The sequence below is a fragment of the Paenibacillus sp. JT31N11 genome (assembly GCF_056269285.1).
The window spans coordinates 403,201-756,180 of record NZ_JBWDNQ010000003.1 but is presented as its reverse complement, the minus strand read 5'-3'; the positions used below and the strand labels follow the sequence as shown (position 1 = coordinate 756,180).

Below are 352,980 nucleotides of genomic sequence, written 5' to 3'. Positions count from 1 at the left end.
TATATTAACTTTGAGTTTCTGCGCTAATGGGGTGATTGAACTAATTGCCCTTACAAAAGGACTTGAATGGATGCTTTCAACGTTTTTTCTGTACAGAAATTCAGCAAGCCGATTGGCTTGCGTATATCCTTCTTCTGTAAGATTAGCACTTGGAGATTGTCCATCCGCTTTGCAGTGTCTCACGATAAAAATGTTCAAATATTACCACTTCCATTCCTTAGATGTTTTCTCCGCCCTTGTTATGCTTTCCTTTGTCCAAGGTAGTGTATTAGGATAATTCAATATTTCATCGTATGTCATCTACATACCTCATTGACTTTTTTTATTATAAACTACCCGCTCGTATTATGAGGTTAGCCAGTTTTTTCTGGTTGACCTCTTTTGTAATTAAGAGGTTTAGTAAACGGTAGCCGGGGTCGGCAAGTAAAAAGAAGCCTGACCGTCTTGCTTCAAGCTTCTTTAGCTTCAATCCTTAGGATACCGCCTCGCATTCCCGCTTGCAGCCGTTTTTTTCGCAAGTCTTATACGTGCCCGTAAATTCCAGGCGATGGTCCTTCACCGAGAAGCCGTATTCACGTTCCAGACGCATCTCCATTTCCAAGAGCCAGTCTTCTTTGATTTCCTCCATTTCCCCGCAAACGGTACAAATCAAATGATGGTGCATATGCTCATGATCTTCGCCACGGAGGTCGAAACGGGCCACACCATCGCCAAAGTTCATCTTTTCAACGATATGCAACTCGGTCAGAAGCTCCAGCGTCCGATAAACCGTGGCCAGTCCAATTTCAGGGTGCTTGTTCTTTACACGCATAAATACTTCCTCAGCGCTCATGTGATCCTCTTCATTTTCCAATAAAACCCGTACGGTCGTTTCTCTCTGTATCGTCAATTTGTAGTTTCTGCTCGTCAATTGTTGATTGATCTTGTTCAACTGTTCCGGCACGTTCATTAAACGGCTCCTCCTTTGCCACCCTTCCTTTATTTCCATTTACAACATTTTAATTGATAATAATTCTCATTGTCAATAAGAAAGAAATGCATGATTATTATGGTTTATTAAATTTATCTTTCGTTTCTGGCAGCAAAATATGGTTCCTGGCTGCACCGATTGATTTTCAGCAAAACAACCGCTGCTTCAGCGGATAATGGTCCGTCAAGCAGCGGTTATTGGAGACGACTATATTATTGCTTCCCGGTATCTGCAGCCACTGCTTCGCCGAGTTATTTATGCAGCAAGGAACGACCTTCTGTGTAAAACCTGAACTTTTGCAGTTTTTTCATAATTGTTCGTTTCTGTAGGGCAATGATCCCGCGGCCTCATGGCGGGTAATCTGTTAAATCCTATTTTAGAGCTGATCGCCTGCTAGTACATTGTTCGCCAAAGTCTGGCTGGAGAATGTCATGTTCCGTGCCTTGTTGCCTTTCTCCCAAAAAGAGCGGTACAAGCCTTGAGCTGCAAAAAGTTCTTCAATTATAAATTTCATGAGCATCATACCATTTCTTCGTTCTAATATCGTTCATCACGTTCATCACATAAATGGCAAAGTGATAGCCACCCACAGTTATAACGTTGTAGAGTCGTTTCCGTCCGGCAGCAGCTGCGCTGCCCATATATTAAATTTCTTCTTTCAACCGGAAATGTTCGATATCGATATTACCCGATTTAACGTCTGCGAAGGGTTCTCCCCCGCGTATGCCGACTATGCCGTAACCGCTGGATGTGCAGAGGAAGCTGCTGAAGTCACCAGACGCCTTCTTGGTGAAGTACATTGTCCGGTCGCATGCGTCATAGCGGATCCCGCTCCAGCCCTGTAGCAGACCGTAGGAAGCCATAGCGCGCGCGTACCAATGGCCGCATTCATACTCATTAAACGGATTGCGCGTCCGGCCGTCGAAACGGTCACGACAAATCCGTACAATATCCAGGCCTTCCTCTATGCAGCCGAGCGAGAGCAAATGGGAGGCCACCTGATATTCAATCCCCGTCCATACTTCATTGCTGTATACGAAGGGCAGCGTAAGCTTTCCGCCTCTCGGCCAAGTGCACAGGAGCAGTCCGCCCTCGCTGCCAAGCGCGAAACCGGGTCTTTGCGGATTCACATGCTCCGACAAGTCCCTTTTCAGATTGTATTTGTAGATGCTGAGCAGGTGACTGCGGACGTTATCCCGGTCCAATACGTCCTCAAGCCCGCACATTTCTCCCAACCAGGCTCCGATGACGCCATCTGACAGGCACCCCTGTCCGTACTGGTACTTCGGACCTTCTTCCTTCATCAGCTCGAGTGCTTCAGCCGAATAGTTTACATTCCAAGCCTGTTCTCCGCTTGTCGGAGATGGTGTTCTCAACCCCTGCCAAACGATCTTCTGCTCATAATATTCACCGTTGAACAGTTCTTTGTCCATATAGTCTCTGCCTTTGCGGTACAAGGACTTGTAAATTTCGGCCTGATCCCCGGCTGCTTCCGCCAAGAGCGAGGCTGACTTGAGCGCGCCTAGATAGATCGATGTGCACATGCCGTCGGGACCCCAAAATTCAATATCATAGGTGTTATGATGAGGCTCCGAGAGTACGCCCAGCCCTTCCGGATCCCAGGTTTCCATGCAGTAATGAAGGCTCTTTCTCACCTTGGGCCAAATTGCGAGCAGCCACTCCGTATCTCCGCTGACTCGCCATTCCCGGTATACCTTCATAATACCGCCGAGCTGCCCGTCGCTTGCGGCATGGAAATCGTGATCTGCCGGAACGATCGGCAGCGGGATGCGGAAGTTCTGATGACCATGCTCATCCTGACCTTCCGCGAATTCGGTATCGCGGATTCCACGCTCCAGCTCCGGGAACAGATGAGGCAGAGCTTGCGCATAATTCCAGACATGGGTACAGGTTCCGTGACAGCTGCCCTTCGTATCCTCGCAGCCCTCCCATCCCCAAAACCTGCCATCGGTTTGCCGGAGCACGGTCGGTGACTTCAGGATGGACAGATTCGCCGCCGCCGCCTTCACTAGCTCAGCAGGCATCGACGTGCCGTAGAAGCTGTCGTTGAACCGGACGCTCTCTTCACGTAATCGCATATAGCTGCGCAGCCAATAATCGGCAACCTCCTCTACATCCTTAAACCTTCCGGCATACCATGGTTTATGAAATGCCGGTTTGTCCGCAGCTTCGTTACCGCTCTGCTGACGAGCTGTGGCGGGAACACCTACAGTCAAATTCGTTTCGGGTACGAACCAGGACAGCAGCAGGCGGATCGTCTGCCGCTCATTCGGTTGGAGCTCCATCGGTACGAAGATGCTCGCCCCCGGACTTGGCTTACCTGTGTCCACCGGAGGTTTGTCCTGGCAGCGTCCGGACTCGATATCCTCCCAGATCATCGTCAGCGGATCAAACCAGCCTCCCCTGAACCAGGCACAGTCCACGGCCGCATGGGGATGATCGACAACAGCGCTGAACGCCCCCTGCGCCCATGGCTTATGTTCAATGGGCGGCTGATCCAGGACGAAGCCGTTTCCCGATTCCGCACGGATCACGCGATGATTGCCGGCGCCCTCCTCCATGAAATGAGCCGCATGAAAAGAATAGACGAGCTCTACACTCCGATCCGTATGGTTAGTGAATGTAAATTCCAGTCCGGCTGCAGGCAAACTCGAATCATCGGCATTCAAAGGGATAAAAGGGCTCCAACCGGTTATCGTCACATCAACAGGTACTTTCGGATCGCGAAGCTCCACTGTTCCGAACGGAAACTTCGAGTCAAATACGCTTTCTTTAAAGCGCGGCAGTCCATAATGCTTGCCAAAGAGCCCGTTTCCAGGACCGACAAACCGATCCGACCGGTGGCTGAACACCTTCCAATCCGGCACAGGCCCTTCCAGAACCCGTGCCAGGCTGCCCTCGCTGTCCTTCACGCAAACTGCAGAAAACATCAGCGGCTCATGGGTAATGTCCGGTGCGTTGCGAAGGGAGAAATGAGACATGGCGCCCGTTCCCTCCAGACAAAACATGCCGGCGCCGATTCCTCCCAGCGGAAATGCAACATGCGAATTGCGGCTCCCTGAATACGTACCGTGAGCGGATTTCCGATTCACTATTTATCTCTCCATTCCGATACGGCGCGCGCCGTATTTACTTTCTCATCTCCGACGGGGACACACCATAATATTTTTTGAATACTTTATCAAAATAGGAGACATCCTCGTAGCCTACCCGTTTCGCGATGTGTTTGATTTGGATGTCATCCTTCATCACCCAGGATTTAGCGGATTGCATGCGCAGGCGAATGATTTGTTCCATGATGTTTTCCCTGAACTGGAGCTTATAGCTTTTGCTGAGATACTCCCTGCTCACGTAGAACCGCTGTGCCAGCGACCCCAGGGAAATGTCATCCGCGTAATGTTGTTGAACATAATCGAAGATCTGCTGTAAGTCTACTTTTTTGCGGTCCCTTCTTATGACAAGAATGAAGTCCATCGCTTCTCTATAAATTCTTTTGATCGCCTCAAGTACATCCGATGCATTGAGCTTTGACGGCATATGCCCAAGAAGATCCTTCTCTTTAAGCACACCGTTCAGCTCCAGCCCTTCCATCGCCGTGAATTGTTCGAGAGTAATCAGAAACTCATGGTAGATCCGGAGCCACTGCGCCGATCCGCAATCGAACTGAGAATCCAGATGGCTGATGCATGCTGTCAATACGTCTTCTACAGACTTGATGGCTAACTCGTTCAAATGCGCAGCGGCATTTTTCTTGTAATCGTTCAATATAGCCAGTATCCCGGGAGGAAGGGTCACCAGCACCTCGGATAATTGGTGGCGATAATGCTGCAATTCCTTGAGACATAATTGCAAGGCCTGGGTCAATTGTCCGGGATCCACCGGCTTCAGCAGGTATTCAACCGCACCCGAGCGTAACGCTTGATGCATGTACTTATAGTCATCATACCCGCTCAGGACAATCACCTTCATATTCGGCTGATTCGAATCCAGGATCCGCAGCAGCTCGATTCCGTCAAGGAGAGGCATCTTCATATCCGTAATGACGATATCCGGATTCAGTTCCTGAATCATGCGGAGGCCATCTTCCCCGTTATCCGCTTCGCCGATGATCTCCATATCCGGAATAGCCTGCGCCACGAATTTCTTAATGAGATCGCGAACCAACGATTCGTCTTCCACGATAAGCAGCTTAGCCATTTGAACCGCCCCCCTGTACGGACGTATTTGGGATCACAATGGTCACTTGAGTTCCGCCATGAAGCGTGCTTTCGATTTCCAATCCGTATTCTGATCCAAATTGGGTCTTGATGCGTGCCTGGATGTTGCTGAGAGCCATGCTTTCTTTAATTTCGATTATCTCTTCAATATTGCGCATTAAGCTTTGTTTGAGCTCAAGCTCCCTTTGCGGGGATAAACCGGTACCGTTATCGGTAATTTCAATGTACAGCTTTTCCCAGTCGCATCGCGTCCTGATTCCGATGATCCACCTTCCTCTTTTATGCTGGAATCCATGCTCGAATGCGTTTTCAACAATGGGCTGCAGCGTGAGCGGCGGTATGAGGCAGTCGGCTGCAGAGGGATCAATTTCCCATTCTACCGTAATTTTATCCTTGATTCTGAATTTCTGTATGACCAGATAATTGCTGACATGATCGAATTCCTGCTGCAAAGTGACAAGGTCATTTCCCATTCCCATCGTATATCGCAGATTGCTGCTGATCGCCTGGATGATGTGGTAAATTTCCGGGACATCCTTAATTACAGCCATCGCTCCGATCGATTGCAGGGTATTATGCAGGAAATGGGGATTAATCTGCGCCTGCAGCGCTTTCAATTGGGCTGTTCTTTTCTCAATGTAAATCTGATATCGCGATCGGATAATCTGGGCATATTTCTGCTCCAGCCAACCGATTTCATCTTTGCGGTTATGTCCGACATAGATGTCGCTGTTCGTCTCCTCGGTCCACGTGATAGCCCTTACAAGCTTTAATATAGGAGAAACCGCTCTGTCCGCGATAAATTTGGAAGCGGTAACAGAAACGATAATCAGAATCGTCACGATCCCAATCCCGAACCTTAACGTATTGTTGCTGCTCGCGGATACGACGCTGGTTGGAATCATTTTCACGATCGTCATTTTGCCATCCGCAAAAGACTGGTAAAAAATATAATGGGCGTCGTCTTTGAGAAAATGTTCCCCGGAATGCTGTTCGATCCGTTTCACCACAGAGGTCGTTAGTACTGCTTCAGAGCTGCTCTCAAAGGGGATGTTCACGACATTTCCCGACTCGTCCAGAACCAGGATTGTACTTTTATCATCGCTGCCCAGCGACTTGAAGATGGGATCGAACATGCTCCAGTTCACTTGAAGAGCGACTCCGCCCACCAGCTTGCGGTCAATAAACCGGTATAAGTTGCGGTACATGGTAAATTGGTCTGAGTCCGGGACGAAAACATATACCGGTTTTCTGCCTCCGGGCGAGTTCCAGGGGGCTGTCGTCCCTGGATTGGGAAGAACCCGTTCTTCGCCGTTTCGGACGGAATAACTTCGCTCATTCTCTTTCTTGAACACCGTGATCTCGCTTATTCTGTTCAGGTTCGCCAAATTTTGCGACGACAATATGGCGAACAGATTTTTCTGCAGAGTGAAATCAATCGCCTCATCCTGGTTTTGCGCGTTCTCCATGAATTGCGTAACGCTCTGATCGTTCATCACGGAGAACAGAATCTGGTCCAGGATTTGAATCTGATCGTCGAGAAAAGTTCCGGACCACTCGATTTTGGATAAGTTCGACCCCATAATCTCAGTCTCCAGCTGATCTTGGGCATTATGGATGGCGACAACGGTTAACATGATGAGCGGAATGCAGGTCAGCAGCACCAGCACCAGAAACATCTTTTTTTTAATGCTGCCGGAGAAGGACTCCATGAATGATCGGCAGGTGATAAGCAGTTTTATACGCAGTCGATTCGGCATACCTCTATTTTAACTTATTTATGATCATTTCGAATAGGAGCAGATCTTCCCTGAAATCCTCCGGTGTCGTTTTTACCGCTCCATTCTCTGTTATTGCTTGGTGCAAAGCCTTCAATTCGAGTGTATAAGGATCTGTGAGCGTCGGTCTGATTACAGATTCCTTATAAGTCTCTCCTTCCGTTTCGCTGACGAATAATTTGACAGGAAGATGGCGAATATACGGCGTATCATACTGCACTTTAACAGATTTATGACTGGAGTAAACCTCAATATGGGCGTCGAATCTGCCCTGCTGATCCATGCCGGTTTCATAGACGACGGAGAAATGGCCATAATCGAATATAGCGGTAAGGAATATACTTCCCTGCTGCTGCGAAACTTTGGCTCCAATGACTCCTTGCGGCATTCCCAAAGCCTCCCGCATCGCCGACAAATCATGGCTTCCCAAGCCGGTCAAGAAACGGTAAACACCGAATATTGGCGATTCAGGCTTCAACCCTGTCGCTGCGATGCCCATTTGTTCCGCCCTGGCCTTCCGGTCGGCCTTGGCCGACTCCGGAATATCATCGAAGGAAACCGTTCGGCTGGTAGGTTGAATGAAATAGTGATTCGGCCCGATGATATCCCTGACCCTGGCGTACGTGATGTTCTTAAGTCCCCCGATTTCCTGTACCGCCTCGACAAAGGAGGCCGCGTAGCGGCGCATATAGCCGACCATCACGACGACTTGATGCCGGTCGCGCAGGGCAATAATGGCATCCGTTTCCGCATTTGTTAGGCACATCGGCTTTTCGATGAATACATGCTTATTGCGGCTGATCGCCTCAATCGCGCAATCGGCATGATATTCATCGCTGTTGAGGACAAAAACAACATCCAAATCTTCTTGTTTGACCAGATCGGACATATCCGTATACAGATTCTCAACCCCGTACCGATGCCCCAGATGCTCCAGCAAACGGGGGGATATATCGCATAATGCCGTGATCCGGAAATAATCGGGAAGCGATTCCAATACAGGTAGATGAATGACCTGGGCAACTTCGCCAAGACCGATCAAGCCAACGTTTAATATTTTTCTATGCATGACCTGGTCACTCCTTTATTAGGGTTTGTTCTCCGGCTGCGGCAGCCAATTTACGAAAGAAATCTTTAAATACCGCATCTCGATGCACGAAGCTTGCGCAGCGGATCAAATGCCTGCTCGAATCCTTGCTCCAAGTGACCCGGTCGGTAAGCAAAGGGCTCGGGACGAGCTCTGTTGAAACAGCAGCGGGATTCAGCAAATAGGCGATCGTTGAAATATCCCAGATCACTCTTGAGTATCCGAAGTGGTCATCGGAGCAGTTCTTGAAGCGTTCGGCCAGAAAATCGCCAATCCGCCCCTTCCCTCTGACATGCGCATCAATCTCCGGCAGCGTGGTTAACAAGCTCGTGGTGACGCCGAGGACAGGAATCAGCACAAGCGGCACGCCGCAGTCAAGCAGTACCTGAGCACCCGGAACGTCCTGCTTCAAATTGAATTCCGTCGTGTCGTTCCACCAGAGCGCGTGTCCTCCAAGCCACACCACTACGATCTTCTCGATGATGCGCGGCTCTAACAAAATAGCAGACGCTATGTTCGTGATCGCTGCGATTGCCACGACATAAAGAGGTTCGTCATCGGGGGCGGCCATGGCCTTCGCGATCAGGTCGCGGGCCGCTTCGCTGTCTACCGGCTCTTGCGGTCCCGGCAAGTAGCCTTCCGATCCGCGGAACACGAACCCTCCGGCGGGCTCGTTCATTTGCTCCAGGATGCGGATAATCTCATCATAGCTTTTTTCCATGCCGTCCTTCGGCCCATCGGAAAGCTCATTGTGGAAGGGTGCGGCATAAATGGCTTGCAGATTGATCTTGTCTTTCGAGAGCAGGGCGTAAACGATCGCAAACTGGTCGTCGATTTCATTATAGGTATCGGTGTCCAATACCATGTTGATTTTACCGGCAGGCGGCTGTAGGCGGCGAACCCGCAGGTCCTCGGACAATTTCGGATAAGATTTGGTCAAATCGGGTTACTCCCTTCTTATGATGGCGCTCTCCTTCTTTTGTCAGCCCTTGATCGCTCCATCGGCGATGCCCTGCACGATATACTTTTGGAAGAAGAGATACACCAGGATCACGGGCAGCGAGGTGAGAACAAGGATGCTTAAGATGTAGGACCATTCATTCGAATACTGACTGAAAAATGTGCTCGCCAGCAATACAAGCGTGTAACTCTTATAGTTGGTCAGCATAATCAGCGGCAGCATAAAATCATTCCACACCCATAAAATATCGAGAATCGTGATCGTCAAGGTAATGGGTATGAGCAGCGGAAAAATAATTCTTATAAACGTCTGCAGCTGTCCGCACCCGTCAATCTGAGCGGATTCTTCCAGCTCTCTTGGAATGGATTTAACGAATCCGTGGTACAAAAAGATCGCGAAGTTAACGCCAAGTCCAATATAGATCAAGGGAAGACGATAGATCGAGCCTTGAATATTCAGAGCAGTCGCCATCTGGATAAGTGAAAACATAATAGAGTAAAAAGGTATAAGCATGGAAGACAGGAACAGAAAAAAGATAAAAGCGCTGAACTTTCCGGGCGTGCGCGATAATTTGTATCCGGCAGGTGCGCTGCAGACAATAATTCCGATGATGGACAAGGATGTAATGACGAATGTATTATACAGATTACTTAAAATATGAACTTCGGTCAGCACGTACCGGTAATTTTCCCAGTGCAGCACCTTCGGCCATTGAATAACCGACTTGAACATCTCGCCTTGCGATTTCAATGAGTTCATTATGGCCAGCAATATGGGAAACAGGAAAAATACAGTCGCACAAGCCAGCAGCACAACAATCAACAACGAGAAGAGAAAGGATGATTTCGATTTCCTCATGCTTCGACCTCTCTCTTTTTCAAGACGGCAACCTGGGTCACCGTAATGACCAAAATAATCAGAAATAAAATCATTGCTTTGGCAGTCGCGTATCCATAACGCAAATCCCTGGCAAACCCCTCCTGATAAATATTAAAGGCAATGACCTCCGTGCTGTAGCCGGGACCTCCTCCTGTCAGGGCGTACACAACTTCGAAGATCTTGAAAGATCCGTTCAGGGTCAGGAAGACGCATATCGTAATGGCCGGCATAATCATCGGCAGGGTAATATGAAGGAATTTACGAAAAGGCGTCGCTCCGTCAATGGTTGCAGCTTCCTGCAAATCCCGCGGAACACCCTGCAGAGCTGCGATATAAATGACCATCAAGTAGCCTGCCCCCTGCCAGATGGATACCAGAAGGATCGATACAAAAGCCATATTCGCGGAGCCCAGCCAGGGCTGGTCCAGAAAGCTCAGAATAGTCTTGTCGGCCAACTGGGGGAATACCGTCGAGAAAATGAAGGTCCACATCAACGTACTGATGTATACGCTAAACATATTCGGCATAAAAAACAGGGTACGGAACACGGATTTGGTGCGGGTGCGTATCCGGCTTTCCACCAATACCGCCAGAGATATTCCGACTATATTCTGTAATAGGACGATCGCAACCACATATTTTAACGTATAAAACAACGAATACATGAATCTGGAATCTTCCGTGAACGCTTCGATATAGTTGCTGAAGCCGACAAAATTATACTGCCGGAATAAACCGTTCCAATCCGTAAAGCTGTAATAGATGCCGCCGATCGTCGGAATCAATAAAAAAATCACATAAAAGAACAACGCCGGCGCCGCGAAAGCCAGCAGGGGAATCCAAGGTTTGGATCTCAGAGTCCGGTACATCCCAATCACCGCCTATTGGAAGGAAAAGCAGCAGCGTTAACGGCTGCCGCCCTTCTCCATAGATTTATTTTTGAACTTTGAGAGAATTTTTCCAGGTTTTATCCAATTCTGCAATCAACTGATCCTGCGTAATTTGTTTTGCGAAATAGGATTGAGACATCTTGCCTATCGCTTCATTGGCAGCTTGCGGTATGGATTGATCCAGATACGAGTGGCCGCTCTCCACGTATTGATTTCCCTGCTCGGTCCAAGGGAACGTGCTGATTTGTTGGTTTGAGGCCACTTTGTTAAACTTTAGCTGATCAAAGAAAGCAGAAGAATCTTTGTCATCCAAAATGTAGTTCAGAAAGTCGACGGCAACCGCTTTGTTCGGACTTTCCGGATAAACGGTCAGCGTAGTGGAAACCGCCAAATTTACCATCGTGGACGCCGGATCATCATTGACAGGCAAAGCGCCGAGCCCCAGCTTAAAATCCGGATTCGCTTTCAGAATGCTGTCCGCATACCAAGTGCCGGTAATCAACATCGCGGCTTCGCCGTTCGCGAATTTCGCCAGCCCGTCATCCGCGCCGGTCTCCAGCGGGCGTTTTGTCCCGTTTGCATTGACCAGATCGATAATATCGAACATCCCTTTATCCTTTAATTCGCTGAAGGACGCTTCCCCCTTGTTCATCCGGTCCCACCAGTCCGGAACCTGCTTGGCGGCAACCGATTCGAAGCTCAATTGCGTAAGCCATCCCGGAAAGCTCTCTTCTTTATAAGCAAGCATAAATGGAGTCACATTGTTGCTTTTCAGGGTTTCGACCACTTGTTTCATTTCCGATAACGTCGTCGGCACCTTCAAACCGTATTTTTCAAAAATCTCCTTGTTGTACAAGTAGCTCCAGGAGAAGCTTTCCATCGGAACACCGATAACCTTGCCGTTAATCGTCACGACATTGCGAATGCTTTCTATTAATTTGCCGGCGAACGGCTCGTTCGAGAGATCCGGCAGATAGCCTCCTTTTTCGAAGACCGGACCGTCAAAAGCGGCATGCAGGGAATATATATCCGGTGCGTCTCCGCTCGCCAAACGAGTTTTCAGCAAATTGGCGTCCGATGGCATTTCCATATTGTAAGTGACGTCAATCCCCTTCTCCGCTTTCTCCTTAACCGCAAACTGTTTCAAATACTGGTCGAACTGCTCCTTGAAACGCCCAAGCCCCGTCAGCATCAGGTTCAGTTCCACCTTTTGCGGTTGTTCGACGTCGGCTGTGCCGGATGCGTCCGGACTGTTGTTCTGACTCGATGAATTGTTCCCGCCGCAAGCCGATACCGTCACAGCCAACAGTAATATTCCGAGCCAAACCGTCATTTGTTTTTTCAAAATCTGATCCCCCTTCATATTCATTAATATCTTTGCAAGCGTTCTCAATTAGTAGTATAGGGTTAATTTGCTCTTTTGTAGTTGGAAAATGTTAACCCGTTAAATTGGAATAAATTAAGATGGATAACATGAAGCGCTTGTCTGCTTGCCGCCACGCCACGCCACGCCAGCCCTGCCTATCCTTCAATAAAACCGAAAGAGGAGCTGCCCGAAGCAAGCTCCTCCACAATGGGATCTATGTTCAACGAGCAGCTCTTCGGCTGCGGTACAGTTCATCCTAATCTGACTTAAGAATCATAAACTGGATATTAACTCTAATTTCCTGTAATACTGTCGATCCCCGCAAAAATGTCTTTCAATCTTTGGATATCCTGCTCAGGCAATGGTCCCCTGCTCACCGATTCGATGTTATTGGCCAGGTGCTGCAAATTTCCCGTCCCCATTAACACGGAATGGACTCCCGGCTCATACCTGCAAAACCTGTAAGCCGCATCCACAATGCTATGTGCTCCATCCGGATGCACCAAAAAGCCCAATGGATTATTGCGGTCCACTTTACGTGCATCCAGCAGTCCTTTGTCAAACAACTCATTCAGTAATTCGATCAGGACCTCCGGTCGAGACAAGGCTCTTCTTACGGCAAACATATCGAGAACTCCGATATTTTTGGCAACGGCAGCTTTAAAGATTTTTTCGCGCGCACTCTGATTCAACAAATTGAAGCCTACCATCATGACATCCCAGCAATTATCCTGTACCGCCCGTTCCAGTGTTTTATGCGTCGAGTCGGAAGCGAACGCTTCGGTAATTCCCAAAAAGCGAATTTTACCCTTTTCTTTCATTTTAATCATTTCGGGCACAAGCTGCTGGACTGCATAATCATAATCGGTATGATCCACAGCATGCAGATGGTAAATATCGATATAGTCGGTATTTAGGTTAGCCAGGCTTTGATCTACACTTTTTTCGAAATCTTCCACTTTTTTTAATCCTTTGTTCTCGCGAAGAGAATATTTGGTTGAAATAACGACATCTTCTCTTTTAACATGCTTCAATCCGGCTCCAACCACAGATTCGGTACCGTAAGCCTCCGCCGTATCGATCAGATTGATTCCCCGTTCGATCGCATTATGCACGATCTGCGCGGCATGTTGTCCGCTCCGCTCCGTTTGTATGCCCAGCCTGCTGCTTCCTCCGGCACCCAGGCTGATAACGCTTACATTTAAACCGGTCCTGCCCAATGTTACATAATCCATTCCAATCACTCCTTTTCGTTAGAATCACACCTTCGCAAGATGCCTTATTGACACTATTGTCCGGCTTTTACCTGTAACGTGCTTCGCTAGCATTCCCATCATCCCGAAGGACACTTTACTATGAAGTTTAAATCGCAGGACAAACAAAATCAACCAATTGAAAAAATTACCCCCGGCATCCGGCGTCGGGATTGGCATCGCCCAGCCGCAGACACGATATTGAGCTGCCGTCTTCCTATAGTGAGCAGCTTCGGAAACTTTTGTTTACTGGACAGGTCAAGGAATGAGAACTGAACCGTTTCTCATGTTCCACCAACCTTGCGAAACCTCCAAAAACCAAAAAAATCTAAAAGGGTTACGAACCCCTTTAGATTTCCCGATGTAACGATCCATCCACGATCCCTTACCGCTTCGCCTTATAAAACTCATGATACAGCTTCATCAGCGCCCGCTTCTCGATCCGTGACACATAGCTGCGCGAGATGCCAAGCTCCTTGGCGATTTCACGCTGCGTCCGCTCTTCCCCGCCGGCGAGCAGACCGAAGCGGCCAACCACTACTTCCTTCTCCCGGTCATCGAGGATATCGAGATTTTTATAGATCTTGCTCTTCTCAATTTTTAACTGCACCCGGTCTGCGACATCATCGGCTTCCGTGCCAAGGATGTCGATCAGTGTAATTTCATTGCCCTCTTTGTCCGTCCCTATGGGATCATGCAGGGACACATCCTTGCGGGTCTTCTTCAGGGAACGCAGATGCATAAGTATTTCATTCTCAATACAACGGGCGGCGAACGTCGCAAGCTTCGTGCCCTTGCCGGTCTGGAAGCTCTCGATCGCTTTGATCAGACCAATCGTGCCGATGGAAATCAGATCTTCCAGATCCTCGCCGGTGTTGTCGAATTTCTTGACGATATGCGCCACCAGCCGCAGGTTATGCTCAATGAGCAGGTTTCGGGAATGCTGATTGCCCTCTGCAAAAAGCCGCAGATGCTTGATCTCCTCTTCTTCTTGAAGCGGTTGCGGAAAAGCGTTGTTTTTCACATAGGAAACGAGCAGCGTTAATTGTTTAATGAACAGTGCGATAGCAGCAAACAAACCAGGCATTGAGCGGGCCACCCCCAAGGTTGAATTGCCGGCTGCGGACTGTCGTCCCCCCACATCCGGTGAACACTGAAGTCTGTTCTACAGTGTATGTAGGCGGCGGCCCATCCGTGCCTGTACGGGGCTTCAGGGACTAAATTCTGTTAAATCGTTCAAAAAAATCATGCCGCATTTCAACCTGCCCTGCTCCGTTTTTAGCACCGCAGCCATTCAATCGCCAGCACCTCAGGCTTCATATCTGTTTATCACTTCCTCCAAGCCAAATGATGGGATGGCGAAACTCTCAGACGATGGTCACCGACACGATTTGACCCTATTGTACCGAAAAAAATCGGCTCTGCCGGCATGCAAAAAAAAGGCTGCCGGAACTATTTCCGGCAGCCAGGCTCTCAAGCAGCAGCTATATTTAAATGGTGAATTTCACCCCGGTTAGATCCTCGCTCAAATTCCACAATTTCTCGGCCGATTCCGAATCCATAGCCCAAGGGTATACACCCGGCTTCCCGAAGAGACTGCCGTCTGCCGGGATAGCCTCGGCGATCTCGACATTCTCGCAATAAACGCCGCCCTGGTTGTCCAATTGCTTGTTGACAGCACACCAGACGATGGTGGCCGCCCCTTCCGGAATGGTCTTTAATTCATCGTTGGTTTCCTTGAAGCCCCGCTCACCCTGCTCGTTAATCGCGCCCATGGCGCGCAGTTCATCATCGGATAGATGGCGAGCCAGCTCAGTCATAATGCTTCCCGGATGGACGGAGAAGGCACGGACGCCATAAGCCTTGCCCTTTTTATCCAGTTCAACAGCAAATAAAGCGTTAGCCGTCTTGGATTGACCATAGGCCTTCCATTTATCATATTCCCGATGCTCGTAATTCGGATCGTTGAAATCAACCTCGGCGAATTGATGCCCCCTCGAGGAGACAGACACGACCCTTGCGCCCTTTGCTTGTTTCAAGGCTGGCCAGAGGCGCGCCGCAAGCTGAAAATGGCCCAGGTGATTCGTCGCAAATTGGGATTCATAGCCGCGTCCGTCAAGCGCTAACGGAGTCGCCATAATACCGGCGGAATGCACAAGGATGTGCAGCGGGCGGCCCGATTCAAGAAAACGCTGGGCGAAAGCGTCGATTGAGGCCGGATTCATCAGATCCAATATCCCAATCTCCACCCCTGGAATACCCGCTACGGAAGCTTCAGCCTTGTCCAGTGTGCGTGCCGGCACAATAACAGTTGCTCCCGCTTCGGCAAGAACACGCGTTGTTTCAAGTCCAAGACCTGAATATCCGCCGGTCACAATTGCAATTTTCCCGCTTAGATTCTGTCCGCCCAGAGCCTCCTGGGCAGTCGTCCTTGGGCCGAATCCTGAATTAATGGGGGCTTGTTTGGTTATTTCATTATTATGAATCTGCATCGTTAATCTCCCTTATAAAGCCGTTATTATTTATATATCTTCAGTTCGCTTGCCTGTCTTTAACGCCTGAAAGTTATCCAGCTTATATTTCAAAATATCCAAAGTTGTCTGCATGTCCGCGAGCTGAGCTTCAATATGCTGCTTATGTGCATCAAGAATGCTGTAGCATTCCTCATAATCTTTTTCTTTTGACCGTGTCACATACTCCAGAATCTTCTTCAGCGACATGTCTGTTCTTTTGAGATGAGTTATGAAAAGTACGCGGTCCAAGTCGATTTTGACATATTCTCTTTGTCCATTTGCCCTTCGCTTGGGTGCTGGCAGCAGGCCGATTTTCTCGTAATACCGGATTGTATCCTGGCTCAATCCCGTCCTCTTAGAAAACTCTGCAATGGCGAAGGTTTCCTCCACTTTCCAATCCTCCTTTCTGCTGTTCGTGATCTAATAAAGGCATAGCTCCTTCATGATACAATCTGGAGTTTACTCCAAGTCAAGTGGATAATTCAACCATATGCTTGAACCGTTCCAGCATCAGGAATAGGACAGACCTGCTGGTTATTTTCCCCGCAAGGTTCTGGATTATTCATCCAACCCCTTCGCCAAACCTATGGACGCAGCCTGGTATCACAAATCGATAATTAGCACGAGCCGCATTCAGATGAAGCCTGATCAGGACAGGTCAGGTTATCTTTCAATTTGTAAAGTCTCCTAAACTGGCATTCCATTTCTCATACCAACCTATTTAAACAAAGCTGCCCCAAAAGTCTTCTAACTTCTGGGGCAGCCGCCCTGCCGAAAGATTCTATTCAGATGTTTGCTTTTAATTGAACATAAAATTATATATGGCCTGAGCGGTTTCGGCCCGCAGCGCAGTGGAACCCGGTTCAAGCCGTTCGCCCGGCTTGCCCTGGATGAGGCCTGCAGCAACCGCCTTACCAACCTCTACTCTTGCCCACGCTGACACTTTCGCTCCATCTTTATAGGCATTAAGCCCGCTGCTCCCGAGCGTCCGCCCTGATTTTAATTCATAGGCGCGTACGATAAGCACGGCCATTTGCTCACGTGTAACCGGCGCACCCGGTGCGAAGGTTGTGTCTGACAATCCCTGCACAAGCCCTGATGAATATGCTATCGCCACATCGGAAGCATACCAGGCATCTGCGGCCACATCCTCAAATGGCGTGCTTTGCGATTCCCCCGTTAAACCAAGGGTCCGCACCAGCAGGGCTGCAAATTCTGCACGGGTTGTGACTGCGGAAGGGTGGAACGCATTCTTATCTGCACCCTCCACAATATGCTTCGCCGCCAATATCTTCAGCGTCCGGTAAGCCCAATGGCTCGATGGAACATCTGCGAATGTTTGATCCAGCTCCAGAACGGCATATGAACTGAAATGCTTCACATTTGCAGAAATCGATTGTGCTGATTTATCCGTCTCGCTTCCTGCATATTCCCACTCTTTAGTTGTCTCGTTGTAATAATAGATACCCAGCAAATCTTCGTCCACGCCCTCAGCCTTATAATGAAGCGTAATTCGGACAGGCTCCGTGAAGGAAGTCAGACGGTGCTCCTGACCGCCAGCATCCCTCAGCTTAATCTCGAATTCATACACCTGGCCGTCCAGCTTCAAGATGGCACTTCGGCCATCCACCGACGCCACACCTGGCTTTTTGTCGGCAGCCTGAACGTTGACGATCAGCTGCGCGCCATCCGGTATAATTCCATCCATGCTGCCGAACTGCTGAATAACAGCGGCAGGGATGCTCATGCTGGCGCTGCCCCGGTTAATCTGCAGTATGCTTGCAGCAGATTGGTTGAGCGCGTCCATCGGCAGCGCCAGCCCGGTTTCGCCATCCGCAAGATTCAGCGATAGTATACCGTCTGTTGAAGGCTGCAGCTCTCTTGCTGCAACAACGCGCACGGATCCGTCGGAAGCAGGCGAGGTGGTCCCTGAGCCAGTGTCGGCCGGTCCTGAGCCCGGATACGGATCTGTACCCGGTCCAGGGTCAGTTCCATCTTCGGGATCTGTACCCTGACCCGGATCGGTCCCGTCTCCAGGCTCCTCCCCGCCATTATTGTCCGGCGGCTGCTGGGCATCCTGTCCATCCAATGCAATATCCATGGTCTGAATGGTCTTTCCGGATCTGGCCTGAAGTTTGAAGCCGCTGTCTCCAACCGTGCTGGCACTTACGGTTACAATGCCCTTGCCGGCGTCGACGCTAACGCCTTCCGGTGCATTTTGCAGTGACCATTCGAAGCTCGATTCTGCCATCTTGTCGTTGTACTGATCAATTACAGCGGCCTGGTAATTGTAGCTGGCGCTGCCGATTGCCGGTGCTTTGACGGATTGGACGCCCGTGATTTCGATCGATGCAGCTTTGCCTGCTTCCAGTGATGCCGGCTTAAGCACCATAATCGCATTCGGCTGCAGTTCGATCTGCACATTGCCGCCTGCGGATTCATAAGCCGTCCCTTTTTGCATATCCACGAGCCGCTCGTCTGACGGGAAATCTGCCTGCGCATTGCTGTCTCCGTTATTGACGGCAACTACGAACCATTTGCCGTCCGGCGCGGTCATCTTGTAAGCCTGAATCTGTTCAGAGCCTGTCGCGAGCTGCTCATTGCCCAGACCCTCCTGAGATTTACCTTTCGGATAGAGGACAGTCAGAAAATTATCTCCTTTTGCCGCCTCGACGCGCACATAATTCAGATTCTGCAGGCCGTCCGCAGCAGGGAACAAATCCGAGCTTCTGCCCAGTTCCACCTGAATCTGCGAGTTCGCCGGCTGCAGAACAGTCGTTTCCAGATCCGTCTCATACAGTCCCGAGGATTCCGCCTTGCTGCCGTTCACAGCGGTTTCCGAGGCAATGACCGGCAGATTGTAACGGGCGCCGTCCGGCGCACCTTTGATCTGATCCCAGATCACATAGGCTTCAATGCCATTCTTCACATAAGCGATATTGCGAGTATGAGTGCCGTTTCCGGTCAGCGACATTCTCGTATAATCCAGAGCGGGGGATGTATAGAATTCCTCCTGCTTGCCTATCCGGGGCACGTCGGCATAATTTCCGTTTACCTTCATCTGCACCGTCGAGTGGCTGGATGAACCGCTGAACCATGCTTTCGAGGCGTCAAAATAACTGGCGACGCCCGGGTCCATCACAAGCGGCGTTTTATTGGCATAGAGGATAAAGGAGCCGCGGTCCGCATGGTCATGCTCGATGATCTTGTCGTTCGCCATGATTGCCAGATAGCTTTCATTCGCACGCTTGAAATTATTGCGGAAAATCAGTATCCCGTAGTCTTTTGTTGCCTGAGAGGACTGCAGCTCAAGCGAAACATTGTCCGTATTCTGAAATTGGGAGGTACGGAAGAAATTTTCGAATATTAAATATTCGCCGGTGTATTTGGCCATCGGTTTGTTGGCGCGCTCCCAGGTTTCATACATTTTAGCCGCAAGCTCTGGATTCATGGCCGCCACTTCATCCACATAATTGCCCAGACCTTCAAAATCGAGGCCACTAGAGGTCACATGGTCACCAAAACCCGGCGTGCCAATGGAATTATTGAAATACGCATATGGCGGCGTCTGTACATTCATCAAGAAATTCAGCATCCGTGTTACGTATTTATCAAACCAGTCTTCCGCCGAGACATTGCGCAGCGCCTTGGCAAAAGGCCCGAAACGCTGCAGCGCGGATTGATGGTACCGGATGGATTCCGGCCAACCGCCGTCTGCCCGGACATTATATTCCATCTGCCCATTCAGCAGAGCCACACCGTTATCGTACCACTGCCGCGAATTCGGAATTTCCGGAATCGCCATGGCCAGAAAAGCAGCGCCGGCGGACATATCCGTCTGCCAGTTGCCGGAGCCCGCCTGCGCTTCAAACACCGTCATCTGGCTGCGGTCGCGAAGATCAGTGAAATCCCTCAGCAGATAGTCGAGCTGCTGCATGAGCAGCTTCTTCTCCTCTGCCGTGAACAATCCGGGAACATCCTTGATCATCGAATAGGAGGCGGCGATGGAAGACGCATTCCGTCCCCCCTGCACAGCGCCGTAAGCATCGTTATTGTCAGGCCTGCTGCCTGTCGTCAGCCAATATTGAACGCCCTGGAGGAAATCGTTCGTGAAATACTGGATGCTCAGCTTCGCTTTCTCCGCATATGCCGGATCGCCGGTTACGGCATACACGAGGGCCTGGGCCTGCATATTCAGATTGAAGCCCTCGCCGGCAAGGCTGGATTTGACTTTTCCGCTGGAGGTATAAGAACCAATAACGGCTCCGCTTGCATCCTTGAATTTGACAACGACATTCAAGCCGTTGGCTTTGAATCTGCCATCAATTTTGGCGCTGTAAGACAGCGTGTAGGAGCCTGGAGCGAGGGCAAAATCCTTCTGCAGCTGCCAGGAGCCCTGATCGTTTGCGGTCGGGTTCTCCAAATAAAGAGAACGGGAGCCTTCGCTGCTGTAATGTGCGCGGTCTTCAATCTTCAGGACAGGACTACCGCTTACCGCAACCGGTTTCCAATCTGCGGGCCCGGTATCGCCGGCTTCAAATCCCGGATTCGGTATGTCGGCGGTGCCAGAGGTTGTATTGGAAGCAATGGCCAGCTTGTCAACCCAGGCATGTCCAAGTCCCCCCTGCTCGTTCTCGGATGAGGGCAGCGAGATTTCAATGGCTGCCGAAGCCGTATTGGCAGGCGCCGTAAAGCTCTGGTTGGCGATATTGCTCCATACGGTGTATTTCGCATTAATTGCCGCGTAATCCGGCTCCTCGGTCATGACCAGATCCTTCATGGCTTGAATATCCGCCACAGACATCTTGTCTGCAATTTCCTTGATTTTCTCATACTCGGTTTTCCATGGCTCTTCCTTCACGCTTTCGCGCAGCTTGGCCATGTCTTCGGAGCTGTAGAACAAGGTTGAGCCCGCATCGATGTCCGTGCGCAGCACCTGGGCACTCCGCATATTACGCGCTGCATCGTACACCTTTACCAACGCTCTGCCTGTCGCCATTACATCTGCGGTTGCCATTGAGGCTTGGGCTGTGCCAATTGCCGCCTGAACCTCATCCAGTGCATGCTGCGGATATTGACCGACACCGTTTCCAACCGCTGCGCCAGCTAACAGTTCATTGGCATAAGCGGCGACCTTATCGTATTTGCTTTGCAGATTGGCTGTGTCCACTTCGTCGGTTACCACCTTCAGCCTTGGGCGGTAAGCCGCATTTGCTTCCTCTTTGGAATAAAACTCGCCTGGATAGGCCGATGCCGGATCCTGTGTAAGCGTCAGGCTGATGATGCCATCCTTTGATTTCTCGGCGTTTACGCTGTCTGTAAGAGGAACGGAGGCATTTGCGTTCTTCCCTCCCAGATTGAAGGAGCCGATTTGGACGCCCAGCTTGACAGCATTATTTTCCTTCGGCGCATTGCTCCAATTCAGCGTTCCTTCCTGCCAGCTGTCATTGTCCTGCACATACAAGTAGATCTTATTATTGTCCGTTTTCTTGTTGGATTCCTGAAATTCGGCGGAAAGAATGTTTCCTTGTACCGCATTCAAGTCGAATTTGAAAAATCCAATCCGCCCTGCGCTTGCCGTGCCGCTTAAGATGATAGAACCCGCAGATCCCGAAATAGTGTTCGCAGCTCCTGAATTGATGAAGGTATCGTCGGTTGGCGGCAGTTCTGTCTTCTTGTAGGTATCGAATAAAATATGCTGCTTCTTATACCAATCCAGGGCCGGCTTGAGCCCGTAAGTAGACTGTCCATAGCCCGTTACCATTGTATTGTATTCAATCGCGGTCCGAATCAACTCGTCCGTCCGGTACTGCATAAATTCGCGGTTGGAGACGAAAGGCAGCTGGTATGTACCGTCAAGCACTGATTGTGCCTGATCGATTTGATCCTGGAGCGCCAGCTTATCCGCTTCGGTATAATATTCAGGCTGAACGAGCAAGGCAGCTTCCGCTTCCCATACGTAACCGGTCAAATCGCTGCGGTATTGCGAATAGGCTACCGAATTCGTTTTGGGATCCGTTACGGCATCAGACAAATGGGCCGTTCCGATAAAGGTTTTTCCGGCTTTGGTCAAGCTGGAGATCGCGGAACGATAATCCGTATTGGGATCCGCAAGCGCTGCCTGCGCCTGATCAATAGCCGCCTGGAAAGCCGTCATGGCATCCTGTGGATATTGCCCCGCTTCAGTCCCTGCCGCAGACTGGTCTGCCCACTGGTGAGCGAGGGCGATAACATGCTCCAGATCTGTTTTCAGACTCTGGTTCTGAAATTTGAGCTTCGGAACGATGACCGTGAATTCCTTCGTGTCCGACGCGTTCTCATAGGCGATAACTGCCGTCAGTGTCACGGTCGCATCCTGTGAATCGGACGCCGGCCGCACAACGATACCCTGATCCGTAATTACCTCCGGCAAGCTGGATGTCCAGGTGATCGTTGAGCCATTATCGCCTGCTGCCGGCAGCAATAAGCTGCTTGTTACCTGCTGGCCGTCTGTAAGTCCGATTGCAGCCATATCCAGCGATACTTTCTCTTCCGGAGTAGCCGACCGGGCAACCGTAACATTCAGAACCGGCCGAGTCGCCGGATCCGCCGCACGGGTCGAGTTGAACTGACTCGGATTCGTGCCGCTGACGTAGTCGATCATCAGTGAGAGGGTTCCGTCTCCCTGCGCCTCGGCTGCGATCTGCGGGGTCAGATCAATAGAGGTTTTGGCGTTCTTGCCCGGCGATGGGAATTGTGCAATCACCCCGCCATTGTTTGCCTGATTTTGAACCATTGGGCTCGTGTCGTAGGTAATCGCATCCGTCCAGCCGTCATATGTAACCTGGGTCACAGAGAGCACATTGGAATTGCTATCGTTTTGCATAAGGCTCAGCTTCGCATCCTGTACCGTCATGCCGGCCAAAGCCGACAGATCAAATTTCAGGTACGTGACCCGCCCGTTGCCCACGATCAGATTCGGATCGGTTTTATAATTTTGTGTATTATTGGGACTTTGCTTTACGAACACATCCACAGCTGGTTGAATGGTTGTGGTCTCGTTGATGCCGGATTCCGCCCCTGCAATAGAGGGGATCCAGGAAAACATCGACATGGTCATCGCGAGCATCAACAGCCTCGAAATCTGTTTTTTCACTTTTCCTGCCTCCTGTAAAATTTAATAGAACGCTTTCAAAAAATAAGTTCCTTCCCTTCAATAGGGTTGATAATGCGTAAATTAATATATCATAGATGCAAAATCTACTGTATGCGCTTTCTTTGGGCATAAGTGAACTTTTTTTAGGTAGAGTGTACGCCGCAAAATTGACCGTTTTAAACAGAATTGCTGCTTCCTGAAATAATAAAAAAACAGGAGCGCGGAATCTGCTGTCAGATTCCGTACTCCCGCTTCGTAAGACGTTGGCGATATGGCATAGCGTATTCCTTACATGCACCTATCCCTTTGTCGCCCCCGACGAGATCCCCTTCACAAAATACTGCTGCAGGAAGACAAAAACGACGATGAGCGGTAAAATCGCGCAGACCGTTCCGGCGAACACGATGTCCCAGCGCGATGCGAACTGGTCGACGAAGGAGAAAATCTCCACATTGATCGTCTTGGCGCCGTTACCCGGAAGCATCAGCAGCGGAAGCAGGAAATCATTCCATATGCCAATGCCGTTGAGTACGATCAATGTGGCTGTACAGGGCGCGAGCAGAGGGAAAACGATGCGCCAGAAAATCCCCATCCGGCTTGCTCCGTCGATTTGCGCCGCTTCCTCGATTTCCCGCGGCACCCCTTTCAGAAAACTCGTATAAAGCAGAATGCCGAAGCTGATGGAACCGGCGACATAGATGATGATCGGGCTCGATAAATAACCGTAAAGCCCCAGCCAGTTGATCTCCCGGAACAGCGGTACCATGTAGATCTGGAACGGGATCATGAGGCCCATCAGGAAATATAAATAAAGCAGATTGCTCAGCCTGGATTCCTTGCGCTCCAGTGCGTAAGCTGCCATCGGGATAACGAGAATCATGCCGATGATCGAGGTGATGGTCAGGTATGTGGTATTGAAGATCGCCTGTACGAATTTCGTTTCCTGAAACAAGAACCGGAAGTTGTCCAGATAGAGACTGGTCGGCAGCTTCATGGAATCGTTCAGAATTTGCCCGTTCGTTTTGAAGGCGGAGATAAAGCTGAAATAGAGCGGAAACAGGAAGATCACCGACAGGACGACAAGAATGAGCATTTGCAGGACTTCCCCTGCCCGTTTGCGGTTCGCCAACTTAGAGCTGCACCTCCCGTTTGCGCAGAATGAAGGTTTGGATGGCGGTGGTGATCAGAATCAGCGCGAACAGACCAATGGCGAGCGCCGTGCCAAATCCCTGCCGTCCTTCGGCGAATGCGACCTTGTATATAATGTATGTCATTGTTTCCGATGTAAAGCCGGGTCCCCCGTCCGTCATGACCGCGATTTGGTCAAATACTTTGAGACCGTTAATGAGCGCAAGCGTCATACAGACGGTTACGGCACCCGCGAGCAGCGGGAAGGTGACATGGCGGAACTGCTGCCATCTGTTTGCTCCGTCAATACGCGACGCTTCTCCCAAATCCTGCGGCACGCCCTGCAGAGCGGCCAGATAAATGATCATATAATAACCGGCACCCTTCCAAACGGTGGCGACAATAATCGAAATCATCGTGTAGCGCTGATCGCCGAGCCAATCGATTGCCCATGATTCAAGCCCGAGCTTCGTCAGAATCTGGTTGATGGCGCCGAAGTTGAAATTATAAAGGATGGTCCAGATAAAGCCCATCACGATCCCGCTGATCAGCACAGGCAAATAAAATACGCTGCGGAAGAAATTTTTGAACCACCGCACCTGATCGACCAGAACGGCCAGGACAAGCGCGACGATATTCTCCAGAATCATCAGGCTTACAGTCAGAATTATCGTATTTTTAAATGCATTATGAACCCTGTCGCTATCGATCATTTCCTTATAATTCGCAGCGCCGATAAAATTCATCGTTGCCGGATTGACGCCGTCAAAATTCGTAAAGCTGTAATAGATGCTGCTGATGGCCGGTGCGACGATAAATCCGGTGAACAGCAGGAAGGCCGGCAGCAGGAACAGGTAATAATGAAGGTCGAAGCGGGCTTTCCTATTGCTCTTCACGGTTGAGTGCCCCCTCGGTAATCGCTTTGTTTGCAGTCTGGTTTCCCATCGCACTATTCTCCCCTGGATCAAGCCCCTCCTCTTCCAAATAAAGAAGGGGCCTTATGAATCCGGTTCTTTTTTTAGGTTTGATTTTTCGCTTTCACTTCTTTATCCCACTCTTCGTCCGCCATTTTCATCGCGTCCTCGACGGACGGCTTGCCGGTCGATACCCACTGCTGCGCGAGCTTGTAGAACCAGTCGCGGAACTGCGGCGGGATTTGGTTCTCTCCCCAGAAGCCGTTAATCGTCGCCGATTTCTTGACATTGGGGTCAGCCATAAGATCGATGACCTTTTGCAGCTGCGGAGAGGCCTCGTAGGTTACTTTTTCTTTTGTGGATGGAATGGCGTTGGCGCTTTTCAGGTAATTGCCGTATTGCTCAGGCGAGAAGAAGAATTTTACAAATTCCGAGAAAGCAGCCGCTTTATCCGGGTCCTTCGCCGCTTCCGCCGACAGCGACAAGCCTTGCGGCGACAACAAGCCGTTCACAACAAGGTTTCCTTCGCGGTCAGGCAGCGGGAAGAAGTCGAATTCGAAGCTCGGATCCGCTTCTGCAATGGTGGGAAACATCCACGGTCCGGAGTACAGCATGGCCGCTTTACCGGATGTGAGCAGAGAAGCCGTCTGGTTGTCGGCGGTACTGAGCCAGCCTTTATCCACAAAGCCTTTATCGAACAGCTCCGTGAAATCCTTCATGGCGCTGACAACATTGGCGTCCGTGAAGGACACCTTGCCCGCAGAACGCTGAGCGTTCCAGTCCGGGTTCTGGATAAATACTTGATCCATCAGGTATTTATTGACCCAGAATCCCATATGCCAGACATCCTTGCCGCCGATGACGATTGGCGATACGCCCAGATCCTTGATTTTCTGAGTGTCGGCCAGGAATTCATCATACGTCTTCGGCTCTGCCGTAATGCCTGCCTTCTCGAACAAGGCTTTGCTATAGATGATGCCGTTCGGCGCTACGCTGGTGAATGGAAGCACGTAATACTTGCCATTTACCATCGGGGCATTATCGATCAGGTCCACCAGGTCGCTTGGCAGCTCTGCCAGCTTGCCGGCGTCCGCATAAATTTGCGTGTCGCGCATCTCCAGAAAATCCGGAAATTCGCCAACGGCGTCCTTGGTCTTCAGAAAGTCGGCATAGGGGCCAGAGCCGGAGGGCTCCTGGTTGATGGTGATGTTTGGATGCGTTTTTGTAAATGCGTCCACCGCATCGGAAATCGCCTGTTTCGTAGCAGGGTCGCCTCCGGCGTATACGAAATTCATCGTCACTTTCTTATCGGCCTGCTCATTTCCCGCAGCGGGCTGATTCGCGTTTGACGCCTCATTGCCGGAAGTGCCGCCATTGTTCCCGCTGCTTCCGCAAGCGCTCAGGACCAGCGAACAGCTGGCCACTACGGCCAGAAGCGTGTAGGTGAATTTTTTTCTCATTTCTTTAAAAGCCTCCCTTTTATCACATATGCAAGAATTCATGCGGTTTGCCGATGCGCGCTGTCGGCAAGGACATCCTTGTTGCTTCTTAAAAGTACCATACACGGCAAAGCGCTTAAATGCGGTTTTTCGAGAGCGGTATGCAGGTTTTTTTGGAACATTCATTGGCAGACTGAAACGAACATGCCAAAAACCCCCTCGGGCGAGGGGGCCGCAGCTGATTGCCGGCTTTCCTGCAGTTTCATAACGCGCCTCTTCCGGGCGTTCGTCTCTGGCGGACATGACGGGGGCCGCTTAAGCATGCGCAGCAGTCGAATGGCGTTACCGGTACTCGTTCGGCAGCTTGCCGTAATGCTTTTTGAACATATCGCTGAACTGCCTGGCATTGTTGTAGCCGACGCGCTCTGCAACCTCATAAACCATACTGTCGGTTTGCAGAAGCATGCGGAGCGCATGCTGCATCCGGATTTCCGTCACATACTGCTTGAAATTCTGGCCGGTATGCTTCTTGAAAAAGCTGCTGAAATAGGATGCATTCATATAGACGAGCGCCGCCATCCTCTCCAGGTTAATCTCCTCGGCGTAATGCGAGGCAATGTACTCCCTGACCTGCTTCAGCTGCGCCGCCTCCTTGCCGACGGACCTGCCGGAATGGGTTTCCTGAAGACGTTCGAGCTCCAGCCGCACGAAGTTGCCGAGCTCATCCAGCGTCTCGAAGCCCCGCAGCTTTGGAGCAAGCACGCTCTCATCTCTTGCCTCGGAGATTTTGCCCAGACGGAACGCTTCCCGGTAGCATGAAATCAGAGTCGTCAATCCAAGCTGCACCGCATATTCCCGGTTGCCCCAGGAGAAGGAGCGGACCGCCTGCAGCCAGCCTGCGAGCAGCAGCTCCCTGTCCTCCGCCCGGTCGGCTCCCATAGCCTTGACGAGCTCGGACTCGAGCTCCTCCGGAGAGCGCATCGCCCGCGGAGGCGCCGCAGGCAGCGCGGCATCGGCAAACACCCGGTTGCCGCCGACGAAAAATTGAAATGCGGCCGCATCTTCCGCCCGCTTATAGGTTTCTCCGAGCCGGTCCAGAGAATCCGGCCCCGCAGTGCCTACGGCAGCATGGACTTTCAGGAAGCGGTTCAATCTCTCCAGCATACGCCGTGCAGCCGTCTCTGCCTCCTGAGGGCTGAACGCGACAATCGCATAGATGCATTCCCGTTTCGGCACTACCCAGCCCACACCGATTTCCCGGACCGTATCCTCCATAACATTTTGCGCTGCGAACTGCAGCAGCTTCCATTCTCCTTCGGCCCAACGGCCCGATGTCTCGGGGCTTTCATCCGGCTTTACGAGGATAACCGAGATGCACTTCCCGGGATGCCTCCCGGCGAGTTCCCGGGCTGTTTCAGCCAGATCGCCGAGCCGCTCCCGGTCGGTCAGTCGTTCGAACAATTCACCGATGCGCTGCTGCTGCTGCTGCTGCTCGAACACCTGCAGCCGGCTTTGCGCCGTTACCTGTACGGTAGACTCGCGAATGAGCGCCGCCGTACGCATCACGACCTCCTCAAGCTTGGCTCTGTCGACTGGTTTAACCAGATAATCGACGGCGCCGTACGATACAGCATCCTTTGCATACGAGAATTCCTGATAAGCGCTGATGAAGATAACCTTGGTCGACAGTCCGCGGGACTGGATTTCCTTCAGTACGTCAATGCCGGTCATGCCCGGCATCGATATATCGGCAATAACAAGACTCGGCAGGCTCCGTTCGATCGAGCTCAGCAGCTCCCTGCCGTTATAAGCCTCCCCGATGATTGTAAAGCCGAGCGATTCCCAGTCAATCAGCTTGGCCAGCCCGCGGATAATGTACGGCTCGTCATCAGCCAGCAGAACGTTTAGCATGGTCGGTCTCCTCCTTCACAAGCGGTATGCTGAAGCGGACGGATGTGCCTACATAGGGAATGCTGTTGATCGCAAGGCCATAAGCGTGGCCAAACAGGGAAGAGAGACGGTCATGGACGTTTTTGAGTCCTACATGAAGCCGTTCGCTGTCCATGGGCAAGCCCTTCAGATAGCTCGACAACTGATGCAGCTTGCTCTCCTCCATTCCAATACCGTCGTCAATGACGGTTACCGTGAGGCGATTCTGGTCCGTTCGCACAATATTCACGCGGATCTTCCCCCATCCGCCATTTGGCAGGATGCCATGCTGCACCGCGTTTTCGATCAGAGGCTGAATGGACAGCTTCAGCATCGGCGAGCTTAAAGGAATGTCTTCATCCATGTTAATTTCGAGCTGAATCGTGTCGTCGAAGCGGATTCGGATAAGACGGAAATAGTTCTGGACATGATCCATCTCCTGCGCAAGCGTCACCAGATCCTCTCCGTAATCGAGGACATATTTGAGCTGATTGGAGAGAGAATGGATCATATCGGCCACTTTCATATTGTCGCTCGTCACTGCGCACATGCGGATTACTTCCAGCGTGTTATATAAATAATGGGGCCGGATCTGGCTTTTCAGTGCATTCAGCTCCGACTGCCTGTTGCGGATTTCCGCCAGATACGCCTCTTTGATAAACTGTTCGAGCTGTTTGGCCATCCGGTTGAAGCCATGGGCGAGCTGGCCGATTTCATCCTCCGACTTGACCGGCACCTGTATATTCAAATTCCCCGACTCCATCTTGGTCATCTGACGGATGACGTTGAGAATCGGCTTGGTGAACCGGCGCGAGAAAACGATTGCAAGAGCCACAAGCAGAACAATGCAGCCGCCCAAGGCGAAGACGAGCGCATCCTGGAATTGAGACAACCGGTTGTTCATTTCCTGCTTGGAGAAGCGCCCCTTAAGCATGAGGCCGATGCTGGAGATGGGCTGATCGTAGGCGATCGTCATAGCGGGATCACCTTCCTCCGCCCGCGGATCGGCGGGCCTGCCGATATCCTGGCCGTGATTTTCGTATACGACGGTGCCGCTCGACGTTTCGATCCGGATGATATCCTTGTCATTCAAATTGATATCCGCAAGCAGATTGACGAACACATTCAAATCCACATCGAAATACAGCGTGCCGAGCACATGCGGGTGGCCTTCCAGCGTTGTGCTCTTGTCGATCAGATTACGCGCGAACGTGACAACCTGCCGTTTGGAGCCGAAATAGTACTGCTCCGGATGAGTCGAGAAGAAGCTCAGCCCTTTCAAATTGGTTTTGACTTCTTCCCCCCAATTGAGACTGCGGAATTCAAATTCCTCAAACAGCTTGGACTGCCTGCTTTGTGTATAGATCAAGTCCCTGCCTTCATCGATAAACAGGGCGTTCTGAATATACCGGTCGGAGCTGATGATTGTTTTCAGAAAATCGTCCATAACGGTGTTTCGCTGCGCGTCCGCTGTTACACCTGTCGCATTCAGCACATCGTACAGCTGATTGTACCGGTCCGGGTTCGTATACATCAGCTTGGACAGGTTATCGTATTCATCGATCACCTGGTTTGAATTTTTGGACAAGTAAAGCATCATCTGCTCCAGATTGCTTGTGTTGTAACGCTCCGCCTGGGTGGAGAATGAATCCAGCAGCCAATAGCCAAGCGATGCGATCGGGATGGGCCCGACCAGAATAAAAGCGAGACTGAATTTGATAAAAATGCTGCGCCGTATCGAAAGACGCCAACCTGCATGCATCTATAGCTGTCTCCTTCCCCCCGGTAATCAATAAGAAAACGATATCATTCTCAAAATTTTTCTATAGTGTACCAGAGTTGCCGGGGTTTCGGCTATATGTCCGGGAACGGTTGCTGAACAGGCAGTGGAAAGAGTGGCTGTATCCGGCCCATGCATATGCTCAAGAAGAAACGATATTTTCGTCCTTTGGAGGTACAGCAAACCTCCTTTCGATTACATATAATATAATTATTGTTAAATATTAACTTTTTTTGCATTTTAAAAGAAAATCCCGCCAATCGGCGGGACAGGAATTGCGAATAAGGTCTTTCCATTTCATCAGGAGCGAATAATCCGTTTCTCCCTGGCAGCCGCAAGCCAGCTTGGAAATTCATTCAAAAGCTGCTCATACAGCATCTCGTCAGATATCGCAGCGATATCGTCCAAATGGAAGAAGCTCGCGTTGTCCACGACTCTCCCTTCCATTGTATCGAGCTGCTTCAGCACCTCAAAGTTCGATTGGCCGATGCCGACGAACTGCCAGAAAATCGGCTGCACCGAAGCTGCGGTAATAACTTTCCTGGTGGGCCTCACAACACCGCCATCGTTAATGAATATGATGAATACGGGGGTCCCGTCGTCCTCTTCCACCGTATATTTGCGTATGACATCCTCCATAACCGGCGGCTCATTATTGCGGCCAAACTTATGGATGGCCGTATTATCCAGAATATGTTTTTGCACATAATCGCCGAAATCACTTTCCGTCACCGAAGGCAAGCGGCTAAAATGCGTATCATATACCCAAACATCAAGCGCTGCATTATCATCAAATTTGCAGGCAACCGCCAAGATGCGCTCAACCACTTCCTGCACGGTCCCATTTTTATATAAAGCCTGCATGGAGCCCGTGATGTCGAGCACAATTCCCACTCTGGCCACGACATGAACCAGCTTCTTCTTCTCCAGAATGATCTGAACCTGCTTTTTGCGGAGATCAATCGGCTTCATTACCGTCTCTTCTGCTGCAGCAGCAGCCTCGGAGACCGCAGGCTCGATCTCAAGGCCGAAATTCGTACATAACGCTGCAAGTCCCCCGTAGAATCCGCTGCCAATGGCATTAAACTTCCATTCCCCATTATTCCGGTATAATTCCCCGACGACAACAGCCGTTTCCCTGGTATACTCAGCGCCGTAATCAAACCGCAGCAGCTCTTCTCCCGTACTTTCATCCACGAGCCGGACATACAAGCCCGATACCTCCTGCATAAAATGGCCCAGCCGCTCACCCTCATGAATCGTGACGGTAAACGCAATTTTCGATGTTTGCGCCGTGATGCGGGCCAGAGACAGGGTAATGGATTCCTTGTCTGCCGCATCCATCGCTGCATGCGAAACAGCTCCGTTCCCGGCAGCCGGATTGCCGTAAAAGATGAAATCCTCATCCCTCTCGCAGCGGCTGCGGTCCGAAAGCAGAAAAGCGGCAGCATCTATGCTCATTGATGCTTGCCTTGTTGACCAGCCGAAACGCAGGCTGATTGCGGCAAGCTCCCGTCCCTTTGTAACGTCTGCCTTTTGTCCCTTCGATAACAGCATGCTGACAGCCCCTTCCTGAATACGATAATTGCACTTTGAGAAACGCTGTCCAATCCTGTATGATTAAGGAAAATCTGCTCTTATTATAGCTGATTTTGGCGTGCGAATATATGCAGATGCTGTCGCCCGGCGGCTGGCTTTGTTTCGGATACAGCCTTTTTTATTTGGGCAAACGATGATATGATTTTAACTAACTATTGACTACTTGTTCGAATGCAGGAGGAGACACGGATGGAGTTTATCAGTACAAGAGGGAATGTGGGCAAAATAGGGTTTATCGATGCGTTTATGATGGGGCTCGGCGATGACGGCGGCCTTCTGGTGCCGCATGAAATACCGGTCGTATCGGCGGAAACACTGAAGAAGTGGCAGGAGCTCAACTATCAGGAGCTGGTGCTGGAAATATTCGCGCTTTACACGAACGGGGAAATTCCCGGGCAGGACTTGAAGGAGCTCGTCCATGCCAGTTATGAGACATTCCGTGATCCGGAAGTAACGCCGGTACGCAAGCTAAAGGATGATTTGTACCTGCTGGAGCTGTTCCACGGTCCGACCTTTGCTTTCAAGGATATCGCCCTGCAGTTCATGGGCCAGCTATACACGTATGTTGCAGCGAAGCGGAACAAGAAGATTCACATTCTTGGCGCAACCTCGGGCGATACCGGAGCGTCAGCTATCGAAGGCGTGAAGGGCAAGGAAGGAATCAAAATTTGCATTCTCCATCCGCACGGCAAAGTCAGCAAGGTGCAGGAATTGCAAATGACGACGGTATTGGATGACAATGTGCTGAATTTGTCGGTCGACGGCAATTTCGACGACTGTCAGCGGATGATCAAGGAGTTGTTCGCCGATCTGGACTTCAAGGCCGCCCATCACCTTGCCGCGATCAATTCGATTAATTTCGTGCGGATCATGGCGCAGACCGTCTACTACTTCTACGCTTACTTCCAGGTAGCGAAGCAGACGGGCGCGAAGCAGGTCAGCTTCAGCGTTCCAACCGGCAACTTCGGCGATATCTTTGCGGGATATTTGGCGAAACGGATGGGACTGCCGGTAGGCAAGCTGATTCTGGCGACGAACGAAAATAATATCCTGGAGCGGTTCGTGCTGGAGGGCGTGTACAAACCGGGAGATTTCCGGGCGACGTACAGCCCGTCGATGGATATCCAGGTCGCAAGCAACTTTGAGCGCTACCTGTATTATGTGCTTGACCAAGATGCGGCGCAAATCCGCCGGCTGATGGATCAGTTCAAGGCTGATGGCGAAGTCGTCATCTCCGGCGAAGCGCTCGCCAAGGTACAGGCGGAATTCGGCGCGCATGGCGTACAGGGGCAGGAATGCCTGAACACGATCAAGCAGTATAAAGAGGCTGCCGGTTATCTGCTCGATCCTCATTCCGCCTGCGGCGTTGCGGCAGCGGACAAATATAACGGGGAACCGGACCAAATCATCATTTCGCTGGCAACCGCACATCCGGCGAAGTTTAATGAAGCCATTGAACTGACCGGGATCGAGCAGCAGTTCCCGGAGCAGATCGCGGCGCTCTTCGAGAAGCCGCAGCGTCAGACCCGCGTAGACGGCTCGCTGCAAGCGGTTGTCCGCGAGCTGGAAGCTTTCTATACAGGCTGAAAAAGAAGCGGCTGAAGCCGTCCTCTGGCGGCAGAGCATAATGACATTTTAATGGACCTGAAAGGGGCTGCGGCGGAAGGGAATTCCTTCTGCCGCAGCCCCTTTATTCAGGATAACCGGATCTTGTAATAGATTAGTCAGGGTTTTGGTTCCTTGCCGTAACGGATGAATACATAGACGCCAACCAGAATGAACAGCCCGGCAATCACCTGGAGAGGCGTCAGAAATTCATCAAGCAGCAGCCAGGCCAGAATGGAGGCTCCAACCGGCTCCCCCAGAACCGCCATCGATACGGCAGCCGCGTTCATATACTTCAGCAGCCAGTTGAACAAATAATGGCCGAACAGCGTCGGAACCAGGGCCATCAGCAGAAAAAGTCCCCACTCCTTTTGCGGGTACCCCCAGAATGGAAAATGATGAAATCCGTTATAGACGGCAAGCGAGCTGGCCGCGAATGCAAACACCCAAAAATTGTAAACATAAGCGCTGATATGTTCCCGCAGGACCTTGCCCAAGAGCATATGAATGGAGACTGCAAGGACGCTGAGAAAAGAAAGAAGATCTCCATACAGGGCTGATCCGGATAAACGAAAATCGCCGACACTTATGGCGAATGAGCCGACAAGAGCGATCCCCATGCCAATCAGCATCACCGGGTTCGCACGTACCCGAAAAAAATAAAAGGCCCCCAGCATGACCACAATGGGCTCGAGTGTCAGGAAAATCGTGGAACTGGCAACGGTCGTATATTGGAGAGATCCCATCCACCATAAAAAGTGCAGCCCCAGCGCAGCCCCCGATACCAGAAGCAGCCCCCACTGCCGGAGAGTAAGCCGGGCAATTTCCCCTCGATATTTCCAAATTAATGGGAGAAGAATCAGATTCGTCAGAAACAGCCGATACATCGCTATGACAGAAGCCTCTGCCTGCGACCATTTAATAAAAATAGCGGAGAAAGAAATGGCAACAATACCTAGTACATAAAGAAAATCAACAGCGTATGCGTTTTTCCTCAAGGGGTTCAATTTCAAATTCCTTTCTCTAAAACCTGTAAATAGACTGGCACAGCAAGGCACAAAGCTATTAATTCGCTAAAAGAGATGTGAAACCCTTGTTTTAAAAATAACTTAAACAGCGTTAAAGCGGCTGGCCGGCGCCAGTCGCTTTAACGCTGTTGCTGTCATGAACTACTTGATTGTAATCGCCGTAATGCTTCCGTTGGTTTTAAAGTCTTCCGTATAGGATATCGTGGCTGTCGCCGTGACTATACCGCCCGGTCCCTTGACGGTAATGACAGGATTTGAAGAGTAACCCGCTCCCGCATTCGTGATCTTCACGCCTGTCACAACTCCATTGGTAATGATTGCGGCGGCTGCCGCCTGCGTTCTTGTCCAGACTTCGCCTTTGCTGCCGTTATAGCGGTAGTAGTTGGACACCTCGTCCAGACGCTCATTGGTCATTCCATAGGAGCCAAGAACCTTAAGGAGAGCCGCTTTGTTTTGCCGGGCTTCTTCAGCAGTTGGTCCGCCGCTGCCCGCCCCTGCCGGCGTTACTCCACTGAAGGCTTCCCGAAATACTTCAGTAGGGACCCCAAGCGCCGCCGCTATGAGCACAACCGGTCTGCCATGATCCACAGGGTCGGTGTCAAAACCGCCTGAGATGACTACGGATGTATCTCCATTTTCAGCCGTGGTGCCATTGGTTGTGCCCGCTGACGTTTCGGTGTCGGTGTCAGCAGCGTGTGGTGCTTTTACGCCTCCGGCAGGCGGCACAGATGCTTTAACGCCTTTGGCAGGTCTAGAGGTCGAACCGCCTTCTGCGTCGCATATTCTTTTATCTGCTTCGTTCCCGGTGTTGACGTTCCCTGCGGGAGCCGCCTTGGATGCAGAAACAATTATGGCAGTGCTTGAGCTGACAACTAGAAGAATACCCAGTGCAGCGATCATCTGTTTTGTCTTCATTGTATAATCTCCTCTCGAATGTTGGTTCACTATCAATTTAATACAGGCATGTGTCAGCAATAAGTCCTGATTGCGAGAAGAAACGGCTATCGCCGTCCTTTCGGCGGCGCAGTTCGTTTCTTCCCTTAGACCTTATAGACATGTACAGAAGTGAAACTCATACATGCTATAAGGCGAGAAGAAACGGCTGTCGCCGTCCTTTCGGCGGCGCAGTTCGTTTCTTCCCTTAGACCTTATAGACATGTACAGAAGTGAAACTCATACATGCTATAAGGCAAGAAGAAACGGCTGTCACCGTCCTTTCGGCGGCGCAGTTCGTTTCTTCCCTTAGACCTTATAGACATGTACAGAAGTGAAACTCATACATGCTATAAGGCATGAAGAAACGGCTGTCACCGTCCTGCCAGCCGATAATTTCGTTATCTTGCTGTTCTATTCCAAAAGACGTACAAACGCCCGTTCCCGGGGTTATACTATTCGTAGAGGTGGTGAGTCATAATGACCAATAATAATAGACAGGCGCCTGAGAAGCTGTCCCGCCGTCCGGATGATGACGCCAGCCTGTCATCCCCGGAAACAATTACCGATGAAAAATGGCAGGCGATCATCAACAATGACGCTTCTTACGACGGCCAATTTTTTTACGCGGTCAAGACCACGGGTATATTTTGCCGGCCCTCCTGCAAATCCAGACCGCCAAACAAAGAAAATATCGGTTTATTCCAAACCGCCGAGCAGGCGTTATCCGGGAAATTCCGCCCCTGCAAAAGATGCAGGCCTACCGGACAGCGATTGCCGGATGACGAATGGATTTCGGTTGTGACCGATTATATCGACCGAAATTACACGGAAAATTTGACACTGGACGTTCTCGCAGCGATCAGTCACGGCACTCCTTATCATCTTCACCGGACGTTCAGGAAAGTCACGGGCATGACACCGGTGGATTACATCCAGCATAAACGGATCGAGCAGGCCAAGGAACAGCTCTGTACGACGACAAAGGCCATTGCCGATATCGGTCTTGGCGTCGGCTTGAGCAATACGTCTTATTTTATAACCCTGTTCAAAAAGAAAACCGGCTTCACGCCGGCAGGCTATCGTCAAACCATGAAGGAGGCTATTGGAAATGGAAAACAAAACTAAAACAGCGGTTTATTGGACACTCTTAATCCATGAGGATTGGAGCCTGCATATCGCAGCAACTTCGGAAGGGCTTTGTTTTGTGGGCTCGCAAAATCATCCCCTCGAGGAATTGTCCGATTGGGCAAAAGCCCGCATACCGGGCAGCGAGCTCATTCGCGATGATGAAAGGCTGCTGCCCTATGCGGCTGAGCTGATCGAATATCTGCAGGGGACGCGCACAAGCTTCACAGCTCCCTTTGACTTTCCGGGAACGCCATTTCAATTAGCGGTTTGGAACGCCCTTCGCAGCATTCCTTACGGACAAACCAGATCCTATTCGGATATAGCCGATCAAATCGAAAGACCCGCAGCCGTGCGTGCGGTCGGAGCCGCCATTGGCGCGAATCCCGTTCTGATTACAGTGCCCTGCCATCGAGTAATCGGCAAGGGGGGAGCTTTGACCGGCTACCGCGGAGGGCTGGACATGAAAACAAGGCTGCTGCAATTGGAGCAGGATGGCGCGCTCGCTGATGGAGAAGCACGGCATGCATGACCGCCTCAGGGAACGGATAACCGGTCTGGATTGGTTCTCTCTTCACCGGTCGTTGGATGAACACGGGTATGCGAAGCTTCCTTCCATGCTGACTAAAGCGGCATGCACTGAAATCATCGGCACTTATGGGGAAGACAATCTCTTCCGCAGCACCATTGATATGGCCAGATACCGGTTCGGAATGGGGGAGTACAAATATTATGCCGCTCCCCTTCCGGACTTGCTGCAGCAGCTGCGCGAAGCCCTTTACCCGGAGCTGGCAGCAGCAGCCAACCGCTGGCTTGAACAGCTGGGACATGCTCCCGCATACCCCGGAGAGCTGGCGGATTTTCTCGATCAATGCCATCGGGAGGAGCAGATGCGCTCTACCCCATTGATTCTCCGGTACGAGGCCGGGGGCTACAACTGCCTGCATCAGGACTTATACGGCAAGGTGTTCTTTCCCTTTCAGGTCGTATTCGCTCTCAACCAGCGGGAAACGGATTACACGGGCGGAGAGTTTCTGCTGGTGGAGCAGCGGCCGCGGGCGCAGAGCAGAGGACATGTCATCACGCTGGAGCAGGGAGAGGGTCTTATTTTCCCGACTAATCACCGGCCGGTTTCGGGAACGCGCGGTTATTATAAAACCACGCTGCGGCATGGCGTCAGCACGGTGGCATCGGGAACCCGATACAGTCTGGGTATTATATTTCACGATGCTAAATAGGAATTGTCCAGGATGCGCTGCCCCATATGGAAAAATGCAAGAAGAAATGGCTGCCGCCGTCCTTTAGCGCAGCAAGTTTCTTCCCTTAGACCTTATAGGCATGTACAGGAGTGAAACTTATACCTTGCTATAAGGTAAAAAAAACAACCCTCCTGCCGGCCAAAGCCGCTCTGGAGGGTTGTTTCTATTATCTTGGCTATTTCTTGTCAATCATGCGCATCAGCACGCTGACGGCTTCGGCTCTTGTCGCCGTGTCGCCAGGATTGAAGCTGCCGTTATATCCGGTAATGACGCCAAGCTCGACGGCCTTCCCGATATAGGGCTTGGACCACTGGGGAATATCCGATTCGTCCGCGAACGAAGCAGCTCCCGTGCTGTCTCCGCTCTCCTGATAGGCCCTCATAAGCATGACCGTCATCTCGGTACGGTTGATGATCTGGTTCGGGCGAATAGTGCCGTCGGTGTATCCGGTCAGAATACCCGCCGTCACTGCCGCATTCAGACTCGCTTTCGCCCATGCGGGAACATCGTCATTATCCGTAAAGCCCGGACTTCCGGAAGCATCGCCCAGACCAAGCGCGCGTACGAGCATGGCGGCAAACTGCGCCCGGGTTACCTGTTCATCCGGTCTCATGCTTCCATCGTCGTAGCCTGTCAATATACCTTTGTCTACAGCAGCCTTCATCGCCTGCTCCGCCCAATGATTACGCAGATCCGGCCATACTGTGCCCGTATCAGCCGGTTTCTCCGGCACGGAAGGCCCATCTGCCGGGGCTTCGGCTTTCACCAGATGCACCGCGAATTTGCCCAATTCGGCAGCGGCTACCGAGATAACCCCTTCATGCGCTTCACCGCCGAGTTCGATCCACTTCTTCTTCGCCTCGTCATAACGGAATACCGAGGCTCTGCCTTCATCCGCATGAGTGCCGTCATAAGCGAAGGTCAGTGTCAGCGGCTTGAGCAATTTTTGCGCGGTATCCTTCTTGATCAGGTAAACCGGACTCAGCGCAGGGAATGGAGCACGGTTCGTTTCGCTTGCCAGCTTCTCCAGCGTCACCTTCGTCCCCGCATTTTCCGCTGGAATGTCTACTGACAGCTCATCCGCCAGTTTTACTGTAGTCGAGCCCGGTTGAGCAGCGGGCTGGTACGGAAAATAACCTGAACCCGGGTTCGTATCGGGATCTGTATCCGGATCCGTATCTGGATCCGTACCCGGGTTTGTACCGGGATTGCCGGCAGCCTTGCGGTTCACGGCGATCGTGTAGGTTCTGCTTTCCTGAACGTTCGCAGCTTCCACCCGTATTCCGATAATATTGGCTCCCTGACTTAATTCGACCGGTTCGCTCGGTTGACCGCTTGGGACAACCTTGGCAGGAGCGCTGCCGGAACTGATGGAGATCACCGCACCCGGATCGAACGCATAAGGAGTGAAGCTAACCGCTCCCGTCTCGTTCTCAACGTTGACGGCATATTGAAATCCGTCCGCCGAGAATACAGGGGACAAGCTTCCGCCGGAAATTTCCAATGCGCTCAGACCGAATTTCTTGACGATATGAATTGTATAGGTCGTAGATGCCAGCCCATCCTCGGAAACAGTGCGGATGATCAGATCCATTCCGTTCTGGACCGCGAACAATCGGCTTGGCATTCCGCTTGCCACGGCGACGGCTTCTCCGTCTCCCGCCTGGACGGTAATCTTCGTGTGAAGATCAGGCGATACTGGCGTAACGCTTATTTGACCGGCTTCATTCGGAATTAATGCCGTATAGTCGACCTGCTCTGCCGAGAAAGCCGGGTCCAGCTGCCCGGAGGACAAGGTCAGTCCCGAAAGCTGCGAGCTCGTGCCTTGAGCCCGTACTGTCACAACGGCAGAAGCCGCATTTCCATTGACATTGACCGCCTTAATGCTGGCCGTTCCCGCGCTTACGGCGGTTACTTGTCCTGTCTGATCCACCGTCGCCACCGCTTCATTGTCCGACGACCAGATCACGGTCTTGTCGATGGCATTGGTCGGCTTCACGATGGCTGAGAGCATGCCGGGAGCTCCGCCAACTACGAGATCAAGCGCGGGCTGATTCAGCTCGATACCGTCAGCCGGCATTTTGTACACAATGCGCAGATAAGGCCTCAGCTCCGCATCGCTGTACTCTGAGGAACGGAACTGCATGGCTCCAACCATGCTGCCTTCGGGAGCCGTATAGTCCTTCGACTTGAGCAGGATGCCGTTGTTGCCGGCCGGATTCGCGATCCAATCGTTCACCAGTGCCGTAATCGGCAGGGAATACCATTGATTGAGCGTGGAGACGACAGTTTGCGCAGCGGCAGAGCCGTTGTCGTACATATTCGTGCCCTGTGTAATAAAATTGTTCCATGTCACTTCATTGCCGCTTGCCGGTGAGCCGTCGTTCGTGCCGGGCGCTCCTCCTGCTCCCTCAACCCATGGAGCGGTTGCCGGATGCACGTAAAGGGTTTTTGGATCTGTGACCGAGGATCCCGTACGCGTGCCGTAATAGTACAGATTCAAGGTTGCTTCCGTGACGATCGCGCCCGCTGGAACGGGCAAATTATCAAAACGGACAAGTCCGTATTTGCGGTCGGCCACGTTCTGATTATAGTAGCCTACCTCATATTTGTCCTGCGCGCCGAGGTTGTAATTAAAGTATTGGTTCCCTTGGCCCCCGACCCCTTCGGACAGCTGGGTATCGGCCGTTCCCGCATAGCCCGCATAGCCTTCCTGAACGATAATAGCGGGCTTGGCGATAGTGATTTCATAAGTTTGCTTCAACAAGCCGTCTTTCGATGTTACGGCAATTTCAATCCGGTTATCTCCTGCAGCCAATGGAAGCGGCGCGCTCGGCGTCCCGCTTGTCACCTCTGCGGGTTCGCTTCCGTTGATCGCCACTGTAATCTTCGCCAGCTCATCCTCAGCGGACGGCGTGATGGTTATTTCATTGACTTTGTCCGGAACAGCCGCGGTGTAGCGGAGCACGGAAGGCTGGAATGACTCCGCCAGTTCACCTTGACTGAAGGACAAGCCGCCGAGATTCGCACTGTTGACTGAACTTTCCACCGTAATGTCGGCCGTTGCGGTATGTCCGCCATCCGCCGTCGTCACGGTAATATGCGCGATGCCCTTGCTGATGGCCGTTACGGTTCCGTCCGCCGCGACACGTGCTACCGCTTCGTTATCCGAGGACCAGATCACATTGCGGTTGAATGCCGTCTCCGGCAGGACATGAGCCGCGAGCGTCTGCTGCTCTCCCGCCAGCATGGCGAGCGACGCAGATGAAAGCTCAACCGACAGTGCGGGAATAACGTAGGTAATCGTCAGCTTCGGATGCCAGCTCTGCCACGCATTCTCCGAGGAGGCAAAATATTTTACCGGCTGCTCCGGAGCCGTGTCGCTGCCTTTGAGCAGCAGGCCGTTATTGCTGGTTCTGTCGCTCAGCCAGCCGGCGGCCAGCTTGCTCACATCGAAAGAATACCATTCCAGATCGGTCGTTCCTACAACCTTGGAAGCGACAGCCGCCGAATCAAACGCAGGCTTGTTGTTCCAATTGACGCCCGGCGCGTTTGCGGTGCCGTTTTCTCCCGTTCCGCTTCCTTCCTCCCATGGCGCGTTCACCTTATGAACGGAGATCGTTTTGTCCTTCGGACCGTCTCCATTGCGCAAAAGGAACATATCCAGGCTCGCCCCGGTCACGACGGCATGCTCGGGAATCGGGGACAAATCGAACTTCAGCAGCGCTTCTTTTCCATCATCCGCGCTGGTCGAATTGTAATCGACGACAAGCTCGCCGTGGCTGCCCGTATTGGAACCGGCCGCAGACGGCCGTTTAATGATATGCGCATCCGTTGTGCCGCTGTAGCCGTCCAGTCCCTGCTGCAGGGTAATGGTATTCGTAGTAACCGGCGGCTGCGTTCCTCCGCCAAGCTTGCCATCCAAATATTTCAGCAGCAGCGCGGTCGTGTCCGTCTGAATCATGTCGACTCCGCGTCCGATCAGCCACGGGAAGCCGGCGTTCGGATCGCTTAGAAAGGCATAGTCGCCATGCCGGCCGACCATACCGGGAACCGAGAAGATCGTATTGACCCAGATTCGGGCCCCCTTGTCGTGCGTGCTCTTCAGGAAATCCGGATCCATGATCGGATGATTATCATTGTCGAAGCTGACCTCGAATGCATGGGTCCTGAAAGGTGTCGTTTCGGGATTTAAAAAATCGTTTACTGTGCTTTGCTCGGAAGTAAGCTGCATAAACAGCGGCTCGGTTGCGGAGCCTTCGAACTGTTTCATAAAGGCAGCCGTCGAAGATTTCGAACCGCTTGTTTTGTAAAGCGCATGGTCCGTCGTATCCGTACGCTCCAGAATATCCCACATGATGTCCCAGTTGGCATTTTTAATATCCAGATTGACCATGATGTTGCCCTTGGCGAGCGTCATCGCTTCCTCCAGCGTCGGCACTTGCTCGCAGGGGCTGGCTACGACGCCCTTGCTGTCCTTCAGGCAAAGCTGTTTGATCTGTGCCAGCGACAAATTACTCACGCTGCCGGTCCCGTTTGTCGTACGATTGACGCTGTCGTCGTGCATCAGCACCGGAACGCCGTCGCTCGTCGTCCGGACGTCCAATTCCACCATGTCCACGCCTTCGTTGATGGATTCCAGGAATGAATTCAGCCCGTTCTCCGGCTTGCCATTCAGCCAGTTGCCCCGGTGGGCGACAACGAGCACGCGGCCATACGGATTGAGAAATTGGCGGATGACCTCGTCTGCGCGGCCTCCTGTCAGACGCGGTCTTACCGCAATATGATATTCATGCATTGTTTCGGCAGGCTCGCCGGCCTGAACGGACTGCACCCGCACCGTAATGTCGGCGCTGGCATCAGTCAGCACGACCGGCTTGCTGGCTGTGCCGCTGGCTACAACCTGAGAGCTCCCGCCGCCGGACTCAATCGTAATAACAGCATCCGCTTCCGCCGCTACCGGCGTAATCGTAATATGACGCGCATTGAGCGGAACCTCCGCTTCATAGTCGAAAACCTTCGGCAGGAAGCCCGGATCAAGGTTCGCTCCTTTCAACGTCAATCCCGACAATATGCCGCGCGTATCAATAGCCTCCACGGATACATTCACCTCGGCCGAATACATATGGACACCGTCGGAAACTTCCGCCCGGATGACCGTGTCTCCGTCTCCGACCGGCGTGACCAGCCCGTCAGAATCAACTGTTGCGACGCTCTCGTCATCGGACAGCCATTGCAGCCCGGTTGTCTCCGCATTCAGCGGCCGGATAAAGGAAGCCACTTTCACCGGTACCTGACCGACTGTAAGCGCAAGCGCAGCGGTATCGAGCTTGATCCCCTGCAGCGGCAGCGTATAGTTTACTGCCAGCTTTGGTCTGATCGTTGCATTGCTGTTTTGTGCGGAAGCAAAGTCTTTTGTCGACGGAATGGTCGTCGCGTCGCTCGTGCTGTCCTCCGCCTTCAGCAGCATTCCATAATTTATTTTGCCGCCGTCCTTCCATTCTTTCAACAAATCGGTTATTTCCCATTCATACCACGTATTGTTCACCGACGCGACAAGCTGGGAATCCAGAGCTTCCGTGGCGTAAGCCGGCATGGTATCCCATATGACGCCGGCCGATCCGTCTGTGCCGTCGAAGCCTGTTCCCGTGCCTTCGTCCCAATTGCCCAAAGCCTCATAAAGGAACAGCGTCTTGTCAAATCTGGCGTCGGTCCGTCCGCGGGTACCCGCTAGATTCAATTCCAGCTTCGCCTCCGTGATGTCGGCATCCGCCGGCAGTGAAGAAAAATCGAACTGGAACAGGCCAAACTTCCTGTCGGCCATTAACGGGTCGTAATTCCCGACTTCCACCATATTGTGCTGGCCCGTATTCTTGGCCTTATGTTTTCCTTCGCTGAGGTGGACATCCTTCTGACCGCTGTAGCCGCCCACGCCTTGCTGAAGGACAACTGCGGATTTATTAACGGTAATCTTATAAGTCCGGCTTGATTCGCCGTCTGCCGACGTGACCTTGACGGCAATCCCGTTCGCGCCGATTTCCAGATTCAGCGGTGCGCTCGCCGAGCCGCTCGCTACAGGAGCGAAAGCCTCGCCGTTCATCGATACCGCTATTGCCGCCCCGGCATCCGCCGCAGTCGGAGTGACTGCAACCTGACCGTTCGCATCCGGCACATTTGCGGTGTAGTCGGCGGTCTCCGAATCAAATACCGGCGACAGCATGCCGTCGCTCAGCGACAGTCCCGTCAGCAGGGCATCGGCGCTCCCTTCATCGAACGCGGCGCTGACAGACTGTGGTATGGCTGTAATAAGTAAAGACCCTAACAACAAGGCAGAGAGACTGCCGCTGAATAAACGGTTCAATACCCTGCGTAAGCTTGTTCTCATTATCGATTGCCTCCCGTGTGATACTTGTTTAATGAACACTGCCGGACATATAAGCCTGACTCAGGCAGGAGAAGCAGATCTCCTCCGTACTCTCGAGCTCTTCCTGAATCGTTGTCAGGGAGTCCCGCCTTGATTGGCTTAAAGCTGTATAATCATCCACAATCAGATTCCCTTCGGAGATGCCGAGTATCGCTTGTTCGCGCCCGGACAATCCACCCTTCTGCTTCAGCAGCCCGGCGACTGTGCCCCGCAGCACCGGAATTTTTGCCGTTTCGTTCAGGAGCCGCTTCTGAATATCAGGCTCCAGCAGATAACTGACAATCTGCCGTACAATATGTTCCGTATCCGGATTTGACTTCAGCATGACGAATCCGCTCACCTGCGCCGGTGTGGGGCTGCTTCCCTGGATTTGCGGAAAAGGAAGCACGCCGAAGCCAAATGTGCCGCCGATGTACTGCTCAAGCATCGTCCTGCTGTCGGAGGGGGCGAGCAGCATGCCGGCCGTTCCGTCGATGAAGTCGCTTAACGCCATATGATGCTTAAGCGGCGGCATCAGCCTGTAGCTGTATACCAGATCATGCCATAAACGAAAGGCATGGCCCACCGCATCTGCGGACCCGCTTCCGCCGGAATCAACCGCGCTGCGCAAATACCAGGGAGAATCCTGGTCCGCTACAAGTCCCCAAATATCCGTCACACCGTCGTCATCCACATCCCGTGTCATTTTGAGGCCCATTTTGACCATCTCGTCCCACGTCAGGGATTTGACTCCGGAGGAGATGCCCGAGAATCCGAGCAGATTCTCGTTATAGTACAGCAGAGGGACCACCGCCCCGTAAGGCATGGCCCATAGCTGCCCGCCCACCTCGAAGGCTCCCCTGAAGCCGGGATCAATCGCCCCCTTCTCGTCCTTGGACAGTTGATCGTCAAAGGCAGCCAGCTCTCCCGTTGCGGCAAGCCCCGCAATGCCCGAAGAGCTGCTGATCTCCGCCATATGGGGGGGCATATGCGCGGAGATCGCGGCGAGCAGCTCCTCATGCAGCTGTTCCTCCGAGCGAAATACGCGCACTTCGATATTGATCCCGGGATGACGGCTTTGAAACTCAGTCAGCAGCGCTCCGACGGGCCTGCTGTAAATCCAGGCGGTCAGCGATACGCTCGTCTGCATTTCATATTGAAGCGGACGGCTGCGGTTCTGGACCTGCAGCCCCCACAGGACGGAGGCACATATGACAAGGCAGACGATGATGACAATCATATTCCGCTGCTTTCCAAGCCTCATGTTCAACCGTCCCCTTCTTGGCAAACCTCTGTCTGGCTATAATGTAAATTTGCTTCCCTTCGACAGCCGGTTGAAAATAATCAGTGAAATGACCGTGCATCCCGAAAGAATAGCAGCCAAAGCCGCGCCGGTGCCGAAGTTGGAGCTGATGACCTCGCTGTAAATGCTGACCGATATCGTTGCCGTTCCTCCGTGATAAAGCACGATCGTCGTACTCAGCTCATTAATGACGGCGACCCAGCTGATAATCGCCCCTGACAGCACCCCGGGCATCATCAGCCGCGCCGTTGTGCGGAAGAAGGTCTTCATCGGAGGAACGCCGAGGCTGATCGACGCCTCCTCTACGCTTTTATCCAGCTGCTGCAGAATACCGACGCTGGAACGGATGGTATAGGAGATTTTCCGCGCCACATAAGCGATGACGAGAATGATCCAGGTACCCGTCAATATTAGCGGCGGCTTGTTGAAGACGATAATGAGGCTGATGCCAAGCACCGTCCCCGGGATGATGTAGGGAATCATGATCAGCCCGTCCAGAAACGCCGTGATGCGCGACGGTCTTCTGACCAGCACATAAGAAACGAGAACGCCGAACACGACAATAACCAGCATGGCCGCAAGCGAGAAAGTGAACGTATTGCGGACCGCCTGCTGCACTTTATAGCCGATATCGATATAGCTGTCCAGACTGAAGCCCCTGTGAAACACCGGACCCCGCCTCTCCAGGAATGAAGTGAAGAGGACGGTTGCCTGCGGCAGAATGGAGATGCAGACCGGAATAAAAGCGACTGCCGTCCACAGATTGCGCTGCGCCGGCCTGAGGGGCTTGACCTGCGGCGTTCTCATTCCGGATGTGGCGTAATTTTTGCGCGATGCCAGATGCCGCTGAATGAACAGCGCAGCTGTCGAGCAGCCGATCATAATGGCGCTGATGGTGCTGGCCATGGACAGATTGCCGCCCATCTCGTTGACGAACTGCTCGTACGCCATGATCGGCAGTACTTTGAAGCCCTGTCCAAGCAGCATTGGCGTACCGAAATCGGCGAACGATTCCATGAACACCAGCAGCGTTCCGGCAGAGAGGGTGGGCAGCAGCAGCGGCAGAGTGACGGTCCATATTCTTCTTGCCGCCGGCATCCCCAGACTGTCGGCCGCTTCCTCCACAGACGAATCCGCCGTCCGCAGCGCTCCGGATACGTACAAGTAAATTTGCGGGTAAAACTGCAACGCGAACACGAACACAATGCCCTTCCAGCCATAAATCGAATCGAATGGAATTCCGATGCTGTGCAGCATTCTGGTAATGACGCCATTGCTCCCCAGCAGAATAATCCAGGAATAAGCTCCGATAAACGGCGGCGACATAAAGGAAAGAATGATGAGTATAGGCAATAGACCCTTGAAGCGTATCTGGAACCGCGCCGCCAGATAGGCCAGCGGAGCTCCGATCAGAACGGCAGCCAGCGTCGCCAGCAGCGATACCTTGAAGCTGTTGAATAATGCCGAATAGTAATATTTCAGCCTCACAAAATCCCAGTAGTTCGCGAGGGTAAGGCGTCCTTCCTGGTCATAAAAGCTGCTGAGCAGCAGCGAAATCAACGGATAAACGATGAAAAAAAGCAGAAAGGCAAATGCGGCGACCGTCACGACCGTCCACACATCCCACTTCCATCTCCGCCGCCATGGCCGCTTCGATCGGCCGGCTGTTCCATCATGCAAAATACAGAACCTCCTCGCCCTTGCCGTCGAACATGACCGCGCGGTCAAGCTGCAGATCGACAAATACGCGCTGCTGCCGCTTGAGAATCATGCCCTGCTCGGTCAGCTGCTGCTCGATCTCGAAGCGCTCGCCATAATCGGATCTGACCACATAATGGCTTTTGCCGCCCAGGAAGGTCGCCTGCTCTACCACGGCCGGCAGCTGCATGCTGTGCCTCATGGTCTGCTCGATGCGGATTTTCTCCGGCCGGATGGAGAACAGCACCTTGCCCTGGTAAGCCCGCTTCAGCTTCAGGCTCATAGAACCGTTGTTCAGCGAAATAACAGCCTGCCCGGTTTCCTTGTTGAATCCCTGCACATCCGCTTCCATGAAATTGGAAGTCCCGATAAAATGGGCCACATTCCGGTTGGCGGGCGTCTCATAAATTTCCGCAGGGCTGCCGATCTGCTGAATGACGCCGCCATGCATGACGGCTATCCGGTCCGATACGGCTAGCGCCTCTTCCTGATCGTGGGTTACATACACCGTTGTAATGTTCAGCTTCTTTTGCAGCTCGCGGATATCCGCCCTCATCTTGATTCGGAGCTTGGCGTCCAGATTGGACAGCGGCTCATCCATCAGGAGAAGCTGCGGCTCAATGACAACCGCACGCGCCAGGGCGACCCGCTGCTGCTGTCCGCCGCTCATGGCCGAGGGAGAACGGTCGCGCAAATGCTGAAGCTCAACCATCCTCAGCGCCTCCATGACCCTGCTTTCGATTTCTGCCTTCTTCACTTTGCGGGCCTTCAGCCCGTAGGCGACATTGTCGAATACGGACATATGGGGGAAAATCGCGTAATTTTGAAACACCATGCCGATATTCCGCTGATGCGTCGGCACTTCGTTCATGAGGCGCGTCCCGAAGTAGACATTGCCCTGATCCTGCCGGTGAAAGCCGGCAATAATGCGGAGCAGCGTTGTTTTCCCGCAGCCGCTGGGACCAAGAAGCGTGAAAAACTCCCCGTCCTTGATGGTAAAATCGGCCTTGTCTACAGCCGCCGCCTGTCCAAAAGCTTTGGTAACCTGTTGAAACTTTACTTCCATCTTGCGCCTCCTCGCGTTCTACCGGGCCAGAAGCGGCAAGCAGGCAAACTGCAAATCCTGCCTGCCTTGCCGCCTGTCTGCCGGCAGCTTCTACTCCTGCCCCGTAACAACGCGAGTGAATCGTTCACCGATTGCGGTCTTGTTGGCGGTTACCCAATCATAATCGTAATCGACAGTCTTGATGCTGCCGATTTCCGGAAGGCCGGATTTTGGCGCGACATCGTTCCGGACCGAACGGCGCAGGAATTCATCCTGCAGCAGATTCTGAACATCGATGCCGGAAGCAAAATCGATGAAAGCCTGCGCATTTGCCTGGTTTTTGGCGCCTTTGATCACAGCCATGCCGTCAGGCGTTACAACTGTTCCTTCGGACGGATAGACGATGCCCACCGGTGCGCCGCCTTCCACGTAACGCAGAGCCGCTTCCTCCAGCGTAATGCCAACCGCAAATTCCTTGCTGGCTACACCCTCATAAACAAGTCCCGAGCCCGAAAGCAGCTTTCCATCCAGATTGGCAACGAATTTCTTCACGAAATCCCAGCCCTTCTCGTCGTCTTTGCCATAGGCCGTAAGCATGGTGGCCAATTGTGTAAACGAGGAGCTTGATTTGCCCGGATCGGCGAACGCGATTTTGCCTTTCCACTTCTCATTCAGCAGATCATTCCAGCTTTTGGGAGCGTCCGTCTCGGAGACCAGATCCTTGTTGTACATAATGACCATCGGGAGCAGCGTGAATGGCGTATAGAGACTGCCGGTATCCAGATACCCGGGATTCAGATTCGCTTTTTCCTTGGTCTCGTAAGGCTCCAGATAATCACCGTACGCTCGGAGCGAAGCAATGTCGCCTCCGAACATAACGTCGCCCAGCGGATTGTCTTTCTCCGCTTCAACCCGCTTGAGCAGCTCTCCGGTTCCGCCGGCGATCAGCTCGACCTGCACGCCCGTACGCTCTTGAAATTCCTTGACGATCGGATTATTGATATCCGCATTGTTAGGTGAATAAATAACGACCTTGCCGCTGAGCTTGGTTGCAGTGCCCGCATCTCCGGCTCCATCAGCCGAAGTCGTTTCTGCCGTCGAAGCGGTGCTTGCCGCATTGCCCGCATCCGCTGCCGTATTGTTCGCATTCGCCGTTCCTGCGTTATTCGCATTCGCTGTGCCTGCGTTGTCCGTTCCTGAATTTTCGCCGCATGCCGTCAGCATGACAACAAGGACCACCATCAATAAACTGAGTACTTTTAAACGTTTCATTTTCTGCCTCCTGCGTTTTTGTAGGTACTTTCCCACTATAGAGCCGCAGGGTCCTTCCAACAACGCGGTAGAATTTCATTTATGTTCGTTATTTTTCCTTGTTGTTTTTAAGCTTTTCGAGCTTCCTGCGGAAGCTTTTTTGCGTCATCCCCGTCGTTTTCTTGAAGAGCTGGCTGAAATAGCGCGTCTCCTGATAACCGACCATTAAGGCAATTTCGCCGATTCTCACCTCCGGATCCAGCAGTAATTCCTTCGCTTTGTTAATGCGCAGCTCGGTTATATAGTCCATGAAGCTTTTGCCGGCCTGCTTTTTGAACAGCTTGCTGAATTTGCTCTCGCTCATATGCAGGCTTGCGGCCAAATCATACATCATCAGCTCTTCTGTAAAATGGTCGTGAATATAATCCAGCACAGTGTCAATCTCACTCCTGGAAGGCGATTTGCTTTCCAGATACCGGGTCCGCACCTCTCTTGCCATGCTCTCCAGCCAATCGAGCATGAGCTCGCTGGAACGCAGCTCGTTTATCTTTTCCAGTACGCCCTTCAGCTCCGGCAGTCCGCCTGTCTCGTGGAAATGCAAGGTCAACAGATTGTAAACGCCAAATACAAGCTGCACGCGAAACTGCTTGGGATCGGCTTCTTTTCCGCCGGAGCGCCACAGCAGAGCTTTGTACAGCGCCTGCAGCGCTTCCTTCAGCTTGTCCTCCGATCCCCACTTGATCGCTTCGACGACTTCCGATTCATCCCATACTTCCGAGGATACGGCATCATTCGATAAGTTCTCGTAGCTGATGACGGTCGGCGATTTCAAAAATACGTGATGGAGCCTGGAGATGCAGGCCTCGTCATAGGCTTTGCCAAGTGCAAGCAGACCATGGTGGACGCGGCTGAGGCTGATCGTGGGTCCGCCATGCCAGCCGGATTCCCGCTGCGGAATCCCCTCCCGCCACCTTGAGCCTCCCACCTCGCTCAAGAGAACCGCGTAAACGCCGCTGTTCATGGGGATGGGGTCGGTCAGCGCACAGCTCCTGAAGTACGCGGCGGCGCCGGACTCCCAGCCCGGCTCCTTGAGCGCATCCGCATCGCCGCCTCCAAAATCGACGACGGCGACTCTGAAGGCTTCGAACGGCTCCAGAAAACCTTCCAACGCTTCGTACAGCAGCTGCATATCCTGCATGCTTGCCGTATCCGTAAGGAGATGCTGGAGCACCTTTTCCATCACGAAGGGCTGGCTTGTCCGCTGATGCTTCTCCAGAATTTTCGTATAGTCCATCTGCTGCCTGCGGAGCGTGATCATGCGGGTCGCTTCTCCGAAGGTTTTGCGGAGCTCATGGGGATCAGACGGCTTCAGCAGAATATCGAAAGCGCCCAGCTTCACCGCCTGCTGGGCATAGGAGAAGTCGTCGAAGCCTGTCAAAAAAATCGTCGTAATCTCTGAATCCCTGCGGGAGATGGTCTGAACAAGCTCCAGCCCGTCCATCCCCGGCATGCGGATGTCGGACAGCAGTATATCCGGAGACAGCTCATCGATAAGCTTCAATGCATCGATGCCGTTATCCGCCTCTCCCACGATCTCGCACTGCATTTCATGCCAGGCAATCGTTGTTTTCAGCCCTTCCCTTACCAGCCATTCATCGTCAATAATCATGACCTTGAACATAGTCTTCACCCGCTTGTTTAATTTGAGGAAACTCGATCGTTACCGTCGTTCCGATACCCGGCTTACTGACGATATGAAGCGAAGCGCTGTCGCCGAATTGCAGCTCCATTCTTCTGCGCAGATTTTCCAGCCCGATGCCCGTGCCCGCCTTCGCCGTGCCCATCTCATGTTTGTCCGGCACGAAGCCGGCCCCGTCGTCGCTGACGGTGAACCGGACCTTGTCGCCAGCGGCCTGCCCGGTAAAGCACAGCGTTCCTTTGCCGTTCTTCCGTTCGAGGCCATGCACAATCGCATTCTCCACAACCGGCTGAATGAGCAGCTTCAATGTATAAAAGGAGAGGATTTCGTCTTCCATCTCGATTTCCATCGTGATTTTTTCCCTGAACCGCATCTTCTGGATCGCCAAATAATGCTGGATCTGCTTCATGTCCTCGCTGATCAGAATGATTTGATTGCCCTTGGAAATGCTGTAGCGCAGCAGCTCGCCAAGGGAAATGACCGTCCGCGATATTTCATCGACATGGTGAATGCGGGCCATCCAATTAATGGAGTCCAGCGTATTGTACAGAAAATGGGGATTGATCTGCGCCTGAATCGCCTTCAGCTCCGCCTCGCGCAGCTTCAGCAGCTTCTCGTAATTTTCATTGATCAAATATTGAATCTCCTGCAGCATGCGGTTGAAGCTCTGGCCCAGCTGGCCGACCTCGTCCTTGTATTTGGAGGAAAAGGATACGCCAAGATCGCCCTTCTCCGCCTGCTTCATCAGCGAGCGCAGCTTGCGCAAGGGGGTGGTGATGCTGCTGGAGACGATATAAGCAAAGCCGAACGCTGCGATAATTCCGACAAGCATGACGCCGATCGTCAGCTTCCGGATGCTCTGGCTTTCCTTGATCATTTCCTTGACGGGCATGACGCTGACCAGCTTAAAGCCGGTCGCCTCGGAAGTGTCGTAAATGATCATTTCCCTGTTCCCGGCATCGTCCCGGGACTCAAAATATCCCTTCGTCCCGGCCAGCACATTCGGCAGAAAATCGGCCTGCAGCTTCGTTCCGATCTGATGCTTGGGCAGACTGGACATGACATTGCCGAAACGGTCCAGCAGAAAAATCTGGCCGTCGGGCACAAGATGCGCTCTCGCATATTTGTCCACCAGCGCCGATTCCATAATATCGATGACGAGATAGCCCAAATCCTCGTTTGTTTCTATATTTTTGAGGACGCGCCCGGTTGCCACCGCCGTGCCGAAATCATAGAGCTTCTTCAGCGTATAGTGGGTGTCCCATACGGCGTTGCCGCCCGCAAGCCGGGCTTTGCGGAACAATCCCCAATTGGAATCGATGTTGTCGTATTGCTTGGGCAGCACATCGCCGGTAAAAAACCGCTCCCCATTGTTGCCCAATATATAAATTTCGATATCCCATTTCTTAAAGCCGACGAACGACTCCAGAATGGCCGAAATCTTCTGTTCATCCGCATAGCGCTCGCTGATCGTACGGTCCGCGCTGCCTGAAGAAAGAACCTCCTGAACGTCCTCGTTGCTGTAAATGTACATCGACAGCTGCTCAATATCGCTGATGAAATAATTCATGCTGTATGTAATCTGGGAGAGACTTTCCAGCACCGTTTGGTACACCTTCTCCTGAACCGTATAGGAAGAATGATTATACGACAGGATGCCCAGCACGCTGAGCGGCGCGATCGCAATGATCATAAACAAAATGATCAGCTTGTTTCTGAAATCCATACTCCCGATCAAGGCCATGAATTGATTTTTCATGATGCGGTTCCCTCCTCGCTGCGGCCGAGAGTAATGCTGCTTTCAGCAAGCTATCTTCTATTCCCCCATCCCCCTTCGCATGTTCAATGTACCTGTATACAATGTTCATATGGTTATGGCAATGTAAAAAAAATTGTTAAAAAAATATAAAGGGCAAAAAAAGCCTGATGAAGCGCTCTTACTGGGCCGGGCTGGCCTAAGCCAGGCGCTGCTGGACCCGCACAAAACAAAAAACCTTGCGCCGCGCGCAAGGTTCTTGAAGTTTATTGCAAGATTTGAAGACTGGTATGAAAGATTTCTCTTCTATAATATCGCTTGAACCTGATCCATCCGATCATCTATGATCTGTCTTCATTAATAATAACGAGCCGCAGCCCCACTCTATCCATCCATTCTTGACTGCGCCCGTCATTCACAGCAATGGGCGCTGCCTGTCTCTTTTTTATTTCCCAAGCAGCACCGGCGCTACACGGTATTTGGTAGACTGCTCATAGTCATAGGCCATGCCCAGCAGGCTGGCTTCGCTCCACATTTTGCCGATGAAGGCGACAGCAAACGGGGAACCGCTCTTGTAATAGCCGCCTGGCACCGTCACGAGAGGAATCCCGGCTATATTAATTTCGGAAACAGTGGTTGCGCCAATATTATCCTTGCTGTCAAGAAGAGGCGTCTCTTTAAACATTTGAGGATAAACCAGAGCGTCGAGATCGTAGAAATCCATTACATCATTAATGATTTGAAGGTATTTGGTACGGATTTTCACGAAATTGGACAAATCGGCCACGGAATTCGGATCGGGCATATCCTCCTTGTACCGGTCGAAGATGGACGGTTTTTGACCGGTTTTATCCATCAGCTCCTGTACCGAATTGATTTCGGCGCTTGGCCCGAGCCGCTCCAGATAATCTTCCATATCGTAGATAACGGATTCAATGCCCACCGATCCGGAAGCTTTGACGAATTCGGCAAATTCCGTCCCTGCGAATGGATCCGGAATTACCGTAGCGCCCTGCTTCTCAAGCTCTGATACGGCACGGTCATACAGCTCCTGGGTTTCCGGCGTCAGCTCCTGATCCCGCCAGCCTTTCCCGTACAGGCCGATCCGCTTGCCCTTCAGCGCCAGCTGATTAAGCTGCGAGGTGTAGCCGTTGCGCGGCATATTGCCGATCGAAGCAACGGTCTTCGGATCTTCATGGCTGTAGCCTGCAATAACGTCAAGCATCGCCGCCGCATCATGAACGGTTCTGGCATGCGTGCCGATGACGTCCCGCGTGCTTCCTCCAAGCGGTACCACACCCGCATTCGGCACCAGTCCAAAGGTCGGCTTGATTCCCACCAACGCCTGGGCAGCCGCAGGATTCTGAATGGAACCGCCCGTTTCCTCCGCGATGCCGAGCACGGCAAAGTTCCCCGAGACCGCCATTGCCGTTCCGCTGCTGCTCGCACCGGGAACCAGCTTGCGGTCTACCGCATTATAGGTATCTCCGTCCCAGCTCGACGTAGCGCGTGTGCCGGAATTGCTGAACGTCGGGATATTGGTTCTTCCCAGAATGATCGCTCCCGCTTCCTTCAGCCTTGCCACCACCGGGGCATCCGTCTCGGGAATCAGCTGAATGCCGCCTTTCTCCTTGCTTAGCGGCGCCCATCCCATCGTGGAGGGGAATCCGGCCATATCCACCGCTTCCTTGATTACAATCGGAACGCCGGCCAGGCTTCCCAGCGTTTCTCCTGCAGCCCGGCGGCGGTCGACTTCCCGGGCCTCCTCCAATGCCTTTGTATTCATTGTCGTAAAAGCATTATAATTCGGCTCGTACGTTTGAATGCGGTCCAGATACGCCTGCACGACCTTCTCAGCCGTATAGTCGCCATTGGCATAACCTGCCTGAAGCTCCTGCAGGGTTATTTCCTCAAATTGAAATTCGTCGGCAGCCGAAGCTGCAGGGGTATAGGGAAGTAAAGCTGCTACCAATAAAAATAAGAGAGCGACGGATACGGATCGTTTCAACGCAAAAAAACGATAAGGGGTTCTCATTGCTGTCATACACCTCTCCCAATCTGCAAATTTTGATTTTCACAGCGAAATAAGACAGTTTTCAAGACGATTTCATCCAGTCTTCCTGAGATAGCCACCTCCGTCCTACAACCCATTACGCAGTTCTTATGTATACGTTTTGTATCTATCATTCTAGTATCCCATAATTTTCATGTCAATATATATAACTCAATAAGTCAATAATATTTAATTTTCTCTTGATATTGAATGGATCCTTCGAAATAAAGCTTTTAATTTTCTTTAATTCAATCTTTTAAGTCATATTATTGTTAGCACTATGATATATATAATATCGCAAATTCCGGTTGCTCCTTATCGTACCCCTTTCAACTATATGCTCCAGCCGCCGAAAAATCCCATTTTATTTGTTCATTCCTATAAAGAACAATACTCTTGTTTGCTCCGGCAGCTTTCCGGCCGCTTGATGTTCAGCATGACTGGGCCACAGCGGCACTCAAGTTTGAAAATGCCGGTTGACAAGATTTTATATTAAATGCTAATCTAGGACTAAGTTCTTTATAACGAACATGAAAACAGCCTCTTCTTCCTTAATAAGCCTTAAATATTACTAAAAATATTATTTCAACCTACCATCGGGGATCAGGCTTCCCTATTGCTGCTCCAACGTTCTATAAAAAGAACAGTAACTAACATCCCCATCATCCTGGAATCGTCAATGAAAGGCTGGAAAATACCATGAGCGCGATTGCCGGAATTTATCATATGAATCATGAAGAAATCCATCCCGGGCGGGGCGATGCGCTAATGGCCCAGTTTGAGCGCTATCCTGCCGACCGGGTACATACCTGGCAAGCGCAAGGTGCGTTTCTTGGCTGCCATGCACAATGGATCACGCCGGAATCCGTGGGAGAAATCCTTCCCTTCCATGACCGGGAGCGGGGCCTTGCCATTACGGCGGATGCCATCATCGATAATCGCACCGAGTTATTCGACCAGTTGACCGTCCCCCGCGAGGACCGAGGCGACATGCCTGACAGCCTGCTCATCCTGCTGGCTTATGACCAATGGGGGGAAGATACCCCCCGCTATCTCGTCGGCGACTTCGCCTTTGTCATCTGGGATGAACGCAGACGGTCGCTCTTCGGCGCAAGAGATTTTTCGGGCAACCGCACCCTGTATCTGGCCCGTTCGTCTGAGCTTTTCGCCTTCAGCACCATCATAGAGCCTTTATTCACGCTGCCCGGCCTGAACAAAAGCATGAATGAACAATGGATCTCGGAATTTTTGGCCATTCCCGTGACCACCGATGCTGTCGATTGCTTCTCTACCGTCTATTCGCATATTCAGCAGCTCCCGCCATCCCACAGCCTGACTGTCTCGGGCGGCAGGATCACATTCTCCAGATACTGCACGCTGGAGCCGGAAGAACGGCTGAATTATAAATCCGATATGGAGTACGAGGAAGCGTTCCGCGAGGTGTTCAACGCCGCCGTCACCTCCCGTATCCGGACGCACCGTCAGGTCGGCGCCCATCTCAGCGGAGGACTGGATTCGGGTTCGGTCGCAAGCTTCGCGGCCAGAGCGCTGCGCAAGGCTAATAAGCCCTTGCATTCCTTCAGTTATTATCCGCTTGAGGATTTCGTTGATTTCACGCCCAAGAGCAGGATTGCCGACGAGCGTCCCCTGATCATGTCTACCGTCAGCCATGTGGGCAACATCAAGGACAACTATTTGAATTTCCCCGGGCTGAGCCCGTTCTCCGAGATTGATGACTGGCTGGAGACGATGGAGATGCCCTATAAGTTTTTTGAAAATTCGTTCTGGCTGAAGGGGATTTACGAGCGGGCTTACCACGAGAACATCGGCGTCATGCTGAACGGCCAGCGGGGCAATTGGACGATCTCATGGGGACCGGCGCTGGATTATCAGGTCAACCTGATCAGACAGTTCCGCTGGATCCGCTTCTACCGGGAGCTGCAGCAGTACAGCCACAGCCTGGGCGTGAAGAAATCGCGGGTCATGTCTGTTGTCGGCAAAAAAGCTTTCCCGTTCTATGGAAGGTTTACGACGCAAAAAAGCGATTATCAGCTGCCGATGCTGATCAATCCGCAGTTCGCGAAGCGGACGCAGGTATTCGAGAAGCTGCAAACCTATGGACTTAACACATGGGGTTCTCCCCTGAACAGCGCCTACGCCATCCGCGAGGACCAGTTCAAGCAGCTCTATTTCTGGAACATTAACGGCACGATCGGCACCAAGCTGTCGCTCAAATATCTGATGTGGGACCGCGACCCGACGAATGATCTGCGCGTCATCCGCTTCTGTCTTTCCGTCCCTGACGATCAATTCGTCCAAAACGGCGTAGACCGCGCCTTGATCCGCCGGGCAACCGAAGGTTATTTGCCCGACAACGTCCGGCTGAACCATCGGACCCGCGGCGTTCAGGGTGCCGACGGCGTGCACCGGATGGCCGAATCATGGGATGCTTTTATAAGCGAGCTTCATCAGCTTATAGCAGACCCTGCGGCTGCGGAATTTTTGAATACGGAGCAGCTGGCTGATTCATTGGGCAGGATCGGCACCGAGCCCCGGCCGGAGCTTGCGTTTGATTTCAACTACCGGATATTGATGAGAGGCCTGATCTTCTACCGTTTTATCAAAAAACAAACTTGAGAGGAGGTGATACTATGCAAAACGAAGCCAAAAAACAATGGCAAGCGCCATCATTGGAAGTTCTTGACTACAAAATGACAATGGCAGGACCAGGCGTTCATCTGCCTGATGCTGTTCAACCGGATCCCACAGAAAACATTCACTACAGCTAATCTTCATTGATGGCCGCTTATGTACCAGGGTGTATATAGGCGGCTGTCAACCGTTTGCGGGCGCTCACGCATCTGCATGCTATGGACTGAATTATGAATCGGATCAACTGGAGTGAAAATGATGATCGAAACGACCGCTCTTGCTTACTATCACGCTTTTGGCTGCGTCATTCAAAGTGCCATTCCGCTTCCGGAGCTGACCGAAGCCTGCGGGTCAACCGGGGAAAATCTGCAGCAGCAGGCTCCCGCTACCATTAGCGCCGCGGATTTACTGCCGCTCTGGAACGCAGAAGCAGCGCCGGATGAAATCTGGGTCGTTCGTGGAAGCGCAGTCATGTTCCAGGTGCCGGATGTGGCCATTTTCCGTATCGAGGATGGCTGTTCTATTGTCGTTTCCCCTTTCCCTGAATCGGATCCGGACAAAATCAGGCTTTACGTATTGGGCACCTGTATGGGTGTGCTGCTTCTGCAAAGAGGAATTCTTCCCCTGCACGGCAGCGCTGTCGCTATCGACGGGAAAGCCTATGCCATTGTGGGACATTCCGGTGCCGGAAAATCCACTCTCGCTTCCGTTTTGCTGGACCGCGGCTGCCGGCTGCTGAGCGATGACGTCATTCCCGTTATTCTCAATGAAGATCATATGCCAATCGTGCTTTCCTCCTACCCGCAGCAGAAGCTGTGGCAGAACAGTATCGACGAACTCGGCATTCATCATACAGATTGCAAGCCGCTATTTGACCGTGAGCTTAAATTTGCGGTGCCGGTCCGCTCCGGGTTTCACCCTTCTCCCCTGCCGCTTGGCGGCGTATTCGAGCTGGTGCCGGGTGAAACGGATACCGGGATTCAGCCGGTTGAAGGGCTTGAACGGTTCCATACCCTGCTGCGCCATACCTTCCGCCGTTCGTTAATGGAGAAGATGGGCCTCATGGAATGGCATTTCGGCATGCTTGTCCGGTTCATCAACCGGCTTCCGGTATACCGGATCGGCCGTCCCGCCTCCGGATTTACCGCACCCTTGCTCAGTTCGCTTCTGCTCGAAACCATTCAAAAGGAGGAAGCTTCATGAACCCAAGCGTTGTACAGCCGACCGGAACTGTCTCGCAATACCCCGGCAATATCGTGAGCGACATGGATGGCGAGAAAGTCATGCTGAGCGTCCGCAATGGCAAATATTATAATTTGGGAGAGACCGGCGGGAGAATGTGGGAGTTGATCGGCGCAGGCAGTCCCGTTGTCCGGATCGTTGAAACGTTGACGGCTGAATACGAGGTTGACAGCAGCGAATGCGAACGCGATGTTTTGCTGTTTCTGAACCATCTGCTCGAGCATGAACTGATCCTGTACGCCCAAGCGGATGAACATCTGTCCGCATCCTAATTTTCATTTAAAAAGTAGGGACCTCATATGAAAATCTTCAGAATTCTCCGCAAGCTGCGTCATACGGACAGAAGAATGCTGCTCATGTTCGTCGAGGCATGTCTGCTGCTGGGCTGGGCACGATGTCAGCTGTTCCGGCCATTCGCCGCCATCGCCCCGAAGCTGGGAGAGCAGACCCGGGAAACCTCCCTGGACGATAACCCGCCCTGTATGCCTGCCATCAGGCAGGTGGCGCATGCTATCAATACCGTTAGCCGGCATACGCCCTGGGAGAGCAAATGTCTGGTGCGCGCCATCGCGGGCATGAAAATGCTGGAGCGCCGCAGAATCGACAGCACCCTTTACATGGGAACTGCCAAAGACAAGACCGGGCAGCTCATTGCCCACGCCTGGCTGCGCAGCGGCCCCGTCTATATTACCGGTGCGGAAGTTATGAACCGGTTTATCGTTGTGCAGAAATTTGCGAAGGCTGGAAGAAACGGTTGACGCCATCCTCTGGCGGCTAGGTTAGTTTCCTCGCACAGACCTTATGGACATTTATCTACGTGAAACTGATACAAGGCAGGAAGAAACGGCTGCCGCCGTTCATAGGAATGGCAGCGAGAGGTCTCACTTTAGGAGCGAGTTTGATGAATCCCATCCTGCATTACATGAAGCGTCTATACGCTTATTCCGGAGCTGCCCTCACAATCAATCTGCTTGGTATGGTATTCAGCAGTCTTCTTGAAAGTCTCGGTATTCTGCTGCTGATCCCCATGATCAGCATGAGTGGGATTTTGAGCGTACAGCAGGCAAGCGGCTACGATTTCAAAATTCTCGAAGAGCTGCGGGCAATGCCACAGACGTTGGCGCTGACCCTGATTTTGTCTCTTTATGTATTGATCGTGTTCGGTCAAAATCTCATTCAGCGTAAAATTACGATCCGCAATGTGGAGATCCAGCAGATCTTCAGCCGCAAGCTGCGCTTTGAAACTTACAGCACGCTGCTCGCGTCCAGATGGTCCTTTTTCCTCCAGAAGAGGAAATCGGATCTCATAAATCTGTTAACGATCGAGCTTGCGCGCGTCATTAGCGGAATCAACCTGTTTCTCCAGCTCGTGACCTCCTTCCTGTTTACGCTTATCCAGATTGTGTTCGCCTTCTGGCTCTCGCCGGCCATGACTTTGTTCGTACTGGGCTGCGGAACGGTTCTTGCGCTGTTCTCGCGCCAATATATTCATCAGGCGAAGGTTCTCGGCAGTCAAACCTCGGAGCTCTCGCAAAGCTACCTTGCCGGCATTACTGATCAGTTGAACGGTATCAAGGATATCAAGAGCAACAACCTGGAGGAATCCCGCCTGGGCTGGCTTCATTCACTTACCCAGGGGATGATGCATGAGCAGATGGAGTACATCCGGCTCAGAATGAATTCACAGCTGGTTTACAAAATATCCTCCGCGCTATTGATCGCGGGCTTCGTGTTTATCTCATTCCAGTTCTTTCATACGCAGGGTCCCCAGCTTCTGCTGGTTATCCTGATCTTCGCCAGGCTGTGGCCGAGATTCACAGGGATTCAATCCAATCTGGAGCAGCTGGCGGCAACGGTCCCCGCCTTCAAAGCGCTCATCGGCCTGCAGAAGGAATGTGCGGAAGCGGTGGAGCAGCACGAGGCGGGTCCTGCCGGCTTAAGTCCGGCTCCGCTTCGTCTCGAGCATGGGCTTACCTGTGACAATGTGTATTTCCGCTACCACCGGCAGGAGGCTGCGCATACGCTTCAGGCGATTAATCTGTTCATTCCCGCTAACCGGATGACAGCCTTTGTCGGACGTTCCGGCGCGGGAAAAAGCACGTTGATCGATCTGCTGATGGGCCTGATGCAGCCTGAATCGGGCCGGATTCTCATCGACGGAGAACCCATTACCAATGCGAATCTGTTTGCCTACCGGCGGTCCATCGGCTATGTGGCGCAGGACCCCTTTCTGTACAATGCCAGCATCAGGGAAAACCTGCTGATGATCAGGCCCGATGCCAGCGAGGATCAGCTGTGGGAAGCGCTGGACTTCGCCTCGTCCGCTGAATTTGTCCGTGCGCTGCCTCTGGGGCTGGAAACGCTCATTGGCGACAGGGGCATCCGGCTGTCCGGAGGCGAAAGGCAGCGGCTTGTGCTGGCGCGGGCCATCATCAGCAAACCGGCCGTGCTCGTGCTGGACGAGGCGACAAGCGCGCTGGATACCGAGAACGAGAAGAAAATCCAGGAGGCGCTGGAGCGGCTGAAAGGGACCATGACCATTATTGTGGTCGCCCATCGTTTATCCACAATCCGTCACGCGGATCAGGTCATTGTCATCGATCAGGGGAAGGTGGTGCAGCGTGGAGGCTTCATGCAGCTTGCATCTGAACGGGACGGAGTATTCGGCCATCTGCTTGATAATCAGAAGGAAGCCATTGTATAGCTGCCGCAGAGGATGAGGAAACAGGCAGCTTCATGCGGCTATGCATGAAAAGAAACGGCTATCGCGTCCTCTGGCGGCAAAGCCCTGGTTTCTTCCCTCAGAAATATAAGCAAAGTATAATCGGGATTTATACTTTCATATATTTCAAAAAAAAAAGCGGAAAAGTCTTCAGCGCCATGAAAACCGCTGTTCACTTTTCCGCAACTGTTCGTTATAAGCAACAGATTCTTTCTTAATGAAGAAGAATCCGATATAATAAGGTTCAGCAAGCTATAACATTGGAGGATACGTATAATGATTGGAGAACGCATACAACTGCTGCGCAAAAGAAAGGCGCTCTCTTTAACCGAGCTCTCTGAGCGGGCGGGCGTGGCCAAGTCCTACTTAAGTTCCATTGAACGGGGGATTCAGCAGAATCCCTCCATTCAATTTCTCGAGAAAGTCGGAACCGTACTGGGTATTTCCGTGGAAGAACTGCTTCACGTCCAGAAGTCCGATGACGAAGCAAGGCAGCTTGACCAGGAATGGGAAGACCTCGTACGCGAAGCCATGGCATCAGGCGTGAGCAAGGAACAGTTTAAAGAGTTTCTGGAATTCAACAAGTGGAGGCTCCACAAGGATTAGGCACTATGTAGATGTATTTTCTTCCATGGGTAATGTGCCGTTTTCCAATTTCGGGAGGGCGCTCAGAACACCCCGGATAACTTCCCGGTCAAGCCCCATTGCCCGTGCGATCATAATCAATTCAACCCACTCTTTGTCCAAATTATCCTTGCGAATCCGTTCTGCAAGCGCCATAACCATTTCCTCCGCTCCGAATTCGGCCGGTTGCACCACTGACTCCATGCGTTTAAGGTGCCCAGGTAAAAACGCACTTCTTCGTCTCCTATTTAAATGTAATCGTTTTCTATATTCACCATTATAATCAAGCCTTTCCGCTGATGCTGTCGCTTCGTGCGATCGAATTTTGATTTTTTCAACTAATTTTGTCGAATAATTCACATTTTTAGTAAAGCAGTCATGAACCGATTCTCATGGATATCGAAGCCTCCGGGATTATTCGCCTGCCATCGCCAAGTATCCTCGCACATCTCCTCGATACAACGGTCTGCAGTCCATCCAAGCTCTTGTCTGGCCTTCCGGATGTCCGCACAGCTGACCGCAATATCCCCCGGCCTGCGGGCAGCGAAGCGGTACGGCACATGGGTCCCCGTCGCTTTCTCGAAGGCCGCTATCATCTCCAGGACGCTTGAACCGCGCCCGGTTCCCAGGTTGTAAATATTCAGACCCGATGAATCCAGAATGCGTCCAAGGGCTCTGATATGCCCAAGCGCCAGATCTACAACATGGATGTAATCCCTGATTCCCGTGCCGTCAGGGGTTGGATAATCGCTTCCATATATGCTCAGCTCTTCCAGTCTCCCGGCAGCCACCTGCGACAAATAAGGCATCAGATTGTTAGGCGTGCCCGAGGGATTCTCACCGATCCTCCCGCTCTTATGGGCGCCGGCAGGATTGAAATAGCGGAGAATGCTGATTCCCCATTCGGGATTGGATGCCGCCAGATCCTGCAGTATCTGCTCAATCATTTGTTTGGTGCGGCCATAAGGGCTGGATGCGCCAATGGGCGAATTCTCGGACACCGGCATATCCCCGGATGCCCCGTACACGGTGGCAGAAGAGCTGAACACAAGCTTGTGCACGCCGTATTTGCTCATGACCTCGCACAGCGCCAGCGTGCTGTTCATATTCATCTCATAATACCAAAGCGGTGAACGAACCGACTCGCCGACCGCCTTGAGACCGGCAAAATGGATGGCGGCATCGATTTGATTTCTTGCAAAAACGGCCTCAAGAGCACTGCGGTCTCTTACGTCCAATTGATAGAACCGAAAGGATTTCCCTGTGATTTCCTTTACCCGATTGAGCGCCTCCGGACTGCTGTTGGCGAAATTATCCACCACAATGATGTCATAACCGGCCTCCAGCAGCTCGACGCAGGTATGGGTTCCAATATATCCGGCCCCGCCGGTAACCAATATCGCCATAAGGATTATCCCTCCATATTGTGATTGACCTTGCGGCTCATCACCAGCCTGCGGATGATGGTCCGGCTGATTCCGAGCAGGTAGCCAAACTCTTCCGTACGGTGAAACAGTGCGATATAAAGAACATTAACGGTGAAAAAGCCCGCAATGCCTTTCCCTATGAGCTCTGCAAAGCCGTTCGCGGGAATGAAATGGCATACTGCGCTGGCAAGGGCATAAGCACCCGCGCCTGCCAACGTATAGATGAAATAGGTCTTGAAATAATCCGTCAAGGGCCGCTGGAATACATTCCGGTAGACAAAATAAGGAGTTGTCCAGAAGGGAACGGCCAAGCTGCTGATGAGCGACCCGATAAACACGCCGGCTATCCCGATCGTCTGGACGAGCGTAATGGACACGCCAAGACATACGGCCGCCTGAATGAGCGGGGCATAACGGTCCTGATGGAAGATGCCTGCCGTTGTTTTCACCGTCGTGATGGAATTTCTCATGCCTCTTTCATAAAACAGAGCCAATAGCAGAATGAGCACGCTGCCGCTCATCAGGAAATCCGGACCGATCCACAGGGTGATGAACGGTTCGATTAATAGGGACAAGAGAATGACAAACAGCGAATACAACCAGAAATTAAGCAGCAGCGTCACTTTATACACCGCAAAAATCTTATCCTTGCTCTCCTTGGATACCAGATTGCCGATGCTGTGATACATATTGCTGAAAATCTGATTGATAAAGGTCCGCCCGATTTCGATCAGCATCTTGTAGTTGGAGTATAAGCCGACAGCCGCAACGCTTACGAAGCTTGAGATGAGAATATTCTCCGTCCCAAGCACGAAGTAGCTGCCTGTATTCTGCAGGACAATGGCTTTCACATTCTTGATGATCCCCTTCTTCGTCACGCTGTCCAGCCCTCCGCTGACCTTGTCGCGCAGGAACGGATACATCCTGTTGACGGTTACCGTCAGGATAATCGCGGTGCTAAGCGTGATCACACTGTCTATCATCAGAAAAAGAATATAGTTTTTCGTGTAAGTAAGAATTCCGATTTTCAGGCAGGTCGACAGAATCGAAGACAAGGTGAATACAAGCGTTACGATATACCCCTTCTGGCTGACGTTCAGAAATGAATTTTTGTAAGAGAAGAGGTATGGGGTGACGGTATTGAGCAAAAAGATCAGATAAATGGCCGTCAGATGCTCCACGCTGGAATCTTTGACAAAATGGTCAAGGAACGGCAGCACGGATAAGCCAAGGAGCGCCACGATGAGGGCAATGACCAGATAGGCATTCCGGTACAGCTTCATCAGCTTGTTGATGGTGTCCCTGTCATTGTCTGCAACGGGCTTATAGAGGCTGTAGATAATACTGGAGCCGATACCCGCCTCCGCCAGCGTGAGCATTGTCAGCAGATTGGTGAACAATCCGTTAATACCCAGATACTCGATGCCAAGGCTGTTAATGAACACTGTCCTGGAAATAAAACTGAGAGCCGTAATCACGATCTGGTTGCCGAGTCCCGCCGCAATATTAATTAATGAGCTGCGGACTCTCATGCCGGCACCTGGTCCCGGCCCTTGTCAGTCATCATCCGGATGCAGAACCCCTGCGTGAAGGGCAGAATATTGAACAGCATGGAATATACGCCGATATCCTTCGTATCCCCTTGGGAGAAATCGACTGCACCGCTGCGCCTGGTTACCTTCATCAAATAAGAGGCTGCCCGCTGCGATCCCTTGGAGCAAGCCTCCGCGAGATGCTCCAGATGTGAAGCTTCGCCGAGAAACCAGCCAAGCACCGCCGTGGCCGACGAATCCGCTCTGGACTCCTGGCGGGTAATCGTCCAGTTCCAGTTCCCCTCCGCGCCCTGGAAGGCGAGGGAGGCTGCCGCAAATCTCGTAATCATCCCCTCAAGCAGCGGCTTGTCGGGATGAGCCGCCGGCAGCTCGCGCCAGGCATCCATGAGCCCGATGGCGAACCATCCCAAGCCCCGCCCCCAGCCGTACAAGCCAAGCGGAGTTTTATGATCCACATGGTAAGCATGGCTTGGCAGATAATGATGATCGAGCATGCCGTGCTTCTCGTATTCGACCAGCTGCCTGACAGCCAGCTCCACGCATTCCGGCTTGTCATAACGGAGACCGTACGCGACAAGAAAAGGACAGACAAAGCCGATCGTATCGACATAGCGGTAGTTCTTCATCGATTTGCGGTACATGATCGTGCCGTCATCCCCGATATGCTCCTTAATGAACTCCCAAATGTAGTCGAACGCCGGCTTGAATCCATCCGGATCGATGCACTGCTGCTTCATCACAGCATAAGCCACGATGGCGCCATCGATATGCCTGGGCTTCACCACCCAGTTCCCGCCGCTGTCAAATTTGGCTTTCACGTATTTTCTGATTTCGTTCTCGATATCCCGGTCCTGATTCTTGTCCGCATATTCCGACAAGCCGATAAGCAGGGCCGCCTCCTGCCAGTGCTGGATCGCATTCTTGGTATAGTTTCCCTGCAGCATATCAATCACGACCAGTCTGGTATTATCGGTCACCTTCATCTTCGGGGTACGGTTCAGCCACTGGGCGCCCCTCTGGGTGACGGATTCGTTCCAATCCTTGAGATCGCGGTATCGTCCGATACGAATGCGGCTGAGCCAGTCCGCGAATATCGGAATAGCATCAATTAAAATAATGAGGACTACTGCGGCAAGCAGCAGCAGACAGCATAGTAACGGAATATACAATAGCCTCGCCCCTTCTCGCTAGCTGATCCATTGATAGAGCTTATGGATCTCATGCTCGGTTCCCAGTGTTTCCTGTCTCAGGTTATCTGTCAGATGCCGGCGGAGCGTCTCGCTGGTGATCAGTCTCTTGACGCCCTGATAGACCGAAGCCGCATTCTGCTCCACGATCAAACCGTTATGCCCGTCGGTTAACTGGTCGTATATCACTTTAAAGTCGGTGGACACAATCGGCTTATGCAGGATTTTCGCCTCGGTAACCGTCAGGCAGCGGCCTTCGAAATAAGAGGTTTGTACATAAATATCGCAGGTTTTGATATAGGGATAGGGATTTTCCAGAAGACCGGTAAGGATGACTGAGTCCTGAAGCTGTCTCTCCTTTATGGACTGCTCCAGCCTCCCCCTCTCCTCGCCTTCTCCCACGATGTACCACCGGATATCGAATCCATCCTTGACGAGCAGCTCGCAGGCTTCCACGGCAAGCTCGAAGCCCTTCTGATAATTCAGGCGCCCGACTGAGACGATGGTGATGCCTTTACCCGGGGTGGGAGCATTATCCTGCGCCATGCTCAGAACGGCAGCCGGCGAGACGATGTTGTGCATCAGGACGATTTTGTCACGGTACATAGGGAAACGGTCCGCCAGAATATTTACGCATTCCTCCGAAACAGTAGCAATGTAGTCAAGCGCCTTGAAATAGCCCAGGTCGATTCCGGGGTCCATTCCCAGCTTGTCGTAATCGTTATGAATAAATCCGATTTTCGTCCGCGCCTTTACCTTATCGATGACATAATAAACCGGCGATTTCTCAAGATAACCGATTGCCGCGTCGTATTGCTTGCTGAGTCCGGACATCGATCTGCCGATAAACTTCCAGACCCGCTGCTCGCATATGGACCGGTTGCTCTCCCTGCGGAAGACAAGACCGGCGCGCAGACGCGACCATGCAATATCGATCCTGCCTTTTCTGATCGTTCCCGCCAGCGCCTTGCCTACCGGCATATCAAAGTAGGTATAGCCGGAGGGCTCCGCAAGCACACGGACCTGCTTCGGAACATTATCCATGAACATTCCTTCCCGCTTGAAAAGCAGCAGATCCACCTCACACCGGGAGTAATCAATGGCCTGCAGGAGGGAAATAAGCGACTTCTCGGCGCCGCCGCAGTTCAGGTTGTTCATGACGAACAATAGTTTCTTCTTCAAGCCGACCACCCGCCCAATAAGTTTATCCTGACTTGCTCCTAGCCCAGCTGCTTCAAATAATCCACCGCTTTGTACGACATCCGCTTGATATTCGGGATCGACTTCCGGAGCGTCTGCACCAGCTCCGCTTCATCCATGAGCATCTCGTCGAATCTGGCGATCAGCTTGCTGCTGTCGGAGATATCGGCAATTCCAAGCACCAGACGCTCTCTTCCGAAAATATCAATCGCGATTCCCTTGGATTTGACGCTGTAGCCCAGCACCATCGTGGGCACACAGCTGGAATAGGCCGCAATCGTGGCATGGGTCCTGGCTCCGATGAAGAACTTCATTCTGGCGATATATCCCTTGTACTGCACGGCAGTCAGGTTATCGGGGAGCAGAATGACTCTGCCCGTTTGCTTGAACTCCTCGTAATACTGGCGGAGAATTTCATGATCGTTGTTGTCGTTCTCCATGACATGGGGCGTGAGGGCAATAGTCATATCCGATGTATGCAGAATATGGCCGATAAGCTCGCGCACCGCCGCCCGGGACTTGGTGTTGCGCTTCCAGACAAGCGGACTGAAGTTAAGCCCGACCGTCTTGCCCTCCTGCCAGCCATCCGGAAGCGGCAGCTCTTCCTTCTCCATCGTGAATGCCGGATCTGCGCATAATTTCACATTGGACAGCCCTTTCTTCAGGAGCATGTTATAAGTGAGGGATTCACGGGCCAGAATCAGATCAAATAATTTCAAATCCTGCAGCTTCTGCTCGGACATATCCTCTTCGCCGATGGAGCAGCCCCAAAGCACCAGCTTCTTGCCGCTCCGCTTCACATTGCGGTCGATCTCATACCATTGAGGCTGCTCGCCATAACAGTAATTATCGCCGCCGATCGACATGCAGACGTCAACCTCCTTGATCCGTCCGATCACTTTTTGCTCGATTTTCCGCAAGGCGTAAGATTCATCCTTCAGCAGCCTGAAGTGGAGAAAAGACACCGCCCAGTCCAGCGAATATTTCTTGATCTCGGTTCTTGTGCCGTCGTAAACGCCGTCCAGTCTGGGAATAATTCCATCTGTATGAGGCTTCTGCGAGGATAGATAGACCTTCGCGCCGTTGATTTTCTCCTTGATAATAAAGGCGGACGACCGGACGATCGCCTCGCATCCTCTGTTCAAGCTGCCTCCGTGAGCAAACATCATAATCTTCACTGAAATTCCCCCAATAATCTTATTTAAGCGCTCCTGATTCTGCTGTAGGCCGCCGCGCATAACAAGCCAAAGGTGAATTTGGCCCGGATCATGGCAAGCAGCCATCTTTCATACCGGCCTATGGATCCTATCCGCTTCTCATAGTAGACAGGCAGCGACTCTCTTACATAAGGGTCCGTTATCATCCGCTTTACATAGCCGTATCTTTGCCGGAAGCTCATGTCGCTGCCGGGCTTGAAATAGATATAAATGAGGGAAACCGTATTGTGGATCAGTCTGACGGACTTGAGCTGCTTGATCCGGCCAGGCGGCATCATCTCCTTGTAGAAGGCGGGAGGCTCCATCCTGTACACCTCCAATGCCCGGTGAAAATAATCCTTGCCGGCTATGTTCCGGGTAGCGCTTCCTGCCACTTCCCGGTAATGATAGCCCGTATAGTCGATATATTTCATCGTGGACGCACAGCTGAAAAACGACATATTAAACATCCCGTCTTCACCGAGCGGGACCCGTTCCGGGAAGGCGACCCTGCCTGCTGCGGCCACACTTCTTTTGTAAAGCTTGTTTACAGCCGTATTCAAATGATCCGCCATGAGCAAATAAGGCAATATTTCGTTGCGTATGTAGTCCCTGCCGAGCAGCTCATTCACCTTGAACGGATATCGGGTGACGACCGTCCGGCCTTCGATTTCACTCTCCATATTGGACACGACTACATCGCAATCATCCATCACGGCACAATCGTACAGCCTCTCGTACATATCCGGCTCGATATAATCGTCCGCGTCAACGAAACCGATATATTCGCCGGCTGCCGCAGCAAGCCCCGCATTGCGGGCTAGGCTGACACCCCGATTCTCCTGTCCGATCAGCTTGATCCGCGCATCCAGGCTTTGATAAGAGGCGATGATCGGCCCACTGTCATCCGTCGAGCCGTCATTGACGAAGATGAACTCGCATTCCTGCAGGGTCTGGCCAAGCAGCGAATCGATACAGGCCGGCAGATGCCGCTGCGCATTATAGACAGGAATAATAACGCTAACCTTATACGGCAGCTCTGTTCTCATGAAACTTCCCCCTGCAGCAAGCTGTACAGCTGATAAATTTCATCTTCCGTCCCAAGCCTTGCCTGTGCCAGCTGGTCGGCCATTTTTCGCTGCAGTCCCCTGTCGCGGAACAGCTTCTCGATCCCTTGGGCAACAGAGGATGCCTGCATGTCCACAATCAGCCCCTCCAGCCCTTCGCGGATCTGATCGGCAGCCGTGCTGAATCTTGTAATGACGATCGGCTTCTTCAAGATTTTGGCCTCGTCAATGGCAATCGATTTCCCTTCGAATCTGGAGGTCTGCACATAAAGATCCGCCTGCTTGATATAGGGATAAGGATTGGATTTCAGACCCAGCAGAATGAAGTGATTCTCCAGACGGTTAACCTTGATCAGCTCGATCAGCCTGGCTCTTTCCGCTCCCTCGCCAATGACATGCCACCGGACATTATAGCCTTGTCCGACGAGGATTTTACATGCTTCAATAGCCAGCTCATAGCCTTTCTGCGGATGGAGCCTCCCGACCGTCAGGATGATCAGCTCATCCTCTTTCCGGTTGTAGACGTCGGAGCGATTCTCCTCAGCCATATGATGAATCACGGCCGGCGATACGATATTGTGGATCACATTCACCTTATGCTGCTGGCTCGGAAACCGCTTCTTCAATATCGCCGCACATTCCTCCGATACCGTGACGATATGGTCGAGCTGCTCAAAATATACAATATCGAAGTCCGGGTCCATCCCGAGCTCGTCATAATCAATATGAACCCAGCCGATCTTCCGCCCGGCCTGCACCTTCTCCACGCAGAAATAGGTGGATGTCTTCTCCAGAAAGCCGATAGCAGTGTCATATTTCTTCTGCAGAAGATCGATGGAGGATGAAATATACCGCCAGTTGTACTGCTCCCTTGTGGACAGATTCCGGCTGTAGCGGTTTTTGAGGCCGAACATAAGGCGGCTGTAAGCCAGCGGAAGCCTGCCCTGCATCAGGAACGACCAGACCGATGGCCCAAGCGGCTGGGCGAAGCGCTGATAGCTTTCCGGTATGGGCAGAATGGTGACCTCTTTGGGCACATATTCCATAAACAGCCCTTCGTGATTGAACAGGAACAGGTCCACCTCATACTGGCTGTAATCCATTTGGGAGAGCAGGTTGACCAGGCTTCGCTCCCCGCCGCCGGATGCCAGACTTGGCATGACAAACAGCAGACTTTTCTTCATACGCTCCTCTATGCCCCTTCCTTCCGTACACCGATCAGGCTGTACAGCTTCTCAAGCTCGGAGCCGTTGCTGTAATCGGTATGTATGCAAGTACCGGCCAGATGAGCCCGAAGAGCCTCATCCCGGTAAAGCCGCTGAATGCCGTCTGCGATTCCCTCGATTGACATGTCGGCAATGCATCCATCATATCCGTCGACAACCTGGCTGTGAGCGGTTGAATAATTGGTAATCAGAATCGGCTTGCCGATAATTTTTGCTTCCGTGACCGTCACCGCCTTGCCCTCATACCGGGACGGCTGGACATACAGATCGCAGGAGCGGATATACGGATAAGGATTGGTCTGCTTGCCCAGCAGAATGAAGCTGTCCTCAAGGCCGTTCCCGCGGATCAAATCCCGGATCAACGCTTCGTCGCCGCCGTATCCGACCACGTACCAGGCGATATCGGGGAAGCCTCTGTCTCTCAATAGCTTCAAAGCCTGTACCGCCTGATCAATTCCCTTGGCATGGGACAGCCGGGCGACGGTCAGCAGCTTGAACCGGCTGTCCCGATCCATCGGATTGACGGCCGGCCCGCCGGCCATCGACCGGACGAACGCAGGGGAAGTAATGTTCTCAATAACGAACACTTTGCTGCTGAGCGATTCATAGCGGGACAAAAATGACTGCCTGCACGCTTCCGATACCGCCACAATATAATGAAACTTGTCCCACATCGCCAGGTCCAGCTCCGGATTTGCCTCCACCATGGAATAATCGGTGTGAATCCAGGCGATCTTCGTTGCGGCGTTGACCTTGTCGGCTACAAAGTAATGCGGCCATAAATAGCTGATCGCCGCGTCGTAGGACTGCTCCACCCTCGGCAAAAAAGGCAGGGCATACTTCCACATGAGCTGCATCTGGAGGTACCCGGGCTCGGAGAGGCCCTTCCTTCTTCCCGTCCAATCCGCCTGGAGCTTGGACAATGCCCTGGACAAGCCAAGGAACCACTGACCTTCGGTAAAGATTTCACGGATCGGCTTGCGAAAGGTTGAATAAGCCCGGATTTCGCCCATTAGCCTGATCCGGTCTGGCAGCAATTCCATGAAATCGCCCTGATGGCGGCAGAGCATCACATCGATGGCATGACGGTCGTAGTCGAAGGCTTCCAGCATGCTTGCCAGGCTTCGCTCCACACCGCCGACCTCCATATCATAAGAGGCGATCAATACGTTTTTCATGCTGTCCCCCCTGCAGTTTTCTCCAGGCCCACAGAAACGGCCGTAAAGGAATATAGAGAAGATGAAGTCTTTTGGGCAGCGGCAGCGTCCTGGCATCCTCGGGATAGGGAAAGAGGAAGCTGAGCATGAACAGGGACCGCTGCTGGATCGTCATGAGCGAGAACAGATGGCGCTTATGGTAGCGGCTGACATCCTCTGGCAGGGGATCGCTATGCAGCTGGACCATTTGTCTGATATAGAACATCGCTCCCTTGGCCAGCCGTCCCGGCCTGGCTCCAGCCATAAGCGGCCTGAGTGCCGGCTGCGTCTCCATCCCCAGCAGCTGCGAGGTCAGGACAAGCGCCTGCCCTCCGATATGGGCGGCCTGATTAGCCCGCAGCAGCTCCTTAAGCAATTCGGCATCCGGGTTCTGCTGCGAAATTTGCCTGATATCCAGCAGCCAGCGCAGCCGGGACCATCCGTGGCGCGCCCCATGGGTAACCAGGAACAAAAACAAATCCTCCCTCCCCAGATAGAACAGCGGATAGGACGACAGCGGGCTCCTTCTTCTGCGGCTCCATAATTCCTCGAATGCCGGTTCCTTCGACGGCGCCGGATTCAGTCTCCAATGAAGCTCGACCTTAATGCCGGTCCGCGGATGCTTGAAGGTCGTATGATGATGCCTCCATTTCCAGTCATTCAATACGGTATCGATATAATCGTCTTTGATATAACCAAGCTCCAACAGCCCGGCCTCCGCATGCAGCAGATCCCTGATCGGGATCAGTATATCCAGATCGCAGGAGGTCCGCTGCGAGATGTCTCCATAGAGATCGGCTGCCAGCACCGGGCCTTTCAAAAGAAGCGGACGAATATGAGCCTCGTCAAAGTGCTTGCAGATGCGCTCCATCTCGCCGCATAAACCAAGCATAATAAATGTATTATTGCAGTATTCCTGGTAGAAGCCCCGAAGGACCGGCAGCGGCACCAGGTCGTGACCGATATCCTTCAGCCTGGTATATAAATAGGGATAAACCCGGTGATGCCTGGCAAGCTTGATGAAAGCCTCCCAGTCCATACCGGCGAACAGCTCCGCATGATCACTCCATCTGACCCGCCTGTCATCGGCTAAAATCTTGAGCATCAGCTGCAAAGGAGCGGTCAGCTGACACTTATCAATCAATACTGTATTAACCATAGGGTTCTCCTTCAAGAATCCATCATAACGAACAAATGACAATTTACTGTTCTATAAAACGAACGCACTATCAGAGTAACACCCTCTAAGAATGTTGTCAATCAGGAGCATGCGAAATTGTCCGAGTATGCCATTTTCCGACCGGGACCGCTAATTATCCCGTCCGCATGCTCCGGATGACGACATAAAACGACAAATAAGAAGAAACGGCTGCCGCCTCCCTGATGGCGGCGCAGTAAGTTTCTTCACTCAAAAATAGAAGCATAGTATAAGTCATATTTTATACTTTCTTATATTTTAAGAAGAAACGGCTGCCGCCGTCCTTATGGCGGCGCAGTAAGTTTCTTCACTCAAAAATAGAAGCATAGTATAAGTCATATTTTATATTTTCTTATATTTTAAGAAGAAACGGCTGCCGCCGTGCGGCAGAGTTCGTTTCTTCCCTTAGGCTGTGTAAAGCATTCGTCAGCGTACTATCGAATTTTGAAACGCCTGCCGGCGGATCGATGCCGAGGGATGGCCTTCCGGGGTCAGGTTAAAGCCCTTCCCGAACAGCCGCTCGCGGAAGGTTCCCTCTTCATACTCCGTCCGGTATAACCCTCTTTCCTGGAGCTCGGGAATGACCAGCTCGATAAAATCGCGAAAGGAACCCGGCGAGAGAAACTGTGTAAGGTTAAAGCCGTCGATTCCCGTTTCCTCGACCCAGTACTGGATTTTATCCGCTACCTGCTCCGGTGTTCCCGCGATAAAGAACGGCGATTGTCCGCCCAGCGTCTTGAAGGTTTCGATGATCTGGCCTACCGTTTTGCGATTGTGCCTGGTGAACCGCGATGCCGCCGTTTGACCGTGATCGGTCTCCACATACTCCAGATAATCGTCAGGTCCGTAACGTGATAAATCATAGCCGCTGGAGCCGCCATAATGGGCGAGGACACCCTCGACGCTGCGAAGCCTGCCGAATTCCTCCACCTTGCGGTTCACCTCTTCTTCTGTCCGGCCGACGATCACCGACAAGCCCGTAAACATTTTGATATGCTCAGGCTGGCGTCCATATGCCTGCGCCTGCGCGCGGATATCCGCGATATGCTGCTTCAATGCCGCAAGCGTCGGCGCCCCCAGAAATACACATTCCGCGTGCTTGGCCGCGAACGCCCTGCCCTTGGCCGAGCTGCCCGCCTGATAGACAACCGGCGTTCTCTGGAGGGAAGGTTCGCATAGATGGGGGCCGGGGAGCTTGAAGTACCGGCCTTCATGATTGATCTTATGCACCTTGGCAGGATCGGTATACGTGCCGGTTTCCACATCGCGGATAACCGCATTGTCCTCCCAGCTGCTCTCCCACAGCTTATAGCAAACCTCCAGATACTCATCGGCGATTTCATAGCGCTCGTCATGCGGAATCATCCTGTCCAGACCGTAATTGAGCGCCGCGCCGGGCAGGTAGGAGGTCACCACATTCCAGCCCACCCTCCCCTTTGTCAAATGATCGAGCGTGCTCATGCGCCGCGCATGGCCATAGGGATGCTCATAGGATGTGGAGAAGGTCACCGCAAAGCCCAAATGCTTGGTAACCAGGGCCATTGGCGGCACAATGAGGAGGGGATCGTTGCACGGAACCTGAACCGCTTCCCGCAGCGAGGTTTCCATCCCTCCTTTGTACGTATCGTAAACGCCGACCACATCGGCCAGAAACAAGGCGTCGAATTTCCCCCGTTCCAGCAGCTGCGCAAGCTCCGTCCAGTACGAGAGCTCCGTATAGCGGTGACGGTTATTGTCCGGATGCACCCACATGCCGTGAGAGAGATGCCCCACACAGTTCATTTCGAAAGCATTCAAGTGTATTTTCTTCGGCATGGCTCGCCCGCCTTTCTCTTTCGTATTGATAGCTTAAAGTCTTTTATCCAGCCTGCGGACGATGAAATTGCCTGTAAACTGAAAGGCCTGAACGAAAATAACCATTAAGATGACGGTGAAGAACATGACATCCGTCTGGTAGCGGTAGTAGCCGTAACGGATGGCAAAATCCCCGATGCCCCCGCCTCCAACCAGTCCCGCTACCGTTGAATAGGAGAGGAAGCTGACCGTGATAATCGTAATGTTATTGGCGATGCCTGAACGGGCCTCCGTGTACAGCACCTTCCAGATAATTTGAAAACGGTTCGCTCCCATCGACTCGGCCGCTTCCACAACGCCGCGGTTTACTTCCAGCAGCGTCTGCTCCACGAAACGGGCAAAATAAGGCACGGCATTAATGACCATCGGCACAGTCGCCGCTGTCGTTCCAAGCGCCGTCCCTACCAGCAGACGGGTGATCGGAATGATCGCGATCATCAGAATCAGAAACGGGAAGGACCGTACGAGATTGACCAGGCCATTGAGAATAAAATAAAACTTCGGCGCTTTGACAAAAGAGCCCGGGCGCGTCAAATACAGCAGCGTACCGAGCGGCGTGCCAAGCAGCACAGCCAGCGGGATCGTAATAACGAGCATATAGAAGGTTTCGCCCAGAGCCTCTATAATCTCCGGGCCGGCGTAGATGATATTGTCAAACATAGGCCACCTCTCTTTTATCCAGCACGATCTCATTCTTGAACAGGAATTGGGCGATATTGGACTTCGGCTCGAACTTGGCATCGTTCATCTCGAACTTCTCGACGACGACGCCCTGCTCCATTACGGCAACCTTATTGCAAATGGACTTGATGACATTCATCTCATGGGTAACGATCACGATTGTAATTCCGAGGCGTTCATTGATCTCCTTCAGGAAAGCCAGGATGCTTCCCGTTGTCGAGGGGTCCACGGAGGAAGTCGGCTCATCGCACAGCAGCACCTTCGGGCCGTTGGCGAGCGCGCGGGCAATCGCCACGCGCTGCTTCTGCCCCCCGCTCAGCTTGGCGGGATAGGCTTTGGTTTTGTCCTCCAGTCCCACGATCCGCAAGCATTCCTCAATCCGCTGTTTTCGTTCATTTTTGGGCATCTTCGCAATTTCCAGAGGAAAAGAGACGTTCTCGAAAACAGTCCGGTTATTGAGCAGATTGAAATGCTGGAAAATCATGCCGATCGACATGCGCGCCTTGCGCAGCTCGCTTTCGCTTAACGCCAGCATATCCTGTCCGTCCACGATGATTTTGCCGCTGTCCGGCCGTTCCAACAAATTAATCGTCCGCAGAAGCGTCGATTTGCCGGCGCCGCTGAACCCGATGATGCCGTATATATCTCCTTCGTCTATCTGCAGAGAAGCCGAGGAGACCGCAGTCAGCGGCTCTCCATCGGGAATCTTGAATACCTTATTCACGTCCTGAATCGTTATCACAACGCATCGCTCCTGTCGTTTGTAAGCAGCGCTTACTTATGATTTAAATCATCAATGAATTCTATGGCATCCCCGTACTTGCTCGTATAGAAATCTTTAATCGGCTGGCTTTCATAAGCGGCCTGCAGTACCTTTATTTTTTCCGAGCCTACAAGATCTTTGTTGATGGCCACGATACTCTTGTACGGCAGATCGTCCCCATTCTCCAGGGCAAGCGCATCCGTCTTCGGGTTAAGACCGATTTGCACAGCGGTTCCGGCAAACAGGAAGCCCACATCAACATCTTCCAGCGTACGCTGAAGCATCAGCTGATCCACTTCCTTGAACTTGTATTTATGCGGGTTATCCGTAATATCTCTCAAGGTTGCATGGGTTACCGTCACGCCGTCCTTCAGCTTCAGGCGGCCAAGATCGCGGAGCATAAACAAGGCGCGTCCATTATTCGCCGGATCGACCGGGATTCCGAAGGTGGCCCCGTCCGGAACATCCTCAATCTTTTTATACTTCTTGGAGTACAATCCCGATGGCGAGAAAATCGTATAGAAACCGCGGACGACATTTTTCAAACCCTGATCCTCGACAAACTGGTCAAAATAAGCCTCATGCTGAAAAGAGTTCGAATCCGCATCGCCGTCATTGACGATCTTGTTCGGCTGAATGATGTCGTTTACGATCACCACATCCAGGGTGTAGCCCTGCTTGGCAACCTCTTCCTTCAGGATTTTGGCGATCTCGCCGTTAAACCCGCTGTCGCTCATAATATGCTTGATGACCTTATCTTCTTTCTTGACCTCTTCAGTACCGCCGCCAGCGGCCGCCGTAGAGACATCGCCTGATTTCGCTGTATTGGATGTCTGCTCTGTACCGCAAGCGGTCAGCAGGAAAATAATAATGAATAATAGCCCCAACGATTTTTTCATAGCTTTACGTTTCGCTCCTTCAATAGTTGATTTATCAGATGGATTTGCTTGGTATTAAATCATGGCTTATCAGCACGGCCATGCCGCCGCTTGTTATTGGCCCGGCTCACTCCGCTTGCTGGCTGCAATTGCCTGCTCCAGATCGAATATAATATCGTCAATCCCTTCCGTGCCTATCGAAAGCCGGATGAGTCCGGGCGTAACGCCTGCGGCCGCTTGCTCCTGCTCGTTCAACTGCTGATGAGTTGTGCTTGCCGGATGAATGATCAACGACTTGGAATCTCCGACATTCGCCAGATGCGAGAACAGCTGAACGGAATGGATCAATCTCTTTCCGGCTTCTATGCCGCCCTTGATGCCAAAGGTCAGAATCGCGCCCTGCCCCTTGGGCAAATACTTCTGCGCCAGCCCGTAAGAAGGATGGCTCGCAAGCCCGGGATAGCTTACCCACTCGATATCCTCATGCTTGTCGAGATATTCGGCCACCTGCAGAGCGTTCGAGCTGTGCCGCTCCATGCGCAGATGCAGGGTTTCCAGTCCCTGCAACAGCAAAAAGGAATTAAAGGGCGACAAGGCGCCTCCGAGATCCCTTAACAGCTGGACTCTGGCCTTAATGATATAAGCAAGCGGACCGACCGCTTCGGTATATACGACGCCGTTATAGCTGGGGTCCGGCTCTGTAATTCCCGGGAATTTGCCGCTTGCTGTCCAGTCGAATTTGCCTCCGTCCACAATGACGCCGCCAATGGATGTCCCGTGGCCGCCGATGAACTTGGTAGCCGAGTGCACCACGATATCGGCGCCATGCTCGATCGGGCGCAGCAGATATGGGCTGGGAAATGTGTTGTCCACAATAAGCGGAATCCCGTTCTCATGGGCGATGGCCGCCACCGCTTCAATATCCAGAACATCCCCTTTTGGATTGCCGATCGTTTCGGCATACAGGGCTTTGGTTTTATCCGTAATGGCCCTGCGGAAATTTTCCGGATCGCCCGGGTCCACGAATGTAACGTTGATGCCCAATTTCCTCAGCGTGTTGGAGAACAGATTGTAGGTGCCCCCATACAAGCTGGCCGCCGAAACAATCTCGTCGCCCGCACCGGCAATATTCAAGATGGAGTAGGTAATCGCCGCCTGTCCCGAGGCAACGCCCAATGCCCCGACCCCGCCTTCCAGCGCCGCCACCCGCTGCTCGAATACGTCCGTAGTCGGATTCATGACGCGCGTATAGATGTTGCCGAATTCCTTCAGCGCGAACAGATTAGCCGCGTGCTCGGTATCGCGGAAGCCGTAAGATGTGGTCTGGTAAATTGGCACAGCCCGCGAGAGCGTAGTCGGATCGATCTGCTGTCCCGCGTGCACCGCTAACGTTTCCAGTGATAATTGTCTCTCATCCGCCATTTGAACAACCTCTTTTCTATGGATTCTGATTTTAAATTTCGCCTGCCGCCGGCTCCCCGGCTGCCTTGTTGACATCGCAGCGGGATTCCAATAGGATGAACATGAATTATGAATCATTCCAATCCATCGCATATTCAGGAGGTAAGTTCCCATGTTTCAAACCAGGAATTACGAGGGCAGCCCGGAGGACCGGTACACGCTGCTGATACAGCAATTAGACAGCCTGATTGAAGACGAGCCGGATTTTATCGCCAATCTTGCCAATGCATCCGCTCTTCTCGGTCAATTCCTCGAAACCATCAACTGGGTAGGCTTCTACCTGCTGAAGGACGGGAATACGCTAGTTCTCGGCCCGTTTCAAGGCTTGCCTGCCTGCACCCGCATTGCCTATGGCAAAGGGGTCTGCGGAACCTCCGTCGCCGAGAGACGCACGATGCGCGTGGACGATGTCCATCTGTTTCCCGGCCATATCGCCTGTGATGCCGCTTCCCGGTCAGAGCTGGTCATTCCCTTGTTCCGTCAGGATACCCTGATCGGCGTGCTTGATATCGACAGCCCCGTTGAAGCGCGCTTCAGCGAGACCGACCAGCAGTATCTGGAGCAGTTCTGTCAGCGCCTGACTGCCTCTCCCGCCAGGTGACGGTAGGAAGCAGCCGGATGGGCAGCGGGGATATGGGACGTATCATGGCCAAACAGCTTCTGGCGGTATGTCCCTTCCTCGTACTCCTCCTTCACCAGACCCCGGTTCTGCAGCTCCGGCACTACCAGTTCAATAAAGTCCTTAACCGTCCCGGGCGTAACCACCTGCGCAAAGTTCAAGCCGTCTATGCCCGCTTCTTCAACCCACCGTTCAATTTCATCGGCAATTTCAATCGGCGTGCCGACCTGCATCCAGCCTCCCCCGAATTTCCCGATCGATTCCTTCACTTCTCCAACCGTACGCTGCTTCGTAAACTGGGTATACTGCGCCGCCCTCGTTTGATTGCCTTCCGTAGACGTATACTCGAAGATTTGATTATCATCCAGCTTCGACAGGTCATATCCGCTGGACCCGCAGTACTGGGCCAATGCCGCCTCGCTGCTGCGGTACTGTTCAAAATCATGGAACTTATCCCTGGCCTCCGCCGCAGTTTCCGCGACAATCGCCGAGAATCCCTTGAACATCAGAATCTCCTCGGGATTCCGCCCGAAGGCTTTCGCCTGCGAACGTATGTCATCCACATAAAAGCGGAGCGCCTCCGGCGTCTGTCCGCCAACAAACACGCATTCCGCATGCTTGGCTGCGAACGCCCTGCCTCTGCCTGAGCTGCCCGCCTGATATAGGACCGGCGTACGCTGCGGAGAAGGCTCGCATAAATGCGGACCGGCTACCTGAAAATGCTTGCCCTTATGAGCGATTTCATGCACTTTGGCCGGATCGGCATAGATATCGCCCGCCGTATCGAATACGACAGCGTCATCCTCCCAGCTTCCCTCCCACAGCTTGTAGCAGACCTCCAGGAATTCCTCGGCAATTTCATACCGGTCGTCATGCTTGATCATCTCGTCGAGGCCGAAATTTCTTGCCGCATTCGGCAAATACGAGGTCACAATATTCCAGGCCACGCGCCCTCTGGTGAGATGGTCCAAGGTGGACAAGCGCCGGGACAGGGCAAAAGGATGCTCGTAAGACGTTGTGACCGTAACCGCGAATCCCAGATGCTTGGTCGCATGGGCCATGACCGGAACAATGAGCGACGGATCGTTGGCCGGAACCTGGACCGCATTTTGTATGGAAATATCGCGCGTGCCCTTGTATACGTCATAGACGCCGATCACATCAGCCAGGAACAATGCGTCGAATTTCCCTTTCTCCAGAAGCTGCGCCAGTTCGGTCCAGTAACCAAGATCGTTATACCGTCTGCGTTCATTGTCGGGATGCTTCCACAAGCCGTGGGAGTTGTGCCCGACACAGTTCATATCAAATAAATTCAACCGCAGCTGTTTCTTTTTTGCCACTCTCGTCACTTCCCTTCCATAAAATAAAAAAGGAGACGCTTAACAGCTCTTTGTCCCAAGCTGAAGGTCTCCGGTGTTCCGGTAGATGCCGTATTATGATTTCAGGCTGCTTACAGGCGATTTGCCCGCAGGCCTGGTTGTTCCCGGAAGCTCGTTATTGGCAATCATTTCTCCGAAAGGACTGATAAAGGACGGATCCCCGGCGTTCCCGGCGGAGCCCAGATTCAGTTTGGGGAACAGAAGCTCCGCGGTCCGGTAGGCTTCTTCCAAATGGGGGTAGCCGGAGAGAATAAACGTCTCGATCCCCAAATCCGTGTATTCCTTCATTCTCGCGGCGATGCTGTCCGGGCTGCCGACCAGCGCCGTGCCCGCTCCCCCTCGCACGAGGCCGATGCCCGCCCACAGGTTCGGACTGATCTCGAGCTTCGACCGGTCCCCATGATGCAGCTCCGACATCCTCTTCTGGCCTTCAGAGTCCATTCTGGCGAAAATTTGTTGAGCCGCCGCAATCGTATCCTCGTCCAGATGGGCAATCAACTCGTCGGCCGCCTGCCAGGCTTCTTCTTCCGTGGGGCGGACAATGATATGCAGCCGGATGCCGAAGCGGAGCGTTCTTCCTTTGGCCTCGGCCAGCTTGCGCATGCGGTTGATCTTCTGCTCCACCTGCTCCGGCGGCTCTCCCCAGGTCAGATACACGTCGACATGCTCAGCCGCGACATCCGCGCCGGCATCCGAGGAGCCTCCGAAGTAAAGCGGAGGGTAAGGCTTTTGAACAGGCGGGTAGAGCACTTTTCCACCCTTCACCTGCAGATGGTCGCCTTCATAATCCACTTCTTCGCCTTCCAGCTCCTTGCGCCAGATATGCAGAAAATCATCCGTCACTTCATAGCGCTCATCGTGATTCATAAACACCCCGTCACCGGCCAGTTCAACAGGGTCGCCGCCTGTCACCACATTGATCAGCAGTCTTCCTCTGGAGAAACGGTCCAGCGTAGCCGTCATACGGGCCGCCAGAGTCGGAGACATTAAGCCGGGACGGACGGCTACCAGAAATTTCAGCCTTTCCGTGACCGGTACCAGGGTCGAAGCCACGATCCAGGCATCCTCGCAGGACTTGCCGGTCGGCAGCAGAACTCCGCTGTAGCCCAATTCATCAACAGCCTGCGCAATTTGCTTGCAGTACGCGTAGCTGACGGCCCTTGCCCCTTCCTTTGTCCCCAGATACCGTCCGTCTCCGTGAGTCGGAATAAACCAGAATACTTCCATCTCTCATGCATCCTCTCTTTATATATAGGTGTAGTTCCTCTTGGTTCCGTGCTTGCCCGCTTCTTTCAGAAGATTCCATACGGGTTCTGTGAAGCTGTCTTTATCGGACTTCACATACTGGCTGGCATAAGCCCGGACCGGATCACCGGCGTAAAAGCGTTCATAGAGCTCATGCCTTGCGCCCAGCGGACTGCCGATCAGGTCCCAGGCGAGCTTGAACAGATGGATCTTCTTCTCCGCGCTGATTGATGCTCCTTCGAAGTACAGATGCATCAGCTTGGAAATCGGTCCGTAGAAATCCTCCATGCCCGACGGCGTCTGGACGAATCCCCCGCCTCCCACCTGCTGCAGGATTTCAATGGCCCGCGGATAAAATTTCGTGCCGATATTCCGGGCCGTATCAATATAGGAAATCTCCGGCACCAGAACTCCCGACTCATCGTGCCTCGCCTTCGTCTCGCTGGCGATCACCAGCGCCTTCATCGTGTCCACCTGGGTCATCAGCTCGCCCAGCTTCTCCTGGATGTGCAAATATCCGTTGACCCCTATCGCTTCGGCAATGGCAAAAGCAACACCTGTGACGAACTCCAGCTTCGATACATAGCGGACCACAGTCTGATGAAAGGCGAGCGAGTTGGCCGTCTTGTTGGCTCTCAGCTTCAGGACCGCCTCCGAATTCCCGTACAGCAGCACTCTCTCCCACGGTATAAACACGTCATCGAAGAACAGCACCGCATCCATTTCCTCATACCGGGAGCTCAATATGTGATTTTGCTCCCTGCTGTCCGCGAAGGATTCCCGGCATACAATATGCAGTCCCTCGGAATTGGCCGGAACAATAAGAATATGGGCATGCTCACGGTTCATTTGGTCAAATTGCAGGAAGGAAAATATGATGAAGTCATGCGTATACGGAGCTCCGGTGGCAATCATCTTGGCACCACGGACCGTAATGCCCTCCTTCGTCTCCTTGACGACATGCAGGAACCGTTCGGCAATACGGCTGTCGTCCAGGCTGACAGACCGGTCAATCTGCGGGTCCAGAATAGCCGTTGTCAGAAACAGGTCCCGGTCGCGGGCGTCCGTATAATAAGCGGTGATCTTCGCTTCGAAGTCGGGATCAAGCTGGCTTAACTGCTTCCTGGCCGCATACCAGCCTGTAATCATGGAACGGCCGTAGTCGGACAAGCGGCTCATCATGCCGTGGGTTTCATCAGCCCAATAACTGAAAGCCCGGCTCCGGCGGCTAAGATCCTCGGCGGTATAGGGCACCAGGAACGAGCTGTGCGCATAGGCTTCCCGTCCCGGGGGAGCAAAACCTACGTTATCGCGGAGCGCCGGATCGTCAAGCTGGTTAAATAAACGTTTTATCGTGCCGAGCGTACCTTGAAATGCGGCATGTTCGGACAAATCCTTGACTTTAGCCCCGTCCAGCCATACATTCCGTCCATCAGCCAAACTAGAAATAAAACGGTCTCCCCTTGTCGGCATATCGGGTCTCCTTTATTTTGTTATTAATCATACATTCCCCATTGCTAAAGTTGGTTTAATATGTTTTATTATACTTATCCCGCAGTAACGCACAACCGACATTATCCTCTCAACTGTCCGTTAAACAGCAATTAACTTGGCCTTTGTTGGTTTTATCCGGTTTATTCAACATTTGAATAAAAATTGTCCTTGTGGGCAGCGAATGGTTAAAAGAGCAGGCATAAAGGTACAACTTACAGATTTTCATTCTACGCTGTCCGCGTCACACGGGCTCTGCGCCACTTTCAACAAAACAACATTATTTCACATTATGTTGGTTAACCTACATATTCGAGTTATATGTCACCAGTCTTTTTGATCCCGATCCCAGGCTTGGAGGTGTCTTATGATGCAGGATTCCCGTCATCCGGACCGTCGGATCCATAAAACGCGCACTACGATCGTTGACGCGTTTGTTTCTTTAATTTTTGAAAAAGGCTTTTCCGCCATCTCGGTCAAGGATATTACCACCTGCGCCGATGTGAACAGGTCTACCTTTTATGCCCATTATCAGGATAAATTCGACCTGCGGGAGAAGCTGACCCAGGAGAAGCTGGGGGAATTGTCCCGGCTTATTCATCCCGAGCATGCCGGTGCCCTTGCGTATAACGGCAATTTTGACGAGCCTGACCCCTTTTTCATTGAACTCTTCACGCATCTGACGGAGAACAAACGATTTTATCAGGCCATGCTGACCCGGCTTGAACCGGAAATTTTCACCATTAAATTATATGAGGTGATTCGGGAGAGCTTTTACGCTAGAATTGCTAATAGGAAGATGGAGCAGAAGCTGTCTGTTCCGCTGGATATTTTACTGAATTATTCGAGCTCGTCCGTCATGGGGGTAATCCTGAACTGGGTTAATGATCCGACCATGTATACGCCCCAATATATGGCGCTGCAGCTCACGCGGCTGACGATGCTGGGCATTTACAGAACGATGGGGCTGTTCGAGTAACATCGGAAATACGGCAATCTTCATCGCAATATGGAAATTAAACTACTTATCGGAGGATGCAGCTATGCAGAATAATTACAGCATCGTGGATGCCAAGCTTGAGGATTTGCCGAAAATCGTGGATATCTACAACTCTACCATTGCCAGCCGCACCGTAACCGCGGACCTGGAGCCGGTATCGGTTGCAAGCAGGCTGAAGTGGTTTGAGGAGCATTCCGCCGATTTCAGGCCCCTATGGGTGGTCAGGCATGGGGATGAAATCGTCGCATGGCTGAGCTATCAGTCGTTCTACGGCCGGCCGGCCTACAACGCTACGGCGGAGATCAGCATCTATATTGCCGAGTCCTACAGGTCGAAGGGACTGGGAAGCCTGCTGATCGGGAAAGCCATCGAGGAGAGCCCAAGGCTCAATATCAATACGCTGGTCGGTTTTGTGTTCGGCCACAACGAGGGCAGCCTCGCGCTGCTGAAGAAATACCGCTTCGAGGAGTGGGGTCATTTGCCCCGGATCGCCAAACTTGACGGGGTCGAGAGGGATTTGATTATTTTGGGAAGACGGTTGTAAGGTTCAAGCATGAAGGAGTGGTAAATGGGTGCCGGCTTGTATAGATCAGGATCCGGGACGGCACCCGCAACGCTTTAGGGGCGCCGCGCGCAGACCTATCCCCCGTTCACTCCATTACTTTAGCATCATTAACCCTTCGAACCGCGCTTCTATAATAATATTTCCGGGTTTTCCACTAAAAGCTTGTACTTGTAGGCTAGCCCCCCTCATATTCGGTTCCAGCACTTCAATAGCGCCTTCGTGGTCATGGGCAACCAACTCGTGAGTTAACAGATTGCCATTCCAGTTAATCCTAAACATTTTTGTTGAATAAGCGGTTCCTTGTTTTGCGGTTATGTAGAGCAATCCTTCCGCACCTGATCCCAGCGAGAAGACATCTTCCCAAGCCGTATTTTCATTTATATTTTTTAAGGTGACCGTTATAATGGCACTCTGATCACGCAGTGGAATGGGTGCTGTAAACCCTTGACCTGTGCCGATATTCCCTTCACCATTTCCAGATAATGTATTTCCAGAGAAGTACCACCCCAACCCGGAATTTTTAAGAAAAAAACCGTAACGGGAATTATTATTGACTATATTATCTGTTACTTTCAAGTTGCGGATGCTGCCGTCAACCTGAATTCCGTCTCCCGTGTTTTCATTTACAATATTTTTAGAGATGATGATGTTAGAATCCGTGGACACACCAGAAACGCGAATCCCTCCGCCATTCCGGCTTTCGGTAATCGTGTTGTCACTGATGATTATATTCTTGGCATTCAGATTAACCGCATATTCCAAGTGAATACCAAAATTATACGCATGATGAATGCTATTTCCTGAAATCGTTATAAAACTTCCATCAATAATATAGATTCCTGAGTTTAAATTTACATCGGGATCGTTCTCAACTCCATCAATTATATTGCCGATGATAGTGATATATTTTGCACCATCCTCAATATGAATGGCCTCGTAACGGGTGTTTTCAATTATATTGCCCATAATCGTGATGTTTGTTGCCCCTGCAACTCCGATACCGAATCCAGCCATTTTCGATTTGCCTAGACCTTTAGGAACAGAAATGTAATTTCCTGCAATCACGAAATGTTCCTTTGCATCATTTGCCTGACCGGGGTGATTCAGCTCTATAGCATCGCTATAGATATTGATGAACTGATTATCAATCACTCTAATATCCTTTATATTCACAGCCATTTTATTGGTTAGCAGACCATATGCCACCTTATCAAAACGGTTTCCGCTAATTTGTACATGCTCAACACCAGGGGCGTTAATGTTTACGGCTTGAGAATAAATACCGGTAAATGTATTGTTCATGATCCATATATGCTTAACATTATTTTGAATGTCTATGATGTTATTTCCAGTTTTTTTCGTGTTGTTTAACCAAAGTCCTTCGATCGTTATATTTTGCTGCCCTGCAGCTATAACCAAGACAGCGAAATCCGGCTTCGTGTTGGTCTTCGTAATTTTAGCATGAGATCCGATCACTTTGGTTTCCGAATAAACATAAAGATTTCTTGATATGATATAGGTTCCTTCCGGAAAATATACGACTCCGCCACCTGATTTTTTGGCTAGATTCAACGCATTTTGAATCGCGGCCGTATCGTCCTTTTTACCATTGCCGACAGCGCCAAAGTTTTTGCTTTTTACATTAAATACATTTGCGTACTCTACTGGAGCTTCGGAAAGATACTTTTTAACAGAATCCTGAACAGTACTGTCAACGGACGAGGCATAATTGACAGCTGCTGGGTTCTCTGGTTTCATTGCAAAAGCAGATGTTGTGATCGTGATTGCCATAAAGATGAGAACACATGCGGTGCCAAATGCCATCTTCATATATGGTTCCTCTCTGTTCATTTATTAATGAACCCTATCTTACTGCATCATAACCGCCGACGACTTTGAATTGGAGTTTGGCTGTATCTTGCCTCCGCTCTCTTTTCCCGACCTTTTCAGTTGCATCTGAGAGATAAATGGGGTATGAAAGCAGGCAAGCCAGAAGTACAATTGAATAAACGCAAATGAATCAAATTGCATAAGAGAAAAAGCGAGAAGTATTATGAGCATCTTAGCGAAGCTCGCTCCCTTGAAGGAAAATAAAAACGAAGCTACAGCCGTCAACAGCACGATACCTATAAGCCCAAATTCGGACAGTAATCGGGTATACATATTATACTGGGGGAGAGATAAATTAGTCGTTGCCATGCTAAATTCACTCCCCTTCGTATTCAATAAATTTCCAGGAATCCTGTCTAAATGATTCATGTATCCATGGTAATAGTTACCAAACCCATACCCAATTATCGGGTTATCCAAGAATGCATACAGTCCAATTGTTGAATAAGTGGTGCGGATACTAAAAGAGGCATCATTCGATATTTTCGATGGATTGTTCACCATGTTCGCGATGCGGTGATAATGGTCCGCCTGCAAGTTAAAGATATTCTGTACGAAAATGACGTTCAACAGAAGAACGATCAGAATTGCCATAGCCGCAAATTTCATCATTACCTTCAAGATGTCTTTTGTCTTGGAAGAGAGCAATAAATAAACGATAAATAACACAGCCAAATCAATCATGTATCGGATCGACAACGAGAATAACGAAATGGGAATAAAGGAAAACACAATCCATTTATCAAGTTTGGATAAGCTGTTCTTATTTTTCAGGATCAAATAGGCGGGTATAAGCAATAAGTTCGTATGCAAACCGATATAAGAAGGCTCTGAAAAAGTAAATTGAATCCTGTTCGCCGTACGATAAATGTCGCGATTTACAAATAAATCGATTATTTCGCTCAATAGGCCATTTCTGAACGCATAAATGTAGATCAACTGAAAAACGCCGACTGCAAGCGCAACTCCGTAACCTCTCAGTACATATTTAAAGAAGGTTATATACGTTGTATCCTTGTTATTTCGATAGATAAATATTCTAAAACTTAAGTAAATGAGCATCCCTGCGCACAATGATGAAATCGCGTCTGATAATCCGATGAAAGAATAGTGCATTTTCACATTTATAAACCCGGTATACAAAACAATGGTAAATAAAATGACCGCGATCCACAATTCAATGGATTTATAATGAATTCGAAATACATATCGAATATTGCATATAAAGTATAATGCAACAAATAGCAATGAGATTGGTTTATAGGCTTGACCAAACATAAGCGGGAAATTATCAAGCGGAAATAAAAAAGCCGCAATATACATCAGTACATTCATATGTATTTCCCCTATTATTGTATATTTTCCTGATTACCGAGTATCCGTAACATTACGAATTGGTGTTATTCAAAATAACGCCAATTATCCGTGCATGGGCACGCTCCAAGCTATTTTTTGCTTTTTTGACCAATTCTTTCTCTGCCTTTCCTTCCATGACCACCAGAATGACCCCATCGCACATAGCGCTGACTGTCAGACTATCCGTTATCTCAAGAACTGACGGTGTATCAATAAGAATGACATCGTAATGCATCCTGAGCTCATCCATAAGCTGATACATACGATAAGATTCCAGCAGTTCGGATGGACTCGCCGAGTGTGTCGGTCCACTCGTGATGAGAAATAAATATTCGATCTGGGTATTTTTCACGACTTCTTGCCAGGAATGCTTGTTCAACAAAATGCTGGCCAAGCCGATATCGTTCGGTTGTTCGAATAATCGTTGCAGCGAAGGATTATGGAAATTCATATCAATAATCAATACTTTCTTTTCTTCCTGTGCGTATGTGACCGCCAAATTGCTGACCGTCGTTGTCTTTCCTTCTCCTTGCTGTGCAGACGTGATCATTAACACTTTGTTCGGATTATCAGATGCATAGCAAATATTTGTCCTAAGCCTTCGGTACGATTCAGAGATTTCCGAATGTGGATTTTTTATCGTTATCAAATCCTTCTCATTGCTTGAATGCCGCATATGTTTCTTCACCTGCCCTATTGTTGGTCGCAACTGGAGGTTGCTTTCGTCTGACATGCTTTATCTTCATCACGGAAGCAAGCACGGGCAGACCAAGATCGGCTTCGAGTTCTTCCTCTGACTTGTAGCTTTTATCCATATAATCAAGGAAGAACACAAGCCCTATTGCGAACATCAAGGAAACGAACAAGCTGATCAGAATATCCATTTGGGGATTCATGTTGATCGGGACTGCCCGATCATTTACATTTGCTTCGGAAAGAATTGTTACATTATCTACATTCATAATCATCGATATCTGTTCCTTGAACACGTGGGAAATCGCATTGACGTTTCTGGCCGCTCTCTCGTAAGAGATATCAGTGTAGCTTAAAGTCATAATTTGAGAAGCGCTTAGCGCAGCCGCAGATATTCTGGCGGACAGTTCCTGCGCATTCGTTGTGAGATCAGGAAATTGTTCGACAACTTTATCCGCGATTGCAGGCGATTTAACGATCTCTTTATATGAATTAATCAGCATGATATTCGTCTGTATCTTATCTATATCCGGCATGACCAGCTCGTCGTTCTCGGAGGATTGATTGACGATTAGCTTTACGGTAGCGGTATATATCGGAGTGATCATATAATAGCTTCGGATGCCTGTCGCGACGCATGCAATCATAACGATTAATGCGATAAGCCAAAGCTTCTTCATGATAAATTTGAAATAATGTTTAAGTTCCATGTTTTTTCAATCCTCCTTGTCTGAAAGGTAGTAATCCGAAATAAATAAAGATGATTAGCCCCCTCACGGGCACAAAGGCTATATGATATAACATTCTCAGAATGAAAAATATATCTGTAAATATATATATTTACAGATATGGTCATAAAACTGTTTTTCTATTATGACTGAAATTTAATTTTCTTAATCTTCTGGCTAATTTACGCTAGTGTTGCAAGTTATATGCTAAATCTGTGAAAATCACGAAACTACAATACGTTTTCTCCCCGAATTCTTCACTGCCCGTTCGAATGTCCCCCGGATGCAGCTGATAACGCGCTGCTGCTCGTCCTTCTGCATCCCCGACCCCGATGGCAAACAGAGCCCCGCCGCGAACAGCCGTTCAGACACGTTCATTCCCTCATGCGAATAATAACGCTTGCCTGCAAACAACGGCTGCAGATGCAGCGGCTTCCATACCGGACGAGCCTCGATATTCTCCTCGGTCAAAACGTGAAGCAAGTCCGAAGCCGTCAGCCCCGCTTCCTGTTCATCGATCGTCAATGCCGTGAGCCAGCGGTTGGATCTGGTCCCCGCAAGCTCCGGCATAAAGGCAATGCCCGGCAGAGCGCTCAGCTGACTGCTGTACCTGTCGAAGATAGCCCTTCGCGACTCGACGCGCTCCTCCAGCACCTGCAGCTGCGCCCGGCCCACCCCTGCCAGCAGATTGCTCAGCCGGTAATTATAGCCTATTTGGCTGTGTTCATAATGCGCGGCCCGGTCTCTCGCCTGAGTCGCCAGGAACCTGGCCTGTTCCAACACTCCGGCATCCTCCGCTACCAGCATGCCGCCGCCTGATGTGGTAATGATTTTATTGCCGTTGAAGGAATAAACACCGAATTCGCCGAGCGTTCCGCTTGCCCTTCCCTTATAGGTGGAGCCCAGCGACTCTGCGGCATCCTCGATGACCGGGACCCCGTAACGGGCGCAAAGGGCCGTTATCTCGTCCATTTTGGCGCATTGTCCGTACAGGTGGACGACAATGACCGCTTTGGGCAGCGCCCCTTCCCGGTCCGCCTCCGCAAGCGCCGCCTCCAGAGCCTGTGGCGACATGTTCCAGGTCGAAGGTTCCGAATCGATAAATACCGGCTCCGCGCCCATATACAATATCGGATTGGCGCTGGCGACAAACGTCAGCGTGGAACAGAACACGCGGTCTCCCTTGTCGACCTGAAACAGCCGCAGGGCCAGATGGATCGCAGCCGTTCCGGAGCTGACCGCCGCACATCCGCCTGCCCCCACATGAATCGCCATCTCCTGCTCGAACGCATCGACATGGGGACCCACAGGAGCAATCCAGTTGTCGGCAAAAGCCTGACCGATATAATGCTGCTCCCTGCCGCTCATATGAGGCGCCGACAAATAGATTCGTTTATGCTTGTTATCCATGGACTGCTTTCACTTCCTTCTTGAACAAATGCGCAAGCGCCGGCAAACCGGCAAGCTCCTTCAGGTCACCGATTCGATAGTGAGCCTGATGCGAGGGCTCCGCCTGAACAGCTGCGTATATCCCCTGCTCCCTGCTGATCTGCACGGTGGTCCATCCCAGCCGTTTGGCCGTTACAAAGTCCTTGGCTGCATTATCCCCGATATATAGACATTGAAAGTGCGGAATTCCGGTCTGTCTGCTGAACGTTTCATACGGGAGCGGACTTGGCTTCCAATGATCCCTGCCCAGCGCGTCCGTCAATACAATCGCATGGAAAGCCTCCGCCAGATTAAGCGCCAGAACCTTTTGCTGCTGGGCAATGAGGTACCCGTCGGAGATGATCCCCAGCTTCACGTCCTTGTCCAGGTTCTCCAGCACCCACCCGGCATCCTCGAGCAGAGCGATATCCGGCCGGTGGGAACGGTAAACCTCCACCAGCTCCGCGATCAGCCGCTCGTCATAGCTGATATCAAGCTGCTCCAGAGTCCGGTTGAATATAAGCGTTTTGACCCCCGAATGCAGCAGCGAGGCCGCCGTTTCATAGAAACCCCCGGCTCCATGGCGATCCCTGACCCATTGATCCACTGCCTTGAAGCCGCTCAAGGCATAAGTCTTCTCCAGGTACAACGTATCATCCAGATCGAACACGACGGCTTTAATGCCCATAAGCAAACTCCTTTGTGAAGAAAGCATCGTCATATCGGAGCATGGTCAGATCATCATCCCAGCTGTCATCAGGCTCCCCCGTAAACTGCTCGCCTCTTCCAAGCATGATGGTCCACAGCGGAAAGTCCGCGCCCGCTTCAATGGCTAGCGGGATTCCGCCTCCAAAACGGGGATTGATCTCGATAAACGTAATCTCGCCGTTCACCTGCTTAAAGCACTGCAGCGTAATGCAGCCCACTGCTCCGGGAAGCACGCTTACCGCCTGCCGGACAGCGCGGATGACCGCAGCATCTCTTCGTGTAACCCCTTTGCTGACTTCACCCGCCCTCGTCTCCATCCGCAGCCGGGGCACAATGGCCTTGATCGTCCCCTGAAAATCCAGCATGACATCGACCGTATATTCTTCGCCGGTCACATATTCCTGAATCATCGCTTCCGGAATATAATCCTTGAAGAAGTCCAGCTCGCGTCTGCTGTGAATTTTCGTTACGCCTTGGCTGGAGCTGCCTCGCCTGGGCTTGATAAGCAGCGGAAATGCCAACGGTTCAACCTGCACTTCCGCTTCGCTGTATACCCTTGGGGTGCGGATGCCATGCTCCGTGAAGAAGGCAAAGGTCTTCATTTTATCCGAGGCGAGCTCATTAAGCTCGACGCTTGAGACCAGCAGACGGACATGCTGCTGCTCAAACAACGCCCGGTTTTCCGCCAGCAGGACCAGTTCGGTATCAATCAGCGGAATGAGCAGATCAATGCGTTCCTCCTTGCATATCGCAAGCAATGTCTCCACATACCGCGGGTCGGCGACTCTGGGAACGAGAACATGCTTGTCCCCGGCAAAGGCCGCTGGTGCGGTTGGTTTATTGTCGGCCGTCACAACCTTGCCCTGAATCCCGCGGCTTGCATAAGCTTCCTTGAACTTGCGGATCAGCGACACTCTTCGTCCCGAGCTTGTAAATAAAATATTCATTTCCCTAGCGTTCAAGTCCCTTCACACTCCCTTTAAATACCGGCATAGTGGCATGATTGCCATTCTGGATACCTTCGGACCGGAATACTTTCCTGACCGACAGCAGCAGGATCCCGACATCCAGCCTCAGGCTGCGGTGCTGCACATACCACAGATCAAGCGCGAACTTCTCTTCCCAGGAAATCGCATTGCGTCCGTTAATCTGGGCCCAGCCGGTGATGCCCGGCTTGACCTCGTGGCGCCGCGCCTGCTCTTCCGTATACAGGGGCAGATAATCCATCAGCAGCGGCCTGGGACCTACGAGGCTCAGATCGCCTCTGATCACATTCCACAGCTGCGGCAGCTCATCCAGACTGACCTTCCTGAGCCATTTCCCGAAGGGAGTCAACCGCACGGAGTCGGGCAGAAGCTGGCCGCTGCTGGCCCTGGCATCGGTCATCGTTCTGAATTTCATCATCTGAAACGGCTTCCCGTGCTGGCCGGGCCGGTGCTGTTTAAACAGCACCGGCGAACCCAGCCTGATCCGCACCAGAACCGCAACCACCGCCATAACAGGCAGCAGGCAAACAAATAGGGGGACTGCCAGCAGAAGATCCATTACTCGTTTCACAGCATGTCCCTCATCTTTGCGATTAATTTGGGGCCGACAAGGCGGCTCGCCATTCTCTTGAGCGTGCTTCTCATCCGGACATGCGCCGGAAGCCAGGACTGTGCGAAGTGGTGAATCGTATAGCTGTCCGAGGTGATGAAGCTTGCCCCGTTAATATAATCATAGGGACTGAAATAGGTTCGCGGATAAATGGTTACGCCGTTTGCGAGCACCTGATACTCGCCGTTCAGCAGCAGCCCGTGCTTCTCGCAGGTGCGGCTGATCACCGCAGTATTGGTCGTCGTATCGTAGCTTCCGTCCTTGCGGAGAAATCTTCTTTTGTCATAATCCAGCAGCAGCTCGCCGATCCAGGGATGCCCCTTGGCGGCTCCCATCGTCCCGGATTGAAGAAAATGCCCGTCCTCAAACCCGGAGAACGCTTCGTGTTCAAGGAAGCGGTCGAGCGGCTTCACGACCTCAACATCGGTGTCCATATAAATCCCGCCATGATGGTAAAGAGCGTGAAGCCGCACATAATCGCTGACGAACGCATATTTGCGGGCCGCATAAGCCTCTTTTACGTACGGATTAGATTGAATATCAAATGAGTCCTCGTTCCACTCTATGAACTGGTAGCCGTTCAGATGCTTTTGCCAGCTCCGCATGCATTTGATGAACAGCTGGGGCTTCGCTCCCCGGCCGAACCAGCAGTAGTGGATGATGCGCGGGATATGAGTTGATGACATTTTCCTTCCTCCTTCAGAACGGCCAGTTCAAATAATTGCTTTGGTAATCGAGGCCCAGCGTGATAACATTTTCATAAAAGAAAAAAATCAGGTACAGCACGACGATCGCGAAATAAATGAGCTTCTGGTCCTTCTCCCGGAAGATCTTGATAATCCATGCCATCATAATGATTTGATAGAGGCTGAAGTAAATTGCCATCCGTGCGAAAATCCAGTTCTGCGTGGAAATTACCATTAGGATAAAACCGAGAAGCGCCAGATTGACAACAATATCGGCATGGGGGAAAATCGTACGCAGCTTCTCTCTGCCCAGATACGCGATGATCAGCGGCACCGAGTCAATTAACACTCGGATCACATTGGCCCCGCCTTCGGCGAATGTGCTGTACTCCCCATATTGAGTATCCTTGATCGCAGAGAACAGTAAGTCCGAGAATTCACTGTACCCCATCACTATTGCAATAGCTATCAAGAGCATTCCAAAGGTTGCGCCTGTCCAAGCCCTGCGGCGCACGATAAAATAAATTGGGATCATGATTAATGCGCTCAGATGGAACATGGAGGCCAATGTAACGATCACCAAATACTTGTAAAAGCTCCCGCCAAAAAGATACTTCGATGCTGCCAGGACGATCGCCGCTGCCAAATACTGCCTGATCCCATTCATCGACACAATAAAGGCGCCGGATGAAATATATACATACAAGGCAATCTCAAACAATCTAGTATAACGGTAAAAAACGGAAACAATGAGAGCGTTTGTCATAATAGCAGTCACAAGGATGAGTATCTGGGGATCTTCGGAAAAATTTTTCAAGATCATCTGAAAGAGACTAAATCCAATATCCTTCTGCTGCATGATATGAGACCAACTAAAATCGTTTACGGTATAGCCATGCATGTAATAGAAGGTATCACCAATATTGGACCGCAGTCCGGCAACGATCATAAGAGTCAACGCAGCCAGAACAGCCATAAGCTTATTGGGACTGACAGGTGCAGCTCCGATGCCCGCAATGGCAGGAACAGCGAAATATCGGGCCATAAAGGCAAACATAAAAACGAGTATCAACGTCATCCACAATATAGTCATTTTTCGTTCTCCTCCGGCTTTTCCCGATCAACCCGGTTCCTGTTGTCTGCCGATATGGTTTACAGCTGCTCTATTCGTCTTCATAAGGTAGAGGTAAAGCAGGCACCCAAAGGGAAAAGCGAGCAAAGTCGTCCATTTGCTCGGCGACTCGCGCAATAACTGTCTGTTTCGGATCATCAGACTGCTAGATACATAATGAATAGATTCTCGCAACCTCTTCTTGAACGAAGGTGCATGCTTCATGGCGATTTTCCTGAAGAAAGCAAATCCGTGCGGATTGCGTTTGTATTGGTTAATCATATTCATGCTTGATCCGTCCGGCCGGTATTCGACAATACAGAGGGGCTCATTCATAATGAGCAGCTCATAGTGCTGATCAATCTGAATATACTTGCAGGCTAGAGGACAATATTTCTCCCCTCCGAAGATGGGATACGGCGGATAGGACCTGGTCAGTTCTGAGCGGTATACAAGTTTCTTATCCCCTTTGACCCTGTACTTCTCATACAGATCAGTCAGTGTGGATGACTTTAATCCCTCGGGCATCGCCGTACCGATCCATCTACCTCCGGGTGTCGCATCCAATCCTACGATGCCGGCATACTTATTGTCCCCGTATGCCCTCCAGAAGCTTGTTATCCGCTCTACGGCATCATCGGTCATGTGATCATCGGAATCAATACAGACGTTAAGTTCGGTATCTATCCGTTCATAAGCGGCATTATGCGCTCCGTGCATCCCCTGGTTGTCCTGATAGTGATAGAGAATGGATACCAGACCTTCCTCCATCCAGCCTGCAACCAGTTCCCTTGTATGATCAGATGAGCCGTCATCAATGATCATCCAGACAAAATCACGGCAGCTCTGCCTCTTCAAACTTTCATAACACAAATGCAAGGTATATGCTCTGTTGTAGGTAGGTGTGAAAACAGTCAACATCGGCTTCAATCCGTCAACACTCCTCACCTGCCGACAGCGGCGGACAATTGAGTCAAATAATACTCCGACAGCCACTGGGCCATGGTTTCAATATCATATCCGTTTTTCCGCAGTGATTCGGCCGTATCCAGATGTTCATAGGTTGTATCTAGAATATGCTGAGCCCAATTCTGCGAACTTTCCTGCAAACCTATAAATTGAAGCCTTCCTGTCACATCCGCATCCGCCGTGATAGTGTCCGATACGATGCATCTTAGCCCTGCCGCCTGGGCTTCGATTATCGCTACGGGGAGCCCCTCGAAGAGGGAGGGGAACAAAAAGACATCCATAGCCTGCAGCAGCTTCGATATATCCGAGCGGACACCCAGAAACTGTACATGCTGCGACAATCCTAGCTTATCTACCTTGCGTTCAATCGCCGCCCTTAAATGTCCGTCACCAGCAAGGACCAGCAGCGCTTGCGGGTTAAGACGGTGTACGGCCTGGAATATATCGATCAGAAACTTGTGATTCTTCTGTTCATCGAATCTGCCGATGTGGCCAATAACGAAGCGCCCTTCAGCGCGAAGCTCGTGCCTGACCACATTCCTGATTGCTTGGTCAAAGGCATATTCCTCTACAGGTACTGCATTACGCAGAACAATCAGTGGAACCTGATCCTTGATCTGTTTACCGAACAACCACTCGCCTGCTTTGCTAGAGCAGGCAAAATATCCGGTCAGATTATTTTTCATCGCATTTCTGGCATACAAACGGAATGGAAACTTCATATCAATCCCGAGGTCGCTAATATGACTGTGTGCAATACGGCAGTAAATGCCCGCCTTCTTGGCTGCTCTTAACACGAAGCTGCTGTTTTCGTTGATATGTGAATGAACCACATGATAACCCGAATGGACAGTAAAAAATTGGTCAAGGAGCTTAAAATAGTTTCTGTAATTACCCGGTCTGATCCGCGGCATCCGATAAATACGCCCGCCAAGCGCTTCAATCTCATCGTCGTAGTGGCCTTTCTCGGATCGGTGCACCATGAAATCAAATTGTATTTTACGACGGTCCATTTGCCGGTAGTAATTCATGATCATCGTTTCCAACCCGCCACGATTCATGACGGTTACCACTTGTAATATTCGAGCCGGTTTCAACTGCTCACACCCCTATTGGATTAATTTTCTTATCCATATCCCTTTGTATGTTATAGATAGGCACGATTATGCTGACTTTGGGCTTCATTTCCATCCTCCATCATGTACGTTGAATAGACCTTATCCAGCTCCTTTACCACTTGGGAGATGGAATACGCAGCCACGTCGTGAAGACTCATCGCACCCATCCGCCTGCGCAGCTCCTCCGATTGATAAAGCTCAAGCAAGCGGCTTGCAAACTTCGGGACATCATCAGGCGGGACAATGAATCCGTTTCTCCTGTCCTTGACCAGCTCCGAATGTCCCCTGTTCGCGGTTGCCACAACCGGCAGGGCGCAGGACATCGCCTCCATAATGTTGACCGGCAGTCCCTCCCGCAGACTGGAGGCAACGGCCGCATCGCACATAGGCAGCAGGCGGTCGATATCATCGCGGTAGCCGATAAAGTCAATCATGCTCCGGACGCCAAGCGCTGCAGCAAGGCTTTGGCACTCCGCAAGCAGCGGTCCATCGCCGGCAAGCAGCAGCTTCAGCGTCGGGGCCTGATCCTTGATCCGGGCGACTGCGCGGATCAGCAGCTGATGATTCTTGTTGCCGTTGAATTCAGCGGCGTAGAAGAGCAGAAATTCATGCTTGCCGTAGCGGAAGCCTTGGCGCAGCCGGTGCCGCTCCTGCGAGCCGACAGGCGCGAAGCGCTGGGTGTTGACACCGACGCCATGCACGCGGACCAACCGCTTCGCTTTGAACCTTCTTGCGGCCGCGAGGGTGTAATCCTCTTCGTTGATGGTAATAAGACAGTCCGTACGGCGGGCAAGAGTCTTCTCGATCGGGTAGTACAGCAGCCAGTTCAGAAGCGGAGCGCCCTTGCAAAAGTGAAAGCCATGTGCAGTATACAGAACACGCGTGCCGCTTCTTCTCGCGCTGCTTGCAGCGAGCCGGGTCAAGACGCCGCCCATTGGCGTATGGCAGTGAACAATCCGGTAGTCATTCCTCTCCATGAGGAGCTTCAACTGCCTGCAGCCCCTAATATTAGAAAGGCGCAGCGGTGAACGCTCGATGGAAATATTGAATTTCTGATCTGTAAACGGGAGCTCGCTGTCGCCCTTGGCCGCGACATGCACTTCCCAGCCCTGCTCCTTGAAGCGCCGCATGACCGGCAGATGAAATGCTCTGAAATGCGTATCCAGCGTCGCGACAAATAGTATTTTCGGAGGCATGCAGGTGCACCTACCAATCTTCAGGTTAACCGGATACGGACAGCAGCTCCGGGACGGCGATTTTATGATTCGCGAAATCCAGCAGCATTTGCCTCAGCTCCGCTTTGGTATGGGTATGGTAAATCGCCAGCAGATTCTCAATGTCGCCGAAGTCTACTTCGGAGGATTTTCCCACATAAATTTTCGGATAGACCTGCTTCTCATGAACCTCTCCGGCGGACAGCAGCTCCTCGAACAGCTTCTCTCCCGGCCTGACTCCCGTGTAACGGATGCCGATCTCCTCCACCGTGTAGCCCGACATGCGGATGACGTTTTTAGCAAGCTCCATAATTTTCACAGGCTCGCCCATATCCAGCACAAATATTTCCCCGCCCTTGGCAAGCGCTCCGGCCTGAATGACCAGCCTGGAAGCTTCGGGAATGGTCATGAAATAACGCACCATATCCGGGTGGGTAACCGTTACCGGCCCTCCCTGCTCAATCTGCTTCTTAAACAGCGGGATTACGCTGCCCCGGCTGCCCAGCACATTCCCGAAGCGGACGGCCACAAAACGGGTGGTGCTGTACCGGGCCATATGCTGAATGACCATCTCCGCAATCCGCTTGGTCGCGCCCATGACGCTCGTCGGGTTAACCGCTTTGTCCGAAGAAATCATGACGAATGTGCCGACACGATAATGATTTGCCGCCTTGGCGACATTCAAGGTGCCGATGATATTATTCTTAAGAGCTTCCTCCGGATTGCGCTCCATCAAGGGAACGTGCTTATGCGCAGCGGCATGGTATACCACATGCGGATGGTGGGCATTCATGACCGACATCATTTTGTCCGCATCCTGCAGATCCGCAATTTCCGTGATGAATTCAATATCTGTCTGCCCGAACATGTCCTTCAGTTCCATTTCAATCGTGTAGATACTGTTCTCCCCATGACCGAGGAGAATCAGCTTGTCCGGGTGGAAGCGGGAGATTTGCCTGCATACTTCCGAACCGATGGAGCCTCCGGCACCGGTCACCAGCACCACCCGGCTCGTGACATATTCCGAGATGCTGTCTATGTCAAGCTCCACCGGCTCCCTTCCGAGCAGATCCTCCACCTGCACGTCCCGGAATTGACTGACGGAAACCTTGCCGGTCGCCAGATCCTCCAGCATGGGGATGATTTGCGTCTTGGCCGTCGTCTTGGCGCATTCGCGAATAATCCGTTTGAGCTGATTTTTATTCAATGAAGGTATCGCGATAACAATATGGTCAATGGCAAGCTCCCGGGTCTTCTCTTCAATAGCCGCAATGCCGCCAATGACGGGAAGGCCGAGGATATCCAGATGATGCTTCTTCGCGTTGTCGTCGATAAACGCCACAGGCATCAGCTCTTTGTCCATGCTGCCGAGCAGCTGCCTGGCCACCATCGTCCCAGCGGACCCCGCTCCTATGATAAGCGTGCGTTTACGGTCCCCCTGCTGTCCAATATAGGTATCCCGCAGCAGCCGCCAGCAAAGGCGAGAGCTGCCGATCAGCAGAATATGCAGCATCCAGGTCACCCCAAGCAGCCGGAAATAGACATCATAATAGAGGATCTGCTGGATGCAGGCTGCTGTCACAATCGACAAGGTAATCGCTTTGGCAATATTGAGCAGCTCCCCGAAGCTGGCATACTCCCATGCCTTCTTATACAGCTTGTAGAGAAAGGCGAATCCATGATGGCTCAGAAGCAGCACAATGGAGCTGCTGATGATTGGAACCGTAAATACGTTTAATGTGGCGCTAACAAGAAAGCGGCTGAAGAAAATGGCTGTCATTACAATAAAGGAATCCATGAAAATCAAGAAAAATAGCCGTTGTCGATAGGTCAAAGTCAGGTTCACCCTTTCCATGCGATTAGTACAGCCGACAAGTCTCAGCCGCTGATTGTTATTCCCATTGTTTAGAGGGCTTACCTATCGGGTCTTCCCATTAAATGAAAACCCTATAGGTAAATCTCTAACAGCCAAGAGATTTAACCTTGTTTACACTGCCGCTTGATGTTCTTTATAACGAACGACGGTTCACACTGACAGAAGGATAAGAAGCAGAGCCTCCTTCAGCTTCTGTTCAGCACGGCACCGATGATCGTCGCTCCGGCAAACTCCAGAGAACGTTTGGCTTCCAGCGCTCTGTCCTGTCTGGTTTTGCCGCTTGTGAACAAGAGAATGACTCCGTCGCATCTGGCAGCCAGCGCATTTGTATCATGGTGGCCAAGAACCGGAGCGCTGTCGAAAATTACCTTGTCGTAATGGCCCTTCGCATACTCCAGAACCAAAGCCATCCGTTTGGAGTCCAGCTGCTCGATGGACTGATACATCAGGGGACCGCTTGGAAGCAGATCCAGCTTGTCGATCTCCGTATGGTGGATTGCCTGTTCCGGATCCACCTGCCCGGCCAGTACATTCGTTAATCCGGCTGCCGTCTCGAGATTAAAGACATGCTGCAGGACAGGCTTCCGGATATTCGTATCCACCAGCAGCACGCGTTCTCCCTGCTGTGCCATGCATACCGCCAAGTTGACGGCAGCGGTTGTTTTGCCCTCTCCTGACGAAGGCGATGTGACAATAACGGAATTGACCGTTTTTCCCCTGGAGGCATAACGGATATTATTGCGTATTGCCTTATACTGCTCCGCAGAAGCGGAATGAGGATGAAGATAGCTGATCAGGCAGGCGCTCACGGCATGTTTTCCCGGTTTATTTCGTTTATGATCCAATCGTTTCACCCCGCAGCGCTAAACTTTTCTTCTGCTTTTGCTTGCCAGGCAGCTTCCGCACCTTCATTCTCGAGACCTGTCCAAGTACCTGCAGGCCCAGCACTTCTTCGATTTCCTGTTCAGATTTCAAGGAGTCGTCCAATGAATCCCGCAGGAAGATCAGGCCGATTCCAATGGCCAGACCAGCCAGGAAGGCGGCATACAGAATCCGGTTGCTCTTGGGATTGATCGGCACAGGATTGGCAAGCGACTGCGCATCCGTCAATACTTTTATCGAAGTAAAATTCAGCGTTTCACCAGCAAGCCGCGTGAATTCACGAACGACAGAATTGGCAAGAGCGGCTGCAAGCGCAGGATCCGCATCTGCGACGGAAATGATTGTAATTGAAGAGCCCTCCACCGCGGTGACGCCAATCTGCTGCCTTAACGCCCCGGGAGAGCGGTTAATGCCAATATCCTTGATGACTGCATCCAATACGATCGGTTCTCTTATCATAACCTTCAGGGTGCTCATCGTTTCCGGGCTGTCTGCCCCGATAATAATCCTCGATGCGGCGCTGTATAGAGGTGTTTCAGGAATGGAATGGTAGGCATAACCCAGTATCGAAAATAATACCGTCGATGCGGCAGCAATCCACAGGCGCTTTCGAATGACGACAAACAAAGCCTTCAGATTAATCTCTTTTCCCGGTGTTCTTCTAGCGCTCCCGTTTCCGAGCCTTTCCGCTTCCATCAGGTCACCCGCTCTTTGCTTTTGTTTTTTATAAAGAACAATATGACTCCATATTAGTTCTTTATATAGAACATGTCAATACAGCAATGCGACTAATTAACCATAATTAATATGCAGCACAATAAAAGTGGATGTTTTGTTATACCTGTTAATATGGAGACAGGCATCCACATTATGTTCTTTCCATTTCTTAAGCACGATAAGATCCTTGGTTTCGTTCATATCCGTCCTGCTCATGCCCTCGTTGACAGCCTTGCGGATGATCGTTTTCCATTCTTCATCCAGAATATCATCCATTTGAAGCCCCGGCTGGTCGCGGTCCTCCAGCAGGAATTCAATGCTGGTATCCAGAGGAGCGGCAATTTTGGCCAGCATCTGAAGCGAAGGATTATTATGCACATTTCGTTCGATATAACTCAAATAAGATTTGGAAACACCCGCAAGGTCGGCAAGCTCTGTTATAGAGTAGCCTTTTTTTACCCGCAGACTTTTTATCCGGTCTCCAATCATAGGAATCTCCCTCATCTTTGTTAATGTCGAGGCGGCTGGACCGCAAGCACGCGCCTGCTTGTTATTTGCATCACCTCGCCGTTTGCAATACAATCATTGTAGTTCTTTATAACGAACATATCAAGCTTCTCAGGCTATATTTGCTATAATGTTAGTAAATCAGATACTAGTAGGAGTTCATATGAAAACAGAACGATATATAACACGGCGTACCTTCCTCAAAAAAAGCGGATTATTATTCGGCGCCTTGCTCGCAGCCCCGATTGCGGGCTTTAGCTATACGCGGTATATGGAGCCGCGGCTGATCCGGATTGTAAACAAAAAACTGGCCTTTCGCAATCTGCCTGGCTCATACGAAGGCTTGCGGATTGTGCATTTCAGCGATGTCCATCTGGATTTTCATTACGGTCTGGACCGGATGGAGGGTCTCGTTGCAAAGCTTCGGGAGCTTCAGCCTGATCTGCTCTGCTTCACAGGCGATCTCTATGATAATTCGGTGGGATCAAGCAAAGAGGGATGCTCCCGTCTGCTGGGCCAGCTGAAGGCACCTCTTGGCAAATGGGCCGTGCTTGGAAACCATGATTATACGGCAGGCGCGGAGGTTGTCACCTCGATTCTGGAGGACGGCGGTTTTCGGGTGATGAACAACAGCTGGGAGCCGATCGGGCACGAAGGGCAGCCTTTGCGGATTGCGGGAATTGACGATGTCCTGCGGGGCAGCCACGATTTTGATACGGCTCTCCCGCCAAACGGAAAAGAGCCGTTCACCATTTTGCTTGCCCATGAACCGGATATGGCGGATGAGGCGCTAAAATATAAGGTCGATCTTCAGCTGTCAGGACACAGCCACGGCGGACAAGTGCGTCTACCCCACTTCGGCGCCATTTTTACACCTGAGCTTGCACGCAAATATCCGGATGGGTTGTATGTACTCGGGGATGAGAAAAAATTAACGCTTTACACCAATCGTGGGATAGGCGTCTCCACCTATCCCGTCCGCTTCTGGTGCCGGCCGGAAATCACCGTATTGACATTGACTGGCGGTCCTCGAACCGGGTCCTGATCCGCTTAATCAGCGGCAGCCGATGCCTGCGGTCATGACTTGGTGTTGCCGGATGCCTTATCGTTGCTCTTGAGCGACAGGATGGCGGCGTGCAGACTGTTGTTCTTGATCGTATAGGCCGGAGCGCCAACGCCTGCATTGACGGTGGAAATGCCTACTGCCGCAATATTCGAAACAACCCGATTGCCAACAACGGAGGCTTTCAAAATATCGAACGGATCGCCGCGCTTCCAGTAATCGTTCAGCTTGATCAATTCCATACTTGTACTCGTCAGCTTGTCGGCCGTAATCGAATTGTTCTCAAGCGTGACATTCGCCGCGGCTTGAACATTAATCGCCTGTGAGTTGCCGCGAACCTTGAATACGGAATTTTTGATTGTCAGATCCAGCTGCGGATGCTCGCCCAGAAAATTCGTATTGACTGTGGAATTGGAGATAAACGTGCATTTGTCAAAAACATACTTGCCGCCGGCCACGGCTTGAATTGAGCCGAATTTGCCGCCTTCCGCCCCTTCAAGCATACAACCGTTGTAGGTCCCCGGCGGCAGCGAGAGCCCGTATTCGGAATTGAAGCCAAGCACCTTCAAATTGTCGAAAATACTGCCAACCGCGCCCCCTACTACAGCCCGCAGCGTCGGTTCGCCATGAATCGTCATATTCGTGATGCGGATTGGCTGACCCCAGACCGCTAACCCCGAATCGCTTTTCTTATTGTTGTACATCGTAATATTCGAAACGCTGACCCCGAACGGGACCTTCGACGTTACCGCAAACCGGGAATCCTTCAGCACCATCCCGTCGATCGTTATATTCGGACCCTCAAAATACGTGTAGGAATCGTTCATTTGATTGCCGATGAACGCGGCATCGTTGGTGGCGGATATACGCGAGCCGTCAAAATGATTGTTGATCACCCGCGCCCCCGTGAACGGCTCTGATACCGCAAGGCCTATCGCTCCCTTGGATCCCAGTTCATTGCCCTCCACTACCGCATCACGGCCATCATAGAGAATAACATCATACGCGGCATTATTATAGAATCGATTGTTTTTAATATTAATATTGCTGTTCCGGTTGCCGTTCTCGCCGAAGCCGCCTTCCACATCGATGCCGGACTGCGGTGCGGTGCCTTTGATATCATGAAGGATATTTTTGCTGATGGTCACATTATCCGCGCCGCCGACAGTAATGCCCTGGCGCCGGTTAAAGGCGAATTCCGAGTTGGTGACGAGCGCATTGCGGGTCAAGGCGCGGTTCCAAAACTCCATATAAGCGCCTTTAGTGCCCGCTTTGGCATAGACCAGATGAAATGAACTGGCCTTCGCCGGAATATCAATCAGATCACGCATTTTCACATTTGGCAGCTTTTTGATAAAACCGCCGGCTGCATTGTAGAAAACTAAATCGACAACATTCGGCAAATTAACCGGATTGGCAAGTTCGAACTGACGCTCTGTCTTGAAAATCGGATTGGAGAAATCAAGCTGCGCCTTCGTTCTGATTTTTTTCGCATCCGTGACTGGACGGCCGAGGTCGTCGATTCCTCCTGAGACGAAATTTCCTTCGTACAGGTCATTGACCAGCGTATTTTTCCCGCCCAGAGCCAGACCGTCGCCCGTAAGGTTAATCGCTTTGATGCCGTCGATGGTCAGGTTAATGGCTCCTTGGGTCTGAATGCCGTATCCGCTCTCATGTGTCCCTGAGGTATACGGATTGTCTTTTTTCGTATAATCATGAGTATCTTTGTCACCGCGGTAGGTTCCGCCCTTGAGCGTTACATTATCGGCCCCATAGCCGATATACATGATCTCGTAGGCTTCGCGTCCGTTGGTCTCCTTCTGGAGCACTGCATCGCTTGGCAGCTCGAAGCGCATGTTCCCTACCATATTGATCCGACTGTTCTTGTCGATCAGGTATTTTCCCGGAGGCAGCGAAGCAGCCTGAATATTGTTCTGGTGAGCCCATTGCAGTGCGGCGTTGATTCCCTTCGTCGTCTCTACCGGATGTGTCCCGTTATTATAAATCCCGAACCGGGAAAGCTCGATCAGATAAGGGATCCGGGCTGATTCAGCACCTTCTGCCGTTGTCGTCGAAAACCCCGGATGCCACACGAGCGATATCATCATAATGAAGGCCGCTGCCAACATTTTGATCTTCATAACTTGTCCCTCCCCTATTTATATTGTCGAAGCATGAGGATGAAAAAACAAAGAGAGAGTCCTGATCAAGCTCTTTGTTTTTTTCACTATAGCACTGCGAAAAGCCTGTCCGTGATGGACAATCATACTAATTCCCAAAATTTGTTTGACCCTCGAATCCATTTCATATAAGGCTTTGGCATTAAGAAATGGATTCCCTCATAGGACATATTCAGCGGGGAATGGACTCAATTTTTGATAAACAGACACATATATCCCAGACTATCATAGTCTTTCTTTCTCAAATCATCCAGTATCTTCTTATGAAACAGGGAAGCATGTTCGTAATTTTTGGTATAGGACTGGATCAGCTTGACCGCCAGCTCCCTGGAAAGCTCCTTGTGATAAGAGGCCATACCGATAAGATGCAGCTTAATCATGGCAAAATCAAGAATCAGCATCCTGTAGCAGTCAAAAACCGGAATGCCCTGCGACATCTCGCCCAGTACGCGGCTGTAGATGGCGTTCAATATATAGTTCTCCAATATTTGCGGATTGCTGTCGAGAAAAGGGGCGGTGTACTGTTCATATGATTCCGTGTATACATCCAGGATCGATTCCAACGATGCGTCTGTGGCCTTCATCCCCCTCGTATAATCATTCATACATTCCCGATACCGGGTATTCCATAGCGTATCCTCCAGAATCCCCATCAAGTAGTTGTTCAGGTACTGCAGCTGAAAAGTAGGATCGACCGGAAAAACGTTATAATCCAGCAGCTCTTCGTTGTGGGCAGCCTCATGCCGGAATTCCAGCAGGAAAGCGGGAATATCCCTGAATTTCTTCTCCTCCATCATGAGATTGACATTATCGCAGAACACACCGAGCAGGATCAGACGATGCGGCAGGCTGAACTGCCTGTAGCGGATAATTTCCATCATCATCCCGCGAATCTGCGGCAAATAATAATCACGCTTCTTCTCGTCATGACCGCTGCTGGTTACATGCCTGAATGCAAGTATGCCCGGATCTCCCGGGGACGCTTCTTCAAAATCCATCGCCTGGCGATCCAGCAAAATGACTCTGGCCGCTTCCGGGCAGGAGAGCTGCAGAGACATCTCCGTCGCAGCCCCCGCCTGATTCACGACCCGCGGATACGTCCGGCAGGTTTGCGACAGATACTCTTCCCCCAATGTCGCTTGAATGGTGCATAATCCCCCATCCAACATGGAGCAGTTCCCGGTTTCGGGGTTCAGCTGCATTTCCGCGTAATCCTGGGCACTGCCATTTTTTTTGACGGTCAAATGGTCGTTCAGCTTCTTTCTCATCCCGCTGTGGGTTACCGTCTGGTAGCGGTTATAGCTCTGCTTGTCGATGCTGATGCCCCACCAGGCGCAGCAGGTATCCTCGCAGCTGCTGCCGATGCACGAGAATTGCTTCAAATAGTGAGGGACGGCTGTCTGATTGTTTGTCATGCCCATTTTGAAGTGCCTCTTCTCTTTATGATCCTGTCTAATTCATATATCGGCTGCCCGGGATCATTTGATGCGGTGAAAAAAAACGGAATGCCCCAAACAGGGCATTCCGCATGTACTGTTGATCTTTTTTGCTTCATCGGCTTTCTTCACTTTATCATTTATCGCCATAATTTGTAAACTATCACACTCTCCTGTCGATCATCTTCTTAATTGCGGGGATGCCAGCGTCTGTGCCAATGCGTTCTCCAAGGGCGTGGCAGCCAAGCCGAACCGTTTGGTGAATGAACTGCTGTCCACGATAAAATCCTGCTCGAACTGGTACAGCATTTCGATGCTTTCCCGCGCTTCCGGCAGGAACAGACCGCCTAATCGAAGCATGCCTTTGCCCATGGACCGGATAGCGGCAGGAAATCCCGCAAGCCGATAGGCGGCTGCGGCAAACTCCCGTGTCGTGACAGTGTCAGCATTCGGCACATGCCAGGCACGCCCGAATGCGCCCTCATCCCGACTTAATGCGACAAGCGCCTTGCCAAAATCGTCAATAAACGTATATGTGTGCTTCTTATCGGGATTTCCCAGGACGGTGCATGGTTTCCCTTTCACGATGGATTGGAAGAACCGCAAGCCCACCGACGAGCTGTGGACGTCCGGCCCGAAAAAATCCGCCCCTCTTCCCATTGCCACCTGGAGCTTGCCCTCCTGATGCAGCTGCAGCAGCCGGCGGGACATCTCCGCCCGGACCCTTCCTTTCCTTGTTGCGGCGGCGTATGGCAGCTCTTCATGCATGATTCCGCCTGCCTGCCCGTACATATATACATTTTCGGCAGCGACAAGCTTCGCTCCCGCGTCCATAGCGCCGGCGGCAATATGATCCTGGAAAGAAAGGAACATATGTTCCCATTTCTGATACGGAGGCTGCGCACATTGAAAGACGACTTTCGCTTGTTTCATAACCGCCTTGGTCTGATCCTTGTTCATGAAATCCGCCTTCACCACGCGCACTCCGGATGGAACCGCCGCTTTCCCGCTTTGACTGACCATTGTGACCGGTTCCCCGCAAGCGGCAAGCTCTCTCATGACGGACATGCCGAGCGGTCCCGTTCCCAGTATTACATTCATCGTATGTTCCTCCTCCTTAAATCTGTTGGACTGGTCAAAAAAAGAATAAACCCTATAGCAGCTATAGGGTCAATACTTTTCGTACAGGTATTTGGAGCTCCACGATAAATTCATCCGGCTTCATCATTTGGGCCATATCCACCAGATACTGCTCCATAGAAGGACCACTCTCTTTATAGTGATTCCTCTCCATCCACTCCACCAATTTAAGATAGACGCGCTTGCAGGATTCCTCGTTAGGAATTCCGCAGTAGAGTGCGGTGATATATTCGCCTCCGGGAATAATCCGGGTATAAGCTTCCGGCACTTGAGCTCCCGGAGAATCGGTAGACATACAAAATTCAAGATCGGAATCATTGCGGTCGAAGGTCATGATATTCTCATGATAGATGGTCAGCAGCCGGTTCGGGACCAATCCGCAGGCTTCGGCTTTTTGGAACAGTTCAGTAAACTGAACAATCGAAGCCTCCATGCCGCAAGCCGATCTCCTTCGATCATACAAAATATATTGATCGGGAAGCCGTTTCAACTCCACAAGCACATCAAGATTCTTAAGTCCGCTCCCCAGCTCTCTGAGGTATCCGATCTGATTCTTTCGCTTATCTATCGATTCTACAATTCTCGCTAATTGTTCAATCTCTGCTGCCGTTTGCCTGCGCTTGGCTTCCAGCTTTTCCAACAGGCCATCCAGACTGTCGCTGGTCATGGCTGCTTTTATTTCATCAAGCGAGAAATTCAGCGCCTTCATATCCTGAACTATTTTAATCACGAGAATCTCGGAATTGGCGTAATAGCGATAACCGGTGGAGGGGTCAATATGACCAGGGTTCACCAAACCGATCTTGTCGTAGAAACGTAATGTTTGCACGGAGATGCCGCAAATCTTCGACGCCTGGCCGATGGAATAGTATTGATCATGACGCATGGCGCTTAACTCCCCCTTTTGTGATAACTGGTATGATTTACAAGCACCGCTGCTGCCCTGCAAAAAAGCCTCAATAACCAGCCCACAATCCATTTCTGAATATCGGGTTGTATTTTGTGATTCTCCACTGATATTTCGTTTGAAACACCACCCTAATTAGACCTCTGATCTTGGACAATTGAATACCTAATTATAACAGATATTTTATGACCAAAAGAAGAGCTGCGATAAGCATGTCCTCCAGTATGGTGCTGCTCTGTCATCACTTCCTCTGCAACCGGAAAAGGGGCCCCCGTGGAGGGCCCCTTGCTTCCGATTGCGATTTAAAACTTCAGCCTTTGATGCCCGAAAGCGTTACGCCCTCAATAATATACCGCTGCCCGATGATATAGACAATAAGCACCGGAATAAGCGCGATCGCTGCTCCCGCCATCATCAGGGTCCAGTCCGTCGCGTACATGCCCCTGTACAGGTTGAGCATCATCGGAACGGTAAACTTATCCGGGCTGTTGAGGAAAATTAACGGATTAAAGAAGTTGTTCCACATGCCGAGGAAGGTGAATATCCCCAATGCCGACAATGCCGGCTTGATCAAGGGCAGCATAATCCGCGAGTAAATCGTCCATCGGTTGGCCCCGTCCACGATAGCCGCCTCTTCCATTTCCTTGGGAATGCCCTTAAAGAACTGGCGGAGGAGAAACACCCCGAAGGCATTCAGCAAAGCAGAGGGAACAATGATCGACAGATGGGAATCCAGCCAGCCGATGTTCTTCATAATGAGATACAGCGGAATAATCGTAACCTGTCCGGGAACCATCATGGTGGCCAGAAACATCAGAAACAGCGGCTCACGCATGGGAAAACGGATCTTGGCGAACGCATAAGCGGCCATGGAACAGGTTAGCAGCTGCGACAGAACGACGATCACATTAATATAGAAGCTGTTGAAGTATGCCCGGCCAAACGGCAGCGCCGTCAGAGAGTCCTTAAAGTTGGACCAGACGAAGGGGCTTGGAATCCACTTCGGCGGCACGATGAATACCTGCGATAAATCCTTCAGCGCGCTAAGCACCATCCAGACGAAAGGGAGTGCCATCACGCAAGCCCCCAGAATCAGCACAAGATGGAGCGCCAGGGTGGAAATACGGAAGCCTTTTAGCTGCATATCGTTGCTCCTCCTTACCGAATCTATTAGTCCTCGTAATGCACCCAGCGTTTGGATATGCCCATTTGAAACAGTGTCAGCGACAAAATGATCAGAAACAGGATTACCGCCGCCGCCGTGCTTTTGCCAAATGTAAAGTCTACAAACGCGGTCTCATAAATATGGAACACAATGGTATAGCTGGCCTTGGCCGGCCCTCCTGAGGTCATGACGAAGGACTGGTCGAATACCTGAAAGGAACCGATGATCGACATGATGGTGACAAAGAAGGTGGTCGGCGAGATCAAAGGAATGGTAATATGGCGCAGCTGCTGCCACTTGCTTGCTCCATCAATCTGGGAAGCTTCATAATAGCTTGCCGATATGCCCTGCAGACCCGCAAGAAACAGCACCATATTGCCGCCAAGCCCCATCCAGATGCTGAGCATAGCAATGGACGGCATAACAAAATGCGTATCCGTCAGCCACATCGGCCCTTTGATCCCGAACCATTCCTTCAAATACAGATTGATGAGCCCAAAATCCGCGTTGAACAACCACATGAATACGACGGCTACCGCAACCGACATCGTGATGTTCGGCATGAAATAGATCAGCCGGTAGAGCACTTTTCCCCTTACCCGGTTGAGTCCGATCGCGACGAGCAGAGCCAGCAGAATGCCGGTCGGCACCGTCAGCAGGGTGTAATAAAGCGTATTGACAATGGCGATCCGGAATTCTTCATCCTTGAATTGGGAGATAAAGTTATCCAATCCGACAAATGACCGCTCTCCGAAGCCATCCCAATTCATCAAACTCAGCACAAATGCCATAATGAGCGGAAGCAGCGAGAAACAGAGCAGCCCGACGAATTGCGGGAAAATGAAGAAGTATCCCCAGAAGCCGTCCGTCGTCTTGTTGTTCAAGGGCTGCCGGTGCGGGCCAATTTCCGGGCTTATGGTGCCTGCTGCCTGTGTTTGCCTGGTATTCACATCCATCGTCATCCCAACTTTCTTTTGCTGGCCTTATTTCTTCTTATATTCGTCGATTTTTTTGTTGGCAAGATCCTGAATCTCCTGCATGGCCGTATCCAGATCCTCATTCTTGAGCCAAAGCGCTTCAAAACGGGAGTTAATGTCCGTGCTAAGTCCTGGAATGCCGGCTTCGGCAGGCGTCAGTGCATAACCGACTTCCCGTGCATCGAGAAACAGCTTCGCATGCTCCGGCAGATTGCCTTCCAGTACCACATCGTCCGCTCCTTTGACGGACGGAACAGCGTTGCCGCCGCCCTGCAGGCGATAGATCTGGCCTTCTTTACTGACGAACTCCGTCAGGAACTTGTAGGATGCTTCTTTTTGCTTGGAAGCTTTATTCAACACCATATAAGCAGTGGGAATACCGGCTGGCTCAATTTTGTTGCCTGTATTGGTCGGCCAGGTTACCACGTCATATTCGAGACTGGCATTTTTCTTGAACAGCGGGAGGTACCAGCGTCCGGCCCCGACAAATCCGACCTGATTGGACATGAACATGGCATCGCCGCCTTGGCCTTTGGGAAGTGTACCTGAGAAAGTAATATTTTTGGCCTTCACGTTATCATAGAGGAACTGGAAGGCTTCCTTTGCTTTGGGATCGGAGTTGCCGACATAGGCTCCAGACTCGTCATATACTTTACCGCCGTTAGCGGTTACCCAGCTGTGGGTGCTGTTCCAGGAATTATCCAGCACATAGCCGTATTTGCCGGTTGTGCGGATTTTCTCTGTCATCAGCTTGAATGCGTCCCACGTCCATTCGCCCTTCTCCTGAAGATCTGCAGGCATATCGGTGACTCCTGCATCCTTCAGCACCTTCTTGTTATACCAGAGAACCATGGGATTACAGTCCACCATGATGCCGTAAATTTTGTTGTCGCGCTGCGCTGCGCCCCACAGTCCTTCGTAGTAATCCTCCTTCTTCAGCGTGCTGTCCGACACTTCCATCAAGGGTGTTAGCTCTTCAATGCTGCCATTCTCAATCAGCTTTACGATGAAGGCATCACCCGCATAAAAGATATCCGGCGCCTTGCCGCCCGTAAGCTGCGTCAGGATTTTCTGATCGTATTCGCCGGGAATCGGAATAAGCTCGGCTTCAATATCAGGATGCTTGGCGTTAAAATCCTTGGTAAATTCCTGAAATCTTGTCAATTCGCCAGGATTCCCCCATGTCGCCCAGGTAATTTTTACTTTCTCCCCTTTGGGCGGCGCTGTATTTCCCCCTTCGGTCTGAGCTTCTTCATTGCCTGCCGCACAAGCCTGCAGCAGAATCGATAGAGTAAGAACAAGAGCCAGCAGCGACCATTTTTGCTTTTTCATTACGAATTCCTCCTTTAAATTGTCTACCCATGCCGCCACTTCTACTAATGGAAGCGCTTTTATTATAAAATACGAGAATTTTCAAGAAAACGGGTTTTGTTCCGATAACGTGTCTTGTTTTCCGCTGTTTGCTTGTCCTCCCGGTTTATGGGGCTGTCCGTGATATTCACCCGGCGAGAGTCCGACAATTTTCTTGAACTGCTTGCTGAAGTGCTTGACGTCGTTGAAGCCCGACTGCTCCGCAACCTCATAGACTCTCAGCGTTGACTCCGCCAGCAGCTCCTTGGCCCTGTTGACTCGCAAGGCAATCAGATAATCGATAAAGTTCTTCCCCGTCACCTTCTTGAACATTTCGCTGAAATAATTCCGGCTGACATTGACTTCATCCGCCACCTGCTGCAGGGAAATCGCCTCGGTGAAATGCTCCGTCATGAACTGCACCGCCTGCATCACAATCCGCCCGTGAAGCGTGGTGTCCGGAATTCCGGAATCATTCGTCACCGGCATGCTGCTAAAGCAGGCCTCCACATGCTCCGCAATATCTGCCGCAAAATCAAGCTTGCTAAGCTTGCGGATATGATGCACCATCGCCGTATTGTTATGCTTGCTTAACGTGAGCAGGCTGAGCAGCTGCTCGGCTTCAACAATGACCTGCTGCTTCGTCTTGAATTGGCGGCTCCAATGGCCGGTGATCCGCTTCAGCTGGAGCAAGGCTTCGGAATGATTCTCCACAGCCAACGCTTCCTTGAGCAGATGCATAATGTCGCCATGATCGGGAAGAGGCTGGCAAGCTGGCTGAGGCCTTTCCTCCGCCATCACGATGCTGCCCGGACCGTAAAAGAATGTATCCTCGAGCGCCTGCTGCGCTTCCGCAAAAGCAGCCTGAAGCTCCCGCAAATCCCCATGCAGCCGGCTGATCCCAGCCGCATACACATCATCGGCCAGCTCCCCGCCCCGGACGGCTTGGCCGACAACCTCCTCCGCCCGCCCCGCTGACAATACCCGCTCAGGAATAACCGCTATCAGCAGATCCGGGTGGATTGCGGCGGCAGCGGGAGCTTCCAGCCTTTCATACAAAAGGGTTTTCATTGATCCAATCCCCCGGCTTAGCCGGACTTCAGACTCCAGAGAATGCGGCTTGATGCCATGGACCTGAAGGACAGCCATGACGTAACGAGGCGGAATATCCGTCAGATTCACTATCAGCGAAGCGCAGGCCTCCTCATTGCCGTGAACGGCCTTAATCAACAGCTTCTCCAGCTCTTCCTGCTGCTCGGCAAGCTGCTTGTCCCGATACTTCTCGAGCAGCTCCCGGTTCGCCTGCTCCTCCCGGAGTTTCACCCGCATCTGGTCCAGAATCGTCTTGAGCGAATCGGCGTTCAATGTCGGTTTCAGGATATAATCGGACGCGCCCAGCCTGATCCCTTCCCGCACATAATCGAAATCGCTATGGCAGCTGAGCAGCAGAACCTTGACCCAGGGACACAGCTCCCGCGCCCGGCGCGTCAGCTCCAGTCCGTCCATCACCGGCATGGCGATATCGGTAATCAGAATATCCACTTCCCCGTTCTCGAGCCACTTCATCGCACGCATGCCGTTTGCGGCTTCGCCCACCAGCCGGTAGCCGTTTCCCTCCCAATCGAACGTGGCGCGAAGTCCGGCCCTGGCCATGAATTCATCGTCAACGAGCAGCACTCTGCACATATTTATCCTCCTTTCTCCGCGAGAACGTAATCAGCACCGAAGTGCCTTCCCCTTCTCCGCTGGCCACTTTTACCCCGTAGGCATTACCGTAATACAGCTTGATCGTTTGATCCACATGCCGCAGCCCGATGCTCGTCATCCCTTTCGTCGTACGCTCCTTGCTGCTGATCAGCAGTTGGCTGATCCGCTCCCTGTCAATGCCGACTCCGTCATCCTTGATCCGGATGAGCAGATCCTCTCCCAGCTGCTGCACCTGGATGGCGATCGTCCCCTTCTCATCCTTGGGAGCAATCCCGTGGAAGATGGCATTCTCCACGATCGGCTGCAGCAGCATGCGGGGGATCGGAACGTCGAGCAGCTCTTCCGGACAGTCGGTATACAGCTCAATCTTGTTCTCGTACCGGTACTCCTGGATAATCATATATTTCTCCAGCAGCTCAAGCTCACCGCCGATGGTGCCGAATACGCCTCCCCGCTCCAGGCTCCCTTCCAGCAGCTGAACAAGCGTCGTAACGGCATTATCCACATCATTCGTGCGGTTGAGCTTGGCCATCCAGCGAATGGAGTTCAGCGTATTGTACAAGAAATGGGGATTGATCTGGTAGCGCAGAGCGCGGATTTCCGCCTTCTTCTTCTCCGATTCCTCTTCCGAGATACGCTCGATCAAGAGCGCGATCTGTCCGATCATTTTGTTGAAGCTGCGCCCCAGCTGGCCAATTTCGTTTCGTCCGATGTGACCGCTTCTGACCGTCAGATCCCCGGCTTCGCCCTTCTTCATCAGCCGGCTGAGGTTAACGAGCGGATTGCCGATTTTGCGGATTCCGAATACCCCCATGCCTACAGCAAGCACGATGGAGCCCAAAGCGATCCAGAGCGTAAAATTGCGGATACTGGCAGAGTCTGCGGTCAGCTCCTTCAGCGGAACAACACCGACTACATGCCAGCCGTTATCCAGCTTCTCGGGAATAACCAGCGTTTTCTTCTTATCGCTATCGCTCTCCCGCATCTTCTCCGGCAGCTCGATCCTTGAGGCTTGTCCGTATTCCGCCGGGTCGGGGTGATAGAAATAACGGTTCTCGTCATTGGTCACATAGATATAGCCGGTATCGCCGAACTGCACACGATCAAGCTCGTCAATGAGCAGATCGGCCATGATTTCATAGAACATCACGCCGATGATCTCCCCCGTCTCCCAGCTGCGGATGGCGCGGCCCAACCCGAATACGGGAAAGCCCATTTCCGTTTTCTTCAGGTACGAGGTTTGCGAAAGTCCGAACCAGACCGTATTGCCGTTCGCCTTCAGAATGGCTTCATACCAGTCGGAATCCCATTGATCGGGGACGGACATGAGAGAATCTCCGCTGAACACGGAATTGTTGCGTTTTACATCGAAGATGTAGATGTCGAGAATTTCCGTGGAATTGATCATAATGGATGTCAGCAGCTCTTTGCCGTTCTTCACCATCTCATTGAGTTCGTATGGGGTGGTCTCCGGCTTTTGCTCCAATACCTCCTGAATGAGCTTGCTGTTGAGCACCATCATGGAGGAGTCGTCAAGCTTCTTGAAGAACAGATTCAGCTTGTCGCTGACCTGCGTGATGGTAAGGGACGCCACCTTGCTGACCTGCTCCTCCACAATAGCCGAGGATTTGTTATAGGACAGGAAGCCCATTACAAGTACAGGAAGCGTCATGCCGATAAAACAAAACAAAAACAGCTGAATAACGATCGATTGCAGATGCCGAAACCGAAACCGCATGAGGATTCATCCTTTCCTGCCAGATTTGATTATCCGCTTACAGCTTTGGAACTTTACCTCCCTTCTGATTGTAAATTTCCATAGCAAAAAAACCATGGGCAGGACGACTGGGTAAAAAAACAAATCTCGTCACCACCTCATCGCTAAGGATTGACCCTTTAATTCGCCACAGGCGGGATATCCCCCTTCTTTGGGTGCCATTTTAAGGTAAACAAGTTGGAGGCTAGCCCTATCCTGACCCAATGAATTCCATACAAATAGAAACAGACGCGCTTTGGAAGCACGCCTGTTTCTATTTCTTACTATTAAACTTATATCAAGTATATGCTATTATACCTCTGTCTAAAGGCGTGGTGAAATAGTCTGACAAAATGCTCTTTCAGAAAATCACAAGCCTTCTAGGCCAGCAGTCTTCTCACATTGCCCAGCCCTATGCGGGTGCCGGTCCGGCACTCTTCCATGCCTTCAAATTCTATGGAGATATATCCGTCATAGCCGGACTCCTTCACAATTCGCAGCACCTCCGGAATGTCGATGTCGCCTTGACCCGCAATGGCGCCGCGAAGGAAATTGCCTGACGCTGTCTTGAACCAGCCCTCGCCGGGATCGCGGTAAGAGGGACGTAGATAAAAGTCTTTAATATGCACCATGGAAGCAAAAGGGAGATTCTTCTTCACCGCCGATACCGGATCCTCGTCCGCGCACATAAAATTGCCGATATCCAGCGTTGTCTTGAAATTCGGCCGGTCCACCGCATGAATAAGCGCCTGCACACGATCGCTTGCCTGGATAAAATAGCCGTGATTCTCCACGCTTGTCGTAATTCCGAACCCTGCCGCATAATCCGCGACCTGCCGGCAGCCCTCCGCAAGCCGCGGCAGCTGCTTCAGAAAATGGCTCATGGATGTATCCGGATGCGAAGCGACATCATGGCGCATCAGCTTGACGCCAAGGCTGCGTGCAATGTCCACTTCCCCCTTCAAACGCCGGACTTCCTGCTCGAAGGCCTGGTCATCAAGCGCAGCCAGATTGCCCCCTACCGCATAGTTGGAAATCGCAATGCCCGCTTCCTTGGCGCGCTCCACGATTTGACCGACAAGCTCCGGCGTTTGCGCAAAATCAAGACCAAGCGGCACAATTTCCACATGCTCGCCACCTTCGGCGGCAATCCAGTCAATGACATCCAGCACCGTCATTTCGCCTTTCCTGACCGCTTGCCACAGGCTGTACGTGCTGACACCGATTTTCACAGCTATCTCCTCCTATTGTAAATATTTGATTTCTTCCCCTTTTTCAGCCGACTCATAAATACCGCATAAAATCTTCATCATCTCCAAGCCGTCCTCCACCGGGCTGATCGGGGTTTGTTTCTCACGGACGCAGTCAATAAAATGATCGATTTCATTCTGAAAAGCGGAATCCAGATGAAAGCCGGGATGATCCGTTTGCGGCGTTATATTGAGAATCGTATCATACTTTTCGGTTACCATCGAGAGTGCAGGGTCAATTTCCACCCCTCCCTTGTCGCCAAACAGGGTAATGCTGGTCTTGTTCTCTTTTGCATGCAGCGTGAAGCTCGCCTCCAACATCAGAGAAGCACCGTTCTCAAAACGGATGAGCGCATTGGCCATATCCTCCACCGTGTTCTTGGCTGCATCATAATCAGCTGCTTTATAAGCGGTCAGATGCTTCACATTCGAGCGGTTGCCCAGCTTGCGGTAAGCATTGGCAGAGATTGATTTCACCTTCGGCCTACCCATCAAATACCAACACAGATCAATAACGTGAACCCCAATATCAATAACGGGACCGCCGCCGGAACGCTCCTTATCGGCAAACCATCCTCCAGGATTGCCAATACGGCGGATGCTTGAAGCCCGCGCATAATAAAAATCGCCGAATTCACCCCGGTCTGCAAACTGCTTCACCAGCATCGCATTACGGTCATAACGCCGTACATATCCGATCTGGAGCAAACCGTCATATAGCCTGACTGCCTCCTGAATGCGGCCCGCTTCTTCAACGGTGCGGCAGAGCGGCTTCTCCAGCAACACTTTTTTGCCCGCTTGGATGGCGACAATGCTCAGCTGCGCGTGGGTATTGTTCCAGGTGCAAATGCTGAGCGCATCAAGCTCCGGGTCTGCCAGCAGCTCTTTATAATCGGTGTAGACCCTGGAAGCGCCGTATTTGTCAGCTGCTTCTTGCGCACGATCCAGATTCAGATCGCAGATCGCATAGATCTCGGTATAAGGGTTATTTCGGTATGCGTTCAGATGAAGCTCGGAAATGGTCCCAACGCCGATAACGCCAACTTTAGTAAGTTTCATTGCCTATTCCCTCCTGAAATTCATCACAGTATCCGCCAAAATAGCCGCTGCGAGAGCGACCTCCATCGATATCCACCTATTCATCGCGGGTATGGGCCTGCGCAAGGTCGCCAGGGCCGAATACAACAGAGGGCATGCCCGCTCGGACCAGCTTGCTGGTGTCGGAACCGTAAGGGGCCCCGATAGTCTTCTGCTGCCGCCTTCTGCAGACTGATGACAAACGGTTCATCCGGCGATACCTCCATTGCGAAATCGACCACAAGCGGATCGCCTGCCATCAGTTTTATCTCTGGAACACGCGCTCCCAGTCCCAGCAGCTCTTCTTCTTGCGTGTTCCCGATTCTCCCTTCCTTTACCGCTCTTTGCCATCCGCATACACCGATGTGCCTCTTGTCAGCGCCCATTCCGCTATGCGGGCCGGATCTCCTTCCCAGAGCCTTTCTTTACCCCATTGGTTTGCCTCCGGCTCCCCTTCGCATTCGATGCGGATGACCGGGAACAGCTTGGTCGGACGTTCGACGGGAAGACCTTCGATCCAGAGCACATCGCCGTCCTGTCTGAATGCCAGTTCCTGCCCGGTTGTGAGCAGCGTGACCAATCTGACTGGAGTGGTCAGATCGGCAAGCCGCATTTGCGGTCTTCCATCCCAGAAACGGATAATCAGATACAGATTATTTCCGCGCGTCGTTTGGCGGCCGCGTGTGATAAATTCCGTTACGGAACCGCCATCGGAGCCGTATACCGCTTCGCCATGCACCTCAAGCCAACGGCTGATCTCAAGCGCTCGCTGAACAAACTCAGGAGGAAGCTGCCCGTCCGGCATCGGACCCACATTCAGCAGCAGATTGCCGCCGTTGTCCCCGCCTTTCTCTGCACATTCGCAAAGCATATCCAGCAGGTAGTCGGCCGGACGCCACCGCTCCCCGATCGTATAGCTCCACAGGCGCCAGGTGGTCACCTGATTGGATTCCCACAGTCGCCGTTTATCCGGAATAATGAGATGCTCCGGCGTTCCGAAATCCCCCAGCTTATCCGAATCGCCCGCTCCTACGCCGCCGTCGGCCCGGAACGCATCATGACTGGCGGAATAACCAAGCCGGTTATTAATCAAAATATGAGGCTGCAGCCTGCGCATGCTTTCTACAAGCTCAACGCTCTTCAGATCATCCGCATTGCGGGGCCACACCCCGTCGAAGAAGAAGTGGTCGATTTGTCCATAATTCGTGAGCAGCTCCTTCACCTGATTATGAAGATAATCGCGCACCTGGCCCCATCCGTCCGGGTCCTTCTGCGGACCGTCAAAATAAGCGGGCAGCCTCCAGTCAATCCAGGAATAATAAAGTCCGACACGCAGCCCTTCCGCCCGGAAGGCATCAACAAATTCCCTGACAAAATCGCGTTTCGGCGCCTGCTTCGCACTGGAATAATCGGTGTAGGCACTGTCCCACAAGCAGTACCCGTCATGATGCCGGGTAGTCAGACAGGCGTATTTAAAGCCCGCCTGCCTGGCGGTTGCGGCCCACAGCTTTGGATCAAAATGCTCTGGATTCCAGCTGCATGCACGCTCAGCATACTCCTTATGATCCAGATGTTCCCGGAACAGCACCTGCTCCCCCCGGCCATATTGGACGTAAGGTCCCCAATGGATAAACATTCCATATCTGCTTTCGGTAAACCATTTCCAATAATCAGGTATTGTATAAGCATCATAAGACATGTTGTAAATTCCTTCCTTCTCCTCCGGATTTAAGAACCCAATAAACAGGGCGCTGCGCATCATCCCTGTTTTAGAAGGTTCGAGCCGCGCAGCGCTAGGTTTATCCGATTTATTAAGAGAACTGTTCCTCAAAATTTCACAGGTGAAAAATAGGCAGCGGAGCGGGCGGAATCGATCTGGAGAAACGTTAGTGGTCGCCTTTGTTTCCGGATTTCTACCGCTAAATCTCTTATATAATAAGGAATCCGGGGACAACAGCGATCGTAAGACGATCCGCATGCGCAGTGGTCGCCCTTTCACCCGCACTCTATGAAGCAGCCTGTTTGTTGGAATCGTAGGCTTCCTGATAGACTTCCAGGTAACGCTGCAGATTCATGCTGTCGAGCGTGGATATATATTTCTCCCACTGTTCATCAACATCCGCATTGCCTGTAATAAACCGGGCCTCCATCTCACTCACATAGTCGTATAACGTCTTGGACAGATCGGCAATCTCTTCGGTTTGATCCGTTGTGAAGAAGAGAGCCGGCAGCACCATCTTGGCATCGACACGGTAAGGCTCGTACTTTTCCTTGGTTTCCTTGTACAGCATCGGGTCCAGCGGATTTTCGGGGTCGGCTACTGCTCCGAGGCGCAGAGAATTCGGACGGTAATTCGGACCGGTTTGCGACCAATTTTTATTTTGCGTGACGCCAAAGCTCGACATATCCTTGTATACCGCCTGCTCGCCGTTCAGACCGATTTCTCCGTCCTTGGCCCATCTCCAGTCTACATCGGGTTCGCCGATATCCAGGCGAAGCGTCATTTCGCGGTCATAAAGGGCATCCGCCAGACGGAACGCCGCTTCCGGATTTTTGCAGGCCGACGTGATCACGAATGCGCCGCCTGCTATCTGGTAGGGATCATACTGCGTAAGCTGTACGCCTTCAGGTCCTTTGAGCGGCGGTACGGCTACATAATCCAGCCATCTTCCGCTCGCGCCGTTCAACTGCGTCACTGCGCTCATATTAGGGCCGGAAGCAGCGCCGAAAATAACCGTATCCGGGTTCTCGCCCAGCTGCACCAGCTGGGTGGCATCCTGCGTCAGAGCCTGCGGGTCCATCAACCCGTCCGCGTACAGCTTATGCAGATATTTCATTCCTTCCTTCCAGCCATCTTTATTGTAAGGAACGTCAATCTTATTTTCGTCATTGATATAGATTCGTGAATAAGGTGCATACGTAAACGAATTCATCAGGAAGTGTTCCACGCTGGTCGTTAATGTAGACGACTGGTTGGGGAGCGGAGCTCCCGAGAATGGAATCTCATCGGCAAGGCCGTTTCCGTTTGGATCCTGCGTCTTGAAGGCCTTGAGCACATTATAGAATTCTTCGGTGGTCGTCGGCATCTTCAGATTCAGCTTGTCGAGCCAAGGCTGATAGATCCACATTTTCTGCCGCATGGAGCAATGATAGCATTCGTTTGGAGCAGGCAAAGCGTAGATTTTGCCGTCCGTTGTCGTAATTGCGCCTTCGACAAGCGGACTTTCCGCGAACATTTTTTTTGTATTTACCCCGTATTTTTCAATGTAATCGTTCAGCGGAAGGAAAACCTCCTGCTGGCCGTACAGCACCTGCTGCTCATTGGTGACACCCATGCTCATAAGAACATCCGGCAAATCGCCGCTCGCGAGCGTCAGATTCAGCTTCTCGGAGACTGAGCTTGCGGGAACGACTTCCCACTCAATATGAATGTTTGTTTTTTCTTCCAGATATTTGGTGAATTCGTTGGTGGCAAAATCCTCAACAGATGCATTGGCGCCGGTCATGATTCGAAGGGTTATTTTCTCATTAGTGATCGGAAACTGATCTGCAGCCGATACGGCAGAGCCGCTTGCCCCGCTGCTATTGCCGTTATTGTCAGAACCGCTGCTGTTGTTGCCGGAATTGCTGCAAGCGCCAAGAATATTTGCCATGATGATCACGCATAATGCCATGCCAAGGATTGTTTTCTTCTTCAAGCCATTCGCCCCCATTATCCTTTTAATGAACCAACCATAACGCCTTTGACAAAATACTTTTGCACAAATGGATAAATTACAAGCAGCGGAACCGAGGAAATGACAATCAGCGAATATTTGAGCAGCACACGCATCGCTTCCCGGCGCGCCGCATCCTCGGGATCTCCGGACAGCATGCCCGTATCGACATCATTGCCGATCAGGATGTCCTTGAGCACCAGCTGCAGAGGATAAAGCGATTGATGCTTCAAATAAATCATCGCATTAAAATACTGGTTCCAATTGGCAGCCGCATAATATAAGGCAATAACGGCAATGATGGGACCGGAAATCCGCAGGACGATCTTCCAGACGAATTTAAAATCACTGCAGCCATCCAATTGGGCGGCCTCCAGCAGCTCATCGGGAACCGTCATTTGAAAATAGGTCCTCGTGATGATGACATTCCATACCGACATGGCGCTCGGGATAATCATCGCCCAGATCGAATCCAGCATGCCAAGCTGCTTAACGACCAGATAGGTTGGAATCAGCCCCCCTGTAAACATGGTTGTGAACATAAACAGGATCATGAACGTATTTTTGCCGTAAAAATCCTTGCGCGATAAAGGATAGGCTGCGAGTATGGTGACAAACACGTTCACCAGCGTCCCGATTACGGTATAGATTAATGAATTCCGCAGACCTGTCCATACCTGACTGTACTGCGCAACAGCGGCATAACCGTCCAGCGTCGGCCTGACAGGCCACAGCCACACCTCGCCGGAGATGACCGCCGATGAATCGCTGAACGAAGCGCTGACGATAAAGAGCAGCGGATACAAAATAACGAGAAACAACAGAGTCAGCACGGTATAGTTTACGATCGTAAACCATTTGTCTTGGGCAGACTCATGACGAAATGAATGATTCACATGATCGCTCCTTTACCATAGACTGGTCTGCTTTGTTTTTTGCGCAATTTTATTCACGGTCAATAACAGAATTAAATTGATAACCGACTTAAACAATCCGATGGCCGTTGAGTAGGAATAGTTCGCCACCTGTGAGGACAACCCGACCTTATACACATAGGTATCGATAATTTCGGCTGCGGTCAGGTTAACGGGATTCTGCAGGAGCAGCACCTTCTCGAAGCCGACATCGAGCACATGCCCGGTGTTCAGAATCAACAGGATGATGGCAATCGGCATAATGCCCGGCAAATCGACATGCCACATCCGCTTCAATTTGGTGGCGCCATCCACGACCGCCGCTTCATGCTGCGCAGGATCAATGCCGGATAACGCTGCCAGAAAGATGATGCAGTTGAAACCGATATGCTGCCAGATATCGGACCAGACGAAGATCGATTTGAACATGGAGGCCTCGCCCATAAAATTTATGGCCGGAAATCCCAGGGCGGTGATGAATTTGTTCACGATTCCGGTCCGCGGATCAAGCAGCTCCTTGATGATCCCGACCATGACGACGATGGATACAAAATGAGGCGCATAGGTGACCATCTGAATCGTTTTCTTGTATAATCCGCCACGGATATAATTGAGGCAGAGCGCAAGAAGAATGGGGAAGGGAAAGCTCGCCATCAGATTATAAAAGCTGAGCAGCAGCGTGTTCTTCAGGATGCGCCAGAAATCATAGGAATGGATAAAACGGTCAAAATGCTTCAACCCCGCCCAATCGCTTCCCCATATTCCTTTGACGACCGAATAATTTTTGAAGGCAATTTGCGCCCCGTACATCGGTACGTATTTGAATATAATCAGATAGAGGAAAGGGATGGCCATCAGCACATATAACTGCCAGCTGTGCAGCAGCTTTTTACGGATGGATCGATTTGATATCTTCTTCGCGGGTACTGCCATGGCATATTTATTCACGGATAAACTCACTCATTCTCACCTCACGCATACAGGATGTCGCAACCGGCTGCCGCAATGCTTCATGATGGATAGAGGCTTCCTTGCGCATGGTTGCTGCTCATCAGCCCTTATCGAGCCTTTCAGGTTTTCTCTTATGCGGCCACCGCCTTGTAATGAGTTACTCGGCCTCGCGCTGTGCAGGAAGTGCGACGGCCTGAGATGAGCATAAGCAGACGGCCGATTATAGTAAATTGGAACTCCTCTTGCCCCTATGCATCTGTTAAGAAAAGCAGCGTGCAATTGTTATTCCCATGTGCATTTGTTAAGAAAAGGCCGAATTTTCCTTGATTCCGTTGACATTTGCTGCTTGGAGAACGAACCTCTTGAGGCAAATCAGCTGCTTTCCACTGGGATACCGGCAGAGGACTGAGGTGAAACCTATCCCTTGAGATTCTTAAAAAAGACAAAACCCCCGGAAAGTAAGCCGAAGCTTAATAATTCCCGGGGGTTCTATGGAATGAAAGGCTACGATACCGATGTCTTGGCTGACAGCTCCGTATCCCGATACGTCGTCGCACTGACGCCGGTCCCGCGCTTGAACGCCCGGCTGAACGTATTGGATGAATGATAGCCGACCTGAAGGGCGATTTCCCCGATTGCCAGACTGGTTTGTGTCAGCAGACCCTTGGCCTGCTCCATCCGCAGTCCCTCCAGGTACTCCGAGAAATTCGTACCGGTCTGCTCTTTGAAAAATTGAGATAAATACACCTTGGAGGTGTTCATCTGATCCGCCACGCTGTCCAGGTTGAGGTTGGGCTCGCTGTACCGCTGGCCAAGCAGCTCGATAATGGAGTCGATCAGACGCACGTTGCGGCTTTTCTTCTTCCGGTCAATCTCCTGGCAGATGCCCGTGAATCTGTCCATCACCAGCGGGTAGACCAGAGCTGGCTTATCCGAGGCATACAGCTGCTGGAACAGCATCTTCACATCCCCCTGATTATGGAGCATCAGTTGGTCCTGCACCTTCACCAGACTGCCGAGAACTTCGCACAGAAACAGCTGCTGCATGGCGAACGACAGATGCCTGTCCTGAAAGTTTTCCCGGTTCAGCATGGAAAGGAGCTTGTCCACCTCCGTCATCTCGCCGGCCTTCACATAATTGATAAGACGGGTCTCAACCTCGCTCGGGAAATAGAAGCTGCTGCTTTCATTTGGCAGCTCATCATACCAGACAAGCCCTTCCGCTTGTTCCCAATTGGTATAGTAAAGCGATTGCCTGGCTTCCTCATAGGAGCTTGACATATCCATCAGAGAGTCGCAGAAGCTGCCCACTGCAACTGCCGGCGTAACCGGCAGCTGCGCGCGGACATCTTCTTGAACAAGCAGCATAATGCCCTCGATGACGGATTTGAACGATTCCCCCTCCTCCACGGGATTCACGAACAGCACCGCAATCTTGTCCTCCGCCACATCATGCAAATACCCGTATTTGCCCAGCCGGTTTCTGAGGATTTCCTTGATGATAACCCTGCTGACATCCAGCTTGTGCAGGAGATCTGCATTCAAGTCGGTTTCCATCCCGGGGAAATGAACGACCCCAATGGCATAGCCTTGGCCGCTGATCTCCATCCGCTGATGCCGCAGCAGCGAATTGATTTCATTCATGGTCAGAAACTCGCCCTTGAGCAGGCGTTCAAAGAACGTCTCCCATAATAAAGGAGCCTGCTTCTCGATTTCCCCCTGCAGCTCCAGATTATTGTCGATCAGCCGGGAGACGGAATGCTGGATAAAGCCGTACATATCGCCGGGGCGGCTGTTCTCTGCGCTGAACCGGTCGGTAATCGTCTTGATGATCCCATGCAGCGGTCTGCTGCTGCGGTACGCAAACAGATAAGCCAGGAGCAGGCCGGCAAACAGGAAAGCAAAGACGATGGCGAAGGTGATATTTTTGATATACAGTACCTTCTGCAGCACGACATGAGGCGGCTGCGCGACAACATAGGACCAGTCATTGTAGGTTGAATTCGTATAGGTGATCAGCATATCGTCCGTTTTGCCGGATGCATTGATTATGCCCTTGGACAGCTTATAGTCGATGGTATCCGTCTTGGGCTTTTTCCCGTCGGCGGAGACGAAGCTGATAACCTGACCTTCATTATTGACGATGGATGCCCACCCGCCGTCGGACAAATTAAGACCGCTAAGCAGAGACTGCACCTCGCGGTTATCCACCAGAATCTCCAATGCGCCCTGAATATGTCCAGGGTAGCCCAGACTTTGCACATAAGTCAGCATGGAATAGGATCTCCCCTGATAGGTGACCTCTTCCGCGGGCAGAAAAGTCTGCGCATGAAAATTGCCGAACATCTCGCTGCGCCAGGAATCATAATTCTTATCCGCATAGGTCAAGGTGCTGCGGTAAAATCGGGACAGCTCATAGCTGGTTTTGGAGGACAAGGCCAGATTGCTGTTTTTGAATAACAGAAAATAATCCAACACAAAATTATTGGATACATTGTAGCTATATAATCTCTTCTGCGTCTCCAGCACCTTATAGGTGGTGGTGCCGCTGAAAGGATCGGTCACGCGCTGGAACCCTTTCACCTGAGGATCGCTGAGCACCTGCATGGCGATCGTGTTGATCTCCGACAAACGGCGGTCCATGGTGTCTTTCACCTGATCCAGCAGCTCCAGATTGTTTCGCGTCACTTCCTTCTTCATCGCATCATAGGTTTTATTGTACAGAACAAGCCCCAGCAGCAATGCCAGCAGCATGAATAATAAATAAGGAATCAGCAAGCGGACAAATAATCGATGGCGCGACAAGCTTCCACGAATAGGAAATCGCCTCATGACTCTCCCTCCTATGTTCATGGTTGAACGATGAATTTGTAATAGTGCCCTTTATTAACCTGATCAAAACCTTATGTTAGAAATCATAACATCGAATTCCAGTTACCACAAGATTAGTAGAATGGAGGCATTTCTTGTCGAATGTACTTTCGTTCTGTACAAAAGATTATCATTAAAGCGCTTTCGTTGTAAAGAAGGCGGCTGTTGACAACAAAAAAGAGTTATGAGAATATTACCTAACGACCGTTAGGAAGGTGAATTATGAGCAAGCTCAATATTCAGAAGGCTGCGCTCTCCCATTTTGCCCGGAGCGGCTATGAGGGGGCCTCACTGAGCCAGATTGCCGAGGAGGTTGGCATCAGGAAGCCGTCTATTTATGCGCACTATAAAGGTAAGGACGACTTGTTCCTGCATGTTGTGCGGGATGTTTTTCATACCGTGCAGCGCCGGATACTGGAATATTTCCAGGCACGGAGCGGTGAGCCTGTGGAAGACATTTTGAATGGATTGTTTGGATGGATCCTGCAGGAGTACGAGCAGGATGACGCCGCCAAGTGCTTGCTGCGCATGGTATATTTTCCTCCGGACAAGCTGTATCAAGAGATTGCGGATATCGCCAATCCGTTCATTGACGGCATGCAGCGCAAATTGATTTCCTACTTGAGGCAGTCCCATCAAGCCGGAACATTCCTGTGCACGGACTATGAAGAAGCCGCGGTTGCTTATATAACGCTTGTGGACGGAGCGATCATCGAATTGATATATGGCGGGCCCGAGCGTTACGGCAAGCGTGTGCAGGCAGCGTGGCTCATTTATTGGCGGGGAGTAACTTCCCAAACCGGAAGGGATTTGACATCATGAATCGGTATTGGATCTATGTGATTTTCGCCGGCCTGCTTGAGGTGGTATGGGTCTCAGGCCTCAAATATTCCGATTCTCCTCTGGAATGGATCGGTACCGGCGCGATCATCGTGATCAGCTTTGCCGCCATTATTGTATCCAGCAGCAAGCTGCCGGTAGGGACGGTCTATGCTGTCTTCACCGGCCTTGGGACAGGCGGATCGGTAATCGTGGAGATCCTGCTGTTCCATGAACCTTTTAAACTATCAAAAATCATTCTCGTCGCGATCCTGTTGGCCGGAGTCATCGGTCTGAAATTCGTCACCGGCGACAATCCGAAGAGGGAGGCTGCATAATGGCTTGGGCTGCAATTATTTTGGCCGGCTTTCTGGAAATCTTCGGTGTGATCAATATCAAACGCCTCACAATGAAAAAGTGGGACGCAGCTCTTTATCTGTTTTTGTTATTCGGCTGCAGTCTGTATCTGATGTCCTTTGCGATGAAAACTCTGCCGATGGGTACGGCTTATGCCGTCTGGACAGGACTCGGCACCGTATGCGCCACTCTGCTTGGCATGTTCAAGTACGGCGAAACCAAAGAATGGCGCCGGCTGCTCTTTATCGCCATGATTATAGGTTCGACTGTCGGTTTGAAGCTGGTTTCCTGAAAGAGCTTGCCTGTTGTATAAAGCTTGATCCAACAAGAAGAAACGGCTGTCGCCGTCCTTTTGGCGGCGCGGGTAGTTTCTTCCCAGCAGAGATATAAGCAAAGTAAGGTGGAATTTTATACTTTCTGATGGATTAAAAAATACGGCTCGCCCGTAAGCGAACCGCATAAATGAGAATAATTAATTCCCGGGAAATAAAATTAACACGCCTTGGCTTATGCGCTGCGTGTCTCTTTCTTCACATTCACCGTTTGGCTTTCCTTTTGTATATTTACACGTCTGATAAATAATGCAATGACAAGTCCGATAATCGCCACAACCATGGCGAATATAAAGGCATTTTGTATGCCGGCAGTCAACGCTCCCAGAGCTGCAGCCGGTTCAGAGGGATCCGCCGCCGACTCCATGAATTTCTTTTGGCCCGCCGTCATGATGCTGACCGCCAGCGCCGTGCCGATTGCACCGGCAACCTGCTGCAGGGTGTTCATGATCGCCGTTCCATCCGGATAGAACTCGCGGGGCAGCTGATTGAGACCGTTGGTCTGGGCAGGCATGAATACCATCGCGACGCCGATCATCAGACAGGAATGCAGCACGATGATCAGCGCCGTCGTGGATGCCGCTGTAATCCCCGCGAAGAACCAGAGCACAACTGCGAGGATAATAAGTCCGGGAATGACCAGCCATCTCGGGCCGTATTTGTCGAACAAATGCCCCATGACCGGCGACAATGCACCGTTAATAATTCCTCCCGGCAGCAGGATCAAGCCGGCCGTTAAAGCGGACATGGACATTCCTGTCTGCAAATACATCGGAAGGATCAGCATGGAGGACAAAATCACCATCATGCAGATAAATACCATTAATACCCCGACAACAAACATCGGATATTTGAACGCACGGAGGTTGATCATCGGCTGCTTCATCGAGAATTGACGAAGCGCAAACAGAAGCAGCGCCACAATTCCGATCGCCATCGCAACGATGACCTTGGTGCTGCCCCAGCCTCCTTCACCTTCACCCGCGCTGCTGAAGCCGAACACGATACCGCCGAAGCCAAGCGTCGAGAACAGGATCGATGTAATATCAAATCTGGGCTTGGTGATCGTCGACACATTCTGCATATACAAAATACCGAAGGCAAGCGCGATCAGCAGAAACGGAAGCGACAGCCAGAAAATCCAGTGCCAGCTCAGGTTCTCGATCAGCAGTCCGGCAAATGTCGGGCCGATCGCAGGAGCAAACATAATTACAAGGCCGATAATACCCATAGCCGCTCCCCTTTTCTCAACAGGGAAAATAATAAGGATCGTATTAAACATCAAGGGAAGCAATAAACCTGTTCCAATCGCCTGCAGAACCCTTGCAACCATCAGTATTTCAAAAGAGCCTGAAAGCGCCGCAACCAGCGTCCCCAGAATGGAGAACAGAAGCGATGCCACAAACAGCTGCCTTGTGGTGAACCACTGCAGAAGCAGGCCTGAAACGGGAACGAGAATTCCCAATGTGAGCAAATAGCCTGTCGTCAGCCATTGGACGGTTGCCGGCGTAATATTGAGCACCTGCATCAAATCGCTGAGGGCGACATTAAGCGCCGTTTCGCTGAACAAACCGATAAATCCGCTGAGCAGCAGGGAAACCATAATCGGGATAACTTTAAACGTTTGACCGGGGTCGATCTTTGTTGAACCTGTCAGCATGCTTGCTTCCATGTTTTCTCATTCTCCCATTCATATCTATCTCTATGTTTTTATTGTTTGTTGCTTTGATGCCATAGCTGACTCCAAGGTCTGCAGCAAAATCATTCCGAAGTCCGCTGCGCGCATTTGTGAACGATAAACGGGATGTACCTGGAGGCTGTAAGGAGCGGCGTTTTATCCTTATTCGTCTGTGCCAGTATTAATGCTCCTTCAACCAGAGAAACGATCACCGTTGCCGTCTCCGCCGCGCTGCCCCGCTCGATGCCGGACTGTGCCAGATGCTCTGCAATAACCGACTGCCACTGTGTTAATGCATCCTGGCAGGCAGCCCTCAGTTTATCGCTTATGGAGGAGGTTTCCACCGATACCCAGAAGCTGAATGGCATAAATTCTTCGAAATTCGTCGCTTCCGCTTCATCGGCTATTTCCAGGACAAAGGCCTGGATGGCCTCTGCCGGCCCCTCATTTGCCGCAAAATAATCTCTCCATTTTTGGACGACAAACTCCTTTACCGAAGCAATGCACTGCAGGGCAAGCTCTTCCTTGCCGGCAGGAAAATAATAATACAATGAGCCCTTGGGACATTCACTCTCCTTAATGATTTGATTTAAACCCGTTGCATGATAGCCTTGTGTAAAAAACAGCTTGGACGCCGTCTCCAAAATGCCCGCACGCGAGTTTTGTTTGCTTGTCATCGGCTAACCTCCAGAATTATAGCGAACGGTCTATTTAATTTAACCGTGCATCGATGAAGATGTCAACCTTTTTTCATGGGCTTCGCTATAGTGCCAGACGGTGAATGATCGGCTATACTTCAGTTATACGATAAGTCGGATTTTTAACGATCGATCAAGCTTGGCCCTCTTTCCGGAGAAAGGATGAACGATATTGGAGCAGGATGAGGTTCGGGAGGAACTGCCTTTCCGTTCGCTTTTCGAAAGTCTGACCTATATTGGAATAGTCTCCCGCCAGTCCTGGGATGTCGAGAAGCATGAGCATGATCATTTCGAGCTCTGTTATGTAGACGAGGGCGAAGGCTGGTTCGCCATTGACCAGTTCCTGTATGAGGTGGAAGCAGGTGATTTGTTTCTGACCAAGCCCGGAGAACGCCATCAGGGAGCGGCGAGCGGCCGCATGCCCTACAGGCTTTATTATCTCGGCTTCCAGATCGACGGTCTCCGCTCGCTGGAGCTCGATTATATCGAGCTGGGTGTAAAACGGGTGGTCAAGGACACTTCCGGTGCCGTGAAACGGATATGCGATCATATTTTTGATGAAATCAACGGACAGCAGCTGCATGCCAATGTGATCGTACAGGGTTATTTTCTGCAAATGCTCGTCTCCGTCATTCGCGCTTATCAAGGAGACGGCTCCGGCGGTCATCATCCCAGAACCGTCACGCCTGCGGTTAAAGGCGTGCTTGCCCATCTGCATGAATACGTCCGGTTCCATCACGATGTCCGCGAGCTGGCCAGTAGGGTCCACTTGAGCAGAACCCATCTTGAACGGGAATTCAAGCGATGCATGGGAGTTCCGCTGGGGCATTACATCCGCTCGCTCTGTCTGGACCGCGCCAAATATTGGCTGGGGGAATCCAATGATTCCGTGACGGCCATCGCCGAGCGGCTGGAATTTGGCGGAATTCATCACTTCAGCCTTTTCTTCAAGCGCCTTACAGGCATTTCCCCCTTGGCCTATCGGCAGCAGGCGGCCAAACAGCCCAGGAAAAGTACATGAAATGAAATGACGAAAAACGTTAAATAGAAGGAGATATCCCGTAAAGACCCGACCCGGCAAAGCAGTTAAACTGTACCTGAGCAAGCCAATCCGCTTCGTAAAGGAGACAGCATTCATGAACGATACCCTTATTTTGCCGCAGGCCGAGGACCAACGCTTTTTTGAAGAGAACGGTTATTGGATATCGCCTAAAATCATTGATGATGACAGACTGGAGGAGCTTCGGGCGCATATGGAGCTGGTCCACAACGGCATCTTCGAAACCGGACGCGCACCGCACCATGGCTACTGGAAGCCAGAGGATGGCAACGTCCTCCGGAAAACCGACAATTCCCACTGGGCTGACCCTATACTCCGCGGTCTTGCAGCCGACCCGATTATCGGCCATATAGCCGCGCTTCTGATGAAAGCGGACGCCATTGCGCTGTGGCATGATCAGCTGCTCTACAAGCCGGGCCGTCCCCGGGATGGACAGCGGCCTTCCGCCAATGTCGGATGGCATCAGGACTACTCCTATTGGCGCGCAGCGGCTGAGCCGTCGCTCATTACCGCCTGGGTAGCCTTTGACGATGTGGATCTGTCCAACGGCTGCATGCAGGTCGTTCCCCGCAGCAACCGGTGGGGATTGGTCAATGTCAATGACTTCTTCGAGCAGGACATGAAGAAGCAGCAGGAGCAGATCAATCTGCCGGAGGGGGAGCAATTCCGCACCGTTCCGCTGATCATGAAGGCCGGGCAGGTCAGCTTCCACCATGCGCTGACGATCCACGGCAGCGGTCCCAATACGACCGACAAGCCGCGCAGATCATTGGCAGTCCATCTGATGACAGGCGATACGCGTTACAAGGCAGGCACCAGAGGCGACAATCATATGAATGTGGCGCTCCTTGGCGGCCAGGACGGCGATTTGTTCGCCGGCGATCCATTCCCGGTTTTGTACAGGAGATAGGCCCCGCATTTTTTCGCATCGCGCGCCAGCTGCCAGCGTACGGTACGAAAGACGGTGACACAATTTAACCTTAACATAAAAAATCCAGAGTCATTTCTTATCGATTGCTGTTTTGAACATTTGCGGTTAAGAAGAAACGGATTCGCTATTATTTGGAAGTACAGCAAGTTTATTCTATCAGAAATATAAGCAAAGTATGGAGGAATTGTATACTTTTTTCTATTTTAAGAAGAACCGGCTGAGGCCGTCCTTACGGATCTATCAATAATAAACAGCCATTCCGGGCTCCGCATGAGTCCGAAATGGCTGTTATTATTATTTATGGCCAGTTGCAAAGCCGCTTATTTATTCAGCGCTGCTCTGGCGCAGCCCGGATATATATTTTTTTATTGTCTGCATTTTGTTTGTTATTAATATATTCACAATTATCTCCAAACAAGAATCAAATCCGTCTTTAATGTGATGTCTTACAACAAAATATTTGAATTTATTGATAACTGCAGATCGAAGAGATGTTGTGTTCTCCCAGTTATCTGTACCGCAGACAGCTGTCTATGAGGCAAGTGTACAATCATCTGGTTGTACTCGAACATAGAATATACAGAAAACCAATCCTAACCATGAAGGGAGTTTGAACCATGTCTACTAATCATGGTAATCCATGTGAAGACCAATGCTGTCCTCCACTGCCTGCGATCTTTGATCCACCGCAATATATTGTGAACGACTACTACCATCCGCAGGTACAGCCTGTTATTCACCAGATCGAAGTCATTAACCAGCATCACTGTGTGCCTGTACCTCAGCATATGTACACTTATAGCGAAAAAGATATCATGTGCAGAGTATCCAGCAAACGCAAATCCGTAAAAAAACACAGCAAAAAACGCAGCAGATAATTAGTCATTGCGGGAGCAGCCTGCTGCTTATGCTGAACTATTCCCATCACATTTACCATTAGAGCGAAAAGCCTCCAGCGCACTTTCAAAGTGCACTAGGAGGCTTTTTTTGGTATGCAATGGCGTAATTATCCTGCTAAAAACCGCAACCGGGGGAGGAATCTGGCGTGCTGTGTTCCCACCATTTGCTGCAGCAGCCATTGTCCCAGTGCCATAGTGCAAACGCGAGCTTGCCATTGCGCGAGCTTGCCATTGCGGGAGCACCGTTTGGTGCTGCCCGCATTATAATGAAGCTCTAGCCTACTTTCCCTATTGTCAACCTTGCGGAATTTCGCTGATCGCACGCAGAAGCGTGTGCCGGTTCAAGCGGACGCGATATGCTTCCCGCTTGCTTCGCTCCAGCAGCTGCGGATCGAGACCAAGCTCAGCGATTGTGGAAGGTCCTCCGACCGTCTGCAGCAGGTGGCGAATTTCAGCCTCATCCGGGAGCTTCGCAAGCTCGGGGCTGATCTCGTTCCATCCTGTCACCGCCTGCGCTTGCTGTTCGGCAGCGAAATCATGATACAATGCCGTAATTTCAGCGCAGGCTACTCCCACCTTCGCGCCGTGGAGAAGCTGCCTCTTACCGGTTTGGATATACTCCATTTCCCAATAGTGGGACAGATGATGCTCCGCTCCCGAAGCGGGATGCGACTGCCCGAACAACAGCATCGCCAATCCCGAATCGATGAGCGCCTCAATCAGAACGCGAATTCCTTTCTCTGTCCGGTTCCCGATCTCTCCGGCATGCCGGACACAGGCTTCGAGCGCCTCTTCCGTGATGTCGGCAACAAGCGTCGAATAAGGCTCGTCTGCTGTAATTTTGCCCACTTTCCAGTCGAACAGCGAGGTGTATTTGCCCAGCATATCTCCGAATCCCGCAGCAACCATCTTCCCCGGCGCTGCGCGCAAAATATCCAGATCGGCAAAAATCGCCACAGGCCCGATTGCCGGGATCGTTATTTTTTCGCCGCGGATGATGATCGGCGCGCCTTTGGAGGTAAAGCCGTCTACAGACGGAGCCGTCGGGACGGATACGAACGGCAGCTTCGTCGTATATGCGGCGTATCTGGCTATATCATGCAGCGTCCCGCTGCCGGCAGCCAGCACCAAATCAGCAGCAGTGCGCTGAATGTCGAGAATCAGCTGGATGATGGATGCTTCATCGGCAATCACATCTCCCTGCCTGTCGGGCTTGATCAATGTGACGGCCGCCGTTAAACCAAGCTGCTGCAAATTGTCTGCTAGCTGCTGTCCTGCTATCCGGTATGTATGGTCATCTGCCACTATGACAATATTTCTGTATCCGTTATCAACAATATAAGGAGCCGCCTGCGTAATGCCACCGGCTTCAATAAGAATGGGGTCGGGAAATAACCCTTCCCCGTTTGCGAAGCCCATTTGTCTGGCGGCATGCTTGATTTTAACCATGGAATCACTCATATTATATCTCCTCTGCAGGGTTCAGTATTTTCTTAATTATAACGAACTCTTCTCACAAACCCTATCATTTCCTTCAGAATCTTCAATTGATTAAGGAGGGATATTCAATATAAGTATTCTGCTTAAATAAGATCATGTCCACATGAGTTTGACTTTCCCCCTCTTCCTTGCTCTAATGGAAGAACAACCAATTACCATTCACCTATAGGAGGTCCCATCATGATGCTTTTTCTGGACAATCGGGGCATAACGGATCCTGCGTTCAATCTCGCGCTGGAGGAATATTCACTTCGCAATCTGCCCATGGACGACAGCTATTTGCTTTTTTATATCAATGAGCCGTCCATTATTATAGGTAAGAACCAGAATACTGTAGAGGAAATCAATGCGGATTATGTCAATGAACAAGGAATTCATGTCGTACGAAGGCTTTCCGGAGGCGGAGCCGTTTATCATGACCTTGGCAATCTGAACTTCAGCTTCATCACCAAAGATGATGGCAGCTCCTTTCATAATTTCGCCAAGTTCACCCAGCCCGTAATCGATGCGCTGCATAAACTTGGTGTGGAGGCTGCGCTTACCGGACGCAACGATATTCAGGTGGGAGAACGTAAAATATCCGGAAATGCCCAATTTGCCTCGAAGGGCCGACTATTCACCCATGGCACCCTGCTTTTCAATTCTGCGATGGAAAATGTAGCATCAGCCCTGCGGGTCAAATCGATTAAAATCGAGTCCAAAGGGACCAAATCGGTCCGCGGCCGGGTGGCCAATATCTCTGAATTTCTAGAGCAGCCTATGACTACCGGGCAATTCCGCTCCGCCCTGCTGCGGGAGCTGTTTCATTGTGAGCCTGAGGATGTACCAGAATACCGCTTCAGCGACGAGGATTGGTCGGCCGCCCAGCGGCTGGCGGACGAGCGTTACCGCAGCTGGGATTGGAATTACGGCCGTTCGCCCAAATCCAACATTCAGAATATCCGCAAATTCGCCTCAGGCATCATCGATGCCCGCCTAGACGTGGAGGGGGGCCGGATAAAAGGCATCAAGATATTTGGTGATTTTTTCGGTGCCTATGATGTTGCTGAGGTTGAGCAGCTGCTAACAGGCATTCCTTACGATGAAGCGGCCATCCGCCAGGCACTTGCATCGGTCGAGCTCAGCCGTTATTTCGGCGCCTTGACCCTTGATGAGCTGACAAGTCTGCTGCTGCCGCAGGATTAGAGAAGGATTGCACAGCAGCCATTTTCCACAAGGCGCATATCTAACAACGGTTACCCTCATTTTGTACAAGCAGCCGCAAATTACCCTTGCGTATCATCATAAGGATCTTTCGAAAAACCGGATCTCGCCATCCTCAGGCGGCAATGTCGCTTCTCACCTCACAATGTACAGAAAACAGCTGTGAGACTATATAATTTCTACATGTTCACACAGGAACGGCCGTCGCCATCCTTCGAGCCATATGCAACCGCAAAAAAGAGCAGTCCGCCATCAAGGCGGCTCTGCTCTCTTCATCTTCCTTTTAGGAGCCAATACTGGTCCCTTAATCTGCCATGCTTAGCCTTACCTTATTCTTCCGATTGCGGCAAGCTGTCCTCAGCCGCTTCCACGATACGATCGAAGATCTCATCGTCTTCCTCAATCGCCTGCTCAACCGCAAAGATCTCTTCTTCAGATCCCGATTCCGAGCTGAAGCTCAAGCTGTAATCCCACATTTTCCCTTTTTTGGTGAGAAGAGTCACCTCATACGGATATTTATGACCCTCAACCTCGAAGATCACATTCCCTTTATATCCTTCTTCGGCGTCATGGGTCATGCTGGCACTTATAATCTTAATATTCACGCTTAAATCCCCCTTATTTCATCAGCAAAGAAACGATAACTTGTCTACCTAAAATGTACATGATAAACCTGAAAAAGAAAAGGGTTCCGACTTTAAGCATGAATCTGATTTCAAATCAAATGTAAATAGATTGTCCGGAATTTTTGCATTTCCTCCAAAAATTTTCTTCATTTCTCACAAAAAACCGTTCCCTTACGTGTAAATTTATGATATCATGAAAGCGCTAACAAATTCATCTTATTAAGGGGGCGCGTTACATGATGAATGTGGCATTGAGCGAGCGTAATGTGTATGAGAACTTTGAGGTGGAGACAGATATTCTTTATTTCAACGTCGGCCGTCTGGGTCTCGTTAGCTTCCACGGCAGAAATTATAACATAAAAAAAAGCATGTCTGCTGATCAACTAAACGCTTATATCGCTGACGGACGATTCGTGAAGGTCAACGCGAACTGCTACGTCAATTCCGGGAAAATCATGTCACTCACCGATGGAATTATTCAATTCCAAGGATGCGGCAGCGATGACAAGCAGGTTCCGGTATCCAAGTGGAGACAGCACCAGATCAAGAATCTGCTTGCCGCCCGCAAGCCAATGGCGATGTAATCGGGCAGGACATATAAACTCCATCACTCGACACAGTCCTTCCGCATAAGAAAAGCCTTGATGGTCAAGAGAGCAATCTCCTGATGTCATCAAGGCTTTTTTCAATCCCTATTCGAGTCTTGTGGCAATCTCCCGTTTGAACTGCAGCAGCGCCTCATCCGTATCGATCGTATAACCGCATTCCAGCCCCACGATGCCATCATAGCCGGTATTGTGAATGGCCTGCAGAATATTCAGGTAGTTCAATTCGCCCGTGCCCGGCTGATTGCGTCCCGGATTGTCGGCAATATGATAGTGATTGATACGATCCTTGTAGCGAGTCGCGTTGGCAATAACGTGACCTTCGGTAATCTGCTGATGATACACATCGAACACAAGCTTGACATATGGACTGTCCACTTGATCGATAATATCCGCAGCCTCGTATGAATATTGGACAAAATGCCCCTGATGGTTCACAATCCCGTTCAGCGGCTCCACCTCGAGTACAATTCCAGCCTGTTCACAAAGCGGCGCACACCGTTTCAACGTCTCAACCATTGCTTTACGCTGATATTCACGCGGCAGGCCGTCTATGACCTGGCCGGTTTGCGTAATGATGGATTTGGTCCCCAGCGTATGACAGGCTTCAATGGTCTGCTTCAGATCCTCGATGTAAACATCCCGCTTGCGGTCATCGACCAGATTAAATGATTTTGTACAGGTCGCCGTTATGCCGGAGCCGATCCGTTGCTGCACTTTCGCAACCGCTTTCAAATCTTCGATGTTCCACCAGGCATAATACTCCAGGCCGGCAAATCCATGCTCGCTTACTTTCTCCAAATGATAAATAAGATCTTTTCCCGGGTACGCTCCAATACATAATGAAAATTTCATAATCCAAGGTTCCCTCCAGCTCATATCAAAATCAGACTTACTAACGAGTATGCCATATTTCCGCCAAAAGTCCAGGCATTCCCTTCTATTCTCCACTTCACCAGGCAAAAATAAAACAGCCGCTATCGCCAAAGGCAATAACGGTCTGTATACGATCCTCATTCAAGGCTTCAGATTGCACAAATATTGTTATTCCCGCTCTCTCGCCTTATCCATATTGGCAATAACCTGATTAAACAGGCGGGTCAGCTCACGCACATCATCCTGCGACAGACCTGTGAACATCATTTCCGAAATTTCCGCGCGCTTGTCCTTCAGCTTCTGAACGACATCCTTTCCTTTATCCGTTATCACGAGATAAACGACGCGGCGGTCCTCCAGATCGCGTACTCTCTCCAGATATTCCATATCGATGAGCTTATCGGCGATGCCCGTAATCGCACCCGCCGTAATCAGCAGCTGCTCGGCAAGCGCCGAAGCCTTCTGGGAACCATCTTCATCAAGTCTGATGAGGATACGGGCCTGCATCGCATTTAAGCCGAAATTGCTCGTCTTGGTCCATTCTGAATCCATGCGCCGCTTCATTTGAATAAACGCATTCTCTAACGAAAGAAAATCCTTTTGACGCTGCTCCTTCATGATGGCCCACATCCTTTATTCATTCTCCTATTATTTTAGAACAATATATTTTAGTTGTAAAGTATTTATATCTAAAAGAGATACCCTTTCTTACTATACCACAAATAAAAGGATGACAGATAATCCGCAGTGGATCATCCGTCATCCTTTAGTTGTGAAGCCGCAGCGGCCCAATCCCCAGGAGAGCAGCGCGAGTCGCCTCCCAGGCAGCTGCCAACGCTTCCTGAAGCGGCCATGCTGCCGTGCTCGCCGCCATCACGGCAAAACCATACTTATGTGTTTCCGTTACACCGGCAATGACCGGGTGCTGTTCTCTGACACTCAGACCTGATACGGCATCGCGGACTGCCTCAATGTGCTTGGCCGTGATTTGATCGGAGAAGGCATAAAATGCACCTGTATGCGTCAAACCGCCGAAGCAGCCCGGAGCGCTCAGCATATCCGATGCCGGATCGATCAATTGATGCTGGGCGAAAATAAGCTCACCCTCATAGCTGACCTTCAATCGGTTGCGGTAAATACGGTAAGCGAATGTCTCGCCTCTGAGCGTCCTGCCGGGGCAAAATACCTCAGCTTGCATCCAGACTGAAGCCTGCGAAAGATTGACCACTGTTTCACTTGAGAAAGCGGCATCCCGATACAGCATGACCGGCTCCGGCATATTTTCCAAGATAGCCCCGGGCGAAAGCGCAAAGGTCTGCCTCATGGAGGAGCCGCTGGCAAGGTCCGGGCATGGATGCACCTTGGTGAAGGATTGATTAGTCAAATAAACGTGAGCATCTTCATGGGCCGTCCAGTCAAATTCATACCGGTCGCAGGCCAAGAGACCCGGCGAGACGTCCATAACCATAACCCCCACAGGTCCTCCCATAGGGAAGGTCTTCGCAATTTTCACAGGAGCGGTGTGGTATTTCGACTCCACCTGCGTTTGACCACCCCGGCGCTCGAAGGCGGCTCGCAGATGGGATACCCTCGCTGCCTGCGTATGATTAAACGTGATTATGGGTGTGTACGGTGCCCGGTTCATGCTTATGCTCAGCCGCCGGTTCTGAAGCTTTCACATGCCCATGATCGCGGGTATGATGGTTATGGTTATGGTTATGATCATGGTCATGGTTATGATCGTGATTATGGTCTTGAGCTGCATTAGGATTATGGCCATGAGTTTCATTATGATTGTGTGCCTGCGGCTGATCTGCATGCAGATGATCATGATCCACGCCTTGGGCATGAGCGAGCTCATGCTCAAGCCAACCGACAATTTGTTCCACGCCAACGCTTCCGAACAGATTGGAGAACACATAAGGGCGGTCTCCCCTCATTCGTTTTGTGTCGTCTTCCATAACCTGCAGACTGGCGCCAACATACGGAGCAAGGTCAATCTTGTTGACCACGAGCAAATCGGACCGCATGATGCCGGGACCGCCTTTACGCGGGATTTTCTCGCCTTGAGCCACATCAATAATATAAATAAAACGATCGACAAGCTCCGGACTGAAGGCAGCTGCCAGATTATCGCCGCCGCTCTCGATAAAGATCAGATCAAGCCCTTCGAACCGGCTGGTCAGCTCATCCACGGCTTCGAAATTCATCGAAGCGTCTTCGCGAATGGCCGTATGCGGGCAGCCCCCTGTCTCCACGCCGATAATGCGCTCTTCTGGCAGTACGCCGGTAGCCGCCAGAATGCGGGCGTCCTCTTTTGTATAGATATCGTTGGTTATAACGGCAACGCTGTATTTATCTTTAAGCGCTCCTGCCATCCGCTCTACAAGCGCTGTCTTTCCCGACCCTACCGGCCCGCCGATACCGATCCGTATGGGACGGGAACGATCGATCGCCGGCTGTTCCCATCCATGATGATGATGACCCTGACCTTGTGTTTGACACATTACACATACCTCCCAAAATGATTAGTAAATCCTGTTTAACTAAGCGTTCCTTGAGCTTACCCTGTTAAGACATGAACAATCGGGAATAGAGCGTCTCATGCCTGATCATGGCAATTTCAGCCATCGGCATATTGGTGTAGGCGTCCTCCGGCTCCATTCCCGCTACGACAGACCAGGCACGGGCGGTATGCGGCGCAAGGCGCGCGATAAGCTTCTGCCCTTCCGTCTGTCCGATGGACATCAGCCGGAGCGCGCTGTTGATGCAGGTCACTACACAGGCATACAGATAGCCCTGTACGGACTGCTCCAGAGGTATCCCAAGCTTGCTGCAGGCATAGCCGAAAACAAGCGGGTGCGTAGCGAGACAGCGGCCCCCGCGCAGGCCTTCAGCAAGCGGCGACCAATCAAGCTGCGGATAGACCTGGGTCGTGAGCTGCAGCAGCCTGCGTCCCATTTTTTGCACGCCTGAGCGGGTTTCCTGAGCAGTCCGCTGCACATGTACAAGATGTTCGACCGCCCATAGAGACTCCCAGTCGCCAACAGGCGCGCAGCGGTAAACCGCCTTAATCACCATAGCATCTGCCGTGGACCAGCTCTGATACAGCATCGCGGTCGCATAAGCCTCCAGCTGCGCGCTCGTGATTAGCTGCCCCTCTTGAACGAGGGTTTCTAGACCGAACGAATGGGAGAAGCCGCCAATGGGCAGCGCCGAATCCAGCAGCTGCTGAAGCGCCAGCCAGGGCAGAACCCCAGGACCGCCCCCGCCCCGAGCTTCCTCAATATTCATGCCCTCACCTCATCAAAATAAGAAATAGCGCTGCGCCATCGGCAGAACCTCTGCAGGCTCGCAAGTAGCGGGAACACCGTCCACCTTCACCTCATACGTCTCGGGATCCACCTCGATTTTAGGCGTCGCATCGTTATGGATCATGTCTTTCTTCGTCACGCTGCGGCAGCCCCGTACGGGTTCCACCCGCTTGGACAGGCCAAGCTCACGGGCAATGCCGCGGTCATAAGCGGCCTGTGAAACAAATGTGATGGAGCTGTTCGAATTGGCTTTGCCGAACGCGCCAAACATCATACGTCCGAATACCGGCTGCGGTGTCGGAATGGAAGCATTGGGATCGCCCATCTGGGCAAAAGCAATCGTTCCGCCCTTGAGCACCATATCCGGCTTAACGCCGAAGAACATGGGACTCCAGACCACCAGATCGGCGAACTTTCCCGGTTCGATGGAGCCGACCAAATGCGAGACGCCATGTGTGATCGCCGGATTGATCGTATACTTGGCAATATACCGTTTGATGCGGAAGTTGTCCGCCTCGGCTGTCGTATCCGGGGCAAGCGGTCCGCGCTGCCGCTTCATTTTATCCGCTGTCTGCCATGTCCGGATGATAACCTCGCCTACCCGCCCCATGGCCTGGGAATCGGAGCTGATCATGCTGAAGACGCCCATATCATGCAAAATATCCTCCGCGGCGATCGTCTCCGGACGAATCCGCGAATCGGCGAAGGCCACATCCTCGGGGATGCTGCTGTCCAGGTGATGACATACCATAAGCATGTCCAAATGCTCTTCAATGGTGTTGATTGTAAAAGGACGGGTTGGATTCGTCGAGGACGGAAGCACATTCAGCTCTCCCGCAGCGCGGATAATATCCGGTGCATGGCCGCCTCCGGCGCCCTCCGTATGATAGGTATGGATCGTCCTTCCTTTGAACGCTCCAAGCGTATCCTCCAGAAACCCGGCTTCATTGAGCGTATCCGTATGAATGGCCACCTGGATATCATACTGCTCGGCAGCCGCAAGACAGGTATCAATCGCCGCCGGAGTCGTTCCCCAATCCTCATGCAGCTTAAGCCCGATCGCACCCGCTTCAATCTGCTCGATCAGCGGACCGGTGAAGGATGCATTTCCCTTCCCGGTAAATCCCAGATTCATGGGAAACGCTTCTGCCGCTTCCAGCATGCGCCGCATATGCCAGGCACCCGGCGTACAGGTGGTGGCATTCGTCCCCGTAGCCGGCCCCGTACCGCCCCCGATCATCGTCGTCACGCCGGAGGAAAGCGCCGTCTCAATCTGCTGCGGGCAAATAAAATGGATATGCGAGTCAATCCCGCCCGCCGTAACAATTTTGCCTTCGCCGGCGATCACTTCCGTGCTGGCGCCGACGACCATGTTCGGCATCACACCGTCCATAATATCCGGATTGCCCGCTTTGCCTATCCCGACAATCAGACCGTCGCGAATGCCGATATCGCCTTTTACGATGCCCCAGTGATCGATGATGACCGCATTGGTGATCAGGGTATCCAATACGCCATCATCGCGGAGCGCGCCGCTGGATTGTCCCATTCCGTCACGAATGACCTTGCCTCCGCCGAATTTGCATTCATCTCCATAGACCGTATAATCCTGTTCAATCTGCGCCCACAGCTCCGTGTCTGCAAGCCGTACGGCATCGCCGGTGGTAGGTCCGAACATTTGCGCATAGCTTCTGCGATCCATCTGGGTCATGACGGCTCTCCCTTCCATGCGGCCAGCCTTGCCCGAACCTCGTCCGGCATATCTCCCCGAACAGCAGGTCCGTGCGTCAGACCATTCAAGCCAAACGAGCGTTTCAGCCCGCCGAGCTCCACCAGGTGCACCGGCTTTTCCTCGCCAGGCTCGAATCGGACAGCCGTTCCTGCCGGAATATCAAGCCGCATGCCAAACGCCGCCTCGCGGTCGAACTCCAGCCCGCGGTTCACCTCAAAAAAATGAAAATGCGATCCGACCTGCACCGGTCTGTCGCCTGTATTTACAACTATAAGCTCCGCTCTTGCCCTGCCTGCATTCAATTCAATTTCGCCAGGCAGAGTACGGTATTCTCCAGGTATCATGACATCACCTTCCCTAGCTTGAGGTTTGCCGGGCAAACAACTCATGTTCATATACGATTACAAATATTGCTTTTGTTAAAAATCAACCTCTGTCAGTAAAGGGAATGAGTTCATGGATGGGCAATGGGATGGTGAATCGTCACAAGCTTCGTGCCGTCAGGAAAGGTAGCTTCCACCTGCACCTCATGAATCATTTCAGCCACGCCGCTCATGACTTGCTCGTGAGATAGGATGCGGGTGCCTTGTTCCATCAGCTGAGCCACAGTCAGCCCGTCGCGGGCGCCTTCCATGATCTCGGAAGTGATGAGCGCCACGCTCTCCGGATAATTCAGCTTAACCCCTCTCCCGAGACGTCTGCGCGCCAAATCAGCAGCGATAGTGATGAGCAATTTTTCCTTCTCGCGTTCTGTCAACTGCATGGGTTCACCTCATAAATGTAGTATCTCTTCCTCAATCCATCAACAAGCAGTTAAGCTTTCTTACATTATAACGGCCGAATGGCATCAAGTAAACATTCGATGTTAGATTTAATGACATTAACTAATGCTTGACTCCCATGTTCCTCTCTCAAAATTGCACAGCTTTCATAGCTTCCCTCTTTTTGCTGAAGCCTTGCCAATACTAGTCATAGCGCTTGCATTGTGATAAACTTAAAGGCATTGATCTTGCGCAAATTGGCCTTTACGGAAGAAGCTTTTGCTGGCTGAAACAGCCGCTAAAACGGCACTTACTTACACATTGGAGGGACATGCATGGCGACACAGAAAATGCGTTCAGATATGATCAAAAAGGGGTTCGACCGCGCTCCTCACCGCAGCTTGCTGCGCGCTGCCGGGGTTAAGGAAGAAGATTTCAACAAACCGTTTATTGCAGTATGCAACTCGTATATTGATATTATTCCAGGTCATATGCATCTTCAGGAATTCGGCAAGCTGGTAAAAGAAGCGATCCGCGAAGCAGGCGGAGTGCCGTTTGAGTTCAACACGATCGGCGTCGACGACGGCATCGCTATGGGCCATATCGGTATGCGCTATTCATTGGCAAGCCGCGAGATTATCGCCGATTCCGTAGAAACGGTCGTTAATGCCCACTGGTTCGACGGCATGGTCTGTATTCCCAACTGCGACAAAATCACGCCAGGCATGATCATGGGCGCCCTGCGCGTCAATATCCCGACTATGCTCGTCAGCGGCGGACCGATGAAAGCCGGTAAAACGGCGGACGGCCGTTCGATTTCACTCTCCAGCGTATTTGAAGGCGTAGGCGCGCACCAAGCGGGTAAAATCGACGATGCCGCTCTGCAGGAGCTTGAGCAATACGGCTGTCCAACCTGCGGATCCTGTTCAGGCATGTTCACAGCCAATTCCATGAACTGTCTGGCCGAGGGTCTGGGACTTGCTCTTCCAGGCAACGGAACGATTCTGGCTGTCTCCCCTGAACGTAAAGAATTCGTCAAGCAAGCTGCCCGTCAGTTGATGAATCTTATCGAGCTTGATATCAAGCCGCGCGATATCGTAACCATCGAATCCATCGATAACGCTTTTGCGCTGGATATGGCGATGGGTGGATCCACCAATACCGTTCTCCATACTCTGGCTATCGCACATGAAGCCGGAATCGAATATCCAATCGAACGTATCAACGAAGTGGCAAGCCGGGTTCCCCATCTGGCCAAGGTTGCTCCCGCTTCCGATTACCATATCGAAGATGTGCATAATGCCGGCGGCGTGAGCGCCATTATCAACGAACTGTTCAAGAAAGAAGGCGCCCTTACTGGCGACGTTATCACCGTTACCGGCAAAACCCTTCGCGAGAATGTAGCCGGAGCCGAGATTCTCGACAAGGATGTCATCCGCACCCTGGACAACCCCCATAGCGAACGCGGCGGACTGGCCGTTCTGTTCGGCAATCTTGCGCCAGGCGGCGCGATTATCAAAGTAGGCGCAGTCGACAAATCGGTTGGGGGTTATCTGAAGGGACCGGCCATCTGCTTTGATTCCCAGGACGAAGCACTTGCAGGCATTGCGGGCGGCAAGGTCAAGGAAGGCCATGTAGTCGTAATCCGTTATGAAGGTCCTAAAGGCGGACCGGGCATGCCTGAGATGCTGGCTCCAACCTCACAAATCGTCGGTATGGGACTTGGCGCCAAAGTAGGTCTCGTAACGGACGGACGCTTCTCCGGCGCCTCGCGCGGCATCAGTATCGGCCATGTGTCACCGGAAGCTGCCGAAGGCGGCCCGATTGCTTTCGTCAACGACGGTGATCTCATTGAGCTGGATATGAACAACCGTACGATGAATCTGCTTATCAGCGATGAAGAGTTCGAGCAGCGCAAAGCCAACTGGAAAGGCTTCGAGCAAAAAATCAAAAAAGGTTACCTGGCCCGGTATTCCTACCTTGTAACCAATGCCAGCACCGGCGGCGTCATGAAAATGTAGCTTGCGCACAGGAAAGCTCCAAAGCTTTCCTCGCTATTGAAATAACGCTTTGCCTCCGGCATTTAAATGCCAGAAGCAAAGCGTTTTTTTGCATACATGACTCTCTTGGCAGCAAAAACAAAAAGAAATGCCGTCAAGGAGTATATTCCCTGGCGGCATTTCCATTGTCGTAGACGGCATGCGATACTGCCGGCCGACCCGGCGTTTGCAGCTTGTCATCGAAGTCGGCTGCAGCAGTCCACTTGGAAGTAAAGTCATTCCCCTTGCCGTATCGATGCCAGAACTCCTCCATCGACATGGCAATAATTCGTGGTGTCAGCTTGCTGCCTTGCTCTTTAATTCTGCGTTTCCCTGAAGGATGCAGCACCCTCAGAAGAAGCTTTAAGTAAATCCGTGTCATTTTATCGAATAAGCCCTTGGGCAGATCCAGCACGCTAAACCCGAACTGCTCAGCGCCCCGGTTAATCATGCTGATTCCATACAAGCCCTGAACATGCTCGAATTCCTGTCGTCCCGCAATTTGAGCGGCAAGCTTGGGCATTCCTTTCTCCACTTCACGGATAAGACGAATGGCAACATGCATCATGGAGCGGGCTTCCGTCATCAATTGGAACAGCTTGTTGTTGTCAAAATGCAGCTCGATAACCTCATCCTTATCCTTGATGACCTGACCGTCTGAAAGCATAAGCGGCTCTCCGCGGTAAGGAACAACCCGGATATGAAAGATGGAATCCTCCCCGCCGGATTTTACCCGGAAAATGAAATGAAAAATTTTCTCCCAGCCCATCCAGCAGGCAATGGAAGAACGCTTCAGCCATCCAAGAGCGCGGCGGCTTGTTTTGTGCCGGTCCGTAATGGCGATCATTTCGTTAATGGCCACGAACCTATAGCCCCGGTTCACGCCCTCTTCGAGATAAGTCTCCAAAGCATCCAGCATATTGGCCGGAGCCTCAAGATCCGCGCCGAATGTCGCGCCGCAGTCATGCAGCAAGATGATCTCGCCAGGGCGGAGTTTTTTCATCAGCCGCTTCTTCAAGCGTCTGACACCAACTCTTTTGCGCCAATCGCCGAACAGGGATGACCATAATATAATCTGCAAATGTCCCATATTGGAGAAATCAAATAAATTCACGATTCCCCAGGGAGGCCGATAATACGCGGAAGGAGCTCCCGTTGCCTGTTTGATCAGCTCCGACGTGCGGTGAATTTGTCTTGTAACCGTTCTTGGACGCATGAACCAGTTGGACTTATGAACATAATTATGAATCCCGATAATGTGACCTTCATCATGCATGCGTTTGAGCAGTTCTGGATGCTTCTCCGCATGAATGCCGACAACAAAAAATGTGGCTTTTGCATTGTAACGCTTTAACAAGTCAAGCAGTAAAGGGGTATATTTTGGATCCGGTCCATCATCGAATGTAAGAGCAATTTCATGACTGGCAAGTCCCTTCTTAAACACTCGAAAGCCGAAGGTTCGGCTTATAATCCCCGGAAGAAAAGCATAAAACGTCAAAATATAAAAGCCCCATAGCAGGAAGTTTTCCATATCTCTATCCCCACCACCCTAGTTTATATCCCTGCTAATACTGGTAGACGGAGCACTAATGTTCCCTCGTTTCATTGTAACATAATGCTGACGAAAACGGCTATGGTTTGATGTTAAGCCTTTGTTTTTTCCTTGTGACTAATTGAAAGAAATATTGGGAAACTCTAGAAAATTAGTGTACAATCATGAGGGATATTCAAGCATCATATGTGTAAAGGAGTAAAAAAATGATTTCCTTCTACCAAAAATATTGGCGCACCGCTTTTGATATTGCGCTGATCGTGCTCACCGTGTACCTGATCATGCTGGCCTTCAGTTATGTGTACCGCATTGCGACTCCGATATTCCTCTGCTTCGTTATCTTCATGTTTATTGAACCGCCAACCAGATGGATGACCAGAATCGGTATTCGAAGATCAATAGCAGCCGCTATATCCGTGCTTATTTTCACGCTTATTATTCTTGGAGCATTTGTAGGGGCAGGATTCATTATGACATCCCAAATTACCGGACTTGCTGAAAAGCTTCCTTATTATCAGCAATTATTCACGGATCAATTCCAGAAAAATTCGGCATTTTTTGCAGACAAAATGCAGGCGCTTCCGCCTGGCTTAACCGATAAAGCAACCGAGGTTGTAGGCTACATCACAAACTGGGGCCAAAAAATCGCCACTACTTTTCTGCTTTCCCTGGGCGGTTATCTGAAATCCGTCTCCACCTTCATTTTAAATTTTGCCATCGGCATCATTCTGGCTTATTTTCTCAGCCTCGAAATTGCCGATTGGAAAAAAATGGCCAGCGAGAAAACACCCCGAACGTTCAAAACCGCCTATTATTTTCTGCGCAATAATGTATTTGCCGGAATAAGCGGTTATCTCAAGGCGCAGGGCAAGCTGATTTCCATCACCTTTTGCGTAATATTCGTTTGTCTCCTGCTGCTTGGCGTGGACAATGCGTTTTCTATCTCTTTGCTTTCCGCCGTGTTTGATGTTCTCCCTCTTCTCGGCGTGGGAACGGTCTTCATTCCCTGGATCATCTATTTGTTCATCGTTGGCCAAACGACTTTGGCCATATGGCTTACGGTATTATTTCTTGTAGTTGTGCTGACGAGACAGATCCTTGAGCCGAAAATCACCGGGGATACGCTTGGTGTTTCCGCTTTTACCATGCTCGCGTTCATGATCATTTCACTCTCTCTGTTCGGCATAGCGGGCGTGATCCTGTCGCCGATATTAATGATTTTAATCAAGGCCTTATACGATCAGGGATATTTTCACAGGTGGATTCATTTGCCCAAGGGAGAATATGATCAGACGTCTCAAGAACCGCCCCAAACGATGTCTTGACGAAAAATATATGCATAAGCAAAGGCCATGTCTCCTTCAAGATTGAAAGGGACATGGCCTTTGGTGTGAGGGCTAAGATTCTTGGCAAAACGATTCAGATGCTTATAGCTCTGTACTTTATATCCGGCCGAGTTCATTCACAGTCCGCTATATCTGCCATCCCATCGAAAGACTACGACGGCAGCTTGCAATTCTTCAGCCAGCTGGGCGAGCGATTGAGCGGTAGCGGCCGTTTCTTCGCTGCTTGCCGCCGCTTCCTCTGTTGCCGACGAGATGTTCTCCACCGCCGATAGTACCGTTGATGCCTGTGCCGCCTGTTCTTCGCTCGCCGCTGCGATCTCCGTTACCTTCTGTCCGGCCTGGTCCACTATTGCCGCGATTTTCCGGAAAGAATTTCCCGTTTGACGCGACAGGTCGGAGCTGGCCTGAACGGCCATAACGCTTCGTTTCGTATTATCCTGCATGCCTTTTATGATACCTGAAATCTGTTTGGTCGCCTCTCCGCTGCGCTCCGCGAGCTTGCGGACTTCATCGGCAACCACCGCAAAGCCCCGTCCCTGCTCACCCGCGCGGGCAGCCTCGATAGCAGCATTAAGGGCAAGCAGATTCGTCTGATCCGCAATATCCTCAATGACCTCGATGATCTCGCCGATCTTCTGTGAATCATCCTCCAGCCTGGACATTTGGGAGCTGACAGCCTGCATGCTTTCGATGGAGGACGTGATCACTTCTCCTCCCTCTCTGGCAATATCGATGGTTTGATCCGAAAGCTCGGAGGCTTCTTCCGTATTCCGTGCGACCGAGTAAATGGCCGCTGAAAGCTCGATAAACAATTCATTGATAGTCTGTGCAGCGGTCGCCTGATTCGTCGTTCCACCGGCAATTTCTTCAGTGCTGGCCGATATTTGCTGGGCTGCCGCCGCAACACTATGAGAGGATGAGGTGATGCTTCTCACAATATTCCGCAAATTATCCACCATATCATTGACCGCCGCTGCAAGTCTTCCCACCTCATCCTTTGTTTGGATGTTATTCTTCTCGCGCAAATCGCCGACCGCAACCTTATCAACCAGCTGAACCAGCTTGTTTAATGGCCTTGAAATAATTTGCGCGATATAATAACCAAAGGCAATACAAAGTAGGATGGAAGCAATGATGATGCCGATTGTCAGATTACGCGACTGATTGAACATTTCGACGTTCTGATTATTGGACTGGTCCGCATGGGCGATATTCAAATCGTTCAGCCTGTCCAATATCGCGCCAAGTGCTGTGCTTGATTCCAATAGCACTCCTTCTGTAAATTCAAGCATCTCATCATTCTTATCGGCGTCGGCAAGCTCAATCAGACGCGCGAAATTGTTTTGATAGGCGGCCCACGCACTGTCAAACGGGGCAAGCGCCGTCCTGGACTCATCGCTCATCATCGTATTTTTGAATAATTCCATTCGATCGGTAACCCTATCCTTGACGGCTTCGTAGCTATCCTGGTTTTGTTTTCGGTCGGCTGCAGTCTCATCAATGTACAAATCACGGGCAAGCTTGCGAATTTCCATCACATCCACCTCGGTTTGCGCCAAATAATTGACGGGCAGTAAATTATCCGAATACATGGCCTGGAGATTCGTGTTTAAGCTGCCCAGATTGCTTAATCCATAAAGCCCTACAAAAGCGAGAATACACGCAATGACCAGAAATGAGGAGATCAGCTTTATGCTGGTTTTTAAGTTATAGAACCATTTCATACATGTCCACCCCGATGATTTTAATGGTTTCCGCTATTGATGCACCGTCACGCGCTTCTTGTCACCAGCTTGATAATTCCGCCAATCTCCAGGATCAGGCCCACTCTGCCGTCCCCCAGAATCGTCCCGCCCGAAATCCCCTCAATATTCCCCATGTAACGGCCCAGTGACTTGATGACAATCTCCTGGTTGCCGATCAATTCATCAACCGCCAGTGCGATCCTCTTGTCTCCGCGCCCCAACAATAACAATTGGAATTTGCCTGCTTCGATGGTCCCCGCGCTCATAGTGAAAATAATCATGCAGCCAGCTGACAGGGATGACCTGATTGCGGATCGTCACTACGGGCATTCCTCCGACCGTACTGATATGCTCTGGGGCAATACGTACAATCTCCGATACACTGCTCATCGGAATAATGAAAATCCGGTCGCCGATATCGACCAGAAGGCCTGTAATGATAGCCAGCGTTAGCGGCAGCCGGATCCGGAACAATGTCCCCTTGCCGATATTCGTCTCAATCTGGATTAGTCCGTTCATTCGCTCAATTTCCGTCCGCACAATATCCATACCGACGCCGCGGCCCGATACATCGCTTATCTGTTGAGCGGTTGAAAATCCCGGATGAAAGATGAGATGTACCGCATCCTGATCCTTCAGCAGTGCTGCTTCCGCAGCCTGAATGATTCCTTTTGCCACAGCCGATTGCCGGATGCGCTCCGGATCAATGCCCGCTCCGTCATCCTGTATGGTTATGAGCACCTGATTATCCTCATGAGAAGCGCTGATCCGCAGCGTTCCCTTCGCTTGCTTGCCGGCGTCAAGACGCTGGTTTGGCTGCTCGATACCATGATCAATGGCATTGCGGATCAGGTGGATAAGCGGATCTCCAATATCTTCGATCAAGGTGCGGTCAAGCTCTGTTTCCTTTCCCTCAATGACGAGCTCCACTTCTTTATGCAGGATATGAGCCAAGTCCCGCACCATCCGGGGGAAGCGGTTGAACAACTGCTCGATGGGAAGCATGCGGACCTTCATTACGCTTTCCTGCAGCTCGCCGATAGTCCTGGTCAGATGATCGGATAAATGCCCCAGCTCTTCCACTGCCTCATCAGGACCAAATTTCTGATAGAAGGCTTTCTCCATCTGCTGGATGCGCGTCTGTGCGATGACAAGCTCCCCTACCAGGTTCATCATATTTTCCAGCCGCTCCACATTGACGCGGATCGTCTGTCCCTTGGCTTTCTCAAAATGCCCCGGCGGAGCAATGCTTTCGGACTCGGCCCCGACCTGCTCGTCCTGCTCGTCCTGCTTGTCCAGTGATGCCGCCGCTTGCAGTTCTGTCCAATCGCAAGCATCAACGAGCACCTCATCCACATCCGTCATTTCTCCGATTATGTCCCCCAGCTCATCAAGCGGCAGCGCTGTGGACAGCAGCCACCGGTTCTGAATCACGTTTTCTTCCATATCGTGGCCTTCGAATGCCGTATCCGACCAATAGACGTTTTCGGTTTCCCGCAATCTGCAGTCGATCAGACTGAGCCTGGCCAGCTTCATTTCACAGCTCTGGCAGATGGTGACGCTCACCCATGCCGGTACGCGCCCAAGTTCAGCCTGATCCTGTAAGGATTGCAATACCTCATGCGTAAAGATTGCAATTTGAGGCTGTACCCCGGATGCCTCCGCTGGATGGGATATGCCGCCGAACGACTGCAGCTCCCGAATCAGATGCTCCATATTCGAGCGCTCGATATTCGTGTTTATAATTTCGGCCTGCAGCCTCTTCATGCCATCCAAGCATTTGAAGAACAAATTGGTCATCGCCTTATTAACGGCAAGCTTGCGGTTCCTCACATTATCCAGCAAATGCTCCATCTCATGCGTCATATTTTCATTTTTTCATAGCCCATCGCCGCTGATGAGCCTTTCAGAGTATGAGCTGCGCGGAACAATCGGCTGATCGCAGCATCGGATTGTCCTTCCTTCTCGAGGCGCAGCACCTCTTCGTCCATACACTGGAGCTGTTCCTCGAGCTCTTCCAAATAAACGGCCCGAAATTCTGACAAATCGTCCATCGCCGCTCCTCCTCAGGGGTTTTCCATTTCGGGAGCCTTAACTATCCTGGATCAATACCTCATCCATTTTCAGAATGCCGACCAAGCCTGCAGTTGAAATGCCGATACCGGCAAAATAACTGCCGTTGATTCCCCCTATCCGCTCGGGAGGAGGTTGAATGTCGGTGAAGGTGATCACCTGATTGACCCGATCCACAATAAGGCCTATATACTCCAGCGTGTGATTGACGACCACAATTCGGGTTGATTTCCCTGCCGGCGTTTCCTGAAGCTCGAACAACCGGCTTAAATGGATAATCGGAACGATTTTCCCCCTTAAATTGATTACGCCTTTCACATAATTGCGGCCGTTCGGGATTTCTGTAATATCCTGCATACGAATAATTTCATGAATAGCTGAGATTGGAATCGTATAATTCTCTTGGCCCAGCTCAAATTCGACAAACTGCTCATCTGAAACTCGCATCGCATAGCTCCGATCCGTAGGATGTGGGTTATTCTCTTGATAACGATAAAGATGGCAGTCCTGTCACCTCCCTCAGCTTCGCTGCGATATCTTCCAGGTCTACGATGTAATCCACCGCCCCCGTTTCAATTGCCGCGCGCGGCATCCCGAATACAACCGAGGATTCTTTCGATTGGGCAATCGTTGTGGCTGCTCCTGCCGCCTTGCCCTCAGCCAATGCTTCAGCTCCGTCGCTCCCCATCCCCGTCAGCATGACCAAATGCCGTTTCAGACCCTGCAGCGCCGAGACCGAAGTGAATAATTCATGCACGGACGGCATATGCAGCCCTTTGCTTGGCCGCTGGTGAAGCTTAATCCGGCAGGCACCTCTGGTTTCCGCAATATTCATATGCCGGTCGCCCGGGGCAATATAGACACACCCGCCCTCCAGCCTGGCATCATGCTCCGCTTCCCTTACCGTGAGGGAACAGTTGTGATTCAAACGCTCCGCCAGCGACGCTGTGAACGGCGACGGCATATGTTGGACAATGACAATGGCATGGGGGAAATCGGGAGACAAGCCCTGGAGTACCGTGAATAAAGCCTGCGGACCGCCGGTGGATGCACCAATTGCAATAAGATGCCTGGGCGGCAAACCTCGTTTAGAAGGCGGGATCTGGTTTTTGGGGAGGGGGGAGTACTTAAGCTTAAACAAATTCGGCAACGAAACCTGTGCGGCCGTTTTGATTTTTTCAGCCAATTCCTGCTTGACCTTGTACAGATCGATTGATAATGCGCCCGAGGGCTTATGTATAAAATCAACTGCCCCATACTGAAGCGCTTTGATGGTGGCCGCTGCTCCGGTCTCCGTCAGCGAGCTCAGCATGAGAACAGGTGTAGGCTTCTCCGCCATAATTCGTTTCAATGCGTCTAAACCATTCATAACCGGCATTTCGATATCAAGCGTGATGACATCCGGGGCAAGCTGCTTGGTCAGTTCAATCGCCTGCAGTCCATTCCGCGCGGTGCCGATGACTTCCAGCGCATTGTCTTCACTAATGTACCTGCTGACCATATTTCTCATAAAAGCGGAGTCATCCACGACCAATACTTTAATGGCCAATGCCAGCACCTCATCCATTCCAAGGTTTAACGTTTGCGAAAGAAATAATAGAGATCGGACATTTGCTCGGACAAGGATAGAAAAAGATCAACGATTTCTCCGTCAAACTGTTTATTTTTGTGCAAAATCAGTTCCGTCTTCGCCTCTTCAAAAGTGACAGGCTTACGGTAAGAACGGGTGGTCAGCATGCAGTCGAACGCATCAAGAATCGCACATACCCTGGCCTGAAAGGGGATTTCCTTGCCTTTTAACCCGCTTGGATAGCCGTTGCCGTCCCACCGCTCATGATGATGCTTCACCAGATCAACAATTCCCTGCTCCGTATATACCTGCTCCAGCAGCAATTCCGCTCCCAGCTCAGGATGCAGCTTTATGATCTTCCACTGCTGGTCCGACAAAGGCCCTTCCTGCTCAAGGATTCTCGATGGAACGAACAGTTTGCCTATATCATGCAGGAAACAGCCTCTGATCAGCATCTCCTTCTCACTGGTATCCAATTGCAGCGCCGGAGCGAACTTCTCTGCCAGAAAAGCCACCCTCACACCATGCTGATAAGTCCGAGGGCTTTTGATCTCAAGCGAATTCATCCAATGTATCGTTTCCGCTTTAATGCTAGGGCGGACATCCCACTCCATATCCGCCTCATATAGACGTTTCACGCTATGCACCATCCTTGTCTGCTGTCAGTAGAAACCATCGTATGAGGATTAGTATTCCGAATAGCTGCCTTTATAAAAAAATAAGACTTTAGGAGGATATTATTATTGCAAATATAACCGATGTCGTACAATAGTAGTTATGCGACATAATTCACTCAAATTCGCCAATATTCGACGACTGCTTTCAAATAGAATTATAGGATATTAATCCCATTAAAACAAGCGGAAATAAATCATGCATATTACAAAAGGACTATTATTCCGGGATATAATCATGCAGATAATCCATTACAAAGTCAGGCGCGGCTTTTTTTAATTGCTCTACAGTATGCAAATAACGTTGGGTTGTATTCATATGGGCATGCCCCAGCGTTTCTTGTACTTGCTGGAGTGAGGCTCCATTCAATAAGGCCAATGTAGCATAGGTATGCCGAAGCCAATGCGGAGTAAGTTTCTTATTGGTGACACATCGGTCACCGGTATCGCGTATAATACGTTCGATTTGTCTCGTTGTCACAGGAAATAACACAAGCTCCGGCGCTGGTAAGCCAGGAGCAGAAATGGCTTCCACATAGCGAATGCTCAGTGACCACAAACGATTAGGGACTTTAACCTCGCGGGATTTTCCGCCTTTTGCCTTGTTGATTGTAAGCCAAATGGAGGTTTCAGAAGAATCCGCATAGAAGTCCTTCCACTTAATCCCCGTTAATTCCGACACCCTCAATCCGAGCAGGACCAAATATAACCCGATCAGATAATTTCTCATGTTTTGCCGTTTCAAGGCATTCAGCAGCTTCCCAACTTCACTTTTGGTCAAAAAATGCTTGCGGCTGTTCATGGGAACCGCGGGTAAACGAATGGATGTGGTTGGATTATGCACGAACAGATCTATATTGGAATCGCTTCCCCATTTATACATGGACTTCAGCGGTGCAATAAAGGCAGCCACACTGGCTGGCGCCAAAGGCTTTCCGGTTGCTCCCCATTTCCCTTCAATTAACCCTGTCTTAAAAGCCTCTACTTCCTGCCAGGTCACATTCTTTAGCGACTTGTACGAAATGAATTGCCGGAACCGTTCAATCGCCCGGGTGTAGTTTCTCTTCGTATTCTGGGATCTTACACAGGCGACCAGAAACATATTTATAATTTGGTCATCGCTGTAGCCGGAACTATAGGGTAAAACCACTAATTCGGTTGCTTTTTCCTCTGAGACTTTCCTCATGCTGATGCAAGCTCCTCCTCTTCATGTCGCATAACTACTATTGTACGACATCGAATACAACATGAAATATATGTCCTAATTATTATACTGCATTCTTTTATTTGAAACTTCTACAGGGTAAAACTGGAAAGCCGGTCGCTGGTTATTGATGATCAGTTGCCGGCTTTTGATTTATTACGACCTCCCTAAATCCCTCCAGAGGAGGGACCCCAAAGGGCCGCCGGCCCTCTGGACACCCGGATCCGATAACGTCAGAGTTACACAGAAACGCTCTCTCGTTACTGCCTGCTTGGCCCGTTTACGTCCCTTGCGGGACACACTTTCTTTCGCGCACCTGGGGTGCCTGGTGGACTCCGTCCCATAATAATGTTGGCGGGACACAGATTGTGGTTTTCTGAGACAATTGTTTGGAGTTTACTTAGACCCCATTTTTCTCCTACGGAACACGTCGGGAGAGGATTGCCTTAGAATAGTGATTGAATGTTACCCCTCGGCGAGGATATCCATTACACCGCGAAATAAGGCTGTCGCCTTATTTGATGAATCGGGAGAACGGTTCTCGGCTAATACCGCTACTGTATAACGCGGGGCTTTCAGAGGCCCGTATCCTGCAAACCACTGGTTGTTCCGCTTGATGCCCTCTCTGAGGGTCTCAGCAGTGCCTGATTTGCCCGCGACCTGCCATATGCCTCTATTGATTGACCGGCCTGTTCCGTTAGTGACAACGGCTTCCATGCCTCTTAAAAGCGCATGTGCTGTCTTGGTCGTTATACGGCCATAACGGGAAGAGGAATTCATGCGAGGCAGCACCGCCATTCGCTGTCCATTAGCATAACGAATCTCACTTACAAGACGCGGTTCCATCACTTGTCCACCATGAAGCAGCGTCAATACCAGATTAGCCGCCTGCAGAGGCGACATGGTGACATCGCGCTGACCGATTCCTGTTTGCGCCAGCTGCCCGCCGTCCCGATGATCGGGAAACGCTGCGAACAACGCCCCCGCTTCTTCCTCCTGCAGCAGCCTCAGCGGCTTTCCAAGCGGCGCGAAGGGTCGGGGATCATACCAGCCAATCTTGCGGCCAATCCCCAGCTTGTCCGCTGTCACAGCCAACTGGGCAGGCGTCAACCGTTCGGCAATTGTCGCAAAGGCAACATTGCAGGATTGGGCTAGAGCTTCACGCAGTGTAAGTCGGCCATGTCCCCCCTCCTTCCAGCAGTGGAGGCCATAATGACCGTAATCCCCATCACATTCGAACACTTCCCGCTCCTCCGTCAGATCTGCTTCCAAAGCAGCTGCGGCGGTAACCAGCTTGAAGATGGATCCAGGCGTTGTCGCTCTGACCGCATGGTTAGCCATGTCGGTTCCTGTTTTTTTCAAGGAATCCGGCGCAAGCAGCGGCCGCGAAACCATGCTGACAATATCGCCCGTATGGGCATCCAGCACGACGACCGCCCCTTCACGGAGACCATGCGCATCGGCATATGCCTCAATCTTGTTTTGCAGCGGCAAATCCAGAGTCGTAACAACCTTAAGGGGATAATAGGGGTTATCCGGACTGGTTAATCGCATATCCAATCCATTAAGCGGCTTGTCCGAACCATCGGTGAAAAAAGAGACTGAAGTTGCACCGGTGCCCCGGAGCAAGCCGTCCAGCGACCTTTCCAGGCCTGCTCCGCCCACCTGATCGGTCAGCTTCATCTTACGCTTGCTAAGTTCACGCTCGTATCGGGTTTGAAGCAGCTCGGGATGCTGACTGATGTAGCCGATCGCGTGCTTGGCATCGAACCCGGATGGATAACGGTTCCGGTAAGGCAAAATACGGACGCCGTCCAGCCTCAAGCCGCTAATGGTATCCAACTGCTGCTTACTGAGCTTATGCGGTGCAGACTCGCCCGCCACCTGCCAGAATGACGGCGCCTTCAAGCCTTCCATCCATACCTGGAGCTTTCCTGTACTGACACCCAGCGCGGCTGCCAGCTTCTCAATTTCAATCCGCTGCTGCCCGTGATTCCGAATTTCCTTCTGCACAGGAAATACCGCCAGTCCTTGATACGACTCACCAGTCAATGCCAGCCCGCTGCGGTCCACAAAATCTCCCCGCCCGCTGTCAAGAAGCAGCCCCCGCTCCCGCTGTGCGACCGCCTCCCGCTTCCAATTCACACTGCGGCTGGTAGCCGGAGCGGCTGGCATCAGCTGCAGCCAGGCAAGCCGCAGCACAAATATCCCAAGCACAGCGCTCATACCCAGCAGAACGATAAAAACACGCCGATTCCTCCTTATCCGGCGTTCCCTTCCGTTCATCGATTTCCCTCCTCATGCATGACGCTGAACTGCCCGTTACAGGGCAGAATTCGATAATACCTCCTATTATCTCCTATTGCAGCCGTTTCATCCTATGCCGGACAAAGAACCTCCAATGCCAAGATCGAGGAAAAATAAAGAGCCCGCCATTCAGCGGGCCCATCGTCATTGTTATTTAATACCCTTGCAGCTAAAATAATCAAGCAGAAAGCTTTGAAATACTTTGGCTACAAGCGGCAGCTTTTCGTTGGAACGATAGATCAGACCGATCGTTCTCGTCACAGTTGGTGATTTCACCCTGACTTTGACGGGCTGCAAAGGCCCTGAGGGGTACAACGCCATTTCCGGAAGCAGGCTGACTCCCATCCCGGCAGCGACCAGACCGCGAATTGTATCGGTCTCTTCCCCCTCAAACCCGATATGGGGCGTGAAGCCCGCTTCCCTGCAGGCATCCCATACAATCGGACGCAGAGAGTACCCCTGGCTGAACAGCACAAAATTCTCATCCTTCAACTGAATCAAATCGATAATATCTTCTCCGGCCAAATGATGGTTCGGCGGGAGAATGGCGAACAATTCTTCCGTCAGTACCGTCTCTCCTGTAACTTGACCATGCTGCTCGGGAAACGGCGATACGAAAGATAAATCAACTTCGCCCTTAATCACGTCCCGGATCAGTGAAGGATACATCCCCTGCTTAAAGCGGAAGGTGACATTGGGATGCAGCTTCCGGAACGTCGAGACGATTTCGGGAATGAGAGAAAACCCGAGACTATGCGGAAAGCCCAGCCTGATCTCGCCTTTCTCGGGGTCAAGAAATTCATGCACATCCGAAACAGCCCGTTCCAAATCAGCCAAAATCACTTCGGCTCGTTTCAAGAAAAGCGCCCCCACCGGAGTCAGCTGCAAATTGCGTCCCTTTTGTAGAAACAGCTTTGCACCAAGCTCCTGCTCCAGCTGATGGATTTGGCGACTTACCGCCGATTGTGCGACATGCAGCTCTTCAGCCGCCTGCGTCACATGTTCTTTTTTGGCTACTTTAACAAAATAATGCAGCTGTCGAAGCTCCATGAATTCCCTCTTCTCCTTCGTTCCCGTCCGTCCGTTTAGTAACGTTTTCTTTTATTGATGGTATACCAGTCAAATCCATAAGCCAGAACAAACCCGGCAAACAAACCGCCTATATGAGCCCAAATACCAATTCCCGGTACAAAAACGGAGTATATAAGACCAAATATCAAGATCACATAGACCGTTTTGCGGGATGCCTCATCCAGTGATTTCTTCATCAGGGCCAGATAAAGATAGGCGCCATAAATGCCGTAAATCGCTCCGGAAGCACCTGCTCCTGCCGTCTGAGCCTCCGCTATGGCGCTGAACAGATTGCCGACAATTCCGCTGATCAGATAGAACAGCGAGTAATGGATATGCCCAAGCATCTTCTCCAGCGGAGGAGCAAAAATCAGAATGGCAAACATATTAAAGAACAAATGCTGAAAACCAAGATGAAGAAACACCGCCGTCACATAACGCCAAGGTTCTTCCAGGGAGAAATAATTCTCATAGGGATCGCTGTAAAATATGCCCCGCTCGAGCAGCGCATGGTTGCCGCTGAGCTCATCGATCAGAAATACGAGCAAATTCAGGGCAATAATAATCGCTGTGACCGGATACATCCGCAGATAGCCGCGAAAGCTTTCATATCGTAGAAAGATCATCCTTTTCCTTCTTTCTCATATATTGGACAACAGCAATTCATTATGATTATAATAAATTTGTTATGAAACATACAATTATTTAGAAGGAGGACGTTTTCCAATGGCACAAGAACGCACAGGCGTGGCTACCCTCAAAGGAAACCCGCTTACACTGATTGGCCCCGAACTGAAAAAAGGTGATGCAGCACCAGATTTTCAACTGAACAAATCATTGGTGGATGTCGTCTCATTAAAAGATTTCGCTGGCAAGGTTAAACTCGTCAGCGTTGTTCCCTCCATCGATACCGGCGTATGCGACGCTCAAACCCGCCGTTTCAACGAAGAGGCTGGCAAGCTCGGTGATCAAGTGGTCGTACTTACCGTCAGCGTCGACCTTCCGTTTGCCCAAGCGCGCTGGTGTGGAGCTGCAGGCGTTGAGAATGTGGTTATGCTGTCCGACTACAAAAACAACAACTTCGGTGAAGCTTATGGCGTACTGATTAAAGAACTTCGCCTGGATTTCCGCAGCATCTTCGTTATTGACAGCAATGATACCATTCAATACGTTGAAGTGCTGGGCGAAATGACCGAGCATCCAAACTATGAGAACGCAATTGAAGCGGTAAAAGCGCTCGTATAAATTACATACGGGTGAACAGGTGCGATGGTTGCGCGCCAATTCACAACAAAAGCGAGAGAAGGATTTTTCCTTCCTCGCTTTTTGTTTATATACCAGATGTTTTATAAGCAGCAAGCTTCTTGTCAATCGTTCTGTAAATATCAAGAATCGTACGATAATTGGAACCTAGATCGCCGAGTGAACCCCGTGAAGCCGAATAGATATCAATAGCGGATGTAACCGGATTCACACCAATCACCGACACGGTAATGTCCATGGTTCGCCCCGTCATAGTACGTTTTTCGAGAACAATTTCTCCAACGGAAACGACCTCATGCAGTACTTTGTAGCCCTGCATTTTCTTCAATAAGGAGACAACTTCCTCCCACGCCTTATCCTTCGACAACTTGTAAAAATGGGATTTTAGCAATGGATCTTTCGCTTTATCGCCAGTCAGCTCATGACTGCGCAGCAACCCTATCAGGGTTCGCTTCAACAAAGGTGATCTCCCCCTCTAACGTCTATGTATGCTAACCAATATCATAGCATAATTCACACATTAAAAAAAAGGGGCTGCCCCCTTTTCTTGAAATATCAGCAAGGACCAGACAACGCGTCATTCCTACCTGATATCATTATTGGGAAGAAAGCAACTATGCCATATCAGGACGCTTCAGCCGCTTCTTCTTAATTTTGGAAAAAAACCCGCTAATGCCGTCCGACCCGCTTGCTTCTGAACCCGCTCTCGCAGGTGGGTGTCCGCAGGAACGTTTTTGAGGTCCCCTTTCGAGGGCATGTCAGCCGCGTTCCGATCTAGGTCTCCCGGGAAACAGCCATTGGTTCAAAACAACGTAAAGCCGTAACGAGCAAAAGCAGGATGTACTCATTATTATAGAGGTTTTTGAATCAAAAGTAAACGTAAAGCAGCTGCTAATTTAGGGAGCAATCGCTAGCTGTCCTTTTTCACTTCTTCATTGAGATTCATCAATTCAGCCTCAGCTTCGGCTTCAGCGGCTTTCTCCGCCTGCAGCTGCAGCTTGGTATAAATCTGATAAAAACCCCAGAACGAAATGGCCGCAACGATACTGCCTGTGAAGAAAGGCACCAGGAACATCAGCTTAGGCGAACTGAAGCTGATATAAACGACTACGCCGCACATGATGGCGGTGGACAATGAGCGGAAAGGACGGCCGATAGTCAGGAGCACTGCGTTCTTGAGCAGTTGAAACGTCTTCATATGGTAATGGACGACCATAGAGAAGAAGTTAAACAAGGAAACGGCAAGCAAGGCCATGATTGCAATGAATAAATAAGAAACCAGCTGAAGATACTCCAATTCTTTCAAGTATACCTGGAAATCAACAATCAAAATGGCGAACAAAATAACATACAAAATGCCGCCTATCATGCTTTGCAGATAGCTTTCCTTGTAATTCCGGAAAAATGTACGCAGAAGCGGGGCGTCCACTTCCCCCATCACCCACTTACGGGCAACTCCGAACATAGCCGCCGTCGCCGGAAACAACGTAAAAGGCGCTATGATACTCGACAAGACAACACTGCTCAAAAATTGATCGGTGTTCTGAGCCATAATGACTGGAAAGATCAAGAAAATATACGGTATAGAACATAAAATCCACAATACATTCGTAACCGATAATCTCATGATCCACTCCGAGATCTTGTACAGCCCGCCCATTAAGCCTCTCATTTCCATGATTGCCTGAATCCCCCTAAAGGCGTTTTTCGCAAGAAAACGCTGCATCGTAAGTATGAGCCTTGGCGTTTCCGTAAGAAACGTGTACAGCAAGCGATTTCATTATTCTATATAACTATATAATAGGTTGCCCCTAATCGCCAACTCTTCATTCGTGCAACCCTTATTACGAATCCATATTTTCCATTAAAATCAAGAAAAATGGGGCTACCCGCCCGATTGCTCGGCTATACGGATAGCCCCGGTTAACCATTAGTTGCGGTTGAAGTCCTCTGAAGATTGACGCGAACGGCGAGTATCGCTGCTGCTGCTGCGTCCCTGTGAGGAGCCTCTGCTTCCGCCTTGGCCATCACGGTCGCTGCGGTTGTAGCTGCTTCCGCTGCTGCTCCCGCCACTGCGGCTGCCGCCGTAGCCGCTGCGGCTATCGCTGCTGCGACCGCTGCTGCTTCCGCCGCGGGGACCGCTGCCAGTGCGGTTGCCGCCGCCAAAAGGTCCGCCGGAGAAACGACGGCCGCTCGAACGGACATCCGGTCTGCGTTTTTTAGCACGGATAGGATCTTCCGGTGTCAGCTCGATGCTGACATCCTTCTTCTCACCCGTGATCAGCTTGATGGCTGCTGCAAGCAGGTTGACGGAATCATATTGCTCCAGCAACTGGATCGTGATCGCTTTGAATTCATTGATCGTATCGCTCTCAACAAATTCAAGAATCCGTTCAGCCGTCAGGCGCTGTTTGCCTTCAATCGCTTCCGCAATGCTCGGCAGCGGCTTCTTGGCAATTTTGTGGCGCGTGACTTTCTCAATGAAATGCATGTGGTCAATTTCACGCGGAGTGACGAATGACCATGCTGTTCCTTCTTTGCCCGCGCGGCCTGTACGGCCGATCCGGTGAACATAGCTCTCCGGATCCTGCGGCAAGTCGAAGTTGATGACATGCGTTACGCCCGAAACATCAAGACCGCGCGCAGCAACGTCTGTTGCAACAAGTACATCGATGCTGCCGTCACGAAATTTGCGCATGACGTTATCACGTTGATTCTGTGACAAGTCGCCATGAAGCCCGTCAGCGGAATATCCGCGTTTTTGCAGGGCTTCGCTAAGCTCATCTACCCGGCGCTTGGTGCGTCCGAAAATGATCGCCAATTCAGGTGATTCCATATCAAGCAAGCGGCTCAGTGCGTCAAACTTCTGACGTTCATGAACTTCAATGTAAGCCTGCTCGATCAGAGGCGCACTGATCTGGGTCGGAACGACGGAGACATGTTCCGGATTTTTCAGAAATTGCTGTGCCAGCCTCTGGATGTTAGCAGGCATCGTAGCTGAGAACAGCATGGTGTGGCGATTCTCAGGTACAAGAGAGAGGATTGTGGTAATATCCTCCATAAAGCCCATGTCGAGCATTTCATCCGCTTCATCCAATACGACAGTTTGTACATCGTCCAGTCGAATGGTTTTGCGGTTAATATGATCAAGCAACCGTCCGGGTGTTCCGATAATGATTTGCGGCTTCTTTTTCAAGGAGCGAATTTGTCTTCCGATCTCTTGTCCACCATATATCGGCAGCGAACGAAGACCTTTGTAACGGGTAAGCTTTCCGATCTCTTCCGAAACTTGAATGGCAAGCTCGCGGGTCGGGGTCATGATTAATGCGACGATACGCTCTTCGGTTACCGGAATCTTGTTAACGAGCGGGATTCCGAAGGCGGCCGTTTTGCCCGTTCCTGTCTGAGCTTGACCGATCAAATCGGTACCGGTCAGCGCAATTGGAATGGCTTTTGATTGGATGGGAGTGGATTCTTCAAACCCTAGCTCCGTGATGGCTTGCAAAACTTTAGGTTCCAAGCCGAATTCAGCAAATGTTTTCAAACTTTTTCAATCTCCTTCTATCTGCACTCTACAGAAAATATACAGTTCATTATAGCACAACATCTTGCATGAATACCAGTAAGTCGAAAGTACGCATACTATTTACACACACAATCCCCGCGGCAGCAGCGAAAGGACTTGATGTCAAGCGCATGCAAATAAGAGGTGAATCACAACAGATGAAGAGACTCCGCACGGCGATTGTCATGCTTCTGAGCTCGGCCCTGATTGCCTTTGGCTTCAACCAGCTCCTTATTCCGCTGAAGATGATCAGCGGAGGCGTATCAGGAATAACCATGATTATCGGCTATGCCACGGGCTTCAATATCAGCTGGCTTTATTTTGTGCTCAATATCCCTGTTTTGATCTGGGGCTGGAAGATCCTTGGCCTTCGTTTTGTCGGCTGGAGCATCTTCTCTGTCGTTACGACTACTATTGCCATCCAGCTTATTCCTACTGAGGCGGTCGTGAATGATCTGACGCTTGGAGCTGTCTTCGGAGGCGTTGTGGTGGGCTTCGGCAGCGGGTTGTCGCTTCGCGAAGGCGCTTCAACCGGAGGCTTCGATATTGTTGCGACCATTTTGACCCGTAAACGGGATTTATCGATCGGCATGCTTATTTTTGTCATGAACGGGAGCATCATTATTGCGCTTGGTTTGTTGACTGGCGACTGGGATGCCGCCCTCTATTCGCTGCTTTCCATCTTCACAACCGGCAAAGTCATTGACCTGATCCACATCCGCTATGTCAAGATTACCGCCTTCATCATCACCAACTGCGCCCAGGAGCTGCGCAAGGAGCTGCTGCCTCTGCAGCGCGGCATTACCGTTATCCGAACCCGCGGCGGATACACGGATGCGGAGAGGGACATGCTTATGACTGTAACAACCCGCTTCGAGCTGCCGGAACTAAAAAGAATTATCCAAAAAACGGATCCGGCCGCTTTCGTGAATATCGTCGAAACCTTGGGTATCATGGGGGATTTCCGCAGAACCTAACCTAAGATAGCGTTGTTTGTCTCCTGCTGCAGAAAGCGCGGCAAATATGGAATTTTCCGTATACCCCTAGGTTTTTCGCTTCGCTGCTGTTATAATAATGCTACCCCGCAGATTTGGTTCTTGCCATACGTTTTTGCCCTCCATTACGATGAAAGGGTGATGCTTGATGGATATGGAAACGGTCAAACTGTTGATGATTGTGGAAAAGCTGGTTCCAGAGCTAGTGCCTTTTCTCACGGAGCGGGAATTGAACCTGAATATTGTGCTTCGGGACGGACTGTCATTACTGGAACCGGGAGATGCGATGGAAATCGTGCAGCACAGTATTGTTGAGCATCAAAAAGCAGTGTACTTGCATTAAAATAAAGGCGGCGGGAACGTATTTATACGTTCCCGCCTTTTTTTTTGCCCGGCGCCGATTAGATCTTCTCCAATTGCTTTAATATCCTACAAAATACCTCTGTGCCTCTTTCTATAACTGAATTATAATTAAATGTACAGAGCCAAATGGGAGAGAACACAATGGATGCCATTATTTCAATTATGCTGTTATTGTTTCATGTTTTATCCGGAGGAACGGCTCAGAGCGGGCAAGAGAGTGCTTCCACTTGCCAACTGCTAACCACTTTATTTGCCGGTCAGGGTCCCGTGCAAACGGGTCAGGGTGCACAAACCGGAACTGGTGCTTCAAGCGGGGCAGGCACTACGGATTCCTCCACCGGTTCGATTCTGGCGAAGAAAGACCCTCAGCCGGATGCTCCCAAGGTAAAAGGCGTCTATGTGACGGCCTACAGTGCCGGCGGCGAGCGGATGGAAACGCTGCTCAAGCTGCTCGACAGTACCGATTTGAACAGTATGGTTATCGATTTGAAGGATGATCTGGGCAATATTACATACCCTACGGAAAATCCGGAGCTTCTGAGGCTGGGCTCGCCCAAGAAGTATATCCGCGATATCTCCGCAATGATGGATCGTTTGAAGCAGCATAATGTCTATCCTATCGGCCGGATCGTTGTTTTCAAGGATACGGTGCTCGCCACCAAGCATCCGGAGCTTTCCTTTCGCCAAAAGGACGGAAGCATCTGGAAGAACGGCAACGGGGACAGCTTCGTTAATCCTTATATGAAGGAAGTATGGGATTACAATATCGAAGCCGCCAAGGAAGCCGTCAAGCTCGGCTTCAAGGAGATTCAATTTGACTATGTGCGTTTCCCCGAGGGCTTTGAGAATAAAGCGGATTCCCTCGTATTCCAGCACACAAAAGAAAGCCGCGTCGATACCATCGCCGCATTCGTCAAATATGCCAAATCACAGCTGGAGCCGCTTGGCGTCCGCGTATCCGTGGACATTTTCGGTTACGCCGCCTCGGTCCCGGCAGCCGAAGGAATCGGTCAGGATTTTGTTAAAATTTCCAAGCATGTCGATGTGATCTGCCCGATGGTGTATCCCAGTCATTACAGCACAGGATGGTTCGACGTGAAGGACCCCGACAAGGATCCATATGCAACCATTAAAGGGTCCATGGCCGATACGCATAAGAAGCTGGATCCGATCGGTTCCTACAAGCCGGTTATCCGGCCGTGGATTCAGGATTTCACCGCCAGCTGGCTGGGCAAAGGCCACTACATCCAATACGGCAAGGAACAGGTGCAGGCGCAGATTAAAGCGCTGCATGATTCCGGAATCGATGAATTTCTGCTCTGGAACGCAGGCAACAAATATACGGCTGGTGTGGATTATAAATAAGAAAAAACGGCTCAGCTGCCTAAGGGCAGCTGAGCCGTTTTTTACACCTGATACATAAGCAAAGTTTGGCATTCCTGTGCTTATTCTATAAGAATGCCCCGCACAGCCAGCAGCTGTGAAAATGAAATTTCACAGGCTGCCAGGCTTTTTGCAGGGCTTTTTTAACTATAAGGGCCGTCTAATTTGTTAATCCTTGAGAAGCTTCTCAGCCAGCTCCAGAAAATACTTAACGGCGTGATGAATGCGAAGCTGAACACCCTCTGAAGCAGGTGCGCCGTCAGGGCCAAACTCACGCTGCGCTCCGCCCACCGAGATCCATTCCGGGCAGTTGATTCCGTGCACATTGCGGACAATCGTCTGCAGATGCTGCAGCGAATTGACTCCTACCGCACCGCCTGCCGAGCTGATGGACAATACGAGCTTGCTGTCAAATTGCTCTGCGCTGAGAAAATCAAGAGCATTCTTCAGCGCGCCGGAAATACTGCCGTGATACTCAGGCGTACTAAGCACAATTGCATGGGCCTCAAGTACAGCCTGGCGCAAGGATATTACCTCTGGAACCTGGACAGCATCATCCGAGCAATAAATCGGAAGACGGTGCTGATGCAGATCCACCATATTAACCTCGTGACCCTGTTCTTCCATCAATCCAGCCGCATATCGGGCCGCTTTTGTGCTTGAAGCTCCAGCCCTGGTGCTTCCCGCAATAATAACAATTTTCATATAAGTATCTCCTTTGATTCAATGAAATCATTAAGGCTTGCTTATTGGGACAAGCGCAATGCGAGATTGTACAGATCCATGTTAAAAGGCTTCTTCGTATTTACCACTTTATCGATATCGGTTACAGTCAGTTCTCCGCGGATGATGCCGCAGCCTTTGCCTGATTCGCCTTCCATGAGCATGCGTACCGCAAAGTCCCCCAGCTGACTGGCTAGAATCCGGTCATTATGCGTCGGGTTGCCGCCGCGCTGAACATGACCCAGAACGGTAACGCGCGGATCTACGTCGCAGCGCTCTCTTATCCCCTGGCCGATCTCTTCTCCGGTGCTGGCCCCCTCTGCTACGACAATAATACTATGCCGCTTGCCTGACAGGAAATTTTCCTTCATCCGGTCTGCGACCTGATCGATGTCAAACGGCACTTCAGGCACGATGATCGTTTCCGCTCCGCTCGCAAGTCCGGCGAACAATGCGATGTCGCCGCAGCGCCGGCCCATAACCTCAACGACTGAAGAACGCTCATGCGAGGTCATCGTATCACGGAGCTTGTTAATGGCATCAACCACGATGCTCACCGCAGTATCGAAGCCGATGGTGAAATCGGTGAACGGAATATCATTATCGATCGTTCCCGGCAGTCCCATCGTCTTGATGCCGAGCTTGCTCAATTTGTTCGCCCCTTGGTAGGAGCCATCGCCTCCGATTACAACAAGACCGTCAATCCCGCGGTCACGCAGCACTTCCGCTCCCCGCTGCTGACCTTCCGGGCTTAAAAATTCCTTGCATCTTGCCGTCTGCAGAATCGTTCCTCCGCGCTGAATAATATCTCCGACGCTGCGCAGATCCATTTGCCGCAAATCATTGTTTAACAGCCCCTGATATCCCCGCTGAACGCCATATACCTCCAGACCATGGTACAGCGCACTTCTTACCACGGCGCGCACCGCCGCATTCATGCCCTGCGAATCTCCGCCGCTTGTAAGTACGGCAATCGACTTGACTGCTGACATTTCAATCCACTCCCTGTCTCTTATCTATATCTTAAGTTTGCCGCATTCTGATCCAGACGCTGTTCCCCCAAAAAAATAATCGTGTAAGAGGACTTCGTCTCATCAGATGTTTGGAAACGCGACGTACGTCCGGCTGTTCCCGCACCTTCGGATCCGACAGGTACAAGGCGAGCAGTCCTTCAATAATCATGGTATGAAACTGCCTGCACGGCAGCGCCTGCACATCCTTGCGCGCCTGTGCTGCAATCTCGCCGATTCTCTCCACAAGCTGCGACTGATCTTCGTAATAATTGCAGAAGTTCAAATCCCCGCCGATACGGTCTTCTTCCTGGTCGATTAAATAGTCCAGCATAATGTGAAGTCCGCATACATGAGGAAAATAGGCGTCCCGGATCAACAGGGCATCCTGCTTCGCAAGCCCCTCCTCGGAGCCCGCAAGAAAAAGAACAAACATCCCGAGTGTGGACCCTGTGGCAGCAGCAAATTCGTTCCACTGCAAATGGGGGACCTTCTGGCTGTGCTTCTCCCACCACCCCAGCAGCTCGGGTTCACGGCGGTTTTTGACAATATGCTTGTACACCTGTAAATCGCCATAGAGGCCGACCAGCTCGGAGACAGGCGACTGAACGCTGCTATAGGAAGGAAGCTGCCGGATGCAGCTCTGACAGGTCTGCACGAGCCCGTGCAAATACCCCCCATCCTCCCGTTCATTGCGCAATGCGTAATAATCACGCAGGGGAGCCCCGGGATCAACCGCATCCAGCATCGCCTGATGCAGCAGCCGAAAATCGCCCTCGTCCTGCGATGTGCTGCGGTCACACAGATTATCCAAATAATCGCTGATCGTCTGAAGCGCTACGATAAGCGGAACGAGTACATGCCGCTGCTGAAGATTGGCGGCGGCGTAGATTCCTCCACCCTCGCAATGAAATTGCTTGTCTCTCATACTGGCGAGCGCTTGTGTCCGCAGTTCGTCATCGGGTATCTGCCCGGCAATCATCCTCAGCCGTCCAAGCTCGGCCCTAACCTCGGGAAGTACATATTTATACACCCGGTACATAAGCGAAACGGGTGTTTTCGGTACATGACGAGCGTGCGCCAACATTTTCATTCAAGCGCCCTCCTTGAACCCTTCCTTCAGAAATGGCTCCGCGTCTCAATCTCCTGATTGATGCGATACCAAATATGCAGATCATTAATCCGGCTTGCAAGCTCCGCGATTTCTGAATTGATGCAGCAGGAAGTCTCGAAATCTTCTTCCTCGTATAATTCCGCCTGTTTCACATTTATTAACCGTTCATAAGCAAAGACACGATCCGGGATCGTGCCGCGAATAATTTCCCATTGCGTAACTATGGATGAGCGCACTTGTTCACTATAGCTTTCCCATTCCTGATTCAGTTCAGGCAGTGCGATCCCAAGGCGTTCGTTCCATATAAAAATGTCATCCACCATAGAAAACCTCCAACCACTAATGTACCATTTCATAACGCACAAATCCAGCGCGAAAACATGTTCGTGCAGCCCGTTTCCACCACCCGGAACAAGGCGGAATCTTGCAGCCGCCCACAATTTTAATCGAACGGCAAGCTTGGAGCCTCTACGTCCTGTTCATCCATGCTATACTGTTTACCATAATAAATAACATCAGGGAGACGAGTCAAAAATGATTCAACAGCCGGGCACAGTTACGATGGGACAGCTGTGGCGCTTTTTTTTACCGCTTGGCATTTCAGCAAGTCTCGTAACGTTGTCGCATGTCATCATTAACAGCACGTTATCGCGAGCGGACAACCCCGAACAAATTATTGCCAGCTATGCGATAGCCATGAGCCTGCTCATTATAACCGAACGGCCGGCCGTACTGCTGCGGCAGACAAGCTCGACGCTAGTAAGGGATAAACGTTCCTTCCGGTCCATGCTGCTTGTCGGACAAGCCGTGTTCGGAGCCATCATGGCACTTGGCCTGCTCATCTGCTATACGCCGCTTGGCGTCTGGATCTTCCAGGGGGTGTTCGGGGCTGATGAGTCGCAGGTTCCCGACATCATAGATGTTTATCAGGTGCTGATGTTTGTGAGCTTGTTCTCGGGGATCCGCTGCTTGTATCAGGGCGTCATCATTTATAATCTGCGGACCAAATGGCTGACCATCGGGATGAGCGTACGCCTGCTGGGGATGTACGGATTATCGTTGTATTTTATCCATACGGGGGTGCACAGCAGCTCGGTAGGAGCGGTTATTTTCCTGGTCGGCATGATCATGGAGGCCGCTATGAGTTACGCAGAGGGACGCCTGCTGGTCCGCCAGATGCCCAATGAAGCGGAAGGACACACCATTAAGTCGGGCAAGCAGGTGTTCTCTTTCTATCGTCCGATGCTGTTCTCTACCTTTCTCGCTGTGTGGATCGGCCCTTCCATTAATGCATTTCTGGGTAAAACCTCCGACGCTGCGCTGGCCATAGCTTCCTTCGCGCTCGCTGCGAGTCTCGTGCAGCTGGTCACCAGCTTTTTCAGTTATTTTCATCAAATCGTCCTTAATTTCTATCGAATTGACCGGGATGCGGTCCGCCGCTTCACGCTGGCCTTCGGCTTCATTCCGCTGGCGCTTGTAAGCAGCATCGCCTTCCTGCCCTTAGGCGACTTTATCGTCGGCGATATCATGGGGGTGCAGGGAAAATTAAAGGAAGAGACGCTCCGGGCATTAAAGCCCTTCGCTCTGTTCGCCCTGGCCATGCCCTGGCTGGATATGTTCAACGGCATCATCATGGTGCGCGGCCATACGCGGGTGATGCTGGGCTCGCAGGCCTCCAATCTGCTGTTCACCGTCACAACGATTGTTCTGCTGGTGTCGCTTGCGCCCGGCTGGAACGGAACAATCGGCGCCTGCGCGCAATCTGCCGGCCTCGCCGCTGAATGCGTTTTTGTTGCATTGGCGATCAGGCGAGGCCGCAAATCAAACCGGATTATAGCCGGAAAAGTATTGGATATGGAGTGACACACACATCATGAATTCATCAAACCCGGTTCTCACTGCAGCCGGACGGTCGCAATCCGCAGCAAAAGAAACCCTTATGCTCCGCATGTTCAGTTTTGCCATGTTTATGACACAAGCCATTGTCGTATCTTATTTACCGCTTTATTTTCTGGATCATGGCTATAACGCCTCCCAGATCGGTATTATCTATTCAATCGGACCGTTTATATCGATATTTTCCACTCTTCTGTTCGGAGCGGCCAGCGACAAATACCGTACGCTCAAAAAGATTATGACCGTCATTCTGTTCGGCCAGCTCGTGATGCTCTCGCTCCTGTTCACGACCCAAACCTTCACAATAGTCTGTGTCATTATGCTGGTCTTCTATTTCTTCCAGACGCCGATGAACCCGCTGAGCGACAGCCTGATTTTGTTGTCCAGCCAATATACAGGCACCCCTTATGCGCTAGTCCGTATTTTCGGTTCGCTGGGCTTTGCCTTCATGGCGTTTTGTATGGGGCAGCTGCTGAGATTTACGGGATCTTGGGCAAGTCTGCTGGTCGGCGTATGTACGATAACAGTCTCCTTCTTGCTTTCGCTGGGGCTGAAGGATTATCAGGGCTCGCTCAAAAAGATGGATTTCTCCGGTTTGTTCAAAATTCTGCGAAAACCCGATATCGTTATTTTTTTCGTGCTGATTCTCGTTATCTCCATTTCGCACCGGATGTATGAGGGGTTTCTGGCAGTGACGCTCAGGCAGATGGGAGCAAGCGATTCCCTCGTCGGGGTGGCCTGGCTCATATCGGCGGTCAGCGAAATTCCGGTTTTCTTCCTGCTCGGCAAATATGGCCACAAGTTCAAGGAGCTTCCGCTGCTCGCAATCGCAAGCCTCATGTATGCGATCCGCTTCTGGCTGGTCAGTGAGATCCAGTCGCCGATCTGGATTATCCCCGTGCAGGCAATGCACAGCATCACCTTTGGCATCTATTTTACGACGGCGCTCAGATACCTCTCCACGATCATTCCCGATGAGTACCGCTCTTCAGGACAAGCCGTATTTACCGTGGTATGGGCTGGCATCGCCGGCATTATCAGCGGCACGGTGGGCGGCCCGATCTTTGATCATTACGGAAAAGGCGCCTTTTTCCATATGGCGATGATACTGGCCTTGATCGCGGCGGCAAGCTTTTTGACCAAACATATTTTCTCCCGCTCCAGCGTTTAATGCCAAGCTGCTGCAAATTCAAATGAAACGACCCTGGTTCCTTGATGAATCGGGGTTATTTTCTGATTTACCCGCTGCACTAAAATCATTTTCTTGGGACGCGTTTCCCCCATGGTTTAAATACCGACAATATAAACAATGCCAGAAGAGACAACAGCTGCATGATGATGCCATTGATCAGAAATGCCCGATTCACCAGAAAGTCTGATTGGCCAAGAGCATTCAGTCCGTCTGCACCGGAGATTGCTGCGGCTTTTAAGCGACCACATATATATGCCTGCCATGCCCAAACCGATTGAAGCCACCGTCAGCAGCAGCTTGGCGATAATCCAGTAATATTTGAGCAGCCCCCAATGAGTAAGCAGCGACAGCAGAACACCGGTGACAACAGCACCGATTGTAGAGGCCCGGATCGATGTCTCGGCCAGTAGCAGCATGCTGGCGTAGCACGCCTTCAGCACCCCCTCATCGGAAGTAGAAGCCGCAACCAGACTCAAGATCAGGAAGGCTACCGTCACGCCAAGCATAATGGCGCTAAAAAGCAGATGGAGCGTCAGCAGCCACTTCTTTGTAACTCCCGAAATTCGATGCATGTCCTTATTCATCTCCTTCATTCCGCATGCTTCCCATTGTAGGATTCAGTTCTTGATTCCTTCTAAATAAGTTCTAAACAAAGTATAAAAAAAAGCCCTTTCCGGCTGTTCGCGCAATCAAAAGCCGCGAAGCCGGAAGGGGCTGGTTTGAACTATAAAAGCAGTAACAAGACGAGCCGTATTTGAACAATCGGAACAATCAGAGTCGGTCCGGTGAACTTCTATTCATCCTCATCGATTTCGAAGTTGGCAAAAACGTCCTGCACGTCTTCATTGTCTTCAAAAGCGTCCATCATCTTGAGCAGCTTCTCGGCATTCTCGCCTTCCGCTTTGATCGTGTTTTGAGGCAGCCAGCGGACAGCGGCGCTGCTGAACCCGTAACCGTCATGCTCAAGCGCCCCTTTCACCCGCTCAAACTCCTGCGGGTCGGTGAGAATTTCATAGCTGTCGTCATTCACGATAACATCCTCCGCCCCGCCTTCGAGCGCCATCATAATCATCGTATCTTCATCGGTGTCATTCTGCTCCCGGTCAATGACGATCAGCCCTTTCTGATCAAACATATAGGCGACGCAGCCGGACTCCCCCATGTTGCCGCCACGCTTGTTGAAGATGGAGCGGACATCCGCAGCCGTACGGTTGCGGTTATCGGTCAAACAGCGCACCATAATGGCCACGCCGCCGGGGCCATAACCTTCGTACATGATTTCTTCGTAATCCACGCCATCTGTACTTCCTGCCGCCTTCTTGATGGCGCGCTCGATATTATCAACCGGCATCTGCTCGGCCCTTGCCGCGGTTATCGCCGTTTTGAGAGCAAAATTGGATTCCGGATTAGGTCCTCCCTTGCGGGCATGTACATAGATTTCGCGGGCGAGTTTGACAAATTTATTATTTTTAGCCTGGTCGGCCTTGCCTTTGCGGTCTTTAAACAACTTGAATTTCATTTTCAAATCGCTCCCCTTAAGGTGAATTCCAAGACTCATTTTATCATCATGCAAGCCTCGGGGTCAAAGCACTCGGGGCATTGGCGCAAGCAGCCTGCGAACATCCCAGGCCTCCCATAAGAAAAACCCGACAATAAATTGTCGGGTTTTATATACGTTGGGACATGTGTTTGTGCGATTGTGTCCGATCCTACAACTTCACGACGTTGGCAGCTTGTGCTCCACGATTGCCTTCAGTGATATCAAATTCTACAGCCTGACCTTCATCCAACGACTTGAAGCCATCTCCTTGAATTGCCGAAAAATGTACGAATACATCTTCTCCGCCTTCGACTTGAATGAAACCATAGCCTTTCTCTGCGTTAAACCATTTTACTGTTCCTGTCAATTGAACAACCTCCTAAAATAACGTCATTAAATGACGTGTGTTTCCATTATACACCTAATATGGGGCAGTTGCAATTACATCCCGATAAACAATCCGCTCTCGGAGCCGGGAATAAAAGGAAGTCCGGTCCGGAACAATTCCGCCTTTCCGTCTTCGGCCTGAATCATTTCAAGAAGCGCATCCAGATGCGGGTATATCTCCCCGCTTAGAGACATCAGGGGATAGATGCGGATGCCTCCTCCTGGACGGCAAACCCGCATCATCTCCAGAACCGCTTGCCTATGGAAAGCAAAATCAAATTGTTCTTCGTATAAAAACAGAAAGTGGCTGCACAGAACAAGGGAGAAACGCCGGTCCGCAAAAGGCAGTGCCGGAAGACTTCCAGCCGCATAACATCGCGCTCTGGCCTCAGGTTCACCGTAATGGGCGGCAAACCGTCCAAGCGACTTCTCGCGCCCGGCTCTGTGATTGCTCATATTGCCGTAATAGGACATATCGAACTGATCTGTAAGACCCTGAAGCTTAGCCGTCGAGAGGGATATTTCCGCCTCGGCTTCGGTGAATAACACAGCCGGGTCAAGCGCATACCGCGGATCAACCGCCATCGCCTTGAAGCCCAAGCCGCTTGCATCCGCTGTGAAGGACGAACCGCCGGATGCAATGTCAAGAATTTCTCCTGCCTTGAGCTCATCCTCAGACAAATCAAACATCCTCACATATTCGTCAAATCCCCGGCATGTCACTGCAACGCCGACCTGTTCATACCTTTTCTTCATCGCTCTTCTCTCCTCTGCTCGGCTCATCTCAACTCAAAACCCGGCTAAATGCTCTCTTCCCACTTCAAAACCAGGAGTATCAAGTACTCCGCTAAAAAAGGTGAACAAATTTTATCACGAAACTTATTTGATTTCTACCCCCTGTATTCGCTATGATTGATGGATACGCCACTATGCTGGAGGGAATGTACCGTATGTTTAAGAAAGTACAAATTTATAAAACGGACAAGTATAATATGCTGAACGTCGAGGTTCAGGGGAAAACGCTGATCGTCCGGGAAATTTCCGATCAATGGGGCGAGGAATGCCACACATTCGTCAGCCGCCCGGAAATGCTCCACTGGGCCGAGAACCGCTTTAAGCCCGAGAGCTTTGAAGGCCGCGAGGAAGAGCTTGCAGCGATTATGGAAGGCTTCCGCTCTGTCTAGTGCAGATGCCGGGGCATGTTTCTTCCTGAAGGATTGAAGGAAAATTCATCCTGTATATCGAAGACATACAAGGCAGGTCATAACCAGCCTGCCGGCTGAATAGGTTGTGCGGAGGGAGCTTGAAAGAAATTGGATACGACAGCTACGATTATTTTTATCGTCGCGGCTTTTTCGCTGGGCATCCTGATCATTATGCAGCGCAACAACATACCCGCGAGCCTGCGAAGAGGCCTCGCAATCGCCGCAATTGTATTTATCGCGTTTGCTTTTTTCCTGATTGTTTATAGTTTAACTACGATGGGGTCATAACGAGACTGTTCGCGGGCAAGACTAGATGCAGACTGTACCTAGGAGCGTGAACCTCAATCATGAAGTGGCTTCCCATTGTATTGTCGCTGTCCCTGCTGCCCGCCAGCAGCGTGTCCTTGCACCTGCCCGCTTCTGTACCCGCAGTTCCGTCATCTATTAATCAACCGAGGGGGATTCCGATGAACCACGTACCCAAACGTTCCGAAACCACGCCTGAGAACAGCTGGAAGCTGGAAGATTTGTTCGAAAGCCAGTCTGCATGGGACAAGGAATATTCGCACGCGAAGGAACTGATGAAGAAAGTCAATGCCTTCGAAGGCAAGCTTGCCGACCCCAAACAAGTGAAAAGCTGCTTTGAGCTTGAGGATGAGCTGTCGCAGCATGTGGAGCGGCTCTATGTGTATGCCAATTTGAAGCATCATGAAGATACGGCTGAGGCCGAATTCCAAGCTTTATCCGAGAAATCCAAGAAGCTCAGCGTCGAAACAGGAGAAGCGTTGTCCTTTATAACGCCTGAGATTCTCAGTCTCTCCGATGCCGATCTCGAAGCAATGATCAACAATTCCGATTTGGCCAAATACCGTCATACGCTGGAAGAAATGCGCCGGGAGAAAGCCCATATTCTATCCAAATCCGAGGAAGCTCTCCTCGCTGCGGTCGGGAATGTGAGCCAGGCGCCAGGCACGATTTTCAGCATGCTGAACAACGCAGATCTCAAGTTCCCCAAGGTCAAGGATGAGAATGGCGAAGAAGTGGAATTGACGCAGGGCCGTTACATACAGTTTCTGGAAAGCAAAAACCGCGAGGTTCGCAAGAATGGCTTTAAAGCCATGTACGACACCTACGGCAAGTTGAAAAATACGCTCGCTTCGACGCTCAGCGCGAATGTGACCAAGAACATTTTCTACTCGCGCGCCCGCAAATATCCGTCTACCCTGGAAATGTCCCTCTATGGCGACAACATTCCCAAAGAGGTGTACACCAACCTCATCGATGCCGTGCATAAGCATCTGCCGCTGATGCACCGCTACATGGAGCTGCGCAAGAAGCTGCTCAAGGTGGATGAGCTTCATATGTATGACCTGTTCGCTCCGCTTGTCGATGAATTCAAGATGGACATCAGCTTCGAGCAGGCCAAGGAAACGGTCAAAGAGAGTCTTGAACCGCTGGGCAAGGACTATCTGCAGGTGCTGGATAAAGGCTTCCAGGACAGATGGATCGACGTTTACGAGAATGAAGGCAAACGCAGTGGCGCCTACAGCTGGGGCGCTTACGGCACGCATCCCTATGTGCTGCTCAATCATAAAGACAATCTGAACAGCATGTTCACATTGACGCACGAGATGGGCCACGCGCTTCACTCTTATTATTCCGACGGCAATCAGGATTACCGCGATGCGCAGTATACAATCTTCCTGGCCGAGGTCGCTTCAACGCTCAACGAGGCGCTTCTAATGGATTATATGCTGAAGAAATCAACCGATCCGAAGGAAAAAATGTACCTGCTCACCTATTATGCGGATCAGTTCCGGACAACGGTTTTCCGTCAAACCATGTTCGCCGAATTCGAGAAAATCATTCACGAGAAAGCCGAGCAAGGCGAATCGCTGACCCCGGATCAGCTCAGCAAAATCTATTATGAGCTCAACAAGCAGTACTACGGCCCGAACATGGTCGTGGACAAGGATATCGAAATGGAATGGGCCCGTATCCCCCACTTCTACACGAGCTTCTATGTCTATAAATATGCGACAGGCTTCTCTGCAGCCACCAGCTTCTCGAAGCAAATTCTCGAGGAGGGCGCGCCTGCCGTGGACCGTTATCTCGGTTTCCTGAAAAGCGGAGGCAGCGATTTCTCCATCAATATCCTCAAGAAGGCCGGCGTCGACATGTCCACGCCTGAGCCGATTGAGCAGGCCATGAGCGTATTTGAAGAGCTTATCGCGCAGATGGAAGAATTGACGAAGTAAGAACGGCTCGCCGTGTTATCTATTATGTATTCATCAAAAAGAAGTCCCTCCGTTTAATGGTGGGACTTCTTTTTGATGGTGCTATGGTTTTTGAATTGACTCTTCAGTATGAACAGCAGGCCTTAGTCCTCCGGTGGATACAGAACGATTCGTCCTTCCTCCATCTCCACCCGCACCTTGTTTTTCTCCTTGAACTCATCCGCCTGCAGGTAATTGGCAGGAATCTGCAGACGCCCCGCCTTGTCGATCACGGCATATTCGACATGGCTTGCTTCCTGCTTGAATAACCCGCCCCTCTCAAGCTCCGCAAGCTCCTCCGCGTACGATTGGCGGCGGATGATCTCTGAAGAAGTCTTGCCGTCGCGGATCGCCACAACACGGTCAACCTTCCGGGCAAGCAGCGGGTCATGCGTGACAATAACGATTGTTATGCCGATCTTCCGGTTCAGATCCCGGAACAGATCCAGAATCTGATCCGACATCCGCGTATCCAGCGAGCCCGTAGGCTCGTCGGCGAGCAGCAGCTTCGGTTCATTAGCCAGCGCTATGGCTATCGCCACCCGCTGCTGCTCGCCGCCTGAGAGCTCGCTTAACCGGTTCTTGATCCGGTGGCTGAGTCCAACAGCATCAAGCAGCTCCAACGCGCGCAGGCGCTTGCGGCGGCCTTTGAGCAGGATGGGAAGCTCCACGTTCTCCAGCGCCGTCAGATAGGGAATCAGATTGCGGGCATTGCTCTGCCAGACGAATCCGACGGTTTCGCGCTTGTATTTGACCAGATCGCGTTCCGCGAATTTCAGCAGATCCTGATCATTGACGAGCAGCGTACCGGCTGAGGGCCGGTCAAGGCCGCCCAGCATATTGAGCAGTGTCGATTTGCCGCTGCCGCTGTTGCCGATAATCGCCATCAGCTCGCCAGCCTGCACATGCAGGTCAAGCCCCTGCAGGGCGACAACTTCAAGATCGTCTGTCTTATAAATTTTGACAAGTCCATCGCAATGGATCATAAGCTTAATCCTCCCCAAGCTTAAGCGCCTGCGTAATTTTCATTCTGGAGACCCTTACTCCGATGACGATGAGCCCGATGAGCATCATCACGCCAACCACGCTGTACAGCTGTACATAATCGCTGAGCTGATGAATAATCTCGAACGGCGGCACCTGCTCCGCGGCGCTGAAGGACAGCTGGAACAGCGGAACGAACAAGTCGCTCACCGTATTTCCAATCCACACGCCCATGAGAATGGCCGCTGCCGAGGTGAGCAGCTGCTCGCTGAGCAGCATGCCGATAATCTGCATGAACGAGATGCCCATTGCCCGCAGAATCCCGAATTGCAGCGTGCGTCCGGCCAACGTCAGCACCCAGAACAGCAGAAAGCCGAAGAAGCTGATCATCATCGATATGACAAAACCAAGCGTCATGACGCCATTGATGGCAAGCCGGAATGGATCATTTTTGGAGCGGATCAGCTGCTGATTGGCATCCACCAGCTCTTCGACAGGGATGTCCTTCTTTATCAGGTCGTCATAAATCACTTTGCTGGTTGCATCTTCCTTAAGCTTGATCCACACCTCGTACGGCTCCAGAGCCAGATGGTTCTGGATGTAGGATAGGTGCCCGACAATCAGGTTTGGCAGCCGGACATTTTCATCATCCTGATCTTCGCTGACACCGCCAACGGGCAGCGGGTTCCAGCCCGGCCAATAATCAATGATGCCATACACGGTAAACCCGGCGTTGTCCAATCCGCTCCATTTGACAGATATGGGATCGCCCGGCTTCACCTGGTACTTGTCCGCGATTGATCTGGAGATCAGCACTGCCTTCGGATCGGAAGCAATCAGGTTCAGATAGCTGTTGATGTGATGATCAAGCAGCCCGCTGCGCATCCAGGCCACATTGCCAAAATCAAGGGTATCAATTCCGTATAGCGCAGTTGCGCTGTCCCCCCCGCTTGCACTGAAGCTGGCATCCGGTTTGCGGAATACGCGTGCCGCCTTGTCCACCCCAGCCAGCTCCGTCATCTGGATAAAGGAGGGCTCGGTGTAGGTTATGACTTTCGGCTTTGCGGCCGCATCCTCGGGGGACTCGGCGCCTCCTGGCCCGCCTGACATTGCGGGCGGGGGAGCATCGTTATCCCAGTGGATTTGCAGTTGAATATCCGATCCGGTCGTATAGTGAATCGCATCCTCCATATTTCCGTTGATGGTCCTCGCGGCATTGGCGCTGAACAGTCCCATGGCAACGGTCATAATCAGAAACACCTTGATCGTCAAATACTGCGAGGACGAGCGGCTGATCTGCAGCAGGGTGGAATAGAGAGCGGGGGTCCACCACCTTCGCCCTATCCAATAAATCAGCTTAATCAACCAGGGATAAATACGCAGCAGCAGCAAGCCGCAGCCAAGCGCAAACAATGCCGGCATAAAGAACAAGAGCGGGTCGACCTGCAGCGCAGTAGGATCAAGCGCAAGCTGCTGCAGCTGATCCAACCGCTTATTGAAACCGACAAGCAGATAAATCGAAACCGCCAGCAGAATCAGGTCGATGCCTGTTTTATGCCAAAAGGACATTTTGCTGGAGCGGGCGAGCTGCTGCTTATGTCCGACAATCGAAATCCGCGTTGCCAGAAATGCCGGAACAAGAATCAGGATAATCGAACCGACCACAGCCGCAGCCGCAACCTTGTATGAGGCACTGTTTAAGGCTACATCGAGCGACGAACGCTGCACAAACTCCAGGAAGCCGTTGGAGGCTCCGAGAATCTTCGTGAAATACACGCCCACGAACGGTCCGACCAACAGGGCCAGCAGCCCCAGAATCACGCTTTCCACGGTGAACACCAGCATGATCTGCAGCCGGCTCGCTCCGCGGCTGCGAAGGACTGAGATCTCCGTCTTCTGCCGCTCGATGATGAGATTCGCCGCCATATACAGATAGAAAGCGAGCATGAACATCACCGGCGAGTACAGCGACCACAGCATGATGTCGAGCTTTTCCTTCTTTTCCGTGTACGACTGGATGGGATTCTTCGCCGGAATATCGACCGACGCAATGCCAAGACGCATCGTAAAATAATTGGTCATCGCCTGGCTTTGGCCCGTGAAATTGGCGATATCATCGATGTTCAGCTGCTCATAATCAAGCGAATACTGCCATGTAATGCTGGAGAGCTTGAGCACGCTTTCCTTCTGGACAAAATCCTGCTCGAAACGTTCGAACGGTATGTAGAACGATGAGTTATAACTCTCCACGTTGAATTGGTCGTAGATATTCTGTGGACTGCTCTCAACCAGCCCCACCACCAGCACCCGGATTTTCTCACCGGTGTCTTTGTTGGTATAAACAAACTCATGATCCAGATCCCGCTTCAGATCAATAATAAACTTCTGCGTGACGACAGCTTCATAAACCCCGTCGCTGCGGCCCGGATCGGGAAAACGCCCATCGATCAGGCGGACGCGCTTCTCCAAATCGGTCAGAGTCCGGAAGCTTCCGCTGACGTTCATTTCCTTCAGCTCGCGCTCAGAGCCATCCGCAGGAAACACCCGGAAGGACTGTGTGGACCTGGACACCAGGTAAGACTGGGCATCCAGTCTGAAACGCCTTGGCGCATTTTCCATATAACGGTCCGCCTGGGCAATCATGTTCCGGGTTTGATCGAAAGTCCTTTCACCCGGAGATACCGATGTAGCCGCGCGGATATAGCCGGGGTAAATATTCTGATCCTTTTGCAGCTGCTGCAGCTCCTTGGTGAGCGTACGCTGGAGTATGGCATGGGAGTATAAGGGCATAGAGCTGAACAATGCGACACAAATCGTCAAGCCGAACCACAAATTTAGCTGAAGCCAACGATTCTTCGCCATTTTGCGAAAAATCATCGTCCATAAGGCCATCGTCGTTTCACCTCTTCTTGTCCCTTAAGTCAGGCATCACGCGGACTAATTGTTCAAGATAACCTGCTCGCCGGGCTCGAGTCCCTTGACGATCTCCACTTCCGTCGCAGTCATGATTCCCGCCTCCACGTCAACCTCCTTGCGGCGGTCGCCGTCAAGCACCTGCACATAGGTTCGTCCCAAATAGGTGCGCAGACCGCTGCGCGGAAGCACGATAACATCGTCATGCTTCTCCAGCATGATGTGAAGCTGAACGGTTTCTCCCATAACGAGCTTGCTGCTTGGTTCGTTCAGTTCAATATAAAGCAGCTTGGCATTGCGCTCAGCCTGCTCCTTGTTATCGGTAATAGGAGCGCTGGAAGGGGATTGAACCACCTTCCCCATGATCTTCGTACTGTCCACGGTCACTTCTACGTCCATTTGAAACTGGATCGGCGAGATCGTTTTGGGATCCTCCGCTTCGCATACCAGGTAAAGCTGCTTCGGATCAGAGACGCTCACCAGCGGTTTGTAGCCGGTTACACTATCGCCTGCCGCAATCGTATCCTTGTAAGTAACGATTCCATCAATCGGCGCGGTCAGCCTGGCCGCCTCGGCCTCCTGCTCCAGGGAATCCAGCGAAATCTGTTCGCGCTCCCTGTCGATCTCGCGAAGTCTGACTTCGCCCGCATCCGCCCCCGCCTGCTTCACCTTGGAGAATTCCAGCGTGGCCCGCTCAAGATTCAGCTTCTGCAGCTTGATGCGCAGATCCAGATCGCCCATATCGAGCTCGGCGAGGAGCTGGCCGGCTTTCACGACATCGTTCTGGTTGACATGAATTTCCTTCAATCTTCCGTTATCTTTATAAAATAGCGGTATGCTGTGTTTGGAAACCACTACTGCGGTTCCTGAGAAGAAACGTTCGATGGTCCCTTTCTTCACTTCAACGGAATCGAACTTCTCCTGCGCCGGCTTGATAAGCGGGGGTGCAAGCGTTTCTTCTCCCCCGGGCAGCAGGGAACAGCCCGATAATAATGAAGCTGCGAGCAGCAGCAGCGTCGATTGCTTCAGCAGCCGTTTGCGGCGGCTATGAATTAGGTTCAGCGACAATCTCCCCATCCTCCAATGCAATGACATGGTCGACGATCTCCATAATGCCGGGATCGTGGGTCGTCATAACTACGGTCATGCCGCGCCGCTCCACCAGATCGCGGAATACCTTGATTACCTGAAGCCCCATCCGGCTGTCCAGCTCCGCCGTCGGCTCATCGGCCAGCAGCAGCAAGGGCTCGTGCGCAATCGCTCTTGCAATGGCCACACGCTGCTGCTCCCCGCCCGACAATTCGGGAGGACGATGCTTCATGCGCGACTTCATGCCCACCCACTCCAGCGCAGTCTCGGCGCGTTCCTTGTTGAGTTTCTTATCGGTTCCGGCAATACGCAGGGCGAATTCAACATTCTCATAAGCGGACATCAGAGGTATTAACCCGAATGCCTGAAAAACAAGTCCCAGCTGGGAGCGTCTCCAGACGCTGCGCTGCTTCTCCGGCAGTCTGGACAGCTCCTGTCCGTTAAACAGCACATAACCTTCGGTCGGCTGATCCAGCGCGGCCAGCAAATTAAGCAGCGTCGTCTTGCCTGAGCCCGAGCGGCCCTTGAGCGCAACCATAGAACCTGCAGCAATATCCAAATGAATATTCTTAACGGCTGTAACCGCCGTCTCGCCCCGGCCAAATACTTTCTTCACATTAACCGCCCGTAGAATCGGTTCTTGTTGCTGCTGCCTCGCAAGCAGCGCAGACGTTTCCATGTTCAATTGCGGTCAAGCTCCTCTCTGATGGATTGACTGGCTTTCAATCTTTTACAATTCATCCATTTTGAAGCTTAAGCTTATGTCAGAGTTAGAATACTCGTTGCGTGAATGCGCTGTCAACCCAATATTATACAGGATAAAGACCTGATTGCACTTAAATTTTGTGACGGAATGCCTGACTGCCGTTAGGCAATCAGGATGCCGATCACTCCGGCCAGCACAGCGGCGGCTGCGGATGAGAACAAATTGACCGCGTCATTGGTCATCCAGCCGTACCCGCTGACCCGGTTCGCCGCAGCACCGCAATGCTCGGCACGCTCGGTCTGCACACCGCAGACGGGACAGCGGTACATCGCCTGCACCGTCGCTCCGAGAAGTGAATCGGCGAAGGCGCCTGCCGTTCCAGCGAGACAGCCTACGGCGACAAGCACGCCCGGCAGCACCTCTCCAGGCCCGCCGGTAACCCATGGCGATATAAGAAGAGCGGCAGCAGCCCCGATCACGGCTGCCCCGGCCAGGGCAGCCATACTGCCAAGCGGCGTGACCGCGCCGCTTGTTCCGGCGGGAACGCGCGCGCCGCCGAGTATGGCCCGCGGCGCCACCCGGCTGAGCGCTCCAAGCTCGGTAGCCCAGGTGTCCGCGTTGACGGATGCCATAACGCCCACGAACGCGTAAAGCCATAACGGGTCCGGCCATATGGCATGCGCGGCGCACAAAATCAGGCCCAGACCGCCATTTGCCCAGACCTGCCCGGCATCGCGCCGGCTTCCTTTGGCATAATTCGCTTCGGCGTCCTGTTTGGCCCGGTGCCTCCGTTTGAATTTGGATAGAGCCGTGGAGGTTACAAAGAATACCATTAACGCGCCGAACCACAGCGGGCCGCCAAGCGTTACATAGCTTGTCCCCATAATAATGGCCGCCACGGCACCTGATCCTGATAAAGAGCGCACCCTGTAGGCAGCCAGCGCAATGATCCCGCTGCCCAGCAAGCCAAGCGCAAGACGAAGCCACCAAGCGTCAACCCATCCGACCATGCCAAAAAGCCTCCTCTATGCTTTGTTTCTATGTACTAATTCTCAATCCTGTGCCCGGCCAAAGCAGGATTCACCCGAGGCTGCGTAGAAATGGTCACGTTGAGTGATCCACTATTCACCAAGGAGTGTCCACCTTTGAACAAAGACCCTAACGATGCGGATGCGCAGGCACATTCAACCTCTAATGAGCGAAGCCCCGAGGAACTGCTTCGTATCATATTCGATTATACCGCAAAAATCGGCAGAGAGCGCAGCCTGAGCAGCGTCCTTCTGCTGATGGCGAACATGGGTCGTGAAATGATATTGGTCGACAGATGCACCGTATGGCTGATCGATTATGCCAATCAGGAACTATTCACCACGGTTGCGCACGGAGTGAACGAAATCCGGGTTCCCCTGGGCTCAGGAATCGTCGGACATTCCATCGCCATAGGCGAATCTCTGCTGATTGAGGATGCTTACCGCGATCCAAGACATAATGCCGAGAATGACAGGCGGACAGGGTACCGGACCCAATCGGTCATTACGGTGCCTTTTGTCGGTAATGACGGCAGTATGATCGGCGCCTATTAAGCCATCAACAAGCTTACCGCGAGCGGCGTTTTCACCGCACAAGACCTGGAGCAGCTGAAGCTGGCCGCAGCCTATGCGGGCAAATCTCTGGAATCCGTTATGCTGCAGGAAGAGATCCAGGCCACCCAGCGGGAAATTATCTATACGATGGGCCAGATCGGCGAGAGCCGCTCCAAGGAAACCGGCTACCATGTCAAACGGGTATCTGAAATATTCCTATGTCTTGGCTCTTGCTTGCGGGCTGTCTGTGGAAGAAGCGGAGCAGCTCAAGATCGTGTCGCCCATGCACGATATCGGAAAAGTCGCCATCCCCGACGCCATTTTGCAAAAGCCGGGCAAGCTCACCGCAGAAGAATACGAGTTGATGAAGCAGCATACCGACATCGGCTATCAGCTGCTCAAAGCCTCAGGCCGCCAGCTGCTCAAAACGGCTGCCATCATCGCTTATGAGCATCATGAGAAATGGGACGGCTCCGGCTATCCAAGAGGCATCAGGGGCGAGGCTATTCATCTGTACGGACGCATTACCGCCATTGCCGATGTATTCGACGCTCTGGGCAGCAAGCGGGTCTATAAGAGCGCCTGGGAGCTCGGCCGCATTCTTGAGCTGATCCGGAAGAAAGCGGACGCCATTTTGACCCGCAGCTTGTCCGGATCTTCATGAAGCAGCTGCCCAAGCTGCTGGAAATACGCGAGCGGTACCGCGATGAGCATGATCAAACCAATGAAACCGGCCACCTGTAGGTGAGGCCGGTTTCATTGGTTACAGCTGCTCTTACAATAATTCGGCGAAGCGGTCCGGGTAATTCGTGCAGATCATCAGCTCGGGATCAATGGCCGCCAGACGCTTCATGGCTGACACATCGTTGACGGTCCATGCCATGACGGTTATTCCCTTGCTGCGCATCTCTTTCATCAGCTCCGGCGTTACCCGTTTATAGCCGATGGAGAGAAAGGAAGCTCCCAGGGCACGCAGATCACCCGCCAGGGAAGGCGGAGCAACCTCCGTGATCAGCCCTGTCCGCACCTCGGCGGTCAGTTCTCTTACCGTCCGCAGCGCCTGCTGGTCGAAGGAGGTGATGACCGTGTCAAACTGCAGTTCCTTCTCATAAAGCAGTTCCACGACACGGCGCTCCATTCCCGGATAGCGGCCGCCGTGGGTCTTCAGCTCAATATTCAACCTGCATCTGCCTACCGTCGCATCCAGAACCTCCTCCAGCAGCGGCACCCGTTCTCCGGCGAAGGATTTGGAGAACCATTTCCCCGCATCCATGCGCGACAGCTGGGTGGTCGTAAAATCCCCCACCGGACCGGCGCCGCTTGTTGTCCGGTTCAAAGTGGAATCATGAATAACAATCGGCGTTCCTCCCCGTGACAGCTGGACATCAAGCTCAATCCACTGTATGAAAGGAAAAGACATCGCTTTTTGGAACGCAGCCATTGTATTTTCCGGCGCTAGGCCGGAAGCTCCCCGATGGGCTACACATGGATTAAGCAAAGCACTCACTTGGCGCTCACATACCCTTCTGAATTAATTGAGGCATTCAAGGAAATACCCGACAGACGTTTAAGCAGGGCTTGCGCCTCCTCTCCCTCAAGCGGCGTTGGCTGGGAAGCGACGGCACGTATGGGATTGAACTTGAGGGTGCAGTCTCCGCTGCCGGTGCAGACTGCGTTCAGCACACCGGTGTCCTTGGTTTTATCCGTCGCTGTCATATTGAAAATATAATTGCCCAAGCTGTAGGAAATCCATTTGCCTTTGTAGGTCTCGAAGCCCTGCAGAACATGAGGATGACTGCCGATCACCAGATCCGCACCGGCATCAATATACGTATGGGCCAGAAGCTTCTGGTCCGCGTTGGGATTATCCGAACGCTCAATTCCCCAGTGAACCATAACAACAACCAGATCCGCATGTTTCTTCGCTTCCTGAATCGCTTTTACACCGCGTGTGGAGTCATAGGTTTCCGCAAGGCCCGCGTGATCGCTTGTCGCTTTCCAGGATGCCTCCGGAACAACTCTGGTCAGGCCGATATAAGCTACGCTGATGCCGCCGGCTTCCAGATAGACCGGCGCATAGGCTTCCGTCTCGTTATTCCCTGCGCCGATATTCGGCATCCCGGCTTCCTCCAGATGGCCGATGGTGTCAAGCAAACCTTCTTTCCCTTGGTCAAGCGTATGATTGTTGGCCAGGTTTACCAGATCGAATCCCGCCTCCTTCAATGCCGGTAGCGATTTCGGGGACCCTTTGAACACGTACTGCTTATCTTCAGCCGGAACTCCGCGCGTCGTGATGGGGGTTTCGAGATTGCCCGCCATCAGATCAGGCTCCGTCAGGAAAGACAGCGACTTGGCATACGGATAATCGTAGCCGCTGCTCTGCATCAGCTTATCCACTGAGCCGGCAAGCAAAATATCTCCTACAAAACCAAGCGTGATTGTACGCCCGTCATCCGCGCTTCCTCCTCCAGATTGGTCCGGAGCATCGCTTCCGGTAGACGAACCCGTTCCTGACGGATTCTGGGAGCCGGTTCCCGTTGATGAATCCGTACCTGATGGACCGGAGGATCCGCCTCCCATTGACGAATCCGTACCGGATGGAGCGGAGGATCCGCTTCCCGCTGACGAACCTTCGTCAGATTGACCGGGAGAACCGTTACCGGTTGATGAACCTGCCGGTTTCCCCCCTGGCGGATCCGCAGGCGCTTCTTCAACAGCCCCGGAAGGGGTGATGCCGGAGCCTGCCGATTCTGTTCCACCGGATGAACCGGCAGCAGCATCAGAGCCCACGGCTGAATCGCCGCTTGATGCAGAATTATCGCTTCCTGCACCGTCCGCAGCTTCATCCGGGTCAGCAGAGCCGCTCCTGCCATTCTCCCCGCTGCCGTTTCCGTCGGCATTCTCATACCCGGGAGTCTCTGCCTTCTGATTCGTAGGCTCCTTGCCCCCACTGCCGGAAGCGCCTTCAAGCCTGGGTTGTTTATCATGGTTGACCATGAGATACACGCCGATAATGATGCAGATCGCAACCAGCATCGACAGATTGAGCAGCAAGAGCCTTCGCATTCGCCGGGCTTTTCGTTTTTTAATGTGCTGGTGGGATTCTGAACGGGATATATGCATACAAAAATAAGCTCCTTTGGGCAAATGAATGGGATAAATCCAAGTATACGCCGGGTTGGTTAATTGCGGCTTCTGCCGTCAGGAAGTGAAAATGATCATCCCATTGTGACTTCTGCTGTGGATTTGTCCCCGATACTCCAAATGAAACAAATGGGCAAGCGTCTCAGACATCGCAAAACGCAAATTATGCGTATTTCCCGAGATTCGTGCGCCGAACAGCCTCTGGCACAGGTCGTAACCGCTGCAGGGTTCTGCTTCCAGGAGGCTCGCGATCTGCGCCAATCTCCGCTCATGGTGAAGCAGCAATTCGGCAGTACGGTCATCGAAGCGGGTAAACGGATCCCGGTGGCCCGGAAAAGCCAGCTCCACCTCATAGCTCCGCAGATGGACAAGACTGTCCAGAAACTGCTGCAGGGGATCTCCGTCTTCCCCGGGCACTACGCTCACATTGGGCGTAATATCCGGGAGCACCTGATCGCCGCAAAACATCCGCCGCTCTGCGGAATCATATAGACATAGCTGGCCTCGTGCATGTCCCGGCGCATCGATGGCAAGCCAGCTCCTGTTCCCCATCTGGAGCATATCTCCAGCAGAAATATAAGTAATTTCCGGCTGTGGGGATACCCTCTCGCGGAAAGCCGCCAGATGGGGAGCAATATCGTTCAATACCTCTGCGGGCATCCCGTGACGGGCATATAGATCTGTCAGTTCCAACGAGAATGAATCATCATTTCCCCAAAGTCGCACCGCATAAGCATGGGATTGTTCCGACATCAGCACGGGGGCCGCTGTATGCTGTTGAAACCAGCCTGCCAGCCCGTAATGGTCGGGATGCTGATGAGTTAGCATAATGGTGTGGATCTGTTCATACGCGATCTCATGAGCTTTCAGAGCCGCATTCCATGCCAGGACGGCATCCGGTGTATGAAGGCCCGGGTCGATTAGCGTATAGCCTTGCTGTCCAGGCACTAGATAGCTGTTCACCCATTTCAGAGAGAACGGCAGCGGCACCTTGACCTGAATGATGCCTTCAGGCCAGACCGCAGTTGCTGCTTCGGTCAAGAGGACACCCTCCCTGTCATAATCATCCGCGGAGATTGCATTTTATCATATGTATTTCCCTCATAATTGCCGTATACGCGCCCCATGGCCAATCCTGCCTCCGCAAGTGCATGCTCAAACCATTCCAAAGACAATAGACAGACGCGCTCTTCATATATGCGGGCCACTTTACTGTCGGATTCGGGTTGGATGGTAATTTGCTTCCTGACACAATTATTCTTAATCTTCCTGACTTCATCGATCAGCAGTCCCGTTGGCCCGTCTACACGCCGGGAATGGGGAACAAGATGGTTTCTGACATAATCCGGGTTAAGAAAATCAATGAGAAACTGGCCATTCTCCGTCAGAACCCTGCGAATTTCCTTCAACACCCGATGGTTGTCAGCTTCATCTTCAAAGTAGCCAAAGGAAGTAAATAAATTGACTGTCGCCCGGAAACTGCCATCCGGTATGGGGAGACGGCGCATATCGCCGTGGATAAGTGCTTCAATTTGCCCTTCCTTATCATGCTCTCGCGCTTGCTCCAGCAGTACTTCTGACAGATCGACACCGGTCACGCAGTAACCGAGACTCGCAAGCGCCAGAGAATGTCTGCCCGTTCCGCAGCCAATATCCAGAATTTTCGCAGCTCCGGGAAGCGACAGCCAGCTGCTCATACGCTCAACTTCTCTGACAGCCTGCTCCCAATTACGATGACGGTACACAATCATATAATCAGAACCGAAGCTCTTTTCATACCAAGCAGTCATTCCTCATTCCTCCCCATCGATGCGATAACCCGCAAGAAGAGCTGGCTGCCGCCGTTCTTTGTCGGCTAAGCCAAGTTCCTCCCTCTGAAATATAAGCAAAGTATGAGCCAATTTTACACTTCATTTATCTTATGAATGCACCCTGATGAGACTTTCGTCAAGCTGCTTTTAGGCAATATTGTATCCACTCTTCTTCGTGGCAGCAACTGCATCCATTAGATTTATACCAGGCTGACGGGAATCATAACAGAGAAAGAATAGACCTTTATCCGGCAATATGGGCCCAGCCCGCTGCACCTGCCCTGGTCAGCGCATGACTGCAGATGAGGGATTTACTCAAATTCAGGCCAGCTTTACGAGACGGTCCGTTGCCCGTAAAAACTGAAGCGAAGACGCCCCTATCCCAAACATCGCGGCGCGGAGCTCGAACTCGATCCGCTCCAATTGATGATAGACCGCCTCCTGCTTAAGGATAGAGGATTCAGGGCCTGCAGCTCCAGCCAGAAGCGTACGGCCGAATCCGGCCAAATCAGCGCCAAGCGCAATTGCTTTGGCCGCGTCCACGCCTGTATGCAATCCACCACTGGCGATAAGGCAGGTATGGGGGAGGCGCTCTCGGACTTCACGCACGCATTCAGCGGTAGGAATCCCCCAATCGGCAAAAGCGGCCGCTGCGTCTGCCCGCAGCGGATCGCGAACGCGATATTTTTCCACCTGGCTCCATGAGGTTCCGCCCGCTCCGGCAACGTCAATAAACGATACCCCGACATCAACCAATGCCCGGGCTGTATCGCCGTCTATTCCCCAACCGACCTCTTTGACGCCGACGGGAACGCCAATCTGCCTGCACACCTCGCCGATCCTGCCGAGCAGACCGCGGAAATCCGTATCTCCTTCAGGTTGAAATACCTCCTGCAGGCTGTTAAGATGCAGCACCAAAGCGCTGGCCTCCGCCAGCTCAACCGCTTGCCGGCATTGGTCGACGCCGTATCCGTAATTCAGCTGCACGGCGCCGAGGTTCGCAATAAGCGGGATGCTCGGTGCTTTCCGTCTGACACGAAACGTCTCGACAAGCTGCCCGTTCTCAATGGCAGCCCGCATGGACCCAAGTCCCATGGCCCACCCTCTGGCTTCAGCCGCCTCGGCGAGACGCAAATTTATTTGTCCAGCTTCACCGGTTCCTCCGGTCATAGAGCTGATCAGCAGAGGCATCTGCAGCTTCGTTCCCATAAATTCAGCGCTTAAATCCACATCCTGGAACGACAATTCCGGCAGCGCGCAGTGGCGCAGACGATACCGGGCAAAACCCGCATCAATTCCAATACTCTGAACATCCTCCTCCAGACAAATACGGATATGCTCGCCCTTGCGCCTTGCCGTCTGCTCATGACCTTCTGTACCGCTATTGATATGCTCTGTCATACCCATTGCTCCTTAGCCGATCCATTCTATACGTCCATCATCACATAGGATCTGCCCTTTGATCAAGTTCAGAACCTTTACGAAGGCAAAATTAAGCTCGTTTATTAATAATTGATTAAATATTTCATTTTAATGATTTTTTTATTCATTTTCATTGTTAAATCAAGCGTGTTATTTTACAATAAGAAGAGACGATTTACTATCATCGCCGCATTCATAAATTTCAGACAAACGGAGGCTATTCCATTGAATATTACTCAATTCAACAGCAAAGAAGAGCTTGACCAGCATGCAGCAGAGCTGTTCGCCGCTCTGCTCGCTCATAATCCGCAGGCTACGCTTGGCCTTGCCACAGGCTCGACACCGACAGGAATTTATGAAAAAATGATAAAGATGCATCAGGCCGGGCGGCTTTCCTTCAATGAAGCGTCAACCTTTAATCTGGATGAATACGTGGGTCTGCCTCCCGAGCATGATCAGAGCTACGCTTATTATATGAACAAGTATTTGTTCGATCACGTAGATGTTCGGCGTGAGCATATTCATTTGCTTGATGGAATGGCCGATAATCTGGCAGCGGAATGCTCGCGCTACGATCAGCTTCTGGCGGCCAAGCCAATCGATATCCAGCTGCTCGGTCTTGGCCACAACGGGCACATCGGCTTCAACGAGCCGGATCATTCCCTCCAGGGCGGTACTCATATCGTGGAGCTGAAGGCCGAGACGCGCGAAGCCAATGCAAGATTTTTCGAATCGGTGGACCAGGTCCCGGCCAAGGCGGTTACAATGGGTATCGGCTCCATCCTGAAGGCGGATACGATTCTATTGGTCGTCAAGGGCGCAGACAAAGCGGAAATTGTCAAAGAAGCTTTAACCGGACCGATTACGACGGAATGTCCGGCATCATTGCTGCAGACGCATGCGAAGGTAATTGTCCTACTTGACCGTGAAGCGGGGAGGCTGCTTGATTAATGACATCTGTCCATGCAAAATGGCGAATAGATCATGTAAGGATCGTGCTTGAAAATCGAATCTTGGAGGGCAGCGTCGTTGTGGAGGACGGTATTATTACCGCGATATACGAAACGAATGACGCTGAATCGCAAGCCGCTCATTCTGACGGGGAATTTCTGATCATCGATGGCGCTGGGGGCATGCTGCTTCCCGGATTTGTCGATGTTCATGTTCATGGCGGATTCGGGGCTGACTTCATGGAAGCGGATGCCACCGCCTATGATACAATTGCCCGCTTCCATGCATCCAAGGGTACGACCACGATGCTCGCCACCACCGTTACCGCATCATACGACGCAATTGCGGAAGTGCTCGGAGCCGCTTCCGCTTATATCAAAGACGGCGGCATGCCCTATGCGGCGCTTGCAGGCGTCCATTTGGAAGGTCCGTTCATCAGTGAACTGTGGCCAGGTGCGCAAAATCCCTCCTACATCTCGCCTCCGCGCCTGGACTGGCTGCAGGAATGGCAAACCGCTTATCCGGGTCTGATTAAACAGCTTACTCTTGCCCCCGAGAAAGCAGGCGCTGTTGAGCTTGTCTCCTGGCTGGCTGAGCAGGGAATCGTGGCGGCATGCGGACATACGGATGCTTATTATTCCGATATCGTTAAGGCTGCCGATGCAGGGCTCACCCAGGCCGTTCATACCTTCAATGCCATGCGGGCCCTGCACCACCGCGAGCCGGGGACAGTCGGAGCCGTTCTGACCGATCCCCGTATCTATGCCGAGGTCATTGCCGATGGGCACCATGTTCATCCAGCGGCGATACGGCTGCTGACCCAATCCAAAGCCGCCGACAAGATTATTCTTATCACGGATGCCATATCCGCTGCCGGTCTGGGCGATGGCAGCTACGACCTTGGCGGCTTGGCCGTCGACGTTCATGGCGGCGTCGCGAGGCTCCAAGAGGGAGGCAACCTCGCGGGCAGCACGCTGACGATGATCGATGCTTTCCGTTACATGGTGGAGAATACTCCGCTCAGCATCCCTCAAATCAGCCGGATGGCAAGCGCCAACCCCGCAGCCCAGCTCGGATTGCAGGAACGTATTGGACTTATTGCGGTTGGCAGACAGGCCGACCTCGTCTGGACGGATGAATCCTTCAAGAACGTACATGGCACATGGGTCGGCGGCAGACGGGTATTTCAATAATTTCAAGAAAAAGCAGGCATCCGCTTGAATGGCGAACACCTGCTTTTCTTTGTTTTCGTTTGTTTGGACTAACCGCGTTTGCGGACCAGCTTCGTTACACGTCCATGAACGGTCCACTCGGCAACGTAAACGTTCCCCTCAGCATCCACACAAACACCATGAGGCGAGCTGAATTTGTCTGCTTCGAATAAATTCAAATCGATATTAGGCCAGCCTTCCCGTTTGGAGGCATTCTCATCATCGCCCAAATGGGTGATCAAACGATCATTTTTGTCGAAGATGGTAACCCGGCTTTGCAGATCCGGGAAATAAATTTCATCGCCATAATAATAAAAGCTGCACGGCATTTTCATATCGTCGGTAATAAAACGCTTGTGCTGGCCGTCCAGAGTGAACACTTGAATCCGGTTGTTGCCGCGGTCCGCCACATACAGCTCCGGCTCCTCGCCGCGCAGATCGACGGATATGCCATGCGGGCAATTCACCTGTCCGGGCTCGCTTCCTTTTCCGCCCCATGAACGGATCAACTGACCTTCGCTGTCGTATTGATGGATCCAGCTTTGCCCGTACCCGTCAACCACATAGATATCGCCGTTTGGCCCCACAGCAACATCAGTTGGCACAAATTTGCGATCCTCATCGTAAATGTCCGGCAAATCAGGTGTTCCGATGGTCAGAATTTCTTTTCCGTCCAACGTTGTTTTGACCACGATCCGGCGGGAAGTGTCCGTCAGGTACAGATACTGGCCATCACTCTCCTGATGCAGATAAAAGCCGTGGGCGCCGCCAACGAACTGCTCTCCCCAGCTGCGCAAAAAATTCCCGTCCTTATCGAACACGATTACCGGATTGTTCCCCGTGTGGAAGACCAGTACATTCTCATCGGCGTCCACGACGATACCATGGGTATAACCAAATTCAACTCCCTCCGGAAGCTTCGCCCAGCCTTCGGCAACTTCATAAACATGTGTTCCAGATCCCATCTCAGCCATTATATTCACTCCTTTTAGTTTTCTTCGTAAATGCTCAACATATGAATTCCATGGCGGCAAGGCTTATCCTGCTTACCAGCAAGAAATTATTATTGCTGATCTGGCTCCTCGCGATGCTCCGTGACAAAAACTTGAATGCCATGGGCATTTGCCACGGACGAAAGCTGCTGCGGCAGCGGCATATCGGTAATAAAGCCCTGAAGCACCGACAGCGGGGCAATCGAGAACAGCGAGGTTCTTCCTATCTTGGTATGGTCAAACATCGCATACGTCGCTTGCGAACGGCTTATCATCGCTTTGGCCATATGGGCTTCCTGCTCGGAATAGGTTGTGATCCCGCCCGTGGAGGACACGCCGTCCACTCCGAGGAACATTTTGCCCAGATTAAGCTGCCCCAGCATGCCTTCCCCCAGCGGTCCGCACAGCTCGAAGCTGTTGTGGCGCATCAGGCCCCCCGTTACGACCACCTGGATATCGCTTCCTGCAAGCTCCATCGCCACATTCACGGTATTCGTTACGACGGTAATCCCCCGGCGTGTTTTGAGCAGCTTGGCCAGATAATAATTGGTCGTACCGCCTGAGAGCCCGACCACGTCCCCTTCATTAATCAGCTCCGCCGCAGCTGCCGCAATCCGTTCCTTCTCCAGAAACGACAGCCCCTCCTTCTCGGCAAAAGGGAGCTCTCTCACAGCATTCATGCCGTCGTACATAGCGCCGCCGATCGTACGGATGACCGGCTCCGCCTTCTCCATCAGCTCCAGGTCGCGGCGTGCCGTCGCTTCCGAAATGTGAAAGCGGTCCACAACCTCCTGAATGGTAATCCGGCCCTGCCGCTTCAGCACATTCATTATTTGCTCTCGTCTGCGTTGTCCTTTTGAACCGTCAGCCATTTCAGCGTTCCACCCAGGCCTTATCCGATAATCGCTGATCGACGGATGCCCAGTCAGGAAGCGCTTCCCAATCACCGCGCATTTGAACCACAAGCGACCCGCTTATACTGCCCAGACGCACGGCCTCCACCGGGTTCATTCCCTTCAGAAGGCCTGTCAGAAACCCCGAGCAAAAGCCGTCTCCCGCCCCGACGGTATCCACAACTTTATCCGCTTTATAGAAGGGCACTACCTGGGATTCCCCATTTTCGATCACGATGGTCGTGTTGTCCACGCCCTTGACAATACACACCGCGTTCAACTGCTTCAGCTTCGTTTTCACTTCATCCAGATTGTCCGTTTCGTAGAGAAGCTTAAGCTCGTCCCAGCCAGGCAGAAAATAATCGGCCTGCTCCGCCAGCGGGAGCACAACACGCCGGGCTTCTTCAATCGTCCACAGCTTGAGGCGCAGGTTGGGGTCAAAGCTCACCTTCACTCCCGCCTTCTTCGCTGCGGCAACCGCCGCAAATACCGTTTCACGGGCGCTCTCGCTGATCGCAAGCGTAATGCCCGTCACATGAAGGATCTTGCAGCCGGCTATGTAATCCAGATTCAGATGCTCGGGCCGCATCTTGCTTGCCGCCGAATGCTTCCGGTAATAATGAACCGCGAGCTTCCCTGCGACCGTTTCCCGGAACATTAATCCGGTCTGTTCGCCTGGCATCAGCCTGGCCTCGGAAACGTCGACGCCTTCTCCTCGCAGCTGCTTGAATATTGCACGACCGAACGGGTCTTCTCCCAATGCGCCAAACCAGCCGACTGAGCAGCCCAGTCTGGCCGCTCCGATCGCCACGTTGCTTTCGGCACCGCCGAAGCCCTGCTCAAGGGCAGCGGCTCCTTCAAGACCGCGATGCTCTTGCGGCATGAACAGCGACATTGTTTCGCCGAAGGTTAATAAATCCGGTACTTCATTGGTCAAGCGTATCGCCCCCCAGTGTTGGATTACATATCTTTATAAATCGGGAATTTCATGAAATAGATAATGACCAGATAAACCAGCAAAATGATGATGCTGAGCGTACGCGCTTTGCCAATGTTTGACGTTGCGCTTTGCCCTGCCTGGATGGATGCGACAATCTGTTTAAGCGGCTTCGTCACAATTCCGCCAATTGCTGCAATAGCGAGGAATAAGACGATAACCAGAATCATCCAAACAACCTCATAATCCCCCTGCGAAATCAAATATCCGCCTGTCAACAGCTGCAAGACGAGAAAATATTGCGCGATTCGGTTCGCAGACACCAGACCTTCCGCAAGTCCGGCTTGTCCGGCACCATTGAGCTTCGTAGCGCGTCCGATCAAGAATGGAAGCACGATGTAAAAACCCATGCCTGCAGCGCCGATCACATGCAGAAAAACCATTACATTCAACATTTCTTTTCCTCCTGCCACTCATATACAATCCAATCAAGTATACTAGAAGAATCGCCCAAATTCAAAAGAGAAATGGCCTATTTTCCGCCATGCGACAAACTGAGCTTCATCATGACCGCTTTAATGGCAAAATAATCGATTTCATCCGGCAGCGCTTCCTTGATCGGCTTCAGCTTCTCTACTCCCAGCCGCATAATCGTCTCTGCAATGAGCGCTTCATGCTCTGCGGGGATAAAACCATCCCACTCAATCATTTCACCTTCCTCGGCGCAGCGCAGCAAATGGTTCTCGATCGTAATTCTGCCCATATCGCGCAGAGCGGCAATTTCCGTAATGGAGCGCCCTTCCCGCAGCAGCGCCAATGATTGCATATGGCTGCTCAGGCCCGCATCCGTGACGGATAAAGCCGCCGCTCCGCCTCGCCCGCCGGTCGAAGCGACAATTCCTGCCTTTCCTCTCTCTTCTTCATCCGTCTTCACAACAGGGGAAAATGAATCCATTTGCTGTGGGCTGCTGCCCGTCTTAAAGCTTCTGACAATGGCAATGACATCGCTGCCGTATTTGCCGGCTTTAGCCGCTCCCACCCCTTTGACGGTGAGCAGCTGCTCGGTCGTAACAGGCTGCCTGTCGGCAATTTCACGCAGCGCAGCATCGAAGAACAGCATAAACGGCGGTACATGCTCGCGCGCCGCCGTCTCCTTGCGCCAATCGCGAAGCGCCTCGAACAAGGGAGTGTTCTCCGCCTGGCTTGCGCTTGAAGCCGTTCTGCGCTTCGCAGCCGTGCTGCGCCGCCTGAACACGGTTTTCTTTCCCTCCAGCACGGGCAGAGCCTCTGCCGTCAGGGATACAGTAGGAAACTCTCCCTCGCTTATGCGCATATAGCCTTCCGCCACCAGCCAGTAGAGCCAGTCGGAAATGTCCTTCTCCGCCCAATCGCGCAGCAGCGCGTACGTGGACAGACGGTCCAGACCGAATTCGAGAATACGCTTCTCGCGGGAGCCCTTGAGCACCTTGGCCGCGAGCGCGATGCCGAACCGGCCTTTCAGCCTGCCCACGCAGGACAAGGCCTTCCGCGCATCCTCCGTCATGTCCAGCTTCTCGCTCTGATCCAGACAATTGCTGCACTTGCCGCACTCGGGAACATCGGCTTCGCCAAAATAGCTGACGATAAACTGCAGCAGGCATTTCTCCGTGCGGCTGTAATGCATCATCGTGTACAGCTTGTTTAATTGAATCCGTTGTCTGTCCGGATCGGTTGTGCTCCGCTCGATCAGGAAGCGCTGGACCTGAACGTCCTGCGGCTCGAACAGCAGCACGCATTCGCTCTCCTCCCCGTCGCGCCCCGCACGGCCCGCCTCCTGATAATAGGACTCCACATCGCTTGGCATCTGCCAATGGACGACATAACGGACATTCGGCTTATCGATGCCCATGCCGAATGCGTTGGTTGCGACCATAACCCGTGCTTCGTCGAAACGGAATTTCTCCTGCGCTTCAGCCCGCTCATCATCCGCGAGTCCTCCATGATATTTGCCTGCCGATACGCCCAGCCTGCTCAAGTCGGCACAAACCTCTTCGGCTTCCTTCCGGGTAGCCGTGTAGATAATGCCCGATTGATCCGGCCGCTGCGCCACATAATCACGCAGAAATTTCCGTCTGTCCGTCCCGGTCACAACCGACAAGCTCAGATTGGTCCGGGCAAAACCGGTCACAAACACATTGGGCCGGCGAAGTCCAAGCATGGCCGAGATATCGTCTGACACCTCGGGAGTGGCTGTTGCCGTAAAAGCCGCAACCGGCGGCCGGTTCTCCAGCCTCCCGATCCAGCCCGCCAGCTGTCGGTAGCTCGGCCGGAAATCATGTCCCCACTGCGAAACGCAGTGAGCCTCATCGATGGCTATAAGGGGGATGTGCAGCTGGCTGGCTAATGATTCGAACATTGTCCCATCCAGACGCTCCGGCGCAACATAGAGCAGCTTGTAGACGCCCTGAGCGGTCTTTCTCACGACCTCCCGATAAGTCGCTGCATCCAGAGAGCTGTTCAAGTAGGCAGCCGATACACCCAGGCGGCCAAGCGCGTCGACCTGATCCTTCATCAGCGAAATCAGCGGCGATACGACAATCGTTGTGCCTGGCAGCAGAATCGCCGGCAGTTGATAGCAGACCGACTTCCCTCCGCCTGTAGGCAGAATCGCCAGCGTATCCTTGCCTTCCAGCAAGCCTTCGATTATATCCTGCTGTCCTTTGCGAAAGCTGTCAAAGCCATATACCTCTTTAAGCATCCGCTGTGCTTGCTCCATCCTGATTCCTCCTTCCCAACTAAAAACATGACCTCGCCGTCTCTCGGGAGGCAACGGTCATTTCTTCCCTCAAACTTTTATAGAAGTGAAACTAATACCTGCTATCAGGTTAAAAAAATGAAGACCCTGACAACAATCAGTCAGGGTCTCATGTCCTTCATGAGTACAACGGCTTTGGAATTAACTGTTAACGACAGAGATGACGTTGCGAACCGAAACGGCGGATTTCTCCAGAGCGGCTTTCTCATCCCCGGTCAGATCCAGTACAAAAATCTTCTCGATTCCATCGCCGCCCAGCACGACTGGAACGCCCATGAACAGGTTGTCATAGCCATATTCGCCTTCCAGCAAAGCGATTACTGGCGTAATCCGCTTTTTATCCTTCAGAATCGCTTCAGTCATTTGGACCAGCGATGCTGCAGGCGCATAATAAGCGCTGCCGTTGCCAAGCAGGTTGACAATTTCGCCGCCCCCAACGCGTGTGCGCTGTACAATGGCTTCGATACGGTCAGCCGGAATCAGCTTCTCGATTGGAATGCCGCCCACATTGGAGTAGCGAACGAGAGGAACCATGTCATCGCCATGGCCGCCAAGCACGAAGCCTCGGACGTCTTCAACCGATACATTCAGCTCTTGGGCGATAAATGTGCAGTAACGGGCTGTATCCAGTACGCCGGATTGACCGATTACACGGTTTTTAGGGAAACCAAGCGCATTGTAAGCCACATAAGTCATGGCATCAACGGGGTTGGAGAGGATAATAACATAAGCGTTCGGGCTGGTTGCTTTGATGTTCTCGCATACCGATTTCACAATGCCGGCATTGGTGTTGACCAAATCGTCACGGCTCATGCCCGGTTTGCGGGCGATCCCTGCAGTGATAATCACAACATCGGAATTTTGCGTATCGGCATAATCGGAAGTACCGATGATGTTGGCGTCGCTGCCTTGTACAGGCGTGGACTCCATCATATCAAGCGCTTTTCCCTTAGTTGGGTTTTCCAGCTGCGGGATGTCAACAAGAACAACATCGCCCAGTTCTTTCTGTGCAAGCATAAAAGCCGTCGTAGCCCCGGTAAAGCCTGCTCCAACAACGGTAATTTTTTTCCGTTTAATCGCCATTATCCATTGCCTCCCAAAAATTTCTTCGCTTTCGCTATTGTCTCTCAGCTCTTCGCCTTTATCCCATCGCTCTCGGTCCTTGTCTCTCCGCACTCGGTCCTTGTCACTTTCGCACTTGATCCTTGTCTCTACCGCACTTGGTCCTTGTCTCTTCGCACTTGGTCCTTATCTCTTTCGCACTTGGTCCTTGTCTCTACCGCTGTTGCTTCTCAGATCTTCGTCTATCGCCCTTGACCTAAGTCGCCCCAAGCGACCCCACGCACGAACACTAAAAATGCGTGCCATGAACTGCATCGGTCGATGCGGTTCATGGCACAAGCATTCCTCGCTCAAACACTCCAGCGCCTGTCCGGCACCCACGTTACTCAACGGGTGTCCAGAGGGCAAGCCCTCGGGGTCCCCCTTCCAGGGGGATTTAGGGGGTCATCCCCCTGGATACGGGGCCAATCCAATCAAAACTATTTTAAAAATTTAACCGGGTAATTTAAACCAGGTTCTTGATGATCTCATCAGCAAACGCCGAGCATTTAACTTCAGTCGCGCCTTCCATCAGACGGGCAAAGTCATAAGTAACAGTTTTATTGTTAATCGACGTTTCCAACCCTTTGTAGATCATATCAGCCGCTTCCAGCCAGCCAAGATGCTCCAGCATCATAACGCCGGACAAAATAACTGAACCCGGGTTTACAACATCAAGATCCGCATATTTTGGAGCCGTACCATGAGTCGCTTCGAAGATAGCGTGTCCAGTCAGGTAGTTGATGTTCGCGCCCGGTGCGATCCCGATACCGCCAACTTGTGCAGCAAGCGCATCGGACAGATAGTCGCCGTTAAGGTTAAGCGTAGCAATGACATCAAAGTCAGTCGGACGAGTCAGTACTTGTTGTAGTGCGATATCAGCGATTGCGTCTTTCACGATCAGCTTGCCTGCCGCTTCCGCGTCCTTCTGTGCTTTATTCGCCGCATCCGTGCCTTCTGCTTCTTTAATGCGGTCGTATTGGCCCCATGTGAAGGTTTTGTCTCCGTATTCCTGCTCGGCCACTTCATAACCCCAGTTTTTGAAGGCACCTTCGGTGAACTTCATGATGTTTCCTTTGTGTACCAGGGTCAGCGTTTTACGGCCGTGTTTCAGCGCGTACTCGATAGCTGCACGGGCAAGTCGCTTGGAGCCTTCAGCCGAAACCGGCTTGATGCCGATACCGGAGGTTTCCGGGAAGCGGATTTTGTTAACGCCCATTTCTTTTTGCAGAAAATCAATGACTTTCTTCACTTCAGCCGAACCTTCTTGATATTCGATACCTGCATAGATATCTTCTGTATTCTCACGGAAAATAACCATGTTAACCAGTTCAGGACGTTTGACCGGTGAAGGCACGCCGTCAAAATAACGTACAGGACGCAGGCAGACATACAGATCAAGCTCCTGGCGAAGCGCCACGTTCAGGGAACGGATACCGCCGCCGATAGGCGTAGTCAATGGACCTTTGATAGCAACCATATATTCACGGATAGCCGTAAGCGTATCTTCCGGCAGCCATTCTCCATAGTTATTGAATGCTTTCTCGCCGGCAAATACTTCGTACCAGGCTATTTTTTTCTCGCCGTTATAGGCTTTCTCAACAGCTGCGTCAAGTACGCGCTTGGATGCCTTCCAGATATCGCGGCCTGTTCCGTCGCCTTCGATGAAAGGGATAATCGGGTTGTTTGGAACCTGCAGTACACCATTGTCAATCGTAATTTTCGCGCCTTCGGTCGGAAGATCGTATTGTTTAAGCTGCATGAATAAATTACCTCCTGAATGTTTGTTGGATATGAAGTTTACATAACACGACGGGAGCTCGCTGCACGGCCTCTATTATACGGCCATGCGCTGGCACCCCGTCACTCTTAAGCGGATTATGATAGCCGCCGGCAGCTGATTTCTACTGACGCTGTGCAATCGGCGTCACTTTTTGATCAACCGGACCGACGTACTCGGCACGCGGGCGGATAAGACGGTTATTCTCATACTGCTCAAGAATATGCGCAGTCCATCCGGATACACGGCTGATCGCGAAGATCGGCGTGAACAGGTCCCGAGGGATTTTGAGCGATGTGTAAACCGAGGCGGAATAGAAATCAACATTAGGCTTGAGGCCTTTTTGACCCGTCACGATCTCTTCAATCTTGATGGACATTTCATACAAATCCATATTGCCTGTCAGCTTGCCAAGCTCGCGCGACATTTTTTGCAGATGCTTCGCGCGCGGGTCGCCGTTCTTGTAGACGCGGTGGCCGAATCCCATAATTTTCTCTTTATTGGCGAGTTTCTGGTTGATCACGGCCTCTACATTAGCAGGGGTGCCGATTTCTTCCAGCATCACCATGACCGCTTCGTTCGCTCCTCCGTGCAATGGACCCTTCAAAGCGCCGATAGCGGAAGTAACGCCAGAATAGATGTCCGACAAGGTGGCAACCGTAACACGGGCGGCAAATGTGGATGCATTCAGCTCGTGATCGGCGTGAAGCACAAGTGCCTGATCCAGCGCCTTAACCGCTACCTCGTCCGGCTCTTGTCCTGTAAGCATGTATAGGAAATTGTGGGCAATCGATACACCCGTTTTAGGAGCGACCGGCTCTTTGCCTTCACGAATACGGGCAAATGCAGCGACAACAGTTGGAAGCTGAGCCTGCAGTTTAACCGCTTTATGGATATTCGCTTCTTGTGACATGTCATTGGCGGATTCATCATACAATGCCAGACTGGAAATCGCCGTCCGTAAGCTGGCCATTGAATTAGCTTCCTTAGGATAAAGCTTGAGCTGATCTAGCACACCTGCCGGGATGGGCGCGTATTCTCCGAGCTGCTTTAACAACTCGTCCAGTTCCGGCTTCGTCGGCAATTTTCCATACCATAGCAGATAGGCCACTTCTTCAAAAGAAGCGTTAACCGCCAGGTCATCGATGTCTATACCGCGATAAGTCAATACGCCATCAATAATCGAGCTGATGGATGACGTAGTAGCGACGATCCCCTCTAGGCCTTTGGTTGCTGTCATTTTTTTCTCTCCTTTAACCTTGGTTTAATGATTCGTAAAATAACAAAAAATGGTTTCGATATCCGTATCGTCAAGTTAATCATATCGGATTTTGACGGGGAAGTGAACATAAACCGATATAAAAATGCTTTATCAGCGCCATCAAAAAAATTTTATACTTATTTGCCGCGTAATGCAACGACCATGCCCCTTGTGGCAAAATGACATTTGAATTCCCGAAAACACCTCTTTGTGTAAAGCCCGGCAAATGTTAAACTATAGAGATGATTCGGGCACAACTATTCAAAGCATCAGACATAGCGGCAGGTACATAATTCTTGAAACCGGAGGCTCAATTATGACGGAACAACGCATCGGCATCATAGATTTGGGCTCCAATTCCATCCGGCTTGTCGTATACGAGCGGACGGCAGGAGGAGCGCACCGGGTTATTGACGGCAGCAAGCGGTCGGCGCGGCTCAGCGAGCAAATCGATGAGAATGGCGCACTGCCGGATTATGCGACGGATGAGCTGGTCGATACGATCAACCATTTCCGCCTGATTTGCGCGCATCACCGCACCGGCCACATCCGCGCGGTCGCAACAGCAGCTATCCGCAATGCGGCCAATCGGGAGCACATCCTCTTTCGCCTCGAGGCCGAGACCGGTCTGCCCGTTGAAATCATCACTGGCGTGCAGGAAGCCAGCTACGGCTTTCTCGGGATGATCAATTCCATGAATATCAATGACGGTTTTCTCATTGATATCGGGGGCGGCAGTACGGAAGTCTCCCTATTCAAGGACCGCACGCTGATGCAGGCAGTTTCTTTCCCATTTGGCTGCGTCAGCCTGACCAAGCGATTTACTCAAGGCGGACAGCTGCCGGATGACAGGCTGCAGGCTCTTGAGCATTTCATCGAGAAGGAAGTGCGCAGCGAGTCCTGGATCAGACATTCTCCTGGTCTTCCGCTTGTCGGCATAGGAGGCACCGTACGGGCTTTGGGCAAAGTGCATCAGGCGGTTACCCGCTACCCTTTCGAGAGCTTTCACAACTACTCCATGACCGATGAATCCACTGAGGATCTGTTCCATCTGCTTCGCGGGCAGCCGCTGGATAAACGCAACAAAATACCGGGCTTGTCGAAGGACCGCGTTGACATAATTGTACCAGGCATCACCATTTTGCGTACACTTTACAAGGTTATGGAGGCTTCCCATTATATAGTTTGCGGCTCCGGCTTGCGCGATGGATTGTTCTTCTCCACCCGCTTTCCCGAGCGCCCGAAGCTTGATGATGTACTCAGCTACAGTGTGAACAATCTCGCCGCTTTGCATCCGGAGGCGCCCAGGCAGCATATGGCGCAGGTAAACCGGACGGCCCTGCAGCTCTTTGATGCTATGCAGCGCAGACATTCGTTCCCGGAGCAGGCCCGTTCATGGCTGGATATAGCCTCCACTCTTTACAGAATCGGGGCAAGTATCGACTATTATGAGTATAACAAGCATACCTTTTATCTGATGGTTAATTCTCATATCAATGGCTTATCACACCGGGAAACGCTGCTTTGCGCAGCCATTGCCTCCTACAAAAGCCGTAACCGCGTGCGGCAGCAGGCAGCTGTCTATAAACCGTTGGTCTCTGATGAGGATATCGCAATCATCAGCATGCTTGGTTCTCTTCTGCAGCTGGCTATTGCGCTGGACCGCAGCGAAACCCAGGCTATTGGCCGGCTTGCAATTGAACAAGCAGACGGCAAGCTCCATCTCCGGGCGGTTATGGCAGAGGGCTCCCTCATCGTCGAACGCAAGGAAGTTGATGCGCTGGCGGTTGATTTCAGAAAGCTGTGGGGCTGCTATCCCGTTCTTTACCCGCCCGATTACCGGTAGGTTTTCCATTTCTTAATATTTATCGCTTTGAACTGGCTGCGCATTGGCGGCAATTCATTGTTGACACGGGCATAAGAACCGTTAGGCAGAAGCTCACGAGCCTTCATGTTGTCGTTCAGGTTGAGCTGTAGAATATTGAACAGATTCCGGCGTAAACGGGCATCAAATACCGGGCACATGAGCTCAATCCGGCGCGTCAGATTACGGGTCATCCAATCGGCGCTGGACAAATAAATCTCTTCTTCACCGCCGTTGTGGAAATAAACAATGCGGGAGTGTTCGAGAAACCGGTCTACGATGCTGATCACCCTGATGTTCTCGCTCAGACCCGGCACACCTGGACGAAGGCAGCACACGCCCCGTACAATTAATTCTATTTTCACCCCCGCCTGGGAAGCCTCATACAGTTTATCAATCATTTCCTGATTGGATAAGCTGTTCATTTTGGCAATAATTCTGGCAGGCTTGCCGGAAGCGGCATGCCCCTTCTCTCTCTCAATCAGGGTGAACAGCTTCTGCTTGAGATCTGTGGGAGCAACGCCGAAGGCCTTCCACTCATATGGCGAAGAATAACCGGTCACCTCGTTGAAAAGCGCCGATGCGTCTGCTCCGATTACCGGATGGGAAGTGAATAAACCGATATCGGTATACAATCTTGCTGTGTTTCCGTTATAGTTGCCTGTTCCCACATGGACATATCTCCGCAGCATCTGCTGCTCCCTGCGGACGACCAGCGTGATCTTGGCATGTGTTTTCAAGCCGACAAGACCATACACGACATGACAGCCCGCTTTTTCCAGCTGACGCGCCCAGGCGATATTCCGCTCCTCATCAAACCGCGCTTTCAGCTCAACCACCACCGTTACCTGCTTGCCTGCTTCCGCGGCCGCGGCTAGAGCTTGTACGAGGATTGATTGCCCGCTTACCCGGTACAACGTCATCTTGATAGCCAGCACATCCGGATCCTGCGCGGCTTCCGTCACAAAATCATCCACCGCTTCAAACGATTCATACGGGTGGTAAAGCAGAACATCCTCCTGGCGCAGCACGGAGAAGATATTGTCCGTTTCTTCGAATTCCTGCGGGTAAAGGGGCTCAATCTTCTCAAACCGCAGTGATTCGTAGCCGGGAAGCGAGCTTGCGAATTTCATCAAAAAGCTTAAATCAAGCGGACCATCGATCTCGATGATATTGTCGCCCTGCTCAAGCTCCTCTTTCAGCATTTGCAGCGCATAGGGATGCATGCCCTTGCCGAATTCAAGGCGAACCGGAAGCCCCCAGCGGCGGCGGCGTATTTCCTTTTCAATCTCTTCCAGCAAATCTTCCGCCCCTTCTTCATTGAGGGTCAAATCCGCATTCCGGGTCAACCGGAATGGATGGACGGCGATGGTTTTGTATCCATAGAACAGCGTGCTGATATGCCTTTCAATCAGCTCTTCCAGAAAAACAAATTCCTTTTTCTTGCTGTTCGTTCTGCAGGGAACCGGCACAAGCCGCTGTAAAATGGAAGGAACCTGGATAATGGCAAAGAATGGCTCTTCCTCGGGCGGCATTTCCTCTTGTCCCAGCAATACGGCCAAATAAAGCTCTCTTGTATGTAAAAGCGGGAAAGGCCTGCTCTGATCCACCGCCATTGGCGTCAGCACCGGAAACACAATTTCATGAAAATATTCATCCACGGCATGCAGCTGCATAGCGCTCAGCTCGTCCATCGTCCTGAACGTAATTCCTTCTTTATTCAGTCCCCGGATGACCTCGCGATAGGCTTTGTATTGATCGGTCACCATCTGCGAGGCACGCCGCATCAGTCGTTTCCACAATCCATCGGGCGTATAGCCGGTAAAATCCTTCTTGGTATAGCCGGCCTTGATCTGGTCCTGGATCCCAGCCACGCGAACACTCATAAATTCATCCAGATTGCTGGACATAATAGCGAGAAATTTTGCCCGCTCCAGCAATGGATTGTTGGAATCCTGAGCCTCCTCCAAAACGCGGCGGTTAAACTCAATCCAGCTCAGATCACGATTGACATACGGGGACATTGACTTGTTCATTGCAAGACTCCTCCTGTAGAAAAAGCACGGTTAACCCCATTATGTGGGAGTTCTATTACGTTCATGTTAAGGGATTGTTAATGACACGTAAAGTGAAGGCATTTTTTTACGTTTTTTTGGTAAACCTTCCATCCCAATGCTACAATATTCAAAAGGGTTGCCGGTCCACCTGCATGGAGCGTGAATTTCACCTGTGAGAAATTGAACCGGCTTCGCACGTTTTTTGATTCACAAAGGGAGGAACGTCCATGGATCGTGCGCTAGGAAGGCGGATTGGCCGCGGACTGTTTGTGGTCATCGGAATTGTTTTGCTTATCCTTGTCATAATTTATGTAACTCCGCTTGTTTATCCTTTCATTATCGGCTGGCTCCTTGCTTTTGCCATTAATCCGCTTGTTAATATGATGCACCGAAAACTGAAAATTCCCCGCTGGATTGGCGTCACCTTGTCGCTTTTTATCGTGGTGCTGGCCCTGGTAACGATCGTATCCGCGCTTGTTACGCGCATTGTTGTGGAAATCATTCATCTATCGAAATCACTGGACAGCACGATCGAATGGTGGCGTAATGAATTTGAACGCGTCGTCGCCTCAACGGAAATTCAGGATTTGATCGAAAAGCTGAATGCCTTCTACCAGAACAATCCTAATTATCAGGAGACCATCAACTCCCGCATATCCGAAACCGCCAATCTGCTCGCCAAAACCAGCTCCACCATTATCAGCACGATCCTCAACAGTATTGTGAACCTTATTTCGTCGCTTCCCAATGTGGCGACAATCACGGTTGTCGTGCTTCTTGCGGCTTTTTTTATTGGAAAAGACTGGTATCGTCATGTGAGCAAAATGTCCGGCTGGATTCCCGATGACATCCGCAAAACGACCTCTGTCGTTTGGAACGATCTGATCCGGGCCCTCTTCGGCTATCTGCGCGCCCAATTTATTATGATTTCCATTACCGCTGTCGTCGTTACCCTTGGCCTGCTTATTCTAAGAGTCGACTATGCCATTACCATTGGCATGCTGATCGGAATCGTCGATCTGCTTCCCTATCTTGGCGTTGGAGCAGCCATGGTGCCATGGATCGCCTACACGTTTATCTATGGCGATATTTCCCTCGGTATCGGACTGTCGGTCCTGTATGGCGTCATCCTCGTGGTCCGCTCATCCGTCGAGCCCAAAGTGCTGGCAAAAAGCGTCGGACTCGATCCGCTTCCCACGCTTATTGCCATGTTCGTTGGTCTTAAACTGTTCGGCATCGCGGGCTTGATCGCCGGTCCCGTGTCTCTTGTTATTCTGTCCACAATTCATCGTGCTAATGTTTTTCGGGATTTGTACCGGTTTGTTATGAGGAGGTAGTGCCCTCCCTAAATCACTCCGGAGGAGGGACTTAGGGAGGGCCTCCGGCCCTCTGGACACCCGGATTGGGAGCTTGCCCTCCCTATATCCCTCCGGAGGAGGGACTCCAAGGGCCTCCGGCCCTCTGGACACCCGGATTGGGAGCTTGCCCTCCCTATATCCCTCCGGAGGAGGGACTCCAAGGGCCTCCGGCCCTCTGGACACCCGGATTGAATAACGTTGGATCTGCACAGAAACGCTCTGTAGTCACTGCCTGCTTGGATCGTTTTCGTCCCTTGCGGGACACACTTGACTGTTGGCGCACCCCGGGATGCCTGGTGGACTTCGTCCCTAAGTAACGTGGGAGTCACAGAATCAGCCTTCAGGTGACTGCCTGCTAGGGGCCGACTCCTACCCTAAATCCCTCCGGAGGAGGGACCCCAGAGGGCCGCCGGCCCTCTGGACACTTGGATTGGATAAAGTTGGAGCTGCACAGAAACGCTCTGTAGTTACTGCCTGCTTGGATCGTTTTCGTCCCTTGCGGGACACACTTGACTGTTGGCGCACATTACTGCCTGCTTGGATCGTTTTTGTTTATTGAGATACTTTCTTTATTTTCTATGGATAGTTAATGCGCCGCCGCGGAGCTTGCGTTCCAGCCACCGGAGAATGGCCATGCGGTAGAATGGGCGGGTGAGCGGCAGCAGAAGCGTGATGCCTACAATATCTGTCAGGAAACCCGGAAGCAGAAGCAGCACTCCACCAATCAGAATACAAAGACCGTTTAACATCGCATGGCCCGGAGGCTGACCCGCCTGCATCTGACGCTGCACATCCACCAGCGCTTTGCGCCCTTCCATTCTGGACAAATATGCTCCCGCAAATCCCGTTATTATAATCAGCAGAAAAGTCAGCCACCCTCCAATCAAATGGCCCACTCTAATGATTCCCCATATTTCTATGGCCGGAATGATGATGATAGCAGCAATAATCCATTTTAACATTCTAATTCCCCTCTTCTTGATCAGTCCTGGCGCCGGATGCGGCAACAAGCAGCTTATAAAGCTCCGGGAAAGCCTTGTCGAGCCTTGAAGGCTTCATTTCCGCATTGACCCACACATGGCGTGTGCCGCCCCTTAGAAGCAGTTCTCCGGGCAGATCCGTCCCCCGCATGGTTTGCGGGACTGATGCATCCCCTTCCTTTCGGCGGACTTCTGAACGAAAGGATAGACGGACCGGTGAAAAGTTTTCAATGGTGGTACAGATCAGGACCAGGTCGTCATACCGTGCAGGCGCCACGTAACTGCATGTCAAATCCACTACCGGTAAAAGCATTCCCTGTTCTTCGATTTTTTTGTATGGATAACCGAAAAATCGGATCAGCTCGGTTCGTCCAATCTCCATCCATGTTACATAATTACTATGAAAAACAACGCCCATCTGATCGGTTTCCTGATATCTCACCCGAAGCGGATGCAAATGCCACAGCTTGTCCGGTCGGTTCTCTGTCAATGTAATCATGTAATCACAACCTTTTTTACGTTGTTGAACTACAAAAGGTAACAATTATCGAATGATCGCTGCAGGCCAAGCATAGGCCCATTTTAACCTTTCTTCCAGTTAAACAAAAGCGATGGTGCCTGCGCACCATCGCTTTTACTTTAAGTTCCTATTATATAACAGATTTTAAATTTACAGCACCTTCGCCTGACCGGAGTAGATAACGCCTACCTCGGCATAGACGGTTACTTCCATGCCATCATGCAGCGTCTCCAGAGCGTTATGGACACCAAGAATTACCGGAAGTCCAAGGTTGAGGGCCACGATGGCCGCATGGCTGGTTACGCCGCCTTGCTCGGTAATGACTGCTGCCGCTTTCTGGATGGCGGGCATATATTCCTTATCTGTCGAAACGGTGACCAGAATGGAGCCTTCTGTCGTTTTGGCGATCGCTTCCTGTGGTGTGCGCGCCGTAACGACTTTACCGGTTGCGCTCTGGCTGCCGATTCCTTGTCCTCTGGCCAGCAGCTCGCCAACCGTATGGATTTTGATCAGGTTCGTGGAACCGGAACGCCCTACCGGCACACCAGCTGTAATGACGACCGTATCGCCCAGCTTAACCAGCCCGGAATCGATTCCGCCGCGAACGGCGATATCGAACATGCCGTCAGTCGTTGTGGCGGGAGTCCCTTTGACAGGGATGATGCCCCAAGTGAGCGATAAGCGCCTCAGCACCTGCTCAATAGGCGTAACGGCAATAATCGGCGATTTTGGACGATATTTGGATACCATCCTTGCCGTATAGCCGCTCTCCGTCGAGGTGATGATCGCTTTGGCATTCAAGTCCAGCGCCGCATTGGCCACAGCCTGGCTGATCGCCTCTGTAACGGTTGTTTGCTGTGCATTGGCCTGTTTGGTGAACATTTCGCGATGATCCAGCGCCGATTCCGCACGAACGGCAATGCGGGCCATCGTTTGCACCGACTCTACCGGATATTTGCCTGCTGCCGTTTCACCCGAGAGCATGATCGCATCCGTTCCGTCAAAGATCGCGTTGGCCACATCGCTTGCTTCCGCGCGCGTCGGACGCGGATTGCGCTGCATCGAATCCAGCATTTGCGTAGCGGTAATAACCGGTTTGCCTGCGCGGTTGCATTTGAAAATCATATCTTTTTGAACGAGCGGCACTTCTTCAGCCGGAATCTCGACACCAAGGTCTCCACGCGCCACCATCAGGCCGTCGGATACTTCGAGGATCTCGTCCAGGTTGTCAACGCCCTGCTGATTTTCGATTTTGGAAATGATCTGAATATGGCTGGCATTATGGCGCTCCAGCAGCTCGCGAATCTCCAGCACATCGCTTGCTTTACGCACAAATGATGCCGCAATGAAGTCTACATTCTGTTCGATTCCAAAAATGATGTCATTGGCATCTTTCTCCGTTATGCCCGGCAATGAAATGTGAACGCCTGGAACATTGACACCTTTCTTGCTTTTGATGGAGCCGCTGTTGACAACCCGGCATTGAATCTCCGTGCCATGAACGCCTTCAACCGTCAATCCGATCAAACCGTCATCGATAAGTATTGTCGAGCCTATATGGACATCGGAAGGCAAGTCCGCATAGGTTACGGGAATACGATTGCGGTCGCCAAGAATCTCCTCGGTCGTCAGGGTGATGGTGTCATCCTGATTAAGCTCAATCGGTTCCTCTTTCAATTTGCCCAGCCGAATTTCCGGACCTTTCGTGTCCAGCAGAATCGCAACTGTAGCCCCAAGCTCCTGACAAGCCTGGCGGATATTTTTGATACGGTTTCCGTGCTCTTCAAAATCTCCATGGGAGAAATTAAGACGGGCTACGTTCATTCCTGCATTGATAAGCTTCTTGGTGTTTTCCAGTGATTCGCTGGAAGGGCCGATCGTACAAACGATTTTTGTTTTACGCATAAGTAAATTCCATCCTCCGTATAATCCATTTGCTTTATTTTAGAAATATCGGTATCTGACCACCGATGTTATACATAATTTACACATTTTTATTATTAAGCCCCTCAGATCTGGGCAGATTCCACCGTTTCAACCTTTGTTTCCAAGTCCGGTTCGGACGTACGCTCCTGATATTGCCCGATTCTGCGGAATTTCTCATAACGGTCATCTATCAGCTGCTCGGCAGTTAAGCTGCTAAGCTCCTGCAAATGCCGCGTAACCGCGTCTTTAATGAATTCGGACTGTGCATGCAGATCACGATGCGCCCCGCCCTGCGGCTCAGGGATGATCTCTTCCACAATGCCGAACCCGACCAGGTCATCGGCTGTGATCTTCATCACCGCTGCCGCTTCATCCGCTCTCGCCGCATCCTTCCAAAGAATGGATGCTGCGCCGTTAGGCGAGATGACGGAATAAATGGCATTCTCGAGCATCAGCACGCGATTGCCGACTCCCAGCGCCAGCGCTCCGCCGCTTCCGCCTTCACCAATCACGACACAAATGATCGGTACGCCGAACGTCGCCATCTCGCGCAGGTTGCGGGCAATCGCTTCGGATTGGCCGCGTTCCTCGGCGGTATTGCCGGGATAAGCGCCCTTCGTGTCAATGAAGGTTATGATCGGACGGCGGAATTTGTTGGCCTGCTGCATAAGGCGCAGCGCTTTGCGGAAGCCTTCGGGATGCGGACTGCCAAAGAAACGGGCAATGTTGTCCTTCGTATCCTTGCCGCGCTGGTGGCCGATAACTGTAACCGGTATGCCGCCCAGCTTGGCTAGCCCGCCGACAATAGCCAGATCGTCTGCAAACAGGCGGTCACCGTGAAGCTCCATAAAATCGGTGAAGATCGCCTGTATGTAATCAAGCGACGTCGGGCGCTGATGATGCCGGGCCAGATGCATTTTTTGTGCCGGAGTAAGCTCGCTGTAGAGATCCTCCTGAAGCTTGGTGCAGCGCTCCTCCAGACGGGAGATTTCCTCGCTGAAATCAATTCCCGAATCGATGCCGATTTTCTTCAGCTCATCAATCTTCTTGCGCAGCTCGCTCAGCGGCTTCTCAAACGGCAAATCAACCGCCATGGGTGTTCCCCCCTTTAACAGCATGCATATCAAGCAGCTTGCTCAGCGTCGATTTCATATCCTTGCGGTGCACGACTTTATCGAGCTGACCGTGCTGAAGGTTGAACTCCGCCGTCTGAAAATTATCAGGCAGCTTCTGACGAATGGTCTGCTCAATGACGACCCGGCCGGCAAATCCGACAAGCGCGCCGGGCTCGGCCAAATTGAAGTCGCCAAGCATGGCAAAGCTTGCAGACACCCCGCCTGTCGTGGGATCGGTCATAACGGAAATATAAAGACCGCCGTCTCCCTGGAATTTGGCCAATGCCGCACTTGTCTTGGCCATCTGCATCAAGCTCAATATGCTCTCCTGCATCCGGGCTCCGCTGGACGTGGAGAAAATGATAACAGGCAGCTTCTTCGCATGGGCTTGTTCGATCGCGCGGGTGATTTTCTCACCGACAACCGAACCCATACTGCCTGCGAAGAAATCAAAGCTCATACAGGCAACAACGACAGGGAACCCGCCAATCGTGCCTTCGCCGGTAACAACGGCATCCCGCAGGCCGGAGCTTTTCTTCTGCGCCTCAAGCTTGCTCGCGTAGCCGGGAAAGCCCAGCGGATCGACCGACTCCAGCTCGGTGTCAAATTCTGTCAGCTTGCCTTCATCCAGCGTGATCGCGATACGCTCCCAGGCGTTCAGGCGGAAATGATGGCCGCAGCTTTGGCATACTTTGAAATTCTTCTCGATTTCTTTATTGAACTGAATGTTTCCGCATTTAGGGCATTTGGACATCAGACCTTCGGGAATGTCCGGTTTGGTACGCTGCCCGCCAGATGGGATTGTTGCATATTTTCTTTTATGAAATAAGTCCTTGAACACAGATTACACCTCTTTGGGGGCGCAGTAGTTTATGTTATCGCTCACGAGTTCAAAATATTGTTTAACATTTCCTGCACTTCTTCCAGTTCTCCGGACGGGACCAAGATTTCGTATTGTTGTTTGGACACGTTAATCGGTCGGATCTTTACGAGAAACCCTTCCTGCGTCAGCCGGTTTTTGATGCTCTCCGCAATTTTTGCCGTAGGCGCGATATAGATAACCGTCCACATGAAGGAACCTCCTGAACTTGGGTAAGAAGAATATCTGGCAACGTTTTCCGGCGATGTCAGGTTTCTTCCCTCAAAAAATCATGGGTTAAGCAAATTTGCAAACTCGAAACCTATTCAATCCGTTAAATCCATCTTCGCCAAAACATGCACCTGCGCAATCCCTGCTCTATTATCCTGCTTCTATACGCTGGCCTAGCGCATCATTCACTTGGTAATACCACGTCACCTGGGCATATGATCTCATAATGATAGCATATGTTTAGTTTTCACCGCAACGGCGCTTCGGGGGAAGCTGTTCCCCCCGTGCCTCAATTCCTGTAAATTTCGTTGCGGTCATGGAATATCATACCGGTTGGCTTTGGTGTCCTGGTGGGCGATTCGGGCCGATGCGGCCGCGGCCAGGCCGGCGACAAGATCATCGAGAAACACATGAATGCCCTGGCCTTTCTCATTGAGCTTCTTGATAATTCCAGGCTTCACTTTGTCCAGATAGCCAAAGCTGGTCAACCCGATCATCCCGTAAACATTGGTAATGCCAAGAGCCAGCGTTTCGTCAACGCCATAGAGCGATTCATCCGCTTCCATAATGGCCTGCAGCGGCTCCGGCAGGAGACCGCGCTCTGCCAGCTCATCCAATGCAATGCCCGTAAACAGCACATACTGCACCTCGCGCTTGGACAACACCGTCTCCACGCTTTCTTCGCATTCCTGAATGGTCAGCTGCGGGTTGTACGGACTTTGCAGGGACAAGACAATTTCTGCAATGTCCATTGTGGATACGCCTCGTTTAAGCAGCCATTTTTCCATATCGGATGACATTGATGATCCCCCCGCGGTCAGCTTGTACGAAATGCAGCAACGGCCGCCTGGCCAGAACAGGCGTGTATTCCCTGCGTCGTCAAGCAGCTAAATAGGTGCTTCGCGCCACGGGCATTCATCATGCGTCGAGCAAACCAGCGAAGCTCCATGTCTCCTAAATGTATGCGGGCGGAAAATAACATGTGCATGAATTTCTTAAAGAAGATTGCAGCCCCATTTACTTCACGACCGCCGAGCCTCTGCCAAAAAGCGATTCAATTTGCGTGAGCAGCTGCGGAGAAGGCTTCACCCGGTAGGAGGCGCTCAAGGCAACCGTCTTCTGCTCGCGTTCATAGAACAGGACGGTTTCGAGCGGTCCCGAACTGCCCGCGAGCAGCGACTTGAGCCGCTCAAGCGCATCGGGCGCCTCGCGTCCCGACGCTATCTTGATATACACCCGCTGCTGCTTCTTCTCAGCAGCCTGCACTGCCGGACGCGCGACGGAACTGCCTGCCGATCCGCCTCTTGCAGAATCCGTCCGCGGTTCCCTGCCAGCGGATGCACCTGAAGGAGCTGTCGGCTTCGCCGAAGCAAAATTCATGGACGCCTTCGTCGTGTTCGCCGCGGGTGGCGTCTGGCCCCCCGCGGTTCTCGTCAAGGGTGCAGTGCGCGGCGCCGCATTGGAGCTGCCGCGGGATGACTTGGCGCGCCCCTGGCCCTCCAGCCGCTGGACCTGTCCGGCCAACTCTCCATCCGTATGGCCTTCAAGCGGAATCATATCCTCCACAATCAGCTTAAAATCATCATCCTGATGCTGGACGGTCGCCAGCATAATCACAAGGCCGCCCGGGCTGATTTGCTGGGCGTACCGCTTCCACGAGGTGGGGAAGACGACCGCTTCCACCCGCATAATCCGGTCCTCTATTTCCAAAAAAGCCATTGCCTGACCCTTGCGGGTTGTGAACGGCTTGACAGACACAATCATGCCCGCGATCAGGGCGCTTCCGCCTTCGGGGGCTTCCGCAAGCTCCACGAGCCGGTCAAGCGGAAGCGTCGACAGCTGCTGCTCATAATCGTCAAGGGGGTGTCCGGATAAATACAGTCCCAACAGCTCCCGCTCAAAAGCCAGCAGCTGACCGGTTGTAAACGGCTGTACCTGGGGCACTTCCACATCCCAGTTCTGGACCTCGTCAAAGCCGAACAGCTCGATCTGCAGCTCTTCCCGCTCCTTGCGCCATTTGAGCGCCGCCTCAACGGTCTCATCAAGAGCAGCTACAAGCTGCGCTCTATGGTCGGCAAGACTGTCGCAGGCTCCCGCCTGAATCAGAGATTCCAGCACCCGCTTGTTGACGACGCGAAGATCGACGCGTCGGCAAAGGTCGAGCAGGCTGTCGAAGGGACGGTCGGCACGCTCCTTCAGCAGCGATTCGATCGCCTGCGTTCCGACATTCTTGATCGCGGCAAGACCGAAGCGGATCGCTTGGCCCACCGGCGTGAAGCTGACATGGCTTTCATTGACATCGGGAGTGAGCACCTCGATCCCCATCCGACGGCTCTCATCGACGTATTCCGCCGTTTTCCGCAGATTTCCCGTTACGGAAGCCAGCATGGCCGCCATGAAAATGACCGGGTAGTTGGCTTTCAACCACGCGGTCTGAAAGGCCAGCACGCCATAGGCCGCCGCATGGGCGCGCGGAAATCCATAATCCGCGAAACGGACAATCATATCGTAGACAAGATTCGCTTCTTCAGCCGTATAGCGCTGCTTCAAGCTGCCTTCGACAAAATGCGCCCGCTGTTCGTCCAGCACCTCCCGCTTCTTCTTGGAAACAGCCCGCCGCAGCAGATCGGCTTCTCCAAGGGAAAAACCGGCCATGGATGAGGCAATTTGCATGATTTGCTCCTGATAGACAATAATGCCGTACGTATCGGCCAGTATCGGCTCCAAGTCCGGATGCGGATACTCCACCATAATCGCACCGTGCTTGCCTTGTATATATTTAGGGATAAATTCCATGGGTCCCGGGCGGTAAAGCGCCACAACGGATACAATATCTTCAAATTCCGTCGGTTTCAGATCACGCAGTACACGTCTGACGCCGGAGGACTCCAGTTGAAAGATGCCTGTTGTCTCGCCGCGCGTCAGCATCGCATAGGTAGCGGGATCGTTATCCGGAATAAATCGGAAATCCACCGTAATGCCATGCTGGAGCTTAACCCAATTCAGGGCGCGCTCGAGAATCGACAAGGTACGCAGGCCAAGAAAATCCATTTTCAACAGGCCGATAGCTTCCAGATGCTCCATCGAATACTGCGTCAGCGCCGCCTGCTCGCTTCCCGCCTGCAGCGGTACATAATGCGTCAGCGGCTCTCCCGATATCACGACCCCTGCCGCATGGGTGGAAGCATGGCGAGGCATGCCTTCGACCTTCATAGCCATCTGCAGCAGCGCCTCCGTCTTGGGCTGCCGCTCGCTGGCTTCCCGCAGCTCGGGGCTGATGCGGAGCGCTTCGGCGAGCGTTACGCCAAGCTGATGGGGAATCAGCTTCGCGGCGCGGTCCACCTCGGCGAACGGCACCGCCATCGCGCGTCCGACATCGCGGACCGCCGCCTTCGCGGCCATGGTACCGAAGGTAATAATTTGCGCAACATGATCTTCGCCATATTTCGCCGACACGTAGCCAATTACTTCATCACGGCGCTCATCATTGAAATCGATGTCGATGTCGGGCATTGAAATCCGCTCGGGATTGAGAAAACGCTCGAACAGCAGCTTGTATTTCAGCGGATCCACATCCGTAATCCGCAGGGTATAGGCAACCAGACTCCCCGCAGAAGAGCCGCGGCCAGGGCCTGTGCGGATGCCCTGCTCATGGGAAAAGCGGATAAAGTCCCATACGATAAGGAAATAATCGCTGAAGCCCATGCTGTCAATCACGGAGAGCTCATAGGCAAGACGATCTTCCGCCCGCTTCCGGTATTCGGGGTCGGTTTCCCACCGGGGCTGCGCATTATAACGCGTTTCCAGACCTTCCGAGCACAGCAGGGACAAGTACGAGGCCGAAGTCATCCCTTCCGGGATGGGACTGAAGGAAGGCAGAAGCGCCCGTCCGAATGTCAGCTCCAGCTTGCATTTATCGGCGATATCCAATGTCCGCGCAACTGCCCCTGGCGCCTGGCGGAACAGCGAATCCATCTCGTCGCCGCTCTTGAGGTACATCTGATTGGTCAGCATTTTCATCCGGTCGGTATCTTCCGTTGTCTTGCCGGTTCCGATGCAAATCAGCACATCCTGTACGGCTGCGTCCTCCGGAAGAATATAATGGACATCATTGGTCACAACCAGCGGAATGCCTGTTGTCTTCGACAAGGCGATCATTTCCTGAACCACTTTCTTCTGATCCAGCATGCCGTGATCCTGCAGCTCAAGATAAAAATCATCGCCGAATATATCCCGGTAGCGAAGCGCCGATTTCATCGCCTGCTCCGGCCGGTCATGGAGCAAATGCTGCGAGACCTCCCCGTTCAGACAGGAGCTCAGACAAACCAGCCCCTGCGAATATTTCGCCAGTGATTCCAGATCCACCCTCGGTTTATAATGAAATCCTTCCAGATGGGCGATCGATGTCAGCTTCATCAAATTGCGGTAGCCTGTTTCATTCTTCGCCAGCAGGATCAGATGGTAGGTCGGATTATCCTTGCGCGCACCTTTCTCAAAGCGCGAGCCTGTGGTCAGATAGACCTCGCAGCCGATAATGGGCTGAATTCCCTGCTCCCTGCAGGCTTTATAGAATGGAATGGCGCCGTACATGACCCCGTGATCGGTCAATGCCAGCGCCTTCATGCCGAGCTCTTTGGCCCGTCTAACCAGATCCCGAATCCGAGCCGCACCATCCAGAAGGCTGTATTCGCTATGAACGTGTAAATGTACAAAGTTCGTTTCGCCGCTCATCGCCATCTATTCCTTCCCGTTAGTCGATGCATCATTTTATATCATTTTATCATATTGAAGGCGTGCACGCCCATACAATGAAGTAGGGGGGACGAGCGTTCCTCCCGAATCCGCCAGAGGCAGGTGTAACGTCTACGATGAATCCTCTATTAGCGAAAGCCATCATAGATTTCTTTATCGCTTTCGGCGTTGTATTCGGCGGCTCGATGCTGGCGGGCATCGGGTCTGTCTTCGTCCTCATGCCGCCCGCCGCGATCATGCTGAAAACCGCCTCCCAGCTTAAAATATGGGCCCTGGTTGCTGCCGTTGGAGGCTCCATCGATCCGCTCCGTGTAATTGAGAGCAATTTTATGGAGGGCCATCTTTCACCGGTCGTCCAGCAAATCGCTTTTATTATGTGCGGTTTTCTCGGCGCTCACCTGGGAACCGAGCTTATCAGATGGATGTGCAGAGGGGCGGTCTAAGGCATGAGAGTCCCCCCATTCGAGCGTTATGCCAGATTCTCGCAGGGGGCTGCCCTGCTTGTTGTCGGAGCGATTATCGGAGCGGCCGTATATCAATCGATTTTTTTTGCGAGCTTCAATTCGCTGAAGAATGTAACGATGGAGATGGAAGATAAGCTGCAGCAATACGAGGATGATATTAAAAGACTCAATCAATTCAAGGACCAGCATACCGTTATCAAAAGCATTCAGCCCGTTCTCGAGGAAGCGAGGGAAAAGCCGGTTTCCCCTCCGCTGGATGAATTAACGAAAAACGAACTGAAAAAACGGATCAAGGAGGATCTTAGCGTCTTGATCGGACGAAGCATCTATGATATTGACTCCGATGCCAAGCTGGCCCGCCTGCTGCTCGAAAGCAAGGTATATATGGATGTCCACGGAAGCAATTTTCGGGTTGGGATCAAAACCATGCTCGTTGTCGATAATGTGCTGCGGGTTTGGTTCGTGCCCGTGAAGCTCACACCCGGATAGAATTTCATATGCCCGGAACTTTGTTAAAACTCTTCATCAAATCCGTGGGCTCGCACATTTCGCAAGCACTGTTTGCTTATGATACAATGGTGCTACTATTCTATCGTTTTTAAAAGGAGCTGCTTAAACCCGTTATGGTTGCTACCCTGCATTGGCTGTTGCTTGCTTTGATTGTATTAACCTCCGTGCTTTCCGTCACCTTCAGCTTCAAATCACGCCGGTCAGCCGACCCGCGGACAAGAGGGATGAACGCCGCACGCACCAATATCTGCATGGGGATCATGCTCGTACTGATTGCCTTATTCTTCATGCTGGCTTACAGCGGCTCCACGATCAAGGTGGTGTTCGGCGCGCTGTTTATCGTGCTCGGGCTGTTCAATCTGTTTGCCGGTCTGCGCAATCACAGCGTCTACCGCTCGATGAAGTCCTGACGGATTGAACGGCTTCAACTTAAAAAAGTCCATTCAGTACGGATCAATCAGCTGTACCGTTAGCATAGCCTTTGCGGCCAGACCGCCCGGATCATCCACTTCCACTTCAAGCTTGGCGCTTTTACGGCTTAATTCCAGCAAGCGGGGAACGATCACAACCTCGCTCTCAAGCTGAACCGGACGGACAAAATAGCTCGTCATACTCTCGATCACATGATCATGCTTGCCAAGCTCGCGGATAAGACTGCGGGCCGCCTGCGTCATGAGCGTGACGAGCACGCCTTCAGAAATGGTTCCAAGCGACCCCGACATCTGCGGAGTAATTCTCCCCTTGCAGCTCCAGTCCCCTCCCGGCCCCTTCAGCAGCTTCTCGAAACCGGCGCCGATCAGATCGTCAAAGGTATCTCCAGACTCCTGCTGTTTCCCGGTGTACCTCATGGCCTCCAGCACCTCGCTGCGGCTGATCGCGGCCAGCAGCTTGCGATTCTTGTCGACTATCGGCAGCAGATCAATGCTCTCCGCCGCCATCGTATGCGCTGCGGATGCGATCGGGATATTCGGCGCGGCCGTTATCGGGCTGCGCGACATCAGCTTGTCCACCAATTGCGTATCCATGGCCCCCTCTGCATCTTTAGCCGTCATCATGCCCACTACGCGACCGCGTTCATCCAGTACGGGAAAACGGGAGCCTCTTGTCCGTTTGGACAGGCGGTAGAAATCCGCAGCCGTTTCGCCAAGGCGCATCGTCACGACCGGCCTGCTGTAGGTGACGATATCCTCGACCAGCATGACTTTCTGCCGGATAAGCCGGTCAAACATCGCCCGATTGATCATGGACGCGACAGTGAACGTATCATGCTTGGAAGAAATGATGGGCAATCCGAGCTTGTTGGCCAGCTGGGTGACTTCGTCGCTGGTGCCGAAGCCGCCCGTGATCAGAACGCCGGCGCCCTGCTCCAGCGCAATCCTGTGGGCTCCTTCCCGATTGCCGACGATCAGCAGGCTGCCTGTATCGATATAACGGATCATGGCAGCCAGCTCCATCGCCCCGATGACCAGCTTATGCAGCGTTTTATCAAGTCCCGCCGCGCCTCCGAACAGCTCGCCTTCCACAATCTCCGCGACTTCGCCAAAGGTGATCCTGTTCTGCGCGCCTCTTTTTTTACGCTCAATCCGAACCGTTCCGATTCTCTCTTTAGTATTGACCAGACCCAGCGTCTCCGCTTCCTTGATCGCTTTGTAGGCTGTACCTTCACTGACAAACAGATCATCCGCCATCCTGCGCACGGACAGCTTGGTACCTACTTTCAATTGTTCAATATAGTGCATAAGCCGCTCATGCTTCGTCGGCGTGTCCTGCCCTTTTTCCCCGGAAGTCACCTGTGCTGCCCCCTCTCCGGTGCTAATATAATAATAGATGTTTCCATTTTAACAAAAAAGCTAGTAAAGTAGAGCATGGATAATCTGCAACTACAGGCAAGGCGAGTCCTGCAGCATGCTGTCACCATCTGATTTATGTAGCGAAGGAGTCTTTCTTATGCCGGTATCTTGGGAACCTATATTGTCCATGCTTGAACAGCTGATTGCCCTTACGATTCCCCAGGCTTTCTTTTATACGTGGTTCGGCTTCATGTGGCTTGGCATCATTCCCAGGAACGTTGTGAGACGGCTGCTGCTCTTCAGCATACTGAGCTCGGTATATATCGATGCCGCCTATTATATTCTGCCGAAGTGGGCCAATTTAATTAATACCTCCATTGGTTTTTATTTCTGGTTCTCACTCTTCTACAAGGAAATCAAGACGCGCTCCAAAATCTTGATGCTGGTGATGTTTAATATTGTTGCTTTTTTGCACCAGCTCGTTCTGGTTTGGGTTTCCAGCTACTTTGGCGGTATGGACAGCGTTACCGACAGCTCGTTCGGTTTTATGGTGATGTTCTTCGGCCCTTCCTTTGTCATCCTTGCCCTATTGACAGTTTTGATGCAGAAGAAGCAGATTCACCCGGGCAAGCATCTGCTGCCTTTTCTCATTCACGCCCGGTCCAAGCCTTTTTTAAGTCTGATTGTGCTGTTTATGGTAGAGACATGTTTATTCGGTCTGGTCTTCTTTCCTCCTCTGATGGAAAAAGGAGACATCAAGCAGCATCAAATCTGGGCCTTCCTGGCCTTCCTTGTTTTTTTCGCCATTAATTTTGTGTTGATCCGGCTCTTCGCACGTATCCGGAAAGAAGCCATTCATACGACACAGGAAGCTTACATCGGCGATCTCATCCAAATGTTCACCTCCATCCGCGGCCAGCGACATGATTTCATCAATCATGTCCAGGTCATGTACGCCATGCTGTCGATGAAGAAATATGACCAGCTGCGAAGCTATATGGAAGACATGGTCAAGGAAATCCAGTCTATGACTCTGGCTACCAATGACCTGCCTTCACCGGCGCTGGCCGCGCTCATTCAAGCCAAGATGACGATTGCACAGAGCAATCACATTCAATTTTCCTATCAGATTCCCGAAACCCCCTTGACCTTCCGTGCTGTTTCCAGCATTGATTTTGTACGAATTATCGGAAATCTGGTCGATAATGCCTTTGATGAAGTAATGAAGCTGCCGGAAACCGAGCGTGAAGTTATCCTGGAGCTGTTTACCAATGATCAGCAGCTATATATAACGGTAACCAACCGCAAGCATACCTTGTCGGAGGAAGAGATGAAGCGGATACTGGAGCCGGGCTACACAACAAAAAAAGGAAACCACTCCGGCCTTGGCCTGTCCATTGTCATGGAACGCTGCTCTCATTATAAGGGGAAACTTTCGGTGGAATCGGATCTTGAGCGCGGCGTTGTTTTCACGATCAAGCTGCCGCTTCATAATGTGCGCGCCAGTTGATTTCCACAAGGAAGCCCCGGGAATGACACGTTAACCAAAAACATTGAATGCCAGCCTATATGCAAATAAAGCCCGAAATCGGCTTCAATCACCGGCATCGGGCTTTATTGCTGCTTCTATTCCATGATTTCGCGAAGCGATTCTGTAACGATCCTGGTCACATCGTCGAACACAATGCTGAATTGTCTTTCCGCATCAAAGGCGCGCTGCAGCAGCGGGTTTTGCGTAACCACTTCATACAGCTTATCCATCATTTCCACATCTGCGGGCGAAGGCTGTTCACCGGCCGCCATTTTTTGCTGCAATCCTGCCTGCTTCTCGCGAAAATCGTCCATCATCCGCTTGGCATCGGGATTGCTCCGCGCTTCCTTCAGTGCAGCATGCAATTCCTTGGCTTCTTCGCTATCTTTCAACGCCCGTGTAAGCTCATGCGCTTGGTCATATACATTCATGTTACATAACGCCTCCTTCAATATGATTGCTCTTGACAGCATGTTATTGAAACATATCCCTATATCCTATATACCCCGGTACAGGAAGTCAAGTCCCGCCCCTTATCCGGCGCGGATACCAGGAGTCGGCTGCCGCCCAAATATTGGATCTCTGTCCGTCAGAGAGGCTGCCTGCCCCCATTCTCATATGCAATCCGCCTGTACCCGCAGGAATCCGGCAATCTTCCTGTGATGTCCGGGCTGTCGTTCATCACTGATCTTACGTATGCCAGTTGTCCATTTTCCCTCAAAAGCCAAGCCGCCGCTGGAAATCTGTTCATGAAGGCTAATCACCAAGGTATAGATGTCCTCATATGATGAATTAATTCGTGCAAAACATCCAAAAACCACTAGCCGCATTCCATCATCCTCCAGCTTGGAAGGAGATCCGCGATGCTGAAATCGAAAGTCGCCGTTCAGGTGATCAGCTCAGGCATCTTGCCGGATGATGCAATCATGCTGGGCGAGACTTATTTGAAACAGTGGAAAATTCCGCATGTCCAGCCGGTTATGCTCAAATTTGGCGCTTTCCGCCAGCCGGTCAAAGTCGTTTCTGTCGAACGGTTTGACGGTATGCGAATTGGGCAAAATCTGGCCAGACGCATGGGAATTCTCGCCAGTACGTCCCTGCGGATTCAATACCGCAGCGAAACCTCTACGCTATCGCTGGGGCCGCTCATCGGCGTACTGATTAGCCGCGACGATCCCACAGCGAGAGACCGGCCATTCGGCTCGATTACATTGTTCTGCAAGGAGCTCGTCGACGCATGCGCCGTTCAAGGTGCCCATGTTTACTTCTTTACCCCAAATCACATTGTCGACAATTCCAGCACCGTCGAGGGCTGGGTCTATGCAGGAGGCTGGAGGAAAATCACCGTTCCCGCTCCGGATGTGGTCAACAATCGGCTTACATCCCGTAAGCTTGAGAACAAATCCAGCGTGCAGCAATTTTTGAGGGAAGTTAAATCCCGCCACAACACGGCTATTTTCAATGAGAAGTTTCTCGATAAGTCGGAGGTTTTTGAAGCGCTGCAGAAGGATACCGCGCTGATCAAATATTTGCCGGAGTCGCATGTTTTGCGCAGTCAAAAAATGCTTGTGGCGATGTGCTCAAAGTATTCCACCGTATTTCTGAAGCCGGTGCGCGGAAGTCTGGGCAAGGGCATTATCCGCATATCCCGTCTCGATAAAGATTCGTACCAGGCGCTATATGCAACGGTAGGCGGCACGCGCAGACAGCATTTTGCCAGCCTGCTCAAGCTGTTCAGCTCCATCTCCGGCAAAATGAAGACGGTCCGTTATCAAATCCAGCAGGGATTAAATCTCATTCAAATTGGCGGAAGACCCGTTGATTTTCGTGCTCTCGTCCAGAAGAATGAAACCGGCAAATGGACCATTACCTCCATTGTCGCCCGGACCGCGGGTACGAATCACTTCGTCTCCAATCTGGCGCGGGGCGGTACCCTCAGCACAGCCAGAGAAGCGGTCTCCAAGTCGAATTTAACCGGAACCCAGGCACAGGACGCTCCCGCGCGCCTTCAGCGGGCCGCTCTGGAAATTGCCAAAGGAATCGATACCCACATCCCCGCCCACTTCGGCGAGCTGGGTATAGATTTGGCACTAGATTCGAGCGGACGCGTATGGCTGATAGAGGTCAACTCCAAACCGTCAAAAAATGATAATACACCTTTGCCTGACCAGAAAATCCGCCCCTCCGTACGCAATATGATCAGATATGCCAGACATTTAGCCGAATTTTAAAGCAAAGGGGGAAGTGGCGATGGCTTACCCGCAAGAATCGATCCATCTTGGAATTATGATTAGCCAGAGGCAGGCTGATGAAGGAGAGTGTGCGGATTCTCCGCCTCTTCAAATGCCGGAGGACCCGTTCTGCCGTCAGTTATGCAAGTTTGGCCGCAAGCTTGGCATCAACGCCTACCTGTTCGACGCCTCATGTCCGCAGCATGCCAGCGCAATTTCCGGCTACACCCTGAATCATGGCGTATGGGAACGGGTAAGCATGCCGCTTCCGGATATTGTCTACGACCGCACCATGTGCAGAACCGCCGGGCAGATTGAGCTGCGCTCCAGGACACTTGCCGCATTAAAGCAAAAAAAACCATTCATTCTGATGAATGGCTCGCTGCCTGACAAATGGAATGTGCATACTCTGCTGCTGCAGGATGAAGAAATGCAGCCGTGGCTTGTGCCCAGCGCCCGTTACGAGGGATCCGGTCAGCTCATTATGCTTGAGAAGCAGCATCCTTACGGATTGTTCCTCAAACCCTCCGCCGGAACCCACGGCAAGGGAGCTCTTCATGTATTCCGTTCCGGCGGAAAATACCGCATTGAAGGCCGGGACCGGCATAACGGCATCATTGCTTGCGAATTCAATCATTTGCGGGAAGCTGCAGACTGGATCCAGCGCTTCGCCTCCGGTACCTATCTCGTTCAACCGTACCTGCGGTTAAGCGGGGATGATGGCCGCCCGTTTGATGTAAGAGCCTTGATTCAGAAAAATAACTGTGGACACTGGTCCTTCACCGGAGCTGCGCTTCGCGAAGGCGAGCGCGGAAGCGTCACCTCCAATCTGCATGGAGGCGGAAAAGCTGCGGGGGCCAGCGAATCGTTAACTCGCCGTTTTGGCGGGGATACCGCAGCCAGGCTGCTAGCGGATATCCGCCGGATAAGTCAGCGCGCCGCCGTTCGGCTGGAAGAAAGCTGCGGACGTCTGGCCGAGATCGGCTTTGACTTTGGCATTGAGCCGGATGGCCGGCTGTGGCTGCTCGAAGCAAATGCCAAGCCAGGCCGCGCAGCTTTTGCCGGCGACAAACAAACGGAAAGAAGCGCCGTGCTTCAGCCTCTTCACTATGCCGTATGGCTGGCAAACTGCCAGAATCCTTTTTTCAAACCGACAACCAGAGCGCGCTTCATGCGCCGTGACACTGATCCTATGATTACCGTTGATGCAATCCAAAGGAGATACGTCCAGGAGGTTCATCCATGAGTTTGACTTCGTGCCATGTACATTTCTCACCGCAAAGCGAGAGAATCGTCTACTTGTCGAGCTCGCTCCTTAAATCGCTGAAGCTGGCCGGCAAAAAGTCGGTTCATCTGAAGCTTGGCAAACAAACGATTACCGCAGCTATCAGAACCATAAACCGGCAGGGATCCCACTTATATTTATCAGCCGGTGTCCGAAATTCGATTCGCGTCCCGAAAGCCGGAACGATCTCACTTTTGCAGGATGAGGATAACGAGGTGCAGATCGGGCCGCTGATCGGCGTTTTGACCGACTCCGGGCTCGGCTCCACCGGCTCGCCGTTTGGTTCCCGGACCGGATATATCCGCCAATTGCTGCGAATGGGGGAGCGAAAAGCTTATTTCTTCGCTTTTACCCCGCGCGATATTGACTGGCAGCAGGAGAAGGTCAACGGCTATTTTCTGAACAGCCAAGGCGGGTGGTACCGTAAAACGGTATCGCTCCCGGATGTGGTTTATAACCGTCTGCCAAGCAGGAGGGCAGAAACCACATCGACGATCACTTCGCTGCGCGAGCGCTTTATCCGCAAGCAAATCCCGTTTTTCAACTGGAGCTTCTTTAATAAATCCGATGTATACAAACTGCTTGACCAGGATGTGGAAGCTTTGGTTCATATGCCGGAATCCGCGAACAATCCGCGTCCGGAAAAAATAAAGGAAATGCTGGAAAAACATCAGTTCATTTATTACAAACCAACCGCAGGAAGCCTGGGTATCGGGATCTACAGGCTCACTTATAATCCGAAGCGCGGTTATTTCGCCAGATACCGCCGGAACAATACAAACGTTCTGCTCCGTTTTACAAGCTTCAACTCCCTGATGCGCATGCTGCAGGCACGCCATGGGAACAGCGGTCTGGAGCGTTACGTCTGCCAGCAGGGCGTGCGTCTGATTGAAATCGACGGCTGCCCGATCGACTTCCGGTTTCATATGCACAAGAATGGCGACAATGAGTGGGTCCCTGTAGGCATCGGCGCCAAAAAGGCCGGCCGCGGCAGTGTTACCACCCACATCAAGAACGGCGGATCACTGCTGACACCGAAACAGGCGCTTAGCAAAACCTTTGGTGACCAGGATGAAGAAATCCTGGAAAAAGCCAAAAAGGTATCGATTAAGCTGTCGGAGGCCATTGAGCGCAACTTCCCTCATACACTTGGAGAGCTGGGTCTTGATCTGGGCATCGACAAGGACGGCGAGGTCTGGATGTTCGAAGCGAACGCAAAGCCGGGCCGATCGATCTTCAGTCACCCGGCGCTGCGTTCTGAAGGCCGCGCTTCATTGAGCCACATTCTGGATCACTGCATGTACCTCAGCAATTTCCGCAGGGGGAATGACTGATGGACGGCGTTCGCCATGAGCTTGCATCGGTCGTTGACATTCAAACCAAACGGCCGGTTCTGGCTATTCTTACAATCGATGATGAGATTCAGCTGTTTCGGGGCAACCGCAACAATTTTGCCGATCTCATTACGGCAGGACGCGAGCAGGGCTTCATCGTCTATGTACTGACGGTGAGCCAGCTCAAGCTGACGCGCAATTCATTGGATGGTTTTATCTATGAGGAGGGGACGGACAGCTGGATTCAGCAGAAGCTGCCGTTCCCCGATCTGATTTATAATCGGATTCCGCTGCGGGAGGATGAGCTGCTTCCGGAGGTAAAGCGCAAAATTGCCGCCTGCTTGCGAAATCCGCGCGTCATCCTGTTCAACCCTGCTTTTTTTAATAAATGGAGTCTTTTCAAATGGCTGCGGAAGACACCTCACACAAGGCCCTTTATTCCGGCAACAAGGCGTTTGCTCAGCCAGGAGGTTCTGGGCAATATGATGCTTAAGTATAAATTTCTGTACTTGAAGCCGGTAAGCGGCAAAGCAGGCAAGGGCATTATGACCATTCTGCTCCAGCCGGAGAAGACATTTCCTTACCGGCTAAAAATCCAGACGGATAAGAAGAGCATCACCTATAACTGCGGATCGCTGCGCAAGCTTTGGCTGCGGGTCAGAAAGGAGTGTTCCGGTGAACGCTACATCGTCCAGCAGGGCATAAAACTGGCCGCCATCAACGACCGTTCCTTTGATCTGCGGGCGCTTGTTCAAAAAAACCAACGGGGCCAATGGGATATCTCCGGCATTGGCGCCCGGGTAGCCGGATCGCTCAGTATTACAACGCATGTGCCCCGCGGCGGCAGCATCGATGATCCGGAAAGACTGCTCGTCAGCGCATTTGGCACAGAAGAGGCTCATAAGATTCTAAATAAGACCCGCACCACTGCGCTGCTTATTGCCCGGCAGATCGAACGGGGGGCCCGCCATCGCCTGGTCGAAATGTCGATGGATCTGGGAATCGACCATTCCGGCGGCATTTGGTTCTTCGAAGCCAACTCCAAGCCGATGAAGTTCGACGAGCCCGATATCCGCAAGCAGTCGCTCGATCGTATTTTTCAATACAGCCAGTTTTTACTGCGGAAAAAAGCGGGTAAAAAGGCGGCTCCCGGCTAAAGCCGGAAGCCGCTTAAGCTTTCGAAGCAAGTTTTCCTCCGGAAAACTTAAGCTTATACTTTCGAAGCAAGTTTTCCTCCGGAAAACTTAAGCTTATGCTTTCGAAGCAAGTTTTCCTCCGGAAAACTTAAGCTTATGCTTTCGAAGCAAGTTTTCCTCCGGAAAACTTTTAGGAGGTGCAAATCATACAAATCAAACGGCTTTCGCCTGATGAATGGGGCAGAGTCAGGATGAAAATTATCGACTTCGCCTCCCGCTTCGGCGGCAATCGGCTGTCTGCCGCAGGCCTGAGCGAGCTGCGAAGACTCCCTGCCGAATCCCTGGCAGGGCTTGAACGCCGCCTATCCCTGTCTGCATCCGGTCCTGCTGCACTCAAGTTTGATTACAGCGATTCTGACGGGATGATGTACACCGCCGGGAGCAGTATGGGCCCTGCAGCCCCTGCTGAGGCTTTGTCAGCTAAAGCGGCGCATTTGAGTGCAGATGCGCCGCCTGCGGCTGTAGCCATCGCCCTGGAGGGCGGTAAACTGGCCGCCGTCGCTTTTGCTGCAGATGCCGGCAAGCGGGCTTGCCTGGTGGTCGTTCATCCCGGTCATCGCGGCCGCCGGATCGGAAGTGCTCTGCTGTCAGAGCTGCGCGGCCACTTTGGCGGTCTTATGTGCAGCGTTGCCGCTGACAATCCCGCAAGTATGCAAATGTGTTTTCATGCCGGAATGAAGGCTGTCGAACTTTTTACAGGTCCAACCGGCAAACCAACGCTTCGATTCGAATGCTAGGAGGAGTCCGCATGGGCCAGCCCGTGCTTGGCATATTAACGCTTTATTTGAACGAGAATGGATTGCTTGAAGAAAAAGCTGTCTATCAGAGAATGACGGCCGCAGGCCGTCAGCTGGATCTGGATGTGTTCGTCTTTACACCGCAGGATGTCAATTACAAGCAGAACCGGATTTTTGCGCATATATTCGATCCCGGCAAAAAAACCTGGACCCGCAAATGGCGTTCATTTCCCCATATGATTTATGACAGATGCCGCATCCAGAAAAGCCACAGATTCGAACAGTTGGGCCGGTTCCGCAAGCAGTATGGCCACCTGACCTTCCTCAACCGGGTGCTGCGCAACAAATGGACGGTATACAAGACCATGCGCATGGAGGAATGCTTCCGGCCCCATCTGCCGCTTACCCGCTTATATGAAAACCCTGGCGATCTGACGGAAATGGTCAATAAATATCCGCTGATTTATTTAAAGCCTGTCAACGGCACCGGCGGACGCGGGATTCTGCGCATTGAGAAGCAGCAGGGAGGAACTTATCTCATTCAAGGCCGTGATCAATCGCGGCGTATCATCACTCCACAGCGTGTACCTCTCTCCGGTTTGCACAGCAGGCTTGCCGGGTGGAATCTGAAGGGGAACCGTTATCTGGTCCAGCAGGGCATACAGCTGAAGCTGCCGAATGGGCGGGTTCATGACTACCGGATGCTCGTGCAGAAGAATAGCAGCGGGAACTGGGAAGTCACTGGCTGTGCCGGGAGAATCGGGGCATCCCGCAGCATCACCTCCAATCTGCATGGAGGCGGGCATGCCATTACCATGCAGAAGCTGCTGAAGCAGTGGATCCAAAATGAGGAGACCATCCAGCAGATTACCGACAAAACCGGTGAGCTGGGCGTACAGATGGCGGCGTTTCTGGAGGAATCCTACGGCAGATTATGCGAGCTCGCGCTTGATCTGGCCATTGACAGGAAGGGACAAATCTGGCTCCTGGAGGTGAATCCCAAACCCGCCAGAGAAGTATTCCTGCAGGCCGGAGAACGGGAAACATACCGCCGCGCGATTACCAGACCTCTGGAGTATGCGGTATGGCTGCATGAACAGAAAAAGCGGCGGAAGGACAATTCGACCTATCAACCAGAAAATCCCGGAACCTGATAACAGTTCCGGGATTTTCTTTGAGCTTTTGATTGTATCACACCATACCACCAGAGTCAGAACGTATCGCTCCCGCTTCTAGGCCCCCGCTTCGGCGGTACGGGATTCCGCATTGCCTACGAGCTCCAGCAGCTGGCGGAAATCTCCGATCAGCGCATCCGCCCCGCTCAGCTCCTCCTGGCGGCCGTACACGGCATAAGCGCAGCCAACCACTCCCAGCCCGTTGCCTCTGCCCGCTTCCACATCGGAGGAGCGGTCGCCAATCATCCAGGCATAATCAAGACCATGATCCTCCATAAGGCGGGCAACCAGATCAACCTTCGTTGACGTCTGATATTCGCCAGCACTGTACAAGCCGTCGAACAGCTCAGTTAGCGATTTTAGCCGGACAATTTCCCTGACATACCGTTCAAGCCCATTGCTGGCAACAAACAGCTTGTATCCATTGGCCTTCAGCTGCCGCAAGGTGGTCTCCACATGCGGATAGAGTAAACCCTCGCCTGCTTCCAGACCTTCCACTTCATACTGCAGCAGCAGCACATCCGCACGTTTTCTGGCCGCTTCCGAGCTGCCCGGCATAACCGATTTCCATATATCCTCCAGCAGCATTCCCAGACAGCCAAGCAGCCGCTCCACCGGAGGCGTGGACTCGTGGAACAACCCTTCCTCCCGCAAAGTCTGGAAAATCCGTTCATGAACGCCCAGAAGCAGCGTGTCCGTCTCGAACAAAGTACCATCCATATCAAATATAAGCGCCTGCGGCTTCATCAATCTGCTTTCGTTTGGCAAGTTCCTTCGCTCTCCTTCCAAGTCTCCCATAATGATAATGGAAAAGAGCAGAATCGTGCAAGCTCGAAACCAACTTGTCCTTGCCGGTCTACCACTTGGCCGGGTCGATATCCTCTGGTCCTAATCCATTCCAAATATTAGGGATATCTACCTGCTCGGGGTGATCAAAGACCAGAAATGCCGTCGGCAGATACCGCTCGCCATGCTCGGAGGAAGGCTTGTTCAGGATTTGATTGTCCTTCACGAGCACTGTCGAGGAGCCTCCGTCCAAATTTGCGGCTATGACCGCGCCATGCTTCAGCATAATTTGCTGCACATCGTACAGATTCGCGCCAATGCTGTGGCCGGGCTGCCTTCCGTCAATCACGACAAACATTATGGCTCCGTCCGCACGCTGCCCCATCGCCGTGCGCGGCGCGATTCCCCAGCCGTCCTTGGCATTCTTGATCAAGCCCTTGCCATTGACGATGATCCGCGGCTGGAACGTAACGGCTTCTTTGACTCCCATGGATTGAATTTCAGCAAGCGAATATTTGCCGGCTATCATCTTGCCCTTGCCGTCAATGCCGACGATCTGCGTCGATTTCTTGCCGCCCAAATCCTCGTAGTACACCTTCCCCTGCGAAATCACAAGCCCGATCGGCTGGAATCCGTTTCCTTGCCAGTTGGGATCGGCAAATCCGCCGCCGTTCACACCGGCGATTGCCCCGGTCCGCTTCACCATGCTGGATACTTTCTCCCCCTTGCCGGCCTTTTCCGGTAGGCCGAGACGGATTTTGGTGGGATCATTTACGATCATCAAATACCCTTTGTAGCTCGGACCGGAAATGGTTTCAATTTGAACCAGCGGTTTCTGCTCCACCTGTCCGGATTGATCCCCTGTGCCTGCCGGAAGCTGAATAGTGTGGCTGTCGCGTTCCTCTCCCATTTGATTAAACCGGTTCTGGTATTCCTGAACTCTCTGATCCAGCGCCTTCTGTCCGATTATATATTTGGCCCATTGCCGATGCTGCGTAGTGATTAACGTGTCTGCTACCAAGTAGCGAAAATTATTGCCCGATTCTGTGAAGAACATCCAGCCAAGTCCGGTGATCCCTGCCAGAAACGCAGTTAGCAGCAAATATCCCGCTATCCGCGCAAAACGGGATTTACGCTTCCTGGCACGCTTTCGCGAAGGTGCAGCAGAGCGCGTGGGTGATGTTTTTCTATTCGATGACGCTCTTGAAGTTGAAATCTTCGTATCCATTTGCGTTTGATCGCCTCTTTTCTGCTGTTGCCGCGCTTCATACTTGACGAAGCGGGAGAGGCAAAAGTTTCGATCATCGACTTCACATGCCAATAACAGTGGTATTCAACAGCATTCGATCTCGATAATGCAGGCGTCAGCAGTCATCTATCGACCCCCTTGACCATCGCAAAAAGAACCCGGCCCAAGTGGGCAGGATTCTCCGGTTGCAAAACTTTTCAGTGCGCGCAGCCTGGTCTTATTAAACTTAATAGACCTTCTTCGTATCCCTGTCCATCTTGATGATTTCCACCGCTTCCCTGAAGCGCAAAGAATGAATGATTTCCCGTTCTCTCAGGAACTTCAGGCTGTCCTGCAGATCCACATCGTCAGTCATATCGATAATCCATTGATAAGTAGCCCTGGCCTTCTCCTCAGCTGCGATATCCTCATACAAATCCGCAAGGGGATCACCCTTGGCAGCAATATAGGCAGCAGTCCAAGGCACCCCCGATGCATTGTTATAGAACAGCGCGCTGTCATGATTGGCAAAATGCTCCCCTAACCCCGCTGCCTCCAGCTGCGCAGGAGTAGCATCCTTCGTGAGCTTATAGATCATTGTGGCAATCATTTCCAGATGGGCAAATTCCTCGGTTCCTATGTCCGTTAATAATCCGACTACCTTATCCGGTATCGTATACCTTTGATTTAAGTATCGCAGCGCTGCCGACAACTCCCCATCTGCGCCCCCATATTGCTCGACAAGATATTTCGCCACCCTCGGGTCGCATTTACTGACCCGCACCGGGTATTGGAGCTTTTTATCATAAATCCACATACCACACATCCCTCCTGACCGGTTAAACGCTTTTGAGGTGCTTTTACACGCAATGGGCGAGATGGATCACACCTGCCATGGCCATGGAGTCTCAATCCATTGCCATGGATATTTGGAATAACTGTGGCCAAACTGGAGCAAAGGCCCATACTGCATCTCAAACTCATGGGCGCAGTGCTGCCTCTGCTGGACAAGCTGGTTAAACTGCTGCAAAATCTGCATATCATTGGGATGGGTATCCAAATAAAGTGTTAATTCGACCAGAGCAAAATCCAGCTGCTGAAGCTCGAGCAGCTTGCGGTAATAATTCTCATCCGGTTTATTCATGGCTTCTGCTAGGCCCCCTTCCCGCATCTGGATTCATAGGGACTGAAGAAAGCAGGCCACAGCGTTCCCACCTTCAATGCCTCGGACAATGAAAATTGCGGTAAATTCATAGGCTGGTAGGTAAAATACTGATTAGGGGGCACGACATAGGTTTTCACATATTTTGGGGGACAGGGATCAAACGGGCCGACAAACGGATACCATTCTCGGGTTTGCTTCAAATTCACCTTGGCTCCTCCTTCTTTCTGCCTTCGGATTCGTCCTTCGAGAGCCCATTTTTCAGGCATTCCTTTAGTAAGCATATGACAAGAGCCCAGATTTTGTTCTCATTCAGGAAGATTAATTCTGTTTTTTCACCAAAAATTTGCATAAGTTGTCCATTTCTTTCATATCCATCCGCCTTGTTGATTGCCTCCATGAGAGTGAAAACGCAAAAAAAGCAATCTGCATTTACAATGCAGATTGCTTTTCATTCATGGCGGCGCAGACTGTAACTCAACAATCACGCTGCCATCTCCATGCTCTTATAAGAAGAGCAGCCAAGTAATAAGCCGTCCAGTAGAATCAATCTTCAGCGGGAGCTTCGATCTCCAGCAGTTCATCCCTTTGTAGACGAAAAATATTGACGCGCAGCACTCTCAGCCGCTCGCTTTCCGCTACTTCAAACACATAGTGCTTATGCTCGACCTTCTTTCCTTTGACGGGGTTGCCTTCAAGACGGGTGAACAACCAGCCTCCTATGGAATCCACATCATCATCCTCGATATCCAGATTAAACATGTCATTCACATCTTCAATCAGCATCCGGCCATCTACAGAGGTCACATCCCCCTTGACCACAACACTTGGCTGTTCCGTATCGAACTCGTCATGAATCTCCCCGACGATCTCTTCAAGAATCAGTTCAGTCGTGAGCATGCCCGCCGTTCCGCCATATTCATCCACAACAATCGCCAGCTGCGAATGCTTGCGCTGCATCAGCTTCAGCACATGACTGATTTCCATCGATTCGGGAACATTCAGGATGGGACGAAGAAACTTGTGCAGGGTATGGTCCTCATCCGGATCGGCCGTCAGCAAATCCGTAATATGTACAAATCCGATCAACTGGTCCTTATCCTCGACACAGACCGGGAAACGCGTATGTTTGGTCGCATAGACTGTCTTCATATTCTCGGCAAAATCGATATCGGCATAGAGACAATCCATATCGGTGCGAGGCAGCATCACTTCGCGGGCCAGCCTGTCGGAAAACTCAAAAATATTGTCAAACAACTTCAGCTCATCCTTGTCGATGATGCCGCTGACCGCGCTTTGATTCATCAGAATACGGATCTCTTCTTCCGTATGGGCCGAATCATGCTCGCTTGCCGGTTTCACGCCAATCAGCCTGAGCAATCGGTTGGCGGAGCCGTTGAGCAGCCAGATCGCCGGGAGGAAAATACGATAAAACAGCAGCAGCGGCATCGATGCCCACAGGGAAGTGGACTCCGACTTCTGAATGGCAAGCGTCTTGGGCGCAAGCTCGCCAAGCACAATATGCAGGAAGGTAATGACAAGAAAGCCGATAACGACGGATATGGAGGAAATAACCGTTGAATCGCTCAGCCCGAATTCGTGAAGCAGCGGTTCCACAATCAGATCGGATATGGCAGGCTCGCCTACCCAGCCAAGTCCAAGAGAAGCAAGGGTAATCCCAAGCTGCGTTGCCGATAAGTATGTGTCCAGCCTGCTGTTCACCTTAAGGGCATATTTCGCGCGCTTATTCCCCTCATTGGAGAGCTGCGTCAGTCTGGATAACCGGACCTTCACGAGCGAAAACTCCGCTGCCACAAAAAAACCATTCAACAAAACAAGGACAAAAACAATAATTAAATTCCAGACAATCTCGCCTGCGTCAAAATGTCCCAATAGGGTGGTCCGCTCCTCTCATCCAATCTAAAGGATAGCTTTTCGAGCCAGAAAATCCACTTCCCTGTAGTACATGTCTTTAACCAGTAAATTTGGTCCGCAGCAGGCTGCAGCCGGGCAGTGGCAGTTAACGCTGCCCGCCAGCGGATGGGCAAGCCAGCGCTCGAACAATTCATCGAGCCGGTCTGTGCTGATGTTGCCGAAAGCCGGCACATCAGAGAAATCTGTCACGAATACATCTCCCGTGAACAGATTCACGTTGAGACGGTTCCGCCCGTCCGGATCATTGCGAACCGTTACGTTCGTTTCCGCCGCGAGTCTTGTCAGCAGATTGCGGTCCTCGGCCTCCTCACTGCAGTGAAAGAACGGCAGGGTACCAAACAGCATCCACAGGGAAGAATCCCGATGATCCAGCAGGTGCAGGATAGCTCTGCGCATCTCCTCTTTATTTATAACCGGTAAATCGGAAGCGAAAGCACTTGGGTACATCGGATGTACCTCATGACGCTGGCAGCCCATCTGCACAATAAGCTGATGAATCTCGGCCATTTTCTCATGCGTCCGGAAATTGATCATGGATTCAGCGGAGACGAAGAGACCGCCCTTGCTTAATTTGCTTGCATTGCTGAGCATTCGCTCATACATCCGGGCAGCCGTTTCACGGGCAACGGGATGACCGCTTTTGGCAAAACCGACTTCGTGAAAATCGTCGGCGTTGGTGTAATTGAAAGAAATATGCATCACATCCAGGAACGGGGCAATCTCCTCGTACCGGCTGTAATCCAATGTGATGTTGGAGTTGATTTGCGATCGGATCCCCCTGCTGCGGGCGTATTTGAGCAGTGGAATCAGATATTCCTTCACTGTTTTGCCGGAAAATGTGGGCTCGCCACCGGTAATGCTGATCGTCTGCAAATGCTCGATTTCATCCAGCCTGCGCAGCATCATCTCCAGAGGCAGCTTGCCTGGCTCAGCCATAATGAGCGTATCCCCCACCGCGCAATGCTCGCATCGCATATTGCATAGATTGGAAATTGTCATCTCCACGCTTGTCAGACGATGCCTTCCAAACTGGCGCAGCGAAACGATCGGATCCCACGGATCATCCGCAGGCGAAGCGGGTCGAACACCCTGTGTACGATCTGTATGTATAACATTTTGCATAGTTTCAGCACCTGACTTTATCATTCGTATTTCCATCATTGTAATATTCGCCGCGTATTGTTGCAAATAATTAACAACGATTCAGCAAATTTCGTCATTTCGAAAGATGGATAATTATAAGAAAAAAAATAACTCACGGTCCTCTGGCGGGTATAGTTGTTAAAAAAAAGAGCCCTATCGGCTCTTTTTCCCAGCTATTGTCCCTCCCGGGTCCTAAGCCCCGGTTACTTCCGCCAGCTGGGGATCCTCATTGACTCCGGTAATCATCATGGTCAGCTTGGTTGACAAATCAACTTCGTACGGCGCCTTCAGCTCCGTGCCGTGTTCGTCTTCCAGGACGCGCACAACGGGCCGATGCGGACAGGAAGCGTTAATGTCCACCACAACACCGGTCTCACCGGTCTGGAGCTTTACGGTAACGCCAATAGGGTAAATCGCGACCTTGTCCCTGAACGTCTGAAGCATGCTTTGCTCATACAACGTTCCCGTACCGGTATAGAGCGCCTCCACCGCTTGGTGGGGAAGCATCGGAGATTTGTAAATGCGGTTTGAGGTCATAGCATCGTAAGAGTCCACGAGTCCAATCCACTTGGCGTATTCGTGAATTTGATCTCCTTTGATTCCCCTCGGATAGCCGCTGCCATCCAGTCTCTCATGGTGCTGATAGGCACAGTGTGCGACCAGCAGCGGGATATTCGGCTCATCCTTCAGCAGATAATACCCGCGTTCAGCGTGCCGCTTCATTTCCTCGTATTCATCACGGGTCAGAGAACCCGATTTTTTCAATACATTGGTTCTGATTTGGGTTTTGCCGATATCATGAAGCATCGCACCAAGACCAATGTTCATTAATTCGTCGCGCGAATAATCGCTGGCAATGCCTAGTATCGTGGAATAGACACAGACATTAAGCGAATGCTGAAACAGATAATCGTCTACGATCCCCATGTTCATCAGCATCAGCATGGCATCCTTCTGGCTGGTGAGATCGTCGATCACCATATTCATAACCTGCCGGAAGGGCTTCGCTATGTATGGGTAGGTAACCCCGGATTTGCGATTGGGCTTGTCCATCATAGCCCGGAAATTAGTCCGGATTTCATGAAGCGCCCGGTGTCTGGTCGCATCGCTGATCAGATCGGGAACCACTATATCAGCCGTTTTGGGATCATGAATATAAACAAAGTTGATGCCGCATTCCCGTAGTCTGGATATCAGCTTGTCGGTCAGCTCGACTTGCTCGGCAAGCAGGACGAGACCTTCCTCTGAGTAGATCTTTTTGGCTAGTTTCATGCCTGCTCGGCATAGATGTATGGGCAATAATCGCATCGGATCGACCCCTGCTTGCTTCAATTTTCCTAATCATGAGGGCATGTCAATCGACCTCGTAATTTTAATGTAAGTTATTTTGGAAAAAAGAGCAATAACTGATTCGCCAATTATCGACAAAAAATCATCTTTTTCATCGAATGATAAAAGTCAAGCAGGAAGAAACAACTGTTTTTCCCGCTTATCGCATAATGAAGAACCAGAACAGAGCTGCCAGTATAAACCGGTAGATAGCAAAATGAGTCAGCTTCACCTTTTGAATATGCTTCAGGAACAATACGATTACGAGCCATGCCACCACGAAGGATACAATAAATCCGGTAATAAAGAACAGCAGGTTGTCCCCTTCAATAAACTTGTAATTGTCCAGCAGCTCGTAGCCTGTCGCCACCGCCATGATTGGAATCGCCATCAGGAAAGAGAAATCGGCAGCAGCCTTGTAGCTGGTCCCCACCAGCATCCCGCCGGCAATCGTCGAGCCTGAGCGCGAATAGCCCGGCCATAATGACAAGCATTGCAGAATTCCGATCATAAACGCCTGCTTATAGGAAATATCGTCAATGGTCTCCGATACGACGCGAATCCGTCTCGTACTTGAGAGCCACTCAGCTATAATCATGTAGACGCCGCCCACCACGAGCGCATAGAGGACAGGGGTCTGGTTAAATCCTTCACCCTTGATAACATCCCTCAGGAAGAATGCGGACAGCATTGCGGGCACAATGCCAAGTGCGATATGAATAAGATTAAGTTTGCGTCTTGCTCTGGGGTAAGCGGAAATTCTTCCCAGACTTTCCGTCTGCCGGGACAATCCGAACAGATTGGCAATACGCTTGCGGTAAATCAGAGCAATTGCCAGAATGGCAGCCAGTTGGATGACGATTTCGAACGTAACGATCATCTGATTATCCGAGGCGTAACCAAGCAGCTTATTGGTCAAAATCATGTGTCCGGACGAAGATACCGGCAAAAATTCAGTCAGCCCTTCAACAATTCCTAAAATAACAGCATTAATAATATCTCCCATAAAAGCCTGGTTCTCCCTCCTTCATCTCTGGCAGTTGTCAACCGGTCGTTCCATGATTTGTACCCGTCATGGTCCAGCGGTTCTTTCTGCAATCCAAGAGAGCTTGTGTATGCTGCAATTCCAAAGCCAGCACGTCCCGAATGAACTCGGGCAAAAAGTACTGAATGTCCTTGCCGTTTTTGATTGTCTCATAACCTACACCGAACGTAAACATGTCTATCGTCCCTACCACGTATTCACGATCAGGGTCAAAGTCCTGCCCGTTTACCGTCAGGGAATGGATCTTGCCATAGGGAGGCGCCTCCGGGTCCCAACTTATTTCGAGACCGTCAACGGCCAAGGTACCAAGAACATTGCCCCGGAATCCGAACCCGCGGATCGGCTTATCGATGAATTCCCCAAGAAGGGCTTGTTCCAATGCGCGCAGGAGATCCGGACCGGCCAAGCTCATCCGGCAGGGGTTGATGGGAGAAGGACACAGCGCGTGCAGCTCACCCGCCGTTACGTCTCCTTCGGCGAGTCCGCCCAGAAGCTGTCCCGTGTTGACGATGCCAATCTCCGAGTCCGTCCAGCGCCTCAGACCGGCAGCCAGCAAATTGCAAAGCGGCGATTCCTGCTCGACTCTTGCCGGCAGCGGTTCGGACAATCTTGTAATGACTCTGCTGAGACGACGCTGCCCCGCCGCTTTGAAGCCGCCGATTATGGCGGCGGCTTCGGGTTTCTCTTCGTATGCGGCCATCGGTATGCATTCAACATGGAAAGATAGACGTTTAAGGACAGGATCCAGACCAATCTCAATGCGCCCTATATAATCGCCGAACTTGCCGGCGGCACAGATATAGGTCCTGCCAATCACTTCCGGCTCCTCGAGCAGATGATGCGTATGTCCGCCAAGAATCAAATCGAGACCTTCGACTTTCTGCGCCATCTGCCGGTCAAAGGCCAAGCCCAGATGCGACATGACGACCAGCACATCGACGCGCCCTCTCAGGGCGGCTGCCTGCTCCGCTACCGCGTCAATGGGATCGCCGGCATTCCAGTCCAGCAGATCATAAAAATCGGCAAAGGCAGCCGTAACCCCAATAATTCCAATCCGGAGACGTCCTTTTTGGATAATCGTGGAAGGCTGCAGCCATGAAGGCCTCTCGCCACTTGATTTTTGGTGCATATTGGCACAGATCGTCTGAAAGCGCGCATGTTCGCGGTAAGCGTCATCCAATTGCTCATGCGTAAAGGTTAAACCCTCATTGTTTCCGAGAGTTACCGCCTCATAGCCCGCCTCATTCAAAAGCTCTATATTCACAAGGCCGTCACTGGCCTCCGTCTCAATTCTCATGCGGTCCATATGATCGCCGATATCCAGAGCGAGCACGTGGTCGCTTCCATATGTACGCCTTGTTTCTGCAATGTAAGTGGACATTTTTGCCGCCAGTTCCAAGCGGCTGTGAACGTCGTTGCTGTGCAACAGAACGACTTCAGGCGCACCAGTCGATGTTTCTTTCATGCCTGCCTCCCGGGTTATAAGGGATTACCGCTTTATTCGCATATCTTGCGGAGAAAACGTGCTTTTGAATCCATACGAGACTTCCCCCCTGCTTGCTTCCTCATGCAGAAAACGGCACATGACCACGCTTTTTACGTTCAGACATGCGCTTGAGCCGTTTGGAACATAGAGCCGGATAGGCCCGCCCTTCTGCAGCGGCTGCCCCTCTATCGCATATTGAACGGCAGCTTCCGCAAGCTGTTCCCAAGGAATAACCGCTTCAAAGGAATCCGCACCTTCCACTTTAAGGTGACTGGGCTCCGGAGTCTGCTGCCCTATTCCCTGCAAGGTGCGCCAGGCGGCATACCAGGCTGCAAAATCAAAGGCATCTCCCCCTGCTTCCGGCACACGCTCCGACAAGGCAAAAACATTCCCCGCAAGCAAAGCCATCTGCTCCGGGGATGTTTCACGCAGCGGTTGTCCGAAATGGTCAATCATTATCGTACGGGAAATACTCATTTATTATTCCTCCAGCTATTGTCCGTACTCTACTTTCGCAATTGTGAGATCCTAACCGCCGATTTGGGACATTCTCCTTGCGGTAGGCTCGTGGCTTTGGGCTTCATCAGACAGCTTGGCTGCCATCTCATGATTAAGCGGCTTGATATCCATCGCCCGCATATATACGGCACGCAGCGCCTCCGGATTTCCAAGCGCGGGCTTCACGCTAAGCTCATCCACCCAGTACAGGCAGGGCTTAATGCTCCCATCCGCCGTCAATCTCAGACGGTTGCATCTTTGGCAGAAGTGATCGCTGACGGGATGAATCAGGCCAAACGAGCCCAGTCCGCCTGCAATGCGATAATCCTCGGAAGGGCCGTTCCCGATAATAGAGTCCAGGCGTTCTATATCAAGTTTGCGTTCCCGGGCAATTTCCAGAACACGCGTTAAAGGCAAATAATGGTTTTTCCAATTTTCGTCGGCGTGTCCGATCGGCATGTACTCAATAAAACGGACATGCAGCGGATGCTCATAAGCCATCTGAAGAAAATCACCGATCTCATCCTCGTTGACGCCCTTAAGCAGCACGCAATTGAGCTTTATCGGGCTGAAACCCACTTTCGCCGAGGCTTCAATGCCGGCCATGACCCTTTTCAAATCCCCTCGTCTGGCAATAAACTGAAACCGTGCCGGATCGAGCGTATCCAGACTGATATTTACCCGGTTGACTCCGGCTTCTCTCAGCGCCCCGGCTTGATCTGCCAGCAGAACACCGTTGGTTGTCAGCGATATATCGCGAATACCGGGAATTGCAGCCAACCGGCGCACCAGTCCGTCCAGGCCCGGACGCACAAGCGGCTCGCCTCCTGTAATGCGCAGCTTTGAAATACCGAGGCTCGCGCCCACCTCAACAACCTCAACTATATGATCATAAGACAGCAAATCGGAGGAAGGAGCAAATTCAACGCCTTCTTCCGGCATGCAGTATAAACAGCGTAAGTTACAACGGTCCGTCACGGATATTCGCAAATAATCATGAACACGTTCGAACCGATCCGTTAACCCCGGCATAGTCCGCACTCCCCTTCATGTAGCTGCTTCTAGCATAACATTTTTCAAATGATTATGGTATGCTGTAGAGATCACTAACGAAGATACGAGAGGTTAAAACATGAGCAATCTATGGAATATTCAGTTGTTCGCCGGCCTGGCTGAGCGATTGGCGGAACCGGCAATCCGTCTGCATCTTGATGAAGACCAAATCCCTGTCATTGCGTTGAAACAAGCTCTGATTGCCCGATATCCCGCACATGAATCGTTAATAACAGCCTCATTCATGGCCTCCAACCAGTCCTATGCCGCTGATGACGATATTGTGAAATGCACGGACGAGCTTGCTCTGCTCCCTCCTGTCTCCGGCGGAGAGCCGGTGCCTGCCGCAGTCGCGGACAATGGTTTGTTTGCCGTCACGGAGCAGCCGCTGTCCGTTGAGGCGATCACGGCTAAAGTCATCGCGCCTGAGAATGGCGCCACCTTGACGTTTACGGGCACCACAAGAGAATGGACCGAGGGGCAGCGGACGGTCCGTTTGGAGTATGAGGCTTATATACCCATGGCTCTCAAAATGCTTCAGCAAATCGGCGATGAAGTGTCGCAGAGATGGCCGGGCGCGCGTTGTGCAATCGGGCATCGCATCGGTGTAGTCGCCATTGCCGAGATCAGCGTTGTCATCGCGATCTCGACACCCCATCGGGATACCTGCTATGAGGCAAGCAGATACGCCATTGAACGGCTTAAGGAAATAGTGCCGATATGGAAACGGGAGATATGGGAAGACGGCTCGGAATGGAAAGGCCACCAGCAGGGCCCTTGGAATCCCATCGCCCCGCCATTATAAAGCAGCTGCGGCCAAAAACCAGCTTTGGATCCGATGAAGCTGTTCTCTCTGTCGGAGATGCTGTATCGGCAGCGCAGTGAAAAAACGCAGTCCATGATTCCCAAAACCGTTTTTCTGCTTTGTCAGGGAAACTGTTGCGGGCAGCGCGCAGAAAAACTTTAGGAGGCTCCGCATGACTTTTCACGACAAGGACAGCACAGATTACAATTCCAGGTCAGCGGAGCAGCCCCCCGCTTATGCTGACCGCTACTCCAGACAGATCCGCTTCGCTCCTATTGGAGCAGAAGGGCAGCGAAGCATCGGTGAGAGCAGCGCTGCCGTAGTCGGCATGGGCGCGCTCGGAAGCGTTGCAGCCCAGCATCTTGTACGGTCAGGCATTGGCCGAATCCGAATCATTGACCGCGATGTAGTGGAATGGAGCAACCTGCAGCGGCAGATGCTGTACACAGAAGAGGATGTGCAGCGCATGCTGCCCAAGGCGGCCGCGGCGGCTGAGCGGCTGAGAAGCATCAACAGCTCTGTACGCATCGAACCGATGATCCTTGATCTGACAAGCGCAAATGCGGAAGAAATGCTGGACGGGGTCGATCTTATTATAGACGGATCCGATAATTTCTCCGTTCGTTATTTGATTAACGATATCAGTTTGAAGCTGGAGATTCCCTGGATCTACGGAGGAGTCGTCGGCGCATCCGGCATGACCATGTCCTTCATTCCGGGACAGACGCCATGCTTCCGCTGTCTGTTCCCTGTACCGCCTGCTGCAGGCTCTGTAGACACGTGCGAAACGGCGGGCGTTATTTCCCCGGCCGTCGATCTGATCGCTTCCATGCAGGCAGCGGAAGCGCTCAAGTGGCTTAGCGGCAATGCTGCGGCCATGCACGGCACTTTGTTCCAGGCAGATCTGTGGCAGCACCGCTACACCCCGCTGAATGTCTCCAAATCCAAGCGCAGCGACTGCCCGGCTTGCTCCCGGCATCAATACAGCTATCTGGATGACAATGAGCTGGAATCGGCAGCTGTATCGCTGTGCGGGCGCAACACGATGCAGATTTCGCCGCGACAAAACAGCAAAATCAATATGGATGCGTTAGCCGCAAGGCTCAGGCAGGCTGGTAAGGTCGAGCAAAATCCGTTTCTCATCCGTTATCGGCGGGATGAGCAAATAACAGCCGTTTTGTTCCCGGATGGAAGAGCCCTCATTCAAGGGACAGAGGACCTTGTCGTCGCCAAACGCATTTACAATGAAATATATGGAATATAAAGATTCAGTCTGCTCCCGGTCCCGCAATCAAAAATAATCTGATTTACCTATATATTTGCTCATATATTCATATAAATTTTTATAATTCGATTTGCTGTTATTGCCAATTCCACTTTTTGTTGCTACCATAGACATAACAATTGATTGGACAACTGTTACTTGAGGTGGAGCATGAGAGTACATCTGACGGAGCTAAAAGAGGGAGATCGGTTAACCCATGATACGTTCAACTCCTACGGGCTGAATGTGCTTTCCAAAGGGACCGAGCTGAACGCCAGGGAAATATCCAGGCTGTTCCAGCACCAGCTTGATTATGTCGAGATCGAAAGACGCATCACTGACCATCCACCGGAAAGAACGATCGAATCCAGCGTCAACCCCAGGTGGCTGCCAACAGTTGAACCCGTCTATCAGGAAGTTGTAAACGGTTGCGAGCGGTTATTTATGGATGCTTTTCAGAATGGAAAAATAGCTGAAGAGGACGTTGTCGAGACCTTTCAGCCGCTTGTAGACAATTTCAAAACAGAACGCGATGTCGTGTCCATGCTGCTGCTGCTCAACACGAAGGATGATTACACTTACCAGCATTCCGTTCAGGTGGGCATGCTGTCCTACTATTTGTCCTCCTGGCTCGGCTATGATGAGCATCAGGCGGTGAAAGTCGGCCAAGCCGGATTTCTTCATGATATCGGCAAGTCCCGGATTGAGGCAAAAATCCTGAATAAGCCTGATCGTCTGACCGAGCAGGAATTTGAAGAAATCAAACAGCACACCATTTACGGCAATCAAATTATTTTAAAATCCTTTGGCCAATCTGTACCGGCAATCGTAGCGCTTGAGCATCATGAACGTATTGACGGTTCAGGCTATCCCTACCGCATTTCCGGTGATAAAATACACCCCGTCTCCAAAATCGTAGCTGTCTCCGATGTCTACAGCGCGATGATTTCTTCTCGCGTCTATCAGAAAAAACGCGATCTGCTGTTTGTTCTGAAAGATCTGTACCGCATGAGCTTCACTGAATTGGATCCCTTCACAACCCATACCTTTATCAAACATATGATACCCAACTTCATCGGCAAGCGGATCGAGCTTGTGAGCGGCGAATACGGAACGATTGTGATGACACATCCATCCGAATTCTTCCGTCCTCTTATCCAGATCAACGATCAGTTTATTGATCTCACCGTAGACCGCTCCCTTGAAGTAAAGCAAGTTTTCATGTAAAAAGAAGCCGGCACGGTCTTTACAGACCATGCCGGCTTCTTTTTTGGTTTCAATTGATTAACCGATGCTGCCTTCCATCTCGAACTTGATGAGACGGTTCATTTCAACAGCGTATTCCATCGGCAGTTCTTTGGTGAACGGCTCGATGAAGCCCATGACGATCATTTGCGTCGCTTCCGCTTCGGTCAGTCCGCGGCTCATCAGATAGAAGAGCTGATCCTCGGATACTTTGGACACCGTTGCTTCATGCTCAAGCGTAATGTTGTCGTTCATAATTTCGTTATAGGGAATCGTGTCTGAAGTCGATTCATTATCAAGAATGAGCGTATCGCATTTGATGTTTGCCTTGGAGCCCTCGGAGTTGCGTCCGAATGAAGCCAAACCGCGATAGGTTACTTTACCGCCATGCTTGCTGATCGATTTGGATACGATTGTCGATGTGGTATCCGGTGCCAGATGAGTCATCTTGGCGCCGGCATCCTGATGCTGCCCTTTACCGGCAACGGCGATGGAGAGGACCATGCCTTTGGCGCCGCGGCCTTTAAGAACAACAGCCGGATATTTCATTGTCAGCTTGGAACCGATATTTCCATCGACCCATTCCATGGTTGCATTTTCTTCGGCAACGGCACGTTTGGTCACAAGGTTATAAATATTCGGCGCCCAGTTTTGAATCGTCGTGTAGCGGACACGGGCGTCCTTGAGAACAAGAATTTCAACTACAGCGCTATGCAGAGAGTTCGTGCTGTAGATTGGAGCCGTACAGCCCTCTACATAGTGAACCATGCTGCCTTCATCAGCTACGATGAGAGTACGCTCGAATTGGCCCATGTTCTCCGAATTGATACGGAAGTATGCCTGCAGCGGAACTTCGCATTGCACACCCTTTGGAACATAGATAAAGCTCCCGCCTGACCATACTGCACTGTTGAGCGCGGCGAATTTGTTATCCGCCGGAGGAATGATCGTACCGAAGTATTTGCGGAAAATCTCCGGATATTCACGAAGCGCGGTGTCGGTATCGGTGAAAATAACACCCTGCTTCTCCAGATCCTCCTGCATGCTGTGGTAAACAACCTCGGATTCGTATTGAGCGGATACCCCTGCAAGGAATTTCTGTTCCGCTTCGGGAATACCAAGCTTATCAAAGGTTTCTTTGATTTCGGTCGGAACTTCCTCCCACGTTTTCCCTTGTTTGTCCGATGCTCTTACATAGTACTGGATATCATTGAAATCAAGGTCATCCATGTTGCCGCCCCAACGGGGCATCGGCATTTTGTTAAACTGCTCCAGCGACTTCAAGCGGAATTCCAGCATCCATTCCGGTTCGTTCTTGATCTCCGAAATTGTACGCACAACTTCGGGTGTCAAACCTTTACCGGATTCAAAAATCGCCTTATGCTCATCACGAAAACCGTATTTATAATCTTCCAAATCGGGCATTTGCTTAGCCATTGTAAAGGCCTCCCATCTCTCGAACGCGCATTAAAGCGCGCTTATTGTCGTTTCTCCAACTCAATTCCTTTGCGCAGCGCATTCCAGGAAAGTGTCGCACACTTGATGCGCGCCGGGAATTTGCTCACGCCCGCCAGCGATTCAATATCTTCAAGCTCATCAAACTCCGTTGGTTCACCCTTGATAAAACTGGAAAACTTCTCAGCCAGCGCAAGAGCTTCATCAAGCGATTTGCCTTGGACCGCTTCGGTCATCATAGAAGCGGACGACATGCTGATCGAACAGCCTTCGCCGGTGAATTTGGCTTGTTTTACAATCCCGTCCTGAATTTCCATCTGCAGCGTAATCCGGTCACCGCAGGTCGGATTATTCAGGTTGACCGTTACGGCATCTTCATCCAGCGTACCGCGGTTGCGCGGATTTTTGTAATGATCCATAATGACTCTGCGATACAAATCATCCAATTGCATAACCGAAGAACTCCTTTGTCTGGTGGAGGGCGTCAATCAACCGGTCAACGTCCTCTTCGGTGTTGTATAAATAAAAGCTTGCTCTGGCCGTAGAAGAAACATTCAACCAGCGCATAAGCGGCTGGCAGCAATGATGTCCGGCACGGATGGCAACCCCTTTGGTATCCAACACAGTTGCTAAATCATGCGGATGAACCTCATCGAGATTAAAGGTGACAAGACCAGCCCGATTCTTCTCGGGACCATATATCGTTATGTCATCCATTGCACGAAGCCGGTCATACGCATATGCAGAAAGCTTTTGCCCATGCTGCTCGATCGCATCCATGCCAATTTCCTGAAGAAAATCGATTGCCGCGCCAAGCCCGACAGCTCCGGCGATAATCGGCGTTCCTCCTTCAAACTTGTAAGGCAGCTCTTTCCATGTCGATTCATACAAATCAACGTGATCGATCATTTCACCGCCGAATTCGATCGGTTCCATGGCTTCGAGCAGAGCTTTCTTGCCATATAATGCTCCAATTCCCGTAGGACCACACATCTTATGTCCGGAGAAAGCATAGAAATCACAATTCAAATCCTGAACATCCACCCGCATATGCGGCGTACTTTGCGCGCCGTCTACTACCATTATAGCATGATTGCGATGTGCAATTTCGGCAATTTCTTTAATTGGATTAATGACTGCCAGCACATTGGACACATGGGAGATAGAAACAACCTTGGTACGGCTCGTAATCGTCTTCTCCGCATCCTCCAATCTAATGGAGCCATCCGGCTGGAGTGGAATATATTTCAGCGTGGCTCCGGTCGCTTTGGCGGCCTGCTGCCACGGTATTAAATTGGAGTGATGCTCCATAGGCGTTATCACGATTTCGTCGCCTTCGCCGCATGCCGTACGGGCATAACCGGAGGCAACAAGATTAAGCGCTGTGGTCGTCCCGCGGGTAAAGATGATTTCCTGGGGACTGGCTGCATGGAGAAATGCCGCCGTCTTCTCGCGGGCGCCTTCATAAGCGTCTGTTGCACGCGAGCCGAGCGTATGAACGCCGCGGTGAACATTGGCATTGTCCATTTCATAATACCGAACCATGGCATCAATGACGGAACGCGGCTTCTGTGAAGACGCCGCGTTGTCCAGATATACGAGCGGGTGCCCGTTTACCTCTTGATGCAGGATCGGAAATTGTTCCCGAATCGCCTGCACATTCATCCTTCCAGCTTCCTTTCAAGAAGACGCTTGAGCTGTTCACGAACAGCCTCGATCGGAATCTCCGAAACCACCGGGGCCAGGAATCCGTGAATAATGAGCCGCTCCGCGTCCTTTTTTGAGATACCTCGCGACATCAGGTAGTACACCTGTTCAGGATTTACTTGTCCAACGCTGGCCGCATGACCAGCTTTAACATCATCTTCATCGATCAGCAGAATCGGATTGGCGTCGCCGCGGGCTTTGGGACTGAGCATCAACACCTTCTCGGTCTGTACGCCATTGGCCTTGGTTGCGCCCTTCTCGATCTTCGTGATGCCGTTGATGATGGCTCTTGATGAGTCTTTCATAACAGCCCTCGTAACCATGTTGCTCTCGGAGCTGCGCCCGATATGAACGGCTCCCGTCGTCAAGCTCATTTGCTGCGAGTTCTTGCCGATACTGATGACCTTCGCATCCGATGAAGAGCCATTGCCCTTGAGCACAGATTGCGTATCGGACAAAATATGTCCGTCATGCAAATCACCGATTACCCATTCAATACGGGCATCATTCTCAATGATCGCACGGCGTATCGTCAGATCGATGATACTGTCAGCCATATGATTAACCGTTGCTACCCTTACATGAGCGCCCGGATTTACAAACACCTCGACTACGGCCTGCTTGGTTAGCGCCTGCTGCTCCGCAGTATAGGCAGAAACCACATTATCCACATAAGTAACACGGCTGTTGTTATCGGCAACGATTAGAATATGGGGCGCAAAAGTCGCTTCAGCATCGTCGCTGTAGAACAAAGCCTGCAGCGGCAGCTCGATTTCTGTATTCTTGGGCACGTATAAAAATACGCCGCCGTTCCATATTGCCGAATGCAGGGCAGTCAGTCTGCTCTCATCCTGCTTTACGGCCTGGAACAGATATTTCTGCACCAGATCGGCGTGATCCCGCGCTGCCGTCTCCAGGTCGGTAAAGATAACTCCTTTTGCCTGAAGCTCAGGAGAAAGCTGCTTGAACACGCTGCTTGAGTTGCGTTGAACAACGAGTCCTGACGGAGCATTACCCGAAAGCTCCTTCAATGACTCAGGCAGCTCGTCTGCCGAGCGAAGCTCAGCCTCCGGTTTGTAACTGCCCAGCGCTGTCAGTTCCCAGCGGTCAATACGCGTTTTTTCCGGTTTCGGCCATTCCAGCGTTTCCGCAAGCTCAGCGCCCTTGATGCGCAGCACTTCAAGCCAGGCCGGCTCGCCTTTGGTTCGTGATAACGCTTCGGCAGACTGGCGGTTCACCGGAGTAGTTAGTTGTGTACTCATATTGCTTTTCCTCCTCCGCTAAACCTGTCCGACCGTTTCGTCCACGATGCCCAGTTCTTCTTTGACCCAATCGTAACCTTCGCTCTCCAAACGCGCCGCAAGCTCCGGTCCGCCTGATTTCACGATTCGGCCCTGCATCATAACATGAACAAAATCCGGTGTAATATAGTTCAGGAGCCGTTGATAGTGAGTGATGATCAGAAAGCCGCGATCCTCGGAGCGCATGGCGTTGACGCCGTTGGCTACGATTTTGAGCGCATCGATATCAAGTCCGGAATCAATTTCGTCCAGAATGACAATCTTGGGCTCGATCAGCATCATTTGCAAAATCTCGTTCCGTTTCTTTTCTCCGCCCGAGAAGCCTTCATTCAAATAACGATGGGCAAATTCGGGATTCATCTCCAGATCCTTCATCTTGCCTTCCATCAGACGGATAAAACGAATCAGTGAAATCTCTTTTCCTTCTTCCCTGCGGGCATTGATGGCGCTGCGCAGAAAATCGGAATTGGTAACGCCGGTAATTTCGCTTGGATACTGCATACCGAGAAACAGACCCGCGCGGGCGCGCTCGTCTACGGCCATATCAAGCAGATCCTCACCATCAAGCGTGGCGGCGCCTTCCGTTACTTCATATTTAGGATGCCCCATAAGCGCCGATGCCAGCGTACTTTTTCCTGTACCGTTCGGTCCCATGATGGCATGAATTTCGCCACCCTTGATCTCAATGTTGATACCTTTCAGTATCTCCTTGCCTTCGATCTCAGCCTTCAAGCCGTCGATCTTGAAATGTGTTGCCATTTAAACTACCCCTTCCAAAGTTCGATGTTCCTATATTTGTTAGAAACATGGTCTTCATTTGTAATGATTCTAAAATGATTCTCATTGATTCTCAATAATCATTTTAGTCTAAGTTTCGTTATAAATCAACAATGCCGCCCTCACGGGCCAACCGCTCCGGTTCTTAAAGATTTAGTAAATGATGAATCCGGGAAGCCTGCTCCTGGAAAGCATCATCAGAAAGTACAGGCGAGATATTGTTCTCCTGAAGGCCGTCCTCCAAAGTAACCCATGACTTGCAGCCCGTGTAAGCATCCCGCATTGGGATGTCAACAGGATGCTCGAGCCGGCCGATGCGCAGTATAAGCAGATGAAGCGGCTTCTTCTTTTTCCACTTCAGACGCTCCTCTGCAAAAGAATCCGTCCATATATGGCATTCCCGGATCTTGTCCAGAGTCTCCATATCGTAGATTTCAATATCCTCCACGACTTCCGCGCAAACAGAGATTCGAACGCTTTCCGGACTCGCTTCCTTCAGCGTATCCTTTAAACGGTCCTGATAATCATCCTTCAGAAGCTCCACTCTTTGATGCTCGTAAGCAGGGAGCAGATAGAATCTGCGGCTGACGAGTTGAAAATCCCTTGTTTCCTCAGCGATACCGCCTTTGCGAAGCACAATGATCTGTCTGCCTTCAGCAAGTGCTTTAACCGCAACGGCCCACTCCTTGAGCGCTACGGGCTGCGGATTATTGATGTCGTTCAATGTTTACACCTCCTAAAATTCTTGCCTTCGCCGCTGCTGCCAGCCGGCCAGGCTGGCTGGCTGCATCCACTCTTATGTCCTTGAAGTTGCTTGATGACCGTGAGTCTTCTATATAGTAGTTCCTCACATGAACGGTTGCAAAATCGACCCGGGTCAATACCTTTTGCTACTATTATAACAAAGGTGCTATTCCAACGCGAAAAAATATTCGTTATACTTATTTGGATGCCAATCGTTCTATTGGTTTTACTAAGCCGGCCAACGGCGATATAATAAACTATCATTTCCATTATCACAGTCGAAAGGTGGACAAGAGATGTCTGCTTATCATCCATTGAACGAACAGGAAGCTATTGAAATTGCCCGCAACCTGGAGGGTATCTTCACACCGGGAGCCCATCTTGTCAGCAGGGAAATCGGCGATGGCAATTTGAATCTGGTGTTTCATATCTCGGACCCCAAGGAAGGATCAAGCCTGATTCTGAAGCAGGCCCTGCCTTATGCCAAAGTGGTGGGCGAATCCTGGCCGCTGACGCTTGACCGTGCCCGGATCGAGAGCGAGGCACTGATCCAGCAGGGAAAATTGGCTCCGGGACTCGTTCCGACCGTTTACAAATACGACCCTGAGCTTGCTTTGACAATTATGCAGGATCTCAGCGATCATGTGATCATGCGCCGCGGACTGATCGAGAGCGGACGATATCCGCTTTTTGCCGAGCATATTTCAACCTTTCTCGCCAATACGCTGTTCTTCACATCCGATCTCGGAATGAATCAGCAAAGCAAGAAGCTGCGTGTTCGCGAGTTTATCAATCCGGAGCTGTGCAAAATAACGGAGGATCTCATATTCGATCATCCCTACACGGATGCCGAAACCAACAGCTTCGACGAAGCGATCCGCGATGAAGCAGAGGCGCTGTGGAACGACGGCGAGCTTCATCTTGAGGTCGCCCTGCTGCGCGAGAAATTCCTGACGCAGGCACAAGCGCTGCTGCACGGCGACTTGCATACCGGAAGTATTTTTATCAAGCCGGATTCGACGCAGGTAATCGATCCCGAGTTTGCCTATTACGGGCCAATGGGCTTTGATATCGGAGCTGTCATTGCGAACCTGCTGCTGAATTTTGCCGCACGCGATCATTGGGATTCCGATGAGACGGCACGGCAGGAGTACCGCTCCTACCTGATTGAAACCATTCGCGAGATATGGATCAAGTTCGACGCCAAATTCCGCTCCTTGTGGGAGAAGAACGGTGTTGACCGGATCAGCATGACCGCTCCGGGCTACAAGGAAAATTATATGAACCGCCTGCTTCAGGATACGGTGGGGTATGCAGGAAGCAAGATGGTCCGCCGGATTGTAGGTCTTGCCCACGTAGCAGATATTGACCAAATACCCGATCCTGCCGCCAGGGAGCATGCGCAGCGCCTCGCGCTGTCGATCGGGAAGGAACTAGTCAAACAGAACCGTAAAACAGCCGCTATCGAGGATCTGATTGAGGTCGCCCAAAGAGCGGCTGAATCGGTAAAGGCCTAAAGAAAGGAACAATCATTCATGGAAAATTATATAGGACTTCAATCCGTTGTCTGGGCGGGAGATCATCTTGATCTGCTGGACCAGCGCTTGCTGCCTGAGGAGGTTGTTCATCTGCCGCTCACAACCGGCCAGGATGTGTGGGAAGCCATACGTCATCTCAAGGTGCGCGGAGCCCCGGCGATCGGAATAGCCGCCGCCTACGGCGTATTTCTTGGCAGCCGGGCGGAGTCAAATAAAGCTCAGTGGCTGGATGCGGTAAATCAGGTATCAGCCCACCTGGCTACATCCCGGCCGACTGCAGTCAATTTATTCTGGGCACTTGACCGCATGAGGGCACGGGCCAAAGAGCTCGAAGCAACTGAGCTTAATCTGGAGGCTTGCAAAGAAGCGCTGCTGGATGAAGCAAAAGCGATTCAAAGCGAGGATGAGGAAACATGCCGGATGATCGGCGAGCATGCGCTTGGCTTGTTTGAGGATGGCATGGGCGTTCTCACCCACTGCAATGCCGGCAGCCTGGCTACGGCCAAGTACGGCACGGCTTTAGCTCCCTTCTATCTTGCGCTGGAACAAGGCATCAAGCTGCGCGTCTTCGCGGATGAAACGCGGCCTGTCCTGCAGGGCGCCAGACTGACGGCCTTCGAGCTGCAGCAGGCGGGTGTCGACGTCACGCTGATCTGCGACAACATGGCCGGCATGATCATGAATAAAGGCTGGATCGATGCCGTTATTGTCGGAACCGACCGCGTTGCGGCAAACGGTGACGTTGCCAACAAGATCGGAACATACAGCGTTGCGGTTCTCGCCAAAGCGCATAATATTCCGTTTTATGTTGCTTGTCCGCTCTCCACCGTTGATTTGAATACGGCAAGCGGAGAGCTTATTCCCATTGAGGAGAGGGACGCGGAGGAAATTACGGAAGGCTTCGGCAAGCGTACCGCCCCAAGAGGCATCAAGGTATATAATCCGGCCTTCGATGTTACGCCCCACGATTATGTAACAGCCATTATTACGGAGAAAGGTGTCATTAAACCTCCGTATGACGTCAATTTGAAGAAACTGTTTGATACGCTATGAGCCGAATTCATTAAACGAATAGATCAGCAAAATATAACAGAGGATTGTCTACTGAAGCATTTCGCTCTTGAGCGGATGCCGGACAAGCCTCTGTTATTTGGTAATCTACAGCATCAGCCGAATGGCGTCTGAACCCTTCATTCCGGGAACAATGCCAAGAGTTTCTGCAGCTTCGGTAACGGACTCAAGCGGAGCATCCATCAGCTCTTCCAGCGTCCGCACGCCAACCGCCCGGCCAGCGATAATTCCCCGATCCTTCAGCCTTTCATTTAACAGCGCCACATCAAGCGCGCCGCACATAATGTAGCCCGTGTCTGTCGTTACTGCAAGCAGCGTTGTTTTGGGCAGCTTCACTTCCACACCAAGCACGTGAATGCCGCCATCCAGCGAAATCGGAACCATGCGCATCATTCAATACCGCCTCCTTAATAAGGAACCATTGGCTTATTTACTATATGTCTGCCGAAGCCATCTGGAATAGGACATATGACTCAAGTTTATTGACGGATTTCAGCCAGATAACAAGTGAAAATAGGACTACATTTATTGGTCCTTTAGTGGTATAGTGATTCTACTTATGTTAGTCATGGAGGCATTATGGATACTAAAGGTAAAACAAGCAGCATAGAACAGTCCGCCTACTTGTTTAATGTAGATATATTGGTAGAAGGCAATACGAATGCGCTCGCAGCAGAGCGTCTCCTGCATCTGCTTAATCAATGCGGATTTGCTGACTATCGCATTAAATCAGGAATCGAACTGGGCAGGCTTATTGAAGCGCTGGAATCCGCCGTATCGGGCAAACCCGCAATTGGCAGCCCTTACATCGCTGAACCGCCGGCGGGCGGCAACCCTGCGGGACCTCAGGAGCACCGTACTGAAGCAGCGACGGCCACTATCGAAGAAGTGCCTCAAATTATTGACCGGGTACGCACCAGTATTTCCGAGAACCGGCTGATCCGCCTCTCGGTGAATAAGGGATTTGGCGTACGCCTGAACATTCCATGCCGAATAATCAAGCTTGATGAGAGCAGCCAAATGCTCACTGTCTATCATGTGGATGAGAAGCAGGTATACACGTTTACATTGAATGAGATCGATGATTTTGTGATTTGACACGGAACAAAGGATTGACTGCCAAGCAAGCGAAGGGAGCCTCCCCGATAAGGAAGGCTCCCTTTTTTTTATTTGAAGCTCATGGTATGCAGCATTTCTGTAATCTCATAGCCGGTAACAGGCGGGCTCCACAGAAAGCCCTGCATCTCATCGCATAGATGCTTTTGCAGAAATTTCATTTGGACTTCAGTCTCGACGCCTTCGGCGATTACTTGAAGCTGCAAACTATGCGCCATTGCAATAATAGCAGCGACTATGGCCGCATCCCCGGGATCATGCTCAATATCGCTCACGAATGACCGGTCAATCTTCAAACGGCCGATCGGCAGATTCTTCAAATAATGAAAGGAGCTGTACCCGGTTCCAAAGTCATCAATGCTGATATGCACGCCAAGCTTGGTAAGCTCCAGCAAACAGCTGGAGGCATGCGTGACATCCATCGTCATCGTTTCCGTAATCTCCAGATCGAGGTATTGGGCCTCCAGCCCCGTCCGGTCCAGAATCTCCGCTACTCTTTCTGTTAAATTCTGCTGCAGAAACTGCCTGATCGACAGGTTCACGGAGACCGGGATGGAAGGAAGCCCCGCAGCCTGCCAGGCTTTATTTTGCCGGCATGCCTCCTCCAGCACCCAATCGCCAATTTGCACAATGAGCCCGCTCTCCTCTGCCAGAGGTATAAATTGCCCCGGTCCCACAATTCCCCGCTCAGGATGCTCCCAGCGGATCAAAGCCTCCACGCCCACAATTTCACCCGTAACCAAATGATACTGAGGCTGATAATATAAAATAAATTCCTTCCGCTGAACCGCCCGCTTCAGCTCGTGCTGAAGCGTCAGACGCGCAAGCGAACTGTTATCCCATTCCTCGGAATAAATGAAACAGTTATTCTTCCCGCTGTCCTTCACCCGGGCAAGCGCCATGTCCGCTTTCCTGAGCAGTACGCTTGCATCATCGTTGTCTAGATTGTTTGTGGCGATGCCGATGCTCACTGTTACATGCAGCGGGACTCCCTGCAGCTCAAAGGGCTCCTCGATCAGGTGCAGCACTGCTTTGGCTTTACAGAGCAGCTCGTCCTCCGTACCTGCGTCTGTATATAGAATGGCGAACTCATCGCCTTCCATGCGTGCTGCAAGATCAGGCTCGGGCAGACCGCGGTTGAGCCGTTCAGCCATCTGCATCAGCAGCATATCCCCGAAATCTCTTCCGAACGAAGCGTTAATCAGCTTGAAGCGGTCGACATCCAGATACAGAATCGCCAGCCGCTTCCCCGGGGCTTTGGCACTACTCAGGCTCTCGTTCAACTGCATCATAAAGGATCGTCTGTTCGGGAGGCCCGTCATGTCATCATAATACGCCATATAACGGATTCGCTCGAGATTCCGCTTGCGGTCGCTGAGATCCGTGCTGATTATCACGGTTCCGATAATCCGGCCGTTGTTCAGCACCGGTGCTGTTTTTACATGAATATCAAAGAAATGTCCGCGGCTGTGAATCGTGCTGACTGTCATTTCCTTGACTTTCCCTCGCAGCGTCTGCCTGAAATTGTCTACAATCTGCCGACGGTGATCCGGATCAACATACGGCAAGAACATCCTGCCCAAAAGCTCCTCTTTTTTGTATCCGAGAAGCTCGCTGGTGGATTCGTTCAGCTCGACAATCCGCCCTGATCTGTCAAGCACCATCAGTGCAACCGCATCGAAGGTAAGCAAGGACTCCGCAATCCGGGTATAAAAATCATTCGTTCCCGGTAATTGATTACGCCTGATCAAAGGAATGATGAATCCGAAGATCATTCCACCCGCAGCCGCCGTTACCGCCAGCGTGCTCCACCAATAATCAAAAGAAGACAGCCACCAAAAGCTTGCCGCCATCCAAACCAGTGCAGCCATACCGACGCCAAACGTTGCTGCCCAATAAATGCGAACGCTTACAATTCGATGGTTGGCGTTCTTTCCTGAGGTCTCCGCCGCATCATTGGACACGAATATCTTCCTTTCTGATTCTGAGTCTTATCTGAACCCTATTATAAACGATAATGGTCATATATGGATACTCCCTTTGGAGGATTTATCCAATTAAACGACAACAGCCGACTTCTTTCACGGATTGTGAAAGAAGCCGGCAGTCGAATAAAGGCGATTATTCGCTCTTGGCCTTCCAGAGGGCATAAGCTGCCAATCCCCAGGATATAATGAAGGCCAACCCGCCAAGCGGCGTTATGGCCCCAAGCCACTTGACATCGCTGAGACTGAGCGCGTACAAACTTCCCGAGAACAAAAAGATGCCTATATGCATAAATCGGGCAGCCCAGCGCATGGCGGCAATATGAGAGCCAAGCCGCGTCGAGGCCAAAGCGAGCAGAAACAGCCCGATCGCATGATACATATGGTACCGGACGCCAGTCTCGAAGACATTTAGCATCTCCGCCGTGAGGCGGCTTTTCAGGCCATGCGCCGCAAAAGCGCCGAGGGCTACCGCAAGCAGCGCATGCATCGCACCAAACGCTCCGTATTTGTTAAACAAATCCAATCACGACCTTTCCAAATATGTGAAAAATCAGTTACAATGAACGAAAATCAATTGGAGTGGAGGAGTATGTACCCGTATGAATGATAACGAAGAACAGAGTTATCACCTGAAGGATACATTTAATCCGGAACCGGCCTTTGAACCCGAGCCGGTCAGGAGCCAATCGAAGCTTGGAATCGCTTCTTTTATCATTGGCCTCGCAAGTATTGTCGGCTTCATTATTTGTTCCATCATCGCAGCTTCGTCTATTATGGACTACATCACGGCTGACGGCAAGACTGTTCAAAATATTGAAAAATTCTCGGAAGAAATCGCGAAGGACGCCCCTCTTCTGCTATCCATTTTATTCATGATTGTCAGCATTGGCCTGAGCTTGATCGGACTTATTCTGGGCATCGTCGGAGCTTGCATCAGAAATACCCGCAAAGTGTTCTCCATTATCGGAATCGTACTGAACGGCCTTCTCTCCTTTGGCTTTGCCGCCTTGTTCGCTGCTGCTTTGATTACGCAGATGAGCGCCTGACCAGGTACGAATCTCAAAGACTGCAATTGCCAAGAAGAAGGGGCATTTGCAGTTTTTTTTGCAAATATAAGAAAGTATAAAATTTCATCATACTTTGCTTCTATTTCTGAGGGAAGAAGAAATTAACTTTGCCGCCAAAGGACGGCGCAGCCGTTTCTTCTTGTTTGCGCGGTTTCAAGATTAATAGGATTGGATTTATTTTGCTTCACATAACCTCCCCGGACTTGAATACAATGAATAACAACAAGCAAGAGAGGGTTGGAGGTGTAAGACTTGGAGGCTATGAATGGACCGTTATTTATTGTTTCGCGCGAGGATTGGTCCCTGCACCGCAAAGGACATGAAGACCAGGCCAGACATCAGGAAAAGGTTCGGGAGGCCATTAAGCAGAACCTTCCCGATATCGTAACCGACGAGAGCATAGTGCTCTCCAACGGCAAGCAAACGGTGAAGATCCCCATCAAAAGCATCGATGAATCTCATTTTGTCTACAACTACAACAAAAAGCAGCATGTGGGACAAGGTGACGGCGATTCCCAGGTTGGAGATGTGCTTGGCACCGATCCCCAATCCGCCCAGGGCCCCGGCAAAGGCCAGGGGGCTGGCGATCAGGCAGGCGAGGATTACGTCGAAGCGGAGATTACCATCGATCAGCTCGAGGATATGCTGTTTGAAGAACTGGAGCTGCCCAATCTGGAGCAGAAGCAAAAGGATGTCCTGGAAACGACGGATGTTGTCTTTCAGGATATCCGCAAGAAAGGCATTATGTCCAACGTCGACAAGAAGCGGACCTTGATTGAAAATATAAAACGCAATGCCAATGCCGGCAAATCCGGGATCGGCGGCATCTCCCCGGATGACCTGCGTTTTAAAACCTGGAACGAGGTCATCAAACCCCAGTCCAACGCTGTTGTGCTGGCGCTTATGGATACCTCCGGCAGCATGGGCTCCTTTGAGAAATACTGCGCACGCAGCTTTTTCTTCTGGATGACCCGCTTTCTCCGGAGAAAATACGAGCATGTGGAAATCGTCTTTATCGCCCATCATACGGAAGCCAAAGAAGTGACAGAGGAGGAATTCTTCACCCGCGGCGAAAGCGGAGGAACGATCTGCTCTTCCGCCTACAGAAAGGCATTGGATATTATCGATCAAAGATATCCCACATCGAACTGGAACATCTATCCGTTTCATTTCTCCGATGGCGACAATCTGACCTCTGATAACGAAAAATGCGTGAAGCTGATCGAACAGTTGCTGGAGCGGACCAATCTCTTCGGATATGGGGAGGTCAACCAGTACAACCGCAGCAGCACGCTGATGTCAGCCTATAAGAACATCGCCAATAAGAAGTTCATGTATTCCATAATCAAGGACAAAGGAGAAGTATACAAGGCGCTCAAAACCTTCTTCTCCAATCCGGCTGCAAGCAGCAGCTGATGCACCCATCCCGCTTGTCTTCCCGGACGAGCGGGATTTTTTTCGTGTTTTCCATAAAATGGCCGGCAGGGATACTATTCTCTTATCGCAGAGGGGAAATTTCCATGATCGGCCTTTTCCGTGTGTTTGTTCGCGCAGAATCATATAAAATATAGTTAACGCTTACATTTGAGATAATACGCCTGTTTGCTAAGCAAATGGAAGGATTTGCTTATCTAAGACCCCTCTAATTCGACGGATTTAATGTCATATTTAATGACATTATCTTGTTTTTATTCATTCCATTTTCCTTTATACTGAGTATAAACAAGACTTATGAGTTATATAAAATAACATATTAGTAACAAGGAGTGAACATCAATGTACAAGGTGATTCTGGTTGACGATGAAGCGGTCGTCCGGCACGGCTTGAAGCATACCATCGACTGGGCTCGCCACGGGTTTGAATTAATAGGCGATTACCCCAACGGACGCGAGGCGTGGGAGGCTGTCGAGGAGCATAAGCCGGACCTCATCATTTCCGATATATGCATGCCTTTCATGGATGGCCTCGAGCTTGCCGGGGCCGTCGTCAGCACTTATCCTTACATCAAAATGATCATTCTGACCGGCTTCGATGAATTTCAATACGCCCAGCAGGCTATCCGCCTGAAGGTGTCCGATTTCGTGTTGAAGCCCATTACCGCTCAGGAAATACGGGATTTGCTTGATAAAGCCAGAAACGAAATGGATGACGAAAGGAAACGTCTGGAGGATCTCGGCAGACTGCAGGCGCAGCTGACTCAAAGCCTGCCGCTGCTGAAGGAGCGTTTTCTTGAAAGGCTTGTTATTTCCGGCCTGGAGGAAACGGAAATCGCAGAGCGCTTCGCATACTTCGGGCTGCCGCCGATGCCGCCGCTGTATTTGGTCATGGTTGTCGATATCGATGATTTCGGCAGCGGGCAGAGCCATGAGTCCCATAATTATGATGAAGAAATTCTCCGGCTTGCGGCCTTCGACATGGTGAATGAGACGGTAAGCGACGGGTTTGGCGTGCTGCTTCGCACCCGGGAGGAACGGATGGTCGTCATTACTTTCGGCCGGCAGGATGAGAGCGCCCTCTATGAGCAGACTTTCCGCCTCGCCGAGGAAGCCAGACATCGGATTGAGAAATTTCTTAAATTCACGGTGACGGTCGGAATTGGCCGCGTCTGCTCATCCGCATCCATGCTCCCCGGCTCCTATAGCGGCGCCCTGTCCGCGCTTGAATATCGATTCCTGCTGGGCAAGAACCGGATTCACAGCATTCTTGATATGGAAGGCAAGCCTTCCTTCCCTCTGCAGCCAGCTCTCGATTGGGACCGCAAGCTTGTCGCGGCCGTCAGGATGAATTCCTGCCAAGAGGCTCAGCAGCTGGTATCCTGCTGGATCAACGACCTGCGCGCCTCGCATGCCCCTATGGAAGCGTGCGTGCTGGAAATACACAAGGTGGTGCTTTCCCTGCTCAATACCGTTCAAGAGCTTGGATCTCCCCCACAAACCACAGCGCTGTATAATCAGATCAATGAGCTGTACCGCTACAAAACGCTCGATGATATAGAGGCGTGGTTCAAACAGCTTGTCCAATCGATTATGACGGCAATCACCGAAAACCGTGCCCAGTTTACCAATATGCAGATTATGCGGGCAGTCGAATACATCGACACCAATTATGCCAATGAGAAAATATCTCTGCAGGAGCTGTGCCGCCACGTTCTGATGAGCACCAGCTATTTCAGCCTTGTCTTCAAACAGCATACAGGCGAAACCTTCGTGGAGTATCTCACCAGAGTCCGCATGGAGAAAGCCAGGGAGCTGCTCCAGTTCACTTCTCTTAAATTCTATGAGATTGCTGACCGGATCGGATACGGGGATCCCAATTATTTCAGTATTTTATTCAAGAAGCATGCCGGGGTATCGCCGCGGGAGTACCGCGACCGCTTGGCAAAGGAGCGCGCAGGCTGACATGTTCAGACAGCGGAGGCCCTTCTTCCCGATTCTCCCTTTCAAAAGCATACAATCCAGCATATCGCTCGCCTTCTCATTGCTCATTCTTGCAACCATTGCCGTGACAAGTCTGATCAGCTACCGCCTTTCCGTCCGTTCTGTGGAAATCAATTCCCAGAGCTACATCGAAGAGGTCATCAAGCAGGTCAACGGCAATATTCAATCCTATATTGACAACATGGAAAATATTTCGCTGCTCGCCATGACCAATAAAGATGTGAAATACTACATTTCCAGCAACAGCTTCATCAGTGACGAGGACCGCAGGCCTTACGAGAAACGGATCTCGGATTTGTTTCAGGCCATTCTGTACACCCGCAAGGACATCGCCTCCATCATGGTCTTCGGCTATAACGGCCGTTATGTATCGGACAGACGAATTACAACGCTTGATCCGGGCGTCAAGCCTCAGACCCAGGACTGGTATGTCAACGCGCAGAAGCAGGGCGGGCAGTCCGTTATCTCCGCCCCGCATGTGCAAAATCTGCTCCTGAACGAATCCCGTTCGGTCGTCTCCTTGAGCAGGGAATTGAAAAGCACGGACGGCATCACAGCCGAAGGCATCTTTCTGGTAGATTTGAACCTCAGCGTGATCAACGATATATGCAGCACCATCAATTTGGGCAAACAGGGTTATGTGTTTATCGTGGATAACGGCAGCAGCATCGTTTATCATCCGGAGCGCAAGAGCGCAAGCCCGCAGCCGGTCGAGCCTATCCGTCAGGTGCTCGCCACTGCAAGCGGCGGCTCCTTCATGGTCGATGATAACGAAGGCAACCGCATGTACACCGTGCAGGATACCAACTTTGGCTGGAAAATCGTCGGCGTCGCGTATACGGACGATCTGATCGCCAACAAAGGAACGATCCGCAATTCGATTGTGCTTTACTCTGTTTTTGGCCTCGCGATCTGTCTCCTGCTCTCCCTCCTGCTCTCGCACAGGCTCTCCAGGCCGATCAAGAACCTGCAGCGGGATATGAAGAAAGTGGAGAAAGGAAATTTCGAGATCCAGACGGAAATCGGAGCGATGAACGAAATCGGCCAGCTCGGACGGACCTTCAATATGATGGTGGGGCAAACCCGGAATTTGATGCAGGAAATGCTGCAAACCCAGGAGAACAAGCGCAAAAGCGAGCTGCAGCTGCTGCAGGCCCAAATTAATCCGCATTTTCTGTACAATACCCTCGACTCCATCGTCTGGATGGCCGAGCAGAAGCAGCACGAGGAGGTAGTGCTGATGACCTCCGCATTAGCCAAGCTTTTTCGCGCCAGCATCACCAAGGATAAGGAACTGGTGCCTATCGGCGTGGAAATCGAGCATATTACCAATTATTTGCTTATCCAGAAGATGAGATACGACAATCAGCTTGACTATGTCATTGAGGTGCCGGAAACGCTGCTGGATTATCTTTCACTGAAAATTCTGCTGCAGCCGTTCGTTGAAAATGCGATTTATCACGGCATCCGCCATTTGCCGGATATCGGCCTCATTACCATTCGCGGAAAGGAAATGGAGGACCGGATTGTATTTGAGGTGGAGGACAATGGAAACGGCATGACGCCGCAGCAGCTGGAGCAGCTTTGGGCAGGCGGTCCCGACCGGGGAGATAACGGCATCGGGATCAGCAATGTGAATGAACGCATCAAGCTTTATTTCGGGGACGGGTACGGCGTTCATATCCGCAGTGAGCTGGAAGAAGGTACCTGCGTTATGATTACGATTCCCAAAATGGTCTAGGAAGGAGAAGGCCCATGCGTATTCGGCAAACCGCATCAAGCCCCATGAGGCAGTCACTGCGTTGGTGTCTGTCTGTCACGCTCCTGATCATGCCGCTGCTGCTCAATGCCTGCACGCCATCCGAACAAACCTTGTCTGTTCAAGTCCCTGAAAAGCGCTCATTAATCCGCTTTGTCGCTTCTGAATACAGCTCGGAGACCCGGCCCCTGCTGGAGAAGCTGGTCAAACAATTCACCGCTATGCACCCTGATATCGACATCGAGCTTCAGGTTGCCAACTGGGACATTCTGGATGGCATCTATACAGCCATGATCAGTCAGGGCCAGCCCCCGGATCTGCTCAATACGAATGTATATGCCCATTTTGCCAAGGATGGTCTGCTGAATGATTTCAATGAACTGCTGTCCCCGGAGCTGAAGGCCAAATTCTATCCGAATCTTCTCGGGATGGATGAAATGGACGGACATCAATACGCGCTCCCTTATGTCACGACAAACCGCAACCTGTACTATAACCGGGAATTATTTCAGAGCGCCGGCATCGCCTCTCCTCCGGCAACATGGGAGGAGCTCCGGAAAGATGCTCTGCTAATCAAGAAAACGGGACTTGCGCACGGGTTCGGCGTCGATCTGACCGACAATGAAATACAAGCCTACCTCTCCTATTTCTTCTTCGGGGCAGGCGGCGGCTGGATCAAGGATGGGAAATGGACGATCAATTCGCCGGAGAATATCGCAGGGCTCAGCTTTATGAAGGAGTTATTCGATCAGGGGCTGACGGATCCGGAACCGACGATCACCACACGCGACGAAAAGCAGCGGATACTTGGTTACGGCAAGCTCGCGATGATGATATCCGGCAACTATTTCAGCTCGGTAATGCCCCGGGAATTCCCCAAGCTCAAGTGGGGAGTCGGTCCGATCCCCGTCAAGAAAGGAGTTCCCGCCATTTCATTCGGTGTCCAGGATGTGCTGGTCTCTTTCAAAACCGATCATACCGACAAGAAAGCCTTGTCCGCCTTTATCGATTTTCTCTACCAGGACCCTGTGTATGAGGAGATGGTGCTCAAAGAGGGATTCGTCCCCGTTACCCGACCGATCGGCGACAAGCTGTCCCGGACCGACAATGTAATGAAACGGAATCTGGACGCCATGCAGAAGGCCAAATTCTATCCCATCCAGCAGTCCGCCTGGCAGGCGGTTATGGACACTGCGCGCAAAATGGGGGATGCCGTGCTCTATGACCATCTCCTGCCCGAAGCTGCGCTGGATCAGCTGCAGAAATTCGCCGAGGATCGAAGCGGACAATAAGAAAAGAAGATAACAAAGAATTCAGGGAAGATAATCGATAGAGACGAAGGCTTACTCCCTTTATGATGATGTCAGGCGCTAAAGATCCGTTGCCGGATCTTCTCCAAGCGACACACATGACTAGGGAGGGTTTGCTGTATGATTTTCAAGAGAAAAATGGCTGCACTTGGTATTGCCGCTTTACTGGTCGTCCTGCCCCTCGCGGGCTGCGGCTCATCGAATGGGAATGCGACAGAGAACAAGCCTGCGGCGGCGAATGAAACGCCTGCAAACACAAGCACCAATACGGATGCCGGTACAACTGCGGAACCGGATCCAGCTCCGGCTGCGGAAACCAAATTAACCGGCGATTTTGAAATTCAATACTTTGTAGGCGGTTATGGCGACAAATGGTGGAAGAAGGTCATTGCCGACTTTCAGGCAGCCAATCCGGATTTGAATATCAAGGAACAGGCCGGTCCCAAAATCAATGATCAGAACAAACCGCGCTGGATCGGCGGCAATCCGCCGGATTTCGTCTACATTGACGGACCGGGTCTGAACGACCGCCAAATGGTCGAAGACGGACAGCTGGAGGATTTGACGGAATGGATCAAGGATGCCAAGAACATCGACGGCGAGCTGATCTCCGATATTTTGGCGCAGCCTCCGCAGCTGTATGACGGCAAAGTCTACAACATTCCGCTCGTGCTCAATTCATGGGGCGTGTTCTGGGATAAAGCGCTGTTCACGGAGAAAGGCTGGGCTGAGCCAACGGATTTTGACTCGTTCCTCGCAGTCAGCGACCAAATCAAGGCAGCCGGCGTAACGCCTTTCATTCATACCGGCAAATATCCGTATTACATTAATGGCGCTATTCTTTATCCCGCTATTGTATCAGCCAACAATAATGACTATAAAATTCTTCAGGATATGGCCGCCAACAAGGTCGAAGCCTTCCAAAGCCCGGCCGTTCTGACGGCTCTGAACAAAATCGTGCAGCTGCGCGACAAAGGCTTTATCGATAAAGCGTCGATTCAAATCAATCATACCGATTCGCAAATGCTGTTCCTGCAGCATAAGGACGCGTTCATCCCGAACGGTCTGTGGCTGCCCAATGAAATGTCCAAGGATATTCCAGGCGGCTTCAGCTTCGGCTTTATTCCTTCGGTCACGCAGGACAAAGGCGGCAAAGTCGTTGCCAATACGTCAACGTCAACCGTGGCCATTGCCAAAAACGCCAAAAACAAAGAAGCGGCCAAAGCGTTCCTGCAGTTCGTGTTCTCCAAAGCGCAGGCTTCGCAGTGGGCAGAGCTCAGCGGTGCGCCTTCCAACATCAAAGGCGACATCAGCAGCTCGAATGCGCCAAGCTTCGTTAAGGATGCAGCCAAATATTTGACCTCGCCCGATACGATCGTCATTCCGACCATCACGTTCAACGCAGATGTGGATAAAGCGATGCAGGATGCAACCGATGCGCTTACGATCAGCACGATTACGCCTGAAGAATGGGTAACCCGCGTAACCGATGCCGTGAAAAAAGCAGCCAAATAAACCGGTGAGGCATCAACATTCGGGGAATGGGAATGACAGGCAGGGGACAGCCTTGCCTCCTCATTCCCCGTTAACTTTATTCCATCAGGACGGTGAAAGCTTATGAATTCCGGAACGGCAAAGCGGCAGCGGAATCTGTTTATCGCTGCCTTCATCCTCCCTACTTTCCTGTTCTTCTGTCTATTCATGATCTATCCGGTTATCCAGGCGCTGTATTATTCCTTCTTCGACTGGTCCGGCATGTCGCAGAACAAAACCTTTATCGGATTGGACAATTTCAAGGAGATGTTCCGGGACCCCATCATATGGCGGTCAATCGGAAACGATTATTTTCTGGTTATCGGCAAAATCATCGGCATTATGATCATCGCCACCTTCTTCGCCGTGGCGCTTACCCGGTTTAATTTTAAGCTTGCCGCTTTCTTCCGCTCGATTTTTTTCATACCGAATGTCATCTCGGTTGTAGTCATCGGGGTGCTGTGGAATTTCATCTATAATCCCCAGATCGGTTTCCTGAACGGATTTCTGTCGCTCTTCACGGAAAATAAAGTGGATATCACCTGGCTCGGCTTCCCCAAGCATACCATCTGGATGCTGCTGCCCCCCGCCATCTGGGCCGGCATCGGATTTTATATGATCCTGCTCATTGCCGCGATACAGAACATCCCGGTCTCGTACTATGAAGCAGCGGCCCTTGAAGGCGCTGGACAGTGGCGTCAATTCCGCCATATTACCGTCCCGCTGATCTGGGAGCAGATGAAGGTTTCTATCATCAATATTATGATGACCACCCTGAACGGCTCGTTCGTAATCGTGTGGATTATGACGGAGGGCGGACCTGACAATTCCACCCAGGTTATGGGCTCCTATCTGTACCAGATGGCGTTCCGGCAGTATCACTTCGGCTACGGCGCCGCCATCGGCGTACTTATCCTGGTCCTGTCGCTTATCACCACCGTTACTCTTCAGCGGCTGTTTCGCCAGGAAACCATCGAAGTCAGCTAATGTTTAAAGGAAGGGGCATTCATCATGAATTCGGGCCTCAAAAATCCGGTCATCAAAATAATGGCTTACGCCATCCTTTTCGTATGGGGCGTATCCGTGCTTTATCCGCTGCTGTGGACGCTGCTGGATTCGCTCAAGAACAATGAACAGTTCTTCAGCAATGCACCCTGGTCACTGCCGGAATCTCCGCTGCTGTGGAGCAACTTCTCCTATGTATGGAGCAAATATAATTTCAGCAGATACTTCGTCAATTCCATCGTCGTGACCAGCGGCTCTACGCTGCTCGGACTGCTGCTGGCCGCCGCAACGGCCTATGTGCTGGCCCGCTACAAGTTCAGAGGCAGCCAGGCGCTCTATCTGCTCTACATTGCTTCCATGATGGTGCCCTTCAGTCTGGCCCTGATCCCGCTGTTCTTCCTGATGGATTCGCTGCATCTGATCAATACGGAGCTGGGATTGATTCTGGTATATGCGTCCAGCGTGCTGGCCTTCGGCATATTCGTGCTGGTCGGGTTCTTCAAATCACTGCCCAAGGAGCTGGAGGAAGCGGCAGTCGTCGACGGCGCTTCCCATTACGGCACCTTCTTCCGCGTCATGCTCCCTCTGTCGCAGCCCGGACTCATAACCGTAGCGATCATCAACGTGCTTAATATCTGGAACGAGTATATTGTCGGCACCATTCTGATCAACGACCCGGACCATTATACGCTGCCTGTCGAGATCGGCGTCCTGCGGCAGGAAATGGAATACCGTACGGAATGGGGCCCCTTGTTTGCCGCTTTGCTCATCACGATTGTTCCTGTCCTGATCATGTATATGTTCTTCCAACGGCGGATTGCCAGCGGGATTACAGCAGGCGCTGTCAAATAACAAGGGGGCTCGCGCTGCCCGTAAAAAGCCATCACCCTGAAGAGTTCAACAGGGGGGTGGCCTTTTTTATATTCCCCGAAGCCCAGATTCTAATTTGCCTCCGCAGGGTACCACATAAAGATAGTACTATTCACGCATTCTACCGTCATTATAATAAGAGACAGTAAGAAGAAACGGCTGCTTCGGTCTTTTGGAGGCAAAGTCAGTTTCTTCCCCAAAAATATCAGATCAAGCAGAGGCCAATTCTATACATTCTGATATCTCCATGAAAGTTGAGGTGCTTGCATATGAGCAGAAGATGGCTGGAGCAGGAAGGCGCGGCCTGGACGAAGCAGGGGATTATTACGGACGAACAATACAGGCGCATTCTGGGGCTGTACCCGGAACAAAAACGTGCTGCCGGTTTGATTCCCATACTGGGCAGCATCCTCGTCGGCCTTGGGATTCTCAGCTTCGTAGCTGCCAATTGGCAGGACATCCCCCAGCTTGTCAGACTGGCGCTGATGATGCTGATCATGACCGGTTTATATGCATCCGGCTGGCTGCTGGATAAGAAAGAACATGACAAGCTTGGAATTGCCCTCATCAGCCTTGGGCTGATCAGCTTCGGAGCAAGCATTGTGCTGATTGGCCAAATGTTCCATCTGGTCGCTTACAACGCGGCTTCTTTTACCATTTGGAGCGTCGCGGGCCTGTTCACCGCCTTCCTGTTTCGAAGCCGTTATTTGTATATTCTCAGCCTGCTGATCTGTACGCTGACGCAATGGTACAGCTCGACGGAATTTCATACATTCAGCTACGCTGTCCTGGTCATCACAATCGCCGGCTTCGGTGCCTATTGGTGGCAAAGAAAAGATGCGCTGCTGGGCTGGTGCCTGGCCGGAAGCTTCGTGCTGCAGGCGCTGCTTGCCATCATCGGAAATGACTGGGCGTTTACCTGGTTCTTCATACCCATCTGGCTGCTGTATGCTGCAGCAGACTTGCCCGGAGACCGCAAAACGTTCTACCCGTTCCAGGCCGTGGTGCTCATTGCGGCTTTTATTTTCAACTGGTTTCTCGTCCTGTTCTGGGAGAACGACTACAGCAGCTTTCGAGAAGACGCGGCGGCCCGGCCTCTTCCCTATATCATTCTGCTGGCCATCCTGCTGCTTCTCTCGCTTGGCGGCAAATGGCGGCATAGTCGTTTATCGTCCAGTCCGGACTGGATTCTGGCCATTCCCTTCTTCTATTTGGCTGGCGGGACCGGTCTGCTTACCCTGTTATCCCTCTTTATCTTCTCGCTCTATTTATTGTGGAACGGTTATCTCGAGGAATGGCGGCTCAAAATCAATCTTGGCACCCTGCTGTTTCTGATCAGCACCATGACCGCATACGGAAAGCTCGCATGGGATTTCATGGACAAATCGCTGTTTTTCATTCTTGGCGGCATTCTTCTGCTTGTACTCGGCTGGTTCCTCAACCGCCGCAGGCAGCAGGTATTATCCGGCATCAGAGAGGATGAACATCATGACCCGAATTGATTTCATGAAGCGGCACCGCGCCAAGCTGTTTATCGTTCTGATCGCGGCGCAGATTCTGTTTCTGGGCGGACTTGTCAGCTACCACTATGCCGCTTTATGGTTTGGCCAGGAGGCCAGGCTTGCGACCACTCCCATTGATCCCCGCGATCTCCTGTACGGAGATTATGTGACTCTGAACTATGAGATCAGTCAGCTTGATCCCGGCCTTTGGAGAGGGTCGGGCAATCTGCCCGAAGAAGGCGACAAAGTCTATGTGGTGCTGCAGCTTGCGGCGGACAGCGATGTTTATCAGGCAAAGGCTCTTTATTCCCGCAAACCCGCCCCATCCGGAGGCGAGCTAATTATAAAGGGCAGGGTCCGTTACGCAACAAATACAGGAATCTTCATAAACTATGGCTTAGAGAAGTTTTATATCCCGGAGAATACAGGCAAACAGCTCGAAGAACAGACGGACAGTCTAGTTGTGAAGATCAGAATCGCCCCCTGGGGGAACGCCGTAATTGAAGAGATCGAACCTTTGACACAGCCCCGCTAAAACGGCATAATTGAATCTATTGATAGTTTGTAAATTTGGTTATTTGGTCGTAGTTTTACACATCGCGTTAACTCTAAAATCTGCCCGCACCGGCACTGAAAGGAAGGTAGCTCACAGTGTCTTTCATGCACCCTGCGCGTTTGCTGCGCATGAGACCATTTTTCTTCTTCACTCTATTATTGCTAGTTAAAAGCGCCCTCGCCTATTTCGTCATTTTTGACGGCGGCCTTTCCTGGACCATGCTCGTAACGGAAATCCCTTTCTTCTGGCTTTTGTTCTGTCTGATTGAACTATTCGCCACCAAACGCAAACTCGGCCTTTATCTGGCCGCTAATTTATTCGTCACCGCCATCATCTTTGCGGTCATCATGTATTACAAATATTACGGCGTTATCGTAACCTATCACGCGCTGGAGCAAGTGAACCAGGTAACCGCAGTCAAAAACAGCGTATTCTCCTTGCTTGATCCCTATTACCTATTGATATTTCTGGATGTCATTGTGCTGGGCTTTGTAATCTTCCGCAAGCAGACGGGTCTGCACTGGAAGAGAATCAGCATGAGGAAAGCCAACCGGAAAGTGGTAACCGCTCTGCTCGTCTTTTCTCTCGTGCTCTGCTTCTTCAGTATTTATCCCAACCGCGCAAGCATGAATGAGATTGTAAAAGCGGAAGACATGGGGATTCTGAATTACGAGCTATATACCCTGTTCAAGAACAACAACGAAGATCTGATCCATCCGGACGAAATCTCGCAGGGTACCATTAATACACTTAAGAACATCAGCGAGCCTGCGGAGCCTAAATATTGGAATGCCGCCGCCGGCAAGAACCTGATCGTCCTGCAGCTGGAGGCTTTTCAAAACTTCCTGATCGGGCTTAAGATTGACGGCCAGGAAATAACGCCGAATATGAACAAGCTCGCCAAGGAAAATTTTTACTTCTCCCACTTTTTCCAGCAGGTAGGTCAAGGCAATACCTCGGATGCCGAATTCGTTGTCAATACCTCATTTTATATTCCGCCGCAGGGCGCCGCTACGCAGGTATATGCCGACAAGGTGCTGCCGAGTCTGCCGCGCCTGATGGGCAAGAACGGCTACAAAACAGCGACCTTCCATACCAATGTGGTGGAATTCTGGAACCGCAGCGGCCTGTACAAGGCGCTTGGCTTTGAAAAATATTATGATCAGGAATTTTTCGGAACGGATGATACGGTCTTTTTCGGTCCCGCTGATGAGGTATTGTACAGAAAAACCGCCGAAGAGCTTGACCGGATGGATCGCGAAGGCGAACCGCCTTTCTATTCTCAGGTGATATCCATGACAGCTCATCACCCGTTCACCATTCCCGAGCGTAAATATAAAATGAAACTGCCTGAACGTTATGAGGGAACATTCGTCGGGGATTATATCCGCGCCCAAAACTATGCCGATTTTGCCATCGGGTTGTTTATTGACGATCTCAAGAAACGGGGAATCTGGGATAACAGTATGCTCGTCGTATATGGCGACCATCTTGGACTGCCGATCTATTCCCTGCACCGCGACGACAAGGATCTGATGAAAGAGATTTACGGTCATGAATACGGTTATGCGGACATGATGAACATACCGCTTATCATCGCATCCCCTGGAATTACAACGCCTCAGGAATTCAAGCAAACCGGAGCTCAGGTCGATGTTCTTCCTACCGTCACCAATTTGCTTGGCGTGTCGCTCGAGGATCATATTCATTTTGGACAGGATCTGCTCAACCAGACCTCCAATCTGCTGCCGCAGCGTTACTATCTGCCATCAGGCTCCCTGATCACGGACAACGCGATGTTCCTGCCGGGAACCGGCTTCGAGGACGGCTCCAATTATCCGCTGCCGGGACTTGGTCAGCAGGATTCTGCAGCCACCTCCGATCAGTTTGACCGGGCGCTGGAGCTGCTCCTGCTCTCGGACAGTTATGTCAGTCAGCTTCCCAATCTGGAATAATGCACTTATTCATTGTCCTTCATTTACAGACGCCGGCCTCTGCCCAGCGTCTGTTTTTTTGCCCGGGAATATTGAAGCATGGTTTTACCAATATTAAAAAGGAATTTCCCAATACCGGTTGAATGGATGGGATCCTTACATAACGGAGGTTCGTCATGAACACAATCAACGGCTTTCACTATTCTCTCAGGAAAGTGAGAAAAGCCGTCCTATTAGCTGCAGCCGCCAGCCTTACAGCGGGTACGGCGGCATTATTCTGCCCGGAACCGGGGCAATTGGCCCGGGCTGCAGGAGTTTATGGTCCAACAGGCAGTGAGCAGGCCAATAATCATCTGCACGACGGGGCGAGGTCCACAGATAGAAAAGACAAGATCGCAGCAGCCAGAGCAACCTACCGGTCGTCCGCCTCTATCAAGCAGGCGCTGGTGAAGGATGCCTTTAATTATCTGGAAACCCCCTATGTATGGGGCGGCACCAGGCCTTCTGTCGGTTTTGACTGCTCGGGATTTGTATACTTTATGCTGAACAAATTCGGCATTTCGCAGCGGCGAACAACCGCCTCAGAGCTGTACAGACAGGGCTGGGCGGTTAACAGGTCCATGCTCCGCCAGGGAGACCTCGTTTTCTTCCGGAGCCTGACCACGGGGGCCGTCAACCATGTCGGCTTCTATTTGGGCGGCGATTCCTTTATCTCCGCAACCAGCTCACGCGGCATATATGTACAGCAGCTTGGCAGTTCTTATTGGGCTCCCCGTTATGCAGGCGCACGAAGGCTGTATTAAGAGGGCAGTCCCGCTGACTGCCCTGTCTTTCCCCTATTCCGTCGGCATTCCAGCCGACTTGCGGATTTCATTAGCCAGACGTTGAAACTCCGCTTTATCTGTTTTGGTCTTTGCGACAAACCATCCCGCCGACAAGAAACTGATAATTTTCTCTGCATCCGCTTTTGTCATCCCGGGTTCTTCCTCCTTTTTGGTCGACCACCAGCCCTCATTGCCAAACGAATCGTTCAGATCCAGCAATACTCCTGCAACGGTAACGCCATTCCGGTATTGATAAAGATTGGCATGCGCGCTCTGCTCGCCCCGGCTCCATGCATACGTCTGCCAGAAATGCTCGCAAGCCCCGCGCCTGGCCATCTCCTCCACAACGGCATAAGAGCCGTATACTCCGGACTTATAGCCGGTTATTTGAGCGTCCGCAGCGCGGAGATACTCCTCGATCGACCGGTAAGCAGCGGGCTGCGCATCATAATCGACAGCAAAGTAAATCGCGCTTCCCTGCGGTTGGCCAATTAGTTCGGCCTGCCTCAGCGCTGCCGCACCGTCTGTTCTACCCGCAGCCTCGCCGCTGGCAGCCCTGCTCGCCGTCGTCTCGAATACAGATACAATTTGCATGCCTGCTCCGGTGATGGCTTCCGCCTCCGCCCGGGTCAGCCGTTTCCATGCCAAATTCTCCGGCACCAGATATCTGGCCGCAAACATCATCCCCGCATTCGCCAGCGCTTTAGCCTGCGCCGCTGTAAGCGGGATCGCACAATCAAATCCCTTCATCCTCGACTATTCACCTCCTGTGCACATTCGCTTAGAGGCACCGTCAAATTAACGGCCTGTATTATTAAATGATGCCAGCTTGGCATACGACCCCGCCAAGTGCTGATTTTAGCCATTTTCCAATCTTGAAGCAGCAGAAAGCGCCACAAAAAACCTAAAGCAGCTGTATAGAGCGCTATTTTTAACGCTAGTTCTTTGTAGAACAGCCTGCCCATGACAGGTGAGCTGCATTTCAGAGCGAAATGCGGCTCACCGTCCCTTTTCCCGCATAACAAAGCACGCTCCCCCATATATATAGTTATGAACCGATCTTTAATCTTTCTATTTTTATCCTCAATTTCAAAAAAATTGCTTGGCATGGGGGAGTGACATTTGCGGCAGGATGAGATAAAAGCGCTGGAGCGGGCCATTGAAGAAATAACCGAAATCGCTCAAGGGTTCGGTCTTGACTTCTATCCGATGCGGTACGAGATTTGCCCGGCTGACATTATATACACCTTCGGTGCGTATGGAATGCCAACCCGCTTCAATCACTGGAGCTTTGGCAAGACGTTCCACCGGATGAAGACCCAGTATGACTTTGGCTTAAGTAAAATATATGAATTGGTCATCAATTCCAATCCTTGTTACGCTTTCCTGCTGGACGGCAATTCGCTTATCCAGAATAAGCTGATTGTAGCCCATGTGCTGGCCCACTGCGATTTCTTCAAAAACAATTCGCGATTTGGCGGCTCCAACCGCAATATGGTGGAGAGCATGTCCGCTACGGCCGACCGCGTCAGCCAGTATGAGATGGAATACGGCACACCGGCGGTGGAGAAATTTATTGATGCGGTTCTGGCGATCCAGGAGCATATCGACCCAACGCTGATCAAGCCCTATCAGCTTGACAAAACCCGCTACATCGAGCTGCTTAACAAGGAGAAACCGAATACCTATACGCCCCAATACGGCTACGAGGATTTATGGTCGCTCGATGACAAGCCCGCCGATGCGGACTCCCAGCAGGAGCCGGAGACCAAGCGGTTCCCGCCCAAGCCGGAGAAGGACCTCCTCTGGTTCATTGAGGAATACTCCCCTGGCCTGAAGGATTGGCAGCGCGATATTATGTCGATGCTGCGCGACGAGATGCTTTATTTTTGGCCGCAAATCGAAACCAAGATCATGAACGAAGGCTGGGCCTCCTACTGGCATCAGCGCATTATCCGCGAGCTTGACCTGACGAGCGACGAGACAATCGAATTTGCCCAGCTCAACTCCTCTGTGGTCCAGCCTTCCCGGAACAGCCTGAATCCTTATTATCTGGGACTGAAAATTTTCGAGGATATCGAGCGGAGATGGGATACCCCGACGAAAGAAGAGCAGGAACGCTATGGACGCAAACCCGGTACAGGACGGGAAAAAATGTTCGAGGTGCGGGAGAATGATTCCGATATATCCTTCCTCCGCAACTATTTGACCAAAAAGCTGGTCGAGGATCTCGATCTATATGTATTCGAGAAGAAAGGCGCGGAATGGAAGATTACCGATAAAACATGGGAAACCATCCGCGAGCAGCTCGTCTATTCCCGGGTTAACGGAGGCTTCCCCAGCATTATTGTCTCGGATGGAAATTTCAATCGAAACGGCGAGTTGTATCTGAATCATCAATATGAGGGCGTGGAGCTGGATCTGAAATACGTGGAACGCACCCTGCCGCATGTCGTCCAGCTGTGGGGCAAATCCGTCCATTTGGAGACTGTTGTAGAGGATAAGCCGATTGTGTTCAGCTGCGACGGGAAGAAAACAAGCCGGAAGTTTCTTTGAATCCATTGAATGCCCATGAGGCAGGCCCAATTTTGAAGGATTTGAATACATTTCATAGCAAAAGTGTTTCAATGCGGTAAAGCTGAGGTTATGGTATACCTAAATAGGGGAGCCACAGCCCGAATGTTTCAAGAGGGAGGTTCTCCCCGGAACGATGAGGTGAATGACCATGATGATTGTGCTTATTGTCGTTGGTGTCGCGCTGATTTTGTTCCTGGCTGCTTTCTTTCTCAGATCCAACCGGTGGAAAACGATTCAATCGGCGTCAGGCGATTCCGCAAATGAACTTCAGGAGAAGCATGCTTACCTGAATAATGAAGGCTTCCGCGTCCGAATTCGCACCGACGACGGGCAGTCGAATCCGGGCATCCCCAGCGTCAACGCAGGAGAGAGCGGATACAGAAGAGGCCTCACCAAGCTCCAGGTGCATGAGGAAGACCTGAAAAAAGCTGCCGAAGCACTGGATCGATTTGAGCGTGATCGTGTCCTGAGACAAACGCCGATCATGTAAAAGCCTGCCGACGCAATGATTCATAAAGTCAATAAAGCCGCGAACATCGAGGGTTCGCGGCTTTATTGCATCCAGGCAAAGCATAAGGATGACCAGTGCTATATGGAAACATCAAATAAGAGCAGGTATCGCTTCGCATCGCGACTACCTGCTCTTATACTGACAACCCGGGCAAGGCTGCGCAGGCGGCATTATTCATCGATTTTCACCACATCCACCGTAACCTTCAGCTCCGCCTGGCTGGAGCCGCGGTAAACCCCTTTGACAGGGACAATGTCCTTGTAATCTCTGCCATGGCCCATCTTCACATAGCGCTCGCCCACCAGCGATTCATTGGTCGGATCAAAGCCGCACCAGCCAAGACCCGGCGCATACGCCTCTACCCATGCATGCGAAGCCTGCTCGAAGTCAGCGCTCCCTCCCTGCAAATCCGATACAAAATGGTAGCCGCTCACATATCTTGCAGGCACTCCTCTTGCACGGCAGGCGGCAATCATCAAGTGGGCAAAATCCTGGCAAACGCCGCGGCGCTTATGAATCATATCGCTTGCGATCGTATTCACATCCGTGGCATACGGATCGTAGACGAATTCCGTCTGGATGCGCCTAGAGATGCCGGAAAGCCAGCCGTGCACGCCTTGCTCTTCTTCAGAGCCCGTTTCTGCAAAAGCAATGACCTCGGGAGTCACTCCCGTATAGTCTGTCGGCAGCAGGTACTCGGAAAACCGGTTCTGCGCCTCATCGCTTGCCAGCCACTCCCATGTCAGCTTGCGGGGCATACCCTCCTCCTCAGGACCTGGGATGAAGGCTTCTTTGGTTACCACCGTCATCTGAGTGCGGATCCTGAGCTTGCGGTGCGGTTCATTGACCGAGAATGCATGCACCCGGTTGCCGAAGAAATCATCATAGCTGAATAATGAAGCGCCCGGCTCGATAGAGATGGAATGCTGATAACAGGACTGCTGTTCATTGGTAAAGGGAGTAAGCCGCAGTTCATTGACACTGTCCGTGACCGGGCTTTTGTAATAATAATCGGTCGTGTGCGAGATGCGTAGCTTCATGCGCTAGCCTCCTCGACTCGAAAAAAGGTATGCGCGAAGGTTACACCGAGCTGCTGGGACGACTGCAGCAGATGCCCCGTAGCGCGCCCTTCCTTCTCCAGCGCCAGATCCTCCCGCTCCAGGCATGCAAGCTCGGCCTTCACCTTGCCCACCTGACGGATAATCCGGTCATGCGCCACGCGCATTTTACTCTCCTGAAGCTCAATGCCGCGCAGATGATGATCAAGCTCATGCAGAGCAAAATGCACGGATCGCGGAAACACGGTGCTCAGGACGAGGAATTCCACAATCGCTTCCTGCGAGAGGCCATCGGCATAATATCTGCGGAATGCCTGATACCCGCTTACCGAACGAAGCACCGCCTGCAGGAATGGGTACACATCGTAAGTCTCATCGCCGGGAGACGAGGTGCCGTAGCCATTCGCTCCCACCGATTGCAGAATGCGCAGCGTATTCTCGGCACGTTCGAGATAGCGGCCGCATTCCATAAAATGCCACTCATTCTCGCGCGGCATTACGGACTGGCAGATTCCATTGAACAGCGAGGTCCATTCCTTGATTCGCCCGAAGAACTGATGCGGCGATTCCCGGCCCAGATCGCTCTGCTGTTTGTCTCTCAGCCACAGATAGAAGCCGTTGGTTGCATCCCACAGCTCGCTTGGCAGCTTCTCTCTGAGGGTGCGGACGTTGGCTCTGGCGTGGTTGACACAGGTCACGAGGGAATTGGGGTTATCACGGTCAAGCGTCACATAATGCACGACATCGTGCTCGCTGTAAGTTGTACCGTACTGCTGCTCATAAGCCGCGCGGCTGCCCAGGACTTCGACTATGCGACCCCACTTGCACAGCCTTTGCTCCTTGTCATCCTCATCCGCATCCGGGAAGGACTGCGTCTCTTCCGAAAGAAGGTGGTAGTGGACATCGATCAGCCTCGCATGATTCTCCGCCCGCTCCATATAACGTCCGATCCAAAACAGGGCCTCCGCATTGCGACTCATCATAAGTGCATCCCTCCGTTTACAAATTTACGGCTAACGACTCAACACCCATGTATCCTTGACGCCCCCGCCCTGCGAAGAGTTCACGACCAATGACCCCTCCGTCAGTGCGACTCTGGTCAAACCACCCGGTATCACGTGGGTTTCCTTCCCCATAAGAACGAATGCGCGCAAATCGATATGACGCGGAGTCATCGCCCCGCCAAGCATAACCGGCGCACGGGACAGCTGCATGGTCGTCTGGGCAATATAACGCCCGGGATCCCGCCGGATCGCATCGGCAAAAGCGGCTATCTCCTTCTGGGAGGCAGCCGGACCAATCAGCATGCCGTAGCCTCCCGACAGGGAAGTCTCCTTCACAACAAGCTGATCCAGATTGGCTAAGGCATACTCGCGGTCCTCCTTGCGTGCCAGAATGAAGGTGGGCACATTGTTCAGAATCGGCTCTTCTCCCAAATAATAACGAATCATATCCGGAACATAGGCATATACTGCTTTATCGTCTGCCACACCGGTCCCCGGAGCGTTGGCTATGGCCACATTGCCGGCACGGTAAGCATTCATCAGCCCAGGGACGCCAAGCAGCGAATCAGGCTGAAAAGCAAGCGGATCGAGATACTCGTCATCCAGACGCCGATAAATAACGTCCACCTGCCGCAGTCCCCGAAGGTCGCGCAGATAGATTTTGTGATCCTTGTAAACAAGGTCACGCCCCTCTACAAGATGGATCCCCATTTGTTGAGCCAGAAAGGTATGTTCAAAATAAGCCGAATTATAGGCACCCGGCGTCAGCAGCACAATAAGCGGATTGGCTTTGCCAGAAGGAGCAAGACTGCGCAGGGAGCTCAGGAACACATTCAAGCTGCGCTCAATGTCAGCCACCTTGCTCGACAGATATAGATCGGGAAACAGCTCGCTCATCAGACTTCTGCCCTTGTACAGGTATGAGAAGCCGGAAGGCGTGCGCAAATTGTCTTCCAGTACAAAATAACGGCCGTTCTCGTCCCGGATCAGGTCGATCCCCGAAGCGGTCATATATACGTTATGCGGAACTTCAAGCCCGGCCATCTCCGGGCGGAAATACGTGTTTCCAATAATCATCTGCCTCGGAATTACCCCGGCACGGACAATCTGCTGCTCATGGTAGATATCACGAAGAAAGCTGTTCAGCGCTTTTACCCGCTGCTTCATCCCCTTCTCGATTGTATCCCATTCATGCTTTGGAATAATACGCGGAATGTAATCAAAAGGAATGGTCCGCTCGAGCGGCTCCGACTGGTTCGGAGAGTAGAGCGTGAACGTAATTCCTTCTTCCAGCATTCTCTGCTGCAGCTTGGCATGCCTGGCAGCGAGCTCAGAGGGCTTCATGCGCGTAAACGCCCGGTGTGCGCCATCATAATGGGGACGGACCAATCCATCGCTCTCGAACATTTCATCGTAAAAGGACTGAGAATCATAAGGATCGAACTGCGATTGAATCGCCATTGACATACTTACCGCCTCCAAAGACCATAAGTGTTAATTCCATGTAAGTATTAGGCCGCAAAACCCTCAAAACAAGAGAATTTATGCTGGTTATCGCTACCTAAATCATACCCAAAGCTTCATTATATGTCAACTTATATAACATAAAAACAAGGCCTTTATAATCAGGCCTTGTTTCCTTGTTGAGACTATTCTGTTGACTGCGCTTTCAGGCTTTTCAGATCCTCCACGACCTTCTCAATGGTCTGAATGAACGTCGAAAGTTCTTCCGAGCTTTCAGCCTGCGCTTTGGCCTGCAGCGTCGTTTGCTCGGATTCCTGTCGGACATAGACCATTTTGCGTCCGATTTCCTCGAGCCGGTCCTGGATGCTTTCCATCGCTTCACGCGATGAGCCCGCCAGCTTGCGGACTTCGTTTGCCACGACTTCAAAGCCTCTTCCCTGCTCACCAGCACGCGCCGCTTCAATTGCGGCGTTCAAGCCCAGCAGATGGGTTTGATCGGCAATCCCGCGGATCAATGTACCCACCTCGCCGATATTGTTCATATCCTGCTGCAGATCGCTGAGCAGCTCATTGGCATGATTTTGCGATCCCGCTGTGGAAACTGCCGATTGCGCGATGGATTGCGCGCTTTGGTCAAGCTCGACAATCATGCCGGCCAGCTCCTGAACGGCCTCCGCGACCGACTTCAGCACATGCTCCTGTTTATTGGCCAACTGAACGATTTGCTCTCTTTCCTGCTGCTCATAAGCTTCAAGCACAAGCTGGGAATCGAAATTGAAAACTTTGGACAAAGAATGAATAACGCTCTGCCATTGATCAGGCAGCACCCGGCGGAAAACCTGCGTCGCCATATCCAGATAGATCATATAGGCTCCCAGATACCAGTGCGTTGTCAATCCGATACGGGAATGGACTGCTCCGATCCTGATCCGGTTCTCCACGAATGGCTCATCGATCCGTCCGTCGGCAAGCGACATCCAATAAACACGCATCGTTTCCTTCAAGCGGTCAATGGTGCTGAATCGGGCAATAATCGCCGTCAGCTCCGATTCCTGTGTAATCCGGTCATAGAACCGGTCAACGACTTCCGTAACAACCTTGGCGAAAATTTCACGATGCCCGGCAAGCAGTGCCAGGTCTTCTTCCTTAATCCCCGTGTAATCGAGCTGCCGGGCTCTTTGGTCCGATAATGTAATCATTTCTCAGCCTTCTTTCCTTATGTTGAGCCATTTATGATCGATCCCCTCCTCTTATTATCGGATTGTACCTGCCTTGCGCTTAACCCTTTTCGTCTGGCCGGACAAGCGCTGCCTTTCACCATTCTCTGAACCTGTAAGCAGACAAAAACCCGACCGTATAGTCGGGTTTTTTGTTCCTCGCCTTATTTTGGCCGTGCAATTCAAGCAATTTAACGGTTAAGCAGACTTCCCACATAGCGGAGCAGTTCATTGGCGCAGACCGGGCAGTAGCCATGCTCATCAATCAGACGCGTCGTCACCTCATTGATCCGCTTGAGCTGACGCTCATCCGGCGTTTTGGTCGATGTGGTGATCTTGACAACATCCTTCAAATCGGTAAACAGCTTCTTCTCGATCGCCTCGCGCAGACGGTCATGGCTGTTGTATTCGAACTTCTTGCCTTTGCGCGAATAGGAGGAAATCCGGATTAATATCTCCTCGCGGAATGCCTTCTTGGCATTCTCCGAGACCCCGATTTGTTCCTCAATGGAACGCATCAGACGCTCGTCGGGATCCATCTCTTCGCCGGTCAGCGGATCCTTGATTTTGGTCCAATTGCAGTAGGACTCGATATTATCCAGATAGTTCTCAAACAGGGTGTGGGCCGATTCCTCATAGGAATACACAAACGCCTTCTGGATTTCCTTCTTGGCGAGCATATCGTATTCCTTGCGGGCGATGGAGATGAAGTTCAAATACCGCTCCCGCTCCTCCCGAGTGATGGAAGGGTGGTGATCCAGCCCGTCTTTGAGCGCGCGCAGCACATCCAGGGCATTGATGCATTCCAGATCCTGCTTGATAAGCGCGCTGGATATGCGGTTGATGACATACCTGGGATCAATGCCCGTCATGCCCTCTTCCATAAACTCGCTCTGCATCTCCTTCAGATCCGCTTCCTTGTAGCCTTCCACCTCTTCGCCGTCATACATCCGCATTTTCTTCACAAGGTCCATGCCCTGCTTTTTCGTCTCCTTGAGACGGGTAAGTATGGAGAAAATGGCGGCGGCTCTGAGCGCATGCGGCGCAATATGGATATGCTTCATATCGCTCTGGCCAATCAGCTTGCTGTAAATCTTCTCCTCCTCCGACACCTTCAGGTTATAAGGCACCGGCATAACAATCATCCGCGATTGCAAAGCTTCGTTCTTCTTGTTGCTGATAAACGACCGGTACTCCGTCTCGTTCGTATGCGCGATGATCAGCTCATCGGCGGAGATCAAGGCAAAGCGGCCGGCTTTGAAGTTCCCCTCCTGGGTGAGCGAAAGCAAATTCCACAGAAATTTTTCATCGCATTTGAGCATTTCCTGAAACTCCATGATGCCCCGATTGGCTTTATTCAGCTCCCCGTCGAACCTGTAGGCTCTCGGATCCGACTCGGAGCCAAACTCCGTTATCGTGGAAAAATCAATGCTGCCGGTAAGATCGGCAATATCCTGCGACTTGGGATCCGAAGGGCTGAAAGTTCCGATACCGACCCGATTGTCCTCGGAGATGAGCACACGTTCGACTAGCACATTTTCAATATCGCCTTCAAACTCGGTACGCAATCTCATTGTACAGGATGGGCATAAATTCCCTTCAATCCGAACTCCGAGCTCGCTTTCCGCCTCCGCCCGAAGCTCTTGCGGTATAAGATGAAGCGGGTCCTCATGCATCGGGCAGCCCTTGATCGCGTAGACGGCCCCCCGCTCCGTTCTGGAAAACTGCTCGAGTCCTTTCTTGAGCATGGTTACAATCGTCGACTTGCCCCCGCTGACAGGCCCCATGAGCAGCAGAATCCGTTTGCGAACATCAAGCCGTCTGGCCGCGGAATGAAAATACTCTTCAACCAATTGCTCCACTGACCGGTCCAGCCCGAAGATTTCCTGCTCGAAAAATTTGTATTTCTTGCGGCCGTTCTCCTCCACCACCCCATATGATTCAATCATTTCGTAGACACGAGCATGCGCTGTCATAGCAGGTGCCGGATTCTGCTTCAGCAGCTCAATGTATTCCTTAAACGTTCCGGTCCATGCCAGCTTTTCACTCTCCGCCTTGTACGCCGATATACGTTTCAAAATATCCATGCCGTACCTCCTCTCGTCCATCCCGGGATGCTGCCTGCCATTATTTCGACCACGGGGTGACCATCTATCCGTTGTTCCCACTGACCGGCAATTTGTTGAAGTACTACATTTCTATGCATCTGTACGGGGGAAGTTGCCCTATATTTTAAACGAGATTTCATCATCTTTCGTGTTTCTTTCCCATCAGCTCCATAAAACCCCTCAACGATGTCAGGTTCAAGAAGGCCAAAGATATGCCTGCGCCCTATGTTTTTTTCCGGTAAAGACCAGCAGCCGCCTGCGAATATGAAGCCATTTGGCCGGATGTTTAAAATCTGCATCATTCGCATATCAATCCGCTAATTTTGCAAAAGGGTACAAGGAATACGCTATAACTGCAATAATGCAAAATTGACTATCTTTCATTCGTCAAATCCTGATAAAACCAGACTGATGTGACAAAAAGAAGGTCAATCTCCGGGGGCATTCAGGTCGAATGAAGGCGCTTCCCTAAAAATTTGAGCAATCAAAATTAATGGCTGAGTACCCTGCCCGAATATGTTATAATCGCCAAAGACGCTAAGGGAAAGGAGCGCCACTCATGGCAGTCAAGCATGAAACCGAACTCTACAAGCCAGTCAAAGCCTACTTTGAAGCCATGGGCTTCGAAGTGAAAAGCGAGATCATGCATTGTGACCTTGTCGCCATCCATCCGCTGAGCGGCGAGACCATTCTTGTTGAAATGAAAAAAACCTTTACGCTCCCTCTTCTACTGCAGGGGATTGAACGGCTGCGGCTGAACGGCCAGGTCATGCTTGCGATTGAACGCAACCGCAAGAAAAGCGGCGCTCACAATCAGCGCTTCGGCGATTTGACCGAGCTGTGCCGGATGCTGGGCCTCGGACTGATGACCGTTACCTTCTTCAAGACGAAAGCGCCGGTGCTCGATGTGCTTTGCGAGCCGGGCGATCCGCCGGTCCGCGGTCAGCGCCCCCTGCGTCAGACGCGTCTGCTTCACGAATTTCGCGAACGAAGCGGTGATTATAACACGGGAGGAAGCACAAGGCGCAAACTTGTTACCGCTTACCGTGAGAAGGCGCTTCGTATTGCCTGGGCTCTCAGCCTGCACGGCCAGCTCCCTCCGCGCAGAGCGGCAGAGCTTACCGGCGTACAGCGGGCCGCCTTTATTATGCAAAAAGATTATTACGGCTGGTTCGAGCGGGTCGAACGCGGGGTATACCGTTTAAAAGAAAGCGGCACCGCCGCTGTCGTGGAATATGCCGATGTGATTAATGCCTGGCTGTCAAGCGGACAGCGGCAGAACCAAATTCAAGGAGGAGAAAGAAATGAGCAATCAATTACCTGAATCTGTCGGATACCGTATCATTGGCCATGTTGACGATTTTACAAGTTTTCCTGCATCCGTTACCATTGACCGTGATCCTTATTTTATTATACAAACGACAGGCCAAGAAGATGCCCCTTCGGAATATAAGCTGGTATCCGCCATCTGTCCTCATGCAGGCGGCGTTGTGCGGCCTTGGGAGAATGAATTGATCTGCCCGCTGCATTACTGGTCGTTTGATTCGACAACCGGACAATCCACCAACGTGCCCGGCGAGCAGCTTGACTGCCGTCCCATCCAGATCCATGAAGGGCAGTTCACGATTGCGGTTTCTTCGTAAAAATCCGGCTGCGCACTTATCTTCTGCATCTCCAGAAAAAGCCCCGATCACCATAGATTGCGGCGATCGGGGCTTTGGTTTTTTTAAAGTCGGGCCGTGAACTCTCCAAGCGCCTCCGCTAAACGCGAAATGCCAAGCGCCATTCGCTCCCCTTCGGTATACGTGAAGTTGAGCCGCGCTGTATGGCGCTGTGGAGCCGCTGCATAGAAGGCTGCCCCTGGTACGAAGGCAACTCCCTTGGTCACCGCAGACCGCAGCAGAGCCTGTGTGTCGAGCGCTTCGGGAAACTCCAGCCACAGGAACATCCCGCCCTGAGGCGTAATCCATTTCACATCCGGCCAATTCTCTCTCATCAGCAAGTTTTCCATTTGACCCAGACGCGCGCCGTAGGCATCTCCGATCTTCCGGATATGCTCATCCAGCGGAAATTCCCGCAGCAGCTGGTCAAGCGTCTGTTGATCCAGTGTGCTGGAATGCAAATCTGCCGCCTGTTTCGCTTTGGCCAGCATCTGGATAACACGGCGGTCGCCGATGGCCCAGCCGGTGCGAAGCGCGGGAGCGACGGTTTTGGAAAATGTGCTCGTATACAGAACGCCGCCTCCGTCCGCAGCTCCTGCCAGAGAAAACAGCGTTGGAAAATAATCGTTTGCGTTGAATTTAATTTCCCCATATGGGTCATCCTCAAGTATAGGGATACCAAATCGGCTGCACAGCTCCAGCAATCCTTTGCGGCGTTCCAGACTCCATACCCGGCCCGTCGGATTCCCAAAGGTGGGCACGACATAGACCATTCTTGGCTTATGCTCACGCATCAGGCGTTCCGCATCGGCCATGATCATGCCGTCCTTGTCGCTTGGCACCGGAACAATCCGCAGACCGCCCAAATTAAATACCTGCAAACTCGCCAAATAAGTCGGATTTTCGACAAGCACCACGTCGCCCGGCTCCATCAGAACACGGACAATCAAATCGATCGCCTGCTGCGAGCCAGTGGTCATAATCATCTGATCCGGCTCAACCTGCATACCCTTGGCAGCCATACGGCCGCATAACTGCTCACGCAGCGGCAGATAGCCTTCAGTCAGGCCATACTGCAAAGAACCCTTGCCCGCTGCAAATACGCGCTGCGCAGCATCGCTGATTGCCTCCAGTGGAAACAATTCCTCGGCGGGCAGACCGCCTGCAAAGGAAATGATTTCCTGGCCTTGCGTCAACTTCAAGATATCCCGAACCGCTGAAGATTGCAGCCGCTCCACATGACTTGAGAACCGGTAGTCCACTTTGCTTTCGCCCCCTATGTTAAACCGCTATTTACATTTTACGCGCAATTATGCGGATGGGCAACACCATCGACAGCTGGTGAAAAAAGAATCGGATCCTGTCTTTGCAGCTTTCTTGCTGTTTATGTCTATTTAAGGTTGTAACAACTTGTTCAAACTTTGCAATTTTCTTTTCCAGCAGGGTTGGGTATAATAGAAGAAGCGTATTGGAGGTGTGCAGGATGACGATAAAGTTCCTGATCGTGATAGTTGTCTTTCTATTGTTCCTGGTCGCCATTGTCACTTCGTCCTACAACGATGATAAGACCGAAGGCTTGTAACAGCATAAGAACCAACGCAAGCTAATCAAGAGACTTTTACAGCATACTTAGCTTTGTCTGAGTTGAGAAACGGCTGACGCCGTCTTTTGGCGGCGAGCAATTTTCTCTGAACTTGTAGAAATTTATCGATATGAGACGTTAAACATTCTATAAGTTTTAAACAAAAAAGGAAGCTTCAGGCGATTGATTATCAACCGCCCGAAGCTTCTTTTTTTGATCCACATCCAAAAACGCGCATGGCAGCAATTCGCCTAGCAGGTGCGGTAGACTCGGTTATCGAGCCCCGCCGCAGCATCGGCGCCAACTTCAGTTTTATCTGACGATCATGCTGCCGCTTTGTTCATTAGGAGCGGCGCAGGGCATTCATTTCTGTGATGCATGCGGAGCATAAATAACGCTCTTTAAATTCACGGACATCGTCTATCGAACCGCAAAATACGCAGCGAGGACGGTAGCGCTCTAAAATAATATGGTCACCCTGGACAAGAATTTCCACGGGATCGCCTTCATTCATCTGATATCTTTTGCGCAGCGATTTGGGCAGTACAATTCGGCCCAGTTGATCGACTTTACGCACTACGCCTGCCGGTTTCAACGTCTTCACCTCTTCTTGTCATTAATAATTGCGAGTCCATATATAAACATACGCATCTATAAGCTTTCGTTAAGAAGGGTCATTTTCCTTCCCTTATCAATATTTTCTTAATATCCTGCAAGTATTGTCGAATCTCATCATTGATTATACCATATAAAGGTAAATTACCTTGTATTTACATTCACTTTTAATTCTGCTATTCCAATCCCGTAAAATCCAGCTGCCGGAATGCCTCATAAATAATAATTGCCGCCGAATTCGACAAATTCAGCGAACGGACCTTGTCCGTCATCGGAATTCTCATACCCGTTTGCGGATAAGCATCCAGAATCGATGAAGGCAGCCCCTTGGTCTCTTTGCCGAAAACAAAAAAATCGCCATCCCGGAACGTATGATCCGAATAACGGGTATGAGTCCGCGTGCTGGCGCAAAAAAATCGGCCTTCCGGAAATAACTCCGTCAGTTCGTCAAATGAATCATGATAATGAACCTTTACCGCATGCCAATAATCCAGCCCTGCTCGCTTCAAGGTCCGGTCATCCGTATTGAAACCCAGCGGACGCACCAGATGCAAATGTGTGCCCGTAGCAGCGCATGTTCGGGCAATATTGCCTGTGTTAGCCGGAATCTCCGGCTCGACAAGCACGATGTGAAAAGCCATTATAATTTCCCCTTTCAATTTTACAATTATCTTACGACTTCCAAACATTTAACACAGGGTTTACGTAGCCTTAATCTTATGAGAAATGTTACTTGTCATAATGGAGGCATAACGTGAGTAAAGGAGAACAGGACGATGAAGAAGAAAATTTTAGTCGTTGATGACGAACCTTCCATCTCCAAGTTGATCGAATTTAATTTGAAATTGGCTGGCTATGACGTGCGCTGTGTCCAAGATGGCGAAGCCGTTTTTGACATATTAAAACCATTCCGACCCGATCTGATCGTACTCGATCTGATGCTGCCCAAAATGGACGGCATTCAGGTCTGCCGCGAGCTCCGCAAGCAGAACAACGCGGTTCCGATCGTGATGCTGACGGCACTGCAGGATGTGACCGACAAGATCACGGGCCTTGACAATGGCGCAGACGATTACATGACCAAGCCTTTCTCGCCGCAAGAGCTGCTATCCCGTATACAAGCCGTTTTCCGCCGTACCCTGGTCCTGCCGGGCGCTAGCGAGAACGTTGTACATGAGATCGGCCAGCTGACTGTATTCACAGAGCAGCGTGAGGTTCAAAAGGATGGCAAAAGCATTGATTTAACACCCAAGGAGTTTGAGCTGCTGCTGTTTCTTTGCCGCCATCGCGGAAAAGTGCTCAGCCGCCAGCAACTTCTCTATGGCGTATGGGATTATCATTTTCTCGGTGACACGCGGATCGTTGACGTCCATGTCAGCCATCTTCGCGACAAAATCGAGAAAAATGCGCGGACGCCTGAGTACATTATGACAGTACGCAATGTAGGCTACAAGCTGACCGGCCCAAGCGCTATGGAAAACCTTCACCAAACAGCAGATTAATCCTTGCATAACAATAGACCGCCCCATCTTCGACATCGTACGAAGAATCGGGCGGTCTATTTATTTATGCCATCAGGTTTATGCCCTATTCCTTAGCCGTTACGCTTCTGGAAGTCGCTCATAAACTCGGCCAGTGCTCTGCAGCTCTCTACCGGCACGGCATTATAGGTGGATGCCCGAAGGCCGCCCACGCTGCGATGGCCCTTCAGACCTACGAAACCATGCTGCTCCGATTCCTGGACGAAGCGCTTCTCCAGTTCTTCGGTATGGATCCGGAATGTGATATTCATATCCGAGCGGCTGGACGGGTCTGCGAATCCCCGGTAAAATCCGCCGCTTTGGTCGATTCTATCATAAATCAGTTTGGTTTTGTCGCGGTTGATCTGTTCGATGGCCGCAACGCCGCCTTTGCCCTTTACCCATTTGAGCATAAGCCCGGCCAGATAGACCGAGAAGGATGGCGGTGTATTATAAAGGGAATTATTTTTGACATGGGTATCATAACGCAGCATGGTCGGAACACTCTTGGGACTTGCAGCGACCAAATCCTCCCGGGCGATTACAATGGTTACCCCGGATGGACCCAAATTCTTCTGCGCCCCTGCATAAATCATTCCAAACTGGCTCACATTCACCGGACGGCTCATAATATCGCTGGACATATCTCCAATCAGCGTCAGATCGCCGGTCTCTGGAAAAGCTTTATACTGCGTCCCCTCTATCGTTTCGTTGGAGGTAACATGCAGATAAGCCGCATTAGCCGGAATCTGGATGGTGGACAAATCCGGAATCCGGTTAAACTTGTCCGTTTCCGAGGAGGCAGCCACCGCTGTCTCTCCAAACAGCTGCGCTTCCTTGATCGCCTTCTCCGCCCAGCTTCCTGTCATCACATAAGCCCCAACCTTGCCTGCCGGAAGCAAATTCATCGGTACCATGGCAAATTGCGTGCTTGCTCCGCCTTGCAGAAGCAATACTTTATAGGAATCCGGTATCCCTAATAATTCGCGAAGCAGCGATTGCGCCTCATTATGAACCTCTTCATAGATCGCGCTGCGATGCGACATTTCCATAATCGACATGCCTGAATCTGCAAAATTGATAAATTCCTCTTGCCCCTGCTGCAGTACTTCCAGCGGCAGCGCAGCCGGTCCTGCATTGAAATTATATGCGCGTTTGGTCACCCTTACCCACTCCAGTCTTCTTTTCACATATGGCTAACTATAACAAGTTTGAGGATTGGCATCAAGTAAAATAGTCACAAGAAGAACCGGCTAACGCCACCTATTTGCGGCGCAGCCTCCTTCATAAATATAAGCAACATACCGTGGAAGCTTAGGCTTCCTTCTATGTTGAAAAAATGACTCTCCTCTTGGGAGGAACGTATATTCATCTCTCTGTTTCCCCTTAATTCGGAAACAAGTCAGACATAAAAACGAACCCTCCACGTCGGAAGGGTTCGTGATCGAAATAAGTGCGTAATGATTAGCTGATTAGCAGTCGAAATACAGGCTATACTCGTGTGGATGAACACGGATGGATACAGCTTTAGCTTCCTGGCGTTTGAATGCTACGTAGTTCTCAACGAAGTCTTTGGAGAACACGCCGCCTTCTGTCAGGAATTCGGAATCGGCTTCCAAAGCGTCAAGCGCTTCGTCAAGCGTTCCCGGTACCGAACGGATTTCTTTCTTCTCTTCATCAGACAGCTCATAGATGTTTTTGTCGAAAGGACCATAACCGAGAGCGACTGGATCGATTTTGCGTTTGATGCCGTCAAGTCCTGCAAGCAGCATAGCTGCGAAGCAGAGGTATGGGTTAGCCGTGGAATCCGGTGTACGGAATTCAATACGACAGCCTTTAGGCGTTACAGCTGCAACCGGAATACGGATCGCTGCGGAACGGTTACCTTTGGAGAATACCAGATTGACCGGAGCTTCGTATCCAGGAACGAGTCGTTTGAACGAGTTCGTCGATGGGTTGGACAATGCGATCAGCGCTGGAGCATGGTGCAGAATTCCGCCGATGTAGTGCATGGCCATCGGGCTCAGGTTTGCATAAGCACCTTTCTCATAGAACAACGGTGAATCGCCGTTGAAGATGGATTGGTGAACGTGCATCCCGCTTCCGTTATCGCCAAACAGCGGTTTCGGCATAAATGTAGCTACTTTGCCGCTCATGCGGGCTACGTTGTGCACGATGTATTTGTACTTCATCAGGTTGTCTGCAGTTTTGGTCAGCGTGTCGAAGCGGAAGTTGATTTCTGCTTGGCCTGCTGTGGCAACTTCATGGTGATGACGCTCGACGCGAAGGCCGGTTTCCTGCATCAAACGAACCATTTCGCTGCGGATATCCTGCTGTGAATCAACCGGAGCAACCGGAACATAACCGCCTTTAACGCCAACTTTGAACGCCAGGTTGCCGCCTTCTTCCTTGCGGTTGGTGTTCCATGCCGCTTCTTCGGAGTCCACGAAGTATGAAGAAGAGTTCATGGAGCTTTCGTAGCGAACATCGTCGAAAATGAAGAATTCGGATTCCGGTGCGAAGAATGCCGCCGTACCTACTCCGGATTTTTTCAGAAACTCTTCCGCTTTGTGCGCAATGCTGCGCGGATCGCGGTCATAACGTTCGCCGTCAGGCGTATGAATATTACACATGATGTTCAGCGTCGGATGCTCCGTAAAGGGGTCCACATAGGCAGTTTCCGTGTCAGGCATCATCACCATATCGGATTCTTCAATACCGCGGAAGCCCGGGATCGAAGAACCGTCGAATGCGACGCCATTCTCGAAAGTTTCCTCTTCTACTTCTGTCGAAGGAAGCGTAATGTGATGAGCGCGACCAGATAAATCGACAAAACGGAAATCGACAAACTGAATCTCGTTTTCTTTAATAGTGTTTAATACATTTTGTGCTGACATTTGAAAATTTCCTCCATTTCCGAACGTTTGCTTAGTATTGAACCTTGAATGTTCAATTTTTCACCGAAACCATGAGGTAATTATAGAATTAAGCCTAGCACCCGTCAATACTTATGTCAGATATTTTTAACGCATTTGTCAGGTATCTTCACACATTTGTTGGAATGTTTTCAATAAGACGATTGACACATAAGAATAAACGGAAAATGCTGTCATTTGCCGGCGGATTCAGGTTCTTCTTGTATGAAAAACAAGCCAATCCTAACCTGCTTTTTTCATTTCAAAAAAGCTGCAGATGCCTTGCTTGGCAAGGTTCAGCAGCTTCCATTACTTTCCTTGATATGCCAGCTTAGTCTAGCTTAGATCTTCCAGCTGGAGAAGTAGTCGGCAGGCTCTTTGGGAGTGTCAAATTTCTTTCCGACCAGATTCCCAAGCTGTTCCAGCTCCTTCAGGAGGTTGGCGAATTGATCCGGGAACAGCGATTGAACGCCGTCCCCTGTCATCGAGTTGTCAGGATCGGTATGCATCTCGATAATCAGGCCGTTAGCGCCAGCTGCAACCGATGCCTTGGCCATCGGTTCGACCAGCTCACGCCGCCCTGTGCCGTGGCTCGGATCAGATATGACCGGCAGATGGCTTAGCTGCTGCAGCACGGGGATGGCCGCCAGATCAAGCGTATTGCGCGTGTAGGATTCGAACGTGCGGATTCCCCGTTCGCAAAGCATAACGTTCGGATTTCCGCCTGCCAGGATGTATTCGGCGGCATTAAGCAATTCGTCGTAGGTAGCGCTGAATCCCCGCTTGAGCAGAACAGGCGTCTTGATCGTGCCGAGCTTGCGCAAAAGGTCGAAATTTTGCATATTGCGTGTTCCTATTTGTAAAATATCCGCATATTCTGCACAGACATCCACATATTCCGGTGTCATAACTTCCGTGATCGTCAGCAGACCATGCCTCCTGCCTGCTTCCGCCATCATTACAAGCCCCTCAACGCCTACACCTTGAAAGCTGTATGGCCCAGTACGCGGCTTGAATGCGCCACCGCGAAGGATCTGTCCGCCTGCCGCTTTTACCAAACGGGCGATTTCATCAATCTGCTCCGGGGATTCAACCGCGCAGGGACCGCCCATAATGGCCAGATGCTCGCCGCCGATCTTAACGCCCTTAATTTCAATAATGGTATCGTCCGGATGAAAATCCCGGCTTGCCAATTTATAGGATTTTGAAATCTTAATTACATTCTCTACACCCTGCATTTGGCGCAAATGCTCCGCCAGCGTAGGCTCGGCTTTTCCGATAATTCCGATCACAGTACGATCCACTCCTCTGGATACATGTGCCTGCACGCCTGTCTTCTCGATATGCTCGACGATTTCACTAATCCGCTCTTCTGTAACATGGCTGTTTGTAATGACGATCATAAGTTACCCCTTTTCCCGCTTCAACGCGTGTTCGCTTTTATGCTTTTAAGCTTTTATGCTTTTAATCGCTAAAGTAAATATACATGAATGTGCCGGCCCCGTCAAGAGGCCGGCACATTCAAAATCAAATTTCCGAAATCGGCTTGGACTCCAATTGCACCCGTTTCAATTTGCGCTTCTCGCGGCGCTTGTTGGCGAAATGCTGCAGAGCGAACCTGATCGGGAAATAGAAAATAGCTCCCAGCAATATGCCATCAATAATGCCGCCTACGATGAGCTTCAAATTCACCAGTAGAAAATGATTGACTATGCTAGGGAGGAATTGAATCTCTATCCTTATCTCCTTGGGCAGCACCCATGCTCCGACCATTTTATTGATGAAGGCCACCGGAATAAATATAATCTTCCCGACGACAAAGCCGACCAACGCGCCAGCGAAGCTTGCCCTCAGCCAGTAAATCAGTGGAAAAATAAGAAAGAAGGCAAGTCCGTAGGTAGGCAATGTAAACATTTCAACAGCCATTCCGATTGAAAATCCCAAAGCTACGAAAGAAGGGCCGCCTGGAGCCCTCAACAGCTGCGTATACTTAAGCTTCAGCCAACGTTTGATCGAGCGCGGTTTTCGCGATGCAATCATGGGGGTAGCGCTCTTTTTAATCATACAGAAGTCTTCGTTCTGAGCCTTGGCAATAATTTATCGATATTAACGGTTCGCCGCGCTTCCCAAGTTTTGTCGTCTGATTCGTCGTACTGCTCCAGGTAAGCAATAACTTCCTTCGTAATTGGCGTGGGCGTGGAAGCGCCTGAGGTCACAGCCACTCTTGTCTTGCCTTTGAGCCATGTTGTATCGATCTCCGTTACGTCAGATACCCGATATGCCTTCACCCCGGCGATTTCCTCCGACACCTGCGCCAATCGGTTGGAGTTATTGCTTCGCGGATCACCAACCACGATACAAAGTTCAGCCTGGCCCGCCTGTTCCGCCACGGCTTCCTGTCTGACCTGTGTGGCGAGGCAAATTTCATTATGAATTTCCGCCGTCGGGAATTTGGCAATCAGCTTGCTTATAATATGTTTAATATCCCATTGCGACATCGTTGTCTGGTTCGTTATGATAATGCGCCCGGTCTGCAGGTTCAGAAGATCGATCTCTTCCTCTCTCTCGATCAAATGAACATGATCCGGTGCAATTCCGATGGCCCCTTCCGGTTCCGGATGAGCCTTCTTGCCGATATAGATGATCTCATACCCTTCGGCGACTTTCTCGCGGATCAGGACATGGGTTTTGGTCACATCCGGGCATGTCGCATCAACGACCGTAAGCCCTCTGTCACGCGCGCGTTCCCGAACCTCCGGAGAAACGCCGTGAGCGGTGAAAATGACCGTTCCACTCTCGATTTGCTCGAGAATCTCCATGCGGTTCTCGCCATCGAGCGTGATGACGCCTTCCCGCTCGAATGCGTCGGTCACATGACTGTTGTGAACAATCATGCCCAAAATATATATGGGGCGCGGCAGTTCCAGGTTTTGAGCGGTCTTGAGCGCCAGCACCATGGCATCGACTACGCCATAGCAATATCCCCTTGGTGAAATTTTGACAATTTCCATACCGTACACCTGCCTTCTTTCCTCAAGCTCAAAAAGAAACGGCTGTCGTCGTCCATAGACGGCGCAGCAAGCACTTCCTTCAAAAGACGGTTTCGCTCTATTATACCTGATTCGGCTTGTCGAGGAAAGCAATTGGCAGCCATACAATAAAGGTCGTTCCTTCGCCTTCGCGGGTCGATACCTCAACGGATCCGCTGTGTTCATCGATAATCCACTTGGCGATTGACAATCCAAGCCCCGTTCCGGTTGTTTCACCCCGGGATTCATCCGCGCGATAGAAGCGTTCGAATATATGGGGGATAGCCTTGCTGTCCATGCCTATGCCGGTATCTCTGATGACAACCCCTGCCTGATTGGAGGCCCGAACCGCGCTGATTTCGACATAACCGGCCGGTGTGTACTTGAACGCATTTTCGACAAAAATAAAAAACAGCTGGCGAAGAAAGTCGGCATGTCCCGCTACTTCCACCCCATCAAGAGGCATCAAATTGCCGATCCGCCACTCTGCCGTGCGCGGCAGCAGCTGGGCCCGGCGGGCCACATCCTCTACGAGCGGAAGCAGCGGCTGAATCGTTTTCTCCATCTCATAGCCTGCATCCGCACGGGCGAGCGCCAGCAAGTCGTTCACAAGACTGGACATGCGCTTGGCTTCACCGGCAATATCCTGCATCGCCTCCCGGCTCAGCGCAATACGCTGCGCGTCGCTCTGCAGGCGGTCCAGCGCCGCTTCTGCCTCAACAGGGCTATCCGCTGCCTGCGCGGCTTCCAGTGCCGGAAGCCACATCCGCTCCAGCAGCTCGATATTGCCGCGGATGGTCGTGAGCGGGGTGCGCAGCTCATGTGAGGCGTCCGAAACAAAGCGGCGCTGCGCTTTATAGGCATCATCAAGCACGTTATAGGTGGTCTCCAGCCGGACCAACATATTGTTTAAGGTATCCGTCAGCCGGCCCATCTCGTCATTAGGCGCTTCCCGCGGAATCCGGACGCTGAGATCGGAGCTGTGCTGGATTTTGTTGCTGGCCTGGATGACATTCTCAATCGGCCTCAAAGCCTGACGGGCAAGGAACAGCCCTACCGTAAAGGCAATCAGCAGGGCAACGATAGAGGAGAAGACCAGAATCGTCCGCAGATTGCTGAGAAGCGCCTCTTCACGGCCGGAGTAGGCCGCTACCTGGAGCAGGCCAACCAGCGTGTTGCCGGTGCTGTATAACGGCTGCTGATACACCAGGAACGGATTCCCTGAAACATCGATATCTTCGTAGTAGCCTACCTTCCCCTGCATCTCTTCGCTCCTGGGGAAAGGCAGTTTCATGGAAATCGTTGATAAATTCGCAGATTGTGCCGCTATCTGGTCACCGTTGGTGTAATTGATCAGCTGAATATACAATTGATTATCGATCAAAGCGCCACCATTGACACCTAAATCCATTCCATTGAAATTAATGTTCTTTACAAGCTTGGCCGTCTGATTATTGATCCGGCCTCTCATATCGCTGTAGGCGTTATAATTGACAAAGAAGTAAATCGCCACTCCGAATGCAATCAGTGTCGCTGCGAGCACAACGGAATACCAAAGGGTCAGTTTCAACCGAATCGTCATTTCGGTCAGCCTCCTTCTCCTCTGAGCACATAACCCGTTCCCCGAACAGTCTGAATAAGCCGTTTGTCGGTCTTATCCTCGGTTTTCTGTCTGAGCATTGCGATGTACACTTCAAGTACGTTGGATTCCCCGCTGTAATCGTATCCCCATATTTTATCCATAATTGCATCGCGTGTGAGCACGCGGCGCGGATTTTGCATAAACAGCAGCAGCAGATCAAATTCCTTGGCCGTCAAATCGATTCTCCGGCCGGAACGGATGGCTTCGCGCGAATCCAGATCCAGCGTCAAATCCTCATACTGCAGACGGGTTGAGGAATCCTCAAGCTTGTCGGATTTGCGCCGCAGCAGCGCCCGGACCCGGGCCAGCAGCTCCTCAAGCGCGAAGGGTTTGACCAGATAATCGTCCGCTCCCGTATCCAGTCCCTTCACCCGGTCCTGAATATCGTCCTTGGCCGTCAGCATCAGGATAGGCACGCTGCTTCCGCCTTCACGCACCCGGCGGCATACCTCCCAGCCGTCGATCTGCGGCATCATCACATCGAGAATCAGCAAATTGGGGTCGCTGGTCAGCATTAATTTGAGACCCTCCAGGCCATTATTCGCCGTCACCACTTCGTAGCCCTCGAAGGCGAGGCTTCTGCGGAGCAGGGATGTAATCTTCTCATCGTCATCTACAACCAATATATGCGGTCTCATCTTATTTCCCCCGTCAATTGATAATCGCTTTGTGTTTTATTCCAACTAATAGTATAACGCAGATGGTTATCAAAACGTAAGAATGCATGATGAATATGGAAAAAGACTATTTTACAAAAATGGTCATAAAAAAGACGCAAGGCAGCTCATTTCACTGCCTGCGTCTTTTTTCAAGTAGGATTATTGTTCGCCGGTGAATTGAAACTCGTTCTTATCGCCGATTGTTACTTTCAAATCCATCGTCTTGCCATTGCGGATAATGTTCAGCGTCGCTTCATCGCCCACTTTTTTCTTTTGAATCTGGGCAATCAAGTCCTCGCGAGTTTTATATTTGGTGCCGTCAAGTCCTGTGATCACATCATATTGTCTCAAGTCCGCCTCGTAAGCCGGCGATTTGTAGTAAACATTGGAGACAATCGATCCATCTTTGCTGCTCAGTCCAAGCTGCTTGGCGATCGAGTCTGTAATTTCGGCCAGCTCCGCTCCAATGAACGGCACCGGCGCTTTTGGAATCTCCTTGTTGGACTTCAGGGTTTCCAGATTCTCCTTGATCGTGCTCGTCGGAATCGCGAATCCGATGCCTTGTGCCTGAGAGCTGACGGCCGTATTGATTCCCACGACTTCACCTTCCAGATTAATCAGCGGTCCGCCGGAGTTGCCCGGATTAATGGAAGCGTCGGTTTGCAGCAGATGCTCATAGTTGCGTGTACCTTCCGTATCCTGAATGCTGATCGGACGTTCCTTGGCGCTGAGAACTCCCACGGTTACGGTGTGATCGAAGCCGTATGGGTTACCGATAGCTACAACCCAGTCACCGATGTCAATGGAATCGGAATCGCCTATAGGAAGCGTCGGGAAGTTGGTTCCTTCCACTTTCAGAACAGCCAAATCAAGATTATAGTCGGAGCCGAGTTTTTTGGCCACCAGCGGTTCTGCGCGGCCCTGAACCGTGACTTTAATTTCGTCTGCATCTCCTACGACATGCTGATTGGTCAAAATGTAGCCGGTAGAGTCGAAGAAGAAGCCGGTTCCCAGACCTTCCGGCGTCAGATCGCCGCTGCCCCCGCCTTGATCGGTGCCGCCGCCCTGGCCGTTCTCATCCGGGGCTCCGCCGAATTGATCTCCGAAGAACTGGCGCAGGAAGTCATCATTCAGTCCGCCGCCCTGGGAAGCGCTCTGCTTCACGAAGGTTTCGATTTTGACGACAGCCGGGCTTGCCTGTTCGAAGATTTGCGCAATATTGTTTGGGCGGACCACATCGGCTGCCGTCGATACTTTGCCGTCATCACCGGATTTCGTGACTGCCGCCGCTGCCTGGTTGGATGCAGGAGACAGGGCTGTCTGCGCCCCGGTGAACCAGTTCTGCGTATCCGCGGCAAACATCAATGCTCCGACCGCGACCACGCCGACCATGAACGATGCGAAAATCGCCTTGAATGAAGTGCGGCGCTTTTCCTTAACCTGCCAGCCGCCTCTGGCCGACTGTGTCGGCGCGAACGCGCGCAGCTGCTGCGGAGGCGTCATTTCCACCGGTTGGCTGTCCGGGATGGATGAACCGGGAATGTTATTCTGGTCTTGGGTGCTCATCGATTCTTCTGATTGCTCCGAGTTGTTTGCTTTGAAAGGGCCGTAGGAATAATAATAGGAAGAAGACTTCGGTCCTGACGATGGCGCCGGCTCATCCGCAGCTTGCGGTTGAAACGGCTCAGCGTCATTTTCTCGCTCCCCGTTATTGCGCTCCTTGTTGTCTTCATCTCTGCGCGGTTGAAAGAAATCGTCGAAAGAATTCTTTTTGTTCTGATCGTCCATGTATATCTCCTCCTAAGTATAATGGTTCCCCATGATAGCTATTATTAGGTTGCGGCTTATCGTCTTAAGACTATTTTGCACAATCTACCTTAAATCAAACTTAAAAATCATATAAAAGGAAATAAAAAAACCGGATCATCTAGGTATAAATAGACGCTCCGGACTTTTTTTAATCGTTTTTTAATCGTTTAATGGGGAAACAGCTGCTCAACCTCGCCCAGCACATGCTTCGCCTTGTCGATCCATTTGGAATCAATTTCGGCATCGGGATCTGTCGGGCCCTGAAATTGATTGATCAGGCCTCCCATCACCCGCGGCACGGTATCTTCATCCAGCCCCTCATTGTAAACATGCCTGAGCACAAACGGCTGCCCTATCTTGATCCGGGCATGATTATCATCCGATTCGCTGTCTACGTTGCCGCTGACCACGACGAAGGGAAGCCGCAGCCATACTTTATGCGCTTCATCGAGAAAACGGTCAAATGAACCGCCCTCATAGCTCCAGCTGCCGCCAAGCGCAAATTCATGCTCCTCCAGCGCGTTCTTCATCTGGCTAAATTCATGCTCGCGGGATTCCAGTTTGGATGAAAGTGGGATCATAAGGGTTGCATTCTCCTTTTGATATAGGTTAATGCCTTTACAATGCCCGCCGATTCCCTCTTTTATCCCGTCTTCACCCAACCCTTGCGGTGCGCAAGCACAGCCAGCTGAGTCCGGTCCTCGAGCTCGCATTTCATCAGCAGATTGCTGACATGGGTTTTAACCGTCTTGATGCTGATATGCAGCTCTTCGGCGATTTCTTTATTGGCGCGCCCTTCCGCAATCAACAGCAGCACTTCCTTCTCCCGCTCGGTCAGTCCCTCGTCCTCTCCCTGCGTGGTTGTCCGCTGGCGCAGGCCGCGGGTCAGTGCCTGCGACACATCCGCCGTCATAACGGGCATCCCTTTGACCGCCCCGCTGATGGCATAGATCAGCTCTTCTGCGGACACGGTCTTGAGCACATAGCTGACTGCCCCGGCTTCAACGGCCGCGACCACTTTCTCGTCCTCCAGAAAGCTCGTCAGCATGACGATTTTCATCTCCGGAAACTCTTTCATAATAGCGCCTGTAGCCTCGACGCCATCCATAATCGGCATCATCAGATCCATAAGTATAAGATCGGGACGTTCCTCCGCACTCAACCCGCGCAGCAGCTTCAGCGCTTCAGCGCCGTTGGCAGCCTCCGCGACCACGTCAAATTTGGACTCCAGCATTAAGTAAGTGCGAAGTCCTGCACGCACCATGTCATGATCGTCCACGATCATAATTTTCCATTGATTACTCGAGTTCATCCGGACCGGCTCCTTTATTCACATAATTCGGCAGCGTCACGCGCACCCGTGTTCCACTTCCCGGCTTGCTGATAATTGAGGTATCCCCGCCAAGCTTGTTGGAGCGTTCCCGCATCGTCGATAAGCCGTATGATCCCCGCTTCACCATATCGGCCCGAAAGCCTGCTCCATCGTCCTGCAGTGTCATCACAATTTGCCGTTCTGTCTCGGCAAGAGTAAGGAAAGCCGTCTGCGCCCCCGCATGCTTCACAATATTGGCCATTGCCTCCTGAATAATCAGGAACAGCTGATGCTCCTTGGCCTCGGAAAGCTTCTCCTTGATCCGCCATTCCAGAACGCCCTGCAGAGCGTTCTGGCGGCAATAATCGGGAAACCATTTGTCGAGCGCTTCCTGAAGCGAACGGCCTTCAAGCTCCATGGGCCGCAGCTGGGCGATAAAGCCCCTCATTTGCTTCTGTGCCAGCGACGACATCGAGATAAGCTGCTCCATAACGGAAGCAGCACGCTCCTGGTTTATTTCCAGCAGCTTGGGCAGGGATGAGGCCGACATATGAATAGCAAACAATTGCTGGCTGACAGTATCATGCAGATCACGGGCCAGACGCTTGCGCTCTTCAAGTACGGCAGCTTCATTGGAAGCAGCCTCGCGCATGACCTGCTCCTCGCCTGTTTGCTGGATGAGCTGCGTCCGCTGATCAAGCGATTCCAGCATATCGTTGAATTCCCGAAATACAGCCGTAAAATTACGAGCTCCCTCCTCCGGCAGCCTTGCCGTGTAATTGCCATGCGATGCTTGTTTCAGCCCCAGATGGAGGATATCCATCCGCCGCTGAATCCGCTGGGCCGCCCAATAGCCGAAGCCAGCGCTGATAAGCAGGAATAACGCCGTAATACCGATCCAAAGGTCATTGTTATTGACCTTTGGATCGGCAATTTTACTGCCAATATTCCATAAAAGCACTGAGATCGAGGAGGCGGCCGCGAACATCAGAATCATGTCCCATTTGCTGTTTCGAAACAATCTCACCATCATATGCGGAATCAACCTACCTTTGTCACGCGAACATCACCGATAAAGGTGCTGACGACAAGCTTGATTTTTTTATCTGTTTCCTGGAAATACGCCGTTTCTACATTCATATTTTTGAAAATCCCTCCCTCTTTGCGGTCGAGCACGGCAACGTCCCCGATAAAAGCGCTCGAGATCACATTGCAACCGACTTCAAAATCATTGGGCAAAAACACCTTTACATCGCCAATAAATGAAGAAATATTGATTTTGGTTACGCCGAACGGGATCTGCGCTTTGGTCAGGTCCAACACCGTATCACCGATAAAATGGGAGATATTCATCGGTTTTAATTCCCAGTAATCCTGCCCGACGTATATATCTCCGATAAAACCGGAGCGATTCTGCGCATTCGGATCCTGATTCCACCACTCAACCCGGTCATGCCGCTCGCTGTCCCGTCCGTGATGACGATGCACCCGGTGGGCGCGATGCTCCATGCGCTCACGCAGCCGTTCGGCTTTCCTCGCCCACCGCTCCATCTTCTCATGGTAATACTGCTGTTCATGCGGATTCCTGGGCCCCTCATAATCTCTGCCGGGATCAGTGCCAGGCTCGCTGCCTGGGTTGGCGCCGTTACCGCTCTGCGCACCCGGGCCGAAGGGATCGGGCGGCGTCTGCCCCTGCTGCGGGGCCGGATTCTTGGTTAGATCAAATGTGGACTTCGGCTCGGCCGGCTTGGTCGGATCCGGATGAAGCGGCGGCGCGGGAGGAACCGGCCGATCGCTTGGCGGGTAATTATAGGCTTTCCAATCATCCGGTGGGGTCGGCTTCTCCTTTGGCTTGGGCTTCACAATGAGACGGATGCCGACCAGTATGATCACGAAGGGAACCGCGTAGCGGATCAGCTCTCCCATCGACCAATTGAACCAGTTCAGATTCCGCCCGAGGAAGACAAAGCCGACGATCATAATAATGGCGCCGCCCCAGGAGCCTCCGCCGCTCGTCCGGTGCTTGACCAGCTCCTGTAAACCAAAAATCAGCAGCAGGACGGGCCAGAAAACTTTGAAAACATCCCCTAGATCAAAGTTCACGACGCCGCCTTGATCAAGCAGCAGCGCTATCCCGATGACTACAATGAACAGTCCCCACATCATTCGGCCTAAAAAATTTCCATTCATGAGCGCCTTCAGCTCCAATCGCTATTCTCAAGTTTGTATACCCAGTATAACGTAAGGTTTTTATCGCTAAAAGGGTCTCCCGATTGAAGCTTCACTACGACCAGAGACCGAGGCCTGTTTGAGGAGCGAAAGCTATGTGTGATCTCTCATCACTTCCTGCGTTGACATGATTGACACGGCGCTTATATAATGATGAACGGACCAGGAGTTAGAGATAAAACCTTACATGAAATTTATAGACAGGAGATGAAAGTATGGATGTGGCCACACTGTCCAAGGGGCTTGACACCATTTGGGTGGTCCTGACGGCGGCCATGATACTGCTTATGGAGGGCGGCTTCGCTTTGCTTGAGGCCGGGTTTGTCAGGCAGAAAAATGCAGTCAGCATTATAATGAAAGTATTCGTCGATATTACGTTCGGCGCCTTAATTTTTTATTTTATCGGCTTCGCACTTATGTATGGCAAAGATGCCGGCGGCTTCATCGGCACCACCGGATTCATGCTGGGCGGGGACCTGTCCCACATCAGCCTGAATATTACCCATGACACATACTGGCTGTTTCAATGCGCATTTGTTATCGCGGTCATTTCCATTGTATCCGGGGCCGTAGCGGAACGAATCCATTTTCGGGCCTATATCTTATATACCATTGCAATGACCGGTCTGATTTATCCGCTGGCCGGGCACTGGGTATGGTCCGTCGGCGGATGGCTGGGCAAGCTCGGTATGATCGATTTTGCAGGCTCAGCCGTCATTCACGCGCTTGGCGGCTTTTCGGCTCTGGCCGCAGCGATTTTCATCGGTCCGCGAATCGGCAAATTCACAGCGGACGGCAAAAGCAATATTGTTCCCCCGTCCAATTTGCCGCTGGCATCCGTAGGCGCCTTTATTCTCTGGTTCGGCTGGTTCGGCTTTAATTCCGGCAGCACCTTGAGCGCCACCAACGGCTCCATCGGGCATATCGCCGTCACTACGATGCTGGCGGCCTCCGCAGGCGGCGCGGCCTGTATCTTGTTCACCATGTTCCGCTATAAGAAAGCCGACCCTCCCATGGTGATCAATGGTTCCCTGGCAGGTCTTGTCGGGATTACGGCTGGCTGCTCGTTCGTGTCCGACCAGGCGGCTATCCTCATCGGAGCATTTTGCGGCGTCATGATGGTGCTGGCTACTGAATTTCTGGAAAGCAGACGGGTTGACGATCCCGTTGGGGCTTTTGCTGTTCACGGAATCAGCGGAAGTCTGGGAGCGCTTGCCGTCGGCCTGTTTGCCAAGCCGGAGCTGACCAAAGGAATCGGCCAGGAATATTACGGGCTGTTCTATGGAGGCGGCTGGCATTTGCTTGGCGTTCAAGCTCTTGGACTGGTCATCATCAGCCTATGGGGCTTTGCCCTGACCTGGGGTTCTCTCTGGCTGATCAAACGGGTTATGCCGGTACGCGTCTCCAAGGATGAAGAACTGATCGGCCTCGATGTAGGCATCCACGGTGTTCCAGCCTATAATCAGGATCATGATTTCCTCGACCTGGAGCTTCTCAAAGCCAGAAAATAGATATGAAGTCAAAGGATAAGCCGCCCCGGACCGGGACGGCTTTTAATTCATTTCATCGGCTAATTCATCGGAAACGGCAATAATATCGGACGTACCGGAGCTTCTGAGAATCGAACGGGCATTCTCCACTTCAATACGAAGGGCACGAACCTTTTCCATTGGCTTTTTCACATAATGAATGTATTCTACTGCAAGATGATGATCCGGCTTCTTGCCGGAAAGCAGCCTGCGCAGAGTCGACATCGACTGATACGAGCGTTCTTCGATCAAACGGCGTTTTTCATAACGCTCGACCATCTGCTCGATTTCGGCGATTTCTTGTTCTTTTTTTGAGATATAGGCTTCCAGAAACGGAATGACCTCCGCAGCCTTGCGATGCTTCAACCGGGATGGCGAGGTGGAAACAATCGGATCAGTCATGAGAATTCTCCTATCTCTGCATGTTATCAATTGTCACACCATTAATAGTACACGATTGACTGCTATTTGAAAACCCTTTTCATGCACAATTCGTGTCCATTATTTGACTCCGATGTCAGCTCCAATCACTCCCAGTACCTGGCCATGATCCGAAACAACCGGGACCGAGACCGTCAAGCACGGCTTCTTCGTAATAGCCGAGATATAGACCTCAGAGGTATACACATTCCCCTCCATAGCGCGTCTCCACCATTCACGTCCTTTGGCATTGAGCAATCCCGCTTCCGGCATCGAGAAGATAAAAGCCCCGTCGCCGCGGTTGGACCATATTGCCTCAATCCCGGACCCCCGCTGCATGAGCTGCGTTAATTTCGCTTGATGGCTGTTCTCATCCAGGATGAACGCAGAATCCTTCGCCAGCAAAACCAACTGATCGATAATCCCGCTTACGCTCGCGGGTATAATAGCCGTATTGCTCTTAAATCCGACCTTCTGCACGGCGTGCGAGAAAGCATCCGATGACCGCCCGAGATTCATCCGGACACGATTCAATTTGCCGATCTGACGGCGCTGCTGATGCGTCAGCTCCAATGTTTCATCGACGTTGCCCATCGTCTGATTGACCGCATCCACGACTTCCTTGAGCATCGATGTGGTATGTGTCATATGCTCCGTCTGCAGCCTGCTAGCAATGCTGCTCCTGCCAATCAGCGTATCCACCTCCTGGATCCGGGTAAAAACATGGTCCATCCGTTCTTTGGTTTGTGCCATTTCCAGAATGCCGCGCTCAACCGCCGATTTTTCCAAATCAACGGAAGTGACAACCTGACGAACCCCGCTCTCGATTTCCTGGACCAACCCGCTTGAACGCCTGACCGCCTCATGGCTCTGCTCCGCCAGCTTCTTGATCTGCTGGGCTACAACAGCAAACCCCCGGCCGTATTCTCCGGCATGCGCCGCTTCGATGGAAGCGTTAAGCGCAAGCAGCGAGGTTTGGGAAACGATTTCCTGAATGAACTCATTGATTTCATTAATGCGCGAGGTTTGTTCAATCAAATCACGGATATGCTTATCCACTGCACTATTGTACGTATGTAAATCAGTCATAACCTGATCTGTATTCGTAAGCAGACGGCGAGCCTGCAGCACATCTTCATTGGCAGACTTGCTCTGCCGGTCAAGCTGCTCCGCCGTTTCACTGATTTGCTCAGCCGAGGCTGCCACTTCCTGAAGCGTGGAGAAGGTCTCTTCAATCCGTTCCATGGCTTTTATGCTGGCCTCGCGCAGCTGACCTTCGGTCTCTGCCGATTGATCAGCAATTTGAGTCAATTCGCCTATGGATTGATTTACTTCCTCAACCGCTGCCGTAAGCTGATCTGAAATAACTATAGATTCGTTAATTAATTGCTCCATAACTTCACTTTCCTGATTCTGCTGCAACGGCAAACTCAAGCTCTCAGCCCCTGCCCCGCGTGACCAAAGGCGCTGCAAACGATTCATTCAGGTAACCACCTTCAGAAGAAATATGTCAGAATTAGTAACATTATAATTCAGCATTTGACAAAAAGAAAGAGGAACCTTGTCGGCTCCTCTTGTCATGACCGTAGTCATTTATTTATAAACAGTGTTATTTCTGTGCATTTTGCGAAGCTGACTTGTTGAGCGTATTCGCAGTATTTGCTGCAGCCGCTGAATTGTTATCTTGGGCAAACTCCGAGTTGAATTGGTTGGAGGCTGCCTTTGTTTTGTTGTTTTTGTTTTTCGCCATTGTACTCACCCCCCGTACGCCTTTAGTATGGCATAGCGGAAAGTCATTTATGTAACCAAAAACTTCACATTCCCTGGGCGTCAGACTGCTTGTCCAGCTTCTTGAGCTGCAGCTTGCTGCGATGGATTCTGGCCTTTACTGTCCCTAGCGGCACATTCATCGCATCGGCAATTTCCTGGTCTTTGAATCCGTAATAAAACTTGTAAAGCAGCATAGTACGGGAGCGGGGGTCCAGCAGTGCCAGCAGCTCGGAAATTTCAAATTGCAGCCCCGCTTCATCCTGATAGCCCGCTTGCGCCTGTTCTTCCTGCGCTTCAGTCCAGCCGTAGCCCTGGGAGCGCTTTGCCTGTCTGTTGATATTAATCGCCGCGTTGGCCGTAATCGTTTTGGCCCAGGAATAAAGTTTGCTTTGTTCCCGCAGAGTATCCTGCTTCGTCAGAATGCTTACCCAAGCTTCCTGGACGGCATCCTGAGCGTCTGATTTATTAATAACTTTGGAATAGGCCACTCGAATCATTTGGTTATATAGTTCCCGCAGTCGATCTTCAACCTGCTCAAGGTCAAGATCCTTCTCTCCATCATCTTCTAAAAAATGGTAATTAATACCCACAGGTAACCGCCCCGCTTATTTTGATGATAGCGTTTACAGCCATAATATCATATTTTTCCAATAAAAAAAAGAAGGCGATTCAACAAATTTCAAGTTTGTTGAACAACCCTCTACATATTTTTCAAGATTCCAAAAGAGCAGCCGGTATAGGTCCTTCTGCAGTAACCGACTTATTTAAGGACCTCAGCCATGATTCCGACACTTTTCCGTCACCCTGCTTGAGAACCTGCACTTCAACGGTCCGTTTGCCCCATTGCTTGTAAACCTGCTTACGGGTCTCAAAATATAAATCGATTTTATGACCCTTGATCGCTGAACCCGTATCTGCTACTACGCCATAGCCGTAACCCGGAACATAAAGCAGGGTCCCGATAGGAAAAACCTTGGGATCCGCCGCAATGGTCGAAACGATATCCCGTCTGACCTTAACTCCGGAATACGTGATTCCGTACAAGGGATGGCCCGGCTTCTTCCCAGTCGATTCGACGCCTGCTGTATAGCCGGTTGCGACCACCTTAATATGTTTCCTTGCCTGAGTCTTCTTATTGGCTTCTTTCACCTTGCTCGCAGGTTTCTTCTGATCCATAACCGCGTTTGCAAGGTTTAACGGCTTGATAACTTCAACTGCAGGAGCATCGGCTGTCTCCTTCTTGCTGGACGTGCTGTTTCCTGAAATCGTTGTTAAAATTACCGCCCCTGCAAGTAAAGCTGCGAGCAGGAAGCGGAAGATGGGCATGCTTGTCTTCATTTGGATGTAGTCCCCCCTAAGAGGAGGTTACCCATATAGAGCAAGCTTTATTCACGATTCTATCAATTGGCAGATAGTTTAATAGAGAGGAAGAATTTCACATCGCCGTCGATTAAGCTCGGTTAAGTCCATTTCTTCCCCTCCAAAACAGGCAGTTCCGCCGTAAAGTCCAGGAATTGCTGCTGATCTCTATATCTGCTTGGCGCTGATTTCTTCCTGAAGCAAGGAGATCAGTTCAGACACCGGTCTGGCTCCAATGTCGCCTTCGCCGCGTTTGCGCACCGATACTGTGCCCGACTGCGCTTCGTTATCGCCGACAACAAGCATATAAGGAGCTTTTTCCAGCTGCGCCTCGCGTATTTTATAGCCCAGCTTCTCATTGCGCAGATCGGATTCCACACGGATTCCTGAAGCGCGAAGCTTCTCTTCAACCTCCCGTGCATAGCTCTCATAAGCCGTGGACACCGGAAGGATTTTGGCCTGCACCGGAGATAGCCAGAGCGGCAGCGCCCCCGCAAAATTCTCCAGCAGGAAAGCGGTCATCCGCTCCATCGTGCTGATAATTCCCCTGTGTATAACGACCGGCCGGTGTTTCTTGCCGTCATCTCCGACATATTCAAGCTCGAAGCGCTCCGGCAGCAGGAAGTCGAGCTGCGCAGTGGACAACGTCTCTTCCTTGCCCAGCGCCGTCTTGATCTGGACATCCAGCTTGGGACCGTAGAATGCGGCTTCTCCTTCGGCTTCGAAGAAAGATAACTCCAGCTCCTCGGCAACCTCGCGCAGCATCCGCTGGGACATTTCCCACATCTCGTCATTTGGAAAATATTTCTCGGTGTCCTTCGGATCACGGTAGGATAACCGGAAACGGTAATCTTTGATTCCGAAATCTTCGTATACCTGGCGGATCAGCTTGATAACACGGCCGAATTCCTCTTTGATTTGATCGGGACGGCAGAAAATATGCGCGTCATTCAACGTCATAGCACGCACGCGGTGAAGCCCCGTAAGCGCCCCTGACATCTCATAACGGTGCATCGTGCCAAGCTCTGCCACACGAACAGGCAGATCCCGGTAGGAGCGCATTTCGCTTTTGAAAACCATCATATGATGCGGGCAGTTCATGGGACGAAGAACAAGCTCCTCGTTATCCATAATCATTTTGGGGAACATGTCCTCGCTGTAATGCTCCCAGTGGCCGCTCGTCTTGTACAGCTCCACATTAGCCAGCACCGGTGTATAGACATGCTGGTAGCCAAGCCGTTCTTCGAGATCGACGATGTAGCGTTCCATGGTACGTCTTACAGTCGCGCCGTTGGGAAGCCAAAGCGGCAGTCCCTGACCTACCTCGCGCGAGAAGGTGAACATTTTCAGCTCGCGGCCGAGCTTGCGGTGATCGCGTTTCTTGGCTTCTTCAAGAAAGTGAAGATGCTCGTCCAGCTGCGCTTTTTTGGGAAAAGCTGTGCCGTATATACGCTGCAGCATTTTGTTCTTGGAATCCCCGCGCCAGTAGGCTCCTGCCACGCTCAGCAGTTTGAAAGCCTTGATGCGGCCGGTCGACGGCAGATGCGGACCGCGGCACAGGTCGAAGAACTCGCCCTGATCATAAATCGTCAGCTCTGCTTCAACGGGCAGATCGCGGATTAGCTCAATCTTCAGCGGATCATCCAGCTCCGTAAAAATCGCGATTGCCTCCTCGCGGCTGACAACACGGCGGCGGATAGGCAGATTTTCCTGTACGATCTTTTCCATTTCCTTCTCGATCTTGACCAGATCCTCGGGAGTGAGGGATTGCTCCAGATCAATATCGTAATAGAAGCCATCCTCGATTACCGGTCCGATGCCAAGCTTGACTTCTGTCCTGCCGTACAGGCGCTTGATCGCCTGGGCCATCAAATGCGCTGTGCTGTGGCGGTATACTTCCAGTCCGTCCGCAGTCTCAAGCGTCACAATCTCAAGCGATGCATCCTCTTCAAGCGGCGTGTATACATCGACCACCTTGCCGTTGACTTTACCGGCAATAGCGTTCTTCTTAAGGCCGCTGCTAATGGAGCCGGCCACATCCTCAACCGTAGTTCCCCCGTCATACTCCCGTACATTCCCATCGGGAAATTTCACTTGAATCGACATCTTCAACCTCCTGCAGATATGTTGTATGGTGGAATGCAGACAACAAAAAAAGCACACATCCCGTAAAAGGGACGAGTGCCTGTCAGACCCGTGGTTCCACCCTGGTTCAATTGACGCAAGGGCCATAAATGCGCCTTGGAGCCAATCCTTGTGAGCGTTCGGTAACGGGAACGAAACCGGCGCAGCTTACTACCGTCTGTAACGGCTTCAACTGGGCAGCTAAAAAGGGGTATATCCGCCAACGCAGGCGTGAGGGGCTTGCAGCCTGATGGTCCCTCTCTCTGGAACGTGCGTATTGTGAGGCAGATACATGTCTTTCTCAAAGCTTTATATGGAAACATTATAATCCGAGCTTTGCGCAGCGGTCAAGTCCATTTGCGTTTGGCGGTAATCATCCGCGGGGCTAAGACCGGTTCATGCTGCTGCAGATCAGGAAATTGCTCGAAATAAAAGGTGCAGCTTGTGCATTCCACACAAAGCTGAACGCGCTGTTCAAAAATTGTCTCCAGCGTCCGCATAACCTGAAGCTCCGGCTGCCTGGTATGAATGACGATATTCTCCGGCGATATCGTGATCAACGTGCTTACAATCATATCCTCCATATTCATTTCCGTTTCCAGCATTTCTGCAACAATCCGGTCAGCCGGCACCGCTTCGAGCATTTGAAATTCCTCATTATAGAGGACGAATTCCGTTCCGCCCTTATGGACAACATGAACGATCGGCAGCTTTACCTCCTGCATGCGAACGAAATATTTCAATAAAGAGATAAATTCCTGATACTGCTTATCCATGACGTATTCATCGACTGCGAAGGCCGCGATTTCCCGGAGCTCCTCCCAATAGGAAGCAAGACGGAAGGTGACATATCCATCCAGATGGATGCGGGTATTGCTGCCCAGGAACTCTTCGAGCTCTGCCGCAACTTTATTTTTCCGGCGGTCCCGGTCGACCCGCAGCATCTCCAGATCCACACTGACAGCTTCATGGGAGCTGGACTCTCCCCCAAATAGCAGATTCTTGCAGTACTGCTCCACCGATTCAATTTCACTGGGCTCATCATAATGAAATTGCTTCCGGATGATCGAATGCAGCAGCGTCGGCTCCATCTCGGTCAATATATACCGGGCAAAAGCGTTTGCCGCCCGGCGGTAAACAAGTGGGCCGTGCAAAGCAAGGTTGAAATCCTTCATTTCCGCACTGCAGGTTATGGCTCCATAATGAAGATCTGGGGTGCAATGTATGGTGACATATTCGCCGCCGGATCCGGCTTTGTTATGTAAATCGAGGAATTCTTCCTGCAAATATTCGCGCAGCCGTCCAATCGCTTCGCTCGAAGCCGACATCAGAGATACGGTGAACAATTCCATAGGCTCACTCCTACATATTTTTACGTGTTTTTTCTTCTTATATCAGTATATGGTCCTCCCAGGGCATATATACGATGCATCGAGTGGGTAAATGGTTAGGGATTGGAAAGAAAGAGTATTCGTGGTATATTGAGTTTTGAACGAAGCTGGCCGCTGGAGTGAATATCATGGATTATGAATCGCTGGATTATAACCGTTACCGCTGGAATCGCATGCTTCTTAGCGGATTCTGGTTCATTTTGTTGTTCTCGATTTTTCTGGAATGCTTGTATTTAACGATAACTGAGATTCCATCCCGGGAATTTATTCTCAAATATATGGTGAAGCCCACCGTTTTTCAATTATCGACGCTTCTGCTTGCCGAGACGGGACTCCGGGCATTAAAGGGCAAGTATCAGGATTATATTCTAATCATCACCTCGTCTTTATTGGCCTACATTATTGTTTACATCCACAACTCCATTAACTATTTGCTGCTCGGACTTTTCCTGCCTGTCATGGTTTCCATATTCTACTTCCATCCCAAAAAAATGATTTTTGCCTACGTTATAACAATGGCTTCGGTTTACCTGATGTATTGGACCAATGATTTCATGAATCATGACATTACGCTGGTTGGCTTGGTAACGATTACAGTGATGTTCTCCTGCTTCTCACTGGTCGGCTGGGGCGTTATCCGCCGTGGACGCGAGCTGATCAGCCATCTGAAGTCCTCCTTCGAATCCAATCAGGAGCTTCTCGTCAAGACCATCTGGATGGATAAGCTGGCCAAAACCGATGCATTAACCGAGCTGTACAATCACATGACATTTCATGAGTATTTTGAAAAGCTGATTGAACAGCATGAGGATAACGGCTTGCCGCTGCAGCTGGCATTGATTGATATTGATAATTTCAAGCATGTCAATGATACGTATGGACATCGCGCCGGTGATGTCGTACTGCAAAGGGTAGCCAAACTAATCAGCAGCAAAGCCTATCAGAACGACTTTGTGGCCCGTTACGGCGGAGAGGAATTCGCCATTCTGTTTACGGACAAGCCCATGGCTGAAGCCCTTGAAATGGTGGATAAAATCAGGCTGGAGATTTCCCGGCTGTCTCACGAATCGCTGGGAGGCAAACCCATAACGGTCAGCATCGGGGTGGGAGAATATTCGGCCAGCGACGGCAAGGAACGGTTCTTCAACCGGGTGGATGCCGCGCTGTACAAAGCCAAGAACACCGGTAAGAACAAGACTGTTATTGCAGCAGCAGATATAGCTGAAACGCAGCTTGCGTAAAACAGAAAGAAGCTCCCTGCAGTGCGATGGTAAGATCGCTTTGCAGGGAGCTTCTTTATCTTTTTAACATCGAAGGCCAAAGTCTTTAGTTCTGCATAACAAAATCATGCTCGACGCCATCCGACTCTTGGTACATCTTCAATATTTCATATTTCGTGTTACGCTGTGCAGGAATCTTGCCCGATTCGCGGATAAGCCGGAGAATCGACTCGATGTTGACTTTGTGGGTCGTTCCCGCGGCAGAGACAACATTCTCTTCGATCATCGTGCTGCCAAAATCGTTGCAGCCGTATTGCAGAGAAAGCTTGCCTACATCAGGTCCCATTGTAACCCATGAGGATTGGAAATTATCAATATTATCCAAGGTGATCCGGCTGATCGCCAGTGTCTTCAAATATTCCTCAGGCGTCGCTTTCTCACGCTTCATATTCGTGTTCTCAGGTTGGAAGGTCCATGGAATAAAGGCCAGAAAGCCGCGCGAGTCATAGCCGTTCGCAATACATTCATCCTGCGCTTCGCGCACCCGCAGAAGGTGAAGCGCCCGCTCCTCCATCTCTTCCCCGAACCCGATCACCATCGTTGCGGTCGTGTTCATCCCGATGCGGTGAGCCGTCTTCATCACGTCCATCCAATCGGTCCAGGAGCCCTTCAGCCGGCTGATCTTGCGGCGCGTGCGGTCATCAAGAATCTCGCCGCCGCCGCCCGGCAGGGAATCGAGTCCAGCCGCATTCAGCTCGCGCATGGTCTCTTCCATGGTTAAGCCGCCTGAGATTTCGCGCATTTTGTGAATCTCTGCGGGAGAGAAGGAGTGCATCGTGATGCCCGGGAAATGCACCTTGATTTTGCGCAGCAGATCCAGGTAATAGGAGAAAGGCAAGGTCGGATTTACACCGCCCTGCATCAGAATTTCAGTTCCGCCCACATCCATCGTTTCCTGGATTTTCTGGAGGATCGTCTCATCGGGAAGAACATAGCCTTCCGGCGATCCGGGAGCGCGGTAAAAGGCGCAAAAGCGGCAGTACACATCACACACATTCGTATAGTTGATGTTGCGTCCGACAACAAAAGTCGTGATGGGCTCCGGGTGACGGCGCTCCATCAAAATGTTGGCGGCATGCCCCATTTTTTCAATTTCATCGGACTCAAACAATGTTACGCATTCTTCCAGTCCGACCCGTTCGCCCTGCAGCGCTTTATCCAATATACGATCTATATTTTGCATTCTGCGATAAACCTCCTTCATTATCAATACCGTACGCTATAAGTCCTGCCTACCATTCATATTAACATAAAGCGTACAAACGCGTCATTAATCGCAGCTTTAAGCAAAAGCATGCCTGAATGCCGAAAAACGCGGCTGGTCCGTCAGGACTGCCGCGTATCGTCTATTATCATGTTTTCCGGTATTTATGCGCAAATATGTCTAATTATTGACGCAGCGCTTGATCAAGATCGGCAATCAGGTCGTCAATGTCTTCCAGACCGACGGAATACCGGAGCAAGCCGTCCGTGATGCCGCGCTCATGACGCACCTCGCGCGGCATAGCCGCATGGGACATCATCGCCGGATAGGACAGAATGCTCTCAACGGCGCCCAGACTGACGGCCACGATCGGCAGCTTCACGCGGCTCAGCACCGCCTTCGCCCGGTCGCCATCGCCAACGTCAAAGGACACGACCGCCCCATAGCCGAGCGACTGCTTCTCGTGAATCTCCCGTCCCGGATGATTCTCAAGACCCGGGTAGAATACTTGTACGACACCATCATTCTGAAGGAGCCAGGACGCCAGTTTGCGTGCGCTCTTCTCACTGTGCTCCATCCGCGCCTGCAAGGTCTTCATCCCGCGAATAAGCAGCCAGGATTCCTGCGCGCCGAGCACAGTGCCCAGACCGTTCTGCAGCTGTTTGAGTCTGCGGCCAAGGCTTTCGTTAGCAGCTACGGCCAGACCGGCCAACACATCGCTGTGACCGCCGAGGAATTTTGTCGCGCTGTGCAGCACAATATCCACTCCAAGCTCAATTGGCCGCTGATGATAAGGAGTCATAAACGTATTATCGAGCATGGTCAGCAGATTACGCTGCTTGGCCCACGCGGTGATCTCCGCAATATCGGTGATTTTGAGCGTGGGATTCGACGGCGTTTCCATGAACACCGCTTTCGTGTTCGGCTTAAGTGCCGCCTTTACCTCTTCAAAACGGGTCATGTCAACAAAGGTCGATTCAATTCCAAGCCGGTCAAGAATAGTTGTGAGCAGACGGTAGGTCCCGCCGTATACATCCTCTGTGACAATAACATGATCTCCGCTCGAGAGAAGCAGAAAGGTCGTAGAGATGGCTGCCATTCCGCTGGAGAAAGCAAAGCCGCGCTCCCCGCCCTCCAAAAGCGCGATATAATCCTCAAGAGCCTGCCGGGTCGGGTTGCCTGAACGGCTGTAATCATAATCCGGCGGGTTAAAAATATCGTGGTGGTGAAAAGTGGACGCCTGGTAAATCGGCACACTTGAGGCTCCTGTATGCTCATCGATCTCTGCGCCGAAGTGAATGAGCTTCGTGGCGAACTGCTTGTCCGCTTTCCTTGCGCCATTATCCTGCTGCTGTTCCTGATCTGCCATAGTATTCGTTACTCCTTCCCGATTTCGCGCGCTGCCGCTTCAAGTGCCTGGCCAAGATCCGCAATCAGATCATCGGCATGCTCGATGCCCACCGAGAAGCGCAGCAGCCGGTCATCGACGCCGACCTGACGGCGGATTTCTTCCGGAATATCGGCATGCGTCTGCACAGCCGGATATGTCATCAGTGATTCCACGCCGCCGAGGCTTTCAGCGAAAGCGATCAGCGTGATATGGCGGAGAATCGGCTCGACATACCTGGCATCCTTCAAACGGAAGGAGAAAATCCCGGTATTGCCTGAGGCTTGACGGCTCTGGATATCATGGCCCGGATGATGGGAGAGGCCCGGGTAGTAGACCTCTTCGACAGCCTCATGCTCATACAGCCAGTTAGCCAGACGGATCGCATTCTCTTGATGGCGTTCCATCCGCAGCGCGAGCGTCTTCATCCCCCTCATGAGCAGCCAGGAATCCTGTGCTCCGAGAACGGCTCCGATGGAATTATGCAGGAAGAACATCTGCTCGGACAGCTCCTTGCCTTTGGTGACAATCAGTCCGGCCAGCACGTCATTGTGTCCGCCAAGATATTTGGTCGCGCTGTGAATGACAATATCCGCTCCCAGCTCAATTGGCCGTTGGAAGAAAGGCGTAAGCAGCGTATTGTCCACAATCGTCAGCATGCCCTTGGATTTGGCCCAGGCGCATACCCGTTCAATATCAGTAATCATCATCGTCGGGTTCGTCGGCGTTTCGATCAGAACAGCTTTCGTATTCGGCGTATAAAGCTGGGACAGCGCATCTATATCGTTCGTGTCCACATAAGAGGCCGTTACGCCAAAACGGCTCATGATCCGTTCCAGCAAACGGTAGGTGCCCCCGTACAGATCCAGCGACACCAGCAGATGATCGCCTTGGCTGAACATCGCGAATACCGTTTGCAGAGCGGCCATGCCGGTGCTGCAGGCGAATCCGGCATCTCCGGATTCCAGCTCAGCCGCGGCATCCTCGAGCACCTTGCGCGTCGGGCTCTTCGTCCTTGCGTAATCGAATCCCGTGCTTTGGCCAAGCTGCGGATGGCGGAAAGCGGTGGCTTGATAAATCGGGAAGCTCACCGCTCCGGTTACCGGCTCACTTTGGGAACCTATCTGGGCTAATCGGCTTTCAATTTTCATCGTAGGATAAGCTCCTTTTCAGCTCGTATAATAGTATGTTTTAGATGCCTGCTCCCAAATCGTAGGGCGTTTGCTGGTACACGTAATAGTTCAACCAGTTCGAGAACAACAGGTTCGCATGCGCCCGCCAGCTGGAAAGCGGTATTAACGAAGGATCATTGTTTGGAAAATAATTTTGCGGAACATCGATCCGCAGCCCCTTGGCCTGATCGCGGTCGTATTCCCATTTCAGCGTCAAAGGATCGTATTCCGAATGTCCGGTTGCGAAGATTTGTCTTTTGTCCTTGGAAGCCACGAGGTAAACGCCGGAATCGGGAGAAGAAGACAGAATTTCAAGATCGGCTATCGGTTCGATATCTTCCCGGCGAAACTCGGTGTGGCGCGATTGCGGCACGTAGAACTGTTCGTCGAAGCCTCTGAGCAGCGGAACATTGCGCTTCTCGAGCGTGTGCGGGTAAACGCCGAATATCTTTTTGTCCAGGTCATACTTCGGCACGCCGTAGTGATGGTACAGGCCGGCCTGAGCGCCCCAACAGATGTGCAGGGTCGATGTGACCCTGCGGGCGCTCCAATCCATAATATCCTTGAGCTCTTCCCAGTACGTCACTTCTTCAAACGGCAGATGCTCTATAGGTGCGCCGGTAATGATCATTCCGTCATAATATTCGTGGGAAATATCGTCGAACGATTTATAGAAGCTTTCCAAATGCTCCGCCGAGGTATTCTTCGACGTATGCGTTCTCGGGTTAATCAGTACCGCTTCAACCTGCAGCGGGGTATTGCCGATCAGGCGGAGCAGCTGCGTTTCAGTCGTTTCCTTCGTAGGCATCAGATTCAAAATGGCGATCCGCAGCGGCCGGATGTCCTGATGGAAGGCGGTGCTTTCATCCATTACGAAAATGTTCTCACCCGACAAAATGTCTTTGGCAGGTAAATGATCAGGTACTTTAATTGGCATCTTCTCGTTCACTCCTCATGTTGCGGGTTCCTTAATCGCCTCGCCAGGCAGGCGGGAAACGAAAAAAGCCCCGCTCTGGTGTCAGAGTAGGGGCATAAAAAATATCGTTCATGCGCCTCTCATCTGTCAGAAACAAAATGTTTCCGCAAGAATTAGCACCGTGCGTATAAACGCCGGTTGCCGGGCTTCATCGGGCTAGTCCCTCCGCCTGCTCTTGATAAGAAAGCTTGCTATTTAATTATCGGTCGACTTATGTTTACTTTAAATCATTCCCTTATTCCCGTCAAGTATGAGTGAAATAACAGGCAGGCTGTGGTGTTCACCCCATGAGGTATCAGCGCATAAATTACAGTATCATGCGGCCTGCCTAGTTTCTTCTTGAATGGAAAGACACTGTCAGAGTATACTAGACAAGGATTGCATGATTCAATCCCAAATGGATTCCAAAAAGGGGTGTTGACGCATATGGAAGGCGACCCGAGGCCTGCGGGCAACCGCATTGATTACCGGTACTGGAACTTAGCGCATGTCTGCTTACGATACAGCCGTCCATATCGTTCAACGCCGTCCTTCCTGATATAGGTTCGGTCTGCATCGCTATGGTCAGCGTAACGTATTGATAAATGCCTCCCTCCAATCTACCGGCATCCGGGAAAAACCATCATTAAGGAAAGAGAGGAGAGGGATGCGGATGAAAATCCGTCTGGTTAATCAGGGCATTTTTACGACAATTGAGGATATTCATACTGCCACTATTCCGCCCACTGAGGGCTTTTACTGGATTGACGCGGACGTCGACGATCTGGCTGTGCTGCAGCCGATATTCGCCCTCCACGACCTGGCCGTCGAAGACTGCCTCAGCGAGGAAGAACAGCGGCCGAAGATTGAAATTCATGAGGGTCATTATTTCATCGTGATCAACAGCATCCGGTTTGATGACGAGGAGATTTTTCTCAGAGCTTTGAACATCTTCCTCGGACGGCATTATATTATTACGGTGACCAAGCAAAAAATCAACGAGCTGCGCACTTTAAAGCCGATTCTGTGGGAAGAGGAAGTCGGCAGACCGGACAGATTCCTCTACCATCTGGTCGATCTTGTTGTTGACAACTATTTCCTGGTCGGCGACCGCATTGAAGCGCGCATTGAAAGCCTGGAAGAAGATATCCTCATGCATACGAAGAAATCCCATCTGACTGAAATCATCGGTCTGCGAAGTGAAATTTTGTGGCTGAAAAAGGTGCTGGGTCCGCAGAAGGACGTCATCTTCACGCTCAACAAAAAGGATCTGAAGCTCATCGACGATCAGCTGCAAAAATATTTCAGCGATATCTATGAGAATGCGGTCAAAATCGCCGAGACCTTCGAGACCTATCGCGACCTCATGGGCAACTTGCGCGAGGCTTATCAATCCAGTCTGGCCAACCGCGCCAATGAAATCATGCGCGTATTTACGGCACTGACCACGATCTTTATGCCTCTTACCTTCATAACCGGTATATATGGGATGAATTTTGATTATATTCCCGGCCTGCATCTGCATGGCGGCTCCTATATTTTGCTGTTCATCATGCTGTTTCTCGGCTGCGGGATGTTCTATATTTTCCGCAAGAAGGATTGGCTGTGACTGTAGGCGGGAGCATCGAATAAACAACAAAAATAACGTCCCCCCCGCTACCGGGAAAGACGTTATTTTTGTCTGTTTCGGACCATTCGAATGCCTCTAATCCAGGCAGAATGCCGCTGCGCGGACGAAACCAGTCTTCCGCCTGCCCCTTAGAGTATGAACAAGAATTCTACAAGGCAATCGTGCTTCCTCCGTCATCCACATCATTAGCCAGCGATTCGCGCGCTCCTTTCTCCAGATCCACCCTGGCCAGAAGTACGATGCCTATGACGAAGAAGGCGACAAGCGACAATATCGCCAGCCTGCTGGAGCCGGTAATGGTTCCCACAATGGAGAAAATCAGCGGCCCCATGACCAAAGAGAATTTGCTGGACAGACTGAGGAAGCCGAAAAATTCCGCGGTCCTGGATGGCGGCACCAGATTGGCATAGATGCTCCGGGCAATCGCCTGGCTTCCTCCCTGCACAAGTCCAACCATGAATGCCAAGATGTAGAAATGCACCGCACTGGTCATAAAGAAGCCCAGAACCACAATCAGAATGTAGATCATCAAGGACATATTCAGGGATCGCTTGGTTCCAAGACGCGCCGCCGCTCTGATAAACAGCAGCGTACTTGGATAGCCTACAAATTGGGTAATCAGCAGCGCAATAATCAAGTGGGTAGTCTCGATGCCAATGCCGCTCCCGTATATGGTAGCCATGACAATAACCGTATTAATGCCGTCGTTAAAAAACCAGAATGCCAGCATATACCTGAGGAGCTCAGGGAATTTTCTGGCTGACTTCAAGGTTTGGCCAATGCGCACAAATCCGTTTCTGACCGCATGGCCCGCTCCGCTTGAGGCTCCCTTGGCCTGCTCTTTGACATTCCTCATAAGCGGAATGGAGAATAACAGCCACCATATGCCGACCGTTGCAAATGCCGCCTGGGTGCCCGCTGTTTTATCCGCAAACCCGAGCATTTCCCAGCCTTCGATCATCACAATATTCAACGCCAGCAGAAGCCCCCCGCCCAAATAGCCGGCAGCGTATCCTTTGGAGCTGATCGCAGCGCGTTCCTGCGGCGGCGCGATATCCGTGATGAGGCCATCATAAAAAGTATTTCCCGCCGAATAGCCAATCGTTCCGATCACAACAAGCACGGATGCGAGCAGCCAATCTCCTTCGCCAATGAAAGCCATCGCTCCGCATGAGATCGCTCCTATAACAGCAAAGAAGGACAGAAACCGTACCTTCATGCCGGAGTAGTCTGCGATTGCGCCCATGATCGGCGAGAGCACGGCGACACAGATCATCGCGATCGTCTGGGTATATCCCCAATAATTTTCGGCAGTATTGCCCGTCAGCCCTGATCCTGCGACGGTGTTATAGAACACGGGCATCACCGCGGCCATTATCGTCGTCGCAAAAGCGGAATTCGCCCAGTCATACATCAGCCATCCGCGAACCACTTTACGATTCATCTGCTTATCGCTCCTTCTTCTAGGCACCGCTTCAGATCGGCACCATATCTCTGCTGAACCTTTCGACAGGCACCACATGATTCCTTCTTAAAGTTTTTGCAAAGGGCCGCATGGTCTTTTGCCGTATTCCCGCTTTTCATTTATAATAGTACGATAAGTGATAAAAATCTTTAATCGACAAAGGAGGGTTTCCGTGAACATCAGCCAGCTTGAGACCTTGCTTACCATCTCCAAGACCATGAGCTTCCGCAAAGCCGGAGAATTGCTCAATTTGACGCAGCCGGCCGTTTCCGCACAGGTCAAGAGCCTGGAGGACGAGTTCAAGACCGTGCTGATTGACCGGAACCAGCCTGTCACCCTGACAGACCGCGGGCAGGTATTCCTGGAGCATGCATCGCGCATTTTGTCCATTGTCGAGGAGCTGAAACAGAAGCTCTCCGACCTGAATGAGACGCCGCAGGGGCATATTCTGCTCGGGACGACCTCCTCGATCGCGATTCAAATCCTGCCGCGCGTTTTGTCTTATTTTCAAGATCAATTTCCGCTGATTAAAACAACCATTCATTCCATGCCTTCCGCACAGGTCATGACCAGTGTGGAGAACGGCTCCGTTGATCTGGGCATTACTTATTTGTCCGAACGAAATCCCAATGTCGAAACTTCGGTCTTATATTATGATACGTACGATCTCGTCGTGTCGCCCGAGCATCCGTTAAGCGGCTTGAAGCACATGCCTGTTGAAGCGCTCAAGGACATTCCGATGATTATGCTGTCGCCAGACACGCTGGGAAGACGTTTTCTGGATAAAATATTCCGCAAATTCAATATCGAGCCCAACATCGTGATGGAGCTGTCCAGCAGCGAAGAGGTCAAACGCATGGTTGAAATCAATCTGGGAGCGGCTGTCGTCTCCAAGCTGTCCATCGCCAATGAAGTCAGACTGGGAACCCTGAAACGAATCAGTGTAAACGAACTCGACATGAGCCATCCCGTCGGTGTCGTCTTCAAATCCGGACGTTATCTCAATTCCGCCATGCAGCAATTTCTCAGCGACTTGAAAGGCATGCCCGAGGATCAATTTATTAGCAGCGAATAGGAGATGTTAACGATGAAATTCGATCTACATACGCATCATTACCGGTGCGGCCATGCCGACGGGGATATCGAATCGTATATCAAGGCCGGTATTACGGTAGGACTCCAGGTTATCGGCATATCCGACCATTCCCCTTACTTTGCCAGCGAACAGGATCAACCGCATCCTGGAATCGCCATGGCCAAAAGTGATCTGCTCAACTATATCAATGAGGTTCTCCGGCTCAAAGCCAAATACGAAGGCAAGATCGATGTGCTGCTGGGAATGGAATCCGACTTCTATCCTGAATCCATCAACTTGTACCGCAGCATGTACGAGCCGCATCCCTTCGACTATATTATCGGCTCCGTCCACCATACGCGGGGAATCAGCATATTTAACCGCAACCGGTGGAAAGGCATGTCGAAAAGCAAGAAAATCGACGAAAAGCGCGAATATTACAATCTGATCTCCCAGTCGGCGCGCAGCGGAGCCTTCCAGGTGCTGGGGCATATAGATGCCATGAAGGGCTATTATCCAGCCTTCTCCGAAATTGAAGCGGAGGATGCGATTGACGACACGCTGAGGATTATTGCGCAGAACAACGTGGCTATTGAGATCAATACTTCAGGCAAGACCAAGGATGTCGGCGGCTGGTATCCTTCGGATGCCATACTGGAGCGGGCCCTGTATTTCGGCGTCCAGGTGACCTTCGGATCGGATGCGCATGTTCCAAGCCGGGTAGGCGACGATTGGGAGCTTGTGCGGAGACAGCTCAAGGAGATCGGTTTCCGGGAATGGGTGTATTACAAGCAGAAGCAGCCGGTTGTTGTGCCTCTATAACGGTTATATCCGCCAGGTGGACGCAACATCGTTTTTCGAAAACTGGAGCATAACAAAAAAAGTGGACCTGCCAGCGGCAGGTCCCATGTTATATATAAGTAAAAGGGGGTCTTGTTTATTATAATAGCCCAGGAATGTAAAAGGACGATAACAGAATCATTTCATTTGTGTAACAAATGATTAGGGGTGAACGACATGCATGATTATCACCATCTTCGCCACGCCAAGGAACAGGAAACGTCCAAGCGTACGCTTTGGATCACACTCTGGATTACGCTTTTCTTCACGATTGTGGAAATTACCGGAGGCGTGCTGAGCCATTCCCTTGCGCTTCTGTCTGATTCGGCGCATATGATCTCGGATGTAATCGCACTCGGTTTGAGCATGACCGCAATCTATCTGTCGCGGCGTCCATCCAATTCCAAATTCACCTTCGGGTATCTGCGATTCGAGATCATTGCCTCGTTCCTCAACGGACTGGCGCTAGCCGTGATCGCAGTCGGCATATTTATTGAAGGCATCCGGCGCTTTATCGATCCCGTTGCCATCGATTTCAAACTGATGCTGATCATTGCGGTCATCGGATTAATCGTCAATATCGTACTGACGGTGGTGCTCAGCCGCAGCATGAAGGAAGAAGATAATTTAAATATTCAAAGCGCATTGTGGCATTTCATCGGCGATTTGCTCAGCTCGGTCGGCGTGATCCTGTCGGCTGTCCTGATTTATTTTACCAATTGGTACATAGCGGATCCTATCATCAGCGTGGTCATCGGCGGCATAATATTCGTCGGAGGGTATCGGATTATCCGCCAGTCGTATTTGATCCTTATGGAATCGGTGCCGGAGAAATTCGACCTTGAAGAAATGCGGAGCAGTCTGCTCACCATTGATGGCATTGAAGATGTGCACGAGATGCATCTGTGGGCGATTTCCACGGACCATTATTCACTCACCGCACATGTGTTCATCCCCAAGCACTCACAGCCGTTCTATGTCATTTTGGCCATTAACGAGCTGCTGCGGGGCAAATACGGCATTACCCATTCAACCATTCAAACCGAGCATGCCTCCATTCTACCTCATGGGGAATACGGACAAGAGTTTCTCAGGCAGCATGCCGAACAAAAGCCGGATCGCCCGTAATACTTGAACAACCTCTTTGAAAGAAGGATGAATCCTCATGTGGTTTGCAGCAGCTGTCGGCAGCGCAATATTATTCGGCCTTGCGGGCTGGTGGATGAAGGTATCCCAGATGCGCAGCGGTTCCTCCACGTATCTGCTTCTGGGGCTGTACATCTCCGGAACGGCAGGCTTCGGTCTGCATGCAGCAGTAGAGCAAAACCTGGCCGCTTCCTTGACGGACGTCAGGGTTTGGACCGCGGGACTGCTGATTGGCGCAGGCTCCGCCTTTGGCAACGTACTGTTTATGAAAGCGCTGGAATACGGGCCGGCCAGCCTGACTTCCCCTTTGACCAATATGAATATCGTTCTCGTTGTCGCGCTTGGAACCTTTATCTACAATGAGCCGTTTCAGGGAACGGAATTCACGGGGGTTCTGCTTCTGCTGCTTGCCGTCGTATTGGTTTCTATCCGCGGCAGAGAGAAACTGTCCGTGAAACAAAAGAAGTGGTTCCTCTATGTGGGTGTGAGCATCGTATTATTTGCTGTTCGCAACGGGGGACTTAAAGTCACGGAGGGATTGGGTCTTGCAGGCGCACCGGTCCTGTTCGTTTCCTATGCGCTGTCCATTCTGTGGTTTGCATATGCTGCGCTCCTGGAGCAGAGACAGGTTCAGTCCCCTGCCGTAGTATCAGCGCCAGCGCCAGCCGCGCGCGCACTGGCGGATTCTTCGCGAGGCTCATCGCGGACGGGGCTGCTTTGGGGGCTGGTTGCCGGCTTATTCTCATACGGCGGCCTGCAGTTGTATGCAGTCGCGCTGCAAACCGGACAAGCGAACATTGCCGGGCCAATCTTCGCCGCCAACAGTCTTGTCGTGGCAGCCGGCTCCATTGTTCTGTACCGGGAAAGGCTGTCTGCTATGCAGTGGACGGCGTTTGCCTTTATGTTCGCGGGGCTGATTCTGATTCGGGTATAAAACCGGCGCCGAGGTGTTTATTGACGCCTGGAATCGCTTTTCTTAAAAATCAGCGACTGTATGGAGTCGATAAATTTGCGGATCTGGTACCGGAACCGTTTGACCGTCGTCAGCTTCATCACGGAGCCCCAGCCGTCGTATCGCCCTCCATTGCCGGACATCAGCCTGTAGAGCTCTCTGACTCTGTCGTTGACCGTATCCAGGCGGACGTCCTCGAATTTGCTGATGACGAGCGGATAGGGATATCCGTTATCCGGGCTGCCTTCCTTTTCCCTTTCAATCCGGTAACCAAGCTCCTCGAGCATAGTCTCCATCTCGCGTCTGTCCTCGTCCTCACGGAATAACAGCCAGTGATAGACATGTCTGGGCTCTCTGATATTATCTCCTTTATGGATGAGGGCGTAGATCATCTGGGCGTTATGTACAAATAATTCCTCCAGCGGGTCAGGCAGCATGTAGGAATAGAACGTCCACTGCGGGTCTTCTTTTATATAGTGCTGGGCTCTGAATTCCCATTGATCTTTCATCCAATCCCGGATTACGCTGCTGCTGATCCGGCCCTTCGGCGCATAATAATAAAATTCCAGACGGGTCGATACATTAATTCTCCCGACATAAATAGCATCCGCGCTATCTTTTAGCCAATGCTCCAGCTTGCCTTCCAATTGCTCCAGCTGTTTGACGAATTCGCCCTTCGAACGGTTATGTTCCCGGACCGGATATAAATTTATAGTAATGGAAAGCAGATCCTCGAACTCAGCCAACGGGGCGGAATTTTTATAGCCCGTGTTGACCAGGACACGCATCTGCTCCGATTCTGATCGGCGTTCATAAAATCCCCAGTTGTCTGTCATACTGCAGCACCTCGAAAATTGAAATTTGCATAGAATGAGTACAGCCTAGTGCTCATCCCTCATTATAACGGTTTTCCGGCCATAACCAAGCATTTTTGCAGCTTTCTTTGATTTATTTAACGTCCGGGTGACATATGGAATCAATTAGTGCTATAATTGATACTAACTATAATATAGTTCATATTCATTGTATAGCAATTAAGAACAGTTAGAAAATCTGCTCTCTTTTGCGACGTCATGTGCTACAATAGAACTAACAAGAGGGGTGATTGAACTGTGGATTATTCCAAAATGTGTCCAAAATACGAGCATGCGGCAGAAATGCTTGGCAAGAAATGGACAGGTATGATTGTTCGGGTTCTGCTCGGCGGTCCCAAACGCTTCAAAGCCATTAAAGAACAAATTCCAGATATGAGCGACAAGATGCTGACGGATCGGATGAAAGAACTGGAGCACTGTCAAATCATTAAACGCAACGTTTACCCGGAAATGCCTGTCCGGATTGAATATGAGTTAACCGAAAAAGGACGCGGTCTTGAACCCGTTATCCAATCGATTCAGGATTGGGGAGAGCATTGGTATTAAAACTGCCCGGACAACGGGCGGTTTTTTTTATCTATATATAATTAAAAGTCGTACAAGACACGAGGAAAGGAAGATCAGCATGATGACATTGACAGAGCAGCAGTTTACGCGGATATCCCGCGCCTTGGCTGAGCCGCGGCGTTATCAGATGCTTAGGGAGATCGGGGCCAGCAGCGACCCGCTGCCCTGCAGTATCCTGCATGAAACCCATCCCGTGAGCGCCGCAACGATCTCTCACCATGTGAAAGAACTGGAGACGGCTGGCTTGGTCCAGACGATTCGCACAGGCAAATTCATGAGCCTCGTTGTCCAGCGTGATGTACTGAGAGCCTACCTGGAGCAGCTATCGAACATTTAATGATAACCAAAACAGACAGAATCCCGGAATTCCAGCAGGAATTTCCGGGATTCTGTCTATGTTTGCATGTTGATAGGCATAGGCCCCACATAGTTGGACTGTGGACGAAAAATCCGGTTATGCCCGGATTGCTCCAGAATATGGGCAGTCCAGCCCACCACCCGCGCGGCCGTAAAAGTAGGCGTGAAGAGCAGATCCGGCATTTGCAGCGAACGCATGAGCGCAGCAGCGTAAAATTCAACATTTGTATATAACCCTCGTCCCGGCTTATATTCAGCCAGCAGCCTGATGGCGGTTTGTTCCGTGTATAAGGCCAGGTCGAACCATTCATCGATACTCGCCATCGCGCCAGTCACCTCCCGAAGCGCTTCGGCTCTTGGGTCAAGCCTCTTGTAGATCCGGTGACCAAACCCCATCAGCCGCTCGCCCTGTTCCAGCATATTCCGGATGACAGGCTCTGCCTGGGGCTTGGAACCGACCCTCTCGAGCAGCTTGATAACTCCCGAAGGCGCTCCGCCGTGCAGAGGTCCTTTCATGGCGCCAATTGCAGCGCTTACGGCCGAGTAAATATCCGATTCTTTGGATGCGACAACACGGGCGGCAAATGTCGAGGCATTTAGCCCATGCTCCATTGCCAGGATCATATAGGCATTCATTACACGAATATGGGCTGCTGTGGCAGGTCTTCCGAACAAGACATGCAGGTAATAGGCAACATGGTCGTTCTCATCAGCTTCCCCGGGCCATTGTGTGCCCATGATTGAATGATCCCGGTAAGCGATCACGGTGGGCAGCAGCGCTGTAATGCGTACTGCCTGACGGAGCTCGGGAGGCCAGCCGGAGCCGTCTTCTTCAGGAATGAGCGCAGCAACCGCCGACATGACAGTGCTCATGAGTGGAGCCTCTCTGGGTATTGCGTCGAGCAGCGTCTTGAGCTCCGGCGTGAGCCGCCTGTCCCTTGCGAACTGTTCTTTACAGTTCGTTAATTCAGCTGCGTCCGGCAGATGGCCCCGCCACAGCAGACAGGCGGCCTCTTCAAACGAATATTGAACGGCCAAATCCTTGGCCCAATAGCCCCGATAGACCAGTTGACCTTCCAATCCATTTACATAACTGATCAGAGTATCTGCGGCTACCACATCTTCAAGGCCAGTTACACTTGGCTTTTTCATCACTGATATCCTCCTCGATTTCGATTGAGCTATTACGTTATATCCAGCTTATCAGCATTTTTCGATAAACAAAACATCAACAATTATATCGACTATATAAATAATATCTATCATTAGGCTAATAAAAAAGCACACCCGGCGTAATTGCCTACCGGATGTGCTTGTCTGTATGGATATGAATTAAATTCCAAGCCATTTTTTGAACAATTGTTTGGTGGTGTCCTTGTTGATCGCCGCTATGGAGGTCGTCAGCGGAATACCTTTCGGACAGGCGCGCACACAGTTCTGCGAGTTGCCGCAGCCTTCGATACCGCCATCCTCCATCAAGGTTTCCAAACGCTCCGCCTGATTCATCTCGCCGGTTGGATGCGCGTTGAACAGCCGCACCTGCGAGATTGCCGCAGGTCCGATAAAGCTGTTGCGGTCATTGACGTTCGGACAGGCTTCCAGACATACACCGCAGGTCATGCATTTGGACAGCTCGTACGCCCACTGGCGCTTGGTTTCCGCCATCCGCGGACCAGGACCCAGATCGTAGGTGCCGTCAATGGGAATCCAGGCTTTCACCCGTTTGAGCGCATTGAACATCCGCTCGCGGTTGATGACCAAATCGCGCACGACGGGGAATGTGCTCATCGGAGCGAGTGAAATCGGCTGCTCCAGCTTGTCAATCAGGGCGCTGCACGCTTGACGCGGCTTGCCGTTGATTACCATGGAGCATGCGCCGCACACTTCTTCCAGACAGTTGGATTCCCAGCATACCGGGGCCGTATTTTGTCCATCCTGCTTCTTCGGATTACGCTGAATTTCCATTAACGCGCTGATTACGTTCATATTCGGGCGATACGGAATTTCAAAATGCTCCGTGTACGGCTGAGAATCCGGAGAATCCTGACGCGTAATGTTCAGCTTTACTGTTTTTGCTGCCACAGTCGTTTCAGCCATTGTTCATTCTCCTTTCTATTTTTCTTTCGAGTAATCGCGTTTACGCGGTTTGATCAGGGAGACATCCACATCTTCATACGAAATTGTCGGACCTTCAACCGTCCACGTCGCTTTGGTCGTTTTCAGATAATCGTCATTGCGGTCCGGGAATTCCGGCTTGTAATGCGCGCCGCGGCTCTCGTTGCGCATAAGAGCGCCCAGCGTCATCGCCTCGGACAGCTCCAGCATATTCCACAGCTGACGGGTGAACGCCACGCCTGCATTATTCCAACGCGAAGTATCATTGATATTGATGTTGCTGTAGCGCTGCTTCAGTTCCTTGATTTTCCCGATTGTCTCTTCCAGCTTCTTGTTGAAACGAACGACCGTCATATTGTTGGTCATCCACTCGCCAAGCTCCTTGTGCAGCACATATGCGTTCTCGGTGCCGTTCATGGCCAGAATGCCTTCATATTTATCGGTTTGGCGCTTCTTCTCGCGATCATATACGGTTGATGAAATGTCATCCGCCGATTTCTTCAAGCCCTTGATATATTCTACGACCTTCGGTCCTGTGATCATGCCGCCATAAATCGCCGAGAGCAGCGAGTTCGCGCCCAGACGGTTCGCGCCATGGTATTGATATTCGCATTCTCCGCAGGCGAACAAGCCGGGAATGTTGGTCATTTGGTTGAAGTCAACCCATAATCCGCCCATGGAATAGTGAACCGCCGGGAAGATTTTCATCGGAATTTTACGCGGGTCATCACCCATGAACTTCTCGTAAATCTCAATGATTCCGCCGAGCTTGACATCCAGCTCCTTCGGATCCTTATGGGACAGATCCAGATAAACCATGTTCTCGCCATTGATGCCCAGTTTCTCGTCAACGCAGACGTGGAAGATTTCACGGGTCGCAATGTCACGGGGAACCAGGTTGCCGTAGGCCGGATATTTCTCTTCAAGGAAATACCACGGCTTGCCATCTTTATAGGTCCAGATCCGGCCGCCTTCGCCGCGGGCCGATTCCGACATCAGGCGCAGCTTGTCATCGCCGGGGATGGCTGTGGGATGGATCTGGATAAATTCGCCGTTGGCGTAATGCACGCCCTGCTGATACACAGCGCTTGCTGCGGTACCTGTGTTGATGACCGAGTTGGTCGTTTTGCCGAAAATGATGCCTGGGCCGCCGGATGCCAGAATAACCGCATCGCCCGCAATGGTATGCACTTCCATGGAGCGCAGATCCTGCGCGGTTATGCCGCGGCAGACGCCATCGTCATCCAATACGGCGCCCATGAATTCCCAGTGTTCGAATTTCGTAACCAGCCCGGCTGTTTCCCAGCGGCGCACCTGCTCATCCAGCGCATACAGCAGCTGCTGGCCGGTTGTTGCGCCTGCGAAAGCCGTGCGGTGATACTGGGTGCCGCCAAAACGGCGGAAATCCAGCAGTCCCTCAGGTGTACGGTTGAACATAACGCCCATCCGGTCCATCAAGTGGATAATACCCGGCGCCGCATCGCACATCGCTTTAACCGGCGGTTGGTTCGCAAGGAAGTCGCCGCCGTATACCGTATCGTCAAAATGTTCCCAGGTGGAGTCGCCCTCCCCCTTCGTATTCACCGCGCCGTTAATACCGCCCTGCGCGCATACGGAGTGAGACCGTTTAACAGGAACAACCGAGAAGAGATCGACATGAAGTCCGGCTTCTGCCGCTTTAATTGTAGCCATCAGACCGGCGAGTCCGCCTCCGACGACAATAACTTTATTTTTAGCCATATTTATTCGCTCCTTGTCCTAAAGCTAAACGAGATTCGTCATATATGAAGCAAGAGAAGCCGCTTCCTTGAACTCATCCCCACGGAAGGAGAAGAGCGACAGCAGAAACAACAGCGATACGAGAACGAATACACCCATCCATATTCTGGAGGAGATGCGCTGCGCACGAGGTCCGACCGTAATGCCCCAACTCACAAGGAAAGCCCACATCCCGTTGCTAAAATGGAATGTCGCCGCAACGACGCCGATAATGTAAAAAACAAGATAGAAGCCGTTGTTGGTAATATCGTGCATCAGACCGCCCAGCTGTTCATGAGTGACTTCGCCGATCATAACCTGGTAGCGCGTTTGATACAAATGCCAGAAAACGAAGATAAATGTGATAACCCCCGAAATCCGTTGTGCCGCAAACGCCCAGTTGCGTCCATACTGAAACCGCCCGGTGTTAACATTGGACTGGTACGCAACGTACAGGCCGTACACGCCATGGAACAGCAGCGGCAGCCAGATGCCGAACAGCTCCAGGAAGAAAACAAGCGGCAGGTCATTCAGAAACTTGACACTGTCCTTAAATCCCTGCGGGCCGCCCTCAAAAGCTGCATAATTGGTCAGCATATGTTCAACAATGAACAAGCTGAGCGGTATCACTCCAAGCAAAGAGTGAATCTTGCGCGATAAATACGAATTTCCTTTCATAACGTGTGCGTTCTCCTTTCGCAACTGTGAGTTGCTAACATTCGCCAATCTTCGCCAAAACCATTCTCCATTGTAACTCCCGCCCAATTATGCGTCAACAATTAGCATGACACATTTTATTCACAGTTCACATAATACTCCTTTTACACTTATAATGGAATTGCTTATTATTCATTAAAACTTATAACAAATACACATATGTAAGGAAAGGGTTGAGGGAATGCTTGAAGAATTGAATGTGTTTGCCATCATTGTGGAGCAATCCAGCATGAACAAGGCTTCAACCGCGCTTAATTTATCCCAGCCCGCTCTGTCGCGGAAAATTTCCAAGCTTGAGCAGGACTTGGGAGTCGAGCTGTTCAAGCGGGTCGGTAAAAGATTGGAGCTGACGCGGATCGGCCGGCTTACCTATGATTACGCCATCGAGACCAGACAGCAGCATCTAAGGTTCCTGAAGATGCTTGCCGAATACAAGACTGCGGGCCGCTCCTCCCTGACGATCGGCGCGAGCCTGACCACCCTGCAGACGACGCTGCCCGATCTGATTCAGGCGCTGACGCAGCAAAGCTCGGAGCTGGACATCAAGGCCATCACCGGCAAAACGCATGAGATCGTTTCGCTTGTCCGCGACCGCAAAGCGGATCTGGGCATTGTCGCCTCCCAAATCGACGATCCGGGGCTGCGCTGCGTCCCCCTGTTCGAGGATCACCTGGTGCTGGTGCTGCCGCGCAATCATTTTGTGATGGACAAGGGCGAGCCCGTCATTGGCGATTTGAACGGCATGCCGATGATCCTGTTCTCCAAAGGCACCTGGTACCGTATTCTTACGGACGAGCTGTTTGAAAAATATCATCTCCTGCCCGACGTCAGAATGGAAATTGACTCCTTCGAAGCGATATTGCGCCTGCTCCATACATGCCGCGCCGGAACGCTTCTGCCCAAATCATATTTGCGCGAGCAGATGCTGAGCGACAATGACCTGATCAGCGTCACGATCCGCGAGCTCAAGGAATCCAAGCGCACCACATCCCTGATTCATGCCGAGACGGACAGCTTGAGTCCTGCCGTCCGCTTGTGGATTGATGAGATTGCCAAGCTCTACAATCCGCGAAGAAACGGCTGATGCTGCCCCGATGCTCCAACGATAATATAGAACAAAGATCGTGGGACGCACTTGGACAATAAGTTAAATAAAACAAAAGGAGAAGGCAGCTTCGGCGCCCTCTCCTTATTATTTGCCAATTTCCGCTTCCGAATCCATTCCGAGCTTTCGGGCCACCCAGGCTGTCGTGCTGGCCTGTACCAGAATCGTCAGCATAATGGCCATAAAGGTTACCGATGCAATAATATCGGCGTGCTTGACCCCCATTCCCGCCAGCATGCCGGATAAAGCGGCCGGTATGACGCCAGTCTCCCGCACCCACATCATGAAGGTCATTTCCTTCAGGCTCCACCGTGACTTGCGGTCCGGCAGCGCGGAAGCAAGCACGGTCGCAGGACGGGCAATGACCATCAGCACAAGCACCGCAATCAGGCTCTGCCACCAATAATCGGCCAGCAGCCTGAAATCCACCTGGCTGCCGAGCAGGATAAAGATCAGCATCCGCATAATAACGGTTATATTATCGGAAAAATGATTGATCTCTTCCTTTTTGTCCGCCATATCCATTCCGAAGGATTTCGAATTCCCCCAGATCAGTCCCGCTACAAAGGTAGCCATAAATCCGCTCACATGCAGCATGTCGCCAATCAGATACGCGCCAAGCGCAGTAGCGATCATGGCGATGGTTGTGTAATCGCGCAGCACACCAATGCGGATGTGGGCAACCAGACCGACTATAATAATCCCCAAAGCCAATCCAACGGCAATGCCGCCGAATGCCGTCCGGATAAAATCCCAGGTAATGACGCCGGCAGAAAGCGCCGAATCTCCTACAGCCGCACTCAGGAGAGCGAACGTAATAATCGATCCTGTCGCATCATTAAAAGCTGATTCACTCTCAACCGTTTCGCGGACCCGATTACGAATTGTCACTTGCCGGAACACAGGTATGATAGAAGCAGGGTCTGTGGAAGCGATGACCGATGCGGCAAGCAGCGCATACAGCCAATCAATGCCAAACAGCAAATGTACCGCCGCCCCGACAATGCCAACCGTTATCAGCACGCCGGGTACGCTGAGCAGACCAACCGTCCAGCCCACCTGCTTTAGACCCTTCAAACCGATATTTCTCCCGCCGTCGAACAAAATGATGGAAGAACCGGCTATAAGGATCAATTGATTAATCAGCGAGCTGCTTGACTCATTAATCCAGTGGAAACCCTGCCCGATTGCCATTCCCACGATTATATACATGGCAACATCCGGCAGCCGCAGTCTGGATGCCAGCGTCCCTGCGATCATGCCAGCCGTCACAATCGTGAGCAGCAGTAAAAACAAGTGATGAATTGTTTCTGTAGTTGATGTCTCCATTTGCCGCTCTCACGCCCGTTTCATAATGAAGCAGTCGCTGATTTCCCCCTAACGGGTAACGGACTCCTCGAATTGTTCAATCTGTTGGTTGGTCCCGATGACAACCATGACATCCTTCTCAGCGAGCACATCGGTTGCAGTAGGAGCAATAATGATTCCCCTGGGTTTATTGATTGCAACAATGCTGCAGCCGAATTTGGCTCTGGGATTAAGATCCTGCAGGGATACGCCGTTAAGACATTTTGGCACCGCCAGCTCGGCAATTGTATAATCCTTTGATAATTCAATATAATCAAGCAGATTAGGCGACACCAGCTGATGCGCGACACGAATGCCCATATCCCGCTCCGGATAGACTACGCGGTCCACCCCGATTTTCTCCAATACCCGACCATGCAGCTCGCTCATCGCCTTGGCCACGACCTTCTTCACGCCCAGGTCCTTAAGCAAAATAGTCGTCAGAATGCTCGCTTGAATATCATCGCCGATAGCGACAACACCACAGTCAAAATTGCGTACGCCAAGCGACCGCAGCACTTCCTCGTCCGTTGATTCCGCCACGACGGTATGCGTCAGATGCTGACTCATATCCTGAACGGCTTCCTCGTCCTTATCAATGCCGAGCACTTCATATCCAAGCTCCACTAATTCCCTGGCCAAACTTGAACCGAAGCGGCCAAGTCCGATAATGACGAACTGATGATTCTTCATCGTGTAATAATTTCCCCTATCCAATAATAATTTTGCCTTCCGGATGACGATATAATTCTTTCTCCGCACGCGGCCCAAGCGCATAGGCGAGTGTCAGAGGACCCAGCCTGCCGGCAAACATGGTCAAGCAGATAATAATCTTGCCGACCGTTGAGAGCTCCGGTGTAATGCCAAGCGTCAAGCCCACTGTCCCGAAGGCTGAGGTAGTCTCGAACAGGATTTTCAAGAAGGCCTGATCCTCAGTCGTGGAGAGCACCATGGTGACGACAATGACAAGGGAAAGCGATAACAAGGTAATGGTCAATGCTTTGAAAATGCGCTCACGGGCAAGACGGTAGCGAAACAGCACAATATCTTCCCTGCCCCGGATCATGGCAATAACCGCACCGATTAGAGTCGTGAAGGTTGTGGTCTTGATTCCGCCCCCGGTAGAACCCGGCGAAGCGCCGATGAACATCAGGATAATGGTCAGGAACTGCGTGGCCTGCCTGAGAGAGGCAAGGTCAAGCGTATTGGCGCCTGCTGTACGCGGAGTAACCGACTGGAAGAAGGAGGCCAATATTTTGCCGCCCCAATGAAGGGAACCGAGTGTCCTGGCATTGGTGAACTCGAATATAAAAACAACAACCGTTCCGAATACAATCAGAAAGCCGGTCATAGACAGTACTACTTTGGAATGAAGCGAAAGTTTCTTATTATTGCGATATTCAACGAGATCCGAGATAACAATAAAACCGATCCCGCCTGTTATGATCAGCAGCATCGTCACGATATTGACCAAAGGATCATCAACATACTCCGTAAGGCTTACATACGGAACCCCGAACTGGCCGAATAAATCGATGCCCGCATTATTAAAGAATGAAATCGCGTGAAAAATGCCAAAATAAACTGCCTTGCCAAGCGGCATGTCAAACGACCAGCGGATGGCAAAAAGGACAGCGCCAACGAGCTCAATGGTCAATGAGTACAAAATCACTTTGCGTATGAGACGCACAATGCCTTCCATGCTGGTCTGGTTCATCGCCTCCTGCAGAATGAGCCGTTCCTTCAGGGATATGCGCTTGCGCAGAACAAGAGCGAACAAAGTGGCCATGGTCATAAAGCCGAGACCGCCAAGCTGAATCAGCATCATAATAATGATTTGGCCGGGAACCGAATAGTGGCTGCCTGTATCCACAGTCACGAGCCCCGTCACGCACGTTGCCGTTGTTGCTGTAAATACCGCGTCGATAAATGGCGTCGGCAAGCCATCCCGCGAGGCGAAGGGCATGGAGAGCAGCAAGCCTCCAAGCAAAATAATGAACGCAAAGCCCGTTACCAATATACGGGGCGGCGACCATTTGGAAATATTGAAAAAAGATAGCATCGTAGGATTTGTCCCACCCCTCCTGGCTATTTGCGCGCACAAAAAAAGCACTGGAAGCCCAAGTGCCAATGCGTTTGAGTCCTGTTCCACGAAGCCTGCGAGGTTAGCTGACGGATTCGGGCTTGAACAGCTGCCCTATTCACTAGCAGTTCAAAATTACGCTGCTTGTTGAAATTCACCCCGTGCTGTCCTTTAATGAAATCGCATAAGCTTAAGCGACCCGTTCAAGACAGCTGTATGGTTCCCCCGTTTTCATTTCGAAATTCGGCTTTTTATATGCGATTGATACACATTATAATTGCATTGTTCTGGAAAAAACAAACGACAATTAAGGAGGAAAGGAACCGTTTTCAGGCAAAAAAGACGACCCTCGGGCCCAAATCGGCACATCCTGTTCATTATTGTCCATTTAACTCGACCACAAAACGTATTTGCGAGCATTCGCATGGATATTATCGAGACAACTATGATAAGGTAGATGTATGCGGTTTACTGCTTGTATATTGAGATTAGAGGTGCAAACATGAATGATTATCAGCTGCGGCCCAACTGGAAATTCTATGCATGGTTAGGCGTCATTGGCATTGTTATTTATTTGCTCGTACAAGTTGTACCGCAAACCTCGGAGTCTTTTTTTGACTCGGGCAGCAAGAAGGTAATCGCCAAAAGCAAAGCCGAGCAGATTGCTGAGGATTTTGCCCTGCAGCAATTCAAGCAGCTGCCGGAGAGCATTCATGCGGTTCACCAATCCGATTCGATGCTTTACGGTTATCTGTCCAAGGAGAAGCAGACCGACACCTATGACAAAAAGTATGACAGCCGCTTCCCCACCGACACTTTCCAGGTCACGGCGGCGATGCCTGACGGCAGCCAGATTTTTATTTATGTGCATATGCAGGATGCCAAGGTCGTCGGCTGGAACCAATACAAGGAGATCCATACCACTATACCGCAAGCAACCCAGATTAGCGACGCTGCTATGAAATATGCCGTCTCCCAAGGATTTAAAGCCAATGAACTAAGCATGACCAAGGCAGACCCGGAAACAGGCAGGATCTCGTACAAGGTTAACGGCTATACGATCGGAGAATCGCAGCTGATGCTTGCGATGAGAACAGAGAAAACAAGCGATGGAGCGCTGATCATTGCCGAATACAAGCCCGGCTTCACGGTTCCGGCCAGTTATTCGAGCTATGTCCAGGCCCAGCAGAAGCTTGCTTCTTTCCTGTCCCTGCTCGGCAGCATTCTGCTTTCCTTTGTCCTGTTCGTCATTGCAATCGTCTATGCCGCGCTTTACCGCAAGCATTCCTCGTTTACACGCGGTATTGTACTGACTCTGCTGTTCCTCGTTATGTATCTGGCGAATGATTTCAATCTCATGGACGGTCTGCTGGCGAGCGCCGGCGAGGACCCTAATGCGATGGCCTACGCGGCCATTAATGTCGGCATTACCTGTGTCGTCACGATTGTGATGGGCATTGCCGTTTATTTCTCCCTTGTCGGCGGCGACGCCCTGTGGAACTCAATGGGCAAACGTATGTGGCCGCGAATGGGAGAGGAGGGTTATGGCGATCATGTATGGCGCAGCATGTGGCTCGGTTATCTGATTGCTTTCCTGCTGCTGGGACTGCAGACCGTCATCTTCATCGTGTTGGTGAATGTTACCGGCGCATGGTCAACCTCGGATGTCACGCAGTCTCCATACAACCTGGGCATTTTGTGGATCTTCCCCATGCTGGCCTGGTGCGCCGCCATTTCGGAGGAGGCTTTGTACCGTTTTTTCGGAATCGGCCTTTTCAAAAAATGGTTCAACAATACATTCGTCGCTTCGCTTATTCCCACTATCATATGGGCGCTTGGCCATGTTACATATCCGATTTTTCCTTCCACCACACGGCTGCTTGAATTGACCGTTATCGGGCTCATCTTCAGCTTCATGTTTTTGCGGTACGGTTTTCTCACGGTCGTATTCGCCCATGCCGTATTCGACAGCATCATGATGGCCATTTCCCTGATCTTCACGGGAACGCCGGGCAATATCATCATGGGCATCGTCTACATCCTGCTGCCTATTCCCATCGCATGGGGACTGCGTTACCTGCATGACAAGAAAAAAAGGACGAGACCGCTTATTGCGGCTCCTCCCTCAACGCTTCAATGATTTGTGCGGCGAGCTTCTCGCCGATGGACAGAGGCCGGAAATCTTCAATTCCGGCTTCTTTTATTTTTTTGATCGAGCCAAAATGCTTGAGCAGCAGCTTGCGCCGTTTCTCCCCGATCCCGGGGATGGAGTCCAGCTTGGACGCGATCATGGACTTGCCGCGCTGCTCCCTGTGGAAGGATATGGCAAAGCGGTGAACTTCGTCCTGAATGCGCTGCAGCAGATAAAACTCCTGGCTGTCGCGCGCAAGCGGCACGATCTCCGCAGGGTCCCCCATCATCAGCTGAGCCGTCTTGTGCTTGACATCCTTCACCAGGCCGCAGACCGGCACATACAGGCCAAGCTCGTTCTCCAGCACATCAAGCGCCGCCGATATCTGGCCTTTGCCGCCATCTATAACGATCAGATCAGGAAGCTGCAGCCCTTCCTTGAGCACCCGCTCATAACGCCGCCTGACCACCTCGCGCATCGTTTCGTAATCATCGGGCCCCTGGACCGTTTTCACCTTGTATTTGCGGTATTCCTTCTTATCCGGTTTCCCGTCCGTGAATACGATCATTGCAGAAACCGGATTCGTGCCCTGGATGTTGGAATTGTCGAACGCCTCAATGCGGCGTATCTCAGAAAGTCCAAGCGCGGCGGCCAGACTCTCGGAAGCCTTCAGGGTGCGCTCCTCATCCCGCTCAATCAGCCTGAATTTCTCATCCAGTGTGACCTTGGCATTGTTGACAGCCATCGCGACAACATCGCGCTTGCGCCCGCGCCGGGGAACGAATACTTTGACCTTGAGCCATTTCTGCAGAGAAGAGCCGACCTCATCGGCCACGGTAGCCGGCAGCGCTTCGTTTTCCTCATCCTCTCCGGACGTCTGTAATGAGGCGCCGGTCACATCGCTTACGGATGCCGGCAAAGTCTCATCATTATCATTATCGGCTTTGCCAGTCTTCTCCGGAGCTGTATCAGGCATCTCTCCATCCCCGTTCAGAATGTCCTGCTCCTGCACGGCATCAATCTTGTCAGGTTGCGGCTGTTCCTGCATTAGAGCCGCCACTTCAGGAGCGGGCAGCAGGATTTCCTTCGGCAGCGCCGGATTATCGCTGTAATATTGAGTCACGAATGTCATAAAGTCATCATAAGCCTCGCCATAATAAGGAAATGAGGTCGCTCTGCGCTCAATCAGCTTGCCCTGGCGCATATACATGATCTGCACACACATCCAGCCCTTGTCGGTGAAATAACCGAACACATCGCGGTCCATTGCGTCTGCTAATGTGATTTTCTGTTTCTCCATGACCGCATCGATTGCCACCAGCTGATCGCGGAATTCCTTGGCCCGTTCAAATTCCAGCTCCTCGGCGGCTGCGGCCATTTTGGCCTGAAGCGTCTTCTTCACCTCATCGTGGCCGCCGTTCAAAAAACGCGTAATTTCCTGGGTCATCGCCTCATAGGTTCCGGGAGCGATATCGTACTCGCATGGCGCTATGCATTGGCCCAAATGATAATATAAACATACCTTGTCAGGCAGCGTATTGCACTTGCGCAGCGGATACAGCCGGTCAAGCAGCTTCTTCGTTTCCTGCGCGGCATAAGCGTTGGGATACGGCCCGAAATATTTCCCCTTATCCTTCACGACGCGGCGCGTGACTTCAAGCTTTGGATGCTTTTCATTGGTTATTTTAATATAAGGAAAGGTCTTATCATCCTTAAGCAGAACATTATAACGGGGATGATATTGTTTGATTAAATTGCATTCAAGGATAAGAGCTTCCATATTGCTGGAAGTCACAATATATTCAAAATCGCGGATTTCCGATACAAGCTTCTGCGTCTTCCCGTCATGGCTGCCGTTAAAATACGAGCGGACGCGGTTTTTGAGCACCTTCGCTTTACCTACATAAATTATGATGCCGTCGGCATTCTTCATCAAATAGCAGCCGGACTGATCCGGCAGCAGCGCAAGCTTGCTGCGGATTCTTTCATCCGCCAGCCGCCGCTCCACGGCAGATTCGGCTTTCAATTGTTCTTCCATCCCGTACTCCTCCTGGCCATTTCTTCACCTCTCTATTGTAGCACATCTGTTCCCACGATGCGGCTATGTTGATTTTCTCCTCCGCCGCGCGGCCGTCCCAATCCTGCAAGTTGCCTCACAATTGTCACGAACGGCGGCTTTACAATTATTCTGAAAGTTGGGTATACTAAGAGGAGCAATCGTCGCCCTTCAAGGAGGAGTTACACAAATGGAAAATGTCAGAGATCCGCGCGATCATGTAAACGAAGAACCCCGCGACGACTTTATGGATACCGCAATGGGTTTTGCCGGTTTTTTCGGTGTAATGACCATCATTTTTATCGTTGCGGTCATTATTAAATTCATGATTTCGTAATGGTTAAGGCTTCATGCCGGCGAGCTTCGCCGCATGGAGCCTTTTTACTTGCTATCCTTGACTAATGGCTCGTCTTCACTGTAACATTAACGCCATTGGTATCCATTGCTTGACAACATTGCTTGACAACAGCCAGGTCTACACTATAGAATGACAATTACGAAAAAGGAAAGGAGACTGATGTGATATGGTGACTATAATCGTACGAAATGTTCGTTTCCAAGTTGCATGCGCATCAGTCTCTACGGATCCTTATTCAAGTTAACCAGAAGCGTCATCATTGCGGGAAGCCGCGCGCTTTTGTCCAAATATCAGAAATGCTCCATGTCACACATGACTATTCTGATATTTTGCGGGAAGAAACTTGCAGGCGTTAGAAAAACGCAGCCTTTCTTCTTCGGTTTTATTTGAATCAGGCACACAAACCGTTAGAGACCCCCGGAGGGTACTGACGGTTTTTTTGTGCTGTTTTTCACTGATGCGCATTGTCCATTGTCCTGTTACACGAGCCAACCCAATTGTAAAAACAAAGGAGAACAACCAATTTGAACCTGAATGAAAATGAACAAATGCAGGCATTTGGCTGGAATGAACATTGGCAGACACGATTCCTTGCCGATGAGTATAAGGAAATGATTCCAGCGCGTGTCATTGCGCAGTTTGCCAACCAATACCGCGTTATTACGCAGCATGGCGAATGTATGGCTGCGGTAAGCGGCAAATTTCAGTTTGAGGCAATCAGGCGCAGCGACTTTCCTGGAGTGGGGGATTGGACAGCGGTTCAACCGCTCGCCGGTGAGAAGCGGGTCGTTATTCAAGCCGTTCTGCCCAGATCGACGGTGATGCTGCGAAAAGCGGCAGGAAGCATCCCCGAGGAGCAGGTCATTGGTGCCAATATCGATACTCTGCTGATCGTCAACGCACTGAACGAGGATTTCAATATCCGCAAGATTGAGCGGTATTTGATTGTGGCTTGGGAGAGCGGCGCTGTTCCTGTCGTCCTGCTCACCAAAGCCGATTTATGCGATGACGTAGCCGTGAAGATTGCGGCTGTTGAAGCAGCGGCTCCCGGCGTGTTTGTCCATGCGGTCAGCGCCCTGCAGGATATGGGAAGAGATGCGCTTTCTCCCTACCTGCAGCCCGGCTGTACCGTTGCGCTGACCGGATCCTCCGGTGTGGGCAAGTCCACCCTGCTCAACTGGCTGGCCGGCGGGGATCTGCAGCGTGTCCAGGGCATCCGCGAGGATGATGCGCGCGGCCGCCACACGACCACTCACCGCGAATTGTTTCCGCTGCCCGGCGGAGCCGTTATGATGGATACGCCGGGTATGCGGGAGCTCCATCTGTGGGATGCCGAGGAAGGCAGACAGGAAGCATTTGCGGATATTGAAGCGGTAGCGGCAGCATGCCGGTTTCGCGATTGCCGGCATGAGGCCGAGGACGGCTGTGCCGTGAAACAGGCTATCGCAGACGGGACGCTTGATCCGCGAAGATTCGCAAGCTACCGCAAAACAGGGCGCGAGCTCGAATACATGAACCGCAAGGAGCAAACGGTCAGCAAACGGCTCAAGAAAAGTGCGGAGAAGCGGCTGGGGACAAACAGCGACAGAAGAAAGTATAGCCAGATGGATGAATAGGTAATTCAAACCCGCACGCATTGTCCATTCCCTTAATCCGTATGAATCGCATATCCGGTCACGATTTGAGCCCCATTCATATCAATAAGCAGCCATTGTCTATTGAGACTGATGTAAGCTCCCTCCTGACCCAATTCATACACCATTTGGTTATCGGCTTGAAAAGGAGAATTCGCATCGGGGAGACCGATCCGTTCAATGACTTCTGCCTTCGTTAAGCCTTGCAGCTCGTTGTGCCGGAGCAAATCGTCAACCATTCTGCCCCGGCTTAGCGGCTGGCTGACCCATATATTGTAGTCAAAATGAGAGCGTCGCTCATTTCTCTCCAGCTTATATACGCTTAAGGAAGCGATCAATGCGCCGATAATAACCGCGTTAATCATAAACGCCTTGGATATGTATCCAAGCATGCCTTTCCTGTAGCAGATGATAAGAAATAACACCCAGCAGATCATCGGTATCACAGCCAGGATCAGGCTTCCTGCCGAAAGCACAATAGCAAAGTAATCGATTAAGAAGTTCATAACCACATAAAGCACAATATAAGCCAACATGCTGGATGCATAAACCATCCCCTGCCATATCGCAGGCACAGGCCGATCTCTCTTTTCCATAATCGTCCCCCTTTATCTGCGGGCAGTTGATCTCCTGCTTATAAAGACGGAGTAAACCGGAAATAGTTACGCATTTTGGAATTAACAAGGATGCCCTTCCCGATAAAAAAAACCGCTATGACTGCAATAGCAATCGTAGCGGATCCCATTATAGATCAGATGCTTCCAAACTGAGCCCGGTGCAGCCGGCTGTAGACGCCGCCCGCGGTAACCAGCTCCTGATGGCGGCCCTGCTCGCTGATGCCTTCCTCCGTCACGACAACGATCCGGTCCGCATTCTTGATCGTCGCCAGGCGATGGGCAATGATCAGTGTGGTGCGGCCTTCCGATAACTCGGCCAGCGCCTGCTGAATCGCCATTTCCGTTTCGGTATCCAGCGCCGACGTCGCTTCGTCGAGAATCAGGATCGGCGGATTTTTGAGGAACATGCGGGCAATCGCCAGACGCTGCTTCTGACCGCCGGACAGCTTGACGCCGCGCTCCCCGATCATGGTATCCAGCCCATCAGGCTGAGAACGAATCAGCTCCTCCAGCTTCGCGCGCCTTGCAGCCTCCCAGACTTCCTCTTCGGAAGCGCCCAGCTTGCCGTAAGATATATTATCCCGGATCGAGCCGTTAAACAGGAATACATCCTGCTGTACAATGCCGATCTGCCTGCGCAGCGATGCCAGCTTCATATCGCGGATATCGATGCCGTCAATGGAAATGCCGCCCGATTCGATTTCGTAGAAACGCGGCAGCAGGCTGCATAATGTTGTTTTGCCAGCACCTGAAGGCCCGACGAAAGCGATGGTTTCCCCTGCGTTAATGTTCAGATCAATATTTTGCAGTACCCTGGCCTCATTCTCGTAGCCGAAGGTTACCTTGCTGAAACGGATCTCCCCTCGCAGATGCGCAACTTCAATGGCTCCTGGCGTATCCGCGACATCCGGGGCGGTTTCCAGAATTTCAATATAGCGTTTGAAGCCGGCAATACCCTTCGGGTAGGATTCAATGACGGAATTGATTTTCTGAATCGGGCTCAGAAACACATTGGAGAGCAGCAAGAAGGCAATAAACTCTCCGTAGGTGAGCTGCTCATGAAGAACGAACCAGGTGCCGCAGATCATCACGAACAAAGAAACCAGCCGCATCAGCAGATAGCTGATCGAGGTATTTTTCGCCATAATTTTGTAGGAGAAGAGCTTCGTCAGGCGGTAACGTCCGTTATTGACCGCGAACTGCTCCTTCTCATACTCCTCGTTGGCAAAGGCTTGAACGACGCGGATACCGCCGACATTGTCTTCCACGCGGGCGTTGAAGTCAGCGATATCCGAGAACATCTGGCGGAAGGCTGACGTCATTTTGCGGTTAAAGTAAATCGCCAGATAGATCATCAAGGGCACAATAACGCATGTCAGCACAGCCAGCTTCCAGTTGATCAGCATCATCATAATGAATGCCCCGATCAGGGTCATAACCGCGATGAACACATCTTCCGGCCCGTGATGGGCCACTTCGCCGATTTCATTGAGATCATTGGTAATCCGCGACATCAGATGGCCTGTCTTGTTATTGTCGAAGAAACGGAAGGATAGCTTCTGAATATGATTAAACAGCTGCCTGCGCATATCGGTCTCGATGTTGATGCCAAGCTTATGTCCCCAATAAGTAACGACATATTGAAGCCCTGTATTCAGGCAGTAGATGAACAGCAGTCCGAAGCAGGCAAGGACAATCAAGGTCCAGTCTCCGCTCGGCAGCAGTTTATCGATGAACTGATTGACGACAAGCGGGAATCCCAGCTCCAGCAGCCCCGCAACAACCGCACATGTAAAATCAAGAATAAACAATCCTTTATAAGGCCGATAGTAGGAAAAAAAACGACGCAGCATCTGAAAATGACCTCCTGATTCCTTGCTTGCAAATCGTCATGCTTTGGAACGGGCCAGCAAATAAAGAAAATATGGCGCCCCCAGGACGGCTACCACAATGCCCGTCGGGATTTCCGAGGGCTGCACAACCACACGGGCTACTGTGTCGGCTACGACAAGCAGCAGCGCACCGGCAAGCGCCGCGGTCGGCAGCAGCAGCTGATGCTTGGGCCCGACAAGGCGGCGCGCCAGATGGGGAGCGACGAGTCCCACGAAGCCGATACCGCCGCTCACCGCGACGCAGGAACCTGCAAGACCTACAGCCGCGGCCAGCAGCAGCACACGCTCCTTCTCGACGGGAGTACCCAGGCCGGTTGCCATCTGGTCGCCCAGATTCAGCACATTAAGCACTCTGGCCTTCATAATGACATAAGGGAGCAGAACCACAATCCATGGCAGCAGGGCGAGAACAAATTTCCAGTTGGACCCCCAGATACTGCCTGCCATCCAGTTCGCCACAAACTGGTAGTTCTCCGGATCAAGCCGGAGGGTAAGCACGATCGTCACTGCGCTTATCCCTGCGGCAACCGCAATCCCCACCAGCAGGAGCCGTATGGGCGAGATGCCCTCATGCCTTTTAAAGGAAAGCGTATAGATTAAAGCGGCGGTCAAACCCGCCCCGAACAGGGCCAGAAAAGGCAGCATAAAGATGGGGGCAGCCGTTGTGCTCGGGAAAAACGAAATAAACAGCATGACCATAAGTCCCGCTCCGGCATTAATCCCCAGAATTCCCGGGTCTGCCAGCGCATTCCGGGATAAACCCTGCAGGATGCAGCCCGATACAGCGAGCCCCACACCAACCAGAATCGAGATCACGATCCGGGGCAGACGGAAATCAAAGAGAATCAGGCTTTGCTTCGCATCTCCTGCGCCAAATAAAGTCTTGAGAACCTGTATGGGCGTCAGACGCGTATATCCTGTATTCATACTAATAATAAAAGTGGCGGTTATCAATATCACAAATATAAAAATTACGAGAACGCCTCGTCTGTTCCGTGCTTGCTCATTGTTCGGCTGCGTTGTTTTCATCTACAGTTCTCTCCTCTCATTCCTTGCCAGATAGAGGAAGAACGGAACGCCGATCAAGGCGATCAAGGCGCCGATAGGCGTTTCATAAGGCGGATTGATCATCCTCGCCGCAATATCCGCCAGTACGATAAGCAGACTCCCCAGCACGGCGGAACAGGGAATGATCCAGCGGTAATCAACCCCTACCAGATAGCGGGTCAGATGCGGAATTATCAGTCCGACGAAGCTGACGGCCCCAACAGCCGAAACCGCGGCTCCTGCCAGTACCAGCACAATAATCATGGCGGCGAATTTTACCAAACGTGTGCGCTGACCCAGGCTCGTGGCAATATCCTCGCCCAGACTGAGCAGCGTGATGGATCTGGAAATGATCATGGAACCAACCATTGCTGCTGCAATCCAGGGGAACATGATTTTAATCTGCGACCATTTGACTCCGGCTACTCCGCCTGCCGTCCAGAACGCCAGATCCTGGCCGATTCTGAAGTAGAGCGCAATCCCCTCGCTCAAGGCATACAGCAGGGCCGAGACTGCCGCACCTGCGAGAGCAAGTCTGACGGGCGTGAGCCCGTTCTTCGCCAGCGATCCAACGCCGAATACAAGCAGAGCGCCGACCCCGGCACCAAGGAAGGAATAGAGGATAAGGCTCATGTAGGACATGCCCGGAAAGAAAGCGAAGCATAATGCAAGCACGAAGCCCGCTCCCGCGTTGAGACCGAGCAGACCAGAATCGGCCAGCGGATTGCGGGTCATGCCCTGCATAAGGGCTCCGGAAATGGCGAAACAGGCTCCGACCATGGCCCCCATAATCGCACGCGGCAGCCGAAGCTCCTGAATAATCTGATGAGGCGTCAAATCGGGATTGAAATGAAAGATTGCATTCCATACGGTAGCCAGCTTAATATCGGCGGCCCCGACAGAGACGGAGACCGCCAGACTGAATGCCAGGGCGACAATCCCTGCAATCAGAATGACAGAAGCTGCCAGCGGTCTTGTGCGAATTTTGATTTCTGTGGTATCTGCGGTTTTCTGGGGGGATGTTGTCGAATTCGTCATTACAGGTCAGACTGCTCCTTTTTTATGTACATCCTGCACATATCATGATAGTGATAATCATTATCAACAATCATAACGTGATTGCTTCAGCAATTCAATAGTTAACATGGATTTTTTTCTGTTATTCTCTCAAATTAAAATTCACTGGACATGAAAAGACCCCTGCTGCTCCTTTTGCAAAGAGTAAGCACGGGGCCAATGGAGTTCATACATCCGGATTCGCTCATCAATTATCCGTTCACAGCCTTCAGCTTGTCACTGCTGTTCTGCTGCTGTGATTGCTGCTGTTGTGGCTGCTGCGTCTGTCCTGCCTGGTGCTTCGCGCTTGCGGCATCAAACCTCCGCCGCTCGGTGCGGTCGATCTGCACGACACGGCCGTCATGCACAGTGATGAGAACCGAACCATATTCCAAGCCGTTCACCTGTGCTGAAATGCGGTCCAGCCACTCCTGGTCAAGTACGATAGGCTTTGCCATTATCCATTCCTCCTAAATTTTATCTTATTCTTGCACGATCCGCTGCAGGCCGTTAAATATGAACCGGCAGCGGATCAATTTTAAGCGGATTCTCCACCATGACGGCTGAGTGCTCCGAAACGACGTATAAGCGGTGGATGAGAACAGATACTTCATCTCCGGGCTGCAGCGGCTCCTGATCCAGCGAACGATGAGCAAGCAGCCGGTTGCCGCCTACCTGTACTTCAAGCTCCAGATGCGCCCCGCGGAAGAAAACATGGCGCACATTTCCTGTCTCCGCCGCAGAAGGAAAAGCGATCTCGCGCTCATATCCGACCTCTACAAATTCCGGGCGGACAATGGCGCGGGAGCCTTCCGGAACCTGCGCCAAATTAAAGCCCCGCAGCAGCGCAGGCTGCTCCACCAAGGTGGAATGCCCGATAAATCCGGCAACAAAAGCAGTCTGCGGGTTCGTATAGATATCGATTGGCGAGCCCTGCTGCTCCAGCCTTCCCTGCTGTACGATCAGCATCTCATCGGCCACCTCGACAGCTTCGTCCTGATCATGCGTAACGAAGATTGATGAGATGCCTAAAGTGCTGATCAGCTGCTTGAGCCAGGTGCGCAGTTCCTTGCGCACCTTGGCGTCAATCGCCGCGAAGGGTTCATCGAGCAGCAGCAGCTCCGGCCGCGGGGCCAATGCGCGGGCGAATGCCACCCGCTGCCTCTGGCCCCCTGACAATTGATGGGGATACCGTTTCTCGAAGCCACGGAGTCCCGTCAGATCCAGAAGCTCATTGACGCGGCTCTTGATCTGAGCCTTATCGGAACGCCCGATCGTGAGCCCGAACGCAATATTGTCAAACACCGTCATATGCTTGAACAATGCATAGTTCTGAAAGACGAAGCCGATTCCCCGGTTCTGCGGCGCGACATCATTGACCCGCTGTCCGTTGATAAAGATATCGCCGGAATCGGGCGTCTCAAGTCCTGCCAGCATGCGCAGCAGCGTTGATTTGCCGCCGCCGCTTGGTCCAAGCAGACCGATCAGCTTGCCGCGGTTGATCGAGAAGCTGACATTCGATACAGCCTCATAAGAGCCGAAGGTTTTGGTTAAATGGCGGACTTCAATATTCATATCGTACCCTCCCCATCGGACTGCTCTCTGGCTGCTCTCCATTCAATGAAGCTCTTCACGACCAGCGTGACCAGCGCAAGGAGGAGCAGAAGAGACGCAACTGCAAAGGACGCCGAGAATTGGTACTCATTATACAAAATTTCAATATGCAGCGGCAGCGTATTGGTCTCGCCCCGGATATGGCCGGACACGACGGAAACCGCTCCGAATTCGCCCATCGCTCTGGCATTGCAGAGAATGATGCCATACAGCAGCCCCCACTTGATATTGGGCAGCGTAATGCGCCAGAAGATCTGCCAGCCTTTGGCCCCAAGACTCGCCGCCGCTTCCTCCTCCTGCACGCCTTGAGCCTGCATAAGCGGAATCAGCTCTCTGGCCACGAAAGGAAAGGTGACGAACGTTGTCGCAAGAACGATACCCGGCAGCGCGAATATAATCTGCAGGTTATGATCGTCCAGCCAGGGACCGAACCATCCCCTTGCTCCAAACAACAGGACAAAGATCAATCCGGAAATAACCGGGGAGATCGCAAAGGGCAGATCAATAAGCGTAATGAGAACGTTTTTGCCGCGGAAACGGAACTTGCTGATGGACCAGGCCGCAGCGATACCAAATATTGTGTTAAGCGGTACGGCAATGAGCGCCGTTATGACGGTCAGCCTGATCGCCGACAAGGCGTCCGGATCATTGATGGAAGCGAAATACACCCCGGCGCCTTTTTTGAAGGCCTCAACAAATATCGTGACCAGCGGCAGCAGAACAATAAGAGCCAGAAACAATAATGCGATGCTGATCAGGATCCACCGGACAACCGGCGGCTCGTTGATATGCTTCGGACGAACGGATGCTTTATCCGACAAATGCGCGGTAACGACTCCTGCCATTTTCCCATCCCCCTTATGCTGCCGTAACGTGGCGGTTGCTCCGCCACTGCAGGTAGTTGATCAGCAGCAGCAGCAGGAACGAGGCGACGAGCATCACCAGTGCAATTGCGGTTGCTCCTGTATAATCATGCTGCTCCAGCTTCGTCATGATCAGAAGCGGCGCGATTTCGGTCTTGAGCGGCATATTGCCGGAGATGAATACGACCGACCCATATTCCCCGATGCCTCTTGCAAAGGCCAGCGCAAAGCCCGTCAGCATCGGCGGCACCAATTCAGGCAATATGATCCTTCTGAAGGTTCTGAAGCGGTGGGCGCCCAGCATTACGGCCGCCTCCTCCGTATCCTTCTCCATATCCTGCAATACCGGCTGAACGGTTCTGACGACAAAGGGCAGGCCAATGAAGATCAGCGCAATCGTAATGCCGATCGGCGTGTAGGCCACCTTAATGCCCAAAGGCCCAAGGAGAGAGCCGATCCAGCCGTTCGGAGCATAGATCGTGGTCAGAGCGATGCCCGCAACAGCGGTCGGCAGGGCGAACGGAAGATCCAGGAGGCTGTCGATCAGCTTTTTTCCCGGAAAACGATACCGTACCAGCACCCAGGCCACCAGCAGGCCAAAAACAAGATTAATCAGGGCGGCGAAAAAAGCGGTGAAGAAGCTGATCTTATAGGAAGCAACCACCCTCGGATTTGTCACCGTTTGCCAGAATTCGCCCAAGCTTAGACCCGAAGTCTTGATAAAGATGCTCGCCAGCGGAATCAGCACAATAATGCTTAAGTAAAGGATCGTGAAGCCGAGCGATAGTCCAAAGCCCGGCAGCACGCTTCTCGATTTCGTTCTTCTCCTGGAACCTTTCATGTGAAGTCAGCTCCTGTCATGCGCTTATGAGCCCGGTGTGTATATTTGATCGAATACACCGCCGTCGGCAAAATATTTCTTCTGTGCTTCATCCCATCCGCCGAAATCGTTGTCGATCGTCAGCATTTCAATTGCAGGGAAATTATCCTTGAACTGCTCGGCAACGGAAGCCATGCGAGGGCGATAGTAGTTCTCGGCAACCAGCTTCTGAGCCTCTTCGGTGTACAGATATTTCAGATAGGCTTCCGAAACCTCGCGTGTTCCGTGGTCATCGACTACTTTGTCTACGATGGCGACCGGCGGTTCGGCCAGAATACTGAGAGATGGATAGACGATTTCGAATTTGTCATCGCCGAATTCTTTTTTGGAGAGCTGCGCTTCATTCTCCCAGGCCAGCAGAACGTCTCCGATTTCGCGCTCAACGAAGGTTGTGGTCGATCCGCGTGCGCCGGAATCCAGCACCGGAACATTTTTGAACAATTTGGTTACGAATTCCTTGGCTTTGGCTTCATCGCCATTGTTTTGTTTCAGCGCATAGCCCCATGCTGCAAGGAAGTTCCAGCGTGCGCCGCCGCTTGTTTTCGGGTTCGGTGTGATAACGGAGACGCCGTCCTTAACAAGATCGTTCCAATCCTTGATTCCCTTCGGGTTGCCTTTGCGAACCAGGAATACAATCGTGGAGGTGTATGGTGAGCTGTTTTCTTCGAATTCCTTCTGCCAGTCGGGCTGGATGAGTCCGGCATCCTGAATAGCGGTAATATCATAGCCAAGAGCAAGTGTAACGACATCGGCTTTCAGCCCATCGACTACGGAGCGGCTTTGTGTGCCTGAACCGCCATGCGACTGCTTGATCGTCACGACCTGGCCGGTCTCCTGTTTCCAGTGATCAGCGAATAATTTATTATAAGCTTCATAAAGCTCGCGGGTAGGGTCGTAGGAGACATTCAATAATTCTACAGGCTCTTTGGGCTCAGCAGCCGAGGTGTCTGTATTGCCAGGAGCTGCGCTCGTATTGTCAGGGGTATTTGCTGCCGGAGTGTTTGTATTATTCTCTGTATTCCCCGTGTTGGAGTTGCCTCCGCAGCCAGCCAGCGCAACCGCCAGAATGACCAAAATAAATAATAGCTGTACCGGTAAACGTTTTTTCTTTGTCATGTTCGTCATGTTAAAGCACTCCCCTTGGTTTCAAACTGACAGATAAATGAAAAAGGCGTTTCACTCCGGTTGTTCCGGTCGCAAAATCAAATCTATTCCTACCTGTTTAGTTGGTTATGAATGAAATGATAACAACGGACACCCTTATGTGTCAAGACTAATTTTCTGTTCTTCTGATATGATTGATAATATTTGCTTATACCTGTCTAAGCGTCCAAACTTTTGGTTCCCTGCCCTAATGGAAATGAAAAAGACTTCAATCACCTGATTAGTCGGGTAATTGAAGTCTCTTCTGGATAATGGAGTTATGGTAGGCTCTCCAGAATCCTGCGCGCTTGTTCCCAAGTATTCAGGCGGGAGCCTTAACGCAAATTCTGAAGGTCTCCCCTCTTCCATTCATAGACCGGGACGACCACGCATTCAGCTGCCGAATCAATGGAATACACAAGATCCTTCAGCGTTCTCTCCTCCAGCCGGTAAATCACCAGTTTCATCCGCTGTATGCTTTGATCCCCCCGGCTGTCCATAGGAATTCGGATCACCCCGCGTCCGACCGCCTCCATAATGGCGTCCTCAATCTCATTGGCGCGGCTGCTTCTGATCCACATCATGCGGGTATACATGGAACGATGCGAGCGCGGATAGGACAGCAGGAATATTACCGCGAACAACAATGCCCAGCCAGGATCAAAAAACATTATCTGCAGCTTTGCTGTTATGGCCGTTATACTGATGAATATCCCCACAGCGGCGGCAGTCAGCTGAATGCTGTCCGGCCGGATTGTCTTTCTTTCCCCGCATATCATCGTTACTGTCTCATGTCTCATTCTTGTTTCCTCCCTATTAAGGTGGTTAAGAAAAATGTTCACACGGGCAGATTGAAAGATTAACGTGATTGCGTGGTTCTTTTCTTGGTTCTTTCTTTACCCAGGCGAATGCCGAATAGCTTGA

At 51.6% G+C, this 352,980-nt stretch carries 306 protein-coding genes, 1 other RNA gene, 3 pseudogenes and 3 riboswitches (1 of these 313 only partly in view); of the genes and pseudogenes, 85 read left to right on the top strand and 225 right to left on the bottom strand.

All coding sequences use genetic code 11. The features are described 5' to 3' along the window. The 22 genes and pseudogenes from AC0YNV_RS15960 to AC0YNV_RS15855 all read right to left on the bottom strand — a co-directional run. Positions 1 to 198 (bottom strand): histidine phosphatase family protein (locus AC0YNV_RS15960; RefSeq protein ID WP_475768914.1); only part of this gene is annotated, 198 nt, incomplete at its 3' end. 274 nt (positions 199 to 472) lie between these two features. Next, the gene (fur, locus tag AC0YNV_RS15955) at positions 473 to 949 is read right to left on the bottom strand and encodes a ferric iron uptake transcriptional regulator (RefSeq protein WP_475768913.1); all 477 of its coding nucleotides are present in this window, start codon (positions 947 to 949) and stop codon (positions 473 to 475) included. A 665-nt stretch (positions 950 to 1,614) separates the two neighbouring features. After that, a complete protein-coding gene (locus AC0YNV_RS15950; RefSeq protein WP_475768912.1) occupies positions 1,615 to 4,083 on the bottom strand; it encodes a GH116 family glycosyl hydrolase in 2,469 nt (822 codons plus the stop codon). Between the two features lie 37 nt (positions 4,084 to 4,120). After that, positions 4,121 to 5,188 (bottom strand): response regulator, encoded by a 1,068-nt coding sequence (locus AC0YNV_RS15945; protein WP_475768911.1) that lies wholly within the window; start codon positions 5,186 to 5,188, stop codon positions 4,121 to 4,123. Then, the gene (locus AC0YNV_RS15940) at positions 5,181 to 6,968 is read right to left on the bottom strand and encodes a sensor histidine kinase (RefSeq protein WP_475768910.1); all 1,788 of its coding nucleotides are present in this window, start codon (positions 6,966 to 6,968) and stop codon (positions 5,181 to 5,183) included. Before AC0YNV_RS15940 ends, AC0YNV_RS15945 begins: the two co-directional genes overlap by 8 nt. Before the next feature lie 4 nt (positions 6,969 to 6,972). Continuing rightward, positions 6,973 to 8,055 carry a Gfo/Idh/MocA family protein gene (locus AC0YNV_RS15935; protein WP_210037958.1) on the bottom strand — a complete coding sequence of 361 codons (1,083 nt, stop codon included), beginning with the start codon at positions 8,053 to 8,055 and terminating at the stop codon, positions 6,973 to 6,975. Between the two features lie 7 nt (positions 8,056 to 8,062). Beyond that, the gene (locus AC0YNV_RS15930; RefSeq protein ID WP_475768909.1) at positions 8,063 to 9,013 is read right to left on the bottom strand and encodes a nucleoside hydrolase; all 951 of its coding nucleotides are present in this window, start codon (positions 9,011 to 9,013) and stop codon (positions 8,063 to 8,065) included. A 42-nt stretch (positions 9,014 to 9,055) separates the two neighbouring features. Further along, entirely contained in the window at positions 9,056 to 9,892 is an 837-nt protein-coding gene (locus AC0YNV_RS15925) for a carbohydrate ABC transporter permease (RefSeq protein WP_475768908.1), read from the bottom strand. Then, positions 9,889 to 10,782 (bottom strand): carbohydrate ABC transporter permease, encoded by an 894-nt coding sequence (locus AC0YNV_RS15920; protein ID WP_475768907.1) that lies wholly within the window; start codon positions 10,780 to 10,782, stop codon positions 9,889 to 9,891. Before AC0YNV_RS15920 ends, AC0YNV_RS15925 begins: the two co-directional genes overlap by 4 nt. 64 nt (positions 10,783 to 10,846) lie before the next feature. Beyond that, positions 10,847 to 12,148, bottom strand: coding sequence for an ABC transporter substrate-binding protein (locus tag AC0YNV_RS15915; RefSeq protein WP_475768906.1), 1,302 nt, complete (start codon positions 12,146 to 12,148; stop codon positions 10,847 to 10,849). Between the two features lie 314 nt (positions 12,149 to 12,462). Further along, positions 12,463 to 13,404, bottom strand: a complete 942-nt coding sequence (locus AC0YNV_RS15910) for an aldo/keto reductase (RefSeq protein ID WP_475768905.1) — start codon at positions 13,402 to 13,404, stop codon at positions 12,463 to 12,465. A 403-nt stretch (positions 13,405 to 13,807) separates the two neighbouring features. After that, the gene (gene sigK, locus AC0YNV_RS15905; RefSeq protein WP_210037962.1) at positions 13,808 to 14,509 is read right to left on the bottom strand and encodes an RNA polymerase sporulation sigma factor SigK; all 702 of its coding nucleotides are present in this window, start codon (positions 14,507 to 14,509) and stop codon (positions 13,808 to 13,810) included. A gap of 403 nt (positions 14,510 to 14,912) precedes the next feature. Further along, positions 14,913 to 15,914, bottom strand: coding sequence for an oxidoreductase (locus tag AC0YNV_RS15900; RefSeq protein WP_475768904.1), 1,002 nt, complete (start codon positions 15,912 to 15,914; stop codon positions 14,913 to 14,915). 30 nt (positions 15,915 to 15,944) lie between these two features. After that, a complete protein-coding gene (locus tag AC0YNV_RS15895; RefSeq protein WP_475768903.1) occupies positions 15,945 to 16,325 on the bottom strand; it encodes a MerR family transcriptional regulator in 381 nt (126 codons plus the stop codon). 409 nt (positions 16,326 to 16,734) lie between these two features. Beyond that, positions 16,735 to 23,070 (bottom strand): CBM96 family carbohydrate-binding protein, encoded by a 6,336-nt coding sequence (locus tag AC0YNV_RS15890; protein ID WP_475768902.1) that lies wholly within the window; start codon positions 23,068 to 23,070, stop codon positions 16,735 to 16,737. A gap of 298 nt (positions 23,071 to 23,368) precedes the next feature. Further along, positions 23,369 to 24,199, bottom strand: coding sequence for a carbohydrate ABC transporter permease (locus AC0YNV_RS15885; RefSeq protein ID WP_475768901.1), 831 nt, complete (start codon positions 24,197 to 24,199; stop codon positions 23,369 to 23,371). A 1-nt stretch (position 24,200) separates the two neighbouring features. Beyond that, complete coding sequence (locus AC0YNV_RS15880; RefSeq protein ID WP_379114006.1) at positions 24,201 to 25,094, bottom strand: carbohydrate ABC transporter permease; 894 nt, start codon at positions 25,092 to 25,094, stop codon at positions 24,201 to 24,203. Between the two features lie 122 nt (positions 25,095 to 25,216). Further along, entirely contained in the window at positions 25,217 to 26,572 is a 1,356-nt protein-coding gene (locus AC0YNV_RS15875; protein ID WP_475768900.1) for an ABC transporter substrate-binding protein, read from the bottom strand. Positions 26,573 to 26,893: 321 nt separating this feature from the next. Further along, on the bottom strand, positions 26,894 to 28,462 hold the full coding sequence (locus AC0YNV_RS15870; protein ID WP_475768899.1) for a response regulator transcription factor: 1,569 nt from the start codon (positions 28,460 to 28,462) through the stop codon (positions 26,894 to 26,896). Continuing rightward, positions 28,440 to 30,242, bottom strand: coding sequence for a cache domain-containing sensor histidine kinase (locus tag AC0YNV_RS15865; RefSeq protein ID WP_475768898.1), 1,803 nt, complete (start codon positions 30,240 to 30,242; stop codon positions 28,440 to 28,442). Before AC0YNV_RS15865 ends, AC0YNV_RS15870 begins: the two co-directional genes overlap by 23 nt. A gap of 318 nt (positions 30,243 to 30,560) precedes the next feature. Further along, a complete protein-coding gene (locus AC0YNV_RS15860) occupies positions 30,561 to 31,232 on the bottom strand; it encodes a vWA domain-containing protein (RefSeq protein ID WP_475768947.1) in 672 nt (223 codons plus the stop codon). Between the two features lie 69 nt (positions 31,233 to 31,301). Further along, positions 31,302 to 31,817 (bottom strand): annotated as a pseudogene (locus AC0YNV_RS15855) (TerD family protein); the annotation flags it as partial. Between the two features lie 231 nt (positions 31,818 to 32,048). Between AC0YNV_RS15855 and thrC the strand changes: the two are divergent. Then, complete coding sequence (thrC, locus tag AC0YNV_RS15850) at positions 32,049 to 33,446, top strand: threonine synthase (protein WP_475768897.1); 1,398 nt, start codon at positions 32,049 to 32,051, stop codon at positions 33,444 to 33,446. Between the two features lie 137 nt (positions 33,447 to 33,583). Here thrC and AC0YNV_RS15845 read toward each other — a convergent pair whose 3' ends face one another. After that, on the bottom strand, positions 33,584 to 34,471 hold the full coding sequence (locus AC0YNV_RS15845; protein WP_475768946.1) for a DMT family transporter: 888 nt from the start codon (positions 34,469 to 34,471) through the stop codon (positions 33,584 to 33,586). A 162-nt stretch (positions 34,472 to 34,633) separates the two neighbouring features. Next, positions 34,634 to 35,407, bottom strand: a complete 774-nt coding sequence (locus AC0YNV_RS15840) for a hypothetical protein (RefSeq protein ID WP_475768896.1) — start codon at positions 35,405 to 35,407, stop codon at positions 34,634 to 34,636. A gap of 498 nt (positions 35,408 to 35,905) precedes the next feature. On the opposite strand from AC0YNV_RS15840, the gene AC0YNV_RS15835 reads away from it, so the two are divergent. From AC0YNV_RS15835 to AC0YNV_RS15825, 3 genes are read left to right on the top strand one after another with little or no spacing between them, the layout of a single operon-like run. Next, positions 35,906 to 36,553 (top strand): bifunctional transcriptional activator/DNA repair enzyme AdaA, encoded by a 648-nt coding sequence (locus AC0YNV_RS15835; protein WP_475768895.1) that lies wholly within the window; start codon positions 35,906 to 35,908, stop codon positions 36,551 to 36,553. Beyond that, positions 36,537 to 37,085: a methylated-DNA--[protein]-cysteine S-methyltransferase gene (locus tag AC0YNV_RS15830; RefSeq protein ID WP_210037972.1), complete on the top strand. Its 549-nt coding sequence runs from the start codon at positions 36,537 to 36,539 to the stop codon at positions 37,083 to 37,085. Before AC0YNV_RS15835 ends, AC0YNV_RS15830 begins: the two co-directional genes overlap by 17 nt. Continuing rightward, complete coding sequence (locus tag AC0YNV_RS15825; protein ID WP_475768945.1) at positions 37,078 to 37,791, top strand: 2OG-Fe(II) oxygenase; 714 nt, start codon at positions 37,078 to 37,080, stop codon at positions 37,789 to 37,791. Before AC0YNV_RS15830 ends, AC0YNV_RS15825 begins: the two co-directional genes overlap by 8 nt. A 196-nt stretch (positions 37,792 to 37,987) precedes the next feature. Here the strand turns inward: AC0YNV_RS15825 and AC0YNV_RS15820 are convergent, their stop codons facing one another. The 8 genes from AC0YNV_RS15820 to AC0YNV_RS15785 all read right to left on the bottom strand — a co-directional run bounded on the left by AC0YNV_RS15820 (position 37,988) and on the right by AC0YNV_RS15785 (position 55,011). After that, positions 37,988 to 44,197: a DNRLRE domain-containing protein gene (locus AC0YNV_RS15820; protein WP_475768894.1), complete on the bottom strand. Its 6,210-nt coding sequence runs from the start codon at positions 44,195 to 44,197 to the stop codon at positions 37,988 to 37,990. Between the two features lie 28 nt (positions 44,198 to 44,225). Continuing rightward, positions 44,226 to 45,479 (bottom strand): extracellular solute-binding protein, encoded by a 1,254-nt coding sequence (locus tag AC0YNV_RS15815; protein ID WP_475768893.1) that lies wholly within the window; start codon positions 45,477 to 45,479, stop codon positions 44,226 to 44,228. Between the two features lie 36 nt (positions 45,480 to 45,515). Continuing rightward, positions 45,516 to 47,198, bottom strand: a complete 1,683-nt coding sequence (locus AC0YNV_RS15810) for an ABC transporter permease (protein ID WP_475768892.1) — start codon at positions 47,196 to 47,198, stop codon at positions 45,516 to 45,518. Beyond that, positions 47,191 to 48,282 (bottom strand): ABC transporter ATP-binding protein, encoded by a 1,092-nt coding sequence (locus AC0YNV_RS15805; protein WP_475768891.1) that lies wholly within the window; start codon positions 48,280 to 48,282, stop codon positions 47,191 to 47,193. Before AC0YNV_RS15805 ends, AC0YNV_RS15810 begins: the two co-directional genes overlap by 8 nt. 90 nt (positions 48,283 to 48,372) lie before the next feature. After that, on the bottom strand, positions 48,373 to 49,533 hold the full coding sequence (locus AC0YNV_RS15800; RefSeq protein WP_475768890.1) for an ABC transporter substrate-binding protein: 1,161 nt from the start codon (positions 49,531 to 49,533) through the stop codon (positions 48,373 to 48,375). 88 nt (positions 49,534 to 49,621) lie between these two features. Continuing rightward, positions 49,622 to 51,193 carry a response regulator transcription factor gene (locus AC0YNV_RS15795; protein ID WP_475768889.1) on the bottom strand — a complete coding sequence of 524 codons (1,572 nt, stop codon included), beginning with the start codon at positions 51,191 to 51,193 and terminating at the stop codon, positions 49,622 to 49,624. After that, positions 51,171 to 52,970, bottom strand: coding sequence for a cache domain-containing sensor histidine kinase (locus AC0YNV_RS15790; RefSeq protein WP_475768888.1), 1,800 nt, complete (start codon positions 52,968 to 52,970; stop codon positions 51,171 to 51,173). Before AC0YNV_RS15790 ends, AC0YNV_RS15795 begins: the two co-directional genes overlap by 23 nt. Before the next feature lie 442 nt (positions 52,971 to 53,412). Next, positions 53,413 to 55,011 (bottom strand): amidase, encoded by a 1,599-nt coding sequence (locus tag AC0YNV_RS15785; protein WP_379114002.1) that lies wholly within the window; start codon positions 55,009 to 55,011, stop codon positions 53,413 to 53,415. Positions 55,012 to 55,719: 708 nt separating this feature from the next. Here AC0YNV_RS15785 and AC0YNV_RS15780 point away from each other — a divergent pair. From AC0YNV_RS15780 to AC0YNV_RS15750, 7 genes are all read left to right on the top strand, one after another. Beyond that, positions 55,720 to 57,657, top strand: a complete 1,938-nt coding sequence (locus AC0YNV_RS15780) for an asparagine synthase-related protein (protein WP_475768887.1) — start codon at positions 55,720 to 55,722, stop codon at positions 57,655 to 57,657. Between the two features lie 14 nt (positions 57,658 to 57,671). After that, positions 57,672 to 57,809 carry a paeninodin family lasso peptide gene (locus AC0YNV_RS15775; RefSeq protein ID WP_475768886.1) on the top strand — a complete coding sequence of 46 codons (138 nt, stop codon included), beginning with the start codon at positions 57,672 to 57,674 and terminating at the stop codon, positions 57,807 to 57,809. 121 nt (positions 57,810 to 57,930) lie between these two features. After that, entirely contained in the window at positions 57,931 to 58,875 is a 945-nt protein-coding gene (locus tag AC0YNV_RS15770) for an aldolase (protein WP_475768944.1), read from the top strand. Further along, positions 58,872 to 59,186 (top strand): lasso peptide biosynthesis PqqD family chaperone, encoded by a 315-nt coding sequence (locus AC0YNV_RS15765; protein ID WP_210037981.1) that lies wholly within the window; start codon positions 58,872 to 58,874, stop codon positions 59,184 to 59,186. Before AC0YNV_RS15770 ends, AC0YNV_RS15765 begins: the two co-directional genes overlap by 4 nt. A 27-nt stretch (positions 59,187 to 59,213) precedes the next feature. Next, positions 59,214 to 59,672: a lasso peptide biosynthesis B2 protein gene (locus AC0YNV_RS15760; RefSeq protein ID WP_475768885.1), complete on the top strand. Its 459-nt coding sequence runs from the start codon at positions 59,214 to 59,216 to the stop codon at positions 59,670 to 59,672. A gap of 143 nt (positions 59,673 to 59,815) precedes the next feature. Further along, entirely contained in the window at positions 59,816 to 61,618 is a 1,803-nt protein-coding gene (locus AC0YNV_RS15755) for an ABC transporter ATP-binding protein (RefSeq protein ID WP_475768884.1), read from the top strand. 294 nt (positions 61,619 to 61,912) lie between these two features. Then, positions 61,913 to 62,242, top strand: coding sequence for a helix-turn-helix domain-containing protein (locus tag AC0YNV_RS15750; RefSeq protein WP_210037984.1), 330 nt, complete (start codon positions 61,913 to 61,915; stop codon positions 62,240 to 62,242). Positions 62,243 to 62,245: 3 nt separating this feature from the next. Here AC0YNV_RS15750 and AC0YNV_RS15745 read toward each other — a convergent pair whose 3' ends face one another. From AC0YNV_RS15745 to AC0YNV_RS15675, 15 genes are all read right to left on the bottom strand, one after another. Then, positions 62,246 to 62,452 carry a hypothetical protein gene (locus tag AC0YNV_RS15745; protein ID WP_475768883.1) on the bottom strand — a complete coding sequence of 69 codons (207 nt, stop codon included), beginning with the start codon at positions 62,450 to 62,452 and terminating at the stop codon, positions 62,246 to 62,248. Then, positions 62,432 to 62,514: riboswitch (cyclic di-GMP riboswitch) on the bottom strand. It overlaps the preceding gene by 21 nt. A gap of 102 nt (positions 62,515 to 62,616) precedes the next feature. After that, positions 62,617 to 63,666 (bottom strand): UDP-glucose 4-epimerase GalE, encoded by a 1,050-nt coding sequence (gene galE / locus AC0YNV_RS15740; protein ID WP_475768882.1) that lies wholly within the window; start codon positions 63,664 to 63,666, stop codon positions 62,617 to 62,619. A gap of 5 nt (positions 63,667 to 63,671) precedes the next feature. Further along, the gene (locus tag AC0YNV_RS15735) at positions 63,672 to 65,219 is read right to left on the bottom strand and encodes a lipopolysaccharide biosynthesis protein (RefSeq protein ID WP_475768881.1); all 1,548 of its coding nucleotides are present in this window, start codon (positions 65,217 to 65,219) and stop codon (positions 63,672 to 63,674) included. Further along, complete coding sequence (locus AC0YNV_RS15730) at positions 65,216 to 66,403, bottom strand: glycoside hydrolase family 88 protein (protein ID WP_475768943.1); 1,188 nt, start codon at positions 66,401 to 66,403, stop codon at positions 65,216 to 65,218. The genes AC0YNV_RS15735 and AC0YNV_RS15730 overlap by 4 nt, the downstream gene beginning before the upstream one ends. A gap of 24 nt (positions 66,404 to 66,427) precedes the next feature. Next, positions 66,428 to 67,609, bottom strand: coding sequence for a glycosyltransferase (locus AC0YNV_RS15725; RefSeq protein WP_475768880.1), 1,182 nt, complete (start codon positions 67,607 to 67,609; stop codon positions 66,428 to 66,430). Between the two features lie 38 nt (positions 67,610 to 67,647). After that, positions 67,648 to 68,805 carry a polysaccharide pyruvyl transferase family protein gene (locus tag AC0YNV_RS15720; RefSeq protein ID WP_475768879.1) on the bottom strand — a complete coding sequence of 386 codons (1,158 nt, stop codon included), beginning with the start codon at positions 68,803 to 68,805 and terminating at the stop codon, positions 67,648 to 67,650. A 23-nt stretch (positions 68,806 to 68,828) separates the two neighbouring features. Further along, on the bottom strand, positions 68,829 to 69,872 hold the full coding sequence (locus AC0YNV_RS15715; protein WP_475768878.1) for a glycosyltransferase: 1,044 nt from the start codon (positions 69,870 to 69,872) through the stop codon (positions 68,829 to 68,831). Beyond that, complete coding sequence (locus AC0YNV_RS15710; RefSeq protein ID WP_475768877.1) at positions 69,869 to 71,074, bottom strand: glycosyltransferase; 1,206 nt, start codon at positions 71,072 to 71,074, stop codon at positions 69,869 to 69,871. The genes AC0YNV_RS15715 and AC0YNV_RS15710 overlap by 4 nt, the downstream gene beginning before the upstream one ends. Before the next feature lie 8 nt (positions 71,075 to 71,082). Further along, positions 71,083 to 72,294, bottom strand: a complete 1,212-nt coding sequence (locus tag AC0YNV_RS15705) for a glycosyltransferase (RefSeq protein ID WP_475768876.1) — start codon at positions 72,292 to 72,294, stop codon at positions 71,083 to 71,085. Continuing rightward, complete coding sequence (locus tag AC0YNV_RS15700; RefSeq protein WP_475768875.1) at positions 72,266 to 73,471, bottom strand: nucleotidyltransferase domain-containing protein; 1,206 nt, start codon at positions 73,469 to 73,471, stop codon at positions 72,266 to 72,268. The genes AC0YNV_RS15705 and AC0YNV_RS15700 overlap by 29 nt, the downstream gene beginning before the upstream one ends. A 465-nt stretch (positions 73,472 to 73,936) precedes the next feature. Continuing rightward, positions 73,937 to 75,325 (bottom strand): LLM class flavin-dependent oxidoreductase, encoded by a 1,389-nt coding sequence (locus AC0YNV_RS15695; RefSeq protein ID WP_475768874.1) that lies wholly within the window; start codon positions 75,323 to 75,325, stop codon positions 73,937 to 73,939. Between the two features lie 33 nt (positions 75,326 to 75,358). Beyond that, the gene (locus AC0YNV_RS15690) at positions 75,359 to 76,024 is read right to left on the bottom strand and encodes a methionine ABC transporter permease (protein ID WP_475768873.1); all 666 of its coding nucleotides are present in this window, start codon (positions 76,022 to 76,024) and stop codon (positions 75,359 to 75,361) included. After that, positions 76,017 to 76,787 (bottom strand): methionine ABC transporter ATP-binding protein, encoded by a 771-nt coding sequence (locus AC0YNV_RS15685; RefSeq protein ID WP_475768872.1) that lies wholly within the window; start codon positions 76,785 to 76,787, stop codon positions 76,017 to 76,019. The genes AC0YNV_RS15690 and AC0YNV_RS15685 overlap by 8 nt, the downstream gene beginning before the upstream one ends. A gap of 32 nt (positions 76,788 to 76,819) precedes the next feature. Then, a complete protein-coding gene (locus AC0YNV_RS15680; RefSeq protein WP_475768871.1) occupies positions 76,820 to 77,707 on the bottom strand; it encodes a MetQ/NlpA family ABC transporter substrate-binding protein in 888 nt (295 codons plus the stop codon). Positions 77,708 to 77,800: 93 nt separating this feature from the next. Continuing rightward, positions 77,801 to 79,108 (bottom strand): homocysteine synthase, encoded by a 1,308-nt coding sequence (locus AC0YNV_RS15675; RefSeq protein ID WP_475768870.1) that lies wholly within the window; start codon positions 79,106 to 79,108, stop codon positions 77,801 to 77,803. Positions 79,109 to 79,259: 151 nt separating this feature from the next. On the opposite strand from AC0YNV_RS15675, the gene AC0YNV_RS15670 reads away from it, so the two are divergent. After that, entirely contained in the window at positions 79,260 to 79,748 is a 489-nt protein-coding gene (locus tag AC0YNV_RS15670; protein WP_210037999.1) for a GAF domain-containing protein, read from the top strand. Here the strand turns inward: AC0YNV_RS15670 and AC0YNV_RS15665 are convergent. The 3 genes from AC0YNV_RS15665 to AC0YNV_RS15655 form a co-directional block, all read right to left on the bottom strand. Further along, positions 79,718 to 81,106, bottom strand: coding sequence for an LLM class flavin-dependent oxidoreductase (locus tag AC0YNV_RS15665; protein ID WP_475768869.1), 1,389 nt, complete (start codon positions 81,104 to 81,106; stop codon positions 79,718 to 79,720). The genes AC0YNV_RS15670 and AC0YNV_RS15665 overlap by 31 nt on opposite strands. Positions 81,107 to 81,199: 93 nt before the next feature. Next, a complete protein-coding gene (gene ssuD, locus AC0YNV_RS15660; RefSeq protein ID WP_475768868.1) occupies positions 81,200 to 82,372 on the bottom strand; it encodes an FMNH2-dependent alkanesulfonate monooxygenase in 1,173 nt (390 codons plus the stop codon). Positions 82,373 to 82,390: 18 nt separating this feature from the next. Next, the gene (locus tag AC0YNV_RS15655; RefSeq protein ID WP_475768867.1) at positions 82,391 to 83,863 is read right to left on the bottom strand and encodes a 4-hydroxyphenylacetate 3-hydroxylase family protein; all 1,473 of its coding nucleotides are present in this window, start codon (positions 83,861 to 83,863) and stop codon (positions 82,391 to 82,393) included. A gap of 385 nt (positions 83,864 to 84,248) precedes the next feature. On the opposite strand from AC0YNV_RS15655, the gene AC0YNV_RS15650 reads away from it, so the two are divergent. Both AC0YNV_RS15650 and AC0YNV_RS15645 read left to right on the top strand, forming a co-directional pair. Further along, positions 84,249 to 84,860, top strand: a complete 612-nt coding sequence (locus AC0YNV_RS15650) for a TetR/AcrR family transcriptional regulator (protein ID WP_475768866.1) — start codon at positions 84,249 to 84,251, stop codon at positions 84,858 to 84,860. Between the two features lie 64 nt (positions 84,861 to 84,924). Beyond that, positions 84,925 to 85,425 carry an N-acetyltransferase family protein gene (locus tag AC0YNV_RS15645; RefSeq protein WP_475768865.1) on the top strand — a complete coding sequence of 167 codons (501 nt, stop codon included), beginning with the start codon at positions 84,925 to 84,927 and terminating at the stop codon, positions 85,423 to 85,425. Between the two features lie 114 nt (positions 85,426 to 85,539). Here AC0YNV_RS15645 and AC0YNV_RS15640 read toward each other — a convergent pair whose 3' ends face one another. The 17 genes from AC0YNV_RS15640 to AC0YNV_RS15560 form a co-directional block, all read right to left on the bottom strand. Beyond that, positions 85,540 to 87,276 carry a right-handed parallel beta-helix repeat-containing protein gene (locus tag AC0YNV_RS15640; protein WP_475768864.1) on the bottom strand — a complete coding sequence of 579 codons (1,737 nt, stop codon included), beginning with the start codon at positions 87,274 to 87,276 and terminating at the stop codon, positions 85,540 to 85,542. Positions 87,277 to 87,315: 39 nt separating this feature from the next. Further along, positions 87,316 to 88,671, bottom strand: coding sequence for an O-antigen ligase family protein (locus tag AC0YNV_RS15635; protein WP_475768863.1), 1,356 nt, complete (start codon positions 88,669 to 88,671; stop codon positions 87,316 to 87,318). Between the two features lie 52 nt (positions 88,672 to 88,723). Beyond that, entirely contained in the window at positions 88,724 to 89,368 is a 645-nt protein-coding gene (locus AC0YNV_RS15630) for a CpsD/CapB family tyrosine-protein kinase (protein WP_475768862.1), read from the bottom strand. Next, positions 89,349 to 90,095, bottom strand: a complete 747-nt coding sequence (locus tag AC0YNV_RS15625) for a YveK family protein (protein WP_475768861.1) — start codon at positions 90,093 to 90,095, stop codon at positions 89,349 to 89,351. The genes AC0YNV_RS15630 and AC0YNV_RS15625 overlap by 20 nt, the downstream gene beginning before the upstream one ends. 240 nt (positions 90,096 to 90,335) lie before the next feature. Next, entirely contained in the window at positions 90,336 to 91,523 is a 1,188-nt protein-coding gene (locus tag AC0YNV_RS15620; RefSeq protein WP_475768860.1) for a DegT/DnrJ/EryC1/StrS family aminotransferase, read from the bottom strand. Continuing rightward, a complete protein-coding gene (locus AC0YNV_RS15615) occupies positions 91,516 to 92,229 on the bottom strand; it encodes an HAD family hydrolase (RefSeq protein WP_475768859.1) in 714 nt (237 codons plus the stop codon). The genes AC0YNV_RS15620 and AC0YNV_RS15615 overlap by 8 nt, the downstream gene beginning before the upstream one ends. Continuing rightward, on the bottom strand, positions 92,219 to 93,211 hold the full coding sequence (locus tag AC0YNV_RS15610) for an ATP-grasp domain-containing protein (protein ID WP_475768858.1): 993 nt from the start codon (positions 93,209 to 93,211) through the stop codon (positions 92,219 to 92,221). Before AC0YNV_RS15610 ends, AC0YNV_RS15615 begins: the two co-directional genes overlap by 11 nt. Beyond that, the gene (locus AC0YNV_RS15605) at positions 93,201 to 93,806 is read right to left on the bottom strand and encodes a sugar transferase (protein ID WP_475768857.1); all 606 of its coding nucleotides are present in this window, start codon (positions 93,804 to 93,806) and stop codon (positions 93,201 to 93,203) included. The genes AC0YNV_RS15610 and AC0YNV_RS15605 overlap by 11 nt, the downstream gene beginning before the upstream one ends. After that, positions 93,803 to 94,531, bottom strand: a complete 729-nt coding sequence (locus AC0YNV_RS15600; protein WP_475768856.1) for a glycosyltransferase family 32 protein — start codon at positions 94,529 to 94,531, stop codon at positions 93,803 to 93,805. The genes AC0YNV_RS15605 and AC0YNV_RS15600 overlap by 4 nt, the downstream gene beginning before the upstream one ends. Before the next feature lie 13 nt (positions 94,532 to 94,544). Beyond that, positions 94,545 to 95,624, bottom strand: a complete 1,080-nt coding sequence (locus AC0YNV_RS15595) for an EpsG family protein (RefSeq protein WP_475768855.1) — start codon at positions 95,622 to 95,624, stop codon at positions 94,545 to 94,547. Positions 95,625 to 95,651: 27 nt separating this feature from the next. Continuing rightward, positions 95,652 to 96,572 (bottom strand): glycosyltransferase family 2 protein, encoded by a 921-nt coding sequence (locus tag AC0YNV_RS15590; RefSeq protein ID WP_475768854.1) that lies wholly within the window; start codon positions 96,570 to 96,572, stop codon positions 95,652 to 95,654. A gap of 14 nt (positions 96,573 to 96,586) precedes the next feature. Further along, positions 96,587 to 97,672: a glycosyltransferase family 1 protein gene (locus AC0YNV_RS15585; RefSeq protein WP_475768853.1), complete on the bottom strand. Its 1,086-nt coding sequence runs from the start codon at positions 97,670 to 97,672 to the stop codon at positions 96,587 to 96,589. Between the two features lie 86 nt (positions 97,673 to 97,758). Beyond that, the gene (locus AC0YNV_RS15580; protein ID WP_475768852.1) at positions 97,759 to 98,925 is read right to left on the bottom strand and encodes a glycosyltransferase family 4 protein; all 1,167 of its coding nucleotides are present in this window, start codon (positions 98,923 to 98,925) and stop codon (positions 97,759 to 97,761) included. 25 nt (positions 98,926 to 98,950) lie between these two features. Further along, positions 98,951 to 100,777 carry a polysaccharide biosynthesis protein gene (locus tag AC0YNV_RS15575; protein WP_475768851.1) on the bottom strand — a complete coding sequence of 609 codons (1,827 nt, stop codon included), beginning with the start codon at positions 100,775 to 100,777 and terminating at the stop codon, positions 98,951 to 98,953. A 227-nt stretch (positions 100,778 to 101,004) separates the two neighbouring features. Next, on the bottom strand, positions 101,005 to 101,664 hold the full coding sequence (locus tag AC0YNV_RS15570; protein ID WP_475768850.1) for a CpsD/CapB family tyrosine-protein kinase: 660 nt from the start codon (positions 101,662 to 101,664) through the stop codon (positions 101,005 to 101,007). Continuing rightward, positions 101,654 to 102,397: a YveK family protein gene (locus AC0YNV_RS15565; protein ID WP_475768849.1), complete on the bottom strand. Its 744-nt coding sequence runs from the start codon at positions 102,395 to 102,397 to the stop codon at positions 101,654 to 101,656. The genes AC0YNV_RS15570 and AC0YNV_RS15565 overlap by 11 nt, the downstream gene beginning before the upstream one ends. Positions 102,398 to 102,493: 96 nt before the next feature. Then, on the bottom strand, positions 102,494 to 102,907 hold the full coding sequence (locus tag AC0YNV_RS15560; RefSeq protein WP_210038020.1) for a helix-turn-helix domain-containing protein: 414 nt from the start codon (positions 102,905 to 102,907) through the stop codon (positions 102,494 to 102,496). 181 nt (positions 102,908 to 103,088) lie between these two features. Between AC0YNV_RS15560 and AC0YNV_RS15555 the strand changes: the two genes are divergently transcribed. Next, positions 103,089 to 103,970 carry a metallophosphoesterase gene (locus tag AC0YNV_RS15555; protein ID WP_475768848.1) on the top strand — a complete coding sequence of 294 codons (882 nt, stop codon included), beginning with the start codon at positions 103,089 to 103,091 and terminating at the stop codon, positions 103,968 to 103,970. Positions 103,971 to 104,002: 32 nt separating this feature from the next. Here AC0YNV_RS15555 and AC0YNV_RS15550 read toward each other — a convergent pair whose 3' ends face one another. From AC0YNV_RS15550 to AC0YNV_RS15470, 17 genes are all read right to left on the bottom strand, one after another. Further along, positions 104,003 to 106,129: a right-handed parallel beta-helix repeat-containing protein gene (locus AC0YNV_RS15550; RefSeq protein WP_475768847.1), complete on the bottom strand. Its 2,127-nt coding sequence runs from the start codon at positions 106,127 to 106,129 to the stop codon at positions 104,003 to 104,005. 227 nt (positions 106,130 to 106,356) lie between these two features. Continuing rightward, complete coding sequence (gene fliB / locus AC0YNV_RS15545; protein WP_475768846.1) at positions 106,357 to 107,589, bottom strand: flagellin lysine-N-methylase; 1,233 nt, start codon at positions 107,587 to 107,589, stop codon at positions 106,357 to 106,359. Positions 107,590 to 107,784: 195 nt separating this feature from the next. Next, on the bottom strand, positions 107,785 to 108,705 hold the full coding sequence (locus AC0YNV_RS15540; RefSeq protein ID WP_475768845.1) for an NAD-dependent epimerase/dehydratase family protein: 921 nt from the start codon (positions 108,703 to 108,705) through the stop codon (positions 107,785 to 107,787). A 61-nt stretch (positions 108,706 to 108,766) separates the two neighbouring features. Further along, on the bottom strand, positions 108,767 to 109,630 hold the full coding sequence (locus tag AC0YNV_RS15535) for a MerR family transcriptional regulator (RefSeq protein ID WP_475768844.1): 864 nt from the start codon (positions 109,628 to 109,630) through the stop codon (positions 108,767 to 108,769). 331 nt (positions 109,631 to 109,961) lie between these two features. Beyond that, positions 109,962 to 110,795 carry a carbohydrate ABC transporter permease gene (locus AC0YNV_RS15530; protein ID WP_210038026.1) on the bottom strand — a complete coding sequence of 278 codons (834 nt, stop codon included), beginning with the start codon at positions 110,793 to 110,795 and terminating at the stop codon, positions 109,962 to 109,964. Positions 110,796 to 110,821: 26 nt separating this feature from the next. Beyond that, complete coding sequence (locus AC0YNV_RS15525) at positions 110,822 to 111,700, bottom strand: carbohydrate ABC transporter permease (protein ID WP_379114105.1); 879 nt, start codon at positions 111,698 to 111,700, stop codon at positions 110,822 to 110,824. Between the two features lie 99 nt (positions 111,701 to 111,799). Beyond that, positions 111,800 to 113,125 (bottom strand): ABC transporter substrate-binding protein, encoded by a 1,326-nt coding sequence (locus tag AC0YNV_RS15520; protein WP_475768843.1) that lies wholly within the window; start codon positions 113,123 to 113,125, stop codon positions 111,800 to 111,802. An 81-nt stretch (positions 113,126 to 113,206) separates the two neighbouring features. Continuing rightward, a complete protein-coding gene (locus AC0YNV_RS15515; protein WP_475768842.1) occupies positions 113,207 to 114,829 on the bottom strand; it encodes a response regulator in 1,623 nt (540 codons plus the stop codon). After that, positions 114,807 to 116,588: a sensor histidine kinase gene (locus tag AC0YNV_RS15510; RefSeq protein ID WP_210038029.1), complete on the bottom strand. Its 1,782-nt coding sequence runs from the start codon at positions 116,586 to 116,588 to the stop codon at positions 114,807 to 114,809. Before AC0YNV_RS15510 ends, AC0YNV_RS15515 begins: the two co-directional genes overlap by 23 nt. A 398-nt stretch (positions 116,589 to 116,986) precedes the next feature. Further along, a complete protein-coding gene (locus tag AC0YNV_RS15505; protein WP_475768841.1) occupies positions 116,987 to 117,838 on the bottom strand; it encodes a sugar phosphate isomerase/epimerase family protein in 852 nt (283 codons plus the stop codon). A gap of 12 nt (positions 117,839 to 117,850) precedes the next feature. Beyond that, on the bottom strand, positions 117,851 to 118,915 hold the full coding sequence (locus tag AC0YNV_RS15500) for a Gfo/Idh/MocA family protein (RefSeq protein ID WP_475768840.1): 1,065 nt from the start codon (positions 118,913 to 118,915) through the stop codon (positions 117,851 to 117,853). 76 nt (positions 118,916 to 118,991) lie between these two features. Next, positions 118,992 to 119,144, bottom strand: coding sequence for a hypothetical protein (locus AC0YNV_RS15495; RefSeq protein ID WP_475768839.1), 153 nt, complete (start codon positions 119,142 to 119,144; stop codon positions 118,992 to 118,994). 123 nt (positions 119,145 to 119,267) lie between these two features. Beyond that, positions 119,268 to 120,632 carry an alpha-L-fucosidase gene (locus AC0YNV_RS15490; protein WP_475768838.1) on the bottom strand — a complete coding sequence of 455 codons (1,365 nt, stop codon included), beginning with the start codon at positions 120,630 to 120,632 and terminating at the stop codon, positions 119,268 to 119,270. Positions 120,633 to 120,939: 307 nt separating this feature from the next. Then, the gene (locus tag AC0YNV_RS15485; protein ID WP_475768837.1) at positions 120,940 to 122,631 is read right to left on the bottom strand and encodes an ABC transporter substrate-binding protein; all 1,692 of its coding nucleotides are present in this window, start codon (positions 122,629 to 122,631) and stop codon (positions 120,940 to 120,942) included. A 14-nt stretch (positions 122,632 to 122,645) separates the two neighbouring features. Further along, positions 122,646 to 123,545: a carbohydrate ABC transporter permease gene (locus AC0YNV_RS15480; RefSeq protein WP_475768836.1), complete on the bottom strand. Its 900-nt coding sequence runs from the start codon at positions 123,543 to 123,545 to the stop codon at positions 122,646 to 122,648. 12 nt (positions 123,546 to 123,557) lie between these two features. Next, positions 123,558 to 124,496: an ABC transporter permease gene (locus AC0YNV_RS15475; protein WP_475768942.1), complete on the bottom strand. Its 939-nt coding sequence runs from the start codon at positions 124,494 to 124,496 to the stop codon at positions 123,558 to 123,560. Positions 124,497 to 125,018: 522 nt separating this feature from the next. Further along, positions 125,019 to 127,346: a helix-turn-helix domain-containing protein gene (locus AC0YNV_RS15470; protein ID WP_475768835.1), complete on the bottom strand. Its 2,328-nt coding sequence runs from the start codon at positions 127,344 to 127,346 to the stop codon at positions 125,019 to 125,021. 261 nt (positions 127,347 to 127,607) lie between these two features. Here AC0YNV_RS15470 and AC0YNV_RS15465 point away from each other — a divergent pair, with 261 nt between their 5' ends. The 3 genes from AC0YNV_RS15465 to AC0YNV_RS15455 are packed head-to-tail and all read left to right on the top strand — an operon-like array spanning position 127,608 to position 128,853. Then, on the top strand, positions 127,608 to 128,207 hold the full coding sequence (locus AC0YNV_RS15465; protein ID WP_475768834.1) for a TetR/AcrR family transcriptional regulator: 600 nt from the start codon (positions 127,608 to 127,610) through the stop codon (positions 128,205 to 128,207). After that, a complete protein-coding gene (locus AC0YNV_RS15460) occupies positions 128,204 to 128,542 on the top strand; it encodes a DMT family transporter (RefSeq protein ID WP_475768833.1) in 339 nt (112 codons plus the stop codon). Before AC0YNV_RS15465 ends, AC0YNV_RS15460 begins: the two co-directional genes overlap by 4 nt. After that, entirely contained in the window at positions 128,542 to 128,853 is a 312-nt protein-coding gene (locus AC0YNV_RS15455) for a DMT family transporter (RefSeq protein ID WP_475768832.1), read from the top strand. Before AC0YNV_RS15460 ends, AC0YNV_RS15455 begins: the two co-directional genes overlap by 1 nt. 215 nt (positions 128,854 to 129,068) lie before the next feature. Here AC0YNV_RS15455 and AC0YNV_RS15450 read toward each other — a convergent pair whose 3' ends face one another. Then, the gene (locus tag AC0YNV_RS15450) at positions 129,069 to 130,553 is read right to left on the bottom strand and encodes a DHA2 family efflux MFS transporter permease subunit (RefSeq protein ID WP_475768941.1); all 1,485 of its coding nucleotides are present in this window, start codon (positions 130,551 to 130,553) and stop codon (positions 129,069 to 129,071) included. A 101-nt stretch (positions 130,554 to 130,654) separates the two neighbouring features. Beyond that, positions 130,655 to 131,248: a TetR/AcrR family transcriptional regulator gene (locus AC0YNV_RS15445; protein ID WP_475768831.1), complete on the bottom strand. Its 594-nt coding sequence runs from the start codon at positions 131,246 to 131,248 to the stop codon at positions 130,655 to 130,657. 193 nt (positions 131,249 to 131,441) lie between these two features. Here AC0YNV_RS15445 and AC0YNV_RS15440 point away from each other — a divergent pair, with 193 nt between their 5' ends. Both AC0YNV_RS15440 and AC0YNV_RS15435 read left to right on the top strand, forming a co-directional pair. Beyond that, the gene (locus tag AC0YNV_RS15440; protein ID WP_475768830.1) at positions 131,442 to 132,290 is read left to right on the top strand and encodes an AraC family transcriptional regulator; all 849 of its coding nucleotides are present in this window, start codon (positions 131,442 to 131,444) and stop codon (positions 132,288 to 132,290) included. Positions 132,291 to 132,405: 115 nt separating this feature from the next. Then, positions 132,406 to 133,239: a phytanoyl-CoA dioxygenase family protein gene (locus AC0YNV_RS15435; protein ID WP_475768829.1), complete on the top strand. Its 834-nt coding sequence runs from the start codon at positions 132,406 to 132,408 to the stop codon at positions 133,237 to 133,239. 1,214 nt (positions 133,240 to 134,453) lie between these two features. Here AC0YNV_RS15435 and AC0YNV_RS15430 read toward each other — a convergent pair. Beyond that, positions 134,454 to 135,620, bottom strand: coding sequence for a sn-glycerol-1-phosphate dehydrogenase (locus AC0YNV_RS15430; RefSeq protein ID WP_475768828.1), 1,167 nt, complete (start codon positions 135,618 to 135,620; stop codon positions 134,454 to 134,456). A 222-nt stretch (positions 135,621 to 135,842) separates the two neighbouring features. On the opposite strand from AC0YNV_RS15430, the gene AC0YNV_RS15425 reads away from it, so the two are divergent. Next, complete coding sequence (locus AC0YNV_RS15425) at positions 135,843 to 136,844, top strand: lipoate--protein ligase (protein WP_475768940.1); 1,002 nt, start codon at positions 135,843 to 135,845, stop codon at positions 136,842 to 136,844. A 347-nt stretch (positions 136,845 to 137,191) separates the two neighbouring features. On the opposite strand, the gene AC0YNV_RS15420 is transcribed toward AC0YNV_RS15425, so the two are convergent. After that, positions 137,192 to 137,467 carry a hypothetical protein gene (locus tag AC0YNV_RS15420; protein ID WP_210038048.1) on the bottom strand — a complete coding sequence of 92 codons (276 nt, stop codon included), beginning with the start codon at positions 137,465 to 137,467 and terminating at the stop codon, positions 137,192 to 137,194. Positions 137,468 to 137,724: 257 nt separating this feature from the next. Here AC0YNV_RS15420 and AC0YNV_RS15415 point away from each other — a divergent pair, with 257 nt between their 5' ends. Further along, on the top strand, positions 137,725 to 138,072 hold the full coding sequence (locus AC0YNV_RS15415) for a LytTR family transcriptional regulator DNA-binding domain-containing protein (protein ID WP_210038049.1): 348 nt from the start codon (positions 137,725 to 137,727) through the stop codon (positions 138,070 to 138,072). A 108-nt stretch (positions 138,073 to 138,180) separates the two neighbouring features. Here the strand turns inward: AC0YNV_RS15415 and AC0YNV_RS15410 are convergent, their stop codons facing one another. The 8 genes and pseudogenes from AC0YNV_RS15410 to AC0YNV_RS15375 all read right to left on the bottom strand — a co-directional run bounded on the left by AC0YNV_RS15410 (position 138,181) and on the right by AC0YNV_RS15375 (position 144,778). After that, a complete protein-coding gene (locus AC0YNV_RS15410) occupies positions 138,181 to 138,948 on the bottom strand; it encodes a TIM barrel protein (RefSeq protein WP_475768827.1) in 768 nt (255 codons plus the stop codon). Positions 138,949 to 139,137: 189 nt separating this feature from the next. Beyond that, positions 139,138 to 139,599: a MarR family winged helix-turn-helix transcriptional regulator gene (locus tag AC0YNV_RS15405; RefSeq protein ID WP_210038051.1), complete on the bottom strand. Its 462-nt coding sequence runs from the start codon at positions 139,597 to 139,599 to the stop codon at positions 139,138 to 139,140. Positions 139,600 to 139,735: 136 nt separating this feature from the next. Continuing rightward, positions 139,736 to 140,509: an urease accessory protein UreD gene (locus AC0YNV_RS15400; protein ID WP_475768826.1), complete on the bottom strand. Its 774-nt coding sequence runs from the start codon at positions 140,507 to 140,509 to the stop codon at positions 139,736 to 139,738. 304 nt (positions 140,510 to 140,813) lie between these two features. Then, positions 140,814 to 141,476, bottom strand: a pseudogene (gene ureG, locus AC0YNV_RS15395) (urease accessory protein UreG); the annotation flags it as partial. A gap of 64 nt (positions 141,477 to 141,540) precedes the next feature. Further along, entirely contained in the window at positions 141,541 to 142,263 is a 723-nt protein-coding gene (locus AC0YNV_RS15390; RefSeq protein ID WP_475768825.1) for an urease accessory protein UreF, read from the bottom strand. Positions 142,264 to 142,275: 12 nt separating this feature from the next. Beyond that, positions 142,276 to 143,994 (bottom strand): urease subunit alpha, encoded by a 1,719-nt coding sequence (ureC, locus tag AC0YNV_RS15385; protein ID WP_475768824.1) that lies wholly within the window; start codon positions 143,992 to 143,994, stop codon positions 142,276 to 142,278. Continuing rightward, on the bottom strand, positions 143,991 to 144,359 hold the full coding sequence (locus AC0YNV_RS15380; protein WP_210038054.1) for an urease subunit beta: 369 nt from the start codon (positions 144,357 to 144,359) through the stop codon (positions 143,991 to 143,993). Before AC0YNV_RS15380 ends, ureC begins: the two co-directional genes overlap by 4 nt. A 110-nt stretch (positions 144,360 to 144,469) precedes the next feature. Continuing rightward, complete coding sequence (locus tag AC0YNV_RS15375) at positions 144,470 to 144,778, bottom strand: urease subunit gamma (RefSeq protein ID WP_210038055.1); 309 nt, start codon at positions 144,776 to 144,778, stop codon at positions 144,470 to 144,472. A 333-nt stretch (positions 144,779 to 145,111) separates the two neighbouring features. Between AC0YNV_RS15375 and ilvD the strand changes: the two genes are divergently transcribed. Beyond that, positions 145,112 to 146,797, top strand: coding sequence for a dihydroxy-acid dehydratase (gene ilvD / locus AC0YNV_RS15370; protein WP_475768823.1), 1,686 nt, complete (start codon positions 145,112 to 145,114; stop codon positions 146,795 to 146,797). A 133-nt stretch (positions 146,798 to 146,930) separates the two neighbouring features. Here the strand turns inward: ilvD and AC0YNV_RS15365 are convergent, their stop codons facing one another. After that, positions 146,931 to 148,346, bottom strand: a complete 1,416-nt coding sequence (locus AC0YNV_RS15365) for a polysaccharide deacetylase family protein (protein ID WP_475768822.1) — start codon at positions 148,344 to 148,346, stop codon at positions 146,931 to 146,933. 227 nt (positions 148,347 to 148,573) lie between these two features. On the opposite strand from AC0YNV_RS15365, the gene ytvI (AC0YNV_RS15360) reads away from it, so the two are divergent. Continuing rightward, a complete protein-coding gene (gene ytvI / locus AC0YNV_RS15360) occupies positions 148,574 to 149,692 on the top strand; it encodes a sporulation integral membrane protein YtvI (RefSeq protein WP_475768821.1) in 1,119 nt (372 codons plus the stop codon). Between the two features lie 137 nt (positions 149,693 to 149,829). On the opposite strand, the gene AC0YNV_RS15355 is transcribed toward ytvI (AC0YNV_RS15360), so the two are convergent. The 11 genes from AC0YNV_RS15355 to AC0YNV_RS15305 all read right to left on the bottom strand — a co-directional run bounded on the left by AC0YNV_RS15355 (position 149,830) and on the right by AC0YNV_RS15305 (position 160,983). Further along, entirely contained in the window at positions 149,830 to 151,437 is a 1,608-nt protein-coding gene (locus tag AC0YNV_RS15355; protein WP_475768820.1) for a methyl-accepting chemotaxis protein, read from the bottom strand. Positions 151,438 to 151,484: 47 nt separating this feature from the next. Then, a complete protein-coding gene (locus AC0YNV_RS15350) occupies positions 151,485 to 151,688 on the bottom strand; it encodes a chemotaxis protein CheW (RefSeq protein ID WP_475768819.1) in 204 nt (67 codons plus the stop codon). Continuing rightward, positions 151,642 to 153,324 carry a chemotaxis protein CheA gene (locus AC0YNV_RS15345; RefSeq protein WP_475768818.1) on the bottom strand — a complete coding sequence of 561 codons (1,683 nt, stop codon included), beginning with the start codon at positions 153,322 to 153,324 and terminating at the stop codon, positions 151,642 to 151,644. Before AC0YNV_RS15345 ends, AC0YNV_RS15350 begins: the two co-directional genes overlap by 47 nt. Further along, the gene (locus tag AC0YNV_RS15340) at positions 153,321 to 153,512 is read right to left on the bottom strand and encodes an Hpt domain-containing protein (protein ID WP_475768817.1); all 192 of its coding nucleotides are present in this window, start codon (positions 153,510 to 153,512) and stop codon (positions 153,321 to 153,323) included. The genes AC0YNV_RS15345 and AC0YNV_RS15340 overlap by 4 nt, the downstream gene beginning before the upstream one ends. A gap of 37 nt (positions 153,513 to 153,549) precedes the next feature. Next, positions 153,550 to 153,978: a chemotaxis protein CheW gene (locus tag AC0YNV_RS15335; protein ID WP_475768816.1), complete on the bottom strand. Its 429-nt coding sequence runs from the start codon at positions 153,976 to 153,978 to the stop codon at positions 153,550 to 153,552. A gap of 28 nt (positions 153,979 to 154,006) precedes the next feature. Beyond that, positions 154,007 to 155,080, bottom strand: a complete 1,074-nt coding sequence (locus tag AC0YNV_RS15330) for a protein-glutamate methylesterase/protein-glutamine glutaminase (protein WP_475768815.1) — start codon at positions 155,078 to 155,080, stop codon at positions 154,007 to 154,009. Between the two features lie 26 nt (positions 155,081 to 155,106). Continuing rightward, positions 155,107 to 155,739 (bottom strand): HD-GYP domain-containing protein, encoded by a 633-nt coding sequence (locus AC0YNV_RS15325; RefSeq protein WP_475768814.1) that lies wholly within the window; start codon positions 155,737 to 155,739, stop codon positions 155,107 to 155,109. Between the two features lie 256 nt (positions 155,740 to 155,995). Further along, the gene (locus tag AC0YNV_RS15320) at positions 155,996 to 156,961 is read right to left on the bottom strand and encodes a tyrosine-type recombinase/integrase (RefSeq protein ID WP_475768813.1); all 966 of its coding nucleotides are present in this window, start codon (positions 156,959 to 156,961) and stop codon (positions 155,996 to 155,998) included. Between the two features lie 483 nt (positions 156,962 to 157,444). Continuing rightward, entirely contained in the window at positions 157,445 to 159,265 is a 1,821-nt protein-coding gene (locus AC0YNV_RS15315; protein WP_475768812.1) for a peptidoglycan D,D-transpeptidase FtsI family protein, read from the bottom strand. Positions 159,266 to 159,436: 171 nt separating this feature from the next. Further along, complete coding sequence (gene gltC / locus AC0YNV_RS15310) at positions 159,437 to 160,336, bottom strand: glutamate biosynthesis transcriptional regulator GltC (RefSeq protein ID WP_475768811.1); 900 nt, start codon at positions 160,334 to 160,336, stop codon at positions 159,437 to 159,439. Positions 160,337 to 160,371: 35 nt separating this feature from the next. Then, positions 160,372 to 160,983: a rhomboid family intramembrane serine protease gene (locus tag AC0YNV_RS15305; protein WP_475768810.1), complete on the bottom strand. Its 612-nt coding sequence runs from the start codon at positions 160,981 to 160,983 to the stop codon at positions 160,372 to 160,374. Between the two features lie 100 nt (positions 160,984 to 161,083). Between AC0YNV_RS15305 and tpx the strand changes: the two genes are divergently transcribed. Next, positions 161,084 to 161,602, top strand: coding sequence for a thiol peroxidase (tpx, locus tag AC0YNV_RS15300; RefSeq protein WP_475768809.1), 519 nt, complete (start codon positions 161,084 to 161,086; stop codon positions 161,600 to 161,602). Between the two features lie 85 nt (positions 161,603 to 161,687). Here tpx and AC0YNV_RS15295 read toward each other — a convergent pair whose 3' ends face one another. From AC0YNV_RS15295 to cshA, 4 genes are all read right to left on the bottom strand, one after another. Further along, a complete protein-coding gene (locus tag AC0YNV_RS15295; RefSeq protein ID WP_210046931.1) occupies positions 161,688 to 162,080 on the bottom strand; it encodes a DUF1499 domain-containing protein in 393 nt (130 codons plus the stop codon). A gap of 199 nt (positions 162,081 to 162,279) precedes the next feature. After that, positions 162,280 to 162,463, bottom strand: a non-coding RNA gene (gene ssrS, locus AC0YNV_RS15290) — 6S RNA. Positions 162,464 to 162,530: 67 nt separating this feature from the next. After that, entirely contained in the window at positions 162,531 to 163,298 is a 768-nt protein-coding gene (locus tag AC0YNV_RS15285) for a YesL family protein (protein WP_210046930.1), read from the bottom strand. A gap of 252 nt (positions 163,299 to 163,550) precedes the next feature. Continuing rightward, positions 163,551 to 165,164 carry a degradosome RNA helicase CshA gene (cshA, locus tag AC0YNV_RS15280; protein WP_475768808.1) on the bottom strand — a complete coding sequence of 538 codons (1,614 nt, stop codon included), beginning with the start codon at positions 165,162 to 165,164 and terminating at the stop codon, positions 163,551 to 163,553. Between the two features lie 179 nt (positions 165,165 to 165,343). Here cshA and AC0YNV_RS15275 point away from each other — a divergent pair, with 179 nt between their 5' ends. The 3 genes from AC0YNV_RS15275 to AC0YNV_RS15265 all read left to right on the top strand — a co-directional run bounded on the left by AC0YNV_RS15275 (position 165,344) and on the right by AC0YNV_RS15265 (position 167,908). Further along, positions 165,344 to 166,162: a YitT family protein gene (locus AC0YNV_RS15275; RefSeq protein WP_210046928.1), complete on the top strand. Its 819-nt coding sequence runs from the start codon at positions 165,344 to 165,346 to the stop codon at positions 166,160 to 166,162. Positions 166,163 to 166,328: 166 nt separating this feature from the next. After that, on the top strand, positions 166,329 to 166,523 hold the full coding sequence (locus AC0YNV_RS15270) for a hypothetical protein (RefSeq protein WP_210046927.1): 195 nt from the start codon (positions 166,329 to 166,331) through the stop codon (positions 166,521 to 166,523). Positions 166,524 to 166,684: 161 nt separating this feature from the next. Continuing rightward, positions 166,685 to 167,908, top strand: a complete 1,224-nt coding sequence (locus AC0YNV_RS15265; RefSeq protein WP_475768807.1) for a putative glycoside hydrolase — start codon at positions 166,685 to 166,687, stop codon at positions 167,906 to 167,908. Between the two features lie 186 nt (positions 167,909 to 168,094). Here the strand turns inward: AC0YNV_RS15265 and AC0YNV_RS15260 are convergent, their stop codons facing one another. The 4 genes from AC0YNV_RS15260 to AC0YNV_RS15245 are packed head-to-tail and all read right to left on the bottom strand — an operon-like array spanning position 168,095 to position 171,096. After that, positions 168,095 to 168,631, bottom strand: a complete 537-nt coding sequence (locus tag AC0YNV_RS15260) for an NADPH-dependent FMN reductase (RefSeq protein WP_475768806.1) — start codon at positions 168,629 to 168,631, stop codon at positions 168,095 to 168,097. A 41-nt stretch (positions 168,632 to 168,672) separates the two neighbouring features. After that, the gene (pfkA, locus tag AC0YNV_RS15255; RefSeq protein ID WP_475768805.1) at positions 168,673 to 169,641 is read right to left on the bottom strand and encodes a 6-phosphofructokinase; all 969 of its coding nucleotides are present in this window, start codon (positions 169,639 to 169,641) and stop codon (positions 168,673 to 168,675) included. Positions 169,642 to 169,672: 31 nt separating this feature from the next. Further along, a complete protein-coding gene (locus tag AC0YNV_RS15250; protein WP_475768804.1) occupies positions 169,673 to 170,752 on the bottom strand; it encodes a tetraprenyl-beta-curcumene synthase family protein in 1,080 nt (359 codons plus the stop codon). Between the two features lie 26 nt (positions 170,753 to 170,778). Beyond that, a complete protein-coding gene (locus AC0YNV_RS15245; RefSeq protein WP_475768803.1) occupies positions 170,779 to 171,096 on the bottom strand; it encodes a hypothetical protein in 318 nt (105 codons plus the stop codon). Between the two features lie 211 nt (positions 171,097 to 171,307). Between AC0YNV_RS15245 and AC0YNV_RS15240 the strand changes: the two genes are divergently transcribed. Continuing rightward, positions 171,308 to 172,636, top strand: a complete 1,329-nt coding sequence (locus tag AC0YNV_RS15240; protein ID WP_475768802.1) for a multi antimicrobial extrusion protein MatE — start codon at positions 171,308 to 171,310, stop codon at positions 172,634 to 172,636. Between the two features lie 10 nt (positions 172,637 to 172,646). After that, on the top strand, positions 172,647 to 173,840 hold the full coding sequence (locus AC0YNV_RS15235; protein ID WP_475768801.1) for an MFS transporter: 1,194 nt from the start codon (positions 172,647 to 172,649) through the stop codon (positions 173,838 to 173,840). 116 nt (positions 173,841 to 173,956) lie between these two features. On the opposite strand, the gene AC0YNV_RS15230 is transcribed toward AC0YNV_RS15235, so the two are convergent. The 4 genes from AC0YNV_RS15230 to AC0YNV_RS15215 all read right to left on the bottom strand — a co-directional run bounded on the left by AC0YNV_RS15230 (position 173,957) and on the right by AC0YNV_RS15215 (position 176,544). Then, on the bottom strand, positions 173,957 to 174,433 hold the full coding sequence (locus tag AC0YNV_RS15230) for a hypothetical protein (protein WP_475768800.1): 477 nt from the start codon (positions 174,431 to 174,433) through the stop codon (positions 173,957 to 173,959). Positions 174,434 to 174,654: 221 nt separating this feature from the next. After that, positions 174,655 to 175,380: a YebC/PmpR family DNA-binding transcriptional regulator gene (locus AC0YNV_RS15225; RefSeq protein WP_210046919.1), complete on the bottom strand. Its 726-nt coding sequence runs from the start codon at positions 175,378 to 175,380 to the stop codon at positions 174,655 to 174,657. 190 nt (positions 175,381 to 175,570) lie between these two features. Continuing rightward, on the bottom strand, positions 175,571 to 175,768 hold the full coding sequence (locus AC0YNV_RS15220; protein ID WP_188993153.1) for a cold shock domain-containing protein: 198 nt from the start codon (positions 175,766 to 175,768) through the stop codon (positions 175,571 to 175,573). Between the two features lie 74 nt (positions 175,769 to 175,842). Continuing rightward, positions 175,843 to 176,544, bottom strand: coding sequence for a methyltransferase domain-containing protein (locus AC0YNV_RS15215; RefSeq protein WP_475768799.1), 702 nt, complete (start codon positions 176,542 to 176,544; stop codon positions 175,843 to 175,845). A 194-nt stretch (positions 176,545 to 176,738) separates the two neighbouring features. Here AC0YNV_RS15215 and AC0YNV_RS15210 point away from each other — a divergent pair, with 194 nt between their 5' ends. From AC0YNV_RS15210 to pepF, 3 genes are all read left to right on the top strand, one after another. After that, positions 176,739 to 176,972 (top strand): hypothetical protein, encoded by a 234-nt coding sequence (locus AC0YNV_RS15210; RefSeq protein ID WP_210046917.1) that lies wholly within the window; start codon positions 176,739 to 176,741, stop codon positions 176,970 to 176,972. Between the two features lie 129 nt (positions 176,973 to 177,101). Next, entirely contained in the window at positions 177,102 to 177,281 is a 180-nt protein-coding gene (locus tag AC0YNV_RS15205; protein WP_210046916.1) for a hypothetical protein, read from the top strand. Positions 177,282 to 177,460: 179 nt separating this feature from the next. Next, complete coding sequence (gene pepF, locus AC0YNV_RS15200; RefSeq protein WP_475768939.1) at positions 177,461 to 179,251, top strand: oligoendopeptidase F; 1,791 nt, start codon at positions 177,461 to 177,463, stop codon at positions 179,249 to 179,251. A 122-nt stretch (positions 179,252 to 179,373) separates the two neighbouring features. On the opposite strand, the gene AC0YNV_RS15195 is transcribed toward pepF, so the two are convergent. From AC0YNV_RS15195 to AC0YNV_RS15175, 5 genes are all read right to left on the bottom strand, one after another. After that, positions 179,374 to 180,255 carry an ABC transporter ATP-binding protein gene (locus AC0YNV_RS15195; RefSeq protein WP_475768798.1) on the bottom strand — a complete coding sequence of 294 codons (882 nt, stop codon included), beginning with the start codon at positions 180,253 to 180,255 and terminating at the stop codon, positions 179,374 to 179,376. A gap of 4 nt (positions 180,256 to 180,259) precedes the next feature. Beyond that, complete coding sequence (locus AC0YNV_RS15190; RefSeq protein WP_475768797.1) at positions 180,260 to 183,145, bottom strand: ABC transporter permease; 2,886 nt, start codon at positions 183,143 to 183,145, stop codon at positions 180,260 to 180,262. 45 nt (positions 183,146 to 183,190) lie between these two features. Next, positions 183,191 to 184,234: an efflux RND transporter periplasmic adaptor subunit gene (locus AC0YNV_RS15185; RefSeq protein WP_475768796.1), complete on the bottom strand. Its 1,044-nt coding sequence runs from the start codon at positions 184,232 to 184,234 to the stop codon at positions 183,191 to 183,193. Next, positions 184,212 to 184,934, bottom strand: a complete 723-nt coding sequence (locus AC0YNV_RS15180) for an ABC transporter ATP-binding protein (protein WP_210046940.1) — start codon at positions 184,932 to 184,934, stop codon at positions 184,212 to 184,214. Before AC0YNV_RS15180 ends, AC0YNV_RS15185 begins: the two co-directional genes overlap by 23 nt. A 188-nt stretch (positions 184,935 to 185,122) precedes the next feature. Next, positions 185,123 to 185,971: a DUF92 domain-containing protein gene (locus AC0YNV_RS15175; protein WP_475768795.1), complete on the bottom strand. Its 849-nt coding sequence runs from the start codon at positions 185,969 to 185,971 to the stop codon at positions 185,123 to 185,125. 135 nt (positions 185,972 to 186,106) lie between these two features. Between AC0YNV_RS15175 and AC0YNV_RS15170 the strand changes: the two genes are divergently transcribed. Together AC0YNV_RS15170 and AC0YNV_RS15165 are read left to right on the top strand one after the other, a co-directional pair. Beyond that, positions 186,107 to 186,544 (top strand): GAF domain-containing protein, encoded by a 438-nt coding sequence (locus tag AC0YNV_RS15170; RefSeq protein WP_475768794.1) that lies wholly within the window; start codon positions 186,107 to 186,109, stop codon positions 186,542 to 186,544. A 190-nt stretch (positions 186,545 to 186,734) separates the two neighbouring features. Continuing rightward, positions 186,735 to 187,208, top strand: coding sequence for an HD-GYP domain-containing protein (locus AC0YNV_RS15165; RefSeq protein ID WP_475768793.1), 474 nt, complete (start codon positions 186,735 to 186,737; stop codon positions 187,206 to 187,208). A 111-nt stretch (positions 187,209 to 187,319) separates the two neighbouring features. On the opposite strand, the gene AC0YNV_RS15160 is transcribed toward AC0YNV_RS15165, so the two are convergent. From AC0YNV_RS15160 to fni, 5 genes are all read right to left on the bottom strand, one after another. Then, entirely contained in the window at positions 187,320 to 188,042 is a 723-nt protein-coding gene (locus tag AC0YNV_RS15160) for a glycerophosphodiester phosphodiesterase (RefSeq protein ID WP_475768938.1), read from the bottom strand. 5 nt (positions 188,043 to 188,047) lie between these two features. Then, complete coding sequence (locus tag AC0YNV_RS15155) at positions 188,048 to 189,610, bottom strand: CapA family protein (protein ID WP_475768792.1); 1,563 nt, start codon at positions 189,608 to 189,610, stop codon at positions 188,048 to 188,050. Positions 189,611 to 189,745: 135 nt separating this feature from the next. Further along, entirely contained in the window at positions 189,746 to 190,729 is a 984-nt protein-coding gene (locus AC0YNV_RS15150) for an MBL fold metallo-hydrolase (RefSeq protein WP_475768791.1), read from the bottom strand. After that, entirely contained in the window at positions 190,726 to 191,478 is a 753-nt protein-coding gene (locus AC0YNV_RS15145) for a class I SAM-dependent methyltransferase (protein WP_475768790.1), read from the bottom strand. The genes AC0YNV_RS15150 and AC0YNV_RS15145 overlap by 4 nt, the downstream gene beginning before the upstream one ends. A 342-nt stretch (positions 191,479 to 191,820) precedes the next feature. Beyond that, positions 191,821 to 192,900, bottom strand: a complete 1,080-nt coding sequence (gene fni / locus AC0YNV_RS15140; protein ID WP_475768789.1) for a type 2 isopentenyl-diphosphate Delta-isomerase — start codon at positions 192,898 to 192,900, stop codon at positions 191,821 to 191,823. 246 nt (positions 192,901 to 193,146) lie between these two features. Here fni and nagB point away from each other — a divergent pair, with 246 nt between their 5' ends. Together nagB and nagA are read left to right on the top strand one after the other, a co-directional pair. Continuing rightward, entirely contained in the window at positions 193,147 to 193,872 is a 726-nt protein-coding gene (gene nagB, locus AC0YNV_RS15135) for a glucosamine-6-phosphate deaminase (protein ID WP_475768788.1), read from the top strand. Further along, complete coding sequence (gene nagA, locus AC0YNV_RS15130; protein WP_475768787.1) at positions 193,872 to 195,065, top strand: N-acetylglucosamine-6-phosphate deacetylase; 1,194 nt, start codon at positions 193,872 to 193,874, stop codon at positions 195,063 to 195,065. The genes nagB and nagA overlap by 1 nt, the downstream gene beginning before the upstream one ends. A gap of 68 nt (positions 195,066 to 195,133) precedes the next feature. Here the strand turns inward: nagA and AC0YNV_RS15125 are convergent, their stop codons facing one another. The 8 genes from AC0YNV_RS15125 to citZ all read right to left on the bottom strand — a co-directional run bounded on the left by AC0YNV_RS15125 (position 195,134) and on the right by citZ (position 204,820). Further along, positions 195,134 to 196,057, bottom strand: a complete 924-nt coding sequence (locus tag AC0YNV_RS15125) for an NHL repeat-containing protein (RefSeq protein WP_475768786.1) — start codon at positions 196,055 to 196,057, stop codon at positions 195,134 to 195,136. Positions 196,058 to 196,146: 89 nt separating this feature from the next. Beyond that, positions 196,147 to 196,947: a DeoR/GlpR family DNA-binding transcription regulator gene (locus AC0YNV_RS15120; protein ID WP_210046905.1), complete on the bottom strand. Its 801-nt coding sequence runs from the start codon at positions 196,945 to 196,947 to the stop codon at positions 196,147 to 196,149. A 1-nt stretch (position 196,948) separates the two neighbouring features. Then, the gene (locus AC0YNV_RS15115) at positions 196,949 to 197,905 is read right to left on the bottom strand and encodes a sugar kinase (protein ID WP_475768785.1); all 957 of its coding nucleotides are present in this window, start codon (positions 197,903 to 197,905) and stop codon (positions 196,949 to 196,951) included. Between the two features lie 23 nt (positions 197,906 to 197,928). Further along, the gene (locus AC0YNV_RS15110) at positions 197,929 to 198,360 is read right to left on the bottom strand and encodes a hypothetical protein (protein WP_210046903.1); all 432 of its coding nucleotides are present in this window, start codon (positions 198,358 to 198,360) and stop codon (positions 197,929 to 197,931) included. 77 nt (positions 198,361 to 198,437) lie between these two features. Continuing rightward, entirely contained in the window at positions 198,438 to 200,660 is a 2,223-nt protein-coding gene (recQ, locus tag AC0YNV_RS15105; RefSeq protein ID WP_475768784.1) for a DNA helicase RecQ, read from the bottom strand. 180 nt (positions 200,661 to 200,840) lie between these two features. Next, positions 200,841 to 201,782, bottom strand: a complete 942-nt coding sequence (gene mdh / locus AC0YNV_RS15100; protein ID WP_475768783.1) for a malate dehydrogenase — start codon at positions 201,780 to 201,782, stop codon at positions 200,841 to 200,843. A 484-nt stretch (positions 201,783 to 202,266) separates the two neighbouring features. Then, positions 202,267 to 203,562, bottom strand: a complete 1,296-nt coding sequence (gene icd, locus AC0YNV_RS15095; RefSeq protein ID WP_210046900.1) for an NADP-dependent isocitrate dehydrogenase — start codon at positions 203,560 to 203,562, stop codon at positions 202,267 to 202,269. 142 nt (positions 203,563 to 203,704) lie between these two features. Then, positions 203,705 to 204,820, bottom strand: a complete 1,116-nt coding sequence (gene citZ, locus AC0YNV_RS15090; protein ID WP_210046899.1) for a citrate synthase — start codon at positions 204,818 to 204,820, stop codon at positions 203,705 to 203,707. Positions 204,821 to 205,157: 337 nt separating this feature from the next. Here citZ and AC0YNV_RS15085 point away from each other — a divergent pair, with 337 nt between their 5' ends. Beyond that, a complete protein-coding gene (locus tag AC0YNV_RS15085) occupies positions 205,158 to 206,687 on the top strand; it encodes a Ppx/GppA phosphatase family protein (RefSeq protein ID WP_475768782.1) in 1,530 nt (509 codons plus the stop codon). Here AC0YNV_RS15085 and ppk1 read toward each other — a convergent pair. After that, positions 206,678 to 208,741 carry a polyphosphate kinase 1 gene (gene ppk1, locus AC0YNV_RS15080; protein ID WP_475768781.1) on the bottom strand — a complete coding sequence of 688 codons (2,064 nt, stop codon included), beginning with the start codon at positions 208,739 to 208,741 and terminating at the stop codon, positions 206,678 to 206,680. The genes AC0YNV_RS15085 and ppk1 overlap by 10 nt on opposite strands. A gap of 248 nt (positions 208,742 to 208,989) precedes the next feature. Here ppk1 and ytvI (AC0YNV_RS15075) point away from each other — a divergent pair, with 248 nt between their 5' ends. Then, positions 208,990 to 210,099 carry a sporulation integral membrane protein YtvI gene (gene ytvI / locus AC0YNV_RS15075; RefSeq protein ID WP_475768780.1) on the top strand — a complete coding sequence of 370 codons (1,110 nt, stop codon included), beginning with the start codon at positions 208,990 to 208,992 and terminating at the stop codon, positions 210,097 to 210,099. A 590-nt stretch (positions 210,100 to 210,689) separates the two neighbouring features. Here ytvI (AC0YNV_RS15075) and AC0YNV_RS15070 read toward each other — a convergent pair. The 8 genes from AC0YNV_RS15070 to AC0YNV_RS15035 form a co-directional block, all read right to left on the bottom strand. Further along, complete coding sequence (locus tag AC0YNV_RS15070) at positions 210,690 to 211,082, bottom strand: FxsA family protein (RefSeq protein WP_210038533.1); 393 nt, start codon at positions 211,080 to 211,082, stop codon at positions 210,690 to 210,692. A gap of 1 nt (position 211,083) precedes the next feature. Further along, entirely contained in the window at positions 211,084 to 211,599 is a 516-nt protein-coding gene (locus AC0YNV_RS15065) for an acyl-CoA thioesterase (RefSeq protein WP_475768779.1), read from the bottom strand. A gap of 171 nt (positions 211,600 to 211,770) precedes the next feature. Further along, the gene (pyk, locus tag AC0YNV_RS15060) at positions 211,771 to 213,525 is read right to left on the bottom strand and encodes a pyruvate kinase (protein ID WP_210038531.1); all 1,755 of its coding nucleotides are present in this window, start codon (positions 213,523 to 213,525) and stop codon (positions 211,771 to 211,773) included. Between the two features lie 104 nt (positions 213,526 to 213,629). After that, a complete protein-coding gene (locus AC0YNV_RS15055) occupies positions 213,630 to 214,640 on the bottom strand; it encodes an acetyl-CoA carboxylase carboxyltransferase subunit alpha (protein ID WP_475768778.1) in 1,011 nt (336 codons plus the stop codon). Then, complete coding sequence (gene accD, locus AC0YNV_RS15050; RefSeq protein ID WP_475768777.1) at positions 214,630 to 215,502, bottom strand: acetyl-CoA carboxylase, carboxyltransferase subunit beta; 873 nt, start codon at positions 215,500 to 215,502, stop codon at positions 214,630 to 214,632. The genes AC0YNV_RS15055 and accD overlap by 11 nt, the downstream gene beginning before the upstream one ends. A gap of 41 nt (positions 215,503 to 215,543) precedes the next feature. Next, on the bottom strand, positions 215,544 to 215,732 hold the full coding sequence (locus AC0YNV_RS15045; RefSeq protein ID WP_188993185.1) for a glutamate decarboxylase: 189 nt from the start codon (positions 215,730 to 215,732) through the stop codon (positions 215,544 to 215,546). A 333-nt stretch (positions 215,733 to 216,065) separates the two neighbouring features. After that, entirely contained in the window at positions 216,066 to 216,551 is a 486-nt protein-coding gene (locus tag AC0YNV_RS15040; RefSeq protein ID WP_475768776.1) for a phosphatidylglycerophosphatase A family protein, read from the bottom strand. Positions 216,552 to 216,768: 217 nt separating this feature from the next. Beyond that, positions 216,769 to 220,482, bottom strand: a complete 3,714-nt coding sequence (locus tag AC0YNV_RS15035; protein WP_475768775.1) for a DNA polymerase III subunit alpha — start codon at positions 220,480 to 220,482, stop codon at positions 216,769 to 216,771. Between the two features lie 137 nt (positions 220,483 to 220,619). Between AC0YNV_RS15035 and AC0YNV_RS15030 the strand changes: the two genes are divergently transcribed. From AC0YNV_RS15030 to AC0YNV_RS15020, 3 genes are all read left to right on the top strand, one after another. After that, complete coding sequence (locus tag AC0YNV_RS15030) at positions 220,620 to 220,946, top strand: YtrH family sporulation protein (protein ID WP_475768774.1); 327 nt, start codon at positions 220,620 to 220,622, stop codon at positions 220,944 to 220,946. Positions 220,947 to 220,949: 3 nt separating this feature from the next. Then, positions 220,950 to 221,456, top strand: coding sequence for a sporulation membrane protein YtrI (locus AC0YNV_RS15025; protein WP_475768773.1), 507 nt, complete (start codon positions 220,950 to 220,952; stop codon positions 221,454 to 221,456). Between the two features lie 134 nt (positions 221,457 to 221,590). Further along, on the top strand, positions 221,591 to 221,887 hold the full coding sequence (locus tag AC0YNV_RS15020) for a YtpI family protein (protein ID WP_210038524.1): 297 nt from the start codon (positions 221,591 to 221,593) through the stop codon (positions 221,885 to 221,887). Between the two features lie 33 nt (positions 221,888 to 221,920). On the opposite strand, the gene AC0YNV_RS15015 is transcribed toward AC0YNV_RS15020, so the two are convergent. Continuing rightward, positions 221,921 to 223,216, bottom strand: coding sequence for a DRTGG domain-containing protein (locus AC0YNV_RS15015; RefSeq protein WP_475768937.1), 1,296 nt, complete (start codon positions 223,214 to 223,216; stop codon positions 221,921 to 221,923). A 208-nt stretch (positions 223,217 to 223,424) separates the two neighbouring features. Here AC0YNV_RS15015 and AC0YNV_RS15010 point away from each other — a divergent pair, with 208 nt between their 5' ends. Continuing rightward, a complete protein-coding gene (locus tag AC0YNV_RS15010) occupies positions 223,425 to 224,777 on the top strand; it encodes a sensor histidine kinase (RefSeq protein ID WP_475768772.1) in 1,353 nt (450 codons plus the stop codon). A gap of 116 nt (positions 224,778 to 224,893) precedes the next feature. Here AC0YNV_RS15010 and AC0YNV_RS15005 read toward each other — a convergent pair whose 3' ends face one another. Further along, the gene (locus AC0YNV_RS15005) at positions 224,894 to 225,229 is read right to left on the bottom strand and encodes a YlbF family regulator (protein WP_210038522.1); all 336 of its coding nucleotides are present in this window, start codon (positions 225,227 to 225,229) and stop codon (positions 224,894 to 224,896) included. Between the two features lie 432 nt (positions 225,230 to 225,661). On the opposite strand from AC0YNV_RS15005, the gene AC0YNV_RS15000 reads away from it, so the two are divergent. The 6 genes from AC0YNV_RS15000 (at position 225,662) to AC0YNV_RS14975 (ending at position 232,735) form a co-directional block, all read left to right on the top strand. Then, positions 225,662 to 227,029, top strand: a complete 1,368-nt coding sequence (locus AC0YNV_RS15000; protein WP_475768771.1) for a YheC/YheD family endospore coat-associated protein — start codon at positions 225,662 to 225,664, stop codon at positions 227,027 to 227,029. 19 nt (positions 227,030 to 227,048) lie between these two features. After that, positions 227,049 to 228,275 carry a YheC/YheD family endospore coat-associated protein gene (locus AC0YNV_RS14995; protein WP_475768770.1) on the top strand — a complete coding sequence of 409 codons (1,227 nt, stop codon included), beginning with the start codon at positions 227,049 to 227,051 and terminating at the stop codon, positions 228,273 to 228,275. Continuing rightward, positions 228,272 to 229,648: a YheC/YheD family endospore coat-associated protein gene (locus AC0YNV_RS14990; protein WP_210038519.1), complete on the top strand. Its 1,377-nt coding sequence runs from the start codon at positions 228,272 to 228,274 to the stop codon at positions 229,646 to 229,648. Before AC0YNV_RS14995 ends, AC0YNV_RS14990 begins: the two co-directional genes overlap by 4 nt. Then, entirely contained in the window at positions 229,648 to 230,805 is a 1,158-nt protein-coding gene (locus tag AC0YNV_RS14985) for a YheC/YheD family endospore coat-associated protein (protein ID WP_475768769.1), read from the top strand. Before AC0YNV_RS14990 ends, AC0YNV_RS14985 begins: the two co-directional genes overlap by 1 nt. 230 nt (positions 230,806 to 231,035) lie before the next feature. Further along, entirely contained in the window at positions 231,036 to 231,581 is a 546-nt protein-coding gene (locus AC0YNV_RS14980; RefSeq protein ID WP_475768768.1) for a GNAT family N-acetyltransferase, read from the top strand. Positions 231,582 to 231,592: 11 nt separating this feature from the next. Next, a complete protein-coding gene (locus AC0YNV_RS14975) occupies positions 231,593 to 232,735 on the top strand; it encodes a YheC/YheD family endospore coat-associated protein (protein ID WP_475768767.1) in 1,143 nt (380 codons plus the stop codon). A 78-nt stretch (positions 232,736 to 232,813) separates the two neighbouring features. Here the strand turns inward: AC0YNV_RS14975 and AC0YNV_RS14970 are convergent, their stop codons facing one another. The 12 genes from AC0YNV_RS14970 to moaA form a co-directional block, all read right to left on the bottom strand. Then, the gene (locus tag AC0YNV_RS14970; protein WP_475768766.1) at positions 232,814 to 233,524 is read right to left on the bottom strand and encodes an HAD family hydrolase; all 711 of its coding nucleotides are present in this window, start codon (positions 233,522 to 233,524) and stop codon (positions 232,814 to 232,816) included. A gap of 88 nt (positions 233,525 to 233,612) precedes the next feature. Further along, a complete protein-coding gene (locus AC0YNV_RS14965) occupies positions 233,613 to 234,770 on the bottom strand; it encodes a phosphodiester glycosidase family protein (protein WP_475768765.1) in 1,158 nt (385 codons plus the stop codon). A 247-nt stretch (positions 234,771 to 235,017) separates the two neighbouring features. After that, a complete protein-coding gene (locus AC0YNV_RS14960; RefSeq protein ID WP_210038514.1) occupies positions 235,018 to 235,587 on the bottom strand; it encodes a manganese catalase family protein in 570 nt (189 codons plus the stop codon). Between the two features lie 66 nt (positions 235,588 to 235,653). After that, positions 235,654 to 235,914, bottom strand: coding sequence for a spore coat protein CotJB (locus tag AC0YNV_RS14955; RefSeq protein ID WP_210038513.1), 261 nt, complete (start codon positions 235,912 to 235,914; stop codon positions 235,654 to 235,656). Positions 235,915 to 235,922: 8 nt separating this feature from the next. Beyond that, on the bottom strand, positions 235,923 to 236,141 hold the full coding sequence (locus AC0YNV_RS14950; protein WP_210038512.1) for a spore coat associated protein CotJA: 219 nt from the start codon (positions 236,139 to 236,141) through the stop codon (positions 235,923 to 235,925). 337 nt (positions 236,142 to 236,478) lie between these two features. Then, positions 236,479 to 237,825: a hemolysin family protein gene (locus AC0YNV_RS14945; protein ID WP_475768764.1), complete on the bottom strand. Its 1,347-nt coding sequence runs from the start codon at positions 237,823 to 237,825 to the stop codon at positions 236,479 to 236,481. Positions 237,826 to 237,852: 27 nt separating this feature from the next. Continuing rightward, on the bottom strand, positions 237,853 to 238,989 hold the full coding sequence (gene yfkAB, locus AC0YNV_RS14940; protein WP_475768763.1) for a radical SAM/CxCxxxxC motif protein YfkAB: 1,137 nt from the start codon (positions 238,987 to 238,989) through the stop codon (positions 237,853 to 237,855). Between the two features lie 213 nt (positions 238,990 to 239,202). Beyond that, positions 239,203 to 240,318, bottom strand: a complete 1,116-nt coding sequence (locus AC0YNV_RS14935; RefSeq protein WP_475768762.1) for an HD-GYP domain-containing protein — start codon at positions 240,316 to 240,318, stop codon at positions 239,203 to 239,205. A 181-nt stretch (positions 240,319 to 240,499) separates the two neighbouring features. Next, positions 240,500 to 241,345, bottom strand: a complete 846-nt coding sequence (locus tag AC0YNV_RS14930; protein ID WP_475768761.1) for an undecaprenyl-diphosphate phosphatase — start codon at positions 241,343 to 241,345, stop codon at positions 240,500 to 240,502. 37 nt (positions 241,346 to 241,382) lie between these two features. Beyond that, complete coding sequence (locus tag AC0YNV_RS14925) at positions 241,383 to 242,849, bottom strand: bifunctional metallophosphatase/5'-nucleotidase (protein WP_475768760.1); 1,467 nt, start codon at positions 242,847 to 242,849, stop codon at positions 241,383 to 241,385. A 24-nt stretch (positions 242,850 to 242,873) separates the two neighbouring features. After that, positions 242,874 to 243,347, bottom strand: a complete 474-nt coding sequence (locus AC0YNV_RS14920; protein ID WP_475768759.1) for a molybdopterin-dependent oxidoreductase — start codon at positions 243,345 to 243,347, stop codon at positions 242,874 to 242,876. A gap of 51 nt (positions 243,348 to 243,398) precedes the next feature. Next, complete coding sequence (gene moaA / locus AC0YNV_RS14915; protein WP_210038505.1) at positions 243,399 to 244,400, bottom strand: GTP 3',8-cyclase MoaA; 1,002 nt, start codon at positions 244,398 to 244,400, stop codon at positions 243,399 to 243,401. Positions 244,401 to 244,500: 100 nt separating this feature from the next. On the opposite strand from moaA, the gene AC0YNV_RS14910 reads away from it, so the two are divergent. From AC0YNV_RS14910 to AC0YNV_RS14900, 3 genes are all read left to right on the top strand, one after another. Then, on the top strand, positions 244,501 to 245,226 hold the full coding sequence (locus tag AC0YNV_RS14910; protein WP_475768758.1) for a molybdenum cofactor biosynthesis protein: 726 nt from the start codon (positions 244,501 to 244,503) through the stop codon (positions 245,224 to 245,226). Positions 245,227 to 245,398: 172 nt separating this feature from the next. Further along, complete coding sequence (locus AC0YNV_RS14905) at positions 245,399 to 246,490, top strand: ThiF family adenylyltransferase (RefSeq protein ID WP_475768757.1); 1,092 nt, start codon at positions 245,399 to 245,401, stop codon at positions 246,488 to 246,490. A gap of 171 nt (positions 246,491 to 246,661) precedes the next feature. After that, positions 246,662 to 247,717, top strand: a complete 1,056-nt coding sequence (locus AC0YNV_RS14900) for an HD-GYP domain-containing protein (protein WP_475768756.1) — start codon at positions 246,662 to 246,664, stop codon at positions 247,715 to 247,717. A 57-nt stretch (positions 247,718 to 247,774) separates the two neighbouring features. Here AC0YNV_RS14900 and sufB read toward each other — a convergent pair whose 3' ends face one another. From sufB to AC0YNV_RS14870, 6 genes are all read right to left on the bottom strand, one after another. Next, positions 247,775 to 249,172 (bottom strand): Fe-S cluster assembly protein SufB, encoded by a 1,398-nt coding sequence (gene sufB, locus AC0YNV_RS14895; RefSeq protein ID WP_210038501.1) that lies wholly within the window; start codon positions 249,170 to 249,172, stop codon positions 247,775 to 247,777. 41 nt (positions 249,173 to 249,213) lie between these two features. Further along, positions 249,214 to 249,642, bottom strand: coding sequence for a Fe-S cluster assembly sulfur transfer protein SufU (gene sufU, locus AC0YNV_RS14890; protein WP_210038500.1), 429 nt, complete (start codon positions 249,640 to 249,642; stop codon positions 249,214 to 249,216). After that, entirely contained in the window at positions 249,629 to 250,855 is a 1,227-nt protein-coding gene (locus AC0YNV_RS14885) for a cysteine desulfurase (protein ID WP_475768755.1), read from the bottom strand. Before AC0YNV_RS14885 ends, sufU begins: the two co-directional genes overlap by 14 nt. Further along, positions 250,852 to 252,159: a Fe-S cluster assembly protein SufD gene (gene sufD, locus AC0YNV_RS14880; protein WP_475768754.1), complete on the bottom strand. Its 1,308-nt coding sequence runs from the start codon at positions 252,157 to 252,159 to the stop codon at positions 250,852 to 250,854. The genes AC0YNV_RS14885 and sufD overlap by 4 nt, the downstream gene beginning before the upstream one ends. Before the next feature lie 18 nt (positions 252,160 to 252,177). Then, positions 252,178 to 252,957, bottom strand: a complete 780-nt coding sequence (gene sufC / locus AC0YNV_RS14875) for a Fe-S cluster assembly ATPase SufC (RefSeq protein WP_210038497.1) — start codon at positions 252,955 to 252,957, stop codon at positions 252,178 to 252,180. A 163-nt stretch (positions 252,958 to 253,120) separates the two neighbouring features. Continuing rightward, positions 253,121 to 253,699, bottom strand: a complete 579-nt coding sequence (locus tag AC0YNV_RS14870; protein ID WP_475768753.1) for a DUF1802 family protein — start codon at positions 253,697 to 253,699, stop codon at positions 253,121 to 253,123. A 316-nt stretch (positions 253,700 to 254,015) separates the two neighbouring features. On the opposite strand from AC0YNV_RS14870, the gene mtnK reads away from it, so the two are divergent. Both mtnK and mtnA read left to right on the top strand, forming a co-directional pair. Continuing rightward, on the top strand, positions 254,016 to 255,236 hold the full coding sequence (gene mtnK / locus AC0YNV_RS14865; protein ID WP_475768752.1) for an S-methyl-5-thioribose kinase: 1,221 nt from the start codon (positions 254,016 to 254,018) through the stop codon (positions 255,234 to 255,236). Positions 255,237 to 255,254: 18 nt separating this feature from the next. Further along, positions 255,255 to 256,310: an S-methyl-5-thioribose-1-phosphate isomerase gene (gene mtnA / locus AC0YNV_RS14860; protein ID WP_475768751.1), complete on the top strand. Its 1,056-nt coding sequence runs from the start codon at positions 255,255 to 255,257 to the stop codon at positions 256,308 to 256,310. 105 nt (positions 256,311 to 256,415) lie between these two features. On the opposite strand, the gene AC0YNV_RS14855 is transcribed toward mtnA, so the two are convergent. Further along, the gene (locus AC0YNV_RS14855) at positions 256,416 to 256,721 is read right to left on the bottom strand and encodes a YunC family protein (protein WP_475768750.1); all 306 of its coding nucleotides are present in this window, start codon (positions 256,719 to 256,721) and stop codon (positions 256,416 to 256,418) included. A 186-nt stretch (positions 256,722 to 256,907) separates the two neighbouring features. Here AC0YNV_RS14855 and AC0YNV_RS14850 point away from each other — a divergent pair, with 186 nt between their 5' ends. Further along, positions 256,908 to 257,426 carry a hypothetical protein gene (locus AC0YNV_RS14850; RefSeq protein WP_475768749.1) on the top strand — a complete coding sequence of 173 codons (519 nt, stop codon included), beginning with the start codon at positions 256,908 to 256,910 and terminating at the stop codon, positions 257,424 to 257,426. 68 nt (positions 257,427 to 257,494) lie between these two features. Here the strand turns inward: AC0YNV_RS14850 and AC0YNV_RS14845 are convergent, their stop codons facing one another. Both AC0YNV_RS14845 and AC0YNV_RS14840 read right to left on the bottom strand, forming a co-directional pair. Next, positions 257,495 to 259,408, bottom strand: coding sequence for a putative bifunctional diguanylate cyclase/phosphodiesterase (locus AC0YNV_RS14845; protein WP_475768748.1), 1,914 nt, complete (start codon positions 259,406 to 259,408; stop codon positions 257,495 to 257,497). Positions 259,409 to 259,565: 157 nt separating this feature from the next. Beyond that, the gene (locus AC0YNV_RS14840) at positions 259,566 to 259,949 is read right to left on the bottom strand and encodes a DUF423 domain-containing protein (RefSeq protein ID WP_379114099.1); all 384 of its coding nucleotides are present in this window, start codon (positions 259,947 to 259,949) and stop codon (positions 259,566 to 259,568) included. 82 nt (positions 259,950 to 260,031) lie between these two features. Here AC0YNV_RS14840 and AC0YNV_RS14835 point away from each other — a divergent pair, with 82 nt between their 5' ends. From AC0YNV_RS14835 to AC0YNV_RS14780, 12 genes are all read left to right on the top strand, one after another. Next, complete coding sequence (locus tag AC0YNV_RS14835) at positions 260,032 to 260,478, top strand: hypothetical protein (protein ID WP_475768747.1); 447 nt, start codon at positions 260,032 to 260,034, stop codon at positions 260,476 to 260,478. Positions 260,479 to 260,760: 282 nt separating this feature from the next. Beyond that, on the top strand, positions 260,761 to 261,915 hold the full coding sequence (gene yhbH / locus AC0YNV_RS14830) for a sporulation protein YhbH (protein ID WP_210038568.1): 1,155 nt from the start codon (positions 260,761 to 260,763) through the stop codon (positions 261,913 to 261,915). A 360-nt stretch (positions 261,916 to 262,275) separates the two neighbouring features. Further along, positions 262,276 to 263,898 (top strand): response regulator, encoded by a 1,623-nt coding sequence (locus tag AC0YNV_RS14825; protein ID WP_475768746.1) that lies wholly within the window; start codon positions 262,276 to 262,278, stop codon positions 263,896 to 263,898. A 1-nt stretch (position 263,899) separates the two neighbouring features. Next, on the top strand, positions 263,900 to 265,678 hold the full coding sequence (locus tag AC0YNV_RS14820) for a cache domain-containing sensor histidine kinase (protein ID WP_475768745.1): 1,779 nt from the start codon (positions 263,900 to 263,902) through the stop codon (positions 265,676 to 265,678). Between the two features lie 14 nt (positions 265,679 to 265,692). Further along, on the top strand, positions 265,693 to 266,988 hold the full coding sequence (locus AC0YNV_RS14815) for an extracellular solute-binding protein (protein ID WP_475768744.1): 1,296 nt from the start codon (positions 265,693 to 265,695) through the stop codon (positions 266,986 to 266,988). 138 nt (positions 266,989 to 267,126) lie between these two features. Beyond that, a complete protein-coding gene (locus AC0YNV_RS14810) occupies positions 267,127 to 268,521 on the top strand; it encodes an ABC transporter substrate-binding protein (RefSeq protein ID WP_475768743.1) in 1,395 nt (464 codons plus the stop codon). A gap of 102 nt (positions 268,522 to 268,623) precedes the next feature. Continuing rightward, positions 268,624 to 269,526 carry a carbohydrate ABC transporter permease gene (locus AC0YNV_RS14805; protein WP_210038487.1) on the top strand — a complete coding sequence of 301 codons (903 nt, stop codon included), beginning with the start codon at positions 268,624 to 268,626 and terminating at the stop codon, positions 269,524 to 269,526. A gap of 24 nt (positions 269,527 to 269,550) precedes the next feature. Next, a complete protein-coding gene (locus AC0YNV_RS14800) occupies positions 269,551 to 270,396 on the top strand; it encodes a carbohydrate ABC transporter permease (protein WP_475768742.1) in 846 nt (281 codons plus the stop codon). A 287-nt stretch (positions 270,397 to 270,683) separates the two neighbouring features. Continuing rightward, a complete protein-coding gene (locus AC0YNV_RS14795) occupies positions 270,684 to 271,916 on the top strand; it encodes a DUF2157 domain-containing protein (protein WP_475768741.1) in 1,233 nt (410 codons plus the stop codon). Then, a complete protein-coding gene (locus tag AC0YNV_RS14790; RefSeq protein ID WP_475768740.1) occupies positions 271,903 to 272,451 on the top strand; it encodes a GDYXXLXY domain-containing protein in 549 nt (182 codons plus the stop codon). The genes AC0YNV_RS14795 and AC0YNV_RS14790 overlap by 14 nt, the downstream gene beginning before the upstream one ends. Positions 272,452 to 272,576: 125 nt before the next feature. Next, positions 272,577 to 274,427, top strand: coding sequence for an LTA synthase family protein (locus AC0YNV_RS14785; protein ID WP_475768936.1), 1,851 nt, complete (start codon positions 272,577 to 272,579; stop codon positions 274,425 to 274,427). Positions 274,428 to 274,582: 155 nt separating this feature from the next. Further along, positions 274,583 to 275,209 carry a C40 family peptidase gene (locus AC0YNV_RS14780; RefSeq protein WP_475768739.1) on the top strand — a complete coding sequence of 209 codons (627 nt, stop codon included), beginning with the start codon at positions 274,583 to 274,585 and terminating at the stop codon, positions 275,207 to 275,209. Between the two features lie 33 nt (positions 275,210 to 275,242). Here the strand turns inward: AC0YNV_RS14780 and AC0YNV_RS14775 are convergent, their stop codons facing one another. Continuing rightward, complete coding sequence (locus AC0YNV_RS14775; protein WP_475768738.1) at positions 275,243 to 275,980, bottom strand: DUF1906 domain-containing protein; 738 nt, start codon at positions 275,978 to 275,980, stop codon at positions 275,243 to 275,245. A 372-nt stretch (positions 275,981 to 276,352) separates the two neighbouring features. Here AC0YNV_RS14775 and AC0YNV_RS14770 point away from each other — a divergent pair, with 372 nt between their 5' ends. Further along, complete coding sequence (locus AC0YNV_RS14770) at positions 276,353 to 277,786, top strand: SpoVR family protein (RefSeq protein WP_475768737.1); 1,434 nt, start codon at positions 276,353 to 276,355, stop codon at positions 277,784 to 277,786. A 169-nt stretch (positions 277,787 to 277,955) separates the two neighbouring features. Next, entirely contained in the window at positions 277,956 to 278,297 is a 342-nt protein-coding gene (locus AC0YNV_RS14765) for a hypothetical protein (protein ID WP_475768736.1), read from the top strand. A gap of 191 nt (positions 278,298 to 278,488) precedes the next feature. Here AC0YNV_RS14765 and AC0YNV_RS14760 read toward each other — a convergent pair whose 3' ends face one another. From AC0YNV_RS14760 to AC0YNV_RS14730, 7 genes and pseudogenes are all read right to left on the bottom strand, one after another. Further along, positions 278,489 to 279,358, bottom strand: a complete 870-nt coding sequence (locus AC0YNV_RS14760; RefSeq protein WP_475768735.1) for a transglutaminase family protein — start codon at positions 279,356 to 279,358, stop codon at positions 278,489 to 278,491. Beyond that, positions 279,355 to 280,359 (bottom strand): alpha-E domain-containing protein, encoded by a 1,005-nt coding sequence (locus AC0YNV_RS14755; protein ID WP_475768734.1) that lies wholly within the window; start codon positions 280,357 to 280,359, stop codon positions 279,355 to 279,357. The genes AC0YNV_RS14760 and AC0YNV_RS14755 overlap by 4 nt, the downstream gene beginning before the upstream one ends. 30 nt (positions 280,360 to 280,389) lie before the next feature. Further along, positions 280,390 to 281,847: a circularly permuted type 2 ATP-grasp protein gene (locus tag AC0YNV_RS14750; protein ID WP_475768733.1), complete on the bottom strand. Its 1,458-nt coding sequence runs from the start codon at positions 281,845 to 281,847 to the stop codon at positions 280,390 to 280,392. 182 nt (positions 281,848 to 282,029) lie between these two features. Continuing rightward, entirely contained in the window at positions 282,030 to 282,494 is a 465-nt protein-coding gene (locus AC0YNV_RS14745; RefSeq protein WP_475768935.1) for a methyl-accepting chemotaxis protein, read from the bottom strand. A gap of 90 nt (positions 282,495 to 282,584) precedes the next feature. Further along, positions 282,585 to 283,043 (bottom strand): annotated as a pseudogene (locus AC0YNV_RS14740) (protoglobin domain-containing protein); the annotation flags it as partial. A gap of 209 nt (positions 283,044 to 283,252) precedes the next feature. Beyond that, positions 283,253 to 285,148, bottom strand: coding sequence for a PrkA family serine protein kinase (locus AC0YNV_RS14735; RefSeq protein ID WP_210038475.1), 1,896 nt, complete (start codon positions 285,146 to 285,148; stop codon positions 283,253 to 283,255). Further along, entirely contained in the window at positions 285,136 to 285,471 is a 336-nt protein-coding gene (locus AC0YNV_RS14730) for a hypothetical protein (protein WP_475768732.1), read from the bottom strand. The genes AC0YNV_RS14735 and AC0YNV_RS14730 overlap by 13 nt, the downstream gene beginning before the upstream one ends. A 257-nt stretch (positions 285,472 to 285,728) precedes the next feature. Here AC0YNV_RS14730 and AC0YNV_RS14725 point away from each other — a divergent pair, with 257 nt between their 5' ends. Next, positions 285,729 to 286,493: a DUF2161 domain-containing phosphodiesterase gene (locus tag AC0YNV_RS14725; RefSeq protein WP_475768731.1), complete on the top strand. Its 765-nt coding sequence runs from the start codon at positions 285,729 to 285,731 to the stop codon at positions 286,491 to 286,493. Continuing rightward, positions 286,474 to 286,812, top strand: a complete 339-nt coding sequence (locus AC0YNV_RS14720; protein ID WP_475768730.1) for a Rieske (2Fe-2S) protein — start codon at positions 286,474 to 286,476, stop codon at positions 286,810 to 286,812. Before AC0YNV_RS14725 ends, AC0YNV_RS14720 begins: the two co-directional genes overlap by 20 nt. Positions 286,813 to 286,895: 83 nt before the next feature. Here the strand turns inward: AC0YNV_RS14720 and AC0YNV_RS14715 are convergent, their stop codons facing one another. The 3 genes from AC0YNV_RS14715 to trmL all read right to left on the bottom strand — a co-directional run bounded on the left by AC0YNV_RS14715 (position 286,896) and on the right by trmL (position 289,668). Beyond that, a complete protein-coding gene (locus AC0YNV_RS14715; protein WP_475768729.1) occupies positions 286,896 to 288,092 on the bottom strand; it encodes an aminotransferase-like domain-containing protein in 1,197 nt (398 codons plus the stop codon). Between the two features lie 663 nt (positions 288,093 to 288,755). Continuing rightward, positions 288,756 to 289,007, bottom strand: a complete 252-nt coding sequence (locus tag AC0YNV_RS14710; RefSeq protein ID WP_210038471.1) for an AbrB/MazE/SpoVT family DNA-binding domain-containing protein — start codon at positions 289,005 to 289,007, stop codon at positions 288,756 to 288,758. Between the two features lie 196 nt (positions 289,008 to 289,203). Beyond that, positions 289,204 to 289,668 carry a tRNA (uridine(34)/cytosine(34)/5-carboxymethylaminomethyluridine(34)-2'-O)-methyltransferase TrmL gene (gene trmL, locus AC0YNV_RS14705; RefSeq protein ID WP_475768728.1) on the bottom strand — a complete coding sequence of 155 codons (465 nt, stop codon included), beginning with the start codon at positions 289,666 to 289,668 and terminating at the stop codon, positions 289,204 to 289,206. A 135-nt stretch (positions 289,669 to 289,803) separates the two neighbouring features. Here trmL and AC0YNV_RS14700 point away from each other — a divergent pair, with 135 nt between their 5' ends. Continuing rightward, positions 289,804 to 290,529 carry a response regulator gene (locus tag AC0YNV_RS14700; protein WP_210038469.1) on the top strand — a complete coding sequence of 242 codons (726 nt, stop codon included), beginning with the start codon at positions 289,804 to 289,806 and terminating at the stop codon, positions 290,527 to 290,529. A 92-nt stretch (positions 290,530 to 290,621) separates the two neighbouring features. Here AC0YNV_RS14700 and serC read toward each other — a convergent pair whose 3' ends face one another. The 12 genes from serC to liaF all read right to left on the bottom strand — a co-directional run bounded on the left by serC (position 290,622) and on the right by liaF (position 304,103). Then, positions 290,622 to 291,710 (bottom strand): 3-phosphoserine/phosphohydroxythreonine transaminase, encoded by a 1,089-nt coding sequence (serC, locus tag AC0YNV_RS14695; RefSeq protein WP_475768727.1) that lies wholly within the window; start codon positions 291,708 to 291,710, stop codon positions 290,622 to 290,624. Positions 291,711 to 292,019: 309 nt separating this feature from the next. After that, a complete protein-coding gene (glnA, locus tag AC0YNV_RS14690) occupies positions 292,020 to 293,444 on the bottom strand; it encodes a type I glutamate--ammonia ligase (protein ID WP_210038467.1) in 1,425 nt (474 codons plus the stop codon). 359 nt (positions 293,445 to 293,803) lie between these two features. Continuing rightward, on the bottom strand, positions 293,804 to 294,865 hold the full coding sequence (gene aroF, locus AC0YNV_RS14685) for a 3-deoxy-7-phosphoheptulonate synthase (protein ID WP_475768726.1): 1,062 nt from the start codon (positions 294,863 to 294,865) through the stop codon (positions 293,804 to 293,806). A gap of 124 nt (positions 294,866 to 294,989) precedes the next feature. Beyond that, positions 294,990 to 295,502: a DUF2062 domain-containing protein gene (locus tag AC0YNV_RS14680; protein WP_475768725.1), complete on the bottom strand. Its 513-nt coding sequence runs from the start codon at positions 295,500 to 295,502 to the stop codon at positions 294,990 to 294,992. A 20-nt stretch (positions 295,503 to 295,522) separates the two neighbouring features. After that, positions 295,523 to 296,473, bottom strand: a complete 951-nt coding sequence (locus tag AC0YNV_RS14675; protein WP_475768724.1) for a 4-hydroxy-3-methylbut-2-enyl diphosphate reductase — start codon at positions 296,471 to 296,473, stop codon at positions 295,523 to 295,525. Positions 296,474 to 296,573: 100 nt separating this feature from the next. Beyond that, complete coding sequence (locus AC0YNV_RS14670; protein ID WP_475768723.1) at positions 296,574 to 298,073, bottom strand: sensor histidine kinase; 1,500 nt, start codon at positions 298,071 to 298,073, stop codon at positions 296,574 to 296,576. A gap of 5 nt (positions 298,074 to 298,078) precedes the next feature. Continuing rightward, complete coding sequence (locus AC0YNV_RS14665; RefSeq protein ID WP_210038463.1) at positions 298,079 to 298,771, bottom strand: response regulator transcription factor; 693 nt, start codon at positions 298,769 to 298,771, stop codon at positions 298,079 to 298,081. 180 nt (positions 298,772 to 298,951) lie between these two features. Then, the gene (locus AC0YNV_RS14660; protein ID WP_475768722.1) at positions 298,952 to 300,580 is read right to left on the bottom strand and encodes a S1C family serine protease; all 1,629 of its coding nucleotides are present in this window, start codon (positions 300,578 to 300,580) and stop codon (positions 298,952 to 298,954) included. 188 nt (positions 300,581 to 300,768) lie between these two features. Then, positions 300,769 to 301,182: a YugN family protein gene (locus AC0YNV_RS14655; protein ID WP_475768721.1), complete on the bottom strand. Its 414-nt coding sequence runs from the start codon at positions 301,180 to 301,182 to the stop codon at positions 300,769 to 300,771. Positions 301,183 to 301,244: 62 nt separating this feature from the next. Then, positions 301,245 to 301,913 carry a response regulator gene (locus AC0YNV_RS14650; RefSeq protein WP_210038460.1) on the bottom strand — a complete coding sequence of 223 codons (669 nt, stop codon included), beginning with the start codon at positions 301,911 to 301,913 and terminating at the stop codon, positions 301,245 to 301,247. Then, positions 301,900 to 302,946 (bottom strand): sensor histidine kinase, encoded by a 1,047-nt coding sequence (locus tag AC0YNV_RS14645; RefSeq protein WP_210038459.1) that lies wholly within the window; start codon positions 302,944 to 302,946, stop codon positions 301,900 to 301,902. Before AC0YNV_RS14645 ends, AC0YNV_RS14650 begins: the two co-directional genes overlap by 14 nt. An 8-nt stretch (positions 302,947 to 302,954) precedes the next feature. Beyond that, complete coding sequence (liaF, locus tag AC0YNV_RS14640) at positions 302,955 to 304,103, bottom strand: cell wall-active antibiotics response protein LiaF (protein WP_475768720.1); 1,149 nt, start codon at positions 304,101 to 304,103, stop codon at positions 302,955 to 302,957. A 254-nt stretch (positions 304,104 to 304,357) separates the two neighbouring features. Here liaF and AC0YNV_RS14635 point away from each other — a divergent pair, with 254 nt between their 5' ends. Next, the gene (locus AC0YNV_RS14635) at positions 304,358 to 305,653 is read left to right on the top strand and encodes an ammonium transporter (protein ID WP_475768719.1); all 1,296 of its coding nucleotides are present in this window, start codon (positions 304,358 to 304,360) and stop codon (positions 305,651 to 305,653) included. 42 nt (positions 305,654 to 305,695) lie between these two features. Here the strand turns inward: AC0YNV_RS14635 and AC0YNV_RS14630 are convergent, their stop codons facing one another. The 7 genes from AC0YNV_RS14630 to ytxC all read right to left on the bottom strand — a co-directional run bounded on the left by AC0YNV_RS14630 (position 305,696) and on the right by ytxC (position 312,696). Further along, positions 305,696 to 306,073: a hypothetical protein gene (locus AC0YNV_RS14630; RefSeq protein WP_210038457.1), complete on the bottom strand. Its 378-nt coding sequence runs from the start codon at positions 306,071 to 306,073 to the stop codon at positions 305,696 to 305,698. Between the two features lie 99 nt (positions 306,074 to 306,172). Further along, positions 306,173 to 307,525: a methyl-accepting chemotaxis protein gene (locus AC0YNV_RS14625; protein ID WP_475768718.1), complete on the bottom strand. Its 1,353-nt coding sequence runs from the start codon at positions 307,523 to 307,525 to the stop codon at positions 306,173 to 306,175. A gap of 175 nt (positions 307,526 to 307,700) precedes the next feature. Then, positions 307,701 to 307,841, bottom strand: coding sequence for a hypothetical protein (locus AC0YNV_RS14620; RefSeq protein WP_210038455.1), 141 nt, complete (start codon positions 307,839 to 307,841; stop codon positions 307,701 to 307,703). A gap of 64 nt (positions 307,842 to 307,905) precedes the next feature. Beyond that, a complete protein-coding gene (locus AC0YNV_RS14615; protein ID WP_379113962.1) occupies positions 307,906 to 308,451 on the bottom strand; it encodes an RNA polymerase sigma factor in 546 nt (181 codons plus the stop codon). A 121-nt stretch (positions 308,452 to 308,572) separates the two neighbouring features. Continuing rightward, positions 308,573 to 309,199, bottom strand: coding sequence for a 3D domain-containing protein (locus tag AC0YNV_RS14610; protein ID WP_475768717.1), 627 nt, complete (start codon positions 309,197 to 309,199; stop codon positions 308,573 to 308,575). A gap of 189 nt (positions 309,200 to 309,388) precedes the next feature. Then, positions 309,389 to 311,326 (bottom strand): threonine--tRNA ligase, encoded by a 1,938-nt coding sequence (thrS, locus tag AC0YNV_RS14605; protein WP_475768716.1) that lies wholly within the window; start codon positions 311,324 to 311,326, stop codon positions 309,389 to 309,391. Positions 311,327 to 311,691: 365 nt separating this feature from the next. Further along, positions 311,692 to 312,696 carry a sporulation protein YtxC gene (ytxC, locus tag AC0YNV_RS14600; RefSeq protein ID WP_475768715.1) on the bottom strand — a complete coding sequence of 335 codons (1,005 nt, stop codon included), beginning with the start codon at positions 312,694 to 312,696 and terminating at the stop codon, positions 311,692 to 311,694. 167 nt (positions 312,697 to 312,863) lie between these two features. On the opposite strand from ytxC, the gene AC0YNV_RS14595 reads away from it, so the two are divergent. After that, positions 312,864 to 313,976: a GGDEF domain-containing protein gene (locus tag AC0YNV_RS14595; protein WP_475768714.1), complete on the top strand. Its 1,113-nt coding sequence runs from the start codon at positions 312,864 to 312,866 to the stop codon at positions 313,974 to 313,976. An 85-nt stretch (positions 313,977 to 314,061) separates the two neighbouring features. On the opposite strand, the gene mqnC is transcribed toward AC0YNV_RS14595, so the two are convergent. The 4 genes from mqnC to metA all read right to left on the bottom strand — a co-directional run bounded on the left by mqnC (position 314,062) and on the right by metA (position 318,715). Continuing rightward, positions 314,062 to 315,198 (bottom strand): cyclic dehypoxanthinyl futalosine synthase, encoded by a 1,137-nt coding sequence (gene mqnC / locus AC0YNV_RS14590; RefSeq protein WP_210038450.1) that lies wholly within the window; start codon positions 315,196 to 315,198, stop codon positions 314,062 to 314,064. A gap of 205 nt (positions 315,199 to 315,403) precedes the next feature. Beyond that, entirely contained in the window at positions 315,404 to 316,588 is a 1,185-nt protein-coding gene (locus tag AC0YNV_RS14585) for a trans-sulfuration enzyme family protein (RefSeq protein ID WP_475768713.1), read from the bottom strand. Between the two features lie 8 nt (positions 316,589 to 316,596). After that, entirely contained in the window at positions 316,597 to 317,757 is a 1,161-nt protein-coding gene (locus AC0YNV_RS14580) for an aminotransferase class I/II-fold pyridoxal phosphate-dependent enzyme (RefSeq protein ID WP_475768712.1), read from the bottom strand. Between the two features lie 40 nt (positions 317,758 to 317,797). Then, positions 317,798 to 318,715 (bottom strand): homoserine O-acetyltransferase MetA, encoded by a 918-nt coding sequence (gene metA / locus AC0YNV_RS14575; protein WP_210038447.1) that lies wholly within the window; start codon positions 318,713 to 318,715, stop codon positions 317,798 to 317,800. Between the two features lie 116 nt (positions 318,716 to 318,831). Further along, positions 318,832 to 318,939: riboswitch (SAM riboswitch) on the bottom strand. A gap of 467 nt (positions 318,940 to 319,406) precedes the next feature. Between metA and corA the strand changes: the two genes are divergently transcribed. After that, positions 319,407 to 320,342 carry a magnesium/cobalt transporter CorA gene (gene corA, locus AC0YNV_RS14570; protein ID WP_210038446.1) on the top strand — a complete coding sequence of 312 codons (936 nt, stop codon included), beginning with the start codon at positions 319,407 to 319,409 and terminating at the stop codon, positions 320,340 to 320,342. A gap of 169 nt (positions 320,343 to 320,511) precedes the next feature. On the opposite strand, the gene AC0YNV_RS14565 is transcribed toward corA, so the two are convergent. Beyond that, positions 320,512 to 321,807 carry an MFS transporter gene (locus AC0YNV_RS14565; protein ID WP_475768711.1) on the bottom strand — a complete coding sequence of 432 codons (1,296 nt, stop codon included), beginning with the start codon at positions 321,805 to 321,807 and terminating at the stop codon, positions 320,512 to 320,514. Positions 321,808 to 322,000: 193 nt separating this feature from the next. On the opposite strand from AC0YNV_RS14565, the gene AC0YNV_RS14560 reads away from it, so the two are divergent. From AC0YNV_RS14560 to AC0YNV_RS14545, 4 genes are all read left to right on the top strand, one after another. Continuing rightward, positions 322,001 to 322,903, top strand: coding sequence for a LysR family transcriptional regulator (locus tag AC0YNV_RS14560; RefSeq protein ID WP_210038444.1), 903 nt, complete (start codon positions 322,001 to 322,003; stop codon positions 322,901 to 322,903). A 12-nt stretch (positions 322,904 to 322,915) separates the two neighbouring features. Next, positions 322,916 to 323,725, top strand: a complete 810-nt coding sequence (locus AC0YNV_RS14555; RefSeq protein ID WP_475768710.1) for a histidinol-phosphatase — start codon at positions 322,916 to 322,918, stop codon at positions 323,723 to 323,725. Positions 323,726 to 323,920: 195 nt separating this feature from the next. Beyond that, positions 323,921 to 324,871, top strand: coding sequence for a cation diffusion facilitator family transporter (locus tag AC0YNV_RS14550; RefSeq protein WP_475768709.1), 951 nt, complete (start codon positions 323,921 to 323,923; stop codon positions 324,869 to 324,871). Between the two features lie 37 nt (positions 324,872 to 324,908). Next, the gene (locus AC0YNV_RS14545) at positions 324,909 to 325,823 is read left to right on the top strand and encodes an EamA family transporter (RefSeq protein WP_475768708.1); all 915 of its coding nucleotides are present in this window, start codon (positions 324,909 to 324,911) and stop codon (positions 325,821 to 325,823) included. Positions 325,824 to 325,840: 17 nt separating this feature from the next. Here AC0YNV_RS14545 and AC0YNV_RS14540 read toward each other — a convergent pair whose 3' ends face one another. Then, positions 325,841 to 326,677, bottom strand: a complete 837-nt coding sequence (locus AC0YNV_RS14540; protein WP_475768707.1) for a DUF695 domain-containing protein — start codon at positions 326,675 to 326,677, stop codon at positions 325,841 to 325,843. Positions 326,678 to 326,953: 276 nt separating this feature from the next. On the opposite strand from AC0YNV_RS14540, the gene AC0YNV_RS14535 reads away from it, so the two are divergent. Next, entirely contained in the window at positions 326,954 to 327,262 is a 309-nt protein-coding gene (locus AC0YNV_RS14535) for a winged helix-turn-helix transcriptional regulator (RefSeq protein WP_379113961.1), read from the top strand. Positions 327,263 to 327,341: 79 nt separating this feature from the next. Next, positions 327,342 to 327,620: an ArsR/SmtB family transcription factor gene (locus AC0YNV_RS14530; protein WP_475768706.1), complete on the top strand. Its 279-nt coding sequence runs from the start codon at positions 327,342 to 327,344 to the stop codon at positions 327,618 to 327,620. Positions 327,621 to 327,676: 56 nt separating this feature from the next. Here AC0YNV_RS14530 and AC0YNV_RS14525 read toward each other — a convergent pair whose 3' ends face one another. The 4 genes from AC0YNV_RS14525 to AC0YNV_RS14510 all read right to left on the bottom strand — a co-directional run bounded on the left by AC0YNV_RS14525 (position 327,677) and on the right by AC0YNV_RS14510 (position 332,191). Then, positions 327,677 to 328,792 (bottom strand): citrate/2-methylcitrate synthase, encoded by a 1,116-nt coding sequence (locus AC0YNV_RS14525; protein ID WP_475768705.1) that lies wholly within the window; start codon positions 328,790 to 328,792, stop codon positions 327,677 to 327,679. Positions 328,793 to 328,972: 180 nt separating this feature from the next. Then, positions 328,973 to 329,737 (bottom strand): succinate dehydrogenase iron-sulfur subunit, encoded by a 765-nt coding sequence (sdhB, locus tag AC0YNV_RS14520; protein WP_475768704.1) that lies wholly within the window; start codon positions 329,735 to 329,737, stop codon positions 328,973 to 328,975. A 15-nt stretch (positions 329,738 to 329,752) separates the two neighbouring features. After that, positions 329,753 to 331,495 (bottom strand): succinate dehydrogenase flavoprotein subunit, encoded by a 1,743-nt coding sequence (gene sdhA / locus AC0YNV_RS14515; RefSeq protein WP_210038436.1) that lies wholly within the window; start codon positions 331,493 to 331,495, stop codon positions 329,753 to 329,755. A gap of 24 nt (positions 331,496 to 331,519) precedes the next feature. After that, positions 331,520 to 332,191 (bottom strand): succinate dehydrogenase cytochrome b558 subunit, encoded by a 672-nt coding sequence (locus tag AC0YNV_RS14510; protein ID WP_475768703.1) that lies wholly within the window; start codon positions 332,189 to 332,191, stop codon positions 331,520 to 331,522. 220 nt (positions 332,192 to 332,411) lie between these two features. Here AC0YNV_RS14510 and AC0YNV_RS14505 point away from each other — a divergent pair, with 220 nt between their 5' ends. Further along, positions 332,412 to 333,314, top strand: coding sequence for a LysR family transcriptional regulator (locus AC0YNV_RS14505; protein ID WP_210038434.1), 903 nt, complete (start codon positions 332,412 to 332,414; stop codon positions 333,312 to 333,314). A gap of 108 nt (positions 333,315 to 333,422) precedes the next feature. On the opposite strand, the gene AC0YNV_RS14500 is transcribed toward AC0YNV_RS14505, so the two are convergent. From AC0YNV_RS14500 to AC0YNV_RS14490, 3 genes are read right to left on the bottom strand one after another with little or no spacing between them, the layout of a single operon-like run. Beyond that, a complete protein-coding gene (locus AC0YNV_RS14500) occupies positions 333,423 to 334,664 on the bottom strand; it encodes a cation:proton antiporter (protein WP_475768702.1) in 1,242 nt (413 codons plus the stop codon). Between the two features lie 48 nt (positions 334,665 to 334,712). After that, positions 334,713 to 335,375 carry a potassium channel family protein gene (locus AC0YNV_RS14495; RefSeq protein WP_210038432.1) on the bottom strand — a complete coding sequence of 221 codons (663 nt, stop codon included), beginning with the start codon at positions 335,373 to 335,375 and terminating at the stop codon, positions 334,713 to 334,715. Positions 335,376 to 335,391: 16 nt separating this feature from the next. Further along, positions 335,392 to 336,744 (bottom strand): TrkH family potassium uptake protein, encoded by a 1,353-nt coding sequence (locus AC0YNV_RS14490; RefSeq protein ID WP_475768701.1) that lies wholly within the window; start codon positions 336,742 to 336,744, stop codon positions 335,392 to 335,394. Between the two features lie 77 nt (positions 336,745 to 336,821). Continuing rightward, positions 336,822 to 337,024, bottom strand: a riboswitch (cyclic di-AMP (ydaO/yuaA leader). Positions 337,025 to 337,267: 243 nt separating this feature from the next. Between AC0YNV_RS14490 and AC0YNV_RS14485 the strand changes: the two genes are divergently transcribed. Next, a complete protein-coding gene (locus tag AC0YNV_RS14485; RefSeq protein WP_475768700.1) occupies positions 337,268 to 338,905 on the top strand; it encodes a CPBP family intramembrane glutamic endopeptidase in 1,638 nt (545 codons plus the stop codon). On the opposite strand, the gene uvrC is transcribed toward AC0YNV_RS14485, so the two are convergent. Next, the gene (gene uvrC, locus AC0YNV_RS14480; RefSeq protein ID WP_475768699.1) at positions 338,874 to 340,934 is read right to left on the bottom strand and encodes an excinuclease ABC subunit UvrC; all 2,061 of its coding nucleotides are present in this window, start codon (positions 340,932 to 340,934) and stop codon (positions 338,874 to 338,876) included. The two genes, AC0YNV_RS14485 and uvrC, sit on opposite strands and share 32 nt — an antisense overlap. A 208-nt stretch (positions 340,935 to 341,142) precedes the next feature. Between uvrC and AC0YNV_RS14475 the strand changes: the two genes are divergently transcribed. Both AC0YNV_RS14475 and rsgA read left to right on the top strand, forming a co-directional pair. Then, positions 341,143 to 341,289: a YqzM family protein gene (locus tag AC0YNV_RS14475; RefSeq protein ID WP_210038428.1), complete on the top strand. Its 147-nt coding sequence runs from the start codon at positions 341,143 to 341,145 to the stop codon at positions 341,287 to 341,289. Between the two features lie 545 nt (positions 341,290 to 341,834). Next, entirely contained in the window at positions 341,835 to 342,926 is a 1,092-nt protein-coding gene (gene rsgA, locus AC0YNV_RS14470; protein WP_475768698.1) for a ribosome small subunit-dependent GTPase A, read from the top strand. Between the two features lie 32 nt (positions 342,927 to 342,958). Here the strand turns inward: rsgA and AC0YNV_RS14465 are convergent, their stop codons facing one another. From AC0YNV_RS14465 to AC0YNV_RS14415, 11 genes are all read right to left on the bottom strand, one after another. Continuing rightward, positions 342,959 to 343,540, bottom strand: a complete 582-nt coding sequence (locus AC0YNV_RS14465; RefSeq protein WP_475768697.1) for a hypothetical protein — start codon at positions 343,538 to 343,540, stop codon at positions 342,959 to 342,961. Positions 343,541 to 343,695: 155 nt separating this feature from the next. Then, positions 343,696 to 345,414: an ABC transporter ATP-binding protein gene (locus AC0YNV_RS14460; RefSeq protein ID WP_475768696.1), complete on the bottom strand. Its 1,719-nt coding sequence runs from the start codon at positions 345,412 to 345,414 to the stop codon at positions 343,696 to 343,698. 36 nt (positions 345,415 to 345,450) lie between these two features. Next, positions 345,451 to 346,482 (bottom strand): FecCD family ABC transporter permease, encoded by a 1,032-nt coding sequence (locus tag AC0YNV_RS14455; protein WP_475768695.1) that lies wholly within the window; start codon positions 346,480 to 346,482, stop codon positions 345,451 to 345,453. Next, positions 346,483 to 347,538, bottom strand: coding sequence for a FecCD family ABC transporter permease (locus tag AC0YNV_RS14450; protein ID WP_475768694.1), 1,056 nt, complete (start codon positions 347,536 to 347,538; stop codon positions 346,483 to 346,485). Positions 347,539 to 347,768: 230 nt separating this feature from the next. Next, positions 347,769 to 348,014: a YezD family protein gene (locus AC0YNV_RS14445; RefSeq protein ID WP_475768693.1), complete on the bottom strand. Its 246-nt coding sequence runs from the start codon at positions 348,012 to 348,014 to the stop codon at positions 347,769 to 347,771. A gap of 52 nt (positions 348,015 to 348,066) precedes the next feature. Next, positions 348,067 to 349,131: an ABC transporter ATP-binding protein gene (locus AC0YNV_RS14440; protein WP_475768692.1), complete on the bottom strand. Its 1,065-nt coding sequence runs from the start codon at positions 349,129 to 349,131 to the stop codon at positions 348,067 to 348,069. Further along, a complete protein-coding gene (cysW, locus tag AC0YNV_RS14435; protein ID WP_475768691.1) occupies positions 349,128 to 350,015 on the bottom strand; it encodes a sulfate ABC transporter permease subunit CysW in 888 nt (295 codons plus the stop codon). Before cysW ends, AC0YNV_RS14440 begins: the two co-directional genes overlap by 4 nt. A 13-nt stretch (positions 350,016 to 350,028) precedes the next feature. Then, positions 350,029 to 350,874, bottom strand: a complete 846-nt coding sequence (gene cysT / locus AC0YNV_RS14430; protein WP_210038420.1) for a sulfate ABC transporter permease subunit CysT — start codon at positions 350,872 to 350,874, stop codon at positions 350,029 to 350,031. 24 nt (positions 350,875 to 350,898) lie between these two features. Continuing rightward, positions 350,899 to 352,038, bottom strand: a complete 1,140-nt coding sequence (locus AC0YNV_RS14425; RefSeq protein WP_475768690.1) for a sulfate ABC transporter substrate-binding protein — start codon at positions 352,036 to 352,038, stop codon at positions 350,899 to 350,901. A gap of 353 nt (positions 352,039 to 352,391) precedes the next feature. Beyond that, positions 352,392 to 352,856, bottom strand: coding sequence for a hypothetical protein (locus AC0YNV_RS14420; RefSeq protein ID WP_475768689.1), 465 nt, complete (start codon positions 352,854 to 352,856; stop codon positions 352,392 to 352,394). Between the two features lie 59 nt (positions 352,857 to 352,915). Further along, on the bottom strand, positions 352,916 to 352,980 hold the final stretch of the coding sequence (locus AC0YNV_RS14415; RefSeq protein ID WP_475768688.1) for a cation:proton antiporter. The gene runs 1,174 nt beyond the window's last position; the window shows 65 of its 1,239 coding nt (coding positions 1,175-1,239); its start codon lies off the right edge, out of view; it ends in the stop codon at positions 352,916 to 352,918.

Coding starts and splice junctions, on each gene's coding strand:
- fur (WP_475768913.1), bottom strand. CDS start 949: ATGAACGTGCCGGAACAGTTGAACAAGATCAATCAACAATTGACGAGC.
- AC0YNV_RS15945 (WP_475768911.1), bottom strand. CDS start 5,188: ATGGCTAAGCTGCTTATCGTGGAAGACGAATCGTTGGTTCGCGATCTC.
- AC0YNV_RS15940 (WP_475768910.1), bottom strand. CDS start 6,968: ATGCCGAATCGACTGCGTATAAAACTGCTTATCACCTGCCGATCATTC.
- AC0YNV_RS15935 (WP_210037958.1), bottom strand. CDS start 8,055: ATGCATAGAAAAATATTAAACGTTGGCTTGATCGGTCTTGGCGAAGTT.
- AC0YNV_RS15925 (WP_475768908.1), bottom strand. CDS start 9,892: ATGAGGAAATCGAAATCATCCTTTCTCTTCTCGTTGTTGATTGTTGTG.
- AC0YNV_RS15920 (WP_475768907.1), bottom strand. CDS start 10,782: ATGTACCGGACTCTGAGATCCAAACCTTGGATTCCCCTGCTGGCTTTC.
- AC0YNV_RS15910 (WP_475768905.1), bottom strand. CDS start 13,404: ATGGATTATGTAACATTGGGCAGGACCGGTTTAAATGTAAGCGTTATC.
- sigK (WP_210037962.1), bottom strand. CDS start 14,509: ATGCCTGGTTTGTTTGCTGCTATCGCACTGTTCATTAAACAATTAACG.
- AC0YNV_RS15900 (WP_475768904.1), bottom strand. CDS start 15,914: ATGCAGATTCATAATAATGAAATAACCAAACAAGCCCCCATTAATTCA.
- AC0YNV_RS15875 (WP_475768900.1), bottom strand. CDS start 26,572: ATGAGAAAAAAATTCACCTACACGCTTCTGGCCGTAGTGGCCAGCTGT.
- AC0YNV_RS15870 (WP_475768899.1), bottom strand. CDS start 28,462: ATGCTAAACGTTCTGCTGGCTGATGACGAGCCGTACATTATCCGCGGG.
- AC0YNV_RS15865 (WP_475768898.1), bottom strand. CDS start 30,242: ATGCATGCAGGTTGGCGTCTTTCGATACGGCGCAGCATTTTTATCAAA.
- AC0YNV_RS15860 (WP_475768947.1), bottom strand. CDS start 31,232: ATGAAGCCGATTGATCTCCGCAAAAAGCAGGTTCAGATCATTCTGGAG.
- thrC (WP_475768897.1), top strand. CDS start 32,049: ATGGAGTTTATCAGTACAAGAGGGAATGTGGGCAAAATAGGGTTTATC.
- AC0YNV_RS15840 (WP_475768896.1), bottom strand. CDS start 35,407: ATGAAGACAAAACAGATGATCGCTGCACTGGGTATTCTTCTAGTTGTC.
- AC0YNV_RS15835 (WP_475768895.1), top strand. CDS start 35,906: ATGACCAATAATAATAGACAGGCGCCTGAGAAGCTGTCCCGCCGTCCG.
- AC0YNV_RS15830 (WP_210037972.1), top strand. CDS start 36,537: ATGGAAAACAAAACTAAAACAGCGGTTTATTGGACACTCTTAATCCAT.
- AC0YNV_RS15825 (WP_475768945.1), top strand. CDS start 37,078: ATGCATGACCGCCTCAGGGAACGGATAACCGGTCTGGATTGGTTCTCT.
- AC0YNV_RS15820 (WP_475768894.1), bottom strand. CDS start 44,197: ATGAGAACAAGCTTACGCAGGGTATTGAACCGTTTATTCAGCGGCAGT.
- AC0YNV_RS15815 (WP_475768893.1), bottom strand. CDS start 45,479: ATGAGGCTTGGAAAGCAGCGGAATATGATTGTCATCATCGTCTGCCTT.
- AC0YNV_RS15805 (WP_475768891.1), bottom strand. CDS start 48,282: ATGGAAGTAAAGTTTCAACAGGTTACCAAAGCTTTTGGACAGGCGGCG.
- AC0YNV_RS15800 (WP_475768890.1), bottom strand. CDS start 49,533: ATGAAACGTTTAAAAGTACTCAGTTTATTGATGGTGGTCCTTGTTGTC.
- AC0YNV_RS15795 (WP_475768889.1), bottom strand. CDS start 51,193: ATGTTCAAGGTCATGATTATTGACGATGAATGGCTGGTAAGGGAAGGG.
- AC0YNV_RS15790 (WP_475768888.1), bottom strand. CDS start 52,970: ATGAAAAATCAATTCATGGCCTTGATCGGGAGTATGGATTTCAGAAAC.
- AC0YNV_RS15785 (WP_379114002.1), bottom strand. CDS start 55,011: ATGACAGCAATGAGAACCCCTTATCGTTTTTTTGCGTTGAAACGATCC.
- AC0YNV_RS15780 (WP_475768887.1), top strand. CDS start 55,720: ATGAGCGCGATTGCCGGAATTTATCATATGAATCATGAAGAAATCCAT.
- AC0YNV_RS15775 (WP_475768886.1), top strand. CDS start 57,672: ATGCAAAACGAAGCCAAAAAACAATGGCAAGCGCCATCATTGGAAGTT.
- AC0YNV_RS15770 (WP_475768944.1), top strand. CDS start 57,931: ATGATCGAAACGACCGCTCTTGCTTACTATCACGCTTTTGGCTGCGTC.
- AC0YNV_RS15765 (WP_210037981.1), top strand. CDS start 58,872: ATGAACCCAAGCGTTGTACAGCCGACCGGAACTGTCTCGCAATACCCC.
- AC0YNV_RS15760 (WP_475768885.1), top strand. CDS start 59,214: ATGAAAATCTTCAGAATTCTCCGCAAGCTGCGTCATACGGACAGAAGA.
- AC0YNV_RS15755 (WP_475768884.1), top strand. CDS start 59,816: ATGAATCCCATCCTGCATTACATGAAGCGTCTATACGCTTATTCCGGA.
- AC0YNV_RS15750 (WP_210037984.1), top strand. CDS start 61,913: ATGATTGGAGAACGCATACAACTGCTGCGCAAAAGAAAGGCGCTCTCT.
- galE (WP_475768882.1), bottom strand. CDS start 63,666: ATGGCGATATTGGTTACCGGCGGGGCCGGATATATTGGAACCCATACC.
- AC0YNV_RS15735 (WP_475768881.1), bottom strand. CDS start 65,219: ATGAGAGTCCGCAGCTCATTAATTAATATTGCGGCGGGACTCGGCAAC.
- AC0YNV_RS15715 (WP_475768878.1), bottom strand. CDS start 69,872: ATGAGAACAGAGCTGCCGTATAAGGTTAGCGTTATTATTCCTGTCTAT.
- AC0YNV_RS15710 (WP_475768877.1), bottom strand. CDS start 71,074: ATGAAGAAAAGTCTGCTGTTTGTCATGCCAAGTCTGGCATCCGGCGGC.
- AC0YNV_RS15705 (WP_475768876.1), bottom strand. CDS start 72,294: ATGAAAAACGTATTGATCGCCTCTTATGATATGGAGGTCGGCGGTGTG.
- AC0YNV_RS15700 (WP_475768875.1), bottom strand. CDS start 73,471: ATGGTTAATACAGTATTGATTGATAAGTGTCAGCTGACCGCTCCTTTG.
- AC0YNV_RS15695 (WP_475768874.1), bottom strand. CDS start 75,325: ATGCCGAAGAAAATACACTTGAATGCTTTCGAAATGAACTGTGTGGGG.
- AC0YNV_RS15690 (WP_475768873.1), bottom strand. CDS start 76,024: ATGTTTGACAATATCATCTACGCCGGCCCGGAGATTATAGAGGCTCTG.
- AC0YNV_RS15680 (WP_475768871.1), bottom strand. CDS start 77,707: ATGAAAAAATCGTTGGGGCTATTATTCATTATTATTTTCCTGCTGACC.
- AC0YNV_RS15675 (WP_475768870.1), bottom strand. CDS start 79,108: ATGGCGGATGAGAGACAATTATCACTGGAAACGTTAGCGGTGCACGCG.
- AC0YNV_RS15670 (WP_210037999.1), top strand. CDS start 79,260: ATGTTTCAAACCAGGAATTACGAGGGCAGCCCGGAGGACCGGTACACG.
- ssuD (WP_475768868.1), bottom strand. CDS start 82,372: ATGGAAGTATTCTGGTTTATTCCGACTCACGGAGACGGACGGTATCTG.
- AC0YNV_RS15655 (WP_475768867.1), bottom strand. CDS start 83,863: ATGCCGACAAGGGGAGACCGTTTTATTTCTAGTTTGGCTGATGGACGG.
- AC0YNV_RS15650 (WP_475768866.1), top strand. CDS start 84,249: ATGATGCAGGATTCCCGTCATCCGGACCGTCGGATCCATAAAACGCGC.
- AC0YNV_RS15645 (WP_475768865.1), top strand. CDS start 84,925: ATGCAGAATAATTACAGCATCGTGGATGCCAAGCTTGAGGATTTGCCG.
- AC0YNV_RS15640 (WP_475768864.1), bottom strand. CDS start 87,276: ATGAAGATGGCATTTGGCACCGCATGTGTTCTCATCTTTATGGCAATC.
- AC0YNV_RS15635 (WP_475768863.1), bottom strand. CDS start 88,671: ATGAATGTACTGATGTATATTGCGGCTTTTTTATTTCCGCTTGATAAT.
- AC0YNV_RS15630 (WP_475768862.1), bottom strand. CDS start 89,368: ATGCGGCATTCAAGCAATGAGAAGGATTTGATAACGATAAAAAATCCA.
- AC0YNV_RS15625 (WP_475768861.1), bottom strand. CDS start 90,095: ATGGAACTTAAACATTATTTCAAATTTATCATGAAGAAGCTTTGGCTT.
- AC0YNV_RS15620 (WP_475768860.1), bottom strand. CDS start 91,523: ATGGATAACAAGCATAAACGAATCTATTTGTCGGCGCCTCATATGAGC.
- AC0YNV_RS15615 (WP_475768859.1), bottom strand. CDS start 92,229: ATGGGCATTAAAGCCGTCGTGTTCGATCTGGATGATACGTTGTACCTG.
- AC0YNV_RS15600 (WP_475768856.1), bottom strand. CDS start 94,531: ATGTCATCAACTCATATCCCGCGCATCATCCACTACTGCTGGTTCGGC.
- AC0YNV_RS15595 (WP_475768855.1), bottom strand. CDS start 95,624: ATGACTATATTGTGGATGACGTTGATACTCGTTTTTATGTTTGCCTTT.
- AC0YNV_RS15585 (WP_475768853.1), bottom strand. CDS start 97,672: ATGAATCGTGGCGGGTTGGAAACGATGATCATGAATTACTACCGGCAA.
- AC0YNV_RS15580 (WP_475768852.1), bottom strand. CDS start 98,925: ATGCCTCCGAAAATACTATTTGTCGCGACGCTGGATACGCATTTCAGA.
- AC0YNV_RS15565 (WP_475768849.1), bottom strand. CDS start 102,397: ATGGAAGCGGAAAGGCTCGGAAACGGGAGCGCTAGAAGAACACCGGGA.
- AC0YNV_RS15560 (WP_210038020.1), bottom strand. CDS start 102,907: ATGATTGGAGACCGGATAAAAAGTCTGCGGGTAAAAAAAGGCTACTCT.
- AC0YNV_RS15555 (WP_475768848.1), top strand. CDS start 103,089: ATGAAAACAGAACGATATATAACACGGCGTACCTTCCTCAAAAAAAGC.
- AC0YNV_RS15550 (WP_475768847.1), bottom strand. CDS start 106,129: ATGAAGATCAAAATGTTGGCAGCGGCCTTCATTATGATGATATCGCTC.
- fliB (WP_475768846.1), bottom strand. CDS start 107,589: ATGGGCATGACAAACAATCAGACAGCCGTCCCTCACTATTTGAAGCAA.
- AC0YNV_RS15540 (WP_475768845.1), bottom strand. CDS start 108,705: ATGAATGTAATACTGGGAACGGGACCGCTCGGCATGTCCGTCATGAGA.
- AC0YNV_RS15535 (WP_475768844.1), bottom strand. CDS start 109,630: ATGCGTCATGATCAATACTATTCCATCGGCCAGGCGTCGAAGATTTGC.
- AC0YNV_RS15530 (WP_210038026.1), bottom strand. CDS start 110,795: ATGCAGCTAAAAGGCTTCCGTATTTCCACCCTGGCGCTCCATCTTGTG.
- AC0YNV_RS15520 (WP_475768843.1), bottom strand. CDS start 113,125: ATGAAAAAGCAAAAATGGTCGCTGCTGGCTCTTGTTCTTACTCTATCG.
- AC0YNV_RS15515 (WP_475768842.1), bottom strand. CDS start 114,829: ATGTGCAGAGTGCTGCTCGTTGACGATGAATTCATGGCCAGGGCCGGA.
- AC0YNV_RS15510 (WP_210038029.1), bottom strand. CDS start 116,588: ATGCGGTTTCGGTTTCGGCATCTGCAATCGATCGTTATTCAGCTGTTT.
- AC0YNV_RS15500 (WP_475768840.1), bottom strand. CDS start 118,915: ATGAAACTTACTAAAGTTGGCGTTATCGGCGTTGGGACCATTTCCGAG.
- AC0YNV_RS15495 (WP_475768839.1), bottom strand. CDS start 119,144: ATGAACCGTTTGTCATCAGTCTGCAGAAGGCGGCAGCAGAAGACTATC.
- AC0YNV_RS15490 (WP_475768838.1), bottom strand. CDS start 120,632: ATGTCTTATGATGCTTATACAATACCTGATTATTGGAAATGGTTTACC.
- AC0YNV_RS15475 (WP_475768942.1), bottom strand. CDS start 124,496: ATGGCAGTACCCGCGAAGAAGATATCAAATCGATCCATCCGTAAAAAG.
- AC0YNV_RS15470 (WP_475768835.1), bottom strand. CDS start 127,346: ATGAGGCGATTTCCTATTCGTGGAAGCTTGTCGCGCCATCGATTATTT.
- AC0YNV_RS15465 (WP_475768834.1), top strand. CDS start 127,608: ATGAGCAAGCTCAATATTCAGAAGGCTGCGCTCTCCCATTTTGCCCGG.
- AC0YNV_RS15460 (WP_475768833.1), top strand. CDS start 128,204: ATGAATCGGTATTGGATCTATGTGATTTTCGCCGGCCTGCTTGAGGTG.
- AC0YNV_RS15455 (WP_475768832.1), top strand. CDS start 128,542: ATGGCTTGGGCTGCAATTATTTTGGCCGGCTTTCTGGAAATCTTCGGT.
- AC0YNV_RS15450 (WP_475768941.1), bottom strand. CDS start 130,553: ATGCTGACAGGTTCAACAAAGATCGACCCCGGTCAAACGTTTAAAGTT.
- AC0YNV_RS15445 (WP_475768831.1), bottom strand. CDS start 131,248: ATGACAAGCAAACAAAACTCGCGTGCGGGCATTTTGGAGACGGCGTCC.
- AC0YNV_RS15435 (WP_475768829.1), top strand. CDS start 132,406: ATGAACGATACCCTTATTTTGCCGCAGGCCGAGGACCAACGCTTTTTT.
- AC0YNV_RS15430 (WP_475768828.1), bottom strand. CDS start 135,620: ATGAGTGATTCCATGGTTAAAATCAAGCATGCCGCCAGACAAATGGGC.
- AC0YNV_RS15425 (WP_475768940.1), top strand. CDS start 135,843: ATGCTTTTTCTGGACAATCGGGGCATAACGGATCCTGCGTTCAATCTC.
- AC0YNV_RS15415 (WP_210038049.1), top strand. CDS start 137,725: ATGATGAATGTGGCATTGAGCGAGCGTAATGTGTATGAGAACTTTGAG.
- AC0YNV_RS15410 (WP_475768827.1), bottom strand. CDS start 138,948: ATGAAATTTTCATTATGTATTGGAGCGTACCCGGGAAAAGATCTTATT.
- AC0YNV_RS15405 (WP_210038051.1), bottom strand. CDS start 139,599: ATGTGGGCCATCATGAAGGAGCAGCGTCAAAAGGATTTTCTTTCGTTA.
- AC0YNV_RS15390 (WP_475768825.1), bottom strand. CDS start 142,263: ATGAATATTGAGGAAGCTCGGGGCGGGGGCGGTCCTGGGGTTCTGCCC.
- ureC (WP_475768824.1), bottom strand. CDS start 143,994: ATGACCCAGATGGATCGCAGAAGCTATGCGCAAATGTTCGGACCTACC.
- AC0YNV_RS15380 (WP_210038054.1), bottom strand. CDS start 144,359: ATGATACCTGGAGAATACCGTACTCTGCCTGGCGAAATTGAATTGAAT.
- AC0YNV_RS15375 (WP_210038055.1), bottom strand. CDS start 144,778: ATGCAGTTGACAGAACGCGAGAAGGAAAAATTGCTCATCACTATCGCT.
- ilvD (WP_475768823.1), top strand. CDS start 145,112: ATGGCGACACAGAAAATGCGTTCAGATATGATCAAAAAGGGGTTCGAC.
- AC0YNV_RS15365 (WP_475768822.1), bottom strand. CDS start 148,346: ATGGAAAACTTCCTGCTATGGGGCTTTTATATTTTGACGTTTTATGCT.
- ytvI (WP_475768821.1), top strand. CDS start 148,574: ATGATTTCCTTCTACCAAAAATATTGGCGCACCGCTTTTGATATTGCG.
- AC0YNV_RS15355 (WP_475768820.1), bottom strand. CDS start 151,437: ATGAAATGGTTCTATAACTTAAAAACCAGCATAAAGCTGATCTCCTCA.
- AC0YNV_RS15345 (WP_475768818.1), bottom strand. CDS start 153,324: ATGACGCATGAGATGGAGCATTTGCTGGATAATGTGAGGAACCGCAAG.
- AC0YNV_RS15340 (WP_475768817.1), bottom strand. CDS start 153,512: ATGGACGATTTGTCAGAATTTCGGGCCGTTTATTTGGAAGAGCTCGAG.
- AC0YNV_RS15335 (WP_475768816.1), bottom strand. CDS start 153,978: ATGCGAGTTTCAGATGAGCAGTTTGTCGAATTTGAGCTGGGCCAAGAG.
- AC0YNV_RS15320 (WP_475768813.1), bottom strand. CDS start 156,961: ATGAGGAAAGTCTCAGAGGAAAAAGCAACCGAATTAGTGGTTTTACCC.
- AC0YNV_RS15315 (WP_475768812.1), bottom strand. CDS start 159,265: ATGAACGGAAGGGAACGCCGGATAAGGAGGAATCGGCGTGTTTTTATC.
- gltC (WP_475768811.1), bottom strand. CDS start 160,336: ATGGAGCTTCGACAGCTGCATTATTTTGTTAAAGTAGCCAAAAAAGAA.
- AC0YNV_RS15305 (WP_475768810.1), bottom strand. CDS start 160,983: ATGATCTTTCTACGATATGAAAGCTTTCGCGGCTATCTGCGGATGTAT.
- tpx (WP_475768809.1), top strand. CDS start 161,084: ATGGCACAAGAACGCACAGGCGTGGCTACCCTCAAAGGAAACCCGCTT.
- AC0YNV_RS15285 (WP_210046930.1), bottom strand. CDS start 163,298: ATGGAAATGAGAGGCTTAATGGGCGGGCTGTACAAGATCTCGGAGTGG.
- AC0YNV_RS15275 (WP_210046928.1), top strand. CDS start 165,344: ATGAAGAGACTCCGCACGGCGATTGTCATGCTTCTGAGCTCGGCCCTG.
- AC0YNV_RS15270 (WP_210046927.1), top strand. CDS start 166,329: ATGGATATGGAAACGGTCAAACTGTTGATGATTGTGGAAAAGCTGGTT.
- AC0YNV_RS15265 (WP_475768807.1), top strand. CDS start 166,685: ATGGATGCCATTATTTCAATTATGCTGTTATTGTTTCATGTTTTATCC.
- AC0YNV_RS15260 (WP_475768806.1), bottom strand. CDS start 168,631: ATGAAAATTGTTATTATTGCGGGAAGCACCAGGGCTGGAGCTTCAAGC.
- pfkA (WP_475768805.1), bottom strand. CDS start 169,641: ATGTCAGCAGTCAAGTCGATTGCCGTACTTACAAGCGGCGGAGATTCG.
- AC0YNV_RS15250 (WP_475768804.1), bottom strand. CDS start 170,752: ATGAAAATGTTGGCGCACGCTCGTCATGTACCGAAAACACCCGTTTCG.
- AC0YNV_RS15245 (WP_475768803.1), bottom strand. CDS start 171,096: ATGGTGGATGACATTTTTATATGGAACGAACGCCTTGGGATCGCACTG.
- AC0YNV_RS15240 (WP_475768802.1), top strand. CDS start 171,308: ATGATTCAACAGCCGGGCACAGTTACGATGGGACAGCTGTGGCGCTTT.
- AC0YNV_RS15235 (WP_475768801.1), top strand. CDS start 172,647: ATGAATTCATCAAACCCGGTTCTCACTGCAGCCGGACGGTCGCAATCC.
- AC0YNV_RS15230 (WP_475768800.1), bottom strand. CDS start 174,433: ATGCATCGAATTTCGGGAGTTACAAAGAAGTGGCTGCTGACGCTCCAT.
- AC0YNV_RS15225 (WP_210046919.1), bottom strand. CDS start 175,380: ATGAAATTCAAGTTGTTTAAAGACCGCAAAGGCAAGGCCGACCAGGCT.
- AC0YNV_RS15215 (WP_475768799.1), bottom strand. CDS start 176,544: ATGAAGAAAAGGTATGAACAGGTCGGCGTTGCAGTGACATGCCGGGGA.
- AC0YNV_RS15210 (WP_210046917.1), top strand. CDS start 176,739: ATGTTTAAGAAAGTACAAATTTATAAAACGGACAAGTATAATATGCTG.
- pepF (WP_475768939.1), top strand. CDS start 177,461: ATGAACCACGTACCCAAACGTTCCGAAACCACGCCTGAGAACAGCTGG.
- AC0YNV_RS15195 (WP_475768798.1), bottom strand. CDS start 180,255: ATGATCCATTGCGATGGACTTGTCAAAATTTATAAGACAGACGATCTT.
- AC0YNV_RS15190 (WP_475768797.1), bottom strand. CDS start 183,145: ATGGCCTTATGGACGATGATTTTTCGCAAAATGGCGAAGAATCGTTGG.
- AC0YNV_RS15180 (WP_210046940.1), bottom strand. CDS start 184,934: ATGGAAACGTCTGCGCTGCTTGCGAGGCAGCAGCAACAAGAACCGATT.
- AC0YNV_RS15175 (WP_475768795.1), bottom strand. CDS start 185,971: ATGGTCGGATGGGTTGACGCTTGGTGGCTTCGTCTTGCGCTTGGCTTG.
- AC0YNV_RS15165 (WP_475768793.1), top strand. CDS start 186,735: ATGTCAAACGGGTATCTGAAATATTCCTATGTCTTGGCTCTTGCTTGC.
- AC0YNV_RS15155 (WP_475768792.1), bottom strand. CDS start 189,610: ATGCGAAGGCTCTTGCTGCTCAATCTGTCGATGCTGGTTGCGATCTGC.
- AC0YNV_RS15145 (WP_475768790.1), bottom strand. CDS start 191,478: ATGACTGCTTGGTATGAAAAGAGCTTCGGTTCTGATTATATGATTGTG.
- fni (WP_475768789.1), bottom strand. CDS start 192,900: ATGACAGAGCATATCAATAGCGGTACAGAAGGTCATGAGCAGACGGCA.
- nagA (WP_475768787.1), top strand. CDS start 193,872: ATGACATCTGTCCATGCAAAATGGCGAATAGATCATGTAAGGATCGTG.
- AC0YNV_RS15125 (WP_475768786.1), bottom strand. CDS start 196,057: ATGGCTGAGATGGGATCTGGAACACATGTTTATGAAGTTGCCGAAGGC.
- AC0YNV_RS15120 (WP_210046905.1), bottom strand. CDS start 196,947: ATGGCTGACGGTTCAAAAGGACAACGCAGACGAGAGCAAATAATGAAT.
- AC0YNV_RS15110 (WP_210046903.1), bottom strand. CDS start 198,360: ATGTTGAATGTAATGGTTTTTCTGCATGTGATCGGCGCTGCAGGCATG.
- recQ (WP_475768784.1), bottom strand. CDS start 200,660: ATGGAGCAAGCACAGCGGATGCTTAAAGAGGTATATGGCTTTGACAGC.
- mdh (WP_475768783.1), bottom strand. CDS start 201,782: ATGGCGATTAAACGGAAAAAAATTACCGTTGTTGGAGCAGGCTTTACC.
- icd (WP_210046900.1), bottom strand. CDS start 203,562: ATGCAGCTTAAACAATACGATCTTCCGACCGAAGGCGCGAAAATTACG.
- citZ (WP_210046899.1), bottom strand. CDS start 204,820: ATGACAGCAACCAAAGGCCTAGAGGGGATCGTCGCTACTACGTCATCC.
- AC0YNV_RS15085 (WP_475768782.1), top strand. CDS start 205,158: ATGACGGAACAACGCATCGGCATCATAGATTTGGGCTCCAATTCCATC.
- ppk1 (WP_475768781.1), bottom strand. CDS start 208,741: ATGAACAAGTCAATGTCCCCGTATGTCAATCGTGATCTGAGCTGGATT.
- ytvI (WP_475768780.1), top strand. CDS start 208,990: ATGGATCGTGCGCTAGGAAGGCGGATTGGCCGCGGACTGTTTGTGGTC.
- AC0YNV_RS15070 (WP_210038533.1), bottom strand. CDS start 211,082: ATGTTAAAATGGATTATTGCTGCTATCATCATCATTCCGGCCATAGAA.
- AC0YNV_RS15065 (WP_475768779.1), bottom strand. CDS start 211,599: ATGATTACATTGACAGAGAACCGACCGGACAAGCTGTGGCATTTGCAT.
- pyk (WP_210038531.1), bottom strand. CDS start 213,525: ATGCGTAAAACAAAAATCGTTTGTACGATCGGCCCTTCCAGCGAATCA.
- AC0YNV_RS15055 (WP_475768778.1), bottom strand. CDS start 214,640: ATGGCGGTTGATTTGCCGTTTGAGAAGCCGCTGAGCGAGCTGCGCAAG.
- AC0YNV_RS15045 (WP_188993185.1), bottom strand. CDS start 215,732: ATGTGGACGGTTATCTATATCGCGCCTACGGCAAAAATTGCGGAGAGC.
- AC0YNV_RS15040 (WP_475768776.1), bottom strand. CDS start 216,551: ATGTCATCCGATATGGAAAAATGGCTGCTTAAACGAGGCGTATCCACA.
- AC0YNV_RS15035 (WP_475768775.1), bottom strand. CDS start 220,482: ATGAGCGGCGAAACGAACTTTGTACATTTACACGTTCATAGCGAATAC.
- AC0YNV_RS15030 (WP_475768774.1), top strand. CDS start 220,620: ATGAATCCTCTATTAGCGAAAGCCATCATAGATTTCTTTATCGCTTTC.
- AC0YNV_RS15025 (WP_475768773.1), top strand. CDS start 220,950: ATGAGAGTCCCCCCATTCGAGCGTTATGCCAGATTCTCGCAGGGGGCT.
- AC0YNV_RS15020 (WP_210038524.1), top strand. CDS start 221,591: ATGGTTGCTACCCTGCATTGGCTGTTGCTTGCTTTGATTGTATTAACC.
- AC0YNV_RS15015 (WP_475768937.1), bottom strand. CDS start 223,216: ATGCACTATATTGAACAATTGAAAGTAGGTACCAAGCTGTCCGTGCGC.
- AC0YNV_RS15010 (WP_475768772.1), top strand. CDS start 223,425: ATGCCGGTATCTTGGGAACCTATATTGTCCATGCTTGAACAGCTGATT.
- AC0YNV_RS15005 (WP_210038522.1), bottom strand. CDS start 225,229: ATGAATGTATATGACCAAGCGCATGAGCTTACACGGGCGTTGAAAGAT.
- AC0YNV_RS15000 (WP_475768771.1), top strand. CDS start 225,662: ATGCTGAAATCGAAAGTCGCCGTTCAGGTGATCAGCTCAGGCATCTTG.
- AC0YNV_RS14995 (WP_475768770.1), top strand. CDS start 227,049: ATGGCTTACCCGCAAGAATCGATCCATCTTGGAATTATGATTAGCCAG.
- AC0YNV_RS14990 (WP_210038519.1), top strand. CDS start 228,272: ATGAGTTTGACTTCGTGCCATGTACATTTCTCACCGCAAAGCGAGAGA.
- AC0YNV_RS14985 (WP_475768769.1), top strand. CDS start 229,648: ATGGACGGCGTTCGCCATGAGCTTGCATCGGTCGTTGACATTCAAACC.
- AC0YNV_RS14980 (WP_475768768.1), top strand. CDS start 231,036: ATGAAAATTATCGACTTCGCCTCCCGCTTCGGCGGCAATCGGCTGTCT.
- AC0YNV_RS14975 (WP_475768767.1), top strand. CDS start 231,593: ATGGGCCAGCCCGTGCTTGGCATATTAACGCTTTATTTGAACGAGAAT.
- AC0YNV_RS14965 (WP_475768765.1), bottom strand. CDS start 234,770: ATGGATACGAAGATTTCAACTTCAAGAGCGTCATCGAATAGAAAAACA.
- AC0YNV_RS14960 (WP_210038514.1), bottom strand. CDS start 235,587: ATGTGGATTTATGATAAAAAGCTCCAATACCCGGTGCGGGTCAGTAAA.
- AC0YNV_RS14955 (WP_210038513.1), bottom strand. CDS start 235,914: ATGAATAAACCGGATGAGAATTATTACCGCAAGCTGCTCGAGCTTCAG.
- yfkAB (WP_475768763.1), bottom strand. CDS start 238,989: ATGCAAAATGTTATACATACAGATCGTACACAGGGTGTTCGACCCGCT.
- AC0YNV_RS14935 (WP_475768762.1), bottom strand. CDS start 240,318: ATGCGATTATTGCCCATACATCTATGCCGAGCAGGCATGAAACTAGCC.
- AC0YNV_RS14930 (WP_475768761.1), bottom strand. CDS start 241,345: ATGGGAGATATTATTAATGCTGTTATTTTAGGAATTGTTGAAGGGCTG.
- AC0YNV_RS14925 (WP_475768760.1), bottom strand. CDS start 242,849: ATGAAAGAAACATCGACTGGTGCGCCTGAAGTCGTTCTGTTGCACAGC.
- AC0YNV_RS14920 (WP_475768759.1), bottom strand. CDS start 243,347: ATGAGTATTTCCCGTACGATAATGATTGACCATTTCGGACAACCGCTG.
- moaA (WP_210038505.1), bottom strand. CDS start 244,400: ATGCCGGGGTTAACGGATCGGTTCGAACGTGTTCATGATTATTTGCGA.
- AC0YNV_RS14910 (WP_475768758.1), top strand. CDS start 244,501: ATGAGCAATCTATGGAATATTCAGTTGTTCGCCGGCCTGGCTGAGCGA.
- AC0YNV_RS14905 (WP_475768757.1), top strand. CDS start 245,399: ATGACTTTTCACGACAAGGACAGCACAGATTACAATTCCAGGTCAGCG.
- AC0YNV_RS14900 (WP_475768756.1), top strand. CDS start 246,662: ATGAGAGTACATCTGACGGAGCTAAAAGAGGGAGATCGGTTAACCCAT.
- sufB (WP_210038501.1), bottom strand. CDS start 249,172: ATGGCTAAGCAAATGCCCGATTTGGAAGATTATAAATACGGTTTTCGT.
- sufU (WP_210038500.1), bottom strand. CDS start 249,642: ATGCAATTGGATGATTTGTATCGCAGAGTCATTATGGATCATTACAAA.
- AC0YNV_RS14885 (WP_475768755.1), bottom strand. CDS start 250,855: ATGAATGTGCAGGCGATTCGGGAACAATTTCCGATCCTGCATCAAGAG.
- sufD (WP_475768754.1), bottom strand. CDS start 252,159: ATGAGTACACAACTAACTACTCCGGTGAACCGCCAGTCTGCCGAAGCG.
- sufC (WP_210038497.1), bottom strand. CDS start 252,957: ATGGCAACACATTTCAAGATCGACGGCTTGAAGGCTGAGATCGAAGGC.
- mtnK (WP_475768752.1), top strand. CDS start 254,016: ATGTCTGCTTATCATCCATTGAACGAACAGGAAGCTATTGAAATTGCC.
- mtnA (WP_475768751.1), top strand. CDS start 255,255: ATGGAAAATTATATAGGACTTCAATCCGTTGTCTGGGCGGGAGATCAT.
- AC0YNV_RS14855 (WP_475768750.1), bottom strand. CDS start 256,721: ATGATGCGCATGGTTCCGATTTCGCTGGATGGCGGCATTCACGTGCTT.
- AC0YNV_RS14850 (WP_475768749.1), top strand. CDS start 256,908: ATGGATACTAAAGGTAAAACAAGCAGCATAGAACAGTCCGCCTACTTG.
- AC0YNV_RS14835 (WP_475768747.1), top strand. CDS start 260,032: ATGAATGATAACGAAGAACAGAGTTATCACCTGAAGGATACATTTAAT.
- yhbH (WP_210038568.1), top strand. CDS start 260,761: ATGAATGGACCGTTATTTATTGTTTCGCGCGAGGATTGGTCCCTGCAC.
- AC0YNV_RS14825 (WP_475768746.1), top strand. CDS start 262,276: ATGTACAAGGTGATTCTGGTTGACGATGAAGCGGTCGTCCGGCACGGC.
- AC0YNV_RS14820 (WP_475768745.1), top strand. CDS start 263,900: ATGTTCAGACAGCGGAGGCCCTTCTTCCCGATTCTCCCTTTCAAAAGC.
- AC0YNV_RS14815 (WP_475768744.1), top strand. CDS start 265,693: ATGCGTATTCGGCAAACCGCATCAAGCCCCATGAGGCAGTCACTGCGT.
- AC0YNV_RS14810 (WP_475768743.1), top strand. CDS start 267,127: ATGATTTTCAAGAGAAAAATGGCTGCACTTGGTATTGCCGCTTTACTG.
- AC0YNV_RS14805 (WP_210038487.1), top strand. CDS start 268,624: ATGAATTCCGGAACGGCAAAGCGGCAGCGGAATCTGTTTATCGCTGCC.
- AC0YNV_RS14800 (WP_475768742.1), top strand. CDS start 269,551: ATGAATTCGGGCCTCAAAAATCCGGTCATCAAAATAATGGCTTACGCC.
- AC0YNV_RS14795 (WP_475768741.1), top strand. CDS start 270,684: ATGAGCAGAAGATGGCTGGAGCAGGAAGGCGCGGCCTGGACGAAGCAG.
- AC0YNV_RS14790 (WP_475768740.1), top strand. CDS start 271,903: ATGACCCGAATTGATTTCATGAAGCGGCACCGCGCCAAGCTGTTTATC.
- AC0YNV_RS14785 (WP_475768936.1), top strand. CDS start 272,577: ATGCACCCTGCGCGTTTGCTGCGCATGAGACCATTTTTCTTCTTCACT.
- AC0YNV_RS14780 (WP_475768739.1), top strand. CDS start 274,583: ATGAACACAATCAACGGCTTTCACTATTCTCTCAGGAAAGTGAGAAAA.
- AC0YNV_RS14775 (WP_475768738.1), bottom strand. CDS start 275,980: ATGAAGGGATTTGATTGTGCGATCCCGCTTACAGCGGCGCAGGCTAAA.
- AC0YNV_RS14765 (WP_475768736.1), top strand. CDS start 277,956: ATGATGATTGTGCTTATTGTCGTTGGTGTCGCGCTGATTTTGTTCCTG.
- AC0YNV_RS14760 (WP_475768735.1), bottom strand. CDS start 279,358: ATGAAGCTACGCATCTCGCACACGACCGATTATTATTACAAAAGCCCG.
- AC0YNV_RS14755 (WP_475768734.1), bottom strand. CDS start 280,359: ATGATGAGTCGCAATGCGGAGGCCCTGTTTTGGATCGGACGTTATATG.
- AC0YNV_RS14750 (WP_475768733.1), bottom strand. CDS start 281,847: ATGTCAATGGCGATTCAATCGCAGTTCGATCCTTATGATTCTCAGTCC.
- AC0YNV_RS14745 (WP_475768935.1), bottom strand. CDS start 282,494: ATGATTGTCGAGCTTGACCAAAGCGCGCAATCCATCGCGCAATCGGCA.
- AC0YNV_RS14735 (WP_210038475.1), bottom strand. CDS start 285,148: ATGGATATTTTGAAACGTATATCGGCGTACAAGGCGGAGAGTGAAAAG.
- AC0YNV_RS14730 (WP_475768732.1), bottom strand. CDS start 285,471: ATGATGCAGATTTTAAACATCCGGCCAAATGGCTTCATATTCGCAGGC.
- AC0YNV_RS14725 (WP_475768731.1), top strand. CDS start 285,729: ATGGCAGTCAAGCATGAAACCGAACTCTACAAGCCAGTCAAAGCCTAC.
- AC0YNV_RS14720 (WP_475768730.1), top strand. CDS start 286,474: ATGAGCAATCAATTACCTGAATCTGTCGGATACCGTATCATTGGCCAT.
- trmL (WP_475768728.1), bottom strand. CDS start 289,668: ATGGCTTTTCACATCGTGCTTGTCGAGCCGGAGATTCCGGCTAACACA.
- AC0YNV_RS14700 (WP_210038469.1), top strand. CDS start 289,804: ATGAAGAAGAAAATTTTAGTCGTTGATGACGAACCTTCCATCTCCAAG.
- glnA (WP_210038467.1), bottom strand. CDS start 293,444: ATGTCAGCACAAAATGTATTAAACACTATTAAAGAAAACGAGATTCAG.
- aroF (WP_475768726.1), bottom strand. CDS start 294,865: ATGATCGTCATTACAAACAGCCATGTTACAGAAGAGCGGATTAGTGAA.
- AC0YNV_RS14680 (WP_475768725.1), bottom strand. CDS start 295,502: ATGATTGCATCGCGAAAACCGCGCTCGATCAAACGTTGGCTGAAGCTT.
- AC0YNV_RS14675 (WP_475768724.1), bottom strand. CDS start 296,473: ATGGAAATTGTCAAAATTTCACCAAGGGGATATTGCTATGGCGTAGTC.
- AC0YNV_RS14670 (WP_475768723.1), bottom strand. CDS start 298,073: ATGACGATTCGGTTGAAACTGACCCTTTGGTATTCCGTTGTGCTCGCA.
- AC0YNV_RS14665 (WP_210038463.1), bottom strand. CDS start 298,771: ATGAGACCGCATATATTGGTTGTAGATGACGATGAGAAGATTACATCC.
- AC0YNV_RS14660 (WP_475768722.1), bottom strand. CDS start 300,580: ATGGACGATCAGAACAAAAAGAATTCTTTCGACGATTTCTTTCAACCG.
- AC0YNV_RS14655 (WP_475768721.1), bottom strand. CDS start 301,182: ATGATCCCACTTTCATCCAAACTGGAATCCCGCGAGCATGAATTTAGC.
- AC0YNV_RS14650 (WP_210038460.1), bottom strand. CDS start 301,913: ATGAACTCGAGTAATCAATGGAAAATTATGATCGTGGACGATCATGAC.
- AC0YNV_RS14645 (WP_210038459.1), bottom strand. CDS start 302,946: ATGATGGTGAGATTGTTTCGAAACAGCAAATGGGACATGATTCTGATG.
- liaF (WP_475768720.1), bottom strand. CDS start 304,103: ATGAATGGAAATTTTTTAGGCCGAATGATGTGGGGACTGTTCATTGTA.
- AC0YNV_RS14635 (WP_475768719.1), top strand. CDS start 304,358: ATGGATGTGGCCACACTGTCCAAGGGGCTTGACACCATTTGGGTGGTC.
- AC0YNV_RS14630 (WP_210038457.1), bottom strand. CDS start 306,073: ATGACTGATCCGATTGTTTCCACCTCGCCATCCCGGTTGAAGCATCGC.
- AC0YNV_RS14620 (WP_210038455.1), bottom strand. CDS start 307,841: ATGGCGAAAAACAAAAACAACAAAACAAAGGCAGCCTCCAACCAATTC.
- AC0YNV_RS14610 (WP_475768717.1), bottom strand. CDS start 309,199: ATGAAGACAAGCATGCCCATCTTCCGCTTCCTGCTCGCAGCTTTACTT.
- thrS (WP_475768716.1), bottom strand. CDS start 311,326: ATGTCGATTCAAGTGAAATTTCCCGATGGGAATGTACGGGAGTATGAC.
- ytxC (WP_475768715.1), bottom strand. CDS start 312,696: ATGGAATTGTTCACCGTATCTCTGATGTCGGCTTCGAGCGAAGCGATT.
- AC0YNV_RS14595 (WP_475768714.1), top strand. CDS start 312,864: ATGGATTATGAATCGCTGGATTATAACCGTTACCGCTGGAATCGCATG.
- mqnC (WP_210038450.1), bottom strand. CDS start 315,198: ATGCAAAATATAGATCGTATATTGGATAAAGCGCTGCAGGGCGAACGG.
- AC0YNV_RS14585 (WP_475768713.1), bottom strand. CDS start 316,588: ATGGCAGATCAGGAACAGCAGCAGGATAATGGCGCAAGGAAAGCGGAC.
- AC0YNV_RS14580 (WP_475768712.1), bottom strand. CDS start 317,757: ATGAAAATTGAAAGCCGATTAGCCCAGATAGGTTCCCAAAGTGAGCCG.
- metA (WP_210038447.1), bottom strand. CDS start 318,715: ATGCCAATTAAAGTACCTGATCATTTACCTGCCAAAGACATTTTGTCG.
- corA (WP_210038446.1), top strand. CDS start 319,407: ATGAAAATCCGTCTGGTTAATCAGGGCATTTTTACGACAATTGAGGAT.
- AC0YNV_RS14565 (WP_475768711.1), bottom strand. CDS start 321,807: ATGAATCGTAAAGTGGTTCGCGGATGGCTGATGTATGACTGGGCGAAT.
- AC0YNV_RS14555 (WP_475768710.1), top strand. CDS start 322,916: ATGAAATTCGATCTACATACGCATCATTACCGGTGCGGCCATGCCGAC.
- AC0YNV_RS14550 (WP_475768709.1), top strand. CDS start 323,921: ATGCATGATTATCACCATCTTCGCCACGCCAAGGAACAGGAAACGTCC.
- AC0YNV_RS14545 (WP_475768708.1), top strand. CDS start 324,909: ATGTGGTTTGCAGCAGCTGTCGGCAGCGCAATATTATTCGGCCTTGCG.
- AC0YNV_RS14540 (WP_475768707.1), bottom strand. CDS start 326,677: ATGACAGACAACTGGGGATTTTATGAACGCCGATCAGAATCGGAGCAG.
- AC0YNV_RS14530 (WP_475768706.1), top strand. CDS start 327,342: ATGATGACATTGACAGAGCAGCAGTTTACGCGGATATCCCGCGCCTTG.
- AC0YNV_RS14525 (WP_475768705.1), bottom strand. CDS start 328,792: ATGAAAAAGCCAAGTGTAACTGGCCTTGAAGATGTGGTAGCCGCAGAT.
- sdhB (WP_475768704.1), bottom strand. CDS start 329,737: ATGGCTGAAACGACTGTGGCAGCAAAAACAGTAAAGCTGAACATTACG.
- sdhA (WP_210038436.1), bottom strand. CDS start 331,495: ATGGCTAAAAATAAAGTTATTGTCGTCGGAGGCGGACTCGCCGGTCTG.
- AC0YNV_RS14510 (WP_475768703.1), bottom strand. CDS start 332,191: ATGAAAGGAAATTCGTATTTATCGCGCAAGATTCACTCTTTGCTTGGA.
- AC0YNV_RS14505 (WP_210038434.1), top strand. CDS start 332,412: ATGCTTGAAGAATTGAATGTGTTTGCCATCATTGTGGAGCAATCCAGC.
- AC0YNV_RS14500 (WP_475768702.1), bottom strand. CDS start 334,664: ATGGAGACATCAACTACAGAAACAATTCATCACTTGTTTTTACTGCTG.
- AC0YNV_RS14495 (WP_210038432.1), bottom strand. CDS start 335,375: ATGAAGAATCATCAGTTCGTCATTATCGGACTTGGCCGCTTCGGTTCA.
- AC0YNV_RS14490 (WP_475768701.1), bottom strand. CDS start 336,744: ATGCTATCTTTTTTCAATATTTCCAAATGGTCGCCGCCCCGTATATTG.
- AC0YNV_RS14485 (WP_475768700.1), top strand. CDS start 337,268: ATGAATGATTATCAGCTGCGGCCCAACTGGAAATTCTATGCATGGTTA.
- uvrC (WP_475768699.1), bottom strand. CDS start 340,934: ATGGAAGAACAATTGAAAGCCGAATCTGCCGTGGAGCGGCGGCTGGCG.
- AC0YNV_RS14475 (WP_210038428.1), top strand. CDS start 341,143: ATGGAAAATGTCAGAGATCCGCGCGATCATGTAAACGAAGAACCCCGC.
- AC0YNV_RS14465 (WP_475768697.1), bottom strand. CDS start 343,540: ATGGAAAAGAGAGATCGGCCTGTGCCTGCGATATGGCAGGGGATGGTT.
- AC0YNV_RS14460 (WP_475768696.1), bottom strand. CDS start 345,414: ATGCTGCGTCGTTTTTTTTCCTACTATCGGCCTTATAAAGGATTGTTT.
- AC0YNV_RS14455 (WP_475768695.1), bottom strand. CDS start 346,482: ATGAAAACAACGCAGCCGAACAATGAGCAAGCACGGAACAGACGAGGC.
- AC0YNV_RS14450 (WP_475768694.1), bottom strand. CDS start 347,538: ATGACGAATTCGACAACATCCCCCCAGAAAACCGCAGATACCACAGAA.
- AC0YNV_RS14445 (WP_475768693.1), bottom strand. CDS start 348,014: ATGGCAAAGCCTATCGTACTTGACCAGGAGTGGCTGGACCGCATTTCA.
- AC0YNV_RS14440 (WP_475768692.1), bottom strand. CDS start 349,131: ATGAATATTGAAGTCCGCCATTTAACCAAAACCTTCGGCTCTTATGAG.
- cysW (WP_475768691.1), bottom strand. CDS start 350,015: ATGGCAGGAGTCGTTACCGCGCATTTGTCGGATAAAGCATCCGTTCGT.
- cysT (WP_210038420.1), bottom strand. CDS start 350,874: ATGAAAGGTTCCAGGAGAAGAACGAAATCGAGAAGCGTGCTGCCGGGC.
- AC0YNV_RS14425 (WP_475768690.1), bottom strand. CDS start 352,038: ATGACGAACATGACAAAGAAAAAACGTTTACCGGTACAGCTATTATTT.
- AC0YNV_RS14420 (WP_475768689.1), bottom strand. CDS start 352,856: ATGAGACATGAGACAGTAACGATGATATGCGGGGAAAGAAAGACAATC.